Origin of the sequence: Promicromonospora panici (genome assembly GCF_900608595.1) — a bacterium.
Lineage (GTDB): Bacteria > Actinomycetota > Actinomycetes > Actinomycetales > Cellulomonadaceae > Promicromonospora > Promicromonospora panici.
The window spans coordinates 1-383,608 of sequence record NZ_UWYY01000003.1 but is presented as its reverse complement, the minus strand read 5'-3'; the positions used below and the strand labels follow the sequence as shown (position 1 = coordinate 383,608).

The following is a 383,608-nucleotide window of genomic DNA, read 5'->3' as shown; positions in this document are numbered from 1 at the left end:
GAGCCCGTCCTCGAGGGGCGCGCGGCCAGCGTCGCGGCCGCCGTCGAGGAGCTGTCCGACTACCTGATCGGCCAGGACCCCCGGCGTATCGAGGAGCACTGGACGGTCCTGTACCGCGCCGGGTTCTACCGCGGCGGCGGCATCCACATGAGCGCGCTCGCTGGCATCGACCAAGCGCTCTGGGACATCAAGGGCAAGGCCCTCGGGGTGCCGGTGCACGACCTGCTGGGTGGCCGCGTGCGAGACCGGATCAAGGTCTACTCGTGGATCGGCGGCGACCGGCCCGCCGAGACTGCCGCCCAGGCCAAGGCCGCAGTCGAGCGGGGGTTCTCCGCGATCAAGATGAACGGCCCCGAGGAGCTGCAGTACCTCGACTCGCGCGACAAGGTCGAGCGGGTGGTCGCCAACGTGGCAGCGGTGCGCGAGGCGGTAGGCCCGGACATCGGCATCGGTGTCGACTTCCACGGACGCGTGCATCGCCCGATGGCCCGGGTTCTGCTGGACGCGCTGGCGCCCTATCACCTCATGTTCGTCGAGGAGCCGGTGCTGTCCGAACACGTCGACGGCATCGCCGACGTGCTGCGCAACTCGGCCACGCCGATCGCGCTCGGGGAGCGGCTGTACTCCCGGTGGGACTTCAAGGAGGTCATCACCTCGGGCGTCGTCGACATCATCCAGCCCGACCTGTCCCACGCCGGCGGCATCACCGAGGTCCGCAAGATCGCGGCGATGGCGGAGGCCTACGACATCGCCGTCGCCCCGCACTGCCCGCTCGGCCCGATTGCGCTGGCCTCCTGCCTGCAGCTCGATGCCGTCGCCTACAACGCGGTGATCCAGGAGCAGAGCCTCGGCATCCACTACAACACCTCGAACGACCTGCTCGACTACATCGCCGACCCGACGGTCTTCGCATACGAGGACGGCTCCGTCGCGATCCCGCAGGGACCCGGTCTGGGTATCGAGGTGGACGAGGACTACGTCCGCGAGCGTGCCGCGGATGGACACCGCTGGCGCAACCCGGTCTGGCGGCACGCCGACGGATCGTTCGCAGAGTGGTGACGCCCATGACCTTCCGGAACACGCGCACCATCGACCCCGGCCTGCACCGTCAGGCCACGCGGGCTCGGCTCGTCATCGCGGTGATGCTCTTCGTCACCGTCGTCATCAACTACCTCGACCGGGCCAACCTCTCGGTGGCGATGCCCGCCATCGCCGACGAGTACGGGCTCACCCCGCAGGCACAGGGTCTGCTGCTCAGCGCGTTCGGGTGGACCTATGCCGCCCTGCAGATCCCGGGCGGCTGGCTGATCGACCGGGTGTCGCCGCGGATCCTCTACCCGGCCTGCCTGATCCTGTGGTCGCTCGCGACGGCGTTCATGGGCCTCGCGGGCGGGTTCGTCGCCCTGATCGTGCTGCGGCTGCTGGTCGGCGTCCTCGAGGCGCCCGCGTACCCCATCAACAACCGCGTGGCGACCACCTGGTTCCCCGACAAGGAGCGGGCCACGGCCATCGGGTTCTACACGTCGGGCCAGTTCATCGGCCTCGCGCTGCTCACACCCGTGCTGACGTGGCTGCAGACGGCGTTCAGCTGGCACTGGGTCTTCATCGTCACCGGCGCCGTCGGCGTCGTCTGGGGCGTGGTCTGGTACGTCGTCTACCGCGAGCCCCGCGCCTCGAAGGCCAACGAGGCCGAGATCGCGCACATCGCGGACGGCGGCGGCCTCGTCGACATCGAGGCCGACATCCGGGCGGCGAGCCAGGAGAAGAAGAAGTTCGACGTCAAGGACTTCGCCTACGTGCTGCGCTCCCGCAAGCTGTGGGGTATCTACCTCGGGCAGTTCTGCCTCACCTCGACGCTGTGGTTCTTCCTGACCTGGTTCCCCACCTACCTCGTGGACTACCGCGGCATGGACTTCATCCAGTCCGGGTTCCTGGTCTCCCTGCCGTACCTCGCCGCGCTGGTCGGTGTCCTCCTGTCGGGCGTCGTGTCGGACGCGCTGCTCCGCCGGGGCCGGTCGCTCGGATTCGCACGCAAGGGGCCGATCATCGCCGGCCTGCTGCTGTCGACCGCCATGATCGGGGCCAACTTCACCGACAGCACAGCGCTCGTCATCACATTCCTGTGCATCGCGTTCTTCGGCAACGGGTTCGCGTCGATCACCTGGTCGCTGGTCTCGGCGCTCGCGCCGGAGCGACTGCTCGGCACGACAGGCGGCATGTTCAACTTCATCGGCAACCTGTCGTCCATCGCGACGCCGATCGTGATCGGGTTCCTCGTCAGCGAGACGAGCTTCGCCCCGGGCTTCGCGTACATCACGCTGGTCACGCTGGCGGGAATCGCGTCCTACGTCTTCCTCGTGGGTCGCGTCGAACGCATCCCCGACCGGGCCGACGGCGGGGTGCGGGACGTTACACAAGCGCGGGGCGCCCGGCCGCCGTCGGGCACATAGACTTGGCCCGTGACGTCACCCGCCACCGACCCGGCGAACGAGCCGGCAGGCCAGCCAGCGACCCCCCGACCGGTCATCGTCGTCGACTTCGGCGCGCAGTACGCCCAGCTGATCGCGCGCCGCGTGCGCGAGGCCAAGGTGTACTCGGAGATCGTGCCGCACACGTGGACCGTCGAGCAGATGCTCGCCAAGGACCCGGCGGCCATCATCCTGTCCGGCGGACCGTCCTCCGTGTACGCGGCGGGCGCCCCGTTCGTGGACCCCAAGCTGTTCGAGGCCGGCGTGCCGGTCATGGGCATCTGCTACGGGTTCCAGGCGATGGCCCAGGCGCTCGGCGGTGAGGTGGCGCAGACCGGCCTGAGCGAGTTCGGCGGCACCGAGGTCGAGGTCTGCTCGGCCGGCGTGCTGCTCGCCGACACCCCCGAGCACCAGACCGCCTGGATGAGCCACGGCGACGCCGTGCACCGCGCGCCGGTCGGGTTCGAGGTGCTCGCGACGTCGGACGGCTCGCCCGTCGCCGCCTTCGAGGACACCCGCCGCCGCCTGTACGGCGTGCAGTGGCACCCCGAGGTGCGGCACTCCGCACACGGTCAGACCGTGCTGGAGCACTTCCTCTACGAGGGCGCGGGACTCGAGCCCGACTGGACTCCCGACAACGTCATCGCCGACCAGGTGGCCGCGATCAAGGCACAGATCGGCGGCGCCCGCGTCATCTGCGCGCTGTCCGGCGGCGTCGACTCCGCGGTGGCCGCCGCGCTCGTGCAGCGGGCCGTGGGCGACCAGCTCACCTGCGTGCACGTCGACCACGGCCTCATGCGGGCCGGCGAGGTCGAGCAGATCGAGACCGACTTCGTCGCCTCGACCGGCGTGCGCCTCATCGTCCGCGACGAGAAGGAGCGCTTTCTGACGGCGCTCGCGGGCGTCAGCGACCCGGAGACCAAGCGCAAGATCATCGGCCGCGAGTTCATCCGCGTCTTCGAGGACGCGCAGCGGGACATCGTCGCCGAGGCCGGTGAGCACGGCGAGGAGGTCAAGTTCCTCGTGCAGGGCACGCTGTACCCCGACGTCGTCGAGTCCGGCGGCGGCGAGGGCGCGGCCAACATCAAGAGCCACCACAACGTGGGCGGCCTGCCCGACGACCTGGACTTCTCCCTGGTGGAGCCCCTGCGGACCCTGTTCAAGGACGAGGTCCGCGCGGTGGGCCGCGAGCTCGGGGTGCCCGAGGAGATCGTCTCGCGCCAGCCGTTCCCGGGCCCCGGCCTGGGCATCCGGATCGTCGGCGAGATCACCGCCGAGCGCCTGGAGATCCTCCGCCGCGCCGACGCGATCGCGCGCGAGGAGCTGACGAAGGCCGGCCTGGACAACGAGATCTGGCAGTGCCCCGTGGTGCTGCTCGCTGACGTCCGCTCGGTGGGCGTCCAGGGCGACGGTCGCACGTACGGTCACCCGATCGTGCTGCGCCCGGTCTCGTCCGAGGACGCGATGACGGCGGACTGGACGCGCCTGCCGTACGACGTGCTGTCGACTATCTCGACGCGCATCACCAACGAGGTGCGCGAGGTCAACCGCGTGGTGCTCGACGTGACGAGCAAGCCGCCGGGCACCATCGAGTGGGAGTGACGTCCCGCGGCCCCGCCCCTTCCGGGCGGGGCCGCGGTCGTCTCACCAGCCGTTGAAGTAGGCCCAGGTCAGTCCGACGAAGGTGCCGAGCAACATGTACGGGCCGAACGCGATGCCGGTCTTCCAGCCCGCACGCCGCCCGATCAGCAGAACTATCGCGACCACCCCGGCCAGGACGTGTGCGGCGAAGACGCCGACCAGCAGCGTGGTCCACGAGTACCACGCAAGGACGGCGCCCAGGCTCAGGGTGAGCTTGACGTCGCCGTAGCCGATCCCGCCGCGCGGGGTCAGCCAGTACAGCACCTGGTAGAGGGCGAAGAACGCCAGCCCGCCCAGCGCGGCCCGGCCGAGGGCGCTCCAGGCGCCGGTGCCGAGGGCCGCAAGTGCGAGCAGGGCCGCCGTCGCCCACGTCAGCGGAATGACCAGCGCGTTCGGCAGCCGTTGGGTGTGCGCGTCGATCACGCCGAGCGCCGCACCCGCCACGGCGAGGACGAAGTACGCCGGTGTGAGCCAGCCCGGACCGCTCGCCCAGACGGCCCAGATGGCGGCCGGCACGGCGAGAAAGCCGATGGCCCGGGCGTACGGCGCCACCTCGGCCCGCGCGCGCAGATACTGCCGGACGACGAAGGGCTGAGCCGGGCTGGTCGCAGCCGGTTCGGTGGGGCTCACCTGGGGAGGCTATCCGTGGGCCTTGATCGGCGCACCAGAACCGGGCCCGGGTCGAGGCGCTGAGATCCGCCGAACGTAGGAGTAGTCGCCGAATGAGGCCCGATAGAGCGACCAACCCTACGTTCGGCGAAGTAGTGCGATCAGGCCTACGTTCGGCGGCTCGGAACCGCCAGCGTCGCCGCCTCCTCGTACGCCTGCTCCGTCGCCGCCAGCACCTCCGGCCAGCCCACGCCCGACGGCGGGGTCGCGGCCCGCTCCAGCAGCCCGTCCAGCAGGCCGGGTTCGGTCACGAGCCGTACGAGCGCCGGGGCCAGCGAGCCGTCGTCGGGCACCAGGAGGCCCGTGCCGCCGTCGGCCACGCGCTCGGCAACGCCCGACTCGGCGTGGGCGATCACGGCCAGCCCCGCGGCCTGCGCCTCGAGCGCCGCGATGCCGAAGGCCTCCTCGGGGGAGGGCGCGGCGAACACATCGGCGCGTGCGTAGAGCCGCTTGAGCTCGGTGCCGGTGAGCCGTCCGGGCAGGGAGACGAAGTCGCGCAGACCGTGCTCCTCGACGAACCCCAGGGCTCTGGCGCGTTCCGGGCCGTCGCCGGCGAGCGTCACGAACAGTGCGTCGTCCGGGAGCTCCCGTGCGGCGTCGGCGACGGCGGCGAGCAGCGGTAGCATCCGCTTGCGTGCCGCGAACCGGGCCGCGGCCACGACGTGCACGGCCGGACCCTCGGGCCGCGCGCCGCGCTCGGTGCGCGGCACCCGCCAGGCCTCCAGGTCGAGGCCGTTGGGCAGGATCGCGACGTCGGGCGCACCGTCCGCCGGGTGCAGGAGCCGGCGCAGCGGTGCGGCCGTCAGCTCGCTCACCGCCGACCACCGCACGGGCCAGCGCGACCACCCGGCCACGGCGTCGGCCGCCGCGAACAGGCGCCAGGCGCCGCCCCACACGCTGTGCACCGTGAGCACCGCGGGCAGCCCCAGGCGGGTCACGGGCCGCAGCGCGCCCTGCGCGGTGGGGGCGAGCACTCCCATGTGCAGGTGTACGACGTCGGGCCGCTCGCCCCGGGCGGTCGCCTCCTGGAGGCGACCGGTCACGTGAGCGGTCGAGCGCGGGTGGATGGGCCAGCCGCCCGGGATGCGCGCAGCGATGCGGTGCACGGTGACACCGTGCTCGACGGCGGTGCTCACCCCGTGCGCGCCGGGGGCGGCAGGTGTGGTGGTGATGACCTCGACGTCGTGCCCGGCCGCCGCCTGCTGGCCGGCGAGCCGGCTTACCTGGGTCTCGATGCCGCCGAGCAGCGGGAGGTAGGTGTCCGAGACGTGGGTGATGCGCACGCTGTCATCCTCGCACCGACCGGCGCGGACCTCAGGACCACGCCGCGCGGTGAGGGTCGGATGTCGCCTCGCGCAGCAGCGCCTCCTCCACGAGCCGGGCGACGCCGACGATGTTCGCGTCGGCGCCGAGGGTGGACCGCTCGATCGCGAGGTCGCGGGTCATCAACGGGTGAGCGCCCTCGTAGATCTGGCTGCGGATCGCCGAGACGTACGGCTCGAGCGTCGACAGGGCGCCACCGAGATAGATCACGTTCGGGTTGAAGAAGTTGACGACGGCGCACAGCACCTCGCCGAGATGCCGACCTGCGGTCCGGACGAGCGTGGTGGCAACCGGGTCCGCGTCCCGGACGAGCGCGAGGACGTCCGCCGTCCTGGTCACGTCGTACTGCTTGGCGCGGAGCTCGCGCACCAGAGCCGCACCCGAGGACACCGTCTCGAGGCAGCCCCGGTTGCCGCACGAGCACGGGGTGTCCCCGGCCGCGGTGACGCGGGTGTGGGTGATGTCGCCCGCGGCCCCGGTGGCCCCGCGATGAATCTGCCCGTCCACGAGGACTCCGGCGCCGATCGCGGTGCCCGCCTTGACCGTCACGGAGTGCTGCGCGCGCGGCGACCGCGCGAAGTGCTCGCCGAGGGCCATCGCGTTGGCGTCGTTCTCGATCACGGAGGGCACCCCGAGCGCGTCCCCCAGCAGCGCACCGACGTCGCGCCCCGACCAGCCCGGCATCCGCGAAGGGCTCTCGACCGTCCGGTGCCGCAGGTCCACCGGGCCGGGCAGCGCGATGCCTGCCCCGGCGAGGGAACCGTCGAGCCCGAGCCGCCCGGCCAGCGCGAGAAGCTCGCGGCTGAGCTCCGCGATGACGTTCTCGGCGCCGGTCGCCAGGTCGACGGGAACCTCGCTCGTACCGGCGATGCCGCCGCCGCGACGCACGATCCCCAGGCGCGCGTGCCCGCCGCCCAGGTCGATGGCGCCGATGAACCCCGTGCTGCCGACGAGGCGCAGCTCCCGGGGCCGGCGTCCGCCGCTCGAGGTGGTGGTGCCGCCCTCGGTGACGAGCCCCCGGGCGATGAGCGACTGGACGTGCTGGGAGATCGTCGACGCGGAGAGGCCCAGGTTCTCGGCCAGCTCTCGGCGTGAGCGGGCGCGGCCCGATCCGATCAGTACGAGGATCCGGTTCTCTGCGGCTGTGGCTGAAGTCTGTCGGGGCATGGATCTCCGGGGTTCGAGCCAACGGGAGCGTCGCGTTTGGGGACTTCTTACGGCACAGCAGTAACTCTATGGTTACTCTTCCTCTATTTTTCGGTTGAGATCTTACGTCTAGTGTCAAAAGGGTCGGACGATTCGCGCCGACCTGCCGATGATCCTGGCTAGGAGAGCAATGAAGCATCCCCATGACTGGTTCACCGAAGGCCGCTTCGGCCTGTTCATCCACTTCGGCCTGTACAGCCTGCTGGGCCGGCACGAGTGGGTGATGACCAACGAGAGGACGCCCCCGGAGGAGTACGAGCGCCTGGCCGAGTTCTTCGACCCGGACCGGTTCGACGCTCCCGCGCTCGCCCGCGCGGCGCGGCGCGCGGGGATGCGGTACGCCGTCCTGACCGCGAAGCACCACGAGGGGTTCGCCCTGTACGGCACCGAGCTGTCGGACTACAACAGCGTGGCGGCCTGCGGCCGTGACCTCGTGCGCGAGTTCGTCGAGGCGTTCAGGGCGGAAGGGCTGCGCGTCGGGCTCTACTACTCGCTCCTCGACTGGCACCACGCCGACTTCACCATCGACTATCACCATCCGCTGCGGGACCTGCCCGACGCGCGGGAACGCAACGACGTCCGCGACATGGCGCGGTACCGCGAGTACCTGCACGGCCAGGTGCGCGAGCTGCTCACGCGCTACGGCACCATCGACTACCTGTTCTACGACTTCTCGTACGTGGAGCCGCGGGACGGCTGGGACGGCAAGGGCCCCGACGACTGGGACTCGGTCGGGCTGCTGGACCTCACGCGTGCGCTCCAGCCCGGCATCGTCGTCAACGACCGCCTCTGGATCCCGGCCGACGTCGTCACGCCCGAGCAGTACCAGCCGGACGAGCCGATGCGACGCGACGGCGTCGAGGTGCCGTGGGAGGCGTGCCAGACCCTCAACGGCTCGTGGGGGTACGACAGGGAGAACCTCGGCTACAAGAGCCCGGACCTCCTGATCCGGATGCTCGTGGACACGGTGTCGAAGAACGGCAACCTCCTGCTCAACGTCGGGCCCGACGGCCGGGGCGGCATCGCGCCCCGGGACACGGCGTCGCTCAAGGCCATCGGCGACTGGATGGCGCTGCACGAGCGAGCCATCGTCGGCGCCGGCGCGGCTGGGCTGACGGCTCCCTCCGGGACCGCCCTCACCCGGAACGGCGACCGGCTGTACCTGCACCTGTTCACGTGGCCGTTCGGCCACGTGCACCTGCGCGGCCTGGCGGGCAAGGTGCGTTTCGCCCGGCTGCTGGACGACGGCGCCGAGATCCGGACGAGCGAGATCTCGCCGGACCAGCAGGCCTGGAACACCGAGCTCGGCGGGCAGCCCGCCGGGACCCTGACCCTCCATCTGCCGACGGTGCGCCCCGAGGTCGCGGTCCCCGTGATCGAGCTCTTCCTGGAGCCGGACGGCTCGACGCACGACCACGCCGAACCCAACGAAGTGAGGACATCATGATGAACACTCGACCCCTCGTGGCCGTCGTCGCGGCAGGTGCCGCCGTGGCGCTCGCCGCCTGTGGCACGCCGTCGAGCGGCGGCACGTCGTCGGACGGCGGGAAGTTCACCGTCGTCTGGGACATGTGGGCCTCCGGCGAGTCGGACGTCGAAGCGCTCGAGGCGCAGCTCGCGATCGCACGCGAGGAGAACCCCGACATCGACATCCAGCTCAAGCACGCGCCCTGGGACGACTACTTCACGAAGCTCACCACCAACCTGGCCTCGGGCGACGTCGCCTGCGTGACGTCGATGAACGGACAGCGCCTCTCGGGCTACCACGAGGCGTTCCTGCCGCTCACCGAGGAGGAGCTCGCCACGGCGGGCATCGACCCGGACGACTTCGCGGCGGGCTCGTTCGACATCATGAGCCACGACGGGACGCTGTACGGCATCCCCTACGACGTGGCCGCCATGCTCGTCTACTACAACAAGGACATGTTCGCCGAGACGGGGACGCCGGAGCCGGAGGTCGGCTGGACCTTCGACGACTTCGACGCCGCCGCGGAGGGCACCACCACCGACGAGCACCACGGCTTCGGCATGAGCATCGGCGAGTTCCAGTGGATGTCGCTGCCGATCGCCCGGTCCGGGAAGCAGCCGGTCGACGAGTCCGGCGCGCTGGCGCTCGACGACCCCGAATTCGCCGACGCGGCCGAGTGGTACGTCGACATCGCCGACAAGGGGTTCGGGTCTGTCCCGCCGTCGGCCGCCGAGACCGGCTGGGGCGAGCAGGAGTACCAGGCGGGCAACGTCGCGATGGCGATCGACGGCACCTGGAACGCCGCCACCTACCTCGGCAACGAGGCCGGGTTCGACGCCGGCATGGTCGACCTGCCCAGCCAGGACGGGGAGCACCTGGGCCTCGTGCTCGGGTCGGGCTACGGCATCTCGGCGGACTGCGCGGACAAGGAGGCGGCGCTGAAGGTGCTCGGCTCCCTGGTCGGCGAGGACGCGCAGAACCTCATCGCGTCGTCGGGCCGCAGCTACCCGGCGCGCACGTCCTCGCAGCCGCTCTACTTCGGCTCGCTCGACGAGGGCGTCCGCGATGAGGTGGAGGCGACGTTCGAGGCCGCGTTCACCGGCGTCCAGGGGCAGCGCTCCACGGACGACTGGGCCCAGATCAACGAGGCGATGTCGCCGCAGATCATCTCCGTCTACACGGGCGACACGACGATCGGCGACGTCCTCGGGCAGACGCAGCAGCAGTTCGGCGAGTGACCGGATGACCAGCATCTCCGTCGCCGAGGCGGCGCCTCGACGTCGGGGCCGCGGCGAGCTGGGGAAGGCCGAGTCCCGCCAGGCGCTGGGGTTCATCACCCCGGCCCTGGCGGGTCTGACCGTCTTCACCGTCGTGCCCGTCGTCCTCTCCGTCGCGATGAGCCTGTTCGACTGGCCCGCCTGGGGCGACCGCGAGTTCATCGGGTTCGGGAACTACGTCGACCTGTTCACGAGCCATCCCGACTTCTGGCCCGCCCTGCGCAACTCGGCAGTCTTCACGCTGCTGTTCGTCCCGCTGAACCTCGTGGTCTCACTGGGCCTCGCGCTCCTGCTCGGGCCACGGATCCGCGGACGGGCGGCGTTCCGGGTGCTGTTCTTCATCCCGGTCGTGACACCGATGGTCGCGAACGTGCTGGTGTGGCGGATGCTGCTGCAGCCGAACGGCCTGTTCAACGGCGTCACGACGGCGGCGTTCGACCTGACCCTGCCGAGCTTCCTGAACCATCCGCAGTGGGCGATGGTCATGGTCGTGATCATGTCCGTGTGGCAGGGGATGGGCTACAACATGCTCATCTTCTGCGCCGCGATCGAGCAGCTTCCGGAATCGGTGCTCGAGGCGGCGCGGATCGACGGCGCTCGCGGCGCACAGATGTTCTTCCGGGTGACGCTGCCCCTGCTGTCGCCGGCGGTCTTCTTCACGACGGTCATGACGATGATCTCGTCGATGCAGGTGTTCGCGCAGCCGCAGCTGCTGACCGGTGGTGGCCCCGGCAACGCGACCCTGCCGATGGTGATGTTCATCTACGAGCAGGCGTTCACGTTCCAGCAGATGGGGCTCGCGGCGGCGGCCGCCTGGGTCCTGTTCGCGGTGATCATCGGACTGACGGCGCTGCAGTTCAGGGCGCAGCGGAGGTGGGTCCACTATGAGGTCTGACGTGCCTGCCGCCGTTCTCGCCGCGCCCGTGCGGCCGATCGGGCCGCGCCTGGTCCTGCAGTACGTGGCGGTCGTCGTCGCCGCTCTGCTGTTCGTGACGCCGCTGGTGTACGCGTTCTTCTCGGCGCTCAAGCCCAACGACCAGATCTTCGCGGTCCCGCCGACGCTGATCGGCAGCGAGGTGCGGTGGGGCAACTTCGTCGAGGTGTTCCGCCACGGGCCGTTCCTCACCTACATCTCGAACTCGCTCGTGATCGCCGTCGCGGGCACGCTCGTCGTGCTCGTCGTCTCGACGACGGCCGGGTACGCGTTCGGGCGCCTCCGCTGGAGCGGCCGGGACCTCGTGTTCGGGCTGTTCCTGCTGACGCTGATGGTGCCGCAGGAGGTCCTCGTCGTGCCGATGTTCCAGCTCATGCAGTGGTTCGGCTGGGTGAACACTCCGCAGTCGCTCGTCCTGCCGTTCGCGTTCACCGCCTTCGGCACGTTCCTCATGCGTCAGTTCTTTCGCGGGATCCCGTTCGAGCTGGAGGAGGCGGCACGGGTGGACGGCGCGGGACCGATGCGCACGTTCCTGCAGATCATCCTGCCGCTCTCGCGGTCGGCGGTCGCCGTGCTGACGGTGTTCACGTTCATCGGCTTCTGGAACAGCTACCTGTGGCCGCTGATCGTCGTCAACGACTACGCCTACCTGGGCACGCTGCCGATCGGGCTCGCCACCTTCTCGGGACAGTTCGGCACGCGCTGGGACCTGCAGATGGCGGCGTCCATCATCGCGATGATCCCGACCGCGCTCATCGTGATCCTGCTGCAGAAGCACCTGGTCAAGGGGATCGCCACCGCGGGTATCGCGGGGCGCTGACGCGGCGCCGGGCGTCCGGGGCGGGAACGGCGAAACGTCAGGTGATCGGTGTTCCGGGGATTCCGGGGTGCCGATCGCCTGACGTCCTGCTCCCCACGCCTAGCGGCGCCGGACGCTCGAGATCACCGAGCCGACGACGAGGATCACTCCCGCCGCGCCCAGCAGCACGATCAGCGCGACGCCGAGGTCGAAGATCACGCCGGCCGAGACCGCGAGGATCCCCAGCCCGACCGCGATCACGATCAGGCCCCACACCGCCGTCCCGACGCGTGGGCCGCGCTTGGCCGCAGGCTGCTGCGCCTGCTGTGCGGCCTGCTGACCTTGCTGCGCAGGCTGCGGCTGAGCCGTCCCCACCGGAACGGGCTGCGGCTGGGTATGCGGCGTCGGACCGGGCTGCGTGCCCGACGCCGGGCCCGACGCCTGGGGCTCCGGGTCACGCAGCGGGGCGAGGGGGTCGGTGTCGTCCGCCGCGGGGGCGTCCTGGACGGCGGTTGCCGCCGGTTCCGCCTCCGCCTGGGCCCGGGCCGCCGCGACGCCGTAGGCCGGGTGGACCGCGCCCTCCGGCGCGGGGCCTTCGAGCGCGGGGCCTTCGGATGCGGGGCCTTCAGGCGCGGAGTCCCCAGGCGTCGTGCCCTCGGGGACCTGCCGGGTGGCCTGTGCGATCTCCTGCGTCGGCGGGGTCTCCGCCGGTGGCAGCACCGCCGTGGTGTCGGTGTCGTGCTCGGTCTTGTTGTCCATGGCTTCGCTCGTGTCCTGGCCCTCGGGCCGGCTGGTGTTCTCGCTCGTGTTCTCGCTGTCGTTCGTGCGCCCGGTCATGGCGTGTCCCCTCCTCTGCTCTCGCTCACGATGACCTCGCCCGCGCCGGCCTCGATGTCGAGGCTGAGCACAGCGCCGTCGTCACCGACCTCGTCGCTCGCGAAGTAGTTGTCGGAGCCGACGCCGCTCGAGGACCGGTCCTGGTCGTCGACGTTCCACTGGACGACCCCCGCGGCGACGTAGGCGTTCGCCTCGACCGCCACGTCCTCGGGCACCAGCACGACCGTCTGGCCCGCGCCGAGCTGGATGGGCACCACCACGGGATCGCCCGGCTCGACCCCGGACAGGTTGAGCTCCGTCAGGTCGATGGTGGGGTCGCCCCACCGGACGTAGAAGCCGTCCTCCGCCTCCCGGATGGTCTGCACGGCGATGGTGCCCTCGGTGATGGTTGCCGCGTCCGGGTCGTTCGGTTCGTTCACCAGCTCCTCGATCTCGCCGCCGCGCACCACGGCGTCCTCCGCCCAGTCCCGGCCGTCGCCGACCACGGCGATGTAGGCCATGCCGAACAGCAGGGCGACGATCGCGAAGAACCCGAGCCAGCCGCTGGACCGGCCGCGGAGGCCTGAGACGAAGATGGCGATGCCGAGCACGACCGTCGCGATGCCCAGCCAGACCGTCCCGAGACCGGAGTTGCCGTCGGTGAAGTCCACGGCGCCCACGCGGTCCGCGGCGAGCAGCAGGGCTCCGATCAGGAGGATCACACCCAGGGAGACCCCGACGGCGGTACTGCCGGGACCCCGCCGGACGCGGGCCGGGGGCGCGGTGTAGACCGGCTGCGGCACGGGGACCGCGCCGGGCGCGGGCCGGTACTGCGCCTGCGTCTGCCGGTACGGGGCAGGGCCGGCGCCCGACGCGTAGACCAGGCCGTCTGACCGGCGGTAGTCGGCCGGCGGCGCGGGTGTGAACGGAGCAGTCGTGCCCGGCTCACCGGCCCGCGGCGCGGGGCCGGCGTAGGTGCCCGACTGGCGGGCGGCGGAGTTGTCGCGGGCCCGCTGCACACCCTGGACGATCAGGTAGCACACCACGCCCAGGACGGTGATCCAGAAGAAGAAGCCCAGCCACCCCCAGCCGCCGCCGTCGTCCCACCAGCCCAGCGGGCCGCCCCACGCGAAGCCCACGAGGAACACGGCGACCGAGCCGAGCATCGCCACGTCGAAGTTGCCGCGCGTCGCCTCCTGGAGGTGGATGCGGCCGTCGCGCTCGGGCAGCAGCGCCCAGCCGATGCCGTACAGGATGAGGCCGAGCCCGCCGAGGAAGAAGCTCAGGATCAGCAGGCCGCGGACCAGCAGCGGGTCCCAGCCGATGCGCTCGGCGACGCCGCCCGCGACGCCGCCCACCCAGCGCTGCTCGGAGCGCGGGAAGAGGCCACGGCGGATCGACGCGAAGAAGCCGGACTCCGCGTAGGGACGCTGCCCGGGGGCGACAGGTGCAGGATCGGCCGTGGGACCGGTCGCTGGGTCGGTTGCCGGCTCGTAGGCCGGACCCGTGTACACGGTGTCCGGGCCGACCGAACTCTCGTCGGCCGGACCACCCGGCTCAGGGGTGGCGCCCTGGGGACGCGTCTCGTCGGTGCTCATGCCTCCATGCTTGTCGACCGGCGGCGCATCCGGCATCGGGACCTGCCCTGAACCAACCCTGGTTCGCCCTGCGCGGGACCCTGAGATCGGGGCTCAGACGTATTCAGGGGGCCTCCGGCATGTGACGATCGGGGGGTGAACGAGAGACTCACCCTCCGCAGGCCCAGCAAGGCCGGGCCGGGATACAGCGGCCGCTGGGTGGCCGGTGTCGCCGCCGGCCTGGCGGCGCACACGGGCCTGCCCGTGTGGCTGGTCCGGATCGGGTTCGTCGTGCTCAGCGCGTTCGCCGGGGGCGGCATCGTCGCCTACATCTTCTGGTGGGTCACCATCCCCGCCGGCGTCCCCACCGTGGCCGACGTCGTACCCACCGAACGCCGTCGGCTCGCCCCGCGCCTGACCGCCGACGCGCGCGCCGACGCCGGCGCCGCGGACCGGACGACGTCGCTCGTCGACCGTGTGCGCCTCTCCGGGCCGGTCTCCCGGCTCGCGGTCCGCGACATCTGGATCGGCGTGGTCCTGCTGTCGAGCGCCGCGCTCATGATCGCGCTCCGCGCGGACTGGGACCCGGTCGCGTCCTGGGTGCTCCCGGCGCTGATCGGGCTCGGCGGCGTCGCCCTGGCGTGGAGCCAGGTCGACGCGACCGAACGGGACCGCTGGGTGGGCGGCACGGGCTCCGGCCTGCGCTCGCGGACGGCGCTCCTGCGGCTGGCCGGCGGCGTCGTGCTGACGATGCTCGGCGTCCTGATGCTGGTGGGCCAGGACACGCCCGTGAGCGTGCTGATGCAGGCCACCATCGCGTCGGTGGCCATGGTCGCCGGCGTCGTGCTCGTGTCGCTGCCGTGGTGGTTCCGGCTCGTACGCCAGCTCGGCGACGAGCGCGCCGCCCACGCCCGCGAGGCCGAGCGGGCCGACATCGCGGCGCACCTGCACGACTCGGTGCTGCAGACCCTGGCCCTGATCCGCGCGCAGGCGTCCGACCCGGAGGCCGTCTCCCGCATGGCCCGCGCTCAGGAGCGCGAGCTGCGTGGGTGGCTCTACGACGACCGGCAGGAACCCGGCACGTCGGTGGCCGCCGAGCTGAAGGAGCTGGTGGCCGAGATCGAGGACGCCGTCGCGCCGCTCACCGTGGAGACCGTCGTGGTGGGCGACTGCCCGCCCACCGAGATCACGTCGGCGCTGCTGCAGGCGGCCCGGGAGGCGCTGCTCAACGCGTTCAAGCACGGCAAGCCGCCCGTGTCGGTCTACCTTGAGGTCACGGACGCCGTGGCCGAGGTGTTCGTCCGCGACCGCGGCGACGGGTTCGACCTCGACGAGATCGCCCAGGACCGGTTCGGCGTCCGGGAGTCGATCCTCGGGCGGGTCCGCCGTCGGGGTGGCACCGCCGAGGTCGTGAGCCGGCCCGGCTGGGGTACCGAGGTGCGGTTGCGGATGCCGCTGGACAAGCCGGCCAACGGCGAGAAGAAGACCGAGAAGAACGGCAGGGCGCGGGCCGCTACGGCCCCCGGCCCTGCGCCGACCACTGCGGAGGGTGCGACGAGATGACAACCCAGGCGACGGCGTCGGGCGGCGGGCTGGTGCCGCTCCCGGTGCCGGTGGTGCTCGTGGACGACCACCACCTGTTCCGCACGGGCGTGCGCGCCTCGCTGGACGACCGGGTCACCGTGGTGGGCGAGGCGTTCGACGTCGACACGGCCGTGGCGCAGGTGCACGAGCACCGCCCGCCCGTGGTGCTGCTCGACGTGCACCTGCCCGGCGGCAACGGCGGTGGCGGCGCCGAGGTGGTGCAGCGGTGCGTCGACCTGCTCCCCGAGGGGGTGCGGTTCCTCGCGCTCTCGGTGTCCGACGCCGCGGAGGACGTCGTCTCCGTGATCCGCGCCGGGGCGCGCGGCTACGTCACGAAGAACATCGCGCCGTCGGAGCTGTCGTCGGCCGTGGTGCAGGTGGCCGGCGGCGACGCGGTCTTCTCGCCGCGGCTGGCCGGGTTCGTCCTGGACGCGTTCGGTGCCTCCGCCAACGACATCGCCGTGGCCGATGACGAGCTCGACCGTCTCTCGAAGCGCGAGCAGGAGGTCATGCGCCTGATCGCGCGCGGCTACTCCTACCGCGAGGTCGCGAGCGAGCTGTTCATCTCGATAAAGACGGTGGAGACGCACGTCAGCGCGGTCCTCCGCAAGCTCCAGCTCTCGTCAAGATACGAACTGACCCGCTGGGCGGTAGCCCGCCGCCTGCTCTGACCCCCTGCCCTTCGTTGAGTGCTGGATATTCGCCCCTGTTGTGGTCCTCGCAGGGCGAATGCCCAGCACTCGACGGGTTGTGGGGGCGGGTGAAGGCACTTTCCTTGCGGGGGTTTAGCCCGTATGTGAGCCTCGGTCGTGACGGCCTGACGACGAGACCGCAAGGGGGCACCGTGACGAGGCGGGTCTGCTCTGCCGCTCTGGCCGGGCTGTTGCTGATTGCGGCGGCCTGTACTGGCGATGCGCCGTCCCCGGCGCCGGACGCCGGCGCGTCGCCGACTGCCGCGTCGCCGTCGGCTGACCCGACGGAGACCGCACTGCCGTCGGGCGAGCCCACGGAGACGGCGTCGCCGTCGGGCGAGCCCACGGAGAGCGCACCGCCGTCCGATCCGACCGACGCCGACGAACAAGCCCTGCTCGACCTCGCGCGCGCCGAGGGCACCGTGAGCGTCATCGTCGAGGCTGCCCTGGAGGGGGAGGCCGAGCGCGGTTCGGACGAGCACGGGCGCCTCGTCGCCGAGGCCCTGGACGCGCTCGAGGCCGAGCTCGATCCGGAGCACACGACCGTCACCACGCGATTCGAGCGCTACCCCCGGCTGACTCTGACCGTCGACGAGGAGGGCCTGCGCGCCCTGTTCGTATCGCCCCGCGTGACCCACGTCTGGGAGAACCGGTCGATCCCGCTCGAGTGATCGTGCCTGCCTGAACTGCCCTGCCGGAACTGCCCTGCTCGATCCGCTCGATCCAGCCCGCTCCATCGATCTGCCCCGCCATCAGACAGAGGGAGATAGTTCAATGCGCTTGCAGAGACCGCGTTCCTACAGACCGGCCTCGGCGGTTCTCGCCGTGGTGCTGGCCTGCACGACCCTCGTCGGGCTGTCATCCCCTGCGGGTGCAGCGCCGTCATCGGAGACCACGCCGCCGGACGCCGGAGAACGTGCCCTGATCGCGGAGGCCGAGAGCGAGGGCCCGCAGAGCGTGATCGTGGAGGTCGCCAAGCTCGGCGACCAGCGCAGGGTGGTCGGGGAGATGCGTGCCACCGGCCACGAGGTCCGGGTCACCGACGTCTTCGACCGGTTCCCGCTGGCCACCATCACCGCCGACGCCGACACGATCCGGGAGCTCGCCGAATCGCCCGACGTCGTCCGGGTGCACCCGAACGGGACGCGCAAGCCGGAACTGAACACCAGCATCCCGCTGATCGGCGCCGATGACCTGCACCAGCGCGGGATCACGGGCACCGGCCAGACCGTCGTCATCCTGGACAGCGGGATCGACGCCGACCACGAGTTCTTCGGGGGCCGCGTGGACGAGGCGTGCTTCTCGGGCGGCGTTGCCGAGTCCCTCTGCCCGAACGGCGAGCGCACGCAGACCGGGGACGGCAGCGCCCAGTGCGACCAGGAGTTCTGCGACCACGGCACCCACGTCGCGGGTATCGCGGCGGGCGCCGACGTCGGCAATGCGCCCGGCAACGGAGTAGCGCCGTCGGCCGACATCGTCGCGATCCAGGTCTTCTCCCGGTCCGACGACTGCGGCGACGACCCGGCACCGTGCGTCACGCTGTCGGACACCGACGCCGTCGCGGCGCTGGAGTACGTCCTTGACCTGGCGGAAAACCGTTCCATCGCGGCCGTGAACATGAGCTTCGGCGGCGGCACGGAGTCCGAGGCGTGCACGGACAGCGTCTACGTCCAGCCGATGCGAGACCTCCTCGAGGCGGGTATCGCCCCGGTGGCGTCCGCCGGCAACAGGGCGGACGACGGGTCGAGCTCACCGGGGTGCGAGCCCGAGGCGATCACGGTCGGCGCCTCCGATGACGACGACACCGTGCGCGACACCAGCAACCGCGGGGAGCTGCTCGACGTCTTCGCGCCCGGGGGCGACGTCAGGTCGTCCCTGCCGAGCGACTCCGACGACGGCTACGGCGTCAGCAGCGGCACTTCGATGGCCGCCCCGCACGTGACGGGGGCGTTCGCCCTGCTCCGCGAGGAGCTGCCGGGCGCGAGCGTGGACGAGCTCGAACAGCTGCTGGAGGACACCGGTGAGCCGATCACCTACGAGAGCGGCGGCGCCGACGTCACGACCCCGCGGATCGACCTCGCCGCGGCGCTCCCGCGCGAGGGCTCAGGCCTGACGTACACCGGTCCGACGTCGGCGGCGCTGGCGCAGACCTTCACGGCGTCGGCGACCCTGACTTCCGGCGGGAACCCGCTGGCGGGGGAGACCGTGTCGTTCTCGCTCGGTTCGGGCGGGGGGTCGCAGGAGTGCTCCGGTACCACCGACGCCTCCGGCGAGGCGAGCTGTTCGCTCACCCCGACCGACTCCCCGGGGGAGACGACCATCACCGCGGAGTTCGCGGGGAACCGGGACGTGGAGCCGGCGACCGACACGGTCCCGTTCACGATCGGGCGGCAGCCGACCGTGGTGACCTACACCGGCCCGGCCGAGGCCGACTTCAATGACGCGTTCACGGCGTCGGCAACCCTGACGGCGGGCGGCAGCCCGGTGTCGGGGCAGACGGTGTCGTTCTCGCTCGGCTCTGGCGGCGGGTCCCAGGAGTGTTCCGGGACGACCAACGGTTCGGGCGTGGCGAGCTGCTCGCTCACGCCCTCGGACGCGCCGGGCGAGACGACGATCGACGTGTCGTTCGCCGGCACCGGCACGCTGGAGCCGTCCAGCGACTCGGCGTCGTTCACGATCACCCGGCAGGAGACGGCGCTCCGGTACACCGGCCCCGAGCGGGTGGCGAACGGGACCGCCGTCGAGCTGTCGGGGATGCTCACCGAGGAGACGACGGACGGGCCGGGGGTCTCGGGTCGGGACGTGACGCTGGCCCTGGGCGCCGGCGCGGACCGGCAGGAGTGCACGGGCACCACCGGCTCCTCGGGTGCTGTGGCCTGCACGATCCCCGTGGTGGACCAGCCGCTGAACGCGGACGCCACGGTGCCGGTGTCTCTCGACTTCGCGGGGGACACGTACTACGAGCCGTCGACTGCTTCGGCGACCGTCCTGCTCGAGTACTACACCGGCCGGGCGTTCGGGCTCAGCGCGGATGTGCCGCTCCCGCTGGTCGGGTTCGAGATCGAGCCCACGCCGGACACGGGCGAGATCCGGACGGCGGACGCGTCGTCCACGGACACGCCGTGCCTGACCGAGCTGGACCTGCTCCTGCTGCAGGCCAACGCCCTCTGCCCGGACGTGACCACGAGCCTGGCGCCCGGGACTTCGGTGGCCACCGCGAGCGTGGACGAGGTGCGGATCGGTATCCCCGGGCTGCCGGTGATCGAGGTGGAGAACGCCACGGCCCAGGCGACGAGCACTTGCGCCGGGGATGGTGCGGCGACCGGAACCACGGATATGACGCTGCGGGTCGGGGGCGAGGCCATCGAGATCGGCACCGAGCCGAACACGGTGGTGGAGCTGCCAGGCGTGGCGCGGATCGTCGTCAACGAGCAGGTCGCGGACCCGGATGCCGACCACGGGCTGACGGTCCGCGCCCTGCACCTCACGGCTCTGGAAGGGGGCCTGACCGACGTCGTCGTGGCGTCCGCGACGAGCGGCGTCCACAACTGCGCTAGCTGAGGCCTGGGTTGTGCCGCCGCGCCTCCTGGTGCGGCGGCACGGCCGGGACGACGTCGACTCCGGAAAGGGGATGAAGTAGGGCCGAACACGTTCAGACTCGCCGGGCGCGTTGATACGCTGCGGTGCCCCATCAGGGGCGATGCGCCGTAGGGGGCTGGCGGCGTGTTGCTGCCGCTCGTTCGAGATGAAGAAGCCAGGTTCAGTGCGAACTCGTCGACTTGTCAGCCTCATGATCGCGGTGGTCGCGGCCATCGTCTGGGCGCTGAGCACGTTCGCGAACATGTCGAACGCCTGGGACCCGGCGAACTTCGTCGTCCGAGTAGGGGCGGGCGCCTTGACGGTCGCCGCCGGGATCGAGTGGCTCGTCCTGAGCATCCGGGAGACCCGGCAGGCCGGTCTTCCCCGGGTCGGGTCCGCCGGGGAAACGGCCGCAGCGCGCAGCGCCGGCTCCAGCACGGCGGTCGAGAACCTGCTGTCGGTGTTCGGACGCCGGCGCACGGCGGCCCAGGACCTGGACCTCGTCATGGGTGGCGGCGCTGTGCTGGTCGGCGCGTACCTGATGGAGCGGAAGGTCCGCCGGGTCTGGCTACGGGTCGGGCTGGATCCGGCGTCGGTGGAGTCCCTCGAGGCGGCGCTGGGCGGCGCGCCCCACCGGGTGTTCGGGACGCAGATACCTACTCGCGGACTGTTCGACAGGTCGGCGTACACGCAGATCGAGGGCGCGTCGCGGTCGGGCGCCTGGAGCATCGCCGTCCCCACGACGGACGTGGATGTGCTCCGCTACGTCCTGACCCGCGCCGAGGAAATACGTTGAGTGCTGGATCTTCGCCCGGTTGATGGCCTTCGCGCGGGCGAGGATCCAGCACTCAACGAGCTTGGTTGGCCCAGGCCGGGGAGAGGCGGACTACCGCGCCCACCACGATGACCGCCGGCGGGCGGACGTCGGCCTCGGCCGCGCGGGCCGCGATCGTGGCCAGCGTGCCGACCGTGACGCGCTGGCAGGGGCCGTAGCCGTCCTCGACCACGGCGGCCGGGGTGTCGGCGGGACGGTCGTCGGTGATGAGCGCCTCGGCCGTGTCGGCCAGGTGGGTGACGCCCATGAGCAGCACGAGCGTGTGGTCGGGGCCGCCCGGGACGTCGGCGGCGCCGTCGTGCCCGGTCAGGACGCTGAACCCGCGCGCGACGCCGCGGTGCGTGACCGGGATGCCGACCGCAGCCGGCACCGAGACCGCCGATGTCACGCCCGGCACCACCTCGACCTCGATGCCCGCAGCACGGCACGCCGCGAGCTCCTCGCCGCCGCGGCCGAAGACATACGGGTCGCCACCCTTGAGGCGGACGACGTCGCGCCCGGCCTGGGCGTGCTGGATCAGCAGCGCGTTGATCTCGTGCTGCGGTACCGGGTGGTTGCCGCTGGTCTTGCCGACGTCGATGATTTCGACGTCGGGCGAGAGCTCGTGCAGCAGGGCGCGCGGGCCGAGCCGGTCGATGATGACGACGTCGGCCTGCGCCAGGACGGTGCGGCCGCGCGCCGTGATGAGCCCGGTGTCACCGGGGCCGCCCCCGACGAGCCAGACCCGGCCGAGAGACTCGGGCGACGGACGGTGGCGGCGGAGCGGGAGGGTGCCCGACTGGAGGGCGGCCGACACCGCATCGCGGAGCGCCCGCGAGCGGCGCGGATCGCGGCCGGCGGTCACCGAGACGGTCACCTCGGCGTCGTCGGTCAGGGTGGTGCGGGCCACCGCCGGCACCCATGCGCTGCCCACGGAGGCGTCACCCGCGGTGACGCAGAAGATCCGGGCGCGCTCGGCGTCATCGGACACCTGCCGGTCCACCGCGGGAGAACCTGTGGCCGTGTGCACGAGCCAGGCCCCGTCGAGGTCGCCCGGCCCGTAGGCGCGGGCGACCAGCTCCACGGCACCGGACGGCGACACGCGGGCCAGCACCACCAGCTCCTCGCACACGTCGGGCGCGATCACGCGCACGCGCGCACCGGCCTCGACGAGCGACCGGGCGCGACGCGCGGCGACCGGCCCGCCGCCCACCACGACGACGAGCCGACCTGCGATCTTCAGCCCCAGCGGGTAGATCTCGTGCGGCACCCCTCCATCCTGCGCCTGAGGGGTCGGCAACGGCGCGGCGTCAGACATGGAGGCCGCACTCGTCCTTGTCACGCCCGGCCCACCGGCCGGAGCGCGCGTCCTGGCCCGGCAGCGGCCGCGCGGTGCACGGCTCGCAGCCGACCGACGGGTAACCGTCGGCGAGCAGCGGGTTGATGACCAGGCCGTGGCGGCCGGCGTACTCCGCGACCTGCTCCTCGGTCCACGCGGCGATCGGGTTGATCTTCACGACGCCGTTGCGCTCGTCCCAGGACACGAGCTGGGCGTTGGCGCGGGCCGCGGTCTCCTCACGACGCACGCCCGTGGCCCACGCCTCGTAGTTCTCCAGCGCCTTCTTCATCGGCGCCACCTTGCGCATCGCGCAGCAGGCCTCGGGGTCGCGGTCGTGCAGCTTCGGCCCGTACTTGGCGTCCTGCTCGGCCACGGTCAGCTCGGGACGCACGTCGACGACGTTCACGTCCAGCTCGATCTCGACGGCGCCACGGGTGCCGAGCGTCTCGGCGAAGTGGTAGCCCGTGTCGCCGAACAGCACGTCCACGAACGGGAACTGCTCGGACACGAGGTGCGACAGCACGGTGTCCTGCATCGAGGAGGCCACCGCCATGTACGGACCGAACTCGCGCACGGCCCACGCGATGACCGCCTGGGCGTCAGCCTCCGGGCTCTCGGAGGAGGCGTTCAGCTGCGCCTGCCCGCGCTCCACCACGGCCCGCAGCTCCTCGGGGGTCCGACGGCGCCGCTTGGCCCGGGCGGCGGGGCGCATGGCACGGATGCTCTCGCGGGCGGCGGCTCGGGCGCGGACCCGCGCGAGCCGCGGGTTCACCCCCGAGCCCGGCCCGGAGAGCGACAGAGAGGATATCGGTGCTGTTTCCGTCGTGGTCATCGGAGAGCCTCCTCGTCGGCGCGGTGTGCCCACTGTGCGAACGTCTCTTCACCGTCGTGGTCGGCGTCGTACCGGCGCACGACGCGCTCCACGTAGTCGCCGATCCCGTCGGCGGTCACCTTGAGCCCGCGCACCGTGCGCCCGAGCCCGGCGTCGTCCCGGTCCAGCGACGTGAGGCCGCCCCCGAGGTGCACCTGGAAGCCCGGCACCTGGTTGCCGTCGTCGTCCATCACGAGCTGGCCCTTGAGGCCGATGTCGGCCGTCTGGATCCGCGCGCAGGAGTTGGGGCAGCCGTTGACGTGCAGGCTGAGCGGCTTGAGGTCCTTCAGGTCGCCGAGGCGCTCCTCGAGCTGCGTGATCGCCTCGGCCGACGTCGCCTTGGTCTCGACGATCGCGAGCTTGCAGTACTCGATGCCGGTGCAGGCGATCGTGTTCCGGCGGAAGATGCTCGGCCGGGCCTGCAGCCCGAGCTCGGCCAGGCCGGCGACCAGCGGCTCGACCTGCTCCTTCTCGACGTCGAGAACCAGCAGCTTCTGCTGCGGCGTCAGGCGGACGCGGTTGCTGCCGTGCGCCTCGGCGAGGTCGGCGAGCTGCGTGAGCGTCTCGCCCGAGACCCGGCCCACCGTGGGTGCGGCGCCGATGTAGAAGCGGCCGTCGTGCTGCTCATGGATGCCCACGTGGTCACCGCGCTCGTCCAGCCCCAGCGACGCGGGCGACGGCGGCTCGATGCTGTCGCGCAGCTTGTAGCCCAGGTACTCGTCCTCCAGGACCTGGCGGAACTTCTCGACGCCCCAGTCGGCGAGCAGAAACTTCAGGCGGGCCTTGTTGCGCAGCCGGCGGTAGCCGTAGTCCCGGAAGATGCGGACGACGCCGTGCCAGACCTCGGGCGCCTCCTCGGGCGACACGAACGCGTTCAGCCGCTCGGCGAGGCGCGGCGCCGTGGACAGCGCGCCGCCCACCCAGACGTCGTAGCCGATGCCGAGCTCCGGGTGGTCGACGGCGACGAACGAGATGTCGTTGATCTGGTGCACCACGTCGAGGCTCGGGTGGCCCGTGATCGCGGACTTGAACTTGCGCGGCAGGTTCGCCAGCGCCGGGTCCCCGATGAAGCGCTCCTGGATCTCCTCGATCACCGGCGTCGGGTCGATCAGCTCGTCCTTGGCGACGCCCGCCACCGGGCTGCCGAGGATGACGCGCGGGACATCGCCGCAGGCCTCCGTGGTGCTCAGCCCGACGGCCTCCAGACGGCGCCAGATCTCCGGCATCGCCTCGACCTCGATCCAGTGCAGCTGGAGGTTCTGCCGGTCGGTGATGTCCGCCGAGCCGCGGCCGAACTCCGTGCTGATGCCCGCGATGACGCGCAGCTGCTCGGTGCTCAGCGCCCCGCCGTCGATCCGGACGCGCAACATGAAGTACTTGTCCTCGAGCTCGTGCGGCTCGAGCGTGGCGGTCTTGCCGCCGTCGATCCCGGGCTTGCGCTGCGTGTACAGGCCCCACCAGCGGAACCGGCCGTGCAGGTCGTCTCCGGGGATCGAGTCGAAGCCCTCCTTGGCGTAGACCTGCTCGATGCGTTCGCGCACCAGGAGCGGGTCCGACTCCTGCTTGAACTCCTCGTTGTGGTTCAGCGGGGCGTTGCCGTCGATCTTCCACTGGCCGTTCGGGCGGGCGGGTCGCTTGCTCGTTCGAGGCTGGGCAGGGGCCGTGTTGACCATGTGTGGGGTCCTGTTCGTGCGGGGCGCGCGGGCGTGGAGCTGATGCTGGGGGGAGTTGTGCGCGTCGTACGGGCAGGAGGCTGTTTCCCGGGGGTTGACCAGGGACTCAGCGCTTCGGGCCGGCGGCGCGCGCTGACCTTGCGGGGGCGAGGGGCGCGTCAGAGCTGACAGCTGCGACAGCGGTCGCAGGCACAGGTGGGCATTCGCATCTCGTGACGGGTGGTCACGAGGAAGATGCGCGCTGCCTTGGTCATGGCGAAGACGTTAACCGCCGCTGGTAGAGGGCGGAAGAGGTCGTCCACATAGTGGATGTCTATCGGGCGCATTGATGTTGCCTATGTGTTTCCCTACTGAACGGGTAGGGAAATGACGGACTCCGCCCGGGAGCAGCCCGCGTGCGGCAGGCGGAGGTCGCTGACGGCGCGCGGGGCCGGCGGGGATCGTGGTCTATGTCACGACGGCGACCTGCGGGCAGTTTCGGGCCTCGCTCGGCCCTGCCGCCGATAGGCTGACGGCCATGGAGTTCCTCTACAACGTCTTCGTGTTCCTGCACTTCGCGAGCTGGGCCCTCGTGTTCGGCGGCTCGATCGCGTCGATGCGGACCAAGGCCCTCTACAAGGGTGTCTCGCACGGCGCCATGGGAGCCGTCGTCGCGGGTGTCATCATGGTCGGGATCGCGGAGATGGCCGGGCCCTTCGGCGCCGAGCTGAACATGGCGAAGATCGGCGTGAAGCTGATCATCGCGCTCGCCGTCGCCGTGCTGGCCGTGCTCGCCGTCCGCAAGGGCGAGGACGTTTCTCCAGGCCTCAAGGGGTCCGTGCTCGGCCTCACCCTGGTCAACATCCTGGTCGCGGTGTTCTGGAACTGATCGCCGGGCCGGGGCGGGCCCGCCCGGGCCCGCACCGCTAGCGGGTCGCCAGCCACTCCTGGTGCGCGACCAGGCTGCGGTCGAACAGGCCGCGCAGGGCGTCGCCGTCGATGCCCTGCAGCGTGACGCCCAGCGACCGGAGCCCGTCCCGCCAGTCGTCGTACGCCGTCAGCTCGATCTTCTCCGCGCGTGAGCCGGTCCGGCTGAACAGGCAGCCGCGCAGGGTCTCCGCGGCGTCGGGCAGACGGCGCTGGACGACCAGCTTGCGCGCGTACGCACCGCCGGCCGGGTCGGTCAGGCGGCGGTGCGCGGCCGTCTGCTGCGCCGGCGTCAGCTCCTTGTGGAAGAGGTCGATTGCCCGGAAGCTGCCCTTGACGTCGTGGTGGAACGTCCAGCCGCCGTCGCGCAGCTCGAGCCGGTAGGTGAACGGGCCCTGCCGGTGCTCGCCCGCCAGCAGAGGCAGCGGGTCGTGCAGGCCGTCGCCGCAGCCGACGTCCGGCCACCAGAGGCCGCCCGGGTTGTCCTCTGTGGGGAGTCCGCGGACGTGCATCGCCAGGTGCCCGACGTGCACGTCCCGGCGCTCGGCGTCGGTGTCCCAGTTGTGGCCCCACGCGGGTACGACGTCGTAGCCGAGCGCGCGCAGCACCACCGTCAGGACGCCGTTGTGGTGGAAGCAGTAGCCCGCGTTGCCGCCCGCCGCGACCCGGGCCAGCGTCGCCTCGGCGTCGATCGCGGGCGGACTGCCGAGCATCGTGTTCAGGTTCTCGTACGGAATCCGCTCGGCATGTCGCCGGTGGATCTCGAACAGGGTCGCGACGGTCGCCGGAGGGCGCTCGTCGAGGCCGAGCCGGGTCAGGTAGCCGGCAACCTCTCGCTTCATGATGAGCAGGGTAAGCGCCCAGTGTCGTGCCCGTTTTGTTCGAACGGCGAGGTTCGATCGAACGGACGTCGTGGGACCGCTAAAGTTCGGCCGTGGACGTTTGGGCAGAGGTACTCGTCGGTGTGGCAATCCTGGTAGGACTGATCGGCATCGTCGTCCAGGTGTTGCCCGGTGCCGTGCTCGTGCTGGGCGGCATCCTCGTGTGGGCGATCTTCACGGGCGGCGTCGAGGCGTGGGTGGTCTTCGGCATCGCCGCGCTGGCCATCGCCGTCGCCGAGGTGTTCCAGTGGATCCTGGCCGGCAAGCACATGCGCAAGGCCGACGTACCCGTGCTGACGCTCGCCGTGGGCGGCATCGCGGGCATCATCGGGTTCTTCGTGGTGCCGGTGATCGGCCTGTTCCTGTTCTTCGTCGCCGCGATCTTCCTGCTGGAATGGGCGCGCCGCAAGGACATGGCGCTGGCGTGGACCGCGACCAAGGCGGCCGTCCAGGCCACGCTGATCACGATCGGCGTCCAGCTCGTGGGCGCTCTGCTGGCGACGGGCGTCTGGGTGGTTGGCCTCTTCATCACCCCGTGATGTCGAAGATCAGGAGGGTGCTCGACGCCGTGGCCACCAGTGCGCCGGTCGCATCCCGCACCGTCGCCTCCGTGAAGCCGACGCGCGAGCCGGCCTTCACCACCGTGCCCTCCGCGGTAAGCGGGCCACCGCCGCCGCGCACGGCCTTGAGGTAGTTCACCTTGATCTCGACCGACGTGTAGCCCTTGCCCTGGGGCAGCACCGACTGCATCGCGCAGCCGCACACCGTGTCCAGCAGCGTGCACAGGACGCCGCCGTGGATCGTGCCGATCGGGTTGAAGCCGGACTCGTCGGGCGTACACCGGAAGGTCACGCTCCCCTCCGAGACCTCGTCGATGTCGAGGCCGAAGTGGGCGGCGATCGGTGGCGGCGGGATGACGCCGTCCCGCATGCGCTGCAGGAACTCGATGCCGGACATCCGCGGCGCCTGTGCCGCGATCTGCAGAGGGTCGTACCAGGTCAGCTCGCGGGTGCGCGGCTCGCCCCAGGCCTCGTGGGCGTTCGCGGGGGCGTCGGACTGCTGTGTTTCGGACATGTGGGCAAGAGTAATGTCCGGGTCATGCAGGCAGCCGATCTTCCCCTGATCCAGTCCGTGTCCCGCCCCGCAGTCCACCCCGACGGAACCTGGGCCGTCGTGTCGGTGACCCGGCCCGACCTCGACGCCGACGCCACGGTGGGCCAGCTCTGGCGGGTGCCGCTGGTCTCGACAGGCTCGACCACCGAAACCAGCGACGCGCCCCGCCGCCTCACCCGCGGCTTCCGCGACACGGAGCCGCGCTTCTCGCCCGACGGCGCCCTGGTCGCCTTCCTGCGCGCGGAGCCGCAGGGGGCGCCCCAGCTGTGGATCCTCCCCGTCGGCGGCGGCGAGGCCGTGCAGGTCACCGACCGCAAGCTCGGCGTCGCCGACTTCCGCTGGTCGCCCGACGGCACGCGGCTCGCGTTCCTGAGCCGCGAGCCCGAGCCGGGCCGGTACGGCTCGGTCGAGGGCATCACCTCCGGCGCCGAGGGCCCGCGCCGCATCACGAGCTGGAGCTGGACGCGCAACGGCCTGGGCTACCACCGGGACCGCCCGCAGCACGTGTTCGTCGTCGACGTGCCCGACGTCGCGGGCGAGCCCGTGGTCCAGCCCGTCGCGACGGCGCAGGGCGAGGCCGAGCCGCGCCCCACGGTGCCGGAGCCGCGCCGGGTGAGCGTGGACGACGTCGACCACAGCGGCATCGCCTTCACGCCCGACGGCGGGGCGATCGGCGTCATCGTCGAGCGCGAGCAGGGCGCCGGACAGCCATGGAGCGGGACGGTGCGCGTGCTGCCGCTGACCGGTTCGACCGGGGGCAGCTCCGACGTCCTCCTCGGCACGCTGGCACCCGAGGCCATCGGATTCGGCGCGGGCGGCGAACTCTACGTGGTCGCGCAGGACCTCGGCCCGGAGGGCAAGGACTTCGTGGCCCGCAACGGCGCGCTGTACGTGCTGTCCGCGTGGGCCGACCAGCAGCCGCGCCGCCTCACCGACCCGGAGACGCAGGGGATCGACGGCGAGCCCCTGCCGCTGGCGGACGGCGGCGCGCTGGTCGCCGTCGAGACCCGCGGTACCCACCAGGTGCTCCGGGTCTCCGACGACGGGGTCACAACCCAGCTGACCAGCGGCGACGTCGTCGTATCGGGGTTCGGCGTCGGAGGCGGGACGCTCGCGGTCGCGTACTCGGACCCGGGCAGCTACGGCGATCTGGCGGTCGTCGACCTGACCGGCGCGGCAGGCGGCGAGCTGCGGCGTCGGACGGACTTCTCCGCGCCGCTGCGCGCGACCGGCGTCGTGACGCCGAAGGAGCTGATCGTCAACGGGCGCGACGGGTACCCGGTGCACGGCTGGGTGGCGGTCCCCGAGGGGGAGGGTCCGCACCCGACCCTGCTGATGATCCACGGCGGGCCCTTCGCCTCCTACCGCGCGGAGCTGTTCGACGAGACCCAGGTGCTGGTCGACGCCGGATACGCCGTCGTGTACAGCAACCCGCGCGGCTCGGCGGGCTACGGGCAGGCGCACGGCCGGGCGATCCGGCACGCAATGGGCACGGTGGACCTGCACGACGTGCTCGACTTCCTGGACGGCGCCGTGGCGGCGGACGGGCGCCTTGACGGGTCCCGCGTGGGCGTGCTGGGCGGCTCGTACGGCGGATACCTCACGGCGTGGACCATCGCGCACGACCACCGGTTCGCCGGCGCGATCGTGGAGCGCGGCTTCCTCGACCCGGACGTGTTCTTCGGGACCAGCGACATCGGCTCGTTCTTCGGCTCGGAGTACGTGGGCGAGACGCCCGAGCAGATCGCCGGGCAGTCGCCGCAGGCGGTCGCGGGCCAGGTGACGACGCCCACGCTGGTGCTGCACTCCGAGCAGGACCTGCGCTGCCCGTTGTCCCAGGCGGAGCGCTACTACTCGACGCTGAAGCGGCACGGCGTCGAGACCGAGCTGGTGGTCTTCCCCGGGGAGAACCACGAGCTGTCCCGGTCCGGTCGGCCCCGGCACCGCCAGCAGCGCTTCGAGATCATCCTGGACTGGTGGAAGCGGCACCTGCCCGTGGGATGAGAGCATCGACCACGTGCAGATCATTACCGCCCCGCTGACCCAGCTCGATGTCGCCATTGCCTATGGGGTCTGGAAGCTGCGCCAGGACGTGTTCGTCGTCGAGCAGGACTGCCCCTACGAGGACCTCGACGGCCGCGATCTCGAGCCCACCACCGTGCACGTGGTGGGCCTCGGGGAGGCGGCTCCCGACTCGGTGTCCGACGGCGGGATCCGCGTGCTCGGCACGGCCCGTGTGCTCGACGACGGCGACGTCTGGCGTATCGGCCGCGTGGCGCTGGTCAAAGCGGCGCGGGGAAAGGGCCACTCCGACGAGATCATGCGTGCCGCGCTGAAGTACATCGACGCTGTCGGCGACGACCGCGACGTCGTGCTGGACGCGCAGTCGCCGCTGACGCGCTGGTACGGCAAGCACGGGTTCGGGCAGGACGGGGACGAGTTCCTGGAGGACGGCATCCCGCACACCCCGATGCGGCTGGCGCGGGGCTGACCGCTCTCTTGGTTGTGGGCGCGACCGTTGCGACTACCTGCCCGGTTTAGGCGCAACGATCGCGCCCGCAACAAAGGGTCAGTAGGCGCCGCGGCCCGAGATGACGGCGCGGGCCGTCTGGCCGAGGATCGCCAGGTCCAGCATCGGCGTCCAGTTCTCCGCGTAGTAGACGTCGAGCCGCACCGCCTCCTCCCAGGACAGGTCGGACCGGCCGGAGACCTGCCACATCCCCGTCATGCCCGGCTTGACGAGCAGCCTGCGCCGCATGCGCTCCTCGTAGGCCGCCACCTCGTGCGGCAGCGCCGGCCGAGGACCCACGAGGCTCATGTGGCCGCTCAGGACGTTGAAGAGCTGGGGCAGCTCGTCGAGCGAGTACCGGCGCAGGAACCGGCCCACCCGGGTGATGCGCGGGTCGGAGCGCATCTTGAACAGCGGCCCCGCCGCCTCGTTCGCCGCGGCCAGCGCCGGCACGTCGCGGTCGGCACCGACATACATCGTGCGGAACTTGATCATCCGGAAGATCTTGCCGTCGCGACCCACCCGCTCCGACAGGTAGAACAGTCCGCCCTTGCTGGTCAGCGCGACGGCGAGCCCCGCGCCGAGCAGCGCCGGCGACACGAGGAACGTCAGCACGATGGCGAGCAGCCAGTCCATCGCCTGTTTCACGTGGTACTTGAGACCGTCGAAGCGGGGCGCGGCCACGTGCAGCAGCGAGACGCCGGAGGCCGGGTGGACGCTGACCCGGTCGGCGGCGACGTCGGCGAGCTCCGCCGCGAGCATGAGGTCGACGCCCACCCGTTCGACCTGCCAGCCGAGCCGGCGGACGGCCTCGGTCGTGATGGTGTCCGACGCACTGACCACCACGGCGCTCGCCCGGACCAGGGCCGCGGCCTCACCGACATGGGTCAGGTCACCGAGCACGGGGATGCCGCCCACCTCGTCGCCGGGCGTCCCGAAACGCGGGCGCGACAGGTCGGGATCCTCACCTGCGGCCGCTTCGGACGGGAGGCAGGCACCCACGACCACGAAACCCCGGTGCGGCGCCCCGTTGAGCCGGCTGATCATGAGCTCGGCCTGCCGACGGTGCCCGACCACCAGGACGGGTGTCATGCACCCGGTGCCCCGGCGCCGGGAGCGCGCCACCCACCGCCGCCACCCGTAGCGTGACCCGATCAGCACTGCGAGCCCGAGCGGCAGCGCGATCGCCTGCGCGAGCACGTCCCGGACTTCGACGAAGGTGGTCAGCCAGGCGGCGAGGACGAGCACGCTCACGGCGGTCCACGTCGCGCTGAGGATGCGCCGGTACTCCGTGTGGTCCCGGCCGACGACGCGGAGGTCGTACGAGCTGCGCGCGGCCAGCGTGGCCATCCAGACCGCCGCCACGACGGCGGGAACCGCTATCGCCCTGAGCGGGCCCGGATTTCCGGGAGAACCGAACATCAGGTCGGCGTCGATCACGTACGCCACGACGGCCGAGCCGATGACGGCCGCCGCGTCCGTGAAACGCAGACGCGCGCGATATCGCTTTTGCCATTGCGGGTGGGCGAGCCTCGCCCGGATATCGTGAAATCCGCGAGGATCGCGGTTATTCACCCTTATCTCGTCCGTCCGAGGGCGAGTTTCGGAGCCACCGCCTACCGTCTGGCTCGTCACGACGAATCCCTTCTTCGTTCTAACCGAGGACGAGCTTCTGAACGCGCTGAATCACGGCGCGACAAATGCGCCGGGGATGGAGCCGGGGGATTTTCTGGCCTGTGCGGGCGTTCCGCCGGGGTGAGCACACCCAGTCTCGTCGTAATTCCTGTTCTCGATAGTAGGAGGCTTACGGCACTCTGTCCTGTCTATCGAGCCGGTTTACGGCCGCTTCACCCGCTCATTCACCCGGATGGAAAGAGGGTGAATAAAGGCGAGGGTGAATTGCTCACGCGAAGGCCGGGTTAATTAGTGAAAGGAAATGCTCAGAACATTGTTCAGTCGGGAAAAGAGATGACCGCCGGTGCCTCGCGCAGTGCGCCACCGCTCTCGACGAACTCGTCGCCGGTCGACGGGCAGCGCCAGCTCTCGGGTCCTGTGCGCTCCAGGGGAACTCCGGCGCGACCGACCCAGCGGATCCGTCGCGCGGGTACGCCGGCGACCAGCGCGAAGTCCGGCACGTCGGCGGTCACCACGGCCCCGGCTGCGACGGTCGCCCATCGGCCGACCGTCACGGGAGCCACGCAGACCGCCCGGGCCCCGATCGCCGCACCGGTGCGGACCGTGACGCCCACGGCTTGCCAGTCGTCGGCGGTCTTGACGGTGCCGTCCGGGGTTACCGCGCGGGGGTACAGGTCGTTGGTGAGCACGACCGCGGGGCCGATGAACACGCCGTCCTCCAGCACCGCCGGCTCGTAGACCAGGGAGTAGTTCTGCAGCTTGCACCCGTCGCCGATCCGTACCCCGGGTCCGACGTAGGCGCCCCGGCCCACGGTGCAGCCCTGCCCGACGACGGCGTCCTCCCGGATCTGGGCGAGATGCCAGACGGTGGTGCCGCTACCGAGCGTGGCGCGCTCGTCGACGTCGGCCGATGCGACCACGTGCGCTGAGGTCTCGTCGCTGTTCATGGCGGCGGGTGGTCAGTGGGCCCGGTCGCGGACGAACGTGTGCAGGCTACCGGCGGTCTCCAGCATCCCGCCGGTCAGCTCGTCGTCGTCGACGGTGATCGAGAACCGGTCCTCGAGTGCGGTCACGAGCTCGAGGACCGCCAGCGAGTCCAGTTCCGGCAGTGCGCCGAAGAGGGGCGTTGTGGCATCGAACGTGCCGACTCGGTCCTCGATCCCGAGGGTCGTGCCGAGCACGGTCAGCACGTCGGCGAGCTTCACGTCGCCCGCCTCGTCTCTCGGTGCCGGCCTGGCCGGGCCGTCCGTGACGTCGCTGGTCATCGCATCTCCTGTCGGGGTGGTCACACCAACACCTCCGCGGGTGCCGGATGGCTGAGGAACGCAGTAGGGCTCGCGGTGAGGCCATAGGCGCCGGCCTGGAGCACCACCACGAGGTCGCCGGGCTCGGCCCGCGGCAGCGGGACGTCGTCCGCCAGCAGGTCGAGGGGAGTGCACAGGCAGCCGACGACGGTCGCCTGCTCCGTGTCGAGCGACGCCATGCGGTCGCCGACGAGTACCGGGTAGTTGCGCCGGATCACCTGGCCGAGGTTCCCGGACGCTGCGAGCTGGTGATGCATCCCGCCGTCGACCACGAGGTAGGTCCGCCCGCGCGAGATCTTCCGGTCGATCACCCTGGTCACGTAGTAGCCGGCCTCGCCGACGAGGTATCGGCCGAGCTCGATGTGGACGTCGGCGTCGGGCAGCGCGGGAGCGATCCGCTCACCCACCACCACGGCGAGGCTCTCGCTCACCAGGCCCAGGTCGACCGGCCGGTCCTTCGGGAAGTACGGGATGCCCAGCCCGCCGCCGAGGTTCACGTAGCGCACGGTGCCGGGCATCTGGTCGGCGAGAGAGATGACGAGCTCGGCGGTGGCGCTCTGGGCCTGGGCGATCTGTTCGGCGGAGAGGTTCTGCGACCCCGCGAAGACGTGGAACCCGAGCATGTCAACGCCAGTCGCGCCCAGGTAGCGGAGCAGGTCGGGGACCTGTTCGGCGTCGACTCCGAACTGCTGCGGGCCACCGGACATGCGCATTCCCGAGCCGCGCACCGCGAAGTCGGGGTTGACGCGGACCGCCACGCGCGGGACGACGCCGAGCTCGTCGCCGGCGGCCACGACCCGGCGGGCCTCGGTGTCCGACTCGAGCTCGATCAGCACGCCCGCCGCGACGGCGGACCGGATCTCCTCCGGCGTCTTGCCGGGACCGGCGAAGCTGACGTGGTGCGGGTCGGTCCCGGTGTCCAGGGCGGTGTGCATCTCCCGCGCGGAGGCGACATCGAGCGCATCGACCAGTCCCGCCAGATGCTGCACGACGGCGGGCATCGGGTTGGCCTTGACGGCGTACCCGAGTCGCACCGCACCACCGAGGGCCGCGCGGACCTCGCGGACCCGGTCGGTGATGCGCTGCCGGTCGTACGCGAAGAACGGTGTGGACCCCACGCGGGCGGCCAGGCGGGTCAGGGGCACCCCGCCCACCAGCAGCTCGTCGCCCGCTACCGGAACCGCCGCAACGGCCGGATGTAGTGCTACCGGTTCGACCAGCGGCTGCGCCGTCATGCCGGCACCTCTGTCGATGCCTGGGCCGTGACCTGGGCGCGGACCGTGGGGCGATCCAGCTTCCCGTTGGGGTTCCGGGGCAGCTCGTTCACCGGACGGACCTCGGTCGGCAGCATGAAGGTCGGGAGCGACTGGCGCATCTCCTTGAGCAGCCGGTCCGCGTCGACAGGCTCCGGAGCGGCGACGACGAGCACGATGCGCTGGCCCAGGCGGGCATCGGGCACCCCGAGTGCGACCGCCTCGCGCACGAGGCCCGTGCCGAGGGCCGCTTCCTCCACCTCTGTGGGGCTGACCCGGTACCCGGACGTCTTGATCATCTCGTCCTCCCGGCCTACGAAGTAGAGATACCCGTCGGCGTCGCGCACGACCGTGTCGCCCGACCACACGGCGGGCTCCGGAACGGCGCGCCAGGGCTCGTCGTACCCGGGCACGGGCCGGAACCGGGCTGCTGTGCGTTCGGGGTCGTTCCAGTACCCGAGTGCGACGAGGCTGCCGCGGTGCACCAGCTCGCCCGGCTCACCGGGGGCGCAGGGAGAGCCGTCGGGGTGCAGCACCAGGACCTCCGCATTCGGGATCGCGCGGCCGATCGAGTCGGGGCGCAGGTCGACCTGGGCCGGGTCGAGATAGGTGGAGCGGAACGCCTCCGTGAGTCCGTACATCAGGTAGGGCGCCGCCGTGGGAAACAGGTCGCGCAGCTCGCTCAGGAGCGTGCCGGACATCCGCCCGCCGGTGTTGGCGAAGTACCTGAGCGTCTGCCGCGCGCCCGGCGGCCAGTCGACCGCCGCGAGCTGCGTCCACAGGGGTGGCACGCCCGTGATACCCGTGACGCCGTACCGCTCGCACGCGGCGGCGACGTCGCGGGGGAGCAGGTAGTCGAGGAGCACGGCGTGGGCGCCGACGGTGAACGCGGTGGTGAGCTGGCTGAGACCCGCGTCGAAGCTCAGGGGCAGCACGGCGAGCAGGACGTCGTCGGCGGTGTTGCGCAGATAGCCGGAGACACTGGTCGCGCCGACCACCAGGTTGCGGTGCGACAGGACGACGCCCTTCGGCGCCCCCGTGCTGCCGGACGTGTACAGGATGGCCGCGATGTCGGTGTCGGGGCCGGTCGGCAGGTCCGCGCCGAGCGGGCCGTCATCGCGGGTGGCGCCGTCATCGGACGCCGCCAGCCAGGGCCGGAGGGCCACGCCTTCCGGGGCGGCCGTGGGTTCGCCGTCGTCCGGCAGGTCCACGAGCAGCACCGTGGTCAGGCCGGTGTCGCCGAGCTGGTCGCGGACGGCGGCAAGGCGGCCCCGGGACGTCACCAGCACGCGCGCGCCCGAGTCGCGGACGACGTGCGCCACCTGCTTGCCCTTGAGCAGCGGATTGACGGGGACGAACACGCCGCCGGCCACTGCGGTGCCCCACAGCGCCGCCACTGTCTCGACGCGCTTCTCCAGGTACACCGCCACGCGGTCGTGACGGGCCACGCCGAGCCCGGCGAGGTGTGCCCCGGCCTGCCGCACGGCGTGCCACAGCTGCGCGTAGGTCAGGGTCGTGCTCCGGGAGGACAGCGCGGGAGCGTCCGGCCGGATACGCGCCTGATGCGCCAGGAGCTGGTGGATGGCGGTCACGAGGATCACGGTAAGACGCGTCAGGCCATTTCTGGCAGGTCGATGACGGGTGAATAACATCCAAAAGCGGGTGAACCGTGGAAAGGGGTGAAAATGTGTTCGTAACTTCGGTCAACTGCTCCGGGTGAAATGCGCGAGGTTCATTTACGAAGGCGCATACAATGCCGCCGACGCGGAGAGGTGAATTGTTTGATCAATTGTTTCCCGAGAGGACAGTTTTCACCTTCGCGATCCCCTTTTCACCACGGCACCTGGGTCAGCTCGCTGTAGAGGTACGAGGCCGACTCCGGCGGCAGCCCGGCCCGGCTCAGATACATCGCCGGCCGCTGCGCACGCAGCGGCACGGAGTGCCACGGGCCGGGACCGCTGACCCGGGTCTGCAGCAAGGTGAGCGGCAGCCGGTGCGCGAGCAGCAGGTGCCGGTGCACCGCGGGCGCCGCGGCACGGAACAGCTCGCGGTCGCTGACGTGGATCACGGAGGCGAACAGGCGCAGTCCTTTGCGCCGGACCGCCCGGAAGACCACCCAGCACGGCCGCTCGTCGATGACGGCGACGACGTGCCGTGCGGCGGCGGAGCCGGCATGGTCACGGTAGGCCGCCAGGTCGGAGCCCGTCAGGGTCGCCTCGATGTCCGCATGCCCTGTGACCAGGCGTATCCCCCGCCGCGAGGGCAGGGGCAGGTTGACGGCCAGCGCGCCCGACGTGTCCAGGTGGCGGAAGCCGAGCCGCTCGTTCAGGGGTACGACGGTGCCGCTGGGGGAGAGGTCGGTGAGCTCGCGGTCGCGCTGCGCGAGCATCGCGCGGACCAGGCGCAGCGAGTGCCCGCGATGCTCCTCCAGCACGCACCACGCCGCGAGGTTGCACACCGGACGGTCCCGGCCCGGGCCGCCGGTCTCGGAATAGAACGCGGCGTACACCCCGACGACCAGGCCGTCGGCCACGAGCAGGAACCCGTGGTCGGGGTGGCTGGTGCTCCACGTGGGGCGCAGCGAGCGCGCCCACTGCGCGGGCGTGAGCGAGCTGTCGAGATGCACGCTGAGGAATTCCCCGACGCGCGGAAGATCGTCCGTAGTGATCGGTGCCAGGTCGACCCGGGTTGCATGTGTCACGATGGCGAGTATGACCCTCGGAAAACGGTGACAGCGGTGACGGTGCGGGGTGAAAGGCGCGCGGCGCCCGGATTTCATCCGGTGCTTTCCTGTCCCGTGACGCGGTGCATTTCTCACCCGAGCGTTCACCCCGGCTTTGTGTGCCTTTGCCGGGCGGGCCGGTCACTATCGAACGATGGCTGTCAACGAGCAGGTCGCACCAGCCCGCGTGACAAGCGTGCTGCTGGTCGCACCGGCGTGCGACGGAGAAGACGTCGGAGAGTCATGGTTGGCGTACCAATGGGCGCACCGGCTCTCGCAACGGTTCCGGGTGACCCTCCTGTCCACCTACAAGAGGGGGCATGTGCCACCGTCGCAGCAGCTGCCGCGCACTCAGGTCATCGAGTGGGCCGAACCCCCGTTGGTGCACCGCGCGGAGCGGCTGAACAGCATGCTCCAGCCCGCCTACGTGCCGTTCTACGCCCGGGCTCGGCGCTACGTGCGGAACCGGCTCGCCGCGGGCGCACGGTTCGACGTGGCGCACCAGGTGACGCCCGTGGCGCTGCGGTACCCGTCGCCCGTCGTCAACCTGGGCCTCCCGGTGGTGCTCGGGCCGGTCGGCGGCAGCCTGGAGTCCCCGCCCGCGTTCGTCCGGGAGGAGGGCGCGACACCCTTGTACCAGCGGCTCCGGCAGCTGGACCGGCTCCGGCTCCGGCTGGACCCGCTGCTGCGCTCGAGCTATCGGTCCGCCGACTGCGTGGTGGGCATCGCCCCCTACGTGCGGGACGTCCTGGGGGACCTGCCGCTGCGCCGGTACGAGACGCAGAGCGACGTCGCCGTGCAGGAGGTCCCGCCCGAGGTCGACCGCTCGGGTCGTACCGGCCCGGTGCGGCTGCTGCATGTCGGACGCCTCGTGCGGACCAAAGGCGCACGGGAGGCGATCCGCGCGATGGCCCGGCTGCGCGACCTGCCGGTGGTGCTCGACGTGGTGGGTGACGGCAACGACCGCCGCGCGTGCGACGACCTGGTGCGCGACCTGCGGCTGACCGGACGGGTGACGATCCACGGCGCGGTCCCGCATGCGGACGTCGACGGCTTCTACGAGCGCGCCGACGTCTTCGTCTTCCCGAGCTACCGGGAGCCGGGCGGTGCCGTGGTCCTCGAAGCCATGGCGCACGGGCTGCCGCTCGTCGTGTGCGACCGCGGCGGCCCGGCGGAGAACGTGTCCGACGCGTGCGCCGTCCGCGTGCCCGTCGAGTCACCGGCCCAGCTCGCGCAGGACGTGGCCGGGGCGGTCCGCCGCCTGGTCGCCGACCCTGGGCTACGGCTGCGGAAGGGTGCGGCGGCCCGCGAGCGCGTGATCGCCGTCCATCTGTGGGACCGCCGGATCGACCGTATGGCGGACCTCTACGAGGACGTTGCCGCGCCGCGGCCGGAATTCGGTGCGAAGGTGAGCGCATGAGAAGGAGCCGTACCGGGATGGCCCATAGGCGTACCCCACCGCCGCGACGGCGGCCGGCGACGTTCCGGCGGGCGGTCTGTGTGCTGGCGGCCGTCGTGATCATGACGCTCGCCCCGGCGTCGACGTCCGTGCCTCCGGAACTGTGGACGACGCCGGGGGCTGCTCCAGGTGTGTCGGTCGCGCCGGGGGAAGGCCCCGCTCCCGATGACGACGTGGTCGTGCCGACTCGCGTGCCGGAGGCCGTGGCGGCCACGTTTCCCACGAGGTCGAGTGTCGGTCTCCCGGCCGGCTGGGAGCCGAAGGACGAGCACACCGGTGACCTCTGGATCCGTGCGCGGGGCGCGGTGGTCGAGGACCTGAGAATCACCGGCGGCGTCATCCGCGTCGCCGCCGAGAACGTCACCCTACGGCGTGTGCAGGCGGTCGATGCCTTCGTCGTCAACGACGTGAACGGCGCGTGCGGGTCGGGGCTGGTCGTGGAGAGCTCGACGTTCACGCGCACCGCGGGGGCCACCGAGACCGACCTGCCGGTCATCGGCACCGGCGGGTTCACCGTCCGCGACGTCCTGATCGACGGCGTCCCCGAAGGTATCCGGGTGGGCTCGAAGCACTGCGGCGGGGTGACTGTGGAGAACAGCTACATCGCCGTCGTCCCGCCCGCGGAGTGCCAGGACTGGCACGGCGACGGCATCCAGGGGCACAACGGCGGCCCGGTCCTGGTGCGGCAGAGCGTCATCACGCTCGAGGAACGGGCCGACTGCCCAGGCAACGCCCCGTTCTTCTACCCGGGCGACCAGGACAACACGTCGCTGACGATCGACGGGCTGCTCGTGAGCGGTGGCGGCTACCCGTTCCGGGCAGGCACCTCGGGGACCGTGTACAACCTGCGGGTGGTCGACGAGAGCTGGGGCTACGGCCCGGCCGAGGTGAGTTGCCCGGCAGTCGCCGTCACGGGGTCGCACCTGGTGACGGTCGCGGCGAACGGCCGCACGACGCCGGTGGGGCGGCTGGCGCCGTGCGGCGGGGCGTAGGCCCGACCACGTCACACCCGCGAGCTGGCGTCCCGTTCCCACGTGGTGAAGTCACCGGCCCGCACCGCGGCCCGGGCGCGCATGCGGCCCGCGATCACGACGCCGAGGAATACGGGCATCCGCAGCGCTAGCCCTGGCCGCTCCCGCACGACGTGCCAGAGGTCACCGAGCGATGTCCGCGCCTCGGCCCCGCGCAGGCCGGCCCGGTCGGCCTGGGCGTTGCCGGTCGTCACGCGCGTGCGGCGCCGGACGAGGTCCCGCAGGGTGCGCGCCGGGTGCACGACGACCGCGACGTCGTGCACGACGGCGCGCTCGGCCGGCGCGAACGCCTCCGAGAGCACCAGGTCGTCGGCCATCATCTCCGGCAGCGCACCGACCCGGCGGGCGCCGTCCTCGGACACGGCGAGGACGCCCCGCCCGAACAGGCCCGAGCGGACCGCCGGCAGGGACTCCCACACGTCGTGGTACCAGCGCACCGGGGAGGAGACCCCCGTGCGGGGAATCGTCCGCCGGGGCGCGGCGACGGTGATGCCGCCCTGGCCCACCGCGGCCGCGAGCCGGGCCACGCCGTCCGCCGTGATCTCCACGTCGGCATCGAGGTAGACCCGCGGGAACGCGACGGCGACGCGGTCCCCGGCACGCAGCGCCGCGGACTTGGAGGGTTCGGGCAGGTCGAGCACGGTCACGGGGTATCGGCGGGCGGTGTCTGCCGTGCCGTCGGTACACCCGTTGCACGCGACGACGATCTCGAGCAGCCCCGGCGCGGCGCACAGGGCGTCCAGGAGACGTCCGATCGTGCGCTCCTCGTCGTGCGCGGGGATCACGACGGACGCGACGGGCCGTGCGGCCCCCGCCCCGGTCATCGCGGCCTCATCGCGGCAGCAGCGCGTCGCCGGCGCCGAGCACGGCCGGACGGCGGGCGGGCTGGACCAGCGCACGCAGGGTGGGCCACGACGCGCGGTGCCCCAGCACGCCTCGGCGCAGCTCGATGAGCAGGGTCATCGCGTAGTACGCCCAGGCCGCGGTCGTGCCGTGGCGCCGGCGGACCAGCCGGACCCGGTTCAGCATCTGCATCGTGTGGGTCTCGTGGCTGGTGCCCGACCCGCCGCCCACGTGCATGCCACCCGCGAGCGGCGTATAGACCGTGGACCAGCCCGCGTCCCCGGCCCGCAGCGCGAAGTCGGTCTCTTCCGAGTAGAGGAAGTAGGTCTCGTCGAACCCGCCCATCGTGTCGAAGCAGCGGCGTGACATCAGCCAGATGGCCCCGATGGCCCAGTCCACCGTGCGCTCGGTGGTGTAGGCGCGCGGGTCGTCGATCCGCTCGGCGAACACGGGGAGGCGGGTGAAGCTCAGCCCGCCGACGCGGGCGACGGTCGGGGCGCGGCGCAGCGTCGGCGACAGACTCCCGTCGGCCTCGCGCGTGCGGGGGGCGACGATGCCGACGCCGGGCCGGCGCAGCACGTCCAGCATCCTGGGCACGGCCTCGGGGTCCAGCACGGCGTCGGGGTTGAGCACGAGGACGGCCTCGGTCAGCGGTGCGTTCCGCACGGCGCGGTTCACGCCGGCGCCGAACCCGTCGTTCACGCTCTTGACCACCAGGCAGTCACCGCGAGCGAGCAGCAGCTCCACCGTGCCGTCGGACGAGCCGTTGTCGACCACTACCGTCCGGTAGGTGACGTCGCCGAACGCCGCGGGCAGGCTGTCCAGCAGATCGCCGACGTGGCCGGCACTGTTGTAGGTCACCACGACGGCGGCGACCTCGGGATGCGCCCCCAGCTCCGAGCCGGCCGGTCTGCCCGGGCCGGTCATCAGCGCAGCCCCTTGACGAAGGTGCGTGCCGAGTCGGCGAGCCGCGCGGCGTACCGGTCGCCGTGCCGGAGCCAGGCGCGGACATCGTCGGCCGTGTCGTGCGCGCGGACGCTGAACCGGGCCTGTCGCCAGGTGCCGGGCCGTGCGAGGGCACGGTCGCTGGTATAGACGAGGTCGTAGCGCAGCCGGCGCAGGGCGGTCAGGGTCGCGCGGTCGTACCGGCCGAGCGGGCACGCGGCCATGCGCACGGGTTGGCCCAGCACCTCCTCGAGCCGCCTGCGGGCGACCACCAGCTCCTCGTACTGCTCGGCCGGGCTCAGGCGGCGCCATACCCGGTGGTGCATGCCGTGCGACCCGACGCTCATCCCGGCCCCGTGCAGCCCGCGGACGTCGTCAGCCGACAGCGACCCGGGGTTGCCGAGGCGGCCCGCGATCACGAAGAAGTCGGCGGTCCGGCCCCGGGCCGTCAGCTCCGGCAGCGCCACCTCGACGTCGGAGGCATTGCCGTCGTCGAAGGAGAGCTGGACGTCTGATCGCTCGCCGACCAGGTCCAGGACCCGGTGGAACGTGTCGGCGTCGATCCAGTAGGCAGCTTCCTCCGCCGGGACGCCGTAAGGGGCCGTCCCGATGCCGTGAAAGCAGAGATTGATCATTTGCTCATCGTGAAGGAAGAAGTACGGGCGCGGAATGCCGTGACGGGTGAATATACGGGTGATTAACCGGCGGTAACCCGACCTGCCTACGCCTGGTCCCGTAGGGTGCCGGCGAGCCCGACCAAGAGGAAGAGGGCGCCCATCGTCATCGGGAATGCGAAGGCGTCGAAAAAAAGCAGGCTGACGAACCCGACCACGACCGACGCGATGAGTGCCAGGGCGAGGTCGTGGGACCTGGCATCGGTGCCGGCGCTGCGCGCGCGTGCCCGGACGAGCACCCGGACGACCGCCGCGCAGAGGCCGCAGAACAGGACCGTGCCCACCACGCCGATGGTCACGAGGAGCAGAAGGTACTGGTTGTCGAAGATCCGGTAGGTGGGCAGGAACGTGCCCAGCCCTCGCCCGAACAGGGGGTCGCGTGCGATGAAATCTCCCGCCAGCTCGAACGAGCCGGTCCGGGAGGCGACGCTCGGGTCCTCGGAGGCGCCGGCGAACAGTCCGACGATCGACGCCAGCATCCCCGGTGCCACCACCATCCCCCCGACCGTGCCGGCAGCGGTGACGCCCAGCATGATGCGGCGCCGTTGCCCCTTCCAGCCGATCAGCATGATCACGAGGCCGATGGCGGCGCCTACATAGGCGGACCGGGAACCGGTCGCGGGCACCAGGGCGAGCGACGCCACGGCCGGTGCCCACCGCACGACGGCCCTGCGTTCGGTGTGCTGGAAACCTACGTGCAGCGCCAGCGGCAGCAGCATGGTGACGAGCACGCCGTACTCGATCGCATGGGTCGCCGTGCCCTGCGGGCGGACGCGACCGTTGCGTTCCCCGAGCTCGTACGGCGACGTGAGGGTCAGCCCGGGCACGGAGATCCGGTCCACGAACAGCTCACCGAGGGCGAACTGCGCGAGTCCCAGCACGGCGAGCGCGCCGCCGGAGAGGGCCAGCCGCCACACGAGCACGTCGCGCCGAGCGGCCGACGTGATGCCGTCGTGCGCCAGGAGGAGGGTGCCCGACCAGGCGAGCAGTGACAGGAGCGCGACGTCAGCGGGGCTGACCTCGCTCGACACAACAGGCCGCGACATCGCGATGACGTACGAGACCCCGACGCTGAACAGGAAGACGGCAAGCGCCACCCGGACCAGCCGGGGACCGCTCAGCGTCGGCCGGGACGCCCCCACGCCGATGAGCACCCACAGCAGCAGGCTCGCGAGCCCGACCACCATCGACGGGGCCCCGGCGCTGCCGAGCGGTCCGATCACGAGCTTCGAGGGCACGGCGAACAGCAGAACCAGGTAGACCGAGAGCCACGTGACGACGTCGAACGGCCTCGGACGCCGGAACAGGCCCAGCTGCGGCGCCGCATGTCGCCGGTATGCGGCAGGCCGGGTCCGTGTCACCGGATCACCGGATCACCGGGTCTCCGCGGCGGACGCCCGGGAGGACGCATCGTCCTTGCGGCGGTCGCGGGACTCAGGGGCGGGGTTGTTCCAGGGCGGGAGAGTCCTGTCGGCCGGCGTTTTCACGGCGGGCAGCCGCACGGTCGGCGGCTTGTCGCTCGAGGGCTTCAGGACCGGCGGCCCGGTGACCGGCATCCTGCTCCGCGCCCGGCTGCGCTGCAGCCCGTCGATCGCCACGGCGCCGACGACCGTGACCACCAGCCCTACGCCGGCGGCGGCGATGATCATGCGCACCGTACCGCTCGTGTCGATCGCCGCCCGCTCGTCCTTGGCGAGGACCAGCGTCGACACGACGGCGTTCTGCGGCGCGTCGACCTCGGCCTGGAGGCGCTCCAGCTCGACAGGGATCGAGGCGGTGAGCAGGTCGAGCGTCTCGAGGGTGCGCTGCGGGGTCGCGTCGGTGACGTCCACGGCGATCACCGGCCCGCGCGTCGACTCCTCGATCGCCACGACATACTCGGCCTCGGGTGAATCCGAGGTGAACCGGGCCTTGGCGACGTCGCTCTCGTAGTACGCGACCACCACGCGTGCCGGGAGGTCGAGCCCGCCGAGCGCCAGGAACGGGTTGCCGCCCTTGCCGACCGCCTGCTCGGAGGGCACCAGCAGGACGAGCGAGCGTGCGGTGTACACAGGCTGCTCCACGGTGGTGGCGCCCCAGATCAGCGCGGCGGTCGTGATCAACCCCGCGACCGTCACGATCCACTGGCGGCCCAAGGTTGCGATCACGTCGAGGAAAGACATTTGTTCACCCTTTCCGGGCGTATCACGCCGCGCTCGTCAAAGGTATCGTGCCGGGTGCGGGAAAGGAACGAGTCGCGGTATTCCCACGCGAATTTCGCCCGCTCCGAGCAATTGCGGAGATCCGATGACGCTGTGGGACCTGGTTCGTGCGGCGCTGCGGCGCTGGACCGTCCTGGTGGCGGGTGCCGTGGCCACGCTCGGGCTCATGTACTCCACCACACTGGACGACGGCGTGTTCTGGAGCCGCACGCAGGTCGTGTTCCTCGCGCCGACGAGCGCCGCCTACCCGAACGCGCTGCGCACGACGTCCGAGGACCTGATCATCACGGCGGGGGTGGTCGCCAAGGCGGTCTCCGGGCCGGACAAGGTCACCAAGTACGCCTCCCCCGACGCGACGCTGGTCGGCGAGGGCGTGCGCGACGGCTGGTCGGTGCGCCTGCCCGACACCGGCGGCCAGTGGGCCCCCCACTTCGCCGAGCAGGTCCTGTACGTCGAGGTCGTGGCCGGCACCGCTGAGGAGGTGGAGGCGCGGCAGGGCGAGATCATCGCGCAGATCGCCGGGGAGCTGGACCGCCTGCAGCGCGACGCCGGGGTGGCGCCCGTCAACCACATCACCGTGACGGTCGCCCCCGAGTCGACGGTCGTCCACCAGGTGCAGGGCTCGCGCGCCCGGAGCGCCGGGATGGCGGGCTTGCTCGGCGCCTGCGCCACGTTCGCCGTCATCGCGGTGCTCGAGGTGCGGGGATCGCGCCGCGACGACCCGTCGCTCGACCCCGTGGCGCCCGCCGAGGCGGTTCCCGTCCCATCGCCCCCCGTCGCGCGCTGACGCGAGCCGCCTGTTCCGCTCGACCGGGTCAGCCACGCGCCGCGCCACGGACCTCGTCCTCCACGATGCCGGCGACCAGCTGCTGCGTCGGACCCCACGACCGGCCGACGACGCTCGCGGCGGCCTTCTCCGCGTAGGCGGCGGCATCGGGTCGTCGGACGGCGGCCGAGAGCTCCGCGGCGATGTCCGCCGCCGTCGGCTCCGCCCAGCCGACGTACGGGTTCGGCAGGTCGGCCCTGGCCAGCGGCGAGTCGTTGACGACCGGCACGACGCCGGCGGCGAGCATCTCCTCCGCGACGAGCGAGATGTTCGTGAACGACATCGCCAGGCCCGCGGTGACCGTTCCGTACAGGGTGTTGAGCTCCGCCGGCGTCAGGCGGCCGTGATAGGTCACCGGGAACGGCAGGTCCGTCGGCCGGGAGCCGTAGACGTGGATCGGCTGGTCCGGGTGGTCGCGGTGGAAACGTTCGAGCGCCATGGCGGCGAGCAGGTAGCCCCGGCGGTCGACGTCCGGCTTCGCATACAGCACCACTCCGGAGCGCGGCGCCTCGACAGCGGGCAGGTGGTAGGTGGCGGTGTCGCAGCCGAACGGGACGACGTCACTGTCCTGGCCCAGCTCGGACTCGAGGCAGCCGGCCACCATGTCGCCGAGAGCGATGCGGCGGAACGGGAACCGGTAGGTCATGGCTGCCAGCTCGTGCTCCGACCCCCGCGGGTAGAAGTACGGCTCGTAGTCCTGGATGAAGTACAGGCGGTGCGTGGGCTCGTCGTCGTAGGCCAGCATGACGTGTGCCGACTCCCAGGACGACGCCACCAGCGCGTCCAGGCCGCCGAAGCCCGCGCGGGCGTCGCGGACCTCCGCGCGCACGGCGGGCCAGCCGGCCCGCAGCTCGGCCGTGCGCTGGGCGACGTCGAGGCCGTGCCGGTCGTACAGGAGCACGACGCACCGATGCCCCCTCGCCTCCAGGCCCTCGACCATGCGGAACAGCGTGGTGTGCCCTCCTGAGCCGGCGGCGGGCGGCGACGTCACCCACCCGACGGTCAGCGGCCGGTCTTCGGCCACCGCGGCCGGAGTCGCGAGCACGCTCGGGACGTCGGCGGCGATGTCGCGCGCGTCGAGCTGGAAGCTGAGCGAGCGGGCATCCGTCGCGCGGTAGGCACGCGCGGCAATGCGCTGGGCAAGCCCGCGCGCGCCCGCGCCACGCAGTCGGCGGAGCTTCGCGCGGGCCGTGGTCGGCAGAATCATGAGGTCTCCTCGGTCACAGCCCGGACGTCGCCCAGCGCAGGTACATCAGCTCGGCCCGGGCACGGCGAGCCACGCGGCGGACCGTGACTCCGACCTGCCCGGCACTTCCCGCTCGCCGGGAGCGCTCGGCCCGTCGTCGCACACGCCCCGTCCACCGCCAGTCGCCGGCCGGTGGCCAGACCTCGGTGGCGAGCTCCAGGTAGTCGGCGGGCGACTCCCGCCGGTCGGCGGCGGCCGCCGCGTAGCGCAGCGCGTCGCGAGCCAGGGCGGCCCGGGCCCGGTCGTGCAGGCTCTGGGCGTCCGGGAGCCGGTCGCCGACGTTGGCGAACAGCCGGTCGTACGCGTCCGCGCGGGCCCGCAGGTCCAGCAGTGCGCCGGACCCCTCGTTCACGCTCAGGCTGCCGTCGTGCTCGCGGTGCAGGGCCTGGTCGGCGCCGCCCACGTAGGCCACGTCCCGCACGGCGGCGAGCCGCAGCCACATCTCCACGTCCATCGTGAACCGGAGCTCCGGGTCGAGCGGGCCGACGTCCTTGAGCAGGTCGGACCGCATGACCACCTCGGGGGACGTGATGCAGCTGACCCCGGTGCGGCAGCGCTCGCCGAGCCACGCGCGTCCGTCCCAGACCGTCCAGGTCAGGTCCCCGAGCGCCGGTCGCGGCACGGTTCCGTCGTCGAAGTGCTGGGGGTGGCCGTAGACCAGCCCGACCTCCGGATGCTGCTCCAGCACGGCCGCGGCCCGTGCGAGCGCGCCCGGGGGCAGCATGTCGTCGGCGTCCAGGCGGACCACGAGCTCGCCGGTGCTGTGTTGCCAGCCGCGGTTGAACGACTCGACCTGCCCGGCGTTGCGTTCGTTCGCGACGACCCGGACGCCCGGGTGGCGGTCGGCCAGTTCGCGGGCGACCGCGAGGCTGTCGTCCGTGGAGGCGTCGTCGACGATGATCACCTCGACGTCCACGCCCTCCTGGCTCACGAGGCTGCCGACCGTCTGCGGCAGGAACCGGCCGTAGTCGTAGCACGGCACCACCACCGAGACACGCGTCCGGGACTCGGGGGCCGCCGGCGGTCGCCGGCGGACCGTCCGCGGGGCCAACGGGGACCGGACCCACCATCCCAGCGCGGCACCTCGGCCGCCGGTCGCGTTCCGGTCCACCCACGCGCGCCAGGCGGCGGCCGCCCGGTCGAGCACCCCGGTGCCCATGGTCCCGGTGCTCATACGACCACCGCCGGACGCGCGCGCCGTCCGGTCACGGCCGACCGCAGCGTGCCGACCACGCGCTCCTGCTGCGCCGGGGTGATACCGGGGAACATCGGCAGCGACAGGATCCGGCCGGCGTCCGCCTCGGCGCGCGGGGCGGTGCCGGGGCGCAGGCCCAGGTGCGCCGTCGCCGGAAGCAGGTGGACCGGGGCCGGGTAGTGGATACCGTGCCCGATCCCGGCCGCGGCCAGCGCCTCCGAGACCATCGGCCGGTCCGGTGTCCGCACCACGTACAGGTGCCATACGTGTGTGGCTCCCGGCAGCTCGCGTGGTGCCACCACCTCGGGCACGTCACCGAACGCGTCTGCCAACAAGGCCCCGTATCGGGCCGCGGCCGCCGACCGCTGCGCGTTCCAGGCGTCGAGCCGGGTCAGCTTCACGGACAGGACGGCGGCCTGCAGCGCGTCGAGGCGCGAGTTGGTCCCGACCTCCAGGTGCTCATACCGGCCGACGCCGCCGTGGTTGCGCAGCCGGCGGGCGCGTTCGGCGACGTCGTCCGCGGACGTCAGTACCGCACCGCCGTCGCCGAACGCTCCCAGGTTCTTGCCGGGGTAGAAGCTCGTGGCGGCCACGTCGCCCGCTCCGCCGGAGCGGAGACCGTCCCGGTCGGCGCCCTGGGACTGGGCGGCGTCCTCGACCAGGAGGATGTCGGGCCCCACCACCTCGCGCAGCCGCGCCACAGGCGCCATCTGCCCGTACAGGTGGACGGCGACGACCGCACGGGTCCGCGCGGTCAGCCGCTCCGCGACGTCCTGCGGGTCCAGCAGGTAGTCGTCGTCGACGTCCGCGGGGACCAGCGTCGCGCCGCAGCGCAGCACGGCCTCCGCCGTCGCGAAGAACGTGTTGGCCGGGACGATCACCTCGTCGCCGGGGCCGATGCCCGCGGCCTGGAAGGCGATCTCCAATGCGTCCGTCCCGTTCCCGACTCCGATGGCATGCTGCGCCCCCGAGTAGGCGGCGAACTCCCGCTCGAACCGCTCGACGTCCGGCCCGAGCACGAACCCGGAGGTGCCCAGGACCTGGTCCCAGCGCTCGCGGACCTCTTGCTGGATCGCGTCTGTCTGCGCCTGCAGGTCCAGGAACGGCACCGGGTGCCGCTCGGGTGCAGGGGAAGTCGTGGCCACGGTCTGGCCCACGGTCTCGGTCATGGGGTCGTTCCTCTCGGTCGGGCGGCGGGGGCAGCGGGTGCCGCTGCGACATCTGCCGGTTCGGCGAGCGATTCGTCGTCCAGCTCGCCGGCGGGCGTGCTGTCCGGAGTGTCGTCCGGCTCGTCGAGGGCCACCCGGGCGGCGCGCCAGCGCGGCAGGACCCAGACGACGGTCGTGGCCAGGTAGCACACCAGCGTCGTCGCACCGCCGAGCAGACCGCCCAGGATCGGGCCGGCCACGCGGTCGGCGACGAGCATGCCCGCGAGGACCGCGCCCGCCGCGGCGAGTGCCGGCACGACGAGCGCGCGGACGAGCGCCCCGACCTCGTCCCGCGACCGGCGCAGCAGCACGAGGTAGGCGGGTACCAGCACGACCACCGCCACGATGGCCTGCGCGACACCGACGCCGACGCCGCCGCCGACCTGCGCGCCCACTACGACGGCTGGGACGAGAGCCACCAGCCAGACCGTCTGGACCACGAGGACGCCGCGGGAGCGGCCCAGCGCGTACAGGTAGCCGGCCAGGACGTCGGCGATGACGCGCACGGCACCCACCGTCGCGAGCGGCACCAGGACCTGCACCGCCGGTTCCCACCGCGCGCCGTAGACCAGCACCACCACCGGGTGGGCCAGCGCGGCGAGCATCGCGGCAGCGGCGGCGACGGCCCACCACACCGGTCCGAGCAGGGGCACGAGCGCCGCCTTCGCGCGCTCGCGGACGCGGGAGAAGGCGGGCAGCGTCACCGACCGCAGCACCTGGCCCACCAGGGTCATGGGCCACGTCGAGATGTTCGCCGCGAGCACGTAGTACCCCAGCTCGACGGCGCCGGCCGTGTTGCCGAGCACCACCCGGTCGACCGACAGCAGCACCCAGGACAGCAGGTTCGCCGCCGCGACGGGCAGCCCGAACGCCAGGACCGACCGCGCGACCGTCCGGTCCCACGAGAGCCGTGGCAGCGTGCGCGTGAGCCAGAACTGCACCAGGACGCCGCTTGCCTGACCGGCCACCCGGCCCACGGCCAGGCCGATCAGTCCGTGGCCGAACGCCGCCAGGACGAGGGTCACCACGGCGCCGACGCCGAAGTCGACGGCGTTGGAGCGAAACAGGCCACGCTGGTCGAGCCGCCGCTGGAGCGTGGCGAACGGGACCACGCCGATTCCGGCGAGCAGGAACGTCCCAGCGAGGATCGCGATGGGCCCCGCCGCGCCCGGCCCGCCCATCGCCGTCGCCAGCGCGGGTGCGGACAGCGCTGCGGCGACGGTCAAGGCGCCACCCGTGACCAGGCCGAGCGTCGCGACCGAGCCGGCCCGCCGCTCGTGGTCGGGGTGACGGATCAGGTCGGCACTCAGACCGAGGTCCGCCAGAGCCATGACGACGCTCTGCACGGTCAGGGCGATCGCGTAGAGGCCGAACTCCTCCGGCGAGACGATGCGGGCGATCACGATCCCGAGGCCGAGATTGCCCAGCCGCACCGCCAGAGTGCCGGTGGTGCTCCAGCGCAGGGCGCGTCCGACCTGGCCGCTCAGGAGCTGCCGCTCAGCCACGGACCGGCCTCTCCCGGAGGCGCCCGCGTGCAGTGTCGCGGGCGACGATGGCGGCCGTCCGGCCGAGGGAGACCGCCGAACGGCGGCCAGACACGGCGGCGGCGCGGTAGACCTGTTCGAGCTGCCCGGCGGCGGCAGTCAACGAGAACCGCTCGGAGACCACGCGCTGCCCGAACACGCCGAGGCGGGTACGCATGCCTTGGTCGCGGACCAGCGGCTCCAGCGCCGCGGCCAGGTCCGGCACCCCGGCGCCGCCCGAGCCGTACCAGCCCTGGTCGAGGAACGTCTCGAGGGTCTCCTCGCCGAGCCTCCGCCAGAAGCCCTCCTGGCCCTGGACCACCACCGGTTTGCCGAACGCCATTCCCTTGAGCACAGAGCTCCCCATGCCGAGCACGACGTCGGCGGCCTCGTACGCCGGCCGGGGGTCGTCGAGCGAACCCGCGACCACCACGGCATTCCGCCTGACTCGGCCGTTGACGGCGGCGGCACGCGCCGCGACGTCGGCCGACCGCGGTCCGTCGCCCACCACGAGCAGCCGCAGGGCGCTGCCCGGCCGGGCGCGCTCGACGAGCGTCATCGCGTCGAGGACGCCGGCAGTCTTGTCGAGGTCGTCGGTGAGCCTGCCGACCACCGACAGGACCACGTCGTCGGGCTCGAAGCCCCACCGTTCCCGTGCCGCCGTGCCGCCGCCCCGCCCGGGGGCGTTCGCAACGGTATCGACCGGGGGCTCCATGAGCCGCACGTGCCGATACCTCGCGGAGGCCTCCTGCGCGAGCTGGTGCGTGCCGACGATCAGTGGCACGTGCCGTGGGATATAGCCGGAGACGTACATCGACAGGGTGGTCACGACGGCGGGCGTCCCCAGCAGCAGGTGCGGCCCGAGGGCGACGTCGATCGCCGGCCCCCACTCGTAGGCGTGCACGACGTCGGCACGCAGCCGGCGCACCGTGGAGACGGCCTGCGCCATGTTCCGGGGCGACGGCCAGGTCAGGTGGGTCGGCAGCGTCACCATGTCGAGCCCGAACCGGTCGGCGACGTCCCACAGGGCGCCTCCAGGAGGAGCGAGGACGACGACGTCGTGCCCGCGGGCCGCCGTCTCGCGGGCGAGCTCCAGCGCGTTGAGCTGGCTGCCACCGATCTCCATGTGGTGCACGTAGACGACGACCCTCATCGCGGGGCCTCCGTAACCGGTCGAGGGGCCAGGGCGCTCGCCGGCACGCCGGCCCACGTCTCGCCGTCCGGCACATCGCGGAGCACGACGGCTCCCATGCCCACGACGACGCCTGCACCGATCCGCACGCCCGGGCGCACGGCGGCGTTCATGCCGAGATAGGTCGCCTGGCCGACCCGCACGCCGCCGCCGAGCGACACGCCGGCCGCGAGCGTGGCGAAGTCGGCCACCGCGCAGTCGTGGGTCACCGTCACGCCCGGCATCGCCACGACGTGCTCACCGATGTAGGCGTCGGCGGTGATGGTCACCCCGGCCAGCAGGATCGATCCGCTTCCGACCGGGCATCCGGCGGGGTTGCGTACCGACGGGTCGACGACGGTCGCGAACCGTGACCCGGGATCCAGCCGTCCGTAGACGGCGGCACGGGACACGCCAGGTCCGATGCACAGCAGCAGTTCCGCGTCGGGGTAGGCCGCGGCGGAGGACACCGGCCCCAGCACGGGCACGCCGCCGAGGCTGGGCGGCAGCTCGGCGTGCCGGTCGTCGAGCACGCCGAGCACGGGACGGCCCGCCTCGGCCGCCAGGGGGAGCACTTCGCGGGCCAGCCCGCTCGCACCGACAAGCAGCAGCGGCCCGCCCCAGGACGCCGTCATCTCACTGGCTCCCGTGGCTGCGGACCACGTCGACCACACGGTCCAGGTCGGCGTCCGTCATCTGGTGGAACAGGGGGAGGATCAAGGTGTGGGCCGTGAGCCGCTCGGTCACCGGCAACGGAGCGTGGTCCCGTCCGGCGTGCGCGGGGTGCAGGTGTGCCGCCATGATGCCGCGCCGTGCGGAGACGCCCGCCGAGGCGAGCGACAGCAGCAGCCCTTCCCGGTCGGTCCCGTACGCGGGCAGCACCTCCAGCCACAGCGACTGCATGTTGCTCGTGCCCCAGGAGGGGTCGTCGACGAGCCGGATCCCGGGCACGTCCGAGAGTTCCTCCCGGTAGCGAGCCGCGATCTCCCGGCGCCGGGCGACGATCTCCGGGAGGCGGCCGAGCTGCACCAGACCGACAGCGGCCTGCAGGTCCGTCATCCGGAAGTTGAACCCGACCTCCTCGTACTCCTCCGCGGGCGAGACGAGGGACGCGTGCCGGTCCGCCGCGGAGACGCTCATCGCGTGCTCGCGAAGACGTCGTGCACGGGCAGCCCATTCCGGGCGGCTGGTGGTGAGCATCCCACCCTCGCCGGTGGTGAGGATCTTGCGGGGGTGGAAGGACCAGGCGGCGATCTCCGCACCCGCCCCGACGGGGCGACCGCGGTAGGTCGAACCGGCGCCGCACGCGGCGTCCTCGATCACCACGATGCCGAGCGGGTCGCACAGCTCGCGGATCGGCGTGAGGTCCACCGGTACGCCGCCCTGGTCGACCGCCACGACCGCGCGCGTCGCGGGGGTGAGCGCCGCCGCGACGGTCTCGGCAGTGACGTTGCCGCTCGTGACGTCGACGTCGGCGAACACGGGCCGCGCTCCGACGTACGTGGGTGCGTTCGCCGTGGCGACGAACGAGAAGGACGGCACAACGACGTCGTCTCCCGGGCCGATCCCGGCGACCACCAGGGCGAGGTGCAGCGCCGTCGTGCAGCTGGACGTCGCGACGGCGGAGCGCGCGTCCATGGCGCTCGCGAACGCGGTCTCGAACGCCGCGACGCGTGGTCCCTGGGCGACCCAGCCCGACTCGATCACCTCCGCGACCGCCGCGATCTCCTCCGGGCCGAGCCACGGCTTCATGACGTCCACCCGGGCCAGGCCGGTTCCCGTCGTGGTCATGCGATCACCTCGGCGCTCTCGGTGGCGACCCAGTTGCGGTCCTCGATCCGGTCCAGCATCGCCTCGGGGCTCTCCGGCCGGCCGCGGAACCACTCGACGAGCTCGGCGACGCCCTGCTCGAAGGTGGTGCGCGGCTCGAAGCCCGTCAGCTCCCGGACCAGGGTGTTGTCCACCAGCAGGCGACGGACGTCGCCCGGTCGGGCGTCCAGGCGCACCGGTTCGAGGTCGGGCTGCCCCACGAGCCGGGCGACGGTCGCGACCAGGTCGTTGATGGTCAGCTCGGCTCCCGAGCCGACGTTGACGGTGCGCCCGACGGCGGCATCGCACTCCGCGATCTCGGCCAGGGCCCGCGCCGTGTCCGTGACATGCAGGAAGTCGCGGGTCTGTTCGCCGTCGCCGTAGACAAAGGCAGGCAGACCGCACAGGGCGCGCACGATGGTCCGGGGCAGCACCTCGCCGCTGTCACCCTCGAAGTGGCTGCGCGGCCCGAACGTGTTGAAGGGCCGGACGACGACCGCCGGCATGCCGTGGGTGCGGAACGCGGCGCGTGCGTAGGCCTCCCCGGCGAGCTTCGACCCGCCGTAGACGGTCTCGGGCCAGGTGGGGTGCTTCTCGTCCATGGGGGCGTACTGCGCGGTGCCGAACACCTCGCTGGAGCTCACGTGGACGAACCGGCGGACGCCGGCGACGCGTGCTCGTTCGAGCAGCTCCAGCGTCGCCGTCGCGTTGACCTCGTGGTTCTCGCGAGGGTCGTGCAGGCTGTGCCGCACGCCGAGGCAGGCGAGGTGGAAGACGACGTCCGCCTCGTCGACCAGGCTGAGCGCGCGGTCGCTCCGGATGTCCTCGGTGACGAGCCGGAGCCGGGGGTCGTCCGCGAGCTGCTCCAGGTTCTCCCGCCGCCCGTTGACCAGCGAGTCGACGACGGTCACCGACGCCGCGCCGCGGCGTAGCACCAGCTCGTCGACCAGGTGGCTGCCGATGAACCCGGCGCCGCCCGTGACCAGGACGTCCGCGCCTCGTAGTGCGCTCATGCCCGACCACCACCGATGCGCTCGCCCGCGAGCTCGAGGGCCGCGGCGTCGCCCGTCCGGACCGGTGAAACGCCTCCGCCGTCGGCGAGGCTACGGTCGGCGGCCTCCAGAACGTCGAGCACACGAAGGCCCGCCGTGCCGTCGGTCAGCGGCACACGCCCGCCGTGGATCGCCTCCGCGAACTCGCCGACCATGGTTCCGAGCGCCTCGCGCTCCTCCAGGGCGGGCGACCAGGTGTCGCCCAGGCGGTAGGAGATGGTCGCGGCCCGTCGCTCCAGGCTGTCGAGTGCCTGGGTCTCGAGGTCGACACCGCGGTCGTAGACGCTGATGCGCTGCTGCGGGTTCAGGTCGTCCCACACGAGCGTGCGGCGCGACCCCCCGATGGTCATGCGCCGAACCTTGGTGGGGCTGAGCCAGTTCACGTGCACGCTGGCCACGGCGCCGCCGGGCAGGGGCAGCACCAGGTAGCCGACGCAGGACTTGCCGGCACCGATCGGGTCGGCGCCGTGCGCGGCCACCGACTGCGGCCGCAGTCCGCCGGGCAGGATGAAGTCGATGATCGACAGGTCGTGCGGCGCCAGGTCCCAGAACACGTCCACATCGGGCTGGACCAGACCGAGGTTGATCCGCACCGAGTCGATGTACAGGATCTCGCCGAGGTCGCCGTTCGCCACCAGCTCGCGGATCTTCCGCGCCGCGGGCGTGTAGCAGTAGGTGTGGTCGGTCATCAGCACCAGGCCGCGAGCCTGTGCCTCCGCGACCATCTCCACGGCCGCCGACGTCCGGTCGGCGATCGGCTTCTCGACGACAACGTGCTTGCCAGCCCGCAGAGCCGCCATGGCTATCGGGTGATGGGTCCCCGCGGGGGTGGCGATGGCCACCGCGTCGATGTCGTCCCGGTCGAGCAGCGCGGCGAGCGACGTCTCGACGTCGGCTCCACCGTGTGCTCCAGCTACCCGGGCGGCACGGTCGGCGTCGAGGTCGCACACCGCCGCGAGCTCCCAGTGGTCCGACGCCGCGAAGTTACGCGCCAGGTTGGGGCCCCAGTAGCCGGCGCCCACGACGGCCGCCCGCAAAAGTCTTTGGTCCATGCTGCCTTCTTCCGGTATCAGCTCGGATCGGCCCGGATGGCTAACTCCCTGGCACCGATCAATGTACGTGCCGGCCCCGTGCTGCACCGGCCGGTGCGATTCGAAATCACCCGCCGTCGCTCTTTGTTCACCCGCGCGCGTCTTTCACCCGGGGTGAATTGTCATTGCGCAAAGAAATGCGTGGGGCCGGGTTTTACGTGTGTCGCTCGGCAGCCGTTCCCGTGCGGCCGGTCAGGCCGTCGAACACTCCCACGTAGGTGTCGGCCTGCCGGCGCCAGGACAGCTCGCCCTCGATCCGGGCACGGCCCTCCGCGCCCATCACGCGGGCGCGCTCTGGGTCGTCCAGGATCTCGAGGATCGCGTCGCCCAGATCCGCGGGGTCGGTGCCGGCGACGTACCGCGCCGCCTCACCCGCGCTGCGGCGGGTCTCGGTCAGGTCGGACGCGACGACCGGCAGCTCGTGCGCCATGTACTCGAGGGTCTTGTTCATGGTGGAGCGGTCGTTGAACTCGCTGGGCGGGTCGGGCGTGACCCCTAGGTCGGCGCTGGACAGCCAGCGGCCGATCGCCGCATGGTCCACCCTGCCGGTGAAGTGCACCCAGGGGTCCAGGCCGCGGCGGGTGCAGTCCGCGCGGAGGTCTTCCATGGCGTCCCCGAACCCGAGCAGGGCGAACCGCACGTCGGTGCGCTCGCGCTGGTGCACCACGTGGTCGACGGCAGCCAGCAGCCGGTCGACGCCGTCCTGTGTTCCCATGATCCCGACGTAGGCCACGAGGTGCTTTGCCTGGTCACGGGCGCCGGGTTCCTCGTCGCCGCGCCGCATGAGGTCGGCGTCGGGCGTGCTCATCACGACGGAGCTGCGTCGCGGTTCGACACGGCCGCGGCCCTGCGCGATCTCCTGGTAGGAGCCGTTGGTGGAGATCACGTGATCCGCGCTGCGGTACGTCGCCCGCTCCAGCAGCAGCAGGCCCCGATACAGCAGGCCCTGCCGGCCGAACTTCGCGACGTACACCTCCGGGCACAGGTCGTGCTGGTCGTAGACGAACCGCACCCCGCGTCGCAGCCGCCACAGCAGGGCCAGCAGCCAGTAGGTGTCCGGCGGGTTGCACGCCTGGATCACCTGGAACGGGGCGTCCCGGTGCACGCGTCCTGAGGCGCGCGCGGTGCGCCACCAGCAGACGACGAACTCGCGCACATAGCCCGCGAGCCCTCGTGACTCGGGCGGGGGCGCGTAGGAGTGGACGGCGGTCTCGTCGATCTGGAACCGGGCCGGCTCGTCCGGGTTCTCCTGCGGGCAGATGACGCTCACGCGGTAACCGGCGTCCGTCAGGGCGCGACACTCGGATCGCACCCTGCGGTCGAGCCGGAGCGGCAGGTTCTGGATGATCACCAGAACGTGTGGAGCGGCGGAATGCATGAGGGAAGTGTTGCCTTCCCGCCGCGTGGCCGAAAGCCGTGGAGCGGGTGAACACGGGGTTTCACCCTCTCGTCATTTCGGAGGTCGCGGACCGGAGGAGCACTCGAATATCACCCGTTTACCGAGTGGTATTTCACTGCACCCTGCGGACGCCTGCAAGATGCCGCCGGATGAATTCTCTGGCTATTTCATCCGGCGTGCGGCTCTGCCAGGCGCGCCTCGAGCGTCTGTTGACGTGCCGCCGCCTGCTCCGGGTTCTGTTCCTAGGCCTTGGACCCGCCCTGGAGTGCCAGGCTCGTGCCCAGGCCGACCATCGTGACCCCACCGGCGACGCTCAGGTGGTCGAGTCGCTTCGGGCTCCGTGCGAACCACGTGCGCGCTTGACCCGCGAGCAGCGCCAGGATCGAGTCCTGGCAGAGGGCCAGCATGCTGAACAGCAGACCGAGGAAGAGGAGCTGCGGCGTCGCGGGAGCGGCGTCGTTCATGAACTGCGGGAGGAATGCCGCGAAGAACACGATGGTCTTCGGGTTGGTCGCGCCCACGACGAACCCGGCTGTGACCGCGCGCCACGGGCCTGCCGGACGCACCTTGTCGGGCGCGGTCAGGGCGAGGCGGGCGTCGGCGCGATGGCGGATCGCCTGGATCCCGAGGTAGATCACGTACGCGGCGCCCACGAGCTTGAGCACGGTGTAGGCGGTGGCGGACGCCTCAACCAGCGCGCCCAGTCCGATGGCTACGAACGCCACCTGGACAAGCAGGCCCAGCGCGTTGCCGGTCACCGACAGGAGCGCGTCCCGGCGTCCGACTGTCAGGGCACGGCCGATCGCGAACAGGACGCTCGGTCCGGGCAGCGCGATGAAGACGATTGAGGCCGCGAAAAAGGCGAGGAGCTGGGCGGTGGTGGGCATGGGCTCAGCGTAGCGACGGGCTCATCGGCGGTCACCGGAATACAGGAGAACTCGGCGTGACCTGGGCCGGCCCGGCATGGCTCGTGCCAACGTCTCGCGCGGCACCAAAAAAGCGTGAGCCGACACCGCCGTCGGGCATAACGTCGAGGCCGTGAGCGACGACGCAAGCAACACGACCATCGATGACCCGAGCGACGGCCTGTTCCCCGAGAGCGTGGCCGCCGGCTACGACGGCGAAGGCGGCGCGAACGCCGCCGAGGTGGTGAACCCCGCCGTCGATCTGCTGGCCGACCTGGCCGACGGCGGCCGGGTGCTGGAGCTCGCGATCGGGACCGGCCGGATCGCCGTACCGCTGGCCGCGCGCGGCGTGCCCGTGAGCGGCATCGAGCTGAGCAAGGCGATGGCCGCCCGGATCGACCGCAAGCCGGGCGGCGAGCGCATCGACGTCACCATCGGCGACATGACCTCGACCCGGGTGCCGGGCGAGTTCTCTCTGGTCTACCTGGTGTTCAACACGATCTCCAACGTCACCACCCAGGGCGGGCAGGTCGACGTCTTCCGCAACGCGGCGGCACACCTGCGGCCCGGCGGCCTGTTCCTCGTCGAGGTCGGCATCCCCGACCTACGGCGGATGCCGCCCGGCCAGGACACCGTCCCGGTCACCGTGGCGCCCGACGAGGGCGGCGGCTACCTCGGCTTCGACCGGTACGACGTCGCGACGCAGCTCTTCACGTCCAACCACGTGACGGTGACACCCGGTGGCGGGGAGTTCCGCGTGGTCCCGTTCCGGTATGCGTGGCCCGCCGAGATGGACCTCATGGCGCGCATCGCCGGGATGCGGCTCAAGCACCGCTGGGCCGACTGGGACCGGTCGCGGTTCGAGCACGAGAGCACCAAGCAGGTGTCGGTCTGGGAGAAGGCCTGAAGCCAGAGGTCTCGGCCGGCTGGCGACCCCGTGCAGGTCGACGAGCGAGCGGCTCATGCAGGCGGGTGAACCGAGGGTGATCATCGCTGCCCACACTGCTCGACCGGTATCAACGCTTCTAGAGTGGCGATGTGGGCAGCCCCTTCGCAGTTCCGTCATTCCGGTCCCGCCGCGTACTCCGCCTACCGGCGGTCTTCGCCGTGGCCGTGCTCGCTCTGTCGTCGAGTCTGCTGGCTGTGGTCCCTGCGACCACCGCGGAGGCTGCCCCGTGCGACCCCGGGGGCAATCCGGTCGTGTGCGAGAACTCGAAGCCGGGCACGTCCCCGCAGGTCTGGGACATCGAGGGTGCGGGTGACCCCAGCATCCAGGGGTTTGCCACCGAGATGAGCGTCGACGCGGGGAGCCGGGTCGCGTTCAAGATCGACACCGACGCGCGGGCGTACACGATCGACATCTACCGCACGGGCTGGTACCAGGGGCTCGGGGCGCGCAAGGTCGCCCAGGTCGCACCGAGTGCCACGCTGCCGCAGAGGCAGCCCGAATGCGCGTGGTCGGAGCCCGTCGAGCTGGTCGACTGCGGGAGCTGGGCGGTGTCGGCGGCATGGGACGTCCCGGCCACCGCGGTGTCCGGCGTGTACGTGGCGCACCTGACCAGGCAGGACACCGGCGGTCAGAGCCACATCACGTTCGTCGTGCGCGACGACGGCTCCACCTCGGACATGGTCTTCCAGACCGCGGACACGACCTGGCAGGCCTACAACACGTACGGCGGCTCCAGCTTCTACTCCGGGGGTGCCAACCAGCGCGCCTACAAGCTGAGCTACAACCGCCCCTTCAATACTCGCGGGCTGGCGAGCGGCCGTGACTTCTACTTCAGCGCCGAGTACGCGATGGTGCGGTTCCTGGAGCAGAACGGCTACGACGTCACCTACATCGCGGGCGCCGACACCCACCGCGACGGAGCCCGCCTGCTGAACCACGACGTCTTCCTGTCGGTGGGGCACGACGAGTACTGGTCGGGCCCGCAGCGGGCCGCCGTCGAACAGGCCCGGGACGCCGGGGTGCACCTGGCCTTCTTCGCGGGCAACGAGATGTACTGGCGCACGCGCTGGGAGCCGTCGGTGGCCGGCCCGTCGACGAGCCACCGCACGCTCGTGTCGTACAAGGAGACCTGGAGCCGCGCCAAGATAGACCCGTCCAGCGAGTGGACCGGGACGTGGCGTGATCCCCGGTACGCGAGCACCGCTGCTGGGGCCGGGCGCCCCGAGAGCGAGCTCATCGGCACGCAGTACATGGTCAACTACTCGGACCTGCCGCTCACGGTCTCGGCCGAGGAGGGCAAGCTGCGGATCTGGCGCAGCACGACACTGGCGTCTCTTCCCGCCGGGACGTCCCAGGCGCTCGCGCAGCACACGGTCGGATACGAGTCGAACGAGGACCTCGACAACGGCTTCCGCCCCCAGGGCCTGATCCGCATGTCGACGACCGTCGGCGACGTGCCCGAGTACCTGCAGGACTTCGGCAACACGGTGGCACCCGGCGTCACGAGGCACAACATCACGATGTACCGCGCCGCGAGCGGTGCGCTGGTGTTCTCCGCCGGCACGGTGCAGTGGTCGTGGGGCCTGGACCAGCAGCACGATGGGAACGGTGCCCCCGCGGACTCACGGATGCGCCAAGCGACGGTCAACCTGTTCGCGGACATGGGCATCCAGCCGGACACCCTTGCGTCCGGCATCACCCCGGCGACGCGGACTACGGACGCCATCGGGCCGATCACCACCATCCAGAGCCCGGCCGCGCAGCAGTCGTTCGCCGGCGGGTCGACCGTCACCGTCACCGGAACGGCCATCGACGCCGGAGGCCGGGTGGCCGCCGTGGAGGTGTCGCTCGACGACGGGAAGACCTGGCACCCCGCCGAGGGCCGCACGAGCTGGCGGTACACCGGGCAGGTCTTCGGCTCGGGGGCGGCTGGGATCCGCGCACGGGCCGTCGACGACTCCGCGAACATCGGGACGGCGGCGTCCGTGGGCGTCCAGGTGACCTGCCCGTGCACGGTGTTCGGCGACACACCCCCGACGAGCCCGCCGTCCGGCGACTCGTCGGCGGTCGAGCTGGGCATGAGGTTCGTGGCGGCGGCCGACGGTTACGTCAGCGGCGTGCGGTTCCACAAGACCGCGGCGAACACGGGCGTGCACCGCGGGACGCTGTGGAGCGCGTCCGGCGAGCCGCTGGCCAGCGTGGAGTTCACCGGCGAGTCGGCGACCGGGTGGCAGAAGGCGTCGTTCGTCCGCCCGGTTCCCGTCGTCGCGGGGCAGGCGTACGTGGTGTCCTACACCGCGCCGTCCGGCGGCTACACCGCCACACCCTGGGCGTTCCAGTCCCAGGGTCGCGCCGCCGGTCCCCTCACCGTCGAGGGTGGGTTCGGTGCCGCGCCGGCCGGCCTGTACGGCGCACCCGGCACCGTGCCGACCCAGTCCTGGGACAACGCCGCCTACTACGTGGACCCCGTGTTCACGTTCACCGACGACTCCCCGCTGGTCGCCACCGCGCACGCCCCCGTCGCCGGTGAGGTCAGCGTGCCGCTGGACGCCCCGGTGCGCATCACGTTCTCCAAGAACGTGGTCGCGGCGACCATCGGCTTCACGGTGACCGACGAGGCGGGCAACGCCGTGGCGGGCAGCGTCTCCTACGACGCCCCCACGCGGACGGCTACCTTCACGCCGTCCGCACCGTTTGCCGGGTTCGCCCAGCACACCGCGGTGGTCACCGCCCGGTCCACTGAGGGCACGGAGCTGTCCGACGGTGGGACGTGGAGCTTCCGGACCCTCCGCCCACCGTCGGCGACCTGCCCGTGCGGCGTGTACGACGAGACGACGGTGCCTGACATCGCGGCCGCGGCCGACACGGAAGCCGTCGTGCTCGGCATGCGCTTCTCGCCGCGCGTGGCAGGCCATGTCACCGGGATGCAGTTCTGGAAGTCGACCGAGATCCAGGGCCCGTTCGTGGCCTCCCTGTGGGCCGACGACGGGCAGCTCGTCGCCCAGACGACCGTCACTCATCCGGTCGCGCGGGGCTGGCAGGACGTCGAGTTCGACACCCCCGCCGCGGTGGCCGCCGGACGGGAATACACGGTGAGCTACCGCGCGCCGTCCGGCAGGTATCCGGCGACGCTCGGCGCACTCGCCGCCCCCCGTACGGTCGGCGACCTGAGCACGCCGCAGAACGCCGGGGTGTACCTCTACGGCTCGGGCCGCCCGACGACGGCGACCTCCTCGAGCTACCTCGTGGATGTGGCGTTCACGCCGGCTCCCGTCGCACCCACCGTCGTCTCGCGGACGCCGGCCGCAGGCGCCTTCGACGTGCAGGTGAGCACCACTGTCTCGGCTACGGTGTCCCGGCCGCTCGCGTCGGGCGCCACGCTGACACTGACCGGACCCAGCGGCCAGGACGTGCCGGGCAGCCTCGCCGTCGACGGCGAGACGGCGACCCTGACACCCGCGGTCGACCTCCAGTCCGGCACCACGTACACGGCCCGGTTCGCCGGGACCACCACCGACGGGGGCACCGTCGCGCCCACCACGTGGTCGTTCACCACGCAGGCGGCGGCCGGCGCGTGCCCGTGCCTGATCTTCGGCGGTGACGTGCCGCCGGTGGCATCCGCCGCCGATGGCGCGGCCGTCGAGCTCGGTACCCAGTTCTCCGCGGCCCGCGACGGCGTCGTCGGCGCGGTCCGCTTCTACCGCGGCCCGGCAAACCCCGGGCCGCACACGGTGACGGTGTGGTCGGCCAACGGTGCGCCGCTGGCCACGGCGGAGGCACCCGCGGGCGAGGGCGAGGGCTGGCAGACGGTTCCGCTGCCCGATCCGGTGGCCATCACAGCCGGGACCACCTATGTCGTGTCCTACCTCGCGCCGCAGGGCGGCTACGCGGCCGGTGCGGGGTACTTCGCACAGCAGCGCGTCATCGGTCCGTTGACGACACCGGTGGACGCCGGCCGCTACGTCTACGGCGGCGGGTTCCCGCAGTACTCGTGGCAGAGCACCGGGTACTGGGTGGAGCCGGTGTTCACCGACGAGGCCACGTGACATGAGCCGCAGGAGAGCGCTCGCTGCCCCGGTCCGCCTCGTCGCGCCCCTGCTGGCCGCCGCCCTGGTGCTGTCCTCGTGCACTCCTTCGCAGGATCCGGGACCGGACGCCGGACCCACCTCGGCACCGGGTACCGGCACGGCCGCCCCTACCGCGGGCGGCACGCCCGGCTCCACCCCGGATGGTGCGGACGGCTCCGCCTCTGGCAAGGACGGGAAGCCGGAGACCGACGGCAAGGACGGGAAGCCGGAGACCGGCGGCTCGGACGGGAAGCCGGAGGCCGGTAAGACGGACTCGGATCCGGAGACCGCCGGCTCAGCGGCGCCGGTCGGGCGCAGCGGCGGGCAGAGCGGAGGCGAAGGCAGCGAGGTCGCCCCGGCTGCGCCCGACGGGTCGGGCGGCGACAGGCTGGGCGACTCGGTGGGTCCCGCGGCCGGCCGGCTGACCCGCGAGCAGCGGACCGGCACCGCGGCGGGACTCGTGCCGGGCTTCCCCGACGACGTCGTCCTGGTGCCCGCGGGCACTACGGTGGCGTCCAGCTCCGTGACCGGGACGGACGGCCGCTACCAGGTGACGCTCGACGCGACGGTGGACGGCGCCTGCGGCGCCGCCGTGCTCGACTACCGGGCCTGGTTCACAACCGGCGGCTTCACCGAGACGGACACGACCGCGCGCCCAGGCCGCACCACGGTCGATCTCGCCCGCGACGACGGCACGGTCCAGCTTGGCGCCTCGCGTACCGACGCCGGGTGCGACGTCACGGTCTTCGCGACCCTGTCCGCCAAGTAGGCCGAGCAGGACCGGCGTCGGATCGACGACTCGTGTCGTCAGCCCACGACGCTTCGTCACCCCACGACGCTCGGGGACCAGGCCTGCGGGATCGCGAGTGCAGGCTTGCCGGTGCCGTCGGCGGGCAGGGACCAGACGTCGGTGGTGCCCGGCTCGTCGGCGCGGGGCAGCCCATAGAGGAGCGTCGTGTCGTCGAGCCAGGTGATCTGGTCGTCCACGGTTCGCCGCTCCGCGTCGAGCACCGAAACCTTGAGGGTGTCCAGGTCGAGCACGGCGGGCGTCCAGTGCGGGGCCGCCGCGCCGTCCGCCGCGACGTCGCGCTTGAAGGCAAGGCGAGTCCCGTCCGGGGAGAGCGAGGGACACTCGACGCCGTCGAGCACGGTGACGAGGGTGCGTTCGGTGAGGTCACCGCGCACGAGCCAGGTGTGGCCGAGAGACTGCGACCGGACCGTGGCGTAGAAGTAGCGGTCGTCCACGAAGGTCACGCCCCACACGTTCCGGTCGACCGGGGCCACGCGCTCGCCGTCGGCCAGCAGCGTGAAGTCTTCGAGGTTGCCGGACACCTTCGCGCCGTCGATGTCGTGCACCGTCGTCTCGGTGGAGAAGCCAGCCTGAGAGTAGGAATGTCCCGTCACGAACGCGGTGGTGGCCACTAGCCCGTCCGGTGAGAGCCGGGTCCTGCTCGGGATGCCGGGCAGCGGCCACGTGGCCGTCGTCCGCCACTCGGCATCGAGCACCTCGGCCTCGTACGTCGTGACGACGCCGCGGCGCGTGCGGAGGCAGACCGTCGCCCCGCCCAGCGAGGACACCCGGTCGCACACGACGGGCGTGACCTCGCGCGGGCCGGACAGGTCGTCCAGGGCGACGGCAGCCACCCTGCCGTACAGCTCGCCCGGGGCCGTACCGCGGAACAGGACGTGGGGACCGTCCAGCACGTCCTCGGTCACCTCGACCCGGGTCGGCGCGTTCTGCTCCGCCCGCGCGCGCTGGAGCTCAGCGGCGGCGTACCAGGTGGTGCCCGCCAGCACCACGAGGACCAGCGTGGCGAAGGCTCCCCGACGGCGGAAGGCGGGGTTGTCGGTCATGCCGGGCTCTCCTCGACCAGGTCGGGGTCTCGCTCCAGGCGGCCGGCCCGCACCAGGTACGCACACACCGGGACGGCGATCACCAGCGCGGCCGCCGCGATCCACAGTGCGTGGACGCTGCCGAACGCGAACCAGAGCACGCCGAACCCGGCAGACGCCACCATCCGCATGACCGCGGTGACCGTCTGCGCGGTGCCGATCGCGGTGCCCCGGACCGCCGTGGGCACCAGGGCGCTGGTCAGCGCGGCGAGCACGCCGTCGGTCATGGCGTAGAAGGTGCCGAGCAGCACCAGGGCCGCGATGGTGGTGGCGGCCCCCGGGAACGGGACGGCCGCGCAGGCGTAGGCACCGGCCAGCAGTGCGTGTCCCCAGACCAGGACACGGGCCCGGCCGACGCGGTCGGCGAGGCGGCCGATCGGTGCCGCGAGCAGCATGTATGTGGCGTTCGTCCCCACGTAGAGCAGCGGGAACCAGTGCGTGGCGAACCCGTCGCGGTCCTGCAGTGCGAGGTAGACGAATCCGTCGCCGACGGTCAGCAGCCCGAGGATCCCCGCGACGAGCAGCAGCCGTACGGTCGCGCCGCCGCGAAGGAAGCTCCAGGAGAAGGGCCGCCCGGCGAGCTCGAGGCCACCGGGTGCGTCGCACGTGCACCCCTTGCACTTGGGCAGCCCGCGGTCCTGGCGAGTCCGGTGGGTCCTGAGCCACGCCGCCCGGCGCGGCCGCAGGTCCGGGACGAGGAGCACGAGGGCGCCGACCCCGAGCACCGCCGCGCCGAGTGAGATGACGAAGATCGTCGTCCAGCCGTCCGGGATCACCCAGAGGACCGCGAACGCGAGCAGCGGCCCGAGCGTGGCGCCCGCCGTGTCGAGTGCCCGGTGCACGCCGAACGAGCGCCCGAGATTGCGCGGGTTCGCCGCAGCGGCGATCAAGGCGTCTCGCGGGGCCGTGCGGACGCCCTTGCCGATCCGGTCCACGACGACGAGGCTCGCGATCGCCGGGAGGCCCGCTGCGAACAGGAGTCCTACCCGGGTCAGGGCCGAGAGGCCGTAGCCCGCCGCTGCAACCCACTTGGGCCGGTCGGTGCGGTCGGCGGCCCAGCCACCCGCCACCCTGACCAGGGCACCCGCGCCCTGGACGAGCCCGTCGACCACGCCGTACGCGACCACCGACATGCCGAGCGCCGCGGTGACGTACAGGGGGAGGACCGCCATGACGGCTTCGGAGGAGACGTCCGTCAGGAAGCTCACCACGCCCAGCGTCACGACGGTGGACGGGACCCGCCCGGCGCGACGGCGCCCTCGGCTCGCCGGATCGCGGGACGAGGTACTGGTCTGCGAGCCAGCCTCTCCCTGCGTGGCGCGGGCGAGGGTAGACATGGGGCTCCAGCGGTCTTGGTGCAGGCGATGGTACAAAGCCTGATCAGGTTACGACCGGCGTGGCTGGTCAGGACGGGTCTGCAGGGGTGAACTGTGTTTCTCACCCGGTGGCCGAGCTCGCCGTCAGGCCCTCACGCCGCCGTGTCCCGGGCTGCGTGCGCCTCGCAGTCGCGCCGGATGATCTCGATCACCGTCTCGGTGGTGCGGTCGAGGTAGCTGCGGCCGTCGGCGAGGTGCGCCGTCGGGCTGATGTAGCTCGTCGGCCCGATGTGGGCTGCGGGGTCGAGCGAGTACACGGTGACCTTCCCGGCGTCGATGGCGCGGTTCCAGGCGCTGCGGCCGAAGATCCGCCAGCGTGCGGGAAAGAACCGGATACCGACCCGCTCGATCCAGTCGTTCACGCTGGTGAGCCGGTGTACGTGGACGGCGTCCGTGAGGTCGTTGGCGCCGTTGTGGAAGCCGCCCAGCGTGATCAGGTAGAGCGGAGCCCGCAGTTCGGCGAAGAGCCGGTCGACCGCACCGGTGGCCACCTGGGCGCCGCCGCTGTAGCAGAGCAGTACCACCGGTATGCCGCCGTCCGCCACGTAGCCGGCGAGCCGCAGCTGGTCGGCGATCTGGGCACCCACCGCGCGGTTGTACAGGGGGCGGTACCGGCGGTCCGCGGCGACGAAGGTCTGCATGACGTTGTGCAGGAACAGCGTGATGCCGACGTGGTGCCGCAACCAGTCCCACACCGGCCGGCCCACGAGCGGGTCGGCCAGCGGCGAGTACGGCTGCACCTGGCCCAGCACGCGCAGCTCGGGCGCCCCCGCGATGATCGCCTTGACGAGCTGGCCGCCGTCGCGTGTGTCGGTGAAGCGACGCTTGCCGATGCCGTCCAGGTAGACCAGGTACGCGGCCGGCGGACGCCCCGGGTCGGCGCCCCTGGCGTAGGGCTGGTCCTCGGGCAGACGGGGCGACGGCGCACGCCAGCCGGCGGCGTAGATCATCAGCTCGTAGCGGGCGAGCAGGCCCTCGGCGAGCAGGAACGGCCCGAGCGCGAAGAGGACGAGGAGGAACAGGGGCTCGGTCATGCGGCCACCGCCTCCCGCTCGCGCGCGCCCGCGACGACCCGCGCGGTCAGCCGGCGGACGACGTCGACCGTGGCGGCGAGCCCGATCCCGGCGGCCGCGACGCAGCCGGCGGCCGCCCACCAGCCCAGCCCCGTCGCCGTGGCCAGCGGGCCGGCCAGCCCCGCCCCGACGCCGGCGAGGAGCAGCAGGTGCAGGAAGGGGCCGAGGAGCGGGAACGCGAGAACGGCGGCGAGGACCAGCGGCGCGACCAGGGCGGGGGTCCAGGCCAGCTCGGAGGTACTGGGCAGCGGACCGGAGCTCACGAAGTCGGCAATGGTCCACGCGGCCACCGGCCACAGGGCGATCACCGTCCCCTCGACCACCGTGCCGGTCACCATCAGGCCCGCCACCAGCCGCGGGGACAGCCGAGGCCGGCGGGCCACCAGGGGCAGGACGCGGCCGGCGCTCTCGGAGAGCCCGGCGAGGACGAGCAGGATCACGACGGACGTCGACATGGTCAGCGCTCCCGTGCCCGGTCGGTGGCCTCGGCGGGGCCGGTCGGTCCGGGACGGCTGCCGGCGTCTTCGAGGTACCGCTCGAGCTCGTCGGCAGCCCGTAGGTAGCCGCCGGCCTCCCGCTGGGCGTCGCGCTGGACGCCTGCGGCCTCGCGGAAGCGCGGCTCGTCGAGCAGCCGCCGGGCGAGCGTTCGCACCGTCTCGATGGTGGCGTCCTCCGTGCGGAGCGAGAGGCCGGCCCCGAGATCGACGACCCGCTGCGCGACCAGCGGCTGGTCAGCGCCCTGCGGGACGACGAGCGTCGGCACCCCGGCCTGCATGGCCTCGTTGACGCTGTTCATGCCGCCGTGGGTGACGAAGAGCGCCGCCTGGCCGAGCACCTGGAGCTGCGGCACGGACCGGCGGGCCAGCACGTTGGCGGGCAGCTCGCCGAGGTCGGCCGGATCCGTGGCCCCGGTCGCGACGACCACCGTGCCGGCCAACGGCGCCAGCGCGGTGGCGAACGTCCGCAGCAGCCCTGGACCGGCGTCGAACACGGTGCCCAGAGACGCGTACAGCACAGGACCCGCCAGGTGGTCGACCGCGAACTCGGGATCGGGCAGGCGGGAGCCGGTGCTCGCCCCGACGAACTGGTAGGAGGAGTCGAAGGCGTCCGCGCCCGGCTGGAACGACCTGGACGTGAAGACCAGGTTCAGCGGCTCGTGCGCGTTCATCAGGTCGGTCAGGGGCAGCCCGCTGGTGTCGTAGTCGCGGCGCAGGGCCCAGCGCGCCCGCGCGTAGCTCCGGGCGATGCGGGGGCGGGCGGCCGCGGCGGCCAGCAGCTCCCGGGAGATGCGGCACGGGCTCGGCACCTGGCGGTTGAACGCGAAGGTGGTGTAGGTGGCTGCCGCCGGCACGCCGAGCTCCCGCGCGGCGACCGCGCCCCACGGGCAGGCGGCGCCGTGGACCACCAGGTCGGGCCGGGCGGCGCGGAGGTCGGTGAGCACGCCCGGGAGCAGGCCGACGGCGGTGTGCGCGAGCCCGTCCAGCATCGCCAGCGGGATCGGCGGGTCCGGCAGGGGCAGGTCCTGGCCTGCGTAGAGATGGACCTTCGCCCCGGTTGCCTCGATCTGCTCCGCGAACGCCGGAGAGGTGTGGTAGATCACCGTGTGACCGCGCCGGACGAGCTCGGCCACGACCGGGAGCGTCGGGTTGATGTAGCCGTGCATGCCGATGTTGAGGAATGCGATGGTGCTCATCGGGTGCCCTCCGAGGCGGTCGTCCTCTGCGGGTTGTCGGAGCCGACCGCGACCGCGCCGTCCACGACAGAGGGTGGTGGTTCCTGTGGGTCGTCGGACTGGTAGAGGCCGGGGCCCCTGATGTCCAGCCCGTCGAGGAATCGCCCCGCCGCACGCGACCCGGCGTCGATGAGCTGGCGGGAGTGGCTGAAGTCCCACATCGCCGGCCAGCTCACGACCCCCGTCGGCAGCACTACCGTCGGGATCTGCTGGGACACCTCGCGGAGGTCGCGCTGTATCTGGTGGTGGATCATCAGCAGCCCGGCGCGAGCGGCTATCGCCTCCGCGCGGCGCGGCGCGGCGGACGTCGTGCGGGGCCAGCTGTCCGGGCCGGTCGCCACGACCACCACGCTCGCCGCGCCCGCCGCCCGGGCGGCCAGGACCGGCACGTGGGCGACGGCCCCGCCGTCGACAAGAATCCGCCCGTCCCGCTCGACCGGCGGCAGGACGCCGGGGATGGCGGAGCTGGCCAGCAGCGCGGACTCGAGGTCGCCGCGGTCGAGCCGCACCTCGTCGCCGCTGGCCAGGTCCGTCGCGACGGCGATGAACGGGACGGCCAGGTCCTCGATCCGCGACGGCAGCCCAGACTCCGTGATCAGCTTGCGCAGCCCGGCGTCGGCGAACAGGCCCGCCCGGGAGTACGGGAGGCCGAAGGGGAAGACCTCGCGACGCCGCAGCCGGGTCCAGGTCAGCTCCAGCGTCCGCGCGGCGCTGCCCGGATGGGCGGCCGCTACCGCCCCGTTGAAGGCGCCCACCGAGGTGCCGACGACGAGGTCCGGCACGAATCCGCGCTGCTCCAGCGCGTAGCCGATGCCGACCTGTGTGGCCCCGTACACGCCCCCGCCGCCCACGACCGCCGCCACGGGCCGGGGAAGCCCGGCCAGGCCCGTCGGCGGGCCCGACGACCCGCGATGCGCGCCCCGGGAGTGCGGAGCGCGAGACCTCCTGCGACGTGCGAACCACATGCCGGTTACCCCTTCTGAACCGTCGGACAGACCCCTACCCACCACCGACCGGGTACCCACCGGATCTGTGACAGCTCGGATCAGTCAGAGCCGCGGACCGGCGACCCGCGCGGCCCGTCGGCAGTGTCAGTCACCCCGCATAGGCTTAGGGGCGATGACTTCCCTCTTCGACAGCCTCTCCCTGCCCGGCCTCGACCCCGCGTCGCCCGGCACTGTGTCGCGCCTGCCCAGCACGGCGCCGCGGTGGGACGACGACGCGGCGGGCTCCGGCGACCCGGGCGAGGCGGCCCTGCCCGTGGAGCCGGACTGGCTGGCCGGCCTGCCGCACGAGTCCGAGGCACCGCGGGCTCGCGGGCCCTACGCGCACCTCGACCCGGCCGAGCTGCTGGACGGCCTCAACCCGCAGCAGCGGGCGGCCGTGGTGCACGAGGGCGGGCAGCTGCTCATCGTGGCGGGCGCCGGGTCGGGCAAGACGCGCGTGCTGACCCACCGCATCGCCTACCTGCTGGCCACCGGCCGGGCGCGGGCGGGTGAGATCCTCGCCATCACATTCACCAACAAGGCCGCGGCCGAGATGCGCGAGCGCGTCCAGGGCCTGGTCGGCCCGGCAGCCGGCCGCATGTGGGTCTCTACGTTCCACTCGGCGTGCGTGCGGATCCTGCGCCGCGAGGCGACAACGCTGGGGCTGAAGTCGAGCTTCAGCATCTACGACGCCGCCGACAGCCAGCGCCTCATCACGCTGGTGACGCGTGAGCTCAACCTCGACCCCAAGAAGTACCCGGCCCGCGGGCTGTCGAACAAGATCAGCGATCTCAAGAACGAGCTGATCGACCCCGAGACCTACACGCGGCAGACCGGAGCGAACGCCACCGAGGAGGCGCTCGCGGCGACCGCGGCGGCAGAGGCCGGCGCCATCCGGCGTCCGTGGGGCGGGCAGACGGCGGACGAGCGGAACACGTCGTCGCCGAAGTTCGACCAGGTCCTGGCCGACGTCTACACCCGCTACCAGGCGCGGCTCGCGCAGGCGAACGCGCTGGACTTCGACGACATCATCATGACCACGGTGAACCTGCTCCAGGCGTTCCCGAACGTCGCCGAGCACTACCGTCGCCGGTTCCGGCACATCATGGTCGACGAGTACCAGGACACCAACCACGCGCAGTACACGCTGGTGCGCGAGCTGGCGGGGGTGGGCACCACCGACGACTCCGGGCTGGACCCGGCCGAGCTGACCGTCGTGGGCGACTCGGACCAGTCCATCTACGCCTTCCGCGGCGCCACGATCCGCAACATCCTGGAGTTCGAGAAGGACTACCCGGACGCCACCACGATCCTGCTGGAGCAGAACTACCGCTCCACGCAGAACATCCTGAGCGCCGCCAACGCGGTGATCTCCCGGAACGCCGGCCGCACGCCCAAGCGTCTGTGGACCGACTCGGGTGCCGGGGCCAAAGTCGTGGGCTACGTCGCGGACGACGAGCACCAGGAGGCGCGGTTCGTCGCCGACGAGATCGACAAGCTGGGCGACTCGAACGACGTACGGCCCGGCGACGTCGCGATCTTCTACCGCACCAACGCGCAGTCGCGTGCGCTCGAGGAGGTGCTGGTCCGCGTCGGCCTGCCGTACAAGGTGGTGGGCGGCACGCGGTTCTACGAGCGCCGTGAGGTCAAGGACGCCGTCGCCTACCTGCGCGCGCTGGCGAACGAGGACGACGACGTGAACCTGCGCCGCATCCTCAACGTGCCCAAGCGCGGGCTCGGCGACCGTGCCGAGTCGCTGGTGGCGTCGTTCGCGGAGCGCGAGCGCATCTCCTTCGGCGCTGCCCTGGAGCGCGCCGACGAGATCCCCGGCATGACCAACCGCTCGCTCAAGCCGCTGCTCACCTTCCGCGACATGATGCGGGAGCTGCGTGCGCTCGTCGACCAGGGCGCCCCGCCCGCCGAGGTCCTGGGCGCGGTGCTCGACCGCACCGGCTACCTCGCGGAGCTGCGCGCGAGCGACGACCCGCAGGACGAGGGCCGTGTCGAGAACCTGGCCGAGCTGCACGCCGTGGCCGTCGACTTCGGCGAGACCGACCCCGAGGGCTCTCTCGCGGACTTCCTGGAGCGGGTCTCCCTGGTCGCGGACAGCGACCAGATCCCCGACGAGGACGTCGCCGACGGCGCGGCCGAGGAGGCCCCCAAGAAGGACCAGGGCGTCGTCACGCTGATGACCCTGCACACGGCCAAGGGCCTGGAGTTCCCCGTCGTCTTCCTCACGGGCATGGAGGACGGCACGTTCCCGCACATGCGCTCGCTGCACGACGACTCGGAGCTCGCCGAGGAGCGCCGTCTCGCCTACGTGGGCATCACGCGGGCTCGCGAGCGGCTGTACATCACGCGGTCCTCCGTGCGGGCCGCCTTCGGCATGGCCAACGAGTTCCCGGAGAGCCGGTTCCTGCAGGAGATCCCCGAGGAGCTGTGGGACTGGCGGCGCCGGGAGTCCTCGACCGCGGCGATCCGCGCCGGCCGTGGCGGCTGGAGCGGCGGCTACGGGTCCGGTGGGTACGGGTCCGGCGGGCGCGGCTCGGGTACGGGCTCGACATGGTCCGCGGGCCGGTCGGCGACCTCGCGCACGGGCTCGGCGACGTCGTCGGGCAACGGGCAGTCCAAGCCGTTCGCGCCGGAGAAGAAGGCGGGCGGGAAGAGCGGGTTCGGCGGGATCAACGTCCAGAAGGACATCCCGAGCCTGGAGATCGGCGACCGCGTCACGCACGACTCCTACGGGCTGGGCACCGTCGTGGACGTCGAGGCCAACGCCGTGGTCAAGATCGACTTCGGCAGTAACGGCACCAAGCGCATTGCGCTGAAGTACACGGCGGTCACCAAGCTCTGACCGAAGTCATTCTGGGTTGTCCGGGTGTCGGCCGGGTTTGCATGCGTACCCCGGCGACGTTCGGTACCGTCCGCTCATGGCCCTGACGGACGCCTGGCCTACGACCCCGGTCGCCGGAACGCCTGTTGTCCCGGCGCCGGCCCGGGCCCCGACCCCGCGCCGGAGGCATGCGAACGCGCACGGCCCGCGGATCCCGGGGCTCGACGGGCTACGGGCGCTGGCCGTGGTCGCCGTCGTGGCGTTCCACCTGGCGCCCGCCTGGGTGCCGGGCGGATTTCTCGGCGTGGACGTGTTCTTCGTGGTCAGCGGGTTCCTCATCACCACCCTGCTGCTGCGCGAGATCACGAGCACGAACCGGATCCGGCTGCCCCGGTTCTGGGTGCGCCGGGCGCGCCGGCTCCTGCCCGCCCTCGGGCTCGTGCTCATCACGTGCATCCCGGTCGCACGGCTGGTCGAGCCGGACCTCACGGTCGGGATCGGGCGCCAGCTCCTGGGGGCTCTGACGTTCAGCACCAACTGGGTCGAGATCGCCGCGGGCACGGACTACTTCGACGAGACGCAGCCGGAGCTGCTGCGCATCCTGTGGTCGCTCGCGATCGAGGAGCAGTTCTACCTGCTGTGGCCGGTGCTGCTGGTGGTCCTGCTGGTCACCGTGCGGTCGGCGGCCTGGCGGGTGCGGGTGGTCCTGGCCGCGGCGCTCGTGTCGGTGCTGGCCATGACGCTTCTGTTCACCCCGCTGTACGGGCCGGGCGCGGACCCGACGCGCGTCTACTACGGCACCGACACCCACGCGTTCGGGCTGCTGCTCGGCGCCGCGATGACGCTGCGCTGGGCCAAGGCCTCGCCCGTGCTGCAGGGCGCGCGTGCCCGTGTGCTCCCGCCGCTCGCGCTTGCCGGGCTGATCGCGCTAGTCCTGCTGCTGCGCAGCGACTCGCCGCTCACGTATCCGCTCGGGCTCCTGGCCGCGTCGCTGCTGGCGCTCGTCCTGGTGCTGGCCTGCGACGCGGCCCGCACCGAACCCACCTGGTTCACCGCCCTGCTGGAGGTAGGTGTCCTGCGCTGGGTGGGGGAGCGGTCGTACGGGATCTACCTGTGGCACTGGCCCGTCGTCTGCGTCGTCACGGCGGCGGTGGGGGCGCAGCCCGGAACTGTCTGGTGGGCCGTCGCGATCGGCCTGACGGTCGTGCTGACGGTCGTGCTCGCGGCAGCGTCGTACAGGTGGGTGGAGCTGCCCGTGCGGCGGCTCGGGTTCCGCGGCGCCCTCCGGACGGCGGTCGGTGCGGTGCGGCAGGCCGCCGCCGTGCCGAAGGTCGCGGTGGTGATCACGGTGCTCGCGGTGATGGGGACCGGAGCCGCCGTCGCGTCCGCACCCGAGCGGACGGCGGCCGAGCTCGCCGTCGAGGCCGGCGTCCAGGCCGGCGCGGAGGCGCAGGCCGCGGCCGCCGCGCGGGAGGGGGCGCGCGAACCGGCAGCGCCCGGTGCGCAGGGCCGACATCCGGGCGCCTCGAGAAGTCCGGACGAACCCGCCCCGACGTCGCGCACCAGTCTTCCGGCGGCCGAGCCGTTCGGGGCGAACAAGGGTGCACAGGTTTCCGGGTTCGGCGACTCGGTGCTGTCGGCGGCTCTGCCGGCGATCCTGGCGCGCTACCCCCGCGCCCAGATCGATGCCGTGCCGAACAAGGACTGGCTCGACGCCGAGCAGATGATCCGCAGGGCGAAGCGCGAAGGCCACCTGCGCGACACGGTGCTGCTCAGCTTCGGGACCAACTCGGGCTTCCAGCTCGACGGCTCGCCCGAGGCCGCCAAGCGCGTGCTCGACATGATCGGGCCCGACCGGCGCGTGGTGCTCGTCAACACCGTGGGGATCAGCTACTGGGTGCCGGACGCGAACAAGACCCTCGATCGCGTAGCCGCCGGCCGGGAGAACGTGGTGATCGCGGACTGGCACGCGCTCGTCGGCGAGCAGCCCGGGCTGCTGCACTCGGACGCGACCCACCCGAACATGCAGGGCATCGAGGCGTACACGGACCTGGTGGAGCGGTCGTTCGCGACCCTGGAGTGAGCAAGCTTGGAGTGAGCAGCCTTGGCGCATATCTCCCGCTATAGGCCACTATGTGCGCCATGAGGATCCTGGTCTCCGCCGGCCGGCTGTTCGTCGCGCACTGGCCCGCGCTGCTGACGCTCGGCCTGCTCGGCGTCGCCGTGCGCAACGGCGCCTTGTGGGGCGCCGTCGAGCTGAGCCAGTGGAACTCGTTCGTGGCGCAGCTTCTGCTGATCATGAGCCCGCTCGGGTACCTCATGCCGGTCGTCGGGATGCTGTGGGTCTGCCGGCAGTCTCTGCCGCACCTGCGCGCGGACCCCGGTCCGTACCGGGACGAGAACGACCAGATCCCCGGCATGCTCTCCGGCGCCCCCCGCGCCCCGATGATGCCGTCCGAGGGGCGCGAGCGGCGCCTGATCGACGTCGCCCTGTCCGTGCTGGTGCCCTTCCTGGTGGTCTACGAGGTCGAGGGCCTGATGGACGCCGACCGGGACCGGTTCATCAACGAGGCTGCCGCGGACGAGGCGTTCAACGACATGTTTTCCGCGCAAGGCGTCGATTTCATCTCTCGACTCGGTGTCTGGAACGCCTGGACGCTCCTCGCCATCGTGACAGGCGCGTTCGTGCTGCGCTGGCTGCTCGGCAGGCTGGAGGGCAAGCTGCAGTTTCTCGGCATCGCCGTCGTCGGCGGGTGCCTCGAGATCTACTGGACCAGCCAGGTCGCCGGCCAGATCGAGGTCATCGAGCTGAGCCTGTGGAGCGTGGCGGCGGAGCGCCAGCTCGTGGCGGCCGCCGTCGGCACCGTCGGCGTCGCCCAGGAGGCCGTGGGCGAGACCGGCAACACCGCCGCCGCCTTCGTCGCCGACGGGGTGGTGACGGTCTTCGAGTCGCTCGACGTCGTCCTCGTCGCGCCGCTGGCGTGGCTCGCCATCGGCGCCGTCGTGCTCGGGCACAAGCTGATGGAACCGCCGTCCACCGAGCACCGCTGGCTCGACCGCATGACCTGGCTGCCGCGCGGGCTGCGCTCGCTCCTGGAGTCGCTCACGGAGGACCTGCGCGCCCGGTTCTCCGCCCTGTTGAACGGTCTGAAGCTGATCGTGCACGGTGGCCTCGGTCCCATGCTCGTCTTCTGCCTGAGCTACCTCGTCATGATGCGGGTGCCGCAGGGCATCGGGTGGCTCGTGCGTGCCGTGACCGGTCCCGTCGATAGCGACACTTGGCTTTTTGTGTTCAGCCCCATGGAGTCGGCGGCCGGGCTCGCGCTGGCGCTGGCGCTGGCGGCGGCCCTGATCGCGGCCACCGTCGAGGCGCTGGTCGAGCGCGGCCTGGTGGTCCGGGAGGACGACGACGCCGGTTCCGGCCTCGCTACGGCAGCTCGAACGTCACGTACTCGGGACCCCCGAATGCCAGCCGCACCTGCGTGATCTCGGCGTCGGGGTCGGCCAGCACGAACGAGGTGACGTCCCACTCGGGCTGCTCGCTGACGAAGCCCTCCGCGTCCGGCGTCGAGCAGCGGTTGGAGCTGCCCAGCGCGTCGGTGGTCGACTCCCCGTACCGCGTGCCGTCCTCGGCCACGAGGGCGATCTGGCATCCCGAGAGGTCAGTCTGTGGCTCGGCCACGAAGTGCACCTGCACCTCGTACACGACCGAACCCTCGGGGACCGCGACGGGGTCGCCGTAGCTGGGCGCGGGCAGCGCGTCCACCTGCTCGACGCTCGTCACCGTCGCATCGACCTCCCGGAGCACCGTGGTCTCCGCCCGCTCAGGCACGTCGAAACCCATGTCGTAGTACTCGCCCGCCAGGTGCGCCGGCTCGCCCAGGGCCACCCGGTCCACCTCCTGGTGCAGACCCACGGGCCACCAGAACGCCCACACCCGGAACGACGACGCCCCCGCGGCCACCACTATCGCGATCGGCAGCAGCACCAGCCAGACGGCATTGCGCCGCCCCCAGCTCCTGCGCGGCCGCGGAACCACGTCGTCCGGCGGGATCATGCCGGGCAACATGCCGGGGCGCAGGCTCGGCGCCACGCCCGGCGGTGTTCCCTGACCCGTTCCCGGACCTGGGCCCTGACCCGGCACGGCCGGGGTCACCAGAGTCGTCATCCCTCGCTACCTCCTGCGCTCGCCGGGGCGTAACCCGGCTCCTCGGGCACCACCGTCTCTTCCGCCTCCCACAGCGTTTCGGCCTCGCTCGGCGTGATGCCGAGCTCGATGACGGCGACGGCGTCGCGCCGTTGGTCCGCGTGGTCCTCGCTCTGGCCGCCCCGGGCGAGCCGGACCGTCGCTCCCGCCAGCGCGTCGCGCGGCACGTCGAAGCAATAGGTGGTGCGCCACGCATAGCCTGGCTGAGCGTTGGCCGAGGTCGAGCACCCGGTCAGATCGGTAGGCCAGAACCGGCGGCCCTGCCGGTCGGTGATCTCGGCGCCCAGGAAGCTCGTCTCGCCCTGCGTGGCGCGCCAGGTCGCGTCGACCACGACGAAGGTCCCGCCCGCGGCGGCGGCCTCGGAGAAGCCCGTCAGGGTGTCGGCGACCCGCACATCGGTCACCGTGAGCTCCGCGTACGTGAGGTCGAGCGTCTCGCCGACCTGCCCCTCGACGATGAAGGGCGTATCCACGCCCTTGTCCTGCGGCAGGTATGTCACGAGCGCGCAGCCCGCCGTCACCGCGCCGACGACGAGCGCGGTGCCCTTCCAGGTGATCCGACGCCGTCCGTGCCTCATTGCTGACCCGCCTCGGCGTCCGCTGCCGGCTTGGCGGGCTCGATCGGGATCTGCCCCGTGAAGGCGACCTCGTCCAGAGGGAGCCAGTACTCGTTGTCCAGGCTCGCCGCGCTCTCCTCGATCCACGTGAGCTCCATGATCCGGAGCGGTATCACGTCACCCGAGAACTTGTCGCTCTGCTCCCAGATCAGCGCGACCCGATAGGTCAGGCCGGGGTTGAGGATGATGGGGCTGGTCCCGTCCTTGATGTTGACGATGGAGGCGGACGGCAGCTCCGGCTTCTCAGGCTCGCTGGGAGACGGGCTCGCGGACGGGTCGGCCGACGGGTCGGCGACGTCGGGCGTCGTCCCGGTCCCGGCGCCGTCGTCGGAGTCCGCGCCCAGGTCCTCGAGCGGCACCTCCGGGATGATGCCGACGCTCTCGGGCGCGGGGATCGCCTCGCCGAGCTTGCCGCTGTTCACAGGCACCTCCCCGGTGTTGGTGACGTTCGCGACGACCGCGAGCATGTGGTTACCGGGCTCGGGCACGAGATAGCCGAGCTCGTCCGCGGTGGCGGCCTTCTCGATCGTTACCTCGAAGGGACCCACCTCGACGGGAGTGCCGGCGGTGAGCGGGTCGGCCTGTGCCTCGACCTCGTTCCACGCGCCGAACGGAGAGACGGCGACGAGCGCCGCGACGACGCCGACACCCACGCGCTGCACCGTCGACATGTCGTCGGCGACGGCCGCGACCATGCGCCGGCCGAGCCGGAACGCGAGGTCGGGGCCGTCGTTGCGGGCATGCTTCATGGCGCAAGATCGTAGCGGTGCAAAGCGGGTATTTTGCCGGTGTTCCGCAGCCTGTTGGGTGACGCCCGCTCAGTGCGAGGCAGTGCACGCCGCCAGGAGGGCGACGAGCGCGATGGCGGCCAGCGGGGCGTGCTTCCGTGTTCGTGGCATGGGGAATCCCCAGGGGTTCTGCCGCGGGATGTCCCGGACGTGTCCGAGCGTAGCGTCGAGGACCCGTGCCTCACGAGGATGAACTCGCTGCAGATGAGATCGGTCCATTGCCCTGAGATCGGTCATTCGAAGGACCGATCTCAGGGCAACCGACCGAAGTCGAAAAGCTCGGTCGATCGCACGGCCGTCACGCCGCCTCGCTCGTGCCCTCCGCGAGGTGACGGATGCGGTCCAGGTCGGCGCCGGCGTCGGACAGGATTCTCCGGGCCGGGGACTCGGCGCGCGTCATGCCGAGCAACAGGTGGCCGCCGTTGATCTCCTTGGAGCCCAGGCGGATCGCCTCACGGAGCGCAAGCTCCAGCGACTTCTTCGCGTCGGCCGTGAAGGGGATGTGCTTGCGGCGCCCGCGCAGGGCGCGGCCGGCGCGGGCCAGCGCACCCTCGCCGAACGTGGCCTCGGTGCGCCGTGTCACCTCGTCGAGGTCGATGCCGACGGCGGCCAGCGCGGCCGGGTCGAGCGCGTCGCCCGCCTCGATCTTCGCGCGGGCCTCCGCGACGAGGGCGGCTACGTCGACTCCGCCGTCGGACAGGGCGGTGCGAGCCGGGCCCGGCCTCTCGGCGAGCGCGACGAGCACATGGCGGGTGTCGATCTGGTCGCTGTGCGCCTCACGGGCGACGAGCTGGGCATCGACGACGGCGGAGCGGGCGTCCTTCGTGAACCTCTCGAACATCAGATCCTCCTGTTGTGCTTCTTGTGGACCGCCTGCTTGGACACGCCGAGCGAGTCGGCGATCTCCTGCCACGACCAGCCGAGCCGCCGCGCGCGCTCCACCTGGAGCGCCTCGAGGCGGTCGGCCAGCTCGCGCAGGGCCCGGACGGCGCGCAGCCCGTCGGCGGGGTCGTCCCCGGCGGCGGATGCGACGAGTGCTTGCTGGCTCATGCCGTCAACTATGGTTGACAGGCAACCACCTGTCAACCCGCGTTGACGCCCTTGGCTGTGGGCGGGATCGTTGCGCCTATAACGGGCGTGTCGGCGCAACGGTCGCGCTCACAACCAAGGGCACGTGCTGGTTCGGCGGGGCCCGAAACGCTTGCTGACAGCACTGTAAGTAGGGGTAGTCTCGGCGCGGCCGATGCCAGGGGCGTCGGGCGCCCGACGACGGGCGCACCACGACGAGGGAGTCGTTCATGCACAGCACTCGCATCCTGGGGCGCGTGATCGCCGCACTCACGGCGTTCAGCGCGCTCGTGGCCGGCCCGGCCTTTGCGGCGGTGGCCGGCAGCACCGAACAGGCAGGAGGGTCCGGGATCGTCGGCACATCGACGTCGGACGGCGCCGCCGTCGGTCAGCCAGGGAAGGACTGCACCGTGCCCGCCGGTACGAGCCAGGTCGACGTCGAACTGGACGGCGTCACCTATCCCGTCCGGGTACACGTGCCCGACGCCGAAGCTCGGGTCAGCGCCCGGCCGATGGTGCTCAACCTGCACCCGAGCAGCAGCAACGCGGAGACGATCTCCGAGTACAACCAGTTCGACCTGGCCGCCGACGCCAACGACTTCATCACCGTCGCGCCCAACGGCGTCCTCCCGGCGGCCGACCCGAACCCCGACCAGATCTGGTTCTGGAACGTGCCCGGCGTGCCCACGACGGCCGGCGAGTACCCGCCGGCGGACACGCGCGACGACGTCGAGTTCCTCACCGCCGTCATCGACACCATGGTGGGCCTCGGCTGCGCCGACCCGCGCCGCGTCTACGCGACCGGGTTCTCCGGCGGCGCCCGGATGGCGTCGGCGTACGCGTGCGCTCGGCCGGACAAGGTGGCGGCGATCGCGCCCGTCGCGGGTCTGCGCGCCGGCCGTCCCTCGCCCGACGACCCGTCCGCCGTCGAGCTGCAGTCCTGCCTGCCCGAGCGCAGCGTGCCCGTCATCACCTTCCACGGCGACGCCGACACGGTGAACCCGTACGAGGGCAACACCGACAAGCGCTGGGGGTACACCACCCAGCTGGCCGTGCAGTCGTGGGCGCGGATGAACGGCTGCCGGACCGGGCCGAGCGTCGAGCCCGTCACCGAGCACGTGACCGCCGAGACATACACCACATGCCGCGGCAGGGCCGACGTCGTCCTCTACAAGGTCGCCGGGGGCTCGCACAGCTGGCCGGGCGGCAACGGCGGCGACGCCACGCAGGAAGTCTCCGCCACGGAACTGATCTGGGAGTTCTTCACGCACTACCACCGCTGACCGCGCCCCGCCCGACGCCCGTGCTGCCGAACCGCGACTCCACCTCCTGCCGGCCCCGGAATAACGCCGCTCCGTTCGGAAGCACGGGCGATCCACGGCTACTCTGTACCGGGATGTCTTGACGTCGAGACATCGCTTCAGCCGGGCTCCGGGCGACTACGACGTCCGAGGGCCGCATCCCGATGGAAGGACGCAGCAGGGTGGACCTGTTCGAATACCAGGCGCGCGACATCTTCGAGAAGCACGGCGTGCCCGTGCTGGGCGGGGTTGTCGCGACGACCCCCGAGGAGGCTCGCGAAGGCGCCGAGAAGCTGGGCGGCGGAACTGTCGTCGTGAAGGCCCAGGTCAAGACCGGTGGTCGCGGCAAGGCGGGCGGCGTCAAGCTGGCCCACTCGCCGGAGGAGACTGCCGAGAAGGCCGGCGAGATCCTCGGCATGGACATCAAGGGTCACACCGTGCACCGCGTAATGATCGCGCAGGGCGCCAAGATCGCCGAGGAGTTCTACTTCTCCGTGCTCCTGGACCGGTCGAACCGCAACTACCTCGCCATGTGCTCGGTCGAGGGCGGCGTGGAGATCGAGCAGCTCGCCGTCGAGCGTCCTGAGGCGCTCGCCCGCATCGCCGTCGACCCGGCCGTCGGCATCGACGAGGCCAAGGCCGCGGAGATCGTGGACGCCGCCGGCTTCGCCGCGGACATCAAGGACAAGGTCGCCGAGGTCATCCAGGGCCTGTGGACCGTGTTCAAGGCCGAGGACGCCACGTTGGTCGAGGTGAACCCGCTGGTCAAGACCGAGGACGGCGAGATCATCGCCCTCGACGGCAAGGTCACGCTCGACGAGAACGCCGGCTTCCGCCACCCGGAGCACGCCGAGCTCGAGGACTCGGCCGCCGCCGACCCGCTCGAGGCGAAGGCCAAGGAGAACGACCTCAACTACGTCAAGCTCGACGGCGAGGTCGGCATCATCGGCAACGGCGCGGGCCTGGTCATGTCCACTCTGGACGTCGTCGCGTACGCCGGTGAGCGGCACGGCGGCGTGAAGCCCGCCAACTTCCTCGACATCGGCGGCGGCGCCAACGCTCAGGTGATGGCCAACGGCCTGGACGTGATTCTGAACGACGCGCAGGTCAAGTCTGTGTTCGTGAACGTGTTCGGCGGCATCACCGCGTGCGACGAGGTTGCGAACGGCATCGTGGGCGCGCTCGACATCCTCGGTGACGAGGCGTCCAAGCCGCTGGTCGTCCGCCTCGACGGCAACAACGTCGAGCTGGGTCGTCAGATCCTGACCGAGCGCAACCACCCGCTCGTCACCCTCGCCGACACCATGGACGGCGGCGCCGACCTTGCCGCCGCCAAGGCTGCGGCCGCCGCCTGACCGCCCGCTGAAGACTTCGAAAGCAGAGATTAGAAGACAATGTCGATCTACCTGAACCAGGACTCGAAGATCATCGTCCAGGGCATCACGGGCGGCATGGGTGCCAAGCACACCGCCCTGATGTTGGACTCCGGCGCGCAGATCGTCGGCGGCGTGAACGCCCGCAAGGCCGGCACCACGGTGCAGCACAAGGACGCCTCAGGTGCGGACGTGACCCTCCCCGTGTACGGCACGGTCAAGGAGGCCATGGCCGAGACCGGCGCGGACGTCTCCGTCGTCTTCGTGCCGCCGGCCTTCACCAAGGACGCGGCCATCGAGGCCATCGACGCGGGCATCGGTCTGCTCGTGGTCATCACCGAGGGCGTGCCCGTGCAGGACACCGCCGAGGTGTGGACCTACCTGCAGGGCAAGGAGACCCGGATGATCGGGCCGAACTGCCCCGGCATCATCACGCCGGGCGAGTCGCTGGCCGGCATCACCCCGCACACCATCACGGGCAAGGGCCCGATCGGTCTCGTGTCGAAGTCGGGCACGCTGACCTACCAGATGATGTACGAGCTGGGCGACCTCGGCTTCTCCACCGCCATCGGCATCGGCGGCGACCCGATCGTCGGCACCACGCACATCGACGCGCTCGAGGCCTTCGAGAACGACCCGGAGACCAAGGCGATCGTCATGATCGGCGAGATCGGCGGCGACGCCGAGGAGCGTGCGGCCGCCTACATCAAGGAGCACGTCACCAAGCCGGTCGTCGGCTACGTCGCGGGCTTCACCGCCCCCGAGGGCAAGACGATGGGCCACGCCGGCGCGATCGTGTCCGGTTCGTCGGGCACCGCCGCGGCGAAGAAGGAGGCCCTGGAGGCCGTCGGCGTCAAGGTCGGCAAGACGCCGTCCGAGACGGCGGACCTGATGCGAGAGATCCTCACCTCCCTCTGAGGCTCACCTCCGCGAGGTAGAACCCTGGCGAGGTAGAACTGAGGCGAAGTAGAACTCTGGCGAAGTAGAACTTCAGCACGAGCTGGGGCTCTACTTCGCCCTAGTTCTACCTCGCCCCAGTTCTACCTCGCCAGGGTTCTACCTCGCGGGTTGGGGTGCAAAGTGGGTGTACCTACACCAGAACACCCTGTGAACTCCATATCTCTCCGTGATTTTTCCTGAAGTTCACCCGGGCCACGCCGAGGCAGGTCCACAGGAGGGCAGCGGCACACGGGTGAAGATTGGGCCGTGAGCGCACCACCCCGGCCCAGCGCGGCCACCCGTACTCCCGGCGCACGGACGAGCCGCCCGGCCAGCAGGCCGACCGCCCGCCGCGGGCGTCTGGTCGACGAGCCCGCGTCGCCGGAGCGGGGCCTGTCGCCGCTGTCCCACATCGTCGCCGGCGCCCTGTCGGCCGGTCAGGCTCTGACCCTGTCGCTCGCCGTAGTGGTCCTTCCGGCGGTCGTGGCCTACCTCGTCGGCACGGCCACGCTCGCCACACCAGCCGATGCCCCGGACGACGCCGTCCAGGTGCGCTCCGCCATCGACGTCGCCATGGGCATCTGGCTGCTCGGCCACGGCGTCCCACTCACCGCCGACACGGTGACGGTCTCCCTCGCGCCGCTCGGCATCGCGGCTCTGGCGCTGTTCGCCACCTACGTCTCGGCCAAGCGGTTCGCCACCACGTCGGCACGCGCCTGGCTCGCGGGCGCGGTGACGTACGCCCTGTGCACGACGGCGGTGGCGGCACTCGCGGGCAGCGCACCCGGCTGGTCGCTCGCCGTGGCGGCCCTGGCCGGCCTGGTCATGGGCGGGCTCGGCATGGCGCTGGGCATCCTCGCCCGCCCGGACGCCCCGACCGCCGCGGAGCTCGGCGAACGGGCCGAGGTGCTGGCCCGCCGGGCCACCGGCGTCGACCTGGTGCCCGCGACGCTCCGGCTCGGGCTGCGTGCCGGCTCGGTGGCGGTCGCGCTGCTGCTCGGCGGCGCGGCCCTCCTGGTGGCCGCGTGGGCGCTGGCGGGGCGGGCCACGTCGTCGGACATCATCACCGCCCTCGAACCGGGCTGGACCGGTGGGATCGTGTTCGCCGTGGCCCAGCTCGCGCTCCTGCCCAACCTCGTGCTCTGGGCGGCGTCGTGGCTCGCGGGTCCGGGTTTCGCCGTCGGCGAGGGGACGAGCTTCACGCCGTTCGGCACGATCTCGGGCCCGCTGCCCGCGATACCGCTCCTCGGGGCGCTGCCCGGCCAGGACTGGGCCAACCCGGTCAGCGCCTGGGTGCCCGTGCTGGTGGTGGCCTGCGGGGTTACGGCCGGCCTGTTTGCGTGGCGGAGGCTCGAGCCGTCGCTGGTCCAGTGGTCCGACGTCGGCTGGGTGCTCGGCGGCATCGTGTGCGTGCCCGCGGTGCTCATGCTGCTGGGGCAGTGGGTCGCCGCGGGTGCGGGCGGCCCCGGTCGCCTGTCCGACGTCGGCGCGAACCCGCTCATGTCCGCCGGACTGGTGGCGCTCGAGGTGGGTGGTGGCGCGGCCGCCGTCGTCCTCGGCGGGAAGCTCGACGCCGTCGGCCTGCTGGGGCGGGTGCGCGATGCGGCCGACGACGCCGGGAGGGGTCCCGAGAGCGCCGTGGTCGACTCGCCGCATGACGAAGGACCAGGAGACGACGCCCCTGACCGGTCCGATGGACCCGGCGAGCCCGGAGGACCAGCTCCCGCGTGATCCGGCGGCGATCATCCGCGCGTGGGGGCGCGGCGCGAAGCGGTTCCTGGCCCGGCGGTGGCGGATCGTGTTCGTGGCGGCCGTCGCCGTCGTGCTGGTCGCCACCGGTGGTGTTGTCGTCGCCCTGCGGGCCGAGGCGTCACGGCTGGTGAACGAGGCCGACGCCCGGCACGCCGACGGAGACTGCCAGGACGCGATCGAGGCGCTCGACGAGCTGGGACCGCTGCACCGCCTCGTGGCCGGCGACGTCGTGGACTCCTCGGTGCAGGGTCGTCGCGCGTGCTCGGTGCTCCTCGGCGCGACCAGCACCGACGGGGACTTCGAGCCGGACGGCCTCGACGAGTACCTCGGGCACCCCGGAGCGCGGTGGGCGCACGCGGGCATCGTCCGTGCGGAGCTGCTCTTCAACCTGTCGGCCGGTAGCGGGAACGGCGGCTGGGACGCTCCTGGCCGCGACCCGGAGGGAGCCCTGGAGCAGCTGGTCGAGACGCTCGCGGCGCACCCCGAGGAGTCGGCATCCGTGCGCGAGGTGATGTCGACGTACGTCGGGAGGTTCGACAAGGACTGGTTCATCAAGCCGACCGAGTACCCCGGGTACACCGAGCCGCTCGACGAGGAGTCAGTGGCGTCGGATGCCTGCGCGGCCCGGGAGGAATACCTGTGGCTGCACGACGGCGGGTGGACCGAGCCGGAGCTCGCCGAACCGATCGCCTCGACCGGTGACCAGGGTGACGATCTGCTTGCGGGCTGCGCACAGGTGAAGCAGGCCGACGGGAAGCTGACCGCCGCGCGTTCCCTGTACGAGGACTACCTCAAGTCGTACGCCGACGCGCCCGGCGCGAGGACGGTGCGGAAGGTGCACGACGAGCTGGTGGACAGCATCCGGCACAAGCAGATGCGCGACCGCGCCGTCGCCAACGCGGATCACCCGGCGGACGGGTCGAACCTCGACGCGTGCGGGGACGCGCGGTGCCAGGTGAGCGTGACGTCGGGGACCACGATCCCGGTCGGCGGGCCTGGCGGGCCGTACGAGCTCCACGTCACGGTCGCGGGCGGTCCCGTCGATCTCTCGCTGGGCGGGCTGTTCTACTCGTACTCCACCACCGGCGGGAGCTTCGTGTCTGGCGACGGGTACGCGACGTGGAGCAGCGGGCCCCGGGGCGAGCTGACGCTCAACAACAAGGTCGCCGTAGGTGTGGACGCCGTCCGCGGAGACCGAGCGACCTTGAGCGTGTGGCAGGTCGACTGACAGCTCGCGCCACCGGACCGCACTCCCGCGCCACTGGGGGCGCTGGGAGGGCGGGCCGGCGGCCACGTAGGCTGGGACTCGTGCAGACGCCCTCCGGTCACCCCGTCGAATCCAGTTCCGCCAAGCGCCTGGTCGTGCTCGCCTCGGGCGGCGGATCCAATCTCGCCGCGCTCCTGACCGCGCACGACGACGCGGCCTACGGCGCGCGCGTGGTCGGCGTCGTGACGGATCGCCCGGACGCCGGCGCCCTCGATCTCGCGCGGGACGCGGGCGTGGCGTCCGCCGTCGTCGCCATGAAGGACTTCGACGACCGCGCGGCCTGGAACGACGGCATCCTCGAAGCCGTGTCGGTGTTCCAGCCGGACTATCTGGTCCTGGCGGGGTTCATGCGCATCCTCGCCCCGAGCGTCGTGCGGAAGTTCGAGGGGCGCATGATGAACACGCACCCTGCCCTCCTGCCGAGCTTCCCCGGCGCGCACCCCGTGCGCGACACGCTCGCCCACGGCGTCAAGATCACCGGCTGCACGGTGCACCTGGTCGACGACGGCGTGGACACCGGCCCGATCATCGCCCAGACGGCGGTGCCGGTCCTCGACGCCGACGATGAGCCGACCCTGACCGAACGGATCAAGGTCGCCGAACGCGCGCTGCTCGTCGAGACCGTGGGCCGCATCGCCCGCGAGGGGCTGTACGTGGCGGGCCGCAAGGCCTCGATCGGCCGCTGACTCGCCGGTCTTCCGGGAGTGGACATTTCACCCGCGAGGCACACCTGACCGTTACGTTGTGCGGCGTGACCGCAGAGACCTCGACAGCAGCCTCGACCGAACCTCCGTCGCCGGACGTCCCGCTCCGGCGTAACCGCGCCTACCTGCTGCTGACGACCGGGCGGTTCGCGCAGGCGATCGGCGCGGGCGTCGGCACGTTCGCGATACCGCTGCTGGCGTTCGAGGTCACGGGCTCGGTGGCCCAGGCGGGCCTGATCAGCGGCATCGGCCAGGTGGGCGCGCTGGTCGCCACGCTGCCCGCCGGCGTCGTCGCGGACCGGGTGAACCGGCGTCTGCTGCTGGTGGTCGCCGCCGCGACCGGCACCGCGCTGTGGGCCACGGTCGTCGCGGCCGGCGTGACGGGCGCGCTCAGCGCCTGGCACCTGGCGGCGGTCCTGTTCGGCTCCTCGATGGTGAGCGCGTTCGTGAATCCGGCGTCGGGCGGCGCGCTTCGTGCCGTCGTGCCCGCGGCGCAGATGGCGAACGCCATGGCGGTGAACCAGGGCCGGATGGCGGCGGTGGGCCTGTTCGCGGGGCCTGTCGGCGGGTTCCTGTACGGGATGGCCCACGTGCTGCCGTTCGTGGCGTCCGTGGTCGGGCACGCGATCGAGGTGGTGGCCATCTCGTTCGTACGCGAGCCGCTCAATCGTGAGCGGACAGGGCAGACACATCCGCTGGCCGACCTGCGCGACGGGCTGCGCTTCGTGGGCGCCGTCCCGCTCTTCCGGGCGGTGCTCGTGCTGATCACGCTGCTGAACCTCACCTCGATCGCGCTGCTGGTCGCGATCAACCTGGAGCTGGTGCGCACCGGCACCGACCCGCGACTCATCGGACTGGTCGACGCGTGCGCCGGCGTCAGCATGCTCTCGGGCGCGATCGTCGCAGGCCCGATCGTGCAGCGCACCCGCGTCGGCCGGTTCGGGCTCCTGACGATCGGTGTGCTGCTCGTCGCGCTGGCTGTCATGGCGCTCGCGCCGACGTACTGGGTGTTCGTCTCGATGCTGGCGGTCGGTGTGTTCCTCTACCCGGCGCTCAACGCAGGTTTCACGGGCTACCTCACGGTCATCATCCCGGACCACATGATGGGCCGGGCCACGTCGCTGCTCGGACTGACGGGCCTGATCGCCGCGCCGGCCGCGCCCGTGGTGGGCAGTGCGCTCCTCGAGGGCTGGGGCATCGGCGCCACGCTGTGGGCGATGGTGGGCGCGATGGCGTGCGTCCTCGTCGCCCTCTGCTTCGTCCGACCCATGATGCGAATCGGCAAGCCCGACACATGGCCCGACGACGTGCTGGAGTGGCCGGCCGGCTCCTGACGCTCGGGAAGCAGGAGGCCGGGAGCCTCGATACGGTGGATTGCCTCGATCCTCGGAAGTTCGCAAGTCGGCAGTTGCTCCGATCGGACGAGAAGTCCGCTGAGAGGAGACACATGTCTGAGGACCACAGCACGGGTACGCAGGTTGCTGCCCCGGAGCCGGCCGGAAGGCGCAAGCTGATCCCGGCACCGTGGGTCTTCTACCCGGCGGCCGGGCTGCTGGTCGCGTTCGTGGTGATCACCGCGATCATCCCGGAGCAGATGGGCGATCTTATCGCGACGGCGAACGACACCGTCGTGCAGGACCTCGGCTGGTACTACATCGGCCTGGTCGCGGCCTGCGTCTTCTTCGCCATCTGGATAGCGGTGTCGCCGATGGGCACCATCGTGCTCGGCAAGGACCCCAACGACGAGCCGGAGTTCAGCATCCGCTCCTGGTTCGCCATGCTGTTCGCCGCCGGCATGGGCATCGGACTGGTCTTCTGGGGAGTCGCGGAGCCGCTCAACCACTACAGCGTGACTCCGCCGGGGGCCAGCGCCGGAACACCCGCTGCCGCCGCCCGCTCCGCCATGGACGTCACGTTCCTGCACTGGGGCCTGCACGCCTGGGCCATCTACGTGGTGGTCGGTCTCGCCATCGCGTACTCCGTGCACCGCCTGGGCAACCCCGTCTCGATCCGCTGGGCGCTCAAGCCGCTGCTCGGCGACCGCATCAAGGGCTTCTGGGGCGACGTGATCGACGTGATCGCCGTGCTGGGCACGCTGTTCGGCGTCGCGACGTCGCTCGGCCTGGGCGTGACCCAGATCGGGGCAGGGCTCGGATACCTCGAGGTGATCGACGAGCCCACCACCTGGCTACTTGTCCTGCTGATCATCGTCATCACGGCGATCGCCGTGACGTCCGTGGTCACGGGCGTGGACAAGGGCATCAAGTGGCTGTCGAACATCAACATGGGCCTGGCCGCGGCCATCCTGGTCTTCGTGCTGATCGCCGGTCCCACGGTGTTCATCCTGAGCGACTTCATGACCCAGGTCGGCTCGTACCTGCAGAACTTCTTCATCCTGACGTTCAACGCCCGCCCGTTCCAGGAGGAGGGAGCCGCGTGGCTCGGCGGCTGGACCACGTTCTACTGGGGCTGGTGGATCAGCTGGGCGCCCTTCGTCGGCGTCTTCATAGCCCGCATCTCGAAGGGCCGCACGATCCGCCAGTTCGTGACCGGCGTGCTCCTCGTGCCCACCCTGGTGACCTTCCTGTGGTTCTCCGTGCTGGGTGGCACGGCCCTGCACCGGGAGGTCTTCGGCGAGGGCGGCCTGATCGCCGAGGACGGCTCGGTCAGCACGAACACCGCGCTGTTCCAGCTCTTCGACACGCTCCCCGGCGCCACGATCCTGAGCGTCCTCGGGATCACCCTGATCGTCATCTTCTTCGTCACGAGCTCGGACTCGGCATCGTTCGTCGTCGACATGCTCTCCTCGGGCGGCGACCCGAACCCGCCGAGGTGGAGCCGCGCGTTCTGGGGCTGCGTCGAGGGTGCGGTCGCGGCGGTGCTGCTCGTCGTGGGTGCCCAGGCCGCGGCGGCCGACCCGGAAGCGGGCATCGACCCGCTGAGTGCGCTGCAGACCATGGCGATCCTGCTGGCTCTCCCGTTCAGCGTCGTCATGGTGCTGCTGGCCGTCTCGACGGCGAAGGCGGTCCTGAAGGAGCAGAGGGTGCGCCAGCAGAAGCAGCGCGAGTGGTTCGCGGAGCGCGTCGCGGAACATATCGAGAATCGCTCCTAGCGCTCCCCTCGACGACTACCTCGGCAGGGATGTCAGACGGCGGACCAGCCGCCGTCCGAGGCGATGATCGCGCCGTTGAGGTTCACCGAGTCCTTCGACAGGAGGAACGTGATGGAGGCCGCGAGCTCCTCCGCCGTCGCGAGGCTCGGGATGTTGCCCTGGTACGGCCGCAGGACCGCGGCGCCGAAGTCGGCCGCGGCCGGCACGGGGATTCCGGTCAGGACACCGCCGGGTGCGACGGCGTTGGTGCGGATGCCGCTCTTCGCGTACATCACCGCGGTCGACTTGGTCAGTCCGACCACCGCGTGCTTCGACGCCGTGTAGGCGACGCCGGCGGACGAGCCGCGCAGCCCAGCCTCGGAGGCGACGTTGACGATGCGCCCGTCCTTGGCCTCCAGCATGCTCGGCACGACGGCGCGGGTGAGCCGCATGGTGCCCTCGAGGTTCACGCGCAGCACACGCTCCCACAGGGCGTCGCTGACCTCGTGGACCGCGGACGAGTCGTCCATGATCCCGGCCACGTTGGCCAGCGCGTCGATGCGGTCGCCCGCGGCGAGGACGATGCGGGCGACGTCGTCCTGGTCGGAGATGTCGCCGGCGACGGGAATCACCTCGGCCCCGGACGGGAGGCCGGTCAGCGCGGCGGCGAGCGCCTCGAGTTTTTCCTTGGAGATGTCCGCGGCGACGACCCGCCCGCCCTCGCGTGCCACGCGGGTCGCGACAGCCCGGCCGATGCCGGACGCCGCACCCGTGACGATCACGGTCTGGCCGGCGAAACGGCCCGCGGTGACCCGTTCGACCCAGCCGGCCGGCTGCCCGCCGTCGGCGTCCGCCTGAGCGGCCTCGTCGGGCGCGGCCTCCCGGTAGGCGGCGATCAGCCCGTCGAGCGCCTCGGCGGGGAACTTGCCGCCCGACAGCTCCACGAGCTGCGCCAGCGGCAGACTGCGGGCGGGCGCGAGTGAGTCGGGCGTCGCCCCGCCCTGGGCGAGGAACCCGGCGAGGATCTGGCCACCGACCGGGTGGTCGAGCCACTCGCCGACGGTGGAGTGAACGGTCAGTGCCATGGTGTGCTCCTGGGACGGGATAGGTACCGGACAACAGTGTCCGGTACCTAGAATAGCGCTATGACCGGTGTACTTCGCGACCCTCGGCGCGGTGGCCTCCCACGCACTCCCGCGCGCCGCGGGGGTGCGCCCAACCTCGGGCCGCGCGCTGCGGCGGGCAACCGCGCGGCACTGCTGGCGGCGGCTCGTGAGGTCTTCGGGTCCGCCGGGACCGGCGCGCCGCTCAGCGCAGTCGCCAAGCGTGCGGGAGTCGGGCAGGGCAGCCTCTACCGGCACTTCCCGGAGCGGCTCGACCTCGTGGTGGCGGTCTTCGAGGAGCAAATCGTGGCGGTCGAGGAGCTCGCCGCCACCTCCGGCGTCGGGCTGCCGGAGCTGCTCGGGCTGGTCACGCGGCACGCCGTCGACTCCGTCGCGTTCGTGGACCTCGTGCGGCCGGGCGTGTCCGACGGGCGCCTGGAGGCCCTGGGCGAGCGGGTCGCCGTCGTGCTGGCGACGCGGCTGGACGGTGCGATCGCTGAGGGCGAGGTCCCGCCCGGTACGACGCCGGAGGACCTGCTGCTCGCGGTCTCGATGGTGGCCGGCGGGCTGTCGGGCGTCGACGAGGCCAGCCGCCTGCAGACGGCGCTGCGCGCCTGGGAGCTGTTGAGGTTCGAGGTGCGGATCCCCGCGGCCGCGGAGGGCTGACGGCGCGGCGTTACACCGGGCTGACAGCCCGGCGGACCGCCTCGCGCAGGAACTCGCGCCGCCGCTCGTGCTCGGCCGGGTCCTCGTCGGCGTGTGCCGCGTACACGTTGCTGACGGGAGACCAGGCCATGGACATGGCGATCACCATGGCCATCACGTCGAACGGGTCACCGGGCACGACGACCCCGGCCTCCTGCGCCGCGGCGATGGCGGCCAGCTTTTCGGCGTCCATGCGCTCGGGCTCGGCGACGAGGTGGCCCTGGGGGCTCCGCTCCAGCCGCGACCACGTGGCCAGGCGGACGATCTCGGGGCGCGCGAGGTACTCGTCGTAGAGCCGCACCGCCCACCCGGGCAGGTCGTTCGCGTCGATGGTCGCCAGGTCGACGATCTGGCGGAACGACGCGGCCAGGACGGCGTCGAACAGCTCGTCCTTGGTGCCGAAGTAGCCGTAGAGCTGGGCCTTGTTCGTGCGGGCTGCGCTCGTGACCCGCTCGATCCGGGCTCCGGCGAAACCGAACCGGGCGAACTCTTCCGTCGCGGCGTCCAGGATGCGCTGCCATGTCGCCTCGCCGCGCGCGGTGAGGGGCTTCCGGTCTGCCACGTGGTGACCATACCGCCCGTGCCCGGGCTCGTCGGTACCGAACCGCGCTTGCCCTGCTCCGACGGACTGCCGTAGTCTCCAAATAGACAGAACGGTTGGTTTGTTTTGGAAGGAGCTTGCATGCGTAGCACTACCGGCTACGGGGCGCGCCGCCCCGACGAGGAGCTCGCGCTCCGCACCATCGAGCGCAGAGACCTGCGCCCGGACGACCTGGCGGTCCGCGTCAGCTACTGCGGGGTCTGCTTCAGCGACCTGTCGGCGCTGGCCGCGCTGCCGGACCGGGACGGGAACGAGCTGGTGGTCCCCGGGCACGAGTTCGTCGGCGAAGTCGTGGCGACCGGCTCGGACGTCACGAGGTTCCGGATCGGCGACCAGGTGGCGGTGGGCAACATCGTCGACTCGTGCGGCACCTGCGCGATGTGCCGGGCGGGGCAGGAGAACTTCTGCACCGAGTTCCCGACGCTCACCTACGGCGGGCGCGACCGGTACGACGGCAGCACGACGCTCGGCGGCTACTCCAGCGAGTACGTGGTGCGGGAAGGCTTCGCCTATCACCGCCCCGAGAATCTCGATCCGGCCGCCGTCGCGCCGCTGCTGTGCGCCGGCGTCACGGTCTGGGAGCCGCTGCGCCGGTGGGGCGCCGGCCCCGGCATGACCGTCGGGGTGGCGGGCCTCGGCGGCCTCGGGCACCTCGCGGTGCGCCTCGCCAAGGCGCTCGGCGCGCGCGTCGTCGTGCTCACCCGGTCGGCCGGCAAGGCTGACGACGCCCGGCGGCTCGGCGCCGACGACATCCTCGTCACCAGCGACGAGCAGGCGCTGGCCCGCGCGGCGAACGGCATCGACCTGCTGATCGACACCATCTCCGCTCTGCACGACGTCGGGAAGCTGCTGCGCCTCGTGGCGCTCGACGGCACCCTCGTCTCGCTGGGCTACCTGGGTCCGGTCTCGCTGGAGACCATGGATCTGCTGATCGGCCGCAAGAGCCTGGCGTCGGCCGGCAGCGGCGGGCGACCCCGCACGCAGGAGCTCCTCGACTTCTGCGGTGAGCACGGCATCACCGCCGACGTCGAGGTGCTGCCCTCCGCACGGGTGTCGACGGCCATGCGCCGGCTCGCCGCGAACGACGTGCGCTACCGGTTCGTGCTGGACCTGTCCGACCTGCCAGCGGCGTGACCGCCGCGAGGTCGGCGAGTTGTCCGGGCGTGGGCGCAAGAACCCGGGCTGGTTCCCCGCACCGCTAGACTGGACGCGGCCGTTACTGGCGAGGGTGGGTCACCACCGGGGAGCGGCCGAGCGACCCGTGATGCGCGCCGCCCGCCTGGGTGCCAGGGTTTTCCGCGAAGCTACCTCCGAGGAGAACCGCCATGTCCGGCGCCCCGTCCACACCTGACGTCCAGCTCACCGACGACTCCCAGCGCCCCGTCCGGCGCGCCCTGCTGAGCGTCTACGACAAGTCCGGCCTGATCGAGCTCGCCACCGCGCTGCACGACGCCGGGGTCGAGCTGGTCTCCACCGGGTCCACCGCATCGAGGATCGCCGACGCCGGCATCCCCGTCACCCCCGTCGAGCAGCTCACGGGCTTCCCCGAGTGCTTCGAGGGCCGGGTCAAGACGCTCCACCCGCGCGTGCATGCCGGCATCCTCGCCGACACCCGCAAGCAGGACCACCTGACCCAGCTCGCCGAGCTCGAGATCCAGCCCTTCGAGCTCGTCGTCGTAAACCTGTACCCGTTCGCGGCCACCGTCGCATCGGGAGCCGGCCCGGACGCCGTCGTCGAGCAGATCGACATCGGCGGGCCGTCCATGGTGCGCGCGGCCGCGAAGAACCACCCGAGCGTGGCAGTGGTCGTCGACCCGAACGCCTACTCCGCGGTGGTCGACGCCGTCCGCGCCGGCGGGTTCACGTACGCGCAGCGCAAGGCGCTCGCCGCCGAGGCGTTCGTGCACACCGCGACGTACGACGTCGCCGTGGCCTCCTGGATGAGCAGCGTCGTGTCGCCCACGGACGAGGTGACGGTCGAGGGCGAGCCGCAGCACTCCGGGTTCCCCGCCTGGGTCGGCGGCACCTGGGACCGCGCCGACGTGCTCCGCTACGGCGAGAACCCGCACCAGCGCGCCGCCCTGTACACGCGCGGCGACGGCGTCACGGGCCTGGCCCAGGCCGAACAGCTGCACGGCAAGGCCATGAGCTACAACAACTATGTCGACGCCGACGCGGCGTGGCGTGCCGCCTGGGACCACTCAGGCCCCGCCGTGGCGATCATCAAGCACGCCAACCCGTGCGGGATCGCCGTCGGCGCCGACATCGCCGAGGCGCACGCCAAGGCGCACGCGACGGACCCGGTCAGCGCGTTCGGCGGCGTGATCGCGGCCAACGGCGTGATCACGGCGGCCGCGGCCGAACAGATTGCCCCGGTGTTCACCGAGGTCGTCGTGGCAACGGGCTTCGAGCCGGAGGCGCTGGAGATCCTGCAGGCGAAGAAGAACATCCGGCTGCTGGTCGTGCCGGAGGCGCCGTCCGGCTCGGTGGAGACCCGGCCGATCTCGGGCGGGCTGCTCATGCAGGCCACCGACCGGTTCCAGGCCGACGGCGACGCCCCGGAGAACTGGACCCTCGCGACGGGCACGGCGGCATCGCCCGAGGTGCTCGCCGACCTCGCCTTCGCCTGGAAGGCGGTGCGCGCCGCCAAGTCGAACGCGATCCTCCTGGCGCGCGATGGCGCGGCGGTCGGCATTGGCATGGGCCAGGTGAACCGCGTCGACTCGTGCCGCCTGTCGGTCGAGCGCGCCAACACCCTGGCCGACGGCGCCGAGCGCGCCCGGGGCGCCGTCGCGGCGTCGGACGCGTTCTTCCCGTTCGCGGACGGCCTGCAGGTGCTGCTCGACGCCGGGGTGACCGCCGTCGTGCAGCCGGGTGGCTCGATCCGCGACGACGAGGTGATCAAGGCGGCTGAGGCAGCCGGGATCACCATGTACCTGACGGGCACGCGCCACTTCGCCCACTGACCCGGCAGCGAGGTCAAACGGGGTCAGACGGTCGCGTCCTTCAGCTTGATCGTCGGGTCCAGGGCGCGGGTCAGGTCCACCTCGAGCGGCATGCCGCGGTTCATCAGCTTGCGTACCTGCCCCACCTCGCGCGGGGAGTCGACCAGCAGCACTGCCCGGACTGTCGCCACGCGGTGACCGTCCGGGGTGCGGCGGGGGTGCCGGTCCAGCGCGTTCTCCAGGTAGAGCGCCGCCCATCCGCCCGCCGCGACCGGCCTGCCCGCTGCGAGCGGTTCGCTCGCGACAGGTCCGCCCGAAGGCGCGGGGGCGCCGCGCAGCACCACCTCGTCGAACGGGGACGGCACGCCGAACAGCGCCAGGTCGTGCCCGAGCTGCTGCGAGAAGACGTAGGGCGCGTGCGCCGGGACCGGCGCGAGCCCGAGCCGGGCGCGTACGTGCTCGGGCTCGGCGGCGCGCTCGTCGAGGCCGAGCAGGGCCCGGACGGTGGCGTCGGGGTCGTGCAGGGCAGCTGACCAGTGCCCGCCGGGGACCGGCCCGAACACCGGGTGCTCGCGCGTCGCGATGTCGCCGACCGCCCAGACGCGCCGCAGTGCGTCCAGGTGCAGCCGGCCCGCCGGGTCCGTGGGGGAGTGCAGCCCCATGAGCCGGCCTGCGCGGTTGACCCGCAGCCCGCCGTTCGACTCCAGCGGCAGCGAACCCGAGAGCCAGCCCGACGCCGGCCGCGCACCCACCGCGGCCAGCACCAGGTCGGCGTCCAGCACGCGGCCGTCGGCGAGCGTCACCCGCGCGCCGTCCTCCGGGTTCTCGCGTGTGCCGGGCAGCACCTGGTCGACGGCGACGTCCGTGACCAGGGTGACCCCGGCGTCCTCGTACCAGGGGGCGAGCAGGCCGCCGACCTTCCGGCCGAGCTGCCGCTCCAGTGGCGCCGGCCCCGCCTCCACGACCGTGACGCGCGCGCCCGCGCCCGCCGCGACCCCGGCGACCTCTGCCCCGATCCAGCCGGCGCCCACCACCACGAGCCGCATCCCGGGCACCAGGGCGGCGCGCAGCCGCTCGGCGTCGGCTGCCGTGTGCAGCGTGATCGCGGCGTCCCAGCCCGCGGGTCGGACGGCCGCACTGCCGCAGGCCAGGACGACGGCGTCCGCCGCGACGTCGTCGCCCGACGACGTCCGCACCAACGCCCGCTCGCGGTCCACCTCGAGGCGCACCGCCGGGTCGGCGAGCCGCAGGTCGTCGGCGAGGGCGGTCAGGTCGACGCCGAGATCGTCGGCGAGCCACACCGGCTCGGTGCGCTTGAGCAGCTCCTTGGACAGCGGCGGGCGGTCGTAGGGCGGCAGACCCTCCGCGCCGAGCACCGTCAGGCGGCCCTCGAAGCCGTGCTTACGCAGGGCCGCGGCGGTTTGTGCGCCCGCAAGTCCCGCGCCCACGATGACGATGCTGCTGAGGTCCGATGCTGAAGGCGTGGGCATGAACCTCACGGTAGCTCGCAGGCCGCCAACCTGGGAACGCGCTGCGATTCGGGTTGCAAGCAGGTCACGGCTCTGCCGAATCGCGACGTTTCGGTTGTACCCTCGTCCCGTGGATCTCAGTGAGACGCGGACCGCCTCCGGCGCACGGGGTGGCGCCACGACGCTCCTCGAGCCGGCCCCGGCCGGAACGGCTACGCTCGAACGCACCGGACAGGCCGGACTGGCCATGGCTTCGGCCGTGGCCGGCCAGACGACCAGCCAGGAGCTCGACCGCAGTGAGCCACTCGGCGGCGAGGCCCCCGACATGACGCTGCCCGAGCTGCAGCGCAGCAATCTCGCGGTCTGGCTCGTCCTCGGCGGTGTGGCCCTCTCGGTCCTGGTCGGGATGTTCGCCGGAGCGCGCGCCGGGGCGATCGGCATCGGTGTGGTCCTCGTGGTGTGCGCGATCTTCCGCGCGGTGCTCGACCGGCCCGTGGGGCTCGTCATCCGCACGCGCACCGTCGACATCATCCTCTACGGCACGACGGCGGTGCTGATCGGCATCCTTGCCGTGGCGACGCCCAGCATCTGAGCATCTGACGTCCGGGGCCGCGTGCGCCCCGGCACGCCTGGCAGGTCAGAGCGGCAGGTCAGCGCTCCGCGCCGGCGAGGGAACCCGTCACCGGCCGCTCCGACTCGATCACGCACAGGATGCGGCGGTCGCCTTCGGCCCAGCTCGCCTCCGACGGCGCTATCGGCCAGTACAGCAGCTCCGACTTGGCCCAGCGCATGCCCACGAACTCCGCGAACTGCGGGTAGCAGTACGCGTCCGCGGCGTCCCACAGTGCCTGCTGGGTCGGCGTCGATCGGTCCCCGGCGAGGCTGTCGGGCGCCGTCGTCTCGGCGTAGATCTCGCCACCGTGCGCGGTGGTGCAGGACACCACGGGAATCCGGTACAGCGTGGTCTGGCCCGACGTCGCGGACGTGTCGATGCAGTCGCCCACCTCCAGGTCGGGGATCTCCGCCCCGGCTGTGGCCGTCGCGCCCGACGCCGGGGTCGGCTCGTCAGTCGGCTCCGGTTCGCCGGCCTCCGGCATCGGCTCCGGGACGGAGTCCTCGGGCAAGGGCTCCGCGTACGGGTCGGACGGCAGGTCGGTGGCCGCCGTCGGGTACGGCTCGTTCGTCGGCTCGGGGGACGACGTCGGCGCGGCGACCGGGGCGCCGTCGTCGGGCAGCGTGATGCCGAGCGGGCCCGCGAGGGCCGGCGGGACGAACGACTTGGCGGCCGCGACGAATCCAGGCGGGAGCGACGACGCGTAGGTGGGCGCGGCGGCGACGCCGATCACGAGCCCGACGATGCCCAGCGCGCCCAGCACGACCGCGCCCAGCGCGAAGTCGAGGGTGCGCACCGAGGACTTCTTCGCGCGGCGGGCGTTTCCCGTGCCGTTGGCCTCGGCCGTGCGCATCGACTGCACGAGCGCGGGGATCGCGAGCGGCCAGAAGAACAGGAACGCGGCGACGACCCAGCCGACCCGCGTCGGGTAGGGGCCCGCGGGGGTGTCGTCGGGGGTGGCGATGGTCGTCGGACCGTCGGTCGCTGGGGTGCCGGCGTCAGCGTCGGCCTCGGCGTCGGTCTGGTCGGCGTCCGTGGCGTGGGTGTCGTCCCCGGCGTCGTCCGCAGGGCCCGCCGGCGCGGACTCCTCGGGTGCTGCGTCGGCCACCGTCTCCGCTTCGGTCGCGGCCGGTTCCGGTTCGTCCCGGGGCGTCTGCTTCGTATCGGCCATGATGCGGGATCGTAGCGCTGCGGGGTGGCGCCCCGGCAAACGGCGGTTGATCGGCGCATGGTCTGCGCAAACGGGACACAGCGCCCGCACGACGGCGGGGCCGCACCTCCCATACGGAAGATGCGGCCCCGCCGTCGTGCAGGAGGTGCCTGAGGTCAGGCCTTGTCGTCGGCCTTCTTCTCCGCCTCGGGCTCGGTCTTCGGCTCGGCCGGCTCCTCCTCCGTGGCCTCAGCCTTGGGGCCGGCCGGCACGACGACGAGCTCGTCGTCGTCCTCGTCCTCGTCGTCGTCCTCATCGAGCTCTTCGAGCTCCTCGGGCTCTGCCGAGGCGAACGCGCGGTAGAACAGCGCGGCCAGGGCGGCACCGACGAGCGGCGCGATCCAGAACAGCCAGAGCTGGCGGCCGGAGCCGTCGCCGCCCCAGTCGTTCGCGAAGAGCGCGGCGGCGGTCGAGCGGGCAGGGTTCATCCCGGTGTTGGTGACAAAGAACGAGATGAGGGTCAGCGCCGCGATGGCGCTACCGACGGCGACCGGGGCGTAGCCGACCTTGCTGCGGTGGTCGTGGACGCCCAGGTACACACCCACGAGCACAGCAGAGATGATGACCTCGACCAGCAGCGCGGGCAGCCAGCCGAACTCCGCCCCGCCCTGCGTCTGCAGGTAGAGCGGCGAGTTCGTCGCGAAGCCGTTCACGGCCGAGTCGAAGACGTCCGAGACACTCTGGATATCCGGGTTCTGCCCCTGGAGCAGGGCGATGAGCCCCCGGGGGAAGGTCGCGAACAGCACCGCGGCGGAGAGGATCGCGCCGACGAGCTGCGCGCCCCAGTAGCTGAACATGCTGCTGACGGAGATGCGCCCGCCGAGCCAGGCGCCCAGCGAGATCGCCGGGTTGAAGTGTGCACCGGAGACGCGGCCGACGGCTGCGGCACCCGCGATGTAGGCGAAGGCCCCGCCGAGCGCGACGCCGAGTGCGCCGGAGCTGTTCAGCGGGCTGTAGACGAGAATCCCCACGATCACGAGCGTCAGCAGGAACGTGCCGAAGGTCTCGGCGAGCAGGCGGGAGAGCAGGCTCGGAGACCGCTCCTCGACCTCGGTGACGCCGCTGGTCGCGGCGAGGTCCTGGGACATGAAGTCTGATCCTTTCAGTGGCGCACCGTCCGGTGCGCGTCATGGCGGCGTGCGTGATGTCGCGCACATCCTGCCATTACCCGGCTGAGCAAAACCTGAATGCACGCAGGTATTTTCTTCACGGTACTCGTGCTGACCGCGGCTGCATTCTCTGGGTCGGGTCTTCGACGGCCTTCCGTGTGGTGCGGATGTTGCGCGAGGGCTGGGCGAGGTGGGCCGGTGGATGCAAGAGTGGGGCCATGACTGATCCCGTGAATGTCACCGTCACCGGAGCCGCTGGCCAGATCGGGTACGCGCTCCTCTTCCGCATAGCCGCGGGCGAGATGCTCGGCGCGGACACGCCGGTGCGGCTCCGCCTCCTCGAGATCCCGCAGGCCGTCTCGGCCGCTGAGGGCACCGCCATGGAGCTCGACGACTGCGCGTTCCCGACCCTGGCCGGCGTCGAGATCTTCGACGACCCGGTCAAGGCCTTCGACGGCGTCAACGTGGCCCTCCTCGTGGGTGCCCGCCCGCGTGGCGCGGGCATGGAGCGTGCCGACCTGCTGGAGGCCAACGGCGGCATCTTCGGCCCACAGGGCCGTGCCATCAACGACGGCGCCGCCGACGACGTCCGCGTGCTCGTGGTCGGCAACCCCGCCAACACCAACGCGCTCATCGCGGCGTCGAACGCGCCGGACGTGCCGGCCACGCGTTTCACCGCGATGACGCGCCTGGACCACAACCGCGCGCTCTCGCAGGTCGCGACCAAGACCGGCGTCCCCGTCGCCGACATCAAGAAGCTCACCATCTGGGGCAACCACTCCGCCTCGCAGTACCCGGACCTGTTCCGCGCGGAGGTCGGCGGGCGCCCCGGCGCCGAGATCGCCGCGGACACGGCCTGGCTCACCGACGACTTCATCCCGACCGTCGCCAAGCGCGGCGCGGCGATCATCCAGGCGCGCGGGGCGTCGTCGGCGGCGTCCGCGGCGAACGCGGCCATCGCGCACGTGCGGGACTGGACGCTCGGCACGCCCGAGGGCGACTGGACGTCGTCGGGCCTGTGGTCGTCGGGCGAGTACGGGGTCCCGGAAGGGCTCGTCTCCTCGTTCCCCGTGACGTCGGACGGCAGCGGCGAGTGGAAGATCGTCGAGGGCCTGGAGATCGACGAGTTCTCGCGCGGCCGGATCGACGCGAGCGTCGCCGAGCTCTCGGAGGAGCGCGACGCCGTCCGCGCCCTGGGCCTGATCTAACCCGCCCTCCTTGGTTGTGGGCGTCATCGTTGCGCCTAAAGCGGGCACGTAGTCGCAACGATCACGCCCACAGCCAAGGGACCGCGTCGGGCGTGAGGTGCGTCTCGTGATTCTGGAGAGTGCCGGGGGCTCAGGTATCTTGATGTCGAGAGATCGGCACATTCCAATAACCCGGGGAGTCAGCCACACCCATGTCCAAGATCATCTACACCCATACGGACGAAGCCCCGCTCCTGGCGACGTACTCGTTCCTGCCGATCGTCTCGGCATACGCCGCGAAGGCCGGTGTGGACGTCGAGACCCGCGACATCTCGCTAGCCGGCCGCATCATCGCGCAGTTCCCGGAGCGGCTCACCGACGAGCAGCGCCAGGCGGACGCCCTCGCCGAGCTCGGCGAGATGGCGCACGACCCGTCGGCGAACATCATCAAGCTGCCGAACGTCTCGGCGTCGCTGCCGCAGCTCAAGGCCGCCATCGCGGAGCTGCAGTCGCTCGGCTATGACCTGCCGGCCTACCCGGAGAACGTCGTGACCGACGCCGAGAAGGACGCGCGCGAGCGCTACGGCCGCGTCATGGGCTCCGCCGTGAACCCGGTGCTCCGGCAGGGCAACTCCGACCGCCGCGCGCCGGCGTCGGTCAAGAACTACGCGAAGGCGCACCCGCACCGCATGGGTGCGTGGACGCCGGAGTCGAAGACGAACGTCGCGACGATGGGCCACGACGACTTCTTCTCCAACGAGAAGTCCGTGGTCATCGAGGCCGACGACACCCTGCGCATCGAGCACGTCGCCGCCGACGGCACCGTGACCGTCCTCAAGGAGTCGCTGCCGGTCCTGGCGGGCGAGGTCGTGGATGGCACGTTCCTCGACGCCGCAGCGCTGGACGCATTCCTCGCCGAGTCGATCGAGCGGGCCAAGGCCGAGGGCATCCTGTTCTCGGTGCACCTCAAGGCGACGATGATGAAGGTCTCGGACCCGATCATCTTCGGCCACGTGGTGAAGGCGTTCTTCAAGCCGGTCTTCGAGAAGTACGGGCAGGACCTGGCCGCTGCCGGGCTGTCGGCGAACGACGGCCTGGGCGGGATCTTCGCCGGGCTCGCCGCGCTGCCGAACGGCGCCGAGATCCGCGCCGCGTTCGACGCCGCGCTGGCCGACGGCCCGAAGATGGCCATGGTCAACTCCGACAAGGGCATCACCAACCTGCACGTCCCGTCCGACGTCATCGTCGACGCGTCGATGCCCGCCATGATCCGCATCGGTGGGCACATGTGGGGGCCCGACGGCGAGGAGGCGGACACCCTCGCGGTCATCCCCGACTCGTCCTACGCCGGGATCTACCAGACCGTCATCGACGACTGCCGCGCCAACGGCGCCCTCGACCCGGCCACGATGGGCTCTGTCCCGAACGTGGGCCTCATGGCGCAGGCCGCCGAGGAGTACGGCTCGCACGACAAGACGTTCGAGATCGCCGCGGACGGCACCGTCCGCATCGTGAACGGCGCGGGCGACGTCGTCATGGAGCACACGGTTCGGACGGGCGACGTCTGGCGTGCCTGCCAGACCAAGGACGCCCCGATCCGCGACTGGATCAAGCTGGCGGTCACCCGTGCCCGCGCCTCCGCCACCCCGGCGGTGTTCTGGCTGAACTCGCGCCGTGCGCACGACGCCAACCTGATCAAGAAGCTCGAGCAGTACCTCCCGGAGCACGGCACCGAGGGCCTCGATATCCTCGTGATGGACCCGGCGGAGGCGACGGCGTACTCGCTCGAGCGCATCCGCAAGGGGCTGGACACCATCTCGGTGACCGGCAACGTGCTGCGCGACTACAACACCGACCTGTTCCCGATCCTCGAGGTCGGCACGTCGGCGAAGATGCTGTCGATCGTGCCGCTGATGAACGGCGGCGGCCTGTTCGAGACGGGCGCCGGCGGCTCCGCGCCGAAGCACGTGCAGCAGCTCGTCGAGGAGGACTACCTGCGCTGGGACTCGCTCGGTGAGTTCTTCGCGCTGGCCGCGTCCTTCGAGCACCTTGCGACCACCGAGGGCAACGCCCGGGCCCAGGTCCTCGCCGACACGCTCGACCGGGCCACCGGCACGTTCCTCAACGAGGACCGCTCGCCGGGTCGTCGGCTGGGAACCATCGACAACCGCGGCTCCCACTTCTACCTCGCCCTGTACTGGGCGCAGGAGCTGGCCACGCAGTCCGACGACGCCGAGCTGGCTGCCACGTTCAAGCCCCTCGCCGAGGCGCTGGCCGCGAGCGAGCAGGCGATCGTGGAGGAGCTGAAGGCCGTCCAGGGAAAGCCGGCCGACATCGGCGGCTACTACCGCCCGGACGCCGCCAAGGCAACCGCGGTGATGCGCCCGAGCAAGACGTTCAACGAGGCCCTCGCCTCCCTCTGACGAGGTAGAACCCTGACGAGGTAGAACCCTGGCGAGGTAGGAGCAGGGCGAGGTAGAACAGCAGCGGCGCCCTGCTCCTACCTCGCCCTGCTCCTACCTCGCGGTGGCGGGCGTGAGGTTGGTCGCTCCGTGGAAAAAGAGGCGGAGAGTGTCAGTGTCTGGACGTAGCCTCAGGAAACCATGATCGACGCTCCGCAGACCCCTGAGACCACGCCTTTTGACGAGGCGTCGCCTCGCCCTGCGACCCACCTGGCGGACGACCCGGCACGCCGGCTCGACTGGCGCCGGCTGCGCGGTGTGACCGCAGTCGTCGCGCTCCTCGCCCTCACCGCGGGCGCCGTGGGCCAGGCGCTCGGCACGGCGGCGGCCGGGCAGCTGGCGGCTGACGCCACGGTCGTCGGGCTGGTGCTGCTGGCCCTGTGCGTGGTGGGCGGTGCGCTGTTCGACGGCGTCGGGCAGGTCGTCTGGGCCAGCGTCGTGGACCGTGCCGAGGGCAAGCTGCGCAGCGACCTGCTCAGCGCCGCGCTGCGGCAGCCGCTGGCGACGCTCTCCGAGCAGGCCGTCGGCGAGGTGCTCGACCGGGTCGACGACGACACGCACGCCGTCGGCACGCTGGTGCGCCGGCAGCTGTGGGGCGCCGGACGCACGGTCGTCGGCACCATCCCGATGTGGATAGTCGCCGGTGTCACCTGGTGGCCGGCCTGGTTCCTGTTCCCGATACTCGGCGTGATCGTCGCTCTGCTCACCCGCCCCCTGCTCGGCGAGATCGCGCGCCGCAAGGTGATCGAGGAGGCCGCGTGGACCGACCACGCCGCGGCCTTCGAGGAAGCCGTCGCTGCCCGGAACGACCTGCGGACCAGCCTGGGGCAGGCGTTCGCCGTGCGGCGGGTCGCGCAGCTCTCGGCGGTCGTGCACGAGAAGTTCCGTGCGGTGGTGCGTATCGAGGAGACCCTGCTGCGGCGGGCCGGCCTCGTGATGTACGCCCTGCTGGCCGGGACCGCCGTCGTCTGCGCGGTGGTGGCCTCCGGGGGCGACCTGTCGGTCCAGCAGCTGGTCACGCTGTTCCTGGTCACCGCGATGTTCGTGGGGCAGATGGACAACCTCGTGCACCACCTGCCGGACATCCAGGAGGGCCTCGGCGCGGTGCTGCGCATCCGGCAGATGCTGGCGGTCGAGCCCGAGCCAGAGGGCGGCGACGACCTCCCGGCCGGGCCGCTCGGGCTCGAGGTGCGCGACCTGACCTTCGCCTACGACGAGGGCACGTTCGCCCTGACGGGTGTCGATCTGACGGTGCCCGCCGGGGACACGATCGCGCTCGTGGGTCGGACGGGCTCGGGCAAGTCGACGCTCGCCGCGCTGCTGTCGCGCGCCGTGGAGCCGGAGCGGGGCTCGGTGTTCCTCGGCGGTGCAGACGTGCGCGACCTGGACCTGCAGAAGCTGCGCGGCGCCGTGGGTGTGGTCACCCAGCGCACGGAGATCATCGCCGGCACCCTCGCGGAGAACATCGCGCTGTTCGCGGACGTCCCGCGGTCCGGCATCGAGAGCGCCGTCCGCGAGCTCGGGCTCACCGACTGGGTGGAGGGCATGCCGGACGGCCTGGAGACATTGCTCGGCCCGGGCGGCACCACGCTATCGGCGGGCGAGGAGCAGCTCGTCGCGTTCGCCCGGCTCCTCGTGCGGCACGTCCAGCTCGTCGTGCTCGACGAGGCGACCGCACGGATGGACCCGCTCACCGAGGCACGCGTCGTGGCCGCATCCGACCGGCTGCTCACCGGGCGCACCGGCGTGCTGATCGCGCACCGGCTCGGCACCATCGAGCGGGCCGATCTCGTCGCAGTACTCGACCACGGCCGAGTAGTGCAGCAGGGGCCGCGCGCGGTGCTCGCTCACACGCCGGGCCCGTTCCGTACGCTGCTGGAGGCCGGCGCGAGCGACGGTTCGCTGGACGACTCCGCGGCGACGAGCCGGACCGACGCCACTGCAGAGGCACGCGCCCAGTCGGTCGAGGCTCCGGTCGTGCAGGCCGGCCAGGACAACGGATCCGTTCCGGACGGTGCCGACGGCACCACCGCGCCCGACACCGCCGAGCCCGACACCGCCGAGCCCGACACCGCCGAGCCCGACACCGCCGAGCCCCCGACAGCAGAGCCCGACGCGGTCGGCGGCCGACGTCGGGCGGGAACCCCGCCCGACCTGGCCGAGCCCGGTGACGGCCCGAGCCTCGCGCGCGGCGTGCTGCACGCCCTGTTCATCCGCCCGAAGTGGGGCCTGTTCGGCGCAGCTCTGTTCCTCCTGACCAGCCTGGTCGCGGCGCAGGGAGCGGTCACCGGATTCCTGTGGGGCCGCACGGTCGAGGAGGTCGGGGCGGGCGAGCTGCCCGTTGGCCTGCTGGTCGCGCTCGCGGCGCTCCTGCTGATGCAGCCGCTGTTCGTCTCAAGGGCGATGGGGGTGTACCCGCGCTGGTGGATCGAGGTGCTGCTGCGGATCCGGATGTCGGTCATGTACGGGCAGACCCGGCAGTACCGGCTGCCCGCCACGCCGCCCGGTGAGGTGGTGGCCCGGTCCATGGACGCCGACCGGTTCGTGCGGTACGCGGACCGTTGGATCGACTTCGCCAACGGGCTCCTGATCGTCGCCGTCACGGCGCTGATCAGCGGCACCTGGACCGCTGGCGCCGTCCTGCTGGCGGTCATGGTGGTCTCGGCCCTGGCCTCCGCGATCGGGAGGCCGATCGCCGGCCGCTCCGCGGCGGGCTCGTCGGCGGCACGCGCGCGGTTCGGCCGCGCCCTGGTGTCGGCGCTCGACTCGGCACGCACGGTGAAGCTGGCCGCGCGCACCCCCGACGTCCGCCGGCACCTCGGCGAGGTCGACTCGGGCCGCGTCACGGCGGCGATCTTCGAGCACCGGGTGCAGGCGGTGCTCGACTCGGTTCCCCTGGTGACCCTGTACGTCGGTGTGGTCACGGCCTGGGCGTTCTACCTGACCGACAGGTGGGACCTGGCCACCACGCTGCTCGTGGCGAGCGCCGTGATGGGCTTCGCCTGGTTCGGCGTCGTCGCGGGTGCGGTGGTCACCGAGGCGCCGGGCACCAGGGCCTGGCAGGTGGCCACGGCGCGCTTCGCGGGCGGTGCGGACCTCGTGTCGCGGCAGCAGGACGTCGATCTGGTGACGGGTTCGGCGCCCGCGCCCGAGCCGGCTCCGCGCGAGCCCCTGGAGCGCCTCGAGCTGCGCAACCTCACCGCTGTGCACGACGACGGCACGATCGGCGTCTCCGACGTCGACCTCGAGATCCGGCGCGGCGAGCTCGTGCTCCTGCTCGGGCAGGTCGGGTCGGGCAAGTCGTCGCTGCTGTCCGCGCTGGCCGGGCTCATGGAGCACACGGGCGACGTCCGGTGGAACGGGACCGAGGTGACCGACGCCCAGGCGTTCCTGCGCCCCGGCCAGGTGGCGCACGTGGCCCAGGTGCCGCGCGTGCTGTCCGGCACGTTCTCCGACAACGTCCGGCTCGACCACGCGCGCGACATCGTCGGCCCGGTGCAGGGCGCCCGGCTCGCGCAGGACATGGAGGAGGCCGGCGGTCCGCACGCCCTCGTCGGGCACCGCGGTGTCCGCCTGTCCGGCGGCCAGGTGCAGCGCCTCGCGCTCGCCCGGGCGCTCGCCGCGGAGACCGAGCTCCTGCTCGCCGACGACGTCTCCAGCGCGCTGGACGCCTCGACCGAGATCGAGCTGTGGGCGGCGCTGCGGGAGCGGGGCACCACGGTGGTCGGCGCGACGTCGAAGCGTGCGGCGCTGGCCCGCGCGGACCGCGTGGTCGTGCTGGTCGACGGCAAGGTGGCCGACGTCGGGCCGTGGGCCGGCCTCGCGCCGAAGTGGAGCCACTTGGCGGGCTGAGGCACCTGGACTGACGCGCGTCAGTCCAGGTGCCGCAGGCCTGGCCACACGGCGGCCCAGCCACCCGCGGGATCACGGCACACCAGGATCGACACGCCCTGCTCCTCGTTGTCGACGCCGACGCCGTTGTCGAGCTCGCCCCGGACCGCGCACTCCGCGAAGCGGTGGTCCCAGGCGCCGGGGGCCTCGGTCACCACGACCGCGACCGTCGCGGCGCCGGGCGGCGGCCCGTACTCCCAGAGCTGATTGTGTCCCGAGTAGACCGGGGGCAGCCCGTGGTCGGCGCCGAACCGGTCCACGGCTCCCGCTTCGCCGTAGTTCTGGGTCAGGATCACGGCCCGGTCCTGGTCGGCGGCGGGCAGCGCGGAGTACACGTCGGCGATCTGCCGGACGTACTCCGGCCAGCCGACGGCGTCCTGCGCCGAGGAGTTGATGTCGGCGACCGGGGTCTCGCCGAGCTCGTTGACCGGCACCAATGGCAGGCTGATGACCAGGCACGACACGGCGTTCAGCAGCACGACCAGCACGACGACCACCCGCCGCCACGCCGTGCGGGCCCAGGCCGCGACGGGAACGCAGCCCGCGGCGAACAGCACCGCCAGCAGGCCGGTCGCGTAGTACGTCTGGGACCCGGCCGCATAGGTGAACACGAGCAGCACGGGATACGCGACCACCAGGAAGCGCAGCGTGGGCCGGCGACGCCACACCCACACCAGGCCTGCCACCCAGACCAGGGTCAGTGGCGGCCCGAGCGTGAGGAGCTGGAACAGCCACATCTCGGCGCGCACGTCGGCGGCGTTGTTCTCGCCGAGCGCGGCGCCCATCGCGAGCTGCGGCCAGCCGTTCGTGGCCTGGTACAGCAGGTTCGGCAGGCCCAGCAGCAGCGCGAGCAGCGCGCCGGCCCAGGGCCAGGCGGTCGCGAGCGGCCACCGGACTGCGGCGCCCGATGCACGCAGCCCCCGCCAGGGCCAGGCGACCAGCAGCCCCAGCAGGATCCCGCAGAGCAGCGCCACCACCAGCAGCTTGTTGTACAACGCGACGCCGGTGACCAGCCCGGCGGCGAGCCACCAGCGGGGGTCCCGCCGCACGCCACGGATCACGCACAGCAGCACCGCCGGCCACACGACCAGGTCCAGGCTCGCGGTGAGGAACGTGTGCCCGAACGCGAGCGGGATCGCCGCGGTCCCGTACCCCCAGGCGGCCAGTGCCTGTGCCCCAGTCCGTCCGCCCAGCTCACGCGCGACCAGAGCGATCACGACGATCGCGCCCAGGTGCGCCAGCGTCGCGGGGATCCGCATCACCAGCAGCGTGTCGCCGAACAGGTCGGCGAAGGTCCGCGCCAGCCACGGTGTGAGGGGCGGCTGGTCCACGTATCCCCAGGCCGGGTCGAGCATGCGGAAGTAGAGCTCGTCCCGGTGGTACCCGTACCGCGTGCTGACCGCGGTCAGCAGAGCGCCGAGAACCAGCACCGCGGCGCCCACAGGCCTCCACGCGACGGCGGGCAGGGTGTCCGGGGGGCGTGCGGGGCCTGGCCCGGGTTCGGCGCCGGGGCCGTGGGTGCCAGGGCCAGGTGGTGCGGACGCGACCGCCATGGCCGGAACGTACCGGCGCCCGTCCGAGGCGCGCCAGGAAAGAAGCGGGTGGTCTTGGCCGAGCGCAGGGCGCGGCCGGACGGCGCTAGGCGGTGGCCACTCGGCTGTCCACCCGCCGCGGCAGCGCGAAGACCAGCAGGAACGCCACGACGGACAGCGCGGCGCTGGTGCCCATCGCCATGGTCGCGGCCTGGGCGAAGGCGTCGGCGACCACCTCCGGCGTCGGGCGGCCGGGCGGGAACGCCAGCGACCCGAAGAGCACCGAGCCGACGACGGCGATGCCGGCCGCCGAGCCGATGCGCTGCATGGTGCCGATCACGCCGGACGCCGCACCGGCCTCGTCTCGGTCGACCGTCGCGACGATGAACTGGGCGTTCGGTGCGATGAACAGTCCGCTGCCGAGGCCACCGACCAGGAGCGGCGCCGCGAGGTCCCAGTTGGTCAGGTCGCCGGTCGGCACCAGCCAGAGCACGAGCCACAGCGACACCAGGCCCAGGGCGACCATCCCGGTGCCGATCACGAGCACGAGTCGGCCGAGGCGGTGGGCCAGGCGCTCGCTCTGCGACGCCCCCACTATCGACCCGATGGCGAACGGCACGGACACCAGCCCGCTGGCCAGCGCCGAGTGGCCCAGCCCGGTCTGCCAGAAGATCGAGACGGTGAAGAAGATGCTGGTGAACGCCGCGAAGTAGACCAGCGCGAGGATGACGCCGCCGGTGAAGGCCCGGTGCGAGAACAGGTGCGGCGGGACGAGCGGGCTGTTGCCGCGGGCCACGACCCGGCGCTCCCAGAACGCGAATCCGACGAGCAGCAGCAGGCCCGCCACGAGGGACGTCCAGGTCCACCACGGCCAGCCGGCGTCCTCGCCCTCGATGAGCGGCACCAGCACGGCGACGAGCGCAACGGTGACCAGCAGCAGCCCGACGCCGTCGACTCCGCGCGAGGCGCCGCCCACGACGATCCGGGGCAGGAGCACGATCGCTGCGGCGACCGCGATCACCCCGAACGGCAGGTTGACGAAGAAGATCGAGCGCCAGCCCTCGTTCTCGCCGAACGCTTCGATCAGCAGGCCGCCGACGATCGGCCCGAGGGCCGTGGAGAATCCGATGGCCGCGCCCATCACGGCGAACGCCTTGCCGCGCGTGCGGCCGGTGAACATCAGCTGGATCAGCGCCGTCACGGCCGGGAAAAAGATCCCGCCGCAGAGGCCCTGGACCACGCGGGCCACGATCAGCTCGGCGGCGCCCGACGCGAGCCCGCACCAGAGGCTGGCGAGCGTGAACCCCGCCAGGCCCACGATGAACACCCACTTGTGGCCCACGCGGTCACCCACCCGGCCGGCGGGGATGAGGGCCAGGCCGTAGGCCAGCGCGTAGCCCGAGATGATCCACGACAGCGTGCCCTCGGACGCGTCGAGCGACGTCCGGATCGTCGGCAGCGCGACGTTGACGATCGTCGTGTCGAGCAGGGCCATCGAGACGCCGAGGATGAGCACCGCGAGCGCGATCCACGAGCTGCGCGGCGTCGAGCCCGGGGTGGTCGGCGCGGGGGAGCTGGTCACGGAGTGCCTCTCGGAAAAGGGGACAACCCCAAGATCGTAAGTCGCCACCCAGACCCATTGGCCGTGGGCGCGATCCTTGCGACTACGCGTCCGGTTAGGGCGCAATGATCACGCTCACAACCAAGAGGTCGGGGCGAATTTAGGCTGACGTCCATGGATCTCACCTTTCGCGAGGCGAAGCGCGACGACCTCGAACGGGTCGTCGAACTCATCGCCGACGACGCCGTCGCCGCCCGCCGCACCGGCAGCTACGGCGAGCCGCACATCAAGGGGTTCGAGGCCGTCGCCGCGAGCCCGGACAACGAGCTGATCGTGGCGGAGCTCGCCGGCGACGTGGTCGGCGTCATGCAGCTCACGTTCATCCCGGGCATCTCGCGCAACGGCGCCTCCCGCCTCCAGGTCGAGGCCGTACGGGTGGACAGCGCGCTACGCGGGCAGGGCATCGGCCGCCGTCTGATGGAGTACGCGCACGAACGCGGCCGGGCGAAGGGCTGCACGCTGGCCCAGCTGACGTCGGACAAGCAACGCCCCGAGGCCCACCGGTTCTACCGAACCCTGGGCTACGAGCAGTCGCACGAGGGCTTCAAGCTCCCGCTCTGACGCCCGCGGACTTTCTACTGACCCGGCGAGCGGTCCGGCGGTTCGTCACCGAGAAGCCTTGCTGCAACGTTCTGCAAGCGTTACAGTCGCCCTCGGTCCACACTGGGGTTCCGGACGACGAAGGGGTCATCCATGTCTCGCACCGCGCGCCCGCGCCCGGTTCAGCTCCGCACGTTTCCCGGGCGTACCGCGCGACATCGCGCGGCCGCGGGGCTCGGCGCCGTCACTCTCGTGGCGTCGCTCGGGCTCGCCGCTTCGGCGTCGGCCGCGTCGCCGTCCGCTACCGCGACGGGCACCACCGCGAACGGCGCCACCGCAACCGGCACCACCGCGACCGGCACCACCGCAACGGCCGCTACCGCAGCCGGCATCACGGCGACCGAGGCCCAGGACCGCACCGCCGCCCTCGTCGGAAGCCTCCAGGACGAGCTCGGCTGCGCCGCCGACTGGGACCCCGCGTGCGCCGAGACGGAGCTCGTCGCTCAGGGCGACGGCACGTTCGTCGCGGAGTTCGAGATCCCGGCGGGCACCTACGAGTACAAGGTCGCGCTGAACGACTCGTGGGACGAGTCCTACGGCCGCGACGGCGGCCAGGACAACGCCCCGCTCCATCTCGAAGGCCCGGCCCGCATGAGCGTCACCTACGACGACGCCACCCACCGCACTGCCCTGACCCCGCTTACCCTCGCGGGCGACTACTCGGAGGCGGACGACTCCCTGGTGCGCGAGCCCGTCCGCCAACCGGGCAGCGACGAGCGCTTTTACTTCGTGATGACCGACCGATTCGCCAACGGCGACCCCGCCAACGACGAGGGCGGCCTCGACGGCGACCGGCTCTCCACCGGCTTCGACCCGACCGACAAGGGCTTCTACCAGGGCGGCGACCTGGCCGGCCTGCGCGAGAACCTCGACTACATCGAGGGCCTCGGCACGACGGCGATCTGGCTCACCCCGAGCTTCCTGAACCGGCCCGTGCAGGGCTCGGGCGACGACGTGAGCGCCGGCTATCACGGCTACTGGATCACGGACTTCACGCGGATCGACCCGCACCTGGGCACCAACGCCGAGCTGGAGGCGCTGATCGAGGAGGCCCACGCGCGCGGCCTCAAGGTCTACTTCGACATCATCACCAACCACACGGCCGACGTCGTCGACTACGCCGAGGGCACCTACGACTACGTGGACCAGGCCACCGCCCCGTACACGGACGCCGACGGCACCCCGTTCGACCCGGCCGACCACGCCGGGACGGGCAGCTTCCCGGAGCTCGACGCCGCGACGAGCTTCCCGTACACGCCGGTGATCGACCCGCAGGACCAGGACATCAAGGTCCCAGCCTGGCTCAACGACCCGACGCTCTACCACAACCGGGGTAACTCGACGTGGGCGGGCGAGTCGGTGACCTACGGCGACTTCAGTGGCCTGGACGACCTGATGACCGAGCACCCCACGGTCGTGGACGGCTTCGAGGAGATCTACAAGGCGTGGATCGACCTCGGCATCGACGGGTTCCGCATCGACACGGTCAAGCACGTGAACTTCGAGTTCTGGGAGGAGTGGTCGGCCGAGATCGAGGAGTACGCCCACGCCCAGGGCAAGGACGAGTTCTTCACGTTCGGCGAGGTGTACGACGCCGACGCCGCCAAGACCTCCCCGTACGTGCGGCGCACGGACATGAGCTCGGTGCTCGACTTCTCGTTCCAGTCCGCCGCCACGAGCTACGCGAGCGGCAACAGCGCGCAGCGCCTCGCCGACCTGTACGCCTCGGACGACCTGTACACCACGCCGCGCAGCAGCTCCTCGGCGCTGCCGACGTTCCTCGGAAACCACGACATGGGCCGCGTCGGCTACATGCTGGCGGGCGCCGACAACCCGCTCGAGCGGGACGAGCTGGCGCACGAGCTCATGTACCTCACTCGCGGCCAGCCGGTGGTCTACTACGGCGACGAGCAGGGTTTCGCGGGTACCGGCGGCGACAAGGACGCGCGGCAGACCCTGTTCGCGACCCAGGTCGACGAGTACGCGAACCAGCCTCTCGTGACGGGCGAGCCGGCGGGCAGCGTCGACCGGTACGGCACGGACGCGCCGCTCTACGAGCACATAGCGGCCCTTGCCGACCTCCGGGAAGAACACCCAGCGCTTGCCACGGGCGCCCAGATCGAGCGACACGCCGCCGACGGCGCAGGCGTCTACGCGTTCTCCCGCGTGCACCGCGACGAGCAGGTCGAGCACCTGGTCGCCGCCAACAGCGCGGCGGCCGAGCGCACGGTCACCCTCGACACGCTCACCCCGGGCGCGACGTTCGCCCCGCTGTACGGCACCGACACGACGCTCACGGCCGACGCCGACGGTGCGGTCACCCTGACCGTCCCGGCACGCTCCGCGATCGTGCTGGTCGCCGACAGGACCGTCGGCGCGGACACGGCCGGAACGGTCACCGTGGTCCCGGGTGCGAGCGCGCGGCCGGGCGCCGCGCTGTCCGGCGTCGCCCCGGTCGCGGCGGGCATCGACGACGCCTGGGCGGAGACCTCCTTCGCCTGGCGTGCGGTCGGCACCGACGAGTGGCACCACCTCGGCACCGCCGAGGACACGACGCCGCGGGTGTTCCATGACGTCGGACCGGACGGGGCCGCCCTGCCCGAGGGCACCCTCGTCGAGTACCGCACGGTGACCCAGGACGCCGACGGCGGTCGCGCCGCGGCCAGCTCGTACGCGTCGGCGGGCGTCGACGTGAGCGGGATCGTCGACGACCCGACCGATCCCGACATCGACATGGTCACTGTTCCCGGCTCGCACAACAGCGAGATGGGCTGCGCGGGCGACTGGACCCCCGACTGCGAGGCCGCACGACTCACCCTCGCCGACGACGGCACCTGGACCGGCACGTTCGAGCTGCCAGCCGGGTCATACGAGTTCAAGGTCGCGCTGAACGGCTCCTGGGCGGAGAACTACGGCGCCGACGGCGTCCGCGACGGGGCCAACATCCCGTACTCGACCGGCGGCGGGCCGGTGACGTTCACCTGGGACCCGGAGACCAAGGTGCCGGCCGTGCAGGTCGGCACGCCGGGCACACCGGGAGAGGGCCAGCAGGCCGCGCACTGGGTGCGCGAGGGCCTGGTACTGGTACCGGCCGCCGGCTTCGGGGCGGGCGACACGTGGACGCTGGAGACCGGTTCGGCGGAGAATCCGACGTCGTACGCCCTGCACCCGGGTTCGATGCCCGCGGACGTCGCCGAGGACTTCCCCCACCTCGCGAACTACCTCGCCCTGGAGGTCGCGGGCATGGACCGGGCCGCGGCGACGTCGGCCCTGCGGGGACCGCTGCGGATTAGCCGGCACGACGGCGAGACGCTCACCGCGGCCACCGGCGTGCAGCTCCCGGGCGTGCTGGACGATCTGTTCGCGACCGACCGCCCGCTGGGCGTGACATGGCAGGGCAAGCGGGCGTCGTTCGCGCTGTGGGCTCCGACGGCCCGTGCGGTGACGCTGCAGGCCTGGCCGGCGGGCACGTCGCCGGACGCCGGGCCGCGCACCTTCCCGATGAAGCGGCAGGACGACGGCGCCTGGACGCTCGACGGCGGGCGAGGTCCCGGGGACGGCACAGGTCTCGACCAGCGGGGTGGAGACCGCCGCGGCGGCTGGCAGGGCGCGCGCTACCGGTACGCCGTCGAGGTGTACGTGCCGAGCACCGGCCAGGTCGAGACCAACGTCGTGACCGACCCCTACTCGGTGGGCCTCACGCTCGACTCGACGCACTCGGTGGCGGTGAACCTGGACGCGCCGGACTGGCGGCCGAAGGTCTGGCGCACCACACCCGCGCCGATCGTCGACCGGGCCGTGGACCAGACGATCTACGAGCTGCACGTGCGCGACTTCTCGATCTCCGACGAGACCGTGCCCGAGCGGCTGCGCGGCACCTACGGCGCGTTCGGCGCGAGCCGTTCGGACGGCATGAAGCACCTGCGCTCGCTGGCCGACGCCGGGCTCACCACCGTGCACCTGCTGCCCACGTTCGACATCGCCACGATCCCCGAGGACCGCGCCGCCCAGGCCACGACCGGCGACCTGTCAGAGTTCGCCCCGGATGGCACGGAGCAGCAGGAAGCCGTCGCCGAGATCCAGGGGCAGGACGGCTTCAACTGGGGTTACGACCCGTACCACTTCATGGCGCCGGAGGGCTCGTACGCCGTCCGTGCCGAGGGCGGGGAACGGGTCGCCGAGTTCCGCTCGATGGTCGGGAACCTGCACCGGGCCGGCCTGCAGGTGGTGCTGGACCAGGTGTTCAACCACACGGCGGCGTCGGGCCAGGACCCGAAGTCCGTGCTGGACCGCGTCGTCCCGGGCTACTACCACCGACAGAACCCGACCTCCGGTGACGTCGAGACCAGCACCTGCTGCCAGAACGTCGCCACGGAGCACGCCATGGCCCAGAAGCTGATGGTGGACTCGGTGGTCACGTGGGCCCGCGACTACCGCGTGGACGGGTTCCGGTTCGACCTGATGGGCCACCACTCCCGCGCGAACATGGAAGCGGTCCGGGCGGCCCTGGACGCCCTGACGCTCGAGGAGGACGGCGTCGACGGCAAGAGCGTGTACCTGTACGGCGAGGGCTGGGACTTCGGCGAGGTCGCGGGCAACGCCCGATTCGAGCAGGCCACGCAGGGCCAGCTCGGCGGCACGGGTATCGGCACGTTCAGCGACCGCCTGCGCGACGCCGTCCATGGCGGCTCGCCCGTCGACGGCGGCTCGCTGTTCACGCAGGGCTTCGGCACGGGCCTGTTCACCGACCCGAACGGCAACGACGCGCGGCTCGGCGACCCGGCGTCGGTCAACGACGGCGGGGCCGACGAGGCGGCGGACCTGGGCCACCAGAGCGACCTCGTGAAGCTCGGGCTGGCCGGGAACCTGCGCTCCTACGAGGTCACCACCTCATCGGGGGAGCAGGTCAGGGGCGACGAGCTGGACTACCGCGGCTCGCCCGCGGGGTACGCGGACTCGCCTGAGGAGGTCGTGACCTACGTCGACGCCCACGACAACGAGACGTTGTTCGACCTGCTGACGCTCAAGCTCCCAGCGGACACCCCGATGACGGACCGGGTCCGGATGAACACGGTCTCGCTTGCGACCGCCGCGCTGTCGCAGTCGCCGTCGTTCTGGCACGCGGGCACAGACCTGCTGCGCTCCAAGTCGCTGGACCGCAACTCGTACGACTCCGGGGACTGGTTCAACGAGATCGACTGGTCGGGCCAGGACAACGGGTTCGGGCGCGGCCTGCCGATGGCCGCCGACAACGAGGACAAGTGGCCGTACCAGCAGCCCTTCCTGGCCGACCCCGCGCTCAAGCCCGGCCCCGACGACATCGGGTTCGCCTCCGCGCAGGCGCGGGAGCTCCTGGAGCTGCGGCACTCGACGGACCTGTTCCGGCTGGGCTCGGCCGAGCTGATCGAGCAGAAGGTGAGCTTCCCCGGCTCGGGTCCGGAGTCGATCCCCGGCGTGATCACCATGTCGGTCGACGACCGCGCGGGCTCGTCCGACGTCGACCCGGAGCTGGACGGCGTGCTCGTGGTGTTCAACGCGTCGCCGGCGTCGGCCACGGTGGAGGTGCCGGAGCTCGCGGCTCGCGACTACGCGCTGTCGCCGGTGCAGGAGGGCGGGGCGGACGCCGTCGTGCAGGCGACCGCGTGGGACGCGGAGAACGGCACGGTTACGGTCCCGGCCAGGACGGTAGCGGTCCTGGTGAACCCGCAGCCCTGATCGCCGACTGCAGACCTGGCTGCCACCACCAGCGCCGAGTGCAGACCTGGTTGCGGTTGCGGTGCCCCCGCCCGCAACCAGGTCTGCAGTCGGCAGAGGGGGCGGTGACCAAGTCTGCACTCGGCGGCGGCGGGCCTGCCGCCGGTCTCCTCGTCGGGCCGCGTGGTCCCCGGATGTGACAGCGCTGACAATTGTTGCGGTGCGTCTCTTGACTCACGGCCCGCCGGGGGTGAATCGTGTGCCTCAGCTTGTCCGGCGGTGTTGCCGGGCATCGCACGACGCAAGGGAGCTTCATGCGCACCGCTCGATTCTTTGTCGCACCCGTCACGGCCGCGGCGCTCGCCCTCTCGCTCGCCGCCTGCGGCTCCGGCGGGGGCGCGGCCGACGACTCCACGATCACCGTCGCCTACCAGAAGTTCGGCAACTTCACGCAGGCGGACGAGCTGTTCAAGAAGGTCAAGCCCGCCTTCGAGGAGGCCAACCCCGGCATCACGGTCGAGCTGGTGCCCATCGAGGCGCAGCAGAACGACTACTTCACCAAGCTCGCCCTGATGAACCGGTCGCCCAGCACCGCACCGGACGTCATGTACGAGGACACGTTCATGATCAAGTCCGACGTCGAGGCCGGGTACCTCCAACCGCTGGACGACTACCTGGCGGAGTGGGACGAGTGGGACCAGTTCGTCGACGGCGCCAAGGAGGCCGGCGCGGGCGACGACGGCAAGACCTACGGCGTCTCCATGGGCACCGACACCCGCGGCCTCTGGTTCAACAAGGACGTGCTCGCCAAGGCGGGCCTGCCCGAGGACTGGGCGCCGAAGTCGTGGGACGAGCTGCTGGAGGCGGCGCGGACCATCAAGGAGTCCGATCCTGACGTCGTGCCGTTCAACATGTACTCCGGTAAGCCCCAGGGCGAGGCGGCGGTGATGCAGGGCTTCGAGATGCTGCTGTACGGCACTGGCGACACGCTCTACGAGGACGGCAAGTGGGTGCTCGGCTCGCAGGGCTTCATCGACGCACTCGGGTTCGTCGAGACCGTGTTCACCGAGGGCCTCGCGCCCACTCCGCAGCAGGCGCTCGACACCAACATCGGCAACACCGTGCAGGGCGAGTGGCTGCCCGAGGGCAGGGTCGGCATCGCGCTGGACGGCTCCTGGGTAGCGGGCAACTGGCTCGAGTCCGGCGCCGCGCCGTGGCCCGAGTGGTCCGAGAAGATGGGCACGGCGCCCATGCCCACCCAGGAGGGCCAGGACCCGGGCGCCGTGAGCATGTCCGGCGGCTGGACCCTCGCGATGGGCGCCGGCTCCGAGAACCCGGACGCCGCGTTCGAGTTCATCTCGATGGCCCTGAACCGGGAGAACTCCCTGTGGTTCGACGTCGCGAACAGCCAGATCGCGGTGCGCACCGACGTCGCGGAGGACCCGGAGTACACCAAGTCGAACCCGACCACGAAGTTCTTCACCGACCTCGTCGACGTGACCAACTTCCGGCCCGCGACCTCGGACTATCCGAAGGTCTCCAACGAGATCATGGTGGCGATGGAGGCCGTCATGACCGGCCAGCAGACGCCGGAGGAGGCGGCGGCCGCCTACGACGAGGCGGTTGCCGGCATCGTCGGCGACGAGAACACGACCCAGGGCTGATCCATGGCCGTCACGTCCCGCGGCGTGGCGCGGGTGGTTCCGCTCGCGCCCGCCGTCGTCCTGCTCGCGCTCTTCATGCTGGGCCCCGTGGTGTGGTCGTTCTACGGCTCGTTCACGAACGCCGCGCTCACGGGGCCGGCGGCCCTGAACCCGGAATGGATAGGGCTCGACAACTACACGGCCCTGCTCGGCGACCCAGAGTTCCCCAAGTCCCTCTGGCTCACGGTTGTCTTCGTGTTCCTCTCCGCCGTTGTGGGGCAGAACGTGATGGGCATCCTGCTCGCGGGGCTCCTCCGATCGGCGGTCAAGCCGGTGCGGTCGATCGCCTCGACCGTCGTGGTCGCCGCGTGGGTGCTGCCCGAGATCGTGGCCGCGTTCGCCGCGTACGCGTTCTTCCATTCCGAGGGCACGCTGAACACGATGCTCGCCGGGATCGGGGTCACCGGGCCCGACTGGCTGTACTCCACACCGATGCTCGCGGTGATCGTCGCCAACATCTGGCGCGGTACGGCCTTCTCGATGATGGTCTACTCGGCCGCACTCGCCGAGGTGCCGCCGGAACTCACCGAGGCCGCCCAGCTCGACGGCGCGAACGGCATGCAGCGGCTCGCCTGGGTGACCTTGCCGGTCATCCGGCGCAGCATCTCGACCAACCTGATGCTCACCACGCTGCAGACCCTGTCCGTGTTCACGCTGATCTACGTGATGACCGGCGGCGGCCCCGGCACCGACAGCTCGACCCTGCCGATCCTCGCCTACCAGGAGGCGTTCAAGTTCGCGCAGGTCGGCTACGGCACGGCCATCGCGACAGTGATGATCATCGTGGGCGCGGTCTTCTCCGTGATCTACATCCGCGCGCTCCGACCGGAGGTGGACTGATGGCCGGCACGACGACGACGCCCGCTGTCCGGACGACAAGCGGCGGAACGGCCGGCCAGCTGGCGGGACCGCGCATCAAGGCGACCAAGGTGGCAGCCAACCTGGTGCTGCTCGCGATCGCCGTGCTCTTCGTGCTCCCGATGGCGTGGGTGCTCGTCGCGTCGTTCGACGCCGGTGCGACGCTCTCCTTCGGGCTCCCCGACGCCGTGACCACCGCGAACTTCTCGGCGATCATGACGCCGGAGCTCACCTGGCTGCCGCTGTGGAACGCGTTCGTGCTGTCCGCGGGGTCTGGGGCGATCACCGTGGTGGTCGCGGTGCTCGCCGCGTACCCGCTGTCGCGCTATCGCATGCGGTTCGGCAAGTACTTCCTGTACTCGGTGCTGTTCGGCACCTGCCTGCCGATCACCGCGATCATGGTCCCGGTGTACGCGCTGTTCGTGCAGCTCAACCTGCTGGACTCGCTGCCGGGAACCATCTTCTTCATGGCGGCGACGTCGCTGCCCATGGCGATCTGGATGACAAAGAACTTCATGGACTCCGTGCCGATCTCGCTGGAGGAGGCGGCCTGGACCGAGGGCGCCTCGGCCATGCAGGCGCTGCGCCGGGTGGTGCTGCCGCTCATGCGGCCGGGCATCGCGGTGGTGTTCATCTTCGTGTTCGTGCAGGCGTGGGGGAACTTCTTCGTCCCGTTCGTGCTGCTGCTCTCCCCGGAGAAGCAGCCGGCGGCCGTGAGCATCTTCGCGTTCTTCGGGCAGTACGGGAGCGTGGCGTACGGCCAGCTAGCGGCGTACTCGCTGCTCTACGCGGCGCCGGTGCTGGGACTGTACGTGCTGGTCACGAGGATCTCGGGCTCGGCGTTCGCCCTGGCGGGCGCGGTCAAGGGCTGACCGGCTGGGCTGGCGCGAGAGGTCCGCCTCGACCACACGGTTACGCATGGAAATGGCCCTGGGACCATGCGCAATGGTGTGGTGGAGGCGGACATCTTCTACCGCGACGGGTCCAGCGCGTGCTTGCCGCGGGTCCGGCGCGTCTCGAGGTCGCGGAGGACGGCGGGGCCCTCGCCCAGCGGGTGGGTCTCTGGCGTTCCCGGTGGGTAGACGCCGTCCTCGATCAGCGTCCGGAGCTCGCTGACCAGCGACCGGTAGAGGGCAGGGGCCGATACGGCCAGCGCACCGATGTGCAGGCCCTTGACCTGTACCTGGCAGGTGAAGACGAGATCGTGCGTGGTCAGGGCGGCGCTCCCGGACGAGTCACCGAACACGATGACCCGTCCGGTGAACGGCTTGGTGGCCGCCAGGCTGGTCCCGAACGTGTCCCGCCCGACGGATTCGAGGACCAGGTCGACACCGTCGGTGACCTGGGTGAGCGCTTCGGCCAGGTCGGGTCGGGTGCTGTCGAGCACCTCGTCGGCGCCGAGCGTTCTGACGGCGTCGTGCTTGGCGGGCGACGCCGTCGCGACGACGCGTGCGCCGTAGTGCCGGGCAAGACGGACGGCGGCCTGGCCCACTCCTCCGCCCGCGGCGTGGACGAGGACCGTCTCGCCCGCCTCGATCTCGCCCAGGGGCCGCAGCGCCGCCAACGCGGTCGCCCAGTTCAGCACCATGCCGAGCGCTGCGGCGTCACTCCAGCCGGACGGCACGGTGAGCACACCGTGGTGCGGCATCACCAGGTACTCCGCGAACGCACCAGGGCCGGCACCGATGACGTGGGTTCCGATGGGCAACGGATCCTCGACGTCCCGGCCGACGCCGACGATCTCGCCGGCGGCTTCGAAGCCGGCCACATAGGGCGGCGTCGGTCCGTTTCCGTAGGTTCCCCGGGACTGCATGACGTCGGCGAAGTTGACCCCCGCAGCGCCGACCCGGATGAGATAGTCGCCCGGCCTCGCCGTCGGACGGCGATGGTGGGTGAGGACCAGGTCGCTCGGACCGTGGTGAGACCGCTGGACCAGTGCCCGCATCGTCTCCGGCAGGTCGCCGCGCTTCGCGATGTTGCCGTGCTGGTTGATCGCATCCATGCCGGGAACGTAGAACCCTCACACCAGCGTCAACGTCAAGCCCTGGTCATCGACGGGCGCGTCCGGCCTCGTCCAGAAAGGCATCCAGGGCGGACTTCTGGGTATCGAGGGCGGTGATCCGCGCGGCGAGCCGATCGCGGTAGGCCCGCACCTCATCCAGGAACTCTGGGCACAGGTCCGCACCGTCTGCGGGCAGGCCGGGCAGGCGCTCCAGTAGTTCCTTGATCATCCGCATGGGCAGCCCGGACTCGAGCAACGAGCGGACGGCGATCACCCGGTCGACGGTGGACCGGCAATAGTCCCGGTACCCGTTGCTGCACCGGCCGGGGATGATCAGCCCCTCGTCCTCGTAGAACCGCAACGACCTCGCACTCACGCCGGTAGCCCTGGACGCTTCGCCGATCTTCACACTCGGGGGCAACGTCCAGCGACTGCCTGATCTTCCGAGGTGGCCTAGGGCCAGCCGCCTCCCGCGTGGAGTGTCGGAAGTGAAGCCGGGCCCCCTGATGGACGTCAGGAGCCCGGCATCGCGCATTTCTACGCTAGTTCAATCGTGCAGGCACGGTGTTCGGCACCCGGGTGACGACTAACTTTCGGTTCGGCGGCCCTGATCGAGGATCCTCAGCGGAAGACGACCGTGCGGCGGCCGTCCAGGAGGACTCGGCGCTCCGCGTGCCAGCGGACGGCGCGGGCGAGTGTGCGGCGCTCGACGTCCTCGCCGATGCCGACCAGGTCCTCGACCGTGCGGGAGTGGTCCACGCGCTCGACGTCCTGCTCGATGATCGGGCCCTCGTCGAGGTCGCCCGTCACGTAGTGGGACGTGGCGCCGATGATCTTCACGCCGCGGTCGTGGGCCTGCCGGTACGGCCCGGCGCCCTTGAACGACGGCAGGAACGAGTGGTGGATGTTGATGATCTGCCCGCTGAGGTCGCGGCACAGCTCGTCCGACAGGATCTGCATGTACCGGGCCAGCACCACTACCTCGACGTCCAGCTCCTTGACCAGGCTGCGGAGCGTCGCCTCCGCCTCGGGCTTCGTGTCCTTGGTGACGGGCACGTGGTGGAAGGGCTTGCCGTAGAACGTGGCGATGTCCTCGAGGTCGCGGTGGTTGCCCACCACGCCCACGATGTCGATCGGCATGCGCTGCGAGCGCTCGCGGTACAGCAGGTCGACGAGGCAGTGGGCCGCCTTCGAGACCATGACCAGCGTGCGGATGCGCCGGCCGACGACGTCGAGCGTCCACGTCATCTCGAACCGGCCGGCCACCTGCGTCATCGCCGTGCTGAGCTCGTCGCGGGACGCCGTCGACTCGACCTGGACGCGCATGAAGAAGAGGCCGGACGTCGGATCGCCGAACTGCTGCGACTCCGTGATGTTGCCGCCGTGCTCGGCGAGCATTCCCGCCACCGCGTGCACGATTCCCGGCTGGTCCGGGCAGGACAGGGTGAGGATCCAGTGGGTGGCCGCGGTCGCGTCGTTCATGGAGGGAGGCTAACCCGGTATGGCAGCCCGGACCTCGCCCTGTCCGAGCTCCAGGCGCATCACCCAGCGCCGTCGGCCGCCGCTCACGCCGCCCGTCTCGGCCGCGCGGTGGAAGCCCGCGGCCTCGAACATCCGCACGGTCCCGACATAACCGCTGATCACGTCGACGCGGTCCGGGCCGACGTCGGCCGGATAGCCCTCGATCACCTCGGCGCCGTGTGCCCGCGCATGCTCGACCGCTCCGGCGAGGAGGTGATGCATGAGCCCGCGTTTGCGATAGCCGGCGCGGACCACGAAGCACACCGCCGACCAGGCATCCCGGTCGTCCACGAACGGGATGGTCCGCGTGTTCATGAGCCGGCGATACGTCGACCGGGGCGCGATCGAGCACCAGCCCGCCACTACGTCGTCCACATAAACGAGCACCCCCGGGCCGGGCTCGGACTCGCAGAGGTCGCGCATGTAGCCGGGGCGTTCCTCGTTGGGGACACGGCTGTCCCGGTAGGCCATGCACCAGCAGCCCTTGCCGCCCGGCTTCTTGACCCCGACGACCTCGTAGAAGTCGTCGTACCGCCCGACCGCGGGCCGCACGTCGATGTGCTCGCCCGCCTCCGCCGTCCGCTGAGCTCCTGAGTTCCCCATGCCCAGAATCTATGCCGAGCCACCGACACGACCGGACCGTGGTCACCGTCGACCCGGGCGCGCCACGTCTGCAACCATGGACCTATGAGCAACTCCACCACGACGATCGCGCTGGTCGAGGACGACCACGCGGGCGAGCTTCTCACGCTGCGGCGCGCCGCGTTCGTGACCGAGGCCCAGCTGTACGACGACCCGCACATCCCGCCCCTGACCCAGACACTCACGGAGCTCCGGGAGGACCTGGCGCGCGAGGACGTCGTGACGATCGGCGCGTGGGAGGGCCACCGGATGATCGGCTCGGTGCGCGTCGAGATCGAGGGCGAGAAGGCGACGCTCGGCCGGCTCGCCGTGGCCCCGGACAAGCAGGGCCGCGGCATCGGTACCGAGATGCTCTTCGCGGTGCTCCCGTTCCTGCCCGAGCAGACCACGGAGATCTGGGTCTTCACCGGCAAGGACTCCAAGCAGAACCTCGCGATGTACACGAAGCACGGCTACGAGGAGCAGTACGACAAGGCCGCCGGCGACCTGACGTACACCTACCTGCGCCGGGTGCTGGGCGCGGCCGGTGCGCAGCCGGTGCCGCAGGACACGTAGCTCAGTATCCCCAGACGTGGAAGGACTCGATGTCCATCCACGCGTCGAACCGCGGGTTCTTGCGGTTCGGATACGGGTTGCCCCCGTAGTGGATCGAGAGCCGGTCGATACCGGCCAGGTCCTCGTCAGGCGTGATCGTCACGCGGCCCTGGAGGCTGATGTGCCGGTACCAGCTGTCGCCGTCGAGCACCGTGAGGGAGACGCGCGGGTCAGCGCGCAGGTGCTCCAGGCGCTTGCGGGTGCCGTCGAGGTTGAGCAGCACCCGGCCGTCCTCGTACAGGTACCAGGTGGCCACCGACACGGGTGCGCCGTCGGGCCGGACGGTCGCCATGACCGCGGGGTTCGGCCGCGCGAGGATGCTCGCGAGGTGCTCGGGAATCGCGGGCTTGGCCACTGTGGTGCTCCTTCGACGTCGAACGGTCCGGCCACGACGCCGGACGGTCCCAGCAGCCAATCAGGAATCGGGGCCGAGGCCAAACCTGCTCAGCGACCGGAGCAGCAGGTTTCGCCGTCCGCTCTGATGGTCGGCCCGGTCCAGGGACCAGTGGGTGGCCCGGATGCCCGCCGTGGCCACCGGCTCCGGAGGGAACGGCACGGGCGGCCGGCGCACCATCGGCAGCGCCGTGCGCTCCGTGTCGGGGGCGCCGTCGACGACGTCGAACCTGTCCAGCATCACGTGCGCCGCGAAATGGCTGGTGGCGACGCCGTGGCCCGCGAAACCAGCCGCGTGCTGCACCCGCCCGCCGGCCGCCTGGCCGAAGAACGCACAGGACCGGGTGGACACGTCGATCGCCCCGGACCACCGGTGCGTCAGCCGGATACCCTCGAGCTGGGGAAACGTGGTCAGCAGGTGCTCGGTGAGCCGCCGGAACGTCTCCGGCCGGTTCTCGTACGCGCGGCTCACCCGCCCGCCGGGGTGGTAGACGGCGTCGTGCCCGCTGAAGACCATGCGGTTGTCGGCCGTCAGCCGGTAGTAGTGGGACCGGTTCGCCAGGTCGGTGAGCCCTTGCCGGCCGCGCCAGCCGATGGCGCCCAGCAGCTCGGCCGACAGCGGTTCCGTCGCCAGCGCGTAGTCGTAGACGGGCAGCGTGTGCCGGCTGTAGCGGCGCAGCAGGGACGGAAACACACTGGTCCCGAGAATCACGCGGTCCGCCCGCACCGTCGCCTCGCCGGCGGGCGACGTCGTCCACAGGACGACGTCGCTGTTCGTGCCCCGGCCCGGAAGAGTCAGCCGGGTCACCCGCGTCTGCTCGAAGATCTCCACGCCGAGCTCGCTCGCCGCCCGAGCGAGTTCCGCGGCCAGGCGCGCGGGATGCACCAGCGCGCCGGCGTCGGGGCGGACCAGGCCCGCCTCGTAGATCGGGCTGGCGATCTCGGCCCGCATCTTCGCCCGGTCGAGGTATGTGTGCGGGACGCCGTCCCGGGTGGCCCGCGCGGCGGCGTACCGCAGCAGGTCGACCTGGTGGGGCTCGATCGCGAGGTCGACCAGGCCGGTGCGTTCCCACTGGCAGGCCAGCCCCAGCTCACCGACCGCGGACTCCATCGCCGCCAAATTCTCCTGGCCGAGTCGGGTCAGGGAACCGGAGTCGTCGGACCGGCCGCGGCCGCTCTCGCGATCAGGCGCGAGGCTCGCCATGCAGAGTCCGCCGTTCCGGCCCGACGCCGCCCAGCCCACCGCTCGCGCCTCGACCAGCACCACCCGTGCGCCGGGGTGTCGCTGCTTCGCGCGCACCGCCGACCACAGCCCGGTGTAGCCGCCGCCGACCACCGCGACGTCGGCCCGGGTCGGGGCCGAGAGCGCCGGACGGATGTCGTCCGTGCCCGCGTCGTCCTGCCAGAACACCGCGTGCCGCGTGCCGCCCAGGGCATGATCGACGACCGATCTGGCCGGGACGTTGCGTTCGAAGACGGTCTGCTGGAGGCGGGCCATACCTGCGAATCTAGCCATGGCCCGGTGACTGCCGGTTTCGGCGGGGTGAGCGACAGATGACGGCGCAGGTCAGTCGCCGAGGCAGATCGTCTCGTAGCTGCGCGCCGCGTCGAAGCCGAGCTCGAGCTGGTCGACGGTTCCGTCGGGGCACTCGGCGCCGCCGACCATGAGGCCGGTGACCTTGCGTGCGCCGTCCTCCGAACAGGTGACCTCGCCGCCGTCGCCGTTCACGCAGTCGCCCGTCACGAGCTGACCACCGCCCATCCCGGGATCACCGGGGTGGTCGTCGGACAGGTTGCGGGCACAGACCGCCTGCGTGTCGCCACCGGCTTGGCCGCTCTTCTGGAAGACGATGTCTGTGCCGGCCGGGCAGTGCACCTGCGCCACCGACACGGCGTCCTGGATGTCGAGGACGGTGACCGTGGCTTCGGGGTCGTCACAGGACAGCGGCCGGTAGGTGTCGGTGGCGGCGTCGATGTCCTCGGCCGACGGGTCGGGGCCGGCACACGAGTCGACCGCCCAGGTCGCGCCGGGTTCCTCGCTGGTGTCGGGGCCGAAGAAGTGGAAGCCGACGGCGGCGATCACCGCCGCCGCGACAAGGAATGCAACGATGGACCAGATCCAGTCTCGTCGGCCGGAGTTCTTGCCTCGGCCGCTGCCGTCGCGCCCGTCGCCGCCGTCGGCGGGGTTCGTGGGCGGGCGGCCGGGACCGGGCGCGGTCGGCGTGGCGCCGGAGCGGGTGGGGAACTGGCCGGACTGGAACTGCCCGGACTGGAACTGGCCGGATGGGAACTGACCGGACCGCTGCTGACCGGGCTGCTGCTGTTGACCGCCGGCCGGGAACCGGCCCGACTGGAACTGGCTCGATGGGAACTGGCCCGACTGCGGTCGGCCGCCGTTCTGCGGGGGAGCGTTCGGCGTCTGGCGAGGCTGACCGCCGGTGCGCGGCCGGCCGGTCTGGCGGCGCGGGTCTGGCTGGTGTTCCGGAACACCTGCGTCCGGTGACACGGGGGAGGGCATGAGCCGCACATTAGCGACGTACGGGTGAATCGCGAAAGGGTCTCAGGTACTTTCGTTGCAATTGCTGGCCTCACGGTCATCAAGTGGGTGAGCGGACGGTCGTCGGGCACAGCTTTCGAGAGCCGCTGCTACGATCTTCGGGTCGCGACTGGCGTCAGGTGGATCACCACCGGGGAGCGACGAGTCATGCCGACGACGGGTCGTTCGCCTGGGCCCTGGGTCACCTCGTGGAGGGTGTGCGCCCGGGCAGTTCGTGTCACGGTGCGTGGGCTCTTCCACCGCCGTCCGACCATTCCCCGTCCCGCATGAATCGAGGAGCCATGAGCGCATCGACCCCCGACCCGCTCGCCACCCCGCTCGCCGAGCTCGACCCCGAGATCGCCGCCGTCCTGGACGGAGAGCTGGCTCGCCAGCGCGACACTCTCGAGATGATCGCGTCCGAGAACTTCGTACCGCGCGCGGTACTGGAGGCCCAGGGCTCGGTCCTGACGAACAAGTACGCCGAGGGCTACCCGGGCCGCCGTTACTACGGCGGCTGCGAGCAGGTGGACATCGCGGAGAACCTCGCGATCGCCCGCGCCAAGGACCTGTTCGGCGCCGAGTACGCCAACGTCCAGCCGCACTCCGGTGCCCAGGCCAACGCGGCAGTGCTGCACGCCCTGATCAACGCCGGTGACAAGATCCTCGGCCTCGAGCTGGCCCACGGCGGCCACCTCACGCACGGCATGAAGATCAACTTCAGCGGCAAGCTGTACGACGTCGGCTCCTACGGCGTGGACCCGCAGTCTCACCGCATCGAGATGGACGAGGTCCGCAAGAAGGCGCTGGAACACCGGCCCGACGTCATCATCGCGGGCTGGTCGGCCTACCCGCGGCAGCTCGACTTCGCCGCGTTCCGCGAGGTCGCCGACGAGGTCGGTGCCAAGCTGTGGGTAGACATGGCGCACTTCGCCGGGCTCGTCGCGGCAGGGCTGCACCCGTCGCCGGTCCCGCACGCCGACGTCGTCTCCTCGACCGTGCACAAGACGATCGGCGGGCCGCGCTCCGGCTTCCTCCTCGCCAAGGAGGAGTACGCCAAGAAGCTCAACTCGGCAGTGTTCCCGGGCCAGCAGGGCGGCCCGCTGATGCACGTGATCGCCGCCAAGGCGGTCGCGTTCAAGATCGCGGCGACCGAGTCGTTCAAGGACCGCCAGGAGCGCACGCTGCGCGGCGCCTCGATCATCGCCGAGCGGCTCTCCCAGCCCGACGTCGCGGCCGCGGGTGTGTCAGTCCTGACCGGCGGCACCGACGTGCACCTCGTGCTGGTGGACCTGCGCAACTCGGACCTCGACGGCCAGCAGGCAGAGGACCTCCTGCACGACGCCGGGATCACCGTGAACCGCAACGCCGTCCCGTTCGACCCGCGTCCGCCGCGCGTCACCTCGGGCCTGCGCATCGGCACGCCGGCGCTCGCCACGCGTGGGTTCGGCGACGCCGAGTTCACCGAGGTCGCCGACATCATCGCGACGGCCCTCAAGAACGGCGCGGCAACGGACATAGACGCCCTGTCCGCACGCGTGGCAAAGCTGACGGCGGCCTTCCCGCTCTACCCGGGTCTCTGACAGACAATTCCCCTGTGTTGAGTGCTGGATCTTCGCCCTTCTGCGGCCGCTGGAGGGGCGAAGATCCAGCACTCAACGGGAGAGAGAGGACTGTATGAGCGCACAGATTCTGGACGGGAAGGCGACCGCCGCGTCCATCAAGGCGGAGCTGAAGGAGCGGGTGACAGCGCTGCGTGAGCGCGGCGTCGTGCCCGGGCTCGGCACACTGCTGGTGGGCGAGGATCCCGGGTCGCAGTGGTACGTGGCGGGCAAGCACCGCGACTGCGCAGAGGTCGGCATCGCGTCGATCCGGGAGGATCTCCCGGCCGACGCCACGCAGGAGGACATCGAGGCCGCGGTACGCCGGCTGAACGAGGACCCGGCCTGCACCGGGTACATCGTCCAGCTCCCGCTGCCGAAGGGCATCGACACCAACCGCGTGCTCGAGCTCGTCGACCCCGACAAGGACGCCGACGGCCTGCACCCCACGAACCTGGGGCGGCTGGTGCTCCGGGTCAACGAGGAGGTCACCTCATCGCTGCCGTGCACCCCACGCGGCATCATCGAGCTCGTCGAACGGCACGGGATCAAGCTCGCGGGCAAGGAGATAGTCGTCCTGGGCCGCGGGGTCACCGTGGGCCGCCCGATCGGCCTGCTGCTCACGCGGCGCGCGGTGAACGCGACGGTCACCCTGACGCACACCGGCACCCAGGACCTCGCCTCCCTGGTCCGGCGGGCCGACGTCGTCGTGGCCGCCGCGGGCGTCAAGGGCATCGTGTCCGGCGAGATGGTGAAGCCGGGCGCCGTGCTGATCGACGTCGGCGTCTCCCGTGAGACCGACCCCGAAACGGGCAAGTCGCGCGTCGTGGGTGACGTCTCGCCTGAGGCCGCGGAGATCGCGGGCTGGGTGTCGCCCAACCCGGGCGGCGTCGGCCCGATGACGCGGGCGATGCTGCTGGCCAACGTCGTGGAGTCGGCGGAGCGGGCGCTCGCGGGCTGAGCTTGGTAGTTCCGGCCGACGCCGGGGTGTGCTCCTCCTGCGGGAGGCACCCCGGCGTCGGCCGTTCTCTGCCTGGCTCCGTGGTCCGCTCGTCTCGCCTTGCCGAGGAAGGTCAGTAGGCCTGCGAACGCCACTCCGAGCGGGCCGGCTCTGGCTCCCGGGACCGGCCGAGCAGTCCGAGCACCAGGACGATCCCGGCGAGCTGTGCCACGGGCGCGTCGCCATCGACGAGGACGCCGTGCGATGAGTTTTCGACGGTAGCCGGGTCGGACTGGGGACGGGGCCGATGGGGGCCTCGACCAACTCAGGAGGACACGATGGTCAGCGTTCGAACGCATCTCTGGTTCGGGAACAACAAGGCCGGCGAGGCTGCCGCGTTCTACGCGGAGCACATCCCGGGCTCGTCCGTCGACCGCGTGCTGAAGGCGCCGGAGGACGCGCCGGGCGCCGAGCCGGGAGCCGACTTCGTCGTGGAGTTCACAGTGGGCGGCCTGCCGGTCACCGGGCTGAACGCCGGTCCGAACTTCACACTGAACGAGGCGTTCTCGTTCTACCTCTCCGTCGAGGGCCAGGACGAGGTCGACCACTACTGGGACCTCCTCACCGCCGACGGCGGGGAGCCCGGGCCCTGCGGTTGGTGCAAGGACAGGTTCGGGGTGTCGTGGCAGGTCATCCCCAAGGAACTGGAGGAGCTCTCCGGCACGTACTCGACGCCGGCCGAGATCGCCACGATGAACGCGATGCTCAAGATGGGCAAGATCGACGTCGCGGCACTGCAGGCGGCGCACGACGCGGCGTGACCCCAGTAGGCGCCGAGGCGGACTGTCAGGGGTGGCGGTTACGCTTCCCCGGTGCCTTTGATCGTCGCCACCGCCAATGTCAACGGGATCCGTGCCGCCGTCCGCCGCGGCATGGACTCCTGGATCGCCACCCGGACGCCGGACGTGCTGCTGCTGCAGGAGGTGCGTGCGCCCGACAAGGTCGCCCGCGAGCTGCTGGACGGCTGGCACGTGGCGCATGCGGAGAGCGAGGTCAAGGGGCGGGCCGGGGTGCTCGTCGCCTCCCGCCTGCCGATCGGTGAGGTGCGCACCGGCCTGGCGGCGCACGGACCCGACATCGAGGCCGGCCCCGACACCGGGCGCTGGGTAGAGGCCGACGTCGAGCTGCCTACCGGCGGCACCCTGACCGCGATCTCCGCCTACCTGCACTCCGGATCCACCAACCCGGGCCAGGAGCACACGATGGTGGCCAAGTACGCCTACCTGGAGAAGGTCACGGCGCGCCTGGCCGAGCTGTCCGGGGTGCAGGCGCCGACGATCCTGGCGGGCGACCTCAACATCGCCCACCAGAACGTCGACATCAAGAACTGGAAGGGAAACCTGAAGAGCGCAGGGTTTCTCCCCGAGGAGCGCGCCTACGTGACGCGCTGGCTCGACGAGCACGGGTGGACCGACCTCGGGCGCACCCACGCCGGGGACGGTCCGGGCCCGTACACCTGGTGGTCCTGGCGCGGTGCGGCGTTCGACAACGATTCCGGCTGGCGGATCGACTACCAGCTCGCGAACCAGGCGCTCGCAGGTGCGTGCCGCAAGGTCGAGGTCGACCGCGCGCCCACCTACGCGGAGCGCTGGAGCGATCACGCCCCGGTCGTGGCCACCTACGAGCTCTGACCGTCCGAGCGTCCGCCTCAGTAGAGCGACTTCGGTCCCTTGCCTCTCACGTTCTGTGATTTCGGTCCGTTGCTCTGAGATCGGTCAATCAACTGGCCGATCTCAGAGCAACGGACCGAAGTCGGCGCGCGAGGCCAGCAAGGGACCGAAGTCGCGCGGACTCGCGAACCCGTCAGTACCGGATCGCGTCGATCACCTTGACGCGCACCGCATAGATCGCGGGGATCAGCCCGGCCAGGGCACCGATCCCGACGGCGCACGCCATGCCCACCAGGGCGGCGTCGAACGGGAAGCCTGGCAGGTCCTCGAGCGGGCGGCCGAAGATCCGGTCGATCGGGATGTTCTTGATGACAGCCACCGCGACCACCACGCCGACCACGCCGGCCACGGTGGTGGCGACCACCGACTCCATGAGGACGCCGAAGAACACGCGCCCGCTGGTGGCCCCGAAGGACCGGCGGATGCCGATCTCCCGGATCCGGTAGCGCACCGTGACGAGCGCGATGTTGAGCAGCCCGAGCCCGCCCAGGAGCAGCGCGAACCCGCCCACGCCCAGCACCAGGTACTGCAGCACGCGGTCGATCACGAACGGCTCGTCCATGGGCTTCTGCACGTCGAACGGCACGCCCGCCGCCGCCAGGTCGCGCGGCAGCACCTCGGCGAACTGGGCCGCGAGCTCTGGCGGCACCCAGAACCGGTACCCGTCGGCCATCACCCGGTCGGGGAACCAGCGCATCGCCTGGTCGAACAGCATCAGGGCGCGTGGCCCCTCGTCGTTCCACTGCACGGGCACCTCGCCGATCACGGTGGCGGCGACCGGCGTCTCGCCCTCGATCACCACCGTCGGGTGCGTCGAGGCGGGGGCGCCGTCGGCATACGCGTCCAGGAATGCCTGGTTGACCACGAGCACGGGAGCCAGCCGCTCGGCGTCGGCGTCGCTGAACCACCGCCCCTCTTCCATGGTCTGCCGGGTGATGGTTGCGTTGTCGACGTCGACCGCCGACCACTCGACGTAGGTGCCGCTCTCGGCGCCACGGACCCGCAGGTCGGCGGTCGCGCGCACCGAGTGGTACGAGATTTCGTGGCGCTCGGCGACCGCGTCGACCAGCGCGTCCACCTCCGCGGGCGACATCTCCTGGCCGCCCATCGACCAGGCCTCGAGCGTGGTGTCGCGGCCGCTCATGCGCTCGTTCTCCTCCTGCATGGCCTGGCCGAACATCGTCACGGCAGCCGTGATGCCCGTGATCGCGGTGACGGCGCACGCCACGCCGATCAGCGCGAGCAGCACCCGCACCCGATGGATCCGTAGCTCGTCCCAGGCCTCGAGGATCGCGCCCACGACGCCGGTCATGCGGGAAACCCGGCGGTCTCGGCGGCGGACACGGCCGCGGGCGGGGCACCGGCCTCGGCAGCGGACTCGGCCACCGCCGCCGGCGCGTCGAGATGGATGCGGACCAGGACGCCGTCGGCCAGCCGGAACTGGCGGTCGGCGCGCGCCGCAATCGCCAGGTCGTGCGTGATGGTGACGAGCGCCGACCCGGTCTCGCTCGCGGCGTCGTCCAGGAGGGTCATGATGGCCTGGCCGGTCTCGACGTCGAGGGCCCCGGTGGGCTCGTCGGCGAGGATGACGCGGGGCCCGCGTACGAGCGCGCGGGCGATGGCGACGCGCTGCTGCTCGCCACCCGAGAGCTTCTCGGGCCGGGTGTCGAGCCGATCGCCCAGGCCGACCCGCTCCAGGGACCGGGTCGCGAGCTTCGTGCGGCTCCAGAACTGCTTGCCGCGTGCGTACAGCAGGGGTGCGGCGACGTTCTCGAGCGCCGTGCGGCCCTGCAGCAGGTTGAACTGCTGGAACACGAAGCCGAAGTCGTCGCCCCGCCGTCGGGCCAGGGCCCGGCTGCGCAGGCGGCCGACGGGCTCGCCCTCCAGCAGGTACTCGCCGGACGTCGGGGAGTCGAGCAGGCCGAGGATGTTCAGGAGGGTCGACTTGCCGGTGCCGGAGCGGCCGACGATCGCCACGTGCTCCCCCCGGCCGACCGTCAGGTCGACCCCGCGCAGGATCTCGAGCGTGCTCCCGTTCGGGAGCTCGACGTGCCGGGTGACACCCTGCAGGTCGACGAGCGGGGTGCCGGTCATCCGAAGCACTCCTCCTCGAACGCCTGCATCGCTTCCATGTCGCCCGTCATCGACGCTTCGTCGTACGCGGACGTGTCGTCGCAGTCGACGCCGCCCTCGGTGCCGTCGTCGATCGGAGTGAACTCGAGGATCTCCTCACCCGGCTTCAGGCCCTTGGTGATCTCGACCTGCAGGCCGTCGGTCAGGCCGAGGGTCACGTCGCGCGGTTCGGGTTCGGCGCCCGCCTTGGCGACCGTCCACACCTTTCCGGTCTGCGAGGTGCCGAGGACGGCGCTGATCGGGACCACCACGACGTCCTTCGCGTTGCCGTTGGTGATCTCGATCTCGGCGCCCAGGCCGGAGAACGCCTTGACCTTCGGCGGGATGGAGCAGCGGACGGCGCCCGTGGCCGCCTCCGGCGCCTCGCCCATGGCGTCCTCACCGCCCGTGGTGCCGCCGGCCGGCGCCTCGCCGATGGTGAGCCCGGTGCAGGTGAACGGCGCCGGACCGCCCTTCAGCGTGACCTCGGCCGTGCCCTTGGCGCCGACGAGGCGGTACTGCTGGTCGGCAGTCAGCGTGCCGGAGACCGACAGGGTGCCGGGGTCGACCGTGCCGATGGTCTCGCCCACGGTGACCGCCTGGTCCTTGAGGACCGTGACGTCGACGGTGCCGGAGACCGGAGCGAGGGCCGAGGTCCAGGTGACCTTCGGCTCCTGCTCGGTGATGGTCTCCTCGCCGCTCTCCTCGTCGACCTCGACGACGGGCTCGACGGGCTCCTCGGTCTTGATCCACAGGACGCGGACGTCCTTGTCGACTGATCCGTCGTCGACCTGGATCTCGGCGACGACGCCGTCGGCGGTGGCCTTGATCTCGACGGGCGGGTCGGATATTACCGACGCGGGCACCGTGACCGCGTTGGTGACGGAGCCCTTGGCGACGGGGATCACCGACTCCGTGATCTCACCGGTGGGCTGGAGGGCGTCCGGAGGGTCGAGCTCGGCACCCTTGAGGGCGAGCGCGACGAGCGCCGCGGCGATCACCGCCCAGATGACGATCCGGACGGTGGGGAAGACGTACTGGCGGACAGCACCCATGCGGGCTCCTCGCGGCGGGGACAGTGAGCTCTGCGACTGGCAGCCTGGCGGACATTAGCCCAGTTCGGAGCCGGGACGGGATGAAAGTGCGGGGTGAAGCCAAGTCTTTGCGCGCAGCGGAGAACCGGCTGGGCCGCTCCCGGTCTCACTGCTGCGCGACCCACACTACTATGCATTCCGAGATACTGATCGCCTGTCGAGGTAGAACCAGGGCGAGGTAGAACTGCACCGCCGCTGCGGTCCTACCTCGCCAGAGTTCTACCTCGCCAGAGTTCTACCTCGCCAGAGTTCTACCTCGCCAGAGTTCTACCTCGCCAGAGTTCTACCTCGGCAGCGTCGGGGTCAGGCCGCAGGGGCCGACGGCGGGGCCAGGAGGAACGCCGGGGGCGTGAGGTCGGCGGCCGCGAAGGCGTCCGCGACGGCCTGGGCCACCCTGTCGACGTCGGACAGGCGGACCAGGGCGATGGCGCTGCCGCCGAAGCCGCCGCCGGTCATCCGCGCGCCGAGCGCGCCCGAGGCCATGGCCGTGTCGACCACGAGGTCGAGCTCGCGGCAGGAGACCTCGTAGTCGTCGCGCAGGGACGCGTGCGAGGCCAGCATGAACGGGCCGACGTCGGCCGCGCGCCCCTCCCGCACCAGGTCGGCGAACCGCGCGGTGCGGTCGATCTCCGACACGACGTGGCGCACGCGGCGGCTCAGGACACCGTCGGGGTCGTGCGGCTCCAGCTCGGCCAGCGCCCGGTCGATGCCCATCCCGCCGAGGGTCGGCGCGATGTCGCGGAGCGACTCCAGCCCGAGCAGCTTCGCGGCCTGCTCGCACGCCGCGCGGCGCGCGCCGTACTCGCCGTCGACGTGCGAGTGCTCAGCCCTGGTGTCGACGACCAGGAGCGTCAAGTCGGCCGTGGCCAGGTCGAACGGCACGGGCACGCCGGACTCCAGCGGGCTCAGGCCCGGCCGGAAGTCGAGGAGCAGCGCGTGGCCCTCGCGGCAGCGCAGCGACGCCGACTGGTCGAGCCCGCCCGTGGGCGCGCCCGCGATCTCGTTCTCCGCGCGGCGGGTGGCGGCGACCAGCTCGGCACGCCCGGCGTCGGACTCCGCGAGGCCGAGGCCCGCCACTCCGTCCAGGGCGACCGCCACCGCGGCCTCCAGCGCCGCGGAGGAGCTCAGCCCGGCGCCGAACGGCACGCACGAGTCGACCGCGGCGTCGAAGCCGCGGATCTTGTGGCCCGCCTCGGCGAGGGCCCAGGCGACGCCGGCGACGTAGGCGCCCCAGCCGCTTGCCGCGCCGGGCGCGATGTTGGACAGGCGTGCCTCCCACACGCCCTCTGCCTGCGCCGATACCAGCCGTACCTGGTCGTCCTCGCGCGGCCGCAGCGCGATGTAGGTGCGGTGCGGAAGCGCCGTAGGCAGGCAGAGCCCGGCGTTGTAGTCGGTGTGCTCGCCGATCAGGTTGACCCGGCCGGGGGCGGACCAGACACCCTCGGGGGAGCCGTCGAACGAACGGGTGAAGAGCTCGTCAACCCGGCGTGCGCCGTCTTCGGCACTCCAGGCCTCGAGCCACTGCGGTTCAGTCATGGGGAACATTGTCTCTCGACATCAGCGGGTGGTGGTACGGAGCACGCGGACGGCGCCCGCCGGGACGTCGGCGTCGCCCGTGACGGCGTCGCCGGTGAGCAGGTCGGTGGCGGGTGCGGCCAGGGGCAGCTTCGCGTCGTCGTCCGTGTGGTTGATCGCCACGGTGTACTCGGCGTCGCCCCCGGTGCGGCGTACCACCTCCAGTCCCTCCACGATGCCCGACGGCGCCAGGCCCGCCTCCGCGTACACATCGGCCATGACCGTGGCCAGGGCGTCGACGTCCAGGTTCGTCGACACGTACCAGCCGGTGCCCGCGCCGTGCCGGTGCCGGGTGATCGCGGCGCCGCCGGGCTTGGGGCCGTCGGCGTAGGTGCCGACGGGCTCGGCGCCGGCGAGCACCAGGTCATCGGCCCAGACCGTGCCGGTGAGGTCGGTCGCGCCCGGCCCCGCCCCCGCGGCGTCCGCCCCGTACCGGACGGTGAGCGAGTCGCCGTCCCGCAGCGGCAGGAACTCCTCGACCCAGACGCCGAGCGCGTCGCGCAGCGGAGCCATGTAGCCCGCCGGGTGCACGGCGTCGTGCTCGTCGACGATGCCGCTGAAGTAGCTCACGAGCAGCGTGCCGCCGGCCTCGACGTAGGCGGTGAGGTTCGCGGCGTCGTCGGCCCTGAGCAGGTACGACGCCGGAGCGACGACCAGCTTGTAGCCCGACAGGTCCTGCCCCGGCCGCACCAGGTCGACGATGTGGCCGTCCCGCCAGAGGCGGTCGTAGTAGGTGTCGATCCGCTCGCGGTGGCTCGTGCCCTCGCTGGGCCGGTGCTCGAGGTCCTGCGCCCAGAACGACTCGTAGTCCCACAGCAGCGCGACGTCGGCGTGCACCCGGGAGCCGCGCAGCTCGGTGAGCCGGCCGAGGTTGGCGCCCAGGTCGACCACCTCGCGCCACACCCGCGACTCGGTCCCGGCGTGGGGGACCATCGCGGAGTGGAACTTCTCCGCACCCGAGCGGGAGGCGCGCCACTGGAAGAACATGATCGAGTCGGCGCCGCGGCCCAGGTGGGAGAACGAGTTGCGCGCCATCTCGCCGGGTCGCTTGGCGACGTTGCGGGGCTGCCAGTTCACGGCCGACGTCGAGTGCTCCAGCAGCAGCCACGGCTTGCCGCCCGCGACGGACCGGGTCAGGTCCGCCGCCATGGCCAGGCCTACGTGGCCGCGCGGGTCCGCGGCCCACAGGTAGTGGTCGTTCGACACGATGTCGACCTCCCGGCCCCACGCGAACAGGTCGGTCGAGGGGCAGCTCGTGGCCATGAAGTTCGTGGTGACGGGCGCCGTCGAGTGCTCGCGGATCGCGTCCCGCTCCGCGACGAAGCAGGCCCGGAGGGCGGCGTCGGAGAACCGCGCGAAGTCGAGCTGCTGCGCGGGGTTGGCCGACGTCGCCGTGGCGGCCGGGACCTGGACGTGTTCCCAGTCCGCGTAGTGCTGGCCCCAGAAGGCGGTGCCCCAGGCGGCGTTCAGCGCGTCGAGCGACCCGTACCGCTCCCGCAGCCACTCGCGGAACGCGCGCTGGGCGTGCACCGAGTAGTCGAGCGAGACCGGCGCACCGTACTCGTTGTGCACGTGCCACCCGACGACGGCGGGGTGCTTGCCGTACCGCTCGGCCAGCGCCGTGGTGATGCGCAGGGCCGCCTCCCGGTACGCGGGGGCGGTCGGCGCCATCAGGCCGCGCCCGCCGGGGCCCATCGGCGTGCCGTTCCGGTCGATCACCCGCGCGTCCGGGTGGGCGGCGTACAGCCAGGCCGGCGAGGCCGCCGTCGGCGTGGCCAGCAGCACCCGGACGCCGCCCGCGTGCAGCAGCCCGATCACCCGGTCCAGCCAACCGAAGTCGAACTCGCCCTCGCGCGGCTCCAGCAGCGCCCAGCTGAAGATGCCGAGGCTGACGAGGTTGACGCCCGCCTCGTTCATCAGCCGGACGTCCTCCGCCCAGACGTCCTCGGGCCACTGCTCCGGGTTGTAGTCGCCGCCGTAGGCGATCTGGTCGACGCCGGTCAGCCATCCGTCGTACTGCGGCCCGGGGACGAAGCTCGGGGTTTCAGGCATGGAAGGTCCTCTCACGGGCAGTGCTGTTTGGAACTACTCAAGCTTGGCTGTGGGCGTGATCGTTGCGGCTAAGACGGGCACGTAGCCGCAACGATCACGCCCACAACCAAAGCATGGTCAGTGGTCGGGCAAGACATGGACGGTCGCCGTGACGGGACCGTACTCCGTTGTTCCGTCGACGGTGAACGTGTCCGGGGTTGCGGTCGCGTCGTCGGGCACGTCCTGCCAGGAGACGCGGACGCCGTCGACGTCGTCGTCCGCCGGGGTCAGGACGTCGACCGTGCGAGGTAGCCGGACCCGGCGGTCCACCGCGGTGACCACGTGCACGGTGTCCTCCAGGACATGCGTGACGTCGCTGTCGCGGTAGACGTCGAGCGAAGCGTTGGCTTCCGGGAAGCGGCCCGCGCTGGTCTCGACCCAGGTGAACATGGACTGCCAGCTCGCGGGCTCCCAGGTGAGCACACCCTGCACCCGGTTGCCGGGCACGTCGTTGGCTATCTGGAAGACCCGCTGGATGGCGTCTGCCTGGCCCTGCACCGTCACCGGGAACGGGGAGTTGGGGAGCGGCGTCGGGTCGCCGGGCGGCGAGCTCGCCGCCGGGTACGAGGTCTCGGCGATGTCGAGCGCGTACTCCGGAAAGGCGTCGGCCATGGTGTGCAGGTTCTGCTCCAGGGCCTCCGGGGTGCCGTGCCACTCGGGATAGTAGGACAGGGCGAGCACATCCGGGGCGGCGTCGGCGGCCTCGAGGCGGCTGAGCAGCTGCGTCCAGAACTCCATCGTCTTGGGGAGACGTCCCTTGTCGACGATCGCGTGAATTTCGACCTCCGACTCCGGGGAGGCCTCGCGCACCGCGCGGATGCCGGACGCCATGAGGGTGCCGAACCGGTCCCACTGCTCCGTGTAGAGCTGCTGCTCGGCGGGGTCCTCGCTCTGCCAGTACTTCCAGAGCAGGCCGCCGCCGGGCTGCGACTGGTAGACGTCTGCCTCGTTCGTGAAGTACGGCGGCGCGGTGGTGCCGATGATCTCCGCCTCGCTGCCGTACAGGAAGCCGTTGATCACCTCGTTGCCCACCGCGACCTTCGCCGGGGTGGTGCCCTGCTCCTGAAGTTGCGTCAGGTAGTCCGCCGTGAAGTCGTGCACCTCCTGGGTGAGCTCGTCGAAGGGCAGCTCCGCCCAGGCGCGCGGCTTGGGCTGCTTGCTCGGGTCCGCCCAGCTGTCCGCGTAGTGGAAGTCGATGCCGAGGCTCATGTCGTGGTCGACGATCTCGCGGGCCACCGTGAGCGAGCGCTCCGGTCCTTGGTACGCGGGGTCGGTCTCGACGCCGGTGGTCTCGTCGCGCGGGTCGTTCCAGATGCGCAGGCGCAGGTGCTCCATGCCGCGGTCCTTGACGACGTCGAGCAGGTGCGGGCCGGGGTCGGGCGCACCGGCCAGGGCCGCCTCGGCGTCAAGGTAGTACGGCTGGTCGCGCTCCTGGTCGGCGTAGGACAGGTCGGCGCCGAGCTTCAGGTCGTCGCGCAGGTAGTTGTAGGCATGCACCTCGGCGACGCCGGTGCCCGGCCGCACGACCAGGAACCGGACTCGCAGGTAGCGGATGCCCTCCCGGTCGACGAGGGCGGTGGTGCCGGCAGCGCCGCTGCGGCCGTCGCTGTGGTCGGCGAGGGTCTTCCAGCGCTTCCCGTCGGCGGAGCCCTCGACGACGTAGCGCGCGGGCGCCGCGTCCGCGAGGACCACCTCGACCTTGTGCAGCCCGTCGTAGGCGCCGCCGAGGTCGATAGTGAGTGCCTGGCCCCGCTTGCCGTGGTGTGTTCCCGACGACGACGCGGCCGGCCGCCAGGCGGTGCCCTCGTCGCCGTCGAGCGCCTGGCCGGCATCGGCATCGTTGCTGGTGGCGCGGGCTGTGACCCAGTCCTTGCCGGCGAGGTCGGTCTCGACGGGCTGGATCACGGCCTCGCCGTAGCCCGCCGCCGCCGGCCCGATCGCGAGGCCTGCCGTCGTCAGCGCGACGACCAGGGCGGCGCCGCCCGCGAGGCCGCGCCTGCGATGTGTGCTGTGTGTCATGAGGAGGACTTCCTTGTCCAGAGTCGGGAGCGTTCGTCCGGGGTACCGACAACGCTTTGCCCTCGACGCGCGCGGAAACACGCTTCCCGACGGCGAATGAGGGCTCTGAGCTCAGCAGCATTGTATCGATTTACGGGCGACTGTGGTTGGTTTGCGTGGGTCCGGCTGAGGTTGCCTTGTGGGCCGGGTCACGTCGCGAGTGCAGACCTGGTCGCTGCCCCAGCTGCCGGCTGCAGACTTCGTCGCGGCCACAGGCTCTGTATCCGCAACCATGTCTGCAGTCGCTGGGTGAGACGGCTACCAAGTCTGCACTCGCGGGATGTGCGTCGTGCCGGGTGTTCAGCGCCGGACGGCCGACAGCACCTCCTGCTCCTCGTCGCGGGTCAGGCCCGTGATCTTGGCGGACGGTGTGGCGCGGAGCCACGCGAGGGTGTCGCGGGTGGTGTCGGCGAACGGTCGGATCTTCAGGCCGGCCTCCAGCGAGGATGTGACGTCGTGCGCCAGGAAGCCGGCGTCGACGAGGTCGGCGACCCAGACCGGGATCGACCGGGGTCCCGACCAGGGCACCACTTCGTGCTCTGCGAGGACCTCCGGGGCGACGGCGACGAGCTCCGGGTCGGCCCCGGCGCCGGCGGCCACCTGGGCGAGCAGCTCCGACCGGGGCAGCGGCGGGCAGACGGCGTCGAAGTCCCCGGTGGTGCCCTGTTCGGCGGCCGTTATTATCCACTCCGCGAGGTCGCGGACGTCGACAAGCTGCACCGGGGCGTCCGCGGGCTCGGGGACCAGCACCGGCAGACCGTCCTCGGCCGCCTGCGCGAACCGGGCGGGCCAGTAGGCGAACCGGCCGCTCGGATCGCCCGGCCCGACGATCAGGCCCGGCCGGATCACCAGGGGCGCCGCCACGCCTGACCGGACCAGGTTCTCGCACGCCACCTTCATCGCCCCGTACACATCAGGGCCGGACGACGGGTCCTCGTCGGTCTCGACCGGGTCGAGCAGGGGGAGCGTGGCGGGCGTGCCGCCCACGGTGGTGGTGTCCGCGTAGACGTTGACGGTGGACACGAACGTCCAGTGGGCGTCCGGGAAAGCCGCCACCGCGCTGCGCACGTGCGAGGGGACACGGGAGACGTCGACGACGGCGTCGAACTGCGCCTCGACCAGCTCCGCGGGCACCGCCTCGGCGCGGTCCCAGCGCACGAGCGTGGCGCCGTCGGGCACCGTGCCACTGACGCCGCGTGCCGCGCACGTGACGTCGTGCCCGCGGGCCACCGCGGCTTCCGCGACCGCGCGGGACAGGAAGACCGTTCCACCGAGAACCAGGATTCGCATGGTGCCCACCGAACCGCATCGCGGACGCCGGGGCACGCTGATCTGCTCTTGGCGAATCTTCGCCGGGCGTACGGGCGCTCGCCCTCGGCACGGCCGGGCGGACGAGACCAGGTGCTGCGGCAGTACCGGGAGCGCACGGGCATCCTCGTCGCCCCTCCCGCCGCTCGCCGGCTGCCCCTTGCCGGTCGCCGGTCGGCCTTACCCCACCAACGCCGCCCGCTCCTCCTTCAGGAAGTCCGCGCAGCGCTCCCCGATCATCATCACCGTGATGTTCGGGTTGACCGTCGTGATCTCCGGCATCACGGACGCGTCCGCGACCCGCAGCCCGGTCACCCCCTTGACCCGCAGCTGCGGGTCCAGCGGGGAGGAGTCGTCGTCCGCCGCGCCCATCCGCACCGAGCCGGTCGGGTGGTAGACGGTGTTGTGCGTACGGGAGATGTAGTCCGCGATCTCCTCGTCCGTCTGCACGTCCGGGCCCGGGTACAGCTCCGCGCCCGCCCACTCGGCCATCGCGGGCTGCGCCACGATCTTCCGCGCGAGCTTGATGCCCTCGACCATGACCTGCATGTCGTACGGGTCGGTGAAGTAGCGGGGATCCACCTTCGGCTTGTCCCGGAAGTCGCGGGAGCGCAGCCGGACCGTGCCCCGGGAGCGCGCGTGCGTCACGTTCGGCGTCAGGCAGAAGCCGTTCTCCGTGGTCGGGTAGCCCTGCCGCGCCGTGTGCATGTCGAACGGCACCGAGCCGTAGTGCATCATGAGGTCCGGCCGGTCCAGGCCCGGCTCGGTGGCCGCGAAGATGCCGATCTCCCACCACTGCGTGGACGAGGTGACCATAGGCTGCTTCGCCTCCCACTGGATGACCCCTTCGGGGTGGTCCTGCATGTGCGAGCCGACGCCGGGCGCGTCCACCAGCACGTCGATCCCCACCTCCGCGAGGTGCTCCGCCGGGCCGATGCCCGACAGCATGAGCAGCTTGGGCGAGTCGATGGCGCCCGCCGACAGGATCACCTCGTGCCGCGCGGTCAAGGTCCGGTGGTGGATGAGGTCCGGGTCGAGCACCTCGACGCCCGTGCACCGGGTGCCCTCGAAGGTCAGCCGCTTGGCACGGTGCTCGGTCAGGATGGTCAGGTTCGGCCGGTCGAGGATCGGGTGCAGATAGCTCACCGACGACGACGAGCGGACGCCGTCCTCCCGGGCGTTGATCTGGAAGAAGCTCGCGCCCGTCACGACCGTCGAGCCGTCGTTGAACTGCACGCGGGGGATGCCCGCCTGCTCGCACGCATCCAGCACCGCGACGCCGCACGGGTCCGTCGACGGGACCTGCCGGATCCGAACCGGGCCGTCGTGCCCGTGGTGCTCGCCCGGCTGGTCGTTGTTCTCCAGCTTCGCGTAGTACGGCCGGGACTCCATCGCCCGCCAGCCCGTGGCGCCCAGCGCCTCCCACTGGTCCAGGTCCTCGGCCGGGGCCCAGAACGCTATGCACGAGTTGTGCGAGGAGCACCCGCCGAGCACCTTGGCGCGCGCCTGCCGCATGAACGAGTTGCCGCTGGTCTGCGGCTCGATGGGATAGTCCCAGTCGTAGCCCGACTCCAGCAGGCCCATCCAGCGGTCGAGCCGCAGGATCGCGTCGTCGCCGACGTCGGACGGCCCCGCCTCCAGCAGCGCGACCGAGACCGCCGGGTCCTCGCTGAGCCGCGCGGCGACGGCGGCGCCGGCGGAACCGCCGCCGATCACCACGTAGTCGAAGGCGCGCTCGCCGGTCTGTGCGCCGGCCTGCCTCTCGGGGTGCTTCGCGGGCAGCTCAGTCATCGGTCCCTCCGAACCAGCCGGTCACCGCCGGGCGCAGGTTCTGATAGATGTGCTTGGACTCCTGGTACTCGGCCAGGCCGGCCAGGCCGAGCTCCCGGCCGAACCCGGACTGCCCGTAGCCGCCCCATTCGGCCTGCGGCAGGTAGGGGTGGTAGTCGTTGATCCAGATCGTGCCGTGCCGCAGCCGGTTCGCCACCCGCTGGGCCTTGCCCGCGTCCTGGGACCAGACGGCGCCCGCCAAGCCGTAGATCGTGTCGTTGGCGATCTCGACGGCCTCGTCCTCGTCCCGGAAGGTCTCGACGGTCACGACCGGACCGAACGCCTCGTCGACGACGGCGGAGCTGCCTCGCCGGACGCCGTCGAGCACCGTGGGCAGGTAGTAGAAGCCCTGCTCCAGCTCGCCCGTGCCCCACTCGCCGCCGCAGCGGACGACGGCGCCCTCCTCGACCGCCTTCTCGACATACGCGGTGACCTTGTCCCGGTGCGCGGCGGAGATCAGCGGCCCGGTCTCCGCGGCGTCGTCGAACGGGCCGCCGAGGCGGATCTGCCGCGCCCGGCGCACCAGCTCGTCGACGAAGCGGTCGTGGATCGACTCCTCGACGACCAGCCGGGCACCCGCGGAGCACACCTGCCCGGAGTGCACGAACGCCCCGTTGAGCGCGTTGTCCACGGCGGCGTCGAAGTCGGCGTCGGCGAAGATGACATTGGGATTCTTGCCGCCCAGCTCCAGGGCGACCTTCTTGACCGTCGCCGCCGCGCTCGCGGCGATGATCCGGCCGGTGACGAGGCCCCCGGTGAACGACACCAGGTCGACGTCCGGGTGGGCGGACAGCGGCGCGCCCGCCTCGGGACCGGCGCCCAGCACCAGGTTGGCGACGCCGGCCGGGACGCCGGCGTCGGCCAGGACCTCCATGAGCAGGACGGCGGTGTGCGGGGTGAGCTCGCTCGGCTTGAGCACGAACGTGTTGCCCGCCGCGAGGCAGGGCGCCACTTTCCACACGGCCTGCAGCAGCGGGTAGTTCCAGGGCGAGATGAGGCCGCAGACCCCCACGGGCTCGTGCACCACGCGGCTGAGCACGTCGGGGCTGCCCGCGTCGACGACCCGGCCGGCGTCGACCCCCGCGAGCTTGGCGTACCAGCGGAAGCAGGCGATGCAGTCGTCCATGTCGATGCGGCTCTCGACCAGGCGCTTGCCCGTGTCGCGGGACTCCGCGAGCGCGAAGTCCTCGGCCCGCTCGGTCAGCAGGTCGGCCACGCGGTGCAGGAGCGCGCCGCGCTCCGGCGCGGTGGTCGCCCGCCAAGGGCCGGCGTCGAACGCCTTCCGGGCCGCGGCGATCGCCCGCTCGGTGTCGGCGGCGGTCGCCTCCGACACCTCGGCGACGAGCGAGCCGTCCGCCGGGCAGCGGATCTCGCGGGTGCCGCCCGCGGCCGCGGCCTGCCAGGCGCCGTCGATGTACAGGGTGGTGGGTGTGCTCATGGTGGTGCTCCGGTCGGGGCGGGCGGGACGTGCGGGCGTGCCGTGCTCAGCCTTCCAGCTGCTCAGCCTTCGATCTGCTCGGTGTCGTGGGTGGGCGCGCTGCTCGCGTGCAGGAAGAGCAGGTGCCGCTCGTACTGGTCCAGGACGTCGGCGATGAGCTGTTCCTTGGCGTAGTCGGTGACGTCGTAGCCCTGCGTGCCCTCCGCGAGCAGGACCTCGACGCGGAAGTACGTGTCGTCCTGGTCGGACGTGTTCATCCGGAACGTCGGCGTAGGGTGCGCCTGCGGCCACAGCGTGTACGTGAACGGGGCCTCGTCGCCGTGCTCGACGGTGAGCGTGATGGCCGGCAGCCCGGTGTCGCCCACGGTCGCCTCGGTGCAGGACGTCGTGATGTCCTGCTCCTCCAGCGCGGCGGAGACCTCGGTGAGCGCGGGCCGGACCGTCTTCTCGATGAACCGCAGCACGTGGCGCCGGTCGGGGAAGCTGACCAGCCGCAGGAGCCGCTGCCGCCAGCCGGGGGCGCCGGTGGTGGCGGCGTGCCCGATGCGGCCGGACAGGCTGGACGGCAGGGCGGTGCGCAGGGTGTCGAACTTCTGGCCCTCGGTGCGCAGCACCTTGTAGAGGGCGAACATGACGCCGAACATCACCAGGGAGAAGGGCAGGCCCATGATGATCGTGCCGGACTGCAGCGTCGTGATGCCGCCGGCCAGCAGCATGCCCATCGTGAGGAGGCCCGTGGCGGCCGCCCAGAAGACGCGGAGCCAGATCGGCCCGTCGTCGCCTGCCTGGTGCAGTCTGGTGGTCAGGTGCGACAGGACGAGCGCGCCCGAGTCGGCGGACGTCACGTAGAAGAGCAGGCCTATGAAGATGGCCAGGCCGATCGTCGCGGGCGCGGCGGGGAACTGCTGGAGCAGGGCGAAGATGCCTGACGCCGGGTCGTTCACCGCGGCGTCGCCGAACGCGGCGCCCTCGGCGCCGCCGTTCCGGATGTAGTCGAGCGCGCTGTTGCCGAAGACGGACACCCACAGCAGCACGAAGACGAACGGGATGGTGAGCGTACCGAGCACGAACTGGCGGATGGTCCGGCCGCGCGAGATCCGGGCGAGGAACAGCCCGACGAACGGCGCCCAGGCCACCCACCACGCCCAGAAGAAGAGGGTCCACGCGTTCATCCACTCGGTGGGCGCGTCGAACGCGTAGGTGTTCAGCGTCATGCCCGGCAGCCGGGACAGATAGTCACCGACGTTCATCACCAGGCCGTTGAACAGGAACGTCGTCTTGCCGGTGACGACCAGGAAGAGCACCAGCAGCAGGGCGAGCACGACGTTGAGCTCGGACAGGCGCCGCACGCCGCGCTGCACACCCGAGACCACCGAGAGGGTCGCCATCACGACGGCGAGCGCGAGCAGCGCCACCTGGGCGCCGACGCCGATCGGCACGCCGACCAGGTCGGAGAGCCCGCGGTTGAGCATCTCCACGCCGATGCCCAGGGTGGTGGCGAGGCCGAAGATGGTGCCGATCACGGCGGCGATGTCGACGGCGTCGCCGAGCTTGCCCCAGACGCGGTCGCCGAACAGCGGGTGCAGCACGGAGCGGATGCTCAGCGGCATGTTGCGCCGGTAGGCGAAGTAGGCGATGGCCATGCCCATGAGTGCGTACATGCCCCAGCCGATGACGCCGTAGTGGAACAGCGTCCACACGATGGCCATCCGGGCCGCCTCGACGGTGCCGCCGTCGCCGACGGGCGGGGCGAGGTACTGGGTGGCGGGTTCGGCGACCGAGTAGAACATCAGGTCGGTGCCGATGCCCGCGGCGAACAGCATCGCGGACCAGGTGAAGAGGCCGAACTGCGGCTTGGACTGCTCCGGGCCGAGCTTGATGCGGCCCGCCCGGGAAAGGGCGACGCCGATGACGAACACCAGGAACGCCGCGGCCGCGACGAAGTAGTACGCGCCGAACCAGTCGGAGATCCACGTGACGGCGACGCCGATGTACTGCTCGGTCTGTGCCGGCCAGATGATCGCGGCGAGGCCTACCACGAGGATCAGGGTCGCGGACCCGAAGAACACTGTTGGATTGATCCTGCTGTGTCGGCGTTCTACCGGCGGGCTGTCGACGGGCGCGGACGGGCTCTCGGTCTTCACCGGGCTGCTCATGTTTTCCTTCGTCGAGGGCATCGGGCGGTGCCCACCGTACAACTACATGAAAATTCACCCGTTGCAGACTGATGGCGCGCGCGTAAAAGTGCCGCTCCCGGCCGACGTTACGCCCGACGCCGGAGGGCCGCCCGCTGCTCCGGCGTCAGGGCGCCGCGGAGCTGCTCCGCCGTCATCGGCACACCTGCGCGGGCCAGGGCCCGCAGGACTGCCGCGGCCTCACCGCTCGCGAGCGGCCAGGGACCTGACGACATGGTCTCGTGGAGCGCGGAGAAGAACCGGGCCGCCCGGGCGAGCCGGATGCCCGCCGGGGTGTCCGGGCCGAGTACCGCGACACCTCGGCTGGTGGTCGCCGCCCAGCGGGCGTTGGCCTCCACGTTCTCGCGCCAGGAGGTGGCCCATACATCGTCGGCCACGACGTACCGCTCGCGGCGGCCGCTCGGTTCCCGCTCGCGCCGGATCACCCGCAGCCGGTCGAGGTACGCCACCGCGTTCGACACGGCGGCCCGGGAGACCCGCAGCTCTTCGCCGAGATCGGCGGCGGTGAGCCCGTGGTCGGACGAGTGGATCCACACCAGCACCCGAGCCGCGGTGCGTGGGACACCGGTGGCCACCACGTGCTCGGTGAACTCCTCGAGGAAGGCGGCCCGGGTGGCGGCCGGCGAGTCCTGCGTCCGGTCGTCTGCTCCGGCGGCGTGCACGGCGCCACGGGGGCGCCGCGCCCGCTCGTGCGCCGCGGCCTCGGCCCGGTCGGCGTCGTACCCGGCGGGTCCGCCGTTGCGGGTGACCTCTCGGCTCACCGTCGACGTCGGCCGGCCGAGCCGCCGGGCGATCTCCGCGTAGTCGAGCCGCGCCGCGAGCCCTGCGGCGACCTGTTCGCGCTCGGTCCGGTTCAGGCGTGGTCCCGGCACATCGCTCCCTGACGTGCATCGGTGGTTCGGCTGTTGCAACGATCCACCATAGCCGCTAGCCCTCGGTCCAAAGGCGAGTTGATCCTGAGCTGAACGCAACGCTGGACACCGTGAAAGGAACGACGTGACCGCACCAGCCCGCCCCGCCGGCCCTCTGCGGGCGAACTTCGACCGAGCGCTCGCACCGGACGTCGCCCGCGGTGTGATGCTGCTGCTCATCGCGCTGGCGCACGCGCCGGGCTTGGTGAGCGACCGTGCGCCCACCGCGGTGAACACCCTCACGGAGCTCGTGCGCTCGTTGCTCGCCGAGAACCAGGCACGCTCGATGTTCATCGTCCTGTTCGGGTACGCCATGGGACAGCTGCTGTACCGGCAGGAGGCCCGCGGCACGGGGCCGGCGGAGACCCGCCGCCTGCTCCGCCGTCGCGGGGTGGTGCTGGTCGGCGTCGGGCTGGCGCACTTCGCGCTGCTGGTGCCCCTCGACATCGTCGCGACCTACGGGTTCGCCCTGCTGTTCCTCGCGGCGATGGTGACGGCCCGCGACCGCGTGCTCCTGTGGACCGCGGCGGCCACGCTCCCGCTCGGCCTCGCGCTGATCAGCTGGACCTACCAGCGCGCCGTGGCCGTCGAGCTGTCGGGCGGGCAGGCCGGGATGACGCCGTACCTGTCGGCCACCTACCCGGCGCACATCGTGTCCGGCCTGCCGACCTGGCTCCCCGAGACTGTCCTCAGCGTGGTCGTGGTGGTGCCGGGCATGCTCTTCGGCATCTGGGCGGCCCGCCGCCGCTACCTGGACGAGCCGCGGGCCCACGCCGTCCTGCTCCACCGGACCGCCGTCGGGCTGCTCCTCGTCGCGCTGGTCGCGCGCCTGCCCGAGGCGCTCGTCGTGGCCGGCTTCTGGGTGCCGGCCGCGATGTCCACCGAATGGGCGCTCGCCCTGCTGCACACGGTTGGCGGCTACGCGGGCGGAATTGGTCTTGCCGCGCTGGTCGGAGTCCTGGTCGCGGGTCGGCCGCGCGACGGCGAGTGGGTCGAGCCGGCCACGGCGGGCGGCGCGGGCCGCCGGTTCACGACGGCGCTGGCCGCGCTCGGGCAGCGCTCGCTGACGTTCTACCTGGCGCAGTCGCTGGTGTGGCTCCTGCTGTTCTTCCCGTTCACGCTCGGGCTGTCGGGCACGGTGTCGTTCGCCGGATCCGCGGTGATCGCCGTCGGGGTGTGGGCGGCATCCGTCGTGGTGGCGGACGCGATGGCCCGGGCCGGCCGCCCGGGTCCGGCGGAGCTGCTGGTCCGGAAGCTCACCTACCCACGCCGCCGGACCCTCAACGGATCAGACCGGTGAGAGGCCCAGGCTGCGGCCCGCCAGGCCGCGCTTGCGTCGCGCCAGGCCCCGCGCGACGTCGGCCAAAACCTGCGCGCCGGGGGAGTCGGGCGCCGTCAGGACGACGGGGGTGCCGCTGTCCCCGCCCTCGCGGACGGCGACGTCGAGCGGCACCTGGCCGAGCAGCGGCACGTCCTTGCCCACGACCTCGGTGAGCCGGGCCGAGACCTTCTCCCCACCGCCGGCCCCGAAGACCTCCAGCCGCGTGCCGTCGGGCTGCTCCAGCCAGGACATGTTCTCGATCACGCCGACCACGCCCTGCGACGTCTGGGTCGCCACCGACCCGGCGCGCTCGGCGACCTCGGCTGCGGCCGCCTGTGGCGTCGTGACCACGAGGATCTCGGACGACGGCAGCAGCTGCGCCACCGAGATGGCGATGTCGCCCGTGCCGGGCGGGAGGTCGAGGAGCAGCACGTCCAGGTCGCCCCAGAAGACGTCGGCCAGGAACTGCTCCAGCGCGCGGTGCAGCATGGGCCCTCGCCAGACCACCGGCTGCCCCGGCGGCACGAACATGCCGATCGAGACCACCTTGACGCCGTGCGCGATGGGCGGCAGCAGCATGTTGTCGACGCGGGTCGGCTGCCGGTCGACGCCCAGCATGCGCGGGATCGAGAAGCCGTAGATGTCGGCGTCGATCACGCCGACCGAGAGCCCGTCGGCGGCCATCGCCACCGCGAGGTTCGCCGTGACCGACGACTTGCCCACGCCGCCCTTGCCCGACGCGACCGCGAACACCTTGGTCATCGAGCCCGGCTGGGAGAACGGGATGACCGGGTCGCCCGCGCCGCCACGCAGCATCGACCGCAGCGAGGAGCGCTGCTCGGGAGTCATGACACCGAGCTCGACGTCGACCGCCGCCACTCCGTCGACGGCCGTCGCGGCCGCCGTCACATCCTTGACCAGCGTCGACTTCATCGGACAGCCCGCGACGGTCAGGTCGACGCCGACGGCTACGTGTCCGCCGTCGGACACCTCAACCGACCGGACCATGCCCAGGTCGGTGATGGGGCGCCGGATCTCAGGGTCGAGCACACCCGTCAGCGCGTCGCGCACGCGAGCCTCGAGTGTGGGGGAGTCGACTGGGGTCATGGTTCGATCCTAAGTTGCGGGTCCAGGGGTTCCGGAAGGGGAGGGGTCTTCCATGCTCTTGTGAAGTAGGTCTTCCATGCTTTTGCAATGAAGGTCAGTTGAAAACGGTACGCTGCGTCACCACCAAGGGTGAGGAGGCCCCATGACCGAGGCACGCGTCCCCGCGCGAGTTCGGCGTGTCGCCTCCGAGGACGAGGCCCGCGAGCTCGCCGCGGCTCTGCAGCGGCCGGATCGCAGCCGCCCGGTCGTGGTCATCTCGACACCCGCCGGGTACGACGCCCCCTTCGTGGACCCGCAGCGCGTGCTCGACGACATCGCCGGGCTCGCCGAGGTGGTGGTGATCCCCACCGGCGACGTGTCGTGGGCGTTCTCGTCGGGCATGCCGCCGGACACACAGGTCTACGGCGGCGCCTCCCGCGTCTACGGCACCGACCTGGAGTGGGTGCACCAGCCGCGGCGCTCGCCGCTGCACTTCGCCTACTCCGTGGACGAGGACTCGCGCGTGCGCGACCGCCTGGTCAGCGACGTCATGCGGTTCGCGGTGCGCGCGGGGATCGTGGGGTCGGCGCGGTCCGCGCCCGACGCCGCGACCACCGGCGGCAAGGTGCTGGGCGTGCTGGGCACCCGCGCCCTCGTCAGCACCGAGGACGGCGGCCAGGCGACGATCGCGGAGGAGCTCGTCTTCTCCGACGTCCCGCTGGCCCGCGTGCTCGCGCCGGGTATGCGGGTCACCGGGGTGCTCGACCCGGCGCGCCGCCTCCTCGACATCCGCGGCATGCTGCCCGACGTCGACACCCTGCGCCGGGCGGTGCACGCCGCCTACCGCGTGGGTCAGGTAGTGCTCGGCCGGGTCGAGAAGGTCGAGGACGACGCCGTGCGCATCGCCCTGGCGCCCGGCGTCCCGGTGCGCGTGCGCCGGCCCGAGATCACGGGCAACGACCTGGACCTGCTCAGCGACCTCTTCACCCCGGGCGAGGTGGTGGCCGCCCGCCGCGTGCCCGCGCCGCTCGACGGCCTGGCCCTGCGGCTGGACGACGTCGACGAGTCCGAGGACGAGCCCGTCCCCGCGATAGCGCTGCTGGACGGCGGCCCGCCATGGCTCGAACCGTCGTTGCTCGAGCCGTCTCTGGTTGAGCCGTCGTTGGCCCAGCCTGACCGTTCGCTGGTCGAGCCTGTCGGAACCAGCCAGACGGGACCCGGCGATCCGCAGGTCACCCCGCCCACGCCCGCCGACCTGTTCGGCGCCCGTCCGTCAGAACCGGACGGGGCCGGGGCGACGGCTACGCGTGAGCGGAGCGACGGCGTCGGGCAGGGTCTCGACAGGCTCGAGGTGCGAGGGCTCGACGAGCGAGGGCCTGACCAAGGGGGAATCGACCAGCGAGCGGCCGGGCCCCGGGCGCCCACGCCCGGGGACGTGGCCGCGTGGCACGCCGGCGGGCAGGACGCCCTGCCCTCGCCCGCGGCGTCCGAGAGCCCGGCGGAGCCGGCAGGCAAGGCGGCCCGCGACCTCAGCCTCTCCCTCGACGCCGCGAAGTCCCAGGTCGCCGCGCTCGCGAAGGAGCTGCTCGACGACAAGGTCAAGCGGCGTCAGGTCGAGCTGGAGGTCGACCGCCTGCTGGGCCGGGTCGGCGAGCTCACCGAGCGGCTCGACCGCAGCGAACGGCGCGCCGAGCAGCAGGCGACCGCCCTGCGCAAGGCGCGGCAGGAGGCCGCGCGGCTGCGGCGTCGGCTCGGCGACGCGGGGGACGATGTGCCCGAGGAGCGGTACTTCGTCGACGACGAGGATCAGCTCCGGTTCGACGTCCTGGCCGAGTGGGCGCGGGCGATTCCCGCCGCCGAGAAGCCCGGGCGTCCCCTGGCGGAGTACACGCTCGGCCCGCGCTTCCTGCTCTCTCTGACCGACCTGGAGGGCGTGAGCCGTGACCGGGTGATCTGGACGCTCGTCATGGTGCTGACCGGGCTGGCGCCCGAGATGAACGGCCTGCAGGTACATCGTCTGCGCACGGGCGCGGGCGGCGACGACCCGTTCCGCCAGCGCGACGACGGCGCCGTGTGCTGGCGGGTGTCGCTCCAGGTCAACACGCCGTCGGCGCGCCGGCTGCACTACTGGAAGCTGCCCGGCGGCGCCTACGAGCTGTCGCGGGTGGTGCTCCACGACGACGTCGAGCCGTGAGCGGAGAGTTCCCCGGGGCTCGTGACTCCTCAGGCCTGCTCTCCCCGGCCCTCGTCCTTCTTCTCCTCCAGCTCCTCCAGGAGGTTGCGGATCTCCGAGCGCACGAAGTCGCGGGTCGCGACCTCGGACAGGGCGATCCGCAGCGCCGCCATCTCGCGCGCGAGGTACTCCGTGTCGGCGAGGTTGCGCTCGCCGCGCTGCCGGTCCTGCTCGGCGGTCACCCGGTCGCGGTCGTCCTGCCGGTTCTGCGCCAGCAGGATCAGTGGGGCCGCGTAGCTCGCCTGCAGCGACAGCATCAGGGTGAGCGCCGTGAACCCGTTCGCGGCGCTGTCGAACCGCAGGTCCTCCGGACCCCACGCGTTCCACACGAGCCAGACCAGGCAGAACACCGTGAGGTAGATGAGGAAGCGCGGCGTGCCCAGGAACCGGGCGATCGCCTCGGTGGCCTTCCCGACGGCGTCCTGGTCCACCCGGAACCGGGGGACCAGGGTGCGGCCCTTGGCGAGCGGGGTGTCCAGGCGGTCAGCCACGGTTGGCCCCCCGTCGGGTCGGTCCCGGCCGTGGCGCCGGAGCGGCCTGCGCGACTGCATCCAGCCGTTCGTCGTCGCTGCCCCGCCAGTCGTCCGGAAGGATGTGGTCGAGCACGTCGTCGACCGTGACGACGCCGAGCAGCCGGCGCTGGGCGTCGAGGACGGGCAGCGCGAGCAGGTCGTAGGCCGCCAGCAGGCGCGTCACCTGGCCCACCGACGCGTCGTGAGTGAGCCACTCGGTCTCGGCGTCCAGCACCGAGCCGACGGCCGCGTGCGGCGGCTCGCGCAGCAGCCGCTGGAAGTGCGCGACGCCGAGGAACCGGCCGGTCGGCGTCTCCAGCGGCGGCCGCACCACGAACACCATCGAGGCCAGCGCGGGCGGCAGCTCCGCCCGCCGGATCGAGGCCAGGGCCGTGGCGATGGTGTCGTCGGCGCCGAGGATCACCGGCTCCGTCGTCATGAGGCCACCCGCCGTGTCCTCGGCGTACTCCAGCAGACGCCGGACGTCGGCCGCCTCCTCCGGCTCCATCAGGTTGAGCAGCTGGGCGGCCTGCTCGTCGGGCAGCTCGTTCAGGAGGTCGGCGGCGTCGTCGGGCTCCATGGCCTCCAGCACGTCGGCCGCGCGGTCGCGGTCCAGGCCCGACAGGATCGACACCTGGGCGTCCTCCGGGAGCTCCTCCAGCACGTCGGCGAGGCGCTCGTCGTTCAGCGCGCCCGCGATCTCGAGCTGCCGCGCGGCACCCAGGTCGTGGATCACGTCCGCGAGGTCGGCAGCTCGCATGTCCTCGTACGCCTCCAGCAGACGGGCGGCACCCTGCTCCGCCGACCGGGCGGTGAGGTCCTGCACGGCGTCGACCGGGACGGTCAGGGTCGAGCCGCGGCGGAACGGGGCCGACCCCCGCGCGGAACGGCGCCGCACGAACAACTGATCCACCAGCCAGTCGCCGGTGCGCTGCTGCGCGATCGAGACGTCCTCGATGGTGACCTCGCCGGATCCGTCCTTGAGCTGCACCCGGCGGTCCAGCAGCTCGCCCAGCACCACCGACTCCATGGCCCGCTGCTCGAACCGCCGCATGTTCACCAGCCCGGTGCTGATCACCTGGCCGGCGTCGATACTGGTCACGCGGGTCAGGGGAAGAAAGACGCGGCGCCGGCCCGGGACCTCCACCACCAGACCCACCGCCCGCGGCGCGCCCTTGGCCCGGACCAGCACTACGACATCACGAACCCGGCCCACCTGGTCCCCGATCGGGTCGAAGACCACGGTGCCTGCCAGACGTGCGACAAAAACCCTGGTGCTGGCGCTCACGCTGGTCAGCCTACGACCCGGCTCCGCGGCACGCTCCTCGCCACTTCTGCCCAGGTAGGGGACACTATGGGGTATGAGCATGTCTCGCCCGGGTGCCGTCCCGAAGGTCCCGACCCTGCCGGCCGGCGACGAGGTCGCCGCGTACTCCACCTACCTGGAGGCGCAGAAAGCAGTCGACTACCTCTCCGACAACAAGTTCCCCGTTGAGAACGTCACCATCGTGGGCACCGACCTGCGCATGGTCGAGCGCGTCACGGGGCGTCTCACGTACGGCCGGGTGGCGCTCGCGGGCGCACTCTCCGGCGCCTGGTTCGGTTTCTTCGTGGGACTGTTGATCACGCTGTTCGCGGGCGAGGCGGGCTTCCAGGTGATGTTCGCCGGCATCGCGCTCGGCGCCGGCTTCGGCCTCCTGTTCTCCATCCTGTCGTACACGTTCACCGGCGGACGGCGCGACTTCACGTCGTCGTCGCAGATCGTCGCGGCGACGTACGCGATCCTCTGCGGCCACGAGCACGCGTCCGACGCGCGGGCGCTGCTGATGCGCTCGCCGAGCGGGCTGGGCAAGTCGCGCGGCGCCGCCACCGTGGGGGTTCCCGCGCCCGTCGCTCCGCCGACGGTGCCGGGGCAGCCCCCGGTCGCCGGGCCTCCGGCTCCTGCCGCGCCGCCAGCGTCCCGCCCGACCGACCCGCGCTGGGTGACGCCCACGGGTGAGCCCCGGTACGGCGCGATGCGGCCGGGATCTGGTGCTGGTTCGGCGGATGGCGGTGCTGCGGGTGCTGGCTCGGCGGGTGCTGCTGGCGATGCCGGGGGTACGGCGGGTGCCGGTGCGGCGCCGGCCGGGCCGCCGTCGGACGCTCCGGCGGATGCACCTACGAACGCCCCGTCGAATGGAGCTTCAGACGCGCCGTCGCAGACGGAGCCGCCGACCCCGCCGGACCAGGCCTCGGCTGCCGCGAACGGCCAGCGCGAGGACGAGTCGGCGGACCAGGACGACGTGCCGACGCAGCGCACGACGCCCCGCCGCACGAACCCCTACGCGCCGCCGAGCGACGACCAGAAGTAGCCGAGCTCCGGGGCTGGAGCCACAGGAGCTTCTTGGTTTGAGCCGCTGGGCTCTGGTGCTCTGGTGCTCTGGTGCTCTGTTGGTTCTGTGCCCTGTTAGAGCTGAGCTGAGCTGAGCTGGGTTGGTCAGGGCGCCGCTCCGACTTCGGTCGGTTGCACGGTGGCCGACATGACTTCGGTCGGTTGCTCTGAGATCGGTCAATCAAACGACCGATGTCAAAGCAACCGACCGAAGTCAGCTGCCCGTGCCGTGCGAGGGACCGAAGTCAGCTCTTCGTGCCGTGTGAGGGACCGAAGTCAGTTGCCCGTGCCGTGCAACCGACCGAACTTGGCACCACGTCCGGGGCCACCACCGCAGCGCGCCCCCGCCGCACCTCACGCCGCCGCACCAGCCCCCTGGCTCCCGGCGCCCGGCGCCCGGTCAGCGCAGCGAAGCCATCCAGGACTCGACGTCCTCCGGGCGGCGGGGGAGCGCCGCCGAGAGGTTCTCGTTGCCGTCCGCGGTGATCAGGACGTCGTCCTCGATGCGCACGCCGATGCCGCGGAACTCCTCGGGCACGGCGAGGTCGTCGGCCTTGAAGTACAGCCCCGGCTCGATGGTGAACACCATGCCCGGCTCCAGGACGCCGTCGAGGTAGAGCTCGCGGCGCGCTTGCGCGCAGTCGTGGACGTCGAGGCCGAGGTGGTGCGACGTGCCGTGCACCATCCAGCGGCGGTGCTGCTGGCCGTCGTCCGCCAGGGCGTCGGCGGCGGTGACGCCGTCGGGCAGAAAGCCCCACTCCTCGAGCCGCGCCGCGATGACCTCCATCGCCGCCGTGTGGACGTCGCGGAACTTCGCGCCGGGCTTCGCGACGGCGAACGCCGCGTCGGCCGCGTCCAGCACCGCCTGGTAGATCTTGCGCTGCACGTCGGTGTACTCGCCGTCGACCGGCAGGGACCGCGTGATGTCGGCGGTGTAGAGCGTGTCGACCTCGACGCCGCCGTCGAGCAGGAGAACTTCGCCGGAGCGGACCTCGCCGTCGTTCCGGATCCAGTGCAGGGTCGTGGCGTGCTCCCCGGAGGCCGCGATCGTCTCGTAGCCGACGGCGTTGCCCTCCAGCCGGGCGTGCCCGTCGAACGTGGTCTCCACGACGCGCTCGCCGCGCCGGTGCGCGACCGCACGTGGCAGCGCACGGACGACGGCCTCGAAGCCCTCGATGGTGCGGGCCACGGCCTCGCGCATCTGCTCGATCTCGTACTCGTCCTTGATGAGCCGCAGCTCGGACGTGGCCTCGACGAGGGCATCGTCGGACACGGAGTCCTCGTCCTCGCCGGCCTCCAGGCGCAGCTCCTCGACAAGCGACTCGATGGCGTCGTCCGCGCCGGTCACGACGAGGAGCCGCACGCCGCCGTCGCCGACGTCCTTCGCCAGGGCGTCGCCCAGCTCGTCGATGTGGCGGGCCTCGATGCCGGTGACGGCCTCGACGTCGGCCAGCGACGGGCGGGCGCCGACCCAGAACTCGCCGTAGCGGGCGTCGGCGTAGAACTCCTCGTTGTCGCGCGGCGCGAGCGGGCGCACGTACAGCACGGCGTGATGGTTGGAGCCGCTGTCGCCGGCGCCGTCCTCGACCGGGTGCAGCACCAGGACGGCGTCGGGCTCCTGGTCGGTGCCCAGGCCTGTGAGGTGCGCGAACGCCGAGTGCGGCCGGAACCGGTAGTCCGTGTCGTTGGAGCGGGTCTTGAGCGAGCCGGCCGGGACCACCAGGCGCACGCCCGGCAGCCGCTCGGAGAGCGCGGCGCGTCGTACGACGGTGTACGGAGCGGCGGCGGACGCCGTCAGGCCGAGCTCGGCGCGCGGGGCCCACTGCGACATCACAAAGTTCTTGAAGGCAGTGGAGGCGGGACGGTGCGAGCGGTTGGCGCCGCGGTCCGCGGTCTCCTGCTCGTCAGGCTGAGAAGTGGTGGTGGGCTCGCTCATGCGCCCAGTGTTTCACGCACGCCGTCCGAAGTCCGCAAGCGCCCTGGTGAGCACCCTGTTGAAGGCCGTGGGGGCCTCTTTGTTGACGTCGTGTCCCGCATTCGGGATGACGACGAGCGACCCTTCGCGTGCCGCGGCGAGGTGCTTCCGCTCCTCGAGGCGCATCCTGTCGCGGGCGCCGTTGATGAACCAGATCGGGACCCGGGAGGCACGCACGTTCGCGATCGAGGAGCGGCCGATCAGGTCCGTCAGGGCGTCCGTGACGACGTCCCATGCTGGGCGGTGCCTCTCGGCGGCCTGACTTGGCGCGATCTCGAGCTGGCGCAGGTCGGCGCCACCGGGGGCGCTCCCGAGCGGGCCGCCGAACGAGGGCCGCAGCGACGGCATCGAGAGGCGCGGAGGGTAGCTGGGGTGCACGACCCGACCGGTCAGGCGCCGGCTGAGGTAGACGGTGTTCGCCACAGTCCGGGCGACGTCCCGGTAGAGCCGGAGCGGCTTGCCCTTCGGGTCCGAGGTGCAGGCTGCCGCCACCACCCCCACCAGGCGCTCGCTGGTTCCGGGCCGGGCGGCCCAGGCGAGAGACGTGTAGCCGCCGAGCGACAGCCCGACCACGGCGACGGGGCCGGACGGGAGAGTCGCGACGGCGTCGTCCAACGCCTCGAAGGCGCCGTCCATGGTGAACCGGTCGTGGCGGCGCGAGCCGTGCGCCGGGAGGTCGATCGCGACGGCCTCGTGGCCGGCCGCGCGCACGTGCTCTACCTGGCTCTCCCAGGTCGCGCCGGAGTTGCGCATGCCATGCACGAAAACGACGCTCGTGGGAGCGCCGTTCGGGTTCTGTGGGTCGCTCGTACTCATCGCATCCGATGGTGAGGGATCGCTGAGCACAGGCGGCGGACGACGGCGGCACAGCCCGTAAACGTGCTGTGTGGGCTTCACGCGAGCCAGACAGATGGGACGCCGGGGTGCCGCACCTCACGCCGCCCGGGGCACTCGGTGGTCCGCGGGATCTCTACCCTGGTGGAGTGATCGACCTCCACACGCACTCCACCGCGTCAGACGGCACCGACTCGCCAGCGCGCCTGGTGGAGGTCGCGGCGCTGGCCGGCATCACGACGCTCGCCATCACCGACCACGACACGACGTCGGGCTGGCCGGAGGCCGCCGAGGCGGCCGGCCGCTACCAGGTCGGCCTGGTGCGCGGCGCCGAGATCTCCGCGATCGCGCGCACCACCGGATGGGGCACCGGCGTCCACCTCCTCGCGTACCTGCACGACCCCACACACCCCGACCTGGTGGCCGAGACCGAGCGGACGCGCGACGACCGCACGTCCCGGGCCCGGCGTATGGTCGCGCTGCTCGGCGAGGACTACCCGATCACCTGGGAGGACCTGCTCGCCCAGACGCAGCCGGGCACCACCCTGGGCCGCCCGCACATCGCGGACGCGCTCGTGGCGGCGGGCGCCGTCCGCGACCGCGACGAGGCGTTCGCCACCATCCTGCGCCCCGGCACGCGGTACTACGTGGGTCACTACGCGCCCGACGCCGTCGCGGCGGTCCGTGCGGTCCGCGCCGCCGGCGGCGTGCCGGTCTTCGCGCACCCCGGGGCCGACGCGCGGGGCCGGGTCGTCCCCGACTCGACCATCGAAGAGCTCGCCGCGGCGGGCCTCGCGGGCCTCGAGGTGGACCACCGCGACCACACCCCGGACACCCGCCGCCGGCTGCGCGACATCGCCGAGTCGCTGGACCTGCTGGTCACGGGGTCGAGCGACTTCCATGGGGCGGGCAAGCAGAACCGGATCGGCGAGAACACCACCGAGCCCGGCGCGCTGGAGGCCATCGTCGGGCAGGGCACCCTCGAGGTGCTCCGGTGACCTGGTTCGACCTCGCGCTCTTCACCGAGGTGTTCGTGACGCTCTTCGTGATCATGGACCCGCCCGGCACCGTCCCGGTGTTCCTCGCGCTGACGTCGCGGATGACGGCACAGGACCGGAGGCGCGCGGCACGCACCGCGATCTTCGTGGCGTTCGGTGTGATCGTCGTGTTCGCGGTGTTCGGCCAGCTCCTGCTGGAGCACCTCGGGGTCTCGCTGGCGGCGCTGCAGGCGTCGGGCGGGCTGCTCCTGCTGCTGGTCGCGCTCGAGCTGCTCATGGGCAAGATGGACGCGGGCGAGACGGACTCCGGCGGATCCGCAAGGAACGTGGCCCTGGTGCCGCTGGCGACGCCGCTGCTCGCCGGGCCGGGCACGATCGTCGCCACCATGGTGTTCGTGCAGCAGGGCGTCAGCGGCGGGGAGTCCGCGGTCGGTCACTACGCGTCGATCGGCATCGGCATCGTGGCGGTGTGTATCTGCACGTGGGCGGCCATGCGGTTCGCGGGCCTGGTGCACCGGGTGCTCAAGGACTCCGGCGTCACGCTGGTGACCCGGATCGCGGGCGTGCTGCTCGCGGCGATCGCCACGCAGATGATCGCCAACGGCGTCATCGAGTTCGCGCGCACGGTCTGACCTCCGACGTGTCGGAACGTCAGGTCACACCCGGGTGACCTGTGCGTCTGACAGTCAGATGTCGATCGTCTCCAGGGTGACCTGCACCGGTTTTTCCGGCACCAGGGCCTCGGCCTGGCGGACCTTCTTCTTCATGGGCAGCACGTAGCCGCCGTCCTTGTCGCTCGGGAAGACGGACGTGGTCCAGGTGGTGCTCCCGACCGTGACCCGCACCCGGATCGAGCCGAACCCGCGCGGCGGCAGGGGAAGGTCGGCAAGCTCGTCGGAGTGGTCGGGCGGCACGGTGACGAACCACCAGGAGTCGGTGCGCACCTGCCACTGCCACAAGGGTGCGCTGAACTGGATCTGCACGAGGAGCAACCTACGCCGTCGACTGCGGCGGGGTAGAGCGAGGCCGCGAAAAGGTCCGCCTCGAGAACATGGTCTGGCATGGATTCCGGTCGAAACCCATGCCAGACCGTGTTCTCGAGGCGGACCCTTTCGCGGCCCCGCTCGGTCAGCTCTCCGGCTGGCCGCCACGCGTGCGGCGGCGGTTGCGGTTCCGACGGCGCCGCTGGCCGCCCTCGTCCTCGCTGCCCGACGCCGGGCGGTCGCCCGACGTGCCGGTGTCACCGGAGGGAGCGGCGCCGCCGTCCGTCCGCGACGCCGAGCGCGGCGTGCCGTGCGAGCCGCCCTGCCGTCCGCCGGTGCGGGGACCGGAGCGGGGAGCGCCGGACCGACCGCCGCCGGAACGGGAGCCGCTGTTGCGCTTGCCCGTCTCGCCCAGGTCCTCGACGTCCTCGGCGTCCAGGCCGGCGAGGTGCTGCGCCGACCGCGGCAGGCGGCCCTTGGTGCCCTCGGGGATGTTCAGGTCGGCGAACAGGTGCGGCGACGTGGAGTACGTCTCGACCGGCTCGGGGAACCCGACCTCGAGCGCCTTGTCGATGAGCGACCAGCGCGGCACGTCGTCCCAGTCCACGAAGGTGACGGCGGTACCGGTGTTGCCCGCGCGGCCGGTGCGGCCCACGCGGTGCAGGTAGATGCGCTCGTCCTCGGGGCACTGGTAGTTGACCACGTGCGTCACGTCCTCGACGTCGATGCCGCGGGCGGCCACGTCGGTGGCGACGAGCACGTCGATCTTGTTGTTGCGGAAGGCGCGCAGCGCCTGCTCGCGGGCGCCCTGGCCCAGGTCGCCGTGGATCGCGCCCGCGGCGAAGCCGCGCGTCTGCAGCTCCTCCGCGACCTTGGCGGCCGTGCGCTTGGTGCGCGCGAACACGATGCTGCGGCCGCGGCCCTCGGACTGGAGCAGCCGCGCCAGCACCTCGACCTTGTCGAGGGCGTGGGCCCGGTACACGACCTGCTTGATGTTCTTAACGGTCGCGCCCTGGTCGTCCGGCTCGGCGGCTCGGATGTGCGTCGGCTGCTTCATGTAGCGGCGGGCCATCGAGACGACGGCGCCCGGCATGGTGGCGCTGAACAGCATGGTGTGCCGCTGCGCCGGGGTGCGGGCCAGGATCTTCTCGACGTCGGGCAGGAACCCGAGGTCGAGCATCTCGTCGGCCTCGTCGAGCACCACGGTCGCCGCGCGGAGCAGCGTGAGGTGACCCTGGTTGAGCAGGTCGATCATGCGGCCGGGCGTGCCGACCACGACGTCGACGCCGGACTTCATGGCCTCGATCTGCGGCTCGTAGGCGCGGCCGCCGTAGACCTGCACGATGCGGACGTTGCGCTTGGCGGACGCCGTGCCCAGGTCGTTCGCCACCTGAACGGCGAGCTCACGGGTGGGGACGACGACGACGGCCTGCGGCTTGCCGGGGGCGACGAGCTGGTCGTAGCCGGGCTCACCGGGGGCGACGACGCGGTGCAGCAGCGGCACGCCGAAGCCGAGCGTCTTGCCGGTACCGGTCTTGGCCTGGCCGATGATGTCGTGCCCGCTCATCGCGACGGGCAGCGTCATGGCCTGGATGGGGAACGGGTGGGTGATGCCCGAGTCCTTCAGCGCCTCGACGATCTCGGGGCGGACGCCGAAGTCGGCGAACGTCACGTTCTGCGCCTGGATGGCGGACGGGCTGGAGTAGTCGGGCCCCGAGTCTGTCGTCGGCTCGGGGCTTGTCTCAGTGACCGCGTCTGCGGCCGGGGTGTCTGTGGTAGTCACTGGCGCCTTCATCTCTCGCGGCGCGGTGGGCCCTCATGGCCCGGCGATCGCGCCTTCGTGCGGCAGCCGATCGTGAAAATCATCGCGCGCCGGGAATGACCCAGGCTGCGCGTCCTGTCGGGGCGGCCTCCTGGGAGACCGAAGCACAGGCTCGGGGGTCGGAACGTGACGACCGGGCAACCGATGTACGGCATTCATGGTACGCGCACGATGTTTCCGCGTGGTTAGCGAAACACGTTCAACCGACCCGTTAGTAATGAACGCCACGTGGCGGACGGCGCAAACTGGCGCGTAGTCCGCCACGCGGCGACGGGTACAGCGAGACTCAGACCGCGCCGAAGCCGACCTTGCGCTGCTCCTCGGAGCCGATCTCGACGTAGCCGATGGCCTCGCCGGGGATGATCACGCGGCGGCCGCGGGAGTCAGTGAGCTCGAGGGGGCCACCGGTCAGGGCCTTCTTGACGGCAGTCGCGACGGCGTCCGCGCTCTCTTCCGTCTCGACCACGACCTCGCGCGGCAGGTTCTGCACACCGATGGTGACGTCCACGTTTACTCCAGTTCGGTCGGGGATTGCGCCGCGTACCCGGAGGCCCGGGGACCCGGCGTGACGATCCTAGTCACGCTCCGGGACCGGCGGCCCGCGGTTTCGCCGTGAGCCGAGCGGTGTCGCTGACAGCGCAACGCGGACGGCGGGGTGTGCCGCGGCCTGTGGACAACTGCACGTTCTGTGGGTGAAGGCATGGGCCGGCGGGCGCCTGCGTGGCACCATGGTCGGCGTGAGTAGTCCGACGTCCCCCCGGCGTGCCGGCAGGCACGCCCGCGGAGGTGCGTCCGCCGGCCTCCTGTCCGAGGGGGTGACGGCGGGTCGTGCGGCGGCCCGGAAGGTCAAGCGACGTGCGGTGCGGAACCCCCGGCGCACGATGGCCGCGCTCGGCCTGTGCTTCGCGATGGGTCTCGGCGGGGGCATGGCGGTGACCATGTCCACCGAGCCGGACGCGTCCGCGGCGGTTGTGGCCGGGGTGGTCGAGGACAACCTGGGTGCCGAGGCCGGCGCCGCGGTGCGGAACGCGTACGAGGCGGCTCGGTCGGGCAACCGCACGTCGCCGCCCACGCCGGCCGGTCCTGCGCATGCAGGCACGGGAGCCGACGCCGTGTCAGGGTCCGGGGTCGGCGCCGCCGATGCGGAGGAGCTGGCTGCGCCGTCCGCCTCCGCCCTGCCGTCGCCGCCGGCCGCGGCGCGCGGCCCGGCCGTCACGAAGTCAGCGCCGCCGTCGCCGGGCCCGAGCGCCGCGCCCAGCCCACGTTCCACCCCTGGTCCGACGCCGGAGCGCGGCTCCGGCCTGCTCGGCACGAAGGTCACCGTGGAGCAGGAGCTCTCCGGCCGGCTGCTCGTGGCACGTGGATCCAGTCCGGCGCCCGCCGACGGCAAGGTCTGGCGGGTCCAGGTCGCCGTCGAGAAGGGCCTGCCGGTGGACCGGCGGGTGTTCGCCGAGGCCGTGCTGGCCACCCTGAACGACCCGCGCGGCTGGAACGGCGCGGACGGCTCCACGTTCGCCCGGACCGACTCCGAGAACTACGACGCGCGCGTCGTGCTCGCGAGCCCGGGAACCACCGATCAGCTGTGTCTTCCGCTCGACACGATCGGCGAGCTCTCGTGCGGCATCGAGGAGACCGCGGTGCTGAACTTCAAGCGCTGGGCCACGGGGTCCCGGGCGTGGGAGAACATCCGCGCCTACCGGCAGTACCTGGTGAACCACGAGGTGGGGCACGTGATCGGGTACCACCACGACGTGTGCGCCGGCGAGGGCGAGCATGCGACGATCATGGTGCAGCAGACCACCACGACGAGCGGCTGCATCCCCGAGCCCTGGCCCGCGCCGCACGCGGAGTGACCACGTAGCCCTTCGGGCGAACAGGATATTTGCGACAGCCCCGCGCGGGGCGCCGAGCAGTGTCAGTGGCTCGTGGTTCGATCATTCGCGTGACACCGACCCTCGCCCTCGCACCTCGGCTGGCGCGACCCCTGACGTCGACCGAGAACCGTCCCGGCGGCGCCGATTCCGTGCCGCTCGACGACAGCCAGGCGGCCGCCGTCGAGACGGCGCTCAGCCATAGCGCGACGCTGGTCCTCGGGGCGCCCGGTTCGGGCAAGACGACGGTCACCTGCGAGGTCGCCGTGCGGGCACTCGCGTCGGGCGTACGGCCCGAGCGCGTGCTGGTCCTCGCGTCGTCGCGTCGCGCCGCGGCCCGGCTGCGGGACGAGGTGGCCGCGCAGGCCGGGCGCACGGTGGGTGCGCCGATGGTCCGTACGGCGTCGTCGGCGGCGTTCGCCGTGCTCCACAAGCGCGCCGCGGCGCTCGAACAGCCCACCCCCACGCTGGTCTCGGGTCCGGAACAGGACCTGGTGCTGGCCGAGCTGCTCGCCGGGCACGTTGCGGGCGAGGGACGGCCGCTCGCCCTGCCCGCCGGTCTGCCGGAGGAGTCCCTCGGCCTGCGCGGTCTGCGCCAGGAGCTGCGCGACCTGCTGATGCGTGCCGCCGAGCGCGGCCTCGGCCCGGTCGAGCTGGACGAGATGGGGCGCGCGAACGACCGCCCCGAGTGGGTGATGGCGGCGCAGATCTACGAGGAGTACCTCGACACCATGGCGCTGCGGCTGGCGACGCCCGACGCCGGGCCGCGCTACGACCCGGCGGTCGTGATCGACGAGGCTGCCGAGTCGCTGCGTTCCTGGGAGGACGAGGTGCCCGGCATGCCACGGCCGACGTGGGACCTGGTGGTCGTGGACGACTACCAGGAGGCCACCGCGGCGACGGTCCGGCTCCTGCGGGTGCTGCACGACGACGGCGCGCGCCTGGTGCTGCTGTCCGACCCCGACTCCGCGGTCCAGACCTTCCGTGGCGCCGCACCGGGCCTCACCGGCCGGGCCGCGGCACCGGCCGGCGCAGGGCGAGCCTTCGGCGCCTTCGACGCCGAGACGGTGGTGCTGGACACGGTCTGGCGGCAGTCACCGGAGCTGCGCGCTGTGACCCGCGCCGTCACGAACCGGATCCCGGTATCGGCGAGCGCGCTGCACCGGCGAGCGACGGCGCACGAGGCCGAATCGGCCGGCGACGGGCCGGCCGGCGCGGAGCCGGCGGGCGCTGAGCTGACGGCCGCCGAGCCGACCGGAGCGGAGGCGCCCGGCGTTGCCGAGCCGACCGGGGCCGAGGCGCCCGACTCTGCCGAGGCGGACACCGCGGAAGCCGGTGCCACGCCCGTGTCGCCCGTCCAGGTGGCGGTGCTCTCGGGCGCCGCCCAGGAAGCCGCCTGGATCGCGCGGGAGCTGCGGGCCGAGCACTTGTTGCGGGGCACGCCCTGGGAGCGGATGGCGGTGATCGCGCGCAGCGGCACGCGGCTGGCGGCCCTGCGCCGCGAGCTGGTGTCGGCGTCCGTGCCAGTGGCGCTGCTCGGTTCGGACCTGCCGCTAAGGGACGAGCCCGCCGTCGCGCCGCTGCTGGCAGCGGTCAAGACGTGCGCGGGCGCGCCGCGCGGGAGCCTGGAGGCACTGATCGCGGAGGAGCTCGACGGCGACGAACCGCTGCTCGACCCGGAGACGGCGGCGCTGCTGCTCATCTCGCCGATCGGCGGGCTGGACGCCGTGGCGCTCCGCAGGCTGCGCCGCGCGCTGCGGTCCGAGGAGCTGGCGGCCGGTGGCGGTCGCACGTCGGACGCGCTGCTCGTGGAGGTGCTGGCCGACCCGGCTCGCGCGGCCCTGCTGCCCGCGCAGGTCCGGCGCGGACCGCTCGCCGTGGCACGCGTGCTCGCCGCCGGCCGGGAGGCGGCGGGGGAGTCCGGCGCCACCGCGCAGACCGTGCTCTGGGCGGTGTGGGCAGCGACCGGACTGGCCGAGCGCTGGAGCGCCGCCGCCCTCACCGGCGGCCCGGCCGGCCTGCGGGCCGACCGCGACCTCGACGCCGTGCTCGCCCTGTTCCGCGCGGCGGAGACCTTCGTGGACCGGATGCCTGGCGCGCCGGTCGCCGCGTTCGTCGACTACCTGGACTCGCAGGACCTCCCGGCCGACTCCCTGGCGGCGTCGGCCCAGGGTGCGGGCGCCGTGGAGGCGCTCACGCCCCCGGGTGCCGCGGGGCGCGAGTGGGACGTGGTGGTCGTGGCCGGCGTGCAGGACGGCGTGTGGCCCGACCTGCGGCTGCGCGACTCGCTGCTCGGTTCGCAGGCGCTGGTCGAGCTCGTCGCGGGCCGGTCCGAGGACGGCCGGGTGGTCGGGTCCGAGGCCCGGCGCCAGGTCCTCACGGACGAGCTGCGCGCCTTCGCGGTGGCGGTCTCGCGCGCCCGGCGTCGTCTCCTGGTCACGGCCGTGGAGGACACGGAGGAGGCGCCCAGCGTGTTCTGCGACCTCGTGTCCCCACGCGGCGACGGTGGCGACGGTCCGGACCCGCGCCGCGTCCCCGTCGGGCCGCCGCTCGACCTGCGCGGTGTGGTGGCCGCTGCCCGGTCCGAGCTCGTGCGGGCGGCGGCGCTGTCCGGGCCGGGCGGCCCGTCGTCGGGCGACCCATCGGTGTCGGACGATCAGCCGTCAGCGGGCGGCCGGCCGGCGTCCAGCGGCGAGCCCGGTGCCGCGCTGCTCGCGGACCTCGCGGCCGCAGGCGTCGCTGAGGCGGACCCGAGCACCTGGTACGGCGTGGCGGGCGTCTCGAGCGAGGTGCCGCTGTGGGGCGCGCAGGAGACGGTGACGGTGTCGCCGTCGAAGGTCGAGACGGTGACCACCTGCGCCCTGCGCTGGGCGTTCGAGGCGGCGGGCGGCACCAAGCCGGACGCCACGCACCAGACGCTCGGCACCCTGCTGCACTCGATAGCGCAGAGCCATCCGAAGGGGTCGCTCACCGACCTGAAGAAGGAGCTGGATAGGCGCTGGCCCGAGCTCGCGCTGCCGGACGGCTGGCCGTCGCTGCAGCTGCGCAAGCGCGCCGAGCGCATGGTGGAGCGGCTCGCGGACTACCTCGCCGACTCGGGCGAGCCGCTGCTCGTCGAGGCCGACTTCGACCTGCGGGTCGGTCGCGCGCGGCTGCGCGGCCAGGTCGACCGCGTCGAGGACGCGGGCGACGGCAGCGTGACCGTGGCCGACCTCAAGACCGGCAAGACCGCGGCCAGCAAGGACAAGGCGGCGGAGAACCCGCAGCTCGGCGCGTACCAGCTCGCCGTCGAGGAGGGTGCGCTGGACCTGCCGGAGGGCACGGTCAGCAAGGGCGCGAGCCTCGTCTACGTCGGCACCGAGACGGTGTCGGCGAGCGTCCGGAACCAGCCCGCCCTGGTCCCGGACGAGGACGGCAACAGCTGGGCGCGCGACACCGTCGAGGGCGCCGCCGACACGATGGCCGCCGCACGGTTCGCGGCCAGGAACAACGACCTGTGCGAGGTGTGCGCAGTGCGGCGATCCTGCCCGCTGCAGCCCGAGGGACGAAAGGTGGTCGAGTGACCGAGCCCGAGATCCGGCTGTCCGCGCGTGCGATCGCACGCCTGCTCGGCCGCCACGAGCCCACCGACGAGCAGATCCGGATCATCGAGTCACCGCTGGAGCCCGCGCTCGTCGTGGCCGGCGCCGGCTCCGGCAAGACCGAGACCATGGCCGCGCGCGTGGTGTGGCTCATCGCCAACAAGCTCGTCCAGCCGCAGCAGGTGCTTGGCCTGACCTTCACGCGCAAGGCGGCCGGCGAGCTCACGCAGCGCGTACAGACCCGGCTGGCGCAGCTGAACCGGGCGCTGGGCGAGGAGTCGGGCGAGGCGCTGGCCGGCCTCGACCTTGACCGGCCCACCGTCGCGACCTACAACGCGTACGCCGCGTCGCTGGTGGCGGACCACGGCCTCCGCCTCGGTGTCGAGCCCAGCGCCCGCCTCCTCGGCCAGGCCGAGCAGTGGCAGCTCGCCTCCCAGGTGGTGGAGTCCTGGGACGAGGACCTCGGCACCGACAAGGCGGTCAGCACCGTGACCGGTGCCGTCGTCGCGCTGTCAGGCGCGCTCGGTGAGCATCTCGTCGACCCCGCCGACGCCCGGGACCGCCTCGTCGAGATGGCCGAGCACCTCGAGTCGATCCCGCTCGGCCAGAAGCAGAAGCGGCGCACCAAGGACGTCGACAAGCTCATCAGCTCCGTCGCCGAACGGGCACGCTTCGTGGACCTCGTGGTCGAGTACCGGCGCCGCAAGCGGATCGCCGAGGCGCTCGACTTCGGCGACCAGGTCGCGTTCGCCGCGCAGCTCGCCCGCGAGGTGCCGCTCGTGGGCGCCGCCGAGCGGGCGCGGTTCGAGGTGGTGCTGCTCGACGAGTACCAGGACACTTCCTACGCCCAGGTCGAGCTGCTGTCCGGCCTGTTCGGCGGCGGCCACCCCGTTACCGCCGTCGGCGACCCGCACCAGTCCATCTACGGCTGGCGTGGCGCCTCCGCTGCGGGCCTCGCCCGCTTCCCCGGCCGCTTCCAGCGCGACGACGGCGTCCCCGCCGCGGTGCACTACCTCTCGACGTCCTGGCGCAACGATGCCGCCGTGCTCACCGCCGCGAACGTGGTGTCGGGCCCGCTGCGCTCGCGCACGGGGGCCGGCACGAACGTCAGTATCGGCCCGAACGTCCATGTGCCGCCGCTGGACCTGCGCCCCGGCGCGGGCGAGGGCGTGGTGTCCGCGCACGTCGCACCCACCCTGGAGGAGGAGGCCGACGCCGTCGCCGAGTGGGTCGCGGAACGATGGCGCTCCGGTGCGCACCCCGACGGACGCTCCACGGCCGCAGTCCTCTGCCGGGCGCGCGCGCAGTTCCCGGCCATCGAGGTGGCCCTGCGCCACCGCGGCCTGCCGGTCGAGGTGGTGGGCCTGGGCGGCCTGCTGTCCACGCCCGAGGTGGTCGACGTCGTCGCGCTGCTCCAGGCCGCCCACGACCCGTCGCGCGGCGACTCGCTGCTACGCCTGCTCACGGGCCCGCGCCTCAACCTCGGCGCGGCCGACCTGCACGCCCTGGGTTCCTGGGCGGCCGACCTCGCGCGGTTGGACGACCCGCGGCGCGCCGCCGCGTCCGGCGGCCCGGACGACGACGGCGAGATCACGGACGACCCCCGCGTGGTCGAGGGCGACGTCTCCGACCACCGCTCGATCGTCGACGCGCTCGACGACCTTCCGCCCGTCGGCAGCCCGGCCCGTGACGGTCGTGTCCTGTCCGAGGACGCGCACCGGCGTCTGGCGGCGCTGGCCCGGCTGCTCCGCGACCTGCGCGGACTCACCTACCTCTCCCTGCCCGAGCTCGTCGTCCAGGCCGAGCGCGCGCTCGGGCTCGACGTCGAGGCAGCCACCGCGGCCGCCCTGGTGAATGCCGGGGTCGGCGGAGCGGTGAGCGACCGCGGCCGCGAGCACCTCGACGCGTTCCGCGACGTCGCGGCGTCGTTCGCGCAGTCGTCGGACACGGCGACGCTCGGCGCGTTCCTCGCCTGGCTCGGCGTCGCGGGGGAGAAGGAACGCGGCCTCGACATGCCGGTCCACGAGCCCGACCCGGACGCCGTCCAGGTGATCACCGCGCACGCCGCGAAGGGTCTGGAGTGGGACTCGGTGGCCGTGGCGGGCCTCGCCGACGGGGCATTTCCCACGTGGGACCGGGGTTCGCGCTCGGGGGAGTCGTCATCGGGCTGGCTGTCCGACCTCGGCGAGCTGCCCTATCACCTGCGCGGCGACGCGGAGGACCTGCCCGCCTTCCGTTGGGAGCACGCCTCCGACACCAAGGACCTCGTCGCGCTGCGGGACGAGTTCAAGCTCGAGTGCGGCGGGCACCGCCTCGCCGAGGAGCGCCGCCTGGCGTACGTCGCGTTCACCCGCGCCCGGCGCGAGCTTTTTCTCACGGCCTCCTGGTGGGGTACGGCGAGCCGCCCGCGCGGCGTCTCTCCGTTCCTCGTCGAGCTGGCCGATGCCGGGCTCGTCAGCACCGACCTCTGGGCGCCCATGCCCGAGCCGGACGCCGAGAACCCGCGCAACGCCGAGGAGGTCACGGCGGTCTGGCCCGCGCCGGACGGGCGCCCGGACGGGAGCGAGACCCCGGACGAGACCGGCCGGCCCCAGGTCACCGGGCAGCACGCGACCGCCCGCGAAGTCCTGCGCGCGACGGCCAACCTCGTGGACGGCGCCGCCGAGGACCGCCTGGTCGCGCTCGCCGCCCTGGGGCTCCCGGCCGACGCGCTCACCGCGCCGCGCGGCGTCCTCACCGACGCAGCGGGCCACGACCTGGTCGACCTCGCCCGGATGCTCCTGGCCGAACGCGACCGGCAGGCCGACCGGGAGGTCGCGTTCCCGGCGCACGTGTCGGCGTCCGGCCTGGTGCGGCTCGCCGCGGACCGTGACGCGTTCGCCCTGCAGCTCCGCCGCCCCGTGCCCGTGCAGCCCACCGTCCACGCCCGGAGGGGCACCCGGTTCCACGAGTGGGTCGAGCAGTTCTTCACGTCGGCCACGCTGCTCGACGTCGACGACCTGCCCAGCGCGGAGGACGACGAGCTCCCGGAGGACACGGACCTCGACAAGCTGCGGGACACGTTCCTCGGGTCGGAGTGGGCGGCCCGGACGCCCGTCGCGGTCGAGGTCGACGTCGAGACGCCGGTGGCGGGCGTCATGCTGCGCTGCCGCATGGACGCCGTCTTCCGGGACCCCGCCACGGGCCCCGACGCCGTGGTGGTCGTGGACTGGAAGACCGGCCGCGAACCGCTCGACGCGGCGGCCCGCGCGGCCCGCGAGGTCCAGCTCGCCGTGTACCGGCTGGCGTGGTCCCGCTGGACGGGCTTGCCGCTCGACCAGGTCAGCGCGGCGTTCTACTACGTCGGCTCGGATACGACGGTCCGCCCGGACCGCCTCCTGGACGCAACGGAGCTGGAGGCGCTCATCCGCGGCACATGACGACGGCCCTACCCGCCCTCCTCCAGCGTCGCGTCGTCCAGGTCCTCCAGCATCGACGTCGCGTCCTCGACCACCTCGGGCAGCTTGTGCCGCACGCCGTGCAGCAGCCACCGCGCGAGGGCCAGCTCACCGACGAGCATCGCGCGCTCGGCGAGCCGGGAGTCGCTCAGCTCGGTACGGCGCAACTGGTACGCCTCCATGATCGAGTCGACCGCCTCGAGCGGCGCCGCCGCGATGAGCCAGGCGAGGTCGTCGGCGGGGTCGGCCACACGGGCCTCGGACCAGCCCGAGACCGCCACGACCCGCTGCCGGTCCACGAGCAGCTGATCCGGCGCGAGGTCGCCGTGCGCCACGACCGGCTTGAACTTCCAGAGCGACACGTCCTCCAGCGCCGTCTCCCAGCGCCGGAGCAGTGTCGGGGGCACCCGCCCGGTCTTCGCGGCCTCGTCGACCTCGGTGAGCCGGCGCTCGCGGTACTCGGACGCGGTGTAGCTGGGCAGCCCGCACGTCTCCACGACGGACGTCGGCAGCTCGTGGATGGCGGCGATCGCCCGGCCCAGGTCGGCGGCCAGGCCGGGGCCCGGCTCCAGCGCCTCGACGTCGAGGTTGCTGCCGATGATCCGCCGGTGCACCACGGCCCGGCCGCCCTCCGGCAGCAGCGCGTAGCCCGCCACCTGTGGCACCACGAACGGGAGCACGCCGGTGTCGATGTACAGCCGGAGCGCGTCGAGCAGCTCGATCTCGGCCTCGAGGGCCGCGCCGGCCACCGTCGTGCGTGGTGCGCGCACCACCCACTCCTGGTCGTCCTGCCCCGTGACGACAGCGACGTCGTAGTCGCCGGCGAGCTCGCCGACACGGACCGACTGGGCGTCGAGACCGGGTACAGCGGCGGTCGAGAGGGCGGCGAGAGCGAGGGGCGTGCGGGACACATGCTCACCGTATTGCAGTGTTCGCGGTGCCATGGCACAGCGCGATGGTGTGTCCCCGCTCCGACGGGGACACACCGCCTTCTTGGTAGGGCTTGTTTGGTAGGACCCGATATACCTCGTTCTCGGACGGACCCGCTGGTGGGACCTGGGAGTGCTAAATGCGTGCGGGCGTGCGCGGTCGGGCGTGCATGAGGGCTTGACTCGCGCCGAGAGTGATGAACAACCCGCCTGCCCACCAGACGCCTGAGGTGAGCATTCCCGGGTAGAGCGCGGAACTCACCAGCGCCGCGACGCCAACCACGGCCAGAATGATGCCGGCCCACGGCTTACCGAGGGCCATCAGCACGCCAAGAGCGGCGACCACGGCGGTATAGAGCACGTAATCGAGTTCCAGGTCCCAGCTGCCGACGAGGGCTCCGCCGACGCCCAGGGCCATGGGCAGGACGGCGAGCACGCCTCCGGCGATGCGCCAGCCGGCCGCGGGCGGTCCGTTGCGGGCGATGACCGGTACGACGAGTGCGGCCCACGCGAGCCAGGCCGTGGGAGCGAAAGCCCAGCCGTCGGGGAAGATGAAGCTCACGACCGACAGCATGATCGCCACCGCGGCGGTGAAGACGGTACGGGCACGCGGGGAGGCGAGGTTCGGGAGCGCTGCGATCAGTGCCGGGGCCAGGTTCAGCAACACGATCCCGAAGCCGTGCGCCTCGAACTGGGTGTTCGGCATCTGGAGGGAGTCGTCAGGGTTCCAGAAGGAGATGAACATCGCGCTGAAGACCGCGACACCGGTCGCCAGCCACAGCAGGATGCGCCTCATCCGGTCGGTCCGACCCGGTTCATGGCCGAGCTCGGCCCGCACTCGTTCCGTGAACTGCGCGGGGTCGCCGAGGCTCTCCGCGGCCTGCTCCGGGGTGCGGCCCGCATCTGCGGCGTCCGCGAAGTGTGCCCGGACGTCGTCGAGCACCGCGTCGCGCTGTTCAGGGGTCAGCGCTCGCAGGCGCTTGCCCACGTCACGCAGGTAGGCGCTCTCGGCGTTCGTGTTCATCGCGGTCCTCTCGGTGATCGTGGTGTTCTCGGTCCTCGTCGTGTTCTCGGTCATCGCGATCCCTCCAGCAGGGCGTTGACCTGCGCGCCGAGGGACTTCCAGACCCGGGCGAAGGTGGTGAGCTGATCGGTGCCGTTCTCGGTGATGGCGTAGTAGCGGCGCGGGCGCCCGGTGCCGGACGCGTCCCACCGGGGCTCGACGAGCCCGTTCTCACGCATGCGGGCCAGCAGCGGGTACAGGCTGCCCTCGCTCGCGATGAGCTCGCGCTCGGTGAGGTCGTCGGCCAGCTCGAGGCCGTACTTCTCACCGTGAGAGAGCAGCGCGAGCACGCAGTACTCGAGCACTCCCTTGCGGAGGTTCGTTGCGATGCGCTCTTCGGTCATGGCGGGAACTCTAACCTTGCATAGCAAGACTTGCAACACAAGACTTGCTAGGCAAGGTTCGAGATGGCCGCACTGAGGTGCTCCGGCGAGGCTTCAGGATTCGGGTGTGGGACTGGGCGGCTAGGGTCGTTCCGTGCCAGTTCTCGACCTCCCGTTCGCCCACGCCACCCACGACCGTGCCGCACACCGGCGTGCTGAGCCGAACCTCGTGGAAGATCTCCTCAAGCAGCAGGGCACCCGGGTTCTCGTGCTGCACGGGAGCGACGTGGCCACGGCCGGACGGCGGATCGCGCTCTTCGTGCCGGACGACGTCGCACACGTCGTCGCGCGCGCCCACCTCTTCCTCGGGGAGGCCGACGGCGCCGCCTACCTGGCGGCGGTCCTGGCCGAGGGGGAGCCGCGACCGGACCTGGACGTCGACTGGGCCGGGATGCGCACCCTCGATGTCCCCGACCTGGAGCAGGGGCTCGCGGTGGAGGCGATCGCGCTGGCCCAGTGGCACGCGGCGCAGACCCACTGCCCACGATGCGGCGCGGAGACCGAGGTGACGCAGGGCGGCTGGGTCCAGCACTGCCCCGTGGAGGACGTGAACCACTTTCCCCGGACCGAGCCCGCCGTGATCATGGCGATCACCGACGCCGACGACCGCCTGCTGCTGGCGCGTGGTCCGCAGTCGGGCCCGGGCCGGCGCTCGGTGCTGGCGGGTTTCGTGGAGCCCGGTGAGGGGCTCGAGCAGGCGGTCGCGCGTGAGACGTTGGAGGAGGTCGGCGTCGTCGTCGACCCCGAGTCGATCGAGTACCGAGGCAGCCAGTCGTGGCCTTTCCCGGCGTCGCTCATGATGGGCTTTCGCGCCCGCGCGACGTCCACCCGGATCGTGCGCCAGGAGGACGAGATCGCCGAGGCCGACTGGTTCAGCCGCGACGAGGTCGCCACCGCGGTGGCGACGGGCGACCTGAGGGTCTTCGGCCGGACCTCGATCGCCCGCTCCCTGATCGAGGAATGGTTCGGCTCCCGGCTCGACGGCTGATACGGCCCGGGGCGCGAGTCAGTCGTCGAGCCGCACCCGGTAGACGTCGCCGTCCTGGAGCAGAACGGCGTCGAGGTCACTGGTGGCCGGGTAGCCCTCGGCCTGCCAGTCGGCCATCAGGCCGGCGAGCCGGGCAGCCGTGGGTGACCCGGCCGGGCGTGCGATGAAGTGTGTGGCCGTGACCATCGCGACCTCTGGCGCTCCGGCGTGGCCGACGGCGTCGTCGGTCGCCCTGAAGGCGATCCCGATGCCCTCGCCGAGCTCGGTGGCCGCCGTGAACAGACCCCGGGGGCGCATCGCCAGGAGCCAGTTCCTCAGGTCCAGGAAATCACCGGCCGCGCCTGGCCAGGCCTCGGCGTGTCCCGCGCGGAGGATGGCGAGGAACTGCTCGGCCGTGGCTCGGTTCGGACTGCTCGAGGCCAGGTAGTAGTGGGAGCTGTCCCGCCCTGTCACGACGGTGACCGTGGGTCGGACGGCGCGACGGCCCATGGGCGGGTACCGGCCCGCGTGCACCGTGACGCGTGGACGGTCGGCCCTCTTGACGATGTGCGCCACCGCGTACGTGCCGGGCAGGTCGGAGACGAGGCACCCGGTGACGAGCACCCCGTCCGGGGCGAGCTGGTCGAGCCACGCCGCCGGGATGGCGGCGGGCGTGGCGCCGACGCTGATCCGGTCGTACGGCGCGCGGTCGGGATACCCCAGCAGGCCGTCGCCCGTCATCGCGACGGCTCGGTGCCCGTGTGCGGTGAACAGCGCGCCCGCGCGTCTCGCCAGGTCCTCGTCGGCGTCGACCGTGACCACGTGGCCGTTCGGACCCACGATGTGACCCAGGAGAGCGGCCGCGTAACCCGATCCCGTGCCGATCTCCAGGACCCGCATGCCGGGGCGCAGACCCAGGGCCCGAAGCTGCCGCACAATCGTCCGCCCAGGGACGGCAGGCAGGAGGGCGTCCCTATCAGGCCGGAGATAGAGCTCCGCCGGGATCGCGCGCGCAGCCTTCGCGACGGCGTCGGCGTCAGGGACGCTGGAGAAGTCGCTGGTCATGATGCGGCTCCACGTCACGCGCTTCAGGCGGGAGTCGGTAGGTGAAGGGGCGCGGCGCCCTCCACGAGGGCGTGCAGGACGGTTGCGGCACCGTGCTCGTGGATCGTGCCCGTGACCCGCTTCGCGAACGCCTTGACCGGTTCGGGGGCATGGCCCATCGCGACGCCGTGCTCCGCCCAGGCCAGCATCTCCCGGTCGTTCCAGCCGTCACCGATCGCGACCGTGTGCGCGGGGTCGACCCCGAGCATGCCCCGGATCGTGTCGAGGGCAGTCGCCTTCGACAGGCCGGGCGCCGTGACGTCGACCCAGTGCTGTGCGTTGGGGGTTGCCGTGACGCCGAGGTCCTGGAGCGGGCGCACCAGGCTCGTGACGTCGGGGCCGGCCAGGATCGCGCGGGTGACAGGGGCGGCCCACAGCTCGTCGGCACGCTGGACGACGCGCTGCTCGCCGTTGACCTCCGCGCGGTCGAACTCGTGCGTGACGGCGTAGCCCCACCCGACGATCTCGACCGCGACCCGCACGCCGGGGAGCCGGGCATGGGCGAGCCGCACCACCGGGCCGACGTCGAACGTGTGCTGCTCGTGCACGACGTACCCGCGGGGTGCCTCAGGGGCCAGCTGCGCCGTGACGGCACCGTTCGAGACGACGACCCACCCGTCGTCGAGGCCGAGGTTCCTCGCGACCGGCAGAGCGCCGATCAGTGAGCGCCCCGTGGCCAGGACGACGTGATGGCCGGCCGCGCATGCCGCCGCCACGGCGCGCGCCGTGACCGGGGAGACGTCCATGCCGGTGTCCAGGAGGGTGCCGTCGATGTCCAGCGCGACCAGGTACGGGCCCTGCCCGGCCAGTGCGCGATGCCTTGCGTTGCGACCAGTCCTCATTGTCCTCGTCCCCTCGCATCACCGGGTCCCCGCCCGTGCGGGGCGGCCCACTCTCCACTTTCGCGGGTGTCAAGGCGCTGATGTGACACAGTTTGTGTCACAAAGTCCCCATAAGTGGGGTCGGACCTGTCGGACATATCGCCGAAGGCCATAGGGTGGCGAGTGCCCGCCACCTGTGCCAGCAAGGGACCACGAGATGACTGACGACGACTCCATCGGTCGCCGGATCGCGCACCAGCGCAAGGCGCGCGGGGTCACCCAGATCGCCCTGGCACACGACGCCGGGGTGAGCGTGTCGCTGCTGCGCAAGATGGAGCAGGGATCGAGGATCGCCTCCCAGCCGGTCGTCGCGGCCCTGGCCCGGGCCCTGCACGTCGACAGCACCACGCTGACGGGCCAGCCGTACGACCGCGAAGGGCCCCGCCCGGATCGGGTCCACACGGCCATGCCCGACCTGCGCCGCGCGCTGGCCTACTGGGACCTGTCCGCGGAGCTCGGGACGGCTCCGCGGAGCCCGGCGGAGCTTGCGCGCGATGCGGCGGAGATCGCCACCCTGTACCAGCTCGACCGGAACTTCGAGGTGGCTGGGCGGCTGCCGCCGCTGCTGATCGAAGCCTTCGCGATGGTGCACGACAGCGACGAGGACCAGCGGGAAGTGCTGTTCGACGCGCTGATGGGCATGTTCTATGCCGCGCACGCCGTCACGTACCAGGCAGGCTACGAGGACCTCTCGACGATCGTGGAGGACCGCATCGCGTGGATCGCCACACAGTCGGGCGATCCGGTGATGAAGGCCTTCGCCAGCTGGATACGCACCACGTCACTGATGCGGCTGGGCGCGTACGACGCCGGGCTGCGGGTCCTCGACCGGTCCCTGGCGGAGGTCGATCCGGGATCGGACGAGGGTCCGGCCGCGCTCCGCATGGTGGGGTCGCTCCACCTGCGGTCGGCGATCCTCGCCGCACGCGCCAACCGGTCGGACGAGGCGGTCGCGCACGTCGCCGAGGCGCGCCAGGCCGCACGGCACACGGGCCCGGACACCGACAACGACTGGCGCAACCTGGCGTTCGGGCGCACGAACGTGGAGATCCACGCGGTGGCGTCGGCGGTCGAGTCGGGCGACGGCCCTCGCGCCCTGGCCCTCGCCGACGAGCTGCGCTTCTCCGACGACGTCGTCCGGCGGGTGCCGATCCGGGTGGGGCACCATCACATGGACGTAGCGCGGGCCCAGCTCTGGCAGGGGAGGACCGACAGCGCGCTGCTGAGCCTCGAGAAGGCGAAGAAGTTCGCGCCGCAGCAGACGCGACGCCATCCGACCACGCGAGAGGTGACCCGGGTGCTGGTCCGTGCGCATCGTCGCGCGAACGAGCCCCTCGCCAGGTTCTCCGCCTGGCTCGGCTCCGACCTGGACTGGTAGGCGCGAGCCGCGGTCGGGCCGGAGCCGCGGTCAGGCCGCGAGGGCCTGCTTCACCTGGGCCAGGCTCGGGTTGGTCGCCGCCGAACCGTCCGGGTACACCACTGTCGGAACCGTCTGGTTGCCGCCGTTGACCTGCTCCACGTATGCGGCGGCAGCCGGGTGCTGCTCGATGTCGACGACCGTGTAGCCGATGCCTTCCGAGTCGAGCTGCGTACGAAGCCGACGGCAGTACCCGCACCAGGTGGTCGAGTACATCAGGAGTGTTCCGTTCTCGGGTACCGGCGTGGTCGACTCCGACATCTGTACTCCTTGTCAGTGGTTGCTGCGAGAATCGCAGACGATGCTCACCCAGACCAACTCCGCCGACGGTTCGAATCATCCTGGACCGATGAGCCCCGACGCGATCCTGACCGCCCTCGACCCCGAGCAGCGCGAGGTGGCGCTCGCGCTCAACGGTCCGGTCGTGGTGCTCGCGGGAGCGGGCACGGGCAAGACGCGCGCCATCACGCACCGCATCGCGTACGGCGTCCGCATCGGCGCCTACAAGCCGACCAGCGTGCTGGCGGTGACCTTCACGGCCCGCGCGGCGGGAGAGATGCGCACGCGGCTGCGGGAGCTCGGCGTCCAGGGCGTACAGGCCCGCACGTTCCACTCCGCCGCGCTGCGCCAGCTCGGCTACTTCTGGCCGCGCATCGTGGGTGGCGCGCCGCCGCGCCTGCAGGAGTACAAGGCGCAGTTCGTCGCGGAGGCGGCGCGGCGCCTCGGCCTGAGCGTGGACCGCGTGGCGGTCCGCGACCTGAGCAGCGAGATCGAGTGGGCGAAGGTCTCGCTCATCGCAGCCGACGACTACGAGAAGGCGGCGTACGCGACCGGTCGCGACGCGCCGTCGGGCTACGACACCCAGACGGTGTCGCGCCTCATCACGGCGTACGAGGACGTGAAGACCGAGCGGGGCGTCATCGACTTCGAGGACGTGCTCCTCATGCTCGGGGACATGCTGAACAGCCACAAGGCCGTGGCCGACGAAGTCCGCTCGCAGTACCGGCACTTCGTCGTCGACGAGTACCAGGACGTCTCGCCGCTGCAGCAGTTCCTGCTGGACCAATGGCTGGGCGGGCGCAAGGAGCTGTGCGTGGTCGGCGACCCGTCGCAGACCATCTACTCCTTCACCGGTGCCTCCCCGCGCCACCTCCTGGAGTTCCGGCGCACCTACCCGGAGGCGCAGGAGATCCGCCTCGTGCGCGACTACCGCTCCACGCCCCAGGTCGTGAACCTCGCCAACCTGGTGCTGAAGCGCGCGGGCCGCGGCGGCGGGGCGCACCAGGCGCTGGAGCTCATCGCGCAGCGCAAGCCCGGCCCGCCCGTCACCTTCATGGCATACGACGACGACGAGGCCGAGGCCAAGGGCGTCGCGACCCGGGCCGCACGCCTGATCCAGTCCGGTGTGCCGGCGAGCGAGATAGCGGTGCTGTACCGCACCAACGCCCAGTCGGAGGCGTTCGAGGCGGCGTTCGCGGACGCCGGCGTCGGCTACCTCGTACGCGGCGGACAGCGGTTCTTCCAGCGCAAGGAGGTGCGCGACGCGATAGTGCTGCTGCGCGGCGCCGCCCGCTCCGCCGACCCGGAACGGCCCATGCCGGACCAGGTGCGGGACATCCTTGCCGCCGCCGGCTGGGCCGACCAGCCGCCCGCGGCGCGCGGAGCCGCCCGGGAACGCTGGGACGCGATGCAGGCGCTCGTCTCGCTCGCCGACGACCTGGCCGCCGCCGCGACGCCGGAGGCCCCCGCGACGGTCGCCGCCCTCGTAGCCGAGCTCGACGAGCGCGCCGCCGCGCAGCACGCGCCCACCGTCGAGGGCGTCACGCTCGCCTCGCTGCACGCCGCGAAGGGCCTGGAGTGGGACGCCGTCTTCCTCGCGGGCATGAGCGAGGGCCTCATGCCCATCTCGCTCGCGGAGACCGACAACGCCGTCCACGAGGAGCGCCGGCTGCTGTACGTGGGCATCACCCGCGCCCGTGAGCACCTGGAGGTGTCGTTCGGGCGCTCGCGGAACCCGGGCGGACGCGCCACACGCAAACGGACACGGTTCCTCGACGGGCTGTGGCCGGACGACGCGCGCGCACCCCGCGCCCGGACCGCCGCGCAGAAGGACCAGGCCCGCGCGCTGCTGACCGGCGAGCACGACGTCGCGCTCTTCGACGCCCTGCGCGACTGGCGGCTCGAGGTCGCCCGGGAAGCGGACAAACCCGCCTACACGGTGCTCACGGACGCGACCCTGGCCGCCATCGCGGAGATCCGACCTTCGGGCATAGCCGAACTTGCTCGCGTGAATGGCATCGGTCCGGCGAAGATCGACAAGTACGGCGCCACGATCCTCGCGATCGTGTCGGGTGCACCGGGTTCCTGAGCGGTCTGTCAGGTGGTCCGGCGAGGGAACTTTCGGGGGATCCGGGGCCGCCCGGGATGGCTGCCCAGTGAGCCGTCCCGGGCAGTCCGAAAAACTTCTCAAGAAAGTTTGGAAAAAGAGTTGGCTCCCCGCGGCGGCCCGGCATAGTGTTCATACGTCCCTGACAGCAGTGGGCAAGGCCGAGAAGGTCGGGCCCGGATTCGAGTGAGGAGGTGGGTGCATTGGAGATGAACATGATTCCGCAGACGGATCTGCAGGTGTGCAAGCACGTGCTCGGCTACGAGCCCGTCCCGGCTACCGGCGCAGCTCTGTCTTTCCGCGCGCGCACTCACCGCGGAGGCAACAAGCCGTCCGCTCTCGCACCCGACTCCGCATCGCCAGGAGACTCGCCGGTCTAACGACCGAAGAGATCCAGGCCGCGGAGTCCACCTAGGACCCGCGGCCTTAATTTTTGTCCGGAGTCCCGGCCCCACGGGGCCGGCCGGCCAGAGATCTAGCCCGGGGTCCTGTTCCCCCAGACGTTCACCGACGACGTTCATCCTTACAGGACACAGGAGACAACCGTGCGCCTCACTGCGCTCCTCGACACTCTTCCCCAGGGCGGCTCGGGCCCCTGGGACCCGCCTCAACACCCCGCCACGAGCGGGACCGGTTCGGACTCGGCGGAGTTCAACCGGCTGATGGACACACTGCTGCCGTGCCGTACCAACGACCCGGAGCTGTGGTTCGCCGAGCACAGCACCCAGGTGGAGCAGGCCAAGGCGCTCTGCCGCACCTGCCCCCTGATCGAGGGCTGCCTCGCCGGCGCCCTCGAGCGCAACGAGCCCTGGGGCGTCTGGGGCGGCGAGGTGTTCGTGGACGGCGTGGTTGTTGCCCGCAAGCGCGGCCGTGGCCGGCCGCGCAAGTCGGAGAACGTCGCCGCTGCCTGACCCGTACCGCTGAGTGCGGGATTTTCGCCCGGTCAACGACCATTGACCGGGCGAAAATCCCGCACTCAGCGCCGGGACTCAGGCTGGCAGGAGCACGCACCCGCAGCGCGGGTGCGGCTCTGTCGGCCGGGCTCGGGGGAGCCCTGCCGGGAGCGAGATCTCCAGGCACGCACCGACGGCCGCGGGCCGGTGCCCGTCCAGCTGGGCGAGCACCTGGCCCGCGGCCGTCGCCGCTGCCACGGCGGCGAGCGTCGCCTCGTGCGTCGGCTCCGGCGTCTTGCGCAGCTGCGCGGCCAGCGCCGGCCACTCCCGGTCGGCATCGGCGTGGGAGAGGTCCACGCAGGTCACGCATGCCGAGCGGCCCGGCCGGACGAACGGGCCCACCACCACGTCGGCCTCCCGCACCACCACCGGCAGGTGCGGCACCCCCAGGCCGAGCAGCCGCTGGTACCGCGCCGGGTGCGCGGTATGCGGCTCGACGACGACCACGACGTCGAGATCCGCCGGATCGAATCCCAGGCCGTCCGCCGCGCTGTCGTCCACCCGGACCGCTACGCGCGGGGACCGCTCCGCCAGGAGCGATCGCACGGCGAAGTCGCGCGCCTGTCCCACGTCGACCGGCCGCAGCCCGCCCAGCCCGACGTCGGTGATCTGCACCGGCAGCGGGTCGTGCAGCACCAGACCGCCGACCCCCGCTGTCGCAAGGTGCAGCGCCACAGCCGTGCCCAGCCGCCCGAGGCCGACGACGCCCACCCTCCGCGTCGCGCGATCGGCCAGCGTGGCCAGCCCCGCGCCGTCGGGCCGCAGCATGCCGAGCACCGTGGCGTCGGCCGCGCCGTCCGCCGGGGCGGTCACCGCACCCACGGTCCCCGGCACGGGGACCAGCACGCCCGCGTGGAACAAGGCGGTCATGATCTCGTCGCGCCGCTCCGCGGATACCCCGCACCGTGCCGCCGACTGCTCGACCGTCACGTGCCGTCGCTCGGCGATCTCCTCGAGCCACGCCTCCTCGGCCGGCGTGAGACCCGACAGCACGAACGACCACCTCGGGTCGGACCCGCACTGCATCTGACCGCCACCGCGGCTCAGCACGGGCGTGCCGGGCCGCAGCCGGAGGAGGGGAGCGCGCTTCATACAGGCAACGATGCCCGACGGCGGCACTCGCCCCGGGCCCTCGTCCACAGTTCCAGAGGTATATCCAAAGCATCACGCGAACTGGAAGTTCCCATGTGCGCCCAGAGCCAAATGGACGGCGCACCACTTGCCGACCCGGTTACGGTGACACTATGAGCGACCAGCACCAGCCCGGCGATACTCCCCAGTCGTGGGAGGAGATGCTGCGCTCCATGCTCGGCGACGGCGCAGACGAAGTGATGGCTGAGATGCGCGAGCGGGGAATCGACCCGACCGCCCTCGGTGGACCTCCCGACCCCGTGATGATGCAGTACGCCCTCGCCCAGGTGCAGAAGATGCTCTCGGCCGAGGGCACCGGCCCGGTGAACGCGGACGTCGCGCACGACGTCGCGCGGCAGGTCGCCGTCAGCGAGGGCGACCCGTCCCTGACGGGCAAGCAGGCCAAGGAGGCTACGGACGCGCTGGCCGTGGCGGAGCTCTGGCTCGACGCGGTCACCGACCTACCGCCCGCCGGCGGCACGCGGCACGCGTGGAACCGGTCCGAGTGGGTGGAGGCCACGCTCCCGGTGTGGAACGAGCTGGCGGCACCCGTCGCCGCCTCGGTCTCGGACGCGCTGGCCACTGTCCTGCGTGACCAGCTCCCGGAGGGCATCGACGACGGCGAGGCCATCCCCGGGATGCCCGCCGGCGTGCTGCACGGACTCGGTGGCACTATCGACCCGTCGCAGATGATGCGCCGGCTCGGCTCCGCCGTGTTCGGCATGCAGGTCGGCCAGGCCGCCGGCACGCTCTCGCGTGAGGTGTTCGGCGCGACCGACGTCGGCCTGCCGCTGCTCGACAGCCCAGACACGGTGCTGCTGCCGACCAACGTGTCCGCGTTCGCCGACGGCCTGGACGCCCCGCTCGAGGAGGTACGGCAGTTCCTCGCGGTCCGCGAGGCCGCCCACGCCCGGCTGTTCACCCACGTCCCGTGGCTCCGGTCGCACCTGCTGTCGATAGTGGAGCGCTACGCGCGCGGCATCACCATCGACCTCGACGCGCTCGAGGCGCAGGTGCGGGACATCGACCTCGCCGACTCCGACGCCCTGCGCAGCGCGCTGTCCGGCGGGGTGTTCGGGTTGCAGAACACCGACGAGCAGAAGGCGGTGCTCCTGAACCTGGAGACCACGCTCGCGCTGGTGGAGGGCTGGGTCGACGAGGTCAGCGCCATCGCCGCCCTGCCGCATGTCCCGCACGCCATCCCGCTGCGGGAGATGATCCGACGCCGCCGAGCCGCCGGCGGGCCCGCCGAGCACACGTTCTCGACCCTGGTCGGGTTGGAGCTGCGGCCGCGCCGGTCGCGCGACGCGGCGACCCTGTTCTCGATAGTGGCGCGGGCCCAGGGCTCCGCGGGCCGTGACGCCGTGTGGGACCATCCCGACCTGCTGCCCGGCACTCAGGACCTCGATGACCCGTCGGGTTACCTGGTGCGCCGCGAAGCCGCGGAGACCGAGCACGCCGACGTGGACGCGGCGCTGGCGGAGATCTTCGGCGAGGACCTGGCCGCCCTGGACGACGCCCGTACGGATGACTCCCCCACGGAAGACGGCCCTGCCGACGACGGCCCGCAGGACGACGGCCCGCAGGACGACCGCAAGCCCTAGCGGCAGCGGACTCAGTCGTCCTCGTCGTCGGAGGTGAGCTGCCCGGGGTCGTCCTGCGCGAACGACGCACCCTCGAGGAAGCCACGCGCCCGGTCAGTCCGCGGGTAGACCTCGAGGATCTTCCAGAACTCCGGGCCGTGCCCCGCGTGCAGGAGGTGTGCCAGCTCGTGCAGCAGCACATAGTCGAGCACCCACGACGGCATGCCCTGGACCCGGGTGGAGATGCGGATGGAGCCGTCCAGCAGGGTGCACGACCCCCAGCGCCGCCCCTGGTTCGACGACCACCGCACGCTCGACGGCAGCGCGCTGCCGTCGAGGTACTTGGCGGAGAGCTCGCAGGCGCGGTCCATCAGCTCCTGGTCGGACGGACGTCGCCGCCGTTCTTTGTCCTCGAGCCGGGCTACCATTTTGGCCACCCACTCTCGTTCCTGAGCCCGAGAGAAGCGCGCCGGAATCGCGACGATGGTTCGTCCACCGTCGCGATATGCGCTCACCGTGGCGGTGCGACGGCGGCTCCGGCGCACCTCCACGGACGTCAAGGCGTCGTGGGCCACGGAACGACCGTAGCGTGTTATCGGCGTGACGTGGGGTATAACACACCGTTCGAGTGGAAAATCTTTGCACGACGGCGTAGTGGTTGGCGGGATGCGAACGGGTACCCGCGCCGCCGTCGGGCGGCACTCACGGAACCCTCAGCCAAGTGAGGAATGATGGGCCGGTGACCGACATGCGCGACCGACAGCACGCCTCGCAACCCGAGCCCTCGCGATTCGAGTCTGCGCCGTTCACCGACGAGCGGCCCCGGGTCGCACCGATCACGCGCCGCACCGTGACGCTGGGTGCGTCCTTGCTGGCCACCGCCGTCCTCGCCGCGGTGGCGCTCGTGGTGCCCACGCCGTACGCGATGCGCTCACCCGGACCTACCGAGGACACGCTGGAACGGAACCTCATCCAGATCGAGGGCGCCCGCACCTACGAGTCCACGGGCCAGCTGCGCCTGACGACGGTCTCGGTGCTGGGCGGGCCGGGCTACCCGATGCTGTCGGGGCAGGTGATCCAGGGCTGGCTGGATCCGCAGCGCTCGGTGCTCCCGGTGGAGGCGATCTTCCCCGAGGCGACCACGAAGGAGCAGCAGCAGGAGGTCAGCCAGGCGGAGATGGTCTCGTCGCAGGAGTCGGCGACGGCGGCCGCGCTGACGGAGCTCGGTTACGACGTGCCCGCCGTCCTCGACGTCGCCGGCACGGAGCCGGGCTCCGGGGCCGAGGGCAAGCTGGAGGAGGGCGACGTGATCGACTCGTTCCAGGGCGAGCCCGTCGGCACCTACGCGGACCTGATCGACGGGCTGGCCGACACGAACCCGGGCGACAGCGTGACGCTCGGCGTGCAGCGCGGCCAGCGCAGCATGGACGTGGAGGTCACCACCTCGGACAACGGGGAGCGGGCAGTGCTCGGCGTCTTCATCGACCCGCACTACGACTTTCCCGTGGACGTCTCCATCGAGATCGAGAACATCGGCGGGCCCAGCGCGGGCACCATGTTCGCGCTCGGCATCATCGACAAGCTCACACCCGAGGACGAGGCGAACGGCGAGATCATCGCCGGCACCGGCACGATGAGCCCCGAGGGCACCGTCGGGCCCATCGGCGGCATCGAGCAGAAGCTGTACGGCGCCGTCCGGGACGACGCCGAGTGGTTCCTCGCCCCGGCGGGCAACTGCGACCAGGTCGTCGGCAACGTGCCCGACGGGCTGAACGTGGTCAAGGTCGCGACGCTCGGCGAGGCGCGCGACGCCGTCGAGCAGATCGGGCGGGGCGAGGGCGGCGAGCTTCCGACGTGTCCTTGACCCCGGCTGCCGACCTGCTGACCGTGTGTTGCACATCTGGAGGATGTGGGAACCTTGTGTCGGGAACCTTGAGCAGAGCCTGGCCGTTCCACCTGGGTACGGCCCAACCATTTGATGACGTGAGGTAACGCAGTCGTGTCCTTCGCCGCAGCACCTCGCCGCCCTTCCGGCGGCGCCCCCCGAGCCCGACGACGCAGTCCGCTGGGGGTGGCGATAGTCGCGGTCGCCATCGTGATCGCAGCCCTGCTTCTCCTCGCCCAGTTCTGGACCGAGGTGATGTGGTTCAGCCAGCTCGGGTTCTCCCGGGTGATCTGGACCGAGTGGGGCATGCGCGCAGCCCTGTTCACCGCCGGCTTCCTGGTCATGGGCGGGGCGGTGTTCTGGTCGTTCACCGCGGCCTACCGGTCTCGCCCCATCTACGCGCCGAGCACGCCCGAGCAGGCGACGCTCGACCAGTACCGCGAGGCGGTCGAACCCCTGCGCCGGGTCGTGATGATCGCCGCGCCGGTCCTCGTCGGCTTCTTCGCGGGCGTCGCGGCGTCGGCGCAGTGGCGCACGCTGCTGCTGGCGTTCAACGGTGAGCCCTTCGGCCAGACCGACCCGGAGTTCGGCATGGACCTCGGGTTCTTCGTCTTCATGCTGCCCGCGCTGCGGTTCACCGTCGGGTTCCTCATCTCGGTGGTCGTGATCGCGGGCATCGCCGGGCTGATCACGCACTACCTCTACGGCGGGCTCCGGGTCGGACCTGCCGCGGCGGGTGGTCCTCGGACCACCACTGCCGCGCGCGTCCACCTGGCCGTCATCGGCGCGCTGGGTCTGCTCCTGATCGCCGGCAACTACTGGCTGGACCGGTACTCGATCCTGACGAGCGCGGGCGACCGGTTCGACGGCGCCTCGTACGCCGACGTGCACGCGGTGATCCCCGCCAAGGGCATCCTGACCGTGGTCGCGATCTTCGTCGCCGCTCTGTTCATCGTCACCGCGTTCCGCGGCGACTGGCGCCTGCCGGCGATCGGCGTCGGCCTCATGGTCGTGTCCGCCATCGCGATCGGCGGCATCTACCCCGCCGTCGTGCAGCGCTTCCAGGTGAACCCGAACGCGCAGGAGCTGGAGGCCGAGTACATCCAGCGCAACATCGACGCGACCCTGTCCGCGTTCGACATCGACGACGTCGAGAAGGAGCAGTACGACGCGACGACCCAGGCCGAGGAAGGCGCCCTGCGGGAGGACGCCGACACCGCGGCGTCGATCCGCCTGCTGGACCCGCAGGTCGTGTCGCCGTCGTTCCGCCAGCTGCAGCAGAACAAGCAGTACTACAACTTCGACGACTCGCTGTCCGTCGACAAGTACGAGATCGACGGCGAGTCCCGCGACACCGTCATCGCGGTGCGTGAGCTGAACCTCGACGGCCTCGGCCAGGACCAGCGCAACTGGGTCAACGACCACACCGTGTACACGCACGGCTACGGCGTCGTCGCCGCGTACGGCAACCAGCCGGGCCCGGACGGCCGTCCGGCCTTCTTCGAGGGCGGCATCCCGTCCCAGGGCGCGATCAGCGACCTGGAGGGCGAGTACGAGCCGCGCATCTACTTCAGCCCCAGCACCGAGACATACTCGATCGTGGGTGCGCCCGAGGGCACGGAGGCGTGGGAGCTCGACTACCAGGCCGACGAAGCGGACGACGGCGGCCAGGTCAACACGACCTTCACGGGCGACGCCGGACCGGACGTCGGCTCGTTCGGCAGCAAGCTGCTGTACGCGCTGAAGTTCGGCGAGGAGCAGCTGCTGTTCTCCGACCGCGTGACGAGCGAGTCGCAGATCCTGTACGACCGGGACCCGCAGCAGCGCGTCAGCAAGGTCGCGCCGTGGCTCACGCTCGACAACCGGGTCTACCCGGCGGTCGTGGACGGTCGCGTGAAGTGGATCGTCGACGCGTACACCACCAGCGACGCCGTGCCCTACTCCTCGTCGACGCCGCTCGACGAGGCAGTGGCGGACACCCTCACCACGCAGCAGGGCGCCCCCGTCGCGCTGCCGGAGGAGGTCAACTACATCCGCAACTCGGTGAAGGCCACGGTCGACGCCTACGACGGTTCGGTCGACCTGTACGCCTGGGACACCGAGGACCCGATCCTCAAGACCTGGACCAACGTCTTCCCGTCGTCGGTCAAGCCGATGGAGGAGATCTCCGGCGACCTGATGAGCCACCTGCGGTACCCGGAGGACCTGTTCAAGGTGCAGCGCACCCTGCTCAGCCAGTACCACGTGGACAACTCGGCCGAGTTCTTCTCGGGCCAGGACTTCTGGAACAACCCGACTGACCCGACGTCGGAGACAACGCCCCCGTCGCTGCAGCCGCCGTACTACCTGACGCTGCAGATGCCGGGCCAGGAGGAGCCGACCTTCTCCCTGACATCGACGTTCATCCCGGGCGGTAACACGGACCGTGAGGTGCTCACCGGGTTCCTCGCGGTGGATGCCGACGCCGGGAACGAGGCCGGAGTCAAGTCCGAGGACTACGGCAAGCTACGCCTGCTGGAGCTACCACGAGATACGACGGTGCCCGGCCCTGGCCAGGTGCAGAACAACTTCGACTCGAATCCGACGATCTCCGAGCAGCTGAACATCCTGGAGATCGGCGCGTCGACGGTGCGGCGCGGCAACCAGCTCACCCTGCCCGTGGGTGGTGGTCTGCTGTACGTGCAGCCGGTGTACATCCAGTCGACCGGCGGCACCCAGTTCCCGCTGCTGCGCAAGGTGCTGGTCGCGTTCGGTGACGACATCGGCTTCGCCGATACGCTCGACGAGGCTCTGGACCAGGTGTTCGGTGGTGACTCGGGCGCCGAGGCCGGCGACGCCGGAACGGCCGAGGACGAAGCGCCGGTCGCGCCGCCGACCGGCGAGCCGGGTACGGAGCCGACGCCCGAGCCGACCGACGAGCCCACCGACGAGCCGGGTACCGGCGGCGCGCCGTCCACCGAGCTCGACGCCGCGCTGCAGGAGGCGGCCCAGGCCATGGAGGACGCCAACGCGGCGCAGCGGGAGGGTGACTGGGCCGCCTACGGCGACGCGCAGGACCGCCTGCAGCAGGCGCTTGAGGACGCGATAGCGGCCGAGCAGGCGCAGCAGGGCGGTGGCACGGAAGGGTGACACCCGCCGCGCGCTGAGCGTGCGGTACGCGTAGAGCAAGGGCTCCCCGGTGTTAGCACCGGGGAGTCCTTGTCTTTCGGCCGAGCCGTTCAGCCGAGCCGGCGGGCCACAACCACCGAGTTGATGACATCGTCGGTCGGGTGCACCACCTCCAGCACCTCGAACCCGGTCATCGCGCTCAGGTCCACGGGCGGGTACAGGAGCGTGCGCAGGCCGCGCGCGCTGCGCGCGAGCAGCAGGGTTCCAGGGCGCATGGCACCCGCCATCCGGTCCAGGATCGCCGTCTTGGCCGACGGCGTCTCGCCCACCAGCGCCGCGAGCACCACGGCGTCGTACCCCGTGAGGCCAACGTCGGCGGCGTCGGCCTGCTCGAACCGGACCCCGGCGGTGCCGACCCGGGCCGCGACCTGTCGCGCGAGGGTGACGGCCGCGGGGTCCCGGTCCAGGCCGACGACGGGACAGCCGAGCGCGGCGGCGTACCCGAGGGAGCTGAGTGGAAGCGGCCCGCAGCCGAGCACGGCGACCGACGTCGGCGCGCCGCCCGAGTGGTTGAGCAGACGGACCTCGAGGGCCGTGAGCCGGTGGTAGTTGTCGAGATAAGGGAACGCGGCGAGCGTTGCCTGCGGGTCGGTCGCGGAGCTGATGCGCTCGGCCCAGGCGTGCTCGAGAGCGGACTCGCCGCGTGCGGACAGATCGCGGACGGCGGCTCTGCGGCTGCTGACCTCCGGATGCGCCAGGACGTCACTGGCCTGGCGGTCGGGCGCCGCGAGGACCGCCTGCACCAGGTCGCCGAACAGGGCGTTCGTGCGTGGGCCTGGGCGCAGGTGAGGCAAGGCGGCAAGCTGGTCGGTGAGGTGGACGATCCGGTCGGCGGTCAGGGTGGTATCGCTCAGCTCCGTCGTCATGGGGTCGATCGTTACACGGCCGGATCGGTTCGATTGCCTGTGACCTGCGTCTCGACCGGCCTACCCGGTTTGCGCTTCGTCGCCCGGGGTGCGTAAAGTAGGGATCACCGACGCGGGGTGGAGCAGCTCGGTAGCTCGCTGGGCTCATAACCCAGAGGTCGCAGGTTCAAATCCTGCCCCCGCTACGAAATCAGGCCCGGGAATCCTTGGATTCCCGGGCCTGAAAGGTTTCTGGAACATGAACCAGTCACCACAAACCCTCCACTTACTCGGTGTGGAGGTCTCCTCCAGCACCTGGCCGGCGAAGTCGCCTGGAGCGTCCTGGAGCGTCTGGGGCCGCCGTGACCACGGCGGATCACCTGAACTTCATGGAGACCTACACCGCATCGAGCAGCCTCGAACCGCTGCTGAGCATCGAGCAACTGGCCGAGTACCTGGGGGTACCGGTCACAACGATCTACGACTGGCGCGTGGACGGCAAGGGACCCCGCGGGGTTCGGGTCAGCCGATACGTCAAGTTCGCGGCCAGCGACGTCCGGGAGTGGGTTGCGCAACAGCGCGAACCCGAACCTGGTCACTCCGATGCGGGGCACGGGTGATTCACCATGGCTAGGCCACGGACCCCGGTCGGTACGTTCGGGACCATCGAATGGACCAAGATGGCGGACGACGTCTACCGCGCGCGCACGAGTGCGCGACGACGACGGCACGCTCCGACGCGTGCAGGCCAACGGGGAGACCCGAACGGCCGCCGAGCGAGACGCGGACGGGCTGTTCATGGTGGTCAGCGGCGTCCTGACCATTCAGCTCCGTGATCGCGACGTCGTGCTGGGCCCGAACGACGTCTTCGTGGTCCTGAAGGGCGTCGAGCACTGCCCCAAGGCCGATACCGAGATGCACGCCCTCCTCTCGAGCTCCAGGGAACGGTGAACACCGGCGACGCAGGTGGCGACATGACCGCTCAGCTCAGAGAGCTGACATGACCGCCCCGTCGAACGGCTTCTGGACGGAGGTTCAGGCCCTCGCACGCCAAAGGCCAGCGGCCACGGCCACTGCCGCGGTCTTCCCGTTCAGCACAAGCAACAAAGCATCCTGGTGATGCCCGCCTCACATCCGACGTCGCCGCAGGCCAACGGCCCGATCCATGGCTGTAGTACTAGTGCCGACATTCGCTGCGGAGGTTGCTTGGTCGACGGGCAATCACGGACCGGCTCGCGGATCCCGGCGTCATCGCGGCATCATTTTGGCCGCCTGCTGTCGCTTCGCGCGGTTTCACTGCGGGACGATCGGCGATCAAGTCGGTCATTCGGCAGCAGGCCGACTAGAATTTCGTGGAGTTCGTCGACTGCTTGTGGAGCGACTTTGCCGCGGCGTACGAAGGACGTTCGGCGCAGCCCGAGGTATTGGGCGGTGGGGCGTGGTTCGACCGCGAAGCGAGTGTCGACCGCGGCTTGAGTGGTGAGGGTGCAGCCCAGTCCTTCGGCGACGAGGCCGTGAATCATGTTGAGATCGTCTGTGCGCATGAGGACCTTGGGCTTGAACCCGACCGATTGGCAGGCGCGCCGCAGCACGCGGTCCGAGGTTTCGTTCTTGTCGCGGCTGCAGATCCAGTCGGCGTCGGCGAGGTCGGCGAGGTCGATCGCAGGAAGCGCCGCGAATGGGCTGGTGTCGGAGACGAGCACGCGGTAGTGCTCTTCGAGTAGAACGGTGAGCTCGAGGTCGGCTGTGGCGAAAGCGGGGTCGTCGGCGGAGTCGTAGATGATGCCGGCATGGAGCTCTCCGGAGTGCAGGAGCTCGACGACCTCGGTGGGTTCGGCTTCGACGACCTCGACTTGCACCTGCATCCGCGCCCTCAGCCGACGGATAGCGCGGGGCAGCAGTTGTGACCCGATCGAGGCAAATGTGCCGACGCGCACGGTGGACATGCCAAGGTCACGCTGCGTGGTCACCAGCCGTTCAGCGCGGTCCAGGCGCACCAGTATCTCCTCGGCCTCGGCGACGAACACGAGGCCGAGCGGGGTGAGCCGTGCACCACGGTGGTCCCGCTCCACCAGCTGGACCTTGAAATGCCGTTCCAAGGACGCGAGGTGGTGGGCGATGGTCGGAACGCCATAACCAAGCGCGTTTGCGGCGCCGGTCAGCGATCCGCTGTCCCGGATGGCTACGAGGACGCGAAGTTGCTGAGCCTGGAGCACCTGATAGATTCTATGACACTCTCTGCAATATTCTGCTATTCCGTCGATGGCGCGGTCGCGGCTAACTTCGGCGCCATGAAGGAAACCTCAGTGCCTGGCGTCGAACTGACTCGGGCCGAAGCCGCTGTTCTTGACGCTATCGACGAGCACGCACTCGTCGAGGAACTTGTGGCCATGATCCGGCTCCCCAGCCTCACGGGCAGCGATGCGGAGTCCGAGCTGCAGCAGTGGCACGCCAGCCAGCTCGCGACACTCGGGTTTGACGTCGACACGTGGAAGCTCGACCTGGACGACCTCGCGGCGCACCCGGACTACCCCGGCACCGAGGCGCCCCGGGTCGAGGGCTACGGCGTAGTCGGCGTCTTGGGGCCGGAGGGCGTTCCCGCACTGGTCTTGCAGGGCCACGTCGATGTGGTTCCTACCGGTGACCTCGATAACTGGGACGACCGCAACCCTTTTAGTGGCGCCATACGGCAGAACGCCATTCACGGCCGCGGCGCATGCGACATGAAGGCCGGGGTCGCAGCGAATCTCGCCGTCGCGCGCGCGCTGGTCGTCTCCGGCGTGACGCTGGAGCGCCCATTCGCACTCCACGCGGTCATCAGCGAGGAGGACGGCGGCCTTGGCGCATTCGCGACGATGCTGCGTGGACACCGCGGGGAAGCAGCGGTAATCACCGAGCCCACCAGCGGCAACGTCGTGGTGGCGAACGCTGGAGCGCTGACCTTTCAGCTGCGCGTTCCCGGTCGCGCCACCCACGCAAGCTCAAAGCTAGCTGGACAAAGCGCGCTCGATGCGTTCCTACCTGTCTACGCCGCGATCGCCGAACTCGAGCGCGAGCGCAACGCGCATCCGGACTCCCTCTTCGCTGGAAACCCCCTGCCTTATCCCATCTCGATCGGCGTCGTCCGGACCGGCGACTGGGCCAGCAGCGTTCCCGACCTCCTCGTCGCAGAGGGACGCTTCGGCGTACAGATCGATGAGCCACCAGCCGCGGCTCGAGCATCCCTTGAGCGAGCGGTCGCTGACGCCAGTGCCCGTGATCCGTGGCTGCGCGATCATCCGGTCGAGGTCACTTGGCCGGGCGGCCAGTTCGCCAGCGGCCGCATCGACCCCGCTCACCCTCTGGTGGGGGAGGTCGTCGACTCCATTCTGGTCTCGGAGGGCCGCGACGCCTCCCTGAGCGGCGCGCCGTACGGGAGCGATCTACGCCTCTACAGCGGGATGGGCGGCATCCCTAGCCTCCACTACGGACCCGGCGATGTCCGCCTCGCCCACGGCCCCCGCGAGCGAGTCGACATCGACGAGCTGATCCGCAGCACACATTCGCTCGCGGTGCTCACAGCTCGCCGCTGCGGAGCTCACCACTAGTCCGAATGTGACGGTTGACCAGGCGGGCGGCTGCCATACATCGATGCCTGGCCTGAGAGCAGGCTAGAAAGTCTGCTCTCAGGCCACCCCCGCGATCATGCCGGCCTTCGGGCTCCGCCGAGACCGACGACGGCGGCGCGGGACTCGTCACGATCACGCTCGGCGAAGCCTGACGGCTGTTCACCAGCCTCCTGAACCGAACCGCGACCACGGCCCAGCACATCCTGTCCTGGTCCAGATGGTGCCGACGCCATCAGCGCCGCACTCGCCGCGCCCACCACCAACGACGCGAGGGCAGCATCACCGCAGGCCTCCGACCCGATCTACGGCTGTAGGACTAGTCGGTGCTGCGCGATGGTGGGACTGCTGCACGGATAGGTGACACCTGACTTGTGGTGCCGACAGGCATCGCTGGAGGGATGTTCACTGTGCCCAGACCCCACCCCAAGGAGTTCCGCGACGACGTCGTGGCCGTCGCTCGGCGTGGCGAGGCCCCGGTCCGGCAGATCGCGAAAGACTTCGGGCCGCCGATCGCCTGACCAACGTTTGCCATAGCCTGTGCGGATGGAGACGAGGCGCAGGCCGCCGGGGTTGGTCGATGTCGCGGCGAAGGCGGGGGTGAGCCTCTCGACGGTTTCGCGCGTCCTCACCGGGCGTACGCCGGTCAGCGAGAAGTTGCGCACGAAGGTGCAGGCGGCGGTCGACGAGCTCGGGTACCGGCCGAACGCGGCCGCCCAGACCCTGGTCAGTGGAAAGCGGTCGACGATCGGTGTGTTTGCCCGCAACACGGCGCGCTTCGGTTATGCGGCGACTCTGCAGGGCATCGAGGAGGCCGCCCGTGCGGCCGGCTACGTCGTGATGATCACGGTGATCGAGTCGAGACGTCCGGACGACATCGCCCGGGCCGTCGACATGACCCTCTCCCAGGCCCAGGACGGCGACATCGTGATCGGCAACCCCGACGGGGACGCGCCGAACATCGACGCGGTAACCATCGCGCCATACGTCTGCGTCACCTTGACCACCGCCACGCGGCCCGGCGCAGAGAGCAGCGCACCCTGACCCGCGGTCTCGATGGCCCGGTAGTGGTGTGGCGTCGGACTGGTGTCGATCGGCGCCAGCTACCCATTCCGCCTACGTCGAGCAGCTCTTCGGACGCTGGTCGAACTCCGCGCTCGGGCACCGGACCAGCCGGGTCGGCTCCGACGGTTCCGTGAAGCTGTCGCAGCGCGTGCCCGCCCCCGCCGTGTCGATTAGCGGCCTCCTCCTGGTACGGAGGCAGGTGGCCCAGGAGGCAGCCCGGACCAGGTGCGATGCACTGACAGCGTCCTCGACCGCCTTGACGGCCAGGTTGTACGCCTTCCAGTGATCTGGGTCGAGCGCGAAAGCCGCGTGCCACGCCTCGGCGAGTCGTTCGCCGGCGTGACCGGCCCCCGACATGACCGCCGAGGTGGCTTCGTGCACCCCGGCAGCGACGCGCCGTTCGATCCCGGCGCACCCGTAAGCAGTGGCGCGGACTGGCGACCAGATATGACAAGCACGCCGTGATCTACCGTGCCGCCGTGGTCCTCAACGCCGCCATCGCCTGGGCGAAACACTCTTCGAACGCGTCCTAAGCGCCCCCACGCAACTGCAATTGCAGCCGCGCTTGCTGCAGTCGCTGCGCATAGAGCGGATCGAACGACTCCTCGACCATGCGTTCAAGCGCAGCTGCGCCTTCGCCGACCATGTGCGGGATCACCTGAGTCGGACCTGGTCGCGAATGGCTTGACAGTCGCGCACTTGCTCTGTACTGTCCGGTACAGGTTGTACTGATCAGTACAACCTCCTACTAATCAAGGATTCATCATGTCTCGTCCCCCTCTGCCCCCGTTCACCGAAGAGACCGCCATCCAGAAGGTTCGCGCCGCCGAGGATGGCTGGAACACCCGTGACCCGGAGCGCATCTCCCTCGCGTACAGCGAGGACAGCTGGTGGCGCAACCGCTCCACCTTCGTGCAGGGCCGCCCCGCCATCGTCGAGTTCCTCACCGGCAAGTGGGAGCGCGAGCTCGACTATCGGCTCATCAAGGAGCTGTGGGCCTACACTGGCGACGTGATTGCCGTGCGTTTCGCGTACGAGTACCACGACGCTTCGGGTCAGTGGTTCCGTGCCTACGGCAACGAGAACTGGCACTTCGACCAGGACGGCCTCATGACGCACCGCCATGCGAGCATCAACGATGTCGCGATCGACGAATCCGAGCGGAAGTTCTTCTGGGATGCGTCCGGTCCTCGTCCCGCAGATCACCCCGGCCTGAGCGAACTCGGACTGTAATGGCCCGCACCCTCCTCGAACGCTCGGACGCCGTCCGTGCCCTCGCCGGTGTCTTCCGCCGGCGAGGGTTCGAGAGCAGCTCGTTGTCCGTTATCCAGCAGGAGACGGGCATCGGCCGTGGCAGTCTGTACCACTTCTTCCCCGAGGGGAAGGCGGACATGGCCCGCGCCGTTCTCGAGCAGGTGGGCGATTGGTTCGAGGAGCGGATCTTCTCTCCCCTGCGCGCCGCCCACGATTCCGCGACAGCAATCGAGGCGATGTCGCAGGAGGTGGCCGACTACTTCATCTCGCGCGAACGCGTGTGCTTGTTCGCCTCGATGACGTTGGGTGAGGAGCAGGACGCCTTCGCTGGAGTCGTCCGGGCCTACTTTACTGACTGGGTCGACGCACTGGCAGAAGCGCTGCGCACAGGTGGAATCTCACCGCAGGAAGCGGCCGACCGCGCGCTGGACGCGGTCGCGGCGATCCAGGGCGGATTGATCTTGGCGCGCGCATACGGCGACGACGCGACATTCCTTGGAATCATCGCGCGCACGGAACAGCGCCTCCTCGATCCGACTCGCGAGCGGGGCACTGAGCCGTCGTGGGTCAGGCGACGAGTCTCGACCCGCGCCGTCTCGTAGCGCGTCAAACGCTACTGGGCATGAGCCGTTGCATGCGCCCGCAACAGGGTGGCCGTCGTCCCTCGTTGCTGCGCCGAGCAGGCGCAACTGACCATTCCCGCTTTCCAGTCCCGCCGCTGTGTTGCCGCCAACGAATACTTCCCGAGGACTACCTCATGATCCGACGAAGGACTTGACTGGCATCCACTTAGTCTGCAGAAACAGTCGCTGCCGATCCGATGCGTTCCGCGATATCCTGGCTCGGTCAGCAAGGAGAATCCTTGGAAATCCAAGGGAATCCAGGTTTTTCCAAGTCCATGCGTAGTGGCCTGGGAGCCCCCTTCGGCTCCCAGAGGTCGCAGGTTCAAATCCTGCCCCCGCTACGATTGTGATGTCGCAAGACATCGGAATGGCCTGAACCTACGGATCGTAGGTTCAGGCCATTTGTTATTTGCGGACAGGTCGGGGTTAGCGGGGGTTGGCGGCCAAAATGTGTGTCCCGGCTCGGGCGTGTCAGGTGTGGCCCGCCCAGCCTTGCGGGCCCCGAGTCCTTCCTCAGCGCTGGTGGTGGTGTCGTAGCCGGCCGGTCCGTCGGGTTCATCGACGACGACGGCTGGCGCGGGTGGTTGCCAGAGAGCGGGCCGGATCAGGGGGTTAGTCCGACTCCGATGTGGTGCGGGCGTCGTTGGTTGTACTCGTGATCGACGGGGATGTCCTGAGACTCAACGCTGTAGCCCCGACCATGGAAAGGGCCCTCTGACTCAGCAAATATGCTCAGCCAGAGGGCCCTTCCGGTCTGTCTGGAGCTCGGGTGGGGGTCCTAGCGTTCCCTGACCCGCTCCAGGCGGTGGGCGCTCGTGTCACCCGCCCGCTGCGAGAACCCCGATGGAGTAAACCTTGCGCACGGTCTCCGTCACGTCCCAACGGCCGGACCAGCCCTTGGGCTGGAGCGGTCCGGTGACCGTGGCTGCGGGCTGGTGGACGAAACGCATCGGTACTCCTTGGTCAGGCTGATTGATTGCCGCGAGGCAGGGCGTGGTGGCGGTCACGAGGAGCTCCCGGACCGGACGTGAGTGCTCATGTCCCGGTGCAGACGCACTTAGGAGACCAGATTCAGGATCGTGGCCTTCGGTTCCGTCATGGCCTCAACGGTGAACCGCACACCCTCACGTCCGATGCCCGAGCCCTTGAAGCCGCCGAACGGCATGGAGTCCACGCGCACGTCGCTCGTGCCGTTGACGACGACGGCTCCCGCGACCAGCCGAGCCGACACTTCGAACGCCGTCTCGACCGACTGGGTGAAGACCCCGGCCTGGAGCGCGAACTCACTGGTGTTGGCTGCCGAGACCGCAGAGTCGAGGTCCTCGAATGGGATGACGGTCACGACCGGGCCGAAGACCTCGTCGGTGAGCACACGCGATCCCTCGGCGACGCCGGTGAGGATGGTCGGCTCATAGAAGGAGCCGTGTCGGACACCGCCCGCGTGGACCGTCGCCCCGGAGCCGACCGCTCCGTCGACCCACTCCTCCACACGTTGTGCCTCCGCCTCGCTGACGAGCGGACCGATGTCCGTCTCCGGGTCATGCTTGCTGCCGACCCTGAGCCGCTTGGTTCGGGCGACGGCGTCGTGCAGAAACTCGTCGTGGACCGATGCATGGACATAGACACGCTGGACCGACAGACAGTTCTGTCCGGCGACGCCGAACGCGCCGTCCACGACCGCCTCCACTGCGTCGGAGAGAACCGCGTCCGCGCACACGATCGTCGGGTTGTTCCCGCCGAGCTCCATCAACATCTTCCGCGGCCCGGCGGCGGCCGTGATCTTCGCCGCGGTCCTCGGACCACCGGTAAAGGACACGATCGCGATCCGCTGGTCGGTGACCAGCGCCTGCCCTGCCCGAGCACTTCCGCAGACCACGGCGACTCGTCCCGCCGGCACGCCCGCCGAGAGCAGCAGGTCGACAAACGCCAGCGACGTGAGCGGAGTGTGGTCCGAGGGTTTGAGGACGACGCCGTTGCCGCCGATCAGCGCCGGCCCGAGTTTGTGCGCCACCAGGTTGAGAGGATCGTTGAACGAGGTGAGTGCGGCGACCACGCCGACCGGCTCGCGGGTGAACCACCCGATCCTGCCGCGATCACTCCGGCTCGCCGAGAACGGGATCGTCTCACCGGTGAGGACCGGCCCGGCTTCGGCGGAGAGCCGCAGGGTCTCCACACAGCGGACTACCTCGCGCTGCGCTTCCGCGAGGGTCTTGACGCCTTCGGAGGCGATGAGGTGGGCGAACCGGTCGGAGTCCTGAGCCAGCAGCCGTGAGGCCTGGTGAAGAGCCTCGCTGCGGGCCCACAGCGGCCAGTCCTGCGTCGCGAGCGACTCCTGGATGCCGGACACCGCGGCCGCGACGTCCGCCGGGGTCGAGTCAGCGACGTACCCCAGCAGCCGCCCGTCCTCCGGATCGGTGACCGGAAGCCTGAGATCCTCGCGCTGCCAGAAGCCGCCGATGAAGGCCCCGCCGGGCACGGACAGGTCGGGAACGGGATCGCTGACGAGCCGGGGCCCGTCAGCGAGCTCCTCGGTCACCGCCAGTTGGTTCGATGCGCTCATGTCTGGACTCCTCGTCAGCTGAACCGGTCGACGACCTTGGCGTAACCGCCAATGATCGGAAGGAACCAAGGCGGTCCGAAGTGGCCGGGAACGGCGGGGTTCGGAAGGTGCTCCCAGAGGTTCCGGGACGACTTTCCGAGCATGGAGAGCGCCATCTGCTTGCCCATGTAGGTCGCCATCTGGACCCCGTGCCCGCTGTAGCCGAGCGAGTAGTGCACCCCGTTGCGCTCCCCGGCGTGCACCATCTGGTCCATGGTGAGGTCCACGAGCCCGCCCCAGGTGTAGTCGACGCGCGCCGAGGAGAGGTAGGGAAAGACCGTGCTCATCGCGCGCTTGAGGATCTCGGCGCTCTTGAGGTCGGAGTCCGGGCTGGACAGCGCGAACCGGGCGCGGCCCCCGAAGAGCAGCCGGTTGTCCGGCGTGATGCGGAAGTAGTACGTGAGCATCTTGTTGTCGGCGGCCTGCCGGTTGCGGGGCAGGATCTGCTGGACCGTCTCGAGCGGCAGAGGCTCCGTCACGATGATGAAGCTGCCGACCGGGATGGTCCGCCGCTGCAGCCACGGCGTCAGCGTCCCGGTGTAGCCGCTGGTGGCGACCAGGACCCGGTCGACGTCGATCACGCCGCGGGATGTGCGGACCGCGTGCCCCCCGCCGGGACGGGGGGCCAGCTCGGTGACCTGGGCGTTCTCACAGATCGTGACCCCTGCCCGGGTGCCTGCCCCGGCGAGGCCGTGTGCGAACTTGCCGACATGGACCCCGGCTCCTAGCGGGTCCACCATGCCGCCGGCGTAGAAGTCGGTGCCGATCTCGCTGTGGAGGTCCTCCTTGTCGACGACGTTCACGGAGTAGTCCGCGAGCGTCGCCAGCGTCTCCTGCGTCTGGCGCATCTGGCCGACCTGCTTGGCGTTCATGGCAAGCGTCAACTTGCCGGTGCGCTGGAAGTCGCAGTCGATCGAGTGCTCCTTCACCAGTTCCTCGATCGAGTCGATGGCACGGTTGTACTCCGAGAACATCTCGAGGGCTCGGGCCTGGCCGTAGCGCTTGATGGCCTTGCCGAGCCCGATCGCCAGACCCGTGGTAGCCATGCCGCCGTTGCGACCGGAGGCGCCCCAGCCAACCGTGTGCGAGTCCAGCACCACCACGGACGCGCCGTGCTGTGCGGCCTCGAGGGCGGCGGTCAGGCCGGTGAAGCCGGCGCCGACGATGGCGATGTCGGCACGCTCGGGCACGGGGGTCCGGCGGTAGTCACCGGACGGCGTCGCGGTATCGAGCCAGTAGGGCGTGAGCTTCACAGTTCCTCCTGAGGTGCGCCGGGTCAGATGCCGAGGAGCGAGTTGAGCTCGTCCAGGGACTTCACGGTGGTGTAGTTGTAGGCCGGGCTCTGAACGTCGTAGCCACGGTCGAGGTAGACCTTGTTCGTGAACCCGAGGTCGTCGGCGGGCATCAGGTCGTAGCGCACGTGCGAGGAGACGTGGAGGAATTCCTCCGGCTTGGCGCCGAGCTGGTCGAGCATGTACTCGAACGCCTGGTAGCGCGGCTTGTAGAAGCCGGCCTGCTCCGCCGTGTAGACGGCGTGGAAGTCCGCCCCCAGCTTGGGGACGGAGACGTCGAGGTACTTCGTGTCGGCGTTGGACAGGATCACGAGGGCGAAGTTGTCGCCCAGCTTCTTCAGCGGCCCGGGGACGTCCTCGTGCGGTCCCCAGGAGAGCACGGCAGTGGCCAGCTGCTTGCCCGCGTCCTCGGCGACCTCGAGCCCCCACTTGTTGCAGGTCCGCGCATAGGCGTCGTGCAGGACCTGGTCGTAGGCGTAGTAGTCGCCGCAGACCTGGTCGTAACGGTACTTGCGGAAGTCGGCGAGGAAGGCTTCGAACTGGTCCTCGGCCACGCGGTCGCCGACCAGGCGACGGGTGGTGGTGGCGATCTCGAACGAGATCAGCGTGCCGTAGCAGTCGAAGGACACGTACTTCGGGGTGGGGATTGAGGTCGACATCGTTCGTTCCCATCGGTGTGCGTAGCGGTTCTGTAGGCGCCGACTTGAGGCGCTCGGCGAACATAGCGCACACGACTGCAGATTGTCGACCGTCGCCAGCATGCCGTTGACAGTTGTCTTTGGATGCCGGAGAATGCAAGAGACAGGGTGCCGGTGGCCAACCAGGGGTGCCGGGGGTGACCGAAGGGGAGTCGATCGTGGCGGTGTCCGGTCTGAGTAAGCTGAAGACGCTCGAACGGAAGTCGACCTCTGATCGCATCAGCGAAGATCTGCGGCAGATGATCATCGAGGGGCAGCTCAGGCCCGGCGAGCAGCTCGCCGAAACTCGGATCGCCGAGTTGCTCGACGTGTCCCGCGCCCCGGTGCGCGAGGCGCTCCAGCAGCTCGTCCAGCAGAAGTTGCTCGTCGCCTCACGCAACCGCGGCGTCTCGGTGGTGACCTTCACTGCGTCCGACATCTGGGAGATTTACGACGCGCGCTGCGCGATCGAGTGTCACGCCGCCAGCCGGATCATCGACGGCGGGCCGGGCGCCAGAGCCCGTGCCGCGGACGCCCTGCGGGTAAGCCTGGACAAGCTGAGCGTGGCGGTGAGGCATGGCGCTCACCGTAAGATCTCGGCCGCTGACCTGGATTTTCACACCGCATTGGTCACCGCCGCCGGCAACTCGCGCCTGGCCGACGCCTACTCCATCCTCTCGGCTCAGGCCCTTGCTTGCATCAACAGGCTTGAGATCGCAGTCCCGTCCGGTGACGAGCTCGTCGACGAGCACGGCGTCCTCATCGACGCACTGGCGGCCGGGGAGCGAGAGGCGCTCCTGAAGGCGATCAGCGACCACCTGACGGTGGCCGCGAGCCACCTCACGGCACCGCAGTCCCAGGCCGGGACCAACGGAAAGCCCGGCCGGCTCCACTGATCGCACGCCGACGCCCACCGAACCGCGTGGGGTGACGTTCGCGCGAGCGTCCAGGACGACGCCCGCCCATCGGGAACCGCAGCCGTCGCTGCCGGTTCCCGGGGGCGGGCGTCGTCTTTCTCGCTCAGGATTGTCGGCCGTCTCCTGAAACACATTGTTTACGGACGAGTGTCGACAATCGTCTATCAGCGTGCTTGTATTGCCTCCGTCACACAACCGTTGGAAGGGAACGAACCATGAGAGTGCAACGAGGCAAGCTCGTAGCGTCCGCCCTCGGAGCCGTGCTGCTGGTGTCGGCCACCGGGTGCAGCGCCACGACCGCCACCCAGGCGGCTCCGGACGCCGACACCACCGCCACCGCGGAGCTGCCGGAGGTGCAGCCCAGCCAAGAGGCGATCAAGTTGTTGCCGGCCGACCTGCAGGAGGGCGGCACGATCACCATGGCCGCGGACCTGCACTACCCGCCCACTTCATTCCTTGCGGACGACAACAAGACGCCGGTGGGCTACAACGTCGACGTCGCCCAGCTTCTTGGTGAGACGCTCGGGCTCGAGGTCAAGGTCGAGAACGTGACCTGGGACGGAGTGATCCCTGGCATCGCCGCTCACCGCTACGACTTCACCGCGACGAACATGACCCCGACCCCGGACCGGCTCAAGGTCCTGGACATGATCACCTACTGGAACGCCGGATCGTCGCTCATCGCGGCGAAGGGCAACCCCGAGGGTCTGAACCTCGCCGACGAGTCCATGTGTGGGAAGAAGATCGCGGTGATGACCGGTAGCACGCAACAGGAGAAGTACCTGCCCGAGATCTCCGAGGAGTGTGAGGCCGGCGGCGAGGCTCCCGTCAGCACAGTCGTCCTGCCGAACGCCCAGGGTGCGCTCACGCAGCTGGCCTCGAAGCGGATCGACGGTGTCTTCGCCGACACCTCGCAGCTGGCCTGGGCAGCGAAGCAGCAGCCGCAGGCGTTCGAGCTGCTCTCGCCGCAGTACCAGAAGAAGGAGGGCGACGACATCGTCGCTCTCGGCCTCCCCAAGGACTCCCCACTCACGCCGGCGTTGCATGCCGCGATGCAGGAGCTGATCGACAACGGGGCGTACCAGGCGGCACTGGACCGGTGGGGCCTCGGCTCGGGGGCCATTCCCACCTCGAAAGTTGTGAGCTAGGCCGATGGCACCAGATACCGGCCTGGTCGAACGCGACCGAACTGAGGAGGCGAAGGCAATGGATGCCACTGACAAGCCGCGGCTGTACCGGCGCGGTCCGCTCGAGTACGCGGCCTGGGCGGTCTGCGTGCTGGTGGCCGGAGGGCTGGCGCACACGCTGGTCACGAACGAGAACTACCAGTGGAACGTGGTGGGCCAGTACTTCACGGCTCCGACGATCCTGGAAGGCCTACGGCTGACGATCGTACTGACGATCCTCGCGATGCTCTTCGGGGGCATCCTGGGCATGGTCATCGCCGTGATGCGGGCCTCGACCGTGCGCCCGGTTCAGCTCCTGGCGTCGGGCTACATCACCTTCTTCCGGGGGACCCCGGTGCTCGTCCAGCTGATCTTCTGGTTCAACATCGCGGCGCTGTACCCGAACATCGCGGTCGGGATCCCATTCACCGGCATCTCGCACGCGGTCGACGTGAACGTGCTGATGAGCGCGACCACCGCGGCGATCATCGGCCTGTCGCTCAACGAGGCGGCCTATCTCGCGGAGATCATCCGCGGCGGCTTCGCGTCGGTGGACAAGGGCCAGATCGAGGCGGCCGACTCGCTCGGGATGAGCTCCCGGAAGAAGCTGTTCCGGGTGATCATCCCGCAGGCGATGCCCACCGTCGTCCCGGCGACCGGTAATCAGATGATCGGTATGTTCAAGGAGACGTCGCTGGTCAGCGTGCTGGGTGTGGCCGAGCTGCTGCAGAGCACCCAGCTGATCTACGCGCGCACCTACCAGACCATCCCGCTGCTGATCGTGGCCTGTCTGTGGTACCTGATCATGACGCTGGCCCTCAGCTACCCCCAGTCCTTGATCGAGAAGAGGTACTCGCTGGTGCGATCTCGGGTGAGCCGCGAGGCGCCGGTCGACCCTGTTCCGATGGATGGTGAGGCCCGATGAACGGCGACGGAACCGTCTACGCCCGCCGGCTGCGCAAGTGCTACGGCGACCGGGTGGTGCTGGGCAGCATCGACCTGGACGTCAGGTCCGGCGAGATCGTCTGCATCATCGGCCCCAGCGGGTCGGGCAAGTCCACGCTGCTCCGCTGCATCGACGGGCTCGAGGAGGTCGACCGCGGCATCCTCAGGGTGAACGGCGAGGACCTCGGGTTCGTCGAGACCGACACCGCCTACCGCGCGCTCAGCCGCAAGGAGATGGCGATGCAGCGCACGCGGATCGGCATGGTCTTCCAGCAGTTCAACCTGTTCCCCAACATGACCGCGCGGGAGAACGTGATGGCCGGCCCGGTGCTGGTCAAGGGCGTCGCCAAGAAGGCGGCGGCCTCACGAGCGGACTCGCTGCTGGCGGACGTCGGCCTGGCCGGGCACGGCGACCACTACCCGTGGCAGCTCTCCGGCGGCCAGAAGCAGCGTGTCGCGATCGCCCGTGCCCTCGCGATGGACCCGAGCGTGATGCTCTTCGACGAGCCCACCAGCGCCTTGGACCCGGAGCGGGTAGGGGAGGTCCTCGCGGTCATGAAGGGCCTGGCCGAGCGGGGAATGACCATGCTCGTGGCCACTCACGAGATGGGCTTCGCCAAGGAGGTGGCCGACACCGTGCTGTTCATGGACGGCGGCCTGGTCGTGGAGCAGGGACCACCCACGGCGGTGCTGGGCAACCCCACAGAAGCCCGGACGCAGAAGTTCCTGGAAAAGGTGCTGTGATGTCGGACGGTCCGCTCGCAGTCGTCGGCGTCGGAAGTGTCGGCAGCATGGCGCTGTGGCAGGCCTCGAAGCTGGGCGTCCCCGCGGTCGGCTTCGAGGCGGTGTCGCCGGCGCACCCACGCAGCGCTGTGGGTGGAGACACCCGGCTCTTCCGGATGACCTACCGAGGCGAGCACAACCTCTATCCCCTGCTCCAGCTCGCCGAGCGCCGCTGGCGGGCGCTCGAGGAGGAGTCCGGACAGGAGATCCTCGTCCGGTGCGGGGGGCTGTCGATCGGTGAGACCGACGGGCCCTACATCCCAGCGCTGCTCGACTCGATCAAGCGCACCGGGGCGCCCTACCAGATCCTGGACCATGCCGAGATGGCGAGCTGTTACCCTCAGCACCGCCTGTCGCCCGGAGAGTGCGGTGTCCTCGACGCTCGAGCGGGTGTCCTGCGGACCGATCGGGCAGTGCTCTCTGCCATCGACGTTGCGCGCCAGAACGGTGCGCAGGTCGTGAAGGACGCACGTGTCCGCGAGGTCCGGGAGCTTTCCGACGGGGTGCGCGTCTCGACGGACGACGAGAGCTGGACGTTCGACCGGGTGATCGTGGCGTCCGGCTCCGGGTCCGGCCCTTTGCTGCCTGCCCACCTCCAGCGGCAGGTCCTCCGGAAGCGGATCTTCTTGACGTGGTTCGCCGCCCGCGACCCCGAGCAGTTCGTTCCGAATGCCTTCCCGATCTTCATCCGGATCACCGGCGACCGTTCCATGTATGGGGCCCCGACTATCGACGGTTCGACGGTGAAGGCGACTCTGGACGGACGCGGAGCAACAGTGGCGGACGGCGACACGGTCGCTCGTGAGCTCACGCCTGCTGAGGTCGTGGAGTCGGTGGACACCGCCCAGGATTTCTTCCCCGGCCTGATCCCCGAGATCGTCCGGTCCGACGCCTACCCCGATCTCTACACGTCGGACTCCATCGGACTGCTGGGGCCGGTTCCCGGCAGCGAACGCGTCTACTGCGCCACCGGGTTCTCCGGCGCCGGCTTCAAGATGTCATCCGCGCTCGGTGCCATTGCCGCCGCAGAATCCCTGGGCTTGGGCCCGCTCGTGGACGGACTGGACTTCCTTCGTCCCGAACGGTTCACCTCTGCCGGCTGACCGGGTGACACGGTGGTTCACCCCGGGCTCCGTCACCTCGACGATCTGACCAGGTGCTCGCCTCGCTGCAGTCGGCCGGGCGAGCACCTCCCGTATTCCGCCCGCAACCAGATCTCGTGATCGGATCTCAGTCGCGACCGTTCAGGATCTCGATGACCCGCCGGGCATTGGTCTTGATGTGGCTGCGCACGTGCTGCACCGCGGTGGCGGTGTCGCCGGCCTCGATGGCGTGGAGGATCACGCGGTGCTCAGCAAGGATGTCGTCGGGGTGCTCGAACTCCCGGTCCTCCAGCGACAGCACTGTCAGGTAGAAGCGCAGCTCGACCATGAGCTCTGCGTAGAACTCGTCGAGCCGGGTACTGCCCAGAGTCGTGACGATCGCGGAGTGGAACGCCAGGTCCAGGTCGACGATGCGAAGCGCGTCGCGCGAGGCCGCCGCCTCGACGAGCTCGTCGTACGCGGTTCTCAGTGCCGCCAGGTCAGACTCTCCCGCGGGACGGGCGACGGCCGCGGTCTCCAGCACCTCCCGCGCGGTGTAGAGGGCGTTGACCTTCTCCGGCGTCGGTGAGATGACGACGGCGCCCCGGTTTACCTCGTAATGCACGAGCCCGCTCTGCTCCAGGATCCGGACCGCCTCCCGCACGGTGTTGCGGGCGACGCCCAGCTCTGTCGCTATCGCGCTCTCACGCAGCCGGTCCCCCGGCGCGAACGCACCGGCGACGATCCGCGAGGCAAGGCCCGCGGCCAACTGCTGAGCGGCCGTGGACCGCTGTACCACCAGACCTTCGAGTGCTGACATGCCATGAAGGATAGTCGGCTGGAAATGCTTGTGCACTACAGCTCAACTGTACTACAGTTGCACACATGACCAGAAGACAGCTCGGCGACGCGCTCTGGAACCCGCAGGCCCATATGCCGACCGCGCAGGCCAAGCGCCTCGTGCTGAGGGGCGGTGTCGGTGCATGGCTGATCAGTTCCACGGGGCAGCGGCTTCTTGACGCCACCGCGAGCCTGTGGCACGCGAACATCGGCCACGGACGGGCTCGTCTCGCCGATGTCGCGTATCGCCAGATGCGAAAGCTGGAGACCTATCACACGTTCGGTCGGTTCGCGAACGAGCCGGCCCTCCGCCTCGCTGACCGCCTCGCCGAGATCGGGCCGGTGCCGGATGCCAAGGTCATGCTGACCAGTGGCGGCTCCGATTCGGTCGACCTGGCCTGCAAGCTGGCCCGTAGGCACTGGCAGCTCGAGGACCGTCCCGAGAAGAGGATGATCCTCAGCCGCGTCGGCGCCTACCACGGTCTCCACGCCTACGGCACCAGTGTGGCGGGCCTGCAGTACAACCGCGACGGCTACGGCACTCCTTCGCTGGTCCCGGACACCGCGCGGGTCGCCACCAACGACATCGCGGCGGTGCGCCGGTCGGTCGCCGAGCTCGGCCCGGAAAACATCGCCGCGATCATCGCCGAGCCGGTCATCGGTACCGGGGGCGTCATCGGTCCCGCCGAGGGCTACCTCCAGGGGCTGCAGGACCTCTGCCGGAGCCACGACATCCTGCTCATCGCCGACGAGGTGATCACGGGATTCGGCCGGACCGGCCACTTGTTCGCGTCGCACCGGTGGGACATCCAGCCGGACATGGTCACCATGGCCAAGGGCATCACCTCCGGCTACGCCCCCCTGGGCGGGGTCCTCGTGTCACCACGCATCTCCGAGCGGTTCTTCGAGGGCGCGGACGCGCCGATCTTCCGTCACGGACTGACGTACTCCGGTCATGCCACGGCCTGCGCCGTGGCTCTTGCCAACCTGGACGTGATCGACCAGGAGGGTCTCGTCGACCAGGCGGGCCGGCTCGAGACCGTGCTGGAGAAGGCGGTCAAGCCCTTGGGCGACCACCAGCTCGTCGAGGAGGTGCGCGCCGGAGCCGGTTTCATGGCGGGCATCCATCTGCACGAGGGCGTCAACGGGGACGCGATCGCCGAGGCCTGCACCGATGCCGGAGTCCTGATCCGAGTCATCCACGACAACACACTGCAGATCTGCCCGCCCTTCGTCACCACCGAGGACGAGGTCGGGCTGATCGCCGGCACCATCGCTCAGGCGCTCGACGCCTACCAGCACTAGGAGAAGAATCCATGCGTATCTCAGTGGTCAAGGAGATCAAGCCGGCCGAACGCCGCGTGGCGCTGACGGACGCCGGGGCACGCGCCCTGGTCACGGACGGTCACGACGTGCTCGTCGAGCGCGGCGCCGGCGTCGGATCGGGCATCCCGGACGAGCACTACGAACAGGCCGGGGCCAAGGTCGTCAGCACCGACGACGCCTGGGCGGCGGAGCTGGTGGTCAAGGTCAAGGAGCCGGTGGCCGCCGAGTACGACCGGCTCAGCGAGGAGAGCGTCCTCTTCACCTACCTGCACCTGGCCGCCGACCGGCAGCTTACCCAGGCGCTCCTCGACAACCGTGTCACCGCTATCGCGTACGAGACGGTCGTCGACGACCGTGGTGGGCTGCCGCTCCTCAAGCCCATGAGCGAGGTCGCCGGGCGCCTTGCCGCCCACGCTGCAGGGCAGCACCTCATGCACCCGCACGGTGGACCCGGCCTGCTGCTCGGCGGCTCGCCCGGCGTCCCGCCCGCCAAGGTGACGGTGCTCGGCGGCGGTGTCGTCGGCACCCAGGCGGCCTCGCTCGCAGTGGGCATGCGGGCCGACGTGACCATCCTGGACACCTCGTCGCGCCGGGTACGCGAGCTCGAGGAGCTCTTCGGCAGCTCCGCGCAGGTTCTGCAGTCGACAGGTGGACCGGCGATCTCCGCGCTCCGGGACGCCGACGTCGTGATCGGAGCCGTGCTCGTGCCTGGAGCCGCCGCGCCCAAGCTCCTCGCGAGGGACGACCTCGGCCTGCTCAAGCCCGGTGCCCTCCTCATCGACGTCGCCATCGACCAGGGGGGCTGCTTCGAGACGTCGCGGCCCACCACTTACGACGCGCCGACCTACGTGGTGGACGGCATCACCCACTACTGCGTGGCCAACATGCCAGGCGCAGTCCCACGCACATCGACCCGCGCGCTCACGAACGCGACCCTGACCTACGTGCGCCGCCTCGCCGGGCTCGGCGTGGACGAGGCGCTCGACCGCGACCGGGGCCTGCTGAGCGGCCTCAACACCCGGGCCGGGACCATCACCCACGACGCCGTCGCCGCGGCGTTCCGCTGATCGCGGAGAAGGAGACAGAAATGACCCGGACAGAAGTCGCGCCAGCGCGCGCGACCAACGACGTGACCGAGGTGCTGGCGGGCGTGCCCCGAGACCTCTTCCTCGGCGGCAGGTGGGTTGCCGCCGCCAGCAAAGATCGGATGCCGGTGGTCAACCCCGCCACCGAAGAGGTGCTGACGGAGGTCGCGGACGCCGGTGCGGAGGACGCCCTTGCGGCTCTGGAGGCGGCGCAGCGGGCTCAGGAGTCCTGGGCACGCACCTCCGCCCGGACGCGGTCGGAGATCCTCTACCGCGCGTTCGAGCTGACCATCGAGCGCACCGAGCAGCTCGCGCTCCTGATGACGCTGGAGATGGGCAAGCCGCTGGCCGATGCGCGCGGCGAGGTCGCCTACGCCGCGGAGTTCTTCCGCTGGTTCGCCGAGGAGGCGGTCCGGATCGACGGCGGCTATGCCCACCGTCCCGACGGAGCCGCGCGGAACCTGCAGGTCCGGCAGCCGGTTGGTCCTTCCCTGCTGGTCATCCCCTGGAACTTCCCGCTGGCCATGGGGGCCCGCAAGCTCGGTCCGGCGATCGCGGCCGGCTGCGTCAGCATCCTGAAGCCTGCTCCGCAGACACCGCTCTGCTCGCTGGCGCTCGCCGAGATTCTCGCCGAGGCCGGCCTCCCGGACGGCGCGCTGAGCGTCATAACCACCAGCCGGGCGGCGGAGGTCGTCACGCCGATGCTGGAGAGCGGGATCATCCGCAAGCTGTCCTTCACGGGGTCCACCGAGGTCGGCAAGATCCTGCTCGCTCAGGCGGCCCGCAACGTCCTGCGCACCTCTATGGAGCTCGGCGGCAATGCCCCGTTCCTCGTGCTCGAGGACGCGGACCTCGACCGAGCGGTCGATGCGGCATTCCAGGCGAAGATGCGGAACATGGGCGAGGCCTGCACCGCCGCCAACCGGTTCTTTGTGCACGAGACCGTTGCCGAGGGGTTCGCGGGACGGCTGGCCGAACGCATGGGCGCCCTGACAGTGGGTGACGGCACGCACGACGGGGTCGACGTCGGACCGCTGATCGACGCGGCCAGCCGGGAAAAGGTACGGACGCTGGTCGAGGACGCCGTGGACCGCGGCGCTTCGGTGCTCGTCGGTGGCGGCCGCCCCGACCGACCCGGGTTCTTCGTGGAGCCGACGGTCCTGGCCGGTATCGACCCACTGAGCGCACTGGCATCCACCGAGATCTTCGGGCCCGTCGCCGCGATCCAGACCTTCACCAGCCTCGACGACGCGATCCGCCGGGCGAACGACACCGAGTGGGGTCTGGTCGGTTACGTCGCTACCCAGGACCTCGACAACGCTCTCAACGTGGCTGAACGCCTGGAGGTCGGCATGGTCGGCATCAACTCCGGCATCGTCTCGACCCCCTCGGCGCCGTTCGGCGGCGTGAAGCAGTCCGGCCTCGGGCGCGAGGGCGGTCGGGTCGGGATCGACGAGTTCCTCGAGACCAAGTACATCTCGATACCGGTGCGGCCATGAGCGGTCGGCGTACGTACACCGTCGACGTGATCGCGGGCGACGGGATCGGTCAGGAGGTGATGCCCGCGGCGATCACCTGCATCGACGCGATCGCTCCCGCCCTGGGCTTCTCGGTCACGTGGCGTGACCGGGAGTGGGGCTCGGACCACTACCGTGCCTACGGCCGGATGATGCCGGTCGACGGCGTCGACCAGCTCGCCACCGGTGACGGCATCCTGCTGGGCGCTGTCGGCGCGCCCGACATCCCGGACGACGTCACGCTCTGGGGCCTGCTGATCCCGATCCGCCGGGACTTCCAGCAGTACGTCAACCTGCGCCCTGTACGGATTCTCCCGGGTGTGATCTCGCCCATCGCCGGTCTGGACGAGCTCGACATCACCGTCGTCCGCGAGAACGTCGAGGGGGAGTACTCGGAGATCGGCGGTCGGGTGTACCGCGGGCGCCCCGAGGAGACGGCCGTCCAGGAGGCGGTTTTCACCAGGGCCGGGATCGAGAGGGTCGCCGAGTACGCCGTCGACCTGGCGAGCCGACGCCAGGGGCGCCTCGTCTCCGCGACCAAGTCCAACGGCATCATCCACACGATGCCGTTCTGGGACGAGATCGTCAGGGAGGTCGTCGCCGCTCGACCCGGCGTGACGCTCGAGAGCGTCCTGATCGACGCGCTGGCCGCCCGGGTCGTACTCAAGCCCAGGTCGCTCGACGTGATCGTCGCGTCGAACCTCTTCGGCGACATCCTCTCCGATCTCGCGGCCGCGGTCGCCGGCTCGATCGGCGTGGCCCCGAGCGCCAACCTGAACCCGCCACGGCAGTACCCGTCGATGTTCGAGCCGGTGCACGGGTCCGCACCCGACATCGCCGGCCGGGGCATCGCGAACCCGGTGGGTCAGATCTGGGCATCAGCCATGATGCTCGAGCACCTCGGCGAGTCACTCGGTGCCCAGATCCTGGTCGACGGCATCGAGTCGGCCCTGGCCGAGGGCATCCGCACCGCGGATCTCGGCGGCACCGCCACCACGATCGAGGTCACGGACGCCATCACACGCCATTGCCTGGACGCTCTCGCCACCACGAGCGAGGGACGCTCATGAGTGCCGGCGTCGACACCGCAGTCGAGATTCGGCTCGAGCACGACCTGCTCGGCGGCCTTGCCGTAGCCGCCTCGGCGCTCTACGGCGTCCATACCGCCCGTGCGGTGGCAAACTTCGACATCACCGGGGACACGCTCGAGCGCTACCCGCTCCTGATCGAGTCGCTGGCCGCGGTCAAGCAGGCCGCAGCCGTGGCCAATCGCCGGTGCGGACGCCTGGACCCTACGATCGCCGCGGCGATCGCCGGAGCCTGCGAGCAGGTGCGCCGGGGTGAGCACCACGACCAGTTCGTCGTCGATCCCCTCCAGGGCGGGGCCGGCACCTCGACGAACATGAACGCGAACGAGGTCATCGCCAACCTCGCCCTCGAGCGACTCGGGCGGGAGCGGGGAGCGTACGACGTCGTGCATCCGCTGGAGCACGTCAACCTCGGACAGAGCACGAACGACGTCTACCCCACGGCAGTCAAGCTCGCGCTGCACCGAGCCGCGGGAGATCTTCTGGAGTCGTTGGAGCTCGCGCAGGGGACCTTCGCCGCCAAGGCGGAGGACTTCTCCACGATCGTCAAGCTCGGTCGGACCCAGCTGCAGGACGCCGTCCCGATGACGCTGGGTCAGGAGTTCCGCGTTTTCGCCGGCATGCTGGCAAAGGAGGAGGCCGCGCTGGCCGACGCCCGCCAACAGCTGTGCGAGCTAAACCTGGGAGGAACCGCGATCGGGACGACGCTCAACGCGCATCCCGAATTCCGTGACCACGCCCTTGCCGAGCTGAGGAGCATCACGGGCATCCCGGGGCTGTGCTCAGCGGCGGACCTCGTCGAGGCGACTCAGGACACCGGGGCGTATGTCCACCTGTCCGGCGTCATGAGAAAAACGGCCATCAAGCTTTCCAAGATCTGCAACGACCTTCGGCTTCTGACGTCCGGCCCACGGGCAGGCCTCCACGAGATCAGTCTCCCGGCCGTCCAGGCGGGGTCGAGCATGATGCCCGGCAAGGTCAATCCGGTCATCCCGGAGCTCGTCAACCAGGTCGCGTTCGAGGTCATCGGCAACGACCTGACCGTGACGCTCGCTGCCGAGGCCGGACAGCTCCAGCTCAATGCGTTCGGGCCGGTGATCACGCGTTCGCTGCTGGACAGTGCGGCGCACCTCGCCGCGGCCGCGCGTGCACTCGCGCAACGCTGCGTCGCCGGTATCACCGCCAACCGGGAGCACCTCGCGAACCTCTTGCCGGACTCCCTCGTCACCGTGACCCACCTGAGCCCGGTACTCGGCTACGCACAGGCAAGCCGGCTCGCCGCCGAGGCGGGCTCGGGCAGTGGGCGACTCCTTGAGCTGGCCGTCAGCAAGGGGCTGCTCGACGACGTCCAGGTCCGGCAGATCGAAGACGAAGCGAGGATGGCCGCCCGGTGAGCAGAACGCGAAGGGTAGCGGTGGTCACCGGGGGGAACCGCGGGATCGGACTCGAGATCTGCCGTCAGCTCGCCCGCCTTGACCACCACGTGGTTCTGACCGCCCGAGATGCCGACCGTGCCAACGAGGAGGCGCGATCGCTGGACGCCTCGTACCCCGGTGCGGTCAGCGCCCTGGCCCTCGACGTCGTGGACGGGCCTTCCGTCGAGGCGGCGTTTCAGCACGTCCGGAACCAGTACGGCAGGATCGACATGCTCGTTAACAACGCGGGCGTCGCCGTCGACGGCCCGGAGCACCGGCCGTCCTCGCCGGACTTCGCGCGCATCAGGCGCACCCTGGAGACGAACCTCCTCGGCGCCTGGCGGTGCTGCGCCGAGGTCGTCCCGTCGATGCGGGCGCAGGGCTACGGCCGGATCGTCAACCTGAGCAGCACGATGGCATCGCTCGAGCTGACCCGGTCGCCGGCCTCGCCCGCCTACCGCATCTCGAAGACTGGGCTGAACATGCTTACCCGGACGCTGGCCGCCGAGCTCGAAGGCACCGGTGTCCTGGTCAATGCGGCCTCACCCGGGTACACCAGGACCGACATGAGTCCCAATGGCGAGCGCGCGGTCGAACTGGGAGCAGATACGCCGGTCTGGCTGGCCACGCTGCCCGACTCAGGACCGACCGGACAGTTCTTCCTCGATCGGCAGGCCCTCGTGTGGTGACGACAACAGATACCGTTCGTGCAGGTCAGAGCCTCAACGTACAGCTGGGGCGGCAACTGTGCCGGCGAGCGGCCCTCAGCCCGGGGGCGTTTGCGATCCCGGCCCGGTCGGCCTGCGGAAGCTGGAGTCGAGCCTTCGGGTCGAGACATCCAGAGATGTGATGGTTCCTTTCTCGTCGGTCGACGGGCAGGCTTCTTGGAGGACATCTGGACGAGCGCGTAGTCCTTTCGAGAACGCGCTGTCCGGGAGGCCTTCTCGGCGCTCCCATGTGAAGGGGCGACGCGGGTGTGTTGTGTGGCAGTGTGGCCGGTGGCTCGCCGGCAGGGCGCCCGCGAGCCACCGGGCCGGGCTCACCACGCCGGACAGTGCCTCGTCAACGAGGGTCCTGTCCGCTGGACAGGTGTTGATGGTTGGCTCGTGCCCAGTCGCGGAAGGTGAGGGGGCGGATGCCCCACTGCTTTTCCTGGTCGTCCGCGAGCGGTGCGTGATAGCCGATCCTGTTGTCCCACAGATGGCTGTGCACGATGCCCGCGTGGATGCCCGCGTCCGCGGCCTCTGCGGGAGTGAGGGTGCGGTGGGTGTACGAGCGGCCGGTCTCCTCGCCGAGTACGGCGGCGATCTCGCCCATGGTCAGGGCTTGTGAGGCCAGCTCGATGTCGTGGTGGGTGAAGCGCTCCGGGTTCTCGAGGGCAGTCACGGCGAAAGCGGCGACGTCGCGGGTCGCGATGTACTGGACGCGGGCGTCGGAATGGTGTGCCGAGTCCAGGCGGCCGGAGGCCATCCCGGGGTACATGAAACGCGCTTTATCCCCCGTGAAGTTCTCCATGAATGCCACCGGCTGCAGGATCGTCCAGTGTCGGAACCCGGCCGCGCGTACGGTCTCCTCGATCTCCAGGCGCGCACGGGTGTAGGGCTCGAAGCTGTATCCGGTACCGGGGTCGCCGAATCCCAGGTGCGCGGGCAGAGCAGCCACGGTGGTCTGGACGAAGTGGCGCGCACCGCTCTCGCGGGCCGCCTCGATGAGAAGCCTGCCGTTGCGGGCTTTCTTTGCCTCGTCGGGACCGCCGACCGGGACCGCGAAGACCGCGTCCGCCCCGTCCACCGCGCGGCGGACATCGTCGGGCTCGGCGAGATCGCCGACCATCACCTGGGCGGGGCGCGCGACCTGCGCCACACCGCCACGTCGTGGACGCTCGCTGGTGGCACCCCGATCGCCGCGGTCTCCCGCCATCTGGGGACCGAATCGATCACCACACGGCGGACAGGTTCGGGCACATGCGGGTCCGCGGACACCGGCGGTCAGCGTCCCATCCACCCACCGTCGACAGCGAGCACCTGCCCGTGCACGTACCCGGCGGCGCCCGAGGCGAGAAACACCACGACGTTCCCGATGTCCGCCGGTGTGCCCCATCGTCCAGCGGGGATCCGGGCCGAGAGCTGCTCGAGCCGCACCGGGTCCGTGAGCAGGGCCTCGTTCATCTCGGTAGTCATGTAACCCGGTGCCACCGCGTTGACGCGCACCCCTTGCCCGGCCCATTCGTTGGCCAAGGCCTTGGTCAGCTGCGCCACCGCACCCTTCGACGCGGCGTAGGCGGCGACGTTCAGGCCACCCTGGAAGCTGAGCAGCGAGGCGAGGTTGATGATCGCACCGTCCCCACGCTCCAGCATCGGGCGCCCGAACCGCTGCGCGAGCTGGAACACCGCGCGCAAGTTGACGTCGAGCACCCGGTCGAACGCGTCGAGCGGGAACTCGGCTGCGGGAAACCGGCCCTGCACACCGGCGTTGTTGACCAGCACGTCGACCTGGTGGCGGGCCAGCACGTCGTGGGCCGCCTCGCCGACGGCCTCGCCGTCGGCCAGGTCGACGGACACCAGCTCGATCGTGCGTCCCAGGGCGTCGGCCGTCTCCGTCAGATCCTGCGGCAGGTCGCGGCGGGCCAGCACGACGACATCCGCTCCGGCCTCCAGCAGCGCGGCGGTGATGCCAGCGCCGAGGCCGCGTCCGCCGCCTGTCACGACGGCGGTCCTCCCGGCCAGCGAGAACGGTGCCGCGCCGCTCACTGCGCACCGCCCGAACGCACCAGCACCTTGAGGTTGTCCTGTCCTGCCGCCGCGGACTCGAACGCCGCGGCCACATCCTCCAGCGCGAACTCGGCGACGGGGAGCCGCTCGAGCCCGAGCTCTCCGGATGCGACCAAGCGCACTGCCTGTGCGACGTCCTCGTGGGTGTACACGCGCACCCCCACGAGCGTCTGCTCCTTGAAGCAGATTGCCTGCAGGTCGACGGGCGCGGGCTGCTTGTGCACGCCCACGATCACGATGCGGCCCAGCACGCGGGACACGCCGGGCAGCTGAGCGGCCACCGCAGGGTGTCCCGCGGCGTCGAACGTGACGTCGGCGCCCTCGCCGGCAGTCAGTGAGGCGACGTGGGCGGCGGCGTCCACGCCGTCCGGCACCACGTCAAGGCCCAGCCCGGCGATCACCTCCCGCCGCCAGGTGCGCGGCTCGCCGACGACCACGCGCCCGGCGCCGGCGTGCGTCGCGACGAGCGCGGTCAGCGCCCCGATCGGGCCTCCGCCGAGCACCGCCACGGTGTCACCTGCCCGCAGGCCCGAGCGGGCGACGGCATGCACTGCCACGGCCAGCGGCTCGACCAGCGCGGCCAGCCGCGCTGGCACACCCGCCGGGACGACGTGCAGCGCCGAGGCAGGCAGCGCCACGTACCCGGCCAGGGAGCCGGGCGCGTCGATGCCGTACAGCTTGAGGTCGCGGCACACGTGCGTGCTGCCCGAGCGGCACGCCAAGCAGTGCCCGCAGGAGATGAGGGGCTCGGCCACCACCCGGTCACCGACGGCGAGCCCCGTGGTCCCGCCGTCGGCGACCACGCCCACGATCTCGTGCCCCGGCACGATCCCTGCCTGCGCGCGCGGATGGGTGCCGTGCAGGATCGACAGGTCGGTGCCGCAGATGCCCGTGTACTCGACCTCGACCAGCGCCCACCCGGCGGGCACCTCAGGTACGGGAACCCGCTCAACCGTGATCGCGTCCGGTCCCTGCCACACCGCGGCCTGCATCGACGTCGTCATCGGGCCTCCTCCGTCACCACGTTCCGGGGCACCCGCCCGGCGATCGCCTCCACCGCGTTCTCGACGGTGCGGCGCTTGAGCTCGGTGTAGGACTCCTCCGTGTACCAGGCCAGGTGGGGCGTGAGAGTCACGTTCTCGAGCCGGGTCAGCGGATGTCCCAGCGGTACGGGCTCCTCCTCGTGGACGTCGATCCCGGCCGCCCGCAGGCGGCCTTCGCCCAGCGCGGCGACGAGGGCGTCGGTGTCGACGACGCCGCCGCGGCTGGTGTTCACCAGGACCGCCGTGGGCTTCATCAGAGCCAGCTCCCGGCTCCCGACCAGGTGGTGGGTCGCCGCCGTCAACGGGGTGTGCAGCGACACGACGTCGGCCCGGCGCAGCACCTCGTCGAGGGGCGCCACGGGCACACCGTGCAGCTCGCCGTCGTCGTCGGGCGCGAGCACGTCGAACCCGAGCACCTCGTACCCCAGCCCGCGTGCCTTGAGCGCCGTCGCGTGTCCGATGCGACCCACGCCGACGACGCCGAACACCGATCCGCGGACCTGGCCCACCGGCCGCACCGCCTGAAGGTCGAACCGCCCCGCCCGGACACCGCGGTCCAGCCGGGCGACGCCCCGGGATACGGCCAGTGCCAGCGCGATCGCGTGGTCGGAGACGGCCTCCGTGCCATAGTCCGGCACGTTGCACACCGTGACGCCCCGCGCGGCGGCCGCGGCGACATCGACCGAGTCGACTCCCACCCCGTACCGGGAGACCACCTGGAGCCCCGGCAGGGCGTCCAGCACCGCAGCGCTGATCTCGGCGTACTGCACCACCAGGCCGGCGGCACCGGCGGCCGCGGTGACGAGCTCCTCCGTCGTGCGCGCCTGCGCCAGCCGCAGCTCCACCCCGCCCTGCCGTGCGACGGCGATCTCCGCGTCGAAGGTGTCGTGGTCGCACTCGGTGATCAGCACCACCGGCGCGCCCGGTGCCCCCGGCACGAGCACCTCCACGCCTGCCGGCGTCTCCGGCCGCGCGCTCGTGCGCGACACGGAGCCGGCACGAGGCATGGGGTGATCCGCGTGCTCGACGCGGGGATGTTCAGTTCTGGGCACTGGTGCCTCCTGAGGTGGTCGGGTGACGCAGCGGTGCGCCGCTTCCGAAGGGTAGCGGGACTTGGAGGAAACGTCACATGTATGATCTACTTCGGTGAGGCTCCGCCAGTGCGGTGCCGTGTGTTTCTCCGAGGAAGAAGGAACAGAGCCATGACTACACCGCACACTCGCGAGCGGTTGACGAGGATCCCCACGAGGTCGGTCGCACTGGTCACTGTGCTCGGCGCATCGATGCTCGCCTTGGCTGCCTGCACACCGGGTGCTTCGACGGCCGAAGAGCCGGACTCGCAATACGGGTTCCCGATCGTCGAGCAGAAGGCCGACGCCCCCATCACTGTCTGGGTCGACGCCTCACGGCAGCCGGCCGCGGACGCTTTCAAGGCGGCCTATCCCGAGATCCCGATCACTGTGGAGACGTACGACGGCGGGGCTGACGGCTCGGGCTCGTTCCAGACCAAGGTCCAGGCCTTCAACCAGGCCGGGAGTGGTTGGCCCGACGTCGTGTTCTCGACGCAGAACAACGACGCGGCCTGGGCCAGCCAGGGGGACGAGCCCTTTGCTGCGCCGCTCAACAAGGGCTACTTCGAGCAGTCGTTCCTGGACGGGTTCACCGAGGGAGCCCTCACGCCGCTCACTGTGGACGGCACGGTCTACGGCCTGCGCAACGACCTCGCGCCGACCGTGACGTGGTACGACCAGAGCCTCATGGACGAGTTCGGCTACACGGTGCCCACGACATGGGAGGAGTACCAGGAGCTGGGGGAGAAGGTCGCGGCCGAGCACCCCGGGTACATCATCGGTGGTGTTGGTGACGCGTTCGCCGAGGAGATCTACTTCTGGGGTGCCAAAGCTCCGGTAAACACCGTGGTGGACGCCAACACCCTCAGCTCCGACACGTCCGACCCGTACGCGCAGGACATGGCGGCAATCATCGACGATCTGCTCGATGCGGGCGTCCTGGCGCAGGAGAACGTCTTCAGCCCGGAGTTCGTGCAGAAGTACACCGGCAAGGTCCTGATGCTTCCCGGACCCGTCTGGTACTCGGGCGCGCTCTTCAGCAACCCGGACTCTCTCAATGCCAAGCCTGGCACGATCGCTGCGGGGCTGCCTCTCGCGTGGGAGGGTGAAGACGCGGTTGCCGGCAACGTCGGCGGCGGGACGTGGTTCATCTCGCAGCACTCCGCGAACCTGGATTCCGCCAAGAAGTTCCTCGAGTTCGTCACGAGCGACGAGCGCTACCAGGTGGACCTGGCGTCCGGGCTTCCGGCGTACGAGGCTGCGGCCGACAAGTGGCTCGCCAAGCAGGCCGAGGCTGGCTTCTTCGCCGGCGACTTCGCGGAGAACGTCTCGACCGCGTCGACCCAGGTCTGGGACGGCTGGGGTTACCCGCGATTCAGCCAGGAGGCGGTCTGGGCCAAGACGGTCACGCCGAAGCTGGCGGCCGGTGAGAGCCTCGTCGACCTGCTGTCGGAGTGGGAGGCGGCCATCGAGAACGAGGCCCAGGTGAACGGGTACACGATCCAGTGACCACGTCATCGGCCGAGCGGTCGCTGACCGACGCTTCCGCCGGCTCCCCTCGCGGGGGCCGGCGACGGCGCCCGACGAGCAGGCAGAGGACCGTCACCGGACGGTGGTCGCGGGTCAGCTACGTCTTCGTCTCCGGCTACGCCCTGCTCGCCCTCGCGTTCGGTGTGCTGCCCACGCTGTATGCCGTGTTCATCGCGTTCCTGGACGGTGACGGGCGGTTCGCCGGGATCGCGAACTTCACGCGGGTGGTGGGCGACTTCAGGTTCTGGCCCGCGGTCCTCCACGTGGGCGCTTTCCTGCTGGTCTGGCTTGTCGCCCTGCTGGTGCTCGTCACGCTCCTGGCGCTGCTGGTCCACGGCATCGGGCGGCGCTGGCTGAGCTCGAGCATCCGGTTCGTCTACTACATCCCGGGGGCGCTGGCCGGAGCGTCGTCGGTGGTGCTGTGGTTGTTCGTGCTCAACCCCTCCGTGAGCCCGGTGGCGGCCGTGCTGCGCGCCTTCGGGTTCGAGACGTTCGTCCAGACGGTCTCGCCAGCCAACCTGCCGGTCGTTTTCGCAATCATCGCGTTCTGGACAGGGGCCGGGGGCTGGATCGTCGTCATGTACGGCGCGCTCAACAGCATCCCGGACGAGGTGCTGGAGGCCGCGCGCATGGACGGGGCAGGTGTGGTGCGCACCGCATTGCATATCCAGCTGCCGATGCTGCGCAAGTGGATCTCCTACATGGCCGTCATGTCTCTGGCGACTGGTGCGCAGCTGTTCGTGGAGCCGCGGGTGCTCTCCCAGGCCAGCCACGCGGTGGTGCCTTCGGACTGGTCGCTGAATCAGCTCGCCTACCTGTACGCGTTCAAGCAGCAAGATCTCAACGGCTCGTCAGCCATCGCCGTCATCCTGCTCGTGGTGTCGCTCGGCTTGAGCACGTTCTTCGTCGTCCGAGGAGGCCTCTTTGAGCGCGATTAGCAAGAGCACACGACCCCGCCACGATCTCAGTCCGGGGGACTGGCTCGGACGCGCGTTCGCCGTCGTCGTCACGGTCTTCTTCCTCCTCTTCTTCGTCGTGCCCATGCTGTGGCTGCTGATCGCCTCTGGGAAGTCGCCGTACGACCTGATCACGACAGGGCCATTCGTACCGGGAACCCTCGGGGACCTCGCCGCCAACTGGAACGCGCTGGTCCACTTCCAGGACGGCATCATCCTCCGCTGGCTCGGGAACTCCGCGTACTACTCGCTGGCCGCCCTCGTGATCACCCTGGTGACCACGATCCCGGCCGGCTACGCCCTCGCCCTCGGCGACTTCCGTGGACGGAAGGTGCTCCTGACGACGACCCTGGTCGTGATGCTGATCCCGAACACCGCGCTGGTGCTCCCGGTCTTCCTGGAGCTTTCCGCCGTCAACCTGATCGGGACTCCTCTCGCCGCGATCCTGCCGTTCTCGTTCTATCCGTTCGGGGTGTACCTGACGTACATCTACTTCTCCACGAGCGTCCCCCGCGACCTGCTCGACGCCGCGCGGATCGACGGCTGCGGGGAGGTTGCCGTGTTCCGCAGGATCGCGATGCCGCTGGCGCTTCCGGTGATCGCGCTGGTGGGGTTCTTCAGCTTCGTGGCCAACTGGAACAACTTCTTCCTGCCGTTCCTGACCGTGCCCGGACCTGCGGCACCCATACAGGTGGGCCTCACCGAGATGCTCAGCAACGTGCCGGCCTTCAACCCGACGTCTGTCGGGGTGACCACGATCGAGCTGCCGACGCTGGCGGTGGCGACCCTGGTCTCGGTCACCCCGGTGCTGCTGATCTTCCTGTTCACCCAGCGGTTCCTCGTCGCAGGCCTGACGGCTGGCGGGACAAAGGAGTAGACGTGCAACGCTTCGCATTCGCGGTGAACATGGTGCCCGAGCGGCGAGAGGAGTACCTGCGGCTGCATGCGGCGGTCTGGCCGCAGGTCGAAGCGGCGCTGTCCGCCCACCACGTCACCAACTACTCGATCTTCCAAATCGAGGACACCCTGTTCGGCTACTACGAGTACACGGGCGACGACCACGAGGCCGACATCGCACAGGTGGACGCCGACCCGGTGATGAAGGAGTGGCTTGCCCACACGGACCCGTGCCAGGTGCCCTTCGGGCGCGAGGCACGGCCCGGCGACAGGTGGCGGCGGCTCGAGGAGGTCTGGCACCTCGCATGAGGCAGACCCTGGACGCCCACCTGCACGTGTGGGAGCGCGCGAAGCACCCGCAGCCCTGGATCGACCCCGAGACGATGGCGGGCATCGACAAGGACTTCCCCCCGGCGTCGGCGGTGGACGAGCTGGGCCGCAACGGTGTCGGTGGCTGCATCGTGGTCCAAGCCGTCAACGACATCGAGGAGACGGCCGACCTCCTGGACGACACCCGTGAGCTGGACGCCGTGGCCGGCGTGGTCGGCTGGGTCGACCTCACCGGTGACGTGCCCGCGCAGGTCGCCACGCTGAGGGCGGGGCCCGGGGGCGACAAGCTCGTCGGGATCCGGCACGTCACGTTCGAAGAGGACGACGAGCGTTGGCTCTCACGCGACGACGTCGGGCGCGGGCTCGAGGCGCTCGCTCCGCTCGGGCTCACGTTCGACATCCTCGTGGGCCACCGTCAGCTGGCGCAGGCCGCCGACGTCGTGCGCGACCATCCGCGGACGACGTTCGTCCTGGACCACCTGGGGAAGGTGCCGCTGCGGAGTACGGAGCTCGTCGACTGGGCCCGGGACCTCGCCCTGGTCGCGGAGCGGCCGAACATCGTCGCCAAGGTGTCGGGACTGGTGACGGAGGACGAGCCGGGCCGATGGACCACCGCACGACTGCGCCCGGTCATCGACCACGCGCTGCGCAAGTTCGGTCCCAGCCGCCTGCTGTTCGGCTCGGACTGGCCGCTCGCGGAGCTCGAAGGGGGCTACGGGGCGTGGCTGCAGGCCTACCTGGACCTCACCGACCACCTTCCGGCGACCGACAAGGCGGCCATCGACGGGCAGAACACCGCCCGAATCTACGGGCTCGCGCGATGACCCCCTGCCATCGCGCCCGATCGGGGCCACGGGACTGCGGCTGACCGAGCTCGGGTTCGGGGCCGCGACACTCGGCAACCTCGGCCGCGCCACAACGGACGAGGACGCGACAGCGACGGTCGACCGCGCGTGGGAGCGCGGCATCCGGTACTTCGACACGGCGCCGCACTACGGTCTCGGGCTGTCGGAACGCCGGCTGGGAGCCGCGCTGAAGGGCCGTCCCCGTGCGGAGTACGTCGTCTCGACGAAGGTGGGGCGGCGACTCGAGCCAACGGCACGGGACGACGCTGCCCGCCGCCGTCGAGCTGCCGCTGCTGCACCCCGCCGTCGCGGCGGTGGCGCTCGGTGCGCGCGACGCCGCACAGCTCGACGCGAACCTCGACAGGCACGACAAGGGTGTGCCGGCCGAGCTCTGGTCGGAGCTGGTGGAGTCGGGCCTGCTGGACCCCGCAGTACTTCGCTGATGAGGCGCTAAGGAGGGCACCTGGCGGGGATGACGAAGGCCCCCGGATGCCGGATGGTGCGAGGCGCACCACCCGGCATCCGGGGGCCTTGTCGGGCTCAGCGGCCTTCGGACGACAGGCGGCCCGAGGCTTCCTCCGCGACGAGCCGCAGGCCGGCGCGTGCCGGGCGGACGTGCGGCCCGGACGCCCGGGACCATCCCGCACGGCCGTGAACCTCGGTGATGGCATGCTCGTCGACCGAGAGGCCATTGCCTGGCTCGTCGCCGAGGACGACGCCGCCGTCGGCCACCTCGTGGTCGGTGTGCAGGCCCACGGGGTCGGTCAGGCTCTGCACCTCGAGCGTTAGATGGTTGGGGACGGCAGCGGCCGCGTGCCACACCGGGCTGGCGAGCGAGCCGACCGGGCTGACGGGCAGGTCGTGCGCGTGGGCCACGAACGCGACGCGGAGAAAGTGCGTCACGCCCCACATGCTGCCCACCTGCACGATGTCGACCGCGCCCGCGTCCAGCAGGGGACGCAGCTGCTCGAGGCCCGTCAGGTTCTCACCAGTCGCGACGGCCGCGCGGACCGAGCGCGTCAGCATCGCCATCCCTTCGGCGTCCCAGCGGCGCAGCGGCTCCTCGACCCACGTCAGGTCGAACTCGCGCTCCAGCTCGCTGATGTGACGGACGGCCTGCTTGCGGCTCCACGACTCGTTCGCGTCGAGCATGAGCGCCGGTCGCGGCGTGTTCTGCCGGAAGAGGTCCCGGACCAGGCGGAGCCGCGCGGCGTCCCGGTCGAGGTCGAGGCCGCCCTTGATCTTGACGCTGGTGAAGCCCCGGTCGACCCAGCCCTGGAGCAGCGCCCCGAGGTCCTCGTCCGGCACGGCGACCTCGAGGGCTGAGGCGTAGGCGGGGACGAAGCGGTCGGCGGCACCGAGCGTGCGCCAGAGCGGCTCTTCGGCCATCTTGGCCTTCAGGTCCCACAGCGCCATGTCGAACGCCCCGACGCCGCCGAAGGTGGCGCCCGCGTGCCCGCTCTTGAAGACGTGCGCCAGCATGCGGTCGTGGAGGGTGGAGGTCGCCCGCGGGTCCTGGCCCTCGAGTGCGGGGAAGAGGCGGTCCAGGTCCGCGTGCGATCCCACGCCGACACCCTCCAGCCCGCCATCGGTCTCGATCACGACCAGGGGGACCTCGGTGATCCCGTCGTCGATGAAACCGTTGACGTCCCCCACCGGGCGCCCCCAGTCCTGGACAGTCGTGAGCGGGCGGAAGCCAGTGATCTTCATAGTTGCTGTCCTTCGGCGCGGGCCCGACATCGGGTAGCGGCGCCGCCATGACGCCCAAAACAGCATACATCACACGTCTGCTGGCCTGGGTCCCTTCGCTATAGTTCACACATGACGGAACGCGATGGCGCTGACGACCAGATGACCGGAGCGCTTTCGCTGCCCCTGCGGACGCCGGCTAAGCGTCTGGGGGTCGTGGTGGTCGAGGCGCTCGTGGACCTGATCGTGTCCGGCCAACTGGAGCCCGGAGACACCCTCCCGCCCGAGCTGCCGCTCGGCCAGCAGTTCGGCGTCAGCCGGACCGTGCTGCGCGAGTCGATCAAGAAGCTCGAGGAGAAAGGCCTCGTGACCGTTAGCCAGGGCCGCGGCACGGTCGTCCAGCCCACCAGGTCCTGGAACATGCTCGACCGTGTAGTGCTCGAGGCGCTGATCGCCCACGATCGCTCGCTGGGCGTCCTCGACGAGCTCACGGTGGTCAGGGCGCAGCTGGAGTCGGCAATGGCACGGGAGACGGCGGCCACACGCTCGCCCGCCGAGCTCGAGGCACTGCGCGGCATCCTGGAGGAGATGCGGACGTCCCTCGACGACGTCCCGCGCTTCCTGGCGGCCGACGTCGCCTTCCACGAGACCGTGATGGCGCTGTCGCACAACCGCCTGGCGGAGAGCATTGCGCGGTCGCTGTTCGAGCGGGCACGGGAGAGCAGCCGGTACTCCGTCGACGTGCCCGCCACCTTCCACGAGCAGACCCTCCAGGAGCACGAACAGGTCTTTGCCGCCATCGCGGCCGGGTCGGCCGACGAGGCGGCTTCGACCATGCTCGCGCACATCGTGGACGCCTGGACGCGCCGGCGGCCGGCCGACCATCGAGGGACGAAGGCTGCCAAGTAGGCCCGCTGCGCCAGCGCTGACCTCTGCTCCGGCGATCCTTGCGCATACGTCATACGTATGATTCCGTTGACCGGGGGCAAAGCGGCCCTGCTCAACATCACGGAAGCGAACAGCCATGACATTGATGTCACGCACGCGGGGAGTTTCTGTTCGAAGGAAGGGCCGGTGGCGAGCGGCTGCCGGATCTGTCGGTGCGGCAGCCCTTCTCCTGAGCAGTCTGGGCGCATCGCTCGCCCAGGCGGCACCACCGGAGAAGGACGCTGTCTACTACGCGTCACCCGACGGTCGCGACCACGGGCAGTGCCAGGAGCAGAACCCGTGCTCGCTGGAGCACGTGCAGGGCGTCGTGCGACACGCGGCCGCCAAGGGGAAGGGCGATGTCACCGTCGTGCTCGCCGACGGCACCTACCGCATCGACCGCCCGCTCGAGTTCCGTGCGCAGGACGGCGGCCGGAACGGGCACACCGTGCGCTGGACGGCTGCTCCGGGCGCGCACCCCGAGATCTCGGGCTCGACCCAGCTCTCGGGCTGGCAGCAGTACGACGAGGCCGCGAACATCTACGTCGCGGACATACCGGCCGGTCTCGACACCCGGCAGCTCTACGTCGACGGTGTCGCCGCGCCGCGGGCCGCGACCCCCCTGGCGCTGAGCGACCTGACGCTCACCCCAACGGGGATGACGATCAACAACCCTGACCTCGCCTACCTGGCGGACCTGCCAAGGCAGGAGCGGATCGAGTTCGAGTCGCTCGGCGACTTCACCGACCGCTACTCCCCGGTGCAGAGCATCGCGGGCAGCACGATCACGATGGCCCAGCCCGCCTGGGACAACAACACGTGGGGCTGGGACACGGTGCAGTACTCGCTGCTCGCCGAGTCGAAGTGGTTCCTGGCGAACTCGCTCAGCTTCCTGGACCAGGCGGGGGAGTGGTACGTCGACCCCGACGCGGGGAAGCTCTACTACAAGCCCGCGGACGGCGTGAACCCACAGGATCTCGACATCGAGCTCCCACGGGTGGAGACCCTCATCAGCGTCGGCGGCACCTACGACGCCCCCGTCTCCAACCTGGAGTTCAGCGGTATCACCTTCACCGGGACCTCCTGGCTCGGCCCCTCCTCGAATGAGGGCTACGTCAGCCAGCAGAACGGGGGCTACCTCAAGGGCGAGTACGACTACCGCCCCGCCGACGCCTTCACCAGCTGCAGCCGCGGCTGCGAGGCGTACGAGCGGACGCGCAACACCTGGTTCCAGGAACCTTCCGCCGTGCAGGTGTCCGCCGCCGACCACATCACGTTCGAGCGGAACACCTTCCGTAACCTCGGGTCGTCGGGCCTCGGCATCGGCAACGACGACAACGCGACGCTCACCGGGATCGGGCTCGGCGCCAGCAACATCGACGTGACCGGCAACGTGTTCACCGAAGTCGGTGGCCACGCCCTGTTCGTGGGCGGGCTTCGGGCGGACGCGCATCATCCCAGCGACCCCCGGATGACGAACCAGGACATCCTCATCGAGAACAACACCATCAGCCACGTCGCCGTGGAGTACCAGGACAACTCCGGCATCCTCAGCACCTACGTGACCAGGGCGCAGATCGTCCACAACGAGGTCGAGAACCTCGCCTACGCAATCGACACCGGTTACGGCTGGGGGATCAACGACGCCGGCGGCTCCCAGGAGTACGTCCGCCGCGGGTACTACAAGCACAACCCGCTCTACCGGACGCCGACGACGCTCCAGGACAACCTGATCGCGGGCAACCTCGTGCACGACATCAAGGCCGACTTCGCCGACTCCGGCAACATCTACAACCTCTCGGCGAGCCCGGGGACGGTGATCGAGAACAACTACATGTACAACGTCTCCGGCGTCGGCATCTATCTGGACGAGGGCAGCCGCTACATCCTCTCCCGGCACAACGTCCTGAGCGGCTCGAACCCGTGGGTGTTCACCAACGCGTACAGCGCCGGCAACGGCACGAACGACAACACGCTGCAGGAGAACTGGTACAACTCCGGCGGGGCCCAGATGCCGAACGCCGAGGAGCGCAACAACCGGCTGATCGGCAACGTGCGGGTCAGCGGGAACAACTGGCCCAGCGCTGCGTGGGAGGTCATCTGCGCGGCGGGTGTCGCCCCCGAGTACCGCACGGAGCTCAACGTCAACCTCGGCGGTATCGACCCGCGGTGCCAGACAGTCGCCGCGACCGAGACCCCGTAACGGCAGCTACTCGCACTGCCGGCGAGGCCCCCGCGACGTCCTTGGCGCGGGGGCGCCCTGCCGCCGGCGGAGTCTTGACGGCCACCACGATCGGCGCCGTCGCCCGTCTTACCTACCCCTCCAGATGAGGACCTCGTTGCCTTGACAGACATTGACGACCGCGTGCTCTTCGGCGCCGCGTACTACCACGAGTACCAACCCTCCCCTCGGCTTGACCAGGATCTCGACCTCATGCGGGAAGCTGGGTTCACCGTGATCCGGGTGGGCGAGTCCACATGGGCCACCTGGGAGCCAGAGGACGGAGTGTTCGACCTTGACTGGCTGCAGCCAGTCCTGGACGGCGCGCATTCGCGACGGATCGCCGTCGTGCTGGGTACGCCCACCTACGCCGTACCCCCGTGGCTGACGCGCAAGTATCCCGAGATCGCCGGAGAGCGACGCACCGGAGAGCGCATCGGTTGGGGGGCCCGTCAAGAGATGGACCTGACGCACGCCGCCTACCGCTTCCACGCCGAGCGCGTGATCCGCGCAGTCGTAGGGCGCTACCACGACCATCCCGCAGTGGTCGGATTCCAGGTGGACAACGAACCCGGTCTTGAGCTGCTGCACAACGAGGGTGTGTTCCAGGCCTTCGTCGACGACCTGCGCCGCACCTACGGCGACGTCGAGACCCTGAACCGGGAGTGGGGACTCGTCTACTGGTCGCATCGGCTCACCACCTGGGCGGATCTCTGGCGACCGGACAACAACGCCCAGCCACAGTACGACCTCGCCTGGCGGAAGTTCCAGGCCCGGATGGTCACCGAGTTCATCGGCTGGCAGGCCGGGATCGTCCGGGAGATCGCCGGCGCCGAGAAGTTCGTGACCACCTGCATCGCCTACGACAGGCCAGGAGCGCAGGACCCGGAGCTGACGGCAGCGCTGGACGTGACCGCGGGCAATCCCTACTACGCGATGCAGGACGGTCTCGCTCTCCCCGCCACAGAACATCCCCCGCTGGGCTGGACCACGAGCGGGACCTGGGCGATATTCCACAGCGCAGACCGGATGTACTCCTCGAAGCAGGCGCGGTTCCTGGTGACCGAGACGAATGCCGGGGCCATCGGCGGCCCGGCCATGAACGCGCCCGCGTTCGATGGCCAGTGGCGACAGGCCGCCTGGGCGATGATCGTCCGGGGGGCACGAATGATCGAGTACTGGCACTGGCACACACTGCACTTCGGTACCGAGACGTACTGGATCGGAATTCTCCCGCACGATCAGCGGCCCGGGCGGGTCTACGAACAGCTGGCCGCGCTGGGTGCGGAGATCAAGTCTGCCGAGGATCACCTGAGCGGACTCGTCCCGGACGCCACCGTGGGGCTGCTGTGGTCCAACGAGTCGATGTGGGGCCTCGAAGGTCAGCCGGCGCTCGCCCGCGACGACGGCTCCGCGGACGCCGGCAGCTACCAGCGGATAGTGCACGCCTTCTACCGGGGAGCGTTCGAGGCCGGTGCGCCGGTGCGAATCGTCCACGACGTCCAGCTGGTCGAACAGGGCGACGGCACGCGGCTCCGCGAACCGGCCGAGGTCGCCGCCGAGCTGCCCGTCCTGCTGGTGCCGGCGCTCTACGTGGCCAGCGACGCGCTGCTCGACTGGTTGCGCGACTACGCCGAGGCGGGCGGACACCTGGTGCTCGGACCGCGCACTGGATATGCGGACACCGAGGCCCGAGCGCGCACGGAGGTCAAGCCGGCGCGGCTCGCCGCCACCGCCGGCGTCAGCTACCAGGAGTTCGGCAACCTGGTGACACCGGTGCGCGTGATGGGCTCCGACGGCGCACTGGAGCTGCCCGACGCCGCCGCCGGCACAGCATGGGTCGACTACTTGCAGGTCTCGGACGACTCGGTCCAGATCCTCGCCCGATATCAGCACCCCGCGGTCGGCCAGTACCCGGCGATCACCACCGCCGAGGCGGGGCTGGGGCGCGTCACCGTCGTCGGCACCGTGCCCAACGCCGAGCTTTCGGCTGCGTTGGTGTCCTGGGCGGTGCCAGCTGACAGGGACGCCTGGAGCTCTCTGACGACCGGTTCGGTCACGGCGACCTCTGCGACGACGGCCGCAGGTCGTCGTCTGCGAGTCCTGCACAACTGGTCGTGGGAGGCCTGCTCGGTGCGGCTGCCGACCGACGTCACGGACCTCCTCTCCACCGAGACCCTGGAGGCCGACGCGCTGGTCGAGCTGGGGCCGTGGGACGTCCGTGTCCTTCTGGAGTAGGAGCGAGGGTGCGCGTCAAAGGTTGATCGGGGTGAGTCCAGGAGGAGGGGTCGGTCATGGCCGCCGCCGGACGGCGCTGCCTGCGCCGTGCCAGCGGGGCGAGGGTGCGCTGGACGGTGAAGTACTCGGCGACCATCACGTTGACGACGATCGAAGCCCACCCGCTGGCGTCGTAGACAGCCTCGAACTCCAGTTTGGGGAACGACGGCATCAGCGCCGTGCCGGTGAGGAGGGAGACACGCAAGCGCACCGCGGCGAACGTCAGTGCGTAGTTCCGGATCATCCAGATCCGGTGCAAGGCAGCCACCCCGGAGGCGATCCCCACGTACGCCATCGACGTGTACGTCGATACGATCGTCGCTGACCCCGCGGGTTGCGGGCGAGCTTCGCGTACTACCGAGCGCTGGACGAGACGATCACGCAGAACGAGCAGCGCAAGAGGACCCGGCTGACGCTGCCGGTGCTCGCCATCGGCGGTGCGAAGTACACCGGAGCGGCGGTCGCCGAGACGATGCGGCTGGCAGCCGACGATGTCACCGGGGTAGTCCTCGACGGCTGCGACCACTACGTGGCGCAGGAGCAGTCGACGCAGTTCGTCGAGATCCTGGAGGGCTCCTCGCTGACGAACCGGTAGCGGCGCGCCGCACGGCTGACGCGTTCGTGGCCGAGTACCGCGGCGTTGCATACGTCGACCTGACGGGGTAAGTATCTGACTAGAGCCGAGTGCGCAAGATCTACGTTGCAACCGCCCTGGCAGAAATCCGGGATACGATCCACTCGGACTTGGCACGTTGACCGCGGCCGCGGTGGTCAGCGTTGTGCGGATCCCCGACCGGTGTCTGCATCATCGCAACGTCCAAGTCTGGGTGGATCCCGTCGTCACCGACGGCGCTCGTGCCGATGCGATCCTCCAGATGGTTGACTGAAGCACGACGATTGCGTCTACAGAGCTGTTCTCGGCAACATCACTGCAGGCGCGGCCGACGGAGGTGCGTATGGTGAGCGTCGGATCGCACAAGCCCAACATCCGGCAGGTGGCTGTGATCGCCGGGGTGTCGCACATGACGGTGTCTCGCGTGCTGAACGACCACCCGAACATCAAGCCGGACACGCGTCGGCGGGTGCTCGAGGCGATCGAGGAGCTCGACTACCGGCCGAATCTCGCGGCCCGCGCACTGGCGACGCAACGATCCCGCCGTATCGGTGTGATCGTCGAGAGCTCCGGAGCTTTCGGACCCACCAGTATCCTGAGCGCCATCGAGCTGGCAGCGCGCGGTGCGGGCTACTCCGTTGCTCAGATCGCACTGCACGAGGGTGATGGGCTCTCACCGCAGGCGGCGGTCGAGAGTCTGATGATGCAGGGGATCGATGCACTGTGCGTCATCGCGCCGCGATCCTCATCGGTGGCCGCGCTGCGTCGGGTGGTGATCAGCGTGCCGATGCTCGTCGTGAAGGCTGACGCCGACCCCACGTTCCTGACGGTGTCGATCGATCAGCATGCCGGAGCGGTGCTGCTCGTCGACCATCTGGTGGCGCTCGGACACCGGGACATCCTGCACATCTCCGGTCCGCTCGATTGGCTCGACGCGCGTGCCAGGGAGCGCGCGTTTCACTCCAGGACGAAGTCGTTGGGCATCCGCGAACGTCCGATCGTGGTGGGCGACTGGACCGCCGACTTCGCCTACGACTTCGCGATGGGATTGAACCGACTGCCCGACTACACCGCCGTCTTCGCTGCGAACGACGAGATGGCGGTCGGGCTCATCCACGGTTTGCACGACAAGGGATTCGATGTCCCGAACGACTTGAGTGTGGTCGGCTTCGATGATGTCCCGCTCGCCCGTCACGTTCTGCCACCGCTGACCACGATCCGCCAGAATTTCCATGCCCTCGGTGTCGCGGTGGTCGAGATGCTGCGTGCGGCGATCGAAGAACGGGAGATCCCCGCGTTCACACGGATCCCGACCGAGATCGTCACCCGAGCATCCACGGCGCCGCCTCGGGAGGTGCGTTGATGTCCACGGGCGGAGGTGTCATAGGCGCTCGACCGCGTCCGACTCGCGCGCCTGTGCTCGTCCCCGCTCCACGGCGTCTTCGATGAGGGCGTCGATCCGCCGACGCGAACGGACACGGTTCCAGAGCAGCGCGATCAGCAGCAGGGCGACGCCGACGAGCGTCAGCAGCTGGGGCCAAGGCATGGCCCAGACGAAGTGGGCCGTAACCGAGGGTGGGACCGCGGCCGTCTCATCGGCGCTGGAGGACACCACGGGTGCGACCGTGAGGTCGGCGGGGAAGCCGAACAACGGCCAGACGTCATCGACGGCCAAGGCGTACGGCCTCTCCTCCCCCGGCAGGATCTCGCTTCGACGCTCTGCCTCGGCGGGGAATGCGATTCTCCGGCCGGCCACGTCCAGCACGCCCTCGACCATCAGCCGGGTGTTCCCCGTGTTGACCACGGTGAACGTCATCGCGATGTCTCCGGCGCGGAACGGGTTCCAGGAGAGCAGGTAGTCGGTCTGCACCTGCTCGACGGAGAACGCCGGCATCAGCGGGCCGGTGACCTGCGTCATCACCTTGAACCCGACCCTGCTCTCCACGCCCACCCCGGTGCCGTCGCCGTGCGCCCCGGAGATCACGGACGCGGTGATGCCTGCAGCATGATCGCCCGGCTCCGCATCCGCGGGGACCGTCAGCGAGAACGGAACCACCGCTGTCGCACCCGGCGCCACGATGACGCTGTCCGGCAGGCTGATCCAGGTTCCGGCCGCCACCGACTCCTGATCCGATCGGAGCATGTCGAACCGGCCGTTCGCGTTGTAGAAGCCGTCAGCGGCGGAAAGCCGGAAAGTGACCTGCTCGGCGCCGAGGTTGCGCACCGCCAGATAGTCCTCCACGGTCTCACCGGGGTCGACCGCGTGCTCCACGAGCACGCGCCCGTCCGGTCCGGATCCGTCGGCAGGCGCCACCGACCACGAGATCGGCGCGTCGTCTTCGGCGCCAGCCGCCGCTGAGGGTGCGCCAAGCAGGGCAAGCGCGGCCAGCACGCTCACCAGCACAGGGCGCAGTCGCACAGATTTCACGGGAATACCGATCAGGTGGTCGAGGGCTGGGCCGGTCGCCCCGGCCCAGCCCTTCGTTCGGATGGTGCTCAGTACGCGTCTTCGAAAAGTGACAGTGTCAGCAGCGACGTGTAGCTGCCCGGAGCGACGTTCACGTCGGTCTTGAGGACTAGGTCTGCGTTCGCCGTCCACTGCCCGGCCGCGGCCTTCGCCTCGGCCGAGTCGAGCGCGATCTGGAGCATCTCCTGACCGACCAGACCGACGTTGTTCGGCACCGGCGGCGTCGGGTCATCCTTCGACGTGGCGACTGCATCGCCGGCGGTGACCTCGCCGTTGCCGGTCGTCACCAGCGCCGGCGTCCAGCCGAGGTGGTCTGGCGTGATGCTCGGCTGCCCGGCGGCCCCTGTGAAGTCGCCGGCCTGACCAGTGACGTACCAGTACACGCCGGCCGGCACGTCGGTGCGAGTGTCCGTCACCGTCACGTTCGGCAGGGTACCGGTGAACTGACGGTAGGTGGCCGTCGAGCCGGTCTCGGTCAGCACGGATTCGGTGCCGTCGACGGTCAGGCTCAGCGCACCGCCCGCCACGGGGGCGATGTCGACCTTGACGTCGACGCCCGAGCTGTCCTCTTCGTCCGGCCACGCCGCGAAGGCGGCGGTGCTGCCGACGCCTGCCAGCAGCACTCCGCCGAGGATGCCTGCCGTGCAACGGACTGCGGTGCCCTTGGTGATCTTCATGACGACTCCAGTTTCTCGGTCGGCGTCAGCCGTGCCGAATAAGCGATTAGCCCCCAGGCTGTCGATTCGCTTCTCAGGCTTCGCGTGCGACCTCGGTCGGCATCGTTGCCTTCTTCGCGTTCCGTCTGTGGACCACGTTCCGTTGGAATGTTAGCGGGAACAAAGATCAAGTCTGGCAACTTTCATCCATATGGATCGCTCACACAGCACTCGCCGCCGGTCAAGCCACCTGACAGGCGCCTCGATGGGCTACTTCCTGCACGCCAGCACCCTCAGGCGACCCCTGCCGATTCAAACCGACTCGCCGGCACCCTTTCGGAATCATTCTTGTTCCCGGTAACATTCGACAACCGGTCTGTACGAACCCATTTGACAGCTACGTAGCGCTGGGCGCGCGATGAGCCGGGAACAGCAACACTCAGCAAAGGAGCTGGTCATGCATGTGAGACCGATGAGAGTTCGATGGTTTGGCGCGACCGCGATCGCCGCCGCCCTTGTGGTGGCCGGCCTGGCCGTGCCGCCGTCGGGCGCCGAGGCCAGAGTCGTCGGCGCCGATCTGGTGAGCAACGGAGGGTTCGAGAACGGGGTCGCACCCTGGACGAGTCCGGATGGAGGGGTCCTTTCCACCGACACGGAGGTCGCTGCGAGCGGAGCGGCGAGCCTGAAGGTGACCGAGCGGACGCGCACGTCGTCCGGCCCCTGGCAGGACCTTGGCGGAAAGCTCACGCCCGGGTCGTCGTACGACATCTCGGCGAAGGTGAGGTTCACCGCTGGCCCGGACGCCAAAGAGTTCATCCTCACGATGGCCTACGGCGATCGATACAACAACGTCGCTCGTGCGGTCGCGACGAGAGGGCAGTGGACGACCATCAAGGGCTCGTTCACGATTCCCGAGGAGCAGGTCGTCACGGGCGCACGCCTCTTCATCGAGACGCCTTGGGTGCCCGATCCTTCCGCGGACCCGGCGTCGAACCTGATGGACTTCAACGTCGACGACGTCGCGCTGTTCGAGGTGGAGCCGATGTTCGAGTGGTCCTCCAGCGACCCCGTGATCGTTCCGCAGCCCACCGAGGAGCACCCGTCGCTCGGAGTCAAGGACCCCACCGTCGTGTTTGCTGACGGCAAGTACCACGTGTTCATGACGACAGCCAGCCAGAACGGCTGGAGCATGGCCACCACCAGCTTCACAGACTGGTCAGAAGCCGCCGAGGCGCCGATCACCTACCTGGCGGACTCGCCCATCGGCGCGGGTTACACCGCCGCTCCGCAGGTGTTCTTCTTCGAGCCCGACGGGCTGTGGTACCTCATCTACCAAGCCGGCGACCCGTTCTACTCCACGACGGCGAACATCGACGACCCGATGTCGTGGACCACCCCACGGCCTCTGTACCCGAACGGGACCCCGGCGGTCATCCAGGAGACCGGCGGATGGCTCGACTTCTTCAACATCTGCGACGAGGAGCTCTGCCATCTCTTTGCCACCGGGGACAACGGCAGGCTCTGGCGCGCAGAGACGACGATCGAGCAGTTCCCGAGCGGCTTCAGCGCGCCCGAGCTCGAGCTCCAGGACACGACCGAGAACATCTTCGAAGCCAGCATGACCTACAAGCTCGACGGCTCCGACAAGTACATCACCATGATCGAGGCGATCGGCCACCCGGGGCGCTACTTCAGCTCCTGGATCGCCGACGATCTGGCGGGTCCATGGACGCCGCTGGCGGCGACCGAGGCGGACCCCTTCGCCGGCCCGGCGAACCGGACCTTCGAGAACGAGATCTGGTCGAAGGACCAGGTGTCGCACGGTGAGATGATCCGCTCCGGATCCGATCAGGATCTCACCCTCGACCCGTGCGAACCGATGCGCATGCTCTACCAGGGCGTATCCCATACGGCACAAGTGCCCGACTACGTCAGCCTGCCGTACAAGCTCGGCCTGCTCACGGCAGTCGGCGGCAACCCGATCTCCGACATGTGCGTCGATGTCGAGTCGTCCGTGTCGCAGAGGACCGTCGCCGGGAAGGTCAACCTCGTCGTGTCCGTGACGAACAACGACTCGTCCCCGGTGTCGCTGACCGTCACATCCGACTTCGGAACCAAGACGATTCAGAATCTCATGCCGGGGAGGACGACCTCCGTTGCCTTCAATACGCGACTCGCGGAGAAGTCCAGCGGGACGATCACGGTCGACGCCATGAAGGAGGGGTCGACGGGACCGGTGTCGTACGAGCGCACGATCGAGTACACCGCAGGGTAGAGACGGGCGAGCCTACGGGGCGGACTCCACCCCGCGGCTCAGATCCCACAGAAGGGGCATCGAGTCTGCAACGGCTCGATGCCCCTTCGTGATGACGGACCCTGGTCGGCGGGGTCCGTGCCGCTCAGGTCAGCTGCACGTGCGAGCCGAGTACGGCACCTCGCTCGCCGTCGAGACGGATTCGCCGTCGATGGTCGCCGAGAGCTCGGCGGATGCCGCTCCCTCCGGCACGCTCACCAGTCGGGTCGTGAACGCATGCACCGCATGCGCGCCGGGGGCGACCGACGCCCAGGACTTGCTGCCGTACGGCGTCTCGAAGGCGACCGCGATCGGCACCTCCTCCGCGTTGGCCGCGCGCACCGTGACGACCACCTTTCCGGCCACGCAGCGGGTGCCGGCCGTCAGCCCGACATCGAGCGCCGGCGCCGGCGCCTTCAGCGTTCCGAGGCGAGCCAGCTCATAGCTGAGCGCTCGCTCAGGGGCGTCGATCTGGTTCTGCGTGCCGACCACCGCTGCTGCCACCGCTCGCGCTTCGGCGAGCGCGTCGCGCATCGCCGCCCACGCTTCGACGGGATAGTCCCCCGAGTCGAGTGATTCGGCGTAGGAGATCGCAGCATCCAGGTCGCCCTTGTCGAGCGGCTGGTTCTGGGATGTCAGCGTGTCGCTCAGCAGGAAGCGGTCGAAGTCGACGTGGCCGCCGGTCTGCTGGGTCGCGTAGTTGAACAGTGCGGCCCGGTGCCCCATGAAGTGGATCGATCCGCCGAACTCGAGCGGCCCGACGGCGTCACCGAGCGTGGTCCAATCGATCCCGTCCAAGCTGTAGTAGAAGGTCGTGAAGAGCTGTCCCGGACTCCGGGCGAAGTCCAGGTCTGCCTTCAGGTGCACCTCCGTGGCGTCCCCGAGCGCCGTCGCGGTGCCCGGGAGGAAGCTCTCGACCGCCGACTGATCGACCGGTGCGCTGAAGGGACGTCCGCGATGTACGACCCCCACGGTGTTCACCCCGTTCACGCGCTGGACCCCGATGTACGAGAAGTCGTGGCCGAACGCTGCAAGACCGGCGACGTCGCCGTCGCCCATACCCGAGATGTCGAGCTTCGTCTCGGCCGACTGCCGAGGCCCGAAGGAGCGCTGCGAGAGCGTGTTACGAGCTTCTTCGAGCCAGGTGAGCTCGCCACCGGGGGCGCGGTGCGTGTAGGCACCGGTCACGACCTTGCCGGCCGTCAGGCGCAGCCACCCCTCGCGATCGGTGAGCGACCAGTACCGGTTGTCGGGCGTGTGGTTCCATTCCCAGGCCAGGTCGAGGTTCGACCCGTTGGGCGCGATCTCGTCGGGATGCGGCAGCTCCCCGCCGACCGAGGGATGCCCGACGAGCGACACGTCGTCGACCTTGTAGTCCATGAGGTGCGTGTCGGGGTCTGACGACGGATCGCTCACCCAGGGCGTCTCGATAAAGATGCGGACGTCGGACAGGGCCTGCGTCGCGGGAATCGTGAACGATCCCGACACCTTGCCCCAGCTCCCACGGGTCACGGTCGTGGCAGGCGTGAGGTTGGTAAACGTCGTGTTGTTGCCGCCGTACCGAGCAGTGATAAGGAACTGCTTGGTCTCCGGGCTCGCAGGGTTGTCGTACTTGACCCACGCCGAGACGTCGTACGTGACGCCGTGCTGCACCTTGCCGGTGACGTTCTGCGCAGGCCCCGATCCCGTGGCGTTCCTCCCGGTGACGGCGAGGGCCGTCGAACCCGTGTGCGCGTCCGTCGTCGCCGAGAGCGTCGCGCCGTCGTTGGCGATCCAGCCCTCTGTACTTCCGGACTCCACGCCGGGATTGCTGAAGAGCTCGGTGCCGACCAGCGACTCGTCGATGTCGGGTGGTGTCGGCACCGTCCACTGCTCATCCTGGTAGCCACGGTGCGGCGCATCGTTGTCGAAGTCGTCGGACACGACGATGCTCTTGAGCCGCTCGAAGCGCTCCTGCTCAGGGGTGAGCCTGATCGGCTTCGCGAAGACGCCGTCGACCGGCACGTCACCGTTGTTGCCGAAGGTCGGCCACCCGTCGCTCCAGGTCGCCGGGATCAGCGCCGGGATGCGACCGACCGGATACGAGTCGCGGAAGAAGAAGCCGTGCCAGTCGTCGTCGCCCGCGCCATTCGAGATGGGCACGAGGCTGCCCTGGGCGAATCCGTTCGAGTTCAGCGCTGAACGGGACTCGTAGGGCGCCGGGGTATCAGCGAGGCGCCCGAGCAGCTCGGTCGAGCGGAACATGACGACCTGGCGACCGTCACTGCGCCAGGTGATCATCACCACGTAGTAGTACCCGTCGATGAACGCCACCTGCGCGCCCTCGAAGATGCCGTCGCTGCCGACGTACGGCTTATCCGCGTAGTCGCTGCGCCGGATGAAGTCCGGGAAGTCCTCCTCGACCGCCGTCAGCGTCGAGTTCAGCCGGACCGCGCTGACGCCGCCGTAGATGATGTACGGCGTTCCGCCGTTGGCGTCGTCGAAGAAGAGGGAAGGGTCGTGGAAGCCTCGACCGAACGACGTCTTGGTCCACGCTCCGTTCTCGATGTCGTCGGTGCGGTAGAGGAAGGCGCCGCCGAGGTTCAGCGAGTTGATGAGCACGTAGAAAGTGCCGTCGTGGAAGCGGATCGACGACGCCCACTGCCCCTCCCCGTAGGAGTTCTTGCCGTTGCGCAAGGACGCGGCATCACTGATGTCGAGGCGATCGAACGCGTAGCTCACGATCTCCCAGTTGACGAGGTCGTACGACTTCATGATCGGTGCGCCCGGGCTGAGGTGCATCGTCGTGCTGACCATGTAGTAGGTGTCGCGCCCTTCGTCGTTCTGCGACGCGGGGACGCGCTCGACACTGACATCCGGCACGTCGGAATTGAGCATGGGTACCGCGTAGGTGCCCTCGCCGGTATCCGTCGTCGTATACGACGAATCGGGCTTCCACTCCTCGGCGGCCTGGGCGGCGCCCGTCGACGCGAACACGTCGACACTTATCAGCAGAGCCACAAGGGCGACGGAAATCGAGCTGGGTACGAATTTCGTTCGGAACACGCGTTCTCCTTCTGTACCAAGGCCGTTGTTCACGGCCCTACCGGCGCTGATGCGGCAGGCTGATCCGATCTGCGGACGGTTCGCGGCGTTGACTTCGCTCGGGCTGTAGTAGTTACCTTCTGGTCCATTGCTGGTTGGCTTGTCCGCCGCGGTCCCAGATGACCACCCGGGTGCCGTTGCTGGTGCCCTGACCGTAGGCGTCCAGGCACTAGTCGCCGTACACCACGAGCAGGTTGCCGACGGTGTAGGTCCACCGCTGGTTGGAGCCTCCCCAGCAGTCCCACAACTGCACGTCGGTACCATTGGCGGTACTGCCACCGGTGACGTCGAGACAGCGGTCGGACTGTGCCCCCACGACCTGGGTGCTGCTCGCGCTGCCGACGCTGCCGGGTACCGATCGCAGCGCGTCGTACCAGACCGCGGCCACCTTGTCGTAGCCGCCGGGCGTCGGGTGGACCCCGTCGTCCAGGTCGGAGGCGGTCAGGGCACTGTGCATACCGACCAGGTGCACGTTCTTGCCGGCGTTCACCTTGCTCTGCACGATGCCGGGGATCGCCGCGTTGAAGGTGTTCACCGCCGCCTCCCCGGTCGCTCCACCCGCGTGGAGTGATCTGCGCGACGAGCACCTCCGCGTTTGGTGCCGTCGTGGTGATGCGGTCGATCAGTGCGGACAGCCGGTTCGGGGCGGTGGAGAGGTTGTAGTTCTGCAGGATGTCGTTGGTGCCGATCCGTCACCATGGCCACCACCACACCGAGGGCTGCGATCGGTCCGAGCCACCTAGCTCTTCTTCGCATTATTTGCTCCTGGCATTCAGACGACTGTTTTTCGTTCGAGGCAGTGGTAACGGGCGGGGCTCGGCATTGCGCCGAGCCCACCCGCTACCTCAGGAACCCCTGAGCCGGACCTGCGTCACGCCCGCTCAGCGCTGCAGGGTCAGCAGACCCGGCCGGTAGGGCAGCGTGCCGTACTCCCCGCCGTCGGTGGCGGGGTCGCGGCCCTGGTAGAGGAACTGCAGGTTGCATGGATCGATGGTCTTGGTCTGGTCCGGGTTGGTACGCACCAGGTCGCCGTGGCTGATGTCCCTGGTCCAGTCAGCGCCGCTGTTGACGCTCCCGGCGAAGGGGCTGTTCACGGTCTCTGCCCCGGCCTGCGGCGTCCACGTGCCGCCGAGGCCGGAGGCCGTGAACGAGCGGAAGTAGCGACCGAACCCCGTGTAGTTCTGGGCCTCGACGATCATGAGGTACTGGTTCTGACCCTTGACCTTGTAGACCTCGACCGCCTCGAACAGGTTTTGCGGCGTGTCGCTCATGATCTTGGTGAACGAACCGAAGGTGCCCGGGAAGCTGCCGATGGGCATGCTGGCGCGGTAGATGCCGCCTTCGTCGTCGGCGAAGAACATGTACATGTTCGTGTCGTCTCCGATGAGGGTCACGTCGAGGGGGCCTCGGGCTTTTCCTTCGTCCGTGGGGGGAAGGTTCGTGGTGAAGAGCTCTTGCTGCGCGGACCAGCCGTTGGGGTTGGTGGGGTCGCTCGAGGTGCGGTAGGAGAAGCTGTACGGCCAGCCCCCGTTGTAGGCGAGCACCCAGATGTTCTTCGGGGCGAAGTAGAGAAGCGTCGGCGCGATGGCATCGAAGGGCAGCGCGTTCTGGGTGGCGCTGGCCATGTCGGACCAGTTCGTGAAGGGGCTGAAGGTCATCAGTCCCCAGTTGCCGTCGGGATAGGGCAGCGCGCCGTGCGTCGTGGCATAGACGATCTTCTGGCCGTTGTGTTCGACGGCGGTGAAGTCCTTGAGCGCGGCCCACTCCGCCTTCGGTTGTGCCAGGGGGCCGGTCGACGTCCAGCGGTACGTCGACGGAAGCGTGCACTGGCTGCTCGCGCCGTCGACCCGGACGAGCTGCCACTGCTGGTTGCTGCCGCCCCGGTCGCCGTACTGCACGACGCTGGCGCCGTCGTTGGTCGCCGCGTTCTGGACCTCGACCGCCTTGTTGCTGTTGCGGTTGATCAACCGCACGTAGCCGCCGTCGGAGTCGGCCAGCCGGAACTGCTGGTTGACGCCGCCGTGGTCGGCCCACTGATGGATGGCCGCACCATCAGCCGTCGACCAGCTAGACACGTCGAGCACCTTGCCCGAGTGCCGTGCCTTGATCTTGTAGTAGCCGTCGCCGGCGTCCACGAACTGGAACTGCTGGTTGTTGGCGTTGGTGCGGGTCCACTGGTGGAGCGGGGCTCCGTCGGCGGTGGACACACCGCTGACGTCCAGGGCCTTGCCGCTGTTGCGGTTCAGCAGCACGTACCAGGCAGTGGGATCGACCGTAGCGGCAGCGGCCGTCTCGGTGACCGCGAAGATGCCGCCAGCGGCCACCAGGGCCGCCACGGTGGCGGCGACGAACCGCTTCAACCACCGAGGTCGCCGCGACGGCGGCGCGATCGTTTGAGTACTAGAAAGGGCAGGCATGATCCTCCTTGATCAAGAGAGCCGGACGGTTCACCCGGAGAGAGGTGCACCGCGACCCATACCCGTGCGCATGCGGGAGAACTGTTAGCGCTCACATCGGTGCTGCTCATGGCGCGGCCACGCCTGATCCACGCTCCGATGATGCCAGATTCCCGGAAAGCAAGACTTCGTCGGCTTTGACTAGATTGTGAGCGCTAACACGCCAGTTCGTCAAGGCGTTCGCACCTTCCCTCAACCCGGTACGCGGCTGGATTCCGCTACTCGACGACTCGTACGTCGGATAGGGGATAGGAGGCAGGGCTCCGTGTCCTGCAACGTCATGTCTCCGCTAGCGGCGCCTTCCGGTTGGTTCGGATGAACGCCTTCAACGCGGTAGGCGCCAGATTGGCGCCGGCGTCCGTCCTCGATCGAGGCGTCCTCGGGCACGACGCCGCCACCAGGCGTCGCCACTACAGCGCTCGCCCGGAACCGTCCGCTTGATCACCACCAGATGACCCTCGTCGTCCAGCAGAATCGCGCCGCTCGGCCAGCGTGTGGAGGCCATCGCCGACGTGGCAGGAGCCCACATCGACAGCGAAGAGCTACGAGCCTTCGCCGCCGCTCGGCTCGACCCTGCCCGCCGGCCCGTGCGGGTACGGGTGACGCACCAGCCGGTGCGCGACGACGCAGGCAAGGCGCGCCGCGGCGACGCTGATATTCACCCCACTGTTCCTCTCTACGCCGCACGCAGCCGCCCACGGACGGCGATCGTCTACACCCTGGTGCTCGGCCTGGTGCTGCTGTCCCTGCCGTCCCTGCTGCCGGTCGACCTGCCGACCGGCTTGCTGCAGTGAATCGGTCCTCGCTCCGATCCCTACGCATCCCAGACACGCACCCCCACAAAAAGGAACGCCGATGACCATCGTGGTCGCCTATGCCGACACCCCGCCCGGGCATGCCGCCGCGATCTGGCCGATCCCAGCGACGCCGTCGTGCAGGTGGCCCAGCGGCGGGACGCCCGCTTGGTAGTCCTCGGCCTCCGGGCCCGTACCGCGGTCGGGAAGCTGGTCTTCGGCAGCACCGCACAGCGGATCCTGATCGACGCCACGTGTCCGGTCCTTGCGGTCAAGCCGATCTCTACGAGCGGATCGTCGTGACGGTCATCCCAACGCGGTCGTCGGCCTCCTGCGCCGAGACCTCGTGCGACCGCCTGTTCGCGATCGCCGCAGTCTAGCGATGCACCGTCCGGTTGGAGCCTGACGATGATCGGGGCAAGACGACACCGCGTATGGCGCGGTGCCCACCAGAAATCGGTTCCGATGTAGTCCTGGCCCAGCGCGACGGCGTGGGCGACCGTCTCGGGCGCGCCTGAGGTGCGGCTCATGCCCCGCGAGCACGGCTCCATCAGCGCCGCGCGGTGCTCGTGCTGTTGCGGATGGTCAGCGAGGTGGCCAGCTCGACGTGGCGTGACGTCGGCGGCTTGCCGGTCGACATCGCGATGATGGCTTGGACCGCCATCCGTCCCATGCCATCGAGGTCCTGATGGACGGTGGTCAATGGCGGTGTCGTCCAGGACGCTTGGGGCGTGTCGTCGAACCCGGTGACGCTCAGGTCGTCGGGGACTCGGATCCCGAGCTCGTGCGCGGCTGCCAGCACACCGACGGCGAGCTCGTCGTCGGCTGCCATGATCGCGGTCGGCGGGTCCAGCGCCGACAGGAGGTCGCGGGCGTGCCTGGCACCGGTGGCGACGGCGAACTCATCAGCGCGGACCAGCTCGGGGTCGACCTCGATTCCTGCGGCGTCCAGCGCCGCGGTGAAGCCGTAGAAGCGGTCGCGTGCTGCCTCGGAGAGCTCGGGTCCACCGACCCAGCCGATACGTCGGTGGCCGAGCGCGACGAGGTGGGCCGCCGCCGTGCGCGCACCGGTCCAGTTGGACGAACTGACGCTGACCATGTCTCGGTGGTCGGTGTCGACGGGGTCGACGATGACGAACGGGATGCCGGCATCGGCCGCCGCCTCGATCAGCGCCCCCGGTCTGGCCAGTGTGAGCCCGACGATCCCCGTGACACCGGCGGCGTGTTGCTCGGCGACCCACTCGCGGGCCACCGTCCGCTGCGTCCGCACCTCGCGTTCGGGGGCGAGCCGGGTGAGCAGGTCCAGCTGCCCGTCCGACGCCTCCGTCAGTACCCCTTGAAGGACCCCGAGGATGTAGGGCGACGCGGGAATGTCGTACACGACGGCGATGGCGCGTCGGGTCGCTGTCGGAACGTGCGAGGTCGTCGGCCGGTAGCCGAGCGCGGCGACGGCGCCGAGCACGCGCTCCCGGGTTGCACCCCCGACGTCGTCACGCCCGTTGAGCACCTTGGAGACCGTGGCCCGCGACACCCCGGTGGCAGCCGCGACATCCGCCAAGGTTGTCCGTCGGGTAGTTGAACGATCAGCCATGCGTGCCTCTTCCCGTCCGAAATAATTTCGCGACTAGGTTCGCACCATACCTGAATTCTGGTGCCAGGGAACCGACCCTTGCACGGTTATCCGGCCTCCTATAGTCTCAACGCGCAGTGCACAGTTGCGAAACTATTTCGGCAGAGTGGCCGTCTGGTGCAGCCGTAACGTTTCGCCCAACTCAAGGAGGAGTTCGATGCAGTCACGGCTGAAAAACACGAGGAGCCGGGGACGCGTCGGCGTCTCGTTCGTGGTCGTGGGGGTGCTCGCCCTCGGTCTCGCTGCATGTTCCGGAGACGGTGGTGGAACCTCGGGCCTCGAGGGCAACACGCTCAAGATGTACACGTGGATCGGCGGCGAGGCCGACGAGCAGCAATGGAGCGACTACATCGCCGGAGGAAAGCACGCCGACCCGAAGGTGGCGGTGAGCGTCTCGGGCCCGCCGATCGGCGATTACTACACCAAGCTACCCACCGTGATGAGGAGCAGTAGCGCGCCGTGCCTGGTGACCTTCCAGAACGGCCGGGTGAACCCATACGTGGAGGGGCTGGAGCCGCTGGACGACCTGGCGAAGGAGAACAAGCTCGACCTGTCGGCGTACAGCCCGGCGATGCTCGAGCAGCTCAGCGTCGACGGCAAGCTCTACTCCCTCCCGTTCAACGCCGGGCCCACCGTGATCCTCTACAACAAGAAGTTGTTCAAGGACGCCGGTGTGGCCGAACCCACCAACGACTGGACGATCGACGACTTCATCGCGACAGCGAAGGCGACCACGAAGAACGGTGTGTACGGCTTCGCGATCGGCCAGGGGTCGAACCCCATCAGCACCCTCATGGCGGCCGATGGCCACCCCTGGGCGGACGAGAACGGTCCGAAGCTCGACGACCCGAACTTCCACGACGCGCTGCAGCTGCTCGTCGACCTGTCCAACAAGTACAAGGTCGCGAAGCCGCTCGAGGCAGGCGGCAGTTTCCCCGACATCGACGCATTCAACACAGGCCAGGCGGCCATGGAGATGCAGGGGCTGTGGGATCTGCAGCACGCGCAGGAGAGTCTCGGCAAGGACAACGTCGGCATCGCCGTCATTCCGAGCAAGAGCGGCGCATCCAAGGGGTTCATCGGCGGATCGGGCTTCGCCATCACGAAGACCTGCGGCGACAAGCAGAAGGCATTCGAGGCCATCGAGGCGATGACGAGCAAGAGCGGACTCGAGTACGTCACCACATCGCAGGCCTCCGTGCCGGCGCGGCTCGACGCGCTGGACGCCTGGTCCACCAACGTCGGATCGCCGGAGTTCACCGCGGTCATCGAGCAGATGACCGCTAACGCGACGCCCTCGCCCGTACCGTCGAACCAGGCTCAGCTCGACACGCTCCTGACGCAGTACGAGGTGGACGCCTTCTCCGGTGAGAGCACGGTCGCCGAAGTGCTGCAGCAGGTGAAGGCCGGCCTCGCGCAATGACGTTCGTGGATCTGGACCGTGCGGAGGAAGAGGTCCCCGACAGGTCCGTCGCCCCACCGGACCGTCCGAGGGACCGGCTTCGCCGCCGGCCCCTCGGGGGGCCCCGCTGGGTGGGGTGGGCCTTCGTCCTCCCAGGCCTCATCGGGCTCGCGGTGTTCATCGTCCTACCGCAGGTCGCCTCGCTGATCCTCGGATTCTCCGACTCGACCCTGCTGGGAGGCACCCAGTTCACGGGCACGCAGAACTACGTCCGGCTGCTGCACGACACGCAGTTCCTCAACAGCGTCATGGTGACGGCGATCTTCGTGCTCGTGTACGTCCCGGCGAATATCGCGATCTCGATGGCGATGGCGATGTGGCTGAAGACCCGCATCGCGGGCCGCAACTGGCTCCGTGTGATCTTCCTGATCCCAGCCCTGTCACCGATGGTGGCTAACGCCGCGGTCTTCCGATTGCTTTTCCAGAAGGACGGAGCCGTCAACCAAGCTCTGGCGGCGATCGGGCTCGGGCCGATCCCCTGGCTCAGCGACGGCAACTGGGCACTGGTCACCGTGATAGGTGTGTCGCTCTGGCAGTCGTTCGGCTACAACATGATCGTGCTCGGCGCGGGCATCGACTCGATAAGCCCGGACGTCATCGCGGCATCACGGATCGACGGCGCCGGCCGGTTCCGTCGCCTGGTCTCGATCACGCTGCCACTGGTCAGCCCTGCCCTGTTCTTCACCACGGTGCTGACCGTGATCGGCGCCTGGCAGACCTTCGCCCAGGCCTACGTGATCACGGGCGGGGGCCCGGGCAACAGCACGATGACGATCATGCTGTACCTCTATCAGACCGCCTTCACGAACAACGAGCTCGGCTATGCGTCGGCCATCGCCACCGTGCTGTTCGTGATCATCGCGATCTTCACGCTCTTCCAAATGTGGGGCCAGAGGAGGTGGGTCCACTATGACTGAGCAACGTCTTCCGAAGTCGGGACCGAACTGGCGTCGCCGGGGGCGCGCCGTCGGGTTCGCCGCCAACACAACGGTCGCGTGGCTGGTCGCGCTCGTGTTCTCGTTCCCGCTGATCTGGACCTTCTTCACCGCGCTGAAGCCGGCGAACGAGGTGTTCGCAGCGCAGATCAGCTTCATCGGCTCGAAGGTCCTCTGGTCCAACTTCGTGGACGCGTGGACCGAGGTCGACTTCGGGCGCCTGCTCCTGAACAGCCTGGTGGTAGCCGCCGTCTCGACCGTGCTCACCCTGGTCGTCGCGACCCTCACGGCGTTCGCGTTCGCGAGGCTGCAGTTCCCAGGCCGAAGTGCCATCTTCCTGCTGTTCGTCATCACGCTGACCCTGCCGAGCGAGGTCGCCGTCGTGCCCCTGTTTCTCGGCTTCGACCAGGCGAGGCTCGCCGACACCTGGGTGGCTCTGATCCTGCCAGGCCTGTTCGGAGCCTTCGGAGCGTTTCTGCTCCGGCAGTTCATGCTCCAGATCCCGGCGGAGCTGGAGGAGGCGGCCCGGCTCGACGGAGCGTCCACCTGGCGCATCCTCATCAGCGTCATCGTTCCGCTGGTGCGACCGGCCCTGTCGGTGACGGCGATCTTCACCTTCCTGGGCAGCTGGAACAGCTTCCTGTGGCCGCTGATCATCCTCAACAGCTCCGATAAGTGGACGATCCCCATCGGGATCGCCGGGTTCACGACCCAGACCGGAACGCAATGGGAGCTGCTGATGGCGGCGTGCGTGATGACGATCGCTCCCGTGGTGATCGTGGTCGCCGTCGCCCAGAGACAACTGGTGGCCGCGATCGGCGCCGGCGCCTTCGGCGGCCGTTGAGCCCTGAGAGACGGAGGAACGTGAACCTCGAACCCCTCGACCCCTCGACCCTGCCGGCACCCGTCGTCGGACAACCGCGCCGCACTCGCGGTGGTGGATGCTGTCATCGAGGCCGGGCCGTACGGCGGGACCTGGGAGTCGCTGTCCCGCTACCGGGTTCCGCAGTGGTATCGCGATGCCAAGTTCGGCATCTTTCTGCACTGGGGGGCTTTCTCGGTGCCGGCGTTCGGCAATGAGTGGTATCCCCGCACGATGTACCGGCGCGGCACTCCCGCGTTCGAGCACCACGTGGCGACGTACGGACGGCATGACCGCTTCGGCTACAAGGATTTTGGCGCTCCGAGGCCGGCCACCTCTAGTAGGTGCCAGGCGCTGCTCGGCCAAGCGAACGCACAGACCCGTGCTGGTCTTCCAAAGACTTGCCACCCTTGACCCATGGCGGTGCACAGCAACCTTCCGGGGCTGCGCCAGGCGGGGAACGGGCCAGCTCGGGTCACCGGCGAAGCGCCCACGGCAAGGAGACCTGCGCGCGCCTACGCGAATGACTTGGGCAGTTCGCGGACTGGCTTGACGCTCGCCTGCAGCTGCACGTACAGGTCATGGCAGCGCTGGGTGAACTTCAGCGATCTTCCTGGTCAGTTTGGCATTTGCTAGTCGCGTCGCGGACGCTCTTGAGAGGATCGGTAGTGTGACCGATTACCGCGATGACTTGGGAACTCATCCGACCGACGACAGGATCAGGGAGATCCTCCTTGCCCGTGATCTCGACCAGGTGGAAGTGCTCTTCGACCTGTTGTGGTACGACCTGCCAACCCGCTTCGCTGCGGAGACGCTCGCCGTCACGGGCGAGCTCGGACCCGAGGAGATCGAAAGGCGTCCTCGCCTGGCGCATCTGACGATGTTGGCTCATCAGCGGCAGCATCACGCGACGGGCGACCCCGGATCCCGCAAGATCCTGAAGTTCCTCTCGACGCACGGCCAGCGCTATGCGGCCACCCTCGACTCGTTCACGTCGAGCGACCTCGTCTCCGCCGGGACCATGGCAGTCATCTCGACCCGCCTGCGTGGCGCGTACATCGAGTCCGAGCGGATCGGGGCGTGGGTGGACGAGCAGCTCTCGCTCCAGATCGGTAGCCACTCGCTTCCGTGGGCGCGAGCCAACCTCGCGGCCAAGCCTGGCTGGTTGTCGATGCAGCGCGGGCTGACAGCAACGCTCGCTGGGAATCTTGACAGCGCTATCGGCCTGTATCACCGCGCGTACACGGAAGCAGGACCGGCCCCGCTCGCTCACTACGCCGGAGCCAACGCCGTGGCCAATCTGGCAATGCTGGCCGCGTACCGTGGGCACCTCGATCTCAGCAGGCGTTGGATCGCGATGTTCGACAGCATGGGTGAGATCCCCGGCTGGATCGAGGACCTGACGAATGTCGGCGCGAGGATAGCAGGGGCGCTGATCGCCATCGAGGAGGGTGACGCCAAGCACGCGGCCCGCCAACTGGTCGAGGTGGGCCCGGGCACGCAGGACATTGAGCTGTGGCCTTTCGTCGCGTACGCGCAGTCCTCGTACGACGCGTTGTTCGGGAACCCGTGGCAGGGTCTCGCCCGACTCGAAGAGGTTCGGTTCATGCACGGCGAGGTCACCTCGAGCCGCGGCGCAATCACCGCCGAGCTGTTGCTCCGCTCGGAGGCGAGGCTCCTGCTCCGGGCGCAGGGTGGAGATCGCGTGCTTGCCCTGGCCAAGGAGCATCCCGAGGTCGAGGCGCTCGCGCAGCATGTCGCCTGGGTGCACCTCCTGGCGGGGAACCATCACCACGCGATCAAGACCGCAGCGCGTGCTCTTCAGCGGGGGCGCCTGTCGGTGACCGACGTGGTGAGTCTCAACCTGGTGCTCGCTATCGCTCACATGCGAGAAGGGGACGACGGCCGCGCGCGTCAGGCATTCGAGACCGCACTTCAGCGGCGCTCCACGCCTGCGCACGTCAGACCCTTCCTGTCGGCGCGGCCGGAGGACGTCCGCCGCCTCGCCGCGGACGTCGGCGTGCCCAACCCGCTGGCGGCGGCTGCTGTCGCGGGGCGCAATCGACCGATGACCGTACCGCTCACGCATCTGACACCGCGTGAGCAAGTGGTCCTCGAGGCCCTGAACAACGGGCATACCGCGCACGAGGCGGCCGACGCCCTCGGTGTCTCAGTGTCCACCGTTCGCACCCAGATCCGGAGCATCTACAAGAAGCTCCGTGTGTCCCGCCGCCCGCAGGCGCTCGCACGCGCGCAGGAGCTCGGGCTGCTCGGCCCGCCACCACAGCGACCGGTGTGACAGCCACCCGTGAGGACCTGGAGCGCTGTGCAGGAGAACCGGCGTCCGGTCGGCCAAGGTCCTGATGAATTAACTGATGAAATACGCCTGATCTGTAGCCCTGTTGGGGTACGAGGGTGTGAACTTCAGAGATCGCCCGGAGTGCTCGTTTCCCGGTGACATCGGCACCACCTGAACCGTTCCACGAGAATGCGCAAGGTAGATCATTCCCATCGCATATCCTTATGGGGGAATCCGTGCTGCCCAAATACTCGCGTAGCAGAGCTGAGGTCCTGTCGCGCTCGCTTGGCGACGTTTTCCTTGTACCGGGTCAGGGAGTGAATCCATATCGGTCTATGGAAAGCCACTTCTTGGCTCAGAATCGAACGGTCAGGCGCGTGTTGTCGGTCGTAGACTCCGTTGCCTCCGAGCATGGCTATCCGGCCGTCACCGATCTCGTACTGGGACGGAAGAGCCCGTCCGTTCAGCAGGACGGCGCTGAACAGCTCGCCACCTACGCGAGCTCGGTTGCGATGCTGGCCCTGTTGCGCGAGCGCGGTACGTATCCGAGTGCGATCGTCGCGCAGAGCATGGGCGAGATCGCGGCGTGGGTCGCCGCGGGGGCGCACTCCGTCGAGTCCGGAGCTCATGCCGTGTGCTTCTTGAACGACGCCCACGCGGCACACCCGTGCGAAGGCGGGCTCGTCATCGCAGCGACCGACGAAGAAGGCGCCAAAAACCTCATCAGGCGGGTCGGCTCGCCCGACCTGGTTATCGCGGGGCTGAACACCGCTCGGCAGACATTGCTCAGCGGCGGCGAAGAGGCCGTCGGATCACTGCTCGCCCTCGTCGACCAGCCGGGCGTGCCGCGACTTCGCCGACTGTCGGTCCCTTACGCGACCCACCACCCCCGTCTCGAACCGATCGCCCGCCAGTTCGAGTCGGCGCTTCGCACGCTGCCGATGGGTCCGCCCCAGGTGCCGGTGTACTCGATCGTCGGGCGGCGCTGGTACGCCGACGCCGACGCCGACGCCGACGCCTTCTACCGAAGCCTGGCGGACTGTGTCATCAAGCCGATGTATCTGCGCGAAGCGCTGGAGCAGTTCTCTGCGAACCGCCCCGAACGATTTATCGAGCTCGGCGCCGGAGACAACATGACGCGCGCGACGAGAATTGTGTTGCGTGGTTCTTCAACGATCGCACCGCTGGCCCGTGACATCTTCTGGCTTTCCAGTTTCATGGGTTCTTCAGCAGTTTCCGGGTCGCAGTCTTGACGGTTGGGGGGATCATGGAATCAGGGTCTGATATCCGCGCGCGGACTTCCGCAGTCATTTCAGGGGTCGGCTCGTATCTGCCAGAACAGGTTGTCACGAACTTTGATCTATCGCAGGTTCTCGAGACATCCGACCCGTGGATCAGGTCCCGTACTGGAATTCGGGAGCGCCGGCGCGCGGCCACCGGACAGGCGACATCCGATCTCGCGGTAGAGGCTGGCCGTCGAGCGTTGTCAGCGTCTGGGTCGGACCAGGCCGACACCGTGATCCTGGCGACGACGACACCCGACGAAACCTGCCCGGCGACCGCGCCAGCTATCGCTTCGCGGCTTGGCCTTGAAGGGGCCACGGCGTTCGACGTTTCGGCCGTCTGCACGGGGTTCGTGTACGGCCTCGCTGTCGGAGCCGGGCTCATCGCCGCGGGTACGGCGCGTCGTGTGCTCGTCATCGGCGCGGACGTCTACAGCACCATTATCAATCCTGCCGACCGCAGCACTGCGGTGATCTTCGGCGACGGGGCTGGAGCCGTCGTGCTCAGGGCCGGCGAGCCTGGCGAGGCGGGGGCACTCGGTCCGACGGTCCTCGGGAGTGACGGCGAGCGCGGAGATCTGATTCGGATCCCGGCAGGCGGATCCCGGCAGCGCTCAACGAAGCGTTCGCCACTTCCTGAAGAGCAGTACTTCTCCATGGCCGGCCCCGAGGTCTATCGACAGGCCGTGGCCAGGATGACCGAGGTGTCCCAGGAGGCGCTGCGGGCAGCCGGCTGGCAGATCGGCGAGGTCGATCGACTGATCGCCCATCAAGCAAACAGTCGAATTCTCGACACTGTGTCAGACAGGCTCGGCCTCGCGAAGGAACGCCAGCTCTCCAATATCGCGCTGGTCGGCAACACGGGTGCCGCGTCGATCCCACTACTGCTCGACCAGGCAGTCACCAACGGGACCCTCCGCGCCGGCCACAAGGTAGTCCTCACGGCTTTCGGCGGTGGGCTGACCTGGGGGGCCACGACGCTGATATGGCCCCGGGTGACGTCAAGAAGTGCCGCGTGAACCGACAGGAGGGCGAGACCCATGCCGAACATCCAGATGCCAGATTTCGACCGCTCATCACTTCCGCCGGCGTTGGCCAGGTTTGACGAGGCCGACGCGCTCATCAACGTGTTCAAGATCATGCTGAGATCGCCCCAGATCGCAGATGCCGTGGGCAACCTCGGTGGCGTGCAGTTCGCCTACAGCAGCCTGCCCGCCGTGGACCGGGAAATGGCCATCCTGGCAGCCGGCAACTGCTACGCGTCCGCCTACGAGGCCGCCCAGCACGAGCCCATCTCACGCGCGGTCGGCGTGAGCGAGCAGCAGCGCACAGCCATCGCCGAGAGCCGCTGGGACAGCCCGTCGTTCAGCGCTGCCCAGGCAACGATGATCCGGTTCGTAGTCGCTGTCGCCGAAGGGCCGACGGTTCAACGCGAGCTCCTCAGCGCGATCCGGCACCACTACACGGATCAGCAGGTTGTCGAGCTGGTAGTGCAGACCGGCTACTACTTTCTCATCGGCCGGATCACGACCGTGTTCGACGTCGAGATCGATGCCCCGCAGGACGCACGAGTCCTCGACGCAGGCGTGAGTACCGCGATGACTGAACGGTCTGGCGACCGTCCGCCATCGTGATCGTTCCCAGTGGAGCTCGTTCACCTCGAGAGAATGGAATGACGATGGAGAACCCTTCCTCGTATGACCTCACTGGCAAGACAGTGCTGGTCAACCGGGAATGGAGGTCGATGTCCATGACAGAGGCTGTTCAGAAAGGCCGCCAGCATGTCGTGGTCGTAGGTGGTCGAGTGACCGGGATCGCGATGGTCGTACAGTTGCTCGCGACCCTCAACGAGGGAGCCGGGATCACGGTCATCGATCCCCACGATTCGCGGTACCCCTCGGTGTTCTACGACCCGGAAGACTTGGTAATCGCCAACACGTCAGGGCACATCGGTTCCATCGTCGCGGCCGATCCGACAGACTTCCTGTCCTATCTCGACCACCACCAGGACCCGCACTCCGTGCCCAGACATATCGTGGGACGGTACGCCGATCAAAGGCTGGCGCATCACGTGCGCCGAACACGAGCGCGCGGCGTTGCCGCTGCGCGCATCGTCGACACGGTGCGATCTATCGCGCGCCGCGGAGGCACGTATGTACTGCGACTAGGTAGCGGTCGACTGATCGACGCGACCGATGTGGTCCTGGCGATGGGCGCGGGCCCACGCCGGGACGTGACCGGCATCACGGGTATCGGGCCGTATCCGACAGGTCGGCTGCGCAGCGCTCGCGTACGTGAAGCGCTCGTCGTGGGTACCGGACAGTCCGCGATCGACGCGGCACTGGTGCTGGCCGACAGCGGCGCCCGGGTCACGATGAGCTCGCGCGCCGGCCTCCTGCCTGCGGTCCGAACGCGAACGTTGCTCAACGAGCAAGGTCTCACGCTGGACCCCCGGGCGCCCACGTTCGACCTCGAGGCGACGCTCGACCGGTTCGTGCAGGCTCACGGTCACCGGCCCCTGACGACGATGCTCTCGGCCGTGCGCGACCCGATCGATCGCCTGGGAGAGGAGATCACTCTGGCCGAGTCCGGGGACATTCCCTGGCAGGATGCGCTCGTCGCGGTAGCGCTGCACCTCTCGCGGCACGCACCGCAGTCCACCGGCAATCCACGGTTCGCCTGGCGCTACCTGACGTCGATCATGCTCACCACCGCGCATCGCTTGCGGAACGCGATCAATGATCGAGCAGTCCGCCTGGTTCGGTGGACTCACGTCGCCCCCCAGCAGCACGACTTGATCGTGGTAGCCGCAGGGAACGACCGCTATCCCATCACGTGCACATCCGACGCGATGTACCTGGGCAGCGCTCCGGCCGGGGCAGCGCCATGGACCACGCTGACCGAGTCTCTCCAGGTACAGCTTCCTGGCAGAACACAGCCAGAACGGGTGTGGGCCGTAGGTCCGACGACCACCGTCCGCTACAGCACAGCGAACTTCCTCGCATCTGCTGTGGCCCAGTCAGCCCGGATCGCCCGCCGGATCGGCAACGCCCCCACGCAATAGCCAGGGTGCCCACACGCATGGGCGCCCTACCAACACCGGAAACCGCCGAGCGCTCACTTGAGAGAATGGAATGACGATGGAAAACCCTTCGGTCTACGACCTCAGCGGCAAGACGGCGCTGGTCACTGGCGCTTCGCGAGGAATCGGGCGCGCGGTCGCCCTGGCCTACGCCCAAGCCGGCGCCGACGTCGCGGTCCTTGCCCGCGGCACCGACGACCTGCGAGAGCTCGCCAAGCGGATCGACGAGCTCGGACGCAGAAGCCTTGTGCTGACCTGCGACGTGTCCGATCGAGACCAGGACGACAGGGCAGTCGAGACAGTGATCGAGGAATTCGGCCAGCTCGACATCCTCGTGAACAACGCGGGCAGCATCGGCGCCTTGGGGCCGTTCCTGGACCTGGAGCTGAGCGACTGGGAGACGGCCATCGACACCAACATCAAGTCGATGCTCTATTTCTGCCGGGCGGCCGGTCAGCACATGACGGCGCGCGGGTCCGGTGCCGTGGTCAACATGGCGTCGGTCGCCGGGGTGTCCGGTGTGCCGATGCTCTCGCACTACGCCATGACCAAAGCAGCCATCGTGTCGCTCACGAGTTCCCTCGGTGCCGAATGGGCTGGCGCCGGTGTACGCGTCAATGCGATCGCGCCGGGCTGGATCGACACGAAGCTGACCGAGACAGTCGTGAGCAACCCGGACGTCGCCGGCGGGCTGCTGCACGCCGTTCCGGCCAACCGGTGGGGAGACACCAGCGACGTGGTGGGACCGGCGTTGTTCCTCGCCAGCGCAGCGTCGGAATTCGTCACGGGCACAACGCTCGTTGCCGACGGTGGGATGACCGCCTATGTCGGCGGCCCGACCTTGCTCGACCTGAGAAGCATGGGGCGCGTCATCGCCTGACGACGCGTCTCCGGCGTTCGGCCGCTGACAAATATTAGCGGCCGAACGTACGTTCGCGCCCTGGGCTCGAAAAGCTTGCAGTCTCTCTTATCGACACTCAAAGGGGCCAAATCATGAAGCCACGAACCGTGCTGGTCACGGGCGGCAATCGCGGCATCGGCCGCGGCATCGCAGAAGCCTTCCTGCGCGACGGGCACCGTGTGGCGGTCATCTCCCGGAACGGGAACGGCCCGGATGGTGCGCTGGCTGTGCGCGCGGACATGGCCGAGAGTGGCTCAATCGACCAGGCGTTCAGTGTGGTAGAGGCACAGCTGGGAGGTGTCGAAGTTCTGGTATCGAACGCAGGGATCACCCGTGACGGGCCGATCGCACAGATGTCCGACGAAGACTTCGCCGACGTCATCAACATCAACCTCAATGGGTCCTATCGAGTCGTCAAACGCGCCTCTCGGGGAATGATGCGCCGCAGGTTCGGACGCATCATCCTGATCTCCAGCATCAACGCTCTCGCCGGTGCAGCCGGGCAGGTGAACTATGCCAGCTCGAAGGCCGGGCTTGTGGGGCTGGCGCGCTCACTCACCCGTGAGCTTGCACCCCGAGGCATCACGGCCAACGTCATCTCGCCAACCCTGATAGCAACCGACATGACATCGAGCCTCAGCCCAGCGACAGTCGACGCCTACCAGCGCGCGACCCCAGTCGGGCGACTCGGAACGGTCGATGACGTGGCGGGGGCTGCACTGTGGCTGGCCAGCGACTCCGCGTCGTTCGTCACTGGGGCTGTCATTCCAGTCGATGGCGGCGCGGGAATGGGGCATTGACCAAGGACGCCGCCCGAGAGGCAACGGTGGGATCGCTCAGGCGCCGATGGAAACACCCGCAGACCGAGGACTCTTGACCGGGTCCCGACGGCAACGGGATCCGTGACGGAGTAGGACTGGTCGTGGGGGTCGCCAGGTTTGGTGCCGGGGTCGTTGGGCGTCGGCTTCGAGGTTGGCTTGGACGGCCACATCGCACGGTTGAGGACCGGACCCGCCACGAAGAACTCGAAAGTGCCACGGCTCCGGCTTGATGTCACCCGGTCAGACCCCCGCAGGCGCGGTTCCGAGGGCACGCGTCGCCTCTCTATCGGTGCGTTGCTCCATGGCACGGACTGGGCGTGATCTGAATTAGTCGATGATGAGCAAGCAATTCCCGCACGGCTGTTAAGCCGTATCACGAGTCGGGCTAAGGCACGCGGCGCGCGGGTTCTCCAGGCTGGTGCAAGGACGAGCACGGGCCAACAAAGCGGCGTTCCCAGCGGGTGTGACGTTGCGCCCGGGTAAGGCCTGTGTGGAGAGGGACTTGTGGTGGCTAGCACACCGCAGATTCGCCGATGTGCTCAACAACTGCGCTGTAGCGCGCCGGGCCTGATCCGTGGGTTTGCCGAGGAAGCGCGATGAGCGCATCGATCACGTGTGTGTGCTGGCACCGTGCCGTCCGTGGTTGAAGCGGTACCCGCCGAGCCGTCACGGAGTGTCTCTCGACGTCGGCGCCCTGGCAGGGGTTCGGGAACGCGGAGACAGTCGTTGTTCCCGAGCGGACACCGATACCTGATGCGGGTGAAAAACGGCCCCAGATTGGTGATTCGGTTGGTGATTTTGGCACTTCTGACTGGCGCTCTGGCGCGGAGCGGATGGCATTGATCACGGCGTATTGGATGCGGATCGTTCGGTCCGCGAGCGAGGGGAACAGCGAATGCGCGTACGAAGGTCACCGATGAAGACGACCCACGGCAGGTTCTCGCTACGTCGACTCAGACGTGGTTCGGCGCTGCTGATGACGCTGAGCCTGCTCGGAGCCGGCTTGGTTGCCACGGCACTGACCTCAACCTCGCCGAGTGCAGCCGCGGCCCCGGGCAACCCGGGTGTGCCGGGCGAACCGCAGGTCCTGTTCGTCGAGGACTTCGAGAACCGGCCGCTCAACTCGAACGTGCTGCTCACCGAGTACACCGGCGCCTCCGGCACCACCTACACGGCCGACCCGTTCTGGGTGGACCGCAACGCCTGCAACGGCTTCATCATCAACCAGACCAGCCCGCGCGTGGCGGGCGACTGCAACGGCACGTTTGGTGAGGTGGCGGGCACCGGCATTTACACCTCGCTGACGGCCCTGCCCCACACGCTGGGCACCATCAACGGCACTGACCCGGCGAGCAATGCCGCGGCGTCGTCGTACACCTCGGGCGGTACCGCGGGCAACGAGGTCCAGTTCCGCACGGCCGAGCCACTGACTCTGTCCACCGCCGGCAGGTTCGTGACGTTCTCCGTCGACGCCGTCGCGCAGAACTGCTTCGCGACCCACCCGGAACTCCGCTTCTACCTCGTCAACGGCGCCGGCGAGGAGATCCCGGTGTCCGAAACCGCGATCGACCCCTGTACCGACCCGCGCGGAGCGGAGTACACGTCCCCTGCTCAGGACGGCACGCCGCGCGTCGTCGTGGGCGGACGGTTCCCTGCTGACGGTTCGACCCTCGTCACCGGCGGTTCGTTCGGCATCGTGCTGCGCAACGAGAACGGCGACGGCAGCGGCAACGACGGCGCGTACGACAACATCCGGGTGCTGGACGTGACCCCGCAGCTGGACAAGGAGTTCAGCCCGGTCTCGGTCGCCACGGGTGGTGTCTCCACCCTGACCCTGACGATCACCAACACCAGCGATCTGGCTGCCAAGAACGGCTGGTCGTTCACCGACAGCCTTCCGGAGGGCCTGACGGTCGCTGACCCGTCCGGCACAGCGACCACCTGCCCGGCCACCGATGTGACTGCCGCGGCAGGTGCGACGGAGGTACTGGCGACCGGCAACCTGGACGCCGGGATGACGTCGTGCACGATCACCGTCAACGTGACCTCGGACCAGGCGGGCAGCTACACCAACGGCCCTGACAACGTGTCCGCCGTCGGCCTGGACTACCCGGCCAGCTCCACCGTGACGTTCGGCGACCCGAGCATGGAGCTCGTCAAGAGCGCCGGCGAGCCTGTCGACGTCAACCAGAACGGCCTGACGGATACCGGCGACACCATCGAGTACTCCTTCGAGGTCACCAACACCGGAGACGTCGCCATCGCCGACCTCGCAATCGACGACCCGAAGGTGGGTGCAGTCACCTGTGCGGCAACCTCGGTCGAGCCGGGAGCGACCGTCACCTGCACGACCGACACGCCGTACGTCGTCACCGCCGAGGACGTCGAGGCGGGCTCCGTCGACAACTCCGCGACCGCCACGGGTACCCCGACCGGCCTGGACACCCCGATCAGCTCTCTGCCCTCGGAAACCAGCACGCCCACCGAGGCGCCGGCTCCTGACCTGACGGTCGTGAAGTCCGCGACGCCGTCGGGCGGGGAGTCGTACGAGGTCGGCCAGGAGATCGCATACACCTTCGTGGTGACGAACACCGGCAACGTGCCGCTGAGCGACGTCACGATCGACGAGACGGAGTTCTCGGGCTCCGGCGAGGTGCCGGTCGCGACCTGCCCCGCCGATGTGCTGGCACCAGGTGGCTCGTTGACCTGTACCGCCACCTACACGCTCACCCAGGCGGACGTCGACGCCGGTGAGCTGACGAACACGGCGACGGCCACGGGTACCCCGCCGGGGGACACACCGCCCCCGACGTCGCCGCCGTCGACGGTCGAGGTCCCGGTCGTCCCGGAGCCAGCGATCGAGGTGGTCAAGACCACGGAAACGCAGGAGATCGCCGAGGTCGGTCAGGAGGTCACATACTCCTTCGCGGTGACGAACACCGGTAACGTCACGCTGAGCGATGTAGCCGTGGACGAGGCCGAGTTCTCCGGGTCCGGCGAGCTTTCGGCGGTCGAGTGCCCCGGCGAGGCCGCAAGCCTCGCGCCTGGGCAGTCGGTGACCTGCACCGCCACTTATGTGGTCACGCAGGCGGACCTCTACTCCACTGAGCTGACCAACACGGCGACGGCCATGGGCACCCCGCCGGGGGACACGCCGCCGCCGACCTCGCCCCCGTCGACCGTCGAGGTCCCGGTTGCCCCGCTGCCGGCGATCGAGGTGGTCAAGACCTCGGACACGCAGGAGATCACCGCAGCCGGGCAGGAAGTCACCTACTCCTTCGAGGTGACGAACACCGGCAACGTGCCGCTGAGCGAGGTCACGGTGGACGAGGCCGAGTTCTCGGGCACCGGAACGGCTCCGGTGCCGACCTGCCCGGAAGGCGCGCTTGAGCCGCAGACGTCGGTGACGTGCACCGCTACCTACGTGGTCACCCAGGCCGACGTCGACGCCGGTGAGCTGACCAACATGGCCACGGCGACGGGTACCCCGCCGGGGGACACGCCGCCGCCGACGTCCCCGCCGTCGACGGTCGAGGTCCCGGCCGAACCGAAGCCCGGGATCGAGGTCGTGAAGTCGGCCGACGTGACGGACGCGCAGTACGAGGTCGGCCGGGAAGTGACCTACTCGTTCGTGGTGACAAACACCGGCAACGTCACTCTGGCCGACATCGAGATCGACGACACCGACTTCTCCGGATCGGGGAAGCTGTCCGCGATCGAGTGCCCCGAGGAAGGTGTGGCCTCCCTCGCACCCGGCGCGGAGGTGACCTGCACGGCCACCTATGTCCTGACGCAGGCAGACGTCGCCGCCGGTCAGGTCACCAACACGGCGACCGCCACGGGCACCCCGCCCGGGGACACGCCGCCGCCGAACTCGGACCCGTCGACCGCAACGGTTCCGCTGACCCCGGTGCCGGACGACGCGGTCCCGGTTCCTGACCAGCCCGACCGTCCCGGCGGTGGGTTGGCCTCCACCGGTGCCACCATCGGGTGGACTGCCGGCCTTGCAGCACTGCTCGTGCTGCTCGGCGCCACGGCGCTGATCATCAGCCGCCGCCGCATCGCTAGCTAGACCGACCGGCCCTTCGCCCCACCACGAGTTGGTGGGGCGAAGGGCGGGCGGCGCCGGCGTCGCACGCAGCGTACTTCCCGGCCGCAAAACCGAAGCATTCCCGTGTTCGTTTTCACTTAATGCCCCAGGCCGGTGTCTATTGTGCGGGAATGTCCGCATGCTCCAATTGGCGTGTTCTACTATTTTGTTCCGTCTGATGTTCTGTGATAGTTGTACTGCGCTGTCTGGCGTACATTCGGTGTGATTAAATCTGATCAACCGGCAAAAGTGTTGCCCACCACAGGTTGTACCACTTTCGACGATCGCCGGGCCGCTGGGCATAAATTATGAGCTGAGTTGGTGTTTCGCTTCGCCGCGCTTGTAATGGTCATCGTTGATGACCGGGTAGAAATGGATGGGCGACTTGGATAATGATGCGTATCACTCCGTCCTGACCGGACCGATCGTCGTCCCTTTCCGGGGCCAGGCTCACGGGCCTCGTGATTCCGAGGTCTTGAACGCAATCGCGTTCGGCGACCTGCAGGTGCTTGAAGACCTCGCGGATCAATGGTGGTTCGAGTTGCCCGCCCGCTTCGGCTCCGAACTCCTCGGATTGCTCGAGACGCTGCCCGCATCCGTGGTCGCCGGGCGTCCACGCCTGTTGATGGCGGGCGTGCTGGCCCACCAGCTGGTCGCAGAGCACGACGGTAGGGGGCTGCGCGCAGCGATGCGCTTGTTCGAGATGCACGGCGCACGGTTGTCAAGGCACCTGAGCTCGTTCTCTCATCCGAGCGATGTTGTGGCTGCCGGGGCTCTGGCGATGCACGCGGCACGATTCCGAGGCCAGCACGAGGTAGCGGAGAAGATCGGGGCCTGGATCGAGGATCGCTTGATGCAGGTCGACGACCCGGGCATGCTTCCCTGGAGCCGGGACCGACTGGCAGGCCGACCGGGTTTGATCGCTCTGCACCGGGGCGTAGCAGCGATGCTCGCCGGGCGCCCTGCCGTGGCGATGGGACATCTACAGAGAGCTTACGAGCAGGCAGGCCCACCACCGTTCCAGCACTTCGCCAGCGCCTCCGCCTGCGCGAACCTTGCGCTGCTCGCGGCAGCGCGGGGCCACCATGCGATGGCCGAGGCGTGGTTGGAGCGAATGCGTCGATGCGGGCCGGTCGAGGACTGGCTTGAGCGGCACCTGTTGCTGGCGGCCACCGTCGCGCGGGCGCTGATCGCGATCGACCGGCTGGATTCTGCCGCTGCCGCAAAGGCTTTGGACCAGGCAGGGAATGGCGAGGAGCCGGACGAGCTGTGGCCCTTTGTCGCCGCTGCTCATGTGGCGTACGCCGTGACCTTCGGGGAGCCGATCGGTGGCCTGCTGCACCTTGACGCCGCCTGCTTCGCGCACGGCATGGGCGCGCGCCCGGGACTCGGCGCAACCCCGGTGCTGCTTCGCGCTCACGCCGACCTGCTCTCTGCGATGGGCGAAGCGAACCGCGTCGTGGCACTGGCTGAAGCCGACGGAACCAGCCAGTTGTTGGTGCCCGCGGCACGAGTGCGGCTGCTGTCAGGCGACAACGGCGGCGCCTTGGCCGTCGCCAGACGGGCGATGCGTGACGCGACGGTAACGCCGCGTGACGCACTCGAGCTACTGCTCATCGTCTCCGTGGTACACCTGCGATCGGGCGAGTTCGATGACGCTCGTGTCGGATTCGCGCGAGCGGTCGACTACGGGCGTCAAGGGCTGCTGTCCTCGTTCGCGCTGCTCCCGCAGGACGAGGTGCTGGACCTGTGTCGGCGGACTGGCACCGACCCCCGCACGCTGGGCTTAACGCCTGCAACCGTTGGCGCCGGACGCGTCCGCGTTTCAGTTCCCATCGTCGTGCTCACCCGACGTGAACGGGCGGTGCTGGCAGGGCTCGCCGCCGGCGCCAGCCCGGTGCAGATCGCAGCAGATAGTGGAGTCTCGATCAACACGGTGCGTACCCAGATACGCAAGGTCTACCGCAAGCTCGACGTAACGAACCGCACCAGCGCCCTCACACGCGCCGAGCACCTCGGACTGATCCCACTGGAGGCTCCACGAAACCACTGAACAGATTTGTCTTCGTGGGGAGCCGCCGGTCTCGCTAGCCGTCGCCTGAGGCGGCAAGGCCCTCCATCTCGACTTGGTTTACCCGGGAGCGTTCACGAGTGTCATGTTGTCCACGTTCCCGCTGGCGCCGTTGCACTGCACCGGTCAGGAAGCCCTACTCGCGTTCTCGCCCGAACTAGCCCCCGGCCCCTCGCCCTTCGACCGTTTCCACCTGGACCCGGTGACGCATAGGACGGCCAACCACCCAAGCGTGTTGGGGTCCCGAGCTCGCACGCATCCGTCCGCGCGGCTTCGCCACGGAGCACGCCGAGCACCTCAGCGGTTTCGCCTCCGTCGCCGTGCCGCGGCTCACGTTGCCCGGCGTGCCCGAGCAGCCGTGAGCTGCGCAGGGAACGCCGGTTTGCTCACGTCCGAGATGTTCCTCCACATGACTCGTCATGTCACGCAATCCATCGCCGCAACGGCGCACCACTGACTGCGGCGCCCGTTCCTCTCAGCGGAATGACCTTCGCGAAGTCCTCGTCGGGCGCTTTCGCCCGCCACACGCTCGCCGCATCCACCATCGATCGAGGCGGCGGTCCACATCGCATTGCGGTGTCCACGGCAGCAACGAAACGGAGCGTTCGGTGAGCAACCAAGCAGACCAACTGAATCAACGTCGATCGGGCGAACGATGGGCGATCGACTGGCTGCCGTACCTGACCGACTCGACGCGGAACGTCGGGTCCTATACCACCGCGGTTGTCTCTCCGGAACTGGCGCGCATCGCCGAACGCCTTGGCGGCCACAACCTCGTGAACAACAGCGAGTACCCCTACATCGCCGATATGGTCGCCGACTGCGCCGATTGGCTCTCGCGCCTGTGGCACCGCGAGGACCACCATGCACCCTACGTCGCCGTCTCGGGCTCGACCGAGGCAGCAATGCTCGCCGGCCTTGCCGCGCTCCACCGCTGGAAGCGGACCGGCGCCGGCGAGCGCCCCAACCTCGTGGCCTCCAGCGGGGCCCATGTGTGCTGGAAGCGGTTCTGCACCTACTGGGATGTCGAGTTGCGCACCGTCGAGGCACCCGGGGACACCGTAGTCGCAGACCCCGCGGCCCTCGCCCGCGCTTGCGACGAGCACACGATCCTCGCCGTCGCCACCCTCGGTTACCCCGAGCACGGCCTGTTCGACGACGTCGCGGCCCTCGCCGCGGCTCTGCGAGACCAAGGGCGGGAGACGCCGCTGCACGTGGACGCCGCGTCCGGCGGCTTCACCGCGCCGTTCCTTTCCGCAAGCCTTCCCTGGGACTTCATCGTGCCAGCCGTGGTGTCGATCAGCGCCTCCGGCCACAAGTTCGGGCAGACCTCGCTCGGGCTCGGCTGGACCCTCTGGCGGGACGCCGAACACTGCCCCCAGCACCTGTGGCACGGGGCCGACTACATCGGGAACGGCAAGCGCGACATCGGGCTCACGTTCTCCCGCTCGCTCGCCCCCGTCGCCCAGCAGGCCCACCTGTTCACCCGCGCCGGAGCGTTCGACCGGTACCGCTACGACCTCCGCGATTGCAGCTCACTCACCGCCACCATCGCCGCCGCCCTGCGCGGCGACCCGGACCTGAAAGTGCTCAACGATGGCCACGCGATTCCCGTGGTCGCCTTCGTCGACCGGCAGACCGGCGCCGTCGAGCGGTTCACCAGCCGGATGGGGGAAGACGGGTGGATCGTCCCCACCTACCCACTCGAATGCAACCCGCGCCTCGGGCAGTGCGGCCGCATCGTCGTCAAGCCCGGCCTGAGCACGCCCGCCCGCGACCGGCTCATGGCCTCCGTCCTGCGCGCTATCCGCCCGCAGGCCCTCCGCCTCTGAACACGAATCCGACCGACCAGAAAGGACACCGCCATGCGAGTGCTCGAACTTGGCTCCTACGTCCTCCCCGCCTACGCCGGCATGGTGCTGGCCGAACAAGGGGCGCTCGTGACTAAATGGACACACCCCGAAGGGCGGCCCGACCCGGTGCAGTCGCTGCGGCGCGGTGACGAGCTGTGGGCGTGGATCAACCACGCCAAGCACCTCGAGCCCCGGCACGCCCGCGAGGCCGCCGCGCTCGCCCCCGGCAGCTTCGACATCGTCATCGACAACGTCCGCGCCGAAGCTTGGAAACGCTGGAACGTCGATCCCGCCTTCGAGGCCGATCGGCTCGGGGTCGCCTGGGTGTCGATGCGCGACGAGTTCGACGGCCGGTCCTTCGACGCGGTCACCCAGGCCCGCGCCCTCATGGAACACGTCCCCTACCTGCCGATCTACATCGGCGACACCTCAGGCGGACTGTGGATGGCCTTCAAAGCGCTCGCGATGACCGCCACATCCACGGTCGGGCACCGCGTGCTCCGCCAGTCCTCATGCCTCGCCAAACTCGTCGAAGGCGAGCTGGTCGTAACCGAACCGCGCGACGACGCCCCGCCCTGGGACGAACCGGGCACCTACGGGGCCGCCGCCGACGGCACCCGCGTCGTCTACCGCGGCGAAGAGGTCATCGAGCCCGTGCGTGACACCGAATGGAAACTCCGCCACCTCAACCACGACGGCACCGGCCGCATCCGGATCTGAACCCCGCCGACCGAATCCGGGCCACAAGCCCCTACCCGAGGAGCCCGCAATGCACGACATCGTTGACAACTTCATCGACGCTGACCATGCCGCACCGACCGGTGGCCGCTACCAACCGGTCATCGACCCGTGCACCGGCACCGAGACCGGCCGCGCCGCCGTCTCCGCCGACAGCGACATCGACACCGCCTGCGAGGCCGCCGCGCGCGCCTTCCAAGAATGGTCACGGACCAGCCCCGCCGACCGCTCGCTCGCGCTCCTGCGCGCCGCCGACGCGCTCGACGCCCGACGCAGCGAACTCGTCGCGATCGAGACCGCCCAGACCGGCCAGCCGCGCGACTTCCTCGACGACGCCGACGTGGGCCCCGCGATCGATGTCTTCCGCTTCTTCGCCGGCGCGTCCCGCGCGATGGCCAGCCCTGCCGCCGGGGAGTACCTGCCCGGCCACACCTCCTACATCCGCCGCGAACCCATCGGCGTCTGCGCCGTGATGACCCCCTTCAACTACCCGCTGCTCATGGCAGCTTGGAAGACCGCCGCCGCGCTCGCGAGCGGCAACACCGTCGTCCTCAAGCCCTCCCACAACACGCCCGCTGCCGCCGTTGCGCTCGCCCGTATTCTCGCCGACCACCTGCCGCGAGGCGCGGTCAACGTCGTCCTCGGCGACCGCGACGCCGTCTCCGCGCTCGTCACCCACCCGATCCCGCGCTACGTTGCCGTCACCGCCTCCACGCCCTCCGGCATCAACATCGGCACCGCCGCGCTCGCCGACGTGAAGCAGCTCCACCTCGGCCTCGGCGGGAAGTCGCCTGCCATCGTCACCGCGAACGCCGACCTCGAAGCCACCGCGAGCACGATCGCACAGGCGGCTTTCGCGAACTCGGGCCAGGACTGCACCGCCGCATCCCGAGTCCTCGCGCACTCGAGCGTCTACGACGACACCGTCGAACTGCTCCGAATGCACGCCCTCTCAGCCAAGGCCGGACCGCCTGACGACCCGGCGTCCACATTGGGCCCGGTCGCCACCGAGACCCAGTACGAACGAATGCGATCCGCCCTCGGCGACCTGCGCGGCCGCGCCTCGCTCCTGTGCGGCGGCGAAAACACACACGGCCGCGGCTGGTTCCTCTCGCCCGCCGTCCTCGCCGACATCGACGGCGACGACGCCCTGGCCACTACCGAGCACTTCGGACCCCTGCTCACGGTCGAACGCTTCGATAACCCCGACACGCTCGTCTCCCGCCTCAACGCCCAGCCATACGGCCTGGCCGTGAGCATCCATACCCGCGACCACGAGGAGGCCATGCGCACCGCCGCCGCACTCGACTACGGGTGCGTCTGGATCAACACGCACCTGCCACTCGCCACCGAGATGCCACACGGCGGCTTCCGTCACTCCGGCTTCGGCAAAGATCTCTCAACATACGCCCTCGAAGAGTTCACCCGCGTCAAGCACGTCATGCACGCCTGGGGGTGAAGGCGAATATTTGCGTAACGCCACATCAACTTGACGCGCTCGGCTCCGTCAAGACACATTGACGAATGTCTCGCGCTCGCGGATCGCCCAGGCGGCATTGATCAGGCCGATGTGGCTGAACGCCTGCGGGAAGTTGCCGATCAGCTCCCCGTCGGCGACCTCCTCGGCGAGCAGTCCGAGGTCGTTCGCGTACCGGCCGGCCCGCTGGAACGTCGCCCTGGCCTGCTCCAGCCGCCCGGCCTGTGCCTGCGCCTGAGCCAGCCAGAAGGTGCAGAGCAGGAAGCTGCCTTCCTCGCCGGCCAACCCGTCCACTCCGGTCGAGGTCCGGTAGCGGTAGACGAGGCCCTGGTCATCGGTGAGGCGGCCGGCGATCGCGTCGATCGTGGCCAGCACCCGAGGATCGTCTCCCGGCAGGAACCCGACGATCGGGATCATCAGCGCTGAGGCGTCGAGATCGGGTGAACCGAACGACTGGGTGAACGCGCCGGCCTCGGCGCTCCAGCCCTTCTCGAGGATCGCCGACCTGATCTCGGCGGCAGCCGCTCGCCAGTGCTCGCTCTGGTCATCGGCGTGTAGCTGCGAGGCCAGAGCGAGCGCCCGGTCCAGCGCGACCCAGCACATCAGCTTGGAGAAGAGGAACTGCCGGGGCTCGCCACGGACCTCCCAGATGCCGTTGTCGGGCTGCTCCCACAGCGCGGCAGCGGTGTCGGCAAGGCCGATCAGGAAGCTCCGTATCGCCTCCGACGGCTTCCCGAGCTGCTCGCGGAGACGGTACGCGGAGGCCAGCAGCTCGCCGTACACGTCCAGCTGTGGTTGCGTTCATGCGGCGTTGCCGACCCGGACCGGCCGGCTGCCCCGCCAACCGGACAGGTGGGGGGAGTGTCCGCTCGGTGAGGTCGTGCTCGCGGCCGATGCCGTACATGATCTGCAGCGAGCCGCCGCTGCCGTGCGCCGCGGCCGCGGCCATGAACTCGAAGAACTCGTCTGCCTCGTGCGGGCATGCCGCGACCCACAGGGCGTCCATCGTGAAGCTCGCGTCGCGGACCCAGACGTAGCGATAGTCCCAGTTGCGCTCGCCACCGATCTCCTCGGGGAGCGAGGTGGTCGCCGGTCGTCCGGGCCTCGCCGCCGTCGAGGATCCAGTCGACGGCGGAGGAGAGCAGCAGCCGGCTCGCGCCCCCGGCACAGCGGGTGTTTCCGTCCGCCTGGGTCAGCAGCGGGACGATCAACCCGTACTCCGGGCGCGGGCGCACCACGATCTCGACCTCCACGGCACCGCTGACCCCACGGAGCCGGCGGATCAGCGTGTGCGGCGCGTGCTCGCCGAGCCGATGTGGGTCCTCCGTGGTCACGTCGGGGATGCCGCCCGTCCGCGGATCGGTGACGGCCAGCGCGTCGGTCAGCTCCGCGGATCCGCTCGGCGTGGTGAAGGTCGTCCGCAGGACCAGCGTGTCGGGGACGTAGCCGCGGCGGATCTCGGTGGCGCCGTCCGTGGTGCCGGCGGGCCGGATCGTCCACGCGCCGGCATCGGCGTCGAGGAGGTGGCCGAAGACCGACGGGCTGTCGAAGCGGGGAAATCCGAGCCAGTCGACGGAACCGTCCCGGCCGACCAGTGCGGCCGAATGCCGGTCGGACAGCAGCCCCTAGTCCGCGAGCGGTTGCTGGCTCAGCGCTTCGATGCCCATCGTCTCCGCCGTTCCATTCGTCAGGTCCCGGTCTGAACGAGTGTGTCTGACGGACGGGCGACCCCGCTGGCGAAAAGCCCTGACGTCTCCCTGACGTGCCTGCGCGGCGCTCGGCCGTGGCCCGGAGCTACCGGGCCGCCGCGCCGGTGGACCGGCGCGCGACGAGCTGCGAGATCAGCGCGTCGTCGTCCGCCGGCTCCCGCTGGGCGATGCGGGCCAGCAGGTGCTCGACGGCGCGGCGTCCCTGCGCGACGAAGTCGACCCGGAGGGTGGTGAGCGGGGGAGAGAAGTACGCGGCGTCGGGGATGTCGTCGATCCCGGTGACGCTGATGTCCTCGGGAACCCGCAGGCCGCGTTCCCCCAGGGCGAGAAGGGCGCCGAGCGCCATCTGGTCGTTGGCGGCGACGATCGCGGTGAAGCCGAGGTCCGAGGGCAGCGCAGAGATCACCTCGTAACCAGATCGCGCGGTCCAGTCGCCGTGCGCGACGCCGTCGGACACCAGGCCGTGGCCTGCGACCGCGGTCTCGAAGGCGCGGGCACGGTTGCGGGCCGCTGACCAGGCCGAGGGCCCGGCGAGGTGCAGGAGGCGGTGGTGACCGAGGCCCGCCAGATGGTCGATGAGCGCGGGGAACCCCACGCTGGTGAGCTGCGAGGGATGGTCGCTCGCGAACTCGTCCTCCTCGCCCGCGAGGAAGGCGGGGACCCGGAAGTTGGCGGCGCCGAACGCCTGCGCCATGTGGTCCGTCGAGGCGAGGGCCAGCACACCGGCGAGGTCGTGCTGCGTGACCGTCTCCAGTGCCCGGTCGATCTCCTCGGGATCGCCCATGTCGAGGCTCAGGATGTCGAGCACGTAGCCGGCGTCGCGGGCGGCCTGGGCCGCCCCCTGGATGATCTTGCTCGGCCCGAACTGGTCGAGCTCATGGGTCAGCGCGCCGATCCGCATCGACCGGCCGGTGGTCAGCGACCGGGCGGTCAGGTTCGGGCGGTACTCGAGCGCCGCGAGCGCCTCGACGACGCGTTCTCGTGTTGCCGGCCGGATGCCCTCATAGCCCTGCAGGAACCGGTGCACGGTCTGGTGGGAGACCCGCGCGAGTGCCGCGACGTCGCGGATGGTCGCGGGTCGGCCGAGCTCCCCGGCCGTGGTGGCGACCGTGCCAGCACCCGGTGTGACCTCGGACGACGGGTCTTCCCGGCGCGCGTCCTGCGTCTCGCCGGTGTCCAGCGGTGCTGTCCCGGGGGGCATGCGATCTCCTTCGTGCGGTGTATGCGGTGGTCCCACGGTAGAGCGCGGAAGGGCACATATCCCGAATGTGACCGGTAACAAGTTGGTCTCAGAGTCTTGTGACCGGTCACATTCCGGTCTAGCGTCACTCCCGTTCCAGCGCACGACAACGGAGTAGCTGCCTCATGGACTTGCACAACCACCCCGACCCGCCCCGCCACGTGCTCTTCGGCGTGGCGTACTACCCGGAGTACCACCGCCAGGACCGCCTGCACGAGGACCTCGACCTGATGGTGGCGGCGGGCATCAACGTCATCCGGGTGGGGGAGTCGGTCTGGTCCACGTGGGAGCCGCGTGACGGCGAGCTCGACCTCGAATGGCTCGCACCGGTGCTCGACGCCGCGGGGGCCCGGGGCATCGACGTCATCCTCGGCACCCCCACCTATGCCGTGCCGCCGTGGCTGCAGACGGCCTACCCGGAGATCGCCGCGGAGCGGCGCACGGGTGAACCCATCCCATGGGGCGCCCGCCAGGAGGTCGACTACTCGCACCCCGCGTTCCGGCACCACGCCGAGCGCGTGATCCGCGCGATCCTGGGCCGCTACGCGTCGCACCCCGCGGTGATCGGGTACCAGGTCGACAACGAGCCGGGCCTGGAGCTGATCCACAATCACGGGACGTTCACGCGGTTCGTGCGGCGGCTCAAGCAGCAGTATGGCGACGTCGAGACCCTCAACCGGGAGTGGGGGCTGACCTACTGGTCGCACCGCCTGGACGGCTGGGACGAGCTGTGGCGGCCCGACGGCAACACCTTCCCCCAGTACGACCTGGCCTGGCGCCGGTACCAGGCGGACGTCACCGAAGAGTTCATCGCCTGGCAGGCGCGCATCGTGGGCGAGTACCGCCGCCCCGGGCAGTTCGTCACCACCTGCCTGCAGTACCCGCGCCGCGGCGTCGACGACGAGCGGCTCGGGCGCCACCTGGACGTCGCGGCCGGCAACCCGTACTACGGCATGCAGGACCACCTGGAGGCCGGTACCGACCTCGATCAGCCGAACTACTGGACCACCACCGGCGTCGCCGGCCTCCTGCGACAGGCCGACCGTCTGTATTCCTCGCGCCAGGCGCGCTACCTCGTCACCGAGACCAACGCGCAGGCCATCGACGCGTCGCACGCCAACTACCCGCCCTACCCCGGCCAGCTCAAGCAGGCCGCCTACGCGTTCATCTCGCGCGGCGCGGCGATGATCGAGTACTGGCACTGGCACACGCTGCCGTACGGCGCCGAGACCTACTGGGGCGGCGTGCTGCCGCACAGCCTCCGGCCGGGCCGCGTCTACGCCGAGATCGCGGAGCTCGGCAACGAGCTGGCGAGCCTCGGGACCACGCTGGACGGGTACCAGCCGGACGCCGACGTCGCGATCCTCTGGTCGAACCCCAGCCGCTTCGCCCTGCAGTTCATGCCGCCGCTGGCCGACGGCGGGCAGGGTGACGACGAGTCCTACGAGCAGATCGTCGATGCGTTCTACCGCGGCGTGACCGACGCCGGGCGGCAGGCGCGCATCCTGCACCTGCCTCAGGCGCACGACGTCGGCGCGGAGGAGCTGGCCCGGCGGTTCCCCGTCCTGGTCGCCGCCGGGCTGTACATCACCGCCGACGACGACCTGACTCTGCTGCGCGAGTATGCCGCCGCCGGCGGGCACCTGATCCTCGGGCCGCGCACCGCGTACGCCGACCCGGAGGCCCGCGCCCGGGTCGCGATCGCACCCGCCGGGCTGCACGAGGCCGCCGGCGCCTGGTACGAGGAGTTCTCCAACCTCGACGCCGACCTCCAGGTGACCGCGACGGACGGGAGCCCGCTCGTCCTCGACGCGGACGCCACCGGCCGGCGCTGGGTCGACGGTCTGATCCCGGACGGTGCGCAGGCCCTGGCGACGTACAAGCACCCGCGGTTCGGCGACTTCCCGGCGGTCGTCAGCCACCGGCACGGCATCGGCCGGGTGACCACCGTCGGCACGGTGCCGTCTCCCGGGCTGGCGAGCGCCGTGGTGCGCTGGGCCGCCCCCGAACGCGCGGGCAACCTGCTCGCCGGCGACCACGGCCCGGCGATCACCGTCTCCTCGGGCAGCCTGCCCGACGGGCGGCGCGCCTGGTTCGTCTTCAACTGGGGCTGGGGCGAGCAGAACCTCGTCCTCGCGGCCGACGTCCGGGACAACGCTGCCGCCACCACGCACGCCGCCGGGGAACAGCTCGCCCTGGGGCCGTGGGGCAGCCGCGTGCTCCTCGACGCGCACGCCCCCGACGAGGCCCCGGCCGCAGTGGCCGAGAACGGCGAGGCAGTCCGATGACGACCACGCCCTACGCCGCCCGCACCGGCCACCAGGAGGCCGGCGGCGCCACCGCGGCGCCCGCGATCACGATCCGCCGCCGCAAGGCGGACTGGACCGGCTGGCTGTTCACCTGGCCGTTCGCGCTCGTGTTCGTCCTCGTGTTCATCACGCCGCTGCTCTACGCGTTGTGGCTGAGCCTGTTCCAGAACCAGCTCGTCGGGGGCAACTCCTTCGTCGGGCTCGCCAACTACGTCACCGCCTTCCAGGACCCGAGCTTCTGGGACGGCTTCGGACGGGTCTTCGGGTTCCTGCTGATCCAGGTTCCGATCATGCTGCTCCTCGCGATGGTCGCCGCCCTGGCGATCGACAGCGCGCGCCTGTACGCCACCGGCCTCTTCCGCGTGGTGATCTTCCTGCCGTACGCGGTGCCCGCGGTCGTCGCGGTCCTCATGTGGGGATTCCTGTACAGCGACAACTTCGGCCTGACGGCGAGCATCAACGACTGGCTCGGCGGCACCGTGCTCCAGCCGTTCGCGCGCCGGTGGATCACCGCCTCGATCGGCAACATCGTCACCTGGGAGTACGTCGGCTACAACATGGTGATCTTCTACTCGGCTCTCAAGACGATCCCCACCGAGCTGTACGAGGCGGCCGAGATCGACGGCGCTCGCGGCTGGCAGGTCGTCCGGGCGATCAAGCTGCCCGCCATCCGCGGCGCGATAGTGATCGCGACCATCTTCTCGATCATCGGCAGCTTCCAGCTCTTCAACGAGCCGAACGTTCTCCAGCCGCTGGCGAACAACGTCATCACCAGCAGCTTCACGCCCAACATGTACGCGTACAACCTGTCGTTCGCCGGGCAGCAGTACAACTACTCGGCCACCGTCGCGATCATCATGGGCGTCATCACCGCGGTGATCGCCTACGTGGTGCAGATGCGCGGTTCTCGGAAGGAGGACCGCTGATGTCCACCGGTCTGCGCACCATCAACGTCAAGGCCCGCACGGGCACCGCTCGCACCGGCGGGGCACGCCGGCCGTTCTCGGTCACCCGCCCCCGCAAGTCGGTGGCCATGACGCTGCTCATGGTGCTGTTCCTCGTGTACGCGCTCGTGCCGATCATCTGGCTCGTGGTCAACGCGACCAAGACGCAGGGTGACCTGTTCTCGACGTTCGGCCTCTCGTTCGGGCATTCGTTCGCCCTGTGGGACAACGTCGTCGCCACCCTCACGCACGACGACGGCATCTTCCTGCGCTGGCTCGGTAACACCCTGCTCTACGTCGTGGTCGGCGCCGGTGGCGCGACGTTCCTCGCGACGCTGGCGGGCTACGGCCTGGCCAAGTTCCGGTTCCCGGGTCGCGGCGCGTACTTCGCCGTCGTCCTGGGTGCCGTTGCCGTGCCTGGGACCGCCCTGGCCGTGCCCACCTTCCTGCTGTTCAGCCAGATCGGCCTCACGAACACCCCCTGGTCGATCATCATCCCGTCGCTGATCAGCCCGTTCGGGCTCTACCTCATCTGGGTCTACACGATCGACTCTGTACCCACGGAGCTCCTGGAGGCCGCCCGCCTCGACGGCGCCGGGGAGATGCGGACCTTCTTCACCATCTCGATCCGGCTGCTGGCACCCGGCATCGTCACCGTCGCGCTGTTCTCCGTCGTGGCGACCTGGAACAACTACTTCCTGCCGCTGATCATGCTCACCGACCCTGACTGGTACCCGCTCACCGTCGGGCTCAACCAGTGGAGCGCGCAGGCGGCGGGCGTCGCGGCCGAGCCGATCTTCAACCTCGTCGTCACCGGCTCCCTCATCACGATCGTGCCGATCGTCGTCATCTTCCTGCTCCTGCAGCGCTTCTGGCAGTCCGGCCTCAGCGCAGGGAGCGTCAAGCAGTGACCGGCCGTACCCGACTGCTCGCCCGCCGCCCGGCGGTCCCGACCCCACCCCAGCCACACCACGAAGACGTGAAGGAACGACCATGACCAGATCAGTCCGCACCACCCGCACCAAGGCGGCGGCAGCACTCGCCGCCGCTGCGATCACCGCGCTCACGTTCGCCGGCTGCAGCGCCGGCGCAGCCCCGGCCGCCGAGGCCCCCGCCGGCTCGCCCGCCGACCTCGACGCCGCTCTCGAAGAGGGAGGCGATCTGACGTACTGGACGTGGACGCCCTCGGGCGAGGCCCAGGCGGACGCGTTCATGGAGGAGTACCCGAACGTCACGGTCGACGTCGTCAACGCCGGCACCGCCACCGACGAGTACACCAAGCTGCAGAACGCCATCAAGGCCGGGTCGGGCGCCCCCGACGTCGCGCAGATCGAGTACTACGCGCTGCAGCAGTTCGTGCTCTCGGACAGCCTGCTCGACCTGTCGGGCTACGGCCTCGGCGACCTGGAGGACCAGTACACCCCCTCCACCTGGTCGGCCGTCACCGCCGACGACGCGGTCTACGGCCTGCCGCAGGACTCCGGCCCGATGGTCCTCCTGTACAACAAGGAGATCTTCGACGAGCACGATCTCGAGGTCCCCGCCACCTGGGACGACTACGTCGCCGCCGGTGAGAAGCTGCACGCAGCCGACCCCGAGAAGTACATCACCACCGACGCCGGCGACCCCGGCTTCGCGCAGCCGCTGATCTGGCAGGCCGGCGGCCGCCCGTACCAGACCGACGGCACGAACGTGACCGTGGACCTGCAGGACGAGGGCACCAAGCTCTGGGCCGACACCTGGAACCAGCTGCTCGAGCCCGGCCTGCTCGCGGACATCCCCACCTGGAGCGACGACTGGTGGAAGGCCCTGAGCGACGGCACGGTGGCCACCATCGTCACCGGCGCGTGGATGCCCGGCATCCTCGAGGGCTCCGTGCCCGACGGCGCCGGCAAGTGGCGCGTCGCACCCCTGCCGAGCTACGACGGCTCCGCCACCACCGCTGAGAACGGCGGCAGCGCCCAGTCGGTCATCAAGCAGAGCAAGAACCCGGCGCTCGCCGCGGCGTTCCTGCGCTGGCTGAACAGCTCCGAGGAGAGCGTCGACGTCTTCCTGGACAACGGCGGTTTCCCCGCGACCACCGCGCACCTGACCTCGCCCGAGTTCCTCGCCGAGGAGCCCGAGTACTTCGGCGGCCAGAAGATCAACGAGGTCCTGGTCGACGCGTCCGAGAATGTCGCCCCGGGCTGGCAGTACCTGCCGTTCCAGGTCTACGCCAACAGCGTCTTCCCCGACACCGTCGGCGCGGCCTACACGGACAAGAGTGACCTGAACGCAGGCCTGCAGGCCTGGCAGGAGCAGGTCGTCACCTACGGCAGCTCGCAAGGCTTCAGCGTCAACGAGTGACGCTGTCCACCGCGGGGGGCCGACGCCGACGTCGGGCCCCCGCGGCTGGTGAAGGCGCGGCGCCAAGGACGGCGTCGCGTACGGAGATCCCGTGCTGCGCACGGGTCGATGACATCCCCAAGGAGGGGGCATGACGTCCAGATCCAAGCTCGTCCTGACCGCGTTTCTCACGACGCTCGTCACGATTTTCGTGCCGGTGGCCGCGGAGGCCTACCGCGCGACCGGCGGCATCATGTACGAGCTCTCGCCGAGCGACCCGTGCCTCAAGGGCAGAGGCAACTGCGTGGTCTACCCGAAGTCGGCCCAGCTGCCCAGCGGGCGCCTGGTCGCGGCGTTCGAGAAGGCGACGGTGAACCCGGTCAGCGGTGGCGCGGCCGGCGGGACCCTGCCGATCTTCAAGAGCGACGACGACGGCACCACGTGGCAGCCGCTCTCGGAGGTGCGGGCGCCCGCCGAGCTCTCGGACGACCCGGCCTACGCGAAGTACATCAGCAACTGGACCAGCCCGTACCTGTACGTCCTGCCGCAGGAGGTCGGCGACCTGGAAGCGGGCACGCTGCTGCTCGCGAGCGTCGTCACCGGCGAGGACCACTACTACACCGAGCACAAGGCGGCCGACCCGAGCTGGATCCCGTCGAACGACGGCGACCGCAAGGACATGGCGCTCGCCCTGTTCTCCAGCACCGACGACGGCGCCACGTGGGACGTCGAGAACATCATCGCCGAAGGTGGCTGGCAGGGCGGCAGCGCCGGGGCGATCGGGCGGAACGTCGCGGCGGCGAACATCCATCGCCAGGTCGACCCGGTGTGGGAGCCCTTCCTGATGGTCCACGACGGCAAGCTGGTGACCTACTACTCCGACGAGAACGACTACATCGGCGTCGACCCCGAGACCGGGGTGGCGATCCTCGACCCGGAGAACAACACGGCCTCCGACTCGCACGGCCAGATCCTGGCGCACAAGACGTGGGACGGTACGAGCGCGGCGTGGAGCGAGCCGGTGATCGACGTCGCCGGCCTCACCGTGGACCGGGGCAACGGCAAGACGCAGATCGGCGGCGGCCGTCCCGGCATGACCAACATCGCACCGACGACGGACGGCCTGTGGATGCTGACCTTCGAGTTCTGGGGCGGCGGCGCCAACACCCGGTACAAGCTGGCCGACAGCCCGGTGGCCTTCGGCCGCGACGGCGACGTCGACGGGCTGGAGATCAACTCTCTGCCGGTCGACGCGGGCTCGCGAACGCTGGCGCGCGGTGGGAGCCCGGTCCTGATCGGGCTGCCCGACGGCCGCATCGTCTACAACGCGAGCAGCAGCGGGAGCGTCTGGGTCAACCGCACCGGGGCCAGCGACGGCACGTGGACCGAGTACCAGACCATGGTCGGAGCCGGGTACAGCCGCACCCTGCAGTACGTCGAGGGCACGGGCCGGGTGGCCATCCTGCAGGGCACCTGGGGCGGTCCGACGGCCACCGCGATCATCCGGTACGGCGAGGTCGACCTCGGACACTCCGAGGGCCGGTACTTCCAGCTCGTCAACCGCAAGACCGGCTCTGTGATCGGCACCGGCGGCAACAGCAACGACGCCAACCTCGGCAACGGTGACGTTCCCGACGTCGTGCTGGAGAAGCCCGGGGCGACCACCGACAAGGCCACCCAGTACTGGCACGTCGTGACCAAGGCGGACGGGGCCAAGACCCTGCTCAACAAGTCCGGCGGGCGTTCGGCGGCGATCTGGACCGGCCAGGCGACCGCCGGCCAGAAGATCGGCCAGTGGGTGGACTACACCGAGGCCGGGACGTGGAAGTTCGTCCCGACCGGTGACGGCTACTACCGGCTGCAGGCGGCGTCCAACACCGGCCTGTACCTGACCGGGGCGACGGCGGGTGCGCAGCTCACCCTGCAGGCCGCCGCGTCGGATGGTTCGCAGGACTGGGCCCTGGTCCCGCGAGCCGGCTCCCAGGGCAGCGGTGACTACGGCCTCGACCAGGCCATCGGTGACAACTCCGAGGAGGGGGCATGACCTCCAGATCCAAGCTCGCCCTGACCGCATTTCTCACGGTGCTCGTCACGATCTTCGTGCCGGTGGCCGCGGAGGCGTACCGGCCGACGGGCGGCATCGTCTACCAGCTCACCGACGCCGACCAGTGCCTCAAGGGGCGCGGCAACTGCGCCGTCTATCCGAAGTCCGCCGAGCTGCCGAGCGGGCGCCTGGTCGCCGCGTTCGAGAAGGCGACAGTCAACCCCACCAGCGGCGCCGCGACCGGCGGGACCCTGCCGATCTACAAGAGCGACGACGACGGCACCACCTGGCAGTCGCTCTCGGCCATCCGGCCGCCGGCGGAGCTCTCGAGCGACCCTGCGTACGCGAAGTACACGAGCAACTGGGGGAGCCCTTACCTCTACGTCATGCCGCAGACGGTCGGCAACGTGGCGGCAGGCACGCTGCTGGTGGCGAGCCTCGTCACCGGCGAGGACCACTACTACACCGAGCACAAGGCGGCCGACCCGAGCTGGACCCCGACGAACGACGGCGACCGCAAGGACCTCGCGATCGCCCTGTTCTCCAGCACCGACCAGGGTGTGACGTGGAACGTCGTCAACATCATCGCCAAGGGCGGCTGGCAGGGCGGTAGCGCCGGGGCGATCGGGACGAACATCGCCGCGGCAAACACCTACCGGCAGGTCGACCCCGTCTGGGAGCCGTTCCTCATCGTGCGCGACGGCAGGCTGGTCACGTACTACTCCGACGAGAACGACTACCTCGGCTACGACGCCACCACCGGCGTCGCGATCCTGGACCCGGCGAACGACACAGCCACCGACTCGGAGGGCCAGATCCTCGCCCACCGCACGTGGGACGGCACGAGCGCGGCGTGGAGCGCCCCGGTCGTCGACGTCGCGGGCACGACCGTGAACGTCGGCGGGAAGTCGCTGATCGGCGGTGGGCGGCCGGGCATGACGACGATCGCCCCGACGTCCGACGGCCTGTGGATGCTGACGTTCGAGTTCTGGGGCGGCGGGACGAACACCCGGTTCAAGGTCGCGAGCGACCCGCTGCGGTTCTTCGCCGACGGCGACGTCGACGGGACCGGGGTCGACACGCTCCCGGTCAGCAGCGGCTCGCGCAGGCTGGCCACGGGCGGCAGCCCGGTCATGATCCCCCTGCCCGACGGCCGGATCGCCTACAACGCGAGCGGCAGCGGGAACATCTGGGTGAATCGCACCGGGTCGAGCACCGGTCAGTGGACCGAGTACCAGACCACCGTCGGCGCCGGCTACAGCCGGAACCTGCAGTACGTCACGCGGACCGGGCGGGTCGTCATCCACCAGGGCACGTGGGGCGGCGCCACGAGCAACGCGATCATCCGGTACGGCGAGGTTGACCTCGGACGTTCGGAGGGTACGTACTACCAGCTCGTGAACCGGAAGACCGGCCAGGTGATCGGCACGGGCGACCACAGCAACGACGCCAACATCGGCAATCGCGACGTGCCCGACGTCGTCCTGGAGGCGGCCGGTTCGGCGTCGGACGGCGACACGCAGTTCTGGCACGTCGTCACCAAGTCCAACGGAGCGGCGGCGCTGCTCAACAAGTCCGGCGGGCGGGCCGCGGGCATCTGGACCGGGACGCCGTCCGCGGGCCAGAAGATCGGCCAGTGGGTGGACAACACCGAGGCCGGGCTGTGGAACCTCGTCACCACGAGCGACGGGTACACCCGGCTGCAGGCCGCCGCCATCACCGGGCTGTACCTGACCGGGGCGACCGCCGGGGCGCAGCTCACGCTGCAGGCGGCCGCGACGGACGGCTCGCAGGACTGGACGCTGGTCGAGCAGCGGCCCGAACGTCTGGTCAACCGCAACAGCGGCAAGTGTCTCGACGTCGCCGCGTTCTCGACCGCCGACGGCGCCAAGGTCCAGCAGTGGACCTGCGGCACCGGTGCCAACCAGCGGTGGCAGGTCCAGGCAGTCGCCGGCGGTTACGTGCAGATCGCAGGAGTCAACAGCGACAAGTGCCTCGACGTGAGCGCGAGCTCGACCGCCGACGGCGGCAAGGTCCAGCAGTGGACCTGCAACGGCGGAAACAACCAGCAGTGGCGGGTCGAGGACGTTGGCGGCGGGAACGTCCAGGTCGTCAACCGCAACAGTGGCAAATGCCTCGACATCGGCGTGTTCTCCACCGCCAACGGCGCAGCGGTCCAGCAGTGGACGTGCAACGGCGGGACCAACCAGGCGTGGCAGCGCGCCGAGCTGGCTAGCTGAGGACTGCCCTGGGGGGTGACGGAGAGGCAGCACCACACCTCTCCGTCACCCTCAGGCGTCTATGGCCAAGGTGGGTCCTGGCGGGGTGGCCACCGGGCTCACCAGGTGACGACCAGCTCGCCGAGCCCCTGGACGGTGTCGGCGCGCGCGGGCCGCAGCTCCGTCGCCGGAGCGGCGAGCCGCAGGGTGGGGAAGCGTTCGAAGAGCAGCGGCAGGGCGATCTGCAGCTCGAGCCGCGCGAGGTTCTGACCGAGGCACTGGTGCACGCCGTAGCCGAACGCGTTGTGCCTGCGCGAGCCGCGGCTGACGTCGAACTCCTCCGGCTCGGGGAACATCGCGGGATCGAAGTTCGCCGGCCCGTTCGGGATCAGCACTCCCTCGCCCGCGCGGATGTGCCGGCCCGCGATGTCGATGTCCTCCGTGGCGACGCGGATCCCTGCGGTGTCGGCGACGGAGTTGTAGCGCAGCAGCTCCTCGACCGCGCCGGGCACCGCGGTGGGGTCGGCGCGGAGCGCGGCGAGCTGGTCGGGATGCTCGAGGAGCGTCACGGTGCCGAGGGTGATCATGCTCGCCGTGGTCTCGTGGCCCGCGACCAGGAGCAGCATGGCGATACCGATGAGGGTCTCCCGGGGTATCTCGCCGCGCGCTAGCTCACCGTTGGCCAGCCTGCTGATCAGGCCAGGCTTCGGGTGCTGGATCGCGGCATCGACCAGCGAGTCGAGGTACTCCAGGAGCTCCGTGCGCGGGGCGACGGCCTCATCCGCGTTGCCCGCGCGCATCAACCGGCGGCTCGCGTCCTCGAAGAACTCGTGATCCGAGTACGGCACGCCGAGCACCTCGCTGATCACCAGGGACGGGATCGGCAGCGCGTAGTTGGTGACCAGGTCCGCGGGCGAGCCCGCCGCCCGCAGGTTCTCCGCGGCCTGGACCGCGATCTCCTCGATCCTCGGGCGGAGCGCACTGATCTGCTTGGCGGTGAACTCGGGAATCGTCATCCGCCGGTAGTGGCCGTGCTCCGGTTCGTCCATGCCGATGAACGCGGGCGGCTGGCTGCGGACCGCGGCCCCGCGCGACGAGATCAGCGGGAAGTCCGGGTCGGTCCGGTCGGACGACAGTCGCGGGTCGCCGAGCAGCGCCCGGGCTTCCGCGTACCGCGTCACCACCCAGCCCAGCTTGCCGTCGTAGAGCTCGACCCGGTGCAGCGGACCCTGCTCGGTCAGTTCGGTGTATCCCAGCGGCGGGCGGTACGGGCAGGTGCGGGCCTGCGGGTAGGTGATCGTCTCTTCCATGTGGTCTCCCGAGCGTCGTGACGAATAGGGAACGTGACGTTCCCTATCGTCTCGATGCTAGGCGCCTGGAACCGGTGAGCGCAACGGCCTACCGTGAGCGGCATGACGAGCAGCGCGACGGACCATCGCCGGGGGCCGCGCAGGCGTGGCGCCGAGCTGGAGGAGGCGATCCTGCGTGCGGCCCGGGAGGGCCTCGTCGAACGCGGCTACGCGGCGCTGACCATGGACTGGATCGCCGCCCGGGCGCGCACCAGCAAGGCCGCGCTGTACCGCAGGTGGAACAACCGCGCGGAGCTCGTGGTGCATGCCCAGGGGCAGCTCGTCCGGTCGCTGCTGTCCACACCGGACACCGGGGCCTTCGCCTCGGACATGCGCGCTCTGCTGCGTTCGCTCGCCGACCTGATGGACTCCGAGTACGGCGAGCTGCTGCGCGCGGTGCTCGCCGAGGTGACGAACAGTCCGGAGCTGGCCGCCGAGACCCGGCGGCAGCTCTTCGAGACGGGGCCGGGCCTCGTCGACGAGATCTACCGGCGCGGGATCGAGCGTGGCGAGGTGCGCCCGGAGCTCCGCGGCACGCGTGCCATGACCGTCGCGCACGACCTGCTGCGCAACGAGTTCGTGACCCGTGGGGCGCCGATCGCCGACGCCGTCATCGAGGACATCCTCGACACCGTCTACCTGCCGCTGGTGCGCGCCGGGTAAGGCGCCGTCGAGTCCCGGACCGTGAGGCTCGTGGCCAGCTGGACGTGGCGCGACGCGGGCTGGACGCCGTCCGCCATGGTGAGCACGGTCTCGACGGCCATCCGGCCCATGCCGGCCAGCGGCTGGTGCACCGAGGTGAGCTGCGGCGTCGTCCAGGTGGCCTGTGGTGTGTCGTCGAAGCCGACGACGCTGAGCTGCTCGGGCACCGCGACGTGCAGCTCGCGCGCCGCGGCGAGCACTCCGACGGCGATCTCGTCGTCGCCGGTGACGATCGCCGTCGGCGGATCGGGCAGTGCGAGCAGGTCGCGACCGTGCACCAGACCCGTGTCGATCGAGAACGTGTCGCTGCGCACCAGGGACTGGTCGAGGCTGATCCCCGCGGAGTCCAGGGCTGCCCGGTAGCCGTGCAGGCGCTCGCGCGCCGCGGCCGACGCCGCCGGGCCTCCGATCCAGCCCACCCGACGGTGGCCGAGCTCCAGGACGTGTTCCGTCGCCGTGCGTCCGCCGGCCCAGTTGGCCGAACCGACGCTGACGGTCCGCGGATCCTCCAGGTCGACGGGGTCGATCATGACGAAGGGCATGCCGACCTCCTTCGCGGCCTGCAGCATGGCGTTCGGCTCACCGAGCGTGATGCCGACGATGCCCACGACCCCGGACTCCTTCTGCGCGGCCACCCAGGCCCGCGCCGCCGCCTTGGTCGCACGCGCCGCGCGGTCGGGGGGCAGGCGCACCAGGAGGTTGGCCTGTGCGTTCGTCGCCGCGGCGAGGACGCCCTGGAGCACGTTGGAGATGTAGGGCGAGTCGAGCACGTCGAACACCGCCGCGATGGTGCGGGTTCGCGGCGGCTCCCACTGGGTGGTGGTGGGCCGGTAGCCAAGCTCGGCGACGGCCTCCAGCACCCGGGCGCGGGTGTCGTCGGCGATGTCGCGCCGCCCGTTGAGCGCCTTGGACGCCGTGCCGGTGGAGACGCCCGCATGTCGTGCGACATCGGCGAGCGTCGCACGCTCTGTCGAGGGCCTGCCAGCCACGGTCTCCCCTTCGTCGAAATTATTTCGAAGCCTACAGATCGCCTGGCGCGGCGTCAATCGACTAAATAGGTGCCGAACTGGACCGTTGACGCCTCGCGCAGATCGTCGCTAGAGTCGCTGCTTGATCGATAAAGTTGCGAAACAGTTTCGAACAACAACTCTCGACGAGGAGGGACAGAGTGATGAGGCTCTTTACCAAGGCGCGGATGGTGTGCACCGCGCTCGTGGCGGCTGGTGCGCTCGCCGCATGTTCAGGTGCAGGAGGCACGACAGGCAGCGCCGACGGCGGCGCCGGCACCGCCGACCAGCCGGTGAAGCTGACGGTGTGGAGCTGGGACGGCACCGTCGAGCTCGCGGTCCCGGGCTTCGAGAAGGCCAACCCCGGTATCGAGGTCGAGGTCGTCAACGCCGGCTCGTCCTCCGACGAGTACCAGGCGCTCGACAACGCGATCCAGGCCGGGTCGGGCGTTCCGGACCTGGTGATGTTCGAGTACTTCGCGGTCCCGTACTTCGCCATCCCCGGCAAGCTCGCCGACCTCGGCCCGCTGGGCGCCACCGAGCTGGAGGGCGACTACGTCCCCTCGGCCTGGAACAACGTCACCAACGATGACGGCATCTACGCCCTGCCCTCGGACTACGGCCCCGCCGTCATGTTCTGGAACGAGGCGACCTTCGCCAAGGCCGGGATCAAGGAGGCGCCCGCGACCTGGGACGAGTACTACGAGGCCGCCAAGAAGATCCGCGCCCTCGGCCCGAACTACTACATCACCCAGGACACGAACGACCTGTTCTTCCTGCTGTCCCTGATCTGGCAGGCCGGCGGGCGGCCGTTCGAGGTCGACGGCACCACCGTGCACATCGACTTCTCCGACGAGGGCACGCAGAAGGCCGTGGCCTTCTGGCAGAAGATGCTCGACGAGGACCTGGTCAACACCAAGATCAGCGCCTGGTCCGACGACTGGAACCGTGCGCTCAACGACGGCACGCTCGCCTCGCAGAACATGGGCGGCTGGCTGACCTCGACGCTGCCCGAGCGGGCTCCGGACGCCGCCGGCGACTTCCGGGTCTCCCTCATGCCCCAGTGGGAAGAGGGCGAGAAGGTCGGCGCCGAGAACGGCGGCTCGGCCTTCGGGATCCCGGAGGCCGCGGCCAACAAGGAGGCGGCCTTCAAGTTCCTCGAGTACTTCACGCACGGCGAAGGCCTGCAGCCCCGGGTCGACGCCGGTGCGTTCGTGCCGAACACGTCGGTGCTCGACAGCACCGAGTTCCGGGGTGTGAAGAACTCCTACTTCGGTGACCAGAAGACGGGCGAGGTCCTCGCGGAGGCCTCGAACATCGCCGCCGTCGGCTGGCAGTACCCGCCGTTCTTCGAGTGGGCGCGCAGCACCTACGCCGACATCGCCACGCCCTTCTACACCTCGGGCGAGGGCTCCCTCGCCGAGGTCCTGCAGACGTGGGAGCAGCGCTCCGTCGAGTACGGCAACGAGCAGGGGTTCACCGTTGACTAGTGCACGCAGGCGACAGATCGGCTGGGCGTTCGTCGCGCCGTTCGGCATCCTGTTCGCCCTGGTGTTCATCGTGCCGATCACCTATGCCGCCTACCTCAGCCTCTTCCAGGACCGGATGGTGGGCGGCAGGTCCTTCGTCGGCCTGGACAACTACGGCAAGCTGTTCGCCGACGCCCAGTTCTGGGACGGCGTCTCGCGCGTCGTCTGGTTCACGCTGATCCAGGTGCCGATCATGCTCGTGCTGGCCCTGGCGCTCGCCCTGGCGATGGATTCGATGCGGCTGCGCGGCATGAGGTTCATGCGCGTGGCGATCTTCCTGCCGTACGCCGTGCCCGCCATCGTCTCCACCCTGATGTGGGGCTTCATGCTCGGCGTCCGCTACGGGCTGTTCGGCAGCATCAACGGCTGGCTCGGCACCGACCTCGACCCGTTCCGGCCGAGCACCACGCTCGTCGCCATCGGGATCATGGTGACCTGGGCCTTCACCGGGTACAACATGCTGATCTTCGACAGCGTGCTCAAGGCGGTCCCGCACGAGCTGTACGAGGCGGCGGCGATCGACGGCGCGGGGGAGCTGCGCGTGATCCGGGCGATCAAGCTGCCCGCGCTGCGCGGCTCGCTCGTGATCACCATCATCTTCTCGATCATCGGGACCTTCCAGCTCTTCAACGAGCCCCAGATCCTCCCGTCGATGGTGGCCAACAGCGGGATCACGACCTACTACACGCCCAACCTCTACGCCTTCAACCTCGCGTTCACGGGCTCGCAGCAGGGCTACGCCGCTGCGCTCGCCCTCGTGATGGCCGCGTTCACCATCGCCATCGCCTACGCGGTCCAGATCCGCGGCATGCGAAATGCCCTCGACCAGTAGCAGCCGGAGACCTCCCATGACGACCACCGCTGATGTCCGGCCTCCCGGCAGCACGGCACGCCGACACCTGTACACGCTCACCAACCCCCGCAAGAGCGGCACGCTGACCTTCCTGACGGGGCTGTTCACCCTCTACTGCCTGATCCCGCTGGTCTGGCTGACCATCAACTCCACGAAGTCCCAGGCGGACTTCGTCTCGAGCTTCGGCTTCTCGTTCGGGACGCGGTTCGCCCTGTTCGACAACATCGCCGAGGTCTTCACGTACGACGGCGGCATCTTCGGGCGCTGGCTGCTCAACACCGTCCTGTACGTGGTTGCCGGAGCGCTGGTCTCGACGTTCCTCGCCGCGCTCGGCGGCTACGCGCTCGCGAAGCTGGAGTTCACGGGCAAGCGGGTCTTCCTGTTCGTGGTGCTGGGCGCCATCTCGGTCCCGGGCATCGCGCTGGCCATCCCGCAGTTCCTGCTCTTCGCGCAGCTCGGCCTGACGAACACGCCGTGGGCGGTGCTGATCCCGTCGTTCCTCAACCCCTTCGGGCTGTACCTCATGTGGGTGTTCGCGGCGGAGGCCGTGCCCACCGGCCTCCTCGAGGCGGCGAAGATCGACGGCGCGGGCGAGTTCCGGACGTTCTGGCAGATCGCCCTGCCCATGCTCGTCCCGGCGACGGTGACCGTGCTGCTCTTCTCGTTCGTCTCGATCTGGAACAACTACTTCCTGCCCCTGATCATGCTCAAGGACCCCGACTGGTACCCGCTGACCGTGGGCATCAACCAGTGGAACAAGCTCGCCTCCACCGCCGGCAACGGCGAGCTGCTCCAGAACCTCGTCCTGACGTCGTCGCTGCTCACGATCATTCCGCTGATCGTGGCGTTCGTCTCGCTGCAGCGCTTCTGGCAGTCCGGCCTGAGCCTCGGCGCCGTCAAGGGCTGACCCGACATCCGTGAGAGAAGACAACGAGAGCATGGTGGACAACGAGATGACCCTGCCGGAACTGAACATCGACGGCGCGCCGTGCAGCGAGACACCGCTCCGGCACATCTGGAACGAGTGCGTCGGCGCGGGCCGGGCGAACGAGGCGCTGCGGGCGGACTGGCAACGGCACTTCACCGAGGCGGTCACGGTCCTGGGGGCACGCTACGTGCGGTTCCACGGCCTGTTCCACGACGACATGTTCGTGTATCGCGCCAGTGACGGGGGCGGGTTCGGCCCGCAGACGCCGCTCGACGAGCCGGTGCTCACCTTCAGCTACGTCGACAAGGTCTTCGACTTCATCCTCGAGACCGGCGCGCGCCCCTTCGTCGAGCTCGGGTTCATGCCGCGCGAGCTGGCGACCGAGACCGAGACGCTGTTCTGGTGGAAGGCCCACTGCAGCCCGCCCAAGGACATGGCGCGCTGGGTCGAGCTCGTCACCGCGACCGTGGAGCACTGGATCGAGCGCTACGGCCTGGACGAGGTGCGCCAGTGGCGGTTCGAGGTGTGGAACGAGCCGAACCTGGTGCCCTACTTCTGGACCGGCACGCGGACCCAGTACTTCGAGCTGTACGCCGCCACGGCCCTCGCGATCAAGGCGATCGACCAGGAGCTGAAGGTGGGCGGCCCGTCCACCAGCGTCTTCGTCCCCGACGAGCGCTACAAGGGGGAGTGGGAGAACCGCTCCGTCGAGCACACGACGGCGGAGGCCGACGACGTCGACGCGCTCGACTGGCGTCCCGTGTGGATCCAGGAGTTCATCGACTGGTGCGCGGCTCGGGACGTCCCGGTGGACTTCCTGTCCACCCACCTGTACCCGACCGATGTCGCGTTCGGGGCCTCCGGGGAGGCGCGGCACATCCGGCGCCAGGTGGACGCGACGTACGACGACCTGGTGGTGCTCCGGAAGATCATCGCCGGCAGCCCGTTCCCGGACGCCGAGCTGCACATCACCGAGTGGTCGAGCTCGCCGTCGAGCCGCGACACGATCCACGACACCGTGTTCGCCGCGACCTACATCACCCGCGCCTACCTGCGATCCGCGGCGCTGGCCGAGTCCATCTCCTACTGGACCTTCACCGACGTGTTCGAGGAGGGTGGCGCCGGCATCGGCCCGTTCCACGGTGGGTTCGGCCTGGTCAACGAGCAGGGCCTGCACAAGCCGACGTTCCACGCCTTCGCGATGCTGTCCCGGCTCGGGGACACCGTGCTGGCGTCCACCCCGCACGGGACGATCACCCGGGACACGACGACGGGCGAGCTGTCCGCCGTCTTCCTCAACTACCCCGACGACATGGGCACCCGCGGGGTGGGATCCGAGACGACCTACGAGGCTACGCGCCGGCTGGCCTACATCGGGCCGAACCGCAGGATCCGGCATACCGTCGCGGGTCTCGCCCCGGGCGCGGTCTTCAGGATCGAGCAGCTCGACTGGAAGCACGGCAACGTCGCGGAGGCCTGGCACCGGATGGGTGAGCCCCTCAACCTCACCCCCGCCCAGACCGCCGAGCTGCGCGAGGCCGCCGACAGGCTGCGCACGACGACGCTGACGGTCTCCGCCTCGGGCGTGCTCGACATCAACCTCGACCTCCCGCCCTGGGCGGTCGTGTCGATCACCCAGGCCACCAACTAGCCCCCACCCCTAGCCCCCACCCCCACCGAAGTAGAACCCACGCTGAGGTAGAACCCTGGCGAGGTAGAACCCTGGCGAGGTAGAACTGCAGCGAGGTAGAACCCTGGCGAGGTGAGCCACGCTGTGGTTCTACCTCGCCAGAGCCCTACCTCGCCAGGGTTCTACCTCGCCAGGGTTCTACCTCGGCCGGGGCTGGTGCGGTTTCCTATGGTTGCGTGGAGGCGGCGGGCTCCGCCGGGGCGAGGTTGCTGAACACGTTGATCGCGCCCGTGGTGGCGTCGTGCGACGTCGTGAAGATACCGCCGTCCTGCACCTCCGCCGCGCCGGGGAGCGTCACCGGTGACCCGATCCGCCTGTAGTTGACGCCGTCGTAGGAGTAGGACGCCGACACCTGACCGCCCGCGCGATCCAGCCGGACCCACACGGCGCGGTGCGTGTCGACCCGCGCCTGTGCTCCCGTGTCCAGGTATCCGTCACCATCGGCGTCCCACTGGAAGACGACGCCGTTGCGCGGCGTCACGGCCGCTATCGCATACCCGCTGGACGCGCCGGGCTGGGTGAGGTCGTTCCGCACCATGACCCCGCTCTTCGCCCAGGCGTTGGTGTCGTTGATCGTGTCCACCCGGACGGACACGCTCGAGCCGGCCGAGAAGGAGCCGGCCCGGTAGAGCGCTCCGAACGCGTCGTCCCGCTGGCCGCCCGCGCCCCACACGTCCGCGCCCGCGGCCGCGACGCCGAACGCCGTTTCCCGCTGCCCGAAGTAGCTGGCGCCCGCGGAGGCCGCCGTGGTCTCGTACCAGTCGCTGACGGGTGCGTCCACGGGGCACTGGGCGAGCCCGAACAGGTTGGCGTTCAGCGTCGTGCGGTACTGCGGCGCGACGCCGGCCTCGCACATGACGTCGAGTGCCCCTTGCGGCCAGCTCGTGCCCGAGACCGAGACGTTGTCGATGAGCTGGTTGTTCCGCTCCTCGGCGTTCGGGATCTGGGCCCCGCCGGAGTTGTACCAGTTCTCGCGGATCATGTTGTCGCTGGTGTTGTTGCCGTCGCTGTAGGCGTTGGTGAAGATCCACGGGTTGGTGCCCTGGAGCACGTTCTGCCGGTAGGTGGTGTAGCGCGTCCCCTCGTCGAGGTACAGGCCGACGCCGGAGACGTTGAACAGGTAGTTGCGCTCCACCACGGTGCCCGGGCTGGCGGACAGGTTGTACAGCGAGCCGCCGTCCGCGAACCGCGCCTTGGTGTGGTGGATCAGATTGCCGGCGACGAGGTTCTCCTTCAGCGTCGTCGGGGTCGTGTACAGGGGGTGCCAGTTGTAATAGCCGCGGCGCACGTACTCCGCCGAGCCGCCGGCGTCGTTGGCGCCCCAGCCGTAACCCGTGTCGATCCCGTCGTAGGCGACGTTGGCGACCTCGTTGTGCACGATCTGGACGTTCGTCGCGTACGTGCTGAGGATGCCCGAGTTGTCCTTGTACTCGACGGCTACCCGGTTGACCGTGTTGTTCTCGATGCGGATGTCCTTGTTGATCATCCGCGGGTCGCTCGGGTGGTGCGCGTCCTCCCGCACCCCGCCGACGGCGATCCCGTGGCCGCCGACCTCGTTGAAGACGTTCCCCAGCACGTCGATGCCGCTGGCGCCCAGGCCGACCCCCGAGAGCATCGCGTTGGCGTCGTTGCCGATGCCGAGCGCCGTCTGCCCGAGGTTCGTGAAGCGGTTGTTCGTCAGGGAGATGCCCTGGGCCGCGGAGACCTGCACCGCCGCCGGCTCCTGGTACCAGGCGTCGAACCGGGCTCGTTCGAACATCTCGCAGCCGCGGGAGCAGCTCGTGAAGGCATCGTCCGGGCGGTAGTCGTACGCGTCCTTGATGAACGCGCCGTTCTGCTGGGTCGCGTACCCGTGGGTGGACGGGCCCAGCCACGAGGTGCCGGTGAATTCGATGCCGTCGAACGCGAGGCCCGTCACCGGCTCGTCGTACGTGCCGCTGATGCTCACCAGCGACTCCACCTGCGGGAGCTCGACGTCCAGGTCGTCGGGGTCGACGCCGTCGCCGGGCTTGTAGTACAGCTTCCCCGCGGACGGGTCCAGGTACCACTCGCCGACCTGGTCGAGGAACGCGAGGGAGTTCTCCAGCGACCACGTGGGCCCGGCCAGGAACGAGTTCTGCACGGTGTCCCAGCCCCAGGTGTTGTTGTCCCAGGCGGGCTGCGCCATGGTGATCGTCGAGCCGTCGATCGACTCGACGGGGGAGTAGCGGTTGGTGAAGTCGCCGAGCGACTGGAACTCGATCCGTCCCTGGTCCGGCAGGTCGCCGAGGTAGTCGAGCTGCTGGTTGTTGATGGTCAGGCCGGTCGCAGTGGGCGTGACGTCGGAGTTGGCCAGCGGCAGGGCAGCGCGCTGCGCGATGATCCCGTTCACGTAGAGCTGGCGGCTGTCGACGCCGGGCGGAGTGTCCGCGACGTAGACGCCGGCCTCCTCGTCGTGGACCGACCACCCGGAGATCGGGGCCGAGCCGGAGATCACGGGGCGGGCGCCGGGGGCGGCCGTCCACCGCACGGTGTGGCCGTCACGGCCGCCGTCCTGCGCACTGAACTCGAGCGGCTCGGAGACCCGGTAGGTCCCGTCCTCGAGCAGGACGGTGACGTCCCTGCCCTTGCGGGCCTCCTGCCGGACCAGCTCCTGCGCGCGCTCGAGCGAACAGGCATGCTTCACCTCGCACTCACCGACGTCCAGGCCGTCGGCCGCGGCGAAGTACGTGCGGTCCTTGACCTGCGGTGCGGCCTGCGCCGCCTGAACGGGAACCAGCGTCGAGACGATCACTGCTACGGCGCTCAGGGCAGCCATGGCTCCCGCTCTCCTCGATCGATCCCGGAATCTCGGAACTGGCGTGCGTGACTTCAGTGTCATCGTTCCATCGCTTTCTGCTGAGGCGACTGGGCGACCTTGCCCGCCGCGAGGGTAATCACACATATGATGTATGCGCAATGGTCGAATGAGCCCTGAGAGTTACGATGGGCGACCGTGCGCCCTTCGCGATCTCGCGTCGGAGGAGGAGAGACACGTGGTCCAGCAGGCACCGACCAGCACGCAGGTGACCCGCAACAGGCCGGCGCTCGCCGAAGCAGTCATCCGCGCGCTGGTGCAGGCGTCGTCACCGAGAAGTACGCGCCGGGTACCGCGCTGCCCACGGCCGCCGTGCTGTGCGAGACGTTCACGGTGAGCCGCACCGTGATCCGCGAGGCGCTCACGGCCCTGGCGGAGAAGGGGCTGGTCGCCGCGCGTCAGGGGTGGGGCACGGTCGTGCTCGACCGGGAGTCCTGGCGGCTGCTCGACCCCATGGTCCTCCGTGCACCGGTGGGGTCGGCCGGTCGGTGACGTCAACGGTGTGGTGCGCAGCGGCGTGACCGAGGTTCCGGTCGTCCTGGTCGAGACCGACGGCGGTCTGACGGGTGTCGGCCTCGGTGCGCTGGACATGGCGCTGTGCGACCTCAAGGCGAAGATGGCCGGGGAACCGCTGCGGCGCCTGCTGGGCGCCCGGGACCGGTTCGTCGCCGGATACAGCGTCGGACCTCGAGTTCGGCCTGGACGAGGACGGCGTCGTCAACCTGTACTCGCGGTTCGCCGACCGCGGCTTCACCGGCGCCAAGGTCAAGGGGGGGCTCGACCTGCGGCGGGATGTGGGGCGCCTCGGCGCCGTTCGTGCGTGGCCGGTATGACCGCCGGCGGGACGAAGGAGTGACGACGTGGCGTGGCCGTCGGGGTGCGGATATCCCTAATTCAGCTCACCGGCTGGCCCCATAGCAGGTGAACGGCGCGTTTCGTAGCGTCGTAGCCGTGCTCGCGCAACCCGGCGTGGCACGGGGGGAACGGTGCGAGGAATGTTCACAGGCAGTGGTGGGGCCGCCGATGCGGTTCAGCTGACGGCGGTCCGCAAGGTCTACGGCAAGCGTGGCAATCAGGTGGTGGCGCTCGACGACGTGACGACGCAGTTCGGGCGGGGTACGTTCACGGCGATCATGGGGCCGTCCGGCTCCGGCAAGAGCACGCTGCTGCAGGCTGCGGCCGGGCTCGACCAGCCGACGTCGGGCTCGGTGGTGCTCGAGGATCGCGAGCTCAGCACGATGAACGAGACCGAGCTGACGGAGCTGCGGCGTGACCGGGTCGGCTTCATCTTCCAGGCGTTCAACCTGCTCCCGGTACTGACGGTGCAGCAGAACGTGACGCTGCCGCTGCGGCTCGCGGGCCGGAGCCCGGCCAAGGGCCGGGTGGCGACCGTGCTCGAGCAGGTCGGCCTGGCCGACCGTCGCAAGCATCGCCCGGCGGAGCTGTCCGGTGGGCAGCAGCAGCGGGTCGCCATCGCGCGGGCCCTGATCACCGAGCCCGCGGTCATCTTCGCCGACGAGCCGACCGGCGCGCTGGACACGAGGACCGCGCGGGACGTGCTCGGCCTGCTCCAGCGTTCGGTGCGGCAGGCCGGCCAGACCATCGTGATGGTGACGCACGACCCGGTCGCGGCGTCCTACGCCGACCGCGTCCTGTTCCTCGCCGACGGCCGCGTGGTGGACGAGCTCCACTCGCCGACGGCGGACGCCGTGGCCGAGCGGATGACCCGCCTGGGCGCCTACGCCGACGAGGCGCCCCAGCCATCGTCGGCAGCGGCGTCGGCGCCGGGCATCGGAGGGCAGCGCTGATGCTGCAGCTCGCACTCCGCACCCTGCGGTACCGCACCGGCACGTTCGTCGCGGCCTTCCTCGCGATGTTCTTCGCGGCGGTCATCCTGATGGCCACCGGCGGCCTGATCGAGACGGGCATCCGCGCGGCAGCCCCGCCGCAGCAGCTCGCCTCGGCCGACGTCGTCGTCGCCGGCGACCAGGCGCACCACGCGCCCGGCGGCGACGAGGACGAGCCCGCGATCCTGCCCGAGCGGGTCCGCGTCGACGCGGGGCTGGAGAGCACCATCGCGGCCCTCCCGGGCGTCGAGGGGACCGAGACCTACGTCTTCGAGGGGACGGCTCCGGCGGGGACCGTCGACGCGATCGGCGTCGTCGCGGACCCAGGCACGGACGTGACCGAGCTCCGCGAGCGGATCGACGCCGAGCTGACCAGTGCCCAGGTGACCGGCGAGACGGTGACCCTGGTCGGCGACGAGCGCGGCCGGGCCGAGCTCCGTGAGGCCACCGCGACCAGCGTGAACGTGGTGTCCCTCGCGGGCGTCTTCAGCGCCTTCGCGCTCCTGGTCTCGGCCTTCGGGGTGGCCTCGATGCTCGGGCTGTCGATCTCCCAGCGCCAGAAGGAGCTCGCGCTGCTGCGCGCCATCGGGTCGACGCCCCGTCAGGTGCGCCGGCTCGTCCTTCGCGAGACGCTGGTGCTGTCCCTGGTCGCCACCGTGGCGGCGATCGTCCCGGGCCAGTTCCTCGGCAAGCTCGTGTTCGACCTGCTGGCAGACCTGGGCATCGCTACGGCGGGCGTGGCCTTCCACCAGGGCTGGATCCCGTCCGTGGCCGCGATGGCGATCGCGATCCTCGCGGCAGTGGGCGGCGCCATGGGCGCGGGCCGGAGGGCGGCGCGCATCAAGCCGAGCCAGGCGCTCGCCGAGGCGTCGCTCGACGGCGGCAAGCTGATCGGCGGGTGGCGCGTGCTCGGCGGGCTGCTCTTCGTCGGCGCAGGGATCGCGCTGACCATCGTCACCGTCGCGGTGCTGAGCGGACCGCTCGCGCCGGCCACGGCCGCACCGGCGGTCATCGCGTTCACCATCGGGATCGCCCTGCTGGCACCCGTCCTCGCGAAGGTCATGATCCTCGTGCTCCAGGGGCCGGTGCGCGCGCTGGGCGGGCTGACGGGCGACCTCGCCGTGCTCAACGCCCGCGGTCGGACCGGTCGGCTGGCGGCCGTGCTGGGCCCGGTCATCCTGCTGACCGGGGTGTCGACCGGGATGCTCTACCTGCAGACCACCAACGACACGGCTGACCGGGAGGCCTTCGCCGCCGGGATCGTCGCGGATGCCGTGGTGACCGCCGACGACCGGCTCGACCCTGGGCTGGTCGAGCAGATCAACGAGCTGCCGAGCGTCGCCAGCGCGTCGGAGTACGTCAGCAGCGTCGGGTTCGTCGAGAGCCCGGACGACGTGTCGCCGATGGGCGAGGGCTGGAACCTGCAGGGCGTCACCGCCGAGAACGCGGACGCCAGCACGCCGGTCGACGTCACCGCGGGGGCGCTCGCCGACCTGCACGGTGCGACGGTCGCGGTCCAGGACGAGCACGCGGGCCGGCTCGGCATCGGCGTCGGCGACGTGATCACGCTCCGGATGGGGGACAACACCCTCCAGGACATGCGAGTGGCCGCGCTGTTCTCCGCGGCGGACGACTACGACACGCTGCTGCTCCCGGCCGAGACGCTGGCCGCCCACACGACCGAGGGGTTCGCCACGCGGATCCTGGTCAGTGCCCAGGAGGGCACTGACCCTGAGCAGCTGATGGCGGACCTGAGCGGGCTGACCGCGGGCCGGGACGGGCTGACGGTGGCCGATCGCGACGTCCTGTTCGCCGAGTACGAGGACGGGAAGAAGACCGCTTCCTACGCGATCTACATCATGGTGATCATGCTCGTCGGGTACGCGGCGATCACGATGATCAACACCCTGGTGTCCAGCACGACGGCGCGGCAGCGCGAGTTCGGACTGCAGCGGCTCGTGGGCTCGACGCGCCGCCAGGTGATGCAGATGGTCGGGATCGAGGCCGCGATCGTGGCGGTCACCGGCGTCGCACTGGGCACCGCGGCGGCGATGGCCATCCTGGTCCCGGTCAGCCTCAAGCGCCTCGGCTCGCTGATACCCGCCGGGTCCCCGGCGATCTACGCGGCGATCGTCGGCCTGGTCGTCGTGATCACCCTGGGCGCCACGCTGCTGCCCGCGTGGCAGGCGACACGCGGACGACCGGCCGAGTCGGCCGTCTCCGTCGAGTAGCCACGCGCGTCCGGCCGCCGCTCCCGCCCCCGCGGGGGCGGCGGCTGCCTGGGCAGGGGCGGCGGCCCGCACAAGCAGCCCGCACCAGGGGGGACATCCCCACTCCGGTCGGCGGCGTACCCCCTGTCGACGGGCGCCCGCACGCCCCAGCCTGGGACCATGACACCCATGGCCCTCGACCGGCAGCTGGTCGGCACCGTCCGGCCGGACGTGCACGTCCTGAACGCACCCCTCTCCCGCCGTACCTGGAGCGAGTACGGGTTCCTGTGGCTCGTGCTGCTGCTCGCGCCCTTCGCCCTCGCCTACGGGATCTTCGCCGTCGTCTCGACGGCCGCCATCGCGGCGACCGTCGTCGGCCTGTTCGTCGCCGGCGCCGTCGTCGTCGGCGGGCGTGGCTGGGGTGCGCTCTATCGCGGCCTGGTGCGCGGCCTGCTCGGCGTCGACATCACCCCGCCCGCGCCGTACGTCCGGCGTCCGCGGGGTTTCTGGCGCACCATCGGCGCGATGGTCGGGGACGCCGCCGGCTGGCGCGCCGTGCTCTTCATGATCGCGTCCGTGCCGGCCACGCTGGTGGGCTTCGTCGTGAGCACGACGTTCCTGGTCGCCGGGCTGTTCGGCCTCACCTACTGGACCTGGTACCGGTTCCTGCCGCTGCAGCAGGCCCCCGACGGCACGTGGAACCATGGCGGCGCGTTCGTCGACACCCTCCTCGGCCAGCTTCTGGTCGCCCTCGGCGGTCTCGTGCTGCTGCTCGTGTGGCCGTGGGTCCAGCGGCTGTTCGTCACCCTGATCCGGGTCCTCGCGGTCGCGCTGCTGAGCCCGACCCGCGCGAGCCTGCGCGTCGCGGAGCTGGAGGCCTCGCGCGCGGACACGGTGGACGACGCCGACGCGCGCCTGCGCCGCATCGAGCGCGACCTGCACGACGGCACGCAGGCCCGCCTGGTCGCCATCGCCATGCAGCTCGGCGAGGCCAAGGAGCAGATCGCCGACCGGGACGACCCGAGCCAGACCGCCGAGCTCCTCGACACCGCGCACGCCTCGACGAAGGAGGCGCTGGTCGAGCTCCGCGAGCTCGCCCGCGGTATCCACCCGCCCGCGCTCGACGACGGCCTCGAGGTCGCGCTCGCCACACTGGCCGGCCGCGCGCCGCTGCCGGTCACCGTCGACGTCGCCCCGGAGGTCGAGGCGGACGGACGGCTGGCCCCGGCCATCGAGTCCATCGCCTACTTCACGATCGCGGAGCTGGTCACCAACGCGGCCAAGCACGCCCGCGCGTCGGGCATGCACGTGCTGGTGGAGCGGCCCGGGACCGGTGCCTCGGACGGCCCCGGCGACGCCGTCCGCATCCAGGTGCGCGACGACGGCCGCGGCGGCGCGATCGTGGTGCCGGCCGACGGCTCCGGCCTCCGGTCCGGCCTGGCCGGGCTGGCCGAGCGGGCGCGCTCCGTCGACGGCACCTTCGACCTGTCCAGCCCCGTCGGCGGGCCCACCGTGGTGACGGTGACCCTGCCGACGGCCCCGCCCGGCCGCGGATGACCGGAGCCCGGCGTCAGGAGGCCGGGACTTCCTTCTTCATGTAGCGAACGACCACCAGGGACAGTCCGGCGACGACCGCGGCGACGACGAAGCCCGTGACGAAGGCGGACTCGGCCGGCAGCCCCGGCACCGAGCCGACCCCCGCGGCGAGGATCGAGCCGGCGATCTGGCCGCCCAGGACGGCGCCGATCAGCCGGATCACCACGAGCAGGCTGGTCGCGATGCCGGTGTCCTTCGCCGCCACCGCGGTCGCGGTGCTGGCGAGCAGGGCCGTGGTGGCCAGGCCCCCGGCGAACGCGACGAGTGCGCGTACGACGACGAGCTGCCAGGCGGCGTCGTGCATCGCCGCCACACCGATGAGGAGGCCCGTGGAGGCCACGGCGCTCACGGCCACGACGGCACGTGTGCCGTAGCGCTGCACCGCCAGCCCGCCGACCGAGCCCGCGACCACCCCGGCGAGGTGGCCGGGCAGGATGAGCAGCCCGATGTCGGTCGTGTTCGCCCCGAAGCCGTATCCGTCGCCCGAGACCTCGAACAGCTTGGGAATGACGGTGTTCAGCATCGCGGACGTCGCCGCGATACCGAAGGTGAGCACGGTCGCGCTCCACATGGCGGGCGCGGCCAGCATGCGCAGGTCGACCATCGGCGAGACCGCCCGGCGTTCGACGGCCACCCAGGCCGCGGCGAGCGCGGCCACGACCAGCACGATGCCGCCGACGGCCAGCGGCGGCATGCTGCCACCGGACACCGCCAGGAGCCCGAGGGTCAGCGCCAGCAGCGTAGCGCTCAGCAGCGCCACGCCCGGCCAGTCGATGGCGGTGTCCTGCTGGCTGGGCGGGTCGTCCGGCATCAGCCGATGCACGAGCAGCGTCGCCGCGATGATCACGATGGTCGGCGCGCCGAAGATCCAGTTCCAGGACAGCCCTTCGGCCAGCGGCCCGGCGGTCAGGGTGCCGACGATGCCGCCCGCGGTGAACAGGGCGCTGACCACGCCGATGGCGACCTGGGTCTGTCCCGGCGGGAAGTTCTTGCGGACCAGGATGAACGACAGGGGCAGTGCACCGACCATCGCGCCCTGCAGCATCTGGCCGACCAGCAGCAACGGGAGGCTCGGGGCCAGGCTGGACAGCACACCGCCGGCCGAGACCAGTGCCATCAGCACCAGCAGGACGCGTTTGCCGCCGTAGCGGTCGCCGAGCTTGCCCGCGATGGGGGCGATGACCGCTCCGGTGACGAGCAGCGTGCTGACGATCAGCGCCGCCCCGGCCGAGTCGATGCCCAGCTCGCGCTCCAGCATGGGGCGGGCCGGGTCGACCACCGTCTGCAGGGTGCCCAGGGCGAGCGCGAGGACGCCCAGGGCACCGATCGCGGGCTTTCCGATGCGTGCGGGTCTCCGCCCTTCGACAGGGGCGGGTGAATCAAGGGTGATCTCCATGCCCCGAACCTAGGATCGGGCCCCGACCTCCCGAAATGGTGCGCTCCGCCGCACCGGCCGGGGGATGTCCCCCCAGGTCAGATGCGGGCCAGGCGGAGCATCGACCAGGAGACCGGCGGCAGGTCTACGTGCGCGCGGTCGTCGGCGACCTTCGCCGTCTCGTTGTGCCGCGGCAGCACGGACGTGGCGTCGTCCGCCGTCGCCGACCACGTGTGGTCGGGGTTGGACAGCGTGAGCGCCTCGGTCACCCGGAGCCCCGGGAAGCCGCGCAGGTCGATGTCGAGCGCCACGTCCTCGGTGAGCGACCGGTTCACCGCGAGCACGACGACGCCGCCCGACTCCGCGTCGTGGGTGGCGACGGCGTCGAGCACCGGGACGGGGCCGAACTTCGCCGTGTCCTGGACCGGTGCGTCCACGGCGAGGCGCAGCACGTCCCCCGCGGCATGCCGCGCCGTGAGCGCGAAGGGGTGGAACGTCGTCTGCCGCCAGGACCGCCCGCCCGGCTCGGTCATGATCGGCGCGATGACGTTGACGAGCTGGGCCAGCGAGGCCGCGTGCACGCGGTCGGTGTGCCGCAGCAGCGAGATGAGCAGGTTGCCGACCACCACGGCGTCCGCGACGTTGTACCGGTCCTCCAGCAGCACGGGCGCCACCGGCCAGTCGTCGCCCGACGGCGGACGCGACTCCGCCCGCTTCTGGTACCAGACGTTCCACTCGTCGAAGGAGACGTGGATGCGCTTGGAGTGCTTGCCCGCCGCGCGCACGGCGTCGGCGGTCGCGGCCACCGAGTCGACGAAGTGGTCCATGTTGACCGCGGAGGCCAGGAACGAGGCGAGGTCGCCGTCCTCCTCCCAGTAGTACGCGTGCGCGGAGATGTGGTCGACGTGCTCGTACGCCTCGGTGAGCACGGTCTGCTCCCACTCGCCGAACGTCGGCATCTGGGACCCCGACGAGCCGCATGCCACGAGCTCGATGTCCGGGTCGACCATGCGCATCGCCCGCGCGGTCTCGGCCGCGAGGCGCCCGTACTCGTGCGCGGTCTTGTGGCCGATCTGCCACGGGCCGTCCATCTCGTTGCCCAGGCACCACATCTTGATCCGGTACGGGTCCTCGGCCCCGTTCGCCCGGCGGAGGTCGCTCAGGGTGGTGCCGCCCGGCACGTTGCAGTACTCGAGCAGGTCCAGCGCCTCCTGGACACCACGCGTGCCGAGGTTGACGGCCATCATCGGCTCGACGCCGGTCCGCGCGCACCACCGCATGAACTCGTCGACGCCCACGAGGTTGGGATCGGTCGAGTGCCAGGCGAGGTCCAGGCGCCGGGGACGCTGCTCGACCGGCCCGATGCCGTCCTCCCAGCGGTAGCCCGAGACGAAGTTGCCGCCCGGATAACGCACCGTCGAGACGCCCAGCTCACGGGTGAGCTCGACGACGTCGCCCCGGAACCCGTCGGCGTCGGCGGTCGGGTGGCCGGGGTCGTGGATGCCCGTGTACACGCTGCGGCCCAGGTGCTCGACGAACGAGCCGAACGTGCGGGGGCGCACCGGTCCGACGACGAACGCCGGGTCGATGGTGACGGATGCGGACAGCATGGGTGATGTACTCCTCGATGGTTGGTTCGTGAGGCGTGGCGCGCACAGGCGGGGCGGCCGTCGTGACGGTGGACGCCGCGGCCGCCCCGCCTGTGCGTTCAGCGGGTCAGGGCGCTACTGCCCCAGCTGGTTCTGCAGGTCGGCCTGCGTCTGGTCCAGGGCCTCCTGGACCGGCGTGCCGTTCTCGTAGATCTCGTTCAGCGTGACCGTGCGGAAGGTGTCGTCGACCGTGGGCCAGTTGGGGTCGCTGAACGACTCGAAGTGCCCGATGCCGTCCTTCACCTCGTTGAGGACGTCGAACAGGTTGGTCTGGAAGTACTTGTTGAACTTGTTCTCCGGGTCCTTGGTGACTTCCTCGTCCTCCCAGACGGCCATGTTCACGGGGTCGAAGCCCAGCACCTCCCACACGGCGACGTTCGCCTCGGGGGACAGCTTGGCGAACGCGAGCCACTCGGCGGCGAGGTCCTTGTTCGGCGAGACGACGGGGACGGCCGCCCCGGTGCCGCCGCCGCCGATGGTCTCCACTGCCGCGTCGTCGGTGACCGGCGCGGGCGCGATGGCGACCTTGCCGGCGAGGTCGGGCATGTAGTCGACGAAGCGGGACGTGTACCACGCCGGGTAGACGATCGCGGCGTAGTCGCCGTCGTTGATCGCGCCGTACGCCTCCTCGGAGTCGGGGCTGCCGCCGGGGATCGTCGACACCGCCCCGGCGTCCTGCATGTCCTGGACCATCGAGAGGGTCTCGACGACCTCGGGGCTGTTCACCTGCACGTTGCCCTCGGCGTCGAAGAACTGCCCCCCGAGCTGCGCCGCGATGAGCGGCTCGAGGAACATGACGCTGGTGCTGGCGACGCCGAACGCCTTGCCGGTCTCCTTGTTGTACTTGACCCCGGCCTCCTTGAAGTCGTCCCAGGTCTTGATGGTCGTGTAGTCGATACCGGCGCCCTCGAGCGCCTCCGTGTTGTAGAACGTGGTGAAGGCGCCCACGTGCGTCGGGAACCCGTAGACCGTGCCGTCCTTGCTGTACAGGTCGAGGCGCGCCTGGACGACGTCGTTCGTGTACGGCGCCGCGGCCTCGGTCAGGTCGGCCAGCGGGGGGTTGTCGCCCTTGACGAAGTTGGCGAACTTGTTGACCTCGATGTCGACGACGTCGGGGAGGCCCTCCCCGGAGTTCACGGCGAGCTGCAGCTTGTTGTGCATGTCGTCGTAGGGGTAGACGGTGACCTCGAGCTTGATCTCCTTGTCGGGGTTGGCCTCGTTCCACCGCTTGGCCATCTCCTCGTAGTACGTGGCGTGCACGTCGGCGAACGTCCACATGTCCAGCGTCGTCGAGCCGTCGGCGTTCTTCGCGGGCGCTTCCGGCTGACCGCCGCCGCATGCGGTGAGTGCCGTCACCACGAGTGCGGCGACCAGCATGGACACCCTCGTCCGTAGCCTTGTCATGAGTTTCTCCGTTCGATCTTGGGAAGGGTCAGCCTTTGACCGCTCCCGCGGTGATTCCTTCGATGAAGAACCGCTGGAATGCGAGGAAGAGGATGAGGATCGGGATCAGCGAGAAGAAGGCCCCGATGATGAGCAGCTCGTAGTTGTTGCCGTACGGCGTCAGGAGCGTGTTCAGGCCGATGGGGAGCGTGAACTTGTCGGGGCTGCGCAGGACGAGCAGCGGCCAGAGGAAGTTGTTCCAGCAGAGCATTCCGTTGAGGATCGCCATGGCGGCCATCGCCGGCCTGGTGATCGGCAGCACCAGGCGGAAGAAGATCCCGAACTCGCTGACGCCGTCGACCCGCCCGGCCTCGATGATCTCCTTCGGTATCCCCAGGAAGTACTGGCGGAAGAAGAAGATCGTCACGGCCGAGGCGAGGAAGGGGAGCACGATCACCGTGTAGGTGTCGGCCAGTCCCATGTCGTTCACCTGGACGTACAGGGGAAGCATGAGCATCTCGAACGGCACGGTCATGACGAGCAGCACCATGATGAACCACAGCGTCTTGGTCCTGAACTCGTACATCGCGAAGCCGTAGGCGACGAACGAGCTCACCAGGAGCGTGCCCGCGACCTGCGCGATCGTCAGCAGCAGCGTGTTGGCGAACCACCGGAAGTACGGCCCCGAGTCGGTGAACAGCAGGACGTAGTTGTCCAGGCTGAGCGTGCCGAGGTCGACGTCGAACGTCATGCCCCGCCGGATCACCTCGTTGCCGTCCTGGAACGTGCCCACGAAGATCGCCAGGAGCGGGACCAGGGAGATCAGCGCCATCACGACGAGTAAGGCGGACTGGACCCACGCCGCGGTGGACGGTCCGGGCCGACGGCGGTCAGCGGCGGGACGAGCGGTCGTCACCCGTGCTTCTTCATCGAGCGCGGCCATCATGCCGCCTCCTTCTTGAAGGTCCCGCTGGCGGCGAGGTAGCAGATGTTGATGGTCATGACGATCACGAGCAGCACGACGCCGACCGCCGAGGCGAAGCCGAGGTCGTTCTCCTCGATGCCCTTGCGGTAGAGGTATCCGACGACCGTGAGGCCCTGGTTGTTGGGCGAGTTGTTGCCGGCGTAGAGCATGAAGCTCTCGAGGAACATCGCGAGGCCGCCGTAGACGCTGATCGTGACGACGTAGACGATGGTCGGCCGGATGTTGGGGATCGTGATGTGGATGAACTGCCGGAACTTGCTCGCCCCGTCGATCGACGCCGCCTCGTAGTACTCGGTCGGGATCGCCTGCATGCCGGCCAGGAAATACATCATGTTCACGCCGGTCCAGCGCCAGAGCGCGATCGCCAGCAGCGCGGTCAGCCCGGTGAGGTCGCTGCGCAGCCAGCGGACAGGCCCGAACCCGAAGATCTCCGCGACCTGGTTCATCATCGCGGAGTCGGACTCCGCGAAGATCAGGCGGAAGACGATGCCCGCGACCACGACGGAGGTCAGGGCCGGGACGAACATCGAGGCCTTGAAGAAGCCCTTGATGCGTGCGCTACCGATGCTCGAGTTGACCAGCGCCGCGAGCACCAGCGGGATCGGGATGAGCAGGACGAGCGTCAGGATCATGTAGCGCATGCTGTTGAACAGCGCCTGCCAGAAGATGCGGTCCCGCCAGAGCCGTTCGTAGTTGTCGAGGCCGATGAACGTGCCCTGCCCGTAGAGCACCTCCTGGGTGCTCATCACGAACGACCGGCCGAGCGGCACGACCCAGAAGACCGCGAGGGTCACCAGGAACGGCAGGATGAAGAGATAGGGCGCAAGCCTCTTCGAGTACAGGAGCTGTTTCACGGCGGTCCGGATCCTCCTCGATCAGAGCCATGGGGTGAGACCGGCGGAACCGGAGAAGAGCGCAGATCGCGGGGTGTCATGATGGTCGGCGTGGTGAAGATGAGCGACGTGGCACTCGAAGCCGGGGTCTCGAAGATGACGGTCTCGAATGTCATCAACGGGCGGCCGGGAGCGAGTGACGACACTCGTGCCCGCGTGCTCGAGGCCGTGGCCCGGCTGGGCTACCGGGTCAACACGACCGCACGGCAGCTGCGGGCCGGCCGCAGCGGCGCGATCGGTCTCCTGGTTCCGCACCTGGACGGGCCCTACTACTCGCACCTCGCGGCCCGCCTCGACACCCTGGCGCAGTCGCGGGGGTACCACGTGATCATCGAGCGCACCGGCGCGAGCCGGGAGGGCGAGCTCGCCGCCATCTCCCCCGAGCGGGTGCGGCCCTACGACGGCCTGGTGTTCAGCCCGGTACAGATCGACATAGCGGACCTGCGTCGGGCCGGCGTCGAGGTCCCGGTCGTGCTGCTCGGCGAGCGGCGCCTGTCCGGCGAGTACGACCACGTCATGATGGACAACGTGGGCGGCGCCGAGCTCGCCACGTCGTACATGCTCGAACGCGGCGCCCGGCGCATCGCCCTGATCGGCGGCCGCCCGGACAAGGGCGTCGACAGCATGGCGACGCTGCGCAGCCGCGGCTACCGCATCGCGCACGCCAAGGCGGGCGTGCCCGTCGACGAACGGCTCGTCGTCGACGCCGCCTCGTTCACCACCAAGGACGGGTACGAGGCCGTCATGCGGCTGCACCGGAGCGGCGTCCCGTTCGACGGCGCCTTCGCCCTGACCGACGCGGCCGCGATGGGCGCCCTGCGGGCGCTCGCGGACATCGGCCTCCGCATCCCGGACGACGTCCAGGTGGTCGGCTTCGACAACGACGCCGAGGGCGAGTACCTCGTCCCCCGCCTGACCACCATGGACCCCGACAACGACACGATGGCCGAACGCATCATGGAGCTGCTCCTGCGGCGTGTCGAGGCCGGCGAGCCGATCACCGACGACGTCGTCGAGTCGGTGATGTCGGCCCGGATCGTGGTGCGCGAGTCGACGCTCGCGCACGCACCCGGGTAGTCGTCGATCGATCACAGGTGTTCTCTTCCTCGAGTCGCCCGTCGTCCTATGTTTATCGATAAAGTAAGCGGCTTCGCGGAGGGTGTCAACGCTCGGGCACGGGTGAAGCGTCCGGCCGGGGTGAAGCACGAGGCGCCGCGCACCCGGAGGTGCGCGGCGCCCCGTGTGGTCCTGGACCTATCGCTGCAGCGTGAGCAGGCCGGGCCGGTACGGGAGCAGGCCGTAGTCGGTCCCGTCCGAGCTGGGCGAGCGGCCCTGGTACAGGAGCTGCAGGTTGCAGGGATCGACCGTCATGGTCTGGTCGGCACTGGTGCGGAGCAGCTCACCGTGACTGATGTCGTTGGTCCAGGTGGCGCCGCTGTTGGCCTTGCCGGCGAACGGGTTGCTCTCGGTCGCGGCCTGCGGCGTCCACGAACCGGAGAGGCTGTTCGCCGTGAACGACCGGAAGTACCGCCCGTTCGCGCCGATCGCCTCGACGATCATGAGGTACTTGTTCTGGTCCTTGAGCTTGTACACCTGCGGGGCCTCGAACAGGTTGTTCCTCGTGTCGGTCATGATGGTCTGGTAGGAGCTGCCGAAGTTCCCCGGGAAGTTCCCGATGGGCATGCTGGCCCGGTAGATCCGGCCGTTGTCCCCCGCGAAGAACAGGTACATGTTCGTGCCGTCGCCGATGATCGTCTGGTCGATGGGGCCGGTGCCCGAATCGGAGATCGACCCGGTGAACAGTGGGCTCGCGGCGGACCAGCCGTTCGGGTTGGTCGGGTCGCTGGAGGTCCGGTACATGAACGGGGAGGGTCCCCACTGGTACGTCAGTACCCAGATGTTGCGCGGGGCGAAGTAGAAGAGCGACGGGGCCACCGTCCCGGACGACATCGCGTTCTGCGTGGCGCTCCCCATCTGCGAATAGTCGGAGAACAGGCTGAAGTTCATCGAACCCCAGGACGTGCCGAAATCGTGGGTCGTCGCGTAGACGAGCTGCTGACCGTTGTACGGGGCGACCGTGAAGTCCTTGAGCGAGACCCAGCCGGACCTCGGGTTCGCCAGGACGCCGGTGGACGACCAGCGGTAGCTCGACGGCAGGTCGCAGGCCGACGTCGAGTTGCTGACGAGCGAGGCGTCGTCGACGTAGAGGCCGTCGGTGCCGGCGGCCGTCTCCACGTAGAACGTCGCGGACGACAGCGTCCCGGACCAGGACACGTTCGTGGTGCCGGTGAGCTGCGTCCAGCCGGAGGAGCTCACGGCGCCCTGCGCCAGGTTGATGTAGTTCGTCGTACCGCCGGCGGTCACCGCCAGCGTGACCCGGCCGGTCGGGCTCCCGCTGTGGGAGCGCACCCACACGCTCGCCGAGTAGCTGGTGTTGTTGGTCAGTGCCGAGGTCACGGTCTGGGCCGGGCCGTTCCACGCGGCCGTGCGACCGGTCCGCGAGAGGGAGCGGCTGCCTCCGTGGACCGGGCTGGTGCTGGAGGACAGCGACCCCGCGCCGAAGACCGACCAGCCGGTGGTGCCGTTCTCCATGTCGCCGTTCGTGAGGAGGTTGCTGCTGGCCGCGGCGGCGGGGGTGACCTCGGTGGTCGGCAACACTGCCGCCGAGGCCAGCACCAACGTCGCGGCCAAACCCAGTGCGAGACTTGCGATGGGCTTCCTCATCCTTCGCTCCTGTTCTGTCGGGGCACAGCCATGGCTGCGCCTGGGCATGGGTGGTGCCCTACCTGCGGCGTGATCAGTGCCGCGGCTCATGGGGAGCCGCCTGCGTGGAGCCCGGGTGTGTGAGCGCTAACATCGTTGTCGCGAACAGGTTCCTGGCAGCGGTAGATTTACCGATACATTAGCGATCCGGCGTGCCACATACAAGACATCTCCGGCGAGAATTCTTTGCATCTCCCGCCGAGTCAGCCTCGACAGTCGTCCGGACGCGCAGATGACGCGACGTCGGCCGGGGTGTTCGGAGCGCCGCACTCGCTCTGACCGGCCGCGGCCGGTCAGGTGGTGCCTCAGGGGCGCCGGCGTTCGTCCTTTTCGAGGCGGTCGGCGAGGACGGCGGCCTGTGCTCGCCGTTCGAGACCGAGCTTGGCGAAGATGCTGGAGACGTAGTTCTTGACGGTCTTCTCGGCGAGGAACAGCTCGGTGCCGATCTGGCGGTTGGTCAGGCCGTGCCCGATGAGCGAGAGGACCCGGCGCTCCTGGTTCGTCAGGCCCGCGAGGGGGTCGGGCTCGTGATGGGCCTCGGCGCGCAGGCGCTCCATGACGCGGGCGGCCGCTCGCGGGTCGAGCATCGACCCGCCCGCCGCGACCGTCAGCACGGCCTGGACGAGGTCGGTGCCGCGCACCTGCTTGAGCATGTAACCGGCGGCTCCGGCGAGGATCGCGTCGTAGAGCGCCTCGTCGTCGGAGAACGAGGTGAGCATGAGGCAGGCCAGGTCCGGCATGCGGGAACGCAGCTCGCGGCAGACCGTGACGCCGTCGCCGTCCGGCAGGCGGACGTCCAGCACCACGACGTCGGGGGCGAGTGCGGGGACCCGGGCCAGCGCCTCGGCGGCGGTGCCTGCCTCGCCCACGACGCGCACACCGGGTTCGGACTCCAGGAGGTCCGCGACGCTTCGGCGGACGACCTCGTGGTCGTCCACCAGGAACACGCGTACGTCCATGGGTTCTACGGTAGCCGTGGTGCCCGCCTCGGTCGTCGCGGGGCCTTGGTCCCACGCACGGCGGGACGAGCGGCCCGGCGAGCGTTCAGGCGCACGCTGTCAGGCGAAAGAGAGGAACAGCTTCTCCAGCTTCGCCAGCTCTGCCCCGTCGCCGTCGTCGTCGGCGAGGCACTGCTTCAGCCCGGTGGCGATCACGGCGAAGCCCGCCCGGTCGAGCGCCTTGGAGACGGCGGAGAGCTGCGTCACGACGTCCGTGCAGTCGGCCCCTTCGTCCACCATGCGCACCACCGCGGCGAGCTGCCCCTGGGCTCGCTTGAGCCGGTTGGAGACCTTCTTCATCTCTTCCGGGTCGAGGTCCATGATCGATCCTCCGTTCAGCGCCCGAAGAGGCGGGACAGGAACGAGCTCTTGGCCGGCTCCTGGGCATGGCCCTGGCACCGGTCGCGGCGCGGCACGCCCGCCATCACCTGGTCGACGTGCTGGCCGCAGCCGGCCCACGTCGTCTTGCCGCAGTCCTTGCAGGTCACCGCTCTACACATGGGGGTCTCCTCCGTCTGGGTTGGTCGGAGCATACCCCCCGGGGTATTGTCGCCGTCAAATAGGGAGGACCACACATGAAGATCGTCATCGTCGGAGGGGTCGCGGCGGGCATGTCCGCGGCTACCCGGCTCCGCCGCCTGGCCGAGGACGCCGAGATCGTCGTCATCGAGGCGGGCGACCACGTCTCGTACGCGAACTGCGGGTTGCCGTACTACGCGGGCGGGGTGATCGAGGACCGCGACGCGCTCCTGCTGCAGACCCCCGAGTCCCTCGCATCGCGGTTCCGGCTCGACGTGCGTGTCCGGAACCGGGTGACCGCCGTCGACTCCGTCGCCCACAAGCTGACCGTGCACGACCTCGGGACCGGCGACGAGTACGCCGAGTCCTACGACCGCCTCGTGCTGAGCCCTGGCGGTCGTCCGATCGTCCCGCGCGTACCCGGCATCGAGCGCGCGCTCGTGCTGCGCGACGTCGCGGACGCCGACCGGCTGGTCGCCGCGATCGACGGCGTGGGCGACGGCGGCCCCGCTCGGACGGCGGTCGTCATCGGCGGCGGCTTCGTCGGCCTGGAGGTCGTCGAGAACCTCATCCGCCGTGGCCTCGCTGTCACGCTCGTGGAGCTCGCCGACCAGGTCCTCGCACCGCTGGACCCCGAGCTGGCCGTCCGGGTCCGCGACGAGCTCGTCGCCCATGGCGTCGACGTCCGGACGTCCGCGCAGGTCTCCGCACTCACGTCCAGCACCGCGACCATTGCCGACGCCGCGGGCGTCGAGGTCGACAAGGTCCGGGCGGATCTCGTGGTGGCCGCCGTCGGCGTCCGCCCCGATACCGAGCTCGCCGCCATGGCCGGCGCCGAGCTGGGCCCACGCGGCGGCGTCCTCGTGGACGAGGACCTGCGCACCTCGGTCCCGGACGTCTTCGCGGTCGGCGACGCCGCGATCAAGCGCGACGCCCTCGCCGCGCCCGGCGAGCCGGAACCCTTCGCACTCATCCCGCTCGCGAACCTCGCCAACCGGCACGGCCGGCACGTCGCCGACGTGATCCTCGGCCGGACCGGCATGCGTCCGTCGGTCGGGACCGCCGTGGTCGGGGTGTTCGGCCTGACCGCAGCCTCGGCGGGGCGCAACGAGAAGCGCCTGCGCGCCGAGGGCCGTCCGTACCGCGCCATCCACACCCACCCGAGCCAGCACGCGGGCTACTACCCGGGCGCCAGCCCGCTGGCGCTCAAGCTCCTCGTCGACCCCGGCACCGACCTGATCCTCGGCGCCCAAGCGGTGGGCAGGGACGGCGTCGACAAGCGCATCGACGTGCTGGCCACGGCCATGGCGGGCGGCCTGACGGCGTCCGGCCTCGCCGACCTCGAGCTCGCCTACGCGCCCGCCTACGGGTCGGCCAAGGACCCGGTCAACATGCTCGGGTACGTCGCGGACAACCTGCGTACTGGTGACACACGCAGCGTCCAGTGGCACGAGCTGGACCGCCTCGTCCGCGACGGCGCGACGCTCGTGGACGTCCGCACGCCCGCCGAGCACACGCGCGGCACGGTCGAGCTGACCCTCGACGGCGCACCCTCGCGGGCGCGGAACGTGCCGCTCGACGAGCTCCGCGCCCGAGCGGACGACGAGATCCCGGTGGGGGCACCGGTCGTCGTGCACTGCCAGGCCGGTCAGCGCGGGCACACCGCGGCAAGGCTGCTCACCCAGCTCGGCTACGACGTGCGCAACCTCGACGGCGGCTACCTCACGTGGCGGGACGGCACCCGCGCCACGGTCGCCGACGGCTGATCTCACTCAACCGTGGTCAGCTGCGACGCTGAGCGGCCGCGGCGTCCGGTCGGCGGCGCGCTCGATCGCGCACCAGAATGGAGGAAGGATCACCTGACCTCTGCGGCGGAAGGGGACGGCGTGACGGCGCTTCTTCACGCCACGCTGGATCTCGGCGTCATCGGCGCCGTCGTCCTGGACACGGACGGTGTCATCACCGACACCGCCCGTACCCACGCGGCGGACTGGAAGCAAGCGTTCGACGAGCTGCTCCTGGGCCAGGGTCGCCGGGAGGGCACCAGCCTGCGGCCGTTCGACGTCGGGACCGACTACCCGCGCTTCGTCGACGGACGGTCGCGCGAGGACGGTGCCCGTGCCTTCCTCGACTCGCGCGGGATCGTGCTCCCGGAGCAGGGTGGCGATGACATCGAGGCCCTGCTCGGCCGGAAGAACCGGTACTTCCTCGACGAGGTGCGGGAGCACGGGGTCCGGGCCTTCCCGTCCACGGTGGCCCTCCTGCACGAGCTGCGGGAACGAGGGGTCGGCATCGCGGCCGTCTCGGCGAGCCGCAACTGCGGGCGGGTGCTCCGCGCCGCCGGTGTGGACGTGCTGGTCGACGTGCGGGTGGACGGCCTCGACGCCGAGCGGTCCGGGCTGCCGGGCAAGCCGGACCCGGCGTCGTTCCTGGAGGCCGCGCGGCGGCTCGGGGTGGCGCCCGGCCGGTGCGCGCTGGTCGAGGACGCCGTCGTCGGCATCGAGGCCGGTCGCCGCGGGGGCTTCGGCGCGGTGATCGGTCTGGACCGGCGAGGTCGGCTGCGCCGCGAGATGGTGGACCGGGGTGCGCACGTCGTGGTCGGCGACCTGGGCGACCTCACCGTCGTCGGGAGGCATCTCGGGAGGAACGATGGAACACGTCAGCCTGGCGTATGAGGGCTTCGACCCGGCGGACGAAGGGCTGCGGGAGGCCTTGTGCACACTGGGAAACGGCTACGTCGCGACTCGTGGCGCCGCACCTGAGTCGTCGGCGGACGACGTGCACTACCCCGGCACGTACTTCGCCGGCTGCTACGACCGGCTGTCGTCCACCGTGGCCGGCCGCGAGGTGGAGAACGAGGACCTGGTCAACTGCCCGAACTGGTTGCCGCTCACGTTCTGTACGCCCGGGCAGGGCTGGCTGACCCTCGCCGGGGGACACGTCCTGGAGCACCGGCAGGAGCTCGACCTGCGGCAGGGCGTGCTCACGCGGCGTACCCGGTTTCGCGATCCGATCGGCAGGGCGCTCGCGGTCACCCAGCGGCGGCTCGTGTCGATGCACGACCAGCACGTGGCCGCCCTGGAGACGACGTTCGTGGCGGAGAACTGGTCGGGACCGCTCGAGGTCCGCGCGAGCCTCGACGGGCGGGTGACCAACTCCGGGGTGGCCCGGTACCGGGACCTGGACGGCAGGCACCTCGTTCCCGTCGCGGAGGGCCACGACGAGGACGCCGGCGTCGCCTGGCTGCAGGTCCGCACGGCCACGTCGCGGATCCGCCTCGCGCAGGCGATGACGGTGGTGGTGCCCGATCCGCCGGCGCCGGTGCCCACGACGTTCGAGCGCACCGTGGGCGAGCCGGCCGTCCGCCTGTGGCTCGACCTGGTCGAGGGCGTGCCCCGGACGGTCGAGAAGCGGGTGGCGATGTACACCTCGCAGGACCGGGGGATCTCGGAGCCCATGGCTGCCGCCCGCCGGCATGCGGCGCGTATCCCGCCCTTCGACCAGCTGCTGGTGCACCATGCGCGTGCCTGGGAACGGCTCTGGACGACGAGCGAGGTCGTCGTACCCGACGAGTCGCAGCTCGCGGTGAACCTGTACGTCTTCCACCTGCTGCAGACCCTGTCCGAGCACACGGCGGAGCTGGACGTCGGCATACCCGCGCGCGGCCTGCACGGCGAGGCCTACCGGGGGCACGTCTTCTGGGACGAGCTGTTCGTGTTCCCGTTCCTGCTCCTGCGTCTCCCGCGGGTCGCGCGGTCGCTGCTGATGTACCGGTGGCGGCGTCTGCCCCAGGCGCGGCGCGCGGCGTTCGAGGCCGGCTACAAGGGCGCGATGTATCCGTGGCAGAGCGGCAGCGACGGCCGGGACGAGACGCAGCGGATGCACCTCAACCCCGAGTCCGGACGGTGGCTGGAGGACCGCACGGACCTGCAGCGGCACGTGGGGATCGCGGTCGCGCACAACGTGTGGCAGTACTACCAGGCCACCGGTGATTTCGAGTTCCTGAGGGCCTACGGCCTCGAGATGCTCGTGGAGATCGCCCGGTTCTGGTGCAGCCTCGCCACGTACGACGCCGCGACGGACCGGTACGACATCCGGGGCGTGGCCGGTCCCGACGAGTATCACGTCGGCTACCCGGACGCGGATCGCCCCGGGATCGACAACAACGCGTACACGAACGTGATGGTCACCCGGGTCCTGCGCTACGCCCTGGACGCGCTGGAGCTGCTGCCCGAGGGGGAACGCCCGGCCGTGTGGTCACGTCTCGGGCTGGAGGAGCACGAGACGGAGCTGTTCGACCACGTCAGCCGGCGGATGCGCGTCGTGTTCCACGGCGACGGCGTGATCAGCCAGTTCGAGGGCTACGACGAGCTCGCCGAGCTGGACTGGTCGGCCTACCGGTCGCGCTACGGCGTCATCCGCCGGCTCGACCGGATCCTCGAGGCGGAGGGCGACTTGGTGAACCGCTACCAGGCGTCCAAGCAGGCGGACGTCCTGATGCTGGTCTTCCTCCTCGGCGAGGGTGGCCTGCGCGAGGCGCTCGCGGCGCTCGGCTACGAGCTGGACCACGCCGCGCTGGACCGCACGCTGGACTACTACCTGGCGCGCACGAGCCACGGGTCGACCCTGAGCGCGGTCGTCCATGCCTGGGTACTGGCCAGCCGGGACCGCAGAGCCTCGTGGCAGTTCTTCCACGAGGCGCTCGACAGCGACATCGCCGACGTCCAGGGCGGCACGACCGCTGAAGGGATACACCTCGGTGCGATGGCCGGCGCCGTCGACCTGGTACAGCGCTGCTACCCGGGGCTGGACGTCTCCGATGGCTTGCTCCGGCTGGAGCCCCGGCTGCCCGACGAGCTCGACTCGCTGGAGCTCACGCTCAGCTACCGGGACCACCGGGGCATCACGGTGCGCTGCACGCACGACGGCGTCCGCGTCGGGATGGCGCGGTCGCGGCAGCTACCGATCACCGTCGCCGTCGACGGCCAGGAGCGGGCGCTGGCCCCGGGCGAGACCTGGAGGGCCCGCTGGAGCACGCGATGACCGTTCCCGCAGCGGTCTCCTGGGACGCGGGGAAAGGTGTAGGCGGACGGGTAGGTAACTGACAGGTAGCACTGCTACATGTCCGTTACCTACCCGCCCGCCTATACCTTTCCCCGAGGAGCCGCTGGGCCGCCCGGGCGCCCCGGCGGCGGTTCGATGAGCGGGGCGGCCGGCGGCGGCCCGGCCGGGATCGGCTCCTCGAACACCAGCAGCGTGTGCGTGTTCACGATGCCCTTCATGCCCTGGATCTGGTCCAGGATCAAGTGCCGCAGATCGGCGTTGTCCCGTGCCCGGACGAGGAGGACCAGGTCGAACTCCCCGCCGACCAGACCGATGTGGTCGACGCCCCGCAGCTTTCGGAGCTCCTCGCGGACCGAACGCCACTCCGACTGCTCCAAGTTGACCGTGACGTAGGCCGACGTGCCCAGGCCGGCCAGCACCGGATCGATGTCCGCGCTGTAGCCGCGAATCACTCCGCTCGTCTCGAGCCGCTGCACTCGCGCGTATGCGTTGGCCCGCGAGATGTGCAGCTTCTCGGCCAGCGAGCGCATGGACATGCGCCCGTCCCGACGCAGTTCGTCGACGATGCGCTGGTCGACGTCGTCGAGACCTCCTGCCACTTGTCTCGCGGCCATGCCCTGACTCCTCTCTGAGTTGGACATGTGGATCTCAATACCACGATATTGCTGGATGTTCTCTCGGATCCTCGCCTTTGATGGAATCCGAATGCGGCGTTGACCAGTATATCTATATGACGAGTGACGCAGATCTCATGTTGCCGTCCCGGGAGCCGATCATGCTCCTGGATCCGGACGGCCGCCCGACGGCCGCCGGCAAGGGCTCGCTGCCCGACGCCGAGGCGCTGCTCAGGGGCCTCGCGGGCATGATCGCGGCCCGCCGCTTCAACGAGCAGGCCGGCGTGCTCGTCCGGCAGGGCCGCCTGGCGGTCTACCCGTCGTCCTACGGGCAGGAGGCCTGCCAGGTCGCCGCCGCGCAGGTGCTGGCCGACGGCGACTGGCTCTTCCCGACCTATCGCGACACGGCGGCCGCCGTCGCCCGCGGCGTCGACCCGGTCGAGGTGCTCGGGCTGCTCAAGGGCGACTGGCACTCGGGTTACGACCCGTACGAACGCAACGTCGCCCCGCTGACGACACCGCTCGCCACGCAGCTCCCGCACGCCGTCGGGGTGGCGCATGCCGCACGGCTGCGCGGGACCCGCACCGTGGTCCTGGCGATGTGCGGCGACGGCGCCACGAGCGAGGGCGACTTCCACGAGGCCCTGAACTTCGCGGCGGTCTTCCGGGCGCCGGTCGTGTTCTTCGTCCAGAACAACCAGTACGCGATCTCGGTTCCGCTGGCCCGGCAGTCGGCCGCGCCGTCGCTGGCGCACAAGGGCGTGGGCTACGGCATCCCCGGCGAACACGTGGACGGCAACGACCTCGCGGCCCTCCTCGACGTTTTGTCGAGGGCGGTCGACCGTGCGCGGACCGGCGCGGGTCCGCAGCTCGTCGAGGGCCGCACGTACCGGATCCAGGCCCACACCAACGCCGACGACGCGACCCGCTACCGGTCGGACGACGAGGTCACCGAGTGGGCGGCCAAGGACCCGATCGCGCGGCTGGAGACCTACCTGCGGGCCGAGGGGATCCTGGACGACACCCGCGCCGCCGCCTTCGCGGGGGCCGCCGAGGAGGTGGCCCACCGCACGCGGGACGGGATCAACCGGGACGTCGAGCCGAACCCCGATGACCTGTTCCGTTTCGTCTACGCCGAGCCGACGCCGCAGCTCGTCGAACAGCTCGCGATGGTCCGCGACGAGCTGAGCCGAGAGGAAGGTCACCGATGACCACCATCGCTGTGGAGCACGAGACGCTCAGCACGGCGCAGGCGCTCAACCGGGCCCTGCGCGACGCGCTGGCCGAGGATCCGACGGTGCTCGTCTTCGGTGAGGACGTCGGCCCGCTCGGCGGCGTCTTCCGGGTGACCGACGGACTCACCGCCGAGTTCGGCGAGGATCGCTGCTTCGACACCCCGCTCGCGGAGGCCGGCATCGCGGGCTTCGCCGTCGGGCTGGCCATGAACGGCATGCGGCCGGTGATGGAGATGCAGTTCGACGCCTTCGCCTACCCGGCGTTCGAGCAGGTGGTCAGCCATATCGCCAAGATGCGGAACCGGACCCGCGGCCGGGTGGAGCTGCCCCTCGTCATGCGCGTTCCGTACGCCGGCGGCATCGGCGGCGTCGAGCACCACTGCGACTCGTCGGAGGCCTACTTCGCGCACACGCCCGGCCTGCACGTCGTCGCGCCGTCGAACCCCGCGGACGCCTATTCGCTGCTGCGGGACGCGATCGCCTCGCCGGACCCGGTGGTGTTTCTCGAACCGAAGAAGCTCTACTGGGCGAAGGGCGACGTCGCCCTGCGCAGCGGTCGTGAGCCGGGCATCGGCACCGCGGTCGTGCGACGGCAGGGCACCGACGCGACCCTCATCGCCTATGGCTCGTCCGTGCCGGTGGCGATCGAGGCCGCCGAGGTGGCCGCGCGCGACGGCCGCAGCCTGCAGGTCGTCGACCTGCGCTCGCTGGTGCCGTTCGACGACGCGACGGTCTGCGGGGCTGTCGAGTCGACCGGACGCGCCGTCGTCGTCGCGGAGGCCGCGGGGTTCGCCAGCGTCGCCTCCGAGATCGCGGCCCGGGTGGGTGAGCGCTGCTTCCACTCGCTGTCGGCGCCGGTGCGGCGCGTGACCGGCTTCGACATCCCGTACCCGCCGCCGAAGCTCGAGCACCTCCAGCTGCCGTCGGTCGACCGGATCCTCGACGCCGTCGACGACCTCCAGTGGGAGGACGCATGACTGCCGCCGCCGCGCGGATCTTTCTGCTGCCGGACCTCGGCGAGGGGCTGACCGACGCGTCGGTGGTCCAGTGGCTGGTCGCGGAGGGCGACGTCGTCGCCGTCGACCAGCCGGTGGTGGAGGTCGAGACGGCGAAGTCGGTGGTCGAGGTGCCCAGCCCGTACGCGGGCCGGGTCAGCAGGCTGCACGCTGCCGAGGGCGAGACGGTCGACGTCGGCAAGCCGCTCATCACTGTCACGCCTGAGGAGGTCGGCGCGGTCGAGCCGGAGCCTGCGCCCGGTGGCTCGGGCAACGTGCTGATCGGTTACGGCACCTCGGCGCCCACCGCCCTGGACAGGCGACGTCGCCCGCGCGACGCCCGGCCGGCGGCGCAAGTCATGACCGCTACGGACAAGCGGCCGGTGAAGGTGATCTCGCCGATCGTCCGGCGGCTCGCGCATGAGGCGCACCTGGACCTGCGAGCGATCCGGCCCACCGGGACCGGCGGGGTCGTCACCAGGTCTGACGTGCAGACGGCGATCAAAGGGCTGGCGACGGCCGCGGAACCGGAGCAGCGCATCCCGCTCAGCGGGTTCCGCAAGGCGGCGTCCGCGGTGCTGTCGCGGAGCCGCGCCGAGATCCCCGAGGCGACCGTCTGGGTCGACGTCGACGCCACGGCGCTCTGGGACCTGCGCGCGGCCACGCGGACGCCGACCGATCCCGGGCCGGGGCTGCTCGCGCACCTGGCCCGGTTCGTCGTCGCCGGGCTGAAGGCGTACCCGGTGCTGAACTCGCGGCTCGACGTCGAGCGCGCCGAGATCATCGTGTCCGACGTGGTCAACCTCGGCATCGCCGTCCAGGGTGAGCCCGGGCTGGTCGCTCCGGCGGTGCTCGGGGCGGACTCTATGACCACCGTCGAGCTCGACGCGGCCATCCGGGACCTCACGGCCCGTGCGCGCGTCGGAAAGGCGACGTCCGAGGAGCTAGCCGCCGGGACGTTCACGCTGAACAACTACGGCAGCCTCGGGGTCGATGGCAGCGCGGCGATCATCAACCACCCGCAGGTCGCGATGATCGGCTTCGGCCGCATCATCGACCGGCCGTGGGTGGTCGACGGCGAGATCGTGCCGCGCAAGATCACGCAGATGTCCTTCGTCTTCGACCACCGCGTCTGCGACGGCGGCACGGCGGCGGCGTTCATGCGCCAGATAGCGGACGCGATAGAGAACCCGCTCCCGGCCATAGTCCGCCTCTGAGCCAGCTGGTCTTGGTTGTGGGCGTGATCGTTGCGACTATGCGCCCGTTTTAGGCGCAACGATCACGCCCACAACCAAGGTGTCAGGGGGGTGGGTTGAGACCCTCGAAGAGGATGGTCGAGATCGTGGTTGCCAGGGCGTCCGCGGGCAGCGGACCGCCGGGCCGGTACCAGTCGACGAGGGAGTTGACCATGCCGAAGATGAGGCGGCTGATGACGTCCGGGTCGACGTCGGCGCGCAGGTCGCCCTCGTCGGCAGCCTGCCGGACGAGCGTCGCCAGGCGTTCGTCGATGTGCCGGCGGCGCTCCACGGCCGACCTTTCGACGTCGCTGTTTCCGCGGACGCGGAGGAGGAGCGTGACGGCCGGGAGATGGGCGACCAGGATGCGCACCGCCGCCTCGACGGTGGCGCGCAGGCGCACCGCGCTCGGTTCGCCGTCGGACGCCGTCGCCGCTGCCTCGACCGCCGAGCTGAGGCCCTCGAGCGCCTCGTCGAGCGCCGCCGAGAGCAGCGCCTCCTTGCTGCTGAAGTGGTGATAGACCGCCGACTTGGTGACGCCCAGCTCGGCGGCGAGGTCACTGATCGAGGTGGCGTCGAACCCGCGGCGGTTGAAGACGTCGATGGCCGTCCGGAGCACGGCCTCGCGGTCGTGACCAGGGCGTCCGCGCGGGCGGCGAGCGGCCGTGTCCGTCGTCGTGGCGTCGGTGGTCATCGCGTCATCGTCGCAGACCGGACGCCCGGGAGTGCCCGTCAGCCCTCCGCGGCGGTCTTTGCGACGAGGGTCAGCACGTCGTACGTCGCCACCAGCTCGCCGTCCTGGTTGGTGACCGTCGCGTCCCAGCGGACCTCGCCGTAGTCGGCGGAGCTGCGCGGCGTCATCTGCTTGACGGTCAGGCTCACCCGGATGGTGTCGTCCACCTTGACCGGGGTGAGGAACCGCAGGTGGTCGACGCCGAAGTTGGCGAGCACCGGGCCCGGCTCCGGGTCCACGAACAGGCCCGCGGCCAGGGACACGACGAGGTAGCCGTGCGCGACGATGCCGCCGAAGAACGGGTTCGCGGCCGCGGCCTCCGGGTCGGTGTGCGCGTAGAAGGTGTCCCCGGTGAACTCCGCGAAGTGGTTGATGTCGTCGAGCGTGACAGTGCGGGACGCCGTCTCGATGGTGTCGCCGATGCGCAGCTCGGCCAGCGACTTGCGGAACGGGTGGACGGTGTCGACCAGGCGCCGCGACCCCGTGGTCCACCGCCCGGTGATCGCGGTGAGCATGTCGGGGGAGCCCTGGAGGGCGGTGCGCTGCATGTGGTGCAGGACGCCGCGGATGCCGCCCAGCTCCTCGCCGCCGCCGGCGCGGCCCGGGCCGCCGTGCACGAGCATCGGCAGCGGGCTGCCGTGGCCGGTCGACTCGCCGGCGTCGTCGCGGTCGAGGATCAGGAGCCGGCCGTGCCAGGGTGCGAGGCCCCGGGCGACGTCGCGGGCGACCTGCGGGTCGTGCGTGGCCAGGGAGGCCACCAGGCTGCCGCGGCCGCGGGCGGCCAGCTCCACCGACTCGTCCACCGAGCCGTAGCTGAGCACGGTGGCGACCGGGCCGAACGGCTCGACGTCGTGCGGCTCGGCGGCGCCCGGGCGGGCCCGCAGCAGGACGGGAGAGAGGAACGCGCCGCGTTCGGCGTCGGCGCCCACGACGTCGACGTGCGACGGGTCGCCGTACACGATCTCGGCGGAGGTGCGCAGCGCCTCGATGGCCTTACGCACCTCGTCGCGCTGGGCGAGGCTCGCGAGCGGGCCCATCCGGACGGTCTCGTCGGCCGGGTTGCCGACGGTGATCCGGTCCAGGCGTGCGCTGATCGCGTCGACGACGGCGTCCGCGATCGGTTCCGGGACGATGACGCGCCGGATGGCCGTGCACTTCTGGCCGGCCTTGACGGTCATCTCGGTGACCACACCCTTGACGAACAGATCGAGCTCCGGATCGCCGGGGCGCACGTCGGGCCCGAGGATCGAGCAGTTCAGCGAGTCGGCCTCGACCCCGAGGCGCACACCCCGGTCCAGCACCGAAGGGTGGCCGCGCAGGATCCGCGCGGTGTGCGCGGAGCCGGTGAACGCGACGGCGTCCTGCGCGCCGAGCTCGTCCAGCAGCGTGCCGGCGCTGCCGCAGACGAGCTGCAGGCTGCCCTCGGGCAGGATGCCGGACGCGACGATCCGCCGGACGACCGCCTCGGTGAGGTACGCCGTCTGGCTGCCGGGCTTGACGATGCTCGGCAGGCCCGCGAGGAACGCGGGCGCGAGCTTCTCGAGCATGCCCCAGACGGGGAAGTTGAAGGCGTTGATCTGCACGACGACGCCGGGGCGCGAGGTGTACAGGTGCTGGCCGACGAAGGCGCCGCCCTTGCCGAGCGGCTCGTGGGGGCCGTCGAGGAACACCGTGTCGTCCGGCAGCTCACGCTTGCCCTTGCTCGCGTAGCTGAACAGGGTGCCGATGCCGCCGTCGACGTCGACCATCGAGTCGCGCCGGGTGCAGCCGGTGCGCAGCGACAGCGTGTAGAGCTCGTCCTTGAACCGGCCCAGGTGCAGGGCCAGCTCCTTGAGCAGGCTCGCCCGCTCGTGGAACGTCAGCCGCTGGATCGCGGGCCCGCCGACCTCGCGGGCGTGGGCGACCATGGCCGCGAAGTCGAGTCCGCGGCTCGAGACGCGGGTGACCTCCTCGCCGGTCACGGCATCCAGGACGGGGACACCCTCGTCGGTGCCGCGGAGCCAGTAGCCCGCGACGTAGCTCTCCAGTGTGCTCACGGTGCGTTCTCCCTCGGACGCCGTACTGCCGCTCGGATCGGTCGGCCGGGGCCGTTGTGCGACCCGCCGCGCCTGTGTCACAGTATTACAGAACGTTCGGTCAGTAAATAGGCGAGGATGCCACCGGAGGTGCCCATGTCGGCAGTCGCGGACGCCGAGCTCGAGCCTGAGCTGGAGGCCGAGCTCGAGGCCCGGTTCGAGGCCACGGTGCGGCGCAAGGACCGCATCGAGCCGCGCGACTGGATGCCCGAGGCCTACCGCAAGACACTCGTGCGCCAGGTCGCCCAGCACGCCCACTCCGAGATCATCGGCATGCAGCCCGAGGGCGCCTGGATCGGCCGCGCGCCGTCGCTGCGGCGCAAGGCGATCCTGCTCGCCAAGGTGCAGGACGAGGCGGGGCACGGCCTCTACCTCTACTCGGCGACGGAGACGCTCGGCGTCTCGCGCCAGGAGCTGACCGAGATGCTGATCGGCGGCAGGCAGAAGTACTCCTCGATCTTCAACTACCCCACGCTCTCCTATGCGGACATGGGCACCATCGGCTGGCTGGTCGACGGCGCCGCCATCTGCAACCAGGTACCCCTGTGCCGCACCTCGTTCGGCCCCTACGGCCGGGCCATGATCCGCATCTGCAAGGAGGAGTCCTTCCACCAGCGGCAGGGCTACGAGCTGCTGACGACGATGATGCGCGGCACCGACGAGCAGCGCGCCATGGTCCAGGAGTCCGTCAACCGGTTCTGGTGGCCCTCGCTGATGATGTTCGGCCCGCCGGACGACGCCTCGACCAACACCGCGCAGTCCATGGCCTGGGGCATCAAGACGCACACCAACGACGAGCTGCGCCAGCGCTTCGTCGACATGACGGTGCCGCAGGCCGAGGTGCTGGGCGTGACGCTGCCCGATCCCGAGTTGGCGTGGAACGAGGAACGCGGGTCGTACGACTTCGGGCAGCCGGACTGGGACGAGTTCTGGCGGGTCGTCAAGGGAGACGGGCCGTGCAACGCCCAGCGCGTGGCCCACCGGAAGCGGGCCTGGGACGAGGGCGCCTGGGTCCGGGAGGCGGCGCTCGCGTTCGCGAGCCGGGCGGGCAGCGCCGGCCTCGAGGACGACGTGAGCGACGGGACGGAGGCGACATGACCGGCCAGGTCAGCGGCGAATGGCCGCTCTACGAGGTGTTCGTGCGCGGCAAGCGCGGCCTCAACCACGTCCACGTCGGGTCGCTGCACGCCCCCGACGACCAGCTCGCCCTGCGCCACGCGCGCGACGTCTATACCCGCCGCAACGAGGGCGTGAGCATCTGGGTGGTCCGCTCGTCCGCGATCACGGCGTCCAGCCCGGACGAGAAGGACCCGCTCTTCGCGCCCAGCGGGGACAAGGTCTACCGGCACCCCACGTTCTACGAGATCCCCGCCGACGTCCCCCACATGTAGATCCCGCCGCAGATCTCCCGCAGGAGAGGAGCACCGCATGCCCGACGTCCGCACGCACGAACCCGACGACCACGACAACGCCTACGCGGGGCTGCTCGTCAACGACGTCCACTGGGCCTTCGGAACCGACTTCGAGGACCCGCTGGCCGGCGTGGACGCGACGGTGCCCGACGGCGTCGAACCCGCCGCCCTGGCGACGTACTGCCTGATGCTCGGCGACGACGCCCTGGTGATGTCCCAGCGGATCGCCGAGTGGTGCAGCAACGCGCCCGACCTGGAGGAGGACATCGCGCTGTCGAACATCGCGCTCGACCTGCTCGGCCAGGCGCGGCTGCTCCTCGCCCGGGCCGCGGCCGCGGACGGCGCGCAGGTCCCCGCGCTGCCCGACGGCTCGCCCGTGCCGGACGAGGACCGGCTGGCGTACTTCCGCGACGTCGCACAGTTCCGCAACGTGCGCCTCGCGGAGGTCCCCAACGGCGACTTCGCGCAGACCGTCACCCGGATCCTGCTCTTCTCCACGTGGCGGCTGGCGCTCTTCGAGGAGCTGTCGCGCAGCCGGGACGCCGTGCTCGCCGCCGTCGCGGCCAAGGGGGTCAAGGAGCTCACCTACCACCGGGACTTCGCCGGCCGCTGGTTCCTGACCCTGGCGCGCGGCACCGCCGACTCCCGACGGCGCCTGCTCGCCGGGCTCGACGAGCTCTGGCCGCTGTGGGCCGAGCTGTTCGAGACGCACGACGTTGAGCGGGCCGCTTCGGGCGCGGGCGTCGGCGTCGACCCGGCGGGCCTCACCGCGGACGTCGACGCCGTCCTCGACCAGGTGCTGGCGGCGAGCGGCGTCGACCGGCCGGACCACGGCCCGCTCGGCGGAGCCCACGGGCGCAGGGGCCGCGACGGGCACCACACCGGAGCGCTCGGCAGCCTGCTCGAAGAGATGCAGGTGGTCGCCCGCGCACACCCGAGGGGGCAGTGGTGACCGCGACGCTCGAACGGGCGCGAGAGGTGGCGTGCGCCGTCGTCGACCCCGAGCTGCCGATGCTCACGCTGGCCGACCTCGGCGTCCTGCGCGACATCACCGTGGACGACGACGGCGTCGTCACCGCCGCGATCACCCCCACCTACTCGGGCTGCCCCGCCATGGCGGCCATGCGCGACGACCTCGTGCGCGAGCTACGGGCCGCGGGCTTCCCCGACGTGCGCGTGCGGATCGCCCTCGAACCGGCCTGGACCACCGACTGGATCACCCCGGCCGGACGGAAGGCGCTCGCGGCCGCCGGGATCTCCCCGCCGGGACCGGCGCCGCGCCGGTCCGGCCCCGTGCCGCTGCGGCTCGCGCCCACCCGCCGCGCCGTCCGCTGCCCGTTGTGCGGGTCGGACGACGTCGAGGCCGGCTCGGAGTTCGGCTCCACGGCGTGCAAGGCGCTGTACCGCTGCCGGGCCTGCCTGGAGCCGTTCGAGCACGTGAAGGAGATCTGACGTGACCGCCACCCTGCAGGCCGCCGCCGGCCCGCGCTCGACGTTCCACACGCTCACGGTGACCGCCGTCGAGCAGCTCACGGACGACGCGGCCGCCGTGACGTTCGGCCTGCCCGACGAGCTGCGGGACGTGTTCGACTTCGCCGCCGGCCAGTCGCTGACGCTGCGACGCGTCGTCGACGGCGTCGAGCAGCGCCGCACCTACTCGATCTGCGCGCCCGTGGGCAGCGCGCCGCGGATCGGCGTCCGCGAGATTCCCGACGGCGTTTTCTCGTCCTGGCTGGTGCGCGAGGTGCGGCCGGGCGACCAGGTCGAGGTGCTGCCGCCGAGCGGCAGCTTCCGGGCCGACCCGGCCGAGGGTGGTCGGCACCTGTGCATCGCGGCGGGCTCCGGCATCACGCCCATGCTGTCGATCGTGTCCACCGTGCTGCGCAACCCTGACGCGCGGGTGACGCTGCTCTACGGAAACCGGACCACGGGCTCGGTGATGTTCGCCGAGGAGCTCGCGGACCTCAAGGACGCCCATCACGAGCGGCTCGACCTGGTGCACGTCCTGTCCCGGGAGCCACGCGACGTCGAGCTGTTCTCGGGCCGGCTCGACGGTGACCGGCTGCGCGACCTGCTCACGCTCGTGGTCCCCGTCGGCGACATGGACCACGTCTGGATCTGCGGGCCGCTCGGCATGCTGACCGAGGCCCGGGCGGTGCTGGAGGAGCTCGGCGTCCCGGCCGACCGGGTGCACTTCGAGCTCTTCTGGGTGGACACGCCCCCGCCGGAGCTCCACCACGCGGACCGGGTGGTGGAGGGGGCGACGAGCGAGGTGACGGTGATCCTCGACGGCCGGTCGACGACGAGCGCCATGCCCCGGGACAAGCGGCTCCTCGACGCCGCGCAGGAGGTCCGCGCCGACCTGCCCTTCGCGTGCAAGGGCGGGGTCTGCGGGACGTGTCGCGCCAAGCTCCGCGCCGGAGAGGTGGACATGGTGCGCAACTACGCCCTCGAACCGGGGGAGGTCGCGGCCGGGTTCGTCCTCACCTGCCAGTCGTTCCCGGTCAGCGACGAGGTCACCGTGGACTACGACGCATGAACGGGCCGCTGCAGGTCGACGAGTACGACGACCGGGTGGTCCTCCGGCTGAACCGCCCCGAGGTCCGCAACGCCATCGACGTCGACATGGTCAAGGCCCTGCACGAGGCGTGTGCCGCCCTGGAGGCCACGCCGCGGGTGGCGCTCCTGATCGGCTCCGGCCGCACGTTCGCCGCGGGGGCGGACATCGCCGAGCTGCGCGAACGGCGTCGGGAGGACGCGCTCGCCGGGATCAACTCCGGCCTCTTCGACCGGATCCACCGGCTGCCGATGCCGGTCATCGCGCTGCTGGACGGGTACGCCCTCGGGGGCGGCGCGGAGCTCGCGTACGCCTGCGACTTCCGGATCGGCACTCCCGCGACGAGGATCGGCAACCCGGAGCCGGGCCTCGGCATCCTCGCGGCGGCCGGCGCCTCCTGGCGCCTGAAGGAGCTGGTCGGCGAGCCGCTGGCCAAGGAGATCCTGCTGGCGGGGCGCGTGCTCGACGCAGAGGAGGCCCTGGCGGTCCGGCTGCTCAACGAGGTGGTCGCGGCCGTCGACCTCGAGCTGGCGGGGCACCGGCTCGCCGACCGGATCACGGCCCAGGCGCCGCTCGCGGTCCGGCTGACCAAGGCCGTCCTGCACGCGCCGCGCGACGCGCACCCGCTGATCGACGACGTCGCGCAGGCGGTGCTCTTCGAGACCCAGGAGAAGATCGACCGGATGACGGCGTTCCTCGAACGCCGGAAGGAGAAGCCATGACCTCCGGCGTCGTCCCGAAGTCTGTCCCGCAGGTGGTGGGCGTGTACGGCGGCGGACGGATGGGTGGCGGCATCGCGCACGCCTTCGTGGCCGTCGGCTCCGCCGTCGTCGTCGTCGAGAACGACGAAGCCTCGGCCGAGGCGGCGCGCGAGCGGATCGAGGCGAGCCTCGCCAAGGCGGTGGCCAAGGGCGAGCGGATCGCCGGCGCGTTCGACGTCGTGACGGACGCCGGGGCCCTGGCCGGGTGCGCGCTGGTGGTCGAGGCCGTGCCCGAGCTGGTCGACCTCAAGCACGACGTGCTGCGGCGGATCGCCGCGGCGGCCCCCGACGCGGTGATCGGCAGCAACACGAGCTCCCTGTCCATCGACGCGCTGGCCGACGCCCTGCCGGACCCGTCCCGCCTGGTGGGCCTGCACTTCTTCAACCCCGTGCCGGTCAGTTCCCTGGTCGAGGTGGTGGTCGGACGGCGGACCGCGCCCGCCCTCGTGGAGGCGGCCCGGGGCTGGGTCGCCGGCCTGGGCCGGACGCCGATCACCGTCCAGGACTCGCCCGGCTTCGCGAGCAGCAGGCTCGGGGTGGCGCTGGCGCTGGAGGCGATGCGCCTGCTGGAGGAGGGCGTGGCCAGCGCCGCCGACATCGACACCGCGATGACGCTGGGGTACCGGCACCCCGTAGGCCCGCTGCGCACCACCGACCTCGTCGGGCTCGACGTCCGGCTGCACATCGCCGAGCACCTGGAGCGCGAGCTGGGACCCCGGTTCGCGCCGCCGCGGGTGCTCCGGGACAAGGTCGCGGCGGGCGAGCTGGGCCGCAAGACGGGACAGGGTTTCTACCGATGGTGACCCACCACGTCTGGAGGAGGAGTTATGACCGGCACTCCCGTCGTCGTCGACCGCGCCGATGCGGTCGCGACGATCACGCTGAACGACCCCGAGCACCGCAACGCGCTCACCGCCGCGTCCAAGGTGGCGCTGCGGGACGCCGTGGCGGACGCCGCCGACGACGAGCGGGTGCGCGCCGTCGTGCTCGCGGGATCGGCCAGGACGTTCTGCCTAGGCCAGGATCTCGTCGAGCACGCGAAGGCCCTGGCGGGCGGGGCCGAACGGGCCTTCGCCACGGTCCGCGAGCACTACACGCCGATCGTGCGGGACCTGCTCACCATGCCCAAGCCGGTCATCGCCGCCGTGGGCGGAACGTGCGTCGGCGCCGGGCTGGGCCTCGCGCTGGCCTGCGACCACCGGGTCTTCGCGACCGGCGTCAAGCTGGCGACCGCGTTCGCCGGGATCGGGCTGACCTTCGACACCGGCCTGTCCGTCACGCTGCCGCGCGCGGTCGGGGACGCGCGGGCGAAGGAGCTGGTCCTGTTCGGCCGCACCTTCACGGCTGAGGAGGCCATCGCCTGGGGCATCTCCGGCGAGACGGTCGACGCCGACGAGGTGCTGCCCCGGGCCCTCGCCCTCGCCCGGAAGCTCTCCGAGGGGCCGACCACAGCGTTCGCGGAGAGCAAGCGCCTGATCGGGCAGGCGAGCGGACTGAGCCTCGACGAAGCGCTCGAGGCCGAGGCGATCGGGCAGGTCACGTGCGGTTCGACCAAGGACCACGCCGTGGCGGTGGCGGCGTTCCTGGACCGGGAGGTGCCGGTCTTCACTGGGCGTTGAGGCGCGAAGGAAGACCGCGCCGCCGAGGCGAGCGGGTGAGGACGAGCTGGCGTCTTCGGGATCGGCCGCACGCACGTAGTTCCGTAGCTGGACCGCGGCCGAGACGAGGCAGCCGAGGACGAAGCCCCACTGTTCGGTCGCGGCCGCGTAGGCGATCCACACCGGCTGCACGCTGAAACCGAGAAGCCAGCCCCATGCGCCGCGTCGTTCGGCGGCCAGCCGGAGTGCCAGCACCTGCAGCCCGGTGATCACCCAGGCCCAGATCTGGCTGGCTTCCGGCGTGCCGAGCACCAGCGCGGAGGTCAGCGCGCTCAACACCAGTGCTCCAGCCAGCCGGATTCTCATGCGGTCGACGCTACGGATCTTGGGTGCTCGTCCGCTTCAGCAGTAATCGCCAATCTGCCAGGTACGCGCAGTGGTTAATTCAGACCATGGGTTGATTCAGACCAGGAAGTGCTCGTAGGCGTACGAGGCGGCTGCCGACCGCGAGGCGACCCCGAGCTTGCCGAAGATGTTGGCCAGGTGGCGGGCCACGGTGTGCTCGCTGATCACCAGCTCGGTCGCGATCTGCCGGTTGGAGCGGCCCTTGGCGACCAGGCGCAGGACCTCCACCTCGCGTGCGGTCAAGCCGGTGCCGCCCCTGGGTTCCGCAGCCTGCAGGGCACTGACGCGCGCGACGTCCGGAGCCGCGCCGAGTCGGGCGAAGGTCACCCGTGCGGTGTCGAGCTCCAGATCGGCAGTGGCATGATCGCCGAGCCCTCGGACGGCGATGCCGACCAGAACCCGCGCCTCAGCGGCCTCGTACGGGCAGGACAGCCGGTGGAAGACCGCACACGCGCTGCGTAACGGTGGCAGCGCCGCTTCGGCAGCACCACGTTCCAGGGCGACCGCGCCGGTCGCCAGGTCGGCCATGGCGCGCAGCAGCAGGGTGCTCATGGTGTCCGCCAGCCGGTCGAGCGCTTCCGCGGAGGCCTCCGCTGCCTCGACGCCGCCCCGGGCCAGCTCGGCCTGAACATGAGCGGCGAGGAGGCGGGCGTGCCGCAACGGGCTGCCGGCACTGCTCGCCAGCGCTACACGGAGCGCGACCGTCGCCTCGCCCGCCTTGCCCTCGGCGAGCCGCAACAGCGCCAGCCCTGGCTGCGGATCACCGCCGTGTTCATAAGTGCGCCGGAAGGCTTCCTCGGCACCTCGATAATCACCCTTGCGCCTGCGGATCTCACCTGCGAGGTACTGGCCGTAGGCGATCAGGTAGTCGCCGAAGGGTGCGAGCTCCGTGGCCGCGCGCACGGCTTGGGTCTCGGCGACCGTCCATTCGCCGTGCAACGATCTGAGCTCGCACTGATGCAGGCGGCACAGGCCCGGGTACCAGCTGTCGTGGCCGCGTTGCTCGCACCAGCGCACCGCGAGGTCGGTCCACTGTCCGGCCCGCCGCACATCACCCAGCTCGTGGCACGTGTCGAGCACCAGGCAGTAGACCCATCCCGTGATGAAGGGCGTCAGCTCGTCGTTGAGCACCGCGACCATCGCCTCGTCGAGGCGTTGCAGGCCCTCGGCGGGCTCATGTCGGGCGATGCGCACCCGGCCGTCGACGGCAAGGCAGAGCGCTTCCAGGTCGTGATCGCGCGTGCGCTGTGCCACCTCGAGCGCCCGCGCGTTATGTGTCAGCGCCGCGTCGGTGTCGCCCTGATACAGCGCCCAGCAGGCTTCGGCGAAGCAGACGTAGCCCGGCTCGACCCGCTCAGGTGCCTCCTCGGCGTGCTTGCGGGCGCGCTTGAGCCAGCCTCCCGCTGCGGCGGTCTCGTCGAGATCAAAATGGCTGTTGAACAGCAGCCAGGCTGAACGGGTCGCGCCGGCCGAGTCGCCGGAGTCCCGGAATCTCGTGTAGGCGCGCTGCCGGGCTGAGATCGACTCCTGGGGACGCCCCAGCCAGAAGGCCGCTTCGGCGAGCTGCTCCAGCTGGCCGACGTCGAGCTCGGCGGGATCAGCGGCCTGGAGCCGGTCGTAGACAGCACGCCAGGGCGATGGAGCCGCCGCCACCGGCGACCGTACTGGCTCGATCTCTCTGGCCACGTCGCACCGCCTCGCCTCCGGCCACGCAGGGGCGGCCGTCTATCGCATGTTACTGCGCCACCTGTCGGACGGCGGTGACGCCAGGGTGCCGGTCTTTATCGAGCGTTGACGTTCGCGCCCGTCACCACCTAGAACTACCGACGTCTGTGCATGGGAGCAGGGGGTAGCACGCGAGCCACGCGTGCAAACAGGAAAGGAAACCCATGCACAGTCCGTCACAAGACCGTCGCACCGGTCGCAGGAGAAGAGGCCGTCACTTCGAGGTAGCGCCGGGGGCACGTGATTCCCGGCGCAGTCTGCTCAGGCGTTTGATCGGCGGTGCGATGGCCGCCGTGACGGCATGCAGCGGGCTCGTCGCCACTGCGGCGCCGCCGGCGTTCGCCGAGACCGTGTACGAGATCGAGGGCGAGTGGGAGGCGAGTACGCCGGCCACCGTGGGTCGCGGTGACGTGGTCAACGCCGTCTGGCGGATCAACGTCAACGACGACGCGGAGGCGCCCGCCAACGACCCCGTCGACGACGTGACGTTCACCGTCACCCTGGACAAGGGCCGGTTCAACGAGATCCCGGACCTGTGCCGCAAAGCCGACGTCGACCCCGTCTCGGCGATCTCGGCCGACGGCAAGACGCTGACCTGCAACCTGGGCACGGTGGAGCAGGGCACCGCGGTGATCGTGCAGACCCCCGTGGTGGTCGACGGCGAGACGGGCGAGGAGCTCACCGCCGTCGGTGAGACCAACGGGCTGGAGATGCCGCTGGACCCGATCGCCATCGAGAACGACTTCGCGATGGACATGCAGTTCGGTGGCAACACCACGTACTACCGATGGGACGAGAACTACCGGTCGGTCGACCTCGACCTGGAATGGGCGCTGCGACTGGGCAAGGGCTCGGACCCCGGCCCCGACAGCGTGACCTATCGGCTGCGCTTCACCGAGAGCAACGGGGCGCCGGTCACCATCGGCACGAAGTACAACGGCGACACGGGCTGCACACCGTTCAACGGCAACCGGGCCAGCGGGGTCCCCTGGTCCGAGCTGCCGGGCTATCCGGCCGACCAGCAGACGTCCTTCGTGGACAGCTGCACCCTGACGCCGGTCGCGGGCATGCCTGGTGTGTTCGACCTGCGGCTGACCGGCATCAACTACGACCTCGCCAGCGTTCCGAAGTATGACTCGACGATTGAGCGGAACCCGCTCCCGACGGACTGGAACTACATCGCGAGCGGCAGCCTGTGGCTCCACGTCGCCACCAACCAGTCCGGTTCGATCACCCTGCAGTCGAATGCCCCGACGTACACCTCGACGACGGGGCTGAGGTCCACCGACCTGGCCGGCAACAACAGCACCAGCAAGACCTACGTGCTGCCCGGTCGATGGGCCGCTCCATACCACCGTCCGTACACCGGTGCCGGGGGCACCAACTGGGACGACACCTACCGGGTCTCGCCCGGTACGACGGTCATGCAGTACATCAACAACACTGCCGCCCGCCTGAACGCGCCCCCGACGGCGCAGCATGGGCAGTGTCTGGTCTTCGACACCGCCCATGCCACGTACACCCCGCCGCCAGCCGGAACTGCATTCCCGTCGATTCGCGGCTACTCCCCCACCGGAGAGGGCGGCGCGAGCGAGCTGGACAACCCGCCGGCGATCCAGTACTACGTGGGCAACGTCGCCAACCCGAACGCGTTCAACTGCGGCACCGACCCGGCGAACTGGACGACGACACCGCCGACCGACCTCGCCCAGGTCAAGGCCATCCGGATCATGTACCCGGACTCGCTGCTCACGGCCGAGGGGTTCAACGGCATCCAGCTCGTCGGCTACACGACGATCAAGGACGACGTGCGGGCCGGCCAGGACGTCTGGATGTTCGGCTCCGTGTACAACCCGGTCAGCGGTGTCTGGGAGGGTCCGGGCGAGCCGTGGAACTCGACGGTGACCAACCCCACCCCCGGCGCGCGCTACCCGGCGACCAACGGGCGCCGCGACATCCTGCGGATCGTCACCGCGACCCCGGCGATCCGGAAGGCCGCGAGCCAGTCGACGGTCAAGCCGGGTGAGCCCGGGACGTTCACGCTGACCTACTCGGCGAATGGCTCGGGTGCGATCCCCGACACGGTGGACGGCTACGTCATCACCGACACGCTCCCGGTGGGCATGACCTATGTCGCGGGGTCCGCGACCCCGGCGCCCGTGGTGACCACCAACGCCGCGGGGCAGCAGGTCCTGCGCTGGACCCTCGACGACGTGCCGACGAACGAGGAGCACACCCTGACCTACCAGGCGGTGGCCGGTAGCTCGGTCCGGCCAGGTCAGGTGCTCACCAACACGGCCACCAGCACCTTCAACGGGCTGACCACCCCGCCCGCGACCTCCCAGGTCACGATCACCACGAACGGCCAGACTCTGATCGGCAAGAGCACCGACCAGTGGTTCATCGCCAACCCGGACGGTTCCGGCGACGGCACGGGCTCGTGGACGGTGACGCTCAAGTCCGAGGACCCGCTGCCGCAGCGGTTCACCGACACGATCGACATCCTCCCGTATAACGGTGACGGCCGCGGCACGGACTACGAGGGCACTTACAGCGTCACGAGCGTCGACGTGCCCGCGGGCGCGACGGTCTACTACACCGACGAGGATCCGGCCTCACTCAGCGACGACCCGGCGCACGCCTCGAACGGCGCGGCCGGCAACCCGGCCGGCAACACGGCGGGCTGGACCACGACCATGCCGGCCAACCCGACGGCGATCCGGGTGATCGGCGGCCAGCTCGCGCCGGGCGCGTCGCTCGCGTTCAAGATCAACATCGAGACGGAGGGTGCCGACCCGGGCGACGTCTGGGTGAACCGCTCCCAGGCGCGTGCCGAGCACACGAGGCTCGTGATGCGCACGTCGGAGCCGCTGACCATGGGCACGATGTACTCGGCGTCGCTCAAGAAGTACGTGCAGGACCTCGAGGGGAACTGGCACGACGCCAACGACCCGGCCGACTACCCGGTCTTCCGCGACGGCGAGACCATCCGGTACCGGATCGTCGTGGAGAACACCGGCCAGGGCACGCTGACGGACGTCGTCGTCTCCGACGACAAGCAGCCCGAGCTCGGCTCGTTCACGATCGACGAGCTGGCGCCGGGGGACACCGACACGCACGAGTTCGAGATCACGGCCGACGCCGCGGCAGGCGACGTCGTGGTCAACAACGCGTGCGCCGAAGCGGATCAGCCGGACGACTCCGAGGATCCGCCGACGATCAACTGCGACCCGGCCGGGTTCGAGATCGACGGAGAGCCGACGCACGAGAAGACCCTGATCTCGGCGACCCCCATCGGCAACGGCCAGTGGGAGGTCGTGTACGGGATCGAGGTCACCAACGTCTCGGAGGCGCCGACGTCGTACAGCCTGGAGGACACGCTGCACTTCACCGACGAGGCGGACATCGTCTCGGCGGAGGTGACGTCGTCGCCCGACGGCGTCACGCTGACCGATCCCGCCTGGGACGGGCAGGGCAACGTGGGCATCGCGTCCGGCGTCCCGCTCCTGGGTAGCGACGACGACGGTTACGCGGCGCACGAATACGAGCTGACCGTGATCGCGGACGTGCCGCTGAACATCCCGGGTGCGGGCAGCGCCGACGACCCGACCGAGTGCGGCGCCGACGGCGACGACTCGGACACGGCGTTCAACAACACGTCGCAGATGACGGACGAGCGTGGCGAGACCGAGGACGACCAGGCGTGCGCGCCGATCCCCTCGATCGACATCACCAAGTCCATCAGCGAGGGTCCGGTCCCGAACCGGGACGGCACCTGGACGGTCACCTACGACATCGTCGCCAAGAACTCCGGCAAGGCCGACGGCGAGTACGACATGACCGACAAGATGACGGCGGACGGTGACCTGGTCATCGACTCCGGCCGGATCATCACGACGCCGGACGGCGTCACGGCCTCGCCGGACTGGACCGGTCTCGGCGCCGACCAGACCTCGCCGGAGAACGTCATCGCCTCCGGCGTCGACCTGCCCGCGGGGGAGAGCCACACCTACCAGGTGGAGGTCGTCCTCTCGATCGACGACGAGGACGGCGCCGTCGTGATCACGCCGTGCTCGGACGACCCGAGCGAGAACGGCGGCCTGTCGAACACCGCTCAGATCGAGCACAACGACCTGACCGACGACGACCCGGCGTGCGTCACGGTCGCGTACATCACCGTGGACAAGACGGTGGCAGAGGGCCCGACGCCGAACGGTGACGGGACCTGGACGGTCGTCTACGACGTCGTCGCCGAGAACGTCGGGGCCGCCACCGGTGAGTACGACGTGTACGACCAGCTGCGCCTGGGCGGCGACATCAACGTCGTCGGGAAGGACGTGACCGGGCCGGCCGGCGTGCCGCTCGAGCGCGGCTGGACCGGCCTGGGGGACACGCCCGACGCGGCGGAGAACCTGGTCGCCACCGGGGTGAGCCTGGATGCGGGTGCGAAGCACACGTACCAGGTGGAGCTCGTCGTCTCGCTGGACGAGGAGACGATCGACCCGAGCACCCTGGTCTGCCCGCCCCCCGGGTCGGGCGAGAGCGGCGGACTGGCCAACGGCACGCTGCTGGACCACAACGGCATCGTGGGCGAGGACGAGGTCTGCCCGAGCGTGCCGCTGTTCGAGATGAGGAAGGAGATCAGCGACGGCCCGACGCCGAACGGTGACGGGACCTGGACCATCACCTACGACCTGGTGGTGGACAACATCGGTCAGGCTGAGGGGAAGTACGTCGTGCGTGACCGGCTGCGGTACGGGGCCGGGATCGTGATCGAGTCCGCCGAGGTCACGGATGTCCCGGACGGCGTCACGCCGTCGGTCGGCTGGACCGGCCAGGGCACCGACGACGCCGGCGAGAACGTGGTCGCCGCCGACGTCGCCCTGCGGGCGGGTGGCAGCCACACCTACCAGGTGCAGGCGGTCGTCTCGCTGGACGACGCGGCCACGCCGGACACCCTGAAGTGCCAGCCGGGCAAGCCGGGTGGTCTCGCGAACACCGGTGAGCTCACGCACAACGGCGAGACCCAGGACGACGACGTGTGCGCGCCGCTGCCGCTGATCGACATCACCAAGTCCATCGCGGGCGCGGTGACGCCGGTCGACGGTGAGGACGGGGTGTACGACGCGAGCTACGAGATCATGGTCACCAACCGTGGTCCCGGCGCCGGGTCGTACGACCTGGACGACACCCTCGAGCCCGGTAAGGGGGTGACGGTGGTCGGCATCGAGGACGTGTCCACCGACGCGCCCGACCCGGTCGGGTTCAACCCCGGCTTCGACGGCGTCGACGACCCGCGGATCGTGACCGGCCAGCCCATCGCCGAGGCGCCAGGCGCCCCGGTGGTGCACACCTATACGGTCACGGTGCGGTACGCGGCGGACCTGAGCACCATCGAGGTGCCCGAGGCACCCGAGTGCACCACCGGTGACGGGACCATCGACGGGGCGCTGAACAACGTCGCCGGAGTCAGCTGGAACGGGATCGAGGACTCCGACGAGGAGTGCGTCCGCCCGGGCAAGCCGACCCTGGACAAGGCCCTGGTCTCGGCCAAGCCCGCAGGGAACGGCACCTGGAAGGTGGTCTACGACCTGACCGTCGGGAACGTCGGCACCGAGCCGACCACCTACGACCTGGACGACGAGCTCCTCTTCGCCCCGGTCATCACGGCCCAGGACGTCAAGGTCACCGGCCCGCAGGGGGTCACCGTGAACAAGGGGTTCGACGGTGACGGCGATCAGCGCATCGCCACCGGCGTACGGATCGCCGGCCTGGACGACAAGGGGTACTCCCCGCACGTCTACCGGGTGACCGTGCTCGCGAAGGTCCCGCTGCACTTCGCGGAGGGCGACGTGGACGACGACGGGACGGGCTCGCCGGCCTGCACCGTCCCGCCCGGGTCGAACCTGCTCGAGCAGGGCCTGAACAACGCCGCGACCCTGACCGACGAGACCGGAGGGACGCAGACCGACACGGACTGTGCTCCGGTGCCGTCGATCGACATCACCAAGTCCGTGATCGGTGACCCGGTCGCCGGCCCGAACGGGCAGTGGACGGTCACGTACGCGATCACGGCGGTCAACACCGGTGCCGCCGCGGGCGAGTACACCCTCACCGACCGGCTGCGGTTCGGCGCGGGGATCCAGGTCGCCGCGGCGCAGGTGACGGACACGCCGAAGGGCGTGACCGCCGCCCGGTCCTGGACCGGCCGGGGAGCGCCGGGGGCTGCTACGAACGTGGTCGCCACCGATGTGGACCTGCCCGCCGGGGGCAAGCACACCTATCGGGTGCAGGTCCGGGCCACCGTTCCGGGTGACTCGGGGGACACCTCCACGTTCACGTGCCCCGAGCCCGGCTCCGGCAAGCCGGGCGGGTTCGCGAACACGGCCGGGATCGGTCACAACGACCTGGCCGACACCGCGGAGGCCTGCGCCACGCCGGACGAGCCCGGTGAGCCCGGAGACCCCGGCACGCCGAGCGACCCGCCGCCGCCCCTGGCGATGACGGGTGCCGACCTCGGCTGGATCATCGCGGGAGCGGCGCTCCTGATCCTGCTCGGCGCGGCCGCCCTGATCATCGCGCACCAGCGACGCAACATCCGCTGATGCGACGGTGACGCCCTGAGAGCGAAAGCCCTGCCACGGCCACACCCCCGGCCGCTGGCAGGGCTTTCGCCTGACCTGCCATGATGACCACGTGCCTGCCTACACGCTGCAAGTCACCGACGGCGACCCGGCCCGCGTCGCGACGGTTCTGCCCGGCAGCGGCTACACCGCCATGGGACCTCTGCTCTGGTACGCCCGGGCCGCGCTGAGCGACCAGGGCTGGACGGTCCGCACCCTGGAGTGGACGACCAAGCCCACCTGGGACGAGGCCCGCGCCGCGTACGAGGAGATTCTCGACGGCGCGGACGCCCCCGACGAGGACACGCTGCACATCGTGGTGGCCAAGTCCCTCGGCACGCTCGCGATGCCGCTGGCGGTCCGCCTCGGACTGCCGGGCGTGTGGCTCACACCCGTGCTCACCAGCGAGGACGCGCTCGACGTGCGGGCGACGGCCGCCGACCTGGACGAGGAGCACCTGCTGATCGGCGGCACCGCGGACCCCCTGTGGGACGGCGATCTCGCGGACGGCTCACAGGCCGACGTCGTCGAGGTGGAGAGCGCGGACCACAGCCTCGAGGTGCCGCAGGACCGGGCGGAGAACCTGGCGATCATCGACGAGGTGATGGCGGCGATCGAGGAGTTCGCGGGCTCGTTCGGCGAGGAGTGACCCGAACGGCTACCCGGACGCGGCCGGCTACCAGATGGAGATCTCGCTCAGGCCGGAGCCGGCCCCGGAGTCGTCCTGGAGGCAGACGACGCCGATGCGCGCCGGCTTCTCGAAGCGGACCGGGTACACCTCGTCGAACGCGTCCCCCTTCACGGCGCGGCTGTCCACGGTCCGGTGCTGAGCGTCGAGCAGCTCGACCTGCTGGCCGACCGGGTCGAACGGCGTCCGCACGACGACCAGGCTGACCTCGCGAGGCTCGGGGAGGACCACGCAGACCCGCGGGTGGTTCGGCTCCGTGCACTCCTTCTCGCCGGCGGGGCCGTCGCTCGCACTCCCGGTGGCGTCGGTCCCGGTGGTGTCGGTCTCGGTGGCGCAGACCCCGGGCAGCCGGACGCCGTCCGTGTCCCATTCCACGTCGCCGTCCGTGATCGGGCACGGCGACACGGCCGGCCTGAGCTGCCCGGAGGCCTCGTCCTCGGCCAGGCACTCGGCGCCCCGGGACGGCGGCGTCAGATCGCCGGGCGGAGCGACGCCGGCGCTGCGATATGCGGTCTCGACGCGTTCGCCGCCGATCTTCGCGGTGGTCTGCGCGACGACCATCAGCTCGGACGGCGCGTCGGCGTACACGCGGGCGTCCACCTCGGCGGACGTGCCGGTCGTCGGGCCGGCGAGCAGGAGGGGGCCGGACGCGGCGTCGCCCGTGCTGGCGGACACCACCGTGTAGGTGACCTTCTTGCCGGTCGGCACGTCGGTCGCTGCCGGCCAGGACACCTCGAGCAGGCCGTCCTTGCCCGTCACGGTGAGCGCGGGCTCCCAGTACACGAGGTCCGGGACGCGGCGGGGCTCGCCGTTCGCGACCGACCCGGTGCCCGACTCCGGGAGCACGAGCGTGGTGTTCGGGCCGAACTCGGCGTCGCCGACGTGGAGCGTGGCCGTGGCCTGCAGCCCGGCCGTGGTGTCGCCCAGCTCGTCCTTCTCCAGCGACCAGAGCCCCTTCTCGTCCGGTTCCGCGGAGACGGGCCGCGGGCAGAACGGGCCCGGAAGCAGGCAGAAGAACCCGAGCGACAGGGCCGCCGTGACGGCCTTGACGTCGTTCGCGGTGTCGTACAGGTACACCGAGACCGACGAACGCGGGGCCGAGTACCCGTCCGCGTGCATGACCCGGCTGTAGAGCGCGCCGGTCGGCTCGGGGCTCGGAGCGAGCTCGCCGCGCAGGGGCGCGCTTCGGTCGTAGGTGCACGCGGCCAGGGCCAGGACAGTCGCGACCAGGGCCATGGCAACGGAACCACGCTGCTTCGGGAGCACCCGCGGAGGTTACCAGCGCACTTTCACCCGGCTGCCGGCGGTCGTGTCAGTGACGGGTGCCAGGATCGGGTCATGGAACAGATACAGCTCCTTCGTCCGGCTGGGCTCGTCTTGAGCCCTGCCTTCAGTCACGTCGCGATCGTGCCGCCCGGCGCGACGACCATCTACGTAGGCGGCCAGAATTCCGTCGACGCAGACGGCGCCCTCGTCGGCGGGGACGACGTCGCCGCGCAGTCCGTTCGTTCCGTCGAGAACGTGCGGGCCGCGCTCGCCGCGGCAGGCGCGACCTTCGCCGACGTCATCCGGTGGACCGTGCTGTTCGTCGACGGCGTCGACCTCCAGGCCGCGTACGGGGCGATCGCGCCGCTGCTCGCGTCCGACGAACCGCCCTTGGTGCTCGGGGCGCGCGTAGCAGGGCTGGGAGTGCCCGGTGCGCTCATCGAGGTCAGCGTGGTTGCCGCGGTGGTGCGCTGAGCTCAGGCTCCGAGCGGTTTACCCCCGAGCGCACCGAGGACGCTCCGGACCACCAGGTCGGTGCGGGCCGTGACGTCGTCGGGCCCGGCGGCCAGCTCCGGGGCGTCCGCGGGTAGGTGGTAGGCCTCGCTGATCAGGGCGAGGTAGACGCGTACCGACCAGGACGCGCTGTCCGTGGTGATGGAGCCGGTTGCGAACAGGCGGCCGAAGAGCAGTTCGACGCCCTGCACGACCTCTCGGGCGGGGTGTTCCGCGCTGGTGCCGAGCCGGTCGATCGCGTCGAGGACGAGGCGGTGCGCGAGCTTGAGCTCGAAGATGAGCTCGGTCAGCCGGTACAGGGCGATCTGCGGCGGGGCGGTGTCTACCCGGGACTGCTTCAGCGCTTCGAGGTAGCGCTCGTCGAACTGCTGGAGAAGTGCCTCGACCAGCGCTTTGCGGGAGGCGAACCGGCGCTGGACGGTCGCGCGCGCGACTCCCGCCTCGTCGGCGATGCGCTCCAGCGAGGCGTTCGGGTCGTCGGCGAGCACGATCCGGGCGGCATCCAGGATGCGGGTCATGCTGCGCTCGGCATCCGCTCGCATAGGGCGAGCGTTCGCGGGCGTGGCCATCTGGCCTCCGGTGGTGACTTCTGGGCTGGCTGCTGACGAGGGACGACGTCGGGCGGCATCAGCCTACGCGGTTTAATCGAGTACGCATAGCCTCGTTTATTGACGTAGCCGAGTCTGGCATGGTCCACTTCCGGAGTCAGATGACGTCGGACTGGAGTGAACAACCATGGATCTGCAACTTGCCGGAAAGCGTGTGCTCGTGACCGGGGCCAGCAAGGGCATCGGCCTCGCGACCGTTCAGGCCTTCCTCGCCGAGGGTGCTTCGGTGGTCGCCGTGGCGCGGCGCACCACGCCTGAGCTGGATGCCACCGAAGCCTCGTTCGTGTCTGCGGACCTGTCCCTGCCGAACGGCCCCCGTCAGATGGTCGAGGCCGTCCTCGCGGGCGACGACCGCCTCGACGTCCTGGTCAACAACGCCGGCGGCGGCACCCAGCCGCCGGAGGCGTTCAACGACGTCTTCGAGGGAGGGGACGACGTCTGGGAGGCGATCTTCGCGCTGAACCTCGGCGCCACCGTGCGGGCCACCCGGGCGGCGCTGCCAGCGTTGATCGCGTCACGCGGGGCCGTCGTCAACATCAGCTCGGAGGCCGCCCGCCGTCCGGGGGCGGCGCCGATCCACTACTCCGCCGCCAAGGCTGCCCTCAACACGGTGTCCCGGGCGCTGGCCGAGAAGCTGGCCGGCTCGGGCGTGCGGGTCAACACCGTGGCGCCCGGCGGGACCCGCACGTACACGCAGACGGGTGCGGACGGCTACATGGCTCAGGTGGCGGCGCACCTGGGCGTCGACCATGGCGCCCTGCTCGAGACCCTGCCGCAGCAAGGCGGGATGCTGACCGGACAGCTGATCGAGCCGGACGAGATCGCGCGTGCGGTGCTACTGATCGCGTCACCCACGATACCGAGCGCGATCGGGTCCAACTGGGCGGTGGACGCCGGGTCGGTCAAGGTCGCGTAGGGCCGGCGAGACCAACAGGTCAGCTCGTGCCTGCTGGTTGATGAGACCGACGTAGTGGCCCAGATCGCGCTCGATCTCGTCCAGGCCGATCTTGGCGACCGCCGCGCCGAACTGGGGAACGCGGGCCTGGAAGCCCGGCCAGGTCACCGACTCCGAGAACTCCGCCCAGGACGCGCGCACGTCGGCTCCCGGCGGAAGCGTCGCGCGGTTGACCTGTGCCTTGGCGCCCAGGACGGACGCCCTGTCGAACGACGCGATGGGGCGGCGACGCCGTCCACGAAATCGTCGAGGTCGGCGTCGGCGTCGGCGACGGCCCGGGTCACCCAGCCGTACTGCTCGGCCCGGTCGGCGTCGTATTCCTGGCTGGTCAGGATGGCCTCCAGGGCGCGGTCCCGGCCCAGAGCCGGGGCAGGCGGTCACCGCCGCCGACGCCGGGGACTAATCCGATCGATACCTCGGGCTGGCTGAAGAACGCCTGCTCGCGGCTGGCGTAGCGCAGGTCGAAGGCCAGGGTCAGCTCGTCGCCGCCGCGGTGCGGCCGCGGATGGCGGCGATGCTGATGAACGGGGCGCTGGCGAGGCGGATCGACAGGTCGGTGAACAGGGGTGTCGAGTCGGCGCCGGTCTGGGCGAGGAGCTCGGGCACCTGGCCCAGGTCGGAGTGGTTGTAGAAGTACTCCGGTGTTCCGCTGTCGAAGATGACCACCTGGACGTGTTCGTCCTGGCTCAGCTCGTCGACGACGGCGGACAGTTCGGCGACGGTGTCCGCGCCGATGACGTTCACGGGCGGGTTGTTGAAGGTGACCCGGCGGATCTTGGGTGCCACGGTCTTGATCTGGAACTGCGTCATGGTTCGCTCCGGTGCTGGTGTGGGACAGGCACTCCTGGAGGCGCTGGCGGTCTCCGCGAAGCAGCAGGTGATCGACGCCATCGAGGACGCGCGTCCCGACGCCGCCCCGGCGCTCGTCGCGCTCTACCGGGTTACCGCGAACGTGCTGCGCGTCAAGAACACCTGGCGGCACACGCTCAGCCATTCCTCGCCGCACAATCCTGTGGCGGCTGCGATCTGGAACGACATCGACGCTCACACCGGCCGGCTGCTGGCCCGCGCACAGAGCGAGGGGCTGCTCGCCTTGGACAGCGACCTGGACTGGACGCGGCAGGTGTACTACGCCCTGCTGAACGAGGCGCTCGACCGGCCCGGGACCGACCACGACCCGGGGGGCGCGGGACCCGGACGTGCTGGCGAGCCTCGTCATCGACACGTTGCTGCACGGCGCGGGTCCACGCAGCTGAGCGCTCAGGTTCGCAGGACGTCGCCGCCTGCTAGCGTCGCTTCCCGTCGGTTGCGGACAGAGGAGTCCAGATATGACCAGACCGTTCCGGTTCGGGGTCGTGACCCCGCTGTTGACCGACCTGCCCTCGTGGCGGGAGCGAGTGCGCCGGATCGCCGGCAGCGGCTACTCGACGCTGCTGATGCCCGACGTCCCGCACTGGCAGCCCGCGCCCGCGCCGGCGCTCGCCTTCGCGGCGGCACAGGCGGACATACGTGTCGGCACCTGGGTCTATGCCTCCCCGCTGCGCCCGGCCTGGAGCACGGCCTGGGAGGCGCACTCCCTCTCGGTGCTCACCGAGCGCCGCTTCGAGATGGGCATCGGCACCGGGCGGCCTGGGATCGAGGACGAGCTCCGTTCGCTCGAGATGCCCGTGCTCCCGCCGCGAGAGCGCCTCGCCCTGGTGCGGGAGACTTTGATGAGGCTGCGCGAGCTGGACGGCCCCGATCTGCACACGCCGGTGGTGATGGCGGTTCGCGGGCCGAAGGCGCAGGCGCTGGCCGCCGAGTTCGCTGACACGGTCACGATCGCGGCAATGCCGGACGACACCCGTGCCGAGGTCGCGGGGAGGGTCCGTGGGTTCCACGCCGACCGGGACGTCGAGCTGGCGCTCCACGTGCCCGTCGTCGGCGACGACGTCGCGCCGTTCATGGCCCCGCCGGACATCGACACGGCCGCGCTGCGCGAGGCGGACTCGCTCGCCATCCTCCCCGATGACCCGGCGGCGGCCGCCGAGGAGATCCAGCGGCGTCGGGAAGAGATCGGCTACTCCTACTTCGTCTTCGGCGCTGGCTCCGCGGAACGGCTCGCGCCGGTCGTGGCCGAGCTGGCCGGGCGGTAGGTCAGGCTCCGCGTCGGGCCGATCCCGGGTCAGCGCGCGAGCGCCGCCAGCGTGAACTCCTCCGGGTACGGCGAGCGCGCCACGGCCTGCTCCGCGGTGAGCGTCCCGGCGGAAACCTCCCGGCACAGCTCGGCGACCAGCACCAGCTCTGCGCGCTGGCCTCGGACGAAGTCGCGGTCGACCGGGTTGCCGTGGCCGGGCAGGACGATCGGTGCGTCCAGCGCGAGGATGCCGTCCAGCGCTGCCGGCCAGCTCTGGGGGAAGGCGTCGTCGAACTGGGGCGGCGCGCCCTGCTCCACGAGGTCGCCCGCGAACACCGCGCCCGAGTCCACGACGAGGCACGTCACGTCGCCGACCACGAGCCCGACCGACAGGTCGAGCTCCTCATAGCGCCGCACCAGCACACCGTCCGCGGCCTCGATCCAACGTCCCATGACACCGACCCAAGCAGACCGACAACGATGTTCACAGCCAGAAACTGCCGGTGTCGTTAGCCTGGGGCGGTGCTGATCGAGGGAGTGCAGGTCAAGCCCGCCCTGGTCGAGGAAGGCGTCTGGCCGTGGACGGTCCCGGCGATCGCTGAGATCGCTGCCCGTGGTGTGCGGCTGAACAGTCGGATCGTGATCCTGATGGGCGCCAACGGCAGCGGCAAGTCCACGCTGCTGGAAGCGATCGCCGAGGGCTACGGCCTCGACGTGCGTGGCGGACACGGTGGCCGGAAGTACGCCAGTGCGCTGGAGAAGAGTCCGCTGGGCGAGGCGATCCTGCTGGACCGCACGCCGGCCGGGGCCGGTATGACCAAGCGCAACGCGAAGGGCTTCTACCTGCGGGCAGAGACTGCCTTCGGGATGCTCGAATACATGTCCGGCCTGCCTGGCTACGGCGACAAGCCGTCCTGGGAGGTCAGCCACGGCGAGTCGTACCTCCAGGCGATCATGGGACGGTTCGACGGGCCCGGCCTGTATCTCCTGGACGAGGCCGAGGGGCCGCTGTCGTTCGAGTCGACCCTGCAGTTGCTGTACCGCCTGCAGGACGTCGCGGCCGAACGTGCGACGCAGGTGGTCTATGCGACGCACTCGCCGATGGTCGCGGCTCTGCCCGGGGCGCAGATCCTGGAGATGACAGATCGGGGCATCGCCGAACGCACATGGGCAGAGCTGGAGTCGGTTGCCCTGTGGAGGAGGTTTCTGGGGCGGCCGGACACGTTCTTCGACGCTACCTGACCGCCGGCTTCGAGCTGCCGCTCACGCGATGAGTTCCGTGATGACTCGTCGTCTGTATTCACGACACTCGACCAGACGCACCCCCGAGGAACACAACATGACCGCTGTCTACACCTGGGATGTCTTCTCCACCCTCGACGGCTACGGCTCCTACGGACCCGACGGTGACTGGGGTGGTTACTGGGGGAAGCAGGGCCCGGAGTTCCTCGAGCGGCGTCGCGCCGTGCTCGGCGAGGAGCAGCGGATGGTCCTAGGGGCCAACACCTTTCGGCAGTTCGTCGAGATGCTGGGTCCGATCCCCGAGTCCGACCTCGGCCCGGTGAACTCTCGGATGCGAAGCATGCCGACAACCGTGGTGTCGACCACGCTCACCGGAACGTTCGCGTGGCCGGATGCTGCCGTGGTGGCCGGTGACGCCGTCGACGTCGTCGCCCGTCTCAAGCAAGAGTCCGAGGTGTCGTTGCGCTCGCACGGAAGCCTGGCCATGAACCGGGCCCTGATGGCCGCCGGGCTCGTCGACCGCGTCCAGGTGACGATCTTCCCGGTCATCAGCGGTCAGACCGGGGCTGGTCCGCTCTTCAAGGGCGCGGCCGACTTCGACCTCGAGCTGATCGAGAGCCGGACACTTGACGGTCGAACCGTCGAGCTCGTCTACCGACCTGCCCTGCATGGCTGAGCGCCGTCGGGGCTGAGCCAACGCTCTGGCGTTGCGCCGCTGATCACCTCAGCAAGTGATCAGGAACCGCCAGATCCTCATGTTTGAACAGGAGGGCCCGAGCCTGCGCATCGTCTTCCACGCAGGTATCGGCCAGCGTGTCGATGAGCCGGTCGTAGTCGGGACCCGTCGTGCCGTCGTACGCGGCAGTCATCCGGCCCCCAGGCATGGTCCGTCCCGGGCACTCCGAACCTCTGGGCGTCGACCAGGCCGGCTCGGTGCCGGGTCCAGGCCTCGCCCCCGGTCAGGAACTCGCCCGGAGCGAGATCGTCGAGGTGGTCGACGTAGCCCTTGCCGAGGTGCTCGGTGTCCACGCGCACCCAGCGCTGGTCGTCGGTGTCCCAGTACTCGGTGATCCAGTGGTCGTAGCCGTGACCCGCACGGAAGTAGGTCCCGAAGCCGCACCGGGCCCGCGCCAGGATGCCCCGCGCCCGCAGGAACGTGCAGGCGAGGACAGTGAAGTGGCGGCACGTCCCGACCACCCGTTTCTCGGGCGCTCGGGCCTGGTTCAGCGGGGACGCATCGAGGGCAGTCAGCACGGCGAGCAGCTCGCTCGTGGGCCGGATGTCCTTCTCCGTGATCCGGTCCTCGTCGATCCCTGCCGCCACGGCGTCGTGCGGCTGGATCACCAGGCCTTGCGCGACGGCGCAGATACCCACGGGGTCGTCCGGCAGAGCGTCGATGAAGTGAAGCTGCGTCGCGTCGAGGCTCGTGAAGAGCCCGGGCTGGGAGTAGCTGAGCTCGTCATCGGCCATGGTCGGGGATGCTACGCGGGGGGTCTGACATCGACCCCGAAGAGGTCCGCCTCGAGAACACGATCCGGCATGGTCCGGAGCCTCAGACCATGCCAGACCGTGTTCTCGAAGCGGACGAGGCGCCGGCCGAGAACCGGACGCCCGTCTGGAGGTGTCCTACCGGCGGACGGCCGCCGCCCTGCGCGTCGCCCCTACGACGTCGACCGCGCCGCCGCCGCGCGCCGGAGCCTGCTCGTCCTCAGCAACACGAAGCCGGCGACAAGCAGGCCGATGGCCGCCGCCGACACCCACAGGGCCTCGAAGCCGGTCGCCGCGAGACCACCTGCGCCGGCGGCACCGGCGCCGATACCCGTGCCGATGCCAGGGTTGTGGTACATACCTGTTTCCTTTCGGTGAGAGGCCCGCTGTCGCGGATCGGTACACCGAGATAGACGGCGCGGCACGCGAGTCATGACGGGTGAAAATCGTGCCGATGGCGACGTGACCGTGCGAAACGGCGCGATCTAGCTCGTCCCGGCGTGCCGAGCCTCTGCCTTGACCCACTCCGCGGCGCGGAGCTTGGCCAGCCTCATCTCTTCCGCCTCGTCGAAGACGTACCACTCCATGCTCGGCTGGTCCGGCAGCACGCCGCGCAAGTACTCACCGAGGAAGTGCAACGGACCCTCCCAACCGATCGCGGGGCTGAACTTGTCTCCGGACAGGTCGGTGTGGAAGACATCGGCGACGGAGGCATGCTCAAGCTCCAGCCACGTCGCATCGTCGTCTCCGTCGGCGGTCAGCCGCACCTCGACCTGGTCGGCTTCGGCGCGGTCCGGCGGGATCCACTCGAGCCGGAGCAGATTCGGGGCGTCGCAGGCGAGGATCCTCCCGCTGGCCTGGCCCTCGAAGGCATAAGAGCCGCCCTCTCGGAAGTCGCCGCTGACCGGCAGGAAGAAGCGGTCGATGCGATCCGGGGTCGTGATCGCGGCCCACACGTCCTGGATCGGCGCATCCAAGCGGCGCCGGAGTACCACGGCGTCGGCCGGCCCGTCGGCGATCTCACGGTTCGTGACGCTGCGCTCCACGAGGGGGATGCTCGCGTCCTGGTCTGCGATGTCAGTCACTGGTGTTCTCCTTCTTCTGTAGGGTCCGGCTCCCTCTGTGGGTCCGGGTCGCCGGCCTGCTGCTCGGCATGGTGGTGAATCTGGATCAGGTTTCCGCAGGTGTCGTCGAACACCGCGGTGGTGGTCTCGCCCATGACGGTGGGGGGCTGGGTGAAGTGGACGCCGAGGCCCTGGAGCCGCTGGTACTCGGCTTCGACGTCATCGACGGCGAAGGAGTTGAAGGGTGTGCCGTCAGCCGTCAGCGTGTCCCGGAACTGCCTCGCCGGTGGGGTGGCGGGTTCGAATACGAGCTCGACGCCGTCCGGGTCCAGAGGCGAGACCACCGTGATCCAGCGGTCCTCACCGAGGGGGACGTCGTGCTTGGGGACGAATCCCAGCACGTCGGTGTAGAACCGCAGCGCCCGTTCCTGGTCGTCGACGAACACGCTGACCCACGTGACCCTCATGCCTGCCCTCGCCGCCCCGGCAGGTGGGACGGTGGCGCGGGCAGGCGATGGGTCGGTGCGCTCGGCCAGCCAGCTCTCGACGATCGGGGTGAGGGGCGCGGTGTCGAGGAAGAGCAGCTTGTATCGCCCCTGACGTCTCGCTGTGACCAGGCCCGCGGCCTCCAGCACGTCCAGGTGTTGTGAGACTGCCTGGCGCGAGGAGGTCAGCCCGTGGTTGGTGGTGAGCCGCGCGCACAGCTCGAACAGGGACTGCCCGTCCCGCTGGCGTAGCTCTTCGACGATCGCCCGCCGGGTCCGGTCCGACAGGGCCTTGAACACATCCGTCACGCCGACGACGATAGGCAAGTCGGTACTTGCATGTCAAATGCAAGTACCTGCTTGCATAAGGTTGGCGCGTCGATACCTCCCGAGCTTGTGCGAGGCCGGTCTCACCGACGCCGGTCTCACCGCCCAGCCGCAGAACTGATCGCGTCCGACAGCCACGGCGCGATCCACTCCATACCCCGCCGCGTGAAGTGCACCGTGTCGATGTAGGTGGGCGAGCCGTCCGGCGTCGTCTGCCGGCATTTCCGGTCCGTGCAGACGAAGTCGTGCAGCTCCAGGACCGTGACCCCGTCGCGCTCGGCAGCCGCCTCGCGGAGCTGTTCGGTGTGGCAGGCCGCCCACTCGGGCCACGCGATAGGCGTGAACTCGCGGGAGGTGGTGAGCAGCACCTGGCGGTCGGGGTCGCCCGCCTGGACGATCTCGAGCGCCGCGTCGAGCTGGCGCGTGTACCGCTTGGCGTAACCCCGCGTGCACGGGTCCAGCCAGCGGCCGTCGACGCGCTGGTCGGCGCCGTCCCACGCCAGGTTGATCACCACGACGTGCGGGGCGGCGTCGCGGATGCCGTCACGCCAGCGCTGCTCCCACGGCAGGCACCCGTCCGCAGGGCGTTGTGGGACGCCGGTAGTGGTCCGGCTCGTCTCCGGGCTGAAGACGCCGCAGCCGTTGAAGGCGGCGTCGGTCACCGCGAACTCGTCGGGGGCGTAGGTCGTCAGGGCCTGCGCGAAGTCGTGCCCGAGCGAGTCGCCGAGCACCAGCACGCGGGTGTCCCCGGAACCTGAAACCTGCCGCACGACGGCGGGCGAGACGACCAGAGCCGCGCACACGGCGACGCTGAGGACCGCGAAGGAGACACCTCCGGCGCGGTTCCACCGCCGGATGCGCACCGGCTCGCCGACGATGTGGTGCAGGAAGGCGGCGAACGCGACCGACAGCGGGATCCCGTAGAGCGCGATGAACGCCGGCCGGGGGTCGGGCAGCATCTTCTGCAGCAACCAGAACACCGGCATGTGGACCAGGTAGAGGGCGTAGGAGACCTTGCCGATCTCGACCAGCGGGCCGACCTCGAAGATCCGTGCCACCCAGGTGTCCGAGCGGGTCAGGGCCAGGATCAGACCCGCCCCCAGCAGCGCGACGACGGTCAGCCCGCCGCTCTCGTAGAGCCAGGGCTCCTCGTACGTGGTCGTCAGCACCGACACCACCACGATCGCCGTCAGCAGGGCCACCGTGACCAGCCCGGCCAGCCGTCGCGGCAGGACGAACCGCGACGGCACACCCCCCGCGCGGCGCCGGAGCCGCCACACACAGACGACGGCGGCCAGCGACCCGACCATGAGGCCGACGCCGTGCGTGTGGGTGCCCAGATACAGCAGGTCGGCGTTGGCGCCGTCGTACGACAGTACGGTCGCGACGGTCATGGCGACCGCCCCGGCGGCGGCGAGTGCCGCGATCACCGCGTGCCGCCGTCGGACGACGATCGCGGAGACGAGAGCGAGCAGCGGCGGCCACACCAGGTAGAACTGCTCCGTGATGGACAGCGACCACATGTGCGAGAGCGGGCCCGGCACGCCCAGGGCGTCCCAGTACGACTCGCCCTGGGCGATCTGCTCCCAGTTGGCGACGTAGAACAGCGACGCGATGCCCTGTTGCAGCACCCGGTCGGCCTCGTCGCTGCGGCCCAGCTGCGCGGCGGCGATCGCCGTCGCGCCGAGCACCACGAGCAGCGGGGCCAAGAGGCGCTTGGCCCGGCGACGGTAGAAGGCCTTGAGGCTGACCCGCCCGGTCCGCGACTCCTCACGCAGCAGCGTGACGGTGATCAGGAAGCCGGACAGCACCATGAACAGGTCCACCCCGAAGAGGCCGTTGTGGTACAGGCCCGTGTGGTACATGAGCACGGAGATCACGGCGACGCCGCGTAGCCCGTCGACCGCCCGGTAGTACACCGAGGGGAGCGGGATGGGCCGGGTGAAGTTCGTGGTCGTCACGGGGTGGACTGACGGCCGATCGGCGCAGCGGTGACGGTCGAAATCCTGGCCGTCATGGCCGGACCCGGTGGACGTCTATCGCCGGGTCCACCGAAAGAGGAACAGACATGCCCGTGCTCGAGACCCTCTCGCACGTCGTCATCGGCACATCGATGGCCTACTTCCTGCTGCTCATGGGCAGCGGGCTCGTCCAGCTCCGGCGCTCGAGGACCAGCCTCGGTGCGCAAGGGAACGCGACCTACGGTTCGCGCGACTCCGCGGCGCATGCCGACCTGACCCTGTACTTCCTGGTCCCGTGCCTGAACGAGGAGGCCGTCATCGGCCCCACGGTCGCCGGGCTGACCCGCCTGGCCGGGACGACAACCCTCGTGATCGACGACGGGTCGGACGACGACACGACACCGCACGCTCGTGCCGCCGGCGGCGGCCGGGTCCAGGTGCTGCGCCGCGACCTCCCCGACGCGCGCCAGGGCAAGGGGGAGGCGCTCAACGCCGGGATCGCCTGGGTCCGACGCCGGGTCGCCGAGCGCGGCCAGGATCCCGCGAAGGTCATCGTGTGCGTGATGGACGCCGACGGCCGCCTCTCGGACGGCGCCCTCGACCAGGTCCTGCCCCTCTTCGCGAACGACGCCGTCGGCGGCGTCCAGCTCCAGGTCCGCATCCGCAACCGGCACACCTTCCTGACGCGGTTCCAGGACTACCAGTTCTGGGGCCTCGCAGCGATCACGCAGTTCGGCCGCCAGGTCACGGGAACCGTGAGCCTCGGCGGCAACGGGCAGTTCGCGCGCCTCTCCGCGCTCGACGAGACGGGGGAGCGGCCCTGGTCCGCGTCACTGACCGAGGACCTCGACCTCGCCATCACGCTCGCGCTCATGGGCTGGCAACTGCAGACCACACCCCACGCCTCTGTGGACCAGCAAGCGGTCGAGACGCTGCCGCTGCTCCTCAAGCAGCGCACCCGCTGGTACCAGGGCCACATGATGGCCATCGGGCGCGTGCCCGACATCTGGCGCGCGCCCCAGCTCAGCAACGCCAGGGCGCTCGAGCTCACGTCCTACTGCCTCGTCCCCTGGCTGCTCGACCTCCCCTGGTCGATCCTCTTCCACTACTGCCTGATCATGCTCGCCATCAACTGGGACCAGATCTGGGTGGTCGCGGACGGCAGCAGCATCGCGCTCACCATCGTCGCCGCTGCGTTCTACCTCCTCGCCTTCGCTCCGGCGCTCGCGGCGGGCTGGATCTACCACCGGCGTGACCGGCGCTTCGCCCTGCTCAAGAGCCTGGCCCTCGCCAACTCCTTCATCGTCATGAACTACATCTCGTTCACGTGCGCGTGGAAGGCGCTGGCGCGCATCCTGCGCGGCGAGACGACGTGGGACAAGACGGCGCGGGTCCGCGAGGCAGAACCGGTCTCAATCTGAGCGTGGTCCGGAGGCGCAGTCCTCCCGCTCCGATACACGCCATCCCAGACACGACAACGCCCCACCGCCAGGGGACGAAGCGGTGGGGCGTTCTCGGCCAGCGCCCGGATAGACGGGAACCGCCCGCGGTGATGACGAACCGTCGTCGTCCGGCCCTCGGTGCGTCTGTCCGGGCGAGCGAGCCGCTGATCCACACCCCCCGCCTCCGGAGAGGAAAACGCGCATGCACAACCCCCCGACCCGCTCTACCCACTCACGGGGTGGGGAGGGCGAGCCGTGATCGAATCTTCGGTCGAGATCGTGATCGTCGAGGCCCGTACCCCACCGCCCGACGTCCGGCCGCGCCTCTGGGCCGCCGTGCCGGTGGCCGTGCTCGGGGTCGCCGTCCTGCTGGCCGCCGAGCGCTTTCGGCACGGCGAGGCGGTGCTCATCGCCCGGCTGCTGGAGCACCTGTTCTCCCGGGCCGCAACGGTGCCCTCGGCGGCCCCGGTCTTCTACTACGAGTCGATGGCGGGCGGGGTGCCCGTGTGGCCGAGCGTCCTGGTCACCGGCCCGGTCTCGGCGTCGTGGTTCATGGGCGGCGCGCTTCTGGCGACCGCGCTGATGCTGCTCGTGTGGCGCCGCGCCCCCGTGGCCGGGCTGCTCGTCGCGAGCCTGGTGACCATCACGATCCTCGGGGTCGTGAGCACGGCCCGGACGGTCCTGTCGGTCGAGGCGACCGCACGCTGGGGTGAGACCGGGTTCGGCTGGATGATGCACACGGTCGGCGGCCCGGCCCTGATGGTCGCGACCCTGTGCTTCTGCTCGCTGCTCTTCACGCCCGGCGGCCTGCTGGCGGTGGCCCGGCCCACCGGGGACGCGTGACCCGAGAAGCATCGGCCCAGGTCAGCGCGGTACCAACCCAAAAAAGAAAATCACGGGCAAGGGCGTCATCACTCCCATCCCGCTGCGTCGGTCCCGTCGGCTCGTACTTGCGAGCCGTCCGCCCGAGCAGAGAGAAGCAGCATGCCCCAGACAGCTCGCCGTGAGATCGCAGTGCTCTACGGAACGCGGCCGGAGGCCGTGAAGCTCGCCCCGGTCGTCAACGAGCTCAAGCGCCGGAACCGGCACGTACCGCGCGTCGTGAGCTCCGGGCAGCACCGCTCCATGCTCGACCAGGTCAACCAGCTCTTCGGCATCATCCCGGACCATGACCTGGGCCTGCTGCGTCGCGGCTACTCGCTCGACGACGTCCTGATCGGCGCCGTCCGCGGCTTCAGCGAGTACCTCGACGCGCACCCGGTCGACGCCGTCGTCGTGCAGGGCGACACCACCACGGCGTTCGCCGGGGCGCTGACCGCGTATCACCGCCAGATCCCGGTGGTGCACGTCGAGGCGGGCCTGCGCACCGGCGACGTCTACTCGCCGTTCCCCGAGGAGGGGAACCGGCGGTTCATCACCACCATCGCCGCCCGGCACTGCGCCCCCACGGACCTGGCCGCGCGCAACCTGCTCCACGAGCACGTGCCCGAGCACCAGGTCACCGTCACCGGCAACACCGTCATCGACGCCCTGATGCACACGGTCAGCCGGCCCGTCCGGGTCAGCGACCCGATCATCGAGACGGCGATCATGGAGGGCCAGCGCCTGGTCCTGGTCACGGCGCACCGGCGCGAGTCCTGGGACGACGGGATCGAGCGGGTCGCGCGGGCCCTGGTCGAGGTCGCCGACCGCTTCCCCGACGTGCTCGTCGTCGTGCCGCTGCACGGCAACCCGCTGGTGCGCGAGGCGATCGTGCCGACCACCTTCAACACCCCCAACATCCTGCTGACCGACGCCCTGCCGTACGCGGAGTTCACGCGGGTCCTGTCCAAGGCGACTCTCGTGGTGACCGACTCGGGCGGCATCCAGGAGGAGGCGCCCGCCTTCGACGTGCCCGTCGTGATCACCCGCGACACCACCGAGCGCCCGGAGCTCCTCGACGCGGGCGGCGGCGTGCTCGTCGGCACCCACACGAGGCGCATCGTCGACACGCTCACCGCGCTGCTCACCGACGAGACGCTGCACCGCCGCATGGCCAACGCGCCCAGTCCGTTCGGTGACGGGCACGCCGCCGCGCGGGTGGTCGACGTCATCGAGAACCTGCTCGCCAGCCGGCGCGGGGAGGACGACGTCACGGGCTGGACCGCCACCGCACTCGCCCGCTGACCCCGCCGGCTCCCGCTGGTTGCTCGGTCCATGCCCGGAAGCTGGGGTTCTCGGGCATGGGCCGTGCTCCCGGCGGGAGCCGCGCACTCCCTCGAAAGGAAACCCTGATGTCTCACCTCCTGCCCGCGGTCCCGCAGCCGGATCCGTCGGATCCGACGCCCCCGCCGATCCCCGACGCCGCAGTGCGGCTGGTCCGGCTCTCGCGAATCATGACGCGCGTCGCGGTCGTCGCCCTCACGGTGACGCTGCTCGTGCTCGTGCTGGTCTGGGTCGCCACCTCCCGGTCTGTCGAGGCCACGGTGTCGGCCCTCGCGATCGGATTCCTGGCGTTCGTGATCACCGCCGTCCGACGCCGGTAGACCCGGCCCCGCCCGACCCCGCCGTCCTCCCGGCGGGCCGCAGCTCCGTGGCCCCGCATCTTGCCGTGCGGGGCCACGGCCATGCTCGCGGCGGGTTGCCCTATACATGCATCCGCATGCGATTTGTCCCTCTGACCAGGCAGATCACCCTCCCGATCACCTCTGTGGCCTGCGACACGCCCACCCACCTACCGCGTCTTCCCCATCGCGTACGTACGTGCGCCGACGGCCCGGCCGAACGGTCGGGCCGTCATCGCGAGGAGGGGATCTGGATGCCGATGACGACGACGGCGGCCTGGCAGCGCGAGATCGGTCTGCTGGAACAGGGGCATGGGAATCCTGGGGTGTTGGTGGAGACGGACGGGGACGCGGAGGAACTCGGTGACATCGAGCTGTTCGGCCGGGCGAGGGCGGGCGACACGTTCGCGATAGACCTCGTCTGGCGGCGCCACTATCCGTATGCGCTCAAGGTGGCGCGGCGTTACACCCGCAGCCCCGCGGACGCCGACGACCTGGCGGCGGAGGCGTTCGTCCGCATCCTGTCGTTGCTGCGCGCGGGGCGCGGGCCGCGGGAGCACGGGAAGACATACGTGGCGCGCACCGTGCGCAACATCGCGACCGACCGCTCGCGCCGGCGACAGCCGCCGATGACGGCGATCGACGAGGCCCACGACCTGCCGGCGTCGGACGACCCGGCCGCGGCGGCGCTGTCCGCGATGGAGCTCGGGGACGTGCTCGAGGGCCTGGCGGCGTGTCCGCCGCGGCAGCGGTATGCGATGCAGATGACGGTGTTCGAGGGCGTCCCGATCTCGATGGTGGCCGAGGACCTCGGGATATCGAAGAACGCCGTGGCCGCCCTGCTCGTGCGGGCGCGCGAGTCGATCCGCCGGTTCGTGGCACGCGGGGTGCACGAGCACGGCTCGGAGAGCCGGCGCGCGGCGCTGGACGACGGCGGCCCCAGCCGGCCCTAGCTCGCCGGGTCGCGGCGTCGTCTGCTCAGCGACGCTACGCGGCGTCGGCGGTGATCAAGCTGCGCAGCGCGGCGAGGTCCTCGGGCAGCGGCTGCACGGTGATCCGGATCGGCGCCCGCAGGATGCTCGGGTTCTGCCGGGCCAGGCTGGTGAGCGTGGCGCGGGCCCGGGCGACGGACGCCAGGACCCGGCCCGCGGGCTCCGACCGGCCGAGCACGACGGCGACCCCGTCGCGGTAGCCGGTCGGGTAGTCCTCGCCGAACGACAGCCGGACCGCCTCGCCGAGCAGCACGTCGCGCTTCCACCGCACGAGCCGCGCGGCGCTGCCGATCTTGCCGACCCGGCCGTCGATCGTCACCAGCACGAGCGACCCGCCGTCCTTCGTGCTCTCGATGCCGGCGAAGACGTCGGCGGCGCGCGCCAGGAACTCGGCGTGCTGCGGCAGCCCGCTCATGCCGCGTGCGGCGGCCTGGGGGTCGGGCCCCGTGTCGGCGGTCTCCCAGCCGGCCGCGAAGGCCAGCGTGACGGACAGGGGCATGGTCGTCAGGCACAGGTCGTAGAGCGCGCCGACGTCGCGCAGACCCTCCGTGACGCCGACGTCGGCCAGCGCGCGAGCGGTGCCGAGGGCCTGGGCGGGTACCTCGGCCGCGAGCCCGTTCAGCACGGCATACGCGAGCGGGACGACGGCCGGCGTCGACCAGTCCTCGGGCATGCGCCAGCCCTCGGCGACCGTGTGCCTGCGCCATCGCGCGCACAGCGGGCCGAGTCCGTCGTCTCCTGCGGGTGACTTTTTCATCGCCGGGCTAGACGGTGACACAAGCAGGTGGTGACGGCGCAAGCGGAAGAGCCGCCCGGACGCCGGATCACCCCCCGAATCACCCCTGTGACGTGCGTAGTCGCACCTACCTGTCGGTAGTATTTTACGCAATCAGGACAACTCAATCGAGGTGCCAGGGGGCGCAGGCGGATGGTCGACACGACCAGTTCCAGCTCGATGCGGCAGAGGGCGGAGGCCCCGTCGCCGGACTCCGACGAGGCACTGCTCGCCGACTTCCGCGCCGGGCAGGAGCGGGCGTTCGCCGAGCTCTACGCCCGGCACCATCGGACGGCGGCGGGGGTCGCCCGGCACGTGATCGGCCGGGGACCCGCGGTCGACGACGTCGTCGCCGAGTCGTTCACGTCGCTGCTGACGGCGGTGCGCCGCGGGGGCGGGCCGTCGAGCAACGTCCGCTCCTACCTGCTGACGACGGTGCGCAACACCGCCATCGGGTTCCTCCGGGCGCAGCAGAAGGCGGTGCCCGCCGAGGCGGAGGTCGTGGACCGCCCGCACCACGACCGCGACGAGCTGACCGCGGCCGACGACGACCATCGCGTCCGCCGTGCGTTCGCCGAGATGCCCGCCCGCTGGCGGCGGGTGCTCTGGTACGTCGACGTCCACGAGCTCCCGCCGGCCCAGGTCGGACCGCTCCTGGGCGTCTCGCCCAACGCCGTGTCCTCGCTGGCCCGCCGGGCCCGCCAGCGGCTCCGGCGGGAGTACCTGCAGGCCCACCAGGATCGGGTGGCGCCCGGTTGCGAGGACTTCGCGCCGCACCTGGCCCGGTACGTCGACGAGACGCTGGCCGTGCCCGTGCACCACCGGGTCGACGCGCACGTGCTGGAGTGCGCCTTCTGCGCCGCCGCCGTCGACCAGATGCGGGACCTCAAGCGCCGCATGCGCGCCGTGCTGCTCCCGCTCGGGCTGCCGGTCGCGGCAGCCGGCGAGCTCGACCACGACCCGGATGCCGACGACCCGGATGCCGACGCCGAGGATTCTGGCGCCGACGATTCCGGCGCCGAGGTGTCGACGCCGCGGCCGGGGCCGGGCCGCGCGCGAGCCCTCGGCCGGCGCTGGTGGTGGGCGCGCCCGCGGATTGGTGCGCGGACGTTCCTCCTCGGGGCGGCGGCCGTGGCGCTGTGCCTGCTGATGCTGTTCGGGATCACGGCGTCGGGTGTCGTGGGGGAGGGGACCGGGCAAGCTCCGGGTCACGTCGCGGGCGGGGCGCCGCTGCCCGACGACGGCGGGTTGCTGCCCGATCCCGGGCCGGCCGGCGACGGTGGCCGGCCCGAGTGGGACGATCCCGCGGACTCGGATCCGGTGCCCGGCGGCGGGGCGGCGCCGTCGCCCAGCCCGTGGCCCGGCGATCACCGCGACGAGCCGCAGGGCGGTCCGCGGTACGTGGACGACCGGTCCGGGAGCTGGGACGCGCCCGGCGGCGGGCCGGCGCCGGTCGACCCGACCCCTACGCCGGGGAGCACCACACCTGGTTCGCAGCCGGGCGGGACAACTCCGGACCCGGCGGCTGCCCCGACGCCGGACCCGACGTCGGGTCCCGATCCGATACCCGAGCCGAGCCGGCCGACCGGCCCGAGCCCGACGCTCCCGTCGTCGCCCGCCCCCACACCCACGCGGCCGCCCGAGCCCGTGGTGCTCGAGGTCGCGCACGACGACCTGGGCGACCTCGTGCCCGGGCGCACCGGCGTGCTCGGCGCGACCGTGACCAACCCGAACCCGGACCCGACGGGCGCCGTGGTGGTCGACGTCACGCTGCCCGCCGGCGTCGAGCTCGACACGGCGGGCGGGGCGCGCGCCGTCTCCGCGTGGGCGTGCGCCGACGCCGCGGGCGGAGGCGTGGTTGCGGGCGCCCCCAGCGTCGTGAGCTGCGCCGTCGACACGGTCGCGGCCGGTGACACCTCGACGCTGCTGGTGCCCGTGCTGGTCGCCGCCGACGTCGCAGGGGGCGACGTCGACCTGCGGCTGGACGTGCGCGGGGACGGCGTAGCGCCCGCGAGCGCGACCGTGCCCGTGCCGGTGCGCGCGGGCTCGCTCGCCGCGCGGTACGTCGCCACCGGTTCCGTCCAGGTGAGCCAGGCGGGGGCGCCTGTGCTGCACTGCGATCCCGCCGCGGCCGGCTGCGCGGCCGTCGCCAACGGCACCGCCACCGGGTCCGCGCAGAACAACAACTGGTGGAACATGGTGTCCGTCGACGCCCTGGGGACGGGGACCAACTCGTCCACGGCCGTGCTGGACATCCCCGCCGGGTCCGAGGTGCTGGGGGCGCGGGTCTACTGGGCCGGGGGATGCGCGGGCGAGATCGGGCCGGTCCGGGTGGCGCCGCCGGGCGGCGCGCTCACCGCCGTCGGCGAGGTGACCGTGGACCGCTCGGGGGCCCAGATGTACCAGGCGAGCGCCGACGTGACCGACCTGGTCCGCTCGGGCGGCGCGGGTACCTGGGGTGTGGCCGACGTGTGCGCCACCGAGGCGAGGGGCGGGTTCGCCGGCTGGGCGCTCGTCGTCGTGCACCGGCCGGCGGGAACCGGGCCGGGCGGCTCCGGGCTGGCGATCGTGTACGACGGGCTGCAGCCGGTGTCGTCCGCGGTGGGCTCCGCTACCTTCTCCGTCGCCGGCCGTCCCGGCACGACGGCGCGGATCGGCGCCGTCGTGTGGGACGGGGACCGAAGCGCCCCGGGGGACCAGCTCCTGTTCGACGGCGCGCCAATGGTGCCGCCGCGCTGGAACGGCGTCGGGCCGGCGGGGCCGGGCTCGGGTGAGAACGCCTTCGACTCGACGGCGTGGGGCTCGGCCTACGCCAACGCGCTCGGCGTCGACGTCAAGCCGTTCGCGCCCGCAACCCTGACCTCGACCCGCGCCGAGCTGACCGCTGTCGAGACGAACGGCGACGCGTTCACCGTCGGCGTCGTCACGGTCGCGACGGGCTGAGCCGGGCGCGGACCATCGGGTCCAGCAGGCCCAGCTCACGGGCCCGCTGGAGCGCGGCCGTCCGGTCGTGCACGCCGAGGCGGCGGTAGACCTCGCGGATCTGGGTCTTGACCGTGTTGTGCGAGACGAAGGACGCCTTGGCGACCTCGGTCGAGGTCAGGCCGTCGGCCAGGTGGTGCAGGACGACGAGCTGCCGGTCCGGCACGACCACGAACTCGGCCGGGACCGCGTCGGCGCGCCGGCGAAGGACCTCGGCGATCTGCTCGCGCACGTGCGCCGTGGCGTCGCGGGCCGCGAGGCGCAGCACGTCGGACGAGGCCGACCAGTAGGGCAGGGCGCCGCCGACCCGTTGTGCCAGGGCGGACGCCTGGGCCAGCTGGCGGCGGACGTCGGCGCGGCTGCCCCCGGCGGCAGTACCGTCGCCGTCCTGGTCGCCGGTCCGGCCGGTCCCCGCGCCGTCGATCGTGGTGAGCGCCTCGGCCGCCATGAGGTGGGCCACGAGGCGGGCGCCCGCCGTCGACCCCTGGTGGCCGACGGCGGTGACCGCCAGGAGCGCGTCGCGCGGCCGCCCCTGCGCGAGGCGGAGCCGACCGTCGAGCAGGGCGACGGCGGGGGCCCGCGAGGTCAGGGCGTCGGCGACGACCACGGCGTTGGTGCCGCGGCCCAACGCCAGGTACAGCCGGCCCAGGTCGAGGGCGAGCAGCGGTGGGATCCGGAGGTGGTCGGCGGACGGTTCGGTGTCCGTCGGTGTCCGCCCGCGCTGGGCGAGCGCCTCCCGCAGGCGGTCGACGGCGGGCTCCTCGTGACCGCGCAGCGCGGCGAGTGTCGCCTCGACGTGCAGGCCGGCGAACCACAGGTCCGTCCGGGCGGCATCCTGTACGGCGCCCAGCAGGTGGTCGGGCAGGTCGTCGTCGAGCCGGTCCAGGCGGGCGAGCGCGGAGACCAGGGCGGCGGGATCGCCGACGGCACGCCGCCACCAGGCGGGTGGTTCGGGCAGGCCGGCGGCCTCGGCGGACCAGTCGGCCGCCGCGTGCACGGCGGAGTCGAGCGCGTGCACCAGGGCCGCCAGCTCCGCCGCGGCGGCGGCCAGCGGCAGCGCTCCGGAGCCCAGCGCACTCTGGTGGGCGCCCTCGGCGTAGCGCAGGGCCTCGTCGAGCATGCCCGCCTCGGTTGCCGTGACGCCGGCCTGCAGCCCGACGAGGACCCGTGCGACGTCGGAAGTGCTGCTGAACGTGCTGCTGGTCGTGCCGAGGGTCGCGGTGTTCGTGCCGCCGGTCGCGCCGAGCAGCTCGGCCGCCCGGCGCAGGGCGTCTTCGGTGCGTCCCGCCCGGCGCAGCCGCACGATCCGGGCAAATGTCTGGAGCGATCCCTCGGGGCCGGTGGGCCGGTGCGGGCCGGCCGGGGCGGCCGGCAGCTCGTGCATACCCGGCCGACCTGGCGAGCGCCGGGTGGCGGACAGCAGCGCCCGCAGCTCCGCCGGGACGTGCGTGACGGGCGCCGCCGCGGCGGCGCTCCACAGGGCCTCGTGCAGCGTGGGATCGTGGCCGTCCAGGATGCCGGTCCACGTGCCGTGCAGCAGGTCGCGCACCAGCCCGGCGTCGCCGGACTCGAGCGCGACCAGGAGCGCCCCGCGCGCGTCGCCCAGCTGTTCCTGCCGCCGCGCGGCCTTCGCCGCCCGGCGGTGCAGCTCGTCCCGGTCGCGGCCGCGCGCGTAGTCGAGCAGGGCGCGGCGGGCGTTCGGCTCGATCGTGAGGATGTCGTCCGGCCCTGCCGGGTCGGCGAGGAGCAGCCCGGTGTCGACGAGGCGATCGATGAAGACGTCGGCGCCCGGGAGCGCGGCGAGCAGGCCGGTGGCGGCCAGCTCGGCCCGGCTGAGCTGCGGAGCCAGGCTGACCTCGACGAGCACGCTGATCGCCTCCTCGGGGACTGCGGCGCGCAGGAACGCGGCGCGTTGCGCGGCGGCGGCCGTCGAGACGACGTCGTCGGTGACAGGGACGCCCGCCGCGCTCGCACGGCGGAGCTCCGCCAGCGCCGGGTGGACCACCGCCGCCCAGCCCGCCGCCGCCGTGACCAGGAGGCTGGCCTGCGGCCGGGTGAGAGGAACACCGAGCGAAGCGGCGGCCGCTTGTGCCTCGTCGGGGCGGACGGCGAGGTCGCGCAGGGTCAGCTCCGCGTGGCGGGCGGGCTCGCGGGCCGTCGGGGTCGCAGAGCCGGCGTCGGGCGCCCAGGCGTCGAACGTCGGGACGGGGCCCGGTAGCGGTATGGCGGTCAGCGCGACGATCCGGCTCCGGCGCAGCACGCGCGCGACCTGGTCGAGGTAGGCCAGCGCGGCGTCCGACCTCGGCCCGATCCGGTCGACGACGAGCACCACGCGGCGGACGTCGAGCGCGGCGGCCAGGTCCTCGGGTGCTGTGCCCCGGGTGGCCGCCGCCGTCGCGTTCCCGGCGGCCTCCGGCGCAGGCGGCGCCTCCCCGATCACGTGCGCGAGCCGGGTGCGGACGGCCTGGCCGAGCGCGTCGCCGTCCACGGCGTCGGACTCGGGGACGTCGACCCAGACCACCACCGTTCCCTCGCGGACCAGCCGGCGCGCCCACAGCGCGACCGCCGTGCGCCGGCCCGCACCTCGGGGCGCCCGCAGCAGCACCAGAGCGGTGGCGTCCGTGCGGAGCGCGTGGTCGAGCGCCCGCTCGACGGGCAGCCTGCGCTGGGCTTCCCGCGGCGCGGGCAGGCACTCCTCGGCACGCGGGAGCCACTCGGGCGCCTCATCGTGGGCAGCCGGCCGAAGCAGGCGACGGTTCACCGGACCCCTCGGGGCCGAGGGCAACGCGGAGGACAGGGCCGGGCAGCGCAGGCGCCCGTCCGGAGCAATACTTCGATCACACTCGGATAGGACGGTGTACTGCCGCGGACGTGTCGGGTGACCTGAGTCACAGCTGCCCCGGGGCGGTGCTCGACCGGAGTCGACGTCTGAGCCGGACGGTCAGGGGTTGAGTCCGTGCTGGTAGGCCCAGATCGCGAGCTGCGTGCGGTCCCGGGTCCCGGTCTTGTCGAGCATGTTGCCGATGTGCCACTTCACGGTGTTCTCGCCGAGGTTGAGCCGCGCGGCGATCTGCTTGTTGCTCAGCCCCTCGGCGAGGGCTGCGATCACGTCCAGCTCGCGGTCCGTGAGGAGCGTGGCGATGCTCTCGGCCGTCGCCCCGCCAGCCAGGCCGGGCCCCGCTCCGCCGTCGCCGGGGCCGGGACCGGGGGCGGCCGGCTCCAGCACGCCCTGCCGGCGGGTGCGGCCGCTGCTGCGTGCGTACTCGGCCAGCAGCCGCTGCCGCACGGCCGGCGACTGCAGGGCGCTGGCGTTGACGGCGGCGCGGATCGCGGCGGGGATGTCGCCCGGGTTCTTCTTGAGGAGGTAGCCGACGGCGCCGCGCTCGAACGCGCCGTAGAGGTATTCGTCCAGGTGGAAGGTAGTGAACACGAGCACGGGGATCGGGTTCGCGACGCCGGGTCCGCTCAGCGCCGCGATGGCGTCGAGTCCGCCTCCGCCCGGCATGCGCAGGTCCATGAGCACGACGTCGGGCCTCAGGGCCCGGGCCAGCCGCACGGCGTCGACCCCGTTGCTCGCCTCACCGATCACCTGGATGTCGTCGGTGGTCTCCAGCAGGAGGCGCAGCGACCGGCGCACGCTCCCGGCGTCGTCCACGACGAGCGTCGTGATCACGTTTTCGCCCCTCCGTCACAGCGTTGCCAGCCGTCGGTGGTGTCGGTGCGGTGCGGCGGATGGGGGAGCAGGGCCTGCACGGCCCACCCTCCGCTGTGCCGAGGTCCGGTACGCAGACTGCCGCCGACGGCGGCCAGCCGGTCCCGCATTCCCTCGATCCCGTAGCCGAGACTCAGGCTATGCGGCGTGACCGCGACGTCACCAGGATCGAGGGCTTCGTCGGAGGGTGAAGTCTCGTTCTCGACGCGGAGCAGCAGGCTCGAACCGTCGTCCTCGAGGAGCACGGTGACCTGCGTGCCGGGGGCGTGCTTGCGCGCGTTGCTCAGGGCCTCCTGGACCACCCGGTACGCGGTGTGGCTGCGCAGCGGGCCGAGCCGCTCGTCGATCTCCACGAGCCCGGGGTCGTGCTCGAGGGTCACCGGCACGCCGGTGGTGTGCTCGTGCTCGGCGGTCAGGTCGGCGATCTGGGCCACGGTGTGCTGGCCCGCAGCCTGGCCCGGCTGGTGGGTCCCGGCGAGGGTGCGGTCGTCCTGCCGCATCCGGGAGACCATCCGCTCGAACCCCTGGTAGAGCCGCTCGCCCTCGTCGCGGATCTGCGCGATCAGCCGGGGGTCGGGGGCACCGCCCGACGCCGCGCTCGCCTCGGCCGCCGTGCTCAGCGTGAGGATCGCGGCCAGGTGGGCCGACGACGTGTCGTGCAGCTCCTGGGCGACCGTGCGGCGGGCCGCCGCGACGGCGTCGGCGGTGCGGTGCGCCTCCCGGCCGGCGATCTCGTGGGCGAGTGCGGCGATGCGCTCGGCGCGGTCGCGGAGCTGCGCGTACCAGGCGCCGAGGAGGGCGGGCACCGCGACGACGCCGGCGGCCCGCAGCGCGCAGACGACGAGCATCGCCGGGTCCTGCCAGCCCGGTGCGCCGGGCGTCGGGTAGAGCGCCTCGTCGGCGAGCAGCACCCCTGCCGTCATCACGACGAAGGCCGAGACGAGCACGCCCCGCCACCGCCCGGACCGCTCGGCGGCGAAGCTGAACACCGCGAGCAGCACGCCAGGCTGGAGCAGGAGCGGGTCGGACCCGCCGATCAGCAGCGCGCCGAACCACAGCACGAGGGACGCGATCAGCGTTCCCAGGGCCTGGCGCTGGAGCCAGTGCAGCCAGAGCGCCTGGAACGAGACCAGCAGCACGACTGCGGCGACGCGCCAGTCCTCGCTCTGCGCCGTGTGCACGGCGCCGGTCCGGTCCAGCAGCGCGAGCGACCCGAGGTAGGCGGCGATGTTGGCGACGAAGGTGACCGCCACGACGTCGCGCCCGACCCACCGGGTCAGGCGCAGCAGCACGGCCGGCCGAGCCGTCCCGGCCCCTCCGATCGGGAGGTCCCGGACCCCTCCTTTCGGGTGGTCCTTGTCGCTGCGGCCATCGGATCCGACGTCGCGGACTGCCCGCCGCGCCACGGCGGGCGACGTCGAGAACCGCGGAATCTCGCCGATGCCGGGGGTCGCCTCCGGCGTCGTCCACCTCGCGTCCATCTTGACCCCGCCGTCCGTCAACCTGCTCGCCGCACGCGCTTTGTTTGCCCGCCGGGTTGGCCCGTGACGATGATGCCACCGTCCGAACCGGCGCCGGGCCGGGCGCGGCGGACCGGTGGTACGGGAACGGTGGCCGCAGGCAGCCGTGCGGCCCGCGCCCATCTTGAGGCCGACCCGCAGACCGATACGCACCTGCCCTGGCCCGACCGTGCCTGACGCGAGAGAGGTTGCAAACCTATGACGCGCACCAGTTCTGACCGCGTGCTCGACAGGGCTCGGCAGTTGCTGAGTGACCTTCATCGGCTCACCGCCGCCGTGCAGGACGGGCGGATCGGGCGGACAGCCCTGGCCTGCGGTCTCACCGTGGCCGTGATCGTGTCGACGGTGCAGCCGCCGGTGGGCGGGCTCGCTGCCGCGGCCGCACCGGGTGCCACACCGGCGTCGGGCGGGACGGTCCAGGTCGCACCGCTGAAGGACCGGGCGCCCTTGCGGCTGGCGGCGTCGGTGCCGGACGGGGCGACCGGGCCTGCGGGTGCGGCGCTCGCTCAGGTGGAGGCCGTGCTGGAGCGCGCCCGCCGGATGGTCGACAAGCAGGGGCACGACGCGGTCCCGCACGTGGTGCAAGCGGCTGGCGAGCTCGGCATGCTGTACTCCACCTTCCGGGCGCAGCAGGCCGCGGCGAGCGTTGCCGACGCAGGGTTGCGGGCGCGGACCGCGCCCGAACGACCGTTGCCCGCAGATGGTGATGATTCTCGTGCGGGCCGTCCGCTCGCCGACGGGGACCGGCACGACCATGGTCACGGCGTCGAGCTCGACGACCTCGTGCGGGCCGCGAAGCGCCTGGCGGGTGTGCTGGACCAGGCGACCTCGGGCGCGGGCGGTGCGGCACCGGACCAGCGATCGAGCAGGCTGCGGGCGAGTGTGATCGACGCGGTCCATCGGTACGCCGAACAAGCGGCACGGTATGCGAACGGCCACATCCCGGCGGACGTGCTGTGCGAGCTGGACTTCTCGGCCGGGCATCTGCTGCGGTGTGATGCGGCCGAGGCGCTGGAGCGTCTGAACCGGAAGTTCGAGAAGCGCTTCGGGAACCCGATCCCGATCACCGACTCCTACCGGTCGTATGCGGCGCAGGTCCGGCTCAAGAAGGTCAAGCCCTACCTGGCGGCGGTCCCTGGAACGTCGAACCACGGCTGGGGCCTCGCGGTGGACCTGGCCGAGCCGATCAACACCGGCCACAGTGCCGAGTACCGGTGGCTGCGCGAGCACGGCCCCGAGTACGGGTGGGACAACCCGTCCTGGGCGCGCCCTGGCGGGGTCAAGCCCGAGCCCTGGCACTTCGAGTTCTTCGCGGCCGCCATCGTGCTCGGCGGCTTCGTCGACGGCACCACGACGGCCGACGACACTGCCGCTCGTGGGCGCGATCGGCGGGACGACGACAAACCGAAGCAGGCCCCGCTGGACGAGCCCGCGCGCCGGAACGAAGCAGACGACAGGCCGGTGGGCGAGGCACCGCGGAACGGTGACGACGAGGAGGGGAGGACGCCCACGCCGGCTCGGCCCACCGACGCGCCGTCGGGCGGCAGCAGGGCCGATGACGCGGACAGCCCGTCCGGCTCGGACGACAGCGCCGGTGGGACGGACGCCGAGGCCGGCCCGCCGTCCCCGGAGCCGGAACCCACGGACCCTCCGACGACCACGCCAGAGGACGAGGCGACCTCCGACCCGACCGACTCGCCGACCGACTCGCCGACCGAGGAACCCACGGACCAGCCGTCGACCGGCCCCAGCGATTCGCCGAGCGAACCGTCGGACGAGGTGCCCGCCGGAGACACGACCACGAGCCCGACCGACGCCGACGATGTCCCCGGAGAGTGATGCACCGATGTCCGACCCCGACGACCCCGTGCGCGAGCCGCGGGACAACCCCGCCGGCAGCCCCAAGGACACCGCCGTCGCCGAGCTGGAGCGGCAGCGCACCGAGCTGCGCGAGCTCGGCCTGGAGACGTCGCCGGCCCCGCGCGACGCGCTGGTGGACCCGACGCGGCCGCTGGTGAGCCGCCGCGGCTGGCAGGACAACACCTTCCGCGTCGCCGCCCACTCCGGCGGCACGCTGGTGCTCCTGATCATGACGCTCGTCGGCGTGTTCCTGCTGTGGCGGGGTGCCCAGGCGATCGACGTCGCGGGTTGGGACTTCATCACCGAGCAGGACTGGGAGCCCAACTCGGGCCGGTTCGGCATCGCGGCGGTGCTGTTCGGGACGATAGTCATCGGGCTGACGGCGATCAGCGTGGCCGTGCCGCTCGCGCTGGTCACCGCCACGTACATCACCGAGTACGCGCCGGCGGGGATCAAGCGGTTCCTGATCGGCGTCATCGACCTCATGGCCGCCATCCCCAGCGTCGTCTACGGGCTGTGGGGCGCGTACTGGCTGGAGGGGAACCTGCTGCCGGTGGCGCAGTGGATCTCCACGTACTTCGGCTGGATCCCGATCTTCCGGGTTTCACAGTTCGACCCGAGCGACCCGCTGGCGACCCCCACGGTGTTCACCGCGTCCGCGATCCTCGCCGGGCTGATCGTCTCGATGATGGTCGCGCCGATCTCGGCGGCGATCATGCGCGAGGTGTTCGACCAGGCGCCGGTGGGGGAGCGGGAGGGCGCCCTGGCGCTGGGGGCCAGCAAGTGGGGAGTGATCCGCAACGTCGTCTACCCGTTCGGCACCGGCGGGATCATCGGCGGCACCATGCTCGGCCTCGGCCGGGCGCTGGGCGAGACCATCGCCGTCTACCTCGTGATCAGCCCGCTGTTCGTCATCAACTGGCAGGTGCTCAGCACCGGGACCAACTCGATCAGCTCGCTCATCGCCCTCAAGAACGGCGAGGCGAACGACTTCGAGGTGTCGGCCCTCATGGCCGCCGGGCTGGTGCTGTTCCTCATCACCATGCTGATCAACTTCGTCGCCGGATTCATCATCCAGCGTTCCCGCTCGGGCGCTGCGAGCTGAGGAAGACCATGACCGTCACCGAGACATCCCAGGGCGCCCGCCGCGCCGACCGGCCGGGCCGGTACACCCGCACCCACCTGCCCGGCCGGGACGGGCGCATCACGCCCGCCCGGCCCGAGGTCCAGCGAGAGCTGTCCGGCCTGCGCCGCGAGGACGTGCTCCGCGTCGTCGGCGCCGCGGCGGCCGGCATCGCGTCGACCGCCTGGCTGTTCACCCAGGTCCTGCCGTTCCAGGGCGCGCTGCCGTTCGTGCTGATCGCCTACGTGCTGTTCCTCGGCTTCTTCGTGGTGCTGATCAGCTTCGACGACGACCGCATCACCATCAAGGACCGCGTGGCCAGCGTGCTCATCCACTCGGGCGCCGTCGTGCTGCTGCTCGCGCTCGTGGTTGTTGTGGTCTTCGCGCTCACGGAGGGTCGCCCGGCGTTCACGCAGGGCAACTTCTGGACGCAGGACCTGTCCCTGGCCGGCCCGCTGGATCCGCTGAACATCGGCGGCATGGCGCACGCCGCCGTCGGGACGCTGATCATGATCTCCTTCGCACTGGTGATCTCGATCCCGCTGGGCCTGCTGACCGCGGTGTGCCTGGCCGAGTTCCCCAGCCCGTTCACCCGGATCGTGCGCACGGTCACCGAGGCGATGACGGCGCTGCCGTCCATCCTGTGCGGCCTGTTCATCCTGGCCACCTACATCCTCATGTTCGGTGCGCCCAAGTCCGGCTTCGCCGCCTCGCTGGCGATCACGATCATGATCCTGCCGATCATCATCCGGTCGGCCGACGTCGTCCTCCGCCTGGTCCCGGCGACGCTCAAGGAGGCGTCGTTCGCGATGGGCGCCAGCCACTGGAGCACCATCTGGAACGTGGTGCTGCCCACGAGCAAGTCGGGCCTCATGACGGCGATCGTGCTCGGCACCGCACGCGGTATCGGCGAGACCAGCCCCATCCTGCTCGTCGCCGGGTACACCACCTACTACAGCTGGAACCCGTTCGACGGGCCGATGGTCTCGCTGCCGCTCGCCACGTTCACGCTGGTCAAGAGCCCCGAACCCGCGCAGATCGCGCGCGGGTTCGGCGCGGCGGCGGTGCTGATGGTGCTCGTCTTCCTGTTGTTCGCGATCGCCCGCCTGATCGGCGGCAAGGGCGCCGGGGTGCTCAGTCCAGGCGGTGCGCGCCGGGCGCAGCGGGCCTCTGTGCGGGTCGCGGCGCGGTTCCGGAGGGGCGGGCCGACGGCGGTGGCGGCTCCGGCGTCGGCCGCTCCGGCGTCGGACGCCCCGCCGCCGTCAGCCCCGCCGTCGGACGAAGACACCCTCACCGATGACAAGGAGGCCGGACGATGACCGCCACCACCACCCACCGCGCTCTGCGCGTGCGCGCGCTGATCGCCGGGCTGGGCGTGCTGCTCGTGCTCGCGGGCGCCGTCGTGCCGGCTGGAACCGCGGCTGGTGCGCCCGCCACCGGGCAGCAGCAGGCCGTACAGCAGGCGGCGCCCGCGGCCGTCGGCAAGGTGCACGCCCCGATCAACGGCGCCGGGTCGACCTGGTCGGCCAACGCGCTGCAGCAGTGGATCCGCAACGTCTGGTCCAACTACCAGTGGAAGATCACGTACTCCGAGTCGGGCTCGACCCAGGGCCGCAACAGCTTCGCGAACGGTACGGCGGACTTCGGCGTCAGCGAGATCCCGTACGCGATCGCCAACTCCAACGAGGGCGACGTCCGGCCCGCCCGGGAGTTCGCCTACATGCCGATCGTCGCGGGCGGCACCGCCTTCATGTACAACCTGCAGGTCGGGGGCAAACGGGTCACGAACTTGCGGCTGTCCGGAGAGACGATCGCCGAGATCTTCACGGGCGAGATCACCCGCTGGAACGACCCGAAGATCAAGGAGGACAACCCGCAGCTCGCCCTGCCGGGCATCCCGATCGTGCCCGTGGTGCGTTCCGACGGGTCGGGCGCTACTGCCCAGTTCTCCATCTGGATGCGTCAGGAGCAGACCAGGGCCTGGGACGCGTACTGCGGCAAGGTGAACCGTCCGATGATCAACGGACACTGCGGTGTGACGTCCAACTATCCGGTGGTGCCGGGCTCGGGGTTCGTGTCCCGGGCCGGTTCGAACGGCGTGGCCGGGTACGTGGCGCAGTCCCACGCGGTGGGGGCGATCACGTTCGTCGAGTACTCCTACGCGCTGAACAGCGGCTTCCCGGTGGCCAAGATGCTCAACCGGTCCGGCTACTACACGGAGCCGACGGCGGCGAACGTGGCCGTGGCGCTGCTCCGGGCCAAGATCAACGAGAACCGCAGCTCGCCGGACTACCTCACGCAGAACCTGGAGGACGTCTACGCCTTCGACGACCGGCGCGTGTACCCGCTGTCCAGCTACTCGTACATCATCCTGCCGACGTCGCAGGACGCCGGGTTCAACCTCGACAAGGGCCTGACGCTGGCCGACTTCGGCGCCTACTTCCTCTGCGAGGGGCAGCAGCAGGCCGACACGCTGGGCTACTCGCCGCTGCCGATCAACCTGGTCAAGGCGGGACAGACACAGATCCAGAAGATCCCGGGCGGCGACCCGGTGATCAAGGGGATCAACGACTGCAACAACCCGACCTTCTCGCCGGACGGCACCAACCGGCTGGCCAACGAGGCGCCCTACCCGCCGGCGTGCGACAAGAAGGGTCCCACGCAGTGCAGCACGGGTACGGGTGGGTCCAAGGACACCCCGACGGCCCCGTCCGGGGACAACGGCGGAGGGGGCGGTGAGGGCGACGGCGACGGGTCGGGTGGACCCGATGGCGACGGCCCCGGCGGTCCGGACGGCGGGCCGGACGACGGCCCGGACGGTGGTGGGTCCGACGACGGCTCAGGCGGTGGTGGCGGGCCTGACGGCGGTTCGGGCGGCGGTGGCGGAAGCGGTAACGGCGATGCCGGTTCGGGTGGCGGCGGCGACGCCGAGGTGGTGGACGAGAACGCCGAGCCCGTGCTGGTCGCCGCGACCCCGCAGACCCTGCCGGTGGCCGGCGGCGGGTTCGTCCCGCAGCTCGCGATGGTCGGCCTGGGGCTGGCGTTGATCCTCGCCGCGGTGCTGCCGCCGCTGGTCGGCAAACGCGCGCGGACGGCGCTGCCGGTGCCCGGTGGCCGCGGGGCCCGTGGGCCCTCAGGAGGTGCTTCAGCGTGATTCCCAGGGCTATTTCTCCGGCCTTTCCCGGTGCCCACGAGCGTGGCGTGGAAAATATCCCGCTGAATGTCGCAGGCGAATTCATCGAAAAGGGTGAAATTCATTCCGCATGGTGGATTTCCCGTCGTGCGGCGCTCGGACGCCCCCACCCCAGGGAGGGGTCTAGCCCCCTCCTTTCGGGTGGTGTCCTGGGACAACGCTCGGACGGACGGGCGTGTCGGAACGGCGGCCCGGCGGCCGAGACGGCACGTGTTCCCGCCGGTCGCGCGACTCTTGAAACGTGTCGTTCATCTGCCGTCCCCCGTAGCGGTGCTATTTCTCAATTGTCTGTCCACTATTCCTATGGTTGCCAATATCGGCGGTCGGCAGCAATGCTTTCCCCGTCCGGACCGGTGCGAGCCGGGGACGCAGCGCACGAGTCGAACGGAGAACCTCGATGAAGCTCCGCAGCCGCACGACCAGCGTGCTCAGCGCGATCGTCACCCTGGCCTCGGCCGGTGGGCTCGTGGCGCTGTACGCGCCGTCGGACGCGCGGGCGGCCGGCGAGGGGACCGACTCCGCGGTGACCGTGAAGTGGGCCGGGGGCAACGGCGACCTGCAGCGGTTCCAGCCGGACCGGTCGCACATGGTCGACAACGCGGACGGGTCGGGGCACTGGGAGGACTTCAAGGACCTTGAGGTCACGGTGTCCCAGACGGAGGGGCTGATCGACCAGACGGTCACGGTCACGGCGACCGGGATGGCCCCGAGCGTTCGGCCCACCAACAACACGTATCAGAACTTCCTCCAGATGTTCCAGTGCTGGGGACCGGACCCCGAGGCTCCGGGCTTCGCGGAGACGTGCCAGTACGGGTCGTACGCGTTTCCCGAGGTCGGGGGCATGGCGAACGAGCTGCAGGGCTCGTTCAACGACGTCGCGGTGCTTGCCCGCGGTACCGACGATGCGAGAGCGCTCCCGTTCCGGGCTGTGACGGGGCAGGTGAGTGAGCACGTCGAGGTGGTCCAGCCTGGTGAAGCCGGCACCATCTACCGCAACCGAGGGCTGGGGGCCTTCTTCACCGCATCGTCGTCCAACGAGCTGCCGCTCGTGCCGGTGGATGACGACGGGGCGCGGGTGGGGTTCGTGACGCAGTCGGCGGCGGCGCAGCCCTACCTGGGGTGCGGAGATCCTGAGGCCGCCGGGGAGCGGTGCTGGCTCGTGGTGGTGCCGCGTGGCACGCACTCAGGCTCGCTCAAGGACGCGGCGACAAAGTGCGTGAGCAACGTGAGGCCGAACAACGGGTTTGGCGACACGCCGCTGAACCAGTTCGGCTCCCCGATCGGGACGGACTGCAGCTTCTGGGCCAACCGGATGGTCGTCCCGCTGGACTTCCGGAACCCGTTCGTCACCTGCCCGCCTGGGTCGGCCGAGCGCCGGGTCGTGGGCAGCGAGCTCGTCGCGCACGCCATGAGCTCCTGGCAGCCGGCATTGTGCGCCGATGACGACGGCGCGACGTTCAGCCTGAACACCAGCTCGGGCAACCAGGTCCGGGGTCAGCTCCTGACCGGGCAGGCGAACCTGGCTGCGGTGAGCCTCCCGCTCACACCCGAGACGATCGGCTCCACCAACCCCGAGCTGCTCGACGGCGCGGACATCGGCTACGCACCGCTGGCGAACTCCGCGTTGACGATCAGCTTCTACGCCGCGGAGCGTGGCGGTCGTGTTGTGCATGACCTGCGGCTCACGCCGCGCCTGGTCGCCAAGATGCTCACCCAGTCCTACCGGCGCGACGTGCCGCAGCCCCAGAACGGCAATCCTCCGGTCAGCCAGTCCCTGGATGCCCTCAAGGTCGAGGAGGTCGTCTCGGACGAGGAATGGGTGGCGCTGGGCAACCCGACCGAACTACGGGCTTTCGCGCCGATGGTGGTGCCGGGCCCGCAAGGTGATGACGCGATCCAGATGCTGTGGGAGTACATACAGGCGGACGCGGACGCCCGCGCCTTCCTGAGCGGCGCGCCCGATCCGTGGGGCAACGTGGTCAACCCCTACTACCTGCCCTCGGGGCACTCAGGTGCTGCGGGCGGTGGTTACCCGGTGGACCTGTCGGTCGAACCGATCGACATGTTCCCCAAGGCGGACCGGACCCAGTTTCCTGACGCGGCCAACGACGACCCGAAGTACAAGGGAGCGAAGTTCGGTTCGGAGTCCTACGTGCCGTACTCCACCACGCTGGAGGCCAACGCCAGTCGGATCGCGCGTCGGGATCATCAGCGGATCACGGGGTGGGATCCCGACTGGTTCTCGGGATTGAACTCGGGCCGGTGGGCCCCCAGCTCCCCGATCCCGCCAGGTGGCCAGGGCCTGCTCCTCGGCCCGGCGCTAGCGCCGTCGGCCGAGCTGTTCCGCCTGGACACGGCCGCGCTGGCCCAGCCGCTGGACGAGTTCACGACCGCCCGGACCGTGGCCTCGGCGCGAGAGTTCGTCGAGTATGACCCGGCCACAGTCACCCGTGCTGTCGCGGGAGCTTCTCTCGACAAGGACGGCCTGACCAACTTCGACGTCACGGCACTTCCCGACGGCGCCTATCCACTGACCACCACGGTGCATGCGGCCGTGAACCTGAATCAGCCTCAGCTGGACCGTCAGGCTCGTGTCGACTACGCGGGGTTGCTGGAATACGCGGCCGCGGACGGCAACGTCGTGACGGGTGATCGTGGCGGGCTGCCCGAGGGGTACGTGCCACTGACCGACGAACAGCAGGAAGCTGCACTGGACCTGGCAGACCGCTTGCTCGCACCGCCAGGGAAGAGCACACCTACGGACCCGGACGAGACCGACCCGGACGGTGACGGCGGGAACGGGGACGAAACATCTGGAGGTTCGGCCGACCCGGAAGGCGGGGGTCCGGGAGACACCAACGCGACGGTGCCGGTCCCGGTGGACGGCGTCGACCCGACGGCCGACGGTCCGCCATCCGGCCCGGGATCCGACGACGGTCCGGGAACTGACACCACGACGACGCAGGACGAGGCGGTGTCGACCGAGGACACCACACCGCTGGGTGCTTCGGTCGCGCTGGGCGGCACCCTCATCGCGGGCCTGGCCGGCATGGTAGGCGCCCCGTTCCTCATGCGCCGACGTGACATGACCGGCTGACCGGGCGCCGAACCCGGACGCTCGGCGGCGAGCACAACTCCACACAGGTTTCCCGTGCGGGCACCACCCCCCGCCCGCACGTGGAAGGCCCCTCACCCGGGGCGCGAAACCAGGGTGAGGGGCCGTGTCCGCAAGGACACAGGGTCGCACGCGACCTTTGGGGGGAGACCCTAGATGGAAAGGCAAGCCATGTCCATGCACCACCAGCGCGGAGCCCGTGTGCTCCTCGCCGGCGCCGCGACAGCTGCGCTTCTCCTGGGCGGGGCGCTCGGCGCCTCGGCCGACCCGATCAACCCCGCCACCGGCCAGCCTGATCTGAACCGGACGATCGACGGCACGGGTTCCGACACCACGCAGGACGTCCTCAACGGCCTCGCGGCCGTGACGCTCGACGCTGACGAAGAGCTCTTCCTGGGCTCCTGGGACGCGACGATCCCGGCGGGTGACGACAACTTCATCCAGACGCGTCCGGGTGGTCCGCAGATCCCCCGACCCAACGGGTCCAGCCAGGGTGTCGCGGCGCTGCGCGCTGCGATCAACGGCACCACGCTGACCAACGCCCGTGGTACCTCGAGCGCGCCGCTGTCGCGTGCGGACCTGCAGTTCGCGCGCTCGTCGAGCGGCGTCCCGGAGAGCACGTCCGGCGTGCTGTCGTACGTCCCGTTCGCGGTGGACGCCGTCACGTACGCGGTGAACGAGGACAACACCACGCTCCCTCGCAACCTGACGCTGGACGACCTCACCAAGATCTACGAGGCCGACCAGGGCACCACCGTCAGCCTGAGCATCGGCAACCGCACCGTGGGCCGTGAGGGCAGCGGCGCGCAGATCGTGCCGTTCATCCCGCAGGCCGGTTCCGGCACGCGGTCCTTCTGGATCAGCACGATCGTCGGTCCCGAGTCTGACCTCGGCACCGCCGTGACCGACTCGTTCACCGACAACGGCACCGGTCAGTCGCGGATCGTGCAGGAGCACGACGGCAGCGTCCTCGCGGACGTGCCGAACTCGATCGCGCCGTTCTCGATCGCGCAGTTCGTGGCGCAGACCCGCGTTGCTGCCTCGCCGACGCACTACAGCGCCGCTTACGGCGTGACGGTGAACGACCGCCGGGCCGGTGCGGAGCTGGCCACGATCAACAGCGTCCAGCCGCTGGTCAACGGCCGCCTCAACACCGCCTTCCCGGTAGCGCGTGCGGTGTTCAACGTGGTCGAGCACGACGCCGTCGCCACGAACGCCGACCTGCGTCACGCGTTCTGGAACAACCCCGCCACCCCCGCGGTGGAGGGCGCCATCTACACCGCCGTCCGCCCCGGCACCAGCACGCTGGTCATCGAGGACTTCGGCTTCGGCTCCCTTGGTGCCAACGGTCAGGACATCGCCGGCTCGCACTACGACGCCGGTGACATCGAGAACTACCGCGCCAACTGAGTCCCCTGCCGGGGGCTCAGCTCTCGGCTGAGGCTCGGCCGGGGTGCGTCCGCTCGTCGGGCGCACCCCGGTCCCGGCGGCCGGTCACGACACAGCCGTACCTGCCAGATCGCCGGCCACGACGGAAAGCCGTCGCGCCGGCCGCCTACCCCCCAGAGAGGAAAGACCAGCATGAGAACCCGACCCTGGAGCGCCCGAGCGGCACTCGCGGGCGTGCTCGCCCTGATGCTCACCGGCGTCGCCGGTGTGAGTACCTCGACCGCCTCGACCTCCCCGTCCATCCCGGATGAGCTGAACTCCGCGAACCGGATCGGGGACCTGACCATCGTCGAGCCTGCGACCAGGACCCTCCGGAACGCGGGAGACCCGGCCGAGGTGAACACCGCGGTCGGGTGTCCCGAGGGCTTCCGCGCATCGTCGCGCACGTTCCTGTTCTGGTCGGACGGCACGCGCGTCCCTGCCTTCGCGGCGACGACTCGCATGAACGAGACCGCCGGGTACGGCCTCGACGGCCAGCCGATCCACCTGACAGGGGTGTACGCCTCGGCCTGGTCCAACCTGTCGACCCTCGCCATGTTCCGTACGGGAGCCGCGACGCTCGTCGTCACCTGTGACCCGGGCGGGCCCAGCGACCCCGACATGAACGACAGCTCGCAGCCGGTCGGAAACGCCAAGTACTTCACGCTGCCGAGGCAGCTGGAGATCGACGTCGCCAACGAAACCTGGCGCGTCGCCGAAGGTCCGGGCGAAGAGGTCGATACCACCACCACCCTGACGCCGACGGCCAACAACGACGGTTCGGTCACCCTGACCGCGACGGTCGCGCCGGCGGGCGCGACCGGAGATGTTACGTTCACCGACGTTGGCGCGGGCGCCTCGGTCGGGACTGATGCGCTCGAAGGGGGCGCCGCATCCGTGACGGTCGGCGACCTCCAGGCCGGTCGGCAGTACACGTTCCGGGCCGAGTACGCGGGCGACGCAGGCCACAAGCCGTCGACGTCCAACGATGCGAACGTCACGACGGTGGCTGAGCCGACACCGCCGAAGCAGGAGCAGACCGAGGTCACGGTGACGATCCCGGCGTCCGCGGCGACGGGCCTGCAGCTCACCGTCACGGCCGGCGGTGCGTCGCTCGGCGAGGCGACCCTCAACGGTTCCCAGTTCGAGGCGAGCGGGACCCTCGGCGAGGTCCGGGTGACCGACAACCGTGACCCGCGTAACGGGTGGGCGCTCAACGGTGCGGCGAGCGACTTCGTCAAGTCCGGTGCCCAGGGGACGACGTTCTCGGCCGCTGCCCTCGGCTGGACGCCCAAGCTCGTCGCCGGCCCTGGTTCTGCAGGAAGCGCGGTCGCGCCCGGCGCCGGACTGTCGACCCAGCGGACCCTCGCGTCGCTCCCTGCGGGTGCGTCGGCGCCGGAGACGCGTGTCAACGCTGACCTCATGTTGCGCGTGCCGCAGGAAACCCCCGAGGGCGCCTACTCGGCGACCCTCACACTCACCCTCATCTGACAGTCCGACGCGACGTGGGGCGGCTCCGGCAGGAGCCGCCCCACGTCTCACAGATTCCGGTGCGGGTTCCGTCCCCTGCCCGCATGCGGAGGCCCCTCACCCGGGGCTCAATCCAGGGTGAGGGGCCGTGCCCGCGAGGGCACAGGTCGCTCGTGACCTATGGGGTGAATTCTACGACAAAGGTAGGACTCATGTCTCACACCACTGTCAGCCGGGTGGCCATGCGCCTCGCGGCTGCGCTCACGATCGTGCTCGGGGCCGCCATGGTCGCCCCGGCCGCGCAGGCGGTGAACCCGGTGCTCGACGCCGACAACCGCCTGGGTGGCATCACCCTCGACAAGACCTCCGGTGAGATCTCCAGCACCGACGGACCCCAGTCCCTGACCACGCAGGTCGGGTGCCCCGAGGGCTACCGCGGCTCGTCGCGGCCGCTGTTCGTGTGGCCCGACGGCACCTGGCCGGCGGCCAGCTCGGCATTCGACCCGGGCTTCCCGGCCTTCGTGCTGCTGGCGGGCTCCACCATCGAGGGCTCCGGCCTCGACGGCCAGCCCATCAACCGCACGGGCCTGTTCGCGTCCCGCTGGGCCGGCTTCGGCTTCCCGGCCGACCGCTTCGACGGCCACAGCGGCGTCGCCACCTACGTGATCACGTGTGACCCGGGCGACGCGCCGAGTGACACGTACCCGACCGCCGCCGCGGGCGTGGGCACCTCGAAGTACTTCTCCGTGGACATCCGTCTCACGTGGGACGACGCCGCCAACACCGGCACGTGGGCGATGGTCAAGGAGACCACCACCACGACGCTGACCGCCAAGGAGCACTGGAAGTCGGCCACGCTCACCGCCAAGGTCGGCCCCGCCTCGGCCACCGGCACGGTGACGTTCAAGGACGTCAACACCGGCAAGGTCGTCGGCACCGGCACCGTGACCGACGGCGTTGCCTCGGTCACCGTGACCGACCTGAAGCCGTGGAAGACGTACACCTTCCGCGCGCAGTACTCGGGCGATACCCAGCACGACGGTTCCACGTCGAACAGGGTCCGCGTGAACTGCTGACGGTCTGATCGCCAGCTGGACCCTCCTGGGTGGCCCCGGTCCGCACCTAGCGGGCCGGGGTCATCTCGTCTGCCTCGCACGTCTCGTGACTTCGGTCCCTTGCTCTGAGATCGGTCTATCAACCGACCGATCGACACCCCCTCCGTTCGGGCGGGGAATCACCCCCTCCTTTCGGGTGGTCCTCGGCGCCCAACTGGGCCCACCGCCCGCCGTCGGGCACCACGCGGTCTTGCCTGCAGGAGAGTAAATGCGCAGGTCAGCTGGGTTGTGACCCGAGTGCGGCGCCGCCGTCCACATGCCGTCCACCTGGACGTCGCCCCGCCGCAACGTGCGCTCCGCCTCCGCGATGTTTGCCCGCCGCACGGCCCGTCACGATGATTCGAATGTCCAGACCGGCGCTGCCCAGAACAGGGGCGCCGGCACGTATCCCGCGGTCCGGCACAGGACTGCGACCGGGTCTGGAGAACCTCACGATGATCGTCCGAAGGACCCTCGCGCGTGGCGGGCTCGCCGCCGGACTGCTCGCCGTCCTCAGCGGCACGGTCGCGCCCGCTCAAGCGACGCCCGCACACACCGCCGACGACCGCGAGGTCACCTGGAGCGTCCAGCCCGCCGGCCCCGAGGGCCCCGACGGCCGCACCGAGCTCACCTACGACGTCGAGCCCGGCAGCACCATCAGCGACTGGGTGTCGGTGTCCAACTACTCGGACCGGTCGGCGTCCTTCCGGGTCTACGGGTCCGACGCGACCACCGACTACGACACCGGCGCCTTCACCCTGATCGGCGCCGACCAGGCGTCCACCGACCTGGGTTCGTGGACGTCGGTGGATTCCGGCTCCGCCGTCTGCCCTGACACGAACGACGACGCCGAGGCGTCCTGCGCGGCCGACCTCGGCGTCGCCGTCAAGCTCGAGCCCGGTGCCCGCGCCGACATCCCGTTCACGATCACCGTGCCGCACGACGCGACGCCCGGCGACCACGCCGCGGGCATCGTCGCCTCCTTCCGCTCGGGCGCCTCGGACGGTGACGGGTCGGCCGTGCAGGTGGAGCAACGCGTCGGCACCCGCATCTACCTGCGGGTCGACGGCGAGATGCGGCCCGCGCTCGACGTCACCGGCATGGTCGCCGGGTTCGACGGCGTCGCCAACCCCTTCGGGGCCGGCACCGCGACCGCCGGGTTCGACCTGACGAACACCGGCAACACCCGGATCTCCGGCGAGCCGGAGGTCCGGATCACCGGGCCGTTCGGCATCGACCTCGGCGTTGCCGAGGTCGAGCCGGTGGAGAACCTGGTGCCCGGCGGCACCGCGCACGTCGCCGCCGAGGTCCCGGGCGTGCCGCCCGCGCTGCTCCTGTTCGCCGACGTCGTCGTGACCCCGGCCGCCGCGGAGAACCCCGGCAAGGGGGCCGACGACGACGCGCTGCCCGCGCCGGTGCGGGCGTCCGCGCAGGCGTGGGCCGTGCCGTGGCCGCTGGCGGGGATCGTGCTGCTCGTGGCGGGCGGGATCTGGGCCGTCGTGGCCTGGCGCCGCCGGTCGCGGCGTCTGCTGGGCGAGGAGCTCGCCGCCTACACCGAGCGCATCCGGGCGGACGCCCTGGCCGAGGCGCGCTCCGGGGCGTCCGCCGCGAGCGGTCCCGGGGACCGGCCTGGCGCCGGCCCGACCCCTGGCCACAAGGCCGGCTCGACCCCTGACCACGAGAGCGAGGCTCTGCGATGAGAACCCGACGACCCCTCCGGCTCGCCGGCGTCGTCCTGGCCGCCGCCGCGCTGTTGCTCGGCCCGGCCGGCGTCGCGCACGCCGACGAGGCCGAGGACACCGGGATCAGCGTGACGATCCCCGACGTCGATCCCACGGACGAGCCGACCGACGAACCCACCCCGGACCCGACGGACGACCCGGCGCCGAACCCGCCAGGGAACGGGCCGGGCGACGGCCCGTCCGGCAACGGGGACGACCCGGCAGGCGGGGGATCCGGTGGCGGGACGGGCGGCGGCGGAACCGGCGGCACGGACGACCCCGGCACGGGCGGCGGCACCGGGAACGACACCCCGGGCGGCGGCACCGACCCCGAGGACGACGCGCCCGGCGACTCGGCCGACGTCCCGGACCCCGAAGAGTGCGCGCCCCTCGAGCCCGCGGTTCCGCAGGAACCGGCGGACGACGGCGACGCCGCGAAGCTCGACGAGACCGTCCGGCCGGCCGGCGAGGAGGTCGTCGTGCGCGCGACCGACTTCGGCGAGCGCGAGAAGGTGCAGCTCGTCCTGTTCGCCGAGCCCCAGGTCGTCGAGACCGTCCGCGCCGACGGCGAGGGCGTGGTCGAGGCGCCGGTCACGATCCCGGAGAAGACGCCGTCCGGCCCGCACGCGCTGCAGCTCACGGGCTGGTGCGGCCAGGTGGCGGTCGCGGAGATCCTCGTGGCGTCGCCCGGCGACGGGGCCGCGGGTGCCGGGATCCCGGCGTGGGCCTGGTGGACGGGCGGCGGCGTCGGGCTGGCCGGGGTAGGCGTGGGCGGCTGGTACGTGTTCCGGCTGATGCGGGCGCCTGGCGCCGGAATGCCGGTGGCCGGCAACGCGGGGGTGACGGTCTGATGAGCAACCCGGTGACGACGTCCGACAAGGACGCCAAGGACCTGCCGGACAACCCGAGCCCGGCGAGCGACGAGCCGTCGAACCCGTACGCGGCGCCCAACACGCGGAGCGCCAAGCGCAGGAACGCCCGGCTCGCCCTGGCGGCCGCCGCCGCGACGCCGCGGCAGCAGGTCCCGCGCGACGGACGCTGGTGGGCGGGCGCCGCGATCCTGACGGTGTCCATGCTGCTGCTGGCCTTCGTGGCGCACGCGGCACTGTTCTCCACCGCGCAGCACAACCGCGCGCAGCTGATCGCCTACGACGAGCTGCGGACCTCGCTGGCCAAGGCCGAGACGCCCGTCGGCCAGCTCGACCTGAACGGCGACCTGGTGGAGGCGGGCACACCGATCGCGCTGCTGGAGATCCCGGCGCTGGGCGTCTCGGAGGTGGTGGCCGAGAGCTCGACCTCGCGTGTGCTGCGGGCCGGGCCGGGACACCGGCGGGACTCCGTGCTGCCCGGCCAGGCGGGGACGTCGGTGATCCTGGGCCGCCAGCTCACCTACGGCGGGCCGTTCGGCGGCCTGGAGCGGCTGGCGCCCGGCGACGAGATCCACGTGACCACCGGCCAGGGCAAGCACACCTTCCAGGTGTTCGGCCTGCGCCGCGCGGGCGACCCGCTGCCCGAGCCGATCGGCGACGGCGAGGGTCGCCTGGAGCTGATGACCGCCGACGGGCTGCAGCTCTTCCCGTCCGGAGTGCTACACGTGGACGCCCAGCTCACCTCCGACCTGCAGGAGACCCCCACCAAGGTGCTCGCCGAGCCCGCGCTGCCCGACGAGGAGCGCGAGATGGCCGGCGACGACGGCTCCTGGTACATCGCCTTCTTCGTGCTCGTGTTCTTCGTCGCCGCCGGCGCCTCGCTGTGGTGGCTGTGGACGTCGTGGGGGCGGTGGCACGCCTGGCTGATCGGCGTGCCCGTACTGCTCGCTCTGGGCGTGACCTGCGCCGACATCGTCATGGACGCGCTGCCGAACCTGCTCTGAAGGGACCTGACATGACCATCGAGGAACAGACCACGGGGACCGCCACGGGCGTGACGGCGGCGCCTGAGCCCGCCGCAGACTGGCCGACGACGCCGGGCGCGGTGCAGGGACCGCCGTCGGGCAGGGAACTGTCGGTGCTGGACGCGCGGAACGTGTCCGCCTGGTTCGGCTCGCACAAGGTGCTGGAGCGCGTGTCGCTGACCATGCCGGCGGGGCAGGTGACGGCGCTGATCGGGCCGTCGGGCTGTGGCAAGTCGACGTTCCTGCGCATCCTCAACCGGATGCACGAACTTGTGCCGATCGCGGCGCTGGCCGGCGAGGTGCGGCTCGACGGCGACGACATCTACGACCGGCGCAAGAAGATCCAGGACGCCCGCAAGGACATCGGCATGGTGTTCCAGAAGCCGAACCCGTTCCCGGCGATGTCCATCTACGACAACGTCGTGGCCGGCCTGAAGCTCACGGGCGTGCGGGCGTCGCGGGACGAGAAGGACGAGCTCGTCGAGCGGTCGCTCACCTCCGCCGGCCTCTGGAAGGAGGTCAAGGACCGGCTCGCGCAGCCGGGCGGCGGCCTCTCCGGCGGCCAGCAGCAGCGGCTCTGCATCGCGCGGTCGCTCGCCGTGCGGCCCAAGGTGCTGCTGATGGACGAGCCGTGCTCCGCCCTGGACCCGACGTCCACCCGGGTCATCGAGGAGACCATGGTGGAGCTGCAGAAGGAGGTGACGATCGTGATCGTCACCCACAACATGCAGCAGGCGCAGCGCGTCTCCCAGCAGTGCGCGTTCTTCCTGGCCGCGCAGGGCACGCCCGGCGCCATCGTCGAGCACGGCGACACCGAGGCGATGTTCTCCGAGCCGCAGGACGAGCGCACCTACGACTACGTCAACGGCCGGTTCGGGTGATCCGGGACGCCGCAGGATGAGCGCGGGATGAGCGGCGGCGACGAGGCGAGGCCCGGGCCGGGCGAGGGCGTGCCGGACGGCTCGCTGTTCGGCGGGTGTTACCTCCTGGGGGACCTGCTCGGCGTGGGCGGGACGGCGTCGGTGTTCGCGGCGGAGGACGTCGGCGCGGGGCTCGGCGAGGCCGGCCGCCCGGTCGCGCTGAAGATCTTGCACCCGCACCTGAGCGCCGACGCCGCGTCGCGCGACGCGTTCCTGGCCGAGGCGCGTGCCGCGCAGGAACTGCACCACCCGAACATCGCCGCGGTGCACGGCTCCGGCGTCCAGGAGGTCGCCGGGGTCGCGCTCGCGTGGATCGCCCTCGACCTGGTCGACGGCGGCAGCGTCGGCGAGCGGGTCGACGCCGCGGGTCCGCTGCCCCCGGCCGAGGCCGCCGCCGTGCTCGACGGCGTGCTGGCGGCGCTCGTCGTCGCGCACGAGGTGCGGCTGGTGCATCGCGACGTGTCCCCGGCGAACGTCATGCTGCAGGGCGTGGGGCCCGACGAGGCGTTGCGCGCCGAGCACGTGCGGCTCGTCGACTTCGGCCTGGCCGACGCCGCGGGCCGTACCGCCGTCGGCCAGGACGTGCTGCGGGCCGGCGAGGACGTGCTGCGTGCCGGACCCGGCCCGGACGGGTCCGCGGTGACCGTGGTGCTCGACGCCGCCCAGGTCGGGATCGCGCGGACCCGGGCCGCGGGGAGCGCCGCGGCCCGCGGCACGCGTGACGCCGCGACCGTGGTGGGCAACCCGCAGTTCATGTCGCCCGAGCAGGCCCAGGGCCGGCCGGTGCGGGTGGCGGGCGACGTCTACCAGGCGGGCGCGCTGCTGTACTACCTGCTCACGGGCCGTCCGCCCTTCCCGCGCGACACCGACGCCCAGGTGCTCGACGCGCACGTGTCCGCGCCGCCGCCCGTGCCGTCGGCGCTGGTGCCGGGTGCGCGCGCGTTCGACCGGGTCGTCACGCGCGCCATGCACAAGACGCCGGTCCGCCGCTTCCGCGACGCCGCCGAGATGCGCGCGGCCCTGACGGAAGCGACCACCCATCGACCCGACCCACCGGAACCGTTGAGTGCGGGATTCTCGCCCGATCAGGAGCCCACGTCAGGGCGAGAATCCGGCACTCAACGGACCGGGGGGTTGGAGTACTTGACTCCGGCCGAGGTCGAGCCGGAGCTTGTCGGTGCGCGGCGGAACGGCGTCGCGGGGGCATGGGCCGTAGTGGCCGGGCTGGTCGTGGCCGGGTTGGCCGGCTGGGCCGCCATCGCGGCGCCCGGGCTGCCGGACGGCGGGGCATCGCCCTCGCCGAGCGCCAGCGCCTCCGCCTCGCCCACGCCGACGCCGTCCCGCACGGCGAGCCCGTCGCCGTCGCCTTCGGCGTCGTCCGACCCGTCGCCGTCGACGACGCCGTCCGGGACCGGCGCCCCGTCGCTGTCCGCCACGCCGACGCCGTCGGAGACGGGCAGCGCGCCGGCCGTGCCGCCGTCGGGCAGCGAGCGGGTGTCGGTGCCGGTCCTGACCGGGACCCTGGGTGAGGCCCAGGACGCGCTCCGCGATGTCGGGCTGGTGCTCGGTGACGTGACCCGCGTGGACTCGCCCGAGCCCGTGGACACGGTGCTCGGTCAGCGGCCCGTCGCGACTCGGACCGTCCGGGAGGGGACGGAGGTCGACGTCACCGTCGCGAGCGGCCGCAACGCCGTGCCGACCGTGGCGGGTATGGCCCTGGGGGCCGCCGTGGCCGAGCTCGAGTCGGCCGGCTTCGAGCCCGTGCTGGAGGACCCGAACGCGCCGCCCACGCTTCCCACCTCGGGCACCACGCCGCGCGCGGGCACGGTGCTGCGGCTGGGCGTGAGTGTGACGGTGCTGGTCGGGGAGCCGGAGCCGACGCCGTCGGCGTCGCCGTCCTGAGCTGCCCCGCCGGAGCGCTGGACCTTGCCGGCGCGGAGCGGTTCCGGGAACCGACGGGTTCCGGTCGTCCGGCGTTCATCTGCGCGTCAGCGCACGGCGCTTGCATGAGCTGACCACGTCAGCCGGTGCAGGTACAAGGAGACGGACCCATGCGCGGAACAACCATCGTCGTCGCGGCCCTGGCGGCCGCGACCCTGCTCGGAGGGCTCGCCGTGCCGGCGTCGGCCATACCGGCGTCGGCCGCATCGGCGCCAGCCGCGCCGGCGTCGGCCACGCTGCCCGGGGGCGTCGAGCTGGGCGAGCCGCACGACGCCGCGCACGCCCACAACGACTACGAGCACGAGCGTCCGCTCCGCGACGCCCTGTCCCACGGATTCACCAGCGTCGAGGCGGACGTCTGGCTGGTCGACGGCGAGCTGCTCGTCGCGCACGACCTGGTCGACGTCGACCCCGGCAAGACCCTGGAGAGCCTCTACCTCGACCCGCTGGAGGACCTGACGCGCGGCCGCGGCCGGAGCGTCTACCCCGGCTGGGACGGCAGCCTGCAGCTTCTGATCGACATCAAGTCCGACGGCGAGTCCACCTACGCGGCCGTCCACGAGGCGCTCGCCGAGCACGCGCGGATGATGACGCGCTCCGTGCACGGCCGGGTGCGGACCGGTCCGGTGACCGCCGTCATCAGCGGCAACCGGCCCCTGGACACCATGCGCGCGCAGCCCGTGCGGTACGCGTTCTACGACGGGCGGTCCGGCGACCTGGGGTCCGGTCTCCCGGCGAGCCTGATGCCGCTGGTCAGCGACAACTGGACCAAGCTCTTCACGTGGCAGGGCGACGGCGAGATGCCCGCCGCCGAGCGGGAGCGGCTGCACGCCTTCGTGGACCAGGCGCACGCCGCGGGCTACCGGGTCCGGTTCTGGGCCACGCCCGACCAGCCGGGCGCGACCCGCGAGGCGATGTGGACCGAGCTCGCGGACGCCGGCGTCGACCACATCAACACCGACGACCTGGCAGGTCTGGACGCCTACCTCTCCGCCCGCTAGCCGCGCAGCCCGGGGCGAGGGCTGGCGCCCCGCCCCGGGCGTCACGAGGGGTCGCGCCCAGAGAGCGGCGCAGGCCGATCTCGCGCCGGCGTTCGAGCACCGAGATGATCATGGGATTGGCCGCGCCTGTCCCGCCCACCAGCAGGGCTATCGAGCCGAAGATTGTGAGTTCACGCCGGCGCGGCGGCGCCGAGCCGAAGGTTGTGCGTCCATGCCGACGTCGAACCGAACGAAATGAGTCCTCCGGGCCCTCCAGGGACCCGCAAGTCTCGGTTCGGCGACTGTGGTGGCTCACAAGGTGCGGTTCGGCGCGTGAGTCGCAATCCGACCGAGCTGGTCAGCGGCGGAGCTCTATCGCGGTCAGGCCTGCCAGGCTGAGGATCAGGCGGTCGCCCGTGTCGACGATCGTCGCCAGCACCTGGTCGCAGCCCGCGCACCGGGCGACCAGCCCGGGCGCGTTGGTGTAGACCATGGCCTCGGCCATGACGGACATCCGGCCGCAGCCCCCGCAGCGGGCGCGTGCCGCGGTCACGTCCCCCGTGAACACCTCGGAGAGTGCGCCCGCGAGAACGTTGCCGTCGAGATGATCGGTCATCACAAACCTCCGAAGCGTTCGGTGTGGATGTCCGCCGCCGCGTGGCCGAGCTCCTGCAGCCAGCGGGCGACCGCCTCGACGAAGCCCGTCGAGCCGCAGACGTAGACCCGCGGCCGCTCCGCCGCGGGGATCGTGCGGGCGGCGAGCGTCTCCCGGGTGAGGCGCCCGACGGCGTCGGGCCAGCCGTCCGGCGCCTCGCGCGTGTAGACGAGGTCCAGCCCGAAGGCCGGACCGGCGAGCGCGGTCAGCTCGTCCGCGAAGAAGACGTCGGCCGGGGTGCGGGCCGAGTACAGCAGCCGGAAGCGCGCGGCGTCGTCGGCGGCGCCGTGCGCGGCGGCCATGGCATACAGCGGGACGACGCCGGAGCCGCCCGCGATGAGCTGGACCGGGCGGTCGCTCTCGCCCGGGCGCCAGACGAAGAACGCGCCCAGCGGGCCGTGCAGCTCGAGCTGGTCGCCGGGCCGCACCTCGCGGACCAGGAACGGCGAGACCTCGCCGTCGGGCAGCTCGTCGATCGCGAGCACGACCTGCCCGGCCGGCGGCTCCGCCGTCGTCCCCGCCGGGGTCGACGAGGCTATCGAGTAGGACCGGCTCGCCTGGTAGCCGTCCGGGGCGGTGAGCCGCAGGTCGACGTGCGAGCCCGCCTCGCTGCCCGGCCACGTGGGCACGTCGAGCACGAGCCGCGCGGCGGTGGGCGTCTCGCGGCGGGTCTCGACGACTGTCGCGACGTGCCACGCAGGGCGCGGCCGCGACGCGCGGACCGGGGTCATGGGCTCGGCGCTCACCAGTACCGCTCCTCCTTCCACGGGTCGCCGTACAGGTGGTAGCCGTACTGCTCCCAGAAGCCCGGGTCGTTGTCGGGCATCATCGTCAGGCCGCGCAGCCACTTCGCGCTCTTCCAGAAGTACAGGTGCGGCACGAGCAGCCGGGCGGGGCCGCCGTGCTCGGGGTCCAGCGGCCCGCCGTCCGCCTCGGTGGCGATCCAGGCCTTGCCGTCGAGCAGGTCCTCCAGCGGGATGTTCGTCGTGTACCCGCCGTAGGAGTGCGCCATGACGTACTCGTGCTCGGACTCGACGTTCTCGAACACCTTGTCGAGGCTGACGCCGCGCCAGTCCATGTCGAGCCTGGACCAGTGGGTGACGCAGTGGATGTCGACGGTGACGTCCTCGACGCCGAGCGCGAGGAGCTCGTCCCAGCTCCACCGGTGCTCCGCGCCGGTCTCGTCGCGGATCGTGAACTCCCAGTCCGCGGTGTCGACGTGCGGCGTGGGCCCGGCACTGAGCACCGGCCAGTCCTGGACCAGCGTCTGGCCGGGTGGGAGGCGTGTGTCCGGTTCACGTCTGCGGCCGGAGAAACCACGGGTGGCGAAGGACATGCTGACTCCCGTCCGGGCGACCTGGGGCCGGGCCGACGGGCCCGGCTCGATGGTGCGATCAGCGTAGAGCCGCGGGGCGCCCCGTGGCGCGTGGAACCGGCCCTCACGTGCGGGCGAACTTTCGGGCAGGCGAAATTGCGGGCCGCGCCGCCCGTCCTCCCGACGTCGTAGGGTCGGATTCATGACCAAGGAGCCGCTCCGGCCCGACGAGCTGGAGGTCTTCGAGGCCCTCCGGCCGCGCCTCGAGGCCATCGCGTACCGCCTGCTGGGTTCGGCCGCCGAGGCCGAGGACGCCGCCCAGGAGACGTTCCTGCGCTGGGAGGCCGCCGACCGTGAGCAGATCAGGGTGCCGGAGGCGTGGCTGACCCGCGTGCTCACCAACCTGTGCCTCACCCAGCTCAAGTCGGCGCGGGCCCGGCGCGAGGTCTACGTGGGCCAGTGGCTCCCGGAGCCGGTGCTCGACGGCGACCCGATGCTCGGCCCGGCGGACACCGCCGAGCAGCGCGAGTCCGTGTCGACGGCGATGCTCGTGCTGATGGAGCGCCTCACTCCCAACGAGCGGGCGGTCTACGTGCTGCGGGAGGCGTTCGCCTTCTCGCACGCGGAGATCGCCGAGATGCTCGACATCACCGAGGTGAGCAGCCAGCAGATCCTTCACCGTGCCAAGCAGCACCTGGCCACCGAGCGGTCCCGCACCGAGGTGGACCGGACGGCGGCCCGCGAGGTCGTGGAGGAGTTCCTCGCGGCCGCCACGACCGGGCGGACCGAGCCGCTGGTGCGCCTGCTGACCTCCGACGCGATGGGGATGGGCGACGGTGGCGGCAAGGTGCCGGCTCGTCCGAAGCCGTTCTTCGGCGCCAAGGAGGTCGCCCAGTTCCTGCGCGGCCTGTTCCGGCCCTCCGCGGCCAAGCGGGCGGTCGTCGGCGGGAGCCCCGACATCTACGCCTGGACCGCCAACCGCCGTCCGGCGCTGGTCATCGTGGTCGACGACCGGGTGGTCGCCGTCATGACCCTCGACGTCACCGCTGACGGGATCGCCTCGGTCCTCACCCAGGCCAACCCGGACAAGCTCGACCGCGCCACCCGGCAGTGGGCGACTTCGGACCACGGCGAGCCGCTGATCAGCGTCTGGTGAGCTGAGAGTGACCGCCGTCACACCCGCGGGTGTCAGGGATCGGCGCGCCGTCCAGTTCAGGGGGTGTCACCCGCCCACGACAGGATCGAGCGACCTATGAAGCACCGCATAGTCATTCTCGGAGCCGGGTATGCCGGGGCGTCCGCGGCCGGCCGCCTGGCGCGGCGTCTGCACGCCGACGACGTCGACCTCACCCTGGTCAACGCCGAGCCGGACTTCGTCGAACGGGTCCGGATGCACCAGGTGGCCACGGGCCAGCAGCTCCGCCACCGGCCGCTGACCGACCTGCTCGCCGGCACGGGCGCGACCGTGCGCGTCGCGCGCGTGACCGCCGTCGACGTCGACCGGAGGACCGTGACCCTCGCGGGGCACGACGGCGCGGGGCCTGGCGGCGCCGCGCCCGACGGCGCCGCCGAGCTCGGTTACGACACACTCGTCTACGCCCTGGGCAGCTCCATGGACGACCACGGCGTGCCCGGGGTCGCCGAGCACGCCCACGAGCTGGCGAGCCGACCCGGGGCGCTCCGCCTGCGCGATCGCCTGGCCGAGCTCGCTCCCGGGTCCCGCGTCGTGGTGGTCGGCGGCGGTCTGACCGGCATCGAGTCGGCCACCGAGATTGCCGAGGCCCACGAGGACCTGGACGTCACCATGGCCGTCCGGGGCGATCTGGGCGACTGGCTCTCCCCGGCGGGGCAGCGGCACCTGCGCGGCACCTTCGGCCGCCTCGGCATCACCGTCCACGAGCACACCGCCGTCGAGCGCGTCGGCGCCACCGAGGTGCTGACCGGCGACGGCGGCACGATCCCGGCGGACGTCACCGTCTGGACCGGCGGCTTCGCCGTCCACCCGATCGCCGCCGCTTCGGCGCTGCAGGTGTCGGAGCGCGGGCAGATCGTCGTCGACGGCACCATGCGGTCCGTCTCCCACCCGGACGTCTACGCCGTGGGCGACGCCGCGCTCGCCGAGGGCCCGCTCGGCAACCCGCTGCGGATGTCGTGCGCCTCGGGCATCCCCATGGCCTGGCAGGCAGCCGACTCCATCGCCGCGCGGCTGACCGGCGGCAAGCTGCCGAACGCGCCGCTGGGCTACGTGCACCAGTGCATCAGCCTGGGCCGGCGGGACGGCCTCATTCAGTTCGTCACTCCCGACGACCGGGCCAAGCCCGCCGCACCCGGCGGACGGCTCGCC

General features: G+C 70.8%; 308 protein-coding genes, 1 tRNA gene, 4 pseudogenes and 2 riboswitches. Of the genes and pseudogenes, 173 read left to right on the top strand and 140 right to left on the bottom strand.

Annotated features, from left to right (window positions below; all coding sequences use genetic code 11):
* The 3 genes from dgoD to guaA all read left to right on the top strand — a co-directional run.
* On the top strand, positions 1-1,059 hold a 1,059-nt coding region (dgoD, locus tag EW117_RS05170), incomplete at its 5' end, for a galactonate dehydratase (protein ID WP_129784353.1).
* Between the two features lie 5 nt (positions 1,060-1,064).
* Positions 1,065-2,450: an MFS transporter gene (locus EW117_RS05165; protein ID WP_129784351.1), complete on the top strand. Its 1,386-nt coding sequence runs from the start codon at positions 1,065-1,067 to the stop codon at positions 2,448-2,450.
* A gap of 9 nt (positions 2,451-2,459) precedes the next feature.
* Entirely contained in the window at positions 2,460-4,070 is a 1,611-nt protein-coding gene (gene guaA, locus EW117_RS05160) for a glutamine-hydrolyzing GMP synthase (protein ID WP_277986445.1), read from the top strand.
* Between the two features lie 42 nt (positions 4,071-4,112).
* Here the strand turns inward: guaA and EW117_RS05155 are convergent, their stop codons facing one another.
* From EW117_RS05155 to EW117_RS05145, 3 genes are all read right to left on the bottom strand, one after another.
* Positions 4,113-4,739 carry a prepilin peptidase gene (locus EW117_RS05155; RefSeq protein WP_129784349.1) on the bottom strand — a complete coding sequence of 209 codons (627 nt, stop codon included), beginning with the start codon at positions 4,737-4,739 and terminating at the stop codon, positions 4,113-4,115.
* Positions 4,740-4,885: 146 nt separating this feature from the next.
* Positions 4,886-6,061 carry a glycosyltransferase family 4 protein gene (locus EW117_RS05150; RefSeq protein WP_129784347.1) on the bottom strand — a complete coding sequence of 392 codons (1,176 nt, stop codon included), beginning with the start codon at positions 6,059-6,061 and terminating at the stop codon, positions 4,886-4,888.
* Positions 6,062-6,092: 31 nt separating this feature from the next.
* Positions 6,093-7,268 carry an ROK family transcriptional regulator gene (locus EW117_RS05145; RefSeq protein ID WP_129784345.1) on the bottom strand — a complete coding sequence of 392 codons (1,176 nt, stop codon included), beginning with the start codon at positions 7,266-7,268 and terminating at the stop codon, positions 6,093-6,095.
* Positions 7,269-7,437: 169 nt separating this feature from the next.
* Between EW117_RS05145 and EW117_RS05140 the strand changes: the two genes are divergently transcribed.
* The 4 genes from EW117_RS05140 to EW117_RS05125 are packed head-to-tail and all read left to right on the top strand — an operon-like array spanning position 7,438 to position 11,806.
* Complete coding sequence (locus tag EW117_RS05140; protein WP_129784343.1) at positions 7,438-8,754, top strand: alpha-L-fucosidase; 1,317 nt, start codon at positions 7,438-7,440, stop codon at positions 8,752-8,754.
* A complete protein-coding gene (locus EW117_RS05135; protein ID WP_129784341.1) occupies positions 8,754-10,013 on the top strand; it encodes an ABC transporter substrate-binding protein in 1,260 nt (419 codons plus the stop codon). Before EW117_RS05140 ends, EW117_RS05135 begins: the two co-directional genes overlap by 1 nt.
* Before the next feature lie 4 nt (positions 10,014-10,017).
* On the top strand, positions 10,018-10,947 hold the full coding sequence (locus EW117_RS05130; RefSeq protein ID WP_129784339.1) for a carbohydrate ABC transporter permease: 930 nt from the start codon (positions 10,018-10,020) through the stop codon (positions 10,945-10,947).
* Complete coding sequence (locus EW117_RS05125) at positions 10,937-11,806, top strand: carbohydrate ABC transporter permease (protein ID WP_129784337.1); 870 nt, start codon at positions 10,937-10,939, stop codon at positions 11,804-11,806. The genes EW117_RS05130 and EW117_RS05125 overlap by 11 nt, the downstream gene beginning before the upstream one ends.
* Before the next feature lie 99 nt (positions 11,807-11,905).
* On the opposite strand, the gene EW117_RS05120 is transcribed toward EW117_RS05125, so the two are convergent.
* Complete coding sequence (locus tag EW117_RS05120; RefSeq protein WP_129784335.1) at positions 11,906-12,622, bottom strand: hypothetical protein; 717 nt, start codon at positions 12,620-12,622, stop codon at positions 11,906-11,908.
* Positions 12,619-14,199, bottom strand: coding sequence for a PspC domain-containing protein (locus EW117_RS05115; RefSeq protein ID WP_165362477.1), 1,581 nt, complete (start codon positions 14,197-14,199; stop codon positions 12,619-12,621). The genes EW117_RS05120 and EW117_RS05115 overlap by 4 nt, the downstream gene beginning before the upstream one ends.
* 135 nt (positions 14,200-14,334) lie before the next feature.
* Between EW117_RS05115 and EW117_RS05110 the strand changes: the two genes are divergently transcribed.
* From EW117_RS05110 to EW117_RS05090, 5 genes are all read left to right on the top strand, one after another.
* Entirely contained in the window at positions 14,335-15,741 is a 1,407-nt protein-coding gene (locus tag EW117_RS05110) for an ATP-binding protein (RefSeq protein WP_129784331.1), read from the top strand.
* Positions 15,738-16,433: a LuxR C-terminal-related transcriptional regulator gene (locus EW117_RS05105; RefSeq protein WP_129784330.1), complete on the top strand. Its 696-nt coding sequence runs from the start codon at positions 15,738-15,740 to the stop codon at positions 16,431-16,433. The genes EW117_RS05110 and EW117_RS05105 overlap by 4 nt, the downstream gene beginning before the upstream one ends.
* 173 nt (positions 16,434-16,606) lie before the next feature.
* On the top strand, positions 16,607-17,125 hold the full coding sequence (locus tag EW117_RS05100) for a hypothetical protein (protein ID WP_129784328.1): 519 nt from the start codon (positions 16,607-16,609) through the stop codon (positions 17,123-17,125).
* 103 nt (positions 17,126-17,228) lie between these two features.
* Positions 17,229-20,015, top strand: a complete 2,787-nt coding sequence (locus EW117_RS05095) for a choice-of-anchor P family protein (protein ID WP_129784326.1) — start codon at positions 17,229-17,231, stop codon at positions 20,013-20,015.
* Positions 20,016-20,217: 202 nt separating this feature from the next.
* The gene (locus EW117_RS05090) at positions 20,218-20,829 is read left to right on the top strand and encodes a hypothetical protein (RefSeq protein WP_129784324.1); all 612 of its coding nucleotides are present in this window, start codon (positions 20,218-20,220) and stop codon (positions 20,827-20,829) included.
* A 52-nt stretch (positions 20,830-20,881) separates the two neighbouring features.
* Here EW117_RS05090 and cobA read toward each other — a convergent pair whose 3' ends face one another.
* Genes cobA through EW117_RS05075 form a run of 3 tightly spaced genes read right to left on the bottom strand, consistent with a single transcriptional unit; the run spans position 20,882 to position 24,730 of the window.
* Positions 20,882-22,117: a uroporphyrinogen-III C-methyltransferase gene (gene cobA, locus EW117_RS05085; RefSeq protein ID WP_422890242.1), complete on the bottom strand. Its 1,236-nt coding sequence runs from the start codon at positions 22,115-22,117 to the stop codon at positions 20,882-20,884.
* A gap of 40 nt (positions 22,118-22,157) precedes the next feature.
* The gene (locus EW117_RS05080) at positions 22,158-23,018 is read right to left on the bottom strand and encodes a phosphoadenylyl-sulfate reductase (protein WP_129784320.1); all 861 of its coding nucleotides are present in this window, start codon (positions 23,016-23,018) and stop codon (positions 22,158-22,160) included.
* A complete protein-coding gene (locus tag EW117_RS05075) occupies positions 23,015-24,730 on the bottom strand; it encodes a nitrite/sulfite reductase (protein WP_129784318.1) in 1,716 nt (571 codons plus the stop codon). Before EW117_RS05075 ends, EW117_RS05080 begins: the two co-directional genes overlap by 4 nt.
* 517 nt (positions 24,731-25,247) lie before the next feature.
* On the opposite strand from EW117_RS05075, the gene EW117_RS05070 reads away from it, so the two are divergent.
* Positions 25,248-25,598: a hypothetical protein gene (locus EW117_RS05070; RefSeq protein WP_129784316.1), complete on the top strand. Its 351-nt coding sequence runs from the start codon at positions 25,248-25,250 to the stop codon at positions 25,596-25,598.
* 37 nt (positions 25,599-25,635) lie between these two features.
* Here the strand turns inward: EW117_RS05070 and EW117_RS05065 are convergent, their stop codons facing one another.
* Positions 25,636-26,478, bottom strand: coding sequence for an arylamine N-acetyltransferase family protein (locus EW117_RS05065; protein WP_129784314.1), 843 nt, complete (start codon positions 26,476-26,478; stop codon positions 25,636-25,638).
* A gap of 92 nt (positions 26,479-26,570) precedes the next feature.
* Between EW117_RS05065 and EW117_RS05060 the strand changes: the two genes are divergently transcribed.
* Positions 26,571-27,056, top strand: a complete 486-nt coding sequence (locus EW117_RS05060; RefSeq protein WP_129784312.1) for a DUF456 domain-containing protein — start codon at positions 26,571-26,573, stop codon at positions 27,054-27,056.
* Here EW117_RS05060 and EW117_RS05055 read toward each other — a convergent pair.
* Positions 27,046-27,591 (bottom strand): PaaI family thioesterase, encoded by a 546-nt coding sequence (locus EW117_RS05055; RefSeq protein WP_129784310.1) that lies wholly within the window; start codon positions 27,589-27,591, stop codon positions 27,046-27,048. The two genes, EW117_RS05060 and EW117_RS05055, sit on opposite strands and share 11 nt — an antisense overlap.
* A 24-nt stretch (positions 27,592-27,615) precedes the next feature.
* Here EW117_RS05055 and EW117_RS05050 point away from each other — a divergent pair, with 24 nt between their 5' ends.
* On the top strand, positions 27,616-29,634 hold the full coding sequence (locus tag EW117_RS05050; RefSeq protein WP_129784308.1) for a S9 family peptidase: 2,019 nt from the start codon (positions 27,616-27,618) through the stop codon (positions 29,632-29,634).
* A gap of 13 nt (positions 29,635-29,647) precedes the next feature.
* Positions 29,648-30,121 carry a GNAT family N-acetyltransferase gene (locus EW117_RS05045; RefSeq protein ID WP_129784306.1) on the top strand — a complete coding sequence of 158 codons (474 nt, stop codon included), beginning with the start codon at positions 29,648-29,650 and terminating at the stop codon, positions 30,119-30,121.
* A 78-nt stretch (positions 30,122-30,199) separates the two neighbouring features.
* Here the strand turns inward: EW117_RS05045 and EW117_RS05040 are convergent, their stop codons facing one another.
* From EW117_RS05040 to EW117_RS05015, 6 genes are all read right to left on the bottom strand, one after another.
* Positions 30,200-31,630, bottom strand: coding sequence for a sugar transferase (locus EW117_RS05040; protein ID WP_277986448.1), 1,431 nt, complete (start codon positions 31,628-31,630; stop codon positions 30,200-30,202).
* A gap of 461 nt (positions 31,631-32,091) precedes the next feature.
* Positions 32,092-32,721, bottom strand: a complete 630-nt coding sequence (locus tag EW117_RS05035) for an acyltransferase (protein WP_129784304.1) — start codon at positions 32,719-32,721, stop codon at positions 32,092-32,094.
* Between the two features lie 12 nt (positions 32,722-32,733).
* Positions 32,734-33,039, bottom strand: a complete 306-nt coding sequence (locus tag EW117_RS05030) for an acyl carrier protein (protein ID WP_129784302.1) — start codon at positions 33,037-33,039, stop codon at positions 32,734-32,736.
* Between the two features lie 20 nt (positions 33,040-33,059).
* Complete coding sequence (locus EW117_RS05025; protein WP_129784300.1) at positions 33,060-34,313, bottom strand: pyridoxal-dependent decarboxylase, exosortase A system-associated; 1,254 nt, start codon at positions 34,311-34,313, stop codon at positions 33,060-33,062.
* Positions 34,310-35,923 carry an acyl-CoA ligase (AMP-forming), exosortase A system-associated gene (locus tag EW117_RS05020; RefSeq protein WP_242504086.1) on the bottom strand — a complete coding sequence of 538 codons (1,614 nt, stop codon included), beginning with the start codon at positions 35,921-35,923 and terminating at the stop codon, positions 34,310-34,312. Before EW117_RS05020 ends, EW117_RS05025 begins: the two co-directional genes overlap by 4 nt.
* A gap of 239 nt (positions 35,924-36,162) precedes the next feature.
* Positions 36,163-37,032 (bottom strand): hypothetical protein, encoded by an 870-nt coding sequence (locus EW117_RS05015; protein WP_207211751.1) that lies wholly within the window; start codon positions 37,030-37,032, stop codon positions 36,163-36,165.
* A 175-nt stretch (positions 37,033-37,207) separates the two neighbouring features.
* Between EW117_RS05015 and EW117_RS05010 the strand changes: the two genes are divergently transcribed.
* Positions 37,208-38,473 carry a glycosyltransferase family 4 protein gene (locus EW117_RS05010; RefSeq protein ID WP_242504085.1) on the top strand — a complete coding sequence of 422 codons (1,266 nt, stop codon included), beginning with the start codon at positions 37,208-37,210 and terminating at the stop codon, positions 38,471-38,473.
* On the top strand, positions 38,470-39,504 hold the full coding sequence (locus EW117_RS05005) for a hypothetical protein (protein WP_129784296.1): 1,035 nt from the start codon (positions 38,470-38,472) through the stop codon (positions 39,502-39,504). The genes EW117_RS05010 and EW117_RS05005 overlap by 4 nt, the downstream gene beginning before the upstream one ends.
* An 11-nt stretch (positions 39,505-39,515) precedes the next feature.
* Here the strand turns inward: EW117_RS05005 and EW117_RS05000 are convergent, their stop codons facing one another.
* The 5 genes from EW117_RS05000 to EW117_RS04980 form a co-directional block, all read right to left on the bottom strand.
* Positions 39,516-40,367 carry a glycosyltransferase family 2 protein gene (locus EW117_RS05000; protein ID WP_129784294.1) on the bottom strand — a complete coding sequence of 284 codons (852 nt, stop codon included), beginning with the start codon at positions 40,365-40,367 and terminating at the stop codon, positions 39,516-39,518.
* A gap of 7 nt (positions 40,368-40,374) precedes the next feature.
* Positions 40,375-41,313, bottom strand: a complete 939-nt coding sequence (locus EW117_RS04995) for a glycosyltransferase (protein WP_129784292.1) — start codon at positions 41,311-41,313, stop codon at positions 40,375-40,377.
* Entirely contained in the window at positions 41,313-41,966 is a 654-nt protein-coding gene (locus EW117_RS04990) for a polysaccharide deacetylase family protein (protein ID WP_129784290.1), read from the bottom strand. The genes EW117_RS04995 and EW117_RS04990 overlap by 1 nt, the downstream gene beginning before the upstream one ends.
* Before the next feature lie 86 nt (positions 41,967-42,052).
* Complete coding sequence (locus EW117_RS04985; RefSeq protein ID WP_129784288.1) at positions 42,053-43,366, bottom strand: O-antigen ligase family protein; 1,314 nt, start codon at positions 43,364-43,366, stop codon at positions 42,053-42,055.
* A 12-nt stretch (positions 43,367-43,378) separates the two neighbouring features.
* Positions 43,379-44,167: a hypothetical protein gene (locus EW117_RS04980; RefSeq protein ID WP_129784286.1), complete on the bottom strand. Its 789-nt coding sequence runs from the start codon at positions 44,165-44,167 to the stop codon at positions 43,379-43,381.
* A 124-nt stretch (positions 44,168-44,291) separates the two neighbouring features.
* Between EW117_RS04980 and EW117_RS04975 the strand changes: the two genes are divergently transcribed.
* The gene (locus EW117_RS04975) at positions 44,292-44,993 is read left to right on the top strand and encodes a hypothetical protein (protein WP_129784284.1); all 702 of its coding nucleotides are present in this window, start codon (positions 44,292-44,294) and stop codon (positions 44,991-44,993) included.
* Positions 44,994-45,021: 28 nt separating this feature from the next.
* On the opposite strand, the gene EW117_RS04970 is transcribed toward EW117_RS04975, so the two are convergent.
* The 11 genes from EW117_RS04970 to EW117_RS04920 all read right to left on the bottom strand — a co-directional run bounded on the left by EW117_RS04970 (position 45,022) and on the right by EW117_RS04920 (position 57,613).
* Complete coding sequence (locus EW117_RS04970) at positions 45,022-46,239, bottom strand: glycosyltransferase family 1 protein (RefSeq protein ID WP_129784282.1); 1,218 nt, start codon at positions 46,237-46,239, stop codon at positions 45,022-45,024.
* A gap of 13 nt (positions 46,240-46,252) precedes the next feature.
* Positions 46,253-47,452, bottom strand: coding sequence for a glycosyltransferase family 2 protein (locus EW117_RS04965; RefSeq protein ID WP_129784280.1), 1,200 nt, complete (start codon positions 47,450-47,452; stop codon positions 46,253-46,255).
* Positions 47,449-48,642: a DegT/DnrJ/EryC1/StrS family aminotransferase gene (locus EW117_RS04960; RefSeq protein WP_165362475.1), complete on the bottom strand. Its 1,194-nt coding sequence runs from the start codon at positions 48,640-48,642 to the stop codon at positions 47,449-47,451. The genes EW117_RS04965 and EW117_RS04960 overlap by 4 nt, the downstream gene beginning before the upstream one ends.
* Complete coding sequence (locus EW117_RS04955; protein WP_129784278.1) at positions 48,639-50,186, bottom strand: oligosaccharide flippase family protein; 1,548 nt, start codon at positions 50,184-50,186, stop codon at positions 48,639-48,641. Before EW117_RS04955 ends, EW117_RS04960 begins: the two co-directional genes overlap by 4 nt.
* Positions 50,179-51,357, bottom strand: a complete 1,179-nt coding sequence (locus tag EW117_RS04950) for a glycosyltransferase family 4 protein (protein ID WP_129784277.1) — start codon at positions 51,355-51,357, stop codon at positions 50,179-50,181. Before EW117_RS04950 ends, EW117_RS04955 begins: the two co-directional genes overlap by 8 nt.
* The gene (locus tag EW117_RS04945; protein WP_129784275.1) at positions 51,354-52,010 is read right to left on the bottom strand and encodes a NeuD/PglB/VioB family sugar acetyltransferase; all 657 of its coding nucleotides are present in this window, start codon (positions 52,008-52,010) and stop codon (positions 51,354-51,356) included. Before EW117_RS04945 ends, EW117_RS04950 begins: the two co-directional genes overlap by 4 nt.
* Position 52,011: 1 nt before the next feature.
* The gene (locus EW117_RS04940) at positions 52,012-53,166 is read right to left on the bottom strand and encodes a DegT/DnrJ/EryC1/StrS family aminotransferase (RefSeq protein ID WP_129784273.1); all 1,155 of its coding nucleotides are present in this window, start codon (positions 53,164-53,166) and stop codon (positions 52,012-52,014) included.
* A complete protein-coding gene (locus EW117_RS04935) occupies positions 53,163-54,197 on the bottom strand; it encodes a dTDP-glucose 4,6-dehydratase (RefSeq protein ID WP_129784271.1) in 1,035 nt (344 codons plus the stop codon). Before EW117_RS04935 ends, EW117_RS04940 begins: the two co-directional genes overlap by 4 nt.
* Positions 54,194-55,288, bottom strand: coding sequence for a Gfo/Idh/MocA family protein (locus EW117_RS04930; protein WP_129784269.1), 1,095 nt, complete (start codon positions 55,286-55,288; stop codon positions 54,194-54,196). The genes EW117_RS04935 and EW117_RS04930 overlap by 4 nt, the downstream gene beginning before the upstream one ends.
* A 193-nt stretch (positions 55,289-55,481) precedes the next feature.
* The gene (locus EW117_RS04925) at positions 55,482-56,678 is read right to left on the bottom strand and encodes a glycosyltransferase family 4 protein (RefSeq protein WP_129784399.1); all 1,197 of its coding nucleotides are present in this window, start codon (positions 56,676-56,678) and stop codon (positions 55,482-55,484) included.
* 290 nt (positions 56,679-56,968) lie between these two features.
* Entirely contained in the window at positions 56,969-57,613 is a 645-nt protein-coding gene (locus EW117_RS04920; protein WP_129784267.1) for a LysE family translocator, read from the bottom strand.
* A 151-nt stretch (positions 57,614-57,764) separates the two neighbouring features.
* Here EW117_RS04920 and EW117_RS04915 point away from each other — a divergent pair, with 151 nt between their 5' ends.
* From EW117_RS04915 to EW117_RS04905, 3 genes are all read left to right on the top strand, one after another.
* Entirely contained in the window at positions 57,765-58,538 is a 774-nt protein-coding gene (locus tag EW117_RS04915) for a class I SAM-dependent methyltransferase (RefSeq protein WP_129784265.1), read from the top strand.
* 200 nt (positions 58,539-58,738) lie between these two features.
* On the top strand, positions 58,739-62,626 hold the full coding sequence (locus EW117_RS04910; RefSeq protein ID WP_207211750.1) for a DUF4082 domain-containing protein: 3,888 nt from the start codon (positions 58,739-58,741) through the stop codon (positions 62,624-62,626).
* A gap of 1 nt (position 62,627) precedes the next feature.
* Positions 62,628-63,416, top strand: coding sequence for a hypothetical protein (locus EW117_RS04905; RefSeq protein WP_129784261.1), 789 nt, complete (start codon positions 62,628-62,630; stop codon positions 63,414-63,416).
* A gap of 56 nt (positions 63,417-63,472) precedes the next feature.
* On the opposite strand, the gene EW117_RS04900 is transcribed toward EW117_RS04905, so the two are convergent.
* The 6 genes from EW117_RS04900 to EW117_RS04875 all read right to left on the bottom strand — a co-directional run bounded on the left by EW117_RS04900 (position 63,473) and on the right by EW117_RS04875 (position 69,686).
* Positions 63,473-64,501 carry a PD40 domain-containing protein gene (locus tag EW117_RS04900; RefSeq protein WP_129784259.1) on the bottom strand — a complete coding sequence of 343 codons (1,029 nt, stop codon included), beginning with the start codon at positions 64,499-64,501 and terminating at the stop codon, positions 63,473-63,475.
* Positions 64,498-65,877, bottom strand: coding sequence for an MFS transporter (locus EW117_RS04895; RefSeq protein WP_129784257.1), 1,380 nt, complete (start codon positions 65,875-65,877; stop codon positions 64,498-64,500). Before EW117_RS04895 ends, EW117_RS04900 begins: the two co-directional genes overlap by 4 nt.
* Positions 65,878-66,008: 131 nt before the next feature.
* Positions 66,009-66,950 carry a hypothetical protein gene (locus tag EW117_RS04890; RefSeq protein WP_129784255.1) on the bottom strand — a complete coding sequence of 314 codons (942 nt, stop codon included), beginning with the start codon at positions 66,948-66,950 and terminating at the stop codon, positions 66,009-66,011.
* A complete protein-coding gene (locus tag EW117_RS04885) occupies positions 66,947-67,444 on the bottom strand; it encodes a hypothetical protein (RefSeq protein WP_129784253.1) in 498 nt (165 codons plus the stop codon). Before EW117_RS04885 ends, EW117_RS04890 begins: the two co-directional genes overlap by 4 nt.
* 2 nt (positions 67,445-67,446) lie before the next feature.
* Positions 67,447-68,682 carry a macrolide family glycosyltransferase gene (locus EW117_RS04880; RefSeq protein WP_129784251.1) on the bottom strand — a complete coding sequence of 412 codons (1,236 nt, stop codon included), beginning with the start codon at positions 68,680-68,682 and terminating at the stop codon, positions 67,447-67,449.
* Positions 68,679-69,686 carry a patatin-like phospholipase family protein gene (locus EW117_RS04875; protein WP_129784249.1) on the bottom strand — a complete coding sequence of 336 codons (1,008 nt, stop codon included), beginning with the start codon at positions 69,684-69,686 and terminating at the stop codon, positions 68,679-68,681. The genes EW117_RS04880 and EW117_RS04875 overlap by 4 nt, the downstream gene beginning before the upstream one ends.
* A 154-nt stretch (positions 69,687-69,840) precedes the next feature.
* Here EW117_RS04875 and EW117_RS04870 point away from each other — a divergent pair, with 154 nt between their 5' ends.
* From EW117_RS04870 to EW117_RS04860, 3 genes are all read left to right on the top strand, one after another.
* Positions 69,841-72,561 (top strand): UvrD-helicase domain-containing protein, encoded by a 2,721-nt coding sequence (locus tag EW117_RS04870; protein ID WP_129784247.1) that lies wholly within the window; start codon positions 69,841-69,843, stop codon positions 72,559-72,561.
* A gap of 76 nt (positions 72,562-72,637) precedes the next feature.
* The gene (locus tag EW117_RS04865; protein WP_129784245.1) at positions 72,638-74,623 is read left to right on the top strand and encodes an acyltransferase family protein; all 1,986 of its coding nucleotides are present in this window, start codon (positions 72,638-72,640) and stop codon (positions 74,621-74,623) included.
* Positions 74,624-74,682: 59 nt separating this feature from the next.
* Positions 74,683-76,026: a hypothetical protein gene (locus EW117_RS04860; protein WP_129784243.1), complete on the top strand. Its 1,344-nt coding sequence runs from the start codon at positions 74,683-74,685 to the stop codon at positions 76,024-76,026.
* Here EW117_RS04860 and EW117_RS04855 read toward each other — a convergent pair.
* The 5 genes from EW117_RS04855 to EW117_RS04835 form a co-directional block, all read right to left on the bottom strand.
* Positions 75,968-76,708, bottom strand: coding sequence for a hypothetical protein (locus EW117_RS04855; protein WP_129784241.1), 741 nt, complete (start codon positions 76,706-76,708; stop codon positions 75,968-75,970). The genes EW117_RS04860 and EW117_RS04855 overlap by 59 nt on opposite strands.
* Entirely contained in the window at positions 76,705-77,325 is a 621-nt protein-coding gene (locus EW117_RS04850; RefSeq protein ID WP_129784239.1) for a DUF4352 domain-containing protein, read from the bottom strand. Before EW117_RS04850 ends, EW117_RS04855 begins: the two co-directional genes overlap by 4 nt.
* On the bottom strand, positions 77,322-78,113 hold the full coding sequence (locus EW117_RS04845) for a hypothetical protein (protein ID WP_129784237.1): 792 nt from the start codon (positions 78,111-78,113) through the stop codon (positions 77,322-77,324). Before EW117_RS04845 ends, EW117_RS04850 begins: the two co-directional genes overlap by 4 nt.
* Positions 78,114-78,450: 337 nt before the next feature.
* Positions 78,451-78,993 carry a Clp protease N-terminal domain-containing protein gene (locus EW117_RS04840; protein WP_129784235.1) on the bottom strand — a complete coding sequence of 181 codons (543 nt, stop codon included), beginning with the start codon at positions 78,991-78,993 and terminating at the stop codon, positions 78,451-78,453.
* Positions 78,993-79,202: an RNA polymerase subunit sigma-70 gene (locus tag EW117_RS04835; protein ID WP_129784233.1), complete on the bottom strand. Its 210-nt coding sequence runs from the start codon at positions 79,200-79,202 to the stop codon at positions 78,993-78,995. Before EW117_RS04835 ends, EW117_RS04840 begins: the two co-directional genes overlap by 1 nt.
* A gap of 248 nt (positions 79,203-79,450) precedes the next feature.
* Here EW117_RS04835 and EW117_RS04830 point away from each other — a divergent pair, with 248 nt between their 5' ends.
* The 8 genes from EW117_RS04830 (at position 79,451) to EW117_RS04795 (ending at position 89,668) form a co-directional block, all read left to right on the top strand.
* Positions 79,451-80,503, top strand: a complete 1,053-nt coding sequence (locus tag EW117_RS04830; RefSeq protein WP_129784231.1) for a CE1 family esterase — start codon at positions 79,451-79,453, stop codon at positions 80,501-80,503.
* 200 nt (positions 80,504-80,703) lie between these two features.
* Positions 80,704-81,876: an ADP-forming succinate--CoA ligase subunit beta gene (gene sucC, locus EW117_RS04825; RefSeq protein ID WP_129784229.1), complete on the top strand. Its 1,173-nt coding sequence runs from the start codon at positions 80,704-80,706 to the stop codon at positions 81,874-81,876.
* A gap of 39 nt (positions 81,877-81,915) precedes the next feature.
* Positions 81,916-82,812, top strand: a complete 897-nt coding sequence (sucD, locus tag EW117_RS04820; RefSeq protein ID WP_129784227.1) for a succinate--CoA ligase subunit alpha — start codon at positions 81,916-81,918, stop codon at positions 82,810-82,812.
* A gap of 288 nt (positions 82,813-83,100) precedes the next feature.
* Entirely contained in the window at positions 83,101-84,564 is a 1,464-nt protein-coding gene (locus tag EW117_RS04815; RefSeq protein WP_207211749.1) for a cell division protein PerM, read from the top strand.
* Positions 84,488-85,813 carry a hypothetical protein gene (locus EW117_RS04810; RefSeq protein ID WP_129784225.1) on the top strand — a complete coding sequence of 442 codons (1,326 nt, stop codon included), beginning with the start codon at positions 84,488-84,490 and terminating at the stop codon, positions 85,811-85,813. The genes EW117_RS04815 and EW117_RS04810 overlap by 77 nt, the downstream gene beginning before the upstream one ends.
* Positions 85,814-85,893: 80 nt before the next feature.
* Positions 85,894-86,538 carry a phosphoribosylglycinamide formyltransferase gene (purN, locus tag EW117_RS04805; protein WP_129784223.1) on the top strand — a complete coding sequence of 215 codons (645 nt, stop codon included), beginning with the start codon at positions 85,894-85,896 and terminating at the stop codon, positions 86,536-86,538.
* Positions 86,539-86,603: 65 nt separating this feature from the next.
* Entirely contained in the window at positions 86,604-87,890 is a 1,287-nt protein-coding gene (locus tag EW117_RS04800) for an MFS transporter (protein ID WP_129784221.1), read from the top strand.
* Positions 87,891-88,003: 113 nt separating this feature from the next.
* Complete coding sequence (locus tag EW117_RS04795) at positions 88,004-89,668, top strand: BCCT family transporter (protein WP_129784219.1); 1,665 nt, start codon at positions 88,004-88,006, stop codon at positions 89,666-89,668.
* 32 nt (positions 89,669-89,700) lie between these two features.
* Here EW117_RS04795 and EW117_RS04790 read toward each other — a convergent pair whose 3' ends face one another.
* Positions 89,701-90,732 (bottom strand): SDR family NAD(P)-dependent oxidoreductase, encoded by a 1,032-nt coding sequence (locus EW117_RS04790; RefSeq protein WP_129784217.1) that lies wholly within the window; start codon positions 90,730-90,732, stop codon positions 89,701-89,703.
* Positions 90,733-90,792: 60 nt separating this feature from the next.
* On the opposite strand from EW117_RS04790, the gene EW117_RS04785 reads away from it, so the two are divergent.
* Positions 90,793-91,416: a TetR/AcrR family transcriptional regulator gene (locus EW117_RS04785; RefSeq protein WP_129784215.1), complete on the top strand. Its 624-nt coding sequence runs from the start codon at positions 90,793-90,795 to the stop codon at positions 91,414-91,416.
* A gap of 10 nt (positions 91,417-91,426) precedes the next feature.
* Here the strand turns inward: EW117_RS04785 and EW117_RS04780 are convergent, their stop codons facing one another.
* The gene (locus EW117_RS04780; protein ID WP_129784213.1) at positions 91,427-92,017 is read right to left on the bottom strand and encodes a TetR/AcrR family transcriptional regulator; all 591 of its coding nucleotides are present in this window, start codon (positions 92,015-92,017) and stop codon (positions 91,427-91,429) included.
* 120 nt (positions 92,018-92,137) lie between these two features.
* Here EW117_RS04780 and EW117_RS04775 point away from each other — a divergent pair, with 120 nt between their 5' ends.
* Together EW117_RS04775 and purH are read left to right on the top strand one after the other, a co-directional pair.
* Positions 92,138-93,190 carry an NAD(P)-dependent alcohol dehydrogenase gene (locus EW117_RS04775; RefSeq protein ID WP_129784211.1) on the top strand — a complete coding sequence of 351 codons (1,053 nt, stop codon included), beginning with the start codon at positions 92,138-92,140 and terminating at the stop codon, positions 93,188-93,190.
* A gap of 71 nt (positions 93,191-93,261) precedes the next feature.
* Positions 93,262-93,348, top strand: a riboswitch (ZMP/ZTP riboswitch).
* A 33-nt stretch (positions 93,349-93,381) separates the two neighbouring features.
* Entirely contained in the window at positions 93,382-95,022 is a 1,641-nt protein-coding gene (purH, locus tag EW117_RS04770) for a bifunctional phosphoribosylaminoimidazolecarboxamide formyltransferase/IMP cyclohydrolase (RefSeq protein WP_129784209.1), read from the top strand.
* A 23-nt stretch (positions 95,023-95,045) separates the two neighbouring features.
* Here purH and EW117_RS04765 read toward each other — a convergent pair whose 3' ends face one another.
* Positions 95,046-96,491 carry an NAD(P)/FAD-dependent oxidoreductase gene (locus EW117_RS04765; RefSeq protein WP_165362474.1) on the bottom strand — a complete coding sequence of 482 codons (1,446 nt, stop codon included), beginning with the start codon at positions 96,489-96,491 and terminating at the stop codon, positions 95,046-95,048.
* Between the two features lie 109 nt (positions 96,492-96,600).
* Between EW117_RS04765 and EW117_RS04760 the strand changes: the two genes are divergently transcribed.
* Positions 96,601-97,062: a DUF3017 domain-containing protein gene (locus EW117_RS04760; protein WP_165362472.1), complete on the top strand. Its 462-nt coding sequence runs from the start codon at positions 96,601-96,603 to the stop codon at positions 97,060-97,062.
* A gap of 58 nt (positions 97,063-97,120) precedes the next feature.
* Here EW117_RS04760 and EW117_RS04755 read toward each other — a convergent pair whose 3' ends face one another.
* Both EW117_RS04755 and EW117_RS04750 read right to left on the bottom strand, forming a co-directional pair.
* Positions 97,121-98,254, bottom strand: coding sequence for a septum formation family protein (locus EW117_RS04755; protein ID WP_129784205.1), 1,134 nt, complete (start codon positions 98,252-98,254; stop codon positions 97,121-97,123).
* Positions 98,255-98,409: 155 nt separating this feature from the next.
* Entirely contained in the window at positions 98,410-99,381 is a 972-nt protein-coding gene (locus EW117_RS04750) for an MIP/aquaporin family protein (RefSeq protein WP_129784203.1), read from the bottom strand.
* A gap of 239 nt (positions 99,382-99,620) precedes the next feature.
* On the opposite strand from EW117_RS04750, the gene EW117_RS04745 reads away from it, so the two are divergent.
* The 3 genes from EW117_RS04745 (at position 99,621) to EW117_RS04735 (ending at position 106,903) form a co-directional block, all read left to right on the top strand.
* Positions 99,621-100,610 carry a malate dehydrogenase gene (locus EW117_RS04745; RefSeq protein ID WP_129784201.1) on the top strand — a complete coding sequence of 330 codons (990 nt, stop codon included), beginning with the start codon at positions 99,621-99,623 and terminating at the stop codon, positions 100,608-100,610.
* Between the two features lie 191 nt (positions 100,611-100,801).
* Positions 100,802-103,012, top strand: coding sequence for an NADP-dependent isocitrate dehydrogenase (locus EW117_RS04740; RefSeq protein WP_129784199.1), 2,211 nt, complete (start codon positions 100,802-100,804; stop codon positions 103,010-103,012).
* 180 nt (positions 103,013-103,192) lie between these two features.
* Positions 103,193-106,903, top strand: coding sequence for an ABC transporter ATP-binding protein (locus tag EW117_RS04735; RefSeq protein ID WP_129784197.1), 3,711 nt, complete (start codon positions 103,193-103,195; stop codon positions 106,901-106,903).
* 20 nt (positions 106,904-106,923) lie between these two features.
* Here EW117_RS04735 and EW117_RS04730 read toward each other — a convergent pair whose 3' ends face one another.
* Together EW117_RS04730 and EW117_RS04725 are read right to left on the bottom strand one after the other, a co-directional pair.
* Complete coding sequence (locus tag EW117_RS04730; RefSeq protein WP_129784195.1) at positions 106,924-108,495, bottom strand: glycosyltransferase family 39 protein; 1,572 nt, start codon at positions 108,493-108,495, stop codon at positions 106,924-106,926.
* A gap of 85 nt (positions 108,496-108,580) precedes the next feature.
* The gene (locus tag EW117_RS04725) at positions 108,581-110,056 is read right to left on the bottom strand and encodes an MFS transporter (protein WP_129784193.1); all 1,476 of its coding nucleotides are present in this window, start codon (positions 110,054-110,056) and stop codon (positions 108,581-108,583) included.
* Positions 110,057-110,209: 153 nt separating this feature from the next.
* Between EW117_RS04725 and EW117_RS04720 the strand changes: the two genes are divergently transcribed.
* The 5 genes from EW117_RS04720 to EW117_RS04700 all read left to right on the top strand — a co-directional run bounded on the left by EW117_RS04720 (position 110,210) and on the right by EW117_RS04700 (position 119,822).
* Positions 110,210-110,656 (top strand): GNAT family N-acetyltransferase, encoded by a 447-nt coding sequence (locus EW117_RS04720; protein WP_129784191.1) that lies wholly within the window; start codon positions 110,210-110,212, stop codon positions 110,654-110,656.
* Between the two features lie 132 nt (positions 110,657-110,788).
* A complete protein-coding gene (pulA, locus tag EW117_RS04715; RefSeq protein WP_242504084.1) occupies positions 110,789-116,410 on the top strand; it encodes a pullulanase-type alpha-1,6-glucosidase in 5,622 nt (1,873 codons plus the stop codon).
* A gap of 293 nt (positions 116,411-116,703) precedes the next feature.
* Complete coding sequence (locus EW117_RS04710) at positions 116,704-118,053, top strand: extracellular solute-binding protein (protein ID WP_129784189.1); 1,350 nt, start codon at positions 116,704-116,706, stop codon at positions 118,051-118,053.
* A 3-nt stretch (positions 118,054-118,056) separates the two neighbouring features.
* Positions 118,057-118,932 (top strand): carbohydrate ABC transporter permease, encoded by an 876-nt coding sequence (locus EW117_RS04705; RefSeq protein ID WP_129784187.1) that lies wholly within the window; start codon positions 118,057-118,059, stop codon positions 118,930-118,932.
* The gene (locus EW117_RS04700; protein ID WP_242504083.1) at positions 118,932-119,822 is read left to right on the top strand and encodes a carbohydrate ABC transporter permease; all 891 of its coding nucleotides are present in this window, start codon (positions 118,932-118,934) and stop codon (positions 119,820-119,822) included. The genes EW117_RS04705 and EW117_RS04700 overlap by 1 nt, the downstream gene beginning before the upstream one ends.
* A gap of 98 nt (positions 119,823-119,920) precedes the next feature.
* Here EW117_RS04700 and EW117_RS04695 read toward each other — a convergent pair whose 3' ends face one another.
* From EW117_RS04695 to EW117_RS04680, 4 genes are all read right to left on the bottom strand, one after another.
* Positions 119,921-120,952: a zinc-binding dehydrogenase gene (locus EW117_RS04695; protein ID WP_129784185.1), complete on the bottom strand. Its 1,032-nt coding sequence runs from the start codon at positions 120,950-120,952 to the stop codon at positions 119,921-119,923.
* 46 nt (positions 120,953-120,998) lie between these two features.
* The gene (locus EW117_RS04690) at positions 120,999-121,487 is read right to left on the bottom strand and encodes a MerR family transcriptional regulator (protein ID WP_129784183.1); all 489 of its coding nucleotides are present in this window, start codon (positions 121,485-121,487) and stop codon (positions 120,999-121,001) included.
* An 86-nt stretch (positions 121,488-121,573) separates the two neighbouring features.
* The gene (gene purU, locus EW117_RS04685) at positions 121,574-122,434 is read right to left on the bottom strand and encodes a formyltetrahydrofolate deformylase (RefSeq protein ID WP_129784181.1); all 861 of its coding nucleotides are present in this window, start codon (positions 122,432-122,434) and stop codon (positions 121,574-121,576) included.
* Between the two features lie 9 nt (positions 122,435-122,443).
* Positions 122,444-123,076 carry a GNAT family N-acetyltransferase gene (locus tag EW117_RS04680; RefSeq protein ID WP_129784179.1) on the bottom strand — a complete coding sequence of 211 codons (633 nt, stop codon included), beginning with the start codon at positions 123,074-123,076 and terminating at the stop codon, positions 122,444-122,446.
* An 84-nt stretch (positions 123,077-123,160) separates the two neighbouring features.
* Between EW117_RS04680 and EW117_RS04675 the strand changes: the two genes are divergently transcribed.
* On the top strand, positions 123,161-123,670 hold the full coding sequence (locus EW117_RS04675; protein ID WP_129784177.1) for a GNAT family N-acetyltransferase: 510 nt from the start codon (positions 123,161-123,163) through the stop codon (positions 123,668-123,670).
* 1 nt (position 123,671) lies between these two features.
* Here EW117_RS04675 and EW117_RS04670 read toward each other — a convergent pair whose 3' ends face one another.
* The 3 genes from EW117_RS04670 to EW117_RS04660 all read right to left on the bottom strand — a co-directional run bounded on the left by EW117_RS04670 (position 123,672) and on the right by EW117_RS04660 (position 126,620).
* Positions 123,672-124,064, bottom strand: coding sequence for a PPOX class F420-dependent oxidoreductase (locus tag EW117_RS04670; RefSeq protein WP_129784175.1), 393 nt, complete (start codon positions 124,062-124,064; stop codon positions 123,672-123,674).
* A 60-nt stretch (positions 124,065-124,124) separates the two neighbouring features.
* Complete coding sequence (locus tag EW117_RS04665) at positions 124,125-125,600, bottom strand: NAD(P)/FAD-dependent oxidoreductase (protein ID WP_129784173.1); 1,476 nt, start codon at positions 125,598-125,600, stop codon at positions 124,125-124,127.
* Between the two features lie 69 nt (positions 125,601-125,669).
* Positions 125,670-126,620 (bottom strand): hypothetical protein, encoded by a 951-nt coding sequence (locus EW117_RS04660; RefSeq protein ID WP_129784172.1) that lies wholly within the window; start codon positions 126,618-126,620, stop codon positions 125,670-125,672.
* 134 nt (positions 126,621-126,754) lie between these two features.
* Positions 126,755-126,841, top strand: a riboswitch (ZMP/ZTP riboswitch).
* A 99-nt stretch (positions 126,842-126,940) separates the two neighbouring features.
* Here EW117_RS04660 and glyA point away from each other — a divergent pair.
* The 4 genes from glyA (at position 126,941) to EW117_RS04640 (ending at position 130,870) form a co-directional block, all read left to right on the top strand.
* The gene (gene glyA / locus EW117_RS04655) at positions 126,941-128,221 is read left to right on the top strand and encodes a serine hydroxymethyltransferase (RefSeq protein ID WP_129784170.1); all 1,281 of its coding nucleotides are present in this window, start codon (positions 126,941-126,943) and stop codon (positions 128,219-128,221) included.
* A 94-nt stretch (positions 128,222-128,315) separates the two neighbouring features.
* Positions 128,316-129,200 carry a bifunctional methylenetetrahydrofolate dehydrogenase/methenyltetrahydrofolate cyclohydrolase gene (locus tag EW117_RS04650; protein ID WP_129784168.1) on the top strand — a complete coding sequence of 295 codons (885 nt, stop codon included), beginning with the start codon at positions 128,316-128,318 and terminating at the stop codon, positions 129,198-129,200.
* 317 nt (positions 129,201-129,517) lie between these two features.
* Positions 129,518-130,000, top strand: coding sequence for a VOC family protein (locus tag EW117_RS04645; protein WP_129784166.1), 483 nt, complete (start codon positions 129,518-129,520; stop codon positions 129,998-130,000).
* A 51-nt stretch (positions 130,001-130,051) separates the two neighbouring features.
* Complete coding sequence (locus EW117_RS04640) at positions 130,052-130,870, top strand: exodeoxyribonuclease III (protein WP_129784164.1); 819 nt, start codon at positions 130,052-130,054, stop codon at positions 130,868-130,870.
* Between the two features lie 172 nt (positions 130,871-131,042).
* On the opposite strand, the gene EW117_RS04635 is transcribed toward EW117_RS04640, so the two are convergent.
* The 11 genes from EW117_RS04635 to EW117_RS30750 all read right to left on the bottom strand — a co-directional run bounded on the left by EW117_RS04635 (position 131,043) and on the right by EW117_RS30750 (position 147,482).
* On the bottom strand, positions 131,043-132,221 hold the full coding sequence (locus tag EW117_RS04635; protein ID WP_129784162.1) for an ABC transporter permease: 1,179 nt from the start codon (positions 132,219-132,221) through the stop codon (positions 131,043-131,045).
* Positions 132,218-133,003 carry an ABC transporter ATP-binding protein gene (locus EW117_RS04630; protein ID WP_129784160.1) on the bottom strand — a complete coding sequence of 262 codons (786 nt, stop codon included), beginning with the start codon at positions 133,001-133,003 and terminating at the stop codon, positions 132,218-132,220. The genes EW117_RS04635 and EW117_RS04630 overlap by 4 nt, the downstream gene beginning before the upstream one ends.
* Positions 133,000-134,076 carry a permuted SH3 domain-containing protein gene (locus EW117_RS04625; protein ID WP_129784158.1) on the bottom strand — a complete coding sequence of 359 codons (1,077 nt, stop codon included), beginning with the start codon at positions 134,074-134,076 and terminating at the stop codon, positions 133,000-133,002. Before EW117_RS04625 ends, EW117_RS04630 begins: the two co-directional genes overlap by 4 nt.
* Positions 134,077-134,418: 342 nt before the next feature.
* Positions 134,419-135,651 (bottom strand): galactokinase, encoded by a 1,233-nt coding sequence (galK, locus tag EW117_RS04620; protein ID WP_129784156.1) that lies wholly within the window; start codon positions 135,649-135,651, stop codon positions 134,419-134,421.
* 21 nt (positions 135,652-135,672) lie between these two features.
* The gene (locus tag EW117_RS04615) at positions 135,673-137,742 is read right to left on the bottom strand and encodes a beta-galactosidase (RefSeq protein WP_129784154.1); all 2,070 of its coding nucleotides are present in this window, start codon (positions 137,740-137,742) and stop codon (positions 135,673-135,675) included.
* Between the two features lie 117 nt (positions 137,743-137,859).
* Positions 137,860-139,800: a glycosyl hydrolase 53 family protein gene (locus EW117_RS04610; RefSeq protein WP_129784152.1), complete on the bottom strand. Its 1,941-nt coding sequence runs from the start codon at positions 139,798-139,800 to the stop codon at positions 137,860-137,862.
* A 339-nt stretch (positions 139,801-140,139) separates the two neighbouring features.
* Positions 140,140-141,129: an NAD-dependent epimerase/dehydratase family protein gene (locus EW117_RS04605; protein WP_165362468.1), complete on the bottom strand. Its 990-nt coding sequence runs from the start codon at positions 141,127-141,129 to the stop codon at positions 140,140-140,142.
* A 198-nt stretch (positions 141,130-141,327) separates the two neighbouring features.
* Entirely contained in the window at positions 141,328-142,938 is a 1,611-nt protein-coding gene (locus EW117_RS04600; RefSeq protein WP_129784148.1) for a GMC family oxidoreductase, read from the bottom strand.
* Positions 142,931-144,415 (bottom strand): aldehyde dehydrogenase family protein, encoded by a 1,485-nt coding sequence (locus tag EW117_RS04595; RefSeq protein WP_129784146.1) that lies wholly within the window; start codon positions 144,413-144,415, stop codon positions 142,931-142,933. Before EW117_RS04595 ends, EW117_RS04600 begins: the two co-directional genes overlap by 8 nt.
* A 62-nt stretch (positions 144,416-144,477) precedes the next feature.
* Positions 144,478-146,571 (bottom strand): choline BCCT transporter BetT, encoded by a 2,094-nt coding sequence (betT, locus tag EW117_RS04590; RefSeq protein ID WP_129784144.1) that lies wholly within the window; start codon positions 146,569-146,571, stop codon positions 144,478-144,480.
* 107 nt (positions 146,572-146,678) lie between these two features.
* Positions 146,679-147,482, bottom strand: coding sequence for a GbsR/MarR family transcriptional regulator (locus EW117_RS30750; RefSeq protein ID WP_129784142.1), 804 nt, complete (start codon positions 147,480-147,482; stop codon positions 146,679-146,681).
* A 124-nt stretch (positions 147,483-147,606) separates the two neighbouring features.
* Here EW117_RS30750 and EW117_RS04580 point away from each other — a divergent pair, with 124 nt between their 5' ends.
* A complete protein-coding gene (locus tag EW117_RS04580; RefSeq protein ID WP_207211747.1) occupies positions 147,607-148,821 on the top strand; it encodes a DUF418 domain-containing protein in 1,215 nt (404 codons plus the stop codon).
* Here EW117_RS04580 and EW117_RS04575 read toward each other — a convergent pair.
* Positions 148,810-149,949 carry an Mrp/NBP35 family ATP-binding protein gene (locus tag EW117_RS04575; RefSeq protein WP_129784140.1) on the bottom strand — a complete coding sequence of 380 codons (1,140 nt, stop codon included), beginning with the start codon at positions 149,947-149,949 and terminating at the stop codon, positions 148,810-148,812. The genes EW117_RS04580 and EW117_RS04575 overlap by 12 nt on opposite strands.
* A 142-nt stretch (positions 149,950-150,091) precedes the next feature.
* Here EW117_RS04575 and EW117_RS04570 point away from each other — a divergent pair, with 142 nt between their 5' ends.
* Positions 150,092-152,122, top strand: a complete 2,031-nt coding sequence (locus EW117_RS04570) for a S1 domain-containing protein (protein ID WP_129784138.1) — start codon at positions 150,092-150,094, stop codon at positions 152,120-152,122.
* 29 nt (positions 152,123-152,151) lie between these two features.
* Here the strand turns inward: EW117_RS04570 and EW117_RS04565 are convergent, their stop codons facing one another.
* Both EW117_RS04565 and EW117_RS04560 read right to left on the bottom strand, forming a co-directional pair.
* Complete coding sequence (locus tag EW117_RS04565) at positions 152,152-152,652, bottom strand: DUF1003 domain-containing protein (RefSeq protein WP_129784136.1); 501 nt, start codon at positions 152,650-152,652, stop codon at positions 152,152-152,154.
* Positions 152,645-153,961, bottom strand: a complete 1,317-nt coding sequence (locus EW117_RS04560; RefSeq protein ID WP_129784134.1) for a magnesium transporter MgtE N-terminal domain-containing protein — start codon at positions 153,959-153,961, stop codon at positions 152,645-152,647. The genes EW117_RS04565 and EW117_RS04560 overlap by 8 nt, the downstream gene beginning before the upstream one ends.
* Positions 153,962-154,034: 73 nt before the next feature.
* Here EW117_RS04560 and EW117_RS04555 point away from each other — a divergent pair, with 73 nt between their 5' ends.
* A complete protein-coding gene (locus EW117_RS04555) occupies positions 154,035-155,024 on the top strand; it encodes a YflT domain-containing protein (RefSeq protein ID WP_129784132.1) in 990 nt (329 codons plus the stop codon).
* Between the two features lie 420 nt (positions 155,025-155,444).
* Here the strand turns inward: EW117_RS04555 and EW117_RS04550 are convergent, their stop codons facing one another.
* Both EW117_RS04550 and EW117_RS04545 read right to left on the bottom strand, forming a co-directional pair.
* The gene (locus tag EW117_RS04550; protein WP_129784130.1) at positions 155,445-156,980 is read right to left on the bottom strand and encodes an aminopeptidase P family protein; all 1,536 of its coding nucleotides are present in this window, start codon (positions 156,978-156,980) and stop codon (positions 155,445-155,447) included.
* A 12-nt stretch (positions 156,981-156,992) separates the two neighbouring features.
* Complete coding sequence (locus EW117_RS04545) at positions 156,993-157,835, bottom strand: alpha/beta fold hydrolase (RefSeq protein ID WP_129784128.1); 843 nt, start codon at positions 157,833-157,835, stop codon at positions 156,993-156,995.
* 167 nt (positions 157,836-158,002) lie between these two features.
* Here EW117_RS04545 and EW117_RS04540 point away from each other — a divergent pair, with 167 nt between their 5' ends.
* Positions 158,003-158,851 carry a PHP domain-containing protein gene (locus tag EW117_RS04540; RefSeq protein ID WP_129784126.1) on the top strand — a complete coding sequence of 283 codons (849 nt, stop codon included), beginning with the start codon at positions 158,003-158,005 and terminating at the stop codon, positions 158,849-158,851.
* Entirely contained in the window at positions 158,848-159,483 is a 636-nt protein-coding gene (locus tag EW117_RS04535) for a MarC family protein (protein ID WP_129784124.1), read from the top strand. Before EW117_RS04540 ends, EW117_RS04535 begins: the two co-directional genes overlap by 4 nt.
* Positions 159,484-159,537: 54 nt before the next feature.
* Here EW117_RS04535 and EW117_RS04530 read toward each other — a convergent pair whose 3' ends face one another.
* The 3 genes from EW117_RS04530 to EW117_RS04520 form a co-directional block, all read right to left on the bottom strand.
* Positions 159,538-159,834, bottom strand: coding sequence for a DUF1905 domain-containing protein (locus EW117_RS04530; RefSeq protein WP_129784122.1), 297 nt, complete (start codon positions 159,832-159,834; stop codon positions 159,538-159,540).
* 145 nt (positions 159,835-159,979) lie between these two features.
* A complete protein-coding gene (locus tag EW117_RS04525) occupies positions 159,980-161,617 on the bottom strand; it encodes a DEAD/DEAH box helicase (RefSeq protein WP_129784120.1) in 1,638 nt (545 codons plus the stop codon).
* A gap of 325 nt (positions 161,618-161,942) precedes the next feature.
* The gene (locus EW117_RS04520) at positions 161,943-162,164 is read right to left on the bottom strand and encodes a DUF3107 domain-containing protein (RefSeq protein ID WP_129784118.1); all 222 of its coding nucleotides are present in this window, start codon (positions 162,162-162,164) and stop codon (positions 161,943-161,945) included.
* A 229-nt stretch (positions 162,165-162,393) separates the two neighbouring features.
* Here EW117_RS04520 and EW117_RS04515 point away from each other — a divergent pair, with 229 nt between their 5' ends.
* The 3 genes from EW117_RS04515 to EW117_RS04505 all read left to right on the top strand — a co-directional run bounded on the left by EW117_RS04515 (position 162,394) and on the right by EW117_RS04505 (position 170,527).
* Positions 162,394-163,509, top strand: coding sequence for a DUF3152 domain-containing protein (locus tag EW117_RS04515; RefSeq protein ID WP_165362466.1), 1,116 nt, complete (start codon positions 162,394-162,396; stop codon positions 163,507-163,509).
* Positions 163,510-163,679: 170 nt separating this feature from the next.
* Positions 163,680-167,090: an ATP-dependent helicase gene (locus tag EW117_RS04510; protein ID WP_129784389.1), complete on the top strand. Its 3,411-nt coding sequence runs from the start codon at positions 163,680-163,682 to the stop codon at positions 167,088-167,090.
* Positions 167,087-170,527, top strand: coding sequence for an ATP-dependent helicase (locus EW117_RS04505; protein ID WP_129784114.1), 3,441 nt, complete (start codon positions 167,087-167,089; stop codon positions 170,525-170,527). Before EW117_RS04510 ends, EW117_RS04505 begins: the two co-directional genes overlap by 4 nt.
* Positions 170,528-170,535: 8 nt before the next feature.
* Here EW117_RS04505 and EW117_RS04500 read toward each other — a convergent pair whose 3' ends face one another.
* The 3 genes from EW117_RS04500 to EW117_RS04490 form a co-directional block, all read right to left on the bottom strand.
* Entirely contained in the window at positions 170,536-171,456 is a 921-nt protein-coding gene (locus tag EW117_RS04500; RefSeq protein WP_129784112.1) for a macrolide 2'-phosphotransferase, read from the bottom strand.
* A 154-nt stretch (positions 171,457-171,610) separates the two neighbouring features.
* Positions 171,611-172,552, bottom strand: coding sequence for a DUF1700 domain-containing protein (locus EW117_RS04495; protein ID WP_129784110.1), 942 nt, complete (start codon positions 172,550-172,552; stop codon positions 171,611-171,613).
* Complete coding sequence (locus EW117_RS04490) at positions 172,549-172,881, bottom strand: PadR family transcriptional regulator (protein ID WP_129784108.1); 333 nt, start codon at positions 172,879-172,881, stop codon at positions 172,549-172,551. The genes EW117_RS04495 and EW117_RS04490 overlap by 4 nt, the downstream gene beginning before the upstream one ends.
* Before the next feature lie 133 nt (positions 172,882-173,014).
* Here EW117_RS04490 and nudC point away from each other — a divergent pair, with 133 nt between their 5' ends.
* Entirely contained in the window at positions 173,015-173,908 is an 894-nt protein-coding gene (gene nudC, locus EW117_RS04485) for an NAD(+) diphosphatase (protein WP_129784106.1), read from the top strand.
* Between the two features lie 18 nt (positions 173,909-173,926).
* On the opposite strand, the gene EW117_RS04480 is transcribed toward nudC, so the two are convergent.
* The gene (locus EW117_RS04480; protein ID WP_129784104.1) at positions 173,927-174,952 is read right to left on the bottom strand and encodes a protein-L-isoaspartate O-methyltransferase family protein; all 1,026 of its coding nucleotides are present in this window, start codon (positions 174,950-174,952) and stop codon (positions 173,927-173,929) included.
* A 23-nt stretch (positions 174,953-174,975) separates the two neighbouring features.
* Entirely contained in the window at positions 174,976-175,770 is a 795-nt protein-coding gene (locus tag EW117_RS04475; RefSeq protein ID WP_422890255.1) for an HAD family hydrolase, read from the bottom strand.
* A gap of 259 nt (positions 175,771-176,029) precedes the next feature.
* Between EW117_RS04475 and EW117_RS04470 the strand changes: the two genes are divergently transcribed.
* Positions 176,030-177,250: a helix-turn-helix domain-containing protein gene (locus EW117_RS04470; protein ID WP_129784102.1), complete on the top strand. Its 1,221-nt coding sequence runs from the start codon at positions 176,030-176,032 to the stop codon at positions 177,248-177,250.
* 30 nt (positions 177,251-177,280) lie between these two features.
* Here the strand turns inward: EW117_RS04470 and EW117_RS04465 are convergent, their stop codons facing one another.
* A complete protein-coding gene (locus EW117_RS04465) occupies positions 177,281-177,550 on the bottom strand; it encodes a mycoredoxin (protein ID WP_129784100.1) in 270 nt (89 codons plus the stop codon).
* Positions 177,551-177,638: 88 nt separating this feature from the next.
* On the opposite strand from EW117_RS04465, the gene EW117_RS04460 reads away from it, so the two are divergent.
* Positions 177,639-179,657, top strand: a complete 2,019-nt coding sequence (locus tag EW117_RS04460; RefSeq protein WP_207211746.1) for an ATP-dependent helicase — start codon at positions 177,639-177,641, stop codon at positions 179,655-179,657.
* 563 nt (positions 179,658-180,220) lie between these two features.
* The gene (locus EW117_RS04455; RefSeq protein ID WP_165362464.1) at positions 180,221-180,586 is read left to right on the top strand and encodes a WhiB family transcriptional regulator; all 366 of its coding nucleotides are present in this window, start codon (positions 180,221-180,223) and stop codon (positions 180,584-180,586) included.
* A gap of 78 nt (positions 180,587-180,664) precedes the next feature.
* Here EW117_RS04455 and EW117_RS04450 read toward each other — a convergent pair whose 3' ends face one another.
* A complete protein-coding gene (locus EW117_RS04450) occupies positions 180,665-181,720 on the bottom strand; it encodes a ThiF family adenylyltransferase (RefSeq protein ID WP_129784096.1) in 1,056 nt (351 codons plus the stop codon).
* 152 nt (positions 181,721-181,872) lie between these two features.
* Here EW117_RS04450 and EW117_RS04445 point away from each other — a divergent pair, with 152 nt between their 5' ends.
* The gene (locus EW117_RS04445) at positions 181,873-183,363 is read left to right on the top strand and encodes a zinc-dependent metalloprotease (protein WP_129784094.1); all 1,491 of its coding nucleotides are present in this window, start codon (positions 181,873-181,875) and stop codon (positions 183,361-183,363) included.
* 11 nt (positions 183,364-183,374) lie between these two features.
* Here EW117_RS04445 and EW117_RS04440 read toward each other — a convergent pair whose 3' ends face one another.
* Positions 183,375-183,917, bottom strand: a complete 543-nt coding sequence (locus tag EW117_RS04440) for a SprT-like domain-containing protein (protein WP_129784092.1) — start codon at positions 183,915-183,917, stop codon at positions 183,375-183,377.
* 173 nt (positions 183,918-184,090) lie between these two features.
* Between EW117_RS04440 and EW117_RS04435 the strand changes: the two genes are divergently transcribed.
* Both EW117_RS04435 and EW117_RS04430 read left to right on the top strand, forming a co-directional pair.
* On the top strand, positions 184,091-185,206 hold the full coding sequence (locus EW117_RS04435; protein ID WP_129784385.1) for a YlbL family protein: 1,116 nt from the start codon (positions 184,091-184,093) through the stop codon (positions 185,204-185,206).
* A 135-nt stretch (positions 185,207-185,341) separates the two neighbouring features.
* Positions 185,342-188,356, top strand: coding sequence for a UPF0182 family membrane protein (locus tag EW117_RS04430; RefSeq protein WP_165362462.1), 3,015 nt, complete (start codon positions 185,342-185,344; stop codon positions 188,354-188,356).
* 89 nt (positions 188,357-188,445) lie between these two features.
* Here the strand turns inward: EW117_RS04430 and EW117_RS04425 are convergent, their stop codons facing one another.
* Positions 188,446-189,261, bottom strand: a complete 816-nt coding sequence (locus EW117_RS04425) for a nicotianamine synthase family protein (RefSeq protein WP_129784088.1) — start codon at positions 189,259-189,261, stop codon at positions 188,446-188,448.
* A gap of 111 nt (positions 189,262-189,372) precedes the next feature.
* Here EW117_RS04425 and EW117_RS04420 point away from each other — a divergent pair.
* The 3 genes from EW117_RS04420 (at position 189,373) to EW117_RS04410 (ending at position 190,191) form a co-directional block, all read left to right on the top strand.
* Positions 189,373-189,446: transfer RNA gene (locus tag EW117_RS04420), tRNA-Met, on the top strand.
* A 156-nt stretch (positions 189,447-189,602) separates the two neighbouring features.
* The gene (locus EW117_RS04415; protein ID WP_242504081.1) at positions 189,603-189,860 is read left to right on the top strand and encodes a helix-turn-helix transcriptional regulator; all 258 of its coding nucleotides are present in this window, start codon (positions 189,603-189,605) and stop codon (positions 189,858-189,860) included.
* A gap of 121 nt (positions 189,861-189,981) precedes the next feature.
* A complete protein-coding gene (locus tag EW117_RS04410) occupies positions 189,982-190,191 on the top strand; it encodes a cupin domain-containing protein (RefSeq protein WP_242504080.1) in 210 nt (69 codons plus the stop codon).
* Between the two features lie 308 nt (positions 190,192-190,499).
* Here EW117_RS04410 and EW117_RS04405 read toward each other — a convergent pair whose 3' ends face one another.
* Positions 190,500-191,456 (bottom strand): LysR family transcriptional regulator, encoded by a 957-nt coding sequence (locus EW117_RS04405; RefSeq protein ID WP_129784086.1) that lies wholly within the window; start codon positions 191,454-191,456, stop codon positions 190,500-190,502.
* A 12-nt stretch (positions 191,457-191,468) separates the two neighbouring features.
* On the opposite strand from EW117_RS04405, the gene EW117_RS04400 reads away from it, so the two are divergent.
* The 4 genes from EW117_RS04400 (at position 191,469) to EW117_RS04380 (ending at position 195,766) form a co-directional block, all read left to right on the top strand.
* The gene (locus EW117_RS04400) at positions 191,469-192,827 is read left to right on the top strand and encodes an ArgE/DapE family deacylase (protein WP_242504079.1); all 1,359 of its coding nucleotides are present in this window, start codon (positions 191,469-191,471) and stop codon (positions 192,825-192,827) included.
* A gap of 564 nt (positions 192,828-193,391) precedes the next feature.
* Positions 193,392-193,889, top strand: coding sequence for a LacI family DNA-binding transcriptional regulator (locus tag EW117_RS04395; RefSeq protein WP_129784084.1), 498 nt, complete (start codon positions 193,392-193,394; stop codon positions 193,887-193,889).
* A 786-nt stretch (positions 193,890-194,675) separates the two neighbouring features.
* Positions 194,676-195,143, top strand: a complete 468-nt coding sequence (locus tag EW117_RS04385) for a nuclear transport factor 2 family protein (protein ID WP_207211745.1) — start codon at positions 194,676-194,678, stop codon at positions 195,141-195,143.
* Complete coding sequence (locus EW117_RS04380) at positions 195,143-195,766, top strand: TetR/AcrR family transcriptional regulator (RefSeq protein WP_129784078.1); 624 nt, start codon at positions 195,143-195,145, stop codon at positions 195,764-195,766. Before EW117_RS04385 ends, EW117_RS04380 begins: the two co-directional genes overlap by 1 nt.
* Before the next feature lie 839 nt (positions 195,767-196,605).
* On the opposite strand, the gene EW117_RS30460 is transcribed toward EW117_RS04380, so the two are convergent.
* From EW117_RS30460 to EW117_RS04365, 4 genes are all read right to left on the bottom strand, one after another.
* Positions 196,606-196,737: a hypothetical protein gene (locus tag EW117_RS30460; RefSeq protein WP_277986444.1), complete on the bottom strand. Its 132-nt coding sequence runs from the start codon at positions 196,735-196,737 to the stop codon at positions 196,606-196,608.
* A 107-nt stretch (positions 196,738-196,844) separates the two neighbouring features.
* Positions 196,845-198,347, bottom strand: a complete 1,503-nt coding sequence (locus tag EW117_RS04375; protein WP_129784076.1) for an aldehyde dehydrogenase family protein — start codon at positions 198,345-198,347, stop codon at positions 196,845-196,847.
* Positions 198,348-198,361: 14 nt separating this feature from the next.
* Positions 198,362-199,639 (bottom strand): NAD(P)/FAD-dependent oxidoreductase, encoded by a 1,278-nt coding sequence (locus EW117_RS04370; protein WP_129784074.1) that lies wholly within the window; start codon positions 199,637-199,639, stop codon positions 198,362-198,364.
* Between the two features lie 23 nt (positions 199,640-199,662).
* A complete protein-coding gene (locus tag EW117_RS04365) occupies positions 199,663-200,337 on the bottom strand; it encodes a haloacid dehalogenase type II (protein ID WP_129784072.1) in 675 nt (224 codons plus the stop codon).
* Between the two features lie 176 nt (positions 200,338-200,513).
* On the opposite strand from EW117_RS04365, the gene EW117_RS04360 reads away from it, so the two are divergent.
* The 5 genes from EW117_RS04360 (at position 200,514) to EW117_RS04340 (ending at position 205,269) form a co-directional block, all read left to right on the top strand.
* Complete coding sequence (locus EW117_RS04360; protein WP_129784070.1) at positions 200,514-201,251, top strand: GntR family transcriptional regulator; 738 nt, start codon at positions 200,514-200,516, stop codon at positions 201,249-201,251.
* A gap of 236 nt (positions 201,252-201,487) precedes the next feature.
* Positions 201,488-202,420: an ABC transporter substrate-binding protein gene (locus EW117_RS04355; protein ID WP_129784068.1), complete on the top strand. Its 933-nt coding sequence runs from the start codon at positions 201,488-201,490 to the stop codon at positions 202,418-202,420.
* A 58-nt stretch (positions 202,421-202,478) separates the two neighbouring features.
* Positions 202,479-203,363 carry an amino acid ABC transporter permease gene (locus EW117_RS04350; protein WP_129784065.1) on the top strand — a complete coding sequence of 295 codons (885 nt, stop codon included), beginning with the start codon at positions 202,479-202,481 and terminating at the stop codon, positions 203,361-203,363.
* Positions 203,360-204,127 (top strand): amino acid ABC transporter ATP-binding protein, encoded by a 768-nt coding sequence (locus EW117_RS04345; protein ID WP_129784063.1) that lies wholly within the window; start codon positions 203,360-203,362, stop codon positions 204,125-204,127. Before EW117_RS04350 ends, EW117_RS04345 begins: the two co-directional genes overlap by 4 nt.
* Entirely contained in the window at positions 204,127-205,269 is a 1,143-nt protein-coding gene (locus tag EW117_RS04340; protein WP_129784061.1) for an FAD-dependent oxidoreductase, read from the top strand. The genes EW117_RS04345 and EW117_RS04340 overlap by 1 nt, the downstream gene beginning before the upstream one ends.
* Before the next feature lie 127 nt (positions 205,270-205,396).
* Here EW117_RS04340 and EW117_RS04335 read toward each other — a convergent pair whose 3' ends face one another.
* Positions 205,397-206,068: a GntR family transcriptional regulator gene (locus EW117_RS04335; protein WP_129784059.1), complete on the bottom strand. Its 672-nt coding sequence runs from the start codon at positions 206,066-206,068 to the stop codon at positions 205,397-205,399.
* A gap of 65 nt (positions 206,069-206,133) precedes the next feature.
* On the opposite strand from EW117_RS04335, the gene EW117_RS04330 reads away from it, so the two are divergent.
* Genes EW117_RS04330 through EW117_RS04305 form a run of 6 tightly spaced genes read left to right on the top strand, consistent with a single transcriptional unit; the run spans position 206,134 to position 213,208 of the window.
* On the top strand, positions 206,134-207,393 hold the full coding sequence (locus EW117_RS04330) for an aminotransferase family protein (protein ID WP_129784057.1): 1,260 nt from the start codon (positions 206,134-206,136) through the stop codon (positions 207,391-207,393).
* A gap of 11 nt (positions 207,394-207,404) precedes the next feature.
* On the top strand, positions 207,405-208,481 hold the full coding sequence (gene ald / locus EW117_RS04325) for an alanine dehydrogenase (protein ID WP_129784055.1): 1,077 nt from the start codon (positions 207,405-207,407) through the stop codon (positions 208,479-208,481).
* 20 nt (positions 208,482-208,501) lie between these two features.
* The gene (locus EW117_RS04320) at positions 208,502-209,998 is read left to right on the top strand and encodes an NAD-dependent succinate-semialdehyde dehydrogenase (protein ID WP_129784053.1); all 1,497 of its coding nucleotides are present in this window, start codon (positions 208,502-208,504) and stop codon (positions 209,996-209,998) included.
* Positions 209,995-211,086, top strand: coding sequence for a tartrate dehydrogenase (locus EW117_RS04315; RefSeq protein WP_129784051.1), 1,092 nt, complete (start codon positions 209,995-209,997; stop codon positions 211,084-211,086). Before EW117_RS04320 ends, EW117_RS04315 begins: the two co-directional genes overlap by 4 nt.
* Positions 211,083-212,498 carry an aspartate ammonia-lyase gene (locus EW117_RS04310; RefSeq protein ID WP_129784049.1) on the top strand — a complete coding sequence of 472 codons (1,416 nt, stop codon included), beginning with the start codon at positions 211,083-211,085 and terminating at the stop codon, positions 212,496-212,498. The genes EW117_RS04315 and EW117_RS04310 overlap by 4 nt, the downstream gene beginning before the upstream one ends.
* Entirely contained in the window at positions 212,495-213,208 is a 714-nt protein-coding gene (locus EW117_RS04305; protein ID WP_129784047.1) for an SDR family oxidoreductase, read from the top strand. Before EW117_RS04310 ends, EW117_RS04305 begins: the two co-directional genes overlap by 4 nt.
* A 373-nt stretch (positions 213,209-213,581) precedes the next feature.
* Here EW117_RS04305 and EW117_RS04300 read toward each other — a convergent pair whose 3' ends face one another.
* The 4 genes from EW117_RS04300 to EW117_RS04285 form a co-directional block, all read right to left on the bottom strand.
* Positions 213,582-214,382, bottom strand: coding sequence for an NmrA family NAD(P)-binding protein (locus tag EW117_RS04300; RefSeq protein ID WP_165362460.1), 801 nt, complete (start codon positions 214,380-214,382; stop codon positions 213,582-213,584).
* Positions 214,383-214,507: 125 nt separating this feature from the next.
* On the bottom strand, positions 214,508-215,269 hold the full coding sequence (locus tag EW117_RS04295; RefSeq protein WP_129784043.1) for a glucose 1-dehydrogenase: 762 nt from the start codon (positions 215,267-215,269) through the stop codon (positions 214,508-214,510).
* On the bottom strand, positions 215,266-216,294 hold the full coding sequence (locus tag EW117_RS04290; RefSeq protein WP_129784041.1) for a zinc-dependent alcohol dehydrogenase: 1,029 nt from the start codon (positions 216,292-216,294) through the stop codon (positions 215,266-215,268). The genes EW117_RS04295 and EW117_RS04290 overlap by 4 nt, the downstream gene beginning before the upstream one ends.
* The gene (locus EW117_RS04285; RefSeq protein ID WP_242504078.1) at positions 216,291-217,385 is read right to left on the bottom strand and encodes a C-terminal binding protein; all 1,095 of its coding nucleotides are present in this window, start codon (positions 217,383-217,385) and stop codon (positions 216,291-216,293) included. The genes EW117_RS04290 and EW117_RS04285 overlap by 4 nt, the downstream gene beginning before the upstream one ends.
* Before the next feature lie 150 nt (positions 217,386-217,535).
* Between EW117_RS04285 and EW117_RS04280 the strand changes: the two genes are divergently transcribed.
* The 7 genes and pseudogenes from EW117_RS04280 (at position 217,536) to EW117_RS30025 (ending at position 222,404) form a co-directional block, all read left to right on the top strand.
* Entirely contained in the window at positions 217,536-218,912 is a 1,377-nt protein-coding gene (locus EW117_RS04280) for an ABC transporter substrate-binding protein (RefSeq protein ID WP_129784037.1), read from the top strand.
* Entirely contained in the window at positions 218,909-219,871 is a 963-nt protein-coding gene (locus EW117_RS04275) for a carbohydrate ABC transporter permease (RefSeq protein ID WP_165362458.1), read from the top strand. The genes EW117_RS04280 and EW117_RS04275 overlap by 4 nt, the downstream gene beginning before the upstream one ends.
* The gene (locus EW117_RS04270; RefSeq protein WP_242504077.1) at positions 219,858-220,766 is read left to right on the top strand and encodes a carbohydrate ABC transporter permease; all 909 of its coding nucleotides are present in this window, start codon (positions 219,858-219,860) and stop codon (positions 220,764-220,766) included. Before EW117_RS04275 ends, EW117_RS04270 begins: the two co-directional genes overlap by 14 nt.
* Before the next feature lie 2 nt (positions 220,767-220,768).
* The gene (locus EW117_RS04265; protein ID WP_129784035.1) at positions 220,769-221,095 is read left to right on the top strand and encodes an L-rhamnose mutarotase; all 327 of its coding nucleotides are present in this window, start codon (positions 220,769-220,771) and stop codon (positions 221,093-221,095) included.
* Complete coding sequence (locus tag EW117_RS04260; protein WP_129784033.1) at positions 221,092-221,940, top strand: amidohydrolase family protein; 849 nt, start codon at positions 221,092-221,094, stop codon at positions 221,938-221,940. The genes EW117_RS04265 and EW117_RS04260 overlap by 4 nt, the downstream gene beginning before the upstream one ends.
* Before the next feature lie 4 nt (positions 221,941-221,944).
* Positions 221,945-222,214, top strand: a pseudogene (locus EW117_RS30030) (aldo/keto reductase); the annotation flags it as partial.
* On the top strand, positions 222,165-222,404 hold the full coding sequence (locus EW117_RS30025; protein ID WP_242504076.1) for a hypothetical protein: 240 nt from the start codon (positions 222,165-222,167) through the stop codon (positions 222,402-222,404). The pseudogene EW117_RS30030 and the gene EW117_RS30025, both read left to right, overlap by 50 nt.
* Positions 222,405-222,501: 97 nt before the next feature.
* On the opposite strand, the gene EW117_RS04250 is transcribed toward EW117_RS30025, so the two are convergent.
* Positions 222,502-223,671, bottom strand: coding sequence for a mandelate racemase/muconate lactonizing enzyme family protein (locus EW117_RS04250; protein ID WP_129784031.1), 1,170 nt, complete (start codon positions 223,669-223,671; stop codon positions 222,502-222,504).
* Positions 223,672-223,782: 111 nt separating this feature from the next.
* On the opposite strand from EW117_RS04250, the gene EW117_RS04245 reads away from it, so the two are divergent.
* The 3 genes from EW117_RS04245 to EW117_RS04235 all read left to right on the top strand — a co-directional run bounded on the left by EW117_RS04245 (position 223,783) and on the right by EW117_RS04235 (position 229,036).
* Positions 223,783-224,559, top strand: coding sequence for a FadR/GntR family transcriptional regulator (locus tag EW117_RS04245; protein ID WP_242504075.1), 777 nt, complete (start codon positions 223,783-223,785; stop codon positions 224,557-224,559).
* Positions 224,560-224,905: 346 nt separating this feature from the next.
* Positions 224,906-226,780, top strand: coding sequence for a right-handed parallel beta-helix repeat-containing protein (locus tag EW117_RS04240; protein ID WP_242504074.1), 1,875 nt, complete (start codon positions 224,906-224,908; stop codon positions 226,778-226,780).
* 141 nt (positions 226,781-226,921) lie between these two features.
* Positions 226,922-229,036 (top strand): beta-galactosidase, encoded by a 2,115-nt coding sequence (locus EW117_RS04235; RefSeq protein ID WP_129784029.1) that lies wholly within the window; start codon positions 226,922-226,924, stop codon positions 229,034-229,036.
* Here the strand turns inward: EW117_RS04235 and EW117_RS30745 are convergent.
* Positions 228,951-229,391, bottom strand: a complete 441-nt coding sequence (locus EW117_RS30745; RefSeq protein WP_422890252.1) for a DUF2306 domain-containing protein — start codon at positions 229,389-229,391, stop codon at positions 228,951-228,953. The genes EW117_RS04235 and EW117_RS30745 overlap by 86 nt on opposite strands.
* An 18-nt stretch (positions 229,392-229,409) precedes the next feature.
* On the opposite strand from EW117_RS30745, the gene EW117_RS29660 reads away from it, so the two are divergent.
* Positions 229,410-229,670 (top strand): alpha/beta fold hydrolase, encoded by a 261-nt coding sequence (locus EW117_RS29660; RefSeq protein ID WP_207211743.1) that lies wholly within the window; start codon positions 229,410-229,412, stop codon positions 229,668-229,670.
* A 361-nt stretch (positions 229,671-230,031) separates the two neighbouring features.
* Positions 230,032-231,051, top strand: a complete 1,020-nt coding sequence (locus EW117_RS04225; RefSeq protein WP_129784025.1) for a LacI family DNA-binding transcriptional regulator — start codon at positions 230,032-230,034, stop codon at positions 231,049-231,051.
* 18 nt (positions 231,052-231,069) lie between these two features.
* On the opposite strand, the gene EW117_RS04220 is transcribed toward EW117_RS04225, so the two are convergent.
* Both EW117_RS04220 and EW117_RS04215 read right to left on the bottom strand, forming a co-directional pair.
* Positions 231,070-232,287: a WxL protein peptidoglycan domain-containing protein gene (locus EW117_RS04220; RefSeq protein ID WP_129784023.1), complete on the bottom strand. Its 1,218-nt coding sequence runs from the start codon at positions 232,285-232,287 to the stop codon at positions 231,070-231,072.
* Positions 232,185-232,832 (bottom strand): hypothetical protein, encoded by a 648-nt coding sequence (locus EW117_RS04215; RefSeq protein WP_129784021.1) that lies wholly within the window; start codon positions 232,830-232,832, stop codon positions 232,185-232,187. Before EW117_RS04215 ends, EW117_RS04220 begins: the two co-directional genes overlap by 103 nt.
* Before the next feature lie 436 nt (positions 232,833-233,268).
* Here EW117_RS04215 and EW117_RS04210 point away from each other — a divergent pair, with 436 nt between their 5' ends.
* Positions 233,269-235,086, top strand: coding sequence for a non-reducing end alpha-L-arabinofuranosidase family hydrolase (locus EW117_RS04210; protein WP_165362456.1), 1,818 nt, complete (start codon positions 233,269-233,271; stop codon positions 235,084-235,086).
* Positions 235,087-235,215: 129 nt separating this feature from the next.
* Here EW117_RS04210 and EW117_RS04205 read toward each other — a convergent pair whose 3' ends face one another.
* From EW117_RS04205 to EW117_RS04195, 3 genes and pseudogenes are all read right to left on the bottom strand, one after another.
* Positions 235,216-238,104 (bottom strand): beta-xylosidase family glycoside hydrolase, encoded by a 2,889-nt coding sequence (locus EW117_RS04205; RefSeq protein ID WP_207211742.1) that lies wholly within the window; start codon positions 238,102-238,104, stop codon positions 235,216-235,218.
* Positions 238,105-238,261: 157 nt separating this feature from the next.
* Positions 238,262-238,645, bottom strand: a pseudogene (locus EW117_RS29655) (RICIN domain-containing protein).
* Between the two features lie 424 nt (positions 238,646-239,069).
* The gene (locus tag EW117_RS04195) at positions 239,070-240,548 is read right to left on the bottom strand and encodes a non-reducing end alpha-L-arabinofuranosidase family hydrolase (RefSeq protein WP_277986443.1); all 1,479 of its coding nucleotides are present in this window, start codon (positions 240,546-240,548) and stop codon (positions 239,070-239,072) included.
* A 608-nt stretch (positions 240,549-241,156) separates the two neighbouring features.
* On the opposite strand from EW117_RS04195, the gene EW117_RS29295 reads away from it, so the two are divergent.
* Together EW117_RS29295 and EW117_RS30455 are read left to right on the top strand one after the other, a co-directional pair.
* Entirely contained in the window at positions 241,157-241,438 is a 282-nt protein-coding gene (locus tag EW117_RS29295; RefSeq protein WP_165362442.1) for a hypothetical protein, read from the top strand.
* The gene (locus EW117_RS30455; RefSeq protein ID WP_129784367.1) at positions 241,439-241,741 is read left to right on the top strand and encodes a universal stress protein; all 303 of its coding nucleotides are present in this window, start codon (positions 241,439-241,441) and stop codon (positions 241,739-241,741) included.
* Positions 241,742-241,988: 247 nt separating this feature from the next.
* Here EW117_RS30455 and EW117_RS04185 read toward each other — a convergent pair whose 3' ends face one another.
* On the bottom strand, positions 241,989-243,029 hold the full coding sequence (locus tag EW117_RS04185; RefSeq protein ID WP_129784015.1) for a LacI family DNA-binding transcriptional regulator: 1,041 nt from the start codon (positions 243,027-243,029) through the stop codon (positions 241,989-241,991).
* A 196-nt stretch (positions 243,030-243,225) separates the two neighbouring features.
* On the opposite strand from EW117_RS04185, the gene EW117_RS04180 reads away from it, so the two are divergent.
* The 16 genes from EW117_RS04180 (at position 243,226) to EW117_RS04105 (ending at position 264,924) form a co-directional block, all read left to right on the top strand.
* Positions 243,226-244,491 (top strand): ABC transporter substrate-binding protein, encoded by a 1,266-nt coding sequence (locus tag EW117_RS04180; RefSeq protein WP_129784013.1) that lies wholly within the window; start codon positions 243,226-243,228, stop codon positions 244,489-244,491.
* A gap of 110 nt (positions 244,492-244,601) precedes the next feature.
* Positions 244,602-245,447: a carbohydrate ABC transporter permease gene (locus tag EW117_RS04175; protein WP_242504073.1), complete on the top strand. Its 846-nt coding sequence runs from the start codon at positions 244,602-244,604 to the stop codon at positions 245,445-245,447.
* A complete protein-coding gene (locus EW117_RS04170) occupies positions 245,440-246,309 on the top strand; it encodes a carbohydrate ABC transporter permease (protein WP_129784009.1) in 870 nt (289 codons plus the stop codon). Before EW117_RS04175 ends, EW117_RS04170 begins: the two co-directional genes overlap by 8 nt.
* Positions 246,310-246,402: 93 nt before the next feature.
* Positions 246,403-246,741 carry an alpha-L-fucosidase gene (locus tag EW117_RS04165; protein WP_242504072.1) on the top strand — a complete coding sequence of 113 codons (339 nt, stop codon included), beginning with the start codon at positions 246,403-246,405 and terminating at the stop codon, positions 246,739-246,741.
* 256 nt (positions 246,742-246,997) lie between these two features.
* A complete protein-coding gene (locus EW117_RS04160; RefSeq protein WP_129784006.1) occupies positions 246,998-248,626 on the top strand; it encodes a helix-turn-helix transcriptional regulator in 1,629 nt (542 codons plus the stop codon).
* A gap of 224 nt (positions 248,627-248,850) precedes the next feature.
* Positions 248,851-249,879: an acyltransferase domain-containing protein gene (locus EW117_RS04155; protein ID WP_129784004.1), complete on the top strand. Its 1,029-nt coding sequence runs from the start codon at positions 248,851-248,853 to the stop codon at positions 249,877-249,879.
* 14 nt (positions 249,880-249,893) lie between these two features.
* Positions 249,894-250,928: a beta-ketoacyl-ACP synthase III gene (locus tag EW117_RS04150; protein ID WP_129784002.1), complete on the top strand. Its 1,035-nt coding sequence runs from the start codon at positions 249,894-249,896 to the stop codon at positions 250,926-250,928.
* 21 nt (positions 250,929-250,949) lie between these two features.
* Positions 250,950-251,543 carry a carboxymuconolactone decarboxylase family protein gene (locus tag EW117_RS04145; RefSeq protein ID WP_129784000.1) on the top strand — a complete coding sequence of 198 codons (594 nt, stop codon included), beginning with the start codon at positions 250,950-250,952 and terminating at the stop codon, positions 251,541-251,543.
* A gap of 44 nt (positions 251,544-251,587) precedes the next feature.
* Complete coding sequence (locus EW117_RS04140) at positions 251,588-252,973, top strand: FAD/NAD(P)-binding protein (protein ID WP_165362453.1); 1,386 nt, start codon at positions 251,588-251,590, stop codon at positions 252,971-252,973.
* Positions 252,974-253,049: 76 nt separating this feature from the next.
* Positions 253,050-253,871, top strand: a complete 822-nt coding sequence (locus tag EW117_RS04135) for an SDR family NAD(P)-dependent oxidoreductase (protein WP_129783996.1) — start codon at positions 253,050-253,052, stop codon at positions 253,869-253,871.
* 110 nt (positions 253,872-253,981) lie between these two features.
* Positions 253,982-254,692 (top strand): 3-oxoacyl-ACP reductase FabG, encoded by a 711-nt coding sequence (gene fabG, locus EW117_RS04130; protein WP_129783994.1) that lies wholly within the window; start codon positions 253,982-253,984, stop codon positions 254,690-254,692.
* Between the two features lie 937 nt (positions 254,693-255,629).
* A complete protein-coding gene (locus tag EW117_RS04125; protein ID WP_165362451.1) occupies positions 255,630-258,785 on the top strand; it encodes a DUF7507 domain-containing protein in 3,156 nt (1,051 codons plus the stop codon).
* Between the two features lie 493 nt (positions 258,786-259,278).
* Entirely contained in the window at positions 259,279-260,856 is a 1,578-nt protein-coding gene (locus tag EW117_RS04120; protein ID WP_165362450.1) for a helix-turn-helix transcriptional regulator, read from the top strand.
* A gap of 626 nt (positions 260,857-261,482) precedes the next feature.
* Positions 261,483-262,706: a pyridoxal-dependent decarboxylase gene (locus EW117_RS04115; protein WP_165362449.1), complete on the top strand. Its 1,224-nt coding sequence runs from the start codon at positions 261,483-261,485 to the stop codon at positions 262,704-262,706.
* A 33-nt stretch (positions 262,707-262,739) separates the two neighbouring features.
* Positions 262,740-263,447 carry a CoA transferase gene (locus EW117_RS04110; protein WP_129783986.1) on the top strand — a complete coding sequence of 236 codons (708 nt, stop codon included), beginning with the start codon at positions 262,740-262,742 and terminating at the stop codon, positions 263,445-263,447.
* A 49-nt stretch (positions 263,448-263,496) separates the two neighbouring features.
* The gene (locus EW117_RS04105) at positions 263,497-264,924 is read left to right on the top strand and encodes an aldehyde dehydrogenase family protein (protein ID WP_129783984.1); all 1,428 of its coding nucleotides are present in this window, start codon (positions 263,497-263,499) and stop codon (positions 264,922-264,924) included.
* Positions 264,925-264,972: 48 nt separating this feature from the next.
* Here EW117_RS04105 and EW117_RS29650 read toward each other — a convergent pair whose 3' ends face one another.
* From EW117_RS29650 to EW117_RS04095, 4 genes and pseudogenes are all read right to left on the bottom strand, one after another.
* Positions 264,973-265,731 (bottom strand): glycoside hydrolase family 15 protein, encoded by a 759-nt coding sequence (locus EW117_RS29650; protein ID WP_277986446.1) that lies wholly within the window; start codon positions 265,729-265,731, stop codon positions 264,973-264,975.
* An 85-nt stretch (positions 265,732-265,816) separates the two neighbouring features.
* Positions 265,817-266,110, bottom strand: a pseudogene (locus EW117_RS30740) (glycoside hydrolase family 15 protein); the annotation flags it as partial.
* Positions 266,058-266,561, bottom strand: a pseudogene (locus EW117_RS30735) (trehalase-like domain-containing protein); the annotation flags it as partial. The pseudogenes EW117_RS30735 and EW117_RS30740, both read right to left, overlap by 53 nt.
* Positions 266,562-266,736: 175 nt before the next feature.
* Positions 266,737-267,852 carry a LacI family DNA-binding transcriptional regulator gene (locus EW117_RS04095; RefSeq protein ID WP_129783982.1) on the bottom strand — a complete coding sequence of 372 codons (1,116 nt, stop codon included), beginning with the start codon at positions 267,850-267,852 and terminating at the stop codon, positions 266,737-266,739.
* Between the two features lie 164 nt (positions 267,853-268,016).
* Here EW117_RS04095 and EW117_RS04090 point away from each other — a divergent pair, with 164 nt between their 5' ends.
* The 6 genes from EW117_RS04090 (at position 268,017) to EW117_RS04065 (ending at position 277,753) form a co-directional block, all read left to right on the top strand.
* Positions 268,017-270,179 (top strand): beta-galactosidase, encoded by a 2,163-nt coding sequence (locus EW117_RS04090; protein ID WP_129783980.1) that lies wholly within the window; start codon positions 268,017-268,019, stop codon positions 270,177-270,179.
* Complete coding sequence (locus tag EW117_RS04085) at positions 270,176-271,126, top strand: carbohydrate ABC transporter permease (RefSeq protein WP_129783978.1); 951 nt, start codon at positions 270,176-270,178, stop codon at positions 271,124-271,126. Before EW117_RS04090 ends, EW117_RS04085 begins: the two co-directional genes overlap by 4 nt.
* Before the next feature lie 107 nt (positions 271,127-271,233).
* Positions 271,234-272,055, top strand: a complete 822-nt coding sequence (locus EW117_RS04080) for a carbohydrate ABC transporter permease (RefSeq protein WP_242504091.1) — start codon at positions 271,234-271,236, stop codon at positions 272,053-272,055.
* An 82-nt stretch (positions 272,056-272,137) separates the two neighbouring features.
* A complete protein-coding gene (locus EW117_RS04075; protein ID WP_129783974.1) occupies positions 272,138-273,490 on the top strand; it encodes an ABC transporter substrate-binding protein in 1,353 nt (450 codons plus the stop codon).
* Positions 273,491-273,620: 130 nt separating this feature from the next.
* Complete coding sequence (locus tag EW117_RS04070) at positions 273,621-275,513, top strand: RICIN domain-containing protein (RefSeq protein ID WP_129783972.1); 1,893 nt, start codon at positions 273,621-273,623, stop codon at positions 275,511-275,513.
* The gene (locus tag EW117_RS04065; RefSeq protein ID WP_129783970.1) at positions 275,510-277,753 is read left to right on the top strand and encodes an RICIN domain-containing protein; all 2,244 of its coding nucleotides are present in this window, start codon (positions 275,510-275,512) and stop codon (positions 277,751-277,753) included. Before EW117_RS04070 ends, EW117_RS04065 begins: the two co-directional genes overlap by 4 nt.
* 98 nt (positions 277,754-277,851) lie before the next feature.
* Here the strand turns inward: EW117_RS04065 and EW117_RS04060 are convergent, their stop codons facing one another.
* Positions 277,852-279,042: a cytochrome P450 gene (locus EW117_RS04060; RefSeq protein ID WP_129783968.1), complete on the bottom strand. Its 1,191-nt coding sequence runs from the start codon at positions 279,040-279,042 to the stop codon at positions 277,852-277,854.
* A 102-nt stretch (positions 279,043-279,144) separates the two neighbouring features.
* Here EW117_RS04060 and EW117_RS04055 point away from each other — a divergent pair, with 102 nt between their 5' ends.
* Complete coding sequence (locus tag EW117_RS04055) at positions 279,145-279,744, top strand: TetR/AcrR family transcriptional regulator (RefSeq protein WP_129783966.1); 600 nt, start codon at positions 279,145-279,147, stop codon at positions 279,742-279,744.
* On the opposite strand, the gene EW117_RS04050 is transcribed toward EW117_RS04055, so the two are convergent.
* Positions 279,717-280,772: a LacI family DNA-binding transcriptional regulator gene (locus EW117_RS04050; RefSeq protein WP_129783964.1), complete on the bottom strand. Its 1,056-nt coding sequence runs from the start codon at positions 280,770-280,772 to the stop codon at positions 279,717-279,719. The genes EW117_RS04055 and EW117_RS04050 overlap by 28 nt on opposite strands.
* Positions 280,773-280,954: 182 nt before the next feature.
* Between EW117_RS04050 and EW117_RS04045 the strand changes: the two genes are divergently transcribed.
* The 4 genes from EW117_RS04045 to EW117_RS04030 are packed head-to-tail and all read left to right on the top strand — an operon-like array spanning position 280,955 to position 285,751.
* Positions 280,955-282,280: an ABC transporter substrate-binding protein gene (locus tag EW117_RS04045; protein WP_129783962.1), complete on the top strand. Its 1,326-nt coding sequence runs from the start codon at positions 280,955-280,957 to the stop codon at positions 282,278-282,280.
* Entirely contained in the window at positions 282,273-283,151 is an 879-nt protein-coding gene (locus EW117_RS04040) for a carbohydrate ABC transporter permease (RefSeq protein WP_129783960.1), read from the top strand. The genes EW117_RS04045 and EW117_RS04040 overlap by 8 nt, the downstream gene beginning before the upstream one ends.
* 16 nt (positions 283,152-283,167) lie before the next feature.
* On the top strand, positions 283,168-284,079 hold the full coding sequence (locus EW117_RS04035) for a carbohydrate ABC transporter permease (protein WP_129783958.1): 912 nt from the start codon (positions 283,168-283,170) through the stop codon (positions 284,077-284,079).
* Positions 284,080-284,110: 31 nt separating this feature from the next.
* Positions 284,111-285,751 carry a GH39 family glycosyl hydrolase gene (locus EW117_RS04030; RefSeq protein ID WP_129783956.1) on the top strand — a complete coding sequence of 547 codons (1,641 nt, stop codon included), beginning with the start codon at positions 284,111-284,113 and terminating at the stop codon, positions 285,749-285,751.
* Positions 285,752-285,956: 205 nt separating this feature from the next.
* On the opposite strand, the gene EW117_RS04025 is transcribed toward EW117_RS04030, so the two are convergent.
* On the bottom strand, positions 285,957-288,587 hold the full coding sequence (locus tag EW117_RS04025) for a right-handed parallel beta-helix repeat-containing protein (RefSeq protein ID WP_129783954.1): 2,631 nt from the start codon (positions 288,585-288,587) through the stop codon (positions 285,957-285,959).
* Positions 288,588-288,764: 177 nt separating this feature from the next.
* On the opposite strand from EW117_RS04025, the gene EW117_RS30610 reads away from it, so the two are divergent.
* From EW117_RS30610 to EW117_RS04000, 4 genes are all read left to right on the top strand, one after another.
* Positions 288,765-289,118, top strand: coding sequence for a GntR family transcriptional regulator (locus tag EW117_RS30610; protein WP_207211738.1), 354 nt, complete (start codon positions 288,765-288,767; stop codon positions 289,116-289,118).
* Between the two features lie 503 nt (positions 289,119-289,621).
* Positions 289,622-290,434: an ABC transporter ATP-binding protein gene (locus EW117_RS04010; RefSeq protein WP_129783952.1), complete on the top strand. Its 813-nt coding sequence runs from the start codon at positions 289,622-289,624 to the stop codon at positions 290,432-290,434.
* On the top strand, positions 290,434-292,704 hold the full coding sequence (locus tag EW117_RS04005; protein ID WP_129783950.1) for an ABC transporter permease: 2,271 nt from the start codon (positions 290,434-290,436) through the stop codon (positions 292,702-292,704). The genes EW117_RS04010 and EW117_RS04005 overlap by 1 nt, the downstream gene beginning before the upstream one ends.
* 159 nt (positions 292,705-292,863) lie before the next feature.
* A complete protein-coding gene (locus tag EW117_RS04000; protein WP_129783948.1) occupies positions 292,864-294,240 on the top strand; it encodes a sensor histidine kinase in 1,377 nt (458 codons plus the stop codon).
* A gap of 13 nt (positions 294,241-294,253) precedes the next feature.
* On the opposite strand, the gene EW117_RS03995 is transcribed toward EW117_RS04000, so the two are convergent.
* The 5 genes from EW117_RS03995 to EW117_RS03975 form a co-directional block, all read right to left on the bottom strand.
* Positions 294,254-295,675 (bottom strand): MFS transporter, encoded by a 1,422-nt coding sequence (locus EW117_RS03995; RefSeq protein ID WP_129783946.1) that lies wholly within the window; start codon positions 295,673-295,675, stop codon positions 294,254-294,256.
* A 77-nt stretch (positions 295,676-295,752) separates the two neighbouring features.
* Complete coding sequence (arfA, locus tag EW117_RS03990; RefSeq protein ID WP_129783944.1) at positions 295,753-297,264, bottom strand: arabinosylfuranosidase ArfA; 1,512 nt, start codon at positions 297,262-297,264, stop codon at positions 295,753-295,755.
* A gap of 114 nt (positions 297,265-297,378) precedes the next feature.
* On the bottom strand, positions 297,379-298,707 hold the full coding sequence (locus tag EW117_RS03985) for an ABC transporter substrate-binding protein (RefSeq protein ID WP_165362448.1): 1,329 nt from the start codon (positions 298,705-298,707) through the stop codon (positions 297,379-297,381).
* A gap of 28 nt (positions 298,708-298,735) precedes the next feature.
* Positions 298,736-299,629, bottom strand: a complete 894-nt coding sequence (locus EW117_RS03980; RefSeq protein WP_129784363.1) for a carbohydrate ABC transporter permease — start codon at positions 299,627-299,629, stop codon at positions 298,736-298,738.
* Positions 299,629-300,525 (bottom strand): carbohydrate ABC transporter permease, encoded by an 897-nt coding sequence (locus EW117_RS03975; protein WP_129783942.1) that lies wholly within the window; start codon positions 300,523-300,525, stop codon positions 299,629-299,631. The genes EW117_RS03980 and EW117_RS03975 overlap by 1 nt, the downstream gene beginning before the upstream one ends.
* A gap of 99 nt (positions 300,526-300,624) precedes the next feature.
* On the opposite strand from EW117_RS03975, the gene EW117_RS03970 reads away from it, so the two are divergent.
* Positions 300,625-301,641 carry a LacI family DNA-binding transcriptional regulator gene (locus EW117_RS03970; protein WP_129784361.1) on the top strand — a complete coding sequence of 339 codons (1,017 nt, stop codon included), beginning with the start codon at positions 300,625-300,627 and terminating at the stop codon, positions 301,639-301,641.
* 177 nt (positions 301,642-301,818) lie between these two features.
* Here the strand turns inward: EW117_RS03970 and EW117_RS03965 are convergent, their stop codons facing one another.
* The 4 genes from EW117_RS03965 to EW117_RS03950 all read right to left on the bottom strand — a co-directional run bounded on the left by EW117_RS03965 (position 301,819) and on the right by EW117_RS03950 (position 304,825).
* Positions 301,819-303,288 (bottom strand): non-reducing end alpha-L-arabinofuranosidase family hydrolase, encoded by a 1,470-nt coding sequence (locus EW117_RS03965; RefSeq protein WP_129783940.1) that lies wholly within the window; start codon positions 303,286-303,288, stop codon positions 301,819-301,821.
* A 344-nt stretch (positions 303,289-303,632) separates the two neighbouring features.
* Positions 303,633-304,286, bottom strand: coding sequence for a response regulator (locus tag EW117_RS03960; RefSeq protein WP_129783938.1), 654 nt, complete (start codon positions 304,284-304,286; stop codon positions 303,633-303,635).
* Between the two features lie 99 nt (positions 304,287-304,385).
* A complete protein-coding gene (locus EW117_RS03955) occupies positions 304,386-304,646 on the bottom strand; it encodes a metal-sensitive transcriptional regulator (RefSeq protein ID WP_129783936.1) in 261 nt (86 codons plus the stop codon).
* A gap of 14 nt (positions 304,647-304,660) precedes the next feature.
* Positions 304,661-304,825: a hypothetical protein gene (locus EW117_RS03950; RefSeq protein ID WP_129783934.1), complete on the bottom strand. Its 165-nt coding sequence runs from the start codon at positions 304,823-304,825 to the stop codon at positions 304,661-304,663.
* A gap of 75 nt (positions 304,826-304,900) precedes the next feature.
* Here EW117_RS03950 and EW117_RS03945 point away from each other — a divergent pair, with 75 nt between their 5' ends.
* From EW117_RS03945 to EW117_RS03935, 3 genes are all read left to right on the top strand, one after another.
* The gene (locus tag EW117_RS03945) at positions 304,901-306,610 is read left to right on the top strand and encodes an FAD-dependent oxidoreductase (RefSeq protein WP_129783932.1); all 1,710 of its coding nucleotides are present in this window, start codon (positions 304,901-304,903) and stop codon (positions 306,608-306,610) included.
* Between the two features lie 120 nt (positions 306,611-306,730).
* Entirely contained in the window at positions 306,731-307,519 is a 789-nt protein-coding gene (locus EW117_RS03940; RefSeq protein ID WP_129783930.1) for an HAD family hydrolase, read from the top strand.
* Complete coding sequence (locus tag EW117_RS03935; protein ID WP_129783928.1) at positions 307,494-309,887, top strand: glycoside hydrolase family 65 protein; 2,394 nt, start codon at positions 307,494-307,496, stop codon at positions 309,885-309,887. Before EW117_RS03940 ends, EW117_RS03935 begins: the two co-directional genes overlap by 26 nt.
* Positions 309,888-309,988: 101 nt before the next feature.
* Here EW117_RS03935 and EW117_RS03930 read toward each other — a convergent pair whose 3' ends face one another.
* Positions 309,989-310,522, bottom strand: a complete 534-nt coding sequence (locus EW117_RS03930) for an Lrp/AsnC family transcriptional regulator (protein WP_129783926.1) — start codon at positions 310,520-310,522, stop codon at positions 309,989-309,991.
* 116 nt (positions 310,523-310,638) lie between these two features.
* Here EW117_RS03930 and pdhA point away from each other — a divergent pair, with 116 nt between their 5' ends.
* The 3 genes from pdhA to EW117_RS03915 are packed head-to-tail and all read left to right on the top strand — an operon-like array spanning position 310,639 to position 313,969.
* Positions 310,639-311,733: a pyruvate dehydrogenase (acetyl-transferring) E1 component subunit alpha gene (gene pdhA, locus EW117_RS03925; protein WP_129783924.1), complete on the top strand. Its 1,095-nt coding sequence runs from the start codon at positions 310,639-310,641 to the stop codon at positions 311,731-311,733.
* The gene (locus EW117_RS03920; protein ID WP_129783922.1) at positions 311,730-312,734 is read left to right on the top strand and encodes an alpha-ketoacid dehydrogenase subunit beta; all 1,005 of its coding nucleotides are present in this window, start codon (positions 311,730-311,732) and stop codon (positions 312,732-312,734) included. Before pdhA ends, EW117_RS03920 begins: the two co-directional genes overlap by 4 nt.
* Positions 312,731-313,969: a dihydrolipoamide acetyltransferase family protein gene (locus tag EW117_RS03915; protein ID WP_129783920.1), complete on the top strand. Its 1,239-nt coding sequence runs from the start codon at positions 312,731-312,733 to the stop codon at positions 313,967-313,969. The genes EW117_RS03920 and EW117_RS03915 overlap by 4 nt, the downstream gene beginning before the upstream one ends.
* An 82-nt stretch (positions 313,970-314,051) precedes the next feature.
* On the opposite strand, the gene EW117_RS03910 is transcribed toward EW117_RS03915, so the two are convergent.
* Both EW117_RS03910 and paaZ read right to left on the bottom strand, forming a co-directional pair.
* Positions 314,052-314,681, bottom strand: a complete 630-nt coding sequence (locus tag EW117_RS03910) for a TetR/AcrR family transcriptional regulator (protein WP_129783918.1) — start codon at positions 314,679-314,681, stop codon at positions 314,052-314,054.
* 38 nt (positions 314,682-314,719) lie between these two features.
* Positions 314,720-316,756 carry a phenylacetic acid degradation bifunctional protein PaaZ gene (gene paaZ / locus EW117_RS03905; protein ID WP_129783916.1) on the bottom strand — a complete coding sequence of 679 codons (2,037 nt, stop codon included), beginning with the start codon at positions 316,754-316,756 and terminating at the stop codon, positions 314,720-314,722.
* A gap of 135 nt (positions 316,757-316,891) precedes the next feature.
* Between paaZ and paaA the strand changes: the two genes are divergently transcribed.
* The 8 genes from paaA to EW117_RS03865 are packed head-to-tail and all read left to right on the top strand — an operon-like array spanning position 316,892 to position 323,144.
* Positions 316,892-317,893: a 1,2-phenylacetyl-CoA epoxidase subunit PaaA gene (paaA, locus tag EW117_RS03900; RefSeq protein WP_129783914.1), complete on the top strand. Its 1,002-nt coding sequence runs from the start codon at positions 316,892-316,894 to the stop codon at positions 317,891-317,893.
* Entirely contained in the window at positions 317,890-318,186 is a 297-nt protein-coding gene (paaB, locus tag EW117_RS03895; RefSeq protein ID WP_129783912.1) for a 1,2-phenylacetyl-CoA epoxidase subunit PaaB, read from the top strand. Before paaA ends, paaB begins: the two co-directional genes overlap by 4 nt.
* 37 nt (positions 318,187-318,223) lie before the next feature.
* Positions 318,224-319,159 carry a 1,2-phenylacetyl-CoA epoxidase subunit PaaC gene (gene paaC / locus EW117_RS03890; RefSeq protein ID WP_129783910.1) on the top strand — a complete coding sequence of 312 codons (936 nt, stop codon included), beginning with the start codon at positions 318,224-318,226 and terminating at the stop codon, positions 319,157-319,159.
* Entirely contained in the window at positions 319,153-319,659 is a 507-nt protein-coding gene (gene paaD / locus EW117_RS03885) for a 1,2-phenylacetyl-CoA epoxidase subunit PaaD (RefSeq protein ID WP_422890168.1), read from the top strand. Before paaC ends, paaD begins: the two co-directional genes overlap by 7 nt.
* 1 nt (position 319,660) lies before the next feature.
* Complete coding sequence (gene paaE, locus EW117_RS03880; protein ID WP_129783906.1) at positions 319,661-320,746, top strand: 1,2-phenylacetyl-CoA epoxidase subunit PaaE; 1,086 nt, start codon at positions 319,661-319,663, stop codon at positions 320,744-320,746.
* Entirely contained in the window at positions 320,743-321,486 is a 744-nt protein-coding gene (locus tag EW117_RS03875; protein ID WP_129783904.1) for an enoyl-CoA hydratase/isomerase family protein, read from the top strand. Before paaE ends, EW117_RS03875 begins: the two co-directional genes overlap by 4 nt.
* Positions 321,483-322,328, top strand: coding sequence for a 3-hydroxyacyl-CoA dehydrogenase family protein (locus EW117_RS03870; RefSeq protein ID WP_129783902.1), 846 nt, complete (start codon positions 321,483-321,485; stop codon positions 322,326-322,328). Before EW117_RS03875 ends, EW117_RS03870 begins: the two co-directional genes overlap by 4 nt.
* 24 nt (positions 322,329-322,352) lie before the next feature.
* On the top strand, positions 322,353-323,144 hold the full coding sequence (locus EW117_RS03865; RefSeq protein ID WP_129783900.1) for an enoyl-CoA hydratase/isomerase family protein: 792 nt from the start codon (positions 322,353-322,355) through the stop codon (positions 323,142-323,144).
* A gap of 441 nt (positions 323,145-323,585) precedes the next feature.
* Here EW117_RS03865 and EW117_RS03860 read toward each other — a convergent pair whose 3' ends face one another.
* Positions 323,586-325,214, bottom strand: coding sequence for a LuxR family transcriptional regulator (locus tag EW117_RS03860; protein WP_165362447.1), 1,629 nt, complete (start codon positions 325,212-325,214; stop codon positions 323,586-323,588).
* A gap of 323 nt (positions 325,215-325,537) precedes the next feature.
* Here EW117_RS03860 and EW117_RS03855 point away from each other — a divergent pair, with 323 nt between their 5' ends.
* Positions 325,538-331,858 carry a DUF7507 domain-containing protein gene (locus EW117_RS03855; RefSeq protein WP_165362446.1) on the top strand — a complete coding sequence of 2,107 codons (6,321 nt, stop codon included), beginning with the start codon at positions 325,538-325,540 and terminating at the stop codon, positions 331,856-331,858.
* A 91-nt stretch (positions 331,859-331,949) separates the two neighbouring features.
* Positions 331,950-332,525 carry a hypothetical protein gene (locus tag EW117_RS03850; protein WP_129783894.1) on the top strand — a complete coding sequence of 192 codons (576 nt, stop codon included), beginning with the start codon at positions 331,950-331,952 and terminating at the stop codon, positions 332,523-332,525.
* A 27-nt stretch (positions 332,526-332,552) separates the two neighbouring features.
* Here the strand turns inward: EW117_RS03850 and EW117_RS03845 are convergent, their stop codons facing one another.
* Positions 332,553-333,830 (bottom strand): hypothetical protein, encoded by a 1,278-nt coding sequence (locus EW117_RS03845; protein WP_129783892.1) that lies wholly within the window; start codon positions 333,828-333,830, stop codon positions 332,553-332,555.
* Positions 333,831-333,902: 72 nt separating this feature from the next.
* Between EW117_RS03845 and EW117_RS03840 the strand changes: the two genes are divergently transcribed.
* Entirely contained in the window at positions 333,903-334,304 is a 402-nt protein-coding gene (locus EW117_RS03840; RefSeq protein WP_129783890.1) for a Rid family hydrolase, read from the top strand.
* Between the two features lie 2 nt (positions 334,305-334,306).
* On the opposite strand, the gene EW117_RS03835 is transcribed toward EW117_RS03840, so the two are convergent.
* Positions 334,307-334,885 (bottom strand): TetR/AcrR family transcriptional regulator, encoded by a 579-nt coding sequence (locus tag EW117_RS03835; protein WP_207211736.1) that lies wholly within the window; start codon positions 334,883-334,885, stop codon positions 334,307-334,309.
* Between the two features lie 193 nt (positions 334,886-335,078).
* On the opposite strand from EW117_RS03835, the gene EW117_RS03830 reads away from it, so the two are divergent.
* Entirely contained in the window at positions 335,079-335,867 is a 789-nt protein-coding gene (locus EW117_RS03830) for an SDR family NAD(P)-dependent oxidoreductase (protein WP_129783886.1), read from the top strand.
* A gap of 513 nt (positions 335,868-336,380) precedes the next feature.
* Here EW117_RS03830 and EW117_RS29645 read toward each other — a convergent pair.
* Complete coding sequence (locus EW117_RS29645) at positions 336,381-336,716, bottom strand: enoyl-CoA hydratase-related protein (RefSeq protein WP_207211735.1); 336 nt, start codon at positions 336,714-336,716, stop codon at positions 336,381-336,383.
* A gap of 518 nt (positions 336,717-337,234) precedes the next feature.
* On the opposite strand from EW117_RS29645, the gene EW117_RS03815 reads away from it, so the two are divergent.
* Positions 337,235-338,041: an LLM class flavin-dependent oxidoreductase gene (locus EW117_RS03815; protein ID WP_129783884.1), complete on the top strand. Its 807-nt coding sequence runs from the start codon at positions 337,235-337,237 to the stop codon at positions 338,039-338,041.
* A gap of 29 nt (positions 338,042-338,070) precedes the next feature.
* Here EW117_RS03815 and EW117_RS03810 read toward each other — a convergent pair whose 3' ends face one another.
* The gene (locus EW117_RS03810; RefSeq protein ID WP_129783882.1) at positions 338,071-338,475 is read right to left on the bottom strand and encodes an MBL fold metallo-hydrolase; all 405 of its coding nucleotides are present in this window, start codon (positions 338,473-338,475) and stop codon (positions 338,071-338,073) included.
* 69 nt (positions 338,476-338,544) lie between these two features.
* Between EW117_RS03810 and EW117_RS03805 the strand changes: the two genes are divergently transcribed.
* Together EW117_RS03805 and EW117_RS03800 are read left to right on the top strand one after the other, a co-directional pair.
* Positions 338,545-339,264 (top strand): AAA family ATPase, encoded by a 720-nt coding sequence (locus EW117_RS03805; RefSeq protein WP_129783880.1) that lies wholly within the window; start codon positions 338,545-338,547, stop codon positions 339,262-339,264.
* 97 nt (positions 339,265-339,361) lie between these two features.
* Entirely contained in the window at positions 339,362-339,940 is a 579-nt protein-coding gene (locus EW117_RS03800; RefSeq protein ID WP_129783878.1) for a dihydrofolate reductase family protein, read from the top strand.
* A gap of 77 nt (positions 339,941-340,017) precedes the next feature.
* Here the strand turns inward: EW117_RS03800 and EW117_RS03795 are convergent, their stop codons facing one another.
* The 5 genes from EW117_RS03795 to EW117_RS03775 form a co-directional block, all read right to left on the bottom strand.
* On the bottom strand, positions 340,018-340,734 hold the full coding sequence (locus EW117_RS03795; RefSeq protein ID WP_207211734.1) for a transglutaminase-like domain-containing protein: 717 nt from the start codon (positions 340,732-340,734) through the stop codon (positions 340,018-340,020).
* Between the two features lie 191 nt (positions 340,735-340,925).
* The gene (locus tag EW117_RS03790) at positions 340,926-341,111 is read right to left on the bottom strand and encodes a peptidase (RefSeq protein WP_129783876.1); all 186 of its coding nucleotides are present in this window, start codon (positions 341,109-341,111) and stop codon (positions 340,926-340,928) included.
* 126 nt (positions 341,112-341,237) lie between these two features.
* Entirely contained in the window at positions 341,238-341,837 is a 600-nt protein-coding gene (locus tag EW117_RS03785; protein WP_129783874.1) for an SRPBCC domain-containing protein, read from the bottom strand.
* Entirely contained in the window at positions 341,834-342,610 is a 777-nt protein-coding gene (locus EW117_RS30605; protein ID WP_165362445.1) for a VOC family protein, read from the bottom strand. The genes EW117_RS03785 and EW117_RS30605 overlap by 4 nt, the downstream gene beginning before the upstream one ends.
* 116 nt (positions 342,611-342,726) lie before the next feature.
* Positions 342,727-344,589: an acyltransferase family protein gene (locus EW117_RS03775; protein ID WP_129783870.1), complete on the bottom strand. Its 1,863-nt coding sequence runs from the start codon at positions 344,587-344,589 to the stop codon at positions 342,727-342,729.
* A 107-nt stretch (positions 344,590-344,696) separates the two neighbouring features.
* On the opposite strand from EW117_RS03775, the gene EW117_RS03770 reads away from it, so the two are divergent.
* The 5 genes from EW117_RS03770 to EW117_RS03750 all read left to right on the top strand — a co-directional run bounded on the left by EW117_RS03770 (position 344,697) and on the right by EW117_RS03750 (position 349,527).
* Positions 344,697-346,010: a glycosyltransferase gene (locus EW117_RS03770; RefSeq protein ID WP_242504069.1), complete on the top strand. Its 1,314-nt coding sequence runs from the start codon at positions 344,697-344,699 to the stop codon at positions 346,008-346,010.
* Positions 346,011-346,286: 276 nt separating this feature from the next.
* A complete protein-coding gene (locus tag EW117_RS03765) occupies positions 346,287-346,874 on the top strand; it encodes a hypothetical protein (protein ID WP_129783868.1) in 588 nt (195 codons plus the stop codon).
* A 141-nt stretch (positions 346,875-347,015) separates the two neighbouring features.
* Positions 347,016-348,197 carry a non-hydrolyzing UDP-N-acetylglucosamine 2-epimerase gene (gene wecB, locus EW117_RS03760; protein ID WP_129783866.1) on the top strand — a complete coding sequence of 394 codons (1,182 nt, stop codon included), beginning with the start codon at positions 347,016-347,018 and terminating at the stop codon, positions 348,195-348,197.
* Between the two features lie 107 nt (positions 348,198-348,304).
* Positions 348,305-348,556 carry a hypothetical protein gene (locus tag EW117_RS03755; protein WP_129783864.1) on the top strand — a complete coding sequence of 84 codons (252 nt, stop codon included), beginning with the start codon at positions 348,305-348,307 and terminating at the stop codon, positions 348,554-348,556.
* 272 nt (positions 348,557-348,828) lie between these two features.
* A complete protein-coding gene (locus EW117_RS03750; protein WP_165362444.1) occupies positions 348,829-349,527 on the top strand; it encodes an RNA polymerase sigma factor in 699 nt (232 codons plus the stop codon).
* 34 nt (positions 349,528-349,561) lie between these two features.
* On the opposite strand, the gene EW117_RS03745 is transcribed toward EW117_RS03750, so the two are convergent.
* Positions 349,562-350,323, bottom strand: coding sequence for a hypothetical protein (locus EW117_RS03745; RefSeq protein WP_129783860.1), 762 nt, complete (start codon positions 350,321-350,323; stop codon positions 349,562-349,564).
* Positions 350,324-350,494: 171 nt separating this feature from the next.
* Here EW117_RS03745 and EW117_RS03740 point away from each other — a divergent pair, with 171 nt between their 5' ends.
* Positions 350,495-353,284, top strand: a complete 2,790-nt coding sequence (locus EW117_RS03740) for a sigma-70 family RNA polymerase sigma factor (RefSeq protein WP_129783858.1) — start codon at positions 350,495-350,497, stop codon at positions 353,282-353,284.
* Here the strand turns inward: EW117_RS03740 and EW117_RS03735 are convergent.
* The 3 genes from EW117_RS03735 to EW117_RS03725 all read right to left on the bottom strand — a co-directional run bounded on the left by EW117_RS03735 (position 353,265) and on the right by EW117_RS03725 (position 358,516).
* Positions 353,265-356,084, bottom strand: a complete 2,820-nt coding sequence (locus tag EW117_RS03735) for a helix-turn-helix transcriptional regulator (protein WP_129783856.1) — start codon at positions 356,082-356,084, stop codon at positions 353,265-353,267. The two genes, EW117_RS03740 and EW117_RS03735, sit on opposite strands and share 20 nt — an antisense overlap.
* Before the next feature lie 180 nt (positions 356,085-356,264).
* Positions 356,265-356,996, bottom strand: a complete 732-nt coding sequence (locus tag EW117_RS03730; protein WP_129783854.1) for a response regulator — start codon at positions 356,994-356,996, stop codon at positions 356,265-356,267.
* Positions 356,993-358,516 carry a sensor histidine kinase gene (locus EW117_RS03725; RefSeq protein WP_129783852.1) on the bottom strand — a complete coding sequence of 508 codons (1,524 nt, stop codon included), beginning with the start codon at positions 358,514-358,516 and terminating at the stop codon, positions 356,993-356,995. The genes EW117_RS03730 and EW117_RS03725 overlap by 4 nt, the downstream gene beginning before the upstream one ends.
* 237 nt (positions 358,517-358,753) lie before the next feature.
* Here EW117_RS03725 and EW117_RS29630 point away from each other — a divergent pair, with 237 nt between their 5' ends.
* The 14 genes from EW117_RS29630 to EW117_RS03655 all read left to right on the top strand — a co-directional run bounded on the left by EW117_RS29630 (position 358,754) and on the right by EW117_RS03655 (position 379,315).
* The gene (locus tag EW117_RS29630) at positions 358,754-360,394 is read left to right on the top strand and encodes a D-alanyl-D-alanine carboxypeptidase family protein (RefSeq protein WP_129783850.1); all 1,641 of its coding nucleotides are present in this window, start codon (positions 358,754-358,756) and stop codon (positions 360,392-360,394) included.
* 7 nt (positions 360,395-360,401) lie between these two features.
* On the top strand, positions 360,402-361,520 hold the full coding sequence (pstC, locus tag EW117_RS03715; protein ID WP_129783848.1) for a phosphate ABC transporter permease subunit PstC: 1,119 nt from the start codon (positions 360,402-360,404) through the stop codon (positions 361,518-361,520).
* An 8-nt stretch (positions 361,521-361,528) separates the two neighbouring features.
* Positions 361,529-362,857 (top strand): phosphate ABC transporter permease PstA, encoded by a 1,329-nt coding sequence (gene pstA / locus EW117_RS30450; protein WP_129783846.1) that lies wholly within the window; start codon positions 361,529-361,531, stop codon positions 362,855-362,857.
* The gene (locus EW117_RS03705; protein ID WP_129783844.1) at positions 362,854-364,692 is read left to right on the top strand and encodes a phosphate ABC transporter substrate-binding protein PstS; all 1,839 of its coding nucleotides are present in this window, start codon (positions 362,854-362,856) and stop codon (positions 364,690-364,692) included. Before pstA ends, EW117_RS03705 begins: the two co-directional genes overlap by 4 nt.
* 436 nt (positions 364,693-365,128) lie before the next feature.
* Positions 365,129-367,828, top strand: a complete 2,700-nt coding sequence (locus EW117_RS03700) for a hypothetical protein (RefSeq protein WP_129783842.1) — start codon at positions 365,129-365,131, stop codon at positions 367,826-367,828.
* 174 nt (positions 367,829-368,002) lie between these two features.
* Positions 368,003-369,256, top strand: a complete 1,254-nt coding sequence (locus tag EW117_RS03695; protein ID WP_129783840.1) for a substrate-binding domain-containing protein — start codon at positions 368,003-368,005, stop codon at positions 369,254-369,256.
* Between the two features lie 171 nt (positions 369,257-369,427).
* The gene (locus EW117_RS03690) at positions 369,428-370,765 is read left to right on the top strand and encodes an Ig-like domain-containing protein (protein WP_129783838.1); all 1,338 of its coding nucleotides are present in this window, start codon (positions 369,428-369,430) and stop codon (positions 370,763-370,765) included.
* A 191-nt stretch (positions 370,766-370,956) separates the two neighbouring features.
* On the top strand, positions 370,957-371,820 hold the full coding sequence (locus EW117_RS03685) for an Ig-like domain-containing protein (RefSeq protein WP_165362443.1): 864 nt from the start codon (positions 370,957-370,959) through the stop codon (positions 371,818-371,820).
* A gap of 473 nt (positions 371,821-372,293) precedes the next feature.
* The gene (locus EW117_RS03680; RefSeq protein WP_129783834.1) at positions 372,294-373,538 is read left to right on the top strand and encodes a DUF4381 domain-containing protein; all 1,245 of its coding nucleotides are present in this window, start codon (positions 372,294-372,296) and stop codon (positions 373,536-373,538) included.
* Positions 373,535-374,410 carry a hypothetical protein gene (locus tag EW117_RS03675; protein WP_129783832.1) on the top strand — a complete coding sequence of 292 codons (876 nt, stop codon included), beginning with the start codon at positions 373,535-373,537 and terminating at the stop codon, positions 374,408-374,410. Before EW117_RS03680 ends, EW117_RS03675 begins: the two co-directional genes overlap by 4 nt.
* On the top strand, positions 374,410-375,432 hold the full coding sequence (locus EW117_RS03670) for a sortase (RefSeq protein ID WP_129783830.1): 1,023 nt from the start codon (positions 374,410-374,412) through the stop codon (positions 375,430-375,432). Before EW117_RS03675 ends, EW117_RS03670 begins: the two co-directional genes overlap by 1 nt.
* Before the next feature lie 11 nt (positions 375,433-375,443).
* Entirely contained in the window at positions 375,444-376,334 is an 891-nt protein-coding gene (gene pstB / locus EW117_RS03665; RefSeq protein ID WP_242504068.1) for a phosphate ABC transporter ATP-binding protein PstB, read from the top strand.
* Positions 376,335-376,361: 27 nt separating this feature from the next.
* On the top strand, positions 376,362-378,275 hold the full coding sequence (locus tag EW117_RS03660; RefSeq protein WP_129783828.1) for a protein kinase domain-containing protein: 1,914 nt from the start codon (positions 376,362-376,364) through the stop codon (positions 378,273-378,275).
* Between the two features lie 149 nt (positions 378,276-378,424).
* The gene (locus tag EW117_RS03655; protein ID WP_129783826.1) at positions 378,425-379,315 is read left to right on the top strand and encodes a phosphatidylinositol-specific phospholipase C/glycerophosphodiester phosphodiesterase family protein; all 891 of its coding nucleotides are present in this window, start codon (positions 378,425-378,427) and stop codon (positions 379,313-379,315) included.
* Here the strand turns inward: EW117_RS03655 and EW117_RS30730 are convergent.
* Genes EW117_RS30730 through EW117_RS03635 form a run of 4 tightly spaced genes read right to left on the bottom strand, consistent with a single transcriptional unit; the run spans position 379,266 to position 381,285 of the window.
* Positions 379,266-379,610 carry an ABC transporter permease gene (locus EW117_RS30730; protein ID WP_422890151.1) on the bottom strand — a complete coding sequence of 115 codons (345 nt, stop codon included), beginning with the start codon at positions 379,608-379,610 and terminating at the stop codon, positions 379,266-379,268. The genes EW117_RS03655 and EW117_RS30730 overlap by 50 nt on opposite strands.
* Positions 379,611-379,652: 42 nt before the next feature.
* Positions 379,653-379,910 carry a DUF6510 family protein gene (locus EW117_RS03645; RefSeq protein ID WP_129783824.1) on the bottom strand — a complete coding sequence of 86 codons (258 nt, stop codon included), beginning with the start codon at positions 379,908-379,910 and terminating at the stop codon, positions 379,653-379,655.
* Complete coding sequence (locus tag EW117_RS03640) at positions 379,910-380,680, bottom strand: FAD-binding oxidoreductase (RefSeq protein ID WP_129784355.1); 771 nt, start codon at positions 380,678-380,680, stop codon at positions 379,910-379,912. The genes EW117_RS03645 and EW117_RS03640 overlap by 1 nt, the downstream gene beginning before the upstream one ends.
* Before the next feature lie 11 nt (positions 380,681-380,691).
* Positions 380,692-381,285 (bottom strand): sulfite oxidase-like oxidoreductase, encoded by a 594-nt coding sequence (locus EW117_RS03635; protein WP_129783822.1) that lies wholly within the window; start codon positions 381,283-381,285, stop codon positions 380,692-380,694.
* Between the two features lie 181 nt (positions 381,286-381,466).
* Between EW117_RS03635 and EW117_RS03630 the strand changes: the two genes are divergently transcribed.
* Complete coding sequence (locus EW117_RS03630) at positions 381,467-382,420, top strand: RNA polymerase sigma-70 factor (protein WP_129783820.1); 954 nt, start codon at positions 381,467-381,469, stop codon at positions 382,418-382,420.
* 96 nt (positions 382,421-382,516) lie between these two features.
* Positions 382,517-383,608 (top strand): NAD(P)/FAD-dependent oxidoreductase (locus EW117_RS03625; RefSeq protein WP_129783818.1); only part of this gene is annotated, 1,092 nt, incomplete at its 3' end.

What these genes read in the sequence shown, in the direction of transcription:
- EW117_RS03995 (WP_129783946.1), bottom strand. Translation starts at nt 295,675, where the DNA reads ATGGAGATCACCCTTGATTCACCCGCCCCTGTCGAAGGGCGGAGACCC.
- EW117_RS03955 (WP_129783936.1), bottom strand. Translation starts at nt 304,646, where the DNA reads ATGGACCTCGACCCGGAAGAGATGAAGAAGGTCTCCAACCGGCTCAAG.
- EW117_RS04400 (WP_242504079.1), top strand. Translation starts at nt 191,469, where the DNA reads ATGACACTCTCTGCAATATTCTGCTATTCCGTCGATGGCGCGGTCGCG.
- paaC (WP_129783910.1), top strand. Translation starts at nt 318,224, where the DNA reads ATGCCCGACGTCCGCACGCACGAACCCGACGACCACGACAACGCCTAC.
- EW117_RS05125 (WP_129784337.1), top strand. Translation starts at nt 10,937, where the DNA reads ATGAGGTCTGACGTGCCTGCCGCCGTTCTCGCCGCGCCCGTGCGGCCG.
- pstB (WP_242504068.1), top strand. Translation starts at nt 375,444, where the DNA reads ATGACCATCGAGGAACAGACCACGGGGACCGCCACGGGCGTGACGGCG.
- EW117_RS05075 (WP_129784318.1), bottom strand. Translation starts at nt 24,730, where the DNA reads ATGGTCAACACGGCCCCTGCCCAGCCTCGAACGAGCAAGCGACCCGCC.
- EW117_RS04355 (WP_129784068.1), top strand. Translation starts at nt 201,488, where the DNA reads ATGAGAGTGCAACGAGGCAAGCTCGTAGCGTCCGCCCTCGGAGCCGTG.
- EW117_RS04480 (WP_129784104.1), bottom strand. Translation starts at nt 174,952, where the DNA reads ATGACCAGCGACTTCTCCAGCGTCCCTGACGCCGACGCCGTCGCGAAG.
- EW117_RS04110 (WP_129783986.1), top strand. Translation starts at nt 262,740, where the DNA reads ATGCGAGTGCTCGAACTTGGCTCCTACGTCCTCCCCGCCTACGCCGGC.
- EW117_RS04215 (WP_129784021.1), bottom strand. Translation starts at nt 232,832, where the DNA reads ATGAAGATCACCAAGGGCACCGCAGTCCGTTGCACGGCAGGCATCCTC.
- EW117_RS04650 (WP_129784168.1), top strand. Translation starts at nt 128,316, where the DNA reads ATGAGCGCACAGATTCTGGACGGGAAGGCGACCGCCGCGTCCATCAAG.
- EW117_RS04765 (WP_165362474.1), bottom strand. Translation starts at nt 96,491, where the DNA reads ATGCCCACGCCTTCAGCATCGGACCTCAGCAGCATCGTCATCGTGGGC.
- EW117_RS03915 (WP_129783920.1), top strand. Translation starts at nt 312,731, where the DNA reads ATGACTGCCGCCGCCGCGCGGATCTTTCTGCTGCCGGACCTCGGCGAG.
- EW117_RS04605 (WP_165362468.1), bottom strand. Translation starts at nt 141,129, where the DNA reads ATGCGAATCCTGGTTCTCGGTGGAACGGTCTTCCTGTCCCGCGCGGTC.
- EW117_RS04975 (WP_129784284.1), top strand. Translation starts at nt 44,292, where the DNA reads ATGACGCTGTGGGACCTGGTTCGTGCGGCGCTGCGGCGCTGGACCGTC.
- EW117_RS04320 (WP_129784053.1), top strand. Translation starts at nt 208,502, where the DNA reads ATGACCCGGACAGAAGTCGCGCCAGCGCGCGCGACCAACGACGTGACC.
- EW117_RS03740 (WP_129783858.1), top strand. Translation starts at nt 350,495, where the DNA reads ATGGTCGACACGACCAGTTCCAGCTCGATGCGGCAGAGGGCGGAGGCC.
- EW117_RS05025 (WP_129784300.1), bottom strand. Translation starts at nt 34,313, where the DNA reads ATGACGGCGCAGCCGCTGGTCGAACCGGTAGCACTACATCCGGCCGTT.
- EW117_RS04750 (WP_129784203.1), bottom strand. Translation starts at nt 99,381, where the DNA reads ATGTCCCAGGACCTCGCCGCGACCAGCGGCGTCACCGAGGTCGAGGAG.
- EW117_RS04630 (WP_129784160.1), bottom strand. Translation starts at nt 133,003, where the DNA reads ATGACCGGCACCCCGCTCGTCGACCTGCAGGGTGTCACCCGGCACGTC.
- EW117_RS04680 (WP_129784179.1), bottom strand. Translation starts at nt 123,076, where the DNA reads ATGGGGAACTCAGGAGCTCAGCGGACGGCGGAGGCGGGCGAGCACATC.
- EW117_RS04960 (WP_165362475.1), bottom strand. Translation starts at nt 48,642, where the DNA reads ATGACCGAGACCGTGGGCCAGACCGTGGCCACGACTTCCCCTGCACCC.
- paaB (WP_129783912.1), top strand. Translation starts at nt 317,890, where the DNA reads ATGACCGGCCAGGTCAGCGGCGAATGGCCGCTCTACGAGGTGTTCGTG.
- EW117_RS04145 (WP_129784000.1), top strand. Translation starts at nt 250,950, where the DNA reads ATGCCGAACATCCAGATGCCAGATTTCGACCGCTCATCACTTCCGCCG.
- EW117_RS04555 (WP_129784132.1), top strand. Translation starts at nt 154,035, where the DNA reads ATGAGCATGTCTCGCCCGGGTGCCGTCCCGAAGGTCCCGACCCTGCCG.
- EW117_RS03790 (WP_129783876.1), bottom strand. Translation starts at nt 341,111, where the DNA reads ATGTACCACAACCCTGGCATCGGCACGGGTATCGGCGCCGGTGCCGCC.
- EW117_RS04135 (WP_129783996.1), top strand. Translation starts at nt 253,050, where the DNA reads ATGGAAAACCCTTCGGTCTACGACCTCAGCGGCAAGACGGCGCTGGTC.
- EW117_RS03920 (WP_129783922.1), top strand. Translation starts at nt 311,730, where the DNA reads ATGACCACCATCGCTGTGGAGCACGAGACGCTCAGCACGGCGCAGGCG.
- EW117_RS04945 (WP_129784275.1), bottom strand. Translation starts at nt 52,010, where the DNA reads ATGACGGCGTCCTGGGGCGGGCCGCTGCTGCTTGTCGGTGCGAGCGGG.
- EW117_RS04335 (WP_129784059.1), bottom strand. Translation starts at nt 206,068, where the DNA reads ATGTCAGCACTCGAAGGTCTGGTGGTACAGCGGTCCACGGCCGCTCAG.
- EW117_RS04080 (WP_242504091.1), top strand. Translation starts at nt 271,234, where the DNA reads ATGACGCTGCTCATGGTGCTGTTCCTCGTGTACGCGCTCGTGCCGATC.
- EW117_RS04830 (WP_129784231.1), top strand. Translation starts at nt 79,451, where the DNA reads ATGCACAGCACTCGCATCCTGGGGCGCGTGATCGCCGCACTCACGGCG.
- EW117_RS04210 (WP_165362456.1), top strand. Translation starts at nt 233,269, where the DNA reads ATGCATGTGAGACCGATGAGAGTTCGATGGTTTGGCGCGACCGCGATC.
- galK (WP_129784156.1), bottom strand. Translation starts at nt 135,651, where the DNA reads ATGACTGAACCGCAGTGGCTCGAGGCCTGGAGTGCCGAAGACGGCGCA.
- EW117_RS29645 (WP_207211735.1), bottom strand. Translation starts at nt 336,716, where the DNA reads ATGACGCAGTTCCAGATCAAGACCGTGGCACCCAAGATCCGCCGGGTC.
- EW117_RS03700 (WP_129783842.1), top strand. Translation starts at nt 365,129, where the DNA reads ATGAAGCTCCGCAGCCGCACGACCAGCGTGCTCAGCGCGATCGTCACC.
- EW117_RS04180 (WP_129784013.1), top strand. Translation starts at nt 243,226, where the DNA reads ATGCAGTCACGGCTGAAAAACACGAGGAGCCGGGGACGCGTCGGCGTC.
- EW117_RS04625 (WP_129784158.1), bottom strand. Translation starts at nt 134,076, where the DNA reads ATGGGTGCTGTCCGCCAGTACGTCTTCCCCACCGTCCGGATCGTCATC.
- EW117_RS04095 (WP_129783982.1), bottom strand. Translation starts at nt 267,852, where the DNA reads ATGCCCCCCGGGACAGCACCGCTGGACACCGGCGAGACGCAGGACGCG.
- EW117_RS04225 (WP_129784025.1), top strand. Translation starts at nt 230,032, where the DNA reads ATGGTGAGCGTCGGATCGCACAAGCCCAACATCCGGCAGGTGGCTGTG.
- EW117_RS04755 (WP_129784205.1), bottom strand. Translation starts at nt 98,254, where the DNA reads ATGGCCGATACGAAGCAGACGCCCCGGGACGAACCGGAACCGGCCGCG.
- EW117_RS04465 (WP_129784100.1), bottom strand. Translation starts at nt 177,550, where the DNA reads ATGTCGGAGTCGACCACGCCGGTACCCGAGAACGGAACACTCCTGATG.
- EW117_RS04595 (WP_129784146.1), bottom strand. Translation starts at nt 144,415, where the DNA reads ATGAGCACACCCACCACCCTGTACATCGACGGCGCCTGGCAGGCCGCG.
- EW117_RS04845 (WP_129784237.1), bottom strand. Translation starts at nt 78,113, where the DNA reads ATGAAGCATGCCCGCAACGACGGCCCCGACCTCGCGTTCCGGCTCGGC.
- EW117_RS04790 (WP_129784217.1), bottom strand. Translation starts at nt 90,732, where the DNA reads ATGGCACTGACCGTTCACTCCACCGTCGGCGAGTGGCTCGACCACCCG.
- EW117_RS03675 (WP_129783832.1), top strand. Translation starts at nt 373,535, where the DNA reads ATGAGAACCCGACGACCCCTCCGGCTCGCCGGCGTCGTCCTGGCCGCC.
- EW117_RS04980 (WP_129784286.1), bottom strand. Translation starts at nt 44,167, where the DNA reads ATGTCTTTCCTCGACGTGATCGCAACCTTGGGCCGCCAGTGGATCGTG.
- EW117_RS04665 (WP_129784173.1), bottom strand. Translation starts at nt 125,600, where the DNA reads ATGGCCCGCCTCCAGCAGACCGTCTTCGAACGCAACGTCCCGGCCAGA.
- EW117_RS04030 (WP_129783956.1), top strand. Translation starts at nt 284,111, where the DNA reads ATGGTGGACAACGAGATGACCCTGCCGGAACTGAACATCGACGGCGCG.
- EW117_RS05130 (WP_129784339.1), top strand. Translation starts at nt 10,018, where the DNA reads ATGACCAGCATCTCCGTCGCCGAGGCGGCGCCTCGACGTCGGGGCCGC.
- EW117_RS04445 (WP_129784094.1), top strand. Translation starts at nt 181,873, where the DNA reads ATGAGCGACCAGCACCAGCCCGGCGATACTCCCCAGTCGTGGGAGGAG.
- EW117_RS03945 (WP_129783932.1), top strand. Translation starts at nt 304,901, where the DNA reads ATGAAGATCGTCATCGTCGGAGGGGTCGCGGCGGGCATGTCCGCGGCT.
- EW117_RS04735 (WP_129784197.1), top strand. Translation starts at nt 103,193, where the DNA reads ATGATCGACGCTCCGCAGACCCCTGAGACCACGCCTTTTGACGAGGCG.
- wecB (WP_129783866.1), top strand. Translation starts at nt 347,016, where the DNA reads ATGCCCCAGACAGCTCGCCGTGAGATCGCAGTGCTCTACGGAACGCGG.
- purU (WP_129784181.1), bottom strand. Translation starts at nt 122,434, where the DNA reads ATGAACGACGCGACCGCGGCCACCCACTGGATCCTCACCCTGTCCTGC.
- EW117_RS04880 (WP_129784251.1), bottom strand. Translation starts at nt 68,682, where the DNA reads ATGAGCACCATCGCATTCCTCAACATCGGCATGCACGGCTACATCAAC.
- EW117_RS04885 (WP_129784253.1), bottom strand. Translation starts at nt 67,444, where the DNA reads ATGTCGACGTCCGTCGTGATCCTGCTCGTCCTCGCCGGGCTCTCCGAG.
- EW117_RS04140 (WP_165362453.1), top strand. Translation starts at nt 251,588, where the DNA reads ATGGAGAACCCTTCCTCGTATGACCTCACTGGCAAGACAGTGCTGGTC.
- pstA (WP_129783846.1), top strand. Translation starts at nt 361,529, where the DNA reads ATGACCGTCACCGAGACATCCCAGGGCGCCCGCCGCGCCGACCGGCCG.
- EW117_RS03660 (WP_129783828.1), top strand. Translation starts at nt 376,362, where the DNA reads ATGAGCGGCGGCGACGAGGCGAGGCCCGGGCCGGGCGAGGGCGTGCCG.
- EW117_RS03770 (WP_242504069.1), top strand. Translation starts at nt 344,697, where the DNA reads ATGCCCGTGCTCGAGACCCTCTCGCACGTCGTCATCGGCACATCGATG.
- EW117_RS03875 (WP_129783904.1), top strand. Translation starts at nt 320,743, where the DNA reads ATGAACGGGCCGCTGCAGGTCGACGAGTACGACGACCGGGTGGTCCTC.
- EW117_RS04905 (WP_129784261.1), top strand. Translation starts at nt 62,628, where the DNA reads ATGAGCCGCAGGAGAGCGCTCGCTGCCCCGGTCCGCCTCGTCGCGCCC.
- EW117_RS04965 (WP_129784280.1), bottom strand. Translation starts at nt 47,452, where the DNA reads ATGAGCACCGGGACCATGGGCACCGGGGTGCTCGACCGGGCGGCCGCC.
- EW117_RS03980 (WP_129784363.1), bottom strand. Translation starts at nt 299,629, where the DNA reads ATGGCCGCGCTCGATGAAGAAGCACGGGTGACGACCGCTCGTCCCGCC.
- EW117_RS03670 (WP_129783830.1), top strand. Translation starts at nt 374,410, where the DNA reads ATGAGCAACCCGGTGACGACGTCCGACAAGGACGCCAAGGACCTGCCG.
- EW117_RS05135 (WP_129784341.1), top strand. Translation starts at nt 8,754, where the DNA reads ATGAACACTCGACCCCTCGTGGCCGTCGTCGCGGCAGGTGCCGCCGTG.
- EW117_RS04345 (WP_129784063.1), top strand. Translation starts at nt 203,360, where the DNA reads ATGAACGGCGACGGAACCGTCTACGCCCGCCGGCTGCGCAAGTGCTAC.
- pulA (WP_242504084.1), top strand. Translation starts at nt 110,789, where the DNA reads ATGTCTCGCACCGCGCGCCCGCGCCCGGTTCAGCTCCGCACGTTTCCC.
- EW117_RS04365 (WP_129784072.1), bottom strand. Translation starts at nt 200,337, where the DNA reads ATGTCGACCTCAATCCCCACCCCGAAGTACGTGTCCTTCGACTGCTAC.
- EW117_RS04470 (WP_129784102.1), top strand. Translation starts at nt 176,030, where the DNA reads ATGACTGACGACGACTCCATCGGTCGCCGGATCGCGCACCAGCGCAAG.
- EW117_RS04860 (WP_129784243.1), top strand. Translation starts at nt 74,683, where the DNA reads ATGAGGATCCTGGTCTCCGCCGGCCGGCTGTTCGTCGCGCACTGGCCC.
- EW117_RS04615 (WP_129784154.1), bottom strand. Translation starts at nt 137,742, where the DNA reads ATGCCTGAAACCCCGAGCTTCGTCCCCGGGCCGCAGTACGACGGATGG.
- EW117_RS04330 (WP_129784057.1), top strand. Translation starts at nt 206,134, where the DNA reads ATGACCAGAAGACAGCTCGGCGACGCGCTCTGGAACCCGCAGGCCCAT.
- EW117_RS04730 (WP_129784195.1), bottom strand. Translation starts at nt 108,495, where the DNA reads ATGGCGGTCGCGTCCGCACCACCTGGCCCTGGCACCCACGGCCCCGGC.
- EW117_RS04875 (WP_129784249.1), bottom strand. Translation starts at nt 69,686, where the DNA reads ATGTGGTTCGCACGTCGCAGGAGGTCTCGCGCTCCGCACTCCCGGGGC.
- EW117_RS04865 (WP_129784245.1), top strand. Translation starts at nt 72,638, where the DNA reads ATGGCCCTGACGGACGCCTGGCCTACGACCCCGGTCGCCGGAACGCCT.
- EW117_RS03795 (WP_207211734.1), bottom strand. Translation starts at nt 340,734, where the DNA reads ATGGCCGATGACGAGCTCAGCTACTCCCAGCCCGGGCTCTTCACGAGC.
- EW117_RS05070 (WP_129784316.1), top strand. Translation starts at nt 25,248, where the DNA reads ATGGAGTTCCTCTACAACGTCTTCGTGTTCCTGCACTTCGCGAGCTGG.
- EW117_RS04125 (WP_165362451.1), top strand. Translation starts at nt 255,630, where the DNA reads ATGAAGACGACCCACGGCAGGTTCTCGCTACGTCGACTCAGACGTGGT.
- EW117_RS29630 (WP_129783850.1), top strand. Translation starts at nt 358,754, where the DNA reads ATGACGCGCACCAGTTCTGACCGCGTGCTCGACAGGGCTCGGCAGTTG.
- EW117_RS04900 (WP_129784259.1), bottom strand. Translation starts at nt 64,501, where the DNA reads ATGACCGACAACCCCGCCTTCCGCCGTCGGGGAGCCTTCGCCACGCTG.
- EW117_RS04065 (WP_129783970.1), top strand. Translation starts at nt 275,510, where the DNA reads ATGACCTCCAGATCCAAGCTCGCCCTGACCGCATTTCTCACGGTGCTC.
- EW117_RS04835 (WP_129784233.1), bottom strand. Translation starts at nt 79,202, where the DNA reads ATGAGCCAGCAAGCACTCGTCGCATCCGCCGCCGGGGACGACCCCGCC.
- EW117_RS04550 (WP_129784130.1), bottom strand. Translation starts at nt 156,980, where the DNA reads ATGAGCGAGCCCACCACCACTTCTCAGCCTGACGAGCAGGAGACCGCG.
- EW117_RS04930 (WP_129784269.1), bottom strand. Translation starts at nt 55,288, where the DNA reads ATGGACCAAAGACTTTTGCGGGCGGCCGTCGTGGGCGCCGGCTACTGG.
- EW117_RS03910 (WP_129783918.1), bottom strand. Translation starts at nt 314,681, where the DNA reads ATGACCACCGACGCCACGACGACGGACACGGCCGCTCGCCGCCCGCGC.
- betT (WP_129784144.1), bottom strand. Translation starts at nt 146,571, where the DNA reads ATGAGCAGCCCGGTGAAGACCGAGAGCCCGTCCGCGCCCGTCGACAGC.
- EW117_RS04010 (WP_129783952.1), top strand. Translation starts at nt 289,622, where the DNA reads ATGTTCACAGGCAGTGGTGGGGCCGCCGATGCGGTTCAGCTGACGGCG.
- EW117_RS05140 (WP_129784343.1), top strand. Translation starts at nt 7,438, where the DNA reads ATGAAGCATCCCCATGACTGGTTCACCGAAGGCCGCTTCGGCCTGTTC.
- EW117_RS04185 (WP_129784015.1), bottom strand. Translation starts at nt 243,029, where the DNA reads ATGGCTGATCGTTCAACTACCCGACGGACAACCTTGGCGGATGTCGCG.
- EW117_RS04775 (WP_129784211.1), top strand. Translation starts at nt 92,138, where the DNA reads ATGCGTAGCACTACCGGCTACGGGGCGCGCCGCCCCGACGAGGAGCTC.
- EW117_RS04005 (WP_129783950.1), top strand. Translation starts at nt 290,434, where the DNA reads ATGCTGCAGCTCGCACTCCGCACCCTGCGGTACCGCACCGGCACGTTC.
- EW117_RS03750 (WP_165362444.1), top strand. Translation starts at nt 348,829, where the DNA reads ATGCCGATGACGACGACGGCGGCCTGGCAGCGCGAGATCGGTCTGCTG.
- EW117_RS03635 (WP_129783822.1), bottom strand. Translation starts at nt 381,285, where the DNA reads ATGTCCTTCGCCACCCGTGGTTTCTCCGGCCGCAGACGTGAACCGGAC.
- paaA (WP_129783914.1), top strand. Translation starts at nt 316,892, where the DNA reads ATGTCGGCAGTCGCGGACGCCGAGCTCGAGCCTGAGCTGGAGGCCGAG.
- EW117_RS04280 (WP_129784037.1), top strand. Translation starts at nt 217,536, where the DNA reads ATGACTACACCGCACACTCGCGAGCGGTTGACGAGGATCCCCACGAGG.
- EW117_RS05000 (WP_129784294.1), bottom strand. Translation starts at nt 40,367, where the DNA reads ATGACCGGGGCGGGGGCCGCACGGCCCGTCGCGTCCGTCGTGATCCCC.
- EW117_RS04970 (WP_129784282.1), bottom strand. Translation starts at nt 46,239, where the DNA reads ATGATTCTGCCGACCACGGCCCGCGCGAAGCTCCGCCGACTGCGTGGC.
- EW117_RS04375 (WP_129784076.1), bottom strand. Translation starts at nt 198,347, where the DNA reads ATGAGCGCATCGAACCAACTGGCGGTGACCGAGGAGCTCGCTGACGGG.
- EW117_RS04070 (WP_129783972.1), top strand. Translation starts at nt 273,621, where the DNA reads ATGACGTCCAGATCCAAGCTCGTCCTGACCGCGTTTCTCACGACGCTC.
- arfA (WP_129783944.1), bottom strand. Translation starts at nt 297,264, where the DNA reads ATGCTGTCCGCATCCGTCACCATCGACCCGGCGTTCGTCGTCGGACCG.
- EW117_RS04870 (WP_129784247.1), top strand. Translation starts at nt 69,841, where the DNA reads ATGACTTCCCTCTTCGACAGCCTCTCCCTGCCCGGCCTCGACCCCGCG.
- purH (WP_129784209.1), top strand. Translation starts at nt 93,382, where the DNA reads ATGTCCGGCGCCCCGTCCACACCTGACGTCCAGCTCACCGACGACTCC.
- EW117_RS03935 (WP_129783928.1), top strand. Translation starts at nt 307,494, where the DNA reads ATGGAACACGTCAGCCTGGCGTATGAGGGCTTCGACCCGGCGGACGAA.
- EW117_RS04060 (WP_129783968.1), bottom strand. Translation starts at nt 279,042, where the DNA reads ATGGAAGAGACGATCACCTACCCGCAGGCCCGCACCTGCCCGTACCGC.
- EW117_RS04395 (WP_129784084.1), top strand. Translation starts at nt 193,392, where the DNA reads ATGGAGACGAGGCGCAGGCCGCCGGGGTTGGTCGATGTCGCGGCGAAG.
- EW117_RS05050 (WP_129784308.1), top strand. Translation starts at nt 27,616, where the DNA reads ATGCAGGCAGCCGATCTTCCCCTGATCCAGTCCGTGTCCCGCCCCGCA.
- EW117_RS05035 (WP_129784304.1), bottom strand. Translation starts at nt 32,721, where the DNA reads ATGAACAGCGACGAGACCTCAGCGCACGTGGTCGCATCGGCCGACGTC.
- EW117_RS04340 (WP_129784061.1), top strand. Translation starts at nt 204,127, where the DNA reads ATGTCGGACGGTCCGCTCGCAGTCGTCGGCGTCGGAAGTGTCGGCAGC.
- EW117_RS03680 (WP_129783834.1), top strand. Translation starts at nt 372,294, where the DNA reads ATGATCGTCCGAAGGACCCTCGCGCGTGGCGGGCTCGCCGCCGGACTG.
- EW117_RS04695 (WP_129784185.1), bottom strand. Translation starts at nt 120,952, where the DNA reads ATGGATGCGATCAACCAGCACGGCAACATCGCGAAGCGCGGCGACCTG.
- EW117_RS04745 (WP_129784201.1), top strand. Translation starts at nt 99,621, where the DNA reads ATGACTGATCCCGTGAATGTCACCGTCACCGGAGCCGCTGGCCAGATC.
- EW117_RS04705 (WP_129784187.1), top strand. Translation starts at nt 118,057, where the DNA reads ATGGCCGTCACGTCCCGCGGCGTGGCGCGGGTGGTTCCGCTCGCGCCC.
- EW117_RS05095 (WP_129784326.1), top strand. Translation starts at nt 17,229, where the DNA reads ATGCGCTTGCAGAGACCGCGTTCCTACAGACCGGCCTCGGCGGTTCTC.
- EW117_RS04350 (WP_129784065.1), top strand. Translation starts at nt 202,479, where the DNA reads ATGGATGCCACTGACAAGCCGCGGCTGTACCGGCGCGGTCCGCTCGAG.
- EW117_RS04920 (WP_129784267.1), bottom strand. Translation starts at nt 57,613, where the DNA reads ATGCCCACCACCGCCCAGCTCCTCGCCTTTTTCGCGGCCTCAATCGTC.
- EW117_RS04290 (WP_129784041.1), bottom strand. Translation starts at nt 216,294, where the DNA reads ATGACGACGTCGATGCAGGCCGCGGTGTGGCAGGGACCGGACGCGATC.
- EW117_RS04855 (WP_129784241.1), bottom strand. Translation starts at nt 76,708, where the DNA reads ATGACGACTCTGGTGACCCCGGCCGTGCCGGGTCAGGGCCCAGGTCCG.
- EW117_RS04545 (WP_129784128.1), bottom strand. Translation starts at nt 157,835, where the DNA reads ATGAGTACGAGCGACCCACAGAACCCGAACGGCGCTCCCACGAGCGTC.
- EW117_RS04720 (WP_129784191.1), top strand. Translation starts at nt 110,210, where the DNA reads ATGGATCTCACCTTTCGCGAGGCGAAGCGCGACGACCTCGAACGGGTC.
- EW117_RS04645 (WP_129784166.1), top strand. Translation starts at nt 129,518, where the DNA reads ATGGTCAGCGTTCGAACGCATCTCTGGTTCGGGAACAACAAGGCCGGC.
- EW117_RS03855 (WP_165362446.1), top strand. Translation starts at nt 325,538, where the DNA reads ATGGCCGCCGTGACGGCATGCAGCGGGCTCGTCGCCACTGCGGCGCCG.
- EW117_RS04635 (WP_129784162.1), bottom strand. Translation starts at nt 132,221, where the DNA reads ATGACCGGCGTCGTGGGCGCGATCCTCGAGGCCTGGGACGAGCTACGG.
- EW117_RS03800 (WP_129783878.1), top strand. Translation starts at nt 339,362, where the DNA reads ATGACCGCTGTCTACACCTGGGATGTCTTCTCCACCCTCGACGGCTAC.
- EW117_RS04260 (WP_129784033.1), top strand. Translation starts at nt 221,092, where the DNA reads ATGAGGCAGACCCTGGACGCCCACCTGCACGTGTGGGAGCGCGCGAAG.
- EW117_RS04045 (WP_129783962.1), top strand. Translation starts at nt 280,955, where the DNA reads ATGAGGCTCTTTACCAAGGCGCGGATGGTGTGCACCGCGCTCGTGGCG.
- EW117_RS03830 (WP_129783886.1), top strand. Translation starts at nt 335,079, where the DNA reads ATGGATCTGCAACTTGCCGGAAAGCGTGTGCTCGTGACCGGGGCCAGC.
- EW117_RS03840 (WP_129783890.1), top strand. Translation starts at nt 333,903, where the DNA reads ATGGAACAGATACAGCTCCTTCGTCCGGCTGGGCTCGTCTTGAGCCCT.
- EW117_RS04090 (WP_129783980.1), top strand. Translation starts at nt 268,017, where the DNA reads ATGGACTTGCACAACCACCCCGACCCGCCCCGCCACGTGCTCTTCGGC.
- pdhA (WP_129783924.1), top strand. Translation starts at nt 310,639, where the DNA reads ATGACGAGTGACGCAGATCTCATGTTGCCGTCCCGGGAGCCGATCATG.
- EW117_RS03985 (WP_165362448.1), bottom strand. Translation starts at nt 298,707, where the DNA reads ATGACAAGGCTACGGACGAGGGTGTCCATGCTGGTCGCCGCACTCGTG.
- EW117_RS04380 (WP_129784078.1), top strand. Translation starts at nt 195,143, where the DNA reads ATGGCCCGCACCCTCCTCGAACGCTCGGACGCCGTCCGTGCCCTCGCC.
- ald (WP_129784055.1), top strand. Translation starts at nt 207,405, where the DNA reads ATGCGTATCTCAGTGGTCAAGGAGATCAAGCCGGCCGAACGCCGCGTG.
- EW117_RS03630 (WP_129783820.1), top strand. Translation starts at nt 381,467, where the DNA reads ATGACCAAGGAGCCGCTCCGGCCCGACGAGCTGGAGGTCTTCGAGGCC.
- EW117_RS03930 (WP_129783926.1), bottom strand. Translation starts at nt 310,522, where the DNA reads ATGGCCGCGAGACAAGTGGCAGGAGGTCTCGACGACGTCGACCAGCGC.
- EW117_RS03645 (WP_129783824.1), bottom strand. Translation starts at nt 379,910, where the DNA reads ATGACCGATCATCTCGACGGCAACGTTCTCGCGGGCGCACTCTCCGAG.
- EW117_RS04385 (WP_207211745.1), top strand. Translation starts at nt 194,676, where the DNA reads ATGTCTCGTCCCCCTCTGCCCCCGTTCACCGAAGAGACCGCCATCCAG.
- sucD (WP_129784227.1), top strand. Translation starts at nt 81,916, where the DNA reads ATGTCGATCTACCTGAACCAGGACTCGAAGATCATCGTCCAGGGCATC.
- EW117_RS03960 (WP_129783938.1), bottom strand. Translation starts at nt 304,286, where the DNA reads ATGGACGTACGCGTGTTCCTGGTGGACGACCACGAGGTCGTCCGCCGA.
- EW117_RS03640 (WP_129784355.1), bottom strand. Translation starts at nt 380,680, where the DNA reads ATGACCCCGGTCCGCGCGTCGCGGCCGCGCCCTGCGTGGCACGTCGCG.
- EW117_RS05080 (WP_129784320.1), bottom strand. Translation starts at nt 23,018, where the DNA reads ATGACCACGACGGAAACAGCACCGATATCCTCTCTGTCGCTCTCCGGG.
- EW117_RS03695 (WP_129783840.1), top strand. Translation starts at nt 368,003, where the DNA reads ATGGAAAGGCAAGCCATGTCCATGCACCACCAGCGCGGAGCCCGTGTG.
- EW117_RS04600 (WP_129784148.1), bottom strand. Translation starts at nt 142,938, where the DNA reads ATGACTGAGCTGCCCGCGAAGCACCCCGAGAGGCAGGCCGGCGCACAG.
- EW117_RS04495 (WP_129784110.1), bottom strand. Translation starts at nt 172,552, where the DNA reads ATGACCGAGAACACGACGAGGACCGAGAACACCACGATCACCGAGAGG.
- EW117_RS04995 (WP_129784292.1), bottom strand. Translation starts at nt 41,313, where the DNA reads ATGACCGGCCCGGGCAGACCGGCCGGCTCGGAGCTGGGGGCGCATCCC.
- EW117_RS04055 (WP_129783966.1), top strand. Translation starts at nt 279,145, where the DNA reads ATGACGAGCAGCGCGACGGACCATCGCCGGGGGCCGCGCAGGCGTGGC.
- EW117_RS03810 (WP_129783882.1), bottom strand. Translation starts at nt 338,475, where the DNA reads ATGGGACGTTGGATCGAGGCCGCGGACGGTGTGCTGGTGCGGCGCTAT.
- EW117_RS04170 (WP_129784009.1), top strand. Translation starts at nt 245,440, where the DNA reads ATGACTGAGCAACGTCTTCCGAAGTCGGGACCGAACTGGCGTCGCCGG.
- EW117_RS04785 (WP_129784215.1), top strand. Translation starts at nt 90,793, where the DNA reads ATGACCGGTGTACTTCGCGACCCTCGGCGCGGTGGCCTCCCACGCACT.
- EW117_RS04085 (WP_129783978.1), top strand. Translation starts at nt 270,176, where the DNA reads ATGACGACCACGCCCTACGCCGCCCGCACCGGCCACCAGGAGGCCGGC.
- EW117_RS03655 (WP_129783826.1), top strand. Translation starts at nt 378,425, where the DNA reads ATGCGCGGAACAACCATCGTCGTCGCGGCCCTGGCGGCCGCGACCCTG.
- EW117_RS05115 (WP_165362477.1), bottom strand. Translation starts at nt 14,199, where the DNA reads ATGAGCACCGACGAGACGCGTCCCCAGGGCGCCACCCCTGAGCCGGGT.
- EW117_RS05005 (WP_129784296.1), top strand. Translation starts at nt 38,470, where the DNA reads ATGAGAAGGAGCCGTACCGGGATGGCCCATAGGCGTACCCCACCGCCG.
- EW117_RS04025 (WP_129783954.1), bottom strand. Translation starts at nt 288,587, where the DNA reads ATGGCTGCCCTGAGCGCCGTAGCAGTGATCGTCTCGACGCTGGTTCCC.
- EW117_RS03815 (WP_129783884.1), top strand. Translation starts at nt 337,235, where the DNA reads ATGACCAGACCGTTCCGGTTCGGGGTCGTGACCCCGCTGTTGACCGAC.
- EW117_RS03965 (WP_129783940.1), bottom strand. Translation starts at nt 303,288, where the DNA reads ATGAGGAAGCCCATCGCAAGTCTCGCACTGGGTTTGGCCGCGACGTTG.
- EW117_RS04935 (WP_129784271.1), bottom strand. Translation starts at nt 54,197, where the DNA reads ATGAGCGCACTACGAGGCGCGGACGTCCTGGTCACGGGCGGCGCCGGG.
- EW117_RS04460 (WP_207211746.1), top strand. Translation starts at nt 177,639, where the DNA reads ATGAGCCCCGACGCGATCCTGACCGCCCTCGACCCCGAGCAGCGCGAG.
- EW117_RS03705 (WP_129783844.1), top strand. Translation starts at nt 362,854, where the DNA reads ATGACCGCCACCACCACCCACCGCGCTCTGCGCGTGCGCGCGCTGATC.
- EW117_RS04710 (WP_129784189.1), top strand. Translation starts at nt 116,704, where the DNA reads ATGCGCACCGCTCGATTCTTTGTCGCACCCGTCACGGCCGCGGCGCTC.
- EW117_RS04575 (WP_129784140.1), bottom strand. Translation starts at nt 149,949, where the DNA reads ATGACCCCAGTCGACTCCCCCACACTCGAGGCTCGCGTGCGCGACGCG.
- EW117_RS05010 (WP_242504085.1), top strand. Translation starts at nt 37,208, where the DNA reads ATGGCTGTCAACGAGCAGGTCGCACCAGCCCGCGTGACAAGCGTGCTG.
- EW117_RS04315 (WP_129784051.1), top strand. Translation starts at nt 209,995, where the DNA reads ATGAGCGGTCGGCGTACGTACACCGTCGACGTGATCGCGGGCGACGGG.
- EW117_RS04310 (WP_129784049.1), top strand. Translation starts at nt 211,083, where the DNA reads ATGAGTGCCGGCGTCGACACCGCAGTCGAGATTCGGCTCGAGCACGAC.
- EW117_RS04490 (WP_129784108.1), bottom strand. Translation starts at nt 172,881, where the DNA reads ATGACCGAAGAGCGCATCGCAACGAACCTCCGCAAGGGAGTGCTCGAG.
- EW117_RS03970 (WP_129784361.1), top strand. Translation starts at nt 300,625, where the DNA reads ATGAGCGACGTGGCACTCGAAGCCGGGGTCTCGAAGATGACGGTCTCG.
- EW117_RS03755 (WP_129783864.1), top strand. Translation starts at nt 348,305, where the DNA reads ATGTCTCACCTCCTGCCCGCGGTCCCGCAGCCGGATCCGTCGGATCCG.
- EW117_RS04675 (WP_129784177.1), top strand. Translation starts at nt 123,161, where the DNA reads ATGAGCAACTCCACCACGACGATCGCGCTGGTCGAGGACGACCACGCG.
- EW117_RS04700 (WP_242504083.1), top strand. Translation starts at nt 118,932, where the DNA reads ATGGCCGGCACGACGACGACGCCCGCTGTCCGGACGACAAGCGGCGGA.
- EW117_RS04940 (WP_129784273.1), bottom strand. Translation starts at nt 53,166, where the DNA reads ATGACCACGACGGGAACCGGCCTGGCCCGGGTGGACGTCATGAAGCCG.
- EW117_RS05145 (WP_129784345.1), bottom strand. Translation starts at nt 7,268, where the DNA reads ATGCCCCGACAGACTTCAGCCACAGCCGCAGAGAACCGGATCCTCGTA.
- EW117_RS03690 (WP_129783838.1), top strand. Translation starts at nt 369,428, where the DNA reads ATGAGAACCCGACCCTGGAGCGCCCGAGCGGCACTCGCGGGCGTGCTC.
- EW117_RS04435 (WP_129784385.1), top strand. Translation starts at nt 184,091, where the DNA reads ATGCGCGACCGACAGCACGCCTCGCAACCCGAGCCCTCGCGATTCGAG.
- EW117_RS04105 (WP_129783984.1), top strand. Translation starts at nt 263,497, where the DNA reads ATGCACGACATCGTTGACAACTTCATCGACGCTGACCATGCCGCACCG.
- EW117_RS04840 (WP_129784235.1), bottom strand. Translation starts at nt 78,993, where the DNA reads ATGTTCGAGAGGTTCACGAAGGACGCCCGCTCCGCCGTCGTCGATGCC.
- glyA (WP_129784170.1), top strand. Translation starts at nt 126,941, where the DNA reads ATGAGCGCATCGACCCCCGACCCGCTCGCCACCCCGCTCGCCGAGCTC.
- EW117_RS04150 (WP_129784002.1), top strand. Translation starts at nt 249,894, where the DNA reads ATGGAATCAGGGTCTGATATCCGCGCGCGGACTTCCGCAGTCATTTCA.
- EW117_RS03865 (WP_129783900.1), top strand. Translation starts at nt 322,353, where the DNA reads ATGACCGGCACTCCCGTCGTCGTCGACCGCGCCGATGCGGTCGCGACG.
- EW117_RS05055 (WP_129784310.1), bottom strand. Translation starts at nt 27,591, where the DNA reads ATGTCCGAAACACAGCAGTCCGACGCCCCCGCGAACGCCCACGAGGCC.
- EW117_RS30460 (WP_277986444.1), bottom strand. Translation starts at nt 196,737, where the DNA reads ATGCGTTTCGTCCACCAGCCCGCAGCCACGGTCACCGGACCGCTCCAG.
- EW117_RS04795 (WP_129784219.1), top strand. Translation starts at nt 88,004, where the DNA reads ATGTCTGAGGACCACAGCACGGGTACGCAGGTTGCTGCCCCGGAGCCG.
- EW117_RS04850 (WP_129784239.1), bottom strand. Translation starts at nt 77,325, where the DNA reads ATGAGGCACGGACGGCGTCGGATCACCTGGAAGGGCACCGCGCTCGTC.
- EW117_RS04990 (WP_129784290.1), bottom strand. Translation starts at nt 41,966, where the DNA reads ATGATCAATCTCTGCTTTCACGGCATCGGGACGGCCCCTTACGGCGTC.
- EW117_RS05120 (WP_129784335.1), bottom strand. Translation starts at nt 12,622, where the DNA reads ATGACCGGGCGCACGAACGACAGCGAGAACACGAGCGAGAACACCAGC.
- EW117_RS03745 (WP_129783860.1), bottom strand. Translation starts at nt 350,323, where the DNA reads ATGAAAAAGTCACCCGCAGGAGACGACGGACTCGGCCCGCTGTGCGCG.
- EW117_RS03950 (WP_129783934.1), bottom strand. Translation starts at nt 304,825, where the DNA reads ATGTGTAGAGCGGTGACCTGCAAGGACTGCGGCAAGACGACGTGGGCC.
- EW117_RS04425 (WP_129784088.1), bottom strand. Translation starts at nt 189,261, where the DNA reads ATGACGACGGAGCTGAGCGATACCACCCTGACCGCCGACCGGATCGTC.
- EW117_RS03685 (WP_165362443.1), top strand. Translation starts at nt 370,957, where the DNA reads ATGTCTCACACCACTGTCAGCCGGGTGGCCATGCGCCTCGCGGCTGCG.
- EW117_RS04690 (WP_129784183.1), bottom strand. Translation starts at nt 121,487, where the DNA reads ATGCGCGATGCCGGGCTCCTGACGTCCATCAGGGGGCCCGGCTTCACT.
- EW117_RS05065 (WP_129784314.1), bottom strand. Translation starts at nt 26,478, where the DNA reads ATGAAGCGAGAGGTTGCCGGCTACCTGACCCGGCTCGGCCTCGACGAG.
- EW117_RS04610 (WP_129784152.1), bottom strand. Translation starts at nt 139,800, where the DNA reads ATGACACACAGCACACATCGCAGGCGCGGCCTCGCGGGCGGCGCCGCC.
- EW117_RS04000 (WP_129783948.1), top strand. Translation starts at nt 292,864, where the DNA reads ATGACACCCATGGCCCTCGACCGGCAGCTGGTCGGCACCGTCCGGCCG.
- EW117_RS04155 (WP_129784004.1), top strand. Translation starts at nt 248,851, where the DNA reads ATGGGGGAATCCGTGCTGCCCAAATACTCGCGTAGCAGAGCTGAGGTC.
- EW117_RS04895 (WP_129784257.1), bottom strand. Translation starts at nt 65,877, where the DNA reads ATGTCTACCCTCGCCCGCGCCACGCAGGGAGAGGCTGGCTCGCAGACC.
- EW117_RS04950 (WP_129784277.1), bottom strand. Translation starts at nt 51,357, where the DNA reads ATGAGGGTCGTCGTCTACGTGCACCACATGGAGATCGGTGGCAGCCAG.
- EW117_RS04660 (WP_129784172.1), bottom strand. Translation starts at nt 126,620, where the DNA reads ATGCCCTCCCCCGTGTCACCGGACGCAGGTGTTCCGGAACACCAGCCA.
- EW117_RS03870 (WP_129783902.1), top strand. Translation starts at nt 321,483, where the DNA reads ATGACCTCCGGCGTCGTCCCGAAGTCTGTCCCGCAGGTGGTGGGCGTG.
- EW117_RS04570 (WP_129784138.1), top strand. Translation starts at nt 150,092, where the DNA reads ATGACCGAGGCACGCGTCCCCGCGCGAGTTCGGCGTGTCGCCTCCGAG.
- EW117_RS05030 (WP_129784302.1), bottom strand. Translation starts at nt 33,039, where the DNA reads ATGACCAGCGACGTCACGGACGGCCCGGCCAGGCCGGCACCGAGAGAC.
- EW117_RS04810 (WP_129784225.1), top strand. Translation starts at nt 84,488, where the DNA reads ATGACGAAGGACCAGGAGACGACGCCCCTGACCGGTCCGATGGACCCG.
- EW117_RS04250 (WP_129784031.1), bottom strand. Translation starts at nt 223,671, where the DNA reads ATGAAGATCACTGGCTTCCGCCCGCTCACGACTGTCCAGGACTGGGGG.
- EW117_RS04245 (WP_242504075.1), top strand. Translation starts at nt 223,783, where the DNA reads ATGACGGAACGCGATGGCGCTGACGACCAGATGACCGGAGCGCTTTCG.
- EW117_RS04740 (WP_129784199.1), top strand. Translation starts at nt 100,802, where the DNA reads ATGTCCAAGATCATCTACACCCATACGGACGAAGCCCCGCTCCTGGCG.
- EW117_RS03835 (WP_207211736.1), bottom strand. Translation starts at nt 334,885, where the DNA reads ATGCGAGCGGATGCCGAGCGCAGCATGACCCGCATCCTGGATGCCGCC.
- EW117_RS04890 (WP_129784255.1), bottom strand. Translation starts at nt 66,950, where the DNA reads ATGACCGAGCCCCTGTTCCTCCTCGTCCTCTTCGCGCTCGGGCCGTTC.
- EW117_RS04035 (WP_129783958.1), top strand. Translation starts at nt 283,168, where the DNA reads ATGACGACCACCGCTGATGTCCGGCCTCCCGGCAGCACGGCACGCCGA.
- EW117_RS05165 (WP_129784351.1), top strand. Translation starts at nt 1,065, where the DNA reads ATGACCTTCCGGAACACGCGCACCATCGACCCCGGCCTGCACCGTCAG.
- EW117_RS05105 (WP_129784330.1), top strand. Translation starts at nt 15,738, where the DNA reads ATGACAACCCAGGCGACGGCGTCGGGCGGCGGGCTGGTGCCGCTCCCG.
- EW117_RS04075 (WP_129783974.1), top strand. Translation starts at nt 272,138, where the DNA reads ATGACCAGATCAGTCCGCACCACCCGCACCAAGGCGGCGGCAGCACTC.
- pstC (WP_129783848.1), top strand. Translation starts at nt 360,402, where the DNA reads ATGTCCGACCCCGACGACCCCGTGCGCGAGCCGCGGGACAACCCCGCC.
- EW117_RS04450 (WP_129784096.1), bottom strand. Translation starts at nt 181,720, where the DNA reads ATGAAGCGCGCTCCCCTCCTCCGGCTGCGGCCCGGCACGCCCGTGCTG.
- EW117_RS03725 (WP_129783852.1), bottom strand. Translation starts at nt 358,516, where the DNA reads ATGGACGCGAGGTGGACGACGCCGGAGGCGACCCCCGGCATCGGCGAG.